Here is a 461,373-nt window from a genome sequence, read left to right on the forward strand (position 1 = left end):
TGATTTGAACGAAGCGAGGCATCCTTACCATTAAGATGGATTTCTCCATGGATGGGTTGGAGCAGACCAGCTAGTAAGCGCAAAAGGGTGGATTTGCCGCAACCACTTTGACCAATGATGGCTACAAACTGTCCTGAGGGAATGTAAAGGTTAATCTCTTGCAAGACAGTTGAGGAGGAACCTGGGTAACTGAAAGTTAGATTCTTAATGAGAATTTCCATCTGGAACCTGGGCGATTACGAGGGGGTAGGAGGATTGGCCAGACCACGCCAACCCCGCAGATGTTCCACTTCGATTTTGAAGACCTGGGCAACCTGGTGTAAATAAGGTTGGGCGAGATCTCGCCCCAGGTAGCGGCGTGCCAGACGATTGAGCAGGTGTTGTAAATCGTGCTGGCTCAGGTTCTCCATAGGGATAGCCTGCCCGCGTGCCACCACACGGCGCAAGGGGGGCCAGGGTTCATCAACGGTCAAAGAAACTGCGGGATTCTGACGCACGTATTCGGGCCAACGCGATCCCTGCCAGGCAATGACCGTAAAAGAATGGCCGTTCCACTCCTGCCAGAGGGGGATCACGTGGGGCTGTCCATCCGGGCGCACGCACGCCAGGCGAGCCGAAACGGGACCGCGCAAAAACACCTCGATTTGAGAAGGGGAAAGGGGTTCCAGGGGGTGCAAATCCTGAATGGGTAGGGGCTGGAAGGGGGAGTAGGTCAGGGCTCCCATGCGGTAGGAGATACGCGCGGCCAGGTTTCTTAAGTCCGCGCCCAGTGTGGTTTTAAGGGTGTGAGGTTCCCACCGGTGGGCTGGTGCGCTCAGGAGCAGTGCTGCGCGGGGCTGAAAGCCATCTGGGCAGATGGGGGCGGCGAGATCGAGCGTTTCGGGGGAAGCACTAAATGCAAGGCCCTCTTCAATTTCAATCGCAGCCGGTATGGAAGTAAAAAGGGCTTGCGCGGCTTCTAGTTGGGGATAGAGTTTTCCAACCTGGAAGACACGACGGATTTCGTGTTCTCCCTCAGTTTGGGCTAGAACAAGCAAACCTCCTGAGACGGGGACCAGTAGGGCGATTGTCTCGGGCCAGGCAAACTGAGCAGCCTCCTGGTAAAACGCGGCTAATAATTCTTGCTGGCTCAGATCTCCTCGCGCCTGCCAGGCAAGCAGGCGCGGGCCGGGCAGGTAGCGCCCCCGTTTCTCTGACTGTTCCAGGTAGCCCATGGCTTTTAGGGTTTTGAGCAAGACGAACAGAGAGGAGCGCGAGAGCCCCAGTTCCTTCATCAGTGCCTGGGGAGTGAGTCCTTCGGGATGGGTCAAAATGGTTTCAAGTAAACGGAGGGTACGCTCGGCGCTGCGTGCTAGTTGTAGGTCTTCCATAAGATATCTCGTATATTGTACTTTGGTCTATTATATTGGACTTTGCAAGGGAGTCAAGATAGAATGCCTGGTGCTAGATGGCTTTCTCAAAGTCGCGAATGACCCGAGAGAAGGAGGGCAAAAGCCTGGGCAAGATGTCCGGCTTGCTTGATCAGCGCCAGGACAACGTTATGCACCGTGGCCAGTATCCGGGCCGTAGCCCCTTTCGTCATTCGCGTGGCATCTTCCCGAAAGGTCACCTCCTGGCGATAATGCAAGCCGGTTTCAACAACCAATGCTTGCGTCTGATTTGCATCATCTGCTTGGGTGAGGCTTTTTCGCAGGTCAGGCGGGTGATGCCGTGTTCTACTGCCTGGCTGGTTTAGACCACTTTTCCCTGACGTATCCAAAGGAAACACCGTTCCAACCGATAGACTTGTCCTAGACCGGGCCAATCGAGATAGTTGTTGAGCATGGCGCTGGTCTGGATATGACGCTTCTCAATCCGTTCATGTCCCTTATTGAGGGTCTCTGCCTGCAGAAAGTCGGTGGGGATCTTCCCAAGCCTCGGTTTGGGAGGGTCTGCCGCAAACAAGCGCTCAAGATTTTGATACAGATGCCCTTGGTTTTCCTTCACCACCCAGATGAGATTCTCGAGGCAGAGGGCATTAAGGCCGAAGTTGTCCCGTGGGATTTGGGATCCTTCAAGGGCCAGAACGCTGATCTCATTGTTGCGCCCATGGATATGGAACAGCATTTACGCTCCGCATCGGCAAAAGTGGTATTGATCAAGAATCTTGTAGACAAAACGGAGGTTAAGGAAAAGGTTCTGGCAGCGATCCGCGAGTTCAACCAGGGGCAGTAGACAGGAAAGGAGGTGAGTATTTTAGTGAAACGTTGGATGCAAAAGCCCATTATTTAAATGCGTCCGAGAAACTGTTATTCTAAGTCTAGCGGGAGGTCAAAGAGGAAGGAAAGATGGTCTATAAAAGAGACTTCATGAACCTCAGGGGTTAAGAAAGGAGATAAAATTTTATGTCTGCTTTCACGTTTGAATATCTCAATTGTTTGATTGAGTTACTGGCTCGAATTCGAGACGAGGAAAGCGAAGCCCTTGAGCAAGCAGCTCAGATCATGGCAGATGCGATTGAGCACGGACACAGTATATTCGCTTTCGGATGCACACATTCGTCATTACCAATCCAGGATCTGGTTTATCGGGCGGGCGGGTTGATGTTGATCAACCCCATTCTCGCGCCAGGTATTGCATCACTTGATGTGCATCCTGCGACGCTATCTTCGGCCATGGAGCAGATGACCGGATACGCCAAAGTTATCCTGGATAACACCCCAATCCAATCCGGAGACGTACTCATTCTGGTTTCGGTCTCAGGACGCAACGCAGTACCCATTGAGATGGCTCAAATTGCGTGTGAGCGCGGTATCAAGGTTATTGGAGTAACCTCAAAAGAGTACACTGAAGCCGTTACTTCCCGCCATCCCAGTGGAAAGAAAATGCGAGATTTTGCAGACGTAGTCTTGGATAACAAAGCCCCGAAAGGGGACGCAGTCCTCTATGATCCGCGAGTGCCCCAGAAGTTTGTCCCTGTTTCAGGAGTAACCTCTAATGCACTTCTTCAAGCGTTAGTTGCTGCGACAATCGAAGAGTTGCTTGAACGAGGGGTTACACCCCCCGTTTTATTGGCGGCTAATCTGGATGGGGGGGCTGAATATAATGCGCGGCTTTTTGCTCAGTATCGTGAGCGGATCCATTATCTATAGGAGAAAATGACCTTGTAAGCAAAAAAGCGCCTGTCCATTTGACAGGCGCTTTTTTAGCCACGTCTTTTCTTTGGGTGGCCAGAGATGGGGGAAAAGTCTTTAGCGCAAAATGAACGAGAGGATGATCAGGATAACGAAGAAAGTTCCTGCCAGGGTCCCAATGCGCTTAAGATCTTTGATCACGTAGGAGTAATCAGGGTTGAATTCGGCGCTAGAGGTGCTACTCCGCGTCACGGGGCCTGGTCGGGCCTCGGCGGGTTGTGCAGGGACGGGGCGTTGGGGCGTTGTTTTAGTAGATGAGACGCGGCGTTTTTGTTTCTTGCTCATATGGTTTTCTCCTGAAAAGGTTGAACTTTATTCTTGCAACCGAGCGGTCACAACAATGCGCTGGTTATCTACCATATAAGGATAACACGAAATCAGGGTAACGATGGGTTCTTGGGAGGGCGCCATGACCTCAACTCGTGTTGGCTCGACAATCTGGGTTTGTTGCACAATGTAAACGTAGGCTCTCTGATTGCTGTAAAGGATTACCTGATCCCCGGGTTTGAGTTTATCCAGGTCGCGGAAAATTTCGCCAAAGATGTCATTATGCGCTGAGAGGACAATGTTACCCCGTTGCCCCGGGTTCGGTGTTCCCAGGCGTTGTCCTACCCCTTTCTTCAATTGCTCCCAACCATCACCCTGAACAACAGGCGCGTCTACATTAATAGCCGGGATTTGGATGCGCACGGCTTGTTCAACACTGGGGGTGGGCACGGGAGGTTCGGGCAAGGAAAGCATGACCGGGCGCAGGTGCTCGGGGATCTCAGCCTCGTTGGGACGTGCTCCGCCGGGAGCATTGGGAGGGGTGTGCCCGCCGGGCAGGACAATCGCCGTAATCGCCGGTGTGGGGGTTAATGTGGGCTGGTTAATCAGGGAGACCACTTCGCGATTAAGGTCGCGGATGAGGGTGAAGCCGTTTAACAGCACAAAAGCAAGCCCAAGCACAGCCAATATCTCAACAGCCAGCAACAGGCGATCCAGCCAGGAACGCTTATGGGGTTTTTCCGTCGGCCCGGTTTTCTCATCATCCCCAAGTGGACGGCTGTGCAGGTCTTCCAGTGGAACCGCCGCTGGCTGGTCTTCAATGAGCACCAAACGGCCACTGCGCCGGTAGTGCTCTAAACGCCGCTGGCGTCGGGCGCGCTGCTTTTCTATCAGCAACAGGCGCAATTCTTCTACGGAAAGGTCCTCGGCTGAACGCTTACGTGCCATTTCGGCTCCCCGGGGCAAGCCCCAACTTGCGTCTGATTATACCGTATCCTGAGAGCGATCCTTATTTCTGAATCTTTCGACTTCCTGAGAGGTGCAACGAAAGTGCCAGGTGAGAGCGAAGGGCAGAGATTATGGTAATATTTGACCAATAAGGTTGCCCAACTTGGAGGTCTTGCATGTTCAAGCGTTTAGGATTGGGATTGGCACTTGTGGTCATAGGGCTCTGGCTCGGGATGGGGCGCGCGTTTGCCCAAACGGGGATTTCGTTTGAAGCCCTGGAGATTGACCTGTGGCCCGAATATGATCGCCCTGAGATGTTGGTTATCTATCGAATATGGCTAGCAAATACGGTTAAGTTGCCAGCACAGATTGATTTGCGTATTCCTGCGGCTGCTAAGATTCCATATAACGTGGCTTATGAAGATACCGATGGGATGCTTTACAATCTGAACTACACTACCAAAGTAGAGGGGGAGTGGCTGAGGGTGACATTTACTACACCGGCACCTGTGCTTCAAGTGGAGTACTATGATCCGGGTCTTAAGAAGGAAGGTGCGAAACGCACTTACGAATACCTCTGGCCGGGAGATTATCCGGTTAAAGATCTCAATGTTGTGGTTCAGCAGCCCCCCACGGCCACGGCCTGGAATCTAAGCCCGAGTATGGGAAGCGCTGTTAAGGGCAATGATGGGTTGGTGTATTACCACTACGCAGTGGGAGAACTAAAGGCTGGCACCTCGTTTGTACTGCGTTTGCAGTACGAAAAACCAGACGATCGGCTGAGCGCTCCCATGCAATCTGTACAACCCATTACGCCCATTGAAAAGGCGGCTTCGGATTTGGGGAGCACATGGTATACCCAACCCTGGGTCATGGCAATGGGGGTGGGGTTGGTTTTGATCCTGGGGGGGATGGTATGGTGGTTAACGCTGACCCGACAGCGACCAGGCACAGCGACCAGGCGCTCGCGACATGCTTCACGTGCTACCTCCTTCCGTCCAGTGGAAATTTCCACAACCCAGACAATGTACTGTCCTTCATGTGGGCGTCGGGTGCAGCCGGGCGATCGCTTCTGTCGAATTTGCGGAGCACGACTACGGCAGGAGTAAAGGGCTGGTAGTGTGATTGATCGTGTTGCCCTTGCCGTGAGTGGGGTGGTGGCATATAATCGAGGGGAACTTACGGGTAAGGTCAGACGAAGGATAAAATGACGGATAAACCATCTACGGAGACAATTACGCAACCCACCTTACCTCGGCGTGATTCGGTGGGTTGGTTAAGAATGCTTTCAGAAGCGCTTCAGGTGATCGTCCTGGCGCTATTATTGTATTTTGTGATTGACACCTTTATCGCTCGGGTGCGGGTTGAGAATATCAGCATGCAACCTACTCTCAAACCAGGGGAATTTGTGATTGTCAACAAAGTGGCTTATCGCACCGGCCAGGTGCAGCGGGGAGATGTGATTGTGTTCCGTTATCCCATGAACCCGCGTGAGGATTACATCAAACGCGTCATTGGCTTGCCAGGGGATCACATTGAAATTCAAAATGGTAAAGTCTTTGTCAACGGCCAGGCCCTTGAAGAGCCCTATGTCGCTGCCTCTCCCAGTTACAACGGGGTATGGGACGTTCCGCCGGGCCAGTTATTTGTGTTGGGCGACAATCGAAATCAATCTTCCGATTCACACTCGTGGGGATTTGTGCCCATGGAAAACGTGGTCGGCAAGGCCCTCCTGGTGTATTGGCCGCCCAATGAGATCAAACTATTAACCCCCTCCTCAATTGTTAACGCTGCCAGATAGACCTCTAAGGAGCCTCCTATGGATTTCTCGCTGAACGATCTCATTGTTCAGGCTCATCGGTTTGCTCAGGAGCCACCCCCTCTTGAAGTGCCCCCTGGACTGAAAGAGCAGCCAATCACAGCGCTCATTGATCACACGCTGCTTAAACCCGAAGCCACCCCTATCCAGATTGAGCAATTGTGTACGGAAGCGCGGCGCTATGGGTTTGCTGCCGTTTGTGTGAACCCGGTCTATGTTTCTCGTGCGGTGCGAGCCTTGGCGGGGTCGGGCGTGCGCGTGGCTACGGTGACCGGTTTTCCATTAGGTGCCAGTGGGCGCCGAGCCAAGCTAGCGGAAACGCAAATCGTGATTGAAGAGGGCGCGGTTGAGGTGGATACCGTCATTGCTATTGGATTGCTCAAAGGGGGGGAATATGCCGCTGTTTATGATGAACTAAGTGCTTTAAGTGAGCTTTGCCACCGCTCCGGGGTGGTGCTTAAGGTGATCATCGAAACTGCGCTCCTGGAACGCGAGGAGAAGATTCTGGCTTGTTTGCTGGCCAAAGCAGCCGGTGCAGACTTTGTGAAAACCTCCACTGGATTTAGCACTGGCGGAGCAACCCTGGAGGATGTAGAATTAATGCGGAGAGTGGTTGGACCGCACATGGGTGTCAAGGCCGCAGGCGGCATTCGTACGCTAGCAGACGCGCAAGCCATGGTTCAGGCGGGTGCTAATCGGCTTGGCACCAGTGCGGGGGTTAAAATTGCTGAGGCGTTAGTGGTTGGAAAATGAGAAAGATGTTTGTTTCTCCGGGTTTCCCTGTTCGGCCTTGCCCAGAGTGTCAGGCAGGACAATTGCATCGCCAGTACCTGGCTTACTACACCTGGCTGGGCAATGATTTAATCACCGTGCCGGATTTTCCGGCCTGGGTGTGTGATTTATGCGGGCATCGAGAATATGACGCAAATGCCCTTAACCGCCTTTCGCTGATTCTAAGCCCCACGGCTGGTAGTGCACCCAAACGGCGACGCCGGGTGCGCCCACAGGTGCGTCAACGCGTCAAAAATCCGCGCCCCAGCCAGCCCGAGTAATATATCTGATGTTAGTATTGCGGCGGTTGACTCCTCATGAGTCAACCGCTGTGTTTTTTGAATTGAAAAATTGTGAGTTGAATCATTGACACGCCAAACGGGTGTTGGGCTATAATAAAGGCACGATACTCTTTCCGGAAGGAGGAAGAATTCATGGCGAGCGTTACATTTGAGCATGTCACCAAGCGCTTTGGTGACTTTGTGGCGGTCAACGATCTCAATTTGCACATCGAAGATCGCGAGTTTCTGGTCCTGGTTGGCCCTTCGGGTTGTGGGAAAACCACAACGTTGCGCTGTCTGGCCGGCCTGGAGGACGTGACAGAGGGCATTATCAAGATTGGCGATACGGTGGTCAACGATGTGCCACCTAAGGACCGCGACATTGCGATGGTGTTCCAGTCTTATGCGCTTTACCCGCATATGACCGTTTTTGACAATATGGCGTTTGGACTCAAATTGCGCAAGGTACCAAAGGAAGAGATTAAGCGCCGTGTTGAGGAAGCTGCACAGATTCTTGGCATCGAAAACCTGTTGAAACGCAAACCCCGTGAACTCTCGGGCGGACAGCGCCAGCGTGTGGCGGTTGGCCGGGCAATTGTGCGTGAGCCCAAGGTCTTTCTATTTGATGAGCCGCTTTCCAACCTGGACGCCAAACTTCGCGTGCAGACACGGGCAGAATTGAGCAAGTTGCATCAGCGGTTGCAAACAACGTTTGTCTACGTGACCCATGATCAGATGGAAGCCATGACGATGGCTACTCGCATCGCGGTCATGAACAAAGGGGTGTTACAGCAACTGGATACACCGCAGAATCTGTATGATCGGCCCGCCAATTTGTTTGTGGCTGGCTTCATTGGATCGCCGTCCATGAATTTCTTCCCCGCTCACATCCGGAAAGACGGCAGTGATCTCTATGTGGATGCCGATTCGTTCAAGGTCAAAATCCCAGAGCAACGCGCCAAACCTTATTACAACTATGCAGGGCGTGAGGTAATCTTTGGGATTCGGCCTGAGGATATCCACAACCCGCAATTCGCACCGCCGGGCATTCATGCGGAACCTGTAGAAGCACGGGTTGACGTGATTGAGTTAATGGGGAATGAGATCTTCCTCTATCTGGTCAATGGGCGTCACAATTTCGTAGCCCGTGTTGATCCACGCACTCGCTTCAAGGTGGGGGAGCAGGTGCAGGTGGTCTTCAACATGGACAACTTCCACATTTTTGACCCAGCCGTTGACCGCGAAAACCCGGTCGCTGTGCGCTAAAAAGACTCGGTCAGACCAATTGGGCGCAGAGACAACCACTCTGCGCCTTTTTATTTTCTTTGGGCTAATCTCTTTCCGCCGAATGCGGCTACGAGAGCCATGCTGATGGTGAGCAAGCCCATGGCGGTAAAGGCATCTTGCCAGAAGCGCAATGGGAAAAGGCGGATAAGGGTATCCGAATAATAGAACAGCCAGGTATCGCCCTCAAAAAAGAGACGGTGAAACGCTGTAAACAGCCAGTTGAAACTGACCATGACTCCCATGAGGATGAGCAGAACAAGACCTAATGTAAGCCATCCTCCTCGCGAAATAGCCAGCCAGAAGGCGCGAGTCTGCTGGATACGCCATGCCCAAAGACCAACTACCAGGTAGAGAAGGAGTAATCCTGCCCAGACGCGGATCATTAACTGCACCAGGTTTTTCACATCTACCATATGACGCAGTTCACGGGGGTTGTAGAGGGGCTGTCCGTTTGAAAGGCTTTGCGAGGATAGGAACGATATATCGGCTTGGTTGAGTAAATAAGAGAGTGAGTAGTTAGCCCAATGAAGGCGTTCTTCCAGAGTGAACCCAAAAGGGTCAGGGGGAAAGCCAGGCAGGTGATAGGCCACTTGAAGGTAGAGCGGAGTAAGCAACATGCGAATGGATGTGGTAATTAGCAAGAGAGGGAGCAGAACGATTAGCAATCCAAATAACCAGCGGGATGCACCCTTCATCATCATTGCCCTCCGGGATTAAAGAGCAGGTAGTCGAGTACCATGGTGTTGGTAATTTGTTCAACAGGGGCGAGATCATCCGTAAAGAAGGGACCGTCTGGAGGGGTGGGTTGAAGATTTGCCAAAGCGATTTCCATGGTCCTCAGGAGCAGGGGGGGTGTCTGAGGATTCTGGCGAAGAAGATCGTAATTGACTCGCAAGTTAGCCGCATTTGTAGGCTGACGGCTCGCATAGAGCAGGCTGTTGAAGGTACCTGGCAAATCCACCACATGAACGGATGGGAAAACACGATGCAGGGTGCTGCTCAATCGTTCAAGCAGGCGCCGGTCTTGAGGACCCCGTCCTACATTCACCACTGCCACACCATCTGGGGTCAGGTGATCGTAAACAATTTGGAAAAATTCCACGGTGGTCATGTGCCAGGGAATATAGGGGGGACGGTAGGCATCCAGGCTGATAATCTGGTAGCGGTGTGGACTGGTAGCCAACCCCCAACGTCCATCCTGAACGATGACGCTTAAGTTGGGTTCGTTCATACCGAAGTACTGGCGAGCGACTTCAACGATGCGCGGATCAATTTCAAAACCATCTATCTGGGCATTGGGATAGACCTCAGCGGCTTGCAGGGCGGTAGTGCCTGCGGCCAGGCCAACGATTGCAATCCGGGTGACCACATCTGTTGTGACAGGGGGTGGGTTAAAGAACGGTGCGACGAGAACCTGTTCCCAGGGACCGCCGAAGAAGCGCTGAGTAGGATGATAGACCGAATGGATGCCTTGCCCTTCGTTCAAGCGGAGCAAGCGGTATTCTCCTTCTTGAAGAACCTGGATGTAGTTGTAAGCCGATTCTGTCTCGTAGATTAACCCGCGGGTTGCTTTATCACTCCCTTGTAGCCCCAGCAAAAATACCAGCAGAGGGACTATCGGGGTCCAGGCGTAGGCCAGAACTCGTCGCCAACCGCTGCTAATCCCTAACCCGACCAGCCCAGTAACAAGGAGGATAACACTGCAAACCAGGAAGGTGCGATAAGTGCCCAGGGTGGGAATCCACCACAGAGGAGGGAGAAATGTGCCCAGAAACGACCCCAGGGTTGAAATGGCGTAGATACGTCCGGAAATGCTCCCGGCCTGGCGAGAATCGTGCAGGGCCAGTCGAATGGCAAATGGGGAGGCTGTTCCCAGCAAGGTGATCGGAATGCTGAAAAGGACCATGACCCCCGCGAACGAACCGAAGAGCACCCCCAATTGCAGGGCATCGAAGGCATCCGCGGCCAGCCGAAGAACCGGGCGAGCAATCATGGGAATTACAGCAATCGCCAGGGCGCTCCATATCAAAATCTGGTAGAACGTGATGAATTTTGGAGATCGGTCTGCCCAGACACCACCCAAGAAGTAGCCAGCTGTGAGGTAAATGAGAATCAGGCCAATGATGCTGGCCCAGACAAGGTTGCTGGTACCGAAATAATTGCCCAGAAGTCGTGAGGCGCTCATCTCCAGGGCCAGCGTGGTCAGTCCGGCAAAGAAGACCGTCACATACAAAAGTCTGCGCATGGTAGAGATTATACCCGTTTGAGGTTTCAAAGAGGCAGATTGAAATGTTTGAGGATAAAATTGAAAAAGGAGTGAGCATTAAGCACAAGGGTTAACTGACGAGGTGGGCATGGAAGCAATACGTGTGGTCAGTGTGAGTGAAATGCGGGCTATTGAGCAAGAAGCCGATGCACGAGGAGTAACCTATGCGCTGATGATGCAGCGTGCGGGCGAGGGGGTGGCCAGGGTGGTACAGCGCCGTTACCAAGGCGAGGGGCAGAGGGTGGCCTTGGGGCTGGTGGGCTCGGGGAACAACGGTGGGGATACCCTGGTTGCCCTGACCCATCTGGCTCGATGGGGGTGGCGCGCGGGGGCCTACCTGGTTCGTCCACGAGCCGTTAACGATCCCCTGGTGAGCGAATTGGAATCAGCAGGGGGCGTTATCTTGAGATTAGCCGAGGATCCCCATCGGGAGCATTTGCATCACTGGGTCAACCAAGCCCATGTTTTGCTTGATGGGATCTTTGGCACGGGGGTCAAACTGCCGCTCCGTGGCGAGGTGGCCGAATTGCTAGGTGAGTTGAGGGGGTGTCATCCGTTACCGGCTGTGGTGGCCGTAGATTGTCCTTCTGGGGTTGATTGTGATACCGGCGAGGTTGATGAGGTTACCCTTCCGGCCGAGGTTACCATTTGCATGGAAGCCGTCAAGACGGGCTTGTTGCGTTTTCCGGCTTTTGAATATGTAGGAGAATTGGAAATTGTTCCCCTGGGCTTGCCGCAGGACCTTCAGGCTTTGCAAGGTTTGAACCTCTTCATGGCCGAGGCAAATTACTGCCGCTCACGTCTTCCGACGCGGCCGCGCCAAGCGCACAAGGGCACTTTTGGCACGGCAATGGTCATTGCTGGGTCGGTGAACTACACTGGCGCAGTGTGGTTATCCGCAAAGGCCGCTTACCGCATTGGGGCAGGGCTGGTGCGGGTGGCGCTCCCGGGTAGCCTGCATCCAGCTCTTGCCGGGCACCTGCCTGAGGCCACCTGGGTGCTCTTGCCCAGCGAATTGGGGGTTATTGACCGCGATGCTGCTGAGGTGGTACTGGAGTCTTTGGAGCGCGTCACAGCGTTGCTGCTCGGCCCCGGGCTGGGAACAGAGGCCACAACCGCAGAATTTGTAGCCCGAGTGCTGGGGCGGAGTGAGGAACATCTCAAACGTCATCCACTAGGGTTTGTGGGAGCGGAAAAGGAAAAAAGCACCGAAAAGCGGTCCTTGCCCCCTTGTGTGGTGGATGCCGATGGCTTGCGACTGCTGGCCCGACTTCCCGAATGGTGGTCAGCCCTACCGCCATTGAGCATTCTGACCCCTCATCCGGGTGAGATGAGCGTGCTCACCGGTTTGCCAGTGGCAGATATTCAGGCCGATCGGCTGGGGGTTGCCCGACGCTTTGCAGCCCAATGGGGGCATGTGGTGGTGCTGAAAGGCGCACTTACCGTGGTTGCCTCGCCCGAGGGGCAGGCTTTTATCATTCCGGTAGCCAGCGCAGCGCTGGCACGCGCTGGTAGCGGAGATGTTCTGGCGGGATTAATTGTGGGCCTGCTGGCCCAGCGAGTTTCACCCCTGGATGCGGCTGTGCTGGGGGCCTGGATTCATGGGCAAGCCGGTTTGCGAGCAGCCCAGCAACTAGGGCATGAGGCCAGCGTCCTGGCGGGGGATATCCTGGAACAAGTGTCAGAGGTGCTCAGAATTCACCTGAAGTGACCTGAGCACCTCTGAAAGTATCAAAACTAGGCGCTTTCAGCCTCCGGGCCGGGGGTTGTTTCTTTTCCGGTTGAAGCCCCGGCCAGGTGGGCTTTTTGCTCCTCCAGCACCTTTTGACCACGTTGCTGGAGTTCCTGAGCGGTTTCCTTCGCCTTGGCTAATAGGGCTTCTGCCCGGCGGATGGCTTCCTGAGCAGCGGCTTCAGCCTGGCTGTAGGCCTCGCCCATTGATTCGGCGGTCTTATCACGCAGTTCAATGGCTTTCTCTTTGATCTGGGTGCGGGTTTCTTCACCGGATTGAGGCGCCAGAAGCAACGCTGCAATGGCACCGCTCAATCCACCAATGACAAAACCGATCAGGAAAGCCCCAAATTCACTTCGTTCAGACATCGTTACCTCCTTCTTTGGTAAAAGAACTGAATGTTAATCTTAGCGCCCGAGCCGTAAAAGGTCAAGAATTTTCTTTAAGCCCGCAAGGTACTCGTTGAGTTTAATAACCGGCTCTACCAGGTTGTTCGAAAGGAACACCGTGGTTCCGCGCAGATTGTTGATGGTCTCCTGGGTAGCCTCCAGGATGGGTTTGACTTCATTTTGAATCAGATTAATCAACACAGCCAGCTGGACGATCAAGATGATAAGCGCAACCCCCAGGAGTAATGACTCGAGTGCTAATACGATAATGAAGATATCACGTACGCGCGCTGTTGTCTCGGCGGGGGCGACTGCCAGGAGGATAATCCCGCCGATGATAAGGAGAAGTAAGACGATAATCCCGACGACCAGCCCCGTCAGGCGTTTACGGTCGCCTGCTGAAGATCCCGGCGTTTCGGAGGAGGGGGGGAGAGGTATCTGCTGGGTCATAAATTTATTATAGCATATCCTACTGCTCATTTCGGAATCGGATACCTTTCAAATTAGGTCTATACACGGTGAGTTGCGTGCTGATTTATCGGTGCGCAAAACGCTTGTCAAACTTGGGAGGTTTTGCTATAATCACGCTCAGAAGGGCGCGTAGCTCAGTTGGTTAGAGCGCACGGTTCACATCCGTGAGGTTCGGGGGTTCGAGACCCTCCGCGCCCACTGCAGACCTCATGGCCGAACGCATGATGAAGCAGCCATGAGGTTTTGTGTTATTATTTATGCAAGTGTTATTATCCGCCTTTATTGTGTAATGCTGTGCGGGCAGATTGTACGCTGAATTTTCATTAAGGCTCGCTATGGATGCTCCGGTTCCCATCCTGCCAACCAAAATTTTTGTCCCGCGCCGCCGTAATGATCTGCTGACCCGGCCCCGCCTGATTGACGCCCTTCACGAACTGCTGGATTACAAGTTAATCATTATTGCTGCACCCGCAGGGTATGGCAAGACCTCACTGGTAGTAGATTTTGCTCACCATACGGAGTGGCCGTTTTGCTGGTATGCACTGGATACGCTAGATCGTGAACCGGTTCGCTTTCTCAGCCATCTAATTGCCTCGATAACCATGCAGTTCCCCTTGTTTGGGAAGCGCTCGCGGGCCGTCTTGCAGAACATGGCCCAGGGGGAGTTGAGCCTGGATACAATGGTGAGCGCAGTTATCCAGGATATGTTTGAAACGATCAATGAACATTTTGTCATTGTTTTGGATGATTACCATCTGGTTGAAGAAAGTGAACCTATCGCTTATTTTATCAACCGTCTGGTTCAAGATAGTGATGAAAACTGCCATGTAATTCTCACCTCACGTACCCTAATTGCGCTGCCAGATTTACCCCTGATGGTGGCACGTTCTCAAGTTGGAGGGCTGGGTGCTGAGGACCTGGCTTTCACCCCGCAAGAGGTGCAAGCCCTTTTCCAGCAAACCCTGCACCAGCCCATCCCAGAAAGTCTGGCTTACGAACTGACTCGTCTTTCGGAGGGCTGGATTACCGGGCTCCTTCTCTCCTCTCAAATTGCAGATGTCGGAATTTTGGATCGTCTGCGCCGAGGACGGATTGCCTCGGTGGGGCTGTATGATTTCCTGGCAACCCAGGTGCTGGAGCGTCAACCGGCGGAACTGCGCGATTTTCTGCTCCGCTCTTCCCTGTTAGAAGAATTTGATGCAGTGGAATGCAGGGAGGTGATCGGGGAGGCTCTGGGAGTTCAGGCAGATTGGAATGCTCTGGTCGGAACGGTTTTACGGGCGAACCTTTTCTTGACCCCTGTGGGAGAGGGGCGAGTATGGTATCGCTACCACCACCTTTTTGCAGATTTCCTGCGCCAGCGGCTCCTGGCTGAGCGTCCGGAAGAAGCAGAGAAACTAATTGCTCGGCTGAACGAGCGCTATCGTCAGCAACGTGCTTGGGAACGCATTTACCTGCTGTACCGTCGTTTGGGTCGGGTGGTTGATACCAGGTCCTTGCTTGAAGAGATTGGGACCGAGTTGTTGGTTGATGGAAAGGTTGTTATTCTTAAAGAATGGTTGGAAGCACTCCCCGAAACATCTCTTCATGAAAGCCCCTCTCTTTTATCGCTGAAAGGTAGTGTGTTAGTAATGAGGGGAGATATTCAAGAGGGCTTGACCTGGCTTGAAAGAGCCTTGTGCGCATTGCATCCTGAGCATGCGCGCACCAAGCGAATTGATGCTTTGATCCGATGTTCAACAGCCCGTCGTGCTATAGGCGATTACAGCGGTGCTTTGAAAGATATTGATGAGGCTCTGACGCTTACAGAGGGGGAGCCGGGTCTACGAAAGTTGATGGGGGTTGCCTTATATAACAAAGGGATGATCTTCTACCATCAGGGTTTGATAAAAGATGCGCGCCTTCTAGTTATCCAATCTCTAAGTTCCTTTGATCCGATCGCTGATGCAAGTTACATCGCGTTCGCTTCGATGCAGTTGGGCACCATAAGTGTAGCGCTTGGGGACTATGTGGAAGCAGAACAGTCCTTTACTCGTGCGGTCAATTACTGGCTTTCGGTAGGGGATACAACTCGTCTTGCCAATGTTCTGAATAACTTAGGAGACCTAAAGCGTCAGGTTGGGGATTTTGAGGGCGCGCTAAACGCGCTTGAAAAAGCGGTCGAGTACGCACGTCAGAGCGGTTACCTGCGCATGGAAGCCTATGCGTTGGCTTCCATTGGGGATCTATATCGGGATCTGGGGGTTTGGCGCTCCGCTCAGGAGGCCTATCAGCGCTCGAACACCCTGGTCGGACGCTTGGGAGATCGCTTTTTAAGCACTTACTTGCAATTAAATCTGGCCACGGTTTTTGATTTACAGGGCATGACCACGCAGGCCCGTCCATTGCTGGAGCAGGCCTGGAAGATGGCACGAGAGAGCGGTTCTGCTTATGAACAAAACCTGTGCCGTCTGGAGCAGGGGCGCTTTGAGTTGTTCAATGGAAGGTCTGCTGAGGCGGTTCAATTGCTTCAACAGGCGCTGGATTTCTTTGAGGCCGAAGGGCATGTCCTGGAAGCCATGCGGGCTCGCTATTATCAATTATTGGCTCGTTGGCGCCTCTTACCCGATGACCCTACCCTTCATTCGGAAATTCTCAACCTGCTCTCGCGTTTGATGGGGCAGGATGCCCCTCCGGTGGTACTGAGCTTGATTCGAGAAACACGTCCTCTCCTGGAACTTCTGGCAGAAGACGAAAGGCTGGCTACTTCAATCAATGAGTTGATCTTGCGCTTGGAGCGGTTTGATCTCCAGTTGAATACTCTGCGCCGACGATTACGGCGACAGGCCACAGCAGTGCCTTTTGCAGGTCCTCAGTTGGTCATTCAAACGCTGGGCAAAATTCAGATTAAGCTCAATGATCGCCTTCTTACCATCGGGGATTGGCAAACTCAGAGTGCACGCGATTTATTCCTTTATCTGTTGACACGACCGGAGGGGGTTACCCGAGAGTCGGTCGGAGCGGTATTCTGGCAGGATTGTTCCCCCCATGAGCTACACCTGCGTTTCAAGAACACCCTGTACCGCCTGCGTCGGGCAGTAGGCAGGGAGGTGGTGCTTTTCCGCGATGGTATTTATCAGTTCAATACTGAACTGGATTATGAGTACGATGTAGAGCAGTTTTTCCGCGAAATTTATCATGCTGAACGCAGTGAAGATGCTCGGCAGAGAATTCTCCACTATCAGAACGCCTTGCGGTACTACCAGGGACCCTATCTTCCCGATCTGAACGAGACCTGGGTGCTGATCGAACGCCAGCGTCTCTTCAATGCTTATGCGGGAGTTTTGCTCAAACTTGGCAGCCTCTACCTCGAACAGGGGGATACCCAGGGGGCGCTGAGCTGTGCCCAGCAACTTTTACAAGAAGATCCCTGCTTTGAAGAAGCCCATCGTCTGGCTATGCAGGCGTATGCTGCCATGGGCAATCGCGCGGCGGTGGTGCGCCAATACGATTATTGTCGTCGGGTATTATCGGAAGAATTAAATACAGCGCCCTCACTCCAGACCCAGTCGTTGTTTGAAGCGCTGACCCGTTAATGACCCACTTGGGTGAGCGGGTTGCATGATAGGGAGGTGGTAATTCCCGGTGTTTTACCGGGGTATTTGTATTGGGTTGGTTTCTTTACCCAGCGTTAACAAATTCGCTGGATTTTGAGCCTCTTTTGTAGCCTGGTTTGCAGCCTGGGGGGTGGCATACTTGTCCTAGATTTTGGAGATGGCCTAAGTGAAAGGAGATTGGAGCATGAAAACGTCCCTGTTCTCGGTGCGCGTAGCAATGGAAATGCCTCAGGCGAGTGGTGATATTAGTCGGCGAGCCCCCCAGGCCAGTGGTGATATTAGCCGTCGTTCTCCGCAGGCAAGTGGTGATATCAGCCGCCGCTCTCCTCAAGCCAGTGGCGATATCAGCCGATAGTCTATCTTACTATTGAGTTCGTGGCGAAGTAACGTAAGCGGTTTTGCTACACAGCGCCTCAACAGGGCGAGAATAACTGCGGGGTCGAGAATTGGTCTAAAAGGACCAAACCCGCAGTTTTTGTTTTGGCTTGAAAGGTTGTTTTGCAATTTGTTGTGAACAAATACTAACGTGAGTTCACTAAACCAACAGAGGTGAGAAATCGAGTAAGCCAAACGGAGGTAAAGATGCGCTACGCAATGGATTTAGAAGGTCGAACTGTAACTTACAATAGGACGGCAACTGAAACTGAGGTGAGCCGGCTCTTTTGTGCGGCAGTGGTCAGCAAACGCTTCCGTGAGCAATTGCTGGCTGACCCGATTCTAGCCGTTGCCCAGGGGTATAACGGCGAATCCTTCAACCTGCCACAAGAGGCCTTGGAACGCTTGAGCCACATCCGGGCAGACTCACTCAGTGATTTTGCGGCCCAATTCATTGCTTGCGAGACACCTGTGCGGGTTGAGTTCCCGGTATCTGCGAGTGTGCACTGATCCGGGACAATGAGGTGACGGCGGTTGCGAGACGATGATAACCCTGAGTTGAGGTTCTTCCCCATGGATGCTCGCCTTCCGGATACGGGTGAATTGCGGCGCTTGGTGGCCGAGTCGGTGACTAAAACCGGCTTTGAGCCGACTACGTCCTCATTTGCCCCTTCAATGCCCACTTATGAGGACCCTCTCAGTGCGGCATTGAGCGGATTGGCGACATGTGGGGTGAACGTAACCCGGGCGGCTTTTTGCAAGGTTGTGATTCTTGGAGAGGAGTGGGGGTTCGAAAGTCGTGCAGTGGCGTTTGCGGATGGGGGTGGACACATCCGACGGACTGCAGAGCCCTTCTACGCTCAGCGCTTATACCATCAGGTTGTTACTTCGGGTTCTCCTTTGCTCATCTCGCGCGGGCAGGATTCCTTAAGCCTGGATGAGGGGCGTACCCTTCGCTACCATGATGCTAGAGCATTATTCCTTGCGTCAATTGGAGAGGACTCTTCGCAGGTAAGAGGCGTTCTGATCATAGGTGTCAAGCAGTCGGCACATTTTCACGATGGGCAACTGAGGTTAGCCGGGCTATTGGCGCGATATGCCCCTTCGCTGATAGATTATGTGACCCGGCCGGAGGCACGTCCACCGCTATATAACGATGTGGTCATGCTCTCGAAAAGCATCGAGGCGTATGATTTATCCATCACCCAGCATAGTATGACCATGGTTCAGATGGCCGAGCGGCTGGCCGAGCGCCTGGGGTGCCTGCCGACCGAGATAAAAACGATAGGTCTGGCGGCTCTGCTCCACGATTTGGGAAAGGTGGGTGTCCCGACGGTCATTTTGCAAAAACCAGGTTCTCTTTCTCCGGAAGAATGGGTGTTGATGCGTCGTCACCCCGAGATTGGGGCTCAGATTGTCCAAACGGTTACCGGTTTAAGCGGTGTGGCAACTATCATCCAGTGTCACCACGAAAACTTTGATGGGAGTGGCTATCCTCACGGTTTAAGGGGCTGTCAGATCCCGTTGGGGGCCCGCATTTTGGCAGTTGTGGATGCATTTGAAGCCATTACCAGCGGGCGGGTGTACCGACCGCCTCGCTCGCCGGAAGCGGCTCTACAGGAAATTCAGCGCTGTGCAGGTACTCAATTCGATCCACAGATTGTTGAGGCGTTCGTAGCGCTGATCCATGAAGAAGGGTTTAACGCTAATCAGGGGGAGTAAAGCGTTGCACCAGAACCGGGGTACTGTCGGGCGCAGGATTTCTCCTGCGCCCGACGGGTTTAATCACCTTGTACCGGGTTGGTTCTTTCATCAGTGGACCCGGTAAAGCACTTTCCTGTTACCGGGTCCATCACAGAGTTTCCAGGTATTAGGGCAGAGCCCCCACTACATCAAACGTATCTAGCGCCTGATCCAGAGCATCCAGGTCGCTATCGCTCATAGCGTTGAATAAAATGGTTACAAGGTAGGCGGTTTTGTTCTGTTTAGGGCGGGCGGTTAGTACAACCAGGGCGTTACCGGCACCTCCACAGTTGATGTACAAGTCATAAGCACCTTCATAAGCACTGTCCTCGTATTTATAGCGCCCTTGTAGTTTGCAGGAAACCTGATAAGAGTCTCGGTAGGCATCTAGCAATTGGATGTAACCAGCCAATTGGGCCACTTGATCTGAAACTGCGAAAAAGATTCCCGGTTCATCCCAATAGTTGGCGAAATTATTCAGACTGGCAGCCGCGGTAATACTGGCACCAATGACGGTGTTATCAAGTACCCAGGGTGAACCATCTACTTCGGTCCACGAGGAAGGAATGGCGACCTGGATGGCCCCAAAGTTATCTTGAACTAGTACATAGTCTGTGGGGGCTGCCGTACCTGAGCCTGAAACCTCACTTGCCAATTCTTCCGCAAAGGAGAACTTCGTGGTGAGGGGTTGACCATTTAATTCACCAGAAAGGTATTCCTGGGTATCGAAACGCAGGACTTCGATGGCGATTGTGCTGTCGGAACCGCGGGTGCGCAGGATGTCGCAGTAGTCCCCCATGGTACCGTCTGTAGCCAGAACCAGCCCTTCCATGCGGGTGATGATATCCCCTCCCTGAATGCCCGCCTTGCCCGCAGGAGAACCTGACTGAACAGAGGCTACCCAGATCCCGCTCAGACTACCGTCTTCCGACATGACTGCCTGGCCGTTTACACCGATGGACTCGAAGTCTTTACCACTTCGTAGCACCTCTATGACTTTCATGGCATCCTGGGCACGGATGGCGAAGTTCATGTCGTACACATTGTTTCCAGCGTAATTGATTCCCACCACGCGTGCCTGACTATCCACCAGCGGGCCACCCGAATTCCCTCCCCGGATACGTGCATCGTGCTCAATGACGGCAGGGATGGAAGCCCAACTGGTTTTTCCATCAGCCTTGGCTTTGGAGACAATCCCCTTGGTCAGGGTGTATTCTGGATCGCCCAATGGGAAACCTGCGGCATATACTTCCAGGCCGGGGTTGATCTCTCCCTGATGCAAGTCAAGGTAAGGAAAGCCATCGCCCTCAATATCAATTACCGCCAAGTCCCAACATTCCGATACCCCCAAGATGCGCGCGTTGCGAGGCTGGCTTTCGCCCCCAACCCATACTTTGATCAGGGCAGCGCCGGTAACCACGTGGTTGTTGGTAACGGCAATCCCCGAAGGATCAATGATGAAGCCCGAACCCCTCCCGGCCACATTCAACATCAATCCAACCTCGGGGTCTATAAAGGTGCCCTGTGCTTCAATCTGCACTGTGGCCCTTTTGAGATCCTCTATACTGGTGATAGGCTGGGGCCCTTGAGGAGTGGGGGTGTTAACAATGGCAGGAGGTTGTGTGGGCTCGGGGATGGAGGTGGCGGGGCCTGTTCCCGAGCAGGCAACGAGGATTAAAGTCACGATAAGAAACAAAGAGACGTTCTTGAAGGACATTAGATAGGTTCCTTTCTGTAATTGGAGAAGTTGTGAGCCTGCCCTGGAAACAATCTTCTCTTCCCCCTGACCAGCCCCATAGACATGCTTATTGAGTTTCACTTTATTTTACTATATTCCGTATTCCCAACAGAATATATCAGAAAAAAGATCAAGCGTTTCAAGAAGGATTGACCTATCATTGGTCTAAGACCCCAAAAGGGGCGAAAAAGAAAAGGGAGGCACTTGACGATTTGAGAGCCTCGCGGTATATTATGGACGCACAACGCCCTCGTAGCTCAAATGGATAGAGCGTTTGCTTGCGGAGCAAAAGGCTGCGTGTTCGAGTCACGCCGAGGGCACAGATGGCAGAGCGGTTGGGAAAGCCGCTCTTTTTCATTCCATAAGTTCAATGATGGGGATCACTATGCAAAAACCTTTGATACTGCTCACCAATGATGACGGCGTAGATTCACCCGGCCTTTGGGCAGCTGCTCGTATCCTGACCAGGTTGGGGGAGGTTGTAGTGGTAGCTCCTCGCGAGCAATCTACAGGGGCGGGGCGAAGCATGCCCCACTTATCCAATGGGCGGATCGAACGGCGAGAACGGCAAGAGGGTGACCGTACCTGGGTGGCTTTTGGTGTGCATGGTACCCCGGCTCAGGCTGTGGATCATGCCCTCTTGGAATTGTTGCCCCGTTATCCCGATTTGGTGATCTCAGGAATCAACTACGGTGAAAATGTGGGCACTGGCATCACCATTTCGGGAACTATCGGCGCGGCTATGGAAGCCGCTTCGTTCGGCATTCCCGCACTGGCGGTCTCACTTCAGACGGGCATTCAAAACCACCTGACCCACTCGGAAGAGGTTGATTTTTCAACTGCTGCTTATTTTACGGGCTACTTTGCCCAGCGCATTTTGGAGCACGGTTTGCCCGGTGATGTGCAGATTCTTAAAGTTGAGGTGCCAGCACTGGCTACCCCTGAGACGCCATGGCGGGTCACCCGATTGGCCATGCACCGCTATTACGTTCCTTACTCTACCCGCAAGGGCGGGTTGGGCGAAGAAGCCCCTCTGGGCTACCGTGTGGAGGTTTCCCCAGAGGAGGTATCTGCGGATTCGGATATCTACGCCCTGCTTTATGATCGCGTGGTCTCGGTGACCCCGCTGACCCTAGACATGACAGCGCGCTATCCTCTCCAAGCCCTGGAAGCGCATCTTCGCCAGGGGTAGATGAGCCCCCCTATCTAGCGATGGAGGCAGTTGCCACATTGGCAAAAGTGGCCCGACGGAGGCGTTCAACCAGTTCTTCTTTGGCTTCGCACCAGATAGGGCGTAGCGCGCAGCTTTCTCCGAAGGGGCAGGCATCAGGCGATTGGGTGCATTCATTCAGCATAATTGGGCCGTCAATGGCTTCAACTACCTCGAGAACCGTAATTTCCTGGGGCGGCTTGGCCAGAGAAACCCCTCCGCGTGCGCCGCGGGAGGTGTGGATTAACCCGGCGATGGAAAGTTGCGAGATGATTTTGGCCAGAAAAGAAGGTGGAATGTGTTGTTGTTCGGCAATCTCGCTGGTTGCTGCGCGCTGGTTGGGCCCCAATTGTGCCAGGTAGTAGATGGCACGCAAGGCGTAATCGGCTTGACGAGTGATTTGCATTGTCCCTATCCCTCTTTTCAGAAATATAGGTAGAAATTATCTGTTTATTTAGTTTATGCGTTTGTTAAATCTGTAACAAGTGACTAAGATCATTGCTGCAGGATGACCTTTGACGTAGTTCCAGTCCATCCGGTATAATCCTTGGCATGAGTGAGACGTTCCGTTTTTACTATCCAATCCAAGTTCGCTATGGGGACCTGGATCCCCAGTGGCATGTGAATAACGCGCGTTTTCTCACGTATTTGGAGCAAGCGCGCCTGGCGTATTTGATCCATCTGGGTCTGTTTGACGGTCATTCCTTCCTCGATCTGGGGCTGATTGTGGCGGACATCCACATCGCTTACCGCGCGCCGATCGCCTTGATGGAGGAGTTGCGCGTTGGGGTGAAGACCGTACGTTTGGGCCAGAAGAGCCTGAAAATGGCCTATGTGATTGAGAATCCTTCCAGTGGGCAGGTGAAAGCCCAGGCAGAGGTTGTCATGGTGGCATACGATTATCATCGTCAAGTCAGCGTTCCTTTAAGTCCGCATTGGCGTGAGGTTATCGCTGCGTTTGAAGGCATTCCAGAATACGCTGAAGGATGAGAAACATGGTGAATTTGCCTGATATCCATACGGAGGACCTACTGGATTTCCTGACCGGTTTGCTTAATACACCGAGCCCGACCGGCTTTACGGATCTGGCCATGGATTATGTGGAGCACGCTCTGCGCCAGTTGGGAGGTGTAAGTATGGAACGTACTCCCAAGGGGGCTCTCTTGGCTTGTATGGAGGGCGAAACCGAGGTGGCTCCCTGGGGTGTGGCCACCCATGTGGATACACTGGGTGCGATGGTCAAAGAGATAAAACCCAATGGGCGTTTGAGAATGACACCTATCGGTGGTTTTGCTTGGAACACGGTAGAAACCGAAGGATGTACGATTTTTACCCATGAGGGTCGGCGTTATCGCGGAAGTATTCTGATTGCAACGGCTTCTTCCCATGTGCACGGTAAGCGTACCGCTGAGACGCCGCGAGATGCGGAGAATATGGAAGTTCGCCTGGATGCACGCACTAGAAACGCGGAGGAAACACGCGCTCTGGGCATCGAGGTGGGCGATTTCATTGCTTTTGATCCGCGAGTTGAGGTTAATGAAGGGTTTGTGCGCTCCCGACACCTGGATGATAAAGCAGGGGTAACGTGTGTTGTAGCAGCCATGCAGGCACTGGTTCGGGCCCACCTCAAGCCCCGACGTTCGCTTTATGCCCTTTTTAGCAATTACGAGGAAGTCGGGCACGGTGCCTCTGCTGGGCTGCCAGCAGATTTGAGGGAGTTGATTGTAGTGGACATGGCGGCGATTGGCGAGGGGCAGACTTCAGACGAGTTCCATGCCACGCTGTGTGTGAAGGACTCGCATGGGCCTTATGATCGGGGGCTGAGCCTGCGGTTACGCAATCTGGCTGAGCAGTATCAGATCCCGTACAAAGTGGATATTTACCCGAATTACGGGTCAGATGGGGGTGCTTTCTGGCGGGCAGGTGGAAACGCACCAGTGGCTTTGATTGGTCCAGGGGTAGATGCCTCTCACAATTACGAGCGTACCCATGTAGAAGCCCTTTTAGCAACCACCCGTTGGTTACTGGCTTACGCGCTGAACGCGTGAGCAGGGTCTGCAGAGCCTGAGTTAGGGCAACCTTTTACGGTTTTGAGGAGGCTCTCGACAAGCCTTTAAACTCTGGTAGAATTACACATAAAATGGGGATATGGTAGATCCCCTCGACAAATTGAAGGATGTTGTTTCGGGTCGCGCTGTTTTGCGCTACCGTGATCGGACGTGAATCGAGTTTATTGGAAAGTTGGTTTTTACGTTGAAGGAGGATTACCTTGTCTGGGATGGAACGTTTTACACAGCGGGCACGCAGAGTGTTGAGCCTGGCGCATCAGGAAGCCGAGCGGATGCGTCAGAATACTATCAACACTGAACACCTGCTGTTGGGATTGATACGGGAAGAAGGTGGTATTGCCAGTCGAGTACTGCGCGATCTGGGCTTAGAACCGGACCGCGTCCAGGAAATTGTGGATCGTATCAGTGGGTACGGATCATACCGGGGAGGACGCATTGATCTCTCGCCGGGGGTGCAGCAGGTGCTTGAGTTCGCCTTTGAGGAAGCCCGCAATATGGGCCACCACTATATCGGCACCGAACATCTGTTGCTGGGGCTTATTCGCTCAACTGAGGGTAAAGCCCTGGATGTGCTGCGCAAATTAGGAGTCACCCCTGAGCAGATCCGGCGTCAGACCCGGCGCGTGCTGCAAGAGAGCAGCAGTGCGTTGCAGGGTGCAACCGGACGCACCCCCTCACAGCGCCAGGAGCAAAAGGGGCAGCAGAAAACCACGCTCATTGATCAACTGGCGACCGACCTGACTGCATTGGCCGAGGAAAACAAACTTGACCCGGTAATCGGGCGCCAAATGGAAATTGAGCGCGTCATCCAGATTCTAGCCCGGCGCACAAAGAATAACCCCGCTCTGATCGGTGAACCGGGTGTGGGGAAGACTGCCATTGTTGAGGGACTGGCACAGCGGATAGTTGAGGGAGACGTACCGGCGCCACTATTGGGCAAGCGGGTCTTGCAACTGGACGTTGGCTCACTGGTGGCCGGCACGATGTACCGTGGGCAATTCGAGGAGCGTTTGAAACGAGTCATTGAAGAATTGAAGGCCTCGGGTGCCATTCTCTTCATTGACGAAGTGCATATGCTGGTGGGAGCGGGTTCGGCGGGTTCGTCGGTAGATGCAGCGAATATCCTCAAGCCGGCGCTCTCGCGTGGAGAATTGCAGGTCATCGGTGCCACTACACTCGATGAATACCGCAAATACATTGAAAGCGATGCAGCACTGGAACGGCGCTTCCAGCCGATCATGGTGAATGAGCCCACGGTTGAGGAAACCATCGAGATTCTGCGTGGCATTCGCGGGGCGTACGAGGAGCACCATCGCCTTACCATTTCGGATGAGGCACTTGAGGCTGCGGCCCGACTCTCGGCGCGTTATGTGACCGAACGCTATCTGCCCGATAAGGCCATAGACCTGATTGACGAAGCGGCCTCACGGGTGCGCATGTACAAGAGCCAGTCGGCAAAGACGGTGAAAGAACTGATGACCCGACTGCGCGAAATTCGCCAGAATCACTATCTGGCGTTGGAAGATGGGCGTTACGAAGAGGCTCAGGAACTTTTGGAAAAAGCGGCGCAGTTGGAGAACGAAATTGAGCGCCTGCGCAGTGGCTGGGATCGGGAAAACAGCCCCGTGGTTACAGCAGAGGATATTGCCGAGGTGGTCTCGATGTGGACCGGCATCCCGGTCAAGCAGATGGCGCAAACGGAGTCGGAGCGCCTGCTCCACATGGAAGAAGAATTGCGCAAGCACATCATTGGCCAGGATGAGGCCATTGAGACCATTGCTAAGGCCATTCGCCGGGCTCGCTCGGGGTTGAAAGATCCACGCCGCCCAATTGGGTCTTTCATGTTCCTGGGGCCCACTGGCGTGGGCAAGACGGAGTTGACCAAGGCATTGGCGCGCTTCCTCTTCGGGAGTGAAGATGCCCTGCTACAATTGGACATGTCGGAGTTTATGGAACGGCACACGGTCAGCCGTTTGGTAGGGGCGCCCCCTGGTTATGTTGGCTACGAGGAAGCGGGGCAGTTGACCGAAGCCATCCGTCGCCGTCCATACTCCATCGTGGTTTTCGATGAGATCGAAAAGGCGCATCCGGAAGCCCACAACATGCTCTTGCAGATCATGGAAGAGGGCCACCTGACCGATGCGCGAGGTCATCGAGTGGATTTCCGCAACACCATCATTATCATGACCTCAAACATTGGGGCCGATATGATTAAGCGCCAAAATGTCATGGGCTTCCAGATTAAGCGCGATGAGACGCTCGAAGAGCAACTCGCTTACGAGGAGATGCGGAAGAAATTGCTTGAGTCGCTACGCCGGGTCTTCCGACCGGAGTTTATCAACCGATTGGATGGTGTGGTAGTCTTCCGTGCGCTCAATCGTGAGGACTTGCTCAAGATTGTTGGCCTGGAGATTCAAAAGGTCTCTGAGCGCTTGCGGGAGAATAACATTACCCTCAAAGCCACCGAGGCAGCCATCCGCTTGCTGGCTGATGAGGGCTATGATCCGGAGATGGGGGCTCGTCCCCTGCGGCGAGTTTTACAGAGTCGAATCGAGGACCGACTCTCGGATGCTCTCCTGGCGGGTGAGTTTAGTGAGGGTGATGTTATTGTGGTAGATGCGGTGGAAGGTGAGATTGTGCTGCGCAAGGAGGAGGGCTCACCTGCCGACGAAGCCCAAAAGACGGCTGAAATGAGCCTATAGGACATACGGGGTAGCCGTGTGATGGCACGCATACTTTTCTAGGAAAGGGTGGGGTTGGCGGGAGCTAAGCCGCCGGCCCCTTTTCTTTGGGACTATGGCAAAATCGCAAACCCGTTACGTGTGTCAGCAATGTGGCCGCACCTCCCCACGCCCACTGGGGCGTTGCCCTCAATGTGGCGCGTGGGATAGCATGGTGGAGGAAGTAGTAGCAGCACCGAGTGTGGCAATGTCTCCTTCCACCTCTTTGCGCGGGTTAACGGGTCGCTCACGTCCGGTGCGCCTGGAGGAGATCTCGGGGGAGGTGGAGGATCGCTTGGTACTTCCCATGCCCGAATTTGCGCGAGTTTTGGGTGGTGGAATTGTGCGCGGGTCGGTTGTTCTCCTGGGGGGTGACCCGGGAATTGGAAAATCTACGCTGCTGCTGCAAATGGTGCTGGAAATGGTCCAGCGGGGCTATCTTAATGCCACTACTGGTCCGGCGCTTTATGTCTCAGGCGAGGAGTCTGAGCGTCAGATTAAGATGCGTGCTCAACGCTTGCTGCGTCAGATGGATCGAAAAGGGCACCAAAGGGATGAAGGGGAACATTTCCCAGAGCATCTCTTCCTGGTCACCGAAACTAATCTGGAGGTAGTGCTTGATCACATCGCAGAGATTAAACCGGGCCTGGTAATTGTTGACTCGATTCAAACCATGTATTTGCCCTCTCTACAATCCAGCGCCGGTTCGGTGACCCAGGTGCGCGAATGTGCCTCACGTTTGCGTGAACTGGCTAAGGCCTCGGGAATGACCATTTTTATGATCGGCCACGTGACGAAGGAAGGCATGATCGCCGGACCAAGGGTCTTGGAGCACATTGTGGATACGGTCCTGTATCTGGAGGGAGATCGTTTCCAGGCTGTACGGTTGCTGCGCTCGGTTAAAAATCGCTTTGGGGCCACTTCGGAAGTCGGCGTGTTTGAGATGCGCGAAACCGGCATGATCGAGGTCCCCAACCCTTCAGAAGTTTTCCTGGCTGAGCGGATGGTCAACGCACCCGGTTCGGCGATTGCCGTTACCATGGAAGGCACGCGTCCTTTATTGGTGGAGATTCAGGGATTGACCAGCCCCTCGAATCTGGGTAATCCACGGCGTACACCCAATGGCCTGGATGTAAATCGGTTGTTGCTGATCGTTGCAGTGCTTACCCGCCGACTCGGGTTGCGTTTGAGCGACCAGGATGTGTTTGTCAATGTTGTAGGGGGCTTGCGAATTGCGGAGCCGGCTGCTGATCTGGCAATTGCCACAGCCATTGCTTCTTCTTATCGCGATGTGCCCATTCGAGCAGATACTGTGCTGATTGGCGAAATTGGGCTTTCTGGCGAATTGCGGTGGGTAGCCCAGATGAATGCCCGCCTTCGCGAGGCAGCCAAGTTGGGTTTTAAGACGGCGATCGTGCCCCGACGATTGCGCCGTTTTGAAGCCTGGCCTGAGGGCATTGAGGTGCTCGAGGCGCGTTCGGTTCGTGAGGCATTACGTTTGGCGCTCCTGGAATCGACATCCAAATCTTCCGGTCATGAGTGAGGTGAATTTATGGGTTTGAAACGCTGGCAACTGGCTTTAATCCACGCTGCTGTGGCAATTACCCTGGTACCGATCAACAGTACTCTGAACCGGGTCATGATTAAAGAACTGGGAATCTCCGCCACTCTGGTAGCGATCATGGCATCGCTTCCCTACTTGTTTTCTCCAGTGCAGGTAGCAATTGGAGCCTATAGTGATCGTCATCCCATAGGGGGATTACGGCGCACTCCCTACATCCTGGCGGGGTTGCTCCTGTGTGTGAGTGGATTGGCCATTGCGCCAATGGTGGTTTTTATTCTGCCTGAAAATCTCCTTCTGGGACTTTTATTGACCATGCTTACTTTTGGGGCTTGGGGGATGGGCTACAATCTCGCGGCGGTGTCTTATCTTTCGCTGGCAACGGAACTTTCGGGGGAAAAGGGTCGCACCCGAACCGTTGCTGTGATGTGGTTCGTGATGATTATCGGAATCATATTGACAGCAGCGGGGTTGAGCCGTTTATTGGAATTCTACTCCCCTGAAGCATTGCAGCGCGCTTTTAACCTGGTAGCCGCGGTGGCTTTGGGCTTAGGCCTTTTGGGCATGGTGGGTCTGGAACCACGCCTGAGTACCTCCCCGGCCAAAATGGGAGAGGGGGCACACGTTTCATGGGGCGATCAGTTACGTTTGATCTGGCGTAATCCGCAAGCACGTCTTTTCTTTGTCTATCTCAGCGCGCTTTTGATTGCCATTTTGGGGCAAGATATTTTGCTGGAGCCTTATGCGGCCGAGGCGTTTATGCTATCAGTGGCGGCGACTACTCGCATTACATCTATTTGGGGGGCATGCTTTCTGTTAGCCCTCGTGGCTGCGGCGGTATTGGAGCCCCGTCTGGGGAAAAGGCGGGTTGCTTGGGCAGGTGCTGTAATCGCACTCTTGGGGTTTGGCTTGATCCTTGGAGCTGGCATGATCTCGGCGGTCAACGTTTTCTACGTCGGTGTCATTTTACTGGGATTGGGGAGCGGTTTGGCTACAGTTTCAAACCTCTCTTTGATGCTAGATATGACCACGCAGCAAGTTGGGCTCTATATGGGGGCCTGGGGCATGGCCAGCGCGCTTGCCCGCATCCTGGGTTCGGTGCTGGGAGGAGCGGTGCGGGATGTGATTACGGTGGTGAGTCAGAACGCTTTGCTGGGCTATGGAGTAGTGTTTGGCCTCCAAACGGCGCTTTTGGGGGTCTCGCTCATACTCCTGAGGCGCATTGACGTGCAGACTTTCCGGGAGACCTCCCAGCGCCTTTCTCTGGATGCCCGGGCGGCCATCCTTCAAGATGTTGATGCTGGATAATATGGAGAGGAATTCTTATGCAAAACTCAATTGCTGAAATAATCGGGCCACAAGGGTGGTTGCGTACCCGGCGCAATCATGCGCTTGAACATGCCACTATTCAGGTGCTTTCTGAGCGTCACCCTGAGTTGCGAATGGCGGGCAATTCCAACGCACGCGGGTTTTGGATCATTGGAAATGTTGATATTGAAACATTCCAGGCAGGGCTCTCGGAGGCTTTGCAGCGCCTGCGAGCAGGAGAACATGACCTGGCCATTCATCCCAATTGTGGGACCAATTACGCTTCAATGGGATTGTTGGCGGGCCTGGCAGCCTGGATCGCCATGCTGGGCACCCGAGGAAACTGGCGTCAGCGCCTGGAACGTTTGCCGTTGGTCACCTTTCTGGTAACGCTCGTATTGATCCTGGCGGCTCCTCTGGGGCCTTGGCTACAACGCAATCTCACTACGGACGCCAACATAGGTGACCTGCAAATCGAGCAAGTGGATTGCTTTGAGCGAAATGGTTTTATGGTTTATCATGTGAGGACTCGCTAGATAAACTTTGACCCGGGAAGGTTTTCCAGATGTCGGAAGCCGCTGAGCCTTTGGTTTATCTCCTTTATGGTGAGGACGTGCCAGGAATGCAGTCCTTCCTGGATGCGCTGGCTCATCGGCTGCTGGGAGAACAGGGGGCCAAGGACTTTAATTTTGTCAGGTTGGATGCCCAGAAAGAGGACGAGGAGCGCCTATACGCTGAATGCATGACTCTGCCTTTTTGGGGAGAGCGGCGCCTGGTTGTTTATGCCAATCCACTGGTGCGTCTGCGTTCGACTCAGGCTCAAAAGCGTTTCATCCAATTGCTGGAAGGTCTGCCAGTGACGACTTGTTTGGTGCTTTGGGTTGAAGACCATTGGATCCCTACCGGTCGCGATAAGGGCTGGGCGCTCATGCGAGGCACGGGTAAGTGGTTATTCGATTGGGTGACCCGGGCAGGGCATCGAGGGGTGGAAAAGGCGTTCCCATTCCCGCCTTTAAACCAGATGCCCGGATGGATTCTGCAGCAAGCACGTGCGTTAGGAGGCACATTCACGCCTGAGGCTGCCAACACCCTGGCTTCTCTGGTTGGAAATGATACCTATCAGGCCCATCAGGAAATCCTAAAACTGCTCACATATGTGGATTATCGCCGACCGGTTTCAGGAGATGATGTGCTGTTGCTAACAGCCCCGGTAGGGCATGCTAATGTCTTTGATATGACCGGAGCGGTAGTACAGGGGGATGCAAAGCGAGCGCTGCGCCATTTGGAGGTCTTGTTGGAGGAGCAGGATCCCGTCAATTTACTGGCCTTGATCGTGCGAGAGTTTCGCTTGCTCCTCCTGGCACGCGAATTGCTTGAGGCGGGAGAGAGCGAGGTCCAGGCGATTGGCGAACATTTGAAAGTACAGGACTTCGTGGCGCGGCGGCTGGTGGACACGGCACGTCATTATCCTCTGCCTCAGTTGGAGGCAACCTATCAGCAATTATTTGAAACCGACCTGGCTATTAAAAGTGGCTTGCTGGAACCTCGGCTGGCCCTGGAGCAACTGGTTGTAAACCTGGTGGGGTTACGGAAGGCGGGGCCCCAACCTATGAGAGGATGACGAAGTGGAATCTCAACAGCCCGTTTATCGAATTCGCGATCTGGAAAGCGGGGACCGCCCACGTGAACGCCTGGCTCATCTGGGGGCTGAAGCGCTAAGTACCGCGGAACTTCTGGCCATTTTACTGAGGGTGGGCATACCTGGTGAGAATGCGGTCCAGTTGGGGACGCGTCTCTTGAAAACCTTTGGGGGGTTGAGCGGTTTGCATCGCGCTTCCTTTCATGAGTTGCAGGCACAACGGGGGGTGGGAGTGGCGAAAGCCGCTCAAATCAAGGCGGCGATTGAACTCGGTCGGCGGATGGTGGCGGCATCTCCTGAGGAACGTCCAGCCATTCACAGCCCGGCAGATGCCGCAGCGCTGGTGCTTTATGAGATGTCAGCGCTTTCTCAGGAACATTTGTGGGTCATCCTGACAGATACACGCAACCGTGTTATGCACATCGAGAAGATGTACCGAGGCTCGTTAAATGCCTCCACGGTGCGGGTGGGTGAAGTTTTCCGCGCTGCCATCCAGCGTAATGCGGCGGCGATTCTGGTGGTCCACAACCATCCCAGCGGCGATCCGACTCCCAGCCCGGAAGATATTACGCTGACGCGAGCCTTGATCCAGGCAGGCCGCCTTTTAGATATTGAGGTGCTTGATCATCTGGTCATCGGCCAGGGGCGCTTCGTTTCGCTTAAGGAGCGGGGATTAGCCTTTTCCTGATCCTCACCCTCGGGTTTGGCTGGATCATGGGAAGGGCTCCAATGCGATATAAAGGCGCTTATTAATCTTTCCCTTACTCTTGTAGTCTGTTACCCGAATCCTCCCGACCTCGGCAGTATTGCGCACATGGGTGCCTCCATCGGCTTGCAGGTCGAGCCCGACAATCTCAACGGTACGGATGTGGGTAATTTCTGGGGGCAACAGGTTGATCTTGGTGCGGATTAGGTCCGGAATCTGAAGGGCTTCTTCGCGTGGCAGGATGGCCGTGCGGACGGGGCGGGCTGCTTGAACCTCACGGTTGATGCTTTCCTCGATGACGGCTACAAGATCTTTGGTGAGGGACTCGAATTCGAAATCCATGCGACCCTGGAGGGGTTCCATGTCACCCCCGGTAACCAGAGCGCCGTAGTCGCGGAAGACCACACCGCATAGAATATGAAGAGCAGTGTGAGTGCGCATGAGGGCGTAGCGGCGCTCCCAATCAATTTCTCCACGTACGAGTGTGCCGGGAGCGGGGAGAGGTATCTCGGTTGGCAAGTGATGCCAAAGCCCTTCCGGGGTTTTGTGCACGCGAAGAACGGGGTAACGGCCGGAATTGAAAGAGAGCCAGCCGGTATCGGCGGGCTGTCCGCCTCCACCGGGATAGAAAGCGCTACGGTCCAGCAACAGGGTATGGGTTTCAGGGTCAACCGTTTGTACCGTGGTTTCGAATTCGCGCAGGTATGCATCCTCGAGATAAAGCAGCTCGGTGGTCATGGAACACCTCCTAAAGCGGATGGATTGAGGGTCGCAAGTCTGGTTGACAAAATGCCGTGCTCATAGTATTATTTGGGGCGCACTGGCGAGGTAGCTCAACGGAAGAGCAGCGGACTCATAAGCCGTTGGTTGTGGGTTCGAATCCCACCCTCGCCACTGAGTGTTTAATGGGGGATGTTGACTAATAAGAGATATGCGCATCTTAGTGTATAAGATCTTGCCTCCATCAGGAAGACATCTAACCCATTTGGGTATCCAGCAAAAAAACACACGATTTACAAGGGCCTTGCTCAAGCGGTTGTCCGCATAGCGATTGCCGGGCAACCTGAAATGAACTCTGGCTAACTACATTCCGTTTTCCAGCAGAATCCGGCAGTCTAGAGCCACGGCCCCTCCACCCTTGGGACGCACCAAAAGGGGGTTGATTTCCGCTTCCTGGATCTCTGGGAAATCTAACGCGAGGTGGCTCAGGCGTAGGATTGCGTCAAGGATGGCCTCCAGGTCAGCGGTGGGCTGATTGCGAAAACCACTGAGCAGCCGGCCTGCGCGGGTTTCGAAGATCATTTCCAGCGCATCGTCGTGGGTCAGGGGGGCCACCCGGAATGCAACATCGCGGAATAGTTCAACATAAATACCCCCCAAACCGAACATCATTACTGGTCCAAAGTTGGGGTCACGTCGCATTCCGATAATCACCTCGTGTCCTGCGGGGGCCATGGCTTCAATTAGCACCCCTTCCAGATCAGCATGAGGGAGCAGGCTTTGCAGACGGGTCATCATCTCGGAAAAAGCCTCACGCACCTCGCCAGGGCTTTTCAGGTTTAGGCGAATTCCTCCCACGTCGGATTTGTGCAGGATTTGAGGTGAAACGACCTTCATGACCACTGGAAAACCCAGCCTTTCTGCGGCTTCGACGGCTTCCTCAGCGTTGCGGGCAAGGGCTCCAGGGATCAGGGACACGCCGTAAGCATCCAGCACAAGGCGACTTTCGGCTTCACCCAGCACCCGGCGTGAAGCGAATTGGCTCAAAATGGCTGCAACTTTTTCGGGCTGACAGCCCTCTGGACGGGTGGGCTCAACCCAAGTGCGCTGATGCCATTTTGCATATCTTTGCATGGCTCCCAGCACATAACCCGCGGACTCGGGGAAGGTGTACATAGGAATGCCGGCCCGGCGAAGGATCTCCCTGGCCTGGCCAACACTGTGTTCGCCCATGAAACAAGTGAGTACGGGTTTGGCGGCTGATTGGGCCACCTGTGCAATTTGCCGGGCAACTTCTGCCGGATCGACCAGGGCTTGAGGAACGAGAATCGTGAGGGTGGCATCAACATTGGGGTCTTGAAGTGCTTGGTTCAGGGCAAACGCGTAGTCATGGGGTTCTGCGCCCCCTAACATATCAATTGGGTTGTCAACCTGGGCAGCGGGGTTAAGGTGGGTACGCAATGCCTGACGGGTGTCTTCCACCAGGGTTGCCAGTTTTAGTCCATGAGATGCCAGGCTGTCAGAAGCAAGCGCGGCAGGGCCCCCGGCGTTGGTGACAATGGCTATACGGGGACCTTGAGGGAGGGGCTGGGTATCCAGTGCCGTGGCAATCTCGAACAATTCCGCGACCGTATTCGCCTCAATGACGCCACTCTGAATGAATGCCGCGCGGTAGGCTTCGTTAGCCCCTGCCAGCGAGCCCGTGTGTGAGGAGACCGCCCGTGCCCCTGCCTCAGTGCGTCCGGCTTTGAGCAGGATAATGGGCTTTTGGCGAGTTACCTCCCGTGCAATGCGCAAGAATCGCTGTCCATCCCGTATGGATTCGACGTAAGCCGCGATTACGCGGGTGTCAGGGTCTGTGGCCAGGTACTCAATGACGTCGGTTTCTGTGATGTCGGCTTCGTTTCCCAGGCTGGCGAATGCGGCAAAACCAACCCCTTTGTTACGTAGGTAATCAATGACCCCGCCTCCAACAGCGCCGGATTGAGACACAAAACTGATGCCTCCCCTGGCTGGCACTCCCTGGATGAAGGTTGTATTTAGACCAGTATAAAGATTAAGTGTTCCCACGCAGTTGGGGCCGATCAGACGCATGTGATGCTTGCGGGCAATCTCCAGGCAGATTTTTTCCAAGGCGGCGCCTTCAGGACCCACTTCTTTGAAGCCCCCAGAGATGATAATGGCAGCGTGAACACCTCTTTCACCACAGGCTTCCAGGGCTTCGGGTACGGCGGGTGCCGGGATGATGATCACAGCCAGGTCCACTGGATCGGGTACCTGGCGAATATCTGGGTAGCAGGTTAATCCGAGAATGCTTTTAGCTTTGGGATTCACCGGGTAAACCGCCCCCTGATAGCCGTAGGAAATCATGTTCTTCAAGATCCCGTGGCTCAATTTTGAGGGGTTATCAGAAGCACCAATGAGGGCTACGCCTGCGGGAGCAAAAAAAGGGCGCAAATCAGAGCGCATGTATAGACCTCCAGCCGAACGCGGTTTTGCAGGGCTGGACTTATTGTACATGAGGATGGGAATGGTGTCCAAAGGCTGGTTGGGAAGTGGATTGGGCATGTCTGTGTTAGAATTGCGGGGCGATGGCAGAGCCGTTGATCCGTATTAGCAATCTGCATTTTCAATATCAAACCCCGGACGGGAAGGCATTACCCGCACTGCGTGGGATTAATCTGGAAATTGAGTCGGGTGACTACGTGGCACTGGTGGGAGCCAACGGCTCGGGGAAGTCAACCCTGGTGCGGCACCTGAATGCCCTTTTGCTCCCAGATCGCGGAGATGTTTGGGTGGATGGATTGAATACGCGCGAGGTGACCGCTCACCCGCTTATTCGCCAGCGCGTTGGCATGGTCTTCCAGTTTCCAGAAGATCAGATTGTCGCCAGCGTGGTTGAAGATGATGTGGCGTTTGGGCTGGAGAACCTGGGGTTGTCGAGTGAGGAAATTCGCCAACGCGTGGCAGAGATGCTTCAAACGTTAGGCTTATGGGAGCATCGCTTACGCCCACCCCATTTGCTTTCGGCCGGTCAAATCCAGCGCTTGGCCCTGGCAGGGGTTTTGGTCCTGCGCCCGCGTTGTCTGATTCTGGATGAGGCGACCACCATGCTCGACCCCCAAGGGCGCCTGAGACTGCTGGCGCTGGTGGAAGCCCTCAATCGCGAGGGGATGACGCTTATCCATGTGACCCACCACATGGAAGAGGCCGTGCGAGCCAGACGGGTGATTGTGTTGCACCAGGGTGAGGTGGCCCTGGATGGCTCACCCGCAGAGGTGTTTGCAGATGCCGATCGAATACGGGCACTGGGATTGGAAGTCCCCCCCGCTCTGCAATTGGCTCAGCAGTTGCATGGGGTCTTTGCGGGATTCCCGGCATTGCCCTTGCACCCAGAGGAGCTTCTGGCAGGAGTTCCGCGCTATCCGCACACTCACCCAGCACACTCGGAAGTGCTGAATGATCACAGGCAACCCTCTCCTGCGCTGGTCATCGAAGTGCGGGATCTGGCTCACACCTACCTGCAAGGAACTCCCCTGGCTCACATTGCCTTGCAAGATGTCCATTTACAGGTTGGTGAGGGACAAGCCGTGGCCCTTGTAGGTGCGACGGGTTCGGGCAAATCCACCTTGCTCCAGCACTTAAATGGTCTCTTGCTGCCTCAACGAGGGCGGGTGCGGGTGGGGCCGTATCATCTGGATGCCCTCCAAGATGTGCGTCTGGTGCGAAGGTATGCCGGGTTGTTGATGCAGAACCCCGAGATGCAGTTCTTTGAGACTTATGTGGGAGATGAGGTGGCTTTTGCACCTCGCTTGATGGGAGTGAAAGATCTGCGTGAACGGGTGCGCTGGGCATTGGAGATGGTGGGGTTGGATTTTGAAGCCTATAAAGACCGTTTGCTGTTTACCCTGAGCGGGGGAGAGCGTCGCAAAGTTGCTCTGGCCTCCGTGCTGGCAATGCAGCCAAAGGTGCTCTTGTTGGATGAGCCCACGGCTGGATTAGATCCGGCTTCGCGTCGGGAACTGTTGCTGAACTTGCAGCAATTCAAGGCACGTGGCACGACGCTTGTGATTGCAACCCACCATTTGGATGATTTGCTTCCTCTCATTGACGGAATTGAGGTGCTTTTCAAGGGTACGGTTCAGGTTGAAGGAACACCAGAGCGCATTTTTGCCGAAGGCCTCTCTCTTGAATCCTCTGGTTTAGTCACTCCCCTGCTTTATCGGGTCGTACAGAGGCTTCAGCAACGGGGTTGGCCGGTGCCATGGGTTAACGATGAAAGGCAGCTCGTCCATGCTGTGGCAGCCGCTTTGAGAATGGGGTATGAGCGAATCGTTTGAGTATCTCCGTCTCATTTCATTAGGTCAATATCTACCGCTAGACTCCATCATCCATCGCCGAGAGGCGCGGGTCAAGGTGGTCGCTCTACTGAGTATTCTTATGGCGGCGGTTTTCAGCACACATCTTCCTGGCCTTGTTCTCGCACTCATCGCAGCGCTTGTTGTTTTACGGCTGGCCCGCATTGGTTGGGGATATGCACTGCGTGGGCTGTTACCGTCACTTCCTTTTATTCTCCTTTTGATGGGAATTCAAATGATATGGGTCTCCTACCGAGAGGCGGGGGCTTGGGAAATGCACTGGGGATGGTTGCGTCTGAACCAAAGCGGGGTGATCGCAGGGGGCCTCTTGGGAGTTCGCTTCGTGGTCTTATTGCTTTGGTTAATGCTGGGCTCCTATTGCATATCAAGCACAGAAATGGTACGAGCCCTGCGCCAGTTGCTAAGACCACTGAGATGTGTAGGTATTTCCTCTCGTGATGTGGCAATGGCGGTGCAGGTGGCTTTGCGGTTCATCCCTTACCTTGCACTGATGCTGGAGCGCATTGCCAAGGCTCAAGCCTCGCGCGGAGCCGTGTGGGGGACCCGCACAGGCGGGCTGGCGGCGCGGGTGCGCCAATTACTGCCCCTCCTGATCCCTCTGTTTTTGCTTACCCTGCGAAAGGCCGAAACGCTGGCCTTGGCCATAGAGGCCAGGGGCTACAGCAACCCGGCATCTGAGGACAGCCTTAAGTGCCCTCCGTGGACCTCTGCGGATAGAGGATTTCTGGGGATTGCCCTGGGTCTGGCGGTGGCAATTTTACTTTTATAGCCGTGCCCCTTGAGCGCGAATTGGCAGGCGGCGGTAGGCAGCCACAATAGCCAGGGTGAGCAGGGCGGAGGCGATGGCTTCAGGAATTCCGTTGAAAGCGACAATGGGCAACATAGCCGCCCAGGGAAGGAGCCCCAGCAGCCCAATAGCGCCCAATACCAGGAAGGTGTTGGTGAGGCTGCCCGCGGCTCCTGCGGTGATCAGGGCCAGCCAAGGCCAGCGTTGCAAAGCGCGCCAGACAGCCCAGGCTACCGGCCCTATGAATAGGCGTGGGATGACGGAGATCAGAGGATTGGTAAACCAGACATCCGTTTGACCGGTAGGCGGAATGGCCGCCTGGATCATGCTAAAAGCGCCAAAAATCAAGCCGATTCCCACTCCAACCCCCGGACCTTCAAGCACCGCACCAATGACCGCCGGGACGTGCATGATGGTCAGTGAGACGCCGGTGAACCAGGGGATGAATCCCAGGCGGGTTAATCCCAGAAACACAGCAATGGCACCCAGTACACCAGTGATCACAACCTTGCGGACACGTTCTTGAGGCATTTGCTCTTCTCTCCTTTTAGTTGGCTGTCGCTATTTTACCAAACCCATACAGAGGGCAAAGGTTACTTGAATTCCTCGTCTGGAGTGAAAGCCATACATTTCACAATTTGCTAAAATGAATCCACTCCGCTTTTTTACATTTCGGGCGAGGTGATTTTATGCCTTCTACCCAACCCCGTTGGTATGATTACATTCGCTATAATCTGTACTGGTTTGCACTGACCACCCGTGGGCAGACCATTTCTCCTATCATCGTTCCCCTCCTGGTCCAGCAGTTTGTGGGGGAGGCCGCCAAGGGTTCCTATTTGGGCACCATTCGCCTTTGGGCTTTAATGGTCGCCTTGTTAGTTCAAGCGCTAATGGGCATGCTCTCGGATCGGTGTACACATCCGTGGGGGCGCCGGCGCCCATTTATCCTGTTAGGTACTTTGGGGGAAGTTATTGCCTTCACCCTAATTGGCCTGGCAGCGGGGCTGCAGGGGTTGGAGGGCTTTTGGGTACTTTTAGGGCTTTATATTTTCTCCATGTTCAGTTCTAATGTTGCTCATGCGGCCACGCAAGGGCTGATCCCCGACCTGGTTCCTGAGCCGTTGCGCGGTCGTTTTTCGGGAGTTAAGGCGTTCTTGGAGTTGCCCTTGCCGCTCATTTTTGTCTCGTTCGTTGTAGCACGCTGGATAGGAGCAGGACATCTTTGGGCGGGTATTGGGGCAGTGATTGGGGTATTGTTGGTCTGTGCAGCGGTAACCATGACCATCCCGGAGCAGCGGTTAGCGGCGCAACCCTTTCCATTGGATTGGCAGCCCTTTTTGCGCCTGACCATGATGACAGCCTTGTTCACGGTAATCATTCTCACCGGAGGGGCGGTGATCCGTTGGGGGGTGGCTTCCACTGCATCGTTGGGGCCAAGTATGCGGGGCTGGCTGGTTGGCACGCTTGCGTTGGCAATTATGGCGGTAGTCGTTGTCGCAGGCGTACTGGGAAGTCTCCGCATCGGTTTGGGTAAGGATTGGCAACTAGCGCCGGGCTTCCCGTGGTGGGTGGTGAACCGGCTGGCTTATCTGGTCGGTTCCACCAATCTGGCTACCTTTCTCATTTACTATTTGCAGGAGCGTTTTGCGGAGTTCCAGGGGGAACGCGCAGCGGCACCAGCGGCCAGTATTGTGATGATGGTGGGCATTTTCGTTTTGTTGACCACCTTGCCCGGCGGTTGGCTGAGCGATCGGCTGGGTAAACGCCCTATCCTGGTACTGGCGGGTGGCCTGGCGGCTCTGGGAACTCTGCTGGTTGTTCTGGCTCCCAACCTGGCGCTTTTGCGGGTGGCGGGGGCGGTTCTGGGGGCTGCCACGGGGCTTTTTTACGCCGCGAACTGGGCACTGGGTACAGAGATTGTGCCTTCCGATCAGGCGGGACGTTTTTTGGGGCTTTCCAACCTTGCTGGGGCGGGTGCGGGGGCGGTTGGCGCCTATATTGGTGGGCCACTGGCTGATGCGGTGGGCTATACCCCTCTGATGGCCATCTTTGGGGTCCTGTTCCTCTTTTCAATCCTGGCTTTGACGGGTATTCGCCGTCCGCAAACCTCATCTGCAAGCTGAGAGGTGCAACCTTTTATGAGCCAGCGCATCCAAATTAACAGAGACAAATTCATGTTAGTTTGGAGGTGAGCCATGCGTGTGAATGAGGCCGGTTGGGATCGTGTTTTACGGGTCGTTTTAGGCATAGTGCTTCTGGTGCTGGGATGGGGTGGCATTGTTAGTGGTGGTTGGGGTACTGTTTTCAAGATCCTCGGTTTTGTGCCATTGCTGACTGGTTTGGTGGGGTGGTGTCCTCTCTATGCACTCCTAAAGGTGCGTACCAACAAGGCTTAGTCTTTCACGGTCGTGTTGGGAGGACTTGCTATGATGGGTTTTAGGCAAGTCCTCCCAATTTTCGATGGCCTCTTATTGGTTGAGGAAAATGATCCATGAATCTTGAACAATGGCAGGAAATGCTACGTCGGGCTTCGCGGCCGTTTATAGTGGAGTTTTGGGCGCCTTGGTGTGGGCCTTGCCGGGTCATGGCACCGCTCTTAGAGCGCGTTGCTCACAAATTTGAGGAGCGGATTGATCTGGTGCGGATTAATGCTGATGATTCGCCCGAGGTGGTGCAGGCGCTGGGAATTCTTGGCATCCCGACCCTGATTGGTTTTGATGGTACGCGGGAAGTCTTTCGACGCATGGGAATGCAATCGGAGTCTACATTAGAGCGGTTATTCGAGGCTTTGGCAGATGGAAAATCTTCAGCGGTATCCTCGCCAAGTCTGATGGAGCGGCTATTACGCCTGGTAAGTGGAACCGTTATATTGGCGCTCGGCTGGAGCAATGGTCCTGCTGTGGTGTTAATGCTGCTGGGGGCTGCCTTGATATTTAGCGCCGTTTATGATCGTTGCCCTCTTTACAACGCTCTGGCTTTGCGAGTTAAGTCCTGGCTGCAATCCGGGTAGTTCATAGGGTGCGCCCTTTTAAAAAGGCCCGGTTTTTTTTGTGCCGGGCTTTTTTGATATTAAAGCGAATTTTTATCAAATATATCACATAATATGATAAAATAAGGGCGCGTGCGTCGCTCTCTGGATGGGCAAAGCCAACCGAAGCAGCCGCAAAAATCCCAGTTATGTGAGGTGTTTGCATCATGTTTGCTGCTTTTTTGCTGGCATTGCGAGAGGGCCTGGAAGCGGCCCTGATCATTGGCATCCTTTTAGGAGCCCTTGAAAAGTTCCAGTTACAGTCTCTCAAGCGCTTTGTTTGGTTGGGGGGTGTTGCTGCTGTGGGTGCCAGTGTTCTGGTGGGGTGGGGGTTGAATGTCTTGGGAATGGAGTTTGAAGGCACGGCTGAAGCCGCCTTCGAGGGGATCATGATGATCCTGGCCGCCGGGTTACTCACCTGGATGATTTTCTGGCTGCGTCGGCAAGGTGCAACCATTCGTCAGGCATTGGAACATGAGGTGCGAGTTGAAACCCAGCGCCGGGGTGCATGGGGGCTTTTCCTGGTGGCGTTTACAGCCATTGGGCGTGAGGGGATTGAACTGGCGATTTTCCTCCTGGCTACCCGTTTTGCGGCAGGCGCCTTACCCACCTGGGGGGGAGCCTTGTTAGGACTGGTGGTTGCAGCCTTTTTGGGATGGATCGTATTTGCCACGACTTATCGTCTTGACATTAAGCGTTTCTTTCAGGTCAGTAATCTCTTGCTGCTTCTGTTTGCGGCGGGCCTGGTCGCTCATGGGGTGCATGAGTTTAATGAAATCGGCTGGATCCCGGCGTTGGTAGATCCCCTCTGGGATATTAATCATTGGCTTCCTGAGAACACTTTTCTAGGTCAGGTGCTGACTGCTTTGTTCGGTTACAATGCCAATCCCTCATTGACGGAGGTATTGGCTTATCTGGCCTATCTGGTGGGCATTGGTTTTTTGTTGTTACCCAAGCCCTCCTGGCACGTAGCACGTGCCTAGGTCTGGTTTCCCTCTACGCTACCGATTTCTTACACACCCCGTTCTGGGGTGTTTTTGCTGTTTATGACCATGAGGGTTGCTATAATGGAGGAAGTGATGTTTAAACTGAACATATAAGGAGTAGTGTGGTAGCCAGATAATGGATGCCGATGTCATCGTTGTTGGGGCTGGCCCGGCTGGCGCGTTGTGTGCTTACCTGCTGGCTCGCGCAGGGGCAACGGTGCTGATTCTGGAAAAAGCGCTCCTCCCGCGTTACAAACCCTGCGGGGGTGGTTTGACCCTGCGGGCTCTCAGATTTCTACCCTTCGACCCTTCGCCGATCGTTGAGGTACGCGCAATAGGAGGTCAACTTGCCTGGGAGGGCCGCCCGTTGCTGCAGTGCCGCCGGGAGCCTTATGTGGCGCTTATGGTGATGCGAGATCGGTTCGATGCCTGGCTGGTTGAGCAGGCGCAGAAGGTTGGCGCGCGCTTATTTACAGGGGCTTTGGCATTACGGGTTGAAGAATCTAAGAATTTTGTACAGGTTGAAACTCCCTCCGGGATACTTCGAGCGGCCTATCTGGTGGGTGCCGACGGGGTAAACAGCGTTGTTGCACGCCATTTGGGATGGCGTCGCCGTCCCACTGGGGTGGCTTTAGAGGCTGAATTAAGGGTCTCGGCACGGGGATTAGAACAGCAAGGAGCATATCTCACCTTTGATTTTGGAGCCCTCCCATATGGATACGGGTGGATTTTTCCCAAAACCTCTCATCTTTCGGTGGGAGTTTTCTATGCCCAAGAGGGGCGTGCGTCAGATCTTAAGGCGCTTCTGGGACATTTCTTGAGCCACTATCCGCACGTCGCAGGAGCAACCATAGAGCGGGTTCAGGGACATCGTATTCCCCTGGGAGGTGAGCCTCAGACACTTCACACACGGCGTATCCTACTAGTGGGGGATGCCGCCAACCTGGCAGATGCCTTTCTCGGAGAGGGCATTAGTTATGCGTTGTGGAGCGCTCATTTGGCCGCCAGCGTGTTGTTTGATTGTCTGGCTAATGGGCAGGCAAGCCTGGCAATGTACACCCACGCTGTCCAAAAGACTATCGGACGGGAATTACGTCACGCTGCGCGCCTGGCGCGGTGGGTGTATGCCCATCCGAAGCACGCGGCTGCGCTGTTGGTAGGTAGTGCCTGGCTACAAACTCTGTGGATAGATACCTTGACCGCACGACGCTCGTTTACTGCCCTTCTCCGTGTTCTTCCGCTTTACCTGCCTGCCATCCTGGCTCAAAACCTGACTCGCAGGCAACATCGGGGAACAATGGGATGAGAAAGCGTATTTACTTGGGGTTGCAAATTATCCTTGGCTTGTTTGGATTGGGACTGCTGGCACTGGCCGGGTGGCCCTCTACAAACTCCAGCACAATGATACGCCCCGACTTGACTTGGTTGCGCAACGAGGAGGATGCCAACGGGTTTTCTCTTAGCATTCTGGAGCAAATTGAGAAAACACACTTTGTCGTCAGTTGGCCTCAGCGTCTTCGACCCGGGGAGCGCGGAGCCATTCGTCTAAGTTGGAGGTCAGAATCTCCTTTGCCCTCTCCAGGGAATTGGGCGATCACCCCCGCTCGGTCGGTAGTGGCCGCACGCTTAGAGGTAAGTGGGGGAGGGGTCATACCGGCAGGGGTATGGCATGAGGTGGTGGATGCGCGACGCCCCATGAGCCTGACCTGGGAGGTTGTGCCGCAGGGAAAAGCTCCTCTCCGGGGGACGTTGTGGGTGTATCTTCAGGCTAGTGCACAGGAGGGTGATCAGGGAACGAACTTCCCGATTCTGGCCTGGCCCTTCACCATTTCGGTTGTTGCCCCTTTGGGGTTTTCTCGATGGGCGTTAGGGGGATTGGGGATCTTGTTGCTGGCTGTGGCAGTTTGGCTTCAAAAGCGGCAAACCTAAACGTACTATAAGCCATATATCAGTTAATAAATTAAGAAAATTTATACAATTTAGATGGCTACACTCTAGTTACTTTACAAGAATGCCCCCTGTTGATAGAATAAAAGCAGTGGCGGGGGTTTTGATTTCCTGCCAGGGCGAAAAATCCTGAACATCCATGGGGCATGAAATGCTGAATGCATGGCTATATATCGGGTTGTTTACGTTGGTGGCGGCGGCGTTGCCCGCCATTGCCATTTTCCTGGCCGGGTTATTATCACCGAGGAAACCCAATCCCATTAAGGATGCCACCTACGAATGTGGGGTTGAGACTGTTGGGCCAGCGTGGACTCAACTGCGTGTGCAGTATTATTTGTTTGCCCTGGCTTTTCTAATTTTTGATGTCGAATCCGTGCTGCTTTTCCCGTGGGCGGTAGCGTATCAACAGCTACCGCTTTTTGCGATTGTGGAAGCCATCATCTTTTTGGCCATTCTGGTGGGGGGCCTTTTTTATGCCTGGCGTAAGGGGGCACTCAACTGGCAGTGAGACGTTTCTAAGTCCTCATTGAAGGGAGGCTCGATGACCGCTTTTTGGCAGGACCCTATCACATTTTTGCGCCTGTGGTTGGAAGGTCTGTTACTTTCCTGGGGGGTGCCGGCGAGTTGGGTGCTGGTAATTCGGTTTGCGGTGGGAGCCTTGCTCCTGGCCACGGCGGCGCTTCTGCTCGTCATTTTGCAACTCTGGCTGGAGCGCAAATTGATCGGTCGCATTCAGGATCGCTTGGGCCCGAATCGTGTGGGACCGTGGGGACTGCTTCAGCCCATTGCTGATGTGCTCAAAATTTTCACCAAAGAACATATCACCCCGGCAGGCGCAGACCGGGTACCTTTCAATCTGGCTCCGGTGCTCTCGGTGGCTGCTGCTTTGATGGTCTGGGCTGTCATTCCCTTTTCTGCCACAGTAATGGGGGCTGATCTCAATGTGGGCATCCTTTACCTGTTGGCTGTGGGGGCGTTGGGTGAACTCGCGATCATCCTGGCTGGTTGGGGCTCGAATAATAAATATGCCTTATTGGGGGCCTTGCGCACGGTAGCGCAGTTGATTTCTTATAGCGTACCCATGACGCTATCGGCGCTGGTGCCGGTTATGTTTAGCGGGAGTTTGCATTTGAATGTAATCACGCAGGCTCAAGAGGTGTGGTTTGTCGTGCTTGCGCCCGTACCGGCTCTAATCTTTTTGACGGCTTCAGTGGCGGAAGTAGGCCGGGCCCCCTTCGATTTACCCGAGGCTGAGTCGGAATTGGTGGCCGGTTATAGCGTGGAGTATTCCGGATTGAAATTTGGCTTTTTCTACGTAGCAGAGTTTTTGAAGGCTTTCACCGTTTCACTCATTTTTGCAGTGCTCTTTCTGGGGGGGTGGCGTGGGCCTGGTGCGGAGGCGTATCCGGTGCTCGGATTTGTGTATCTGATGCTAAAAAGTGGTGCCGTGTACCTGCTAATGATCCTCTTCCGCGGGACGTTGCCGCGCTTCCGCATTGATCAGGTGATGGACTTGAACTGGAAGGTCTTCACCCCATTGGCGCTAATTCTGCTGATGGTCATTGCTTTGGCGGATTACTTCTTACGCGGCACCTTTCCCTTTGTGCGTGTCTTGGGCCTGTTGGGGATTAATGGGCTGGCGTATGTTGTATTAGATCGCTTGCTTTCTTCTCGTGAGCGTTTGCGTCGGCGTCCGGTGGCTCAACCGGTGCGTCCCGTCGCCCGACCAGAAAATCTAATCACCTCATCCGATGCAGGGGGGCAGGCATGAGTGCATTGCAGTGGGTATTTATCATCGCGTCTCTGATTACGGTGGGAGCGGCGGTGATGATGGTGGCTTCCCACCGTATGATGCATGCTGCTTTGTGGTTGGCCGTGGCATTGCTGGGGGTAGCGGTAATTTTCGTCACTCTGGAAGCCAGTTTCTTTGCGGTGGTTCAGTTACTGGTTTACATTGGCGCCATATTAATTTTGATTGTTTTTGCGATCATGCTGACTCAGCGCTCCACAGAGGCAGGCTCGCGGCTTAATTCCCTGGCCTGGGGCGCAGCGGGGGTAGCAGGGGTAATTTGGACGGCTCTAACCTATGTATTCATCCGCTGGGTGGTGAGCGGTACGCCAATGCAGGAACTGGGCGCTTCTTTCGATGATGTCGTGCTGCTGGGTAAGGCTTTGGTAGATGCGGAGGGGTTTGCTGTGCCTTTTGAGGTAGCCTCGGTGTTGCTCCTGGCCGCGCTCATTGGTGCGGTTTACATTGCCTTTGAACGAAAAGGAGAAGGATCGTGATTCCACTTTCCTGGTATCTCATACTTTCGGCAGCATTGTTTAGTATTGGGCTATTTGCGGTATTGGCGCGCAGACATGCGATCGCCATTCTGATGGGGATTGAGCTCATGCTCAATGCGGTCAACGTTAACCTGCTTGCCTTCTGGCATTACTGGTCGCAGGTCAAAGGCGCCCCCCAGGTCAACGGAATGGTTTTTGCAGCAATGATTTTTGTGCTGGCAGCCGCTGAGACGGCGGTTGCTTTAGCGTTGATCATATCGGCCTACCGTCGCCATCATACGGTTGTGGTGGATGAAATGAGCCTTCTCAAGGGTTAGTATGGGATGGAGAGGATAGTTGCAATGCCTGTGGATACCCTGATCTGGTTGCTACCCCTACCTCCCCTGTTGGCTTTTTTTGCGATCATGCTTTTTACTCATCGGCGCAATGGACTGAGCCACGGGCTGGCCATCGGTGCCGTCACTCTCTCATGGCTGGGGAGCCTGGTGGTCTTCTGGCGCGCGTTGCAAGCACAGGATCTGGCTGAGCACCCCTGGGGTGCTCAGTTGAACTGGATCCCAACGGGGAACACCTGGCTCCAAATTGGCACGCAGGTGGACCCATTAACGGTGGTGACCCTGTTCTTTGTTGCCTGGACGATTCTGATGATTTTTATTTACAGCGTGGGCTATCACAACTATGGTCAGCCACGTGGGGCGCTAGATCGCCCGGGTTTGCCCCCACAGGGTGCCGAGATACAAGATGGCCACGGTCATCGGCACCGAGTGCCCTCGGTTGAACCGATGTACGCGCGGTTTTTTGCACTGATCAGCCTGTTTGCTTTTGCCATGTATCTGCTGGTGGTCAGTGATAACTTGCTGACCCTCTACATTGGCTGGGAAGTGATGGGATTATGTTCCTACCTGCTGATTGGGTTCTGGTATGCCAGGGAATCGGCGCGGAACGCTGCGGTGAAGGCATTCCTCACCACGCGGGTAGGAGATGTGTTTATGCTGTTGGGGTTGGCTGCACTTTACACCCTTACCGGGAGTCTCAATTATCGGGCCATTCTGGGCAATCCGCAGATCCTTGAGGTACTGGCAACTACTGCCTCGCCGATTGCCGGCGTATCCTGGGCGGCTCTAATTGGGTTACTGCTTTTTGCCGGTACGGTTGGCAAGTCGGCGCAGTTCCCGCTACATATATGGTTGCCAGATGCCATGGAAGGTCCCACGCCGGTTTCGGCAATGATCCATGCGGCGACCATGGTTTCGGCGGGTGTTTATTTAATGATTCGCTTCTTTCCCCTGCTTGCAGCCGGTTGGTTACCGGGGCAGCCGTTGACCTTGCCCATGACCGCCATGGCAGCGATTGGGGCTTTCACAGCGCTTTTTGCGGCGACCATTGGCCTGGTCCAACGGGATATCAAACGTGTGTTAGCGTACTCCACGATTTCCCAGTTGGGGTATATGATCGCGGCGCTGGGAATTGGTGCCTATGTGGCGGCCACGTTTCATTTGGTCACCCATGCGTTCTTCAAGGCTTTGCTCTTTCTGGCTTCCGGTTCGGTGATCCACGGGATGGAGCATGGAGTGTATCATTCGGGAGAGCACCTGGACGCGCAGGATATGCTTAACATGGGGGGCTTGCGTCATAAAATGCCCTGGACGTTCTGGACGTTCCTGGCCGGTGGGCTTTCTCTGGCAGGTTTTCCGCTTGTCACTGCAGGGTTCTGGTCAAAAGATGAAATTCTGGCCTCAGCATTTGAAAGCAATTTACTGGTATTTATCGTCTTGGGAGTGGCTGCGTTACTAACAGCATTCTATACCATGCGTCAAATTACCCTGGTATTCCTGGGAAAGCCGCGAAGTGCTGCGGCTGCTCATGCCCATGAATCACGACCGGTCATGCTGGTTCCGCTGGTTGTGTTGGCGGTTTTTGCGATGGCGGCTGGATGGGTGGGGGTTCCTCATTATTTCCCGGTACTTGGTGGTCAATTACCGAACTGGTTTGGTGCTTTTGTGGGTAGCATGCTCGGGCACGAGGGAGAGCTCGGCCATGCAGTTTTTACGCCCACACCACTGATGGTTTCGATTGTGGCTTCTTTGGGAGGGCTGTTCCTTGGATGGTGGGTATACCGCACCCAGCAAGACCGGCTTCAGGATGTGCTGGCCAGGCCTCTGGGCGGGCTCTACCGGTTGCTGGAGCACAAGTACTACGTAGATGAGTTTTACCAGGCTGTGTTTATCCGTCCGGCGCTTTGGGTGGCGGAAGTGTTCTTTTACCGTTGGCTGGATTTGGGTCTGATTGATGGCATCCTGCATGGGCTGGCACGCGTGGGAGTTGCGGTGGGGAATTTGTTCCGCGAAGTCATTGATCGCCCGGTGATCAACGGAGCCGGAGATGCGCTGGCTGAAGGGACCCGTGACGTGGGTGTGCGTTTGCGCGTTCTACAGCCGGGGCGTTTACAGGTTTATTTACTCCTGGCGCTGGTGGCGGTGATTCTGATTGGTCTGGCCTTCTTCTACTATGTTGGGATGGTTTAGACTGGGCACTTAGGAGCAGAGAATGACCTGGTTGGAATCGCACTGGCTCACCGTGATCTTATTTGCACCAACAGCAGGTGCCCTCATTTTGCTGATCTTGCCCGTTCGCAGCGAAAAGAGTATTCGGGCACTGGCAGTAGGATTTTCTTCGATCTCGTTAGTGTGTACGTTGTTACTATGGGCGCGGTTTGAGGCGGCACCGATAATGGGTGGCTTCCGCTTTGTTGAACGGGCTGAGTGGTTTGGTGCCATTCACGCCTTCTATCATCTGGGGATAGATGGCCTCTCACTTCCATTGGTCCTGTTAACCACTCTCCTGACCCCACTGGCGCTGCTGGCTTCGGCAAGCATAAAGGCGAATCTTAAGGCCTATATGGTGCTTTTCCTTTTGCTGGAGACCGGTATGCTGGGGGTCTTCCTGGCACTGGACCTGTTGCTTTTCTTTGTGTTTTGGGAAGTTGGGCTGGTGCCCATGTATTTTCTGATCAGTCAGTGGGGTGGGGCCAATCGTCATTATGCTGCACTCAAGTTCATCCTTTATACAATGGGTGGATCCTTAGGGTTGCTGTTGGCCATTCAAGTCATGGGCCTGAGCAGTGGGACGTTCGATCTGGTGGAATTGTTTCAACGCTGGCCGGCCTTGACGCATCTCAGCCTGCCACTGGGGCTCCCTCTCGGAACGGTCAAAGCCATTGCCTTTTGGGCTTTTGTCATTGCTTTTGCGATTAAGGTCCCCGTTTGGCCCTTTCATACCTGGTTGCCCGATGCTCACACAGAAGCCCCTACCGCCGGTTCGATGATCCTGGCGGGGGTACTGTTGAAACTGGGGGGCTATGGTTTTATCCGTCTGGTGTTGCCCTTGTTCCCGAATGAGGCGCAGCGATTTGCTCCGGGGCTGGCGGTGCTGGCAGTGGCCGCCATTATCTTCGGGGCATTGGGAGCATTGGCGCAACGCGATTTTAAACGTCTGGTGGCCTACTCTTCTATCAACCACATGGGGTTTGTGGTGTTGGGGGTGGCAGCGGCCGCTCTGGCCTGGCGCGCGGCAGATCCTCAGGCACGGTTGGATGCCAATCTGGCTCTGAATGGAGCTGTGTTGCAAATGTTCAATCATGGATTAAGTGCGGCGGGAATGTTCTTCCTGGTTGGTGTCATTTATGACCGTGCACACACGCGTGATCTTCAGGAGTTTGGGGGTCTTTACGCACTTCTGCCCGTTTATGGGACTGTCCTTATTTTTACGGCCATGGCCTCACTGGGTTTGCCGGGTTTGGGGGGATTTGTCTCTGAGTTTCTGGTAGTGCGGGGAGCGTGGCCTCAACTTACATTGGCAACAGCCTTAAGCATGATTGGATTGTTCTTCACGGGCGCCTACATTCTCAAAGCCCTGCGTCTTGTCCTGCATGGTCCCCTTAATCCACGTTGGCAGGGGATCCTCAAAGATATGAATGGTCTGGAACTTACGGTTATCTTGCCCTTGATTGGCCTGAGTTTGCTAACCGGTCTGTGGCCTGCCTGGCTTATAGGGATGATCAACCAAGCTGTGGCTACACTCTTCTGATGAGGTGAGGAATGTCGTTTCCCATTCTTAGCGCCATCGTGCTGACACCGCTTCTGGCCGGGTTGATCTTGCTCTGCCTGCCGGCCGAGAGACGTGATTGGGTGCGCAGGATAGCATTGGCAGCATCTGTGCTGGTTTTGGGGTTGTCTTTCTGGCTTTACTTGGATTACGACACAGGTGTGGGCGGGTATCAGTTCATTGAGCGCCACCCCTGGTTGCCAGATTTGGGGATATCATATGCTTTGGGCGTGGATGGTTTTAGCCTTCCCATGGTCCTCTTGGGAGCGTTGGTGCTCTTCTCTGGCGTCCTGGTCTCGTGGAACGTGGAGGAACGCCCGCGCGAATTTTTTGCTTTTATGATGTTTCTGGCAACCAGCATCTTGGGGGTTTTTGTATCCCTGGATCTCTTTCTGCTGTTCTTCTTCTTTGAAATCGCTGTCTTTCCAAAATATTTGATGATTGTGTTGTGGGGCTATCCCAAAACCCGCGATTACGGGGGCATGAAGTTAACTTTGTACTTGTTTATTGGCTCAATGCTGGCATTGGTGGGAGCCCTGGCCTTATACTTCAACTCTGGGTTGCGTACCTTTGATCTCCTGGCGCTGGAGAAAGCCGGTTTTCCCGTAGCCTTTCAGCGTTTTTGGTTTCCTTTTGTTTTTCTTGGCTTTGCCATCCTGGGGGGTATTTTCCCCTTTCACAGTTGGGCGCCTGATGGTCACGTTGCTGCACCAACGGCCATCTCGATGTTGCTGGCAGGGGTAGAAATGAAGGTGGGGGCTTTTGCCGCGCTTCGGGTAGGCATTATGCTGTTGCCGGAAGGCGCGGCCTTCTGGTCGCCCCTGATCCTGGCGCTGGCCACGATCAATGTGGTCTACGGGGCAGCGATTGCCATGGTTCAGACTGACTTCAAGTACGTGATCGGTTTCTCCTCTGTTTCGCACATGGGGTTGGTCTTGATTGGCTTTGCCAGCCTAAACCGAGAAGGATTAATGGGAGCGGGTTTGCAAATGTTTTCGCATGGTGTCATGACAGCCCTCTTCTTTGCCATTGTGGGTATGGTCTATGATCGAGCGCACACCCGTGATATTCCTGCTTTGGGAGGGTTGGTGCGGGTCATGCCCTGGGCTGCCATTGGCTTTATCATTGCGGGCCTGGTTTCAATGGGAATGCCTGGCTTTTCCGGTTTTATTGCCGAGTTTCCGGTTTTTCTGGGGGCCTGGCAGCGTGCTCCCTGGGTTGCCGTGATTGCGGTACTGGGGATTATCATTACCTCTGCTTATATTCTGCTGGTCGTGCGTCGTGTTTTCTTTGGTGATATGCCTGTGGCGCTTGAGGAGAGGGTGGGGGATGTAAGCCGGAAGGATAAAGGGGTCATTTTCCTCCTTTCTGCCATTATGATCCTTTTGGGTTGGTTCCCTTCTTTGCTGACCCCGCTGGTGGAATCGGGGGTGCGTCATATTTTAGCCCTGGTGGGAGGTGCGTGAGTGGTGGCTTCAACCTTGCCTGTGGAATATATCCGCGCCCTGCTACCCGAGATTGGATTGTTGGTTCTGGCTGGGCTGGTGTTGGGTTTGGACTTGTTCTCCTCAGAGGTCTCGCGTCAGCGCTGGCTGGGGTGGGTGGTTGCTGCGGGAAGCCTTGGGATAGCCGGTCTGAGCCTTGCGTTTGCCTACCCTGTTGCATCCCCACGTCTACTGTGGGGCGGGGCGCTCCGTCTGGATGAGGTGGGGTTTGTCTTCCGGATGTTGTTTTTAGCCGGGGTGGGCTTGACTGCTCTCTTTGCCATGCAGGTCAAGGACCTTGCCGGCAAAGGAGAGTTTTTTGCCCTTCTTCTTTTCAGTGCCTTGGGGTTCAGCCTAATGGCCTCGGCAGCAGATATGGTGATGCTTTTTCTGGCCATTGAAACTGCTTCTATCCCGCTTTATGTGCTGGCAGGGTTTTATCTTCGAGATATTCGCTCTGCCGAAGCCGGGCTTAAGTATGTCCTTTTTGGGGCTGTGGCATCTGCAACGCTCCTGTATGGTTTGAGCCTGCTCTACGGCATGGGCGGAACGACCCGCTTGTATGATCTGGAAGCCGCCCTGCGTCAGGCTCAGGCGCCGCTCGAGATGGTAGCGGTGGCGTTGTTCCTCGTTTTGGTGGGCTTTGGGTTTAAAGTAGCCGCGGTGCCGTTTCACTTCTGGGCGCCAGATGTCTATGAAGGGGCGCCGACCCCGGTAACGGGTTATCTCTCCACGGCATCAAAAGCCGCTGGTTTTGCCGTTTTGCTGAGATTTCTGATCGGGGTCTTTGCCGAGCAAACGGCTTTCTGGACCCTGCTTATTGGGATATTGGCAACGGCCAGCATGCTTGTGGGTAATTACCTGGCTTTGGTTCAGTCCAATGCGAAGCGACTATTGGCCTACTCCTCTATCGCCCAGGCGGGATATATTCTGATTGGGGTGGCGGCCGGCACACCCCTGGGAGCTACCGGTGCAGTGTACTATCTGATAGCGTACCTGGTTACCAATCTGGCTGCCTTTGGCATCTTGACTGTGGTGGAACAGGTGCTTGGCTCAAGCGACCTGAAAGCCCTGGAGGGGTTGCAGCAGCGCTCGGCACCTTTGGCGCTGGCCATGCTGGCGGCCCTGCTTTCGCTGGGAGGGATTCCTCCGTTTGCGGGGTTCATCGCTAAACTGCTGGTCTTTGGCTCGGCGGTTGAAGCGGGGCAAATCTGGCTGGCCTTCGTGGGAGTTTTTAACTCCATCATTGCACTTTACTACTACCTGGTCGTGTTGAGGACCATTTACCGCTTTACGCCAGGTGTGGAACCCATCTCAGAGATCAAACCGGCGTGGCGGTTGGCGCTGGGGATCTGTGTGGTGGGTATTGTGTTGATCGGAGTGTGGATCGCCCCCTGGTATTCCTGGGCTGGAAGTGTTGCCCGGGTGTTGTGGGTTTATTGACGTCACTTTTGTGCCCATGATATAATCGCACCGTCATGACGCCGCCAGATCCTGAAAAGGACCGCAAGCAGCAGATCATCAACCTGACCATTGCTGGCATTGCAGGCCAAGTAGGGTGCTTGACATTAATCATTGTGCTGGTAGCGGTTTTAGGGGGAATCTGGTTGGATGCACGTTTAGGGACACGTCCCTGGTTTACCCTGGGCTTATTGGTACTGAGTATTCCCATCTCGCTTGCTGTAATGTTTTATGTGGTAAGGGCGGCGACGGCAAAAATCAAGCCTGTGCCCCCCAAAACAACGAAACCCACGCTGGAGGAGGCAAACCTTGGAGACGACACGTAAGAAGTGGCGTTGGGGCGTCAATCGTTGGATTGTGTTTTTGTGCATTATTCTTGGTATCTTTGCAGTTAACATTGCTGCGCCCGTACAGCCTCATATACAGGTTGCGCCCGAAAGACTCGTTGAAGAACCCCTTTTTCACCTTGGCCCCCTGGGGGATTTTTACTTGGTCAACACCCTCCCCGCACTGCTGCTGGTAGATCTGATCATTCTGGGAATGGCTTGGTCAGTGCGCCGCTCAGTGCGCAAGGGAGACCTGGTGCCACGTGGGCTGGCAGGGGCTTTGGAAGCCTTGATTGAAGTCCTTTACAACCTCACCGAGAGTTCTGCGGGAAAGTGGGCGCGAGCCATTTTCCCCTGGTTCGCTTCCATCTTCCTGGTGGTGTTAATTGCCAACTTGATGAAGTTAATTCCCGGTGTGGAGACCATTGGCATCATCCACCATGCCGAAAAAGATGGCCACGCGATCCAGGCGCTGGGAGGTGTTTGGTACACGCTGACTCCTGCGAAAGGGGAGTACACCCTGACCCCCTTTGTGCGTGGCCTTTCTACTGATCTCAACTTTACAGTGGGGCTGGCCTTAGTCTCGGTGTTTATGACCCAGGTGATTGGTGTCCAGGCCCAGGGCTGGCGCTACTTTTTCAAGTTCTTTAATGTGACAACCCTTTTCTCACGGCCTTTCTTTGGTGCTATTGACTTTGCTGTAGGGTTGTTAGAGACAATCTCCGAACTGGCCAAAATCCTCTCGTTCTCCTTCCGATTGTTCGGAAATATGTTTGCTGGCTTTGTATTGATTGCTTTGATCGGTACATTGCTGCCAGTCTTCATGCCTTCATTGGTATTTCTGTTTGAATTCTTCATAGCGTTGATTCAGGCGTTTGTATTTGGTATGTTGACCATGGTGTTTATGGCTCAAGCCACGCGCGGTCATGGTGGCGAAAGCGAACACCATTGAAAATCTTTGCGAAAATCCTACTTTATCCAAGAGGAGGCGATTGAGACATGACGGGTGATATCATCCTAGCAGCAAAGTTTATTGGTGCTGGCCTGGCTATGATTGGCGCGCTAGGGGCTGGTGTGGGAATTGGTTTGAGCGTGCAAGGCGCCTTGCAGGGAATGGCACGCAATCCTGATGCGTATGGTAACCTGCTCACCAACATGATCCTGGGTATCGCATTTTCTGAAGCGATAGCCATTTACTGTCTGGTCATTGCATTTTTGATGCTCTTTGTGCTCTAAATGCTGTGCAAAAAGGAGTGAGCCTTGGAAAAGTTAGGTATCAACCTGGGGTTGTTGTTTGTTCAAATACTCAGTTTTGTGATCATGTTTGTGGTGCTACGAGCCTGGGTATTTAAGCCCTTGATGGCTCAGTTGGAGAAGCGGCGCAAAATTGTGGCGCAGGGGTTAGAGGATGCTCGTGTGGCCGCTGAGGCACGTGCGAATGCAGAAAAGGAAGCCCATCAGATTATTGCAGAAGCCCAGGCGAAAGCGGCTGAGATTGTGCGTGAGGCCACTGAACGTGCCGAGGCAGTAGCGCGCGAGATCAGAGCAGCCCAGGAAGAGGAATTGCGCAAACAACGCGAGCAGGTATTGGCCGAATTGGAGCAGGAACGTCATCGGATGTTAAGTGAAATGCGGGGGCAAATTGCCGCCTTGGCCATCGCTGCCACCCAAAAACTCATCAAGGAGACCCTGGATGAGCAACGCCAGCGCGCTTTGCTCGAGGAGTTTTTCTCCGGGGTACGGGGAGGTAAAGTCGTGGTGCTCGAGAACGAGACCCTGGCGAGTGGGGGAGCGGCTGAAGTGACCAGCGCGTTACCCCTGACTCCGGAAGAGCAAGAGGTGGTCAAGCGAGACATCCTGGCTCGTTTGGGAGGAAGCGCTTCAGTTACTTTCCGTGTGGACCCCTCGATCCTGGGTGGTTTGATCGTTCGGGTGGGGGATCGGGTCATAGATGGCTCAGTGGCCGGGCAGTTGCAGAACTTGCGCCAGCATTTGCAGTAAATTGGGCGCTGAGGGTTTTTGTTTGCAGTGTAAATAGTGATTTTTCAGCCCCTGTCTCTCGGGACGGGGGTTTTATTATGAAGGGATTTTGAGGAACTAGGTATGCCGCATGCTTCAGTAGCCCTTGCTCCTCAGCCTGTAGCCCTGGGGGATCTTCTTGCTCAAACGCCAGTTGAAGTTCTTACCCCTGAGCCCATTCCACAAGTGTGGATTCGTGGCATTTGTATGGATTCACGTGATGCCTTCCCAGGGTGTCTTTTTGTGGCACTCCCGGGCATCACCACGGATGGTCACCGGTTTATTCCCCAGGCAATCCAGAATGGGGCTGTGGTCGTTCTTGGCACTCAATCTTATGCCACCCAGTCGTGGCCGGTGCCCTATCTTCAAGTGCGTGATGCACGCTTTGCGCTGGCATACCTTGCGGCGGCGCTTTATGGTTTCCCCGCCCGCGCGATGACGATAATTGGTGTGACTGGCACGGATGGCAAAACGACTACCACCAATCTGATCTACCAGATTCTGCTTGCAGCAGGGCTGAAAGCCGGGATGATCTCGACAGTTAATGCTGTCATCGGGGATCAGGTATTGGATACCGGTTTTCACGTGACTACCCCGGAAGCCCCAGACGTACAGCGTTATCTGGCACAGATGCGCGAGGCGGGCCTCACCCATGCTGTGTTGGAAGCCACCTCGCACGGCCTGGCACAGGATCGGGTGACCGCCTGCGAATTTGATATTGCTGTAGTCACCAACATTACCCATGAACATCTGGACTACCATGGGTCTTATGAGGCCTATCGGGCGGCCAAAGCACGCCTATTTCAATTCCTGGAAACAACCCTTCCCAAAGCCCAGGGAAACCCACGTCTGGCGGTGCTCAACCGGGAAGATGTCTCTTACACATTTCTGAATGATCTGGTGAAAGGACCTAAGGTAACCTATGGCCTCCAGCCAGACAACAATGTGTGGGCTGAAGCCATCCGCCAGGATGCCGAAGGATTGACCTTTGTGGTGCATGCTGGCGAGCAAACATTTCCCATCCACAGCCCATTAGTCGGTGATTACAATGTTTATAATATCCTGGCAGCCGTTTCGGCTACTTTATTAGGATTGGGCGTGGATTCGGAAGCTGTGCGCGCGGGTGTGGCAGCCCTGAAAGGCATCCCCGGACGCATGGAGCGCATTGATTTGGGGCAGGATTTTCTGGCGATTGTAGATTTTGCTCACACGCCAAATGCACTGAAACGGGCTTTGCAAACTGTGCGTCAGTTGACAAGAGGGCGTATCATTGCCATCTTTGGGTCAGCCGGGTTACGAGACCGCGAGAAACGGCGGTTAATGGCTGCCGAATCAGCCCGTTTAGCGGATATAACGATTCTGACGGCTGAGGATCCACGTACAGAGTCGCTTGAAGAGATTCTGAACGTGATGGTACGGGCGGCGGTGCAGGCGGGGGCCGTGGAGGGCAAGACGGTGTTCCGCGTCCCTGATCGGGGCGAAGCCATTCGATTGGGAGTGCAAATGGCGCGTCCCGGGGATGTCGTCATTGCTTTAGGCAAAGGGCATGAGCAATCCATGTGCTTTGGCACGGTGGAATACCCATGGGATGACCGTTTGGCGATGCGGGCTGCTCTGGCCGAGCGCCTGGGCCTGACGGGCTACACCATGCCTTACCTACCCACACAAGACGGTTCTTTTTCGTGAAATCAACACCCCCGCCTGAGCATCAAGCGGGGGTGTAAGTTCATTTTTTTCGGGGTTAGCGGCGCCCACCCGAAGAGGGTTTGCTGGGGCCGCGGGATGGCTTGCTGGAGGGTCCGGAAGGACGACGTGCGGCGCTGCCACCACGGCTTTCGGTGGATGGCCTTCGCGTTCCACCTGTGCGCCCATTACGATCATGGGCCTGGGCTTCTTCGGGCGTCCAGCCTTCTAGAACGGCCTGGCGTGAGAGGCGAATACGTCCGTTTTCGTCAATATCAGTGACCATCACTGTAATCTCATCGCCCACCCGTACCACATCTTCCACGCTCTTGACGCGTTCGGTATCCAGCTGGGAGATGTGAACCATGCCGTCCACGTTGGGCAGGATCTCGACAAAAGCACCAAAATCGGTCACCCGCACAACACGCCCAGTGTAAATGCGTCCTACCTGAGGTACTTCGCACAAGCGCTCAATCTTCTCGCGTGCCATGGTGGCGCCATTGCCACTGGTGGCAGCGATATAAACGGTTCCATCTTCGCCAATATCAATGCGGGTGTCGGTTTCATCCTGGATCGCACGAATCATCTTGCCACCCGGTCCAATTATGGCACCAATCTTATCCACCGGGACTTTGATGATGGTGATGCGGGGTGCATGGGGTTTCAGTTCGGGCCGTGGAGCGGGAAATTACCTTGAGCATCTCGTCCAGGATGAACAGACGTGCTTGCCGGGCTTGTTCCAGTGCCTCACGCATCAATTCGGGGGTGATCCCCTTGATTTTGATATCCATCTGGAGAGCGGTGATGCCTTGCGCTGTTCCCGCCACCTTGAAATCCATATCGCCAAGGTGGTCTTCCAGTCCCTGAATATCGGTCAGGATTTGGTACGTGTCGCCTTCCTTGATGAGGCCCATAGCAATCCCCGCTACAGGCGCCTTGATCGGCACACCACTGTCCATTAAGGCCAGGGTGGAACCGCAAACGGAGGCCATCGAGGTGGAGCCATTGGAGGAAAGCACCTCGGACACGAGACGCAGGGTATAGGGGAATTCCTCCTCCGGTGGGATAACCGGAAGCAATGCCCGTTCTGCCAGGGCGCCGTGACCGATTTCGCGCCGTGATTGCCCTCTAAGGGGCTTTACCTCGCCCGTCGAATAGGGCGGGAAGTTGTAGTGGTGCATGTAGCGCTTCGTTTCAATTGGCTCAAGGCTGTCCAGTTCTTGAGCCTCGCGTGGGGTTCCAAGTGTAGCGAGCGTGAGCACTTGAGTTTCACCCCGTGTGAACAGGCCGGAGCCATGAGCGCGGGGCGAGATTCCGACCTCGCACCAGATGGGACGGATTTCATCCGGTTTGCGCCCATCAGGTCGAATGCCTTTCTCAAGGATGCGGCGACGGACGATGGCACGGTAAACCTCGGTGAAGGCTTCCTTAACCGCACGGGTTTGCGTGGCATCCTCACCGGCCAATTCGGCCACCAGGCTTTCTTCCAAGGCATCAATGGCGTCGTTGAGCTCGGCTTTGGTGTGGGGGGCTTCCAGGAGGGCTTCAATTTGCTCAGTGACGCGCTCACGAATGGTTTCCACCAGAGCCGGGTCCACCTCGAAAATGGGGACTTCTCGCTTGGGTTTGCCAACCTCAGCCGCCATTTGCAATTGAGCATCAATCAAGGGCTGAAGCGCCTGGTGCCCGAACGCCAGTGCCTCCACGATAACTTCTTCGGGTACTTCGTTGGCACCTGCTTCAACCATCAAAATGGCTTCACGGGTACCGGCAATGCGCAGATCTAGGTCGGACTTTTCCTTTTGCTCAAAGGTGGGGTTGACAACAAACTGGCCATCAATGCGGCCGATTCGCACTGCCCCAATGGGGCCTCCCCAAGGGATATCTGAAACCATCAATGCGGCGGAGGCTGCATTGACCGCCAAAATGTCCAGTGGGTTTTCCATATCAGCGGAGATAGAAAACATTATGATCTGGACCTCATTTCGCATCCCTTTAGGGAAGAGCGGGCGGATGGGGCGGTCAGAGAGGCGTGCAATCAGAATGGCTTCCTCGGAAGGCTTACCCTCGCGGCGGAAGAATGAGCCGGGGATGCGGCCGCCCGCATAAAGACGCTCCTCATATTCCACGGTGAGCGGGAAGAAATCTACGTCCTCTTTGGGCTTGTCACTCATGGTGGCAGCCGCAAAGATGACGGAGTCGCCCAGGCGAACGGTTACGGCCCCGCCAGCCTGGCCGGCCAACTTGCCGGTCTCAAAAATTATGGGACGACCACCAACAATGGCCGTGTATTGTTTGGCTTCTGGTTTGTTCATATTCTCCTTTTACCTCTTTTTATCCCCCCAGCGGGTTAGGAACTGAAAACCATTGAGGACGTGCGTCCTCACCAGATTTCAACTCCCAACCGCGTGGGGGGAGACTTCACAATCTCAAAAAAGTGAGTAGATGACCCACTTGCCGCCATCTACTCACCTGGCTTCCCAACCCTAGCGCGCCCGCAAATTAAGGCGCTCGGTCAGTGCTGCGTAGCGGGTGTAATCCTTGCGGCGCAAGTACATCAGCAGGCGACGCCGTTGGCCAACCAATTTGAGCAGGCCGCGGCGCGAGGATTCATCGTGCTTGTGCGTACGCAGGTGCTCAGTTAACTGGTTGATGCGGTGCGTCAGCAAAGCAATTTGAACCTCGGGTGAGCCAGTGTCACCTTCGTGGCGGCCGAACTCACTGATTAGTTTGTTTTTCTCCTCTTTTGTTAAAGTCATGACGTCTGCTTCTCCTTAAAGGTTGAATTTTGAGCAGGTCTCCAGGCGTGCAGGCTTTCCCGCGCGCCGGTCTAGTCACTGCGCTTGTATTATACCAGAGGTTGCTCGGTTGGTGGAGGTTTGACTTGGGCGTTTACCACACGCAAGGCGCTTTGAAGACGCTGGCGGTAGTCTTCAGGGAGGATGGGAAGTACGGCTCGTATCAGACGACGAGCAGTGGGGGGCGGGAGTAAGCCTAGCAACTGGCGCAGGAAGTAAGCCGTTTCGGCAGGTGAGCGCTCGGTTAACGCTTGCAGAAGGTCAAGCGTTTCTGCTGTAAGGGATGAGGTGGAGAACTCCTGCAGCCAGGCGCTTAGCCACTCGAAGATGAGCGGGAGATTATCAAAGGCTGTGTTCTGAATGAGATGCCGAAGGGCAACCAAAGCAACTCGGTGGCTTCCGGGGGAGCGGGAGAAAAGCCAGGTATGGACGAGATCCAGCCATGCCTCTGGCACGTTCTTTTGCAGTCCTTCGGCGGCCGTAATCATTGTGGGAATAAAGTGAGAGGCTCCTTCGACGTCATTAATCCACTTTGAAAGTCGTTCCTGGATGGCAAGTTGGGTGGTGCTTGTGATGGGAACCTCGCGCAAGAGCACGGCCGCCAGATGCCGGTACAAAGGAGTGGCTTCTTCCCAGAACAGATCGGCCAGGTGCAAGGCTGGTTCAGGATATTGCACTGCCCAGGCACTTAGAAAAGCCTCGATTTCGTTGACGACAACGGGGGGAACTAACAGGCGTTCTGAGGCTTTATCAAGCGGGATGGTTTCACCGGGGTGATAGGATAGGTCAGCGTATTGTTCCAGCAAGCGTTGGAGTCCCCGCTTGAAGCGGGGAATGTCCTCAAGCAGGAGCGATAGCTCCTGCATACGCCGACGCAGGATTTGTAAGGAAACTGCTGGCATGGGTGAATGTATTTTAGTAAGCCCGAGCGAAATATACCTTCTGAGTTGCCCGCTGCCCGCAGACGATACACCGCCCCTCGCCACCCGGTTGTTCCAGTGGGATGCAACGGGTGGTGGCTTTGGTATCTTCCTTAACCTTTGCCTCGCACTCAGCGCTGCCACACCACCATGAGAAAGCCCACCCGTGCTGTACCACTTCCTTGAGTTCTTCGTAATCTTTAGGGTCAAAAATGTGCTCATCGCGGAACTGAGTGGCGCGCTTGAGCAGGGCGTGGTGGATATCATCGAGCAATTGGGCGAATTGTGCTTCCAAGTTATTGGGGTGGATGGTGATTTTTCCGGCTTTACCCGGAATGTCGCGTCGGGCAACGGTCAAAACGCCTTTCTCCACGTCTTTTGGACCAATTTCAATGCGCAGAGGGACTCCCCGCAATTCCCAATCATTGAACTTGAACCCCGGCGTTACTTCGCTGCGGTCGTCTACCTTGACTCGGAAACGAGTGCTTAATTGTTTATGCAATTGAGTGGCGACGGCCATGACTTGGGATTGTTCTGCTTCACTGCGATAGATGGGCACGATGACAATTTGAATTGGAGCCAGGCGCGGCGGCAGAATTAGCCCTTGATCATCCCCATGGGTCATAATAATTGCCCCAATGAAGCGAGTTGAAAGGCCCCATGAGGTGGTCCAGCAATATTGCAACTGATTATTGCGATCCAGATATTGGATATCAAAAGCGCGAGCAAAGTTTTGCCCCAGGAAATGCGAGGTGCCTGACTGCAGGGCGCGTGTGTCGCCCATCATCGCTTCGATGGTGTAAGATTGGACGGCTCCTGCAAACTTCTCGGTTTCGCTTTTACGTCCGGGGATGACGGGGATGGCGGCTTCGTTGTAGGCAAAGTCGGTGTAGACGTTGAGCATACGTAGGGTTTCTTCCAGGGCTTCCTCTTCGGTGGCGTGAGCGGTATGCCCTTCCTGCCAGTAGAATTCCAGCGTACGTAGGAAGAGGCGGGTGCGCATCTCCCAGCGCACAACATTGCCCCATTGGTTGATCAGAACGGGGAGATCGCGATAAGAGCGGATCCATTTAGAATACATGTACCCGATGATAGTCTCGGAGGTGGGGCGCACCACCAGCGGTTCCTCTAAGGTTTCACCCCCGCCTACGGTGACGACTGCGAGTTCGGGTGAAAAACCTTCAACATGTTCCTTTTCTTTTTCCAGGAAGGACATGGGAATGAAGAGTGGAAAGGCTGCGTTGACATGGCCAGTTTCTTTGAAACGCCGGTCCAGGGCCTGCTGAATGTTCTCCCATAAGGCCCACCCATAGGGACGAATCACCATACAGCCACGGACGGGAGCATAGTCGGCCAATTCGGCTCGCAGCACTACCTGGTTGTACCACTCAGAAAAATTCTCGCTACGTGCAGGCAACTTCTCTGTGCTCATAGGCTTCGTCCATCCTTGGGAAAAGATTGAGCGGTCTTCAGGGCTTCAAGATATGCGCATTGGTAATCTGGCGCAAAAATGAGCCAGCGCTGTTCGTTTTCGGCAAGCAGACCTTGCATCTGCGCGAAGAGGGTTTGAAAGACACTTTGCCATGCCGTTCCGACCAGAATCAGTGGTTTTGGAGGGATGGCTTGAATAATCAGGTGATTCCAGAAGAGGCTGATCTCGGCCAAAGTGCCTGCACCCCCCGGGAAGGCGATCGCCGCATCGCTTTCGCGAATCAGGATGGCGATCCGTTCGATCAGGGTCCGTGCGCGGATTTCCTCAATTACCCAATGGTTGGCTCCGGTAGGACGCCAGCGTTCAATTTCCTCGCATGTTACACCGATAACGTGGCCGCCTGCTTCGGCGGCTCCGCGTGAGGCGGCTTCCATGGTGCCCATGTAGCCGCCCGTCATTAGTGTATGGCTACCCTGGCCGATCAGGCGTCCGAGGAGGTAAGCCGTCTCATAATCGGGCTGGCCGGGTTGGGGGCGAGCACTTCCAAAAACAGCAATTTTCATGCCAGGTCCATGTTTGATAAGGATACTATATTTTAACCCATCTTTTGCTTTGGTCTTTATCGGGTTTCGTTTAACCCATTGGGGGCAAATCCCAGTGCTTCCAGCGCTTTGCGTGCGGAGAGGCGCTGTTCGGGATGCCAGCCGGGCTCGGTGGCCATACGAAAAAGATGCTGCATCACGGCCATTTGTGATTCACGATCCAAAGGCGCGAATGTTGCCCGGATTTGCTGCGGATCGCGTGAGAGGATGGCTTCCCAGAAGGTTTCAGGATCGAAAGAAGCATTATCGTTCATCGGCGACATGCTCATTTCTTTTTGCAACATTTGAGATAAAAGTCTGGTACGGGCGGGAGATTGCCCGTACCAGTGGATAGACGTTCAGTCGTTATAGAAGAAACGGGTTTAATCCGTCCGTTGGGCTTGAAGTTCTTTCTGCCGCGTGGCTACAATTTCTTGCTGGATGTGAGGAGGTACCATTTCGTAATTGTAGAATTCCATGGTGAAGAAGCCGCGGCCACCTGTGAGGGAACGCAACTGGGTGGTGTAGCGCAGCATCTCCGCCAGCGGCACCAGGGCAGTGATCACCGAACGGCCTCGTTCTGTATTCATGCCTAAAACCCGCGCCCGGCGTGAGTTCAGGTCCCCCAGCACATCTCCCATGTTGGCTTCAGGAACTATGATCTCGACCTTCATAATGGGTTCGTACAATACGGGGCCGGCATCCTTGAACGCCAGTTTGAACGCCTCGCGCCCTGCAATTTCAAACGCAATTGGCTTAGAGTCCACGGGGTGCTCTTTGCCATCATAAACAGCCACCTTGATGCCGCGGATGGGATAGCCTGCTAGCACCCCCTCTTTCATTACGCTTTGGATGCCTTTCTGGATAGAGGGTGCGAAAGACGATGAGATGGCCCCACCGAAGACCTCCCACACAAACTCCAGTTCCTGATCCGGTGTTAGGGGTTCAATGCGTAAATGAACTTCACCAAATTGCCCTGCCCCACCGGTTTGCTTCTTGTGGCGGTACATGGCACTGGCTTTCTTGGTGATGGCTTCAAGATAAGGTACCTTGGGTTCGCTAATGACCAGGCCAACCTGGAATTTGGTTTCGGCGCGGCGCACAGCCACTTCGATGTGTTGGTCGCCCATTCCCTGAAGAATGGTTTGGTTGGTAGCCGGTTCCATGTGCCAGGAAAGGGTCATGTCTTCCTCGCACAAGCGCGTCAGAGTCGGGGTGATCTTAGCGGAATCGGCCTGCGTCTTGGGGGAAATGGCAACCTGGTAGAGGGCTTTGGGATACTCAGGAATGGGCAGGGTCAGTGGGTGGGCTTTGTCGCAAAGGGTGTTGCCGGTGACGGTTTCTGAGAGTTTCGGCACTACCCCAATATCTCCGCAATGGAGCACCTTAACCGGGAAGAGTTCTTTGCCGCGCGGTACGTTAAGCGTCCCCAGGCGCTCCTCCACTCCTTTGCTTTGATTCCAGACTCGCGTATCTGAAGCCAGGAAACCGGAATAGATGCGGAAGAAGGTCTGTCGTCCCACAAAAGGATCGGCCGTGGTTTTCCAGACATAGACCGCCAGTGGACCGCTATCGGAGGCAGGGAGTTCCTCCTCGCCATCTTTACCCATAGCGCGTGCCGGCGGCATTTCTGCGGGTGAGGGGAGCAAGTCAACAATTGCATCCAGGAGAGGGGCAAGGCCGATTTCGGCAGTAGCAGCGGTTACGAAGACCGGGTAGGCCGTATGATTGCGGATGGCCCCACGCAGTCCTCGCAGGATTTCTTCATTTGAGAGCGATCCGCTTTCCAGGTATTTCTCCAGCAGTTCATCGTCGCCCTCTGCGGCCGCCTCTACCAGGGCAACGCGGGCTTCTTCTGCTGCAGCCCGTAATTCCGCTGGAATTTCTACGGCGGTTTTCCCTTCCCCTTTATAGGCTTTCATGGTGATCAGGTCAATTACACCCTGGAAGTTTTGCTTCTCACCCCAGGGCAGTTGGACCGGTACCAGGCGAACTTCAGAAAATTCCTGAATGGAGGCCAGCGCCTTTTGGAAATTTGCGTTTTCCCGGTCCATCTTGTTGATGACCACAAACCGGGGTAATTGGAATTGATTACAATAATTCCAGGCGATCTCGGTTCCCACCTCGACACCTGAAACCGAGTCGAGAAGAACGAGTGCGCTATCGGCCACGCGTAATGCCGAGATCACTTCGCCAATAAAGTCGGTGTAGCCAGGCGTATCCAGGAAGTTGATTTTCACATCCCGGTACTCGATGGGAATGACAGAGGTGTAAAGGGAAATCCCGCGCCGTATTTCTTCTTCATCGAAATCCGAGACGGTGCTTCCATCTTCCACCCGCCCGAGTCGAGTGGTGGCACCAGTGAAATGCAGGAAAGCCTCGGTCAGCATGGTTTTGCCAGCGCTACTATGAGAAACTAAAGCGACATTGCGAATGGACTCAGTGGTATACTCCTTCATGCGCTCAACCCTTCTTTTCCTAGAATCACAGCCTTGTAATTTTAAGGCCTCTCAGCATTCTTGTCAAAAAGGAATCGCTGGAAACTGTTGGGATATATGAGGCCATTGAGTCCATCCCCACTACATGTGGGGGATAATTGGCCCTTTTTGCTTGTGGAGGTGCGTATACCTTTTCACTACCCCCAATGTTTGGCTTGAGCGCAGGCAGTGAGTCTCGATCTGCTTGGGCGTGACGCCTCCGGAAGTTACTTCTTTGTGACCGATGCCGCATTGCTAAGGGCTTTCTCTTTTACCCCTATCTATTCAAGCCTGTTTCCGGGTATATAGTGCGTGAATGTACATTTACGATGCTGCTTGCATAAATTCCCAAACGCGTAGGGAAAGATCGCTATGCGTTGTCTTACAAATATAGCGTGCGGTTTTAGAACAATTGTTTTTGCATGCGCCAGGCTGGCTCTTCCACAAAGCGTCGTTGCCCTTCGTGATCCAGGTAAGACCAGCATCCTGGATCGTACCCGACCACGATAAAGCCCAGGCGTTCGTATAGCCGTCGGGCTGCTTTGTTTTCAACGGCAACATTGAGAGTCAGCCACATATATCCTCGTGCCCGAAGATCCTGGATGATGGTAGTGAGTATGTGAGTTCCCAAGCCAGCATTGCGATAGGCTGGTTTGACGCGAAACCCATAGAGGTAGGCACGGTGTTCTCCGTCCGCCAGTTCGGGACGTGGGCTGGCTAATTGGACAAATGCCTGTCCAATGATCCCGACCCCTGGGAGTTCAGCGACCCAAATAAGCACCTGGCCGTTCAGGCTGGCCTGGAAGGCCTCGCGGTACACGCGGCGGAAGTGGGTATAGGCACCATCCCATTCCAATGCTGGTAAATCTTCTTCGCGCAGGTGGCGCAGACAGACCTGATCAAGCCAGTTGTGAGTAAGGGTAGGGGGTGTGGCTATGTCAATCATGGGGTTTTGTGGGGATCAATTGCTCCAGCAGGCGGCGCTCTTCTTCGGGTGAGTGAATCTCACCATCCAGCCAGGCGGCACGCAGTGCCCACAAAATTCGGCGATAAGCCGGACCGGGGGATACCCCCATTGCACGCAGCGTGTGCCCATCCGTGACCGGGTGGATGTGGCGCCATCGAGTTGCGTAGGTGCTCAGCACTTCAGCAATTTCAGAAGTTCGATTGAGCAAGAAGAGAGCGTAGATGACAGGCAGAGGTACACCGTCCAGGCGGGCAACAATCCGACTGGGTGCGCAGTCGAGCAAGCCAGGCAAGTCAGGAATGAGTTCCGCCCCAATTTTCAAGCCTTCACGCAGATGATGGGGCAGGCGCAGACGCTGGGCCAGGTTGGCACTTTTCTCGGCCGGTAGAGGTAAAAACCAGACCAGGTAGGCCAACATCCGACGAATAGGAGCGCCGCCCCAGGTTTCGGGTAGGTTCCATGCTGACTCTAGTGGGGCCTTGAGTGCTGCGTGCATGGGATCATTTAGTTGTGGGTTCCAGTGTAAATCGGGGTGAATGGATTCCAGCAATTGAAGCTCTTCCAGGCGTTGGAGGGCGGGCAAGGGATCCTCCTCGGCCAGGATGAGTTCTAACTCATGCCGCAGGCGATCTCCGGAGACTTGACGGAGCAGATCGCGCGCCTCGTGCATCAACTGCAATGTGCGGTCTTCTATCTGGAAACCAAAACGCTGTTCAAAGCGCACCGCGCGCAGCATACGAGTAGGATCGTCCACGAAGGAAAGGGAATGGAGCACACGGATCAGACCGCGCTGCAGGTCAGCGTAGCCCCCCCAATAATCGTACAAGTCCCCATAATGGCGGCCATCCAGACGCAGAGCCAGGGTGTTGATGGTGAAGTCGCGGCGGTGGAGGTCCAGTTTGATGCTACTGCGCTCGACAGTTGGTAGCGCGGTGGGGTAATCATAGAACTCGGTGCGTGCGCTGATGAAATCCAGGTACTCGGGTAGGTCACTGAGATCGGCGTTATCCAGACGCAGTGTGTTTTTCAGAAGCGAGGCGCGGATTTCGGCGATGTGCCATTTGGCTGTGCCAAAGCGGCTATGACTGGTGACGCGTCCACCCAATTCGCGCTCTAAAGCCCGAGCCAGAGCAATGGCGTCACCTTCCACGACAATGTCAAAATCCTGGCTGGGGCGATTAAGAAGCAAATCGCGCACAAAACCCCCCACCACGTAAACCGGTAGGCGACGCCGATGGGCGCGGTCGGCGATCAATTTGAGCAGAGCCAGGCGTGCAGGTGGGAGGGCTGCTTCAAGACGATCGGCAAAATTCTGGCGGGCGGGAGCTGCCAGGTGGTTGCGCCCTAGCGCTTTCAACAAATCTGTGCGCGTAACAATCCCTATGACGGTCTGGCTTTCCGGATCTATCACAGGAATCTGTCCCCAGCCGGTTTCGGCCATCAGGCGCTGAACAACCTCCAGGGGGTCTTGAGGCCGCACCACCACTTCGCCGGCTTCCATCAGACTGGAAGCCGGGAGGTTGAGGCGATGTGCCAGCGCGCGATCCACGGCGCGTCGGGTGAGCAGTCCAATTACTTTGCCATCCTTAACCACCGGGTAGCCTTCGTAACCGTAGCGTTGCATCAATTGAGCGGCTTCTTGGGCTGAGGTCTCTGGCGAGATCACCATAGGGCGTGGTGACATGATTTGCTCAACTGTTATGGCGGGCTGCACTTTATCCGGCAGGGCTTCTATCAGGCGCTGGTACACAACGTCCAGGGCGTTGTCCTCTGGCACCCCCAGGTCGGGGATGCGGATAAGGGCTGCGGCGGCGCGTTCATGACCACCCCCGCCAAAAAGGGCCGCAATTTGAGCCACATTGATGCGGTCTGTGGTGGAGCGGGCTACTAAACGAATACCTTCCGCGGTTTTTACCAAAAGGAACAATCCATCTGGATCAAGCAAATCACGTAGTTTATGAGCGATGGAGGAGACTTCCTCAACCAGGCCGGTGGCTTCTCCCTTGGCGATAACGATGGTTTGCCCGTTGATCTCTAGAGTCTCGGCGCTGGCTAGCAAACGGTGATAAACCTCGCGTTGATCTTCCGAGAGGGGGGGATTCAGAAATTGGCTAGCTAGGTGAAGATTGGCTCCCTGTTCTAAAAGGTAAGCCACTGCATGAGCATCTCGAGCGGTGGTGTTGTTATAAGTAAGTGATCCGGTGTCCTCATAAATTCCAAGGAGTAGGAGAGTTGCCAGGTGGGAATTAAGGGGTTCCAGGCGCTCGCGCAGCGCCTCAACCAGCAGCGTGGTGCAAGCACCAACGCGCTCAATGGTAACCTGCCACTCCGGCGGCAGGTCAGCGCGAGGTTGATGATGATCAATCACGCGCACGCGCGTGTGCTTGCTCATTCCCTTTAGGGTTACCAGGGATTGGGTGTCTACCAGGGTTACGGTCTCGATAGGTTCATTAGGGAGATCGCGCACCTCATGGAGCGGCAGTTCACTCCCGTAGAGGTTGAGGTAGGCACGCACGTTGCGGTTAAGGCGGCGGGGCAGTACAGCCAACGCCTGTTCATCCAGGAGGGAGGCTCCGAGAAGTGCCGCCAGGGCATCGAAATCGGCCTGTTCATGGGTTAGGATTATGCGCACGGCTTAATTGTAACATCTGCGGTACAATTGAAACCCGGATAAATTGGCTCGTGTTTTGGTCTAGTAAGAGGAGGGTAGCATGGGCCCTGAATTAACCCAAGCGGAAGTATTTCGCTATGCCCGCCACCTGGTCATTCCCGAAGTGGGCATGGAGGGACAGCGGAAGTTAAAAGCCGCTTCGGTGCTCATTGTGGGTACGGGTGGGCTGGGATCACCTATTTCGTTATATCTGGCGGCAGCGGGGGTAGGGCGCATTGGGTTGGTAGATTATGACGTGGTGGATGAATCTAACTTGCAGCGCCAAATTGCCCACGGCACGGATCGTCTGGGGATGCTCAAGGTTGAGTCCGCGCGCAAACGATTATTGGAACTTAACCCCTTTATCCAGGTAGATGTCTATAACGAGGTCTTTTCGGCCTCAAACGCTCAGGCGATTGCTTCAGGTTATGACATACTGGTAGACGGGACAGATAATTTCCCGACCCGCTATTTACTAAATGATCTGGCGGCACTGACCGGCCGTCCCTATGTCTACGGTTCGGTATTCCGTTTTGAGGGACAGGTGAGCGTTTTTGACGCCCGGCAAGGGCCTTGTTACCGGTGTTTATTCCCAGAGCCCCCGCCCCCTGATAGCGTGCCTTCTTGCGCCGATGCGGGGGTGTTTGGCGTGTTGCCCGGTACCATTGGCACCATCCAGGCCACAGAAGTGCTCAAACTTATTTTGGGCATTGGGCAGCCCCTGATTGGTCGTTTGCTCCTTTATGATGCACTGGATATGTCTTTTGAAATGATCACCTTGCGGAAAAACCCACAATGCAAATTGTGTGGAGACAACCCGCAGATCACCCAATTAATTGATTACGAAGCCTTCTGTGGCGTCCCGGCGCAACCTCACCCTCAGGCCGAGGTTGGAGAAGGTCTGGATCTTTCGCCGGAGGAGTTGGCACAGCGCTTGCAGAGCGCTAATCCTCCGGTGCTAGTTGATGTACGTCACCCGGTTGAGAGCCAGATTTCGGCTTTGCCCGGGGCTTTACAAATCCCCTTGGAGAAGTTGCCGCAGAAACTCCATGAACTGAATCCCCAGGCTGAGTATGTGTTATTCTGTCGAACCGGCGTGCGTTCCGCCCGTGCGCTGAAGATGATGCAGGCCGCTGGCTTTCAGCAGGTAAGGCATTTAAAGGGCGGTTTGAACGCATGGGCTGAACGGGTTGATCCTCACATGTTGCGTTATTAGTCTTAGAGGTGGCAGGGAAGGCTTTTTATGAGCGAGACGGTGCATAAACCAACCTTACTGGCAGTACTGGCGCATCCGGATGATGAGACGTTTGGCATTGGCGGTACGTTGGCTTATTATGCCCGTCGAGGCGTGGATGTCTTCTTGATCTGCGCCACGCGAGGTGAGGCCGGGGACGTATCGCCAGAGTTTCTTGAGGGCTATCATTCAATCGCCGAGCGGCGCGAAGCCGAGTTGCGTTGCGCGGCGGGCAAACTGGGGTTGAAGGGGGTCTTCTTCCTGGATTACCGCGATTCGGGAATGCCAGGGAGCGCTGATAATCATCATCCCCAGGCTCTAATAAATGCCCCTCTCGAGGAAGTCGCGCGTAAAATTGCGGCGCATATTCGTCGCTTGCGCCCCCAGGTGGTAATCACCTTTGATCCAATCGGGGGGTATCGCCATCCGGATCACATTGCCATTCATCAGGCAACGGTGCGTGCGTTTGACCTGGCCGCTCAATCGGATCCCGAACTCGATGCCCGGGCCGGATCGCCTTACCAGCCACACAAATTGTATTTTCATACCATACCGCGCACATTTTTGCGCTTGACGGTACGTTTGATGCGGCTGACCGGTCGTGATCCTCATCGGTTTGGCCGGAATGGAGATATTGATTTGGCGGCCATTGCGGCAGTGGAGTTCCCAACCGATGCTGTGGTGGATTATCACGAAGTGGCCGCCATACGCGACGAGGCGGCTGCTTGCCACGCCAGCCAGGGTGGAAGTGGCTTGACCAGTGGGTGGTTGGGGCGGCTTTTCCGGCGCTGGGTGGCGCGTGAGACGTTCATGCGGGCTTACCCCCCTCGTCTGAATGGGTATGTGGAGCGCGATTTGTTTGAGGGGATCGCCAATCTGGAATCCCTTCGCAAGCCATAAAGGGATCGAGTGGGGGTATCACGTTTGGATTGCCAGCAGGCGTGGCAGGCCAGCCGGATCGGAGTGGAGTGTGATCTGGGCTTGAGGAAAGTAGCGGCGGGCAATTTCGGGCAGGGTGAGGGCTTGCGAGGCATCCAATTCTGCCAGGAGCAAACCACCTGGAGCCAACCTGTAGGGGGCTTGTTCGAGCAGGCGCTGAATGAGATCGAGCCCCGCCGGGCCACCATCCAGAGCGGTATGTGGCTCATGTTGGGCTACTTTTAGTTCGGCCAACCGTGCTGTGGGTATGTAGGGTAAATTGGCGCAGATCACATCGAAGGAGGCATTGATTGGACTAAGGAGATCTGCCTGGAGCAGGTGAACGCGCTGACTCAGCCGCAGGCGCCGTAGATTCTCCCGGGCTACTTCCAGGGCTGGACGTGAGCGATCCACTGCCAGAACGATCAGATCGGGGATGTGGTGGGCCAGGCTAATGGCAATACACCCTGAGCCGGTGCCCACGTCGGCTGCCAGGCGCCGTTCGGGATGGTGGTTTAGCCAGACAATGGCTTGTTCGACCAGCAATTCAGTTTCAGGGCGGGGAATTAGCACGGCGGGGGTAACTTTGAACGGTAACCCATAGAACTCCTGCTCGCCCAGCACATAGGGCAAGGGTTCGCCCTGACAAAGCCTCTCGAGCGCCCCATCAAGTTGCTGCAAGGTGGCGTCATCTAACCGATGCTCTGGGTGAGTCAGGATGTAGACGCGAGTCAGGCCCGTAAAGTGGGCGAGCAGGGCCTGGGCCTCAAGGAGGGGAGTCTCTGAAGTGGGACGGAGCGCCTTGGCAGCCCGGGCCAACCATTCAGCGATGGTTATCGTCGTCTTCATCCTCATCAAGGCCAGTGGCCAGTTGTTGGGCCTGGTCACGCAGAGCGAGTTCCTCAATAAACATGTCCAAGTCGCCATCCATAACCGCCGGCAGGTTGTAGGAAGAAAGGCCTATGCGATGATCGGTGACCCGATTCTGCGGATAATTGTAGGTGCGGATCTTTTCGGCTCGTTCCCCTGTGCCGACCTGAGCCCGGCGGGCAGCATCCACTTCTTCCTGGCGCTTCTGCATCTCCATTTCGTAAAGGCGCGCACGCAGGATGCTCATTGCGCGCAAGCGGTTTTGAAGTTGCGAGCGTTCGTCCTGACAGGCAACAACGATGCCGGTGGGTAGATGGGTGATTCGTACGGCTGTTGCGTTTTTCTGCACGTTTTGCCCACCAGCGCCTGCTGAACGATAGACATCAATGCGCAGATCCGATTCGGGGATGTGGATGTCTACATCCTCCACTTCGGCCAGGACGGCAACGGTAACGGTGGAAGTATGGATGCGTCCCGAGGATTCGGTGACCGGAATGCGTTGTACCCGGTGAACTCCTGATTCATATTTGAGACGTGAATAGGCGCCTTTCCCCTTGACCAGGAATATGATTTCCTTGAAGCCACCAATACCGGTCTCGTTTTGGGAAAGAACTTCAACCTCCCAGCCCTGACGCTCGGCATAGCGGGAGTACATGCGAAAGAGGTCAGCGGCAAAGAGTGCTGCCTCTTCACCACCTGTGCCGGCGCGGATTTCCATGATGACATTACGTTGATCACGTGGATCTTTGGGCAGGAGGAGGGCTTTGAGCTCGCGTTCTAATTGTTCCAGTCGCGGCTCCAGTTCTTCGATCTCCTGATCGGCCAGTTCGCGGATTTCCGGGTCATCAGAATCGCGTAGCGTACGGGCTTCTTCCAAGCGTTGAAGGGTTTGACGGTAGGCCTGGGAGCGCGTGACGATTTCCTCTAACTCAGCGCGCTCTTTCGCCAGTTCAGCCGCTCGTTGGTAATCATCCACAACCTGCTCAAGGAGTTGGTTAATTTCGTTGTATCGTGCTTCGATTAAAGCCAGTTTATCCAGCATATCTGACATTTAAATATCACCTCATGAGGTTAGCGCCTACAAATTATACCAAGAGGCTATTTCATACGCGATCTGAAACGAGCGAAGGCCACCCGAGTTAAGCCAGAGTTTACCCGTTTACAATCATTTCTTAACCTTTCGGGTGTAAGATTGATTAACAAGGGTTAGCCAGGTCCTTGCAAGGCCCCGCCGCATCTTATGATAAAATTACTGGCGGAGTTGATGCCCGATGGAATCCAAATCTGACGCTTTCGTTCGAATAGCCACGCAAACGCGCACTACATCTGCTTCGCCCTCTGTGGTTGATTACGCCATCGAAATGCGAAACGTTAATGTGTATTATGGTGCATTCCGTGCTGTCAAGGATGTGAATCTGCAAATCGAGGCGCGTAAGATCACAGCCATTATTGGGCCCTCGGGGTGTGGAAAAAGCACGGTGATCCGGTGTTTCAACCGGATGAACGAATTAATTCCAGGAGCACGTCTGACGGGGGAGGTGCTTTTCCATGGGAAGAATATTTACGACCCGGATGTGGACCCCGTTCAGGTGCGGCGCCTGATTGGCATGGTTTTTCAAAAGCCCAATCCTTTCCCAAAAAGTATTTATGAGAATATCGCTTGGGGCGCACGCATTAACGGTTATCGCGGCAATATGGATGAGTTAGTAGAAGAATCCTTGCGCCAGGCGGCCCTATGGGATGAGGTGAAGGATGATTTACATAAAAATGCGCTAGCCCTTTCAGGCGGGCAACAACAGCGTCTATGCATTGCCCGCACCATTGCCGTCAAACCCGAAATCATTTTGATGGACGAACCTTGTTCAGCATTAGACCCAATCGCCACGTTGAAGATTGAAGACTTAATGCGTGAATTAGCGCGCGATTATACAATCATTATTGTGACCCATAACATGCAGCAAGCCGCGCGCGTTTCGGACTACACAGCATTCTTTACCGTTGATGAGGATCGGGCGGGAGTTATGGTGGAGTATGGCCCCACCAATCAAATCTTCACCCGTCCTCGTGACCGTCGCACCGAAGACTATATCACAGGTCGCTTTGGTTAAACCCCTAAAAGGACTTTCCCCATGCCTCTGCGAAGTGCGCTTACCCGCCAAATTGGTCAGATTCAGGATGAGCTCCTTGTCTTGGGGAGTATGGTGGAACATGCGGCGCTGGCGGCGGTTGATGCCCTTAAGCGTCGCGATGCAAAAGCAGCAAAAGAGATTTTTGAGGAAGATCAACAGATCAACGAGAAGCGGTTCGCCATCGAAAATGCGATCTTGATCCTGATGGCTACCCAACAGCCCATGGCGCATGACCTGCGCCAATTGGCGGCCATGCTCGAGGTAAATACCGAACTGGAGCGCATTGGAGACTATGCCAAAGGGATTGCCAAGATCACCATGCTTCTGGGTGATGCGGACATCCCCGTTCCGGTTCAGGAGATTGATCAAATGGCACAACTGGCCGTCTCCATGTTGCACCGGGCATTAGGAGCCTTTGTGGCGGAAGACGTGCCGACTGCGCTTGAGATACCCAAGGAAGACGACAAGGTTGATGAACTTTACAACGTGGTGTATCGCCTGGTCGTGCAAACGATGATCAGCAATCCAGAGACGATTGATCTGGCCAATTTGCTGATGTGGGTGGCTCACAATCTTGAGCGCATGGCAGATCGGGTGACTAATATATGTGAGCGCACCGTTTTTTGCGCTACCGGAGAACTCTTTGAAGTGAATGGCATGGATGAGGATGACCTAAACGTCTGAAATAAGAAGAGGGTGTTTCTTTATGCCCCATAGGGATACCCTATGGGGCTATTTTTCCAGATCGGATCCAATTGGATTTGGTTCAAAATGCACTCATGTTATATAATAAATTTGACTGATCAAGTTGATTTTGTAAACAAAAACTAACAGGAGTCAACCGTGTTAGCTCCTCATTCCTACCGTGGAAAACTGATTGTTGTTGAAGGCATTGACGGGAGTGGCAAGTCCACCCAAATAGACCTGTTGTACAAATGGCTCAAGTCACAGGGTAAGTCCGTTCATTTCACCGAGTGGAACTCCTCGCCTCTGGTCAAGAGCACGACCCGCTTGGGGAAAAAGGAAAAAATCTTCACCCCCACCACCTTCAGCCTTATCCAGGCTACCGATTTTGCCGATCGCTGGGAGAATTACCTGCTTCCGCTGCTCAAGGCGGGGGTCATCGTGTTGGCGGATCGCTATGCATTTACCGCATTTGCTCGCGATGTGGCACGGGGTGTCAGCCGCAGTTGGGTTCGGAATCTATATGCGTTTGCGCCCCAACCCGATCTGGTTTTTTATTTTCAGGTCCCGGTGAATATCGCCGTGGAGCGAATTCTCTCTGGCCGTGCCAAACTTAAGTACTATGAGGCTGGTATGGACCTAGGCCTTTCGGATAATAAAGTCACCAGTTTTCGGCTGTTTCAGCAACGCATTGTAAATGAGTACGATGCCATGATCGAAGAATTTGGTTTTACGGTGATTGATGGCACATTACCGGTGGAAACTCAGCAGAATCTGGTGCGCAAGACGGTGCGCAAACTCCTACGTGGCTGGGAGGGTTTGCCCACTCCAGAGGTGTTAGCACAGCGTGCTCGATCACTGTACAAAACGCGACAGTCGCTTGCAGAATCCCGTGAGAAAGTGGGGGCAGAGGGTTTGCCCGCAGACGGGGCTGAGGCTATGATTTCTAGTACGGGGGAGGCGACGGCATGACTAAGGCACAGTTTTATGGAGAGGGCTTCCCTTATCTCAAACTCAAGGACATGCCCGGGCGGTTAATCGTCCTGGAGGGAAGTGATGGTGTAGGACGGTCCACTCAAATCCAGATGCTCCGCGAATGGCTGGAGGCGCAAGGGATTGCAGTTTCGGATACAGGACTGCGCCGTTCCCCGCTTACCCAGCCCGGGCTGGACGCTGCCAAACAGGGGCACACCTTCAGCCGCACGACAATGAGCCTTTTTTACGCCACCGACTTTGCTGACCGGCTGGAAAATCACATCATTCCAGCCCTCAAGGCAGGCTTCTTCGTACTTTCAGATCGCTATTTCTTCTCGATCATTGCCCGGGATGTCGTGCGTGGTGCTGATCCACAATGGGCGCGCAAGGTTTACGGATTTGCGCTTAAGCCCGATGTGGTGTTCTATCTCAAAGCCGATGTTGAGACGTTGGTTTCACGCATTGTCCATGGTCGAGGGTTTGATTATTGGGAGTCGGGAATGGATGTGCGCTTTGCGGATAATATCTACGATAGTTTTTGCATTTATCAGTCCCGGCTGATTGAGCAGTTTGATAAAATGGCTGAAGAGTACGGCTTTGTCACTATAGATGCCACCCGTCCGGTAAAAGATGTTTTCACCGACCTGCGAGATTACATCAAAAAGACTCTCATCCAGAAGTAATCTGATTGAACCTTGATGGATCGCGAGCAGTATTCTTGATGATGCAGGATGACATGCCGGGTTCCTGGTTGATCCGTGGCTACGGTAGCGAGGTCCTTCTCAAGCATCTGAAAGCCCTTCTAGGAGAGGTGGAGGGGGTACGTGCCCACGAGGATGTTGAGCCAGTGCATCGAATGCGGGTAGCTTGCCGACGTTTACGCAGTTTGTTGCCTATATTCGGCCCACATTTGGCACCCAAGCGCTATAAGCGCTGGCGGCGGGCTTTTCGCAAACTGGGGCGCGCGCTGGGAGCAGCGCGGGATACGGATGTGCATATTGAGCGCGTGAAGGTTTTTTTACGCGGGATTGAGGGCAAAGAGCGCTTGGGGGTAGCGCGTCTGCTACTGCGGCTTCGGCAGCAACGCGCGGCACTGCAGGCAGAAGTTTTGACGGCTCTCTCTGCCTTTGAGCAAAGTCAGGTTGCAGATGAGATGCGCGCTCTTTTGGTTCCTCTGGCATTGCCTGTAAGGGGAATGACCTGGTCCTTAGTGGCGGAGCCGGAATTGTACCGCCTGGCCGAACAGACCATCCGTGAGCGTCTGGAGGCATTTCTTGCTTTTGGGGAGTATGTGGATCGTCCTGAGTGTGTCAACGAACTTCACCTGATGCGCATTCGAGCCAAGCACTTACGTTACACACTGGAAGCATTTTCCCCTTTGTACGGCGAGGATTTGAAACCCTACATTCAAGCCGTCCGTACCTGCCAAGAGTGGTTGGGGGCTGTGCATGATTTGGATGTATGGCTGCTCTACCTGCCCGAATTCACGGAGCAGGAGTTGAAACGAACCCGCGATTATTATGGACACACCCGTCCTTTCGCCCGTTTGCGTCCGGGTTTGGAAGCATTTCAGGCTTTCTGCCAGACGGAGCGCCAGGAGACCTATGCGCGTTTTCGGGATGCCTGGCAGAGTTGGATGGCAGAGGGTATGTGGCAGGGCCTTGTCCACCGTCTGGAATTTGCCTTGAGCCCTGGCGGTGCAAGGATTGTGCACGGTCGTCAGGCAGATGACACATTGATGGAAAGTTAATTTCGAGGTTATGGGTATATAGGGAGCTGGTCTTGATGAATACAGAAGATGCTTTTGATTGGTCCATATATTCGACGGACCAGCAGGCTCACTTGCGCGCAGCATTACAACTCGCCCAGGCCTGCCAGTATGAGGCACCACACACTCATCAGGTATTGCGCCTTGCTTTGCGACTATTTGATGACCTGCGGGGGTTGCATGGGCTGGAGAACGAGGGACGTTTTTGGCTGGAGATGGCGGCTTTGCTTCATGATATTGGTTGGGTGGAAGGGCGAAAGGGTCATCATAAAGCCGCCTTGCAAATCATTCTAAAAACACCATTGCTGTTGCTGGATCCACGGGAACGCCTCTTGATTGGCTCCATTGCACGCTATCACCGCAAGGCTCTGCCAAACCTGCGTCATGCTCACTATGCGGCTCTGAGTAAGGCTGACCGCCGAAGCGTGCGTCGTTTGGCAGCCTTGTTACGCGTGGCGGATGGATTAGATGTTTCTCATCAGTCGCGTGTTGCCGATTTACATGCGAGTTACGATGGTAAATCCGTCTATCTGACTTACACCGGCCCAACCCCGGCACCTGAGGAAGAGCGGGCTGCCTCGCAAAAGGGGGACTTGCTTAAAAAAGTATATAAGCGCCGGTTGGTATTGCAATACCAACCGGCGTTTTAGGGCTTTGTGAAGAAAAAGCGGCTTGGTTTATAGGTCAAGGGAATTTAGGACTTCCTTTAAGACGCTTGCGGATTTGCGTAAACCCTCAATCTCTGCTGGGCTGAGATCCAGGCGAATCACTCGTTCAATCCCGTCCAGATCAATCACACTGGGAAGGCTCAAACACACATCGCTGATACCGTAGTAGTCTTCAAGATAGCTTGAGACAGAAAGTACACTTCCTTGGTCGCGGATGATTGACTCGCAAATGCGCACCAATCCGGAGGCAATTGCGTAATAGGTGGCGCCTTTGCGTTCGATGATGTGATAGGCAGCGTCGCGGGTCTGTTGGAAGATGTCCTCGAGAATGGAGGGCTGGCATTCCATGTGATTGATGGCGCAGTATTGAGGCAGGCGCATCCCGGCAATGTTGGCCAGTGACCAGACAGGTACTTCGCTATCGCCATGTTCCCCAATGATATATGCGTGCACGCTGCGTGGATCTACATCAAAATGCTGACTGAGCAAATAGCGGAAGCGGGCGGTATCGAGTATAGTGCCAGAGCCAATGACATGATTAGTGCGAAACCCTGAAAGTTTCAGCGCCACGTAGGTCAGAATATCCACCGGATTAGTGGCTATTAACAAAATGGTATTGGGGCTGTGGCGCACAATTTCGGGGATGATTTGCTTGAAGATTGCCACGTTACGGTTGACCAGATCCAGGCGGGTTTCACCCGGTCGCTGGGCAGCACCGGCTGTGACCACTGTGATGAGCGCGGTTGCGCAATCCTCATAAGTGCCGGCCCAGACCCGCGCAGGTTGGGGCAGGAGAGGAACTGCGTGGTTTAGGTCCATTGCTTCCCCTTCTGCTTTGGCGTGATTGGTGTCGATTAATACGATCTCAGAAGCCAGGCCACTTAGTAGAAGCGCATAAGCAAAGGTGGCACCAACGTTGCCGGTGCCTACTACGGCGATTCGCGTAGGACGCTTGAAATGAGATACCATTGTGAACCTCCTTTGGGCAAAAGAATTAACGAGCGCGTTCCGCGGACTTACGGGCTTTTAGAAACCGATTATAAACACGTTTCCAGGCTGGGGAGGGAGTAGCCGGCTGGGTTTTCTTGTGGCTGGGAGTGCTAAGGTAGAAGGCAAAGTCCTCAACTAACTCGCTAAAACGTTCTCCGGGTTGGTGGTATAGGATTGGCTTACCTAGATTGACGGATTGTACCAGCAGATCGGGAACGTAGGGTAATACCAGAGTAATAGGATGCCCCAGCGCAGTCTCAATCTTATCACGAGGTAATGCATAACGTGGAAACGTGTAGTTTAGCACGATTTTGATTTTATCTTTTTCGTAATTAAGTTTGGTGTAGGTGTCTAATGCTGCGGCGGCTGCGCGGATAGATGATAATTCTGGGGCAACCAGCATGACGATTATGTCCGCCATGTCCAGGATCTGCAAGGTCACATCATTGAAGTCGTGGGGGAGATCGGCTATGATGTAGTCATACTGAGGACGCAGAATCTCTAGCGCGGCGGTGAGTGTTTCGCCAGAGATCATCTCAGCCTGGGTGGGAGTGGTGGGGGCAGCAATAAGATCAAGCCCGCTTTCATGGGATACAATGATGGACTGGAGAAGTTCAAAGTCCAGTTCCTGAGGAGCAACGTTGGCAAGGTCTCCCCAAGTGCGCCGCAAAGGGAGATTGAGGAGAAGGGCGTCCTGTCCGGCCAACATGGCCAGATCCATGAGCAGGGTCGGGGCGTTCCACAATTCCCGCAACCCGATAGCCAGGTTAACAGCCAGGATCGAGGCCCCGATACCGCCGCGCAGGGTGTGAATGGCAAGCATGCGAGCTTGACGCACTGGCGCTGGGGTAGGGCCAGCAGGCAGGGCCTGGCGCAGTAATTCGGCCCGCTTGAGCAGGACGCGCATGCGGGCAATCAACTCTTCGGGTTCAAAGGGTTTGTTAATGTGATCATCCGCCCCTGCTTCAAAAGAGGCCAACTTGTCTTGTAACGTGGTTTGACTGGTCAGGATGATGATCGGCACATGGGCAAAGCGCGGATCGCGACGCAGGCGTCTGGTGACTTCGTAACCCGAAATGTCGGGCAGATTAATGTCAGTGATAACGATGTCAGGGTGAACGACCTGTGCGGCTTCCAGCCCTTCTGTCCCGGTGAGCTCGGTGTAAACAATGAACCCGAGTGGACGCAATGCGTGTTCTAGCATGCGATGGTAGATGATTTCATCTTCGATTAGAAGAACGGTGGGCATAAGGGGTTATCCTTCCGGCTTGGGGGGGTGACTCTAAGAGCGGCCTTTATCTCAGTCAGGTGCTGACGTAGTGGCGTAAGGGCATCAGCAATCGCTTCGATCAGCGCTGGGGCGCCATCGAGTTGATTTTGGCGCGCCATCTGTTCCAGGGTAGCGCTCATCGTTACCAGTGTGGTGGCTTCAAAATTGGCTGCTACACCTTTCAGGTTATGGGCCAGAAGCCTCAACGTAGTGGGGTCATTCTTTTGAGCCGCCCGACGCAGTTCCTTAACTTTCTGGGAGGTTTGCTCAATGAAGGCCTCAAACATTTCAATGAAAAAGCCGGGTTCGTTGCCAAAACGCGGCAAGATGCTTTCCAGGTATTGGGGATGTCCCAGCGGGAAAGGTTGATTGGCCGGGGGTGGCGCTTTGGGGCTCAAAGGTGTAGTAGGGGCGGGTTTTGCGGGCGGGGTTGTTGAGCCTGCGTTGGTTGGGGCTGGTGTATCCGGGGGCGGGGGTGGTGACTGGTCAGCAGAAGCGGACTGAAGCCAGCGTGAAACGGTTTCGTAGAGAAGGTGAGGTTTCAGAGGCTTGGCAAGATAATCATCCATGCCACAAGCCAGACAGCGTTGAATATCCTCACGAAAGGCGTGCGCCGTCATAGCAATGATGGGTGTGTGTCGAGCATTGCCCTCGCGGGCGCGGATGTGCAAGGTGGCCTCCAGTCCGTCCATAACCGGCATTTGTACATCCATCAGAATCAGGTCGTAGGTTTTGCGCTGAACGGTTTCCAGCGCTTGGGCTCCATTCTCAGCAGTATCCACCTGATAGCCGGCTTTGGTCAGCAGATTGACCACCACCTTGGTGTTTATGGCGTTGTCTTCTACTAAAAGAATGGATTTGCCCTGAGGAACTGATTTAGGGGGTGGTTGGGGAATCCCCGGTTCAATGTAAGACGGCTGAGGAATATAAATTGAGAGCAGGGTTTGGTAGAAAGCCTGCAAACGAACCGGTTTTAATAAGAGCCCCTGGCATTCCAGGCTTTGGAGTTGGGCTCGGTTATAGGTGCGATTAAGAGTGGTTACCAGGATAATGGGAAGGTTGCAGGAGGGGGGTGTGGCACGCAGGCGTGTGATCAAATCTTCGCCATGGGATTCCAAAAAATGGGCATCCAGAAAGAGAAGGTTATACGACGCTTGACCAGCGGCCTCCTGATTCAAAATGCGTATGCCTTCCTCGGGACTGCGGGTGGTGGTGATTTGCCAGCCGAGAGCGCCGATGATTTCCGAAAGGAGCAGCCGATTGTGGGTATTTCCTTCAATGGCCAGAACGCGCTGGGGTGACAGGGCGAGCAGGGCAGGCGGAGGTAATTCGCGAGCCACTTCTTGTTTGGGCAGGGTCAGATTGAAGGAAAATAAACTGCCGCGGTTGGGTTCGCTGATGAGGGAGATTTTGCCCCCCATTAATTCAACCAGGTGGGCAGAGATAGCTAGGCCTAGACCTGTGCCTCCATAGCGCCGTGTGGTGGACATATCGGCCTGGGTGAAGCGCTCAAATATTGCTGCCTGACGTTCAGGTGGTATGCCAATGCCGGTATCCTGGACAGAGAAAGTTAGGGTCACGTGGGTACGCGATTCGGAAACCCGCTTGACTCGCAGGATGACCTCTCCTTGTTCGGTGAATTTAACTGCATTTCCCACCAGGTTGGTTAAAACCTGGCGCAGGCGATTGGCATCGCCGCGCAACAGGGTGGGAACATCGGGGGGGATGTGACAAATCAATTCAAGATTCTTACTGGCTGCCCGCTGGGCCAAGGTGCTGGCCACCCCCTCCATGACGGTGCGCAGGTTGAAATCGGCCATTTCCAATTCCATGCGCCCTGCTTCAATTTTGGAAAGGTCCAGAATGTCGTTCAGCAGCCCTAACAGATTCTCGGCACTTTCCAGAGCGGCGCGAAGATACTCAGCCTGTTCGGGGGAAAGCTCGCTTTCCAGCGCCAAGTTAAGCATACCGATGATACCGTTCAAAGGGGTGCGAATCTCATGGCTCATATTGGCCAGGAATTCGCTTTTTGCCAGATCGGCTTCCTCAGCCTTGCGACGTGCACGGACCAATTCGGTAATGTCATGGTAGAGTGCTAACAAGCCCAGGGTCTGACCGTGAACGATGACCGGCACACCGAAAATTTCCACGTCAATGAATTGCCCGGTTTTGGTCACACGACGCGAGACATTGTGATAAATCTCGCCACGCTGGACGCGCCGATTGAATTCCTGGATGGTATGCCGATAGGCCTCGGGGGTGATGAGGTCATCCAGGCGCCCCCCGATTACTTCTGCCTGTGAGTAACCAAAAAGTCGCTCAAAGGCTGGGTTGCAGGCTACCACGGCTCCATCCAGGGCCAGCGTTACAATGGCAACCGGGCTGTTCTGGAAGATACCCTCGAAGTATTGTTTCTGCCGCTGAACCTCGGCTTCGGCTCTGCGATGCTGCTCGATATCCCGGAAGATGAAAACCTGTCCTTGTGTATTGTCCTCCAATTGGAAGGGGTGTGCAGTGACCTCAAACCAGCCGTACTGTGAAGGCATGGAGAGGGGTAAATGATGGGCATCGGGATTGCGGAAGGCTTCCACCACGCCCGGAAAGTAAGCATCCATCGCTTGCCCGATAATAGTTGTGTAGGACTGTTGGAGACGGACGGTAGCCGCTTGGTTGCAACGAATGATCTTACCCTGTGCATCTGTAAGAATGATGGGGTCGGGAATTGCATCGAAGGTGGTTTCCCACTCCCGTTTTGCACGGCTGATGATGGTTTCGGCTTGATGGCGTTCCAGTATTTCGCGTTGGGCTTGTTCTTTGGTTGCATGTAACTCGGCAGTCCGTTCATCCAAGGCGGTGGAGAGTATTCTGACTTGTCGCGAAAGGCGTGAAAGATCGTGCCTGATCTTAAACAACGTTCCACTTACTAGGAGAGCAGCCCCATCTATCAGCCAGAGCAAAGGGGTTTCAGATTGTATTCGGATGAAGTTTGTCAGACTAAAAGGAAGGGGGCGTAGAGAAAGTACCAACCAGGTGCCCAAAAGAGGAGTCGCCAGAACAAGCCAGGCGGCCATTTGCAACCAGCTGGACCTTAGGAATGGTCCAAGGGGTTGTTTCGAGCAGGGAGGAGAAGGAGGAGATAAGGGTAACATCGCCTGGGCACGCCGGGGTCAAAAACGGGAGAACCACTGCTGGTTTTGTACACGCGAGGAGGGGGCGGGGGAGAAACCGGGTGGTGCTGTGTTACCCCCAAGCAATGCACAGAGAGGGAGGGTGTGAGGTATAAAGCACCCTTATTCTCTCATATTATAATTGACGGGGCAACAGTTTGATTGTATAATCCGGGGCCTTGTCGGATTGTGATCACAGGAGGCCAAAACGGTCACTTATGAATATAGAGGGTCGTGGTAGTACAACCATTGTGCACCGCGAAACGGGGTATAAGCCCCCACGCTCCTGGCGGACCTGGCTAATCGGACGTCCTCTCCCCACCGCCGATGCTCCGCACCAGACCATTGGTAAATTCATTGGCCTTGCGGTTTTCGCCTCAGATGCACTCTCCTCGACCGCTTACGCGACCCAGGAGATGTTGGTTGTTCTGGCTGTGCTCGGCACAATGGCCTACGATTTTGTTTTTCCCCTTTCGCTGGCCATTGTTGTCTTGCTGGCCATTGTCACACTTTCCTACGAGCAGACCATTCATGCCTATCCCAACGGTGGTGGCTCCTATATTGTCTCGCGCGAGAACCTGGGAATCTGGCCGGCGCGCATTGCAGGCGCAGCCCTCTTGACTGACTATATTCTAACTGTAGCGGTTTCGGTGTCATCCGGAGTCGCCCAGATTATCTCGGCTTATCCGGTTCTTTTCCCCTGGCGAGTATGGCTGTCGGTAGGGTGTATTCTTTTTATTATGCTTGTCAACTTACGAGGGATCAAAGAGTCGGGTGCTACTTTTGCCATTCCCACCTATTACTTTATCCTGGCAATGTATGCTATGGTTGGCGTGGGGCTCTTCCGGTACCTGACGGGTGCTTTAGGCATAGTGCAGGATCCCCCTCCTTTAGAGGTACTGCACATGGGGCAGGGACTATCAGCGTTTTTGATTTTAAGGGCCTTTGCGAGTGGCACTGCCGCGTTGACAGGGGTTGAGGCCATTTCTAATGGGGTTCCGGCTTTCAAAGAACCGCGCTCCCGTAATGCTGGCATCACGCTTATTATCATGTCGTCCATCTTAGGCTCCCTTTTGCTGGGTATTTCCTTTCTAAGCGCTTATGTTCAGGCTGTCCCTTCGGAGGCCGAAACCGTCATCTCTCAGCTCGCCCGGACAGCCTACGGAGGACGCGGTCTCTTTTACATGCTTACCATTAGTGCTACTACCATTATTCTGATCCTAGCAGCCAACACGGCGTTTGCAGACTTCCCGCGTCTCAGCGCGTTCATGGCGAGAGATAACCTCCTGCCGCGTCAGATGACATTTCGGGGTAGCCGGTTAGTCTTCTCCCGTGGTATTGTCACCTTAGCGGTGCTTGCGTCTGCACTCATCGTTATTTTTAATGCCAGCGTAACACGTTTGATCCCTCTCTACGCAATTGGAGTTTTCTTCTCCTTTACACTCTCTCAGGCGGGGATGGCGCGTCGCTGGTGGAAGGTAGGTCACCTGAGACCCGGTGAGGAGGTCCGAGAGCGGAGCTCGGTTTTGCGCTACGATCCTGCCTGGCGAATCAAAATGGCCATCAACGGCTTTGGGGCTTTTTGTACCGGGGTGGTGATGATTATCTTCGCTGTCACCAAGTTTGTGGATGGGGCCTGGGTTGTTGTACTGGTCATTCCTGGCATGGTGGCGATGTTTACAGCCATTGAGACCCATTATCGTCACGTTGCTCAACGGCTCTCGCTAGAACACTATGGAGCCCCGCCACGCATAGCCCGTCATCGGGTTATCCTGCCCATTTCGGGGGTTCATCGAGGCACGCTGGCTGCCCTGCGCTACGCGCGGACCCTTTCGGATGACATCACGGCGGTCCATGTTTCCATTGATCCTGAGGAGGCCGAAAAAGTGCGGAGAAAGTGGGAGGTTTGGGGGGATGGGGTCCGACTGGTGGTGCTAGAATCGCCTTACCGGCTCTATATTGAGCCGCTTCTGGAGTACATTGATGAAGTGCATCGCCAGCGCCAGCCCAATGAAGTCATTACCGTGGTGGTGCCGGAGTTTGTTTCGCATCATTGGTGGAGCGGCTTGCTCCATGCCAGGGCGGCAGTGACCTTGCGGGCGGCGTTACTTTTCCACAAAGATCTGGTGATCACCAGCGTGCCTTATCAAATAGACTGAGCTTCACGGGGAGGTCCGTATCTTATGAACATTATTGTGGTAGGATGTGGTCGTTTAGGCTCGCAGCTGGCGTATCGGTTGTGCAAAGCAGGGCACAACGTGGCAGTCGTTGACACTAACCCCTTGGCTTTTAATAATCTGCCCCCTGATTTTAGCGGGCGCTTGCATGAGGGAGATGCCATGGGGCAGGATGTGCTTCTGCGGGCAGGTATTGAGCAGACCCATGCCTTAGCCGCTGTGACCAACTCGGACCCATTAAATGCGGTTGTGGGCCACATTGCGCGTTCGGTTTACCATGTTCCGCATGTAGTAGCGCGCAATTATGACCCGCATTTCCGCCCAATCTTTGAGGCTTTTGGTTTACAAACCGTGAGTTCCACCTCCTGGGGGGCTCAGCGGATTGAAGAGTTAATCTCCGGCGGTGATATCCGTGCAGTTTTCTCAGCCGGCAATGGTGAAGTGGAGATTTACGAGGTGGATATTCCGGAGGCCTGGAATGGTCATCCGATCAAAGAATTAATCCCCTCTGAAGAATGTATCCTGGTGGCACTTAGCCGCGCCGGGCGTGCCTTTCTGCCGGCTTCCGAGTTTGCCTTGATGACTGGCGATGTACTGGTGGTTGGAGCAACATTTGAGGGAATCACGGCCCTGCGTAAACAATTACAGGGAGAGGTGAGGTGAGGTTATGTTTGTTGTGATTGCAGGTGGAGGTCGAACAGGGGCGCAACTGGCGCGCATTCTGCTCAGCCAGAATCATAAGGTGCACTTAATTGAGCATCGCAGAGAGGTGCTGGCGCGCATTCATCGTGAACTGCCCACTGAGGTGGTTTACGAAGGGAACCCAATTGAACCGTGGGTGTTGGAGCAGGCTGGTATTCGCGAGGCTGATGTGCTGGCAGCGTGCACCCAATTGGACGAGGTGAACCTGACGTTATGCTACTTTGTGCGCTGCCGTTATCAGGTGCCTAGAACCATTGCACGCATCAACAATCCTCACAATGCCTGGTTGTTTGACGAGAAATTCCATGTGGATGTGGCAGTTAATCAGGCCGAGATCATGGCCTCAATCATTGAAGAGGAAATGTCCCTGGGAGATATGTTAACTTTGCTGAAATTGCGCCGGGGACACTACTCTCTGGTAGAAGAAAAGATCTTACCTGGTGCCAGGGTTATCGGTATTCCCATCAAAGATCTAAAACTCCCGGAGCATTGTGTGATTGCTGCGATTATTCGTAATGGTGAGGTGATTGTACCACGCGGTATAACAGCCATTGAGCCGGGAGATGAAATCCTGGCTGTGACCGATCACGAGGGTGCCAAGCAACTGGCTCATTTATTCTCGCCTCCAGAAGAATCCTGAAACACCACTTGACGCTTACCTGGTCATGCATATGATTTATGAGTAAACAATCATGCTGACCGGGGTGTTTTTGCTTCTTTTGTCTTATCTCATTGGCTCCCTTCCTACTGCAGTGCTCATTTCGCGCGCGGTATTGGGTAAGGATATCCGCTATTTGGGGGATGGGAACATGGGGGCACGGAATGTAGCCAAGGTGATGGGATGGCGCTATGGGGTTGTGGTTTTCACGGTGGATTTTAGTAAAGGCGTGTTGGTGGTTGTTTTAGCACGGATGTTAGGCTTTTCGCTGGAGTGGCAATTGCTGGCGGCAGGTTGTGCCGTATTGGGGCACGATTTCCCAATCTTTGTCGGGTTGCGCGGAGGCCAGGGATTGGCAACCATTCTGGGCATCTTATTCACTTTGATGCCTGCTGAGTTCCTGGGGGCGTTGGTGGCTTTCCTGGCCATCTACGCCTTTACACATCACCTGGATCTTAGTTTGGGGGTAGGAATTGGGTTGTTAATCTCGTTTGCATTGGTGCTGAGAGAACCTCCGGCGATGGTTCTTGCGGCGGTGATCATGGTGTTGAGCATTCCGCTGAAGAAATTTGTGATTGATCGAGCGCATCGCACCCGGGTAGAGGCGCAGATGACCTCCGTGCAGGATGAGGTGCATTCTCATTCTACGAAGTCGTAAATTCTCTGGCTTTTGATGGCTGAAGAGGCTTCTATAAGATTGCGGCATTGCGGGTGTCGGCGTGCTTGCTCTATTTTTTAGGGTATAATTTACCTTTGCTGAATTTGAGCCAATTTATGGTATGAGGTGTAGTTACAATGCCAAAGCGAACCTATCAACCCAAAATCCGTCGTCGTGTTCGAGTGCACGGGTTTCGCGCCCGCATGGCCACTGCAGATGGGCGCAAGGTGCTAAAGCGACGCCGTCTTAAGGGACGTTACCGCGTCACGGTCACCATGAACCAGCACGTTAAAAAGATTCGTTGGTAATTACTGATTGGAGGTCAATGGTTCAGGCCCGGCCTGCATTATTTACGGTAGGGTGCATGGGTGAAGCGCAAGCACCGACTGAAGCGCGCAAGCGATTTCAAGCGAGTTCGAGCCGAAGGAAAATCATTAGGTCATCCGCTGATCGCGCTGGCGTTTGCTCCCAATGGATTGCCGTATTCACGGGTGGCCGTAGTGGCCGGGCGCAGTGTGGGCAAGGCTGTTCGACGCAATCGAGCCAAACGACGGTTGCGCGCTTGCGTCGAGCAGCTTTTCCCTTATCTTCAGTCGGGATGGGATGTGATTGTATATGCTCGCCCGGGTGTCGTCGAGGCGCCTTTTAGCGCACTCCTGGATGCCATGAGCCACTTGCTACGACGTAGTGGCCTGTGGCAAGCGTTACCTGTGCAGGATCACGTTGAATCTGATCATGAACGATTATCCGAATGAACCGCGCTTGCGGGATTTACCGCTAACCCTTTTCACGCTTCCGCGGTGGCTGTTACTGGCTTTGATTCGCCTCTATCAAACCCTTATTTCGCCTGCGTTGCCACCCAATACGTGCCGTTTTTATCCCTCGTGCTCTCATTATGGTTACCAGGCCATTTATAAGCACGGAGTGATAAAGGGCACGGTGCTGGCGGTTTGGCGAGTTTTGCGGTGTAACCCATTTAACCCGGGTGGGTACGACCCAGTACCATAGAACATTCAATCGCTATGCTGGATGCAAGGATGAGGTCAATGACGCGTTCGCCTAAAATTTTCTTGTTTGTAAGTCTGCTGCTGGTGGCTCTTCTGCTTGGGGGATGCTCGGGGGTATTGGCCTCTTCGAGCTGGCCGGGAGTGACGGTGGTTGATGATGTGGCTTACGTAGCCTATGCCAACCATGTGTATGCCCTTCGTACAGACAATGGAAGTATGCTTTGGCGCTTCCCGGAGAAGGCAGAAGGGCAGAGACTTTTCTTCGCGGCCCCGGCAATTGCGGATGGGCACCTGGTGGTTGGTGATTACCTGGCGGTTCTGCACAGCCTGGATCCGCAGACAGGGCAGGAGCAGTGGGCATTCACCGGCGCGCAAGGACGCTGGATTGCCAGTCCGCTGGTGGTGGATGGACGTATTTATGCTCCTAATGCCGATCACAACCTTTACGCGTTGGATTTACAAGGCAAATTGATTTGGAAGTTTCAGGCTTCTAAGGCCTTATGGTCACAGCCGGTAAGTGATGGGAAGCGTATTTACCAGGCTTCGATGGATCATTACCTGTATGCCCTTGACCCAGCCAATGGTCAGAAGATTTGGGCGCGTGACCTGGGCGGCGCGGTTGTCTACTCACCGGTGTTGAGCAACGCAGGGATCATTTACGTCTCCACTTTGGCGCGTAACGTGCTGGCCATTCGGGCTGAGGACGGAAGCGTGGTATGGCAGAAAGCCTTTGAAAACAATTTCTGGTCGCAACCCCTGCTTCACGGCGAACGCCTTTATTTGGGAGATTTGGGCGGTAAGGTCTATGCCCTGAGCGCTCAGGATGGCACTGTGATTTGGGAAAGCAACCTGGGCGAATCCCTGACGGGTGCACCAACCTGGATAGATGGACAGGTGGTTTTCACCACTGAGAGCGGCAAGGTAATCGCTTTCACCGAAGAGGGAAGTCAAAAATGGGTCGTGACTCTTGAGGGCAAGATTTATAATGGCCCTGTGATTGCCGATGATCGGCTGTTGGTGGGCATAGCGCAGGGCAAAGTTTTGATCCAGGCACTGACTCCTGCTGGACAGCAGGCCTGGGCATTTGAGCCTCCAAAATAGGCAGGATGGGTAAATAACCATGTGGGATGCGTTAATTATCACCCCTTTTGTAAATGTGATGCTGTTTATCTACAACCTGGTTGGGCAGAATTTTGGTCTGGCGATCATTCTGTTTACGTTGCTGATCCGTCTGATCACGCACCCTTTGATGGTCAAGCAGATTAAGGGTGCGAAAGCGATGCAGGAACTGCAGAAGAATGAAAAGTGGCTCAAGATCCAGGAAAAATACAAGAACGATCGTGAGAAACTGGCCCAAGAGCAAATGGCGCTCTATCGCGAATTGGGGATTAACCCATTTGCTTCCTGTCTGCCAACCCTGATCCAATTCCCAATCATCATTGGGCTGTATCAAAGCCTGATCATTACGCTGGCCAGCACCCCCATTGAACTCCTGAATCTGATCCGTCATATCTACCCGGCATTGCTGAAGGTTGAAACCCTTATCCCCTTGAACAGCCAGTTCTTGTGGATGGATCTGGGGCTGCCCGAGCGCTTAGTATTGCCTTTCCTCCCCGTAGGGATTCCGGTGCTGGCGATTGTGGTCACCGTTACAACGTATTTGCAAGGCAAACTGATGACACCGCCCAGCGCTAACCCTAAGGATCAGTCGGCCATGTTTTCGAACATGATGAATCTGTACATGCCGTTCCTGATGGGGTATCTGGCGTTGACGTTGGCTTCGGGGCTGGCTCTCTACTTTGTTGTTTCGAACCTGATCGGAATTCTTCAGTACGCCATGCTCGGTCAACTCAATTGGAAAAACATATTGCCAAAACGGGCGGCGGAGAAGCCATCGAAGGTGGGGGCCAAAAAATAACAAACTACACATGAGGCGGACTTATGAAACAAGAGCGAACGACTCTGGAAGTCATTGCGCCAACTGTTGAAGAGGCCATTGCGCGTGGACTGAATCAATTGGGTCTTTCTCAAGATCAGGTGGAGGTGGAGGTGTTGGATCCCGGCAGTCGGGGTTTTCTGGGTATCGGCAGTCGCCATGCCAGAGTCAAGCTTTCGGTGAAGGCGGCGGGCGAGCCTCCGGTTGAGGTCGCCTCAACTATGCCGGAGACGGGGGCTTTGCCACAGGTTGAAGAGGAGGGCGTTGCCGAATCGGGGATGCCGCTTGGGCAATGGGATGAGCAGAAAGCCGTTGAGGTGGCGCGGCGGGTGGTTGGTGAGTTGCTGGATCGTATGAAAGTTCATGCGCGCTTGCGAGTGCGCATTCAGCCCCCTCAGGAAGAAAACGCACAATCGGTTGTGTGGGTGGAAATTCAGGGGGATGATTTGAGCATTTTGATCGGGCGCCGCTCAGAGACTCTCAATGCCTTGCAGTATATTAGTAGTTTGATTGTCAGCCGCGAGATGGGGGTCTGGGTGCCTCTTATCATTGATGTTCAAGGCTACCGTGCCCGACGTGAGCGCCAATTGCGTATTCTGGCTCGACGAATGGCTGATCAAGCGGTACTAACGGGGCGACGCCAGGTGCTCGAGCCGATGCCGGCGAATGAGCGCCGCATCATTCACCTGGAATTACGAGACCATCCTGAAGTGATTACTGAAAGCATTGGAGAAGAACCTAACCGCAAGGTCACAATCGTGCCAAAACGTCCGGCACGGCGCCTTTAGGTAGAGTGACCATAAGCCTCCCCATTCGGGGGAGGTTTGTTTTGGAGTCGTAATGCCTGTGCATTGGAGCAACCCACAAGACGGAATCCTTGTTTTTTTGTTGGTGCTCCTGCTCATTTGCCTTTCCAATCTCTGGGCTTTTCAAAGGCCTTGTTCGTCCCGTGAGCCCTCTCATTGGCCGGAAGTGGCCGTTTTGATCCCGGCCAGGAACGAAGCCGATAATCTGCCTCGTTGTCTGGAGAGTTTACGTAGGCAGGATTATCCGGGTGTCTTTGAGGTATGGGTTCTCGATGACGATTCTACGGATGCCACCGGTGTTCTGGCAGCAGAGGTTGCAGCCAGCGATGAGCGATTTCATTGCTTGAGAGGGGCTCCTTTGCCGGAAGGATGGTTGGGAAAACACTGGGCTTGTCAGCAATTGGCTGAAAGTGCTTCAGCCGAGGTCCTGCTGTTCTTAGATGCCGACACACAACTGGCTCCTGACGCGCTACGACGCGCTGTGTCGGCTTTTGAGGTAGATCGCCTTGATCTCCTCTCCCTCGTGCCTTATGAGGTCATGCAAACTTGGGGGGAGCGTCTTATTCAGCCCTTTTTTCTCTGGGCAATGATGTCTTTTTATCCTCTGGCATTGGCTTTTCGCCTGCGTTGGCCCGCTCTAACGTTTACGATTGGACAATTTATGCTTATACGCCGCCAAACCTATTTTGCAATCGGCGGTCATGCAGCGTTTCGGGATGATGTGGTAGATGATATGGCGCTTGGGCGTCGGACAGTTGCGGCGGGTTATCGATGGCGCCTCATGGATGGCGGAGAGTTAATCCAATGCCGCATGTACCATTCCTGGCGGGAAGCTTTTCACGGATTTTCCAAAAATTTGTTTGGGGTGTTCAGTTACCGGGTCGTGCCCTTTTTATTTGTGATGGGGTGGTTAGGGTGGGTGTTTCTGCAGCCTTGGGGTGTGATAGCGGCTCACTTGTTGGGTTTCTCTTTGGGCGCTGATTTGCAAAAGGCCCTTCTGGCGATTTTGTTATCTTTTATCCTGTTTGGGCTGGCCTATCTTCGCCTGCGCATACCTCTATATCTGGCGCTGTTTTACCCAATCACCATAGGTATAAACCTGAGCATTGGTTTATACTCATTATGCCTAACGTTGCAAGGTGCTTCGACCTGGCGCGGACGGCGCCTGGTAAAGCCTCGAATCCGTTGGCTTTAAAACTTCGCTTCTGTGTGGAGGAAAATCACGTGCGCGCTGTGGATATTATCATCAAAAAACGTGATGGTTTAGAGCTGACCCGCGAGGAGATTGAATTCTTTGTGCGGGGCATGGTCTCGGGGGAAATCCCGGATTATCAAGTTGCTGCCTGGGCTATGGCGGTGATGTTGAGAGGCATGACCGAGCGCGAAACCACTGACTTGACCCTGGCTATGGCACATTCAGGGGAGGTGCTGGATTTGAGCCAGGTCGTGCCCATTGCGGTGGATAAGCATTCAACGGGTGGGGTGGGTGATAAGACCACGCTGGTGGTTGAGCCTACGGTGGCGGCTTGCGGTCTGCCGGTAGGGAAAATGTCGGGGCGTGGACTTGGCTTCAGTGGTGGAACGATTGATAAAATGGAATCCATTCGCGGTTTTCGGGCTGCCCTGAGCGTCGAGGAATTCCTCCATAACTTGAAAACTTATGGGATTGTGTTAAGTGCTCAGTCGGCGAATCTGGCTCCTGCTGATGGCATCCTCTATGCATTGCGTGATGTTACAGGTACGGTGCCCTCCATTCCGCTGATTGCATCTTCCATAATGAGCAAGAAAATTGCAGCAGGAGCCCAGGCCATTGTTCTCGATGTGAAAGTGGGGCGAGGAGCGTTCATGCGCACGCTTGAAGAAGCGCGCCGGCTCGCTGAAATGATGGTGGCGATCGGTAAGTTGAGCGGACGGCGCACCATTGCACTTCTCAGTGATATGAATCAGCCATTGGGGCGGGCAGTAGGAAACGCGCTGGAGGTAAAAGAGGCTATTGATACTTTGCATAATCAGGGTCCAGAAGATTTTGTTGAACATTGTCTGGTTGTAGCCAGTTATATGCTGGTATTAGGAGGAAAGGCTAAAGATCTGGAATCGGCTCGCCTGATGGCTGAGGCGGCACTTCAAGATGGACGGGCTTGGGATAAATTCCGGACTTTGGTCATAGCTCAGGGTGGGGACGTCAGTCAGGTGGATGATCCCGAGCGACTTCCGCAGGCACAGTTTGTTGAGACTGTCACCGCACCACGTCGAGGTTACTTAAGCCAGATAGACGCTCAGCAGGTGGGTGAGACATCACTTCTTCTTGGAGCCGGGCGCACCAAGAAGGGCGATCCGATTGATCATGCGGTGGGGGTGCTCGTGCTCCATAAAGTAGGCGACTATGTAGAAGAGGGTCAACCGTTGTTTGTTGTCCACGCGAATCGTCGCGAACATTTGGCAGTAGCCAGAGAACGATTACTGGCTGCCTGCCAGTGGAGCGAGGTGGCTGTTGATCCCCTGCCTCTGTTCTATGGGGTGATAGGGGAACTACCGGAAAATTGAAAAGCAGAAATGGCGATGGCGCAGGAAGGGCTACCGAATTTGGCTGATGGGGTGATCCCCATGCTTTCCGAGAGTGAACGTTTGCCACTTTCACGCTTTAGTCAGGTAGCGGCTGTGGTCTGCCTCGGCTATGCCACGCTCCCCTTCCTGCATTTGCAACTGGAATCACCTACTCTGGCACTGCCGGGGTTTCTCTTCGTTTTGCCCCTGACTTCGTCCAGTTTAGCGGCAATATGGGTAACTCTGCTGGTGATCAGTGGCATGGATTGGATTCTTCAGGAGCGGGAGGAGCGGCTTGCATTACGTTACCGCCTGGTCCACTGGCCACTGCCGGCGTTGGTGGCATGGGCACTTAGCGTTCCATTGGGAACTCTGCAGGTGAGTCCCCAGTGGTGGCTGATCTTTGGGCTGGGTAGTGTGCTGCTTTTTGCCGTGATGGCGGCGGAATATGTGGTAGCCGGGCAAATAGGAGCTGGGCAATTTTGGGCTTATGTGACCCTCACTGCGGTCTCGTTTGCATTGTTTCTGATTTTGGCGGTTACCCTGCGCGCGGCAGGGGTTCGTCTCTATTTGCAATGGTTGGTGCTGGTGCCTGCGATTGTGCTGATTGTTCTGCGCAATCTCTATCTGCGTATGGTTGAGCGCTGGTCGTGGGAATGGGCGGCGGTAGTGGGGGTGCTAATCCTTCAGATTTCGACCGGGTTGCATTACCTTCCCTTGAAACCCCTCTCTTATGGGCTCATTCTTACCGGTTTTGCCTATGGCCTGACCAGCCTGGCTGGGGCATTAGAAGAGGGGCGCCCTTGGCGAAGCGCCTGGCTAGAGCCCCTAATCATGATGCTCCTTCTGGGATTCCTGGCTTTCATATTCGGACGATAATGTCACGGGAATTGCGTCTTTCATTAACCCAAAAGGCAATGATTCTGCATCACGTCATTCGGCACTTGCCTGAGGAAGCATGTGGCTTGCTGGGCGGTCGGGGAGAGACTGTGTCTGTGGTGATTCTGGTCACCAATCACCTTCATAGCCCGGTGCGTTTCAGGATGGACCCTAATGAACTTCTAAGGGCCCTTGAACGGCTGGATGCTGAGGGTTTAGATCTGGTGGGTATTTTCCATTCCCATCCTCGTGGTCCGGCAATGCCCTCAGAAACGGACTTGCTTGAGTATGCCTATCCTGATAGCCTTATGGTGATCGTTTCTCCAGTGGGAGAAGATTGGCAGTTGCGGGCTTTTGAGATTAACATTGAAATGCGCACCTATCAAGAAGCACACCTGATTATTGAAACAGAGTAACTTTTACAACGGATTAGGGTTTGGTAGATTGGAGGTCGTGCAATGCCAGTAGCATTAAAAACCATCTTTAGTTTATTAGGTTCTTACCTTGTGGGTTCGATTCCCTTTGGGCTGATCGTTGTTTGGGTGGCACGCCGCCAGGATGTGCGCCGCATTGGGAGTGGTCGCACAGGCGGTACCAATGTGATGCGTGCAGCAGGATGGTTAGCGGGGGTGATCACGGCTGTTTTGGATGTGCTTAAAGGTGTGGCGGCTGGATGGATCGCGCGTGCCCTGGTGCCTGAGAATCCCTGGGTTTTGGTGGCTTCGGCTGTTTTGGTGGTCATGGGGCATAATTATTCGGCTTTTCTGGTTGAAAGACGAGAGCAGGGTGGAATTCGCTTCAAAGGAGGCGCAGGTGGGGCAACGGCTTTTGGGGGTGCAATCGCCATCTGGCCGCCGATTTGGATGTATATCCTGCCCATCGGTGCTCTGGTGTATTTCCTGGTCGGTTATGCCTCGGTAACCACGATAAGCGTGGCGGTGGTCACTACGGTGGTATTTGCCGTTCGGGCTTTGAAGGGCGAGTCCACCTGGGTGTATGTTCTCTATGGGGTTGCGGTGCTTGGGGTGGTTCTCTATGCCCTGCGTCCCAACCTGGAGCGTTTACGCAAAGGGACGGAGCGCGCGGTGGGCTTGCGAGCATATCTGCAAAAGCGCCAACAGCAACAAGGTGGTCCCCCGGTCAATTCTGGAAACCAGAACGCGACACCTTAAAAAGCCTTTTTGGCTAATCACTTCCCGGTGCGGATTGGGAAACTGGTGCGCTTTCCTCGCGGCTGAGCAGGCGGTATAAAAAGCGCACATTGCGGCGATGAAGTTCCCGCGCCAGTCCTCCCAGGTATACGTGGCTTTTTCCGCAGGACTCAATATCAATTGCGTCCAAAGCCTCTTGTGGATTGCGTCGCTTGAGGGCAGCACGCACGGCTTTCCGCACAGCACTCAGGTAATTCAGGTTTTCACGTACGGCTTCGTCAATTTCACCCCGCAGGATAATATCCCCGTGTCCCTGGACAATGTTTTCCAGGCCCATTTTGCCGATCATGCGAATTGTTTCCGCAAGGGTATCCAGGTCGCCATCTACAAAGTAAGGCAGGGGGAGGAAAGCATCACCAGCAAAGAGCACACGATCCTCTTCAACCAGAACCGAAATGCCATCGGTGCTGTGCCCGGGGGTTGGGAATAGCACCAGATTCTTTTTACCCACTCTTAAAGCCAGCGAGCCTTGTTCAAAGGTCAGATGAGGAAGAACAAGTTTGACCTGCTTAAAGGCAGCATTTTGACGACGCGCCGATTCCAGCGCAGCGGGCCCCCGCTGCTCAAGCAACTGGCGGCACAGCGTATGGCTGATGACAGTGGCTCCTGGAAAGAATCCATTCCCCCAGGCATGATCCGCATGATAATGCGTATTAATAATATAACGTACCGGGACTCCTAATTGCTCCTCGATAAAGGCACGCATTGCCAAGGTCTCTTCGGGAAGGGCCAGTGTGTCAATTAAAACAGCCCAATGGGGTCCCGTTACGGCGCCAGCGGTGACCTGTGCATAAATATCGCTTTGGAACCAATAAACGTTTTCGGAGATGCGTTCGCGTTGCATACCTGCACCTGCATGGTAGGATGAGGGATGATCCGGATTCTGCGGAGTGCAGATAAGGGATCACGGCATTAACAATAGCATAAACCCAGATAAATGTCAAAAAACGCCAGTTGAGAGTAAACCAAATATGTTGTGGATTGGGGGCATCATCTATTGGGGTTAAGGCACTTCTAGTAGGGTTGTACATGAGTTGCCAGCCAGCGAAGACCCGGGTCGGCATTATAATTGTGGCGATGCTTTGATTAAGACGCATAACGGAGGGCTTTATGAATATCGCCAATCTGTTGCAGGGGTTTGCCTCATTGCTCTGGATTGTGTTGGTCGGATTGATGATCCTGGCCATTGTTCGCGCTGCCCAAAACCGGCCTATGCGCAAAGCGGGCACTACCATTTTGATTACTGCAGCATTGGCGATTGTCTCAAGTTTAGTAGCAGCAGGGTTGGTATTTATTGAACCCCAGGAGCGTGGAGTTGTGATCTCTGCTCTTGCCCCCAAGGGGTATCGCGATCAGGCTCTGGAGCCTGGCTTGCGCTGGGTGATCCCCTTTGTGGAGTACGTTGTTCGTTACCCTATCTCCAACCAAACGTACACGATGTCCAAGGTAGCCAGCGAGGGAGAAATCAGCGGAGATGATTCGATCGCCGCACGCACAGCCGATGGGCAAGAGATATTTGTTGATGCTTCAGTCATTTTTGCAGTGGACCCCTCCAAGGTGGTGCAGGTTCACATAAAGTGGCAAGACCGTTATGCTCGCGACCTGGTGCGGCCATTGGCACGAGGGGTTGTGCGAGATGCAGTTTCCCAATATGGGGTAGAACAAGTGGTTAGTAGTAAGCGCTTTGAACTCGTAGATCGCATTCGTGCAACCCTGGCGCAAAAGCTTGAGGAGAATGGCCTGGTTTTAGTGGATTTTGTCCTGCGAAATGTGACGTTCTCTCCAGAATATGCGGCATCGGTGGAACAGAAACAAATTGCCGAGCAACAGGCACAACAGGCGCGGTTTATTGTGGAGCAGAAGAAGCAGGAAGCAGAGCAAGCGCGTCAGGTGGCTCAGGGTAAAGCAGATGCTGCGGTGATTGAGGCTAAGGGACAGGCTGAGGCGCGCATCATTCAGGCGCGGGCAGAAGCCGAGGCCTTAAAGGTAATTGCCGAAGCCCTGCGTGAAGATCCGGAATTACTCAATTATCTCTATGTCACCAAGCTTTCGCCGAACATTCAGGCGCTGCTACTGCCAAATAATGCGCCCTTTATTCTGCCATTGCCCACACCACAGCCCCAGGCAACACCTACTCCGTGAGGTAGATCATGGTGAATCCACCCTCAGGACGCCAGATACGTCTGACCAGTTTGGCCACCTGTGCAGGTTGAGCATCAAAATTAAGCGCGGAAGCGCTGGCGCACGTGTTGCGCCCTCTCAGGAACATTTTTCAACCTCAGGATTACCCCGACCTATTGGTTGGGCTGGAGTCGCCGGACGATGCGGCGGTTTGGCGGGTGGATGCCTCACGCGCTTTGGTGGTGACCACAGATTTCTTCACCCCCATTGTGGATGATCCATATGCTTATGGAGCCATTGCAGCCGCCAATAGCCTCTCGGATGTCTACGCCATGGGAGGAGTACCGTTCCTGGCATTAAATATCGCTGCTTTGCCGCCGAGTCTCCCTCATGACCTGATGAGTGAAATTTTGCGCGGTGGTGCGGAAAAGGCGCGTGAGGCGGGCGTTGTCATTGCTGGGGGGCACACGATTCAGGACAAGGAGCCTAAATATGGTTTGGTTGTATTGGGGTGGGTTGATCTGCAGCAGATGTTCACCAAGGGTGGTGCTTGCCCCGGAGATGTGTTGGTCTTAAGTAAGCCTCTTGGTTTTGGGGTGACTACTACGGCTTTGAAGCGTGATGCGGCTCGTCCTGAAGATGTCGATGAAGCCGTTGCCTGGATGATGCGCTTGAATCGCTCGGCTGCCGAAATGGGTCGTGAAGTTGGTGTACGTGGTGCTACGGATGTGACGGGATTTAGCCTTCTGGGGCATGGGCTGGAGATGGCTTTGGCCAGCCGTGTGGGTTTACGTTTGGTTTTTGAGCGCATTCCCTTCATTGAAGGGGCACGTACCTATGCAGAGCAGTGGATGTTCCCGGGGGGTGCTTCTGATAACCGCCTGTATTTTGGCGGGCAGGTCCGTTTTGCGCCTAGAATTGACGAGGCCTCCCAGATGTTGCTGTTTGACCCACAGACCAGTGGTGGCCTGCTCATGGCTGTGCCGAAGGAACGCCTTAATATCTTGCTTGCCCTAGCAGAGGATCGAGGAGAGCCTTTGTGGGTGATCGGTGAGGTGATTGAGGGAAGCGGTATTGAGGTGGTATGAATCCCGGGGGCAATGGGCTCTTTAGATCACTGAATTCATTCATGCCTTACCCATCACGGCGCTCGGTTGTGATGGGAACACGGGGCATGGCGGCGGCTTCACAGCCCCTGGCGGTGGCAGCGGGGTTGCGGATTCTGGAGCAAGGGGGAAACGCGGCAGATGCCGCTGTTGCGATGGCCGCAGTGCTGGCGGTCACCGAACCCACCTCCACCGGGCTGGGGGGTGACTGCTTTGCATTGTATTACGAAGTAAATTCGCGCAGTGTCCATGCATTGAATGGCTCCGGACGAGCCCCCCGGGATTTAACCCCGGAACGTATAAAGAAAGCGGGCTTTGAGGGTGCGTTACCTCCCTTTCATCCCTATACAATCACGGTGCCTGGCGCATGTGCGGGTTGGTGTGATCTGCTTGATCGGTTTGGTCAACTGGATCTTGCCAGAGTGCTGGCCCCTGCCATTGATTTGGCTGAGCGGGGTTTCCCCGTGGCTCCGTTGACCGCTCATTTCTGGCAGCGAGGCGCAGAGGCCCAATTGCGCCATGCGCTAAACGGGCATGAATTGTTGATTGATGGACGGGCCCCACGTGCAGGAGAGTGCTTTCGTAATCTCAATCTCTCCCGCGTTTTGCAGCAAATTGCGCTTGGGGGGAAGCGTGCTTTCTATGAGGGTCCCGTTGCAGAGGCAATTGTCAGTACGGTGAGAGAGGCAGGTGGCTGTCTTTCGCTAGATGACCTGGCTGAGCACCAAAGCACCTGGGATGAGCCTTTGTCAGTTACCTACCGTCACTTGCGGGTTTGGGAATGTCCGCCAAACGGTCAGGGGCTTACGGCACTGCTGGCATTAAATATTTTGAGCGGGTTTGATCTTGCTTCTTTGGAGGCGCTTTCGGCTGATCGTCTTCATCTGGAAATTGAGGCTCTTCGTCTGGCTTTTGCGGATGCCTTTCGCTACATTGCCGATCCATCTTTTGCTTCTATTCCGGTAGAAGTGCTTTTGAGCGGGGCTTACGCGGCTGAACGGCGAGCCCTGATCCATCCGCGACAGGCGTTGCCTGAGGTCGGCTATGGTAACCCTTACCAGGGGTCTGATACAGTGTATTTCTGCGTAGTGGATGGTCAGGGGAATGCTTGTTCCTTCGTAAACAGCAATTATATGGGGTTTGGCACCGGTATTGTTCCACGTGGGTGTGGCTTTAGCCTGCAAAATCGCGGTCACAACTTCAGCCTTGACCCGACTCATCCGAACGCATTACAGCCGGGCAAACGCCCTTATCACACCATCATTCCTGCCCTGGTCACCCACGCAGATGATGACGCTTTATATGCGGCTTTAGGGGTGATGGGTGGGTTTATGCAACCTCAGGGACATGTCCAGGTTGTGACGGCGCTTGCAGATGATGCCTTAGATCCACAAACGGCGTTGGATCGGCCTCGCTTTTGCTTGCAGGATCAATCTGTTCGTGGATTGGTGGCGCTGGAAGAGGGCATCCCCGAAGCCACCCTGGTGGCTCTGGAAGCCATGGGGCACCCGGTAGAACGCGTGACCGGGATGTCGCGAGCGCTCTTTGGACGCGGGCAGATTATTTTTCGGGATCGGGAGACCGGCGTTCTGTGGGGTGGCAGTGATTTACGCGCCGATGGATGTGCATTTCCCCTGATTTAGGTTTACCATTTTCACATATTCAGGGGCGCATTACAATTATTTGTACGATGGACATCGGTGAGCGTTTACAGGGTATTCTAGAAACGATCCCAACCAAACCGGGGTGTTACTTAATGAAGAACGCCTCCGGTGAGGTGATTTACGTCGGCAAGGCAGTTAATCTGCGCAACCGGGTGCGTTCCTACTTTCACAGCCCCGCCACTCATCCTCCCAAGGTTCGCCGCATGGTACAGCAAATTACGGATATTGAGTGGATTGTGGTGGGCTCGGAACTGGAAGCACTCATTCTGGAAATGAATTTAATAAAAAAGTATCGCCCACGCTACAATGTGCGCCTCAAGGATGATAAGCGTTACCCCTATATCAAAGTTCATTGGGCTGATGACTTCCCTAAAGTGACCGTTACCCGTCAGATGGTAAATGATGGTTCGCGCTACTTCGGGCCTTATACCAGTGTATGGGCGGTGCATCAAACGCTGGACGTGCTGCGCCGTCTTTTCCCTTATCTCACCTGTGATCGCAACATTACAGGCAAGGACGAGCGCGCTTGCCTCTACTACGACATCAAACTATGTGCTGCCCCATGTATTGGGGCCATTGATCGTCAGCATTATCGGCAGATGGTTGATGACCTGTGCCAATTCTTAGAGGGCCGTACCGAACCCATAGTCGCCCGCCTGCGCCAGGAAATGGAGGAGGCTGCCGAGAGTCTCAATTTTGAGCGAGCAGCGGCGCTACGGGATCAAATTTTTGCCATTGAGCGGGTGGTGGAAAAGCAAAAGGTCTTCACGACCGAGCAATTGGACTCGGATGTGATTGCCATGGCGCGGGATGACGGCGAAGCCTGTGTGCAGGTCTTTTTTATTCGCAATGGGAAATTAATCGGGCGGGAGTACTTTATCCTGGAGGGAGCACAAGATAGCGAAGATACCGAGGTGCTGGCGGAATTTATCAAGCAATTTTACGCCGAAGCCGCCAGCGTACCAGCGCAGGTGCTCCTTCCCCACGAGATTGAGGAAGCGGCTATCATTCAGCAGTGGCTGAGAGATCGTCGCGGGGGGCCTAAAGTGGAGTTGCTGGTCCCTCGGCAGGGCCTCTCTCAAGAACTGGTGGAGATGGCGGCAGAGAATGCGGTGGAAACCCTGCGTGCGCTCCGCGCCCAGTGGGAAGCGGACAAACATCGTCAGAGCCAGGCGCTAAGCGAGTTGCAGCAGGCATTGGGGCTTTCTCACCCCCCCAATCGCATTGAGTGTTACGATATTTCGAATACACAAGGGACTTACGCCGTTGGGAGCATGGTGGTTTTTGAGCAGGGGGTGCCTAAGAAGGCTTATTACCGACGCTTCAACATCCAGACGGTGAGCGGCCCGGATGATTTTGCTAGTATGGAGGAGGTGCTCACCCGCCGCTTTCGCCGTTACGTGGCGGCGCAGGAGCAGGCAGCGCAGCCGGGTGGAAAGCCGGATCCGGCATTCGCTTTGCTGCCCGACTTGCTGATTGTGGATGGTGGCAAGGGCCAGCTGAGCCGGGCTATGGTGGTGCTGGAGCGTTTTGGTCTGCAGGAGAAGATCGCTGTTGTGGGCCTGGCCAAGCAGCAAGAAGAGTTGTTCTTACCAGGGCGCAAGGAATCCCTGATGCTGCCGCGCCACTCGCAGGGGTTGTATCTTCTGCAACGCATTCGCGATGAGGCGCATCGTTTTGCCATCACTGCACATCGCAATCGGCGCACCAAGGCGGGATTGGCTTCCCAACTAGATTCCATTCCCGGGATCGGACCTGCCCGGCGTAAAGCCCTGTTGCAGCGTTTCGGTAGCCTGGAAGGCATTCGCCAGGCCAGCCTGGAAGAACTCGTCAGCATCAAGGGCATCACCCCTGAAATTGCGCAGACCCTGAAAGCCCATCTCGATTAATGGACGCCCTGTTCCCGCGTGGGAGAAGCAAACAGGTCCTGACGAGTTTTTAGTCCCAGAAGATCAGGGGAAAAGGTCCACGTGATTAGCCCCAAGGAAACACCGAACCACAAAGTAGCCAGGCGGATTAGTAATGTAGCAGCGGCAGCCTGGGCTTGAGGCAAATGAGCCAGAAGAACCAGCATGCCGGCAATTGAGGCTTCGGCTGCACCCAGACCGCCTGGAAGGGTGGAGACGGCGCCAACCACGGTTGAGAACGACAGGATAAAGATGGCGAGCCCGGCAGTGTGGGCGGTGGCAGGCATACCCAACCCTACCAGGATCAGGTAGAACCCAATCCCCTCGCCCAGCCAGGAGAGACTGCCCAAAGAGACGGCCAGAAGCGTTGAGCGGGGGCGGAAGAGGATGAAAGTCCCCTCGTAGAACTGGCGCAGTGGGGGAATAAGGCGACCCAGCCGACGCAGGCGGGTCAACCAGTTGAAGATTTGCATGACGAGAGTCCGCATTTGGGAGAGAATAATGCCCCCAAGTAAGAGTAATCCAATTGAAGCAAAAGCGGGCCAGTATTGAGGATATGCCATAACGCCTGAGGTGGAAAGGATGAGCACGGCCAGGCCGTCGCTGATACGTTCAGCCAGCACGATGGATACACCCTGGGCCACCGGTAGGCCGCTTTTCTGCTGGATCCAGATGGCCTTGAGCACCTCGCCGACTTTGCCGGGGGTAACGGCCAACGGGAAACCAGCCACAAAGAGGCGCAAACTTTGCCACCAGGGCAGTGTAGAGACTTCTACCAGGCGCAGGTAGTAGTGCCACTTTACGAAGCGCAGGGTGTAGTTAAACAGTGTGAGCACTAGCGCCAGGGGGTAAATGCGCCAATCAAAGTGTTGCACCACTTGTCCTACCTGGCGGATATCTCCGAACAAGGCCAACCCCAAGAGCACCAGGAAGCCCAGAATCAATCCCAAACCCAGGCGCTGGCGCAGGGCACCCATTGAAGAAGCATAATGGGTGTTAGTACTCACGGGCTGTATTATACCCGGCGGGCAAGTATTTCAGGGATGGTATAATAATCACAAGCCCGCCAATGCGGCTAAATTTCTCATTTCTTTCACAAAAATCGAAAAAGGAGGAGACGCCGTGAAAAAAAATGGCCTTAAGTGGATGTTGTTTGTGGTGATCTTAGGGTTGCTGCTGGCAGCCTGTCAGCCAGCCGCGCCTGCAACTCCACCAGCAGGGGAACAGGCCGGCTATCCAGCGCCTACGACCGAAGGGGCAGCACCGCAGGCTACTGCATACCCCGCTGCGACTCAAGTGACGGTCCGTGTAGCCACTGATGCCACCTTCCCACCTTTTGAATTAGTGGATGAAGCCACTAAGCAGCTCACCGGTTTTGATGTGGAATTGATGAACGCCATTGCTCAAAAGGCGGGTTTCAAGTTGGAATGGACCAATCTCCCGTTTGATCCTATGTTGGCGGGGCTTTCCGAGTGCCAGTATGATGCAGCCATTGCCGCGATCACGATCACCGAGGAGCGTAAACAGTCCATGCTTTTTTCCGACCCCTACATTAACGCAGGTCAGATTGTGGTGGTTCGAAAGGGTGAAACGCGTATCAAAAGCAAAGATGACCTGGGAGGGATGACCGTAGGGGCGCAACTCGGAACAACTGGTGCGATCGAAGCGCAGAAGATCCCGGGTGTGACTTTCAAGCCTTATGATACCTATGACCTGGCTTTCCTCGATTTGGCAAATGGTCAAATTGATGCGGTAATCGCGGATTATCCTACGGCTCTTGGTTTTATCGGCAAAAATCCTGAGAAATTGACCACTGTAGGAGAGGTCTTCACCGAGGAATCCTACGGTATTGCCATCTGCAAGAATCGGGCTGATTTGGTTGAAAAAATCAACGCAGCGCTGAAGGCACTCAAGGACGAAGGGTTTATCCAGCAACTCGAGCAAAAGTGGCTGGCCTCGCAGTAGATCCATAAGCTCACCTCGCAGGGCCGGTGCACCGCAGCATCGGCCCTATTTGTCCATTAATCTAATCTGTTTTTTGTGAGGATTGCCCATGAATCTGCCCGCGCGTGATTCTGCCCCACTGCTCTCTCAAAAAAGGTTCCGCGATCCCTGGTGGCTGCTGGTCCTGGCCATTGTACTGATCGTAATTGCGCTGGTTGTCCTGCAACCGGATCCCTTCCAGCGCATTCTTCTGTTCGTGCGCGATGGTATTCAAGTAACTATCTATGTCACGCTGGTCTCTTTTGCGCTGGTCCTTTTCTTAGGGCTGATCGTAGGGCTGATTCGACTTTCAAAACTTACGCTGTTGCGGGGCATCGCCACCATATATGTGGAAGTCATCCGTGGTATTCCGGTGCTGGTTCAATTGATCTTTTGGTATTTTGCTTTTCCTTCACTAGTGCAGGATATTGGCCGTTCGGTAGGTTGGTCACCTTTGATGAATTATCGGCCCAATCCGGTTGCCATGGCCATTCTGGGATTGACGATTTGTTATGCGGCTTATATGAGCGAGGTTTACCGGGCAGGCATCCAGAGCATCCCGCGGGGGCAGATGGAAGCCGCGCGCAGCCTGGGGATGACCTACTTTCAGGCCATGCGATATGTAATCTTGCCGCAGGCTGTGCGGGTCATTTTACCACCAGTGGGCAATGAATTTATCACATTGCTCAAAGACTCCTCGCTCACCAGTGTTGTGGCGGTGCCCGAATTGACCCGGCGGGGACGCGAATTTATGGCGGCCAGTTTTATCCCGCTGCAAACCTGGTTGATGGTGAGTCTGTTATACTTGGTGATGACACTACTGGCAACCCGAGTGGTGGCATGGATAGAGTACAAGACGCGTTTGGAGAAATAGCGCATGGAGCGAGAACCCATTATCCATATTGAAAACGTCCATAAATGGTTTGGACATGTCCACGCTTTGCGAGGAGTCAACCTGGATGTTTACAAAGGGGAAGTCGTGGTCATCATCGGCCCTTCAGGGTCTGGAAAATCCACCCTGCTGCGATGCATCAACCGTCTAGAAGAATTCGATGAGGGGAAGATCATCGTTGACGGTATCCCCCTGGACAGTGCTGAAAATATCAACGCAGTACGCACCGAAGTTGGCATGGTTTTCCAGCAATTTAACCTTTTCCCACATCTGACGGTGCTGGAAAATATCTGCCTGGCGCAACGAATTGTGCGTAAGCGCAAAAAAGAAGAAGCCGAGGCCATTGCCATGGAGCTCTTGCGCAAAGTAGGCATTCCTGAGAAAGCCCACAATTACCCGGCGCAATTATCCGGCGGGCAGCAGCAGCGGGTCGCCATTGCGCGTGCGCTGGCCATGAATCCCAAAATCATGCTTTTTGATGAGCCGACCAGTGCTCTGGATCCAGAAATGATTCAGGAAGTACTGGATGTGATGCTCAACCTGGCGCGTGAGGGGATGACCATGGTGGTGGTTTCCCATGAAATTGGTTTTGCACGGGCTGCTGCCCATCGGGCGATTTTGATGGATGAAGGTCAGATTGTGGAAGAGGCGCCGCCCGATATTTTATTCAACAATCCGCGGCATGAGCGCACCCGCGCTTTTCTCAGCAAAGTTCTCCACTGAGGTTTGTCGCCGGGTGGCGGTAGGCCTTAGGTTCGTATGCATGACTGGATGATGTCAGTGGCGCAGCGCTTCAGGGGTTTATTAATTATCTTCCTGGGATTAGGGCTGATTGCTCTAGGGGGGTGGTATCTAAATCACCATGCCATTGTCTGGGCTCAAACGGCTCAAACTGGCGCTGTGACTTTACTAAGTCCGGTGGCTTGTCCCGCCGCGGGTTGTGCGGCAGGTCAGCGCCTAAACGTACGCGCCAATTATCTACTGCAGACCTACGACCCGACTCAAGCACCTAACGTTCGGGTGTGCGTATATACGCCGCAAGCGTGGTCAGTGAATGAGGTTGTCTTCTCACCAAACGGGTTAATCAGCAACCTCCCATACACAATTGGTGATCTCGCCGGTTGCGAAGGGGCGCCCTCGGGATACGAGTTAAAAAACGGGGCAAGCGTGACATTGCCGGCCGGTCAGTTTGGCGATGGGCTGGATTTTGCGTTTCGCATTGGTTCAACGGCTACCTCCTCTGGCACGCTGCGTCTGCGGGTGCTGGAACGAGGGAGTAGTGGCTGGATACAAACCCAGGAATTGTTTCTCTTTATTCGGGTAGTCCCCAAAACCTCAATTGGATATGTGGCGAACGACGCTACGGCGTGTGGTCAATTCAGTCCCTGCTACATCAACAGCGGTGATGACCAGGTTGGTGGAATCGGCACTGGTTTGAAAGATGCCGTGGACGCCTTGGATGCCGGGAGCCAGATCACTATCCAGGGCAATTACAGCATCAAAAGCCAAACCGTTGTCATTGATAAGCCTCTGACGCTTCAGGGGCTGGATAATGCTGTCCTGACCTACGTGGGGCCAGATTGTTCTCAGCCAATGCTCCAAATTGGGGGTGGGGTTGTCGTATCTAATCTAACCCTCAAAGATGGGGCTTGCGTGTTTCCCGGTCGGGATCTGATCGTGGTGAACCCAACGGAGGGAGAGGTCAGGATTGAGTATGTAAATCTTATAGAAGGAAAGGACGCACTGCGGGTCCAAGATGGGTTGGGGCAAGTCACACTTCGCTTTAGCCACATCCAGGGCAACAGTGGTTACGCCATTCTCCGTGAAGCCGGTTCATCCTCAGGTCGTGTTTGGGCGGTAGGAAATAACCTGTATGGCAATCGTGCAGGGGTTCAAGTTGAGTGTAACAATCACGGCACGGTTAATCACAACTTTTTTGGGTGGAGCCCCTCCCTTGCTTTGGCGGTTTCCCAGTGTGAGGTGGACCCGATGAAGGTTTTGGGTGCCCCAGCCTTGCGGCGCAGTAATCAACCCGGTGTGAGCGCAACGCGGGTCACGGTAACCGAAAGCAAGACCTATGCCTTTGACAACCGCATTGCCTTTCAGCATGGAAGCGGAGAAACCGATTTTGATTTGTATCTCGTGGAGCACGGGGCTGGCAGTACGCTCAACGTGCCATTTACGGGTGGCTCGGGAGAGGACTTGACCCCGTGTAGCAGTTACTGGGATATCTTCCTGGCCGAAGGTGCTGCACCAGGGGGAACCCTCAGCCTTTTCTTCCGCCACGATCTCACACCAGGATGTGTAACTGCCGTTGAGTCAGCCCTCTATTGCGGAAGTGGCAACCCGGCGCTATATCCCTTGTGGTGGTACCATCCGGCGGGAAATATTACCCAAGGCTGGGATACGACAGGGCAGCGTCCAGCGGGTTCAGCAGCAGCGGGGAGCAACGGGCAGACCACCACTTGCCTGACGGGTGAGAAAGAAATCCGGGTTGACATTGATAACGATGGGCGGCCGGGTTTGAATCTGGATCTTGGATATTTGCCTTTTGTGGTGGGGGTGTCGGCAAACCCCAGAACGCCAACCCCCTCCGTGACGTGGACGTTTACCCCAAGTCTCACCCCGACGCCCAGCGTGACACCTACCCGTACCATCACACGCACCACAACACCCATTCCCACTTGGACTAGTTCGCCCACCCGACTGCTCTTGCCGACTCGCACGCGAACCCCGACCCCGACACGTACCTTATTTGCATCACGCACCCCTTCACGGACCCCTTTTGGGGGCGTAACGGTTTCACCCACACCCAGTCCCGCACTTACACGAACCCTTACCTCTTCACCTCTACCTGGTTACACGCTGACGCCAGGAGGGTATCCATTGCCTTCATCGGATCAGACATTAACACCAGCGGGTTATCCACTCTCTTCACCCAAAGCAACTACCAGTGGCGGAGCCCCTGTTCAGGGTGAATATCCGAGCGGAGGTGGGCTGACCCCATCGCCATCTGGATCTATAAGCGCTTCTCCATCTGTTCCCCTTGAAGAAACCCCCAGCATCACTTTTACTCCCTTATCTCCAATCGCTTCAGATAACAGTGGACTTTTATGGGCTGCCTGGCTGGGGGGCCTGATCCTTGCTGTGGGGGCGTTTTGGGGATTTTGGCACTACCGCCGATATCTGAGAAAAAGGGAGTTTTCTACTGATTCGGCAGTGGAGAAGGAGGCTGTACCTCCAGAAGAGGATCCTCCTTCCTTCCCTACTGCCTGATCGTTTACTCGGGTAGCATTAGCAACAGCATACGCAGGTCCGTATGAGCAAGGAGAGCATGGGGCGTGTGGGCTTCCATGAAAACCCAGGCGCCGTCGCGTAGCGTATAAACGTCCTTACCCAGCCTTAAATCGCATTCACCTTCCAGGATGTGAATAACCGCCGGCATGGAAGCCGTGTGTTCAGAGAGTTCTTGCCCGGCGCCAAAGGCAAAAAGGGTAACCTTGAGACGCGGGTGCTGAAGTAGCGTGCGGCTGAGAATGCTATTGGCTGGGACGGTGGGAGTGAGAGAGGTCAGATTCTCAAATAGGATATAGGGTTTGTCCATCATGAAATTACCTCAAATCAGAGATGTGAAAACTATACCTCAACTTACGCAGGCCACTTTGCACTGGCGCAAACTCCTTCCTTTTTGCGTTACCGCAAACTCAATGGAGTTTGAGCCATTTATAATAAAATATATGTAAATGGAATGATCAGGTAGCCCAGAAAGGTGGTAGGTTATGGTAGCAAAGGGTTTGGATTGGCAGGTGGCACTCTCGATTTTTGCAGGGAGTCCGGCGCAAATTTGGGAATTGCGGGGGCTAGACCCCTCTCCTGAGGAAACCTGGGATCACTTAAGGGCCTATCTTCATCTGGATGAGGGTGATATACGGGCCATGCTTGAAACCGTCGAGCCGCTTTTTCGGCAAGGTCATGATCTGGTTGTTGAAAATTACGCTTACCTGGAGGCGTTCCCTGAAACGGCGGCATTGCTTGGGTGGAGTGGAGGGGCAGACCCCCAGCACCTGGCAGAGCGGCGCCGTTTCTTTACCGTGTGGTTGGCACGCACTCTGGGGCTGGATTTTAGCCATGATTTTGCTCGTTACCTGTTCCGTGCGGGCCAGATTCATGCGGGGCATGGACGGCGCCACTTGCACATTCCAAGCCTGTATGTGGTGGGGAGCATTGGTCTGATGACAGCAAGTTTTGCCCGTGTCCTGGAACAGGCGGGTGTAAGAACGGATACGCAGTTAAAGGCGCTGGCGGGCTGGAATAAGGTGTTCATCCTCCATCTCCAAATGATGCTCCAGGGATACCGAAGCGCCCTGGCGTTAGAGGAAGGGGAAACAAAAGTGAGAGTCACAGTTTATGGGCGGTTGCGTTCGTTGATCGGACGGGACTCGCTAGAGATCGGTATCTACCCAGGCCAGAGTGTTCTGGAAGTCCTGCGAAAATTTTTCAACTATTACCCACAAGCCCGTTCGGAGATCCTGGAAAGCCTGTGGGAAAGTCAGCATCACGATGATGCACGCGGCAATCCCTGGATGGAGGTGGAACGGGTTTATCGGCCCCGCGCTGGTTGGCGAATTCTGCGCAATGGGCGGGATATTGCCTATCTGGCGGAGGATCAATGGCGCCTGGAGGGTGCTGATCAATTGGCCATCTTTCCGCCAGGGCGGTGAGCAAAGATTCGCAAAAGCAGGGCCTGGACAAGAAAAAGATGATTGAATCCTCCAGGTGACTGGTTATATAATAAATACCAGAATGGAGGATTACGATGACCGTGATTTCGGAGGTACGCCCTTCACCGATCGCGGGTTTGTGGTACAGCGGTGATCCCATCGAACTGGCCGCCCAGGTGGATCGTTACCTGGAGGAGGCTAAATTACCCCCCTTGGTGGGGGAAGTGGTGGGGGTGATTGCTCCTCATGCCGGCCATCGCTATTCAGGGCGCACAGCGGGTTACGCCTTCAAAAGCGTATTCGATCAGAGCCGCGACTTGGTCGTTGTGGTTTCACCATATCATCGCTTTCATCCTGCTCCGGTGCTGACAACGGCGCATCGCATGTACGAGACGCCCCTGGGCACGATTGAAGTTGACCGCGATTTGCTTGTTCGGCTGGACGAGACTTTACAAAATAGACTTCAAGTGGGACTCACACCTATTGCCAACGATGATGAGCATTCACTAGAGATTGAACTTCCGTTTTTGCAACGCGCTTTGCGGGGGCGTTTCAAGTTACTTCCGCTCATGCTTCGCAGTAAGCATGAGGAGTTGTTACGCGTTTTGGGCCAGGCACTGGCAGAAATGGTGCGCGACCATAACTACCTGCTAGTAGCCAGCACGGATCTTTCCCATTTTTATCCCGAGAAAGTGGCGCGCCGCCTGGATGGTGAGATGCTTCGCCAGATGGCGCGATTTTCTCCGGAGGGGGTGCTTCAGGCCGAAGAAAATGGGACCGGTTTTGCTTGTGGTGTGGCGGCCGTGGTGACCGTGATGATTGCTGCCAAAGCCTTGGGAGCCAATCACATTGAAATTTTGGATTACACCACGTCGGCGGACACTACGGGAGATACCACTTCTGTGGTGGGCTACGGTGCGGCTGCAATTTTGCGTCGCTGAGGACAGGGCTGGGCGCTTTGGCTTCATCCTCGCTTCCTGAAACCCCACCGTGTGTTCAGATTGTCATTGACCTCCCCGGCGTGGGAGGGGTATTCGATTATCAGGTTCCCCCTCATCTAATGGAACGGGTGCAGGTGGGCAGCCTGGTCATTGTGCCTTTTGGAGAACGTCGAGTCTACGGCATTGTGGTTGCAGGATCTCCTTCCTTTCAGGGGCGGGCCACACGGGCGATCGAGGCCGTCCTGGATGAACGTCCTGTGGTGACGGCGGCACAAATAGAATTGGCCCGAATTATTAGCACCGAAACACTTTCTCCATTGAATAGCGTGCTATTTGCCATGTTGCCCCCGGGGCTGTCTCAACAGGCGGATGTTCTCTACACGTGGATCGGCCCCGAGGAGGTGGACGAAACCAGAGCCACTGAAAAGGCTCTGGCCCGTTTGCTGAAACGGCGGGGGCCCTTGCGCGGACGACAAATTGATGCGGCCTTGCCAAATCGAGATTGGCGGGCAGTGGCTCGGCGCCTGGTCCGGCAGGGTGTTCTGCGGGCAGATCCGGTTCTGCCCCCTCCTTCTGTACGTCCTAAAATCGTACGTACGGCCCAATTGGCCTGCTCTCCGGAAGAGATTGAAGCCGCCTTGCCTCATCTAGGACGGCCAGGTTCGGCGGCTCTGGCGAGACGCCAGGCTATGTTGCGTTTTCTCCTTCAGGAACCCTGGCCGTTAGATGTGACCTGGCTATATGCCGTGAGTGGGGGCAACCTGAGAGATCTTGAACGCTTGGCTGAATTAGGCCTCATTCATCTGAGCGAAACGGAAGTCTGGCGTGATCCTCTGGAAGGCATTCACCCGGAGGGTGAGCCCGTTGAGCCTTTGGAGTTCTCCGAGGATCAAAAGCGGGCATGGGAAACCATTTGCCAGGCCATCCATCAGGTCGAGCACGCAGATGTAAAGCCCATCTTGTTGTTTGGGGTCACTGGTTCGGGGAAAACAGAACTCTATTTGAAGGCTGTTGCCGAGGTTCTCTCGCAGGGTCGGCAGGCTGTGGTTCTGGTGCCGGAGATTGCCCTGACTCCCCAGGTGGTGCGGCGCTTTCTAGCCCGTTTTCCGGGAAAGGTGGGGCTGGTACACTCGCGTCTTTCCTCAGGGGAGCGCTATGACACCTGGCGCCGCGCCCGTGAGGGACGTCTTTCGGTCATCATTGGCCCACGCAGCGCTTTGTTTACCCCCTTTGATCGTTTGGGGCTTGTCATTGTGGATGAGTGTCACGAACCCTCTTACCATCAAAGTGAAACACCACCTCACTATCACGCGGTTCAGGCCGCCATAGCATATGCTCGTCTTACAAAAAGTGTTTTGGTGCTGGGCTCCGCAACACCTGAGGTGCACCTGTTTTATCGCGCTCAAAAGGAAGAGTGGCCGTTATTGCGGTTGCCCCTGCGCGTGCGAGTGAGTCGGGTGGTGGAAGGACAAACGAGCAGAATAGAGACCGCTCCAATGCCAGAGGTCAAAATTGTGGACATGCGGCAAGAACTCAAGGCAGGGAATCGCTCCATCTTTAGCCGCATTCTATTGGAAAACCTTGACCAGATCACACGAGCGGGTCAACAGGCGATCCTTTTTTTGAATCGTCTGGGTTCGGCGACCTATGTGTTCTGCCGTGAATGCGGTTATGTGCTCAAGTGTCCACGATGTGATATACCTCTAACTTATCACCTGGAGCCACAGGGACTGATTTGCCATCGGTGTAACTACCGCCGAAAAATGCCAGATACCTGTCCGCAGTGTGCGAGCCGCGAGTTTCGGCAATATGGTCTGGGGACGGAGCGGGTGGAACGAGAGCTTTTCAAGGTTTTCCCACACCTTCGCGTGCTTCGAATGGACTCCTCCACCAGCCGCCCTAAGGGGGCATTGGATCTCATCCTGTCCCATTTCAGTCGTCATCAAGCCGATGTTTTAATTGGTACGCAAATGCTGGCCAAAGGGTTGGATCTTCCTCTGGTTACCCTGGTGGGGGTCATCCTCGCGGATGTGGGGCTTTCTCTGCCCGATTTTCGCGCTGCTGAGCGCACATTCCAGTTGCTGACTCAGGTGGCAGGGCGAGCCGGGCGCGGGCCATTGGGGGGAAGAGTGATTTTACAGACCTTCCAGCCGGAGCACTATGCAATTCGGTATGCCTCGCAACATGATTATGAGGGATTTTACCAGCACGAACTGGCGCTAAGGCGTGAGATTGGGTATCCGCCCTTCTCCCAATTGGTGCGCTTGGAGTTTCGGCATCGAGAAGCAGAGGTGGCGGCCCACGAGGCGGAGTGGTTGGCAGGGCGCATTCGTCGCTGGTTGGCTGAGAGTGGACAACCCCATTGTGATTTGATTGGGCCAGCGCCTTGTTTTTACGCCCGTTTGGAAGGCTACTACCGCTGGCAAATCATTCTGCGAGGCGATGATCCGGCGGCTTTTCTTCGAGCCCATCTTTCCGAGTTAAAAGACTGGCGGGTCGAAGTGGACCCGCCAAGCCTGCTCTAGTTGTTCTGGGATAACAGTTAAGGTAGTACGTACCAGGGGTTGACAAACCCACCCATGTAGCGCACTTCAAAGTGCAGATGCGGTCCAGTGGAGCGCCCGGTACTGCCCGCAAGTCCGATGACTTGTCCCTGACGTACGCTGGCCCCACAACCGACCCGGATGGCGCTCAAGTGTGCGTATAGAGTCTGATAGCCATTGCCGTGGTCAATCATTACCATGTTGCCATACCCACCGCTAATCCAGCCGGCATAAACGACCACACCGCTATCTGCTGCGTAGATCGGATCGCCAATACCAGCGGCGATATCAATGGCCAAATGACCATCCCAGTAGTCATTACCGGAAAGCACGTGTTGGGGTGTGGGCCAGATGAAGGTTCCGCTGCCGTAGGCACCGCCCTGTCCCGTATCGCATGCTCCCGGCCCCAGGATGCTTTTGTTGACCCCTGCTGGGCCGCGGGGGATGCTGGGCACTACCCAGGTGCGGAATTCACGCCGTCCCCCGGGGATCATGATGTACTGACCGGGCTCGATGACCGGGTTGGTGATATCCAGTTTATTCCCTGGCCAGAGCAGAATGTCCTCCGGCTTAACCCGGAAAGAGGCTGCTACTGCCTCGATTGTGTCGCCCTCTTTCCACTTGTAATATACCCCATCGGTGGGGGGAATGATCAGTTTAAGTCCCACTTCAATCATGTGGGGGTCATCATTCAGAGTGTCATAATTTGCCCACAGGACGCTTTCGGGTTTGAGGTTGAATTTCTTTGCGATTCCAAAAATGGAATCACCCTTTTGGACCTCGTAAGTGATGGCATTTTCGCGAGGCTGCGAAACCACAATGGTATGCGGATTGGCCGCACGGGTGATGAAATCTGGCGGCAGCGATTCTTCAAGTGGGGGTAAAGTGGCCTCACCGCTATTTGCAGGTAATTCAGGAACCTCGGGAAGATTCCCGGAAAGAGAATTTGTCGCTGCAGTGACACGCTGGACGATCAAGAAAACGGCTAGCGCCACCATGGCTGCAGCCACAAGCCAGAGTAAGCGTGCCAACCAAGGTGATGAGGTTCCCCTCGAGGTCTCCTGAGACCGCGGCGCACGGTTCGAGGTGACTTGGGTCACAATTCCTCCGTCAACGTTTCCAGGAACTCCATATTATTCTTTGTGCGGAGCATGCGCTGCAAAATGGCCTCGGTAGCAACTGCCGGGTCCATGCCCGCTCCTTGTGGAGGCGGGCTGATCATTTGCAGGTACATGCGCCGCATGAGCCAGACGCGCTGCAGGATGTCTGGACCGAGCAAAAGCTCTTCACGGCGGGTTGATGAGCGCTCAATGTCAATGGCCGGGAAGATGCGACGTTCCTGCAAGCGGCGCGAAAGGTGCAACTCCATGTTACCAGTGCCCTTGAACTCTTCGTACACCACATCATCTAACCGTGATCCCGTATCCACCAGTGCCGTGGCGATGATGGTCAATGAACCACCCTCTTCCACGTTACGCGCTGCACCAAAGAAGCGCTTGGGTGGGTAGAGGGCAGAGGGGTCCATGCCGCCTGAAAGCGTGCGCCCGGAGGGGGTCACAACCAGGTTGTAGGCACGGGCCAGGCGGGTGAGGGAATCCAGGAGAATGACTACATCCCGCCCTATCTCCACCAAGCGCTTGGCGCGCTCTAGCGTAATCTCCGCCGTACGCACATGCGAAGTTACTGGCTCATCAAATGTGGAGGCAACTACCTCGGCCTCTACGGAACGATCCATATCGGTGACCTCTTCGGGGCGCTCACCGATCAACGCAATGATGAGATGGACCTCGGGGTACTTGGTGGATATGGCATTGGCGATCTGCTTCAAAATGGTAGTTTTGCCTGCTTTGGGGGGTGAAACGATCAAGCCGCGCTGCCCCCGTCCAATCGGGGCAATTAGGTTGATCAGACGGGTGGAGAGGATAGTGGGATCGGTCTCCAGGTCAAAGCGCTTGTTCGGGAAGATAGGGGTGAGCCGTTCGAAAACTGGGCGATCGCGGGCTTCTTCTGGCGAGAGGCCGTTGATGGACTCAACCCTTACCAGTCCATAGTGACGTTCTGCCTCACGGGGCGGCCGCACCACGCCAATGACCAAATCGCCCATGCGTAAGTCGTAGCGCCTTAACTGGGCCTGGGAGACATATACATCATCCGGGCCAATCTGATAATTTTTACGCAGAAAGCCGATACCTTCGGGCAGGATTTCGAGGATGCCACCACGCACCTCTAGCCCTTCTCGCTCGGCTTCAACCTGGCGAATGGCCAGGATGAGATTTTCTTTCTTCATGCGTGAAGCATTGGGGATATTCATTTCTCTGGCGATCTGGCGCAGATCAGCCAGCGTGGCCTTTTCAAGTTCAAGGAACTTCATATGGGCTTATCCGTATGAGATGGGATTTTAGAATCAGTTCGGGTGAAATTACGCCTATTGAGGAGCGTTTCTGAAAAGCCGCTGATGTCTAAGTTTACGTTGCGCAGGAGACAACTTTGAGCGGCCCCCTTGGTTGCCACGCTCACTCCGTTGGATGCTCGAATTATAACATGGGGTATCATCGAATGCAAGCGCAAGGAGATGTCCGTCTCCGGAGTAGAGCAATGCCAATTTATTGCGCATAACCTCGTCGAATAGAGATTCGAGGTAGTCAAACCGTGCGACATTTCCACTCCTACCGGGTACAAACCTAGACCAAGATAAAAAGCGGCAGCGTTTTTCTACCGATACCTCTAAGGCGTGGCATAATACTCCATTCTATAACCGTATGTGTGGATTAGCCGGGTCTCTGTTGTACGCCCTTTGGCACGCCAAGCGTTGATAAGGGCCTGTTTAATGGCTGTATAGTGCTGACGGCCAAAGGGCGTAACCGGGCTATTCTTTTTCGTAGGGGATGCCATCGGCTGCTGGTGGGCGAGCGCGCCCTATGACACCTGCCAGCACGATCATGGTAGCAATGTAAGGGGCCATCAGGAGGAACTGTGAGGGAATGGCCACCCCCAGGATGGCCAGGCGTGAAGCCAGAGCATCTGCAAAGCCAAAGAGCAAGCCCGCACCGAAAGCGCCGAAGGGATTCCAATTACCAAAGATCATGGCGGCCAGGCCGATGAAACCGCGTCCCGCGGTCATCACCTCGTCGAAGCGCCCAGCTGAACCCAGAGTAAAGTAGCCGCCCGCAAATCCGGCCACCATGCCCCCCAGGATGACCGCCATGTAGCGGGTTTTGAACACATCAATGCCCAGGGTGTCAGCGGCTTTAGGGTGTTCACCCACCGCGCGCAAACGCAGTCCCCACCGGGTCTGGAACAAAGCGATGTTTAGAACAATCAGTAGGACAAACATGACATAGACGAAAATGCTGTTATTGAACAGCACCGGCCCCAAGATGGGGACCTCGCTCAACAAAGGGATTGGCGTGCCGCCAAAGGTGGGCGGATTGTTAAGGGCCTGGTTGACCTGAAGGAACTTTGCCGAAATGTAGGAAGTCAATCCAGTAGCGAAGATATTAATGACAGTGCCGGACACGATCTGGTTGGTCTTATATTTTATAGAGAGCACTGCATGGATAAGTGCCAATAGCGCCCCTGCAAAGATGGCTGCCAGCAATCCTATCCAGGCGTTTTGTGTAATGCTGCCTACCAGGGCACTGACCATGGCACCGGTGAGCATCATGCCCTCAATCGCGATATTAACCACGCCGGAGCGTTCGCATAAGATGCCGGAGAGGGCACCCAGGGTGATAGGAACCGAGCGGCTGAGGGTGGTATTGAGCATTCCTACCAGGTTAAGCGATTTGCCGGCCGCTGCCCAAACCAGAAAGCCAAAGATAAAGAAACCCACCACAAGGCCCAGAACCCAATTGGTGTAGCGGCCAAAGCCACGCGCCAACTGGATGCCACCAAGGATGGCACTGACAACTGCCAGACCGTACAGGGTGGGAAGTGTGTGCACCTGCCAGGGAGGGAGTTGAATGTCTGAGGTGGCCAGCGATAACCCGAATGTTGTCACTTGCCCTTGGGAAAGACCAGGGGTAAAGAAGAAAACCAGGGCTAGCCCGAGGAGGATGAACAGGATCCCCATGACCCGCTGGCGGGTTGGGGAGACAACCTCAATTTTGCGGTGAAAAGCACTGGTTGTGGTGGCCATGGTTTACCCTCCCCACCCTTTGATGGTAATCATACCCTCGCCTTCTGCCGGTTTGCGGAGCCGGTAGAGGGAGCGAATGATGGCCGGTGCGGCGATGAAAGCGAGGATGACGGCTTGTAGAACGGAAATAATATCATTTGGTACATTAGCGGAAAGTTGCATACTAGTAGCGCCATTCCGTAAGGTGCCAAACAGCAGGGAGGCCAATACGACCCCTACCGGATGATTGTTCCCTAACAAAGCCAGGGCAATGCTGTCAAAGCCATATCCGGAGGAGAAAGCCATGGCCAGGGAGTGGTTGACGCCCAAGACCTCATTGGCGCCGGCCAGCCCCGCCAGTGCCCCCGAAAGGGTCATTGCTAGGACGGTGTTTTTGGTCACATCCATGCCGGCATATTTGGCTCCGTAGGGGTTACTGCCCACCGTGCGCAGTTCAAACCCCCAGGTGGTTTTGAACAGGAACCAGTACACGACATAGGCCATACCCAAAGCCAGGAAAAAGCCCAGATGAAAGCGAATGGGGTCTTCGAAAAAGCGCGGCAACCAGGCTGAAGGCTGAATCTCGGGGCTGACCGGGTTGTACGACCCTGGGCGTTTCATGGGACCGGTCAACAGCCATTCGCTCAGGCGAAATGCAATGTAATTCATCATGATCGTGTTGATGACCTCATGACCGCCGGTTTTGGCCTTGAGCCAGCCGGGGATAAAGCCCCAAATGGCGCCGCCCAGGGCGCCGGCTAATAGAGCCAGTGGCAGGTGAATGATCATCGGTAATCCGACCAATTTGTAGCCCACATAAGTGGCGGTGATGGCTCCCATAAACAACTGGCCTTCAGCACCGATGTTGAATACACCGGCGCGAAAGCCCAAGGCAACTGCCAAACCGGCGAAGATGTAGGGAGTGGAGGTGACCAGACTTTCTAAGAAGGGGTTGAAGGCACGGCGAATTTCCAGGGCGTTACCTGACTGAAGTGCGTTGATCATACGCACCGGGTCACCTAACGCACCGGTGAAAAGCGCCGTATAGGAACGCGCTACCACATCCCACATCGCCGTTAGACCGGCTCCGAAGGACTGCCCGAAACCGTTATAGACCTCCTGGCTGGTCAGAATGATGAAAATGGCTCCAAAGATTAACCCTGTCAGGACAGCCAGAAGCGGGATTAGAACGCTCTGGGGGATGCCACGCTTGCGCCGCTCGGGTTGGGGTGGGGGAGCGGCTTCATGGTTGATTTCTTCGAGCACGAGTTTGCCAAAATCCGGGGGCTGGGGCGTTTTCTCAGGATTCAACGGATTTCCCTCCCTGCGAGTTCTTATCCGATTTCAACTGGCTTGCGCCCGATGCGTTGGCGGGCTTCCTCGGGGGGCACACCTGCCATCAGTAAGCCAATGTAATCTTTGGTGGCTTCGGCGGCGGGCACAATGGCCACAATTTGTCCTCTGTACATGACGGCAACGCGATCTGAGAGTTGTAAAATCTCATCAAGTTCAGTAGAGGCCAAAAGTACCGCTACACCCTGACTGCGTTTCTCAAGAATTTGCTGATGAATGTATTCAATAGATCCTACGTCCAGGCCGCGAGTGGGCTGTGCAGCAACCAGCAGACGAATGGGGCGTGAGAGTTCGCGCGCTACAATGACTTTTTGCTGATTTCCCCCCGAAAGTGCGCTGCAAAGAGTTAATGCACTGGGAGTTCGAATGTCATACTGTTTTACCAGTGCTTCTGCATGTTGGCGAATGGTTTCCCATTCCATTCGCCGGCCACGGGCAAAAGGCGGCTTGTAGTAGGTGCGTAGGATCAGGTTGTCCATCACTGGGAAAGCCAGCACCAACCCATCGCGCTGACGGTCTTCCGGAATGTAGCCTGTGCCCAGTTCCGTGATCACACGCGGCGGTGCATTGGTAACGTCCTGTCCTAAAAGGCGCACTCGTCCCTCAAGGATGTGGCGATGGCCAGTGATAGCCTCAATCAGTTCAGTTTGACCATTTCCTTGCACCCCGGCAATGCCCAGAATCTCCCCGCTGTGAACATCAAAAGAGACGTGGTCCACAGCCAGTTGGCCCAGTTCATCGGTCACCAGCAGGTTTTCCACTTCCAGAACCGGCTCACCAGGTTCGCTAGGAGGGCGTTCCAATTCCAGTTGTACCTCTCGCCCGACCATCATGGAGGCCAGGCGATATTGATCGGCCTCCTCAGGGCGGACGCTGCCAACCACGCGCCCGCGCCGAATGACCGTGATCAGGTCGGCAATTTCCAGTACCTCACGCAATTTGTGAGAAATGAAGATGATGGACTTCCCCTGCTCCACCAGGGAGCGCATGATATCAAAGAGTTCCTCCACCTCTTGTGGAGTGAGCACCGCGGTGGGTTCGTCGAGGATCAAAATATCGGCTTTTCGGTAGAGCAGTTTAATGATCTCGACGCGCTGCTGGACGCCAACGGGCAAATCTTTGACATAGGCGTAAGGATCCACTGCCAGCCCATATTGTTCGGAGATGGTGCGCACGCGGGCAGCAGCTTGGTCACGATCCAAGAAGCCATCAAAGCGGGTGGATTCTTCCCCCAGCATGACGTTTTCGGTGACTGTAAACACTGGAATCAGCATGAAGTGCTGGTGAACCATGCCGATTCCCTGGGCAATGGCATCAGCGGGGGAGTGAATGGTCACCTTCTGTCCGTTGATGAAAATCTCGCCCTCATCAGGTTGATAAAGCCCGTAGAGGATGTTCATCAAAGTGGTTTTGCCCGCACCGTTTTCCCCCAGCAGGGCATGAATTTGCCCCTTTTCCAGGGTTAAATTAATATGATCATTGGCTAAAACACCAGGGAAACGCTTGGTAATCCCGCGTAACTCAAGAATAGGGGTCATTGGAACTCCAAGCCAGCAAGATTGTTACAATTTTACCATAATGTCTGAGATGTGGTTCGGACTCTACGTCGCGCAGTTGTACTTAATTCTTGTACGTGTTGGCGAGTTACATTGAAGAGGCATTTGAGAAAAAAGAGGGGCTGAAGATCTCAGCCCCTCGGGTAATGTGGCATTGTCTGGGTTTACGGCGTGGTCTTGATCTTGCCAGCGATGATGTCCGCCTTTACCTGATCCAATTCCGCTTTCAATTGGTCAGAGATCACGCCAGCAGGGAAGTCGGCGATCCCAACGCCCTCATTCTCCAGCGTACCCACGTAAACGCCACCTTTGAAGGTCCCATTGAGAACCTGCTCAATGGCAGCAAAGACGGCGTTGTCCATGCGCTTCATGATTGAGGTGAGGATGATGGGGGTGTACTGGGACGCGCTGATAGTCCAGTCGGTGTCCACACCGATGATCCAGGCCTTGCCGCGTTCCTGCACAGCGGCTGCTGTTCCAAGCCCAACCGGACCGGCGACTGGCAGAATGATATCAGCGCCTTCGTCCATCAAAGTCAAGCCCATCTGGCGACCATCATCTGTGCTTTCGAAGTTGCCAGTGAAGAGGCCAGTTTGCTTTTCCGGATCCCAGCCCAACACCTCCACATTGGTGCCGTGCTTCTCGTTGTAGTAGCGCACACCCAGGGCGAAGCCGTCCATGAAAACGGTGACTGGCGGGATCTGAATGCCGCCAAAGGTGCCCACTTTGCCGGTCTTGGTCACACCCGCGGCTGCGTAGCCAGCCAGGAAGGCGGCCTGATCGGTTGCGAAAGTCAGACCCAATACGTTATTCAATGGCGGGTCGTAGGCAAAGTCCACAATAGCGAATTTCTGATCCGGGTTCTTTTCCGCCGCGGCTTTGGTGGCATCACCGAGCAGGAAGCCTACGGTGACGATGAGATCGCATTTTTCCTCGATGAAAGCGTTAATGTTTTTCTCGTAGTCGGTCTGTTGCTGCGACTCGAGATATTTCCCCTCAACACCCAGTTTGGCAATGGCGTCTTCCACGCCTTTCCAGGCGGTGGCGTTGAAGGATTTGTCGTCAATCCCACCGACGTCTGTCACCTGGCAGATTTTCGCCTTCTTGGTTTCGGCGGGGGTGGGGGTGGCAGCAGGCTGGCAGGCTGCCAATACCAGTGCCAGCACAATCAGTGCAGAAAAAACAAGGTACAACTTCTTTTGCATTTGGATTTCTCCTCCTTACCAAATTGGGGATTTTGTATTTTGGGGAGACAGGTAGACAACCTTTTTCTCCCCAGGGGCTGCTTCTAGTATATGCTTGAATACAAAAGGTTGCAAGTGATTGATGTCACAGATTTCACCTTACCTATTGGGGGAGTTAGTGAGGGTAGTGTCCGTACTCTAGTGCGGCTTTCACCATGGCCAGGATGTTATGGGGAGGCACCTCGTTGGTGATGGAGTGTACTGCGGCTAAGAGGTAGCCGCCATCCTCACCCAGGATTTCAATGACGCGTTTGACCTCTTGACGCACGTCTTCAGGGGTGCCAGCAGATAGCACCCCTTGAGTATCAATGCCGCCGCAGAAAATCAGTTTCTTCCCATAGCGACGCTTGATTTCGTTCAGATTGCCCATCTGCCCAGCGCTGGTCTGGATGGGGTTAAGGATATCTACACCAATTTCGACAAAATCATCCAGAAAGGCGCTAACATCGCCGTCTGAATGGAAGAGGATTTTAGCCGGACTGTTCGCCTTGACAAAAGCAATGATTTCGGCGTGAATGGGTTTGAGGATACGACGATATAAGCGCGGGGAGATTAGAGGGCCGTTTTGTGCACCCAGATCGTCACCGAGGATCAGAATGTCCACGTGGTCGCCTAGCGCTTTGAGGAAATATCCCAGGTGAGTCAAGCAAAGGGTCTTGATCTTTTCTAGAAGGGCTTGAGCGAAATCCAGATTCTCAATCAAGTGAACCAAGAAGGTTTCCATGCCCTGCAATTGACAAGCCCGTTCAAGGGGGGCGATCAGCCAGGGAGCGGCTACAATCGCGTAGCGATTTTCATTGGCCAGGGTTGCTGCCTGCTGGGCTATGTGTGCATAGCGCGTTGGGTCATCCATATCCGGCCAGCAGGGATAATTTGTGATTTCTTCCAGCGTGTGAGCCTGAGCCAGGGGGTGAATGCTTGGGTAGTAGAAATCGGGAGCAATTTCAGTTTGCCCCACTCCCCAATCATCCCAGTAGGGGGTGCCTGGCGGGCGGGTTCGATTGTGATGATAAGTTGCGGCAGGGAAACGATCATGAACGCCTCTCACGTCACTGTGTAGGTGTTCCAGCACTACGTCCTCGATAAGGGGTGCCCCCAACTCGGGCCAATCATATAAATACCTTTCAACTTTGGGCGCCAAACCCAGGTAAGCCTTAAGATTGAGATAGGCATGCTTCAAGATGCCCGTTGTAAGATCTGCACCGATGAAAATGGGCACCCGATCAGGTCGCTCATGGGCCAGAACGGCCAGCACGCGTTCACGTGGTGTCATGGGCATAGGGCTATCTCCCAGTGTTTGGGGGTCAGTCGGCGGGAGCCGGTTGAGGGCGGTGGGCTTTGGCCTCGCCTCGGCGTACGCCCAGCATCATTATCAAAGCGGCCAGCATGAAGAAGGGAGCCACGATCATGATGAGAGCGTAGTTCTCGCCGCTAAGTTGAATAATCCAGCCGTTGAGATTGGGTCCCACAATTGCTGCCAGGGTGGAGAACAGGTAATAAAGGCCGGTGTAGGTACCAATATGCAGGTCGTCCGTCATGTCAACTACCATGGGCAGCGAGTTGATGTTGATCAAAGCCCAGGCGATTCCGGCAACCATCAGTGACACACCTGCTATGGGTACCACACCTAGCACTGGCAGACGAAACAGAGTTGTGGTTAGGATGGGAGCGGGAGTGAAGTAGAGCACCAACATCACGGCGGTGAGCAGGAGGATACCGCTGAGAATGGTTCGACGTCGGCCCAGACGGCTACCTAAAAATCCGGCTGGCAGGGCAAAGAGCACAAAGAAGAGTGAGAGTTGCCCAAGCAGGCGGGCGCCATCTGCTTCGGAGATGTGCAAGTGGTTAACGGCATAGAGGGTGAAGAAGGCTTCAATAGCGTTGTAAGCCACGAACCAGAAAAAGATCGCCAGCAGAATGCGTAAGGCGCTCTTTTCTCGGGCGGTGACAACCTGGCGTAAACTTTGCCATAGACTGGGTGGGGTTTCGTCGGTGATTTCGTATTCTTGGGGCTCCCGAATGAAGGCAAAGACCATTAAAGCGGCTAAAATCACCAGCGCAGAGCCCAGCCAGAATGGGTAGGCCGGATTCATCTCATAGAGGGAAGCGCCGATGAAGAAGGCAATGATGGCACCCACACCCCCCATGAAATTAATGATGCCATTGGCCTGGGAGCGGTAACGGGATGGGGTAATATCGGGCATTAGCGCCACTACTGGGGTGCGCCAGAAAGCCATGCTCAGAATGAGGGTAATGGTGCAAGCCATGAAAAAGGGCAGGAAGGTTTGCAGAGGGATCAGGCCAAAGGCTAGTGCTGAGATCGGGGCGCCTGCAAGAATGAAGGGCAGACGCCGTCCGATGGGAGTGCGTAAACGATCTGACCAAGCGCCAACTGGGGGCTGGATGAATAGCGCTGCCAGGTTGTCCAGTGTCATGAAGAAACCAATGATCCCGGGCGGAATATCAAAGCGATTGCGCAGAAAGATGGGCACGTAGGCGTTGTAAACGCTCCAAATCACACTGACGCCAAAGAATCCAAAACCCAGCAAAAAGATTTTTCCAATGGAGAAGCGTGATTTCATGGGAGATGATCCTTTCGTTTAGTCTGAGTTTTTAGGGTGATCGGATGTATCAGGGGTTGAAAGGGCGTTTTGTTGTTTGAGCCGCTCCAAAAATTTCCGGTCGGCTTCAGTGAGGTTGGCCCTAGCGAGCAGGTCAGGGCGGCGCTGCCAGGTGCGCAAGAGAGCCTGCTCGCGCCGCCAGCGAGCAATGGCGGCATGATTGCCCGAGAGCAAGATTTCGGGCACGCGCCATCCACGGAACTCCGCCGGTCGAGTGTATTGAGGGTATTCCAGCAAACCGCTGGCGAATGAATCATCAATGGCCCCATCCGGGTCACCCAGCACCCCTGGGATCAGACGACTAACGCTGTCAATAATGATCAGAGCCGGTAATTCGCCCCCGGTCAGGACATAATCGCCGATGGAGATCTCGTCGGTGACCAGGTGCTCACGCACGCGTTCGTCAATGCCTTCGTAATGTCCACAGAGGAGGGCTAATCGGGATTGTTCGGCCAGTTCACGCGCAATTTCCTGGTTATAGGTGCGCCCTTGAGGGGAAAGCAGGATTAGTGGGCAGGCCGGAGGAATTCCCAGCACAGCTTCCACGGCCCGGAAGATGGGCTCGGGCTTCATGACCATACCGCCTCCACCTCCAAAGGGTGCATCATCAGCAGTACGGTGCTTATCGGTGGTGTAATCGCGAATATTGTGAATATGAACCTCGATCAAGCCGCGCTGAATGGCGCGCTTGAGGATGCTTTCTTCAAGATAGGGCTGGATCAGGGTGGGAAAGAGCGTGAATACATCAAAACGCATAAGTTGATTTTATATCCTGCACAGCAGAAAGAGCAAGCCCGCCGCAGATGGTTTCTCGCTTTGGAAAATCCTTCATCCTTGACGTTAATTTTGGGGCAGGGTAAGATGCAAATATGTATTTACGTGGTAGTCACTTTAATCTAAACCGTCGGCGGCGCCGCTCCAACCCGGTGCGCGTTGTTGTGCTGGTAATGTTGATTGGAGCGGCTCTGTACGTCAACCAGTTTGTGGTGCCCCAGACGCCTCCTCTCTTTGTGCCTACACCTACACCAACGCGTGCGCCCGAATCTTATGCGATTGAGGCAGAACAACTTGCCAACCAGGGGAAATTCTTACAGGCTATCCAGGTTTACCGTGAAGCCCTCCTAGTAGATCCCAAGAATCCTTCCTATCATTTGGCGCTGGCCCGCCTGTATCTTTACACAAAGCAGTATCAGCAAGCCCTGGAGAGTGCAGGCAATGCATTGCTCCAGAATCCTAATAACGCACAGGCGCTGGCGCTACGGGGGTATGCCTTGGGATTGATGGGAGATTATTTGCAAGCCGAGGCGGTTCTCAACCAGGCCATTGAACTGGATCCTAACAACCCGGTGCCTTACGCCTACCTGGCTGAAGTGTTGGGCTTAAAGGTACAGAGTGGGGAGGGGGATCTTGTTACCTTAAATCGCGCCATTGATCTTTCGCGCAAAGCCCAGAGTCTGGGCCCCGATCTTTTGGAAACCCATCGTGCACGGGGGTTGGTGCTGGAACTCACCGCCAATTACGCCGATGCAGTGCGTGAATTTGAAGCCGCAATTGCCCAAAACAAGTACATCCCCGACCTTTATCTGGCGTTGGGGCGTAATTACCGTGCGATTCCAGATTATCCCAAAGCCATTCAGGCATTTGGAAATGCGATTCCACTGGCCCCGACTGATCCTTTGCCTTATATGTATCTCTCCAAGACCTACCTGGCTACGGGCGAATTGACCCGGGCATTACAATATGCGCAACAGGCACTGAGCCATGCCCCAACGGATCCTTTCCTTTACGGCAATTTGGGAGTGATTTACTACCGCACTCGGGACTACGTACGTGCCATCCAGTATTTGCGTATCGCAGTGAGGGGCGGGACCAGTGAAGACGGGCAACCGGTCCAGGGCCTGGCACTAGATTATTATCCCATTTCCGAGTATTATTACACGTATGGTTTGGCACTGGCTCGCACAGGGGAGTGCGATGAGGCAGTCCAAATTGCCCGTGCCCTTTTGCAAGGTGTGAGTAACGAGGATGTTTCGGTGAGCAATGCTCAGGAGATTCTGAATATTTGTGGTAGCCAGGCGGCAGGCACCCTGCCTGCGACCCAGCCTTCGGCTACTCCTTGAACATGAGATTGCATTATGGTGCTTAAAATCGAGGAGAGAAAGCCGCTGTTTCGGCGGCATCGTGCGCGCAGCAATCCTTACCGAGTTGTGGTGCTGGTTTTTCTAATTCTGGGGGGGATGTTCCTGTTGCGTGCCTATGATGCCCGCGCCATTCAACCTTTATTTTTGCCAACTCCCACACCCACCCGCGCAGCGAATTCGTATGCCTTAGAGGCAGAAACCCAATTTTACGCCGGTAATCTAGGGGCTGCCATTGAGGCTTATCAAAAGGCCGTTCAGATTGACCCTCAGAATGCGCGGCTGTATGCTGAATTGGCGCGGGTGCAAACTTACTCTTCCAGCCTGCTGACGACAGACGCCGAGCGGAAGCAACGCCTTGGGGAAGCCTTGCAGAATGCTAACCAGGCGGCTGAATTAAATCCTGATGACACGCTGGTTCATGCAATTCGTGCATTTGCGTTGGATTGGAATGCTAACCCGGTCCTAGCGGGAGAAGAGGCCCCGCGTTTGCTGGTCGAAGCCGAACAGGCCGCCTTACGCGCCCTGCAATTGGACAGCCAGAACGCACTGGCTTTGGCTTATTATGCAGAGATCCTGGTGGACCAACAAAAGTGGGGTCAGGCCGAGGAATATATCCAGATTGCTTTGCAGCGGGATTCTTCGCTGATGGACGTGCATCGCGTGAGCGCTTATGTGCAGGAATCCCTGAGAAATTATGAGGGGGCGATTCAGGAGTACCTGCAGGCCATCAAAATTACCCCTAACTTTACGCCGCTTTATATCGCCATTGGGGCTAATTTGCGTCAGTTGAAGCGTTATGACGAGGCCTTGGAATATTTTGCCAAAGCCGTTGAGATCAACCGACGGCTTGGGGTTAAGGATCCCATCCCTTATCTTTCTATTGCCAAGACGTATTCCCAAAAGGGGGAGTTCTTTGCGGCCGCACTCAACGTGCGAGCGGCTTTGGAGATGATCCCGGATAACCCGGATGTCTACGGTCAGTTGGGGATGGTATATTTCAAATCACGCAACTATGAGAGTGCCATTCCGGCTTTGAAGTGCGCCGTGAGGGGGTGTTCTGCCGAGGAATCCTGTGAGGTACGGCGCTGTGATCCAGAGACCGACCGCCCCACGGCCATTCAGGGATTGCCCTTGAGCGACAGCACGGTGGTGTATTACTACACTTATGGGGCCGCTCTGGCAGGTATGCATCGCCCTTCAAACAATTATTGTGCCGAGGCTATGCAGGTGTTGGCGGAAGTGCGCCGTGCGTACGCGCAGGACTCAGTCATCATGGGAATTGTGCAGCCCAGTGAACGCATTTGTGAGTCCTTTGGCTACACCCGGCCTTAGGCTTTTCCCGAATATCAGAGTTTTATAAGAATTTTTCGAAACCTCTTGACTTCTCCCCCAAAGATAGGTATGATACAGGGCGGTTTAGCACTCTGGCTCTTAGAGTGCTAAAATGTCAGATCAAATTACCCAATTCTCGAACGGGAGGTATCTATGGGCGTCAATCTAAAGCCACTTGGTAGCCGTGTTGTGGTCGAACCGATTGAGGAAGAAGAGGTAACCGCAGGGGGTATTGTGCTGCCTGAAACGGCCAAAGAGAAACCGCAGAAAGGGAAGGTTCTCTCCGTGGGGCCCGGTGATCGTGATGAATCGGGCAAGCGCATCCCGTTGGATGTCAGCGTGGGTGACACGGTCTTGTTTGCCAAATATGCTGGCACCGAAGTGAAGGTTGAGGGCAAGAAGCTGCTCATCCTGCGCGAAAGTGATATTCTGGCCATTATCGAGTCTAAATAATCCAATCCCCTTCTGAAAGGAGTGTACTATGGGAGCGAAGCAACTGGTTTTCTCGGATGATGCACGTCGTCGTCTGAAAGCAGGTATTGATATTCTGGCAAATGCAGTGGTTACCACGCTGGGTCCGAAAGGGCGCAACGTGGCGCTGGATCGCAAGTTTGGTGCGCCGACCATTACTCATGACGGCGTGACGGTGGCAAAGGAACTGGAATTGGAAGATCCCTTTGAGAATATGGGTGTGCAGCTGCTGAAAGAAGCAGCGACCAAGACCAACGATATTGCCGGTGATGGTACGACCACTTCTACCCTGTTGGCTCACTCCATTGTGACCGAGGGTCTAAAAGCCTTGGCAGCCGGGGTTAACCCGATGCTACTCAAGCGCGGGATTGAAGCCGCAACCAAGGCCGTATCTGACGAGATTAAGAAACAGGCGATTCCGATCAACTCCAAGGAAGATATTGCTAACGTAGCAACCATCTCTGCTCAGGACCGCACCATCGGTGAATTGATCGCCGAGGTCATGGACAAAGTAGGCAAGGATGGCGTTATTACCGTTGAAGAGTCCAAGGGTCTGGAATTTGAAACCGAGTATGTCGAGGGTATGCAGTTCGACCGCGGCTACATTTCGCCTTATTTCATCACCGATCCGGAGCACATGGAAGCGGTGGTGAACGAGCCTTATATCCTGATCCATGATAAGAAGATCTCTGCCGCGGCGGATATTGTGCCGATCCTGGAAAAACTGGTGCAGATTGGCAAGCGCGATCTGGTCATCATCGCCGAGGACGTGGATGGCGAAGCTCTGGCAACTCTGGTGCTCAACAAACTGCGCGGTATGCTGAACGTCCTGGCGGTTAAGGCGCCCGGCTTTGGTGATCGCCGCAAGGCCATGTTGCAGGATATTGCCATCCTGACGGGTGCAACGGTAATCTCTGAAGAGACCGGCCGCAAGTTGGAGACCGCTACGATTGCCGATCTGGGCCGTGCTGAGAAGGTGGTGGCCGATAAGGACAACACCACGATTGTGGGTGGCAAGGGCGATGAGAAATTGATCAAAGCCCGCATTGAGCAGATCCGGGTGGAGATTGAAAAGACCACAAGCGACTACGACCGCGAGAAGCTCCAGGAGCGCCTGGCGAAGCTTGCTGGTGGTGTGGCCATCATCCGCGTGGGTGCGGCGACCGAAACCGAGTTGAAAGAGAAGAAGCACCGCGTGGAGGACGCTCTCTCGGCGACCCGTGCGGCGGTTGAGGAAGGCATTGTGCCGGGTGGCGGTGTGGCGCTGATCAATGCGATCCCTGCGCTCGATAATGTCAAGATGGAGTATGAGGACGAGCAGATGGGCGTCAACATCGTCCGGAAGGCGCTGGAGATGCCGCTGCGCAAGATCGTCGAGAACGCCGGCAAGGACGGTTCGGTGATCCTCGAAGGCGTCCGCCAGGCTCAGAAAGCGCAGAATAATAAGAACATCGGTTACGATGTCCTGCGCGAGGAATATATTGACATGGTCAAAGGCGGCGTCATTGACCCGGCCAAGGTGACCCGCGGTGCATTGGAGAACGCGGCTTCGATTGCGGGCATGATCCTGACCACCGAAGCGTTGATTACAGATGTACCTGAGAAAGAGAAGCCCGCTACGCCGCCGATGCCGGAGTACTAGACCGACCCGTAGTGCAAGCAAGGCCGTGGCCTCATTGGGGCTACGGCCTTTTTTATCCCACCTCATTTGCGATTATAATCAGAGCGATGTTGCGCCGTTTGCATTATGTGTTAGTTGGGTTAGGACTCCTATGGGGAATGATTGGCTGTCAGAGCAATCGTGTTCCGGCCACATTCCCATTGCCGAATGGAACCCCTTTGCCGACAATGACGTTCACGCCGGCAGCAACGCCAACGGCTACGCCGGAGCCTTTGGCTATTCGGGTCAATGGCCTTGCAATTACGCAGCGGGAGTTTGAAGCCGAACGTGCACGCTTGCGGGCGGCTGCCGAATCCTTGGGGCAAACGTTGGATGCTCGTACCGAACGTGAGCGGCTGGTCAATGAGTTGGTGGATGAGTTGTTGCTGGCTCAAGCTGCTTTTGCGAATGGTTATAAGGAAGATGAGGCGGTTTTGGAGAGCAAGATAAATGAACTTAAAACCAAAATGGGAGGCGAAGCGGGGTGGCAACAGTGGTTGACTCAGAACGGGTATTCAGAGACTGATTTTCGCCAGGCTCTGAAGCGTGCATTGGCTGCTGCCTGGCAACGCGATCGTATCATTGGGGCGGTACCCGAGGCTATGGAGCAGGTGCATGCGCGTCAGATTCTGACTCGTGATCAGGGCACGGCTGAGGCGTACTATCGTCAGTTGCAGGCTGGCACAGATTTTGATACGCTGGCTTTTCAGGTTGATCCCCTTACCGGAGGTGATTTGGGGTGGTTCCCGCGTGGGTACATGACTCGCCCGGACCTGGAAGCAGCAATATTTGCGCTGGAGCCCGGGCAATATACCTCAATCATTCAGACCGATTTGGGCTTTCATATTGTGAAAGTGATTGCTCGTGAAGGTCAGCGTCCTTTGGCGGCGGATGCCCGGCGCGTGCTTCAGCATCAGGCTCTGGAAAAATGGCTGAATGAACAACGTCAAGCCGCCACGATCGAAATTTTGATCCCTTAATATTGGCCCCTGGCTCTTAAGGAGCGTTTGTGTCACCCACACGTACACCTGAAGATCCTGATCTGCTCTGGAATGTATTGACCTTGCTGGTTTGGCTGGGCATTGGGGGGGTGATTCTCCTGGTTGGGGTGATCTATGTCAATCCTAATACGCCAGTAAATCCCTTTCCACCCCATCCCTTACCCACATTGCTCAGCCTGCCTACCCTGGATGGGGAGGGCGGTTTGCCCACCATCTCTCCTACGCAAACGGTCCCAGAAATATCCCCAACTCCTTTACCCAGCACCACTCCAACCCCGGAACCTACGTTCATCCTGGCTACCCCTTTGCCAGAGGCGTTGAACCCAACGGGCACTCCTACACCTCCCTTCTGGTACGCTTTCGGCGTGCAGGGGAAACCTAATGCTGTTTCTGCAGCCCTCTACCATCCAGAACGCACGTGTGATTGGATGGGGGTGGCAGGGCGTGTGTTCGATATTCAAGGAAGACCTGCTATCGGGATACGAGTGTTATTACGAGGTTACCTGGGGGGTAAAAGTGTGAATCTGCTCAGCCTGACCGGAACCGCCAGTTTATATGGGCCTTCGGGGTATGAGTTTACCCTGGCTGATGCGCCCATTGCCTCCCGAGGTACGCTTTATATCCAGTTGTTGGATCAAGCCGATTTACCGCTTTCACCCCAGGTTGCGTTTGATACTTTTGCAGAGTGCGAGAAAAACCTGATCTTGATTGATTTTAAGCAGGTGCGTTGAAACTTGCGAGATTGACTTCCTGGTCGTGAATCCCAAGCGATGCGGAAAGCGAACTACTGGGTAATGCCATCACACCACCGGGAGCAAAATAAGCGAAATCAAAGGATACCGGATCTCCCGCTTTTTTCCCGGGGATCGGCATCAGCCGGGCAGTAAGGGGCTTGCGCAGGCGGGTTGAAAGAAATGCCAGATCAGCCAACAGGCCTGTGAGCTGGTCGGGGGATGTCTCTCCTGGTAAGGGCACGGTATCCAGGCCAGTACCGCAGACAGCCGAAAACAGTAGCAGGTCTTTGATGGTCAGGGTGCCTTCTGCGGCACGCTGGGCCAAGATGGTATCTTCCAGTACCGGCAACATGAGGCCATTGAACCCACTGCGCGGCCAATGTCCGCGGCCCAGGGTTTCGGCCAGGAAAGTAGCGGCGCTTAGCGAGCCCAATGTGCCCAACCGTGAAGCTCCCAGGCATTCCAGGGCTGCGCCGATTGAACATGCGGGGTTGGGGAAAGGTGCAGTGGAGAAATCAAACCCCCAGAAGACGGTTTTTGAGTTGAGAAGGGGTGTGATCACCGAGGTGATCTGGTTGGCAAAGGCTTCCAGGCGCTCCAGGAGGGCCTGACGGATTTCATTCCAGGTTATCACCCCTCCTGAGAATACCTCTAACACAGCATCAGCGCCTTCAATAGCCAATGCCAGGGCGGGGGGATGGCCGGCCAGGTGATGGGCGGCGGGAAAGAAGGGTGCACCTGGGGGGACATTGGCTAAGGCAGCAAACCGCAGGTTGCTAAAACCGTCGCTAGATAGGGAAGCGGCTTGATCAATGATGTGTGCGCAGGCCCGAATGGCGCGAAAAGAAATCCCAGGATCTGGTTCGGCCATTTGAGCAGCAATGAAAGTGCTGGACGTATTGGCCAGGATGGGGATTACTGCGTTATAAGAAGTCGGATGGATCAGGAGCGCCGGACCTACCCCCAGATAGTCAAAACCAGAGGTTAATGCTTGCTCCTCCAGGTCTTTTACGGTACGGACCATCTGGCTTTCCGGAGCCAGATCAAGCCATAGCGGGAAAGGGGTAGTAGCCACCCGACAGGTCTGAACCTCGATCCCGGTATCTTCAAGGGCATGTTTAAGATCTTGGCTCAGACGACTCAGATGGCGCAAGGTTTCGGGAATCTGATGAAATGAGGGATCGAAAAAGCAGGTGATGGCGCGGATCTTCATAGGGTTTGCCTCTGACGGACAACCTCAAAGAGCAGGATGGCTGCGGCGATGGCTGCATTGAGGGACTCGCTCTCTCCTGGCATGGGAATGGTGATCCATTCGTCAGCATAGCGCTGGGCTTCAGGGCTGGGCCCCTCGGCCTCACTACCGACCACCAGCAGGAGAGGCTGACGGAGATTGCACTGCCAATAAGGAGTTCCCCCTTGGGCCTCAGCCAGGAAGATGCGCGCCGGTTCGGGCACACGTTGCCTGGCCAGGGTGGTTATCTCCTCCCAATTAAACTTGTGAATAGGGAGATGGAAATGGGCGCCCATGGCAGCACGGACCACTTTTGGGGCAAATAGGTCCGTTGTGCCTGGGGTGGTGATAACGGCGTGGACTCCAGCGGCCCATGCAGTGCGGAGAAGGGTGCCGGCGTTGCCGGGATCTTTAATCCCGTCTAAAACCAATAGAAAATCCCATTGCTCAGGGAAGGGGAGATGATGCATGGGAAGTACGCACAGAATCCCTTGGGGGGTCTCTGTGCCGGCCAGGGTTTCTATTAACTCCTGAGTGACCATGTGGATAGGGACACCCAAGGTACGAAATTGCTCCACCAGTTGCTGGCCGCGTTCCCCCAGTAGCCCGTGGTAGAGAACATACTGAGGACGCCATCCGGCTTTGAGAACCTCTTCGCATAGTCTAATTCCCTCGGCGACAAATGCCCCTTTCTCTTCACGCTCGCGTCGCCGTTCAATCAGGGCTCGCACTTCACGAAAGCGCGGGTTGTGGCGAGAATGGATAAGTGGCTCATGAGGTGGGCGATTGGGATTTTCGCCAGGTTTCAAAGGTTTCAAGGAAAACCTCAAGCGTCGGGGTATCGTAGAGGGTGATACGTACTAGCGAAAGGGGGGAATTGGGAGATTGGGAAAAGTAATCGGCGATCGTTTGCAAAAAAACCCGTGCTGCGAGGTCTTTAGGCACACCGAAAATCCCGGTTGAGATTGCGGGAAAAGCCAGAGAGCGTATGCCCAGCATTTCGGCCAGTTGCAGGCTTCCGGAGATGGCAGCACTGAGTTTGGACTGCTCATCACCTTCGCCCCAAATGGGGCCGACAGCGTGAATGATGTAGCGAAATGGCAACCGCCCTGCGTGAGTATAAGCGGGCCTGCCGTGGGTGACGGGCCCATGTTGCCGTACCCAGGCATCGCTTTCCTCTTGAATTTGTGGCCCCCCTTTGCGCAGGATGGCTCCTGCCACCCCCGCCCCGTGTTGGAGCATAGCGTTGGCGGCATTGACAATGGCCTCTACATCCTCGGCGGTGATGTCTCCCTGGGCGATTTCCAGGTTTTGCCCCCCTGGAAACTGGTATCTGGCTTTGACTTGCGATGCCATTTCTGCACCTCGCTTTACTGCGGAGAGATTATAGCACAGTGCAGGGGAGGGGATGCAATAAAAACGTGGGGCGCACATTGGCCCCACGTTGGCTTACCTGCCTCTTGCCTGGATTGAGTATTACAGAGCGGCCTTGGCCTGGGCTACCACAGCGGCAAAAGCCTGAGGATCGCGCACGGCCAGGTCAGCAAGAACTTTGCGGTTGAGGTTAATGTTGGCTTTCCTCAGTGCGTAGATCAGCCGACTGTAGGTTGTGCCGTTCAGACGAGCAGCGGCGTTGATGCGCGCAATCCATAACTTACGCAGATCGCGTTTGCGCTGTCGTCGGTCGCGATACGCATACCACAGGCTCTTAAGCATGGCTTCGTTGGCCCGCCGGAACAGGCGATGACGTGTTCCAAACTGGCCTTTTGTGAGTTTCAACACCTTCTTATGTCGCAGATGGCTGTGTGGACCACCTTTTACACGCATGACTCTCTCCTTTGCGAACCCCTGAGCGTCGGTGCATTAACACCTGTTGCAAACACCCAGCAGCCGCATCAAGTGATGTGGAATTAATCGGCTTTTTTCAAGTAGGGCGCCAAACGATGAATCCGCTGGATGATCTTTTCGCCCTGGACCGGGATCATTTCGGTGAATAGAGCCTTGGTGCGCTTTGAGGTGCGGCGGCGCAGGTGGCTCTTACCGCCCTTTGTGCGGACCAGGGTGCCCGATCCGGTTAAGCGGAAGCGCTTGGCAGTTGCCTTGTGGGTTTTGAGTTTGAACTTCTTTCCCGGTTTTGCTTTGCGAGGCACGGCTCACAACTCCTCTCACAAAAAGATAAGGCAGGTAATAACGCGCGAAGGCGCATTATACCAGAAAAATGAGATCTTGTGGGATGAAAGATTCAAAAATGGCTCAAGCGTTAGCAGCGTCCCTGGTTTCAATTTGCGGATCAGGGCTACTTTCTGCGGTTGCAGGGGCGACTTTTTTCTTGCCACCTTTGGCCGGCGCTAAAACCATGGTCATGGATTTGCCTTCAAGGGTGGGCATCTGCTCGATGACGGACACATCGGCCAGTTCGGCGGCAATTTCCTTGAGGTCCTCGAGTGCAATTTCGGGGTATGTGATTTCCCGCCCGCGGAAGCGAATGGTCACCCGCACCTTCATCCCTTCCTGTAACCAGCGCCGGGCATCACGCGTCTTAAAGCCGCGATGATGCTCGTTAGTTTTGGGACGCAGGCGAATCTCCTTAACCTCGATTTTGGTCTGGGCTTTACGAGCCTCACGTTCTTTCTTGGTCTTCTCGTAAAGGAATTTGCCAAAATCCATCACCCGGCACACGGGTGGGGTGGCATTCGGGGCGACTTCAACCAGGTCTAACTCGGCTTCGCGGGCTATGCGTAACGCCTTCTCGATGGGGACCACCCCTAGATTCTCGCCATTGGGACCGATCAGGCGCACTTCTGGGACGCGAATAGCCTCATTTACGCGATAATTTGTCGTGCTAATGGTTCTCTCCTTTCTCCTCGTTAAAATTTTGGGTAATCAAATCAGTCCGTTTCCACGGACCGATAGCAAATAGATATTACCATACCTGTTTTGAGCATGTCAACTGAAAACCGGGCACACGTTTTCATTCAACTACTTCACTGTTCAAGCCAAATGGTCACCGGTCCATCATTCAAGATGTGGACCAGCATATGGGCTCCGAAAACTCCTTGCTGTACGGGGATTCCGTAGGATTCCAGGTGGCGCGCAAAGGCTTCAACCAGTCGTCGGGCGATTTCAGGCGGGGCTGCCTGCGTGAACGATGGTCGGTTCCCCTTGCGCGTATCAGCATAAAGGGTAAATTGGGAGACCACCAGGGCCTCTCCGCCCACATCCTGAATGGAGAGGTTCATTTTGCCCCCGTCGTCCTCAAAAACGCGCAGGTAAGCAATTTTGCGGGCCAGTAGGGCGGCTTTTTCCTCGGTATCTTCTAATCCCACACCGAGCAGGATGACAAAGCCCGGCCCGATTTGGGCAACGATCTGGTCATTCACTTTGACGCTGGCCTCACGGACTCGTTGAAGGAGAGCGCGCATCAGGGCAACCCAATGGCTTCGCGGACTTCTTGCATGGTTTGTTCGGCAATCACCCGGGCGCGGGCGGCACCCTGGCGCAAGATCTCCCAAATCGTTTCCGGATTCTGAGCCAATTCTGCCCGACGTTCACGGAAGGGGGCCAGGTGCTCGTTCAGGTTGCGGGCAAGCAGTCGCTTGCAATCTACGCAGCCGATCCCGGCACGACGGCACTCGACATTCACCATGGCAATCTCTTCGGGCTTGGAGAAAACTTTGTGCATGGTAAAGACATTACACACATCCGGGTTGCCCGGGTCCGTGCGTCGTACTCGTTGTGGATCAGTGACCATTTGCATCACTCGCTGGAGGGTTTCCTCCGGAGTGGCAGCGAGTTCAATGTGGTTATTCAGGCTCTTGCTCATCTTCTGTTGCCCATCAATGCCCAGCACTTTGGGCACTTCGGTCACTTTCATTTCTGGCTCGATGAGCACCTGGGTGTTATAGCGATAATTAAAGGAGCGCACCACCTCACGAGCGAATTCAATGTGGGGCGCCTGATCCAGTCCTACCGGCACCAAATTGGCCTTGTAGAGCACGATGTCGGCAGTCATCAATACCGGGTAGCCCACCAACCCATAATTTACATTGTGGGGCTGCTGACGTGCCTTTTCCTTAAACGTAGGAAGATCAGTTAGCTTCCCCAGCGGGGTGACCATTGAAAGATAAGTATGCAATTCCATTACTTGGGGTACATTGGACTGCACGAAGATGATGCTTTTTTCGGGGTCAATCCCGGCCGCCAACCAATCTAGCGCCATTTCGTAGGTGTTCTGACGCAAGTCTCGTGTGGTTTCGAGCGTGGTCAAGGCGTGAACATCTACGATGCAGTAAATACACTCGTAATCCTCTTGTAACGCCACGTAATTGCGAATGGCGCCCAGGTAATTACCGAGATGCTGCCGGCCTGTTGGGCGGGCTCCGGAAAAAACGCGACCTTTCTTCTGGCTCATGTACGTCCTTCCTGTAAGTAGTTTTTCACCAGGCTCAGGATTTCGCCTGGTTCCGCATGTCGGCCAGTTTTAAGTTTCGAGTAAAGCAACTGCCCGTTCACGCTGACCTCAAAGCGACCACCATCTGAGGGAATCACCGTGATGGATTCAATCTCGGGTTCAAAGTTTTTTAGTAAATCAGCCATCAGACCGATGGCACGATCCGTATAATGTCAAACTGCACAATATTCAATCGTGATTTTAAGCCACATAGGCTTTCCTCTAGATAGGGATGTGTGTGGCAAAAATTATAACCCAAGCGCGGAGTTTGGTAAAATCCAAAGCATGGGTTGGCAGTGGTTTCCTGAGGGTATTCCCTGGTCAAAACGACTTTTTGACTTAATTCTGGTATTGCTGGGTATGATTCTGGCACTCCCATTGATGGGGATCATTGCTCTGGCCATCCTTGTATTTGAAGGCCCTCCGGTAATTTTCCGTCAGCCACGTCCGGGTTATAAGGGTCGAATTTTTAAGTTATATAAATTCCGCACAATGCGAGAAGCCTACGACGCGCAGGGGAATCTGTTGCCTGATGCGCAGCGATTGACGCCTCTGGGGCGGTTTCTACGCGCAACCTCGCTGGACGAACTGCCCGAGCTCTTCAACGTGTTGCGGGGTGAGATGAGCCTGGTGGGGCCGCGCCCACTTCTGGTGGCTTATTTGGAGCGATATACCCCCGAACAGATGCGGCGGCACGATGTGCTGCCGGGAATCACCGGCTGGGCACAGGTTAATGGGCGCAATGCCCTTTCATGGGAGGATAAATTCCGGCTGGATGTCTGGTACGTGGATCACTGGTCATTGTGGTTAGATATTAAAATTCTCGCTTTGACCATCTGGAAGGTCTTGCGGCGAGAGGGAATTAACCAGCCGGGGCAGGCGACAATGGAAGAATTTATAGGATCAACCCCGCCGACCGATCAAGGGGGAGTTAAGGGGTAGATCCACCCTTTTTGAAGCTCCTGCATGACCTGTTCCGCCAGGCGTTGTCGGCCAGGGGTTAGCCATTGGGGGTTGATGGTTTGGAGTTTTAGGGGAACGATTACGGTCGTGGGTTGTTTCTGTTCTGTTTCGACCTGCCATGCGGCTTCCAGCCCCTGCTCCAGGTCAAAAGTGAGCGCGACTGCCCAATTAGAAGGTGCATCCTGTGGGGATTCTGTGGTTAATATCCCCCAGCCAGTGGTTGCGAGGTGGTCTTGCAGCTCTGGGGTGAGCACTTCGGGAGAGACAAAGAGCGTTTCCAGACGATTTTTGTTTAATTCGGCCAGGGCGGCTTGCCACTCATCTGCAGGCGCATTGAGCGAAAGAGTGGTGGTGACGGGGAAGGTTACGATGGGGCCATAAGCCGGAACGCAACGCCCGCACAGGTAATAGGCACCATTGCGAAAGGCCTGCAAGGCGGTTTCGGAATTGGGGGGGAACAAGCCGCCTGCGCGAAAATCGGGTGCGATCAAAACTGAGAGGTAACCCGCCAGAAAATAAAGATTATCGGCTGAAAAGAGGATTTGGGTTAGGTTGGAGGCTTCGGGCAGAGGCGCTTCGCCAATGAAGATAAAACGAAGGTCAGGGTGTTGAGCAATAAAATCGCTGTAATCTGATGAGGGGGTTAGAAGGATAACGCCCGCAACTTCAGCCCCTAGGTTGGCGGCATGTAAATCGGGTTGAATTTCGATTTGCCAACCCTGGGCGCCTAGCCGGCTTCGCAACCAGTTAGCGACTCTGTCTTGCCAGGGGCTACTCTGGCTGACCAGTATCATTCGGGGAGGAGTGGTGGGCAGGACTGGAGAAGCCAAGGGGATTGGAGTTTCAGCCGGCGCGGTTGGGAGGGGAACTGTTGAGGTGAGGGTTGGCTGGATGGCGCCGGGCGTGCAGGCCGCAAGTCCAATGAGCATGATGAGGGTGAGAAATCCGAGTCGGCGCATGGGGTTATTTTACCGCGAAGAGTGTGGGAATGCTCTGTATTATAATAGTGGCATGATTGAACTCAATATCCCCGGGCGCGGTATTCTGCAATTAGAGCATCTGGTGTGTGATGTTAATGGGACTCTGGCGCTGGATGGGCAATTGATTGACGGGGTCTATCGCAGCATCAACGCTCTTCGAGATCGTCTCCGCATTCATCTGATCACAGCGGATACCCATGGCCGCCAGGCGGCAATTGATCATCATCTGAATCTGACAGCGGTGCGTCTGAACCCCGGCAATGAAGCGGCCCAAAAAGCCGCTTTTGTCCGCGATTTGGGGGCTGAGCACGTGGTGGCGATTGGTCAGGGCGCTAACGACGCGGAGATGCTTCGCGAGGCTGCCTTGGGAATCTGCGTGATGTCGCGGGAGGGAGTGGCGGTTTCGACTTTGATGGCGGCAGATGTAGTGGTGCCGGATATTCTGACGGCTCTGGAATTGTTAGAACGACCTTTACGCATTGTGGCGACCTTACGGCAATGAATTTGCCTACCAGCGAACCTCTACCTCCGGAACCCGAACACTCGGCGGATTCGCCTCCACCGTTGCGTCGTTCACGCTCCTCGTCCAGCAGTGAGGATAAAGGAGCGTTGCTACAAGCATTAACGCGCCAATTGGGGGCGGGGTTTGATTTCTACCTTGCGGCCGTAATTTGTGCTCTCTTGGCTGGGGCGGCCCTAACTTCTGACACCCCTGTCCTGTATTTCCTTGCTATTCTGATGAGTCCTTTCCTGGGGCCAGTAATCGGGGTGATATTGGTAGCCTTTGGAGGGACGGGGGCTTTTCTGATCAATGGTCTGGGAGGGGTTTTGTTTCTAAGCCTGGTCCTGTTGGGTGCGGGAGGGACTGCCGGTTGGGTGCAACGTAGCCTTCACTCCGGAGCGTCACCGGCATTACTTCGTTTTTACGGGCAGTGGGGGGGATTGGAGTGGGCCATCACTGCCATTGGCGCGGCGCTGGTGGCCCTTATGTTGCTTCGATCACCCCGGCAGCGCCCCCTGGTTGTGAATCTGATGCTGGCATATGGGCTTGTATTGCCACTGGCAATAACAGGGTACGGCTGGGGAGGACAACAGCCGGATCTGTTGTTTGTGGGGCTCCGGACCTTTGGACTGCACTTATTGACCATTTGGTTGGTAACCTGGGGTGTTCTTCTGGTAATGAAAGTGCGTCCCCACCTTTGGGGCTATGGGGTCGGACCGGCATTGCTGGTCGGGATAGTGGTGCTGTTGCTGGGAAAGCCAGTGGTATCCCTGAATGGAAGCGTGGTAAGGGTCAGCCCGACCGCTTCTCCTGCGCCGTTGTTACTGCAACCCACGCTAACGGTGTCACCCCGTCCAACAATGCCCCCAACCCAAGTTCCAGTGAGTTCAACCCCGTCCATTCTCCCTATCCCCTCTCTCACGCCTTCAGCAACGCTAACCCCCGAACCGACACCAGTGTGGGCGCGGGTGTCGGCAAATGTTGGGGGAGGAGCCTTTGTGCGCGAAGAGCCAGATGGCCGGGTGCTGACTTCGTTGCTCAATGATTCCCTGGTGCAGGTAATCTCTGACCCTGTTCGGGGACAGGGGGGAGTCCTGTGGGTTAAGGTACGGACTCAACAAGGGGTTGAGGGATGGATGGTGCAGGCATTGCTGGCCACTGCCACTCCAATGCCCGGATGGTAATTACAAACACCACTTAACATCTCTGGAGAGGTGAAAAACGATGACGATACATTTTGGTACAGATGGTTGGCGCGCAGTCATCTCTGACACATTCACATTCCACAATTTACGTCTGGTAACCCAAGCCATTGCAGATGCAGTGGCTTCGGATCAATGGTTAAACGGATTGGGAGAAGGAATCGAGGCTGACCCCAAGACCATGGTGGTGGGGTTTGACACGCGTTTCCTCTCAGATCGTTTTGCTCAGGAAGTTGCCCGTGTGCTGGCGGCAAATGGATTCACCGTTTACCTTAGCCAGGCTGATGCACCAACCCCAGCCATTTCTTTCGCCGTGCGCCATCTGGGTGCTATTGGAGGTGTGATGATTACGGCCTCCCACAATGCACCGCGTTACAACGGGGTCAAACTCAAAGCCGCATTTGGTGGCTCAGCGTCTCCAGAGCAGTGTCGGCGGGTTGAGATATACCTGAACGACAATGAGGCTCAGGGACGGGGTCCCAACTTGATGGATTACGAGCAGGCCCGCCAACTCAAACTGATCCAGCGCTTTAACCCCATCCCTGCTTATGGAGAACACTTACGCCGTCTGATTGACTTTGATATCATTGCCGAGAATCCCTTGCGGATTGTGGTGGACTCAATGTACGGTTCGGGACGGGGGGTCATTCGCAGTCTGCTTCAGGGGACCGGCTGCGAAGTGCACGAAATTCGAGGTGAGATGAACCCGGGGTTCGGCGGTGTGCATCCGGAACCGATTGCGCGGTACCTGGGTGCATTGGCAGGCGCCATCAGCACCGGAGCGGGTAATTTCGGTTTGGCAACCGATGGCGATGCGGATCGTATCGGCGCCATGGATGAGCGGGGAAACTTCGTAGACCCGCACAAGATCATGGCGCTGGCATTACGCTATCTGGTGGAAAAACGCGGTTTGCGTGGTGCGGTGGTGCGCACGGTTTCGACCACGCGCATGATTGATCGTCTGGCAGCACGGTATGGGTTGCCCCTTTATGAGACACCGGTGGGCTTCAACCATATAGCCGATTACATGTTGCGGGAAGACGTGCTCATCGGAGGCGAAGAATCGGGGGGCATTTCCTTTAAAGGGCATATTCCGGAAGGTGATGGGATTCTGATGGGGCTGTTGATTGTGGAAATGGTGGCTCAGTCGGGCGGCACTCTGATGGAATTGGTGGATAGTTTGCTTCAGGAAGTGGGCCCTGCCTACTACGAACGCAAAGACATGCGTTTGCGCCATCCGGTTTCCAAGGAAAAGATTACCGCCCGGCTTAAGGACGAAGCTCCCGCGCGAATCGGTGGGGAGGCTGTGGTCCAGGTTAGCACATTGGATGGTGTGAAATATATCCTGGCTGACGATTCCTGGTTATTGATTCGTCCTTCGGGGACCGAGCCGGTTTTGCGCGTTTACGCCGAAGGTCGCTCGCCAGAGATGGTACGCGCTCTGCTGGCTTACGGAGAACAGGTTGCCAATCAGGTGGCGTGAATTTGCCAGGAGTTAGGAGGATATATTAAAGGCAGGGGCGAGCACAACCCCTGCCTTTTTGCTTCCCTAAGGGGTGTTTCCTAAGGCGATACTACGCACCGAAATTTAGCGCGTGGCCGAGAAACGCAGGCGACGGGTGACCACTATGACGAGGATCAGCAAAACAGCCAGACCCAGCAAACCCGATAACCCAACTTCGTCCGCAAATCCAGTGGTCGGTAGTGCCGTGCTGGTCGGTGTGGGGCCTACGACCTGAGGGGTCCCGGTGGCTGCCTTCGCCACCTGGGTCAGAAAAGCGGCTACCGTAGCGGTACGCGCCATGTTTTCTGGTGAGAGGGTATTAGTGGGTACCGGGGTGGCGGTGGGGACGATGATTACCGGTGTGGCAGCCGTTGTAGGGGTGGGTTGAGCCAGCAAGGTTTGTTGCATGGCCAAAGCCTGAGATGTTTGGGTGGCCTGCATGGCAATGAGTGTGTTTTGGGCGTTGATTTGAGCCGCCTCCTGTTGCAATCGGGCGCGGTTCTGGTTTGCTGAGACCAGAGCAAAGATGATCAGGGCAATAACTGCCAGCACAAAAACGCCCCCGATGATCCCGGCCGCAATCAGAAAGTTGCGGTTGGGTCCAGGACCACCCGCTTCAGGTTCCGGTTCGAAGGATTCCTCAAAGGGATTTTCGGCGCCAGTGCTTCCCTGAGGGGAGCCTTGTTCTTCACTATCAAAATCGTTGCGAAAGTCCATGGTTCACCTCTCCTTGTTTAGACTTATCAGGCAATGATTTCCAAATTGAATAAGGGCACTGTGACCCTTTGGGTGTTTTCCAGTTCAATCTCTGCCGCCGGAAGGCGTTGTCCACTGCGTTGTAGCCAACTGGTGTGTGGCTGGATCACCTTACCAATGTTTCCTGCATATGGAGGAAGCGCCAAGCGAACCGTCTGCCCGACGGTAATTTCAACGGCTTCCTCGGGCGCTTTACCATCGGCGGGCAACGGGATCACAATTTCTGGTTTTTCACTTAACCTCGGGTTCCAGGTCGCCAGTAGATAGACATCGCGCTTTTGATTGGTGTTCAGTAATTGAAAAGCCAAGCGATTGATCGGAATCTGTCCTACACCTTCGAGGAGGATAACGGGTAGGTTAAGAGAGGCTGCCAGCGGAAGCAGGGGGGCCGAAAGACTGCCCAGAATGATACCTCGTACGGGAATTTCTGCCGCCATCTTGAGGGCCTCGGGCTGATAACAAATGCCCCCGACAATCACGCTGCCTCGTAGGGTCAGGTCTAAGACCTCGGGTTTTAGGGGGGCATCAGGCGTTTCCGCCAGCATGGTGAGCACGCCGTTGTTGCTCTGCCGATTTCCCCATACCCCCTGGATCAAGGCCCCATGGGTTTCGACGATGGCGCCTCGCTCGGGAAAAACCTCGGCAACTCTGCCGGGCAACCCGGCTAAAAGGCGATAAGGCTGGGAAGCGACTTCCAGAAGAATTTGGCCTTTATATATGGCTGCAATTCGTCCAGGCACCGGGGCACGTAAGATGCGCGAAAAAAGACCGCGAGTTTGAGCCAGAATGTCTCCTTTTTCAACCTGTTCTCCCACGCGGCGTTCAATCAGACGCTCAGCGTCGGTAACGCGCTGGACCCCCAGAGCCTTGCGCACGTCCAGCAATAAGTGCTGACCTGGAGCAGGTGCCTCGGCAATGATGTCGGTGGCTTCCACCGTTTGACCGGAACGCACCAGGACGCGCCCTTTTTCAGTGAGCATGCGTAGACGGCGCAGATGAGTCAGAGGGAGAATGTGGTGAGTTGGTAACATCATAGGCATGTGAGTCATTCTCTAGGCATGCAAGGTTTGTGCCAGTTTTCAACCGCCAAGAGTAGCCATCCAACGTTTGAGTAAATCGCGGCGGCGAGCGGAATCGGTGGGGAGGGTTATGGGACGTCCACGGGCATCAATCACAGCACCAAGTAGCCCACCTGTGACTTTGAAACTACGTGCCGTGTCCTTTCCAGTCGGAGAAAGGCGCAGAGGGCGTAGAGGTTGCAGATGCAGGCGCGCTCGTTGTCCATTGGGGATTGGAAGCGGCACCAGCATACCCTGGCGCACTTCCACACTCGAAGTTTCACCGCTTTCCAGTTCATAGCGTACTTTAAGGATGGGTGTACCATATTGAGCCGGGCTGAGAGGGGCAATAACCGTGCCCAGGTTAACCAGTGCGTTGCTTTCGAGTACTTGGACAACCAGAGTGGGGTTTAGTGGCGCAATGGCGCCCAGAGCGGTCAGCAAGCCGTAGGGATCGAGAATAAAGGTAGTGACGCCAATGGGTTGGAGACCATCCAGGAGCGCGAGCAAGGATTGGGCGGGTGAAGTGGCTTGCGTGAGAGCATAACCGCTGACCAGGATGGGTTCGAACCCGTACATTCCCTCATCAGGTGCCACACGGGTCGCCACCTGAGCAAGAATTTGACGCAGCATGGCCTGTTCAATGGCCTGGTATTCCAACGAGGTGGGTACAGTAGTTGGGTACAGCGTTCGATGCCACAGATAATCTCTGACGGTTTCATCTGAGGCATGCATGGGCAGCCAGCGGGTAATGCTTTCCAGCGGGTTTTGTTCCAACGCCTTGGCTAATCCGAAACCAGTGCCTATAGGTAAGGCTTGCATGGTGAGGGTTCCACCGCGCGCCATCGCAATCCCCGTTGTGGCTGAACCCAGGTCAATGCCCAGGACTCCCTGAGGAGCATTTGTGATTTTTTCAAGGAATTGGATCATGCGCCCAAAGGCTCGCAGGCTGGGCTGTGGGGTGATGGCACTAATCATGCTGTAAGATTGCAATCCACCAATCTGGTGTGAACGGCGCTGATAGACGATTTCAGAGAGCGCCTCCTGGGCGGGTATCAGATTCTCCAGATCAATATCCGGGCGTAGGTTAGGAACTGTGTGTGGACGCATATAGGGTTCAAGGCGGTCAGATACCTGTTTTGTAATCGCCGAGTTGCCGGCATAGAGAACTTCCGGACGGTTCTCGGCGGGCATGAGTTGTAGAGCCAATGCCAGTAAATCTACTAATTTAGCCATGGATCGTGTGGCTCCCTGATCGGTGCCTCCGGCGATCAGAACCAGGTCTGGGCGAGCGCGTAGAATGGCATCAATTTGAGCCTCTGGTTTTCGGCGGTCGTTGAGGCTGATTTGCTCAACAATCTGGCAGTAGGTAGATTCCAACACTTTACGGGCACTTGCCAGGGAAACGTCCTCCAGCAATCCCATGGCCACCACACGCAGAGGTTGTCCGGCTGAGAAAGTCAGTACGAAACGGTCTACTCCCGATCCGTCCTCTTGTGTGGGGAGGAGCAGGTGGGCTTCCTCCATCAGCCGTCGCCCGGTGATCTCTTCCAGGCGGGTGAGTGCCTGGAAGATACTCTCGCTGATGTCGAAGAACGGCGCGCCAATCGTGCTGCTCACTTGAGTGGCCGCAATCATGCGGTAACGTTCTTCTACCACGTCGAAGAGCAGGGCGCGCGTGAATACGCTTCCAATATCAACGGCGAGAACCGATTCGGCTTCAATGACGGATGAACTCATAGTCTAGTATCTCAAGGTGCCAGAGTATTGATAGATTGAAGTATGAAATCCAAGCGCCCAATGAGCACGGTCAATGAGGCCAGGATCACTCCTGCAAAAAAGGCCCCCAGGGTGATGGCAATGAACACCTGCCCGATTCTAGCCATCCATTCGACCCAGGGTGAGCGAACAATGCCCTTCCCGGGCTCGCGGCGCCCGGTGAACTGGAAGTACACCAAGGTGGTCATAGTGCCAAAGAGCAGCACGATTCCGGTGAGCCATCCACTTGGGCTGCTCTGGGCGGGAGTGAAGGGGAGACCCGCGGCGCGCACCTGGGTGAACAGGGTACCAAACAGGGCTCCGTTGATGATAACGGCGGCTCCAACCCCAACCAGAAAGGCCATGGGCAGGCTGCCCAGGAAAGACAATCGGCGGGAAAGCCGGGCTAGCAATAACAGGCTGAGTAATAGCGGGATTGCCATCAACCCAACAGAAGCGCTTGGGCTTAAGAGAGGGGTTATCAGGCGCGGGATGATAACTTGGTCAATGAGGATGGCTGCGAAGTAGCCAGCCGAGATGCCGATGAACGTGTAAATGGCTATGCGGAAGAGAGGATTATCCCCAATGGCATAGGATAGCACGGCCAGGGTGAGTACGAAAGCGATCAGGCTCCACAAAGCGTCGGTCATAGTGCCTCAGCGTTTTGAGCGGGATTTTTGGGCCTGGAAAAGGGCTTGGGTGGCCCCTGCCAGGGCTCCCAGCAGAATCAATAAGGCAATGGTGAGGCTCCCCCACTGATAAGCACTCCAAAGTGCAAGGTTCTCACCCCCCACTTTGGGAGTCAGACGGGTATATAGGATGCTTCCAAGCAGGCCAGTTAGCATGCCATTGATTTGTTCCGATTGCACGTAGGGGGCAAGGTAAGGGGCTGCCTGAGCGCTGGAAATTACCAGGAAAGGCCGCTCGGAGAAGAGAGGACGCAGTTGTTCGATCCATCCGCGGGCTCGCTCTCCACTGTCGGTGATCAGGAGAATGGCATCGAAATCCTGCAGCGAGTTGACACCAATCAGGGGTTGTGTATCCCAAGCAGGTTGGCCTTCCAGGGTGGTGGCCATCCCCAACCGCGGTTGATATGCAAAGGCTGCTAATCCGGTGGTTTCACCAGCCAGGTACCCCAGGTGAACGCTTTGCTCGGAAAGCGCGTACCCGGGAATTTGCTGTGCTGCCTCCTGGGCCATGGCGAGTCCCAAGACCGGGGCGTTGGATTGGAGAGGGAGAAAAACCAGGCGTGCATCCTGCCGCATCAAGTCACTTAGCGTATTGATCGTGGCCGTGTGAATCTCGGGCAGAAAGCCAGCATCTATATCCAGTCCTACCAGCACGCGTGGGGCAGGGTGTTGTGCGGAGAGATTGTTAATGGTGGTGGCAAATGCAACCGCCTCGGCCGGAAATAGTGTCGGTAGAGCACTTGGAGGTGTGGCCGATGCCCACCCTGTAATCAGGATGGCGAAGAGCACTATAGTGATGGCGAGGCGCAAGATCGGGCTGGGAGCAGTGACTTGTTTTTGAACGCGAAGAGGTGTGGGGGTACTCTCGGCAGTTACCAGACTTTCAAGCAGTGCCGCGTAGGCGCGTTGTTTTTCACTTACATTGAGACGAACGGCATGAATCGGGGGGCGTGAGTAGCGCAGCGCCTCAGGTTCACCCGGTAGCACTCCCTGGAAGCCCGCTAGCGGACCACTGGTCTCGATCCGGGTATCCTCTTCCTCTGCATGAGGGGGTGTAGGGGCAACGGCTTCAACCGGCCGCATTGCTTCCAGCCACTCTGGCAACTGGGCAGCAGGGGTGACGCCGCTTTCAGCGCCTTCGGCGGGGGACTCTGCTTCGGCCAGCCATTCGGGTAACTCGCTTTCAATAAATGGGGGAACGATTGTCTCCGGCGAGGGGGCGGTTTCGGCAATGCCGTTATCAACAAAGGCGGGGATCTGGGCGGCGAGGTTTCCTTCCTCCAGAGTTTCTTCAATCTTAAGGTGATCCAGCCAGGCCGCATAATCTTCTTCGCTGAAAGCCGGGATCACCTCCGGGCTTTCCTCGGGTATTTCGTCGGTTGGAGGGAGTTCGGTGGTTGGGGTGAATTCTTCTGGGGTTGGGGTGGATTCATATACACCCGAAGACCGATTCTCAAAAATAGAAGCAGGGGTTTCTTCGAACCAGGCCGTGATGTTCTCGGGGATCTCCGTAAAGGGTGGGATAGCCTCGGGGGTGATTAGACCCGCTTCCTCTACTTCTGGACCCTGAGCAACCTCCTCAGTGGGCAGTGTTTCTGCTTCTTTGCCTTCTTCTGAAAGCGTGGATAAATCTTTGAGCCACTCGGGCAGAGATTCCGCTACAAAAGGTTCGGGTTCGGGGAGTGGGGAAGTGGCCTCGCCCTCCACTACGTAAGTTTCTGGAACCGGAGGCTCTTCTTGCTCTCGCAGTGCTTTCAACCACTCGGGCAATTCTTCCTCACTTTGCCCAGTTAAGGGTGTGCTTTCAGCAGCAAAAGGCGCTTCTTCGGTTGCTTCCTCACCCTGGAGCCTGCTTATCCATTCGGTGAGGTCCTCTTGCGCCAGCGGTTCGGGCTGAGTGAGGGTTTCAGTTTCCTCGTCTTTATCGGCAGATAAAATTTTTTCTAGATCAGGCGTCAGGAAGGATTCTTCCCCGCTTGTGGGTTGAATCTCTTCCCCAAAGTCTGAGGTTTCGCTGGCTTGTCGCAAAGAGAGCAACCAATCCGGCAGTTCTTCGTCTGATGCTTCAGTCGGTGATGGGGGTAAGGGACCGGCTTCCTTAAGCCAATCTGGAAGGTCTATGCTCGCGCTCTCGGAACCTCCAAAGCCAGAGGTTGATTCAGGATGCAGAGGTGCATAACACCACTGGCAAAATTCATTCTTGTCAGGATTGGAAGAACCACATTGAGGACAAACTACGGTGTTCATAGGGTGCTTTACTCGCTATAAGGGCGGTCCATGCCAAGCAGAATGCGCAATCCGGTGAGCAGGCTTCCCAGGGCAATTCCCAAAAGAATTCCACGTGCACCTGCTCCTGGTAAGATGTTTAATATAGTCAATACCTCCTTGATGACTGGCGAGGTGTCATTGGTCAGGAAAATCCCACTTCCTACAAGCAAAAACACAATGGTGCTGGCCAGAAAAAGCCCGCTTATCCAGGAGCGATGCAGGGCAAACAAACGCACTGCACTGACTACAAATGTGATCGTAAGCAGGCCTACCAGGCTGGCTTCAACCGGCAGTTGCACGGATGTGATAAGGGGGCGTATGCGTTCATCGGTTGGGCCAAGGAGCAGACCCAGGATTGCAGTGAAGATAAATCCCAGGATGAAAAACAGGCTGTAGTAATCGCGTTCGCGAGGGGAACCGATTTTGCGCCAGTGAACACTGAAGAGGTTAAGAATGGCCACCAAACCGGCCACGGCGGCCAGAATGATGGCCCAATCTAAAAAGAGCATGCGAATGGAAGCAAGGACTGGCAGGGGGAAGAGATAACTCAACAGGACGATTAACCCCACCCCAATCGCAATGGCAGTTGCCACAGGAGATCTCATAGCCATCCAAACACCCCCAACACAGCGCTGAGGACGAGCGCTAGAATGACGCCCCAGCGCAGCAGATCCTGCACACGGAGACTGGCCACATGAGCCGGGCTGGTTTGCAAGTAGGCCGGAATAGCAAAAAGTTCTTCTCCAATAAGGGGTTGTTTTGTGGTAGCAAAAAGGACCGCTTGAGCGCTAAGGGAGTCGCTGGCTGCCAATGTGAAAGCATTGTTACGGACCGCGGCTTCACAGAGCAAGCCGATTTCTGGACCGTAATGCCCAATCATCAGATGGACTGAGACATTTTCGTCATGGGCAATGGGTAGCATTCCCGCGGCATATGAGAGGGGGGTAACGCCCGTTAGTCGCCCACGTTGGGGATCGTAGAGGTCCAGGGCATTATTCAGGCGGTAGGCTGCCCGTTGCGTGCTCTGGCTGAGCAAAGTCAGGCTGCCTTCCCCGCTGGTGGCCAGTGGGGGGCGGTCGCTAATGGAACTAACGGCGGTTATCCGTTCGAGTGCCTGCAGTCCAATAAGGGCTGAGGCGCTGGTGGGCTGGGTAATGCCAGTATGACCCAGGGTGAGGTGCAAGCGTGTACCTTCTTCAACGGAAAGGCCTAGGGAGCGAATAAGTTCCGAAAAAGCCGTGATCGGGCGCAAGCCCCAACGGGGGCGGCGCTTGGGTGGCAGGGTGAGGAAGAAGAGCAGGCCCGCACAAACCAGGATGATAACAAACGCCACAATAGGCAGGATGGTGCTCATTGGTGGGGTTCCTCAAGAAGGAGATTGATGAATTCACGCTGTGCGGCGTCATCCTCCAGGATGTGGAGGAGAGCTTGCCATTGCGAAGAGTTGGGCTGGGTGGTAAGGAGTGGCAGGCCTCCATAGAGGAACTGGGCGAAAACCCACCGCAAAGGCCCCAAGGCCTCTAGCAGTACCGCTATGGGCTGTGCCAGCCCCCAGCGCTGGAGGTGCTCTGCCCAGGCGACCCAAGGATGGGGTTCGTTTGCCATGTCATCAGTATAGCACAAATTATTAGATGCCATACCCCGTCCATGGCTTTTATCTCGAGTCTTTCATAGGCATCCAAAGGATTTGCCCTTTACAATTTTGATAGTAGAGGCGCAATTCACGATTTAGAGCGTCTAGATCGGGCCAGAACGTACTTAATTGAGAGCGATAGCAGGCAATGGCCTCAACCCAGATTTCAAGCGCCTCTGCAGGGAGTTCGAGGGGGTAGGGACGATGTGTGGAAAGCGGGTAAAAACCCTCTCTGCATTCACGTAAGGCGTAGGGAAACTCAGCATAGTACCACAACGAAGGGCGCGCTAACGCCTCGGCAGCGGCACGGGTCAGATGATGATCAATGTGCCCACCTAAACCCAGAGGGCATACCAGGATAAAAGGATCGGTTAATGAGGCTTCAAGCCACTCACGCACAATGGCGACTCGCGGGCGCTCTGAAGAGGGTAGCGCGGGCTGGAAGAGGTCTTCATCGCGATTCACGATGGGACGGTTCTGCCTGGGATCGCGCCGATAAATACAATCCGGGAGAGGGAATTGACGGGGCGTGGCCCCTATACGAGCGCAGGCTTCCCGATCTTCCTGGCGGCGAATAGCGACGGCATTAAGTTCGGTTTGCCAGCGCCGATGAAGTTGCTGGGCATATGTGGAGAGCGGCCCTTCAGGGGGATCGCCAGCACAAAGGGTCCAAATCTCTACCTCCTGACCCTTTTGGACCTGATACCAGATCCATCCGCCGCACGAGAGGACAGCATCATCCAGGTGGGGGGAAAGATAAATCCAGCGCATTTTGCCCTCGCGTCGGTGAAAAATTTTATCATAACCATCTGTGAGGTCAGGCGGGTATAATAAAAACACAGAAAAGGAGTAACCATGGGTATTTGGAATTTGTTTTCCCGAAAACCTTTCCCGCGCGAGCGCCGACATGAGGTGGAGCGTCTGATCGAAGAACTGGTCCAGATTGGACAGCGAGAAGATTTTCTCTCCGAACGCCCTGGCGGCTCTTTCAATGCCCAGTGTCGGCATCGGCGCGCTTGTGAAATCGGTGCCCAATTGCATACCCTTGGGGGCATTACCCTGATGGAATATGTGGTCAAACGCGTGCATAAGCGCCTTGGTGCCACGCTGGCAACCCATTTGTCATATGCCTGGACGGATATTGGCGGGTGGGTGCCATAAGCCTTGACGAATTTACAAAGCCGATTAAACTTGAAAGGTGTTGGGGAGTAGCTGCCCAAACCACGGGGTGGGTTATCGTCAGGACGAAGCCACGGCTTCCGGTAACCTGCGCAATCAGCGAGACCATCACCGGTTAACGGGATGGTCTTTTTTGTTTGAACGTACGCATCATGAAGGAGGATGTTTTATGGAGGAAAAACCCTGGTATGAACTGTCACTGCTTGAGGTTTCCGAGCGGCTAAAAACCAATTTGCAAAATGGTCTGAGCCGTGAAGAGGCTCAGCGCCGCCTCAATGAGGTTGGACCCAACGAACTGATTGAACGGGGATTGAAAAGCCCGTGGCGTATCTTGTGGGAACAGCTCACTGGCATCATGGTGATCATTCTGATCATCTCGGCGATCATTTCGGTCTTTCTACACGAGTACACTGATGCCCTGGTGATTTTGGTGATCGTTGTACTCAATGCCATCCTGGGATTCTCACAGGAATATCAGGCTGAGAAGGCTATGGCTGCTTTAAAGAAGATGGCCGTGCCCAAAGTTAAGGTCCGCCGCGAGGGGCATCTTATTGAGATCTCGGCGCGCGAACTGGTGCCCGGAGATCTCATCCAGTTGGAGGCGGGGGATGCCGTTCCTGCTGATGCCCGCTTGATTGAGGCGGTCAACTTGCGTGTCCAGGAGGCCGTGCTGACCGGGGAATCGGAACCGGTAGAAAAGCATACCGAGCCTATCTCTGCCGAGCATCTTCCGGTGGCCGATCAGCGGAACATGGTCTTCATGGGTACCGTGGTGACTTATGGGCGCGGGATGGCCATTGTGGTCAGTACGGGCATGCGCACCGAATTGGGCAAAATTGCGGATATGATCCAGTCGGTAGGGCAGGAGCCCACTCCTTTGCAAAAACGTCTGGAGCAACTGGGGCGTGGTTTGGCGGTGGCAGCACTGGGGATTGTTGCAATTGTGTTTGCCCTTGGAGTGCTACGGGGTGAGTCTGTTCGGGTGATGTTTCAGACGGCTATCAGTATGGCCGTAGCGGCTGTACCGGAGGGTTTACCCGCTGTGGTGACCATTGCGCTGGCCCTGGGTGCCCAGCGCATGCTCAAACGCAATGCGTTAATTCGGAAGTTACCCGCCGTGGAAACGCTCGGTTCGGTTACTGTAATATGTTCAGATAAAACGGGCACCCTGACCGAGAATCGGATGACCGTGACTGTCATTGATGTGGCGGGTCATCGGGTTGACTTCCAAGAGGAGGTGGACTATTACCAACCTCAATCGGGTCTAGCCGTACCCCCGCTGCTGACGGCTCGGTCATCAGTGGCTTTGATGCTGATGGGTGGCGCGCTGTGTAACGATGCCACACTTGAACCGGCTGAAGAGGGCGGACGCCATGGCTTTGCTGCCGTTGGCGACCCGACAGAAGGAGCGCTGGTCATTGCGGCGGCACAGGCCGGTTTACTCAAACAGAATCTTGAGACTCTCTTGCCTCGTGTGCAGGAATGGCCGTTTGATTCTGAACGTAAACGCATGAGCACCTTACATCGGGTGGATTGGCAGAAAGAGTGGCCACCAGAGTTGAGCACACTCAAAGAACACCTGATCCATCTCTGGGAAACGCCTGTGAATTACCTTATGTTCACCAAGGGAGCTGTGGATTCCCTGCTTGAAGTATGTGATCGGGTTTGGGTAGACCAGCAGATTAAGCCTCTCGATGCTGGCTGGCGAGAGCGAATTGTTCGGGCCAATGACATGATGGCCCAAAGCGGGATGCGCGTTTTGGGAGTGGCATTCCGTCCGGTTGGGGAGGAAGTCGAAAAGGATCATCCGGATGAGGTTGGGGAGTCACAATTAATCTTTGTGGGCATGTTTGGAATGATTGATCCTGCTCGCCCTGAGGTATTCCAGGCGGTTCAGGTGGCGAAAACAGCCGGAATCCGACCCGTCATGATCACGGGAGATCACCCTCTCACGGCTTTGCACATAGCCCGTACGCTGCGCATTGCTGAGGATGGACGGGTGATGACCGGACAGGAACTTGCCCGGCTTTCTGTGGCCGAGTTGGAACAGCAGGTTGAAGAGATACCGGTGTTTGCCCGGGTTTCGCCAGAACACAAACTTAAAATCGTGGAGGCATTGCAGAATCGTGGGCACATTGTTGCCATGACAGGCGATGGCGTCAACGATGCCCCAGCGCTAAAGAAGGCAGATATCGGCGTTGCAATGGGGATCACCGGCACCGATGTTTCCAAAGAGGCCGCTGATATGGTCTTGCTGGATGACAATTTTGCCACCATTGTCGCTGCCGTCGAGGAGGGGCGCCGAATCTATGATAACATCCGCAAATTTATCAAATACACCCTCACTTCTAACGCGGGTGAAATCTGGGTCATGCTTTTAGGGCCTTTTGCGGGGCTTTCTTTGCCTCTGACTCCTCTGCAAATTCTATGGATAAACCTGGTGACCGATGGATTGCCTGGCCTTGCATTAACCGTTGAACCGGCTGAGCGCGATATCATGCGCCGTAAACCCTTCTCTCCCAAAGAGAATATCTTTGGGCGCGGCCTGGCTTTAAGTGTGCTTTTGATTGGAATTGAGATGGGGCTTACTTCCCTGCTGGCTGGGCTATGGGCACTTTACACGGGTCGCACCGAAACCTGGCAGACGATGATTTTCACCACGCTAACCCTGGCCCAGATGGGAAACGCGTTGGCCATCCGTTCGGATCGAGAGCCGCTGGTTCGTTTAGGATTGTTTTCCAATCCGTTGCTGCTCGCTTCTGTGCTATTGACTTTTGTGTTACAGATGGCGGTGATTTATGTGCCGTTCTTGCAAGCTATCTTCCGCACACAACCTCTGCCTCTTGTGGATTTGCTGGTCAGTTTAGCCTTTAGTAGCATAGTCTTCTTGAGCATTGAAGCGGTAAAATGGGTGCGGTTGTGGCGCGCAAAAGCCGCTAATTCCGCGGTCTAAAAAGGGCATCTCAAATGGCATGGGAATGGTCGTTGTTGCCTCTCACAACCCAATTGGAAAGAGGGGGGGTGCAGATAGGGGGGTGTTTGGTGTCAGACCTGGTGAAGACATATGGCACCCCTCTTTATCTCTACGACGCGGTTACTCTTCGCACTCATGTTCAAACCCTGGGGGAATTACTTCATAAATACTACCCTGGCGAAGGTTTGATCACATATGCCGCTAAGGCCTATTTTGTCCCGGCACTGGCTCGCAGGCTGGCGATCTGGGGAATCGGTGTGGATGTGGTCAGCCTGGGTGAACTTCGTGTGGCTCAGAAAGCAGGTTTCGTGCCTGCGCATATTCACCTGCATGGTAATAATAAAGCCCTGGAGGAAATCACCCTGGCTTTAGAGATGGGGGTCCAGGCCATTGTGGTGGATAGTCTGGATGAACTGGAGTGGGTTGAATCCATTGCGCGGGAGCATGGGCGGGTTGCGCGTATCTGGCTGCGGATCACTCCCGGCATCACTGCTCACACCCACCCTCACATCCAGACTGCTCATGCGCAGAGTAAGTTTGGTCTCTACATAGAAACGGGAGATGCCATGGTCGCGATCCATAAGGCCCGGCGTAGTCCCTGGCTGGATTTGCGAGGTCTCCACACCCATTTGGGCTCTCAGATCCGGGACCCCGAGCCCTACCAGAAGGCGATTGACGCCCTTTTTGCTCTGGCCGAGCAGGCCGATTACTTTCCTGAAGAGTTTAGCCCCGGGGGTGGGTGGGGGGTGCGTTATCGGCCAGAAGATCCGCCGGATGATCCACGGCCCTGGGTGCAATCTATCAGCGAGAGTCTTGTCGCGGCCTGCGAGCGGCGTCGCTGGCCATTGCCGCGATTGGTGATTGAGCCGGGGCGCTGGTTAGTTGCCCGGGCAGGCGTTGCAATTTACCGAGTGGGAACCCAGAAGCGCACCGCAGATGGACGGTATATTGTTGCAGTGGATGGGGGAATGGCAGATAACCCGCGGGTGGCGCTGTATGGGGCGCGCTATGTGGTTTTGCCATTGGGGTATGAAAACTACGAAGGTCCGCTACGACCTAGCCGGGTGGTTGGGCGTTTTTGTGAATCGGGGGATATCCTGATTGAAGAAGTTGACCTTCCCCCACTGCGGCGGGGAGATTTGCTAATCGTGCCCGTCGCCGGTGCGTATCATTTGAGCATGGCCTCAAATTATAACCTGGCCACTCGCCCGGCGGTGCTCTGGTTGGAAGATGGGCGGGCCGATCTTCTGCAGCCACGCGAGGACCCGCTGACATCCTCGTGGTGGGGCGGTTAATGACAACGGATGGTGGGATTTCAATCCCACCATCCGGGGATGTAAGGGGCAACTGGGTCTAACATTCACTGTAGCCGCAGGCATAGCATTTCCGGCAGCCTTCTTCATTAACTACGGCCGCCTGTCCGCATTCTGGGCAGAGGTCTCCAAATTCCAAGAGGGGCTGGTTCTTAAATGTAAGGTATTCCGGTTCTGGTGCTGGTGCGGGGGCGGGTGAAGGCATACCACCGCCAGCCTGAGATTGGAGGCGTTCTTCTCTCTGACGCAGGTATTCATCCAGAATCTGGCCCACGCCATCGGGGAGGGAGCGGACGCGGTTGGGGCCAAAGCCCAGTGAGCGTCCTCCACCAATGCCCAACAGTTGATCGGCGGCTTCGCGCAAGCGGCGCGCTGGCTCAATCGGTGAGGCCAGGCGCAGGATGTAAGAGAGCAAGCGGCCAATCGCCTCAGAGACGGCAGCGGTATCAGATCCTGCCTTTGCCGTGTTGACAAACACTTCAAAGGGCTGTGCCTCCCCGTTTTCATTGATGGTGATAAATGCTTTACCCAGAGGTGTCTGGATGGAATAAGTGAAGCCAGGCAGGTAGCGCGGGCGGGGTTTCTTGAGATCGTGCCAGATTGGTAATTGTTGTGGAACTTCGGGACGCGGGGCTTCTTCGGCTTGTTTCTTTTTCTCGGCCGTGGCCAATGTTTCCAGGACGACCTTCTCACGCGAACCTGTAACATAGACGGTCAGGCCTTTACAGCCCAGTTTCCAGGCTAGCATGTAGGCAGTGGCCACATCTTCTTCAGTGGCATGTTCAGGAAAGTTAATGGTTTTTGAAATGGAGTTATCCACGAAGGCTTGCAGGGTGGCCTGCATCCGCACGTGTTCCTCAGCAGTGATATCGGAAGCCACAACGAAAACATTGCGGATGTGTTCGGGGACGTCTGGAATGTGCTGACAGGTGCCTTCCCTCAGCACGCGTTCGAAAATCTCGCGGCGCTTTTCTTCTGGAATGCCTGCCTCACGCAGGGCTTCTTCGAAACGGGGGCTGGCGTAGGTTAATTGCAAATCCTTGCCGTTGTCATTGACATGACGGATGTATGCCAGAGCAAAGACCGGTTCACAACCATAGCCCTCACAACCGGCTACGGTGGCTATGGTGCCAGTGGGAGCAATGGTGGTTTGTGCTGCATTGCGAATGCCGTATAGCCGAATGCCCTCCACCACTTCGTCCCAATCCAGGGGAGGGCGTCCCCAGTCGCGCTGATAAGGCATGAGAGGGCGAGGCGGGGTCCAGGTCAGATTTTCCGGATCGTAGATACTGCCCTTAATGGCCGGGAAGGGACCGCGCTGACGCGCCAGTTCAATGCTCGCTTTCATGGCGTGGAAGCGGATGAATTCCATCACCTGAGCGGCAAATTCCTGGCCTTCTTCCGAGCCATAACGCACACCGACGTGATACATCAAATCTGCCAGTCCCATAATGCCAAGCCCGATACGCCGTGCACGGTGAGCGGCTTCCTTGAGCTGGGGCACGGCAGGAACATAGGCGTTGGCTTCTACCACATCATCCAGAAAGCGCGTAGCAGTAATGACGGATTGGCGCAAAGTTTCCCAATCCACGGTGCCATTGGGACCACAATGCTCATTCAGATTAATGGAGCCCAGACAGCAGTTCTCGTAGGGGCCAAGCCACTGCTCACCGCAGGGATTGGTTGCCTCTAGCGGGTAAAGGTGAGGAACTGGATTAGAGCGATTGGCGGTATCCAGGAACAGCACCCCGGGTTCGCCGTTGTGATGGGCTTGCTTGACGATTTTGTTGAATAGGTCTCGGGCTCGCACCCGGCGGTAAGTCACTATGGGTACGCCTGCGGCTTCCAATTGCTCCAACGTTCCTTTTACCTCGCGGTAGCGTGGCGAACGCACATCAGGGAAGCGCAATTCCCATTCTTCATCGTTCTCAACCGCGCGCATGAAGGCATCGGTGATGCCAACGGAGATGTTGAAGTTGGTAATGGCGTTCTCATCTGTTTTACAGGTGATGAAATCTTCGATATCCGGGTGATCAACCCGCAGAACACCCATATTTGCGCCCCGACGGGTACCTCCCTGGGCAATCTCACCGAAGGCATGATCATAAACACGGAGAAAGCCTACCGGCCCGGTTGCCTGACCAGCCGAGGATTTTACCAGGGTGCCTTTAGGGCGCAGCCGAGAAAACGAGAAACCGTTTCCTCCCCCGGTTTGCTGGATGAGGGCAGCATCGCGCAGGGTCTGGAAGATACCATCGGGTTCACGTCCCATGTCGTCGCTGATGGGCAGGACAAAACAGGCAGCCAGTTGCCCTAGGGGTGTTCCGGCTCCCGTAAAAGTGGGAGAGTTAGGGAAGAATTTTTTAGACGTCAGCAGGAGATAAAATTCGCGCGCAGATTGCATGACATCGCCACCCCAGTTTTCTTCCACTTTGGCAATGTGGTAAGCCACGCGCCAAAACATTTCCTCTACGCTCTCGACAGGTTGCCCGTCCTCTCCTCGACGGACGTAGCGGCGGATGAGCACCTGACGAGCGTTTTCCGTGAGGTGCACCGACGGCAGGTCACCAGGAAGGGGAGGGGTGGGTAAGAGGCCGTTCTTGTTAGAAATGCGATTCTGGGTTGCCATGGGAAAACTCCTTCATCCTTCTAAAAGTCGGTCAATCTCTTCACGAATGGCTCTCAAGTCATTAAGGTTGAGGTAGACAATGGCATAGCGAATATAAGCGATTTGGTCCAATTCTTTGAGCCCGGCAATGACCATGTCACCAATGACGCGGGAGGGGACTTCCGCCCGTCCCATTTGCTGGAGAGACGATTCGATTTCGCCAACCAGCCGTTCGATTTCGGCTGCCGAGACGGGGCGTTTCGCACAAGCAATGCGGATGCCGCGCATCAGTTTTTCGCGGTCGAATTCTTCCCGGGTGCCGTCTTTTTTGACCACCAGGGGGGTAGCCAGGATGGGGCGCTCGTAGGTGCTGAAACGCTGGTGGCACTTTTCACATTCGCGGCGGCGGCGGATCCCGCCGCGCTGATCATGGGTGGTATCGAGAACCCGAGTATATTCATTATGGCAATAAGGGCACCGCAAGGTAAACACCTCCTCTGGGGTATTCTGGTGACACGATGTCAGCGAGGTTACAGGTAGGATGTAGGTATGAGTTTTCGGTACAGCAAGGCTTTACTCACCACCCTTGGAGAACAAAGGTTCCGAGAAAACCCGGATCAGTATTTTAGCGAATGAGACCCCCTATATATGGGGGTTCTCAGTATATATTGCCGTACATTTGCTGGTGTTATTTTAGCATATCTTTTCAAGATATGCAATACACTTTGGTCAACGCGAACCTTAAAATTCTAGAATTCAGCATGAGCCAAATCTCGGGTGCTTATCTGGCGGCATAGAGAAAAATTCCCCCGATTTTACCTATGGGTGGGGGATGACATCCTCCGTATAGGGAGGGCGGTGAATAGAAGGGCTGCTCGCCGGAGGAACGAGCAGCCCTAAAGCAAAGGAGCGACATATTGGCAAACAGGCATGCTGAGTTATGGGTCTGGGTTAAGACCCCTTCCTCAGGCCGGTACTCCCTAGTAACGACATGAGTTAATGAGAAAAACAATCCAGGCCAGGCTTATGTTGCCGGTCTAGCCGGGTTATTACCGCTGAATGCGTTTGCGCAGGAACGCGGGCACGTTCAAGTCCTCCGTGTTGATGACATGGGGTTGAAACTCCGTTGGCGAAGGTGGGGGAGTAGGGGTGGAAGGTCGAGGCTCTGGCCGGGCCGATGCAGGACGGGCGGGTGCCTGACCTTCCTCAATGCGGTTTGGGCGGGGTTCCACCACGGGCGCGCGCATTGCTGGGCGATCAAACCCTGTGGCGATCACAGTAATGCGAATTTCATCGCCCATGTTCGGGTCAATGACCGCACCGAAGATGAGGTTGCAGTCAGGATGCGCGGTTTCCTTGATTATTGCTGCCGCCTGATTGACCTCAAAGAGGGTGAGACCCGGACCACCTGTGATGTTGAACAGGATGCCGCGAGCGCCATCAATGGTTATATCCAGCAACTGGCTGGAGATGGCTTGTTCGGCAGCCACCCGAGCGCGGTCTTCGCCGGAGGCGCGTCCCACTGCCATCAGTGCTGCACCACCTTCCGACATAATGGCTTTGACATCGGCAAAGTCCAGGTTGATCAAACCGGGCACGGTAATAAGTTCGGAAATTCCCTGAATGCCCTGGCGCAGAACGTCATCGGCGATGCGAAAGGCCTCGATAATGCCGATTTTCTTATCCACAATTTGCAGTAGCCGGTCATTGGGAATGACAATGAGCGTATCGGCGTGTTCTTTGAGCTTGGCAATGCCGGCTTCGGCGGCCTGGGCACGCTTGCTACCCTCGAAGGCAAAGGGACGAGTGACCACACCAATGGTAAGTGCGCCCACTTCCTTGGCGATCTGAGCCACAACTGGTGCGGCACCCGTACCAGTGCCTCCTCCCAGACCGGCTGTGACAAAGACCATGTCACTACCTTTGAGGACGTTGTACAATTCCTCAGCCGATTCCTCGGCGGCTTTACGGCCCACCTCAGGATTTCCACCGGCGCCGAGTCCTCGCGTGAGTTTATCGCCAATGCGAACCCGGGTGGGGGCTTTGGAGAGCAACAAGTCTTGAGCATCTGTGTTGACAGCAATGAACTCAATTCCGGTCAATCCTTCTTCGATCATCCGGTCAACGGCGTTGCAACCACCGCCGCCGACCCCCACTACTTTGATGCGAGCAAACGATTCGGGCAAGGGATTGTTGATTGTATCCATGGTTTTTCCTCCGGTGACTTAATTTTAGACGATTGAACGTAGGTGTGTCGCTCCTTGGGATCACAGGTTTCAGGGCAAAAGGCGTCGTAAGAAGTTTTTCAGTGTCTCTGTGTTTATGCCACCTCCTCGAAACGGGGTATGTTTGCGCGGTGTTGGAGCGGCTTCACTGAGCAGCAGGGCCCAGTGGAGCAGACCAACGCTTGTGGAATATGCCGGGGATTGTAGTTGATCGGTCAGACCCACCAGGTTTTCGGGTTTGGCAACTCGTACCGGCAGGCCCAAAACCGAACTGGCAAGGGTGCGAATACCTGGCAGTAAGGATGTTCCCCCGGTTAATACCATGCCGGCAGGCAGGAGGCCATCGTAGCCGGAGCGTTTGATCTCCTCCAGCACGAAGAGAAAAATTTCTTCCACACGTGCTTCGATGATGTGCGCCAGTTCACGCCGGCTGACTTGAACGGGGTGCTCCTGCCCAAAGGTGCGGAGGGTTAAGATTTCATCCTCACTCACCTCGCTTTCGATGGCATGTCCGTACTGCTTTTTCACCTCTTCGGCCTGAGGCAAGGGGAGGCGTAAGCCGTGAGCGATATCTGAGGTGATATGATTACCCCCTAGTGCCAGCACCATGGTATGCCAGACATCGCCGTCTATGTAAATTGCCAAATCCGTGGTTCCTCCACCAATATCGCAGACCACCACGCCCATTTGCCGTTCGGTCTCTGTGAGCACCACTTCACCTGAGGCCAAAGGATTGAGGACGAAGTGGGAGACCTGCACACCTGCCGCTTCAACGCATTGGCGAATATTCTCAACCGTAGATTCAGCCGCAGTGATGATATGGGCTTCAACTTCCAGGCGGTAGCCGTGCATACCGAGGGGGTTGCGAATGCCATCCTGTCCATCTACTACAAAACCACGTTGAATCACGTGAATGATCTGTCGGTTGTGGGGAATGGCGATCGCCTGAGCCGATTCAAGTGCTCGGGCAATGTCTTCCTGATCAATGATTCCCCCCGAGATACCCACCACGCCGCGGCTGTTGACCGAGGCAACGTGAGAGCCGGCCAGGCTGACCAGAGCCGAGGTGATCTCCAGCCCAGAGGTGCGCTGCGCTTTTTCGATAGAGCGGGCGATAGCAGTAGAGGCGGCTCCCAAATCTACCACCGCCCCCTTGCGGATGCCCTGGGATGGCTCAATCCCCACACCGAGGATGCGTAAATTCTGCTCTCCCTCAACTCTGGCTACGAGGGTGCAGACTTTGGTTGTGCCGATGTCAATTCCTACAACAATTGGTTCGTCCATAGCCGTGCTCCCAATCCCTTACTTATAGAAGGGGGCTTGCAAATATTCCAGGCTGATCACCTGGGGATGAAGGCCGCGCTTTTGGATTTGTTCGGTGATGATTTGATACAATTCCATTTTGGCCTCGAAGTCATCCAGCGTATTCCCCAGCAGCACCTGCCAGCCATTGGGGTCCTGCCAGCCAAAGCCAATTTCACCATCGTAAACCAGGGGAATATCAGATGAAAGACGCTGCCGCAAGTTCAAGATGGCTTGCACAAATTTGGCTTCGGTATGGTTTCCCCATACTTCGGGTGGATTCAAGGATGCTCTTGCGCCTTTGGAATCGTTCATTAACGGCGGCAGGGCGTTTGCCGTGACGAGAGGCAGTTCTCCTGCTTCTCCGCGAGGTCGCAGAATGACGCCCTCTGGGTCAATCCAGTAAGTATCACCATTGACTTGCCAGGCCAGCGCGGGTTGACGCTCAACCGCCGTAAGCACCAGACGAGCCGGGAAGAGCAGGCGAAGACGTATGTTTTTCAATTCGGGAAAGGCGGCTTCCAGTTGGGTTTTTAGGGTTTGGAGATCCAGCGTGACCGCTGGCTTGTCCGTGATTTCCAGGACGGCCTGGAGATCGGCTGGGGTGAGCCGCTGCAGGCCAATGGCTTCAATACGCTGCACTCGGAACGTTGGGGCATTGAAAAGGGTATAGAGGATTAAGGTCATTAGGATTGCAATCATTCCGGAGAGGAGACGCCAGCCCGGGTTGACCAGTGGAATTGCGGGCATGCGCAGTTCAGCGCCGCTGACTCCTAACGTGAAATAGTATTGTCGGCGTACTTTGCTGGTGGGTAGTGGACGGGTAGGCGAAGCCGAAGGCACAACCATGCCACGCGCGATAACCGTGGGTCTATGTTCGCGACGCATCACCGATTGCTTGGCGCGTTGGATGCGCTGTTGAGTGGTTTGAGCACGGCGCTGACGCACCAAATCGGCTCGGCTAGGCGTGGTCTTTTCCGAACCTTTCATCCCTCCCTCCGGTAGGCATATTGAGTCCGATCCCGCTCGGCTTTACGTTCAAGCGCCAGGGAGATAAGGCGATCCAATAATTGGGGGTAAGGCAAACCACTGGCTTCCCACAGTTTGGGGTACATGCTAATCTCGGTAAAGCCTGGCAGTGTGTTAATCTCACTGATATATACTTCTTGCGTTTGGGGATCGAGCAGAAAATCCACGCGGGCCATGCCGGCGCAGTCCACAGCCCGGTAGGCGGCTACCGCCAGACGGCGAATTTCCTGAGTGAGGGCCTCGGGTAAGGGAGCGGGGATGAGCAGTTGTGTGCCGCTATTAAGGTATTTTGACGCATAGGAATAAAATTCTTCATCCGGTACCACTTCTCCCGGGATTGAGGCAATGGGCTGTTCATTGCCCAAAACACTGACTTCGATTTCGCGTGCCCGGTCAATCCCTCGTTCAATCAGAATGCGACGATCATAGCGAGCCGCTTCCTCAAGCCCTTCCATTAGTTCGGTACGGTTGTGACACTTCGTAATTCCCACCGAGGAGCCCAAATTGACCGGCTTGGTGAAGAGGGGATAAGGAGCCAGCGATTCAGCGGCCTCAACCACCCGAGCCCGATCATTTTCAATTTCAGAACGGGTGAAAACCAGGTATTCCACTACAGGTAGATGGTGAGCCTGCATGATCTGTTTAAATAAGGCCTTGTCCATGCCTAATGCTGAGGCTACTACCCCCGCTCCGACATAGGCCACCCCAGCCAGTTCAAGCAAACCTTGCAGGGTCCCATCTTCACCGAATGTGCCGTGGAGGACTGGAAAAACGACGTCCAGATCCGTGTAGGGTCTAAGCACAACCTGATCGCCCTGTACCTCACGCAGGTATAAATGCTGATGAAGCGGCTCGGGTAATAGGCATGCACGCTTCAGGTGCTGGGTCTGACGCTGTTCCAACGCCTCTAACACGTTCTCACCCGTTACCCATTCGCCCTCCAGGGTGATGCCAATTTGGATCACCTCGTATTTTTGAGGATCCAGAGCCTGGAGCACCGAGCGAGCGGAACGTAGGGAAACCTCGTGCTCACCAGACCTGCCACCAAAAATGATGCCAACGCGTTTCTTCATCTCGTTTCCTCTAACTCAAAGAGATTGCGCTTTCGTCATCCCAATCACCGATTCGTTCGATTTCTAATTCCAAATGAATACCAAAGGTCTCGAGAACCTTCTGCCGCACCAGGCATATCAGACGCCAGTAATCACTGGATGTTGCACCTTCATAAGCGATAAAGAAGTTCGCATGGATTGGACTGACCTCCACTCCGCCAATTCGGGTACCTTTTAGCCCCGCTTGTTCGATCAGCCGACCAGCATAGTCGCCGGGTGGGTTTTTGAAAACGGAGCCCATACTGGCACCAGGAGGTTGAGTACGCTTCCGATAGGCGACGAAAGCCTCCATTTGCGCTTGAACGTTCTCGCGCGTACTTTTACTTAGCCTCAATAACCCGCTCAAGATCACTGCCTCGCCAGGGTGCTTTTTCAAGTAACTGGTGCGGTAGCCATATTCCAGACGCTCACACAACCAGTTTTCTTTTCCGTATTCACGATGCAAGATTTCTGCCAGAATCAGGGTTCCTGCCATATCCTGCCCATGGGCACCGGCATTCCCGTAGATCGCCCCACCCACGGTGCCCGGAATTGTGGCTGCCCATTCCAGTCCACTGAGCCCATGATGGGCCAGAGTGCGGGCAATAAGCCCCAGGTTGGCCCCTGACTCTGCCCAAACAGTAGGGGGATCCTGTTCGGCGTGAATATCAAAACGTTGGGCTCGGTTGAGGATCACCACCCCGCGAACACCACGATCGCTGATCAGCACGTTGGCTCCACTTCCCAAGATCACGAAGGGTATTTCGAGATTCCACAAGTGACGCACAGAGGTTTCAAGTTCTTCGGCACTTTGTGCAATCAGCATAAAATCACCCTTTCCACCAACCCGCGCGGCGGTGTAGTTTGCCAGTGGAACATCCTGACGCAGTCTTTCGCCGAAAAGGCTGTGCAGGTGATTTATCTGATCCTGAGAAAGCGAGCCTTGGACTGACATGAGCACCTTGGCGAACCTCATAAGGTTTTGATACAGGCGATTAATCGTTCGAGAATCTCCACCTGAGGGGACTGTGGCGGGTTCTTCAAAGAAGCAGTTGGGGTGTTAGGGAGATCATTTTGACGTGTTGCCATTGCTGGCAACTCTCGTGCCTCAGTGGGGTGAGCAGGTATCGAAGAACAGGATTGAGATAAATCAGTGGCCTGGTTGGACATAGGATTCCTCACTTTCTGACCGCCATTCTTGCAAAAGACGATAACCAATCTGATTAGCATTGCCGGCAGAGAGAATGATGACGACATCACCGCTGTGTAGATGGGTTGTTAAGTAACGCACTACTGAGTCCAGGCTTTCAACAAAGCGGGTATCCGGGTGCTTCATGACTTGAACAACCTGGGCGGCGGAAAAACCCTGATTGGTTTCACGAGCGGCATAAACTTCGGTGACGATCACTTTGTCTGCGTCTGAAAAAGCCTGGGCAAAATCATTGAGCAAAGCTTGAGTGCGGGAGTACGTATGCGGTTGCCAGATCGCCCAGAGCCGCCGCTGGGGGTAGCGGGAGCGGGCCGCAGCAAGGGTAGCGCGAATTTCACTGGGGTGGTGCGCATAGTCATCAATTACAACAACACCTCTGGTTTCTCCCAGGACCTCAAATCGCCGTGCTGTGCCCTTATATTCTCCCAGGGCATCGGCAAATCCCTGGGTGTCCACTCCCAAGCAATGGGCAACCGCCAGGGCTGCCAGGGCGTTAAGCAGGTTGTGTCTGCCGGGCACCCGCAGCGAGATCCGAGCTAGGGGGTATGAATTACCTCCGGGGGACGTAAATACGGCTTCAAATGTCAAGCCACCTTCGGTATTGAGGCGCTCCGCAACCGCCCGATAGTCACCTTGTTGAAAACCGTATGTCCATACGGTTAATCCCTGGGCTCTCATGGCATTTGCCAAACGGACGGCGGCTGTATTTTCGGCACAAGCCAGCAGTTTCCCTCCCGGGCGTAGGCGGCCGGCAAAGGCTTCGAAGGCTGCGTAGTAGATCTCAGGGGATGGGTAGCAATCCGGGTGGTCGTGCTCGATATTGGTAATCACGCTGATATCGGGGTTTAGCCCAAGGAACATATGGTCGTATTCATCCGCCTCAATAACAAAGTGGGGGCCCTGACCAGCATGTGCGTTGGTAGCGAGGCCGTGAATGATGCTCCCTACAATATATGATGGGTCGAGCCCCAGTTGTGCCAGCCCCCACGCGATCATGGCCGTGGTGGTGGTTTTCCCATGGGTTCCGGCAACGGCAATAGCAGTGTGATTTTCCATCAATTGCGCAAGGAGATCTTCACGCTTGAGCACGGGGATGCCCTGGCTTTGGGCTGCTTGCACCTCGGGGTTGTCTAGCGGCACGGCGGATGAGCGCACCACGAGGTCTGCTCCCCGGATGTTTTCGGGGTGGTGCCCGATATGAATCTGGGCTCCGGCCTCTGCCAGTTGTTCGGTGATAGGGGAAGCCTGGCGATCCGAGCCACTGACGGCATAACCGCGTTCCAGCAGGAAACGCGCAATGGCCGAAAGGCCGCTACCACCAATGCCGATGAAATGCACGTGTCTCATCATCAGATAAACACCACTAGCACAAAAACGAAGGCTAAGGCGACGGCAATGTAGATGACGGGCGGGTTTAACAAAGCCGGCGGCAGGTAGCGAAGCATGCTCAGACTGGCCTGGCCGGCAGCCGTATTGGGATCAGGAGGCAGAATAACGCTCAGAGGGTAATTTGCCTCGTGCATATAATACCAGGCGGTACCCCAGATCAAATACCCGTTGATGGCTCCGAAGAAGAAACCCAGCAAGATGTCTTGAAGGCGTTCGCGGACGAACCGTCCCGTAGCGGCGACCTTAGGAATATTGGGGGTTTGATACCCAAAAAATACCAGGGCAATCAACAGGCTGACGCGGACCCAGAAGATATTGGCAGGTCCGGAGTTATTCAATATATCTCGAACAAAGGGGACGAAATTCTCCAGGACCGTGTTGATGAAGATTGCCAGAATCACACTGAAGGATACAATGAGTTCCCTGGCCCACCCCCGCATTCCTCCAATAAGGGCGAAAAGGATCACAAACATGTAAAAGAAAACATTTAGACTGATCATTTTGCGTCCTCCCGCATTGGCACGCCCGCAGATCGGGTTGCCAGGGTCCTGACCAGATTAGCCAGGTTAGCTGCGGCATCGGGGATAGCCAAAGTACGCATGGCTTCTCCCATTTGGCGCAGGCGTTGAGGGTCGCCGAAAAGTTCTTGCAGGGTGGGTATTAAGGTTTCCGCAAGCGTATCATCCGAGAGGACTACGGCGGCGCCTCGCTCACTCAAGTATTGCGCATTGGTGGCCTGGTAGCGCCAGGCATAGGGGTAAGGGACCAAAATGGCAGGTAAGCCAAACAGGGGGAGTTCACCCAGGGTTGAAGCACCGGCACGGCAAAGGATCAGGTCAGAAGCGGCGAAGGCAGCACCAATGTCCTCATGTAAATAGGGATGGGCATGGTAACGTGAGCGAAGATCGGTGGGCAGATAGGCAACATGTTGCTGAATCTCAGGCCAATCTGTTGAGCCTGTGAGGTGAATTACCTGTGCCAGGGATAAAATGGCTTCCAGGTTTGCAGTTACGGCGCGGTTGATCGAACGGGCCCCTTTGCTACCTCCCATGACCAGCAAGACGGGAGCCTCCGGGGTCAGGCCCAGTATCTCCCGCGCATGTTCGCGTTTCCAATTGCGTAACTCGGCACGGGTGGGGTAACCCGTGACTACTACGTGCTTTCGCGGGGAGAAGTAACGACGTGATTCTGGAACGGTTACGGCGATGGTGTGGGCAAAGCGGCTCATGAGATTGAGGGCCAGGCCGGGTTCGATATCGGGCACGTATACCAGGCTGGGGATGGAACGGCCGGCAATTGCCATGGGCACCCCGACATAACCGCCAGTAAAGAGCAAGACATCAGGCTTGTAGGTGCGAAGAATTTGATGCGCCGCCAGAGTCCCGCGTATCAGTTGGATAATGTTGCCCGGTAAGCGACGCCAGCCGACCCCGTGAACGCCGGCGGCTGGGATGGCCTGAAAGGGGATACCGGTACGCGCTACCAAATCCCGCTCCATGCCTCCCTCGCTCCCAACCCAAAGGACGGCTTCAGGTTCATTGCTCAATGCCTGAAGGATGGCGAGGGCGGGATACACGCCGCCGCCGGTCCCCCCGGCGCAAACTAACAACCGCACCGTAGATCCTCCTTTCCGTGGTTTCCTGCTCACGTGCAGAAACGCGTGCCACGCTCATCAGCAGACCAACCCCGGCCAATGTGGTCACAAGGCTGGAGCCGCCAATGCTGACAAAGGGAAGCACGTTCCCGGTTGCCGGTAAGAGATTGAGCATGGCAAGAATGTTCATCAATGCTTCCAGGGTGATCCAGAGCGAAATACCTGCAGCGATCAGTGCCCCGGCCATGTCAGGGGCGCGTCGCGCAATTAGCAGGCCTCGCCACAAAACGACCAGATAAGCGGCAATGAGGAGAGACGCACCAACCAAACCGGTTTCTTCCACGATCACAGCAAAGATGCTGTCGTGGTGGGGCAGGGGTAGACTGGTCAGTTTGGTTGTACCTTCGCCAATGCCGACCCCCAAAATACCCCCTCGTACGACGGCTTCCTGAGCCCGTTGGATGTGATAGGACGCTGCCAGTGGGTCCTGTAAGCCGGCAATGAAATCGCGAATGCGGGTTTGGCCGGTGGATGAGAAGGTGGTCACGAAGACTGCGACCACGCCAACCACGAGGATGATCAGAAGTATCTGGCGCAAATCCACCCCGGCCAGGAAGAAGAGCAATCCTCCGATGGCAAGGATAGTAAGTGCGGTGGAGATGTCGGGTTCCAGGAGGATCAATCCCGCTACCAGCCCTAGAATGAAAATCAAGGGCAGAAGGCCGAAGGTAATCTTATTGAGTACCTCTCGCTTAGACTGAAGCCAGACTGCCAAGTAAAGGATCGTCACCAGTTTTGCCAGTTCTGCTGGTTGAATGGAGCCCCCCAATAAAGTGCGCCGGGAGTAGTTGAGGGTTTGCCCAAAAATTAATACCGCCAGCAATAAAACAATGGTCGCGCCCATCATCCAAAGGACAAACGGGTAGAAGCGCCGATAATCAAAGTACATTAGAAATGTCGCGATCACAGAGCCAACAATTGCCCACTTAATTTGATTGGTGAAGAAGTAAGAGACACTGCGCCCCTGGGTGTGAGCAGCGGAAGGCATCCATGAGGCGGAGTACACCATTAGGAGCCCGAAGCCCAGCAGAAATACCAATGCCAGGAAAAGCGGAATATCCAGGCTCAGGCGGAGCGGGCGGGGGCGTGCGAGTGGTGGTGTGGAGGAGTTTACGGTAGTTGCTTCACCCATTGGCGGAAAGCCTCCCCTCGTGCTTCAAAATCTCGAAAGGCATCAAAACTAGTGCAGCCTGGTGAGAGCAAGACCACGTCTCCGGGTTCGGCCACGCGGGCCGCGGCGAGAACGGCCTCCTCCAGGGTTGGGCAGTGCTCTAGGGTGTAAGGACGCTGCCCGGATTGTTGCGGTCCCAGGGCCTGCAAAATCTTGTTGGCCGATTCTCCAAAAACGATCACATGATCCACCCGTTCGTGGATTAACCGTGCCAGATCCTCCCAGGGCAGATTTTTATCTCGCCCCCCCAGGAGGAGCACTATGGGCTCGCTAAAGGCTCGAATGGCGGCTGCGGTGCGTTCGGGGGCGGTTGCAATGGAATCGTTGTACCAAGCCACGCCACGCCACATACGCACCAGTTCCAAACGATGGGGCACGCCAGTGAACTCGCGGATAACCTCACGGGCCACTTCCGGTGGCCACCCTGCTGCCATCGCAATGGCCAGGGCCGCCAATACGTTGGCAACATTATGTTCACCCCGCAAGTGGATCTCATCTCGGGCAAACAGGGGGTGGGTTTCTGTGCCGTTCCACCAGCACAGCGTGTTGTTGTTGAGGTAGGTACCAATCTCGCCCTGGGGCGGGTGCCCAAACCCGAAGGTTACCAGGCGACCGCGCACCTTATCACGGAGGGCCCAAGTTCCACTATCCTCCCGGTTAAGAATGGCTGTGTCTGTTTCGCTTTGGTGCAGAAGAATGTTGGCTTTGGCCGCCTGATAGGCTTCAAATGTGCCGTGACGGTCAAGATGATTGGGGGTGATGTTTAAAATCGCGCCAATAGTAGGTGAGCGGGCCATTAATTCTAGTTGAAAGGATGAGAGTTCCATAATGGCTACGTCGTGCGGTTGCATCTCATCCAGATAGGTGATAAGAGGAGTTCCAATGTTGCCTCCTACCCAGGCGCGGCGCGGGGGCTGCAAGGCACGTTCGGCAATGAGTCCGACCAGCGTTGTAGTCGTGGTCTTGCCGGCTGAACCCGTAATGCCGATTACCGGACACGGCGCATGCTCGAGGAAAATCTGTGAGTCATTGGAAAGCGGTATGCCCCGCCGAAGGGCTTCCTCGAGTATTGGAAGGGTAAGAGGCACACCGCCAGAGACGCATACCAGGTCAGTGTGGTCAAGCAACGAGATAGGATGTCCGCCCAGCACCCACTGGATATTTGGCAGGTCGGCCAGAGCCTGGCGGGCATTTTCCATTTGCTCCGCTGGTCGCTGATCGTTGAGCGTGACAAGAGCCCCGTGGGTGGCCAGGAAGCGGGCCAGTGCCAACCCTTGTCGGGCTGCGCCGATGATTAGAACGCGTTGACCTTGCCACTGAGTCGCCATCATACGAGTGCCAGAGCCACACCAAACATTGCAAAGAGAAGACCGACCAACCAGAACCGTTGCACGACCTGGGTTTCACTCCACCCCCCCAGTTCAAAGTGATGATGAAGGGGTGCCATGCGAAAAATACGCTTGCCGCCAGTGGCTTTGAAGTAGGCCACCTGGATGATCACACTGAGCGCTTCACTGACCGGAATGATTGCGATAATAGGGAGGAGTAGCCACTGTCCGGTCATCAGGGCCACTACACCAAGTGTAGCTCCCAAGGAAAGAGAGCCGGTATCGCCCATAAAAAGCTGGGCGGGGTGCACATTCCACCACAAGAAGCCAAAGAGTGCCCCAACCAGAGTGAAGCAGAAGCGTCCCAGAAAGACTTGCCCCTGAAGCAGGGCAATTCCCCCATAGGCTGCGAAAGCCGTTGCGGTGATCAAACCGGCCAGGCCGTCTAGCCCATCCGTGAGGTTGACGGCATTAGAGAGGCCTACGATAGTGAAGACGGCCAGGGGTATGTACAGATTCCCTAGCGTCAAAGGTTCTTGGACCCCAGGCCAGAAAAGTTCGGGCACTTGGAGGAGATATTTCAGGGCAAATGCCACAATCAACGCCAGACCAACCTGGAGCAGGAACTTCGTCCTGGCGCGCATGCCCAGCCCGCGCCGTGGCCCGCGAATTCCTTCCCAATCGTCAATGGCTCCTAAGAGTGCGAAGGAGAGCATGACCAGAAGGGGCAACAGAACCGAGCGACCAAGAACAGTGACTCCAATGAGTGAGGCCGCATTAAGAAGAACAGTGACTAACGTCACCGGCAAGATAATCAGGACACCTCCCATGGTGGGCGTGCCCATTTTGGCAAAATGGCGGTCGGGTCCTTCCACACGGATCAACTTGCCGATGCGAAAATGGCGCAATACCCGCAAGAGAGGCGGCCCCCAGATGACAGCCAGCATAAAACTCAATCCGCTTAAGGCCAATGCCAATGAGGTCTCTCTCATGCGGTTTCCTCCAATGCAGCCACGATGCGATCCATTCGTAAACCGTGGGATCCCTTTATCAGCACCACATCTCCTTCCTTCAGAAGATGGCGTAAGACCTCGACAGCATGTGGCACATCTTCCACGTGAACGACCTGCTCTGCAGGCAAACCGGCTTTCACTGCCGCTTCGGCGATCATACGTGCGCGCGTGCCCAGGGTAACCAGGTGATCAGCCACCTCGGCCGCACGGATGCCGACCAGGCGATGTCCCTCGGCCTCGTATGGCCCGAGTTCCAGCATGTCACCCAGAACGGCAATTTTACGCCCTTCAATCTCATTTAGCAGATTCAGGGCTGCCAGCATCGACTCGGGTGCCGCATTATAAGAGTCATCCAGGACCAGGGCACCGTTAGGCAAGCGCACCGCTACTAGACGTAGTTGATTGCGCGCTTGTTGTAATCCTTGGATGATTTCTTGCCATGAGAGGCCACATACCAGGCCTGCCGCTGCCGCACGCAAGGCCGTTTGCACGGCGTGGCGACCTAGCATTGGCACGCGCAAATGCAGAGTTTCATGTCCAAAATGAAGGCGAAAACGCAATCCCTTTAATCCTTGGCTTTCGATCTCATCTGCCCACAGATCGGCTGCCGGACTCAGACCGTAGTAGAAAACGCGGGCGCGTGTCTTGTCGGCCATCCAGCGTACCCAGGGGTCATCGTGATTGAGGATTGCAATACCTTCCGGGGCCGCTGGGAGGGCCTGAACCAGTTCGGATTTTCCGCGCGCAATGGCTTCTTGTGATCCCGCGCGTTCAGCATGGACCGTCCCCACGTTCGTGATGATCCCAATTTGAGGTTGGGCGAGTTCGCAAAGGAACGCGATTTCTCCTGGCACGTAGAAGCCCATCTCCAGCACAGCGCAGTCGTAACCCGCTCCCAGACGCAACAACGTTAGCGGTAACCCAATCTCATTATTGAGGTTCCCGGGGTTTTTCAATGTGCGGTAGCGCTGGCTCAGTACTTCGGCCACTACCTCTTTTGTGGTTGATTTCCCCACAGAGCCGGTAATGCCAATGACGCGCGATGAGAACTTGCGCCGCCAGAAGCGTGCAATCTCTTGGAGGGCGCGCAGGGTATCCGATACCCGGATCATAAAGGGCGGATTTGGAAGGGTGGGGCCTAACTCCACGGACTCCGAGGTCAAGTCGAGACAGGGACGGTTTATTGCTACCTCACGTTGTACAAATGCCACCAAGGCACCCCGTTCAAATGCTTGCCCCACAAAGTCGTGACCATCGGTGCGCTCACCCGGTAACGCAAAGAACATCCCGCCAGGGAGGACCTGACGTGAATCAATGGCGGCCTCGCTTAGGGTTAGCCGTTCTGCAGAGGCCAGGCGTTTGCCGGTGAGCGCTTCCAGAATGTCACTCAAGGTAATCATACACGTTCCTCAGGGTTGCTTCATTTGCTGACGAACTTCATCGGGTGGAATACGCAGGATGGTAACCACCTTTTCCACAACATCATGGAATACCGGTGCGGCAATGACAGAAGCCCAGGGAGAGGCAACGGGCTTTTCCATCCAGATGTATACGATAAATTGCGGGTCATCTACCGGCCCCCACCCCACGAATGAGGCATTGGTGAGCGGGGAGGTGTAGCCTTGGGCCGTGGGAATGCTGGCTGTGCCGGTCTTACCGGCCAGGCGGTAGCCAGGTACAAGCGCTGGAGAGGCTTCATTGGCCAGCGCGTTAGCCAGCATCTCGCTAAGAGTTCGGGCGGTTTCGGCTTTAATCGGCGCGGTCATCAATTTGGGCGAGACTTCAATTTGCTGACCGTTGCGGATATAGGCTTTGACAATGTGGGGGGCCATTATCTTGCCTTCGTTGGCGACTGCCGAGATTGCGGCGATCATCTGAATGGGGGTCACCGAAACGCCCTGACCGAATGAATTGGTGCCCAAGTCTACCTCGTGCCAGTCCGTGTCCCCAGGGCGCCGGAGAGGGTAGAGGGCTTCGTAAGATAGGTCAATCCCGGTGCGCCGACCAATCCCAAAGGCTTCCAGGTATCGGTAAAAGCGCGTAGGCCCCATTTGGTCGGCCACCCAGGCCAGACAGGCGTTGATGGAGTGCTGCATGCAGCCGGTCATGTCCTGCATTCCCCACACGGTGTATTCCCAGTTGTGGAGGGGGATACCACCGACAACGTAACTTCCAACATCCAGGAAGGTGGATTCTGGGGTCACCACACCGCTATCCAGCCCTCCGGCCATGGTTAGCACTTTAAAGACGGAGCCAGGTTCATAAACCTGAGAGATAGCCCGGTTGAAAGTTGGAATGTCTATGATCTCTGGATAAGTCCAGTAACGATTAAGGTTATACCGGGGGGTACTGGTCATTCCCAAAATCTCACCATTGCGCGGGTTGGCGACAATAATCGTCACGGCTTCAGCACCACTGGATTCGCGTGCCTGGTCGGCGATTTGTTCTATGGCAGCCTGAATCTCGCGGTCGAGGGTTAGGATCAGGCTGCTTCCGGGTGGAATGGGTGGTAGACTGTCAATTTTGCGGGGGTCTTTCGGCAGACGGACCTGGATCGGTGTGCCGGCCAGGAGATTATCGTAGTACTCTTCAACCCCCAGGTGGCCACCGCACCAATCCCCGTTCTCCTGGCATCCGACGACGTTCTCCGGGCGCTTGAGAAAGTTTACAAACCCCAGAACATTGGACGCCAAATCATTTTCGGGGTAATAGCGCATAGGATGGGCTGACCAGTATAATCCGGTCAGATTTAGGGGCGTTTTATTTTCCCTGGCGGTTTTGATCTTATCCTCAAGGGCCCGAATCTTCTGAGCGGGCACAAAGTCGGCAATTGTCACAAATTCGGCTTTACCCTTTTGATAAGGGGTTTCGGCAGCTACTTTTATTTCGGCGTAACCAGGACTTTCTAGGATTTCGGAAAGGGTTCGTGCAATGGTTTCGGCACTTCGCGCGCGCTGGACCTCATCCAAAGCTACGCCAATTTCGTAAACCTCCACGTTCCCGGCCAGGAGGTTCCCCCAGCGATCAAAAATTTCTCCCCGTTCCGGATAGAGGGTGCGGGTCTCGTAATTGTAGAGGGCTTCGCCAATTTTGGGAAGTTCCTGAGCGCGTGCGTCCGTTTGTAAATAGATGATTTTTATGACTGCCAGCACGCCCAGGAGTGAAAAGACGACTCCCAGCAGGTAAAATCGGGAAAGAGAAATGGGATGGGGGGCTGATGGGGCGGTATTCACGGTTGGGTCCCCCTGGCATTAACTCGTAATTGCAAAATCTCTTCCAGCATCCAGTCCCATAGAGATTGCTTGTAAGCTGGCTTAATCAGAGGCTCGGGCTTCGAAGAAGGGGGCGGGGCGAGTTGGGCTTCCTGGCGTACCATGGAGGGGGCCACCGGCACGTAGAGCGCTTGGGACATATCTGCTGGTTGGAATCCCAGGTCACGGGCGCGCTGAGCCATTACACTTGCCGAAGTCAGACTGGCAAGTTCGGAACGGAGGCTGGCTATTTCCAGGGTTTGAGCCTCGCGCGTGGCTTCAAGGTACGAGATTTGATACCCCACCTCGGTAGCCTGAGCAGAGATGCTGAGGTAAATTCCGGCAACCAGGGCAATCAGAGCGAATACCGCCAGCCCCAAGCCGATCCATTTTATCTGGATGCGCCATGGGGATTCGCGATAAGCCTGAGAAAGGATTCGATCCATGGTGGTTTTCTGCTCACTCATCCTGAAGGTTTGAAAATCGATCATGCAATACTCATGCCAGGTGGGATCTTTTCGGCCACGCGCAGGCGGGCGCTGCGAGCACGGGGATTAGCCCGAATCTCCTCTTCCTGGGGGGTGATTGGGCGACGGGTAATCTCGCGTAGGGTGGCCTGATGCCCGCAAGTGCATTGGGGTTGTTGTGGCGGACAAAGGCACTGGGTGCTCTCACGACGGAAGAACTGCTTGACAATGCGATCTTCCAGAGAGTGGAAAGCGATCACCGCCAGGCGTCCGCCAGGAGCCAGAGCGGTAACCGCTTGAGGAAGTGCTACTTCCAGGCGTTCCAACTCGCGGTTAACGGCAATACGTAGAGCCTGGAAGGTGCGGGTTGCGGGGTGGATTTCTTGAGAATATCGCCCAACTGCACGACGGATGACCTCGGCCAGTTCACGGGTGGTAGAGAGTGGGCGATTTTGGACAATTGCGCGCGCGATCCGGCGCGCATAGCGTTCCTCCCCATATCGCCAGATCAAATCAGCCAGTGCGTTTTCTGAGAGCGTGTTGACCAAATCTGCCGCGGTAAGAGTATCGGCCGGATCAAACCGCATATCGAGGGGACCTTCCTGAAAGAACGAAAACCCTCGCTCGGCCTGGTCGAGTTGCATAGAAGAGACACCCAAATCAAACAGAATTCCGTTCACGCTCTCCCATCCTACGACTTGTAACTGGGTCAGCAGGGTATCATAGGCAGCCTGGATCAGAGTATAGCGCCCGGAGAAAACCGAAAGGCGCTGGCTTGCGAGTGCCAACGCCTGTGGGTCTCGATCCAGTCCCAGAAGTTGTCCCTCTGGCGAACTGGCTTCCAAAATGCCCCAGGCGTGTCCACCGGCCCCCACAGTTGCATCCACATACTTTCCTGGGCTGCGCGGCATTAAGGCGTTTATCACTTCTTGATAAAGTACGGGTTGGTGCGGTAATGAGACTGGCGTGCTCATTGGGCTGAGGTGGCTACAACGAAAGTTCAAGTGAGGCAAAGCGGCGAGCGTTGGCTTCCGGGTCTTGAAGTAATTGGCGTTGTTCTTCCCAGCGCTCAAAGGGCCAGATTTCGAAGTAGTCTCCCATGCCCACCACTATCGCGCGGGAGTTAATCTCGGCACTTTTACGCAGCCACTGAGGGATTAGGATGCGCCCAACGCGATCCATTTCAACTCGTTCGGCGTGGGAGAAGAGGAGGCGTTTGAGCAGGCGGGCGTTGGGGTCGGTGAGGCTCATGGCGCGGGCGTGTTCGGAAAGGCGAATGAAAACCTCAGAGGGCAACACCATCAGATTCTGGTCGAATCCCAGGGTGATGTAGCCGTTTGATCCCAGCAGTTCCCGGAATCGCGCGGGTACCATGAGGCGGCCTTTTTCATCTACGACGTGCTCATGCTGGCCCAAGAACATAAGTTCTACATCCTCTGAATATGGCGAGACGCCGGATCACCGGCGTCCCACAATTTACCACTTGCCACCACTTTCTCCCACAGTATAGCCGATTTAAGGCAGTTTTGCAAGCGACTTACACATTTGTAATCTTAAAAAATCCTGAAAACAAAAAATGGGGCTCATGGGAGGGAGCAAGGGGGCGGTAAAAGGGCGAGCAAGTGGGTAGGTGAGGGAAGGACCAGGTCAGCGCCCGCGTGGCGGAGTTCACGCTCGGTGCCAAAGCCGCATAAAACCCCAACCGCCTGAGCGCCTGCGGCTTTGGCGGCTCGAATATCAGGCGGAGTGTCGCCAACCATCAGACAATGATGGGGCTCAACTCCCATAGCGTGAGCGGCCCAGAGCAGGGGATCGGGGAAGGGTTTTGTATGGGGGGTAGTTTGTGCGGTAACCACAACGCGGAAAAAATGGCGCAATGAATGGTGCTCCAGAAAGGCCAGGGTGGAGAGTTCGTCTCGTGCGCTGACAATCGCCAGGGGATAGTGACGGTACAGGCTGTTGAGCAGAAGGGGAACCCCGGGAACTAATCGAAAGCGGGGAGACGAAGTCCGAGGCTTTCTCCGTAGCCATAGATTCACGTGATGCAATCGCTCATCCAGGTTGAGACGATCCAGAAACTCAAAGAACCAGTTACCCGGTGTTTCACCGCTCATGACCAACCACCGCGCCAGTGTGTGTAAGCGCTTTGGGGACAGAAAGAAGAGAAGGGGTTTTAAGCGGTTTTCCAGTTCCAAAACCCACTCGTCGTCAGTGTCGCTCAGTGTACCGTCAACGTCAAAACAGATGGCACGGATGTGGGCAAGGTCGAGGGGCATAAATTTCAGGGTTGGGGCAGAACTGACCGGATGAGCGCCTGCACGCGCCTGACCGCCTCTGCTTCATTTCCGAAGATCCAGACTGTTTGGGCCTGATCCCGGATAAGCAGGCTCTGATCTCCTGAAGGCATCCCCCAGCGGGTCTCGGATGTGGTAGCGAGGACTGGGGTCCCCCAGCGTTTCTCTCCATATTGCTGAAAGGCGTTATAGAACTCTTCAGCATCCTTCTCTGTATCCCATCGAATGGTGAGAAGCAGGAAAAGGTCTCCGCTCTGAGCGTTGCGCCAGACCTGATAAGTATCTCCACCCCAACCAGTCGCTGCCTTGGAAGCTACTTCATCGGGTAGGCGGGCTGTTCGCAAGTCGGCATACGCCAGGATTAAGTAGATGTACCATTCACCTACTTCGCCCTCGTCAAATAGCATGTATTCTGGGAGTGCAGCGCTCAACTCAGGCAAGTTGACTTCTAGTGGGGCATCGCCGGGATATTTTTCGGGGTGCAGGATCTGTTCTGTAGAAAGGGGAGGTCGCTCAAATGCCGCATTAATGGATGCCCAGCGCCCCTTTTGATAAAGGTTGAGCACAAAATCAAGACCCTGTCGGTAAGGGAAAAGAAAGTCTTGTTGCAGGAATTCAGGGGCGGAATCAAAGATGGGACTCTGGTAACTCTGATAGAACTCCTGAATTTGCTGGCGATCTTCCGGGCTGGCAGCATTTAGTAGCCAGAATTGCTCAGTAAGCGAAGCATCTCCTTCAATGAGGGACTGAACAGCGGCGCAATATTCGCTTTGCAACTCGCAGGTTTCGTCTTTGATCCCCAGCCGACCGCGAAAGTCAAAAGTCTGGTCCTGTAAGGCGTGCGTATATTCATGGGCGTAGGTAGATCGCTGAGGGCCTAGAAAGGCCTCATCTTGTATGATGTACATGGTTTTGGTCTCGTCGTCGTAGAAGCCGGCGATTTGCTCAGTGTAAAGATCACGAAGTAAGGTGTAGAGGTCATAATTGCGGGGCAGTAGCCCGAAAAGGAATAGGGTGGTGACGTCTTTGGTAACCTCTTGAGGGGTATAGTCTTTTAGAAAGTCATCAATGACTTTCTGGCGAAGTTGAGCCGTGGTGAGGAGCTCGCGATGTAGCGGTGAGGAGGGTTGCAGCCCACGAATGTGGATCACCTGTTGCTCAATCCGATCCATCTGGGCAGCAATTTCTGGAGGCAAGGAGGCCTGTGCAGTGGGTTCACTCGTTTGAGTGGGTGATAGAGAAGGGGGTCGTAATGTGGAGATGGCGCGAGTCGCGGTTGGAAACGGTGAGTCGGTTGCCTGAGTAAAAGAAAGGCCCGCGTTACGGAGAACCACTACGCCCACCAAGGTCAAAACACTTATTCCCAAGCAGGCGATCAGTGTAATCACGAAAAGAGTTGAAAGGATGCGACGGTTGGAGTGCATGTTGGATTAACCCGTTTATCTCTTACCTGGTTGTAGTCTAGTTTTGCTGTACAAAGCGTAACGCATACTCGGCATCCGGGTAACCCGGATGGGCTTTGAGGGCTTCTTCAAAAGAAGCAATGGCTTCGCTCTTTTTCCCCTGCCGGTAAAGCCCCCACCCTCGCCAGAGCAGCGCTTCTTCAGAATTGGGAGTGCGCTTTAGGGCATACTCGGTCAGCGCCATTAGGTCGTCAATCCGGTGTGTGTGAAAATAGGCGAAAAAGGGACCAAACTGGTAGCGAAGCATACGCTGGGGCAGTCCGAGTGTGCGCGCTTGATCGTAGGCCGCAGCGGCCTCTTCATAACGCTCGAAGTACACCAGATTGGTACCAAGGTTGAACCATGCAAAGGCATTATCGGGTTGTTCCTGTGTCTCGTGTTGGGCAGTTTCGAGGGCATGGTGGCGGTTGGCCTCTACGTCCCAATCCTCGCCAAGAAGTGCCTGAAGAGTCGCCTCGCTTTCGGGGGGGAAGACCAGAAAATAAACGCGATTGAAAGCCTGCCAGTTTTGATCAAGTCCTACGTACGGGATCAGGCGATTGGGACCGTAAAAGGAATCCTGGGCGATAAAGTAGCCTTCTCCGTCATCGTATCCGGTCAGCAATAAATAATGCCCGGCCCACCGATCGTCGTTGGGCCAGTAGGATTCTTCCATCAGGTAGCCCTCTTCAATGACAACTGGAAATCCAGCCGCCAATAAACGTTTGAGCAATGCCAGGTCACCCCCCACCCGAAACTCACTCCGCAGCCATCCCACATAACTGCGGGTGAAGTAGAGAAGTTCCTCGACGTTGACGTTTCGATCCTGCGGAATGGGTTTAATCACTGCGGCAATATCGTTCTGGGTGCCTTTCCAGCCGTAATAGCGCAGGAGCATGGCTAATGTGGCTGGACCACAGTTGTTAATGTCCTGTTTTTCATAGGGTGGGACGGGCAATTCAATTCGCTGGGGGAGCGGTGTTGGGGTCAAAGTGGGGGTGGGCGAAGAAACTAAAGGTGCAGGTGTTGGGGTGGGACGCTCCGCGGAAGATAGGAGGTGGGTGGGCGTAGCGGTAAAAACGCGCACTCTGGGGGTGGGTAGGGGTTTGACCGGGTCTACCACGCCCCGGAGGTAGGTGGTAATGACCTCATAGCGCCATATCAGCCTGGAACGCAAGGAGGGCGATAGCATGGTGAGTACCGCTAGTACGGAAAGGATAAGAAAGATGCTCAGAAGGAAACGCCCACCCCAATGTAAGCGGTGGGTATTACGGTATTTTCGGGTGCTCAGCATGCGGGTGATTCTATCACGATTCCAGAGGAGGTTTTCTAACCATGATATAATACATAAACAGTCTAAATTAGAGCGTAAGAGCGTAGCGCGAGCAGAAAGCAATCCTTGATATAATCGAGGCGCTATGAAGTACTATATCTGGACCGAAGGTTGTCAAATGAACGTAGCCGACTCACAGCGGGTAGCGGCGGCGCTGGAACACTTAGGGTACGAGCCTGCCTCTGCCGCTGAGGAAGCGGATGTTATTGTTCTCAATACCTGTGTGGTACGGCAAAGTGCGGAGGATAAGGCTTATGGGCGTTTGAATGCGTTGCGTCCGCTTAAGAAGCAGCGCCCTGAGGTCGTGGTTAATTTGATGGGGTGTCTGGTAGGGGTTAAGGGCAATCCTAAGGTGGCCGAGCGCTTCCCATTTGTGGATGTTTTCTCCCCTCCATCCGACCCACGTCCACTCCTGGCATACCTGAGCCAGCGCTTAGGCCGAGATATTGAGGTGGAGGAGACAGCTCAACGTTTTGCGTGGATGGATGGAGAGGTGCCTTTGCCTCAGGAGGAGCGTGGGAAAGCCGTTTCTGCCTACATTCCAGTAGTCTATGGATGTTCGCATGCCTGCACGTTTTGCATCATCCCCTACCGTCGAGGGCCCGAGCGCAGTCGGCCGCCTGAGATGATTCTGGCGGAAGCACGGGCTCTGGTGGCCCAAGGGGTGCGCGAGATTACCCTCTTGGGGCAGATTGTGGATCGTTATGGCAAGGATGAGCCCGAATTCCCTACCTTGAGCGGTTTATTACGCCGTTTGCATCAGATCGAGGGGTTAGAGAGAATTCGTTTCCTGACCTCGCACCCCAACTGGATGACCGATGAACTTCTCGATACTGTGGCCGAATTACCCAAAGTGATGCCTCACATTGAGGTGCCCGTTCAAGCGGGCGATGATGAGGTGTTAGCGCGGATGCGCCGTGGGTACACGGCTGAGCAGTATCGGCGGTTAATTGAGCGAATTCGGACAAGGATACCAGGGGTGTCCATTGCAACGGACATCATTGTGGGATTTCCGGGCGAAACAGAAGCCCAGTTCCAGCGAACTTATGACTTGCTGGCAGAGTTGCGCCTGGACATGGCTCACCTGGCGCGTTATTCTCCCCGTGAAGGCACTGTGGCAGCCCGCAAGATGCCCGATGATGTGCCCGAGGAGGAGAAATGGCGGCGCTTCCGCCTGCTGGAGGCGCTCCAAGAGCGCATTGCTGGCGAAATTAACCAGCAATATGTGGGCAAGGAAGTTCTTGTCCTGTTTGAGGAGAGAGTTCGTCGGCGCTGGAAAGGACGCACCGAGACTAACAAACTTGTTTTTGTAGAAAGCGAGTTTGATCTGCGCGGTCAAATTTTGCCTGTGCGTATTACCTGGGCAGGCCCATGGTCAATGCTTGGTGAAATTACCCAGCAGGCTGATGCCTCGCACGCTGTGGTGAATATCTCTCAACATGCCTGAATTTCTATGACCAACGACCAGCGCCCTCTGGCGGGCAAGGTCATCCTGATAAGTGGTGCAGCGCGTGGCCTGGGACGCGTTCTGGCGTTAGCGTTGGCCCGGGCAGGGGCTGTTTTGGCTCTGCATGACCTGGCCCCCACCCATTTGGAAGAAACCTACCGACAGGTTCAAGCCCTTGCCTCGCCAGCCAGGTTGTATGTTGCTGACAGTGGCAAGGGATTACCCGCACGACTGCTTATCTCAGAGGTCTTGGAGGATTGGGGGCGTCTGGATGGGCTAGTTAATAACCTGCACGTTCATCCTGAAGCCGATCTTCTCAACCTAGATGAGTGGGACTGGGAACGTACTTTGGAGATTAACCTGAGTGGCCCTTTCCTTTTGATGCAGAGCGCCATTCCACCCATGATGGCATCTGGGAGTGGGGTGATCCTTAATCTGGTTGCCGAGGTTGTCTTTCCTGGGAACGAAAGGGTAAACGCGGCTTTTGCTGCCAGCCAATTTGGATTAGCCGGCCTGACTCAGGCAAGCGCTCATGAACTTTTTACTTATAATATTCTTAGTTGCGCGCTTGAAGTCGGGTCGTTGACCGAAATTTTGGACGAGGCCTTCTGGCTTGACGAGGAAGGACAAAAGCGAGTCGCCTGGATGGTACGTTGGATGGCGCGTCAAGTGGAAGCGCCAATAGAGGCCTGGCTGAGGCGCGCGGCATTTGAGGGCCTGGTGAGGAATCCATGATTGGCTTTCGGGATGTTTTACGGGGGTTGCGTGCGCTTTCAATCGGTGAACGGCCAGTGATTGTGCACGCTTCGCTTTCAGCGTTTGGACATGTGCATGGTGGGGCAGAGTCTGTGGTAGGGGCTTTGCTTGCGGTTTTTCCCGGGGTCATGGCACCTACGCATACTTATAAGACAATGCTCATCCCTGAGGAAGGACCACCGAACAATGCCATCACCTACGGTAGCGGAAGGGCTCAGAATGCTATGGCGGAATTCTTCACGCTGGATATGCCTGCTGATCCGCTGATGGGTATTATCCCGGAAACGCTGCGGCGGCATCCCCGGGCTAGGCGTTCAGGCCACCCCATCCTCTCCTTTGCGGGGGTTGGGGTTGAGGCGGCGCTGAACGCACAGACTCTGGAGGATCCTCTGGCTCCGATTCGGACTTTGATGGAGGAAGGCGGATGGGTTTTATTGATGGGGGTAAATCATACGGTCAACACAAGCCTGCATCTGGCCGAGCGTATCGCCGGACGCAGGCAGTTTTTACGCTGGGCATTAACCTTACAGGGAGTGGTTGCCTGTCCGGGTTTTCCAGGATGCTCATTAGGATTTGAGAAGGCAGAGCCGTTGCTGCGCCCTCTTACTCGTGAGACACAAATCGGTAATGCGACTGTGCGTGCTTTACCCTTGGCACCCATGATTGAGCGGATCGTTGCTCATCTTCGTGAAGACCCCGCGGCTTTGCTGTGTGATGATCCTTATTGTGAACGTTGTACGGCAATCCGCACGGAACTGGCGGCGGCCTAGAGTTAACACTTAGGCTAGATATTTCAACCCACTACCAGTGTTCAGGAGTAGTACCCGTTCTTCAGGCTGCACAAAGCCGGATTTTTGCAAATGACAGAGCGCGGCTACGGTTGCTGCCCCCTCTGGAGAGGCAAAGATGCCCTCTAACGAAGCCAGAGTTTGCTGAGCGGTCCGTATTTCGGCATCGCTGACGGCGATAGCTAAACCGTGCGAATCATAGAGTGCCTTGAGCACCAGGCGGTCTCCAAAGGATTTGGGCACACGCAGTCCCGAGGCTATGGTTTGGGCGCCTTCCCAAAATTCACAATGATCGGCATGAGCCTGAAAAGCGCGTACAAAAGGCGCACATCCCTGAGCCTGGATGGCGATCAATCGAGGTGGAGTCGTGTCTTCCAACCACCCCAGAGCTTTTAACTCTTGATAGGCCTTCCAGATCCCTGCCAGACCAATTCCACCTCCAGCGGGGTAGAGGATGACCTCTGGAAAACGCCACCCAAAAACCTGGGCAATTTCATAGCCCATGGTTTTCTTGCCCTCGAGCCGATAGGGTTCCTTGAAAGTAGAAACATCGTACCAGCCTTGCTCGAGCCTGGTGGCGGCCTCTCGCGCTGCATCGCTGATCAGGCCTGCTACCAAAATGACCTCGGCTCCTGCAATGCGAGCCTCTTCTATATTAGCGTGTGGGGTGTCGGAGGGCATGAACACGCAGGCCTTCAATCCTGCGCGGGCCGCATAGGCCGCCATGGCCCCCCCGGCGTTCCCGGCCGTGGGAACTAGCACCTGCCGCAGTCCTAATTCGCGCACTTTGGAGAGGGCTACGGCCTGCCCCCGGGCTTTAAATGTGCCAGTGGGATTCACTGCCTCATCCTTGAGATAGAGATGGGGTAAACCGACGTACTCCCCCAGACGTGGTAGGGTAAGGGTGGGCGTATCTCCTTCTCCTAGAGTGAGTGCCCAATGCGGATCAAAAACCGGAAGTAGCTCCTGCCACCGCCATAGACCTCGCGGGCGGTGAACCATTTGTTCGCGATCGAGGTGATGCCGCCCCTTTTCAAGATCGTAATGGGCCACTAGAGGAGCGGTGCAATGCGGACAAAAGCGCTGAGGCTCATGCGGTGAGAAGGACCGACCGCATTCAGAGCAAGCCAGGTGAGTGAGAAGTGAGGGGCTCAAAGAGACCTCCAGGGGATGACTTTGGGAGTCTATTGGGTTAGCAAAACGTAGATTTTGGTATTGTAAAGCGTTTGAAATGAGGCTAATCGGGTTTTGTGCTATACTCAAATAAAGTTACGTCCATTATAAAGTGCCTTTATTCTCTGGTGGGAGATAATTTCATTTTTCCATAAGGATATCGCTCAATGGAGTTGGAACAGGAGCGAGACTCGTTTGAACTGTTGCTGGAAATCAGCCGTGAGCTGGCATCCAGTTTAGATCTGGGAACGGTGCTGGCGCGCGTTTTGTTCCTCTCTACTCGCAATGTGGGGGCTGAGCGAGGAAGTCTGATTGCGTTAAACGAAGAGGGGAAGCCGATTGAAGCCGCCATTGTCGTTGAGGGTTCCATTTATCGCCCAACCGTGGCTGAAATGCGCGAAGTTTTGGAGCACGGGTTGGCTGGGTGGGTGGCGGATCATCGTCAGGCAACGCTGGTCGAGGACACCTCCAGGGATGAACGCTGGGTGAGGCGGGCTGATGACCGTGAAGAGGCCAACCGACGCAAATCCGCCATTTGTGTGCCTTTATTGGCACAGGATCAACTGGTAGGTGTGTTGACTCTGGTGCATGCCAGGCCGGGGTTTTTCACTCCAGAGCACTTGCGCCTGTTGCAGACCATTGCAGACCTGGCTGGGTTGGCGGTGCGAAATGCGCAACTTTATCATTCCATGCAGAGGGCGCAACAACGTTACCGAGATTTGTTCGATGACAGCATTGATCCAATTTTGATCACGACTGTGGAGGGTGTGATTGTTGAAGCCAATCGTCAGGCAATGGCAAGTAGTGGTTACGCTTTGCAGCAATTAGTAGGTCAATCCCTGGACCTCTTCCATCATGCCAACTGGGGATTGGTTCAAGAGCAATGGGCAAAGGGGGAGTGGCCTCATCCGATAACCTATCAAGGAACTGTCAGACGTCGAGATGGGAGCGAATTTCCGGTGGAGGTGTATGTACGCCGTGTGGTTTTACAGGATAAACCTTATCTGCAATGGACGTTACGAGACATCACAGAACGCAAAGCCCTGGATGCGCTTCGTGAAGACCTGACAGCCATGATCTACCATGATCTGCGTTCCCCCTTGGCCAACATTATTTCCAGTCTGGACATTTTGAACACTTTGTTGCCCCTAGAGAATATGCCGGCCTTGCAACCGGTTTTTCAAATTGCCATGCGTTCGACGGATCGTTTGCAAAGGCTAATCAGTTCCTTGCTGGATATTAACCGTTTGGAGGCCGGTCAACCCATTACAAATCGCAAGCCCATTCATCCACAGGCTCTGATTCAGGAGGCGCGCGAGGCGGTTCAACCCCTTTTGGAGAGTAAACAGCAGACTTTGGAACTTGAACTTCCCTCATCTCTGCCAGTAGTATGGGTGGATGGCGATATGATTCGGCGGGTTTTGATCAACCTCCTGGAGAATGCCATTAAATTTACCCCGACGGGTGGTAAGTTGCGACTGGGGGGCTCTGCTCAGGAAGATTATGTCCAGTTATGGGTTCAAGATAATGGCCCTGGAATTGATCCAGCCTATCACGAGGTGATTTTCGAGAAGTTTAGCCGCCTTCAGGGCGAACGCTATCCCCGCGGTTTAGGCTTAGGATTGGCCTTTTGCCAGCTAGCCGTGCAGGCACATGGTGGTAAAATTTGGGTGGAAAGTGAGACCGGGAAGGGAAGCCGTTTTGTCTTTACCCTCCCGGTTTACCGTGAACCCCAATCCACCTGAGGTCGGACAAAGGGCAGGTTATGCAGGAACTATTCCCAAACTTATATATCGAGCAAGGATATCCGGGCGTTGTCCTGGGGGTCATCACTCTCCCTCATGGGCTGGTACTGATTGATGCGCCGTTTCGCCCTGAGGATATTCGTTCGTGGCGGGCGGCGCTGGTTAACTTAGGGGGTGGCGTGGATCGTTTGCTTGTCAATCTGGATGCCCATGTGGATCGTACCTTGGGCAGTCGGGCCATGGATTGCACGGTGATTGCCCATGAGGGTGTGGTCGCGGTACTGCGTAATCGCCCAGCCACTCTCAAAGCCCAAGGTGTGGAAACCGGAGCGGAATGGGAACTTTATGAGAATTTAGGCAGCGTGCGTTGGTCTCCTCCTGAAATTACCTTCACCGAACGTATGAAGATTTTCTGGAATGAGGCGCCGCTGGTACTGGAGTACCACCCGGGACCCTCAAATGGGGCTATCTGGGTCAACGTGTTGGAACATAAAACGGTGTTTGTGGGCGATGCCGTGGTCTATCCGCAGCCCCCGTTCTTGGCTCAGGCGAATATTCCCGAATGGTTGCGCACTCTAGAGACTCTGGCTTCTGCCGAATACCGGGATTACCTCATCATTGGCGGACGGACCGGGCTGGTGACCTTGAAGGAAGTGGAAAGGCAGGCAGAGTTTCTGCAGAAGGTGTTAACTCGCCTGGAAAGCCTGGATACAGGCAGTGCCTCGCCTGAGGTCCTGATTGCAAACCTTGCCCGGGAATTGTTGGGAGAGTTTGAGGTTCTTCCTGAGCGTGCCGCTCAATATGAAAATCGCCTGAAGCACGGGCTGTGGCGTTACTACCTGCGTCATTACCGATCTTCTGAAGACACGGTGGAGGACTAAAGGAGGTCATCGGCATGACTGAATCGCCTTTTGTGCCCCTGGTTGAACTGACCCGCGGGCCCATTGTTGAGTCGGTTCATCATGGGGCATTGGTTGTTGTGGATTCCCAGGGGCGTTTGTTAGCCAGTTTGGGAAACCCTTCCCTGATTATGCATTTACGTTCCACGGCAAAGCCCTTTCAGTTGCTGCCTTTAATTGAGCAGGGGGCTGTGGAGCGATTCTCGCTCACTTCGGAAGAGATTGCAGTAATGTGCGCTTCTCACTCCGGGACGGATGAGCATGTGGCCGTGCTCACCCGTCTTCAGGCGAAGATGGGAATACAGGAGGGGGAATTACAATGCGGTGTGCATCCCCCGTTTGATGAGACTACCTGGCAGGCGATGATTCGGCAGGGGGAGTCTCCTACCCCCATTCGTCATAATTGTTCGGGAAAGCACACTAATATGCTGGCCCAGGCGGCTCTGATGGGGGCTGATCGGGGGAATTACCTTGATCCTCAGCATCCGGTGCAGCAGCGCATTTTACACACTCTGGCGGATATATGCGGTATTTCGCTGGAAGAAATTCGCATAGGAATAGATGGGTGCTCTGCGCCAGTCTTTGCGCTTCCTCTTTATAATGCTGCTTTAGGCTATGCCCGGCTGTGCGATCCAGTGGACCTGCCTTCCGAGCGGGCACAAGCCTGCCATATCATCACTTCGGCCATGATGGCGGCCCCGTTCATGGTGGCTGGACCAGGGCGCTTTGATACGTTAGTGATGGAAATTGGCAAAGATAAGATCATTGCGAAAGGTGGTGCAGAGGGATATCAGGGGATAGGTGTTATGCCGGGAGCCCTGGGGCCGGGCAGCCCTGGGCTCGGGATTGCCTTCAAGATCGCGGACGGTGATTCGGGGGGAAGAGCGCGTCCAGTGGTGGCTATTGAGGTCTTGCGCCAGTTAGGTCTGCTGGGAGAGGACGAGATAAAAACCCACCTCGCCGATTTGGCCACACGGCCTCTGAAGAATTGGCGTGGGTTGCATGTAGGCGAGATACGCCCGGTTTTCAAACTTAGGCTTACTTCCTAATTCTTTTTAGAGGGCAAGGCGGTAAAAGGTGGTGAAAAGTCAATCCGATCCGCGTTTGGTGGCCAAAGCCCAGCAGGTTTATGAACGGTTGTTACAGCAGTTTGGTGAACCACGCTGGCGCAAGCCCCTCTCGGCTCTAGAAGAACTGATTTCCACCATTCTTTCCCAGAACACGAATGATCGCAACCGTGATCTGGCCTTTGAGCGTTTAAGGGCACGTTTCCCATCTTGGGATGCTGTGCGTGATGCCGATCCGGAGGCAGTCATTGAAGCCATTCGACCAGCCGGCCTGGCCAATCAAAAAGGGCCGCGTATTCAGGCTTTGCTGCGCCAGATCACCGCTGAGCGAGGATCGTTAGATCTTTCATTCCTTGAGGAAATGTCTCCGGAGGAGGCTCGGGCCTGGTTGATGCGTTTCAATGGGGTGGGCCCTAAAACGGCTGCGATTGTTCTTCAGTTTGCTTTGGGAAAGCCTTCTTTCCCTGTGGACACTCATATTTACCGCGTCAGTGGGCGCTTGGGGCTGCGCCCCCCAAAAATGAGTGTTGAAGAGGCACATACTCACCTAGCTTCTCTGTTCGCACCGGAAACTTACGGGGTTGCTCATCTTAATCTCATCCGTCTGGGGCGTGAGATTTGCCTGGCGCGTCATCCGCGCTGTTCTGTTTGTCCTCTGAACGATTTGTGTGATGATTATCAGCTTCGGCTGAGAGATGCGCCCTGAGATTTTTGTCCGGAGGCTTCGATTGGCGTCACAGGCTTACAGAGAGGGGAGTCGTCTATAGGATTCACATAATTGCCAAGTAAATTAACCTTTGTTTGGCTTGACAATGGGATTTACCCCTCTATATAATCAAAGCAGTTTTTGGCTTTGAGGCTGTTTCCATCTCACCCCGGACAGACAGAAAACAAAAACAAGCGGATTCCCTCAACAACTTTGAAATCTATTGGCTCAAAAGTGCCTACATTCCCCAGTTGGCATTTGGCTGTATTATTTGTGATTTAATATCCTGAGGCTTGTGCGTTGGATTATTCTTCCCTGATCCCCCTTCTCATAGATACAGATGCTGGAGTGGATGACGCCAGTGCCCTGATGATTGCACTGGCCTGTCCTCGCGTGCAACTGTTGGCAATCACGACAGTACATGGCAATGTGCCGGTCAGGCAGGCTACTCAAAATGTCAGCCTTGTTCTGGATGTGATGGGTCGCGAGGTGCCTCTTTATGAAGGCGCCTCGCGTCCGCTTTTAGGGGCGCCTTTGGATGCTTCCGACATTATGGGTCCCGATGGCTTGGGTGGAGTAACCGCCTGGACGCAGCCCTCTATGCGCCAAAGGCGCTCGAGCATGGCGGCGGTTGCTCTGGTGCAATGGCTGACGCACCAGCCGGAATCCGCCCAAACCCATCTGGTGGCTTTGGGCCCGCTGACCAACCTGGCCCTGGCGCTTGCTTTGAAGCCAGATTTGCCGCGATATGTAGCGCGCCTGGTCATCATGGGGGGAACTTCTGAAGCGCGAGGAAATGCTTCGGCGGTGGCTGAGTTTAACTTCTTTGCAGATCCTGAAGCGGCGGCGCGGGTGCTTGAGGCAGGGTTCAAGGATGTGTGGTTGTTGCCGTGGGAGACCTCATTGCGCCATCCGATTGCCTGGTCGGACTTTGATGCGCTGCTCTTTCCGGAGAATCCGCGCACACGGTTTTTGCGGCATATTACCGGGTACCTCCGCCAACGCCTTCAAAACCTGGGGTTGCCCGGAATGGTCTTGCCGGATTTTTTGGCGATGCTGGTGGCTCTCTACCCTGAATGTGTCCAGGAAAGCCTTCCCGTCCATGCAACTGTCGAGACGGAGGGACGGCTAGGGCGGGGTTTGCTGGCAATTTCGTGGCTGCCAGGGGTTTCCACACCAAATCTCCATCTTGTGACCCGGCTGGACTTGCAGAAGGGGCTCGAGATTCTGCGGGCTTCGCTTACGGATGGGAACTGAAAGGAGGTGGTCCTGAGAGGTGGTGTTGTGAATTTGCCCCATGAGTTTAGATCCAGTTTGTCGCTCAACTTATTCCAGGAGGTAGAGGTCATGAAGTCAAAGGCTTTGGTTTTGGTGTACGTGCTGGTGGTGCTGGCTCTGGTTCTGGCAGCCTGTGCACCGGCTCAGCAGGGTGTTACCCAGGCACCCCCAACTGAAAAGAAACTCAGGGTGGTTAACCTGATCAATGGGGTGCTGGGGGATAAGTCCTTCTTTGATTCGGCGAATCGTGGCATGGAGATGGCGAAGAAGGATTTTGGCATTGAGGTCAAAACCATTGAGGCAGGCATTGATCCGGCGAAGTGGAAACCCGCCCTTGAAGACGCGGCTGCTAACGAAGAGTACGACATTTTGATTGTGGGCACTTTCCAGATGTCGGAGTTTCTCCAGGAAGTAGCCCCGAAGTATCCGGATAAAAAGTTCATCATTTATGATGTGTCGGTGGATTATAGTAAATGCGATTGCAAGAACGTATACTCGGTGACGTACAAGCAAAACGAGGGCTCCTATCTAGCGGGCTTGTATGCTGGGCTGATGTCACAATCCAAGATTGTGGGTGCCATTGGGGGACAAGATATCCCGGTCATCAATGACTTTATTGTGGGTTACAAACAAGGCGCCAAAGATGCCGGCCTTTCTGAGCAGAACGTCATTGTGCAGTATGCAGGCGGCTGGAACGACCCGGCGAAAGGGAAGGAGATTGCCCTGGCCATGTACCAGCAAGGGGCAGATATTGTCTTCAACATTGCTGGTGGTACAGGAGTTGGTATCTTCCAGGCCGCGCAGGAGGTTAACAAGTATGCCATCGGGGTAGATTCGGACCAGGCGTTGATCGTGGAAACCACTAACCCTGAGCAAGCCAAGCACATCCTTACCTCGATGATGAAGAACGTAGATAACAGCCTTTACCGCGCCATCAAACTGCACCTGGAAGGCAAACTGCCCTATGGGCAGGCAGAGGCGTTGGGCATTGCCGAAGGCGGAGTGGGTCTGGCTAAGAATAAATACTATGACCAGTTCACACCTGCTGAGGTAAAGGCTAAGATTGATCAGGCTGAGAAGGATATTCTTGAAGGCAAGATCGTTGTAGATACCGTCTTCAAATAAGAGCGGCTTAATGGGTGGGGACATGGATTTGTGTCCCCACCCATTTATAAAGTTAAATGGAGGTGGCATGGCGGCTCTGGTTGAGATGGACAACATTGTCAAGATTTACCCCAATGGGGTAGTTGCTAATGATGGTGTGTCATTTTCGGTGGAGCGGGGGGAAATCCATGCCCTGGTGGGTGAGAATGGTGCGGGGAAAACCACCTTGATGAAAATCCTCTACGGCGAAGAGCGCCCGACCTCCGGGGTGATTCGTATTAATGGTAATTCGGTGCATTTCCACTCACCCCAGGATGCCATTCGGTTGGGGATCGGGATGGTGCACCAGAATTTTATGCAGATCCCGTCGCTCACTGTAGCCGAAAATATTGTGTTGGGAAAGGAGCCAACCCGGCGTGGACTTTTGGATCGTAAGGCGGCGATTCAAATTACGGAGGAACTTTCACGCCAATATGGCTTGAAAGTAGATCCTGAGGCCACTATCGAGAGCGTCAACGTGGGCATGCGCCAGCGAGTGGAGATTCTCAAGATTCTTTACCGCGGAGCGCAGATTCTCATTTTAGATGAGCCCACAGCCGTGCTCACCCCCCAAGAAACGACTGAACTGTTCAAGTCCATTCGTACTTTGGTGAAGCAGGGCAAAACGGTGATCTTTATCACCCACAAATTGCGTGAGGTAAAAGAAATCTCGGATCGGGTAACAGTAATGCGGGGGGGCAGAGTGATGGGCACCCTTCTCACTCATGAGGCCACCCGTGAAGGGCTGGCTCGGATGATGGTTGGACGAGATGTCTTTCTGGAGGTCTCTAAGCCCCCGCAGGTGCGCGGCGAAAAGGTGCTCGAGGTCTGTGATCTAACTTATGTGTCTGAAACGGGGCGCCAGGTGCTTCGTGGGGTTTCGTTCAATGTGTATGCTGGCGAGATATTGGGGGTTGCGGGTGTGGAAGGCAATGGGCAAACCGAACTGGTTGAGGTGTTAACCGGCTTGCGACCTGCAACTGGGGGAGAGGCTAGGGTGCTGGGCACTCCCATATTAAATCGTACCCCGCGGGCAGTGCGGTTGGCGGGAGTGGCCCATATTCCTGAGGACCGTCTGACGAATGGTTTGGCTCTGCAAGCAACCATTAATGAGAATTTGATTGTAGATCGCTATTTTCGTCCCCCATTTCGGCGAGGTTGGTTCATTGATAACAACGAAGTGAGACGGCATGGACAGCAGTTGATCGAAATCTTCGATATTCGTACACCCGGGGGTGAGGTGCCTGTGGCTTCGCTTTCGGGAGGGAACATGCAGAAGGTGATTCTGGCGCGTGAATTTTCCAGCCAGCCTCAACTGCTCATTGCTGCTCAGCCAACACGCGGTGTAGACGTGGGGGCTACTGAATTTATCCGTGAACAACTGGTTGAACAGCGCAACCGCGGCACAGCAGTCCTACTGGTTTCGGCTGACCTGGCCGAGGTAATGAGTTTGTCAGATCGCCTGGTGGTAATGTATGAGGGGCAAATTACAGGCGTTTTCCCAGAGGCTGCAAAGGCGACGGAAGAGGAGATTGGCTATTACATGTTGGGGGTAAAACGGCAATCCCCAGAGGAGATGGAGGCCTATTTATGAACCTGTTGCGTAAGCCGGCTGTGCGAGAATTTTTACGCATAATAATTGCCGTCTCTGCGGCATTATTGCTTGGCTTTTTCATTACTTTGTTGGTTTCAAAACAACCCCTTGAAGCCTATCGCGCTTTTCTGTTGGGGCCCCTTTCTCGGTTTAATCGCTTTGGTGATTGGATTGAAGAATCAATTACTTTGACTTTGGTGGGGCTGGCCGTTGCACTGGTCTTCAAATCCAAACAATTTAGTCTGGGAGCTGAAGGCCAGATTTTGTTGGGTGCTTTAGTCTCGGGTTCAATTGCTCTTTTTGTTCCCTTGCCCGGTTATTTGCGGATTCCGCTGGCGCTTTTGGCTGCAATGGGAGTGGGCTTTGTGTGGGGATATCTTCCCGGCTACCTGAAGGCTCATTTGAATGCTAATGAAATTGTATCCACCTTGATGTTAAACACGATTGCGCTGAAGCTCTACGATTATTTTTTGATTTTTCACATCAAACCCCCGAATGCGGGTTACAACGCGTCGGAGACCTTCACGAAAGACGGAATTCTACCCTCGTTTGTTCCACCTTTGCCTTTCCTTGCGGACCTGCGTGCACGTTTCATGAGCCAGACCAACATTACGATCATGTTGTATCTGGCCATCCTTGCTTTCCTGGTGGCGTATTTTCTTATGTATCGCACTCCTTTTGGTTATGAGTTGCGCATGATTGGAGCCAATATCAAGTTTGCGCGTTATGGCGGCATTAATGTCAAACGCACCATTATTTTGGCCTTCGCGGTGAGTGGTGTTTTTGCCGGGCTGGCAGGAGCCCACCTTGCGATGGGCATTCACACCAAATTGATTCAGAACATTTCGCTTGGGATCGGGTTTGAAGGCATTGTTGTAGCCCTGATGGCACGCAACAATCCGCTTTTCGTCCCGCTTTCGGCGCTGGCTTACGGGTATTTGCGAGCGGGTGCGGATATTATGGAGCGCAGTTCTGATGTCTCGCGTGAGATGGTGTTGGTCATTCAGGCATTAATTATCTTGCTGGTGACCGCTGAGCAGGTGCTGCCCGTGATCCAGCAACGCGTAGCGGCTCGTCGGGAAGCCCAACCAGCCGCATCTCTGGCAGAGGGAGGCCAGTAGACTATGTGGGAACTTGTTCTAAAAGGGATTTTTAGCGCCTTGTTCGTCGCCAGCGTTCTGCGCATCAGTACCCCCCTGATTTTACCGGCGCTGGGTGGTTTGATCTCAGAATTAAGTGGAGCCACTAACATTGCACTGGAAGGCATCATGCTGGTGGCGGCTTTCACGGGTGTAGTCATCTCGGCCTATACCCAAAATGTCTGGCTAGGAGTCATTGCCGGGATTCTCTCGGGGGTGTTAGTGGCGGCTTTCCTCGCCTACTTTCATCTTTACCTTGGGGCGGATCTTTTTCTCTCGGGCATTGCGATTAACATCATGGCAACAGGCGGTACGATTTTCTTATTGTATGTACTGACCGGTGATAAAGGAAGTTCCTCGACGCTGGCAAGCAAGGCGGTACCGGTGGTTAACATTCCCGTAGTTAAAGATATTCCCGTGGTTGGAACGATCCTTAGCGGGCACAATATTTTTACCTACCTGGCCTTCATTCTTACCTGGTTGGTTTCGGTGTACTTGTATCGTACGCCCCAGGGAGTGCATTTACGAGCCGTGGGCGAAAATCCCGAAGCGGCGGCCTCGTTAGGGCTTAATGTACGGCGGATCCGGCTCGGCGCGCTTCTCCTGAGCGGGGTATTGGCCTCTTTGGGAGGGTTGAATCTTTCCATGGCTTACTTGACCCTGTTTCAGCGCGAGATGACAGCCGGGCGAGGGTTTATTGCCCTAGCGGCGGTGTTCCTGGGTGGGCGAACTCCATGGGGGACACTAATTGCCGCGATTTTGTTTGGGTTCTTTGATGCGCTTTCGAATCAGTTGGGTTCACTGGCTATTCCCTCACAGTGGGTGCAGATGATCCCTTACGCGGCAACAGTGCTGGCGCTGGTGGTATATTCCGTACGTCAGCGGGCACAGGCAATTGAGCGAGCACGTCGTTTCCAGGAGAAGCACTTAGCAGAAACCCATGCCGCAGGAGATTAACCATGCTAAACAGAATTTTGGGTGGGCTTTACGGGCAAGCGCTGGGGGATGCTTGGGGAATGCCGGCTTTGTTAACCCCAGAGGCCACCTGGGAGCATTTTGGGGGCTGGGTGGAGACCTTTGTACCTGCACCAGAGGATCACCCGGTTCATGCGGGTTTACCGGCAGGGCGGGTCACGGATGATACGGAACAGGCTTTTGCCCTGGCTCAGGCTATTCTCTCAGATGGGTGTGTTAGTGCTGAGGGAGTGGCACGGGCATTGATCGCGTGGTATGAGCGAATCGGTGGGGACCGCTCTCCGTATGTAGGTCCTTCTACCCGGCGGGCGATTCAAGCCCTGAAACGAGGCGAAGACCTTTATCAAGTGGGACGATTTGGGGATACCAATGGCGCGGCAATGCGTGTTTCTCCTGTGGGGTTGATCCATCCGGGCGACCCGAAGGGCGCGATCGCCGATGCATATCTATCCTGCATTCCCACGCATCATACCAATGTGGCGGTTTCGGGGGCTGCTGCCGTTGCGGCGGCAATTGCTACAGCCATGCGTCCGGAGGCTCACCTCGAGGATATTATTGCGGCAGCGAAAGATGCCGCCACCGTGGGACTGAAAATGGGGCATCTCTGGATGGGTGCCTCCATTGCCCGGCGCATTGACCTAGCACTGGAAATCGTTCGAGGTCTGGGAAATGAGCGTGAGCGTCTGCAAGCGCTTTATGATGTAGTTGGGGCTGGTCTGGCGATTACCGAAGCGGTGCCGGCAGCCTTCGGGGTGTTGGTCATGGCTCAGGGAGATATCCGCCGCACGGCCATGTATGGTGCGGCGCTTTCCGGTGATGCTGATACTGTGACGGCCATTGCTTGTGCAATTGCCGGTGCGTGGAAGGGAATTGAAGCCTTCGATCCAAAATGGTTGGAGCAATTGCGGTTGGCCAATCCGGACCTGGATTTTGAAGCGGTTGCGGAGGGGTTGTATCAGTTGATAACTTGGTGAGGCAATTGTTTTGGGGAGAAGATAGTCATGCAGACTTTGCTGATTGAAGGTTGTGATCTTTTGACAGTTGAGAACGGGAATGTGCGTTTCTTGCCCCATCAGGATATCCTGATCGAGGGAACTTACATCAAGGCCATTGGACCGACTGGTAGCTTATCGGTCCCAAAGGAAGCCACGCGGCTTTCAGCGCAGGGATTATTGGCCATTCCAGGGTTGATCAACACTCATGCCCATGTTCCGATGGTGCTTTTTCGGGGTCTGGCGGAAGATGTTACGATTGAGTCCTGGTTTAACGATTACATTTTTCCCCTTGAGTCCAATCTAACCCCTGAGGATGTTTATTGGGGAGCGCTTTTGGGGCTGGCGGAGATGATTGAGGCCGGTATTACCTACGTGGCAGATCATTATTTCTTCATGGATGAGGTTGCCCAGGCTGTGAGTGAGGCGGGTCTCCGGGCCAACCTGGTTTGGGCGGTCTTTGGTCATGAGGGTGAGCAAAAACTGGCACGGACGGTTGAGTTTGTGAAACGCTGGCAGGGGACGGCTGAGGGGCGGATAACGACCTGGCTGGGTCCCCATGCGCCCTACACGACCACGCCCGACTTTTTACGCCTCTGTGCCCATTATGCTCGCGATCTGGATGTGGGCATCCACATTCATGTTTCAGAGACAGCAGCCCAGGTTGCACACAGCCATCAACTCTATGGCATGTCGCCTGTGCGGGTTTTGTTGGAAAGTGGAGTTTTAGAGGTACCCACGCTTCTGGCTCATTGTCTATATCCTGAGGAAGAGGACTATAAGATTCTGGCGGATCATCCTACCGGCATTGCTCATGCCCCCAAAACGTACTTGAAACTGGGGATGGGCACGGCACCAGTAAGTCGGTTCAGAAGCGTGGGTATTCCGGTGGGGCTGGCCACAGATGGTGCAGTCAGTAACAATACGTTGGATATTTTGGAGCAGATGCGTTTACTGGCGCTGACTCAGAAGGACGCAGCCCATGATTCGACAGTGATGCCGATTGCCGAAGTTTTGGCAATGGCATTTCTAGATGGTGCAAGGGTTGTGCGCCAAGATGGGGTGCTTGGTGCTCTGAAGCCTGGCTTCCTGGCCGATATTGCACTTCTGCGTCAGGATCGTTTGGCCATGTTCCCGCGCTATAATCCGGTCGCCAATCTTATCTATAGCGCTTCGGCACAGGATGTGGATACGGTGATTTGCAACGGGCAAGTGCTGATGCAAAATCGCCGTTTGCTCACGCTCGATAGGGAGAGGATCAAGGAAGAAGTTCAACGGCGTCTAGAACGACTGAATCAGCGTGTGCCTGGACGGCGGATCGCCACCTATCCGGTATGAGGAGGGGAGATGATCATTCAGATATATGCCTTTACCCGCCTCTCGGATGCTCTGGCGGCTGTGGATTTGGGGGTCAATCACATTGGGTTTGTAGCCGGGCGTTATGGTCTGGTGCATGGGGAGTTGGATTTTTCGGAAGCCCGTGCCCTGGTTGAGGGGTTGCCTGCACATGCTGTGAGCGTGGCCCTCACCATGGCAACTGAAGTAGATGAAATTGTGCGCATGGCCCATGCGGTTAAGCCGCACATTGTCCATATTTCGACTGATCCGCTAGATGTGGATGAAGCGGCGATGCGGGCACTGAGGCAGCGCCTTCCCGATACGATTCGCCTGATGAAAGCCATTCCGGTTGGTGGAGAAGAGAGTCTGGAGTTGGCCCTTCGCTTTGCACCCTATTGTGATTTCCTCCTTTTGGATACCAAGGTGGTAGGATTCCCCGGCGTGGGCGCAACGGGTCACACTCATGATTGGCAACTTAGTCGTCGGATTGTTGAAGCTGTGAAGGTGCCCGTCATTCTGGCAGGTGGTCTGAGCGCAGAAAACGTGGCTCAAGCCATCCATCAGGTTCGCCCTTATGGCGTAGATTCGAACACCCACACGAATCGCCCGGGGTCACCTGTCGAAAAAGATTTACAACGTATCGCTGCATTTGTGCAGGCCGTACGCCGTGCGGTACAGGAGGAGGGAGGGTGAAGCGACCAACGATTGCCCTGCTGGGCGATCTCAACATTGACACTCTGCTGACGATCTCCCGTTTTCCTCAGCCCGGGTGGGATGGGCTGGCCGAATCGGCCACGGTGCAGGTCGGCGGTACGGTGGTCAACACGGCAATTGTTCTCCGGCGGCTGGGGGTAAATTGCGCGCTACTTGGGAGCATCGGTCGTGATTTGTGGGGCGAATACCTGTATCGGGCTTTGCAGTCCTTGGGGATTGACCTCCAAGGAGTGGTGATGTTGCCAGAAAACATGACTGGTCTGACGTTTATTACGATTACGCCGGATGGGGAGCGAACCATGTTCTCCTATCGCGGCGCGAACACTGCGTTTGCGCCACATCACCTGGGTGAGGGATTGCTGAACTCGATAGATTTGTTTCATCTCTCCGGCTATTCCTTGATGACATCCCCTCAGCGGGAAGCGGCACTTACCGCGTTGGCGCAGGCGGAAGCCGCTAATCTTCCCATTTGCCTGGATAGCGGGCTTCAGCCCGTCATGGATGCACCAGAGATTTTTGAAAGTGTTTTACCGCGGATATCCGTGGGCATTCTGGGAATGGCGGAAGCAGCCTATCTTAGCGGATACCAGCGGCCCGAACAGATTCTGGATTGGCTACTGAGTTTGGGAATGCGCTGGGCCGCCATAAAGATGGGGGCTGAAGGTTGTTGGCTGGCTCATCATGAGCATCGCATTTATTTGCCCGCCTTTCCCGTAAAGGTTCGGGATACGACGGGGGCGGGTGATTCCTTCACTGCGGGGATTATTTGTGGGTATGTGTATGGATTGGGGCTTGTCCCGACCGCAGTGTTAGCCAATGCTCTGGGGGCTTTGGCCACCACTGTTTATGGGGCCGGGCTGGCTTTACCCGCTCCTGAGGTTCTAGGTCCATTTCTGGAAGAAGTGGCCGAAATAACCGATTGGCACCCTTATGCGGAAGCCATTGATACCCTTAAGCACTTTCTCGCTTCTCTGGGTATCAGTTCAATGCTAACGCAACAGAGGTAAGGATGGGACTTCGAGTGGCATCGTTTGGCGATCTGGTGATGGATGTTGTAGCAGGGGTGCCTAGGTTGCCCATTGAGGCAGCCCGGGACCAGTTGTTAGACTACATTCGCATTGAGCCGGGAGGTGCGGGTAACTTCCTCATCACCGGGCAGCGCTTGGGTATGAGTATGTGTGCGGGTGGCGCTGTGGGGGAGGACACTTTCGGCTACTTGGTGCTGCAAATCCTCAGGGAAGAGGGGGTAGATGTCTCGGAAGTACACCACTTGCCCGGGGGAACTACGACCACTGTGTTCGTTCTGGTTGACCGACTTGGGGAGCATGTGTTTTTGGGGCGTAGCGGTGAGGGACCGGAATTGCTACCTGGCCCATGGATGGAAACCTTTCTCAAAGACGTTCAGGCTTTACAGGTTTGGGGCTATACCTTTATGGAAAAACCCCTGGTGGAGAGCATGCTCCGACTAGTTGAGATGGCTCACCAGCGTGGGATCCCGGTTTTCTTTGACCCTGGCCCCCAGTTACAGGCCACACCGGAGTGTTTGGAGCGTTTGCTGCGTTGTACCCGGGTTATCCTTCTGACTGAGGCCGAGGTACCACTGGTGACGGGGGGGTGTATAGGCGCAGAGGGCATTGAGAGGCTTCTTGACCGTGGCCCCGGCTTGGTCGTGGTCAAACAAGGGGTCAAGGGGTGTACGGTGCACACCCGCACCGAAACAATTGTTGCGCCAGGGTTCCCGGTCCCTCTTCGTGATACCACAGGTGCAGGTGATGCATTTGCTGCTGCTTTTTTGTACGGTTATTTGCACGAATGGCCGTTGCATCAGGTGGCTACTTTTGCCAATGCGACCGGTGCGGCCAAGGTGCAGAAGATTGGCTCGGGACGGCAGGTGCCCACGGCGGATGAGGTTCGTCGGGTGCTGCGTGATTTTCGCGTGGACATTGATTTCTAAACGGAGGTCTTGGCAGAATATGTTTACAAAGGTACAGGTTGCGACAACGTTTCGAGAAGGCTTGATCAATATTACCGAGTCAATTAGAGAGGTGGTGCGCACAAGTGGGATTAAAGAGGGGGTTTGTGTACTTTATGTTCCCCATACCACAGCAGCCATTACTCTAAATTCTTGTCTGGACCCGGCCACACTCCAGGATTTGACCGAAGAACTCCATCGTTTAGTTCCTACGCGGGTGGATTTTCATCATACGTATGATACTCCGGCAGATGCGGCGGGTCACATTAAGTCCACCCTGGTAGGACATAGTCTGATGCTTCTGATCACCCAGGGGGAGATAGCGCTGGGAGGATCGCAGAGCATCCTCTTCTTTGAATTCGACGGGCCGCGTCAACGCGAAGTGTGGGTGCGAGTGATTCGGGATACGGATTAGGGAGGAGCGCACGTGGCTGAGAAGGTCATCATTGATACCGATCCGGGCATTGACGATGCCATGGCAATCTTGCTGGCACTCCGGTCGTCAGAACTGGACGTGATCGGTCTAACCAGCGTTTTCGGCAATGCTACTACTGAAGTGACGACCCTGAATGCCTTGCGTCTGGTTGAACTGGAGGGCCATTACGGTATTCCAGTAGCGCGGGGATGTGAGCGGCCACTGGTACTGCCCCTTGGTGAACTGGGCACTTATGTCCATGGCGAGGATGGTTTGGGAAACACTTTCCCTCCACTTCCCAAAGGAAAGCCCCTTCCGCTTCACGCGGCTCAGTTTATTCTTGAGGCATTGCGGCGTTTCCCAGGTGAGGTCACCTTGCTGGCGCTGGGCCCCCTGACAAACCTGGCGCTGGCGGTGAGTCTGGATCCTGAGGCGGCCGCGCTGGCACGGCGTGTGGTGATTATGGGGGGAGCGGCTGAGACACGTGGCAATATATCGCCTGTGGCTGAAGCCAATATTTACAACGATCCCCATGCTGCGGCCATTGTCTTCAAGGCGAGTTGGCCGGTGACGATGGTGGGGCTTGATGTGACCACCCGCGTTATCATGACTCCGGAATATTGGGAGCGGTTGTATCAAGCAGGAAACCGGGCGACCGATTTTCTGCGCGCTATTACCCCTTTCTATCAACAGTTTCACGATCAATTTTATGGTATGGGGGGCGCCACCCATACCCATGACCCCACAGCTGTGGCTTACCTTCTGGTGCCCGAATGGTTTGAGGCGCCTGAATTACCGGTTTATGTGGAAACGCAGGGGCGGTGCATGGGGCAAACGGTAGTGGATTGGCATGGCCAGTGGGAGGGCTTGCCCCGGGTCAAGGTTTGCCTGGGAGTCAACGCCGAGGCTGTGCTTGATCTAATTTATGAGCGTTTGGCGAAACCAATGGAGAGCGATGAGGAAAATGAAACGGCTGTGGATTGATTCTGATACCGCTTCCGATGATGCTGTTGCCATTCTAATGGCTTTACGTTGGCCCGGGGTGCATGTAGAAGGTGTCAGCATCGTGGCAGGTAATGTGCCAGTACCCCTGGGTAGTCGCAATGCGCGTTACACAATCGAATTGTGTGGTGCAGACGCGCCGGTCTATGAGGGTGCTTCTCGCCCCTTAATGCGAGAGCCTGTCTGGGCTTATTTCTTCCACGGTGCGGACGGTATGGGGGAAATGAATTATCCGGAGCCCAAGCGAGGCCCGGCTTCGCTCCATGGGGTTCTGGCGATGATTGAAGCCTTGCGGCGGTTTCCAGGCGAGATAACGTTAGTAACCCTGGGCCCTCTGACCAACCTTGCATTGGCATTGCGTCTAGCACCCGACATCGTATCGTTAGTTTCCCACTGTTACATCATGGGAGGAGCGGCTGCCACCCTTGGGAATATTACGCCGGCGGCTGAGTACAACATCTGGGTGGACCCAGAAGCGGCCAGGATAGTGTTTCATTCCGGCCTGCCCATGACCATGGTGGGATGGGAACTTTGCCGAGGGGAGGCCAATCTTAATGATGCGGAGATGGCGGAGATTCGTGCTTTGAACCACCCGCTAGCAGATTTTGTGTTGGACTGTAATCGCCAGGCCATCCGGGTAAATCGCGAATGGCTGCATGAACCCGGATTACCTTTGCCTGATCCTGTGGCCATGGCGGTGGCGTTAGATCCGGATGTGGTCACCCGAGCCTCTTCCCATTACGTGACAGTGGAAGTGTCCAGTGATCTGACACGTGGGATGACGGTTGTGGATGAGCGCGGTGTGCTCAATCAACCACCCAACCTGCGGGTGGTGTGGGAAATTGACGTGCGGCGCTGGAAACAGGATTTGCTTGACGTGCTCCGTGAGTCATGAACCAGCCTGTTCACTATGACATATTCTGCCTGGGCGGCGCAGCCGTGGATTGGATACTGCGCGTGCCCCGCTTGCCCTGGCCGGATGAGAAACTGGTGGTTGACTTCGTGAGTCGGGTAGCGGGGGGATTGGTAGCCAATACTGCCTGTGCGGCGGCACGCCTGGGCTTGCGGGTGGCATGGAGCGGCCTTTTGGGCAAGGACGAGGGGGGTGAAATTTTACGGCGTGGTTTCGAAGAGTTTGGGGTTGAAGTCGTGTTTCCGAATACTTCTCCGCCGGCTTTGAGCGATTTTACGGTTGTTCTTCTGGAGCCATCGGGCTGTCGAACCATCCTGGTGGTAAGCCCAGAACGGCGTCTGCCCCCCCTCAACAATGAAGTCATTAACGCTCTGGCGCAAGCACGTCTTGTTTACACCGTGCCTTGGACCGTTGGCTGGATCAGAGAAGTTGCTCAAATTTGTGAGCGAATTGGCATTCCGCTGGTCCTTGATGTTGAAGCAGGCAATCTTGGAAATCTCTTGGATCAGAAGGGTGTCCTTTCGGTGGTGCGTTTGCTCTTTTGCCCCCAAGAGACCATTCGAGGCCTTTCTGGTCGAGAGGAAGTGGCTCAAGATCTGATTGAAGCCGGAGTGGAGCAGGTGGTGATCACGAAAGGAGCAGAGGGGGCCATTGTCCTGACGCGGGATGGTAGGTTTGCTGCACCTGCCTATAGGGTGCCAGTCGTAGACACAACCGGTGCCGGAGACTGCTTTCATGCCGCCTATCTGGCAGCCTGGTTGTGGGGTTGGTTGCCTCCTCGGGCTGTGCGGTTTGCCAATGCCTCGGCCGCTCTTTCCGTTCAGCATTTGGGAGCACGGGGTGGTTTCCCTACCCGCGAGGAGGTCTTGAAATTCCTTTCCGAGCAGGGGGAGGCCTTGTGATAGATTTTGTGGCCTTTAACCTCATTCTGGATGATATTGTCCTTCCGGATGGACGTACTGCAATGGCGGAACTAGGTGGCGGAGGGGCGCAGACGGCGTTTGGAATGCGGTTGTGGTCAGATTCGGTGGGGTTGGTGGCGAGTGTGGGGCCCGACTTTCCCCAGGTGTGGTGGCAGTGGTTGGAGGCGTGGGGCATTGATTTGCAGGGTGTAAGGCAGACAGAGCAGCCCTCCTTGCGAGCGTGGCAGTTGTTAGAGTATGACGGGCGTCGCACACAAATCTGGCGCGTTCCCCCAGAGGCCTTGATGGCTCATTTGAGCCGCCGCATTGAATGGCTGCCAGTTGCCTACCGTCAGGCACGGGGATTCCATTTAGGAGTTCATCCTCTGGAGGGGGGAGGCGAGTTTGTGCAGAATCTGGGCAAACTCGGGGGTGTAATCAGCTTGGAGCCCTTTAAGCCCGCTGAGTGCTTGCCCGCCCAAGAAACAGTGCGGCATTTGGTTTCGCAGGCAACGATCTTCTCGCCCAATCTGGAGGAAGCCGTCTCCTTGTTTGGACCGGCATCGCCGCCAGTCCTGTTGCGCCAATTCTTAGAAGCGGGGGCAACAGCGGTGGCGCTGCGGTTAGGTGCACAAGGGGCCTTACTTGCCCAACAGGGACGGAATGAACTGGTTCACGTTCCTCCGGTTGAGGTGGAGGTAGTGGATCCCATTGGGGCGGGAAATGCGTTTTGCGGTGGCTTCCTGGTGGGCTGGGTGGAAACCGGGGATCTTGTTGAGGCCGGTCTGCGTGGGGCGGTCTCGGCGTCGTTTCTGGTTACTCAGGTGGGTATGCCCCGAGTTCCAATCACCACGGCTCGCGAGATGGCGAATGAACGCTTGAAGCAGTTACGAGACCGTGTGACCACCTTGTCGTTCGGGTAAGAGACAATTTTTTCTTTCACGGAGGTTTTCATGAACACGATGTTGGCTCAAATATTCAGTTTGCCGGCTTTGGTCGGCGAGGTCTTCCCGAGTTTGGATGAGACCGTACGCAAGGTGTTGGATCATGAATTGTGCCTTTCGGTCAAGCGCCTTTTTCTGGTTGGGTGTGGGGACTCGCACCATGTGGCATTGAATACGGAATATGCTTTCGAGGCACTGGCGGGTGTTCCTGTGGAGCCCATGACGGCTTTACAGTACGCTCGCTATGCTGCCGGGTACATGCCATCTATTGGACCGTTGACCAACCTTGTCATTGGCGTTTCTGTCTCCGGTGCTGTGGCGCGGACGGCTGAGGCTCTGGCGATGGGACGGCAGTTTGGTGCTGTGACCATTGCACTGACCGCTACGCCGGGCAGTCGAGTTACTCAGGTGGCCGAACGTACGTTTCTGGCTGCAGCGCCGCCTTTTGATGAACCACCAGGCACGGCAACCCCAGGGGTGCGCTCATTCTTCGTCAACCAACTGGCCTTATTATTGAGCGCTGTTCGTTTGGGGGAGGTGCGTGGACGTCTGACATTGGGTGAGGCTGATGCCTGGCGGGCGCGCATTCGCGGTCTGGGCGAAGCCGTTGCCTGGACGCTGGAACACGCCGAACCTCGGGCGCGTGAACTGGCACAAGCCTGGAAAGATGCCAGTGAGTTTGTCTTCGTTGGTGGTGGGCCTAATTTTGGTACGGCGCTTTTTTCAGCAGCCAAGATTCTAGAGGCATCAGGCGATTCTGCGCTGGGTCAGGATACTGAGGAGTGGGGGCACTTGCAGTACTTTGCCCGGGCGGTGGAGACGCCCACTTTCTTCATTACCGCGGTGGGGCGAGAATATTCGCGTACGGTAGAGGCTGCCACTGCGGCGAAAACCATTGGTCGGCGTGTGGTGGCCATCGCACCAGATGAGGCCACCGCTTTGGTGGAACTGGCCGACAGCCATCTTCCCATTGCCAGCGTACCGGAGGTGCTCTCCCCAGTGGTGGCGGCGATCCCAGGAGAACTTTTTGCTGCTTACCGCGCTGAAGTGATTGGCGAGACATTCTTCAGGGGATTTAGTGGCGGCCGAAGCATTGAAGGTGGTGGGGGGATCAGCCGCATTCGCACCAGCGAGACTTGGGAGGCGTGGCAACCATGAAGGGCTTGCAGGTTTCGGGGTTCAGCGCACTGCGTGTGATTGCGGCGCTGCATCTGCCTCCACATCCCGCCTCGCGCCATCCCGCCGCACAGCCCATGCGTCAGATTGTGGACTACGCCTTGCGTAATGCTGAGCGCGCCGTTAGAGCCGGAATCCCGGCGCTGTATATTCAGGATGTAGCCGATACCCCGGTTGCGTCGTCCGTACAGCCCCACACGGTGGCTTCTTTGTCTGTCGTGGGGGCAGCCTTACGGCAGGCTTTCCCCGACCTGATTTTAGGGGTCTGCCTGATGAGCCATGGAGCGCGGGAGCCACTGGCTATTGCGCAGGCGGTGGAGGCTCAGTTTGTGCGCCTCAAGGTTTATGTGGGCGCGATGGTTAAGGCGGAGGGAATTCTCCAGGGGTGTGCTTATGAAGCCGTTCAATACCGCGCTCAGTTGGGAGCGGAGAATATTGCGATTCTGGCCGATGTTTATGATCGCACTGGCGAACCTCTGGGCCGTTTACCGCTGGTTGAGGAGGCGCGTCAGGCGGCTGTTTTTGGGCGGGCAGATGGGCTGGTGTTGACGGGACTTTCGTTTGCAGAGTCTTTGGAGATGTTAGGCCAAGTGCGTGCGGCAGCTCTGGGCGTACCCTTGTTCCTGGGGGGTGGTGCCAATGCCGGTAACGTGGCACAGGCCTTGCAAGTAGCAGATGGGGTGATTGTTAGTAGTACCTTCAAGTCCCGCCAGGGCTGGACGCGAGAGGCCCTCCTAGATGAATGGGAAATAGAGCGAATTCAAGTGTTCATGGAAGCGGTTCAAAGGGCTCTTCAATCATGATAAGTTGTGAGAATTATGGGAGCGCACGAGTGTGTTCGTCTCCATTGGTGTGGTGATCCTGGATGATATTGTCTTGCCCAATGGCAGGACTCAGATGGGCGTGCTTGGGGGTGGTGCAACTCATGCGGCCATGGGAATGCGCCTGTGGGAGGATCGGGTTGGCCTTCTGGTAACCCTGGGGAACGACTTCCCTCCCGACCTGGAGGCTCAGTTGAGGCATGCTTTCCTGCCTGAAGGCTTGCTTCACCGGTCGTACCCTGTATTACGAGCCTGGCAGGTATTTGAGGCGGATGGCACCCGTCATGAGGTTTTCCGCGTGGATTCCAGTTGGGTAGAGCAGAGCGTACCCGCCCCTGAGGACTGGCCGAGTGCATTTCAAGATGTGCAGGGAGTTCATTTGCATTGTGCCCCTTGGGAAGTGCCGCGTTGGGCCACCTTTTTGCGTGGCCAGGGGGTTTCCACTCTTCTCTGGGAGCCATGGGATGCCTTTTGCGTACCTCAGAATCGAGAGCGGTTTGCTGAGTATCTGGGGTGGGTGGATATTGTCTCACCTAACTTGGGTGAGGGGCAAGCCCTGACCGGTCGGCAGTCTCCGCACGAGGTAATGAGCGCTCTACTGGCCATGGGGGCAAAAGTGGTAGCCCTGCGGATGGGCGCTCAGGGCAGTTTGGTGGGGAAGGTTGGAGAGGAATTTATTGCAATTCCACCTGTTTCTCCTGCTTGTATTGTAGATGTCACCGGCGCCGGCAATGCTTATTGTGGGGGATTTCTGGTGGGATGGGTGCAGCAGCGCAACTTGCGTTGGGCTGGATACCTGGGGGCCGTTTCGGCTTCAATGGCGCTGGAGCAGTTCGGTGCTTTGTACGATTGGGAGGAGGCTCGTCCACGCGCACTTGAACGCTTGCGGCAACTTACCTTTTGAATGAATCTCGAAAAAAACGGGCTCAGAGCCCCAATTTTCTGGGCGTTTCTGAGCCCGTCGGTTTGCGTTAGGTGATTTCAGGCCTGGGCTTCGTGTAGCGTGATTTTACGGGAGAAAGTGACGCACCCGCGCATGGTGGCAATGGCTGAGCAATATTTGGTTTCCGAGAGCTCGACGGCCCGTTCCACTGCCGCCGGATCAATATTTCGTCCGGTGACGATATACTCAATCTCAACCTCGGTAATCCGCTTGGGATGCTCGGGGGCGCGCTGGGCGGTTACTTTGACCTCAAAAGCCGTCACGTCCTGACGCTTCTTCTGTAAAATGGATATCACGTCCATTGCAGTACAGCCCGCAATGCCAATAGCCACTAATTCCATTGGCCGCAGTCCCGAATCACTCCCTCCCACAGCAACGTCGCTGTCCAGATCTACCGTAAAACCCGAATTAGCTGAGCCGGTAAAAGCCAACCCGCTTTTCCAGACAACTTTAGCGTCCAGGGTCATAAATAATCTCCTCCGTTGAGATAGGCTGAGATGGGTTATGCCGGATTAGCCGCTGCTAATATGGCCTCAAGCAGGTTCTTTTCAGGCACAGCACCTACGACTTCTTCAAATCCTCTTTGGCCGTTCGATTTTTGCACATTAATGACGGTATGAGGTACGCCAGAGACCCCATATTCATCTGCTAGTTTGGGAAATTCTAATGCTTCGACCATCTCGGCCTCAATGAGCGGACTTTCAATGGCCATCTGGTGTGCTAGGATGACGGCACGTGGGCAGTATGGGCAGGAGGGGGTCACAAAGACCTGGATGGATACGGGATCATGGAGTTTGGTGAGTCCTTCCCGAGTCTCTTTCTTAAGGCCCGAATCCTGCCGTGAGACGTTGATGATGTCGTTAATGAGTGAAGTGAATTCATGCCCCGCGGGGATTCCAGCATAACGCACACCATAATCCAGGATTTCATTTCCTCTCATGCCCAGGATAACAAATCCTGGTGCTCTCTCGACCCGGTATTTCTTTGCCAGTTCGGGATTGCCTTTTAGATCGTAGGTTTCCAGGTGAATCTTGTCAAGGGCGAGGTCGGCTACTTCGGTCAGCAGTTGGCGGGTGTCCTCGCAGTATTCGCAATTTTCGGCCTCATCTCCAAAAAAGACGATTTTTACCGGATGCTTGAGGTCGGCAAAAACCTCACGCAACTGGGCACGAATGTTTTCATCAAGTAAAGTCATGGATAAACTCCTCCAAAAGTTTTGTAAATTCCAGGACGGGGCCCCACCGGGGCGTGGCGATTGTTCTATCAGGTACAGCCGCCCCCTTCTACGTAGTGACAGACGGGGCAGACCAGGTTGAGCAGACCATCGTAGTCCATAATCCCCTGGTGACAACGGGGGCAGGGTTGACCCGGCTGTGCAGCCTTGGGAGACGCCAAATTCTCATCCTGGGCGAGGTGAAGCCATAAGGTCTCGTCCATGGCGTTGCTCTGATTAGGAGAAGGGGACTCCGTTTCCATCTTTGCTTTTAGATGCGTGGGGGCGGAAAAAGTGACAGTTTTAGGGGCGTTTCTTGAGATACTCGCTGAGATCGAGGCGATAAAAAAGGCGCTCACGCACCTCGTTGGGTATGGCTTGAGATTCGCCGACGGTGCGGTAAAGATCAATTGTTTTACGCATGGTGTTAAGGACCACGCGACAATCTTCGCAGGTTTTCAGATGGCGCTCAAGCACCTTACACAGGCGTGGATCCAGGGTTCCATCCACATATTCAGAGAGTTGTGAAAGCAAGGCTTTGCATTTTTTAGTTGGCATCTTCTTCACGCCTCACTTCCATGCGTTCGCGGTAATAATCGGAGAGCAGTTCGCGAAGTCGCAGGCGCGCTCGCAAGAGGCGAGTTTTCACGTTGGTCTCGCTGAGCCCCAATGCCTCTGCGGTTTCTTTAATAGACAGGCCTTCAACATCTCTTAGCCAGAACACCAGGCGCAGATTTTCTGGTAATTGGGCAATGGCGTGATCCAAAAACTGCCGTGCTTCTTCGGAGAGCAATTCTTCCTCGGGCAGGCAACACCAGTCTATCAGGTAGGTGCTTTCGCCATTGCCGCTTTCTTCATCTCCCCCATCATTTTCAGTCAGCAAGGTTTCGGGCTTGCGGCGGCGTAGCATCATCAGCGCTTCGTTGACGGCGATGCGGTACAGCCAGGTTGAGAGGCTGGAGCGCCCTTCGAACGTGGGCAAGGCCGAAAGCGCCTTGATAAAAGTTTCCTGCAAAATATCCTCCGCGTCTTGTGGGTCCCCCAGGATTTTGAGGGCTAAGCGGTAAATAGGCGTTGAGAAAGTGTCAACCAGCCGTGCGAATTCTTTGCGGTCTCCGTTGCGCAGAGCCTCCAAAGAAAAAGTGGGGGACGAAACCGATTCACTCATTTAGATGCAGAGGGGGCAGATAAGGTTTCAGTTGTCAGGAGTGGCCAGGTGGGTAAAACATCAATATCTAAACCATCTTGGTGTCCAGCGAGGTAATGGAAGTAGCCGGCGGCCGCGATCATGGCTGCGTTGTCCGTGCAAAGGGAGGGTGGGGGAAAGTGAACTGGAAATTCCCGTTGCTCCTGAAAGGCCCGTCGCAAAGCCAGGTTAGCCGAAACGCCCCCGGCTACCAGAATCTCACGCACGCGAAAGGTTCGTGCGGCATGCAGGGTTTTGCTCACCAGCGTGTCTACAACTGCTGCCTGAAAACTGGCTGCCAAGTCGGCCAGCGGCATCCCTCGCCCACTTTTCTGAAGGTCCTGTACCGTGCGAAGTACGGCGGTTTTCAGCCCGCTGAAGGAAAAATCCCATGTGCCTTCCAAGCGAGCGCGGGGAAAGTGAAAGGCGGTTTCGTCGCCATTGCGAGCCGCTTCTTGAATCGCCGGTCCGCCGGGGTACGCGAGGCCGAGCAAGCGTCCAACCTTGTCAAAGGCTTCACCTGCTGCATCATCCAGGGTGGCGCCAAGCCGCTGATAAACCAGGTGATCGGTCATAAGAATAAGTTCAGTATGTCCGCCTGAAACCAACAAAGCAAGTAGCGGAAACTGAGGGGGATGGTGGTCGCCGGGCTCCTGGGATGCCAACCAGGCAGAGTAAATGTGCCCCTCTAAATGATTGATCCCAATGAGCGGCTTGTGCGAAGCCAGTGCCAAGCCCTTGGCCATGTTCAGGCCTACGACCAGAGAGCCGGGAAGGCCCGGCCCGCGAGTTACTGCAATCGCATCAATCTCCTCTAAACTGAGGTGAGCCTGTTCCAAGGCTTCATTAACAACTGCGTAAATGGTGCGAATGTGCTGACGAGAGGCAACTTCAGGAAACACCCCACCGTATTGGGCATGGACTGCGATCTGTGAAGCCACCACATTAGAAAGGGGGAAATGTCCATCTTCGACAACGGCGGCAGCCGTTTCGTCACAGGAGGTTTCAATGCCCAGGATGCGGATGCGAGGTGAATCTGGCGACGGACTGGTCGTGTGCATGCCTTTTTTATACCATGTTTTTAGGCTTCCATGGGGGCCTAGCGAATTGGCTGCAGCACATCCGTTTGTTCACTGGCAATGCGAACGGGTTCATTAGGAATGCTTTGAGCAAAACCCATGAAGGTTTGGGCCTCGGGGGTTTTTAATGACGAAAATTTCTGCATCCAGCGAAAGCCAATTGACTGGTAATAAAGGGAAGCCTCAACCGTGAGCGGATAGGCGGGTGAAGGGACTAGGGCAATTCGGTAGTGGATGGTGTCACCGCCCGCGGTGAAATCCGGATCCTGGGCGGCTTCTCCGTGAACCGCGATCTCGCGAGGGGCGTTATTTTTATCAAAGCCGGCAGGCAGTAAGCGATTGTCCTTAATAATAATATAATGCTGGGCGCGAAGGAGACTGGTGGTGATCTGACCGTTAGGATCACCGATGATCGGCTCGTAGATCTGTACCTGATCTGGCTGAGTGATCACCTGATAGTGAGGTTCATAACGCGTTTCATCCTCGTCGTTGTCGTTTCCGATGATGCTCCCATCCGGGCGCCAGGCCCCCGATTCGAAGAGCACTTGTCCATTAGCATCGCGCACTACCAGATGTACCCATGCCCGGCGAGAGGGAAAACTGGTGGGGAATTTATGGCCGGTCAGCGTTTCGATGCGTATACTTACATCCAAAACCTCCTCTTTTGTCTCCGCGCTAATTTGAATACGGGCCGTTTTCGTTTGTAGTTGCTCAGAGGTTCGGGAGAGGGTTTGATCGAACTGCAAGTCTTCTGCTGAGACCTTGAGAGCCTCCCCATGGGTTTTTAGCAACTGAAGCATCCATTGGTTGCCCCCTACAAAATAGTGCTGGTGGTAGGGATCGCGGGCAGGGCTCCCAGTATTGGCAACCGGGACGGCCTCGCCTGCTGCTGGCATGTGGCAATCCTGGCAGGATTGAGCCACAGCGTAGGAAGAGTGCAACCATTCCGTATAGGGGGTTTGTTCTGGAAAGAGCTCGGTGCTGAGAGCGCCGCCATTATCCACATAGGGGGTAAACAGATTGTGGCAAACCGCGCAAAATTCGGATTGGGTTAGATGATTGCTGGTTTGAGGAATGAACCCGGAGGCGCTTTGCATCACGGTGACCATGGCGGGTTCAACATTAAAGCGCCCAAAAACAACGCGACTCCCGGCGGGGGTGGTGGCGTCTATGCTAAATCCGCCACTGAAACTCTCGGGCTGTCCCAACCCACCAGGTTGAATCTGGTGGCAAAGGGTACAGGAAACCCCATCCAGGGCTAGCAGGTAGTGCGGATTCTGGGAATTGAGCAATCCCTCTTTCCCCAGAATGGCAATCTCTTGCTGAGAGAAATTGGCCGAGAAGGAGGCCATCCCAATGTGACAGGTGGCGCATTTGGCCTCGATAGTAGCCCGATGCTGGGGGTGGAGGTCTACCTCTTCGGCTACGTGGGCTAGATAATATGGGTCACGTCCGGCATTAGCCATCAGCGTGCTTCGCCAATCATCCTGGATCGAGTAGGTACTACTGCTGGCCGATTTCAGAGCGGTATGACAGTAGCCACATTCCCCTGCCGTGGAAAAGAGATCGCCACGAAAGCGAATCAGGACGCCCGTAGCAGGGTGTGTGGAGGTGGGTGTGGGCACGGGTTGAGGCGTACTTGGAGTGCAAGCAACCAACAACCCCATCCAGATCCCCAATAACAGGCCCATCCATGGTTTGGTTTGCCCTGGTCTCATTGCTCCCCTCCCCAGATAATTGGCTTCTGTGCTATGTAGGATGAGTGATAATGAGATTGAGACAGCCTATTGGAGGCGTACCAGCACTTTGGCTTGGCTCCACAAATCTTCTAGACGATAATAGTTCCGCCGTTCAGGCGAAAAAAGGTGAACCACTACATCCCCCAAGTCAACGACAACCCATCCGGCACTGGCAAAGCCCTCCAGGCGTGCAATCAGGCTGAATTGTTGCTTGGCGCTTTCGCAAACTGCATCGGCCAGCGCATTTAGCATGCGCTCACTGGTTCCAGAGCATAGGACAAAGTAATCGGCAAAATTGGCGAGTTCGTGGATATCAAGGAGCAGGATATTCTCTCCCTTTTTCTCTTCCAATGTGTCAACAATACGGCGGGCAACTTCAAGAGCGTTCAGAGTTCACCTCGGAGCAAAAGGATTTCATTTGATTGTTGGAGCTGCTTAAATTCTAGCACATTCTGCAGTGACCCCTGATGAGCAAAGCCTACTTTTCTCTGCCTCTGAGCAGAGGGGCTTGCAGCAGCAGGGTATAACGTGCGCCATCGGGGAGCAGGTCGGAACGGAAAAGACACACCCGATCCACATTTAGCGAGGCGTGAAAGTTTAAGGCCGGGTTTTGGAGCTGAGTCTCTAAAAGTGTTTGGTCGCGAAGACTGAAATCTGGGCGCATACGTCCCAGAGTAATGTGCGGTGTGAAGGGACGATCTTCAGGGGGGATGCCCAGGCGGTGAGCCAGTGTTTCTACTTCGCGTTGCAGGTCGAAAAGGGCTTGCGGGGCTTCGACGCCCACCCACAGGACGCGAGGATGGCGTAAGCCCGGAAACACCCCCAAACCCTGAAGGCGTAGGGTGAATGGTGAAGCGGTCTGAGCCAGGTCGGGTAAATGGGTAATGAAACCTTGCAAGACGTCAGGGGGAATTTCCCCCAGAAACTTTAGGGTAAGGTGAATATTTTCAGGTGGTACCCATCGAATGCCGCTTAAGCCTGCGGTGCGAAGATTCTGAGACAGAGCACTTAATTGGTGCTGAAGATCTTGGGGAAATTCAATGGCAATGAAAGCACGCACACGTTTCATTTTTTAGAAAGTAGGGTCAGAGTGGGTTTTCGTCCAGTATACTCAGGCTGAAGCATTCCGTCAATCTGGGGGCTTGTCTGTACAAATCTTTTTGCTCTTGACAAAAAGTCTCTGGTATCTACCCGTTTGAAAAAAATTGTGGTATAAAAAAATTGCCCTGCTGTGCACGTGATGCCGCACGACCGGTTTTGAGCCAACACCTATCACGAGGGTTCCGACTCATCCTTGCGAAACGCGATAGGCTGCGGCCAAGGCGGATCCAAGGTGGAGGGACCCAAATCCTGCGAGAGCAGGTTCAAAACTACGCAGCACACGGCACGGCGGGGTCTTTTAATCCGGTCCCATCATTCATTCGCCGCAATTTATTTGACAGGGATCCTCGCCCTTGCTAAACTGAGCTTATATAGTAACGTGTGAATCCTGGCGAGGTGACGCATGAGCACTTCTTTTCAACTCTATATGCGTTCTGGGCCAACCCCAGGCGAACGATTCTCCTTGGAAAAAGAGGAAGTCTGGCTAGGGCGTGACCCTTCTAACGATATCGTCATTGCTGATCCGGAGGTTTCCCGCCGTCATGCGCGTTTTCTTCTCCGTGGAAGCACCTACGCGATTGAAGACATGGGCTCAACCAATGGTACCCTGGTGAATGGTGAGATGATCACTGCTCTCAAACCACTGGCTCATGGGGATGTCATTGAACTGGGAGAACACACCAGTCTGGTTTTTGAAGTGACCCGGACGGGGATTGATGAAACGGTGGCAGTTTTCCGATCTACTGAGGGCGAGAGTCAACATCTTGAATCAGAGCCGGTTTCAATCAAAGCATCCCCTCCTGCCGCCTCTCTGGTTGAGGACCAACCGCCAACACTGGTAGAAATTCCTACTTCGTTTCCTGAGTCTCGGCCTGCTCGGCGGCGTTTACCGATGTGGGCCTGGATCCTGATCATTCTAGGCGGGGGCGTCTTGATCTGCGGGGCAGTGACATTGTTTATTATTGATGCCCTGAATTTGTATTGTGTGCTTTTACCGGGGATAACAAACTTCTTCTTTCCCGGTGCGTGTCCATAGGAATCTCTCCCTACCGTTTTACAGGTTAGCAGAGACGTAGAAGTTGGTATCGTCCATGCTCTCATCTCCTCCTTCCTCACCGCGCTGGAGCAGTACGACAAAACTGGTGGTGGCTTTAACGCTGGTGGCAACCCTGGCGGGATTGTTAATGCGTTTTCGCCAGGTTATCGGTCCATTGTTAATGGCCTTTTTGATCGCTTATTTGCTTTACCCCGTGGTGCGGTTCTTGAATCAGCGTTTGCGTCTGCCCTGGCGGTTAGCCAGCACCTTGTTGTTTTTGTTTATTCTGGTTTTACTGCTGGGGTTATTAACACTGGGTGGGTTGGCCATCCTTGAACAGGTTCAAAGCCTGATCAATTTTTTGCAGGCTCAGGTGCGAACACTGCCCCAGTTTCTAGAAAACCTCACCGATCACCCGTTTGAAATCGGCCCCTTCCGTTTTGACTTAAGTACGATGGCGGTGGGGGATTTTGCCAACCAATTGCTCGGCATTGTGCAACCTCTACTGACCCGATTGGGTAACCTGGTAGGTGCGCTGGCGGCTGGAGCGGCCACTGTAATTGGTTGGACCTTTTTTTCTCTCCTGGTTGCCTATTTTATCCTGGCAGATGCTGAACAGGCGCGGCAACAGTTGCTCAATCTTGAAATTCCAGGATATGCCGAAGATCTACGGCGGCTGAATACGGAGTTGGGACGTATCTGGAACGCATTTTTACGTGGTCAACTGGTTATTTTCACGCTGACCGTGGTCGTTTATATGGTCATTTTGGGCCTCTTGGGGGTGAAGTTTTATTTTGGGTTAGCGCTTCTGGCAGGGCTGGCGCGCTTCATTCCCTACGTGGGGCCGGCAGTTGCATGGATCACTTATGGGTTGGTAGCGTTTCTGCAGGGCTCGACGATTTTTAACTTGTTGCCCATTTCCTATGCGCTTCTGGTGGTTGGAGTTGCTTGGGTGACCGATGTTATCATGGATAACATGGTGGTACCGCGTGTGATGGGCGAAGCGTTGCGGGTTCATCCGGCGGCTGTGATGGTGGCAGCCATTATTTCAGCCAATCTTTTCGGCATTATTGGGGTGGTTCTGGCGGCACCGGTACTTGCGTCGCTTAAGTTATTGCTCACATACGCCTTGCGTAAGTTGTTTGATCTGGACCCCTGGGAGGGTCTGGAAGTGGTTCCCCCTCCACGTCGGCAACCCTTGAATTTTGTGTGGGGTATTCGAGATTTCCTTCAGCACACGTGGAAACAATTGGTGCAGGGATTGCGGCGCACCTGAAATAACTCAAGGGGTCTCTTCCAAGGCGGCATTTATTTCCATTTGCACTTCTGGGATGGGTTCGCTCTTGCGGGCCTTCTCCAGCACGTATCGGGCAGCACGAGTCTGGATTCGTCCGAGTGCCCAGGCGGCGTGACTGCGTATCAGGGGTTCAGGTTCTTCCTGAAGAACCTGCCCGAGCGTGGGGACGGTAGACGGATCGGCAGCGTTGCCCAGGGCGACGGCCAGGTTGCGTAAAAACCCTCGTCGTCGGGCGCGAATCACAGGAGTCTTGCCATACCGTTCCTTAAACGCCTCGGGAGTGAGTCGTAATTCACGCCTCAGGTCCGGATAGGCAATTTCGGGGTACATTTCAAAGGCTGGACTACCATCGGCTTTGGCAAAGCGTAAGTTCCATGGGCAGACCATCTGACAGATATCACATCCGAACACCCAGTTGCCCATGCGAGGGCGTAAGGCACGGGGAATTGCCCCCTTGTTTTCAATGGTGAGGTAAGAGATACATCGCCCAGCATCTATGGTGCGGTTGGGGAGGATGCACTGAGTAGGGCAGGCTTCAATACAGCGTCGACAGGTGCCACAATGGTCGGTAGAAAAGGCGGGGGTAGGGGGAAGGGGGGCACCAATAAATGCCTCCCCAAGAAAGAAGTAAGAGCCTTTGCGGGGGTGGATCAGACAGGTGTTTTTGCCAATCCATCCCAGCCCCGCCTGTTGAGCAAAATCACGTTCGAGCACCGGTCCAGTGTCGCAGTACAGACGCGATGGTATGGGATGTCCCAAGTATTCTTCTGCCACCTTTAGCAGTTCCTGGAGCAAGGCTGGGAGGGTTAAGTGGTAATCTTTGCCCCATGCATAAGAGGCAATGCGTCCCACCGGGTGTGAGGAAGGTGGGGGCAGGGCATGAGGCGCAGGGTAACGCATTCCCACCACCAGCAACGCCTGCGCCTCGGGCAGGATGGCTTCCGGGTGAGTGCGCAAGAAACGGTTACGCTCAGAGGCCATATAAGCCATGCCGGCGTGATGCCCTTGGGCAATCCAGCCCAGGTAGGTGGACAGATGAGGGGGAGCAACCGGGACAGTGATGCCCAAAAGTTCAAGGCCGAGTTGCTCGGCCTTGAAGTGCAGGATTTCGATCAAAGAGTTTGTGTTGGACGAACCGCTCATAGCGGCGTAGGGTTAAATTGACCCAATCTATGGAGTAGGGGTTTCTACAGTTGGAGTAGCCGTAGGGGCTGTTGTGCTGGTTGCTGTGTAAGTGGCTGTCGCTCCAGTGACTTTTATGGTGATGAAAACTGTGTAGAAGTTCTGCCCATTTGCATTCGTCAGCACCCACACGCTGGTGTAGTCTCCGGGGGTAGTGGGGGCTTTCATGTTGAGGCTCAAATCTACAGTCTCGCCCTTCTTAACTTCCTTGGGAAATTTGATGTCCGAAGCCCCAAGGCGCAGGGCCTGGTTGGCGAGGTAGAAACGCAACTGGTAGGCTGTGGTCCAGGTGGTGTCTCCAATGTTGCGAATCGTCCAGGTCATTGTAAATTCCTGGCCGGGCAGGAAGACGGTGCCATCTGCTGGTGATTGGCTAACCCACTCGGCCCGGTCAGGAAGATTGGCGCCTGGACGCGTTGGGCTGGCAGCCGGGGTGGCAGTCTCGGAAAGCGCCGGTGGAGTAACTTCCGGTGTCGGTGTGGCTGTTGCAGTGGGCGGCGGCGTGATGGTGGGAGTTGCGGTCGGCATGGCTGCGGCTGTTTGGGTCAGACCCGCCTGAACCGTCTGCGCAACCTCAGTGTAGATTTGAGCCGGATCGGGAGTGGGGGTGCGTGATGCTGAGGATGCACACGCTGAGAGGATCACAATCATCAGGCTTAGAGCCAGAATTTTTCGAAGAGTCATATTCCTAATTCCTCCATTTTCATGAAGCAAGAAAATTGATCCCTGGGTAGGGAGATGCTGCCCTATTTTGTAACCGGAAGCCCGAATTGTCAAGGGCTGGCAACTTTATTGGATTACCAGAGACCTAGGGCTGAAGCGTGGGCACATCTGTTGGGACTGACGTGGGCAGGGATGGGGCTGGCAGGTCGGTAGAAAACCCCTGACCTTCGCGGAAAGTGAAATAGCGCACCATCCCGGGGGTAACATCGGTTTCCAAACGATAGCGTGTTCCTTTGTAGTCGAAGGAGATGCAGTACTTGCCGGCTGGTAAATCGCTCAGCACCATATTCTCGCGGTAATAATCATCGCTGTTCACGCTATGGGGGGCATAAGTGCGTACCTGCCACACCTGTCCCATATCGAGTGACTGAACGTTTATGGTCAAACGTTCAATTGGCTGTCCCGTGGTTTTCAACACTCTCCCGGCCAGAACTCCCCACCCCTGAGGGGGGACCAACCAGAGTTCTGGATTGCGGGTGACGAAAAATGAATTTTGTTCAATGCGCACCTCAAAATGAAGATGAGGGCCGGTGGTAAAGCCGGTGCTTCCAACATATCCCAGAACATCACCCGGGGCAACTTGCTGACCACTCGCAACTACAATCTGATCCATGTGGGCGTAAACGGTATATAGTTTACGGCCCTGGTACCCAAAATCATGCAAAATAACCACAGCCAGGCCGTAAGGATCATCGGGACGGTTTCGGCCTGCATAAAGGCCGTACCCGGCCCAAACCACCTCGCCGCTTCCGGCTGCGAGGACGGGGGTGCCGCGAGGGGCATCAATATCTATCCCGGTGTGAACAATGTCGGTACCTGTAAAGTAATCACCATAGCGATATTCTGGCAATGGCCAGTTAACCTCATCGGCTGCAATTGGCCGGGAGAAGAGAAAATGATCATAGGGAGTTAGTGCCAATGGGGGATCATAGAGCGGGGGACGCCAGATTGAAACAGGCGGTGGTGCGGGCGTGGGTAGGGCAAAGCGCAGCGGGGGCTCTGAGGAAAGTGACCATGGAATGGCAGAGGTGGGAGCAGGTTGGGTGGAGGGGGTTGGCGAGGGGGGTATGGGAGTAACTGCGCCCGGATGGCTGGCGGCTTCGACCTCCGAGCCCGCTAATGCCGTTGCGGTACAGCCACTCTGGAAGAGCACCAGGAGGGTCAAGAGCAGACCAAGGGAGGAAGAGAGGCGTCTTGTTCTCATGGGCCACGAGTGTGGGGCGGGGGTGTCCGGGTGGGTCGGGGGACCACCGGGGCGAGGGGAGTTGCAGCAAGAGTTGGTGAAGGGCTTGTGTAGATGCGAGGGGTGGAAGTTGGTGATGGGGTAACCGTCCAGGTCGGGAAGGGGGTCGGGGGATTGAGGACTTCGGGGGGGTAGACCTGACTCATTGCCTCATCCCATTCCAGGCCATTACGCCATGCGAATTGGTTGAAGCGGGCGGCCGGGTAGTAACTCCGCCAGTTCGAAAGAGCGGGCAGACGTTCCCATCCCCAGCGCTGTGCCAGTTCGGTAAAGTCCACCCAATATCCTTCAGGAGGGGCTTCGGTACTGCCACCCTGCTCATAGGCTTGGGGATTGCCGTTGAAACGAGCCTCTATATTCCATACGGGAAGTGTGAGTGGCACCCCTTGCGAGCCATCCTGATAACGAGTACGCAGCCAGACACGCCAGTAAGTCTCGCCATGATAATCTTCGCGGGTAAGCACTATCCATTTGGCTTGAAGGAGCAGGGGATTGAAGGCAAATGCACGTCCGGTGACAAGCCAGTCATCTACGTGGCCGGCTCCACTAGGTTCACTGATGGGCATAAAAGCACTTTGGAGATTCCCCAGCAAATCCCAGCCAGCCTGGCGTGCGACTTCCTGGCGCAGAAGATCAAACGCTGGTGCCGCCTCCTCTAGGAGGTAGGGGTAAGGGGCTTCAACATCTTCCAGGCGAGTCAATCGGGGTCGGGTTGTGCTGGTGGCTGTTGAGGTAGAAAATAGGCTGGCAAATTGACTGGGACCGGGGAGAAAATAAGGCTTAAGGGCCTCGAGGGCATTGAGAGGCCCCCATGTGAGGCCATGAACCTGGCCGGATAATGGCTGGGGAGGCACCCAAAGTGTATCCTGGTCGTAATTGTAGCCCACCCAAAAAAGTTGGTTGGGGGTCGAGAGCACACCCATAAGATAGTCCCCTTGTGGCGACCAGACTGGGCTTTCTCCGCTAATCAAGCGCTGGGGAGCCTGGTTGGGATTCAGTCCGTCCCACACCCAAATGGAACGTTCCCCTTCATCACAACCACTCCACGCCACATAACGCCCATCCGGGGACCACGCGGGATCGCGCTCGGCACAGCCAGGCGTCTGCGAAAGGTTCACAAAACGGCCCTCAACCAGATCGAGGCGGGCCAGCCAGATATCCTCTTTGCCCGAGCGGGTGGAGACGAAGAGAATTTCTCGACCGTGGGGTGACCATTGAGGTGAAAAATCCAGGGCCGGATCCTCGGTGAGACGAATGGGAGCCTGGGAGGGATCAAGCGCTGATTTGACCAGAATCTCAAGATTCCCATCGACAAGGGCTTCATACGCAAGCCACTGAGCATCGGGAGACCAGGTTGGGTGGCCTTTGTACTCGGGTGTATTGGTGATTTGCGTTAGTTTGCCATCCGGCAGAGAAAGCACGTAAAGATTCCAAAAGCCATTGCGCCGGGATATGAAAGCCAGTCTTTGACCATCTGGGCTGAGCGCAGGATGAACGTCATCCCAGGGATTATCCGTTAGACGGGTCAGTGGAAGGGCATAAGGATGATAAGCAAATAAGTGAATGAAGGGACCATCGCTCAGTGCCAGCACAATCACCCCAGGCGCCTGAGGAGAGATAGAAAGCGGTGGGGAAGGGAGGGAGGTTGGAGTGGCGGTTGGAACGAGTATTTCGGGTGTAGCAGAGGGCGGGGTTGGGGGTTGAGGAGCGCTTCCACTAACCGTTGTTGGTACAGGGCCCAAAGTGGCGCGGAGAATGCCGAGCCCCAGGATCAGACATAACAACAGGCTTGCAATGATAAGGCCGTAGCGAAAGGAGAGGAAAGATGGTTTTATCCCAGCCATGGGAGAGCTGATCCTTGCCACAATTGTAGCATTGCCCCGCGTTGTAGTAACTTGCAATAATGTAAGGTCATCGGTGCAAGAACTGCGCCAGGTTAGCGGGGTGGGGGTTGGGGGAGCCCTTAAGCCTCAGGAGGCGGGAGCAGTTCGAAAATCAGGCTCTGTTCGTCTACCGCACCCACATCGGGATAGATCATTCGAACAATCAAACGGTATTGTGTTTGCGGAACGATTTTTCGCAAGTGTAGGGTTATGACCAGGCGATAGTCTACGTTCTCGATAATGTGGGCTGAGGTGATTTCATGGCCTTCGAGATCGGTTATGGTGACTTCAATATTCGGCGGCTGCTGGAATGGGGTGATATCCATTAAGACGCGTACTTTGCGCCCCTCTGGCCACGGCTCTACTTTCACGGATTTGAAGCGCACTTGGGAGGGAGGCAGTGCGTCGGGGTCAGGTTGCAGTGGGTGGTAGCGTAGCATAAGTGCCTCTAAGGTTTATGCGCCAGGAACAGGCGCCTGTGCCAGAAAGGTTTGTTCTTCGGCCTCGGCGACCCGAATGCCTTCGTGCTCATTAACCCGAGTGAGCAGTAGCATGCCCAGGACGAAGAAGATGATTAGTGAGATGATACTGAAACGGCTTCCCCCCATCAGTCGGCTTACGATCCCAAAGACCAGAGGGCCCACCGTCCCGGCGATTTTCTCGCTTACCCCAAAGAACGAATAAAATTCAGCAGACTGGCTCTTTGGTACCATGCGCCCAAAGAGCGAGCGGCTCAATGCCTGACTTCCTCCCTGAACAGTGGCTACAGCAAAGCCCAGCAAAAAGAAGTGCAAAGGCGTGCGCAAGAAGTATCCTCCAATGGCAATAGCGGTGTAAATGGCCAGACTCAACAGGATGGCAGGTTTGGTGCCCATCTTTTTTGCCAGCCAGCCAAAGAGGATGGCAAAGGGGATGGCGACAAACTGTACCATCAACAGTGTACCGACCGTGGTCTCAATGCCGAAGCCCAGTTCGGTGCCATAAATAGTAGCCATGTAAATAATCGTGCCGATCCCGTTATTGTAGAGCCAAAAAGCCACGATGAATTTCATTAATTCACCGTACTGGCGAATATTACGAAAAGTGCTGGCCAGACGGGTAAAACTGGCTTTTATGGGATTGAAGCCTGTCTCATTGCTAAGAATGCGCCGGGGTGGTTCAGGAACAAAACGCCATAGGGGAATGGTGAAGGAGAACCACCACACTGCCACGGTAACGAAGGCAAGACGGGTCATCACGGTGGTCAAAGTGGCTTGATCGAGAGCTAGACCGGGGAGTAAAGAGGGAAGAACTTTGGGCCCAAAGAGAATCATGGCCATATTGATTGCTAGTAGAATACCTCCCCCTGCATAGCCCATGGCATAACCCCGCGAAGAGACCTGATCAATTTCATCTGGCGTGGCAACATGAGGGAGCAGGGAATCGTAAAAGACATTCGCCCCCGAAAACCCGATGCTGCCCAAGATGTAAAAGAGCGAAGCCATTATCCAGTCGCCGCGCTGAACAAAATAGAGCAATGCGGTGCCCAAGATGCCCATCAGAGCAAATGTGGTTAGAAAGCGTTTTTTGGCACCGCTGAAATCGGCCATGGCTCCCAGGATGGGGCCTAAGACCGCTACCAGCACCAGGGCGATGGTCGTGGTGAATGCCCAATTCGAGGTTGCCTCATTAGGAGGCAGATCTGCTGCGGCAACAGAGGCGTAATACACGGGAAGGACGGCGGCCATGATGGTGGTGGCAAAGGCTGAATTGGCCCAATCGTACATCGTCCATGCCCAAATTGCGCGACGATGTTGTTGTGCTTCTTCCATGAGTGGCACCTCTTAATGGGGGTTATAGAGAGTATTATACGTCCCAACAGTTTTCTGTGGGATTAACCCGGGTTAAGAGATCTTAAAGTTTTTACGGAGTTGCGAGAGTACCCTCAGGAGAGGTTAATGGGATTAGAATTAAAGGTCTAGGTTGAATATATGGATAATAGTTCCTGATCAGGTAATCGGGTTGAGGTATCGGTATGACACAGAATAAAATTCGGGTGGTCGGTGCACGTGAGCACAATCTGAAAAACATCACGGTTGAAATTCCGCGCGATAAACTGGTGGTAATCACCGGTCTGTCGGGTTCGGGCAAGTCCTCATTGGCGTTTGACACGATTTTTGCCGAGGGACAGCGACGCTACGTAGAATCACTCTCGGCATATGCTCGCCAGTTTTTGGGGCAAATGGAGAAGCCAGATGTGGATTACATCGAAGGGCTTTCTCCCGCAGTTTCGATTGACCAGAAAGCTACCTCTCACAATCCGCGTTCAACGGTTGGAACGGTAACCGAGATTTACGATTATTTACGTCTACTCTTTGCACGGGTGGGTATCCCGCACTGCCCGGTTTGTGGACGGGAAGTTGTGCGCCAATCTGCTCAGGAGATTGTGGATGCTTTGCTAGCGTTGCCCGAAGGCACGCGCCTCATCTTATTAGCGCCAGTGGTGCGTGGACGCAAAGGTACATACCAGGCGGTGTTTGAAGAGATCCGTAAAGCCGGCTTTGTGCGGGTGCGCGTGGATGGCAAAATCTACAGCCTGGATGATGAGATCACCCTGGATCGTTACAAGATTCACAACATTGAGGCGGTGGTAGATCGGTTGGTTATCCGACGCGAAGGGGATGGGGAAGAACAACGCACATTTCTCTCGCGGCTCACCGACTCGGTTGAAACAGCGTTGAAAGTGGGTGAAGGGTACCTGATTGTGCAAAATGTCTCGGTAGATCCACCCCAGGATCTGTTTTTCTCAGAGCACCTGGCTTGCCCAGAACATGGGGTCAGCCTTCCTGAGATTGAACCGCGTACCTTCTCTTTCAATACTCCGCATGGAGCCTGCCCGGATTGTCAGGGTCTGGGGAGTCGTCTGGAAATTGACCCCGATTTGATCATCCCCGATAAGGATCGTTCGCTTAATGATGGTGCCATTGTTGCTCTGGAATGGAATGGTCCTCGCGAACAAGGGGGGTATTACTGGCAGATGGTTGAAGCGGTAGCGAAAGCCTATGATATAGACCTTGACGCTCCTGTATCTAGCATTCCGGCCGAAAAACTGAACAAGATTCTTTATGGCACAGGGCGGGAAGAGGTTCGGGTACACCTGCATGGGCGCAACGATCGCCACGCCAGTTATGTAACCGCTTTTGAGGGAGTTATACCCAACCTGGAGCGGCGTTATCGGGAAACCAATTCCGAGTATATCCGCGCCCGGATTGCCGAGTTTATGACTGATCAGCCTTGCCCCACATGTAAGGGTACCCGTTTGCGCCCTGAGGCGCTGGCGGTTACAGTAGATGGGCATAACATTGTAGAGGTCACCGATTGGCCGGTTAATCAGACTCTGGCCTGGATTGAGCGATTGATGGGTGAGGATTCCCCGCTGAGTGAACGTCAACGGGCTATTGCTGATCGTGTGCTTAAGGAGATTAGGGCCCGGTTAGGATTCTTGGTGGATGTGGGACTGGATTATCTTACCTTGCGTCGGTCAGCTAATACGCTTTCGGGGGGTGAAGCCCAGCGCATTCGTCTGGCAACCCAGGTCGGCTCACGATTGATGGGGGTTTTATATGTGCTGGATGAGCCTTCCATTGGATTACACCCGCGTGATAATGCGCGCTTGCTGGCTACTTTGAAAGGCTTGCGTGATTTGGGAAATACCGTCCTGGTAGTGGAGCACGATGAAGAGACCATTCGATCTGCGGATTGGGTGATTGATCTGGGGCCTGGGGCCGGGGAGCATGGAGGATACGTCATTGCCGAAGGACCGGTGGAGGTCATTCTCAATCACCCTCAATCGCTCACAGGCGCATATCTCTCCGGGCGGATGCAGGTACCCATGCCGATCCAGCGGCGGAAGGGTAATGGCAAATGGCTCACAATTGTGGGAGCACGGGCGAACAACCTCAAGAATCTGACAGTACGTATTCCGCTGGGACGTCTGGTATGCATCACGGGTGTTTCCGGCTCGGGCAAGTCCACCTTGATGATTGACGTGCTTTACAAAGCCCTGGCAAAGGAACTGCATGGTGCGCGCACTCAGCCAGGTGAATACGATCGAATTGAAGGAATTGAACACATTGATAAAGTGATCAACATTGATCAATCCCCGATTGGCCGCACTCCACGTTCAAATCCGGGGACCTACACAGGGCTGTTTGATGAGATCCGCAAGTTATTTGCCGAGTTGCCCGAAAGCCGTATGCGCGGTTACAAGGCGGGCCGTTTTTCCTTCAACGTTCACGGAGGGCGCTGTGAAGCTTGTCAGGGGCAGGGGCAGTTACGCATTGAAATGCAGTTCCTGCCAGATGTGTATGTACCCTGTGATGTGTGCCATGGAGCCCGTTTCAATCGCGAGACGTTACAGGTGCGTTACAAGGGATTGAATATAGCGGAGGTGCTGGATACCACGGTCAGCGAGGCGATTGATCTATTTGCTGCCTTCCCCTCGATTGTTAACAAATTACGCACCCTGGAAGATGTGGGTCTTGGGTATATTCGTATTGGCCAGCCGGCTCCTACGCTATCGGGAGGGGAGGCACAACGAGTAAAACTGGCGAGGGAACTTTCGCGCCGTGCAACGGGGCGCACCTTGTACGTGCTGGATGAGCCGTCGGTGGGACTCCACGCCGCCGATGTTCACAAGCTGATTGAGGTGTTGCAGCGGTTGGTGGATGCGGGCAATACTGTTTTGATCATCGAACACAATCTGGATATTGTCAAGGTAGCCGATTACATCATTGATCTGGGTCCCGAAGGCGGTGACCGAGGGGGGCGGTTGGTGGCTGCCGGTACCCCTGAGGAAATTTGCCGGGTGCCCGACTCCTACACTGGCCAGTACTTAAAGCGTTATTTGGAAGAACATCGTTTATTTACGCCGTCTTACTCGGTTTGAGATGCATTCAAAGCGCCTCTCGCCACGCATTAACAAGCGCAGGCAGGTGCTCAAGGGCGTCCTCGGGAGGGTGGAGGTTTAGAAGGGTCCGCATGCGATCTACCCGGGGTTCGTAGCGCACCACCTCGGCGGCGCGAGGAGGTTGAAGCACGAGTTGCGAGGTGGAATTTGTCAATTCCAGAATGTGCTTGGCCAGTTCCAGAATGGGAACACCTTTGCCGTGGCCAATGTTGATGGGTTCACTCGAATTGGGCAGGGAAGTTGCTCGCAGCAGAGCCTCTACGACCTGCTCTACCCACACCCAGTCAATCACCTGTTCTCCCCCGAAGACGATAAGGTCTTTGCCGCGGAGGGCGTTGCGAATCCAAACCGGAATGACCCGTTCTGTATCACGCGGACCATAAACGTGAGACAGGCGGAGGACCGATATGGGCAGATGATAAACTTCCTGGAAAACCTGACAGTAGACCTCGGCGGCCACTTTGCTGGCACCGTAGGGATTTTTACTGCGCAAGGGATGGGATTCATCCACTGGCAAGTGGCGAGGTTCGCCGTATACTTCACCCGAGGATGTAAAAACGACTCTGGGGACTTCAAGGTGGTGAGCGGCTTTAAGTACGTTGAAGGTGCCGATTACGTTGGTTTCAAAACAAGCGTCCACTCGTGCCACGCTTCCCATGATTCGGGTCTGTGCCGCCAGGTGGTAAACCAGTTGACAGCCCCGCATGGCATCTAGCACGTCGCCGTAGCGGCGTACGTCGCCGTGGACAAAAGAAACGCGTGGGTTGTGGCGATGGTGGGCAATGTTTTCCAACCGCCCCCGCAGTAGGTTGTCTAGAATGATGAGTTCATATTGGGGATGCTGGACTAAACGATCTACCAAGTGGCTCCCGATAAAACCTGCTCCGCCAGTGATTAGCACTTTCATCACATCCCTCGCTTATTCAAAAAATTGGGCCCACCCAAATTTGGGGTGGGCCCGGAAGAGGGGTTCAGCCATTGACAATACCGTTGGTTGCGCGCCCAATGCCGAAATAGGTGAAACCGAGGCTTCGTAAATGCTCGGGATCCCACAGATTGCGGCCGTCCATGATCAATGGGTTGCGCATCAGATGGTAAATGCGTTCAAAATCCAGTTGTTTGAATTCATTCCACTCAGTTGCTAAGACCAGCGCATCCGCGCCTTCGGCGACTTCGTAGGGGCTGGCACATAAAATGGCTTTGGGCAACAGGGGACGCGCGTTTTCCATGGCCTGGGGGTCATAAGCCCGGATTAACGCGCCTTCATTCTCCATCAAGTGGATCAGTTCTAGTGCGGGGGCTTCACGAATATCATCGGTGTTTGGCTTGAAGGAGAGGCCAAGCACGCCGATTACCTTTTCATTAAGGGTGCCCAATGCCTTGCGCAGGCGCATAACAACCCGGCGACGCATGTTGCGGTTGATCTCCATGACGGCCTGAAGGAGTTGGGGGTTAGATCCATGGAGCACTGCCATGTGCGCCAGGGCTTTGACATCCTTGGGAAAACAACTACCACCCCAGCCTAATCCGGCGTCCAGGAAGGCAGGCCCGATGCGCTTATCCAGGCCCATGCCAATGGCGACCTGACGCACATCTGCCCCTAGTTCCTCGCAGATAGTTGCGATTTCATTTATGAAGGAGATGCGTGTAGCCAGAAAAGCGTTGGAGGCATATTTGATCATCTCAGCAGTGCGCAAGTCAGTGATCAGAATGGGGCAACGCAAAGTAAGATACAACTGGGCTACTTTGGAAGCCGCTTCGCGATCCAGCGATCCCAGTACCACCCGGTCGGGGTTCATGAAGTCGTGGATGGCTGAGCCCTCGCGCAGGAATTCTGGGTTGGAGACAACCGAGAATTGCAGCGGACGCCCTGCCCGGCGCTTGCGGATAATGTCGGCTACCCAGTCTCCGGTCCCGACCGGGACGGTAGATTTATTGACCACAATAATGGGGTGATCCACATGATCCGCAATGGCTTCAGCAACCGCACGCACATATTGCAAATCGGCTTCACCATCCACTCCTGAGGGGGTACCCACGGCAATGAAGGCAAATTCGGCGTCTTTGAGGGCTTCGGGGTAACTGGTCGTAAAGGAGAGGCGGCCGGCTCGAACGTTCTGGGCGACCAGTTGCTCCAGTCCTGGTTCGTAGATGGGCATGATGCCCTGTTTGAGTTTTTCAATGCGATTTTCATCAATATCCAAACACACAACTTTGTTACCAAGATCGGCGAAGCAGGTACCCGTGACGAGTCCTACATAACCGGTACCAATGACGCAGATGTTGCTCATGGTTGTATGACCTCCTGACAAAATTATAGCCGAAACCGAGTGAATGTTTGGCATGGATGCAAGACTATGGATGCAAGACTATGGATGTTTGTCATATGGGTTGGTGAGGGGTTTCGGATGCTTTAACTTGTAAACTGATGTAAAATGTCAGAGAACTTAAGAGGGGATTTTCAAAGTTCGTTTTGATTTGAAATGTATATGGATGTTTTGGCCAAAGAAAGGAGAATGAGCCTATGCCTGCAGAAATCATTGATGGAAAAGCGGTGGCGGAGCAGATCCGAGCCGAGGTCAAACAGGCGGTTGCAGAGCGTGTGGCCGCAGGCAAGACAGTGCCGGGTCTGGCGACGGTGCTGGTGGGGGATAACCCCGCCTCTCAGGTTTATGTGCGCAGCAAGCGCAAAGCCTGTGAGGAAGTGGGTATCCAATCCTTTGGGTTTGAACTACCGGCAACAGCGACCCAAGACCAGGTGGAAGGATTGGTTAGGGAATTAAATCAAGACCCCCGCATTCACGGCATTTTGGTGCAATTGCCACTGCCTGATGGGTTGGATGAGGAGCGGGTTTTGGGAGCGATTAGCATCCAGAAGGACGTGGATGGTTTTCATCCTCTCAATATCGGACGACTGGCACAAAAGGGACGGGAGCCGCTCTTTGTTCCCTGCACCCCGGCTGGCTGTCTCTATCTCATCGAACGCGTTGTGCCCTCCTTGCGTGGGTTGAATGCAGTGGTGCTGGGCCGTTCAAACATTGTTGGAATGCCCATGGCGTTGCTCTTGGTACGAGCGGATGCCACGGTTACGATATGCCACTCACGCACACGCGACTTACCCGCTGTAACCCGCCAGGCGGATGTGCTGGTGGCAGCAGTGGGACGTGCCGAGATGGTACGTGCGGATTGGGTCAAACCGGGAGCCGTGGTGATTGATGTTGGCATCAATCGCATTGAAGATCCCACTCATCCCAAAGGGCAGCGCCTGGTCGGTGACGTGGCATTTGAGGAGGTGCGTCAAGTGGCGGGTTATATTACCCCGGTGCCGGGTGGCGTGGGGCCTATGACCATTGCCATGCTGCTGAAAAACACCTTAAGGGCCGCGGAACTGGCAGAAATGTGACAAAAATCATATTGTCAGACAATTGACAAAATGACAACTTTCGGTTAATCTATAAGCGTCCAGGTGATCAACAGGGCAAGCCGTGACCAAATCTCCTTTCTTCCTCCTTCCTGAGTGGTTGGCGTAACCATGTCCACCCTCCTTGTCAAGCATGCCGCGCTTCTTATCACTATGGATGACCTCCGTCGGGAGATTCCCGAGGGAGGTCTTTTTGTCCGTGACGGGTTTATTGAGCAGGTGGGTCCCACGGCTGAATTGCCGGCAACTGCCGATGAGGTGTTAGATCTTCGCGGGCACATTGTGATCCCGGGATTGATCAATACTCATCATCACTTTTACCAGACTTTGACCAGGGCGGTGCCGGCAGCGCAGAATGCCAACCTGTTCAACTGGCTTAAGACGTTGTACCCCATTTGGGCGCGCATGACCCCCGAGGATATCTACATCTCCACGCAAACGGCGCTGGCCGAATTGGCGCTTTCGGGGTGCACCACGGCGTCAGATCATCTCTATCTTTTTCCAAATGGCTCGCGCCTGGATGATGAGATTGCCGCAGCGCGTGAGGTAGGGGTACGTCTACATGCCTCGCGTGGTTCGATGAGTTTGGGGGAGAGCCAGGGAGGATTGCCTCCGGACAGCGTGGTAGACAGCGAGGAACATATCCTCCGCGACAGCCAACGCCTTATTGAGACCTACCACGATCCCAAACCGGGGGCCATGGTTCAAATCGTGTTGGCGCCGTGTTCACCGTTCAGTGTGACCGGGGACCTGATGCGAGAGAGCGCACGCCTGGCGCGGCATTATGGCGTTCACCTGCATACCCATCTGGCCGAAACGCAGGATGAGGAGGTTTTCTGCCTGCAGAAGTTTGGCTATCGTCCGGTGGCTTACATGGAAAGCCTGGAATGGGTGGGAGAGGATGTCTGGTTTGCTCACGCCGTGCACGTCAACGCGATGGAGATCCAGGTGTTTGCTCGCACCGGATGTGGGGTGGCGCACTGTCCGGGTTCCAACATGCGCTTGGCCTCGGGGATTGCCCCGGTGATGCGCTACCTGGCTCATGGGGTCAAAGTTGGGCTGGGGGTGGATGGTTCGGCCAGTAACGATAGTTCGCATTTATTGGGTGAAGCACGGCAGGCCATGTTGCTGGCACGTCTGGGTGCGGCGCTGGAGGGGGCTTCGCTCTCCAGCGAGGATGCACCGCCACTGATGACTGCCCGTCAAGCGCTGGAACTGGCGACACGTGGTGGGGCGGCTGTGCTGGGGCGCACCGACATAGGGTCGCTGGAACCGGGTAAGTGTGCCGACTTTGTGGCTTTTGATCTGAATGCGCTGGATTATGCAGGTGCACTCCACGATCCGGTAGCGGCGTTAGTCTTCTGTCAGCCCCAGCGAGCGAGTTATACCGTGGTACATGGCCGTATTGTTGTCAAAAACGGGGTATTGCAAACCCTGGACTTGCCGCGTCTTATTGAGCGGCACAATCGTGCTTCCCGGCGTTTATTGCAAGGCTAGTTTACAGTTGAACTTCTTGTAGGTTGTTCATTGCGCTCTTGTCAGGGCCTTTTACCAGGAGGAGACCATGTCCAAGTCTATTACCCCTGAAATGACCCGTCGTCTGGTTGATTGTGCCATGGGGCGCTTGCCCGCTGATAAGGTTATTCGTAATGGCCGTTGGGTATCTGTGCAGACCGGAGAAGTCATTCCCCACACTGATGTGGCCATTTTGGGTGAGCGTATTGCCTTTGTGGGGCCGGATGCGAGTCATACCATCGGCGAGAAGACCGAGGTTGTGGATGCCCAGGAGGCGTATCTCGTACCTGGTCTGTTGGATGCCCACATGCATGTCGAGTCGGGCATGTTAACGGTGACGGAGTTTGTACGCGCTGTGGGCCCGCATGGCACAACGGGGATGTTCATTGACCCGCATGAGATCGCTAACGTGTTCGGGTTGAAAGGCGTGCGGTTAATGGTGGATGAGGCTATTGTGCAACCCATTCACGTGTTTGTGCAAGTGCCTTCTTGTGTCCCCTCAGCACCGGGTTTGGAGACTCCGGGTGCAACCATTGGTCCAGAGGAAGTAGCCGAGGCAATGACCTGGCCGGGGATCATCGGTCTGGGTGAGATGATGGATTTCCCGGGGGTTTTCCAGAGCCGTGAAAAACCCCACGCTGAAATGGCTATCGCACGCAATGCAGGTAAAACCATTGGCGGTCATTATGCTTCTCCGGACCTGGGGTTGCCCTTCCATGGGTATGTGGCCGGGGGTGCCGAAGACGACCATGAGGGAACGCGGTTAGAAGATGCAGTAGCCCGCGCTCGTCAGGGAATGCGGGTGATGATGCGCTACGGTTCGGCTTGGCATGATGTGGCGACCCAGGTGCGCGCCGTGACTGAGATGGGACTAGATCCGCGCCGGTTCCTGCTTTGTACGGATGACAGCCATTCCGCAACCCTTGTGCAGGAAGGGCACATGGATCGGGTGATTCGTCATGCCATTGCTCAGGGCCTGCGGCCTATTACGGCTATCCAGATGGCTACGATCAATACGGCTGAGCATTTTGGCGTAAGCCGAGATTTGGGGATGATTGCCCCAGGGCGTTATGCCGACATCCTTCTGGTTCCCGATTTGGTAGATTTTCGTCCGGCGGCAGTCATGGCCAAGGGCCGGTGGATTGCCCGTGAGGGACACTGGTTGATTGAGTTGCCGAGCATCACTTATCCGGAATGGGCATTGCACTCGGTGCACCTCAAACGCCCATTGACTGCTGAGGATTTCCGCCTCAGCGTTCCGGATGTGCAGCAGGGGCAGGTAACGGCCCACGTTATCGGCGTCATTGAAAATCAGGCTCCTACCCGGCATCTGCGAATGTCGGTGATGGTAACAAATGGGGAGATCAAACCTGATCCGGAGCGCGATTTGGCTAAAATTGCGCTGGTTGAACGGCATCGTGCCACCGGGATTGTCCAGGTTGGATTGGTGCACGGGTTTGGTTTGACCGCGCGATGTGGTATTGCCACAACGGTGGCTCATGATAGCCATCATCTCATCGTTGTTGGTACCGATGAGGCGTGCATGGCGCAGGCTGTCAATGCCCTGGCAGAGTGCGGGGGTGGCCAGGTGGTTGTGAAAGATGGTGAGATTATTGGAAAAGTTGAGTTGCCCATTGCCGGCTTGATGTCGAATCAACGTGCCGAAGTGGTGGCGGCTCAAGCCGAGAGCGTTCTGGAAGGTTTTCGGGCCTGTGGATGCAAATTAAATAATCCTAATATGCAATTGAGCCTGCTGGCCCTGGTGGTCATTCCCGAGCTACGTATTTCTGATCTGGGCCTGGTGGATGTAACACAGTTTAAATTCATCCCGGTTGTAGAGAGGTGAGATGGAGAATCAACATCCTTACCAGCGTTTGCAAGTACAGCTGGCCGAATTGATCGCCAATACACCGCCAGGTCAGCGGTTACCCTCAGAGCCCCAATTGGCAAAAGATCTGGGCGTTTCGCGCGCCACTTTACGCGAGGCCATGCGCTCCTTTGAAGGGCAGGGACTCATTCGCCGCCGCCAGGGGAAGGGCACGTTTGTTGTTCAACACCCCCGGGTCATTGAGTCGGGGTTGGAGGTGCTGGAGAGTCTGGAGACTCTGGCGCAACGTATAGGGCTGGAAGTGCATATGGGTGAGTGTACTATCACCCGCTTAAATGCGGATGCGCTGGTGGCCGAAGGTTTGCGCGTTGAGCCGGGAACCGTGGTTGTGCGGGTGGAGCGCGTTATTCATGCAGATAGTCGCCCGGTGGCTTTTCTCATTGATATCCTGCCAGAGGATATCCTGACGCCCGAAGAACTCAATGAGGGTTTCACAGGTTCCGTGCTGGACTTCCTTTTACACCGTGGTGTGCCTCAACTTGCAGACTCCTTTACTGAAATTCGAGCGGTGGCGGCGCCCTCAGATATTGCGCGGCGTCTGGAGATCCAGCGCGGGGATGTGCTACTAATGTTCCAGGCTCAGCTTTTCGATGCCGGTGGGCGGGTGGTAGATTTTTCCCAAAGTTATTTCCTGCCGGGCTATTTCCGTTTCCACGTCGTGCGTCGGGTGGGAATACCCGTTAGCTCGCTTGAGTTTGAAGCGCAAGGAGGAGGTGCCAAGCCGGTTGGATAAAGGCTAAAAATGTGTCAAATTGCTGTGCCTTACAGCGTGTATCACAACTTATAACAACACCTATTCTAAAACATTCGGAGGTTTAAGCCATGCGTAGTTTTCTCGGTCGTGACATTCTCTCTTTGAAAGATTTTGAACGTGAAGAGTTCTTCCGCATCTTTGAGGTGGCTGAGCAAATGGAACCCATTGCTCGTAGTCGCCGCAACAGCAATTTGCTGGCCCATAAGACGCTGGTCACGGCTTTCTATCAACCCAGCACCCGCACCCGCCTGGCGCACGAGGCGGCAATGCATCGCTTGGGTGGTCACGTGACTGGTTTTGCGGATGCCAAAATGACCCGCGCAGGCGACTGGTATCAGGAGTCCATTAAAGATACCGTCAAAATGCTGGAGTTCTACGGTGATGTGATTGTGATGCGTCACTTCCAGCAGGGTGCTCCTCATGAGGCGGCCAAGTGGGCCAGTGTGCCGGTGATTAATGCCGGAGATGGTTGGGGTGAACACCCAACTCAGATTCTCACCGACCTTTACACCGTACTGCGCGAGAAGGGCCGCATTGATGGCTTGAAGTGGCTGGCGGTGGGTGATATGCGCATGCGCACCATGCACTCTCTGGCTTATGCGCTGACTCAGTTCGACTGCCCGGTGACTTTCGTGGCTCCGCCTGAAATGTCGTTGACTGAGGAGTTCAAGGCTGAGCTGCGCCAGTACAGCCTTAACTTCAAGGAAGCTGAGCACGTCGAGCAGGTGATCCACGAGGCAGATGTCATCCTGGTTGAGCCGGTGGTGCAGCCCGATTACACCAAGGCCCGTGATGAGCGCAAGGGTGACGTTGGGCAGACTCCTGCGAATTACAAGATCACCCGTGAATTGCTAGAGCGCAAGGCCAAGGAAGGGGCTATCCTGCTGCACTCCCTGCCGCGCATGGATGAAATCCCGACCGATGTGGATATTACCCGCTGGTCGCGCTACTGGCAGGAAGCCTTCTACGGTGTCGTGGTCCGCATGGCCATCCTGGCGCTGGTTCTGGGCGCAATGGAGTAGTTTGAATGATGCGGCTCTGAGAGTCGGGTTTGTAGACTCTCAGAGCCACATTTTGGATGAGAAAGGAGAGTAAAGATGCAAACCTATTTACGTGGACGTGATCTAATCGGTGATCTGGACTTTTCGAAAGAAGAAGTTGAAACTGTGCTGGAGGTGGCTTTTGACCTGAAGCGCAAGCGCGCTTTGGGTGAGCCCACCCCCTACTTGCGGGATAAAGTTCTGGCCATGCTGTTCTTCTTCAGCAGCACCCGTACTCGCGGTTCTTTCGAGGCAGGCATGGCTCATCTGGGTGGTCACGCCGCTTTCATCGAGAGCCGCACAACCCAGATTGCCCATGGCGACACGCCGAAAGAGATTGGTGAGATCTTTGGGCGCTATTACGATGGCATTGCCATCCGCCATGTAGACTGGGGGGTAGGGAACAAGTACATCACCGAGGTGGCGAAGTACTCGCGTGTGCCGGTGCTGAACATGCAATGTGATATTTACCACCCCTTCCAGTGTCTGGCTGACCTAATGACTATCTTTGAGAAGAAGGGGCGTGACTTGCGCCGCAAGAAGATGGTGGTTTCCTGGGCTTATGCGGCTTCCTACCAGAAGCCCATCTCGGTACCGCAATCCCTCATCCTACAGATGCCGCGCTTTGGGCTGGATATTGTCCTTGCGCATCCACCCGAGTTCCGCCTGATGCCAGAGATCATGGATATGGCGCGGGAACAGGCGCGCAAATACGGCACCGGCTTTGAGGTCGTGGATGACATGGACGAGGCCTTCAAGGATGCCGATATCATCTATGCTAAGTCCTGGGGTGCACTGGTCCACACCACCGATACTGAAGAGGGTGCGCGGTTGCTTCAGAAGTACTCGAATTGGATTACCGATGAGCGTCGCATGGCGCTGGCCAAGCCAGATGCCATCTATATGCACCCGCTGCCGGCTGATCGCAATATTGAGGTAACGGATGGCGTCATGGATGGGCCGCAGTCAGTGGTGTACGATGAGGCCGAGAATCGTATGCACGCTCAGATGGCCGTCATGGCTCTGACCATGGCCTGATGATAAAGATTCCTTAAAAACAGAGGTGAACGGCATGGAACGTAAAGGTGTAGCGGTAGTTGCAGTAGGTGGAAATTCACTCATTAAGGATGCCCAGCACCAAACGGTGAAGGATCAGTACGAGGCGGGTGCCGAGTCTATGCACCACATTGCCGGTATGATCGCCGAAGGCTGGGATGTGGTCATCACGCACGGGAACGGTCCCCAGGTAGGTTTTGTATTGCGCCGCTCGGAGTTGGCTCGCCACGAGTTGCACGAAGTACCCCTGGATGTGTGCGGCGCGGATACACAGGGCGCTATTGGCTATATGTTCACCCAGGCGCTTTATAACGAGTTTCTGCGCCGCGGGATGAATAAAAAGGCTGTGGCTGTGGTGACCCAGACTGTGGTAGATCGCAATGACCCGGCCTTCAAGAACCCCACCAAGCCGATTGGTTCATTCATGGATGAGAAAACCGCCAAAGAGCGTGCCGAGAAAGAAGGCTGGGTTGTGGTGGAGGATGCCGGACGTGGTTGGCGGCGTGTGGTGCCTTCGCCCATCCCGGTTGAAATTGTGGAAGCCCCTGCCATCCGCACCCTGATTGATGCTGGCTTTGTGGTAGTTGGTGTGGGCGGTGGTGGTATTCCTGTGGTGCGCACCGAAACCGGTGAACTGGTAGGCGTAGAGGCGGTCATTGACAAGGACTTCGGTTCGTCACTGTTAGCCACCATGATCAAGGCAGATGTCTTTATCATCAGCACTGCTGTGGAGAAGGTGGCGCTGAACTACAACAAGCCCAACCAGGTCTGGCTGGATAAGATGACGGTTGCCGAGGCCAAGGCCTACATGGCTGAGGGACACTTCGCCAAGGGCTCCATGCTGCCCAAGATTCAGGCCTGCATCCGCTTCCTCGAGAGCGGTGGGAAGGCGGCTCTCATCACCAACCCGGAGAATCTCACACGGGCCCTGCATGGTGAAACCGGCACCTGGATTGTGCCCTAATTCGTAGGGTGTTGGAGGGGAAGGGTGAGTCTTTTCACCCTTCCCTGCAAAAAGTGAGTTTTAGAAATTCCTTTATCGGTTAAAATACGAGCAATTAGTGTCTTTAGGGGTGGAGTGAATATAAAAAAATGAACCATCAATTTCAGAAAGGAGGTGATCTTCGAACAGAAAACTGCATAGTGTAATTTCAACCCAATCTGTTGGTCCCAATCACTGTGATACCCATTCCCAGACTCTGATTGCTCAATTGTAAGGAGGAGGAAGAACTATGAAACGCACGTGGTTTGTCCTGAGTGTTCTGTTGGTATTGGCCATGTTGCTGGCGGCTTGTCAGCCTGCTGCAACGCCTGCGCCAACCACAGCACCGACCCAGCCGCCGGCTGAGCCTACCAAGCCGGCGGCAGAGCCAACCCAGGCGCCCGAAGTCACTGAGCCAGTGCAACCACAGGAGTTCGTATTTGGGATGCTGCTGGTAGGTCCTTATAATGACCGCGGCTGGAGCCAAGCCCATTACGAAGCAGGTCTCTATGTTGAGGAGAAGGTGCCGGGCGCAAAGATGATCTACATTGATAAGGTTAACCCAGCTGATCGTCCTGGTACCACGCCCGAGCAGTTGGCAGAAGACCTGGTCTCTAAAGGCGCTAAACTGGTGATCTTCAACTCGGATGACATGAAAGATGGTGCTGAGGCCTTTGCCAAGGCACGTCCCGACATTATCGTAATCCACGCTTCGGGTGATGGTGCCTGGAAGGAGGGCAAGAATTACCGTGATCTGCCCAATCTCGGCAATGTGATGGGGCGCATGGAGTACGGCAAGATGATTGCCGGTTGTGCTGCCGCACTCACCACCAAGACGGGGCAGATTGGCTATTTGGGTCCGCTCATCAATGACGAAACCCGCCGCTTGGCGGCCGCAGCCTACCTGGGCGCTCGCTACTGCTGGACGGAGTACCTGGGGAAAGATCCAGCGCAACTTAAGTTCAAAGTCACCTGGATCGGTTTTTGGTTCAACATTCCGGGTGTGACTGCCGACCCGACCCAAGTTGCGGATGACTTCTTCAACAGCAACTACGATGTGGTGATCTCCGGCATTGACACCACCGAGGCGCTGGTTGAGGCAAAGAAGTTCCGTGGCCAGGGCAAAGAGGTCTGGGCCGTTCCGTACGATTATATCGAAGCCTGCAAAGAAGCTGAGGAGGTCTGCCTCGGCGTCCCGTACTTCAACTGGGGGCCGATGTATGCTAAATACATCCAGGAGGCAATTGCAGGTACCTGGAAACCCTCGTGGGATTGGGTTGGTCCAGACTGGAACGACATCAACAATCCGGATACCAGCCATGTGGGCTTTGTGAAAGGCGCGGCACTCTCTGCCGATGCTTCTGCCCAGGTGGATAAGTTCATTTCCGAGTTGGCTGCTGGCTTGAATCTGTGGAAAGGTCCGCTCAACTTCCAGGATGGCACGCCCTTCCTGAAGGAAGGTGAAGTGGCGACCGACCTGCAGGTCTGGTACTTGCCGCAACTACTGGAAGGCATGGAGGGCCAGAGCGTTAGCGAGTAATAGGATAACAAGGGGGAAGGCAGGATTGCCTTCCCCCCATTTGTAAATAGCCGGGTGAGATATGAACGTTGAGCTGATCAACATCCACAAGTGGTTCGGTCCGGTGCATGCCAACGATGGGATCACGCTGAAAATCCCCAGCGGTGTGATCCAGGGGTTACTGGGTGAAAACGGCGCCGGAAAAAGCACATTGATGAAAATTCTCTCAGGGTTTTACCAGGCCGACGAAGGTGAGATCCATCTGGATGGCAAGCCGGTTAAGATCGAATCCCCCGCGGATGCGATCCGTCATGGGGTGGGAATGTTGCATCAAGATCCGTTGGATTTCCCGCCCATGCGCGTGGTAGATAATTTGCTCATTGGCCATCAGGGTGGATTATTCCCTAACCGTGCCGAGGCCATACGAGCCATGCAAGACTTGCAGGCGCGGTTCGGTTTCAATATTGATCCATATGCCTATGTAGACTCTTTAACGGTTGGTGAGCGTCAACAGTTAGAAATCATGCGTTTGCTCTGGTTGGGGGCTCGTGTGCTCATTTTGGATGAACCCACAACAGGGATTAGTGCGAATCAGAAAGAAAAACTTTTTGCTACCCTGCGAGCGTTGGCTGAGCAGGGCATGACCGTCATCTTTGTCTCGCATAAACTTGAAGAAGTTGAGGAATTGTGTCATCGGGTGGCAGTGTTGCGCCAGGGAAAACTGGTAGGGGAAACGACGCCACCTTACCGTACCGAGGAATTGGTTAAGATGATGTTCGGGAAAGTGGTGCTTCCCGAAGACAAGACCCACTTCAGTTCCAGTGATCCTCTCCTACGTTTGGAAAACCTCAGTATTGAGGATTATCGGCTGCAGATTCAGAATGTCACCCTGACGTTGCATCGCGGCGAGGTGATTGGCCTGGCAGGCATGGAAGGTTCGGGGCAACGCCAGTTCCTGCAAGCGTGTGCTGGAATCATTCGCCCGGTAGCGGGCGAGATTTACTTGGGGGAAAAACGCCTGACCGGGCGGCCCTACCGCGAGTTTCTCGAGGCGGGGATCACCTACGTACCCGCGGCGCGTCTGGAAGAGGGGCTGATCCCGGGGCTGACACTGACCGAGCATTTCGTGCTGGCGGAGCCCCAAAACGGGCTGGTTGTCAATCGTCAGAAAGCGGCAGCGCTCACTGCTCAGCGCATTGCGGATTTCTCGATCAAGGGGATGCCAGCCAGTACGGTTGAATCGCTTTCGGGTGGCAATCAACAACGGGCGCTTCTGGCTATGTTGCGTCAACCCCTGAATGTGCTCTTGTTGGAACACCCCACCCGCGGCCTGGATATCGAGTCAGCCATCTGGATATGGGGAAAATTGAAGGAGCGCTGTCGTCAGGGCACGGGTATTATCTTCACCTCGGCGGATTTGGAAGAAATTTTGCACTATAGTGATCGCATTCTGGTTTTCTTCGGTGGCAAGGTTTCACAGCCTATCGAAGCAACAAAGACCAGTGTTGAGGAATTGGGCCAGTTAATCGGTGGCAAGGGATTCTAGGACGAATGGAGCAGCCATGGTAAAGACCTCATCAAGGTGGACCAATCTTGCCTTTCAACTTCTGGCCATTATTCTGGCGCTTGGGTTTACCTCGCTGGTGATGGTGCTGGCGAAGGCAGATCCTTTAGAGGCCTATCGTAATATTGTGATGGGATCGGTTGGATCCTTAAATAAATTCAGTGACGTGCTGGTGGCGTGGGTCCCTCTGTTACTGGCAACCTCTGGTTTGTTGGTGACCTACACGGCAGGATTGTGGAACATTGGCGTGGAGGGCCAGATCACGTTAGGAGCGATTTTCACAACCTGGGCTTTGCGTGTGCTGCAGGATAGTGCGCTCTCCCCAGCGTTGATTATTTTGATTGGATTTATAAGCGGAGCGCTGGGGGGCATGCTTTGGGCAAGCGTGGTGGCTTTCCTAAAGATTTATGGCGGCGTTAATGAGATCTTTGGCGGTTTGGGAATGAACTTCGTTGCAACGGCGTTGACCATCTGGCTGATATTTGGTCCGTGGAAGCGCCCGGGAATCGGTTCGATGAGCGGCACCGAGCCTTTTAAAGAGGCACTTTGGCTGCCCACATTTCCGGGCTTGCGCATTAGTCCCTGGTCGGTGGTAGTAGGGATTGTGGGTATTGTGGTCATTTACTTACTTCTGCAAGGTACCTACTTTGGCTTGAAGTTGAAGGCAGTTGGACGTAACCGGCGGGCGGCTTTTCTGTTGGGGATTCCCACAACCCAGTATATGTGGATGGCTTTTTTGCTATGCGGGCTTTTCGCCGGTCTGGCGGGAGCGGTGCAGGTCTTGGGAGTTTATCATCGCCTGATTCCTTCCATTTCTTCGGGATATGGTTTCCTGGGCATGTTGGTAGCAATGTTGATCAACTATCAACCTACCTGGGCTGCCCCAGTAGCGTTGTTCTTTGCGGCGCTGAATATCGGTAGTATTCAATTGCCAATAGTAATGAAACTCGACTCGACCCTTTCGGGGGTGCTCCAGGGAGCATTGGTCCTTTCAGTTCTGCTGATGGATGGTGTCCGTCAGCGCTTGATGCAGCGACGATGAAGGAGGGCGCATGGATACCACATTGATTATTGGAATTGCAGGTATTCTGGCCTCAGCGGGGCCAATAGTCTTTGCGGCTATTGGCGAAACCATCATTGAACGTGCTGGTGTAATCAACCTATCGGTCAATGGCGCCATCCTTTTGACGGCTATGGCGGGGTTTGCGGTTGGGGTTTCTACCGGGAGTGTGTTATTGGGCATGCTGGCGGGAGCGCTGATTGGCGCGCTGGTGGCTTTGATTGTGGCTTTTGCCAGTATTACACTTAAACAATCTCAGGTTGCGGTGGGTTTTGTTTTGGCGCTTCTATGTCGTGACCTGGCTTACTTCCTCGGTAATCCTTATATGGGACTTTCGGGCCCGCGATTGCCCCACCTACCTATTCCGGGTCTGGCCGATATTCCGGTGCTGGGAACCATCTTCTTCCAGCACGACTTGATGACGTACATGAGTTTTGTGCTGATCGTTCTGGCGTATGTGTACATTTTCCGCACGCGGCCGGGATTGATGTTGCAGGGCATTGGAGAGCGTCCGGCGGCGGCTTATGTGCGTGGTGCGAATGTTAATCTGTTGCGTTACGTATATACGGTAATTGGTGGAGCCCTGATTGGCCTTGCAGGTCCTATGTATTCGCTCAGCGTGAAAGCGGGTTGGAAGGGGACGATTTCGGGATTGGATGGTATTGGTTGGATTGCCTTGGCGCTTACTATTTTCGGAGGCTGGAATCCGCTTCGGGCAGCGCTAGGGGCTTACTTCTTCGCCTTTTTACAGTGGTTGGGACTGGTGCTTCAACCCAGCCTTCCGAATATCCCTTCACAGGTGCTCCAAGTTGCCCCATTCCCGCTGATGATCTTAACCCTGTTGCTGGTTAACATTGGTAATGCCGAGTGGGTGGATCGCACCCTGGCGGGATTGCCCGAAAGAACTCGTCATGCCCTAGCGCGCGTGTTGCGGGCAATGCGAACTTCGCCCCCTGCGGCTCTGGGGATGCCATTTGAAAAAGAATAATCCAATCCATCTGGTTGAGGAGAGAGGCTCATGGGTGATTTCGTGGGTTATCGCTGTTCGTTGTGTGGCACCGAATATCAAGCGGATCAGGTAACGTATACCTGTCCAAAAGATGGGGGTAACTTGGATGTGGTTCTTGATTATGCTGGGATCAAGAGTCACTTTCAGATCAATGATATTACCACCCGTAAGGATTATTCCATCTGGCGCTATTTGCCTTTGCTGCCGGTGCAAGATCCCGGAGGCGAAGGGACACCCTTACGGATGGTGGGATGGACCCCGGTGTATTCTCCGCAACGTCTGGCTCAGGAGTTGAACCTGAAGACTCTGTGGGTCAAGGATGAGGGGCGTAACCCCACGGCTTCCTTCAAGGACCGTGCCAGTGCAGTAGTGGTAGCACGGGCGCGGCAGATTCGGGCCGAAGTGGTGGTAACTGCCTCAACGGGTAATGCAGGCGCTGCGTTGGCGGGAATGGCGGCGGCGATTGGCCAGAAGGCGGTCATTTTTGCACCCAAGACCGCACCTCCAGCCAAAGTAGCGCAATTGCTTGTTTTTGGCGCGCAGGTTATTCTGGTGGATGGCAATTATGATCAAGCGTTTGATCTAACCATCCAGGCCAGCCAGGAGTTTGGATGGTACTGCCGTAACACGGGTTATAATCCCTTTACCGCTGAGGGCAAAAAGACGGCGGCGCTGGAAATCTGGGAGCAGGTCATTTTGAACATGCGCCCTGGTTATCGTCCGCTGTGCGTTTTTGTTTCGGTGGGAGATGGGAACATCATCTCAGGGCTTCATAAAGGCTTCAAGGACCTGGCGGCGCTCGGGTGGCTGGAACAGATGCCGCGCATCTTTGGCGTTCAATCTGAGGGCTCTGCTGCGGTGGCAAATGCCTACTTTAAGGGCACCGAGGTAATTGAGCCGGTAGTGGCTCAGACCATAGCAGATAGCATTTCAGTAGATCTGCCTCGTGATGGTGTGCGGGCTGTACGTGCAGCCCGTCAAACCAATGGGGCGTATATCACTGTTCCGGATAGCGATATTTTGAAGGCCATTGCCGATTTGGGACGGGTGGGCATCTTTGCCGAGCCAGCGGGCGCTACGGCATATGCCGGGCTGAAAAAGGCTTTACGAGAGGGGTTGATAACCCCTGACGATCCTGTGCTGGTGTTGAATACCGGCAGTGGGCTCAAAGATGTCCGGGCCGCCATGCAGGCAGTCAAGGAAGCACCTGTGATCGAACCCACCCTTTCGGCGCTCAAGGCCCACTTGGATCAATCGGCGTGAGGGTTATGGAAACACCTACCTTTTCCATTGTGGTGCCGGTTTACAACGAGGAAGGATGCCTGGAGGAACTATACCGCCGGGTTAAAGCAGTGATGGAAAGCACAGGCGAGCCCTGGGAACTGGTGCTAGTGGATGATGGCTCACGGGATCGCTCCACTGAGATCATCAAACACCTTGCAGAGCAGGACCGACGGGTGCGCCCCATCATCTTTGCTCGAAACTTCGGCCACCAGATTGCGGTGACCGCGGGGCTAGATTATAGTCGTGGTCAGGCTATGGTGATCATTGATGCAGATTTACAGGACCCACCCGAGGTGATCCTTGATCTCATTAGCAAGTGGCGGGAAGGGTATGAAGTGGTTTATGCCGTCCGTACCGAGCGCGAGGGTGAGACCTGGTTCAAGAAGGCCACAGCAGCGGCTTTTTACCGCCTGATTTACCGCATCACCGATGTCAAAATCCCGGTAGATACGGGCGACTTTCGCCTGATGGATCGCAAAGTGGTGGATGTATTAAACCGCATGCGGGAACATCATCGTTTTTTGCGCGGGATGTCAGCGTGGGTGGGTTTTCGTCAGATTGGAGTGCCTTATAAACGTGCGCCTCGCTTTGCAGGGGAGACCAAGTATCCCCTGCGTAAGATGCTGCGCCTGGCACTGAATGCTATTACCAGTTTTTCTTACTTCCCGTTGCAACTGGCCACCTATATGGGTTTTATCGCCGCGGGTTTGGCGATCCTGGCTATACCCTTTGTAATTGTCCTGCGTGCTCTCCAGCCCCAGGCCTTTTTTGGTCAGGCATCTACCCTGATCGCAGTTTTGTTCCTGGGTGGTGTACAACTCATCTCGTTGGGCATTCTTGGGGAGTACGTAGGCCGTATTTACGATGAAGTCAAAGGGCGTCCTCTTTACGTGGTGCGTGAGGCGCCCTCTGATGATCAAACCAACCTATCAATAAAATAAAAGAGGAGTGTTTAAGATGGCAAAGATTGACTTAACGGTCATCCCCGAACGGCGTGAGCGGACCATTCAACGGGTTCGTGAACGCAATATCATTATCCCTACCTTTGCTCAAATGAAAAACCCTGATTTGATCCCCGCTGCGATCAAAGAGGAACTTCGCAACATTGGGTTGTGGGATGTTCATCCGCGTAACCTTTTCCGAATTACCTGGAAGAATGAACCAGTTCCCTTTGGCGGTGGTTTTGGCCCGGTTAATATCCTTGAGTTTCCTAGCAGCCTGACCGGCGTTCCGGCGCGCATCATTGGTCTGGTAGGGAAGTGGTTCCCAACCGGAGCGCACAAAGTTGGCGCGGCGTTTGGATGTTTGGTGCCACGCTTGGTCACTGGGCAATTTGATCCGACTACTCAAAAAGCAGTGTGGCCTTCGACCGGTAATTATTGCCGCGGTGGCGCTTACGATTCCGCGCTACTCGCTTGCGACTCGATTGCCATCCTGCCCGAGGGCATGAGCAAGGAGCGCTTTGAGTGGCTTTCGAAGATCGCCAGCGAAGTGATTGCGACCCCGGGAAGCGAGTCCAACGTTAAAGAGATTTTCGATAAGTGTTGGGAACTGCGTCGCTCTGGGCAGGATCTGATGATCTTCAACCAGTTTGAGGAATTTGGCAACTACCTGTGGCATTATGATGTCACGGGTCACGCGATGGAAGAGGTTCTCAAGCGTGTCATGGGGCCCAAGGACGAATTCCGCGGTGTTGCGATTACGACTGGGTCTGCGGGGACCATTGCTTGTGGTGACTATCTCAAACAGATCTTCCCCAACAGCAAGATTGTGGCTGGCGAGGCCTTGCAGTGCCCCACACTCTTTGAGAATGGTTTTGGTGCCCATCGCATTGAAGGTATCGGTGACAAGCATGTACCGTGGATCCACAACGTCAAGAACACCGATCTGGTGGCCGCCATTGATGACAATGATGTGGTAGCGGTGATGCGCCTGTTCAATGAACCGACTGGCCGGGAGTACCTGATCCGCAAGGGTGTTCCTGAAGAGGTGGTATCCAAATTGGACCTGCTGGGCTTTTCGGGCATTGCTAACCTGCTCACGGCGATCAAGACCGCCAAATATTATGAAATGGGCGAGAACGATATTATGCTCATTGTGCTGACCGATTCGATGGAACTTTACGGCAGCCGTATCCAGGAATACCGCGATCAATTTGGCGAGTTTACGCCCTATCATGCGGCCGAGGCATATGCGCGCAGTTTGCAGGGACAGAGCGTGGATTACTTGCTTGAACTGCGTTACGCGGATCGCCGACGCGTGCATAACTTGAAGTACTACACCTGGGTGGAGCAGCAGGGTAAAACCTACGAGGAAATTTTGGCCCAGTGGTACGACCGCAATTACTGGACCGAGTTGCAAAGCCAGGTGGAAGAGATTGATTCGCTCATAACGGAGTTCAACGAACGCGTTGGTTTGATCAAGAAATATCAGTAGTGGTAGCGAGATGATCGAATCCGCCCCATCTCCTTATGGAGATGGGGCGGTGTTCTTATAGTAAAATAATACCCGGTGAGAACCCCGATTTTTCAGGGAGGTAGTAGGTCTTATGCAAACATGCTCGCGTTGCCAAACCCAATCCCCCGATACCGTTACGCTTTGTCCAACCTGTGGGGCGGATCTGCGTGAATTTTCGATGACCATGGTGGCGCTCAGGAAAATGCAGGCGAATCCACGGGTTAGTATGATTCGCTTGGCCGTGGCTGCTGATGCGTGTCCGGCATGTCGTAAAATGCATGGTACCTATCCAAAGGATCAGGTGCCGCTTTTACCCACCGCGGGCTGTTCCAATGGTCTGGGATGCCGGTGTTTTTATGAACCGGTTCTGACGGAAATTTATCCTTGAATCTGGCGTATCCAGTTGAGGAGAACCCCTGCCAGTTCGGCGGGAACTTCAAGCATGGGCATATGACCCACCCCAGGTAGTTCAACCCAGGTGGCTGTGGGCAATGATTCCAGCATGGTCTGAATGCGGGTGGGATCAATCAATGGATCAGTCGAGCCGGTGACGACAAGGACGGGAACCCTTATTTCGCGTAGCCATGGATTGGCGTCTTCGCGTTCGGCCATTCCCAATAGGGCTTGAATGGCTGTCTGGGGCGAGCAGGATTGAATGAATAAACGCACTTTTTCTTGCACAGCAGGAGAAGGGGTCAGGCGCTGTGGCATTTCCTCAAGCAGGGGTTGGATGCCTTGCTTTTGGATCTGAGCGACAGTGTGATATCGTGATTCGCGGCGTGCAGGCGAGTCAGGATCAGCGTGTGAGGCAATTAATGCCAGACCGGCCAGACGTTGTGGATATTGATGCGCAAAGGTGAGCGCAATATACCCCCCCATGGAATGGCCGACCAAAATTGCCTGAGGTAGATTTAAGTGATCCATAAGATGGCACACGTCATCGGCTAGGAGGGACATGGTAAAGACATCTGTGCTGGTGGGGGACTCTCCGAAGCCTCGTAAATCCGGTAGTATCATGCGGGCATGAGGGGATATAAAGGGGATGAGTTCATCCCATAGGTGGCGATTGAAGGGAAATCCGTGTAAGAAGATGACGGGTGAGCCGTCCCCATGAATCTCGTAGGTTAGCAGGACGGGTTTGGGATTCATGCTTGACCTCCGTCTAGAGCAGATTTATCCCAGGTAGAAAGCAGATTTTGGGCAAGTTGCAACGCCTCCTCAGGTGTGCTGATCTCGCCGCTGGCCTGGGCTTCTCGAATGGCCTCGAGGAGTCTACCGATCAGAGGACCTGGTCGGAGCCCCAGTGCAGTCATCAGTTCATTCCCTCTCAAGAGGGCAGGGGGGTGAATGGTGCTGTCTTGCTGGTACCACCAGGCTTCTAGGAGTTGCTGACAGATGCTCAATTCCCGTTTCCATACTTCTTGGGGCAATGTCGTGTGGTAAGTAGCCAGCGTATCGGCGAGCGAGAGCAAGCAGATCTCTACACCTGCCAATCCAGTATCACGGAAGAAACGGTAGATCGCTCGGCGACTGAGCGTTTCTTGCCCATTGGCCAGGTAATGAATGCGCATATGATGCCGAACCACTTTTGCGCCATGTTCAATCTCATCGTTGCTAAGGGCCAGAGCGCGAGTGCGTTCTTCAAAATATGTCTGGCTTATGCGCTCATGACCAATAAAACTTAAGCGGCCGTTGGGATGAGCCCCCGCACTTTCGGGCTTGCCACTATCGTGGTAGGCCGCCGCCAGAAACAGCAGTCCCCTTAGGCTGCGATTAGGGTTCAGACGAGCATTAAAGTGGGAGATCAGGTGAGATCGGAAGCGTCCAAGGTACAATGTGGCGCTGCCCATTGTGAGAGAGGCGGCTTTCTCTTCGTTGTAATCAGCAACGAGCACAGCAAAGAGACGCTCAAGATAATCAAGCGTGGCCAGGGTGTGTTCCCAAACATCGAACACGTGAGGCGAAGGTTGGGGTACTCCTTTGAGGGGGGATAATTCGGGAAGGAGGTAGGGAAGAATCCCTAAGCGATCCATCAGTTGGAAAGCGGTTTTTATATCCTCGCCTTCAAGAACGCGAAAAAGTTCATCCCGTTTTCGCTCGGCGGAGACCCGATCCAGCAACGGCACGGCTTGGCGAAGTTGAGTAACGGTTTCAGGGAGGAGATGAAATTTCAAGGCGTTGGCCAGGCGCACTCCACGCACCACACGCAGGGGGTCATCTACAAAGGTGCTCTCCGAACAAGCGCGCAAGCGTTTTTCGCGCAGATCATAGGCCCCTTTGAGAGGATCAATGAGCACATTGGGCTGGCTCACATCTACGGCCATAGCGTTGATGGTAAAATCACGCGCGCGGAGGTCCTGCTCAATCCTTAATCCCCTCAAGCGTGAGAAGTCCAGCGTATAGGTTTGTCCGCTCTCATTCCGTCCCAGGATGCGGTAGGTCTCATGTTCCTCATCCATGGTGTAGAGAGCAGCCCCCAGGGCATTGGCGACGGTACGAGCAACGGTATGTACCTCGTGACTGACCGCAAAATCCAGGTCGTGACTGGATTTTCCCAGCAAAGCATCTCGCAGAGCACCACCTACAAGAAAGATACGCCGATTGGCATGACACAATCGGCGCAACAAGGGGTATAGGGAGGGCGTGGGGAACAATTCCTCAAAAACGATCAGCATTCGTGTCGCATCCGGCTTTGTTGATATTTTTCCTCATTGACGACACCGATGAACGGCAAATTGCGGTAGAGTTCATCCAAATCCAGTCCATAGCCGAACACAAATTTGTTGGGAATGGTGAAACCGACGTAACGCAGGGGCACCTCCACTTCGCGCCGCTCGGCTTTATCCAGGAGCGTGCATACGGCTAGACTGCGGGGTTTGCGGGCCGAAAGTAGGTTGATCACCGAGGCAAGGGTACGACCACTGTCTATGATATCTTCAACGATCAACACATCGCAATTTTCAATGCTGGTATTGAGGTCAAGGGTGATACGTACCTGACCAGTGGATTGGCGACTCCCAGCACCGTAAGAGGAGACGGCCATAAAATCCACCATGTGAGGGATAGTAACGTGGCGAATGAGATCCGTCAGAAACATGACCCCACCGCGCAAGATGCACAGTAGGATCAGTTTTTCTGATTCCTTATAATCGCGACTGATTTGGGCACCCAATTCGGCAACTCGCTGTTGCAGAATCTCTTCCGGAATTAGAACCTCTTCCAAAAATTCCTCATAGTCATGGCACATTGGACATAACTCCTTGAGGGAAAGGCTCAGTCTCGGGGTACAATGTGGTGCTTGCGGCAACGGGCTTCATAAAGCTCGGAAGCGCCCACAATGATGACTGGATCATTGTAGTGTGCAGGTTTGCCGTTGACCAGGCGTTGCGTGCGGCAGGCGGGTTCTCCGCACACCATACAAATGGCTTGTAGTTTATCCACTCGTTCGGCTTGTGCCATTAGGAGGGGCATAAACCCGAAAGGTTCTCCCCGAAAGTCAGTATCCAAACCAGCCACGATAACTCGAACGCCGCGGTTAGCTAGGTCTTGGACTAAGGTCACAATTTCTTCATCAAAAAATTGGGCTTCATCAATCCCCACCACGGTCGTCTCTGGATCAAGATATTGGAGGATATCTCTGGCTTTTTGGATAGGTATGGCATCGAAAGCCGTCCCGGCGTGGGAAGTGACCTGTTCGTTGCCATAGCGTTGGTCAATGACGGGTTTGAAGACCTGCACTTTCTGGCGAGCGATGGTAGCCCGACGCAACCGTCGAATTAATTCATCCGTTTTTCCGCTAAACATGGAGCCAGTAATCACTTCTACTGAGCCAACCTCATGTTTCATGCAGAGCTCCTTGGGTAGGGGGTAGTTGCCGTTGCATTGATTTTAACCCAATCCGCGGACGTTCTAGGGGCAAAGCAAGTAAAAAAATCAGGCAGACGCTGAATTCCGTCTGCCTGATTGGAGAGTTCTGTCTGGACCTAAACGGTAATCTCTTCGGCGGCAGAGGGCAGGGAATAACCCAGCTGGCGCAGACGCTTCTTGAGGTTAATAAGAGATTGACGACCGAATCCTTCAATAGCGAGGAGCGCTGCTTCCCCTTCGGCCAGTTTTTCGAGCACCTGACCCACAGTGGTCAGCCCTGCCTTCTCCAAGGCTTCGGTTGGGCGGGTACCAAGATTTAGATCGGCAATGGGCCGGTTGGGTGAGGTGCGCTCCTGCTCGCGTGCCTTTTGGCTCTCAACATACTCCTGACGGGCTTGCAAGCGCTTGTAGAAGCGGTCTACCTGCCCTTCAATATCCAGAATGCGCTGTTGCTGTCCGGTGAAAAACGGATGGCACTTTGAGCACACTTCGGTGTGGATTTCCTTTTTCGTTGAACCCGTCACCCAGGTGTTGCCACAGGCACAAATCACACGGGCGTCGGGGTAAAATGTCGGATGGATGTCTTTTTTCATAGTTTGCCTTCCTGTCTTGCAGAGTAGGGGGCCGCTGTCCTGAGGTCAATGCCTGCTCAGGCTTCGGCTACAACCGGGATCACGCTGACGCGTTTGCGCCCTCCCGGTAACGTTTCGAATACCACTACGCCGTCAGCGGTTGCAAAGAGGGTATCGTCCTTGCCAATATCAACGTTCAGGCCGGGCTTAATTCGGGTGCCGCGTTGCCGGACAAGGATGTTTCCTGCCAACACATATTGACCAGCAAAGCGCTTCACGCCCAGGCGTTGGGAATTGCTATCACGACCGTTTCGGCTGGAACCGCCACCTTTTTTGTGTGCCATAGGACTACTCCACCACAATAGAATTCACTAAAAGGCGTGTATATTGCTGGCGATGCCCCGTCTTAACGCGGTAGCGCTTCTTGGGACGATACTTGAAGACAATGATCTTGGGGCCCTTGAAGTGCTCCTGGATGGTTGCTTTAACCTGGGCACCGGGTACGGTTGGTGTGCCAACCCGCACCTGACCTTCTTCGGCCACCAGTAAGACCTGGTCAAGAACAACCTGGTCGCCAACCTCGCCGGCAAGTCGGTCGACCTCAAGGGTCGCTCCCTCTGCAACTTTATATTGCTTGCCACCACTCTCTACGATTGCGTACTTCACCATTTCTCATCTCCAATCTTCACTTCGCCGAGTGACACGCGCTTGATAGAACGCCTGTGCCCGGGGAAGTTGGGGATATTATGACACGCGCAAGCCCCAGCGGCAATGCCGGGGCATCGGCAGAAGAACATTATACCTGAGAGGGTCTTACTCTGTCAACATTTGCGCGACTAGTTTTTCGCCGTGGGGGGTAAGAATGCGCACATCCTCGTTGCGTTGGGTGATGCCAAGGGCATCCAAGTGCTCTAGAAATGCCAGCGCAAAGCGGCGGGAGGTTTGAAAATGGTCCCGAAATTGTGCCACGCTGAGCGTAGGGTGAGATTTTAAGTGGGTGACTACAAACTGGATCATAGTCTGATAATCTGCTTTTCGGAAAACTACCTGGTCAGAGACACTAACAAACGTGCCGTTTTCGATCAAGTGGTTGACGACCTCATCACCTACTGCTTCGGCGCATTCTCTGGTGGTTGGGGGTGAAAAAGGGTGTTCAGCAAAACGTTTTAGGAGCACTTCTACCTGGGCGACTTGCTGGGGGGTTAGTTGCGCGCGATGATGAGGTAGGGCGATCATTTGCTTGGATTCACATAAGACTCCTGTGGTTAACCAGCGAGCCAGAGCCGCCTGGAATAACGCGGGAGAGAGTTGCAAGCGACTGCGTAGAGCCTCGCGTGGGATGCCCGGTCGTAAGGGATATTGATGATGATAATGTTGCACTTCGTCCAGGGCTTTCTTTTGCAGGGTTTCCCATTGAGCCACGGTCAGGAGGAACGTCTCATCGTTGGGTGGAGTGATTGGCTCAAGCACAATAAGACGCGCCTTTACCTCAGGCATTTGAAGGAGGGATTGAATTGTCTTGGTGTCGAGGCCGGTGCGCTTCGTTGCCTCGGATAAAGGCAATGGACCAGCAGTATGAAGTGTGTGTAGCAGTAATTCGCTTGGGGTTCCGCGACTCAATGCATCAAGGCGCTCCAGGACTTGGGAGTCAAAGCGACGATAGCGGTGTTGAGGATGAGGGTCGAGCACAATGCCCCCTCCGATGGTTTCACCTGGTGAAGGTCGGCGCAGGATAAAGCGATCTCCGCGCACGGCGACGATTGGAGAATGAGGTTCCAGTTGGATCCAGCCTACATCTCCGGGTTGAAGAGCCTCGGTGCCCAGCACACGAACGCGAGCCAGCACCTCACTGGTTCCAAGAAATAACTTAACCTCACTGTTGTGTTGAAGTGGCATACGGGAGTCGGAAATCAGGCGACACCGGGCATCCAGGCGTTGCGTGGGATGATACAATCCGGGAAAGGTGAGCACATCGCCGCGTTGGATCTGTCCCACTTCAATTCCGGTGATGTTGACGGCGGTGCGACTGCCCGGAAGAGCCCGCTGGGTTTTTTGCTTGTGAGTTTGCAACCCGCGGATGCGTCCTCTTAGCCCGGCAGGGAGGATCTCGACTTCATCCCCCAGACTCAAACTTCCGTCCAGAAGCGTTCCTGTGACAACTGTACCGAATCCGACGATGGAGAAAACTCGATCTATCGGTAAACGTGGCTTTCCCAGGTCGGGTCGAGAGGGGGTGTCTTCCAGAACACGGCTGAGTGTTGCGACTAATACATCTAGTCCGGCACGGGTATGAGCCGATACTCGCACCATTGGGGCATTTTGGAGGGCTGTCCCCCTGACGATGTCGCGCAGATCACTTTCGACCAACTCAAGCCATTCGGGATCATCTACCAGGTCAATTTTGGTCACAACAATGATGCCACGCTCAACACCAAGCAAATCCAGAATGGTTAGATGCTCACGGGTTTGGGGCATCACGCCTTCGTCAGCAGCGACGACCAGTAGAGCCGCGTCAATGCCACCTACACCAGCCAGCATATTTTCAATAAAATCGCGGTGGCCCGGTACGTCAACAATGCCAACACGCTCTCCATTAGGAAGGGTAAGCCAGGCAAAGCCCAAGTCAATAGTCATCTCCCGTTCCCGCTCTTCCTTGAGGCGGTCGGGGTGAATGCCCGTCAGGGCTGCTACCAGGGTTGATTTTCCGTGGTCTACATGACCAGCAGTACCAATAACATGCATGGCAATAACGATCTAGGGGGTCTTCCCCAATAATTGTTCATACGTCTCGAGCAGTTCACGGGAGAAAGCTAGCAACTTTTGCAATCGCTTGTGGGTTTCCTCTCTAAATATGGCCAAAGAGTCCTGCAACTCCTGTGAGAGATCTTCCATGGCCGTGAGACGCTCCCCTAATTGATTTATTAGACGAGTTAAATCCCGATTTTGTTCTTCTTGCACCAGCAGGTAGTTGGTCCATCGTTTTTGGTCATCGGCTTTGAAGCTTGCCCACTCCTGACGGAAGCGATCCTCGACCAGGCGCTGCATCTCGGTAATTTCATTAATACGGCGCTCAAAACGAGCCGTAATTTCTTCAAAAGCCTCCTGAGCACGCTTAAGTGAGCGGTGAGTGGCTTCCAGGGATTGAATTTGAGCATCCAGGTTAGCGGCTGTGGATTCTATTTCTTCGAAGCGTGTTTGCCATTCTTTCCAGACCCGTTCGCGTTCGAGGGCTAACATGTTCTGTTTATCCATGAACGCGATTTGGCTCTGCTTTCGTTCGTTCTCGGCGGCGAGTAGTTCGGCAATGCGTGCTTCCAATTTGCGTTGGGCGTCTCCGATCACATCCATTTTGCCCCGTTGCTCATCCAGGCGCTTGCGTATGGCAGTCACCTCACCCTGCAGGTCAATCACCCTTTTGGCGTCCTGGCGTTGACTTTCTTCCAACAACTTCTGCTGGCGCCGGAACTCCTCATCGGCGCGCTGGTACTGGCTAACTTGTTGTTCTAGTGCATCTATTAGCCTGCTTAGGCGATTCTCTTCTTCAATGCGAGCCTGAAGGTTTTTGCGGAGTTCAGGAATTGCATCTAAGCCTTTACGCACCTCTGCGATGGCTTTATTTAGGGCTTCCAGGTCGGCCAGACGGATACGATCTACTTCACGATCACGCTCAGCGCGTTGCTTTTCCATGTCCTGGATCATACGCGTCAGTTCGACACGCACCTGGGCAATGGCTGTTTCCAGTTGATCAAAGCGACTCAGGTTCGCACTCAATCGTGCCAGTTCGCCTTCCAGCACGGTAATCTGTTGCAGTGAACGCGGGAATCCTTCTTCCAGATCCGCTATACGCTCTTGAAGGGTGGCAATAAGTACTTTGTCTTTGCGGCGTTCCTCTTCAAGCCAGTCCAAGCGCTTAATGAGTTGTTCAAGATCCATGGGGGTCCTTTCCGGAAGCCATCATTGGGATAATTTATTTGCGGGGCTATCCAATTATAGCCAGATTTTAACCACGGTTTTCTAGAATTAGCGTGCCAGATTGAGAAAGCCCTGGGCGGCATACAGCGCGGGTTGAAGGAAAACACCAGGCAACAAACCCAGGCCAATTAACCCGATTATGGCGAGCGGGATTAACCACCCATCAAGTGTTTTTAGACTCTCATCTGGAGGCGCCATGGTTCCATCTCGGGGTTGCATGAGGTAATTGAACAGGCGGATACCATTGAGTAGAAAAAGAAGATTGCCCACGAGCGCGCTGATCAGGGCGGGCAATGACTGTTGGGCCAGAGCAAAGAGGATGCCCTGACGTGCTGGAAAACTAGCTAATAAGGGCAATCCACCTAGGGAGAAGTAACTCGTCAGAACTCCTATGGAGGCCCAAGTTGGCGGTGCCAGCCGATGGAGAGAGATTGGCAGTGCCTCGTTTGGCGTGTGCTGCAAATAAGAGAGACAGTGGGTGATTAAAAATAGCCCTAGAATACGGGCCGGAAGGGTTTCCAGGAACAAGGTAACGCCCTGGGGTGTTCCTAGGGAAAGGGCGATGAGCCCAAAGCCCGTGTCAAAGATCAGGCTTAATCCCAACACCCGCCTCAGGTCAGTCATAAAAAGTGACCACAAACCTGCTAGCAGGAGCATTAGCCATCCGACCAGTTGTAAGCCAGCACCAATAGGGAGAATAGATCGGATCCATGGGAAGCTATTGAAGAAATCTAGCATCACCAGGAACGAAGCGGTGGAGATCAGGCTGAGGAAAAAGCCGCTAGGAAAGATAGGGGTGTCCTGGGGGAGCATAATTACCCAGGTGTGGAATGGGAAAATGGCTAACCACAGGGCAAACCCTACCCCTACCATCAAAACGGCAGGCAGAACGGTCTCAGTCTGCTGAGGGACGCCTTCAATTTGCCCCAACATCCATCCTCCGGTGAGAAGGAGTGGAAGAGCCAAGGTTTGAAGCGTTATAAACCGTAGGATAGCCCGAAATGAAGTCTGGCCTGGGGGGATCAGGGCGGGGATACTGATCAGGACTGCAAGTTCGATGAGAGGGGCTGAGTAAATAAAAGGCTCTACTGCGAACGCTGCAATCATTAAAGCCAGTGCAGCAAGCCCATGGGGGACGAAGAAAGGGGAAAGATGACGGCGTGCTGAGCCCAGGAACCACAAGGTACCCAGACCGTAGAAAAGTACCAAAAGGGGGCGATCAGCGTCTGTCAGGCGTAATTGTCGTCCCAGTACTGTCAGCGCAGGCGCTAATTCAAACGTCCACCCTCCCAGGCGTAATGTATTCCCCAGGGGCAGTATCGCGGCGGCTAGAGTCAGAAAAATGCACAACCCTGAAGATATGCCAAGCGACAGGCGCTGGTGATGACGCAAGAACCACAATCCAAAAGCGCTAACCAGTGGCAGAATGATCCAGAGCCATGCGGTGCTCATCTCTGACCCTCCGGTAGGGAGTTGAGGAAGGTCAGGTAAGCACCGATGCCCGCAAGCCCCAGTGTAACCAGCGCTAACATGCCGGTCATCAAGACCGAATCAACCAAAAAGGCGTAAATGAGTTCGAAGCCCGATAAGACCTCTAACAAACCGAGTATGGCCATCGAAGGATGGCGTGAAAATCCATTCATGAGCAGACCACACCCTGCCAGAGTAATTCCTGAGCGCAAATAGAGCATTTCCACAGGTAGCCAGGTGGATGGGGATGAAGAGAATGAAAAAGACAATCCTATGATCATTCCACCGCTAAGGAGACGAAACACTTGTTGCGACCAGGAAAAAGAGGCGGGGCGGATTCTGGATGCGTTCCAGAGGGAAGCACCCAGAAGCGCAATGGCTGTCCATCCCACGATAAGTTTTACTAAAGCCAGTCCCAGGCTTAGTGAGGTGCTGACCACCCAGAAAAGAACGGCATATTGAATTGCTATGGCCACCAGACGAAATCGCGGGTCAGTTTCCAATAGGGCAAAAAGGGCGGTAAGAGAGAATAGTGCCAGATGAATCCAGGCTAGGTTCACGGGATGGCTCCACTTGTTCCGAGAATGGAGAATAACAAGGCCAGCAGCACCAACGCCCAAAGGATGCCGCTTTCATCTTCGAGGGTGGCTTCCAGAAGTTGCATGATAGATTTAGTTTGTTTCTGGATAAAAGCAAGCAGATCGAACAGCCAATCAAATGAGAGTACTTGTGCCAGCCAATGTTGGGTCTGCTCGAGCAAGGTGGCTAACCACCTCAGTGAAGCAGGCAACCAGGTTGGCCAGTAAACCAGCCAGAGGATGCCGATCAGTGCTACAAGGGTGGTCAGGCCTGCCATCAGCCAACCCCGGGTGTGGATAGTCGGGTTCAATGCCCACTGCACCCATGCGCCCAGGGGGAGAAGAAAGAGACCCAGACTGTAAACCACAGATATCCAGCGTTCTGAGGTTACCAGAGGGTTGCTGATGTTCTGCGTGTGGCGAAACCATCCAGCGATCAATATGGCCAGAATAAGAGGCCATATCCAAATGCTAGGAAGGTCGGAAAGCCCTTGCCATCCCCCCGCTAGTGGAGTGAAGGGAAGTGTGGAAAAGGTTAATAAGGAGACATAACCAATCCATTGCTTCATGGGGGATGCATAGAGCATAAGCAGTGGCATGGCCCCCATTAGTACGATCATCATTGCCCAGGGGGTAGGGGAAGCCTCCGGGACGAGGACACAAGTGAGGGCCAGGCTACTATACACGCCTATCCAAAAAGGGAGACCTTGTTGGGCATCAGGGCTACGAATCCAAAGCAGCGCACACAGTCCCCCCCACAGTGCAAGGAGAAAGGAAGGGCCTGTAGTATTTATGGATGCGGCCAGGCCGCGATTGGTGATTTGGGTCAGAAGGCTCATACCCAGGATAGGTCCCTGAAAGCTCAATAACGTCCAAACGCCACGTCGCTCACGAAAAGGACGTTGAGAGGAAGAACCCAGCGGGATCAACCCCATGCGTAGTCCTATTGCCAGGAGGAAAAGTAGAGCCGTGGATTGCGTCCAGGATTGGGGGGAGAGTTGGGGGGCGGGCGGAGCCTGATTCAGGGCTACCCAAAGAATGAGGAATGTGCTGGCCAGGCGGCTTAGCCATTGAACGGTGTTCTGCCGCGCACTCGTTTTCAGTATCAGATGGGAGATAAGTAAAGCCATACCGTCCAGAATTGTCCAGGTCAGGGCGATGGCAATGGCGTCATTGGCGGAGAGCGCCAGGATCAACAACCCAATTCCAAGTAAATTAATGGCCCAATTCGTAGGATAGCTTTGTAAGGTAAGACGGGATGGCGCCGTCAAAAAAATCGCTAACCCCAAGGTCAGGGTGATGAGAACATAGGGCCAGCGATTGAGATCCAGGGTGAAGGAGAGTAGGGCCGGAAGGGGAATACCGTGAGGAAGCCAGGGAAGTTGTACCTCAAGCAGTGTCCCTCTCCAGGTATTTACCAGGCTCAGCCCCCAGGCGATCAGCGAAGTGAAAAAGCCTAACAGCCATGCCAGGCCAACGCCACGCTGCGACCGCTGAACCAGCCCTATCCCCGCTGCACCAAGAAGGGGGATACCTACGAGGAGTGCTAGACTCATGGGGGTTAGGGATTAAAGAATTTCTGCAAAAGGCTTTCGGTGCAGGAAACGCCCCATACCGGGCCGACCTCGCCATTCTCGTCCATCTACAATCAAATTACCGCGTAGAAACACCTTTTCAGGGAAACCAGTGAGTTCCCAACCCTCAAATAGGTTATAGTCGGTTCGATGGTGGGCATAGGCGACGCCGTATTTCACCTGTTTATTGGGATCCCAGATAACAATATCTGCATCGGCGCCAGGCATTAGGCTGCCCTTTCTGGGATAAAGGCCGAAGATTTTGGCGGGGTTTGTGCTGGTGAGGGCCACAAACTGGTTGGGTGTCATCTTGCCCGAAGAGACCGCTGCTGTCCAAAACACGGGCAGGCGATCGCCGACCACGGGTAACCCATTGGGTATCTTGGTGAAGTCATCTTTACCCAACTCTTTGCCTGGAATCTGCACGGGTTGCCCCTCGTAGAGGATAGGTTGGGTACCATCGTAGAAAAATGGACAGTGATCCGTTGCCAGAACCTGAATGGTTCCATCCAAAAGTCCTTCCCAGAGGCGTTGATTGTCTGCTAACGTGCGCATGGGAGGGGAGCAAATCCATTTGGCCCCATCAGGGCGCCTCAGATGCTCGATAGTAAAGAAAAGGTATTGGGGGCATGTTTCTCCCATAATCGGCAGCCCTTTGTCCCGCGCGTAGGCCAGTTGATCCACTTCTCCTGCTGCGTTCATGTGGACGACGTATAGGGGCGCTTCAGCCTGAGCGGCAAGCGCTGCGCCGCGTAGAAGTGCCTCAACCGCGCCCCAAGCCGGGCGAGTAAGCGCATGCCATTCGGGAGTGGTGTGACCAGCGGCTAGAGCCTCTGCAACCAGTATATCAATGACATCTCCATTCTCTGCATGCAGCATGGTCAACATCCCGTGTTTGCCAGCAATGCGCATAACTTGGAATATTTCTCCATCTTGGAGTCGTAGGCGATTGTTATAGGCGGTAAACACTTTTAAGGTAGTGATTCCCTCGTCAATCAGAAGGGGAATTTCAGCGGCTACCTGGGCATCGAAACGGGTGATGTTCATGTGGAAACTAAAGTCAATGGCGGCTTTTGAGTCGGCTTTGGCATGCCACGCCTCCACATTAGCACGTAGCGAGGGCAGGTCTTGTGGGACAAAGTCAATCACAGTGGTCGTGCCCCCAAAAGCTGCGGCTTTATGACCAGTGTAGTGATCGTCCGAGGAAACAGTGCCGAACATGGGCAGGTCAAAGTGGGTATGAACGTCAATGCCGCCTGGTAAAACCAGTTTGCCCTGAGCATCAATAATCAGCGCGTTTTCGGATGCGGATAAGGCATGACCAATAAGAGCGATTTTCTCGCCCTCAATCAACAAATCGGCTTGAATAGTTTCGGAAGCCGTGACCAACGTGCCCGATTTGATCAATATTTGCATATTGCCTCCTCTGAGTTGCTACCATTGGGGAGAAGGGATGGGTGAACCCCTCATAATTTTACCAGAGCTCTTAGCAACCCATGGGCTTAGGCTAAAGCGTGTCTAAGAATCCCAGGAACGCGAGCATGTCGGAGTCTAGATCATCCAAAGCCATGGGCAGTGGCTTGGTCTCATAAGAGGTGGGGAGAGAGGTGCGCTCGCGCAATGATTTCCAAACCAGGGTGCGCTCCTCGCCACTAAGGGCAAGATCTTGGAGGCGCGTAGCACGAGACAAGAGTTCGCCAGTGGTATAAAGGAAGGTTAACCGTCGCCATGTATCTGCTACGATGGCGCAAGGTAAACGCTGGAGCGCTCCTATCTGGATTTTATAGTATTCCTCATCGGCACGGGGGTGATCGGGTTCATCACGCAATAACTCACGACGCAAGACCAGTTCATGCCCATACACTGGGGCAATGTAGTTGATGCGCCACCGCTCCGCGTGGCTGAAAGCGGCGGTTTGGTAAAAGGCAAGATAGTCTACCGCCACTACTTTAGGAGCAGATTTTAGCGGAATGCGGTACCAGCCCAAAACACGGGCAATTTCCAGATCGCGTCGGGAAGGCAGAATCGCTACCAGGATTAGCGCGGTTGGAGGTGGGTAGGCGGAAAAGGAATTATTCACGTCCATTGGGTATGGAAGATGCCCTCCCGATCCAGCCGCCGGTAGGTATGAGCGCCAAAGTAGTCGCGCTGTGCCTGAATGAGGTTAGCCGGTAAACGAGCGCTTCGGTAGGCATCATAGTATGCCAGGGCTGTGCTCATTCCCATCATGGGGATGCCAAGGTCGAGGCCGATTTTGAGTACCTCGCGTAGGGCGTTGTGGTGTGAGGCGAGGGCTTCGCGGAAAACTGGAGCCAGCAGTAGATTTACCAGCCCCGGTTCACGCTGATAAGCCAACGTGATGTCGCTGAGCAGTCGAGCGCGAATAATGCAACCCGCTCGCCAAATTGCTGCTAAGCGGTCCAATTTCAGGTTGTATCCGTATTCTTGGGATGCCTGACGGAGCAATCCCATGCCCTGGGCGTAAGCGATGATTTTACTGGCATATAGCGCCTTACGGGTCAGGTGGAGCAGATGCTCAGGATCGCCCCGAAAAGTCTGGGTGGGTCCCCTGAGAACCTGACTGGCCTGGACGCGCTCTTGTTTCAGCGCGGAAAGGATACGCATATCTACGGCTGCGCTGATGGTGGGTACCGCCGCGCCAATATCGAGGGCATTCTGGCTAGTCCACTTTCCGGTGCCCTTCTGCTGAGCTTCATCCATAATGAGATCTACCAGAGGTTGGCCCGTTTCCTCGTCTATCTTGCGCAGTACCTCGGCAGTGATTTGTATTAGGTAAGATTGCAATTCACCCTGGTTCCATTCAGCGAAGATCTCGGCCAGTTGGGGGGCAGAGAGCCCCAAAGCACGTTTGAGCAGGTCGTAAGTTTCGGCAATTAACTGCATGTCGGCATATTCAATGCCGTTGTGCACCATCTTTACATAGTGTCCTGCGCCGCGTGGGCCGATGTAATCAACGCAGGGTTCTCCATCTTCGGCCTTAGCGGCGATATCTCGAAGCATTGGTGCAAGACTCTCCCAGGCCTGGAGGGGACCGCCAGGCATCAGGCTGGGACCCCACAAGGCACCCTCCTCTCCGCCTGAGATGCCCATTCCTACGTATAGAATGCCAGCACCCTTGAGGGTTTCATGGCGGCGCTCGGTATCCTGGAAGTAGGAATTTCCTCCATCAATGAGTATATCCCCTGATTGCAGGAAAGGTCGCAAGCTGGTTATCATTTCATCGACGGCCTGACCGGCCTGGACCATGAGGAGAATCCGTCGGGGGCGCTCCAGGTTAGCGCACAGTTCCTCGAGCGAAAAGGTACCGATAAGTCGTCGCTCTGGCCCGGCACTGGCAATCATGTTGCGGGTTTTTTCTGCTGTGCGGTTATATACGGCTACCCAGTACCCATGCCGTTCAAAGTTAAGAGCCAGATTATGGCCCATTACGCCCAGACCAACTACGCCAATATTTGCTTTCCTCATAGGATCACTCCATTTGTGTGCTCAATTTTGAGAAGGCGGCTAAATATTGGCTAGATTATACTGCGAGTATTCTATAAACCAGGAGGGGGTAAATAAAAAAAACGGCCTTGACGAGCCGGTTTCAGGGACGTAACGGGGGAGGAGTCATTGCAAGGGGCTGGGTATTTGCCTTGAGGGTTCGTCGTAAGAGGGTGTGCAAGTGGGCAACCAGAATGCTCGCGGACACCGGTTTGATCAGGTAATCATCTGCGCCAGCATCCAGAGCAGCGGCTACGTGACCGGGTTGATCAAGTGCCGAGAGGATCAGGATCGGGACGTTGCTAAAACTGCGGATCTCCTGGCACACTTTCCATCCATCCATCTCGGGCATGACTAAATCCAGGATAACCACATCGGGTTGCTGTTCTTGAACTTTCTGAATGCCCTCACTACCTGAAGTGACCTGATCAATATCAGCGACGACATTCATGGTTTGGAGAATAGCCTTGAGAAGATCTGCAGTTGTGGGATCATCATCTATGACCAGCAGATGCATGGTTGCCTCCAGTCCGGGTTACAATCTCTATTATCTTCGTTTTGACGTAAAAAAGACCTTGCAAATGGTTTACAGTTGGTTAGAGGCTAGAAGTGGGTGAATATTGCCCGGCTGCAATGTTGTGTGAACAAAGGGGGTGATTCGTGCGAAAAATCACATGGCTTTGTGGTAAAATTGAAAACTTGATAGGCTGGATCAACCCCCACTCAAGTGTGGGTATAAAAACGGCATTTTGTTCACACAAGGAGGATCATCTAATCATGAAGAAGTGGGTATATCTCTTCCACGAACTTGATGAAGTTGAAAAGTATGTTGGTGGAAAATGGGATGACGTCCGAGGATTGCTGGGTGGTAAGGGGGCTAACCTGGCCGAGATGACGCGTTTAGGAGTGCCCGTACCGCCTGGGTTTACGGTTACAACCGAGGCCTGCAATGCTTACCTCAAGGCTGGCGGTAAGTTCCCCGAGGGTTTGTGGGAACAGATGATGGAGGCCATGGCTGAGGTTGAGAAGTTAACAGGCAAGAAATTTGGCAGTCCCGAGAATCCCCTGCTGGTGTCCTGTCGCTCGGGGGCTAAGTTCTCGATGCCGGGCATGATGGATACCGTCCTCAACATTGGCCTGAATGATGAAACAGCGCAGGCTATGATCCGGCTAACCAATAATCCTCGCTTTGTTTATGATGCCTATCGCCGTTTGGTACAGATGTTTGGCTCAGTTGTGTTGGGGATTCCGGATGAGGCTTTCGAGGAGGTGCTCGACGAGTTCAAGCGCGAGCGCGGAGCCAAGGCTGATACGGACCTTACTGCTGAGGATCTCAAGGAATTGACTGAAGCCTTTAAGAAGGTTGTCCGTAAGCACAAGGGCTTTGATTTTCCCTCCGATCCTTATGAGCAATTGCGGCTGGCGACCGAAGCGGTCTTCAAATCCTGGAACGGCAAACGGGCAGTGGACTATCGCCGCGCAACCGGCATCCCCGATGATTTGGGTACGGCCGTCAACATTGTAACCATGGTTTTCGGTAATATGGGCTGGGATTCGGGTACCGGTGTGGCTTTCACCCGCGATCCCTCTACTGGCGAGAAGAAACTCTATGGGGAATACCTGCTCAACGCGCAGGGTGAGGACGTGGTGGCGGGCATCCGCAACACCGAGAAGATCGAGAATCTGGCCAATCAACTCCCCGAGGCATATAAGCAATTTTTGGAGATTTGCGAGAAGCTGGAACGGCATTACCGCGATATGCAGGATGTGGAGTTCACCATCGAGCGGGGGCGCTTGTGGATGCTACAAACCCGCAATGGTAAGCGCACCGCTCGGGCAGCCGTTAAAATCGCGGTGGATATGGTGAATGAAGGGCTCATTACCAAAGAAGAGGCGGTTTTGCGCGTGTCCCCAGATCAGGTGGATACTCTCTTGCATCCGCAGTTTGATCCCAAGGTCATTCAGGAAGCCAAAAAGGAAGGACGGCTCTTTGCTACGGGTGTTAATGCTTCACCAGGTGCCGCAGTAGGGCAGGTGTACTTCGATGCTGATACGGCAGAGCGAATGGCGAAAGAATTCAAACAAGATGTTATTATGGTGCGTCCTTTCACTAAGCCCGATGATGTTCACGGTATGCTAGCCGCCAAGGGTATTCTGACCAGTGAAGGTGGCGCAACCTCGCATGCAGCCGTAGTAGCCCGTCAGTTTGGTGTGCCTTGTGTGGTAGGAGCCTCCTCCATCCAAATTGATCTTGACAAACGGGTCATGAATGCTAATGGCGTTATTGTCCGTGAGGGCGAGTGGATCTCGCTGGATGGTGGTACAGGTGAGGTGTTCCTGGGCAAACTGCCTATGACGGCGCCCTCGCTGGAAGAGCAGCGCGATCTGATGACCCTGTTAGAGTGGGCGGATGAAATTTGTGCCCGACCCGGTATCCGCCAGGGACCTGAGGGTTTCCCGACCACCGGGTTGCAGGTTTGGGCGAATGCCGATTATCCAAAGGACGCACGCCGTGCACGCGCCTATGGCGCTAAAGGCATTGGCTTGTGCCGCACTGAGCATATGTTCTTTGAGCCAGAACGCTTGCCAATCGTGCAGCGTATGATCCTGGCCAAGACGAGCGAAGAACGCAAACAGGCCCTGGATGAGTTGTTACCTTTCCAGCGTGCGGACTTTGAAGGCCTGTTTGAAGCAATGGATGGATATCCGGTCATCATTCGCCTGATTGACCCGCCGTTGCATGAGTTCTTGCCCTCGGAGAAAGAATTGCAGGAGCAGATCATTACCAAGCGTCTGCAGAATCTGGCCGATTATGTTCTGGGCAAGGGAGAAGGCAAGGACGTTGTTGAATTAGAGAAGATGCTCACAGCAGTTGAGGCCATGCATGAATCAAACCCGATGATGGGGCTGCGTGGCGTGCGCCTGAGCATTGTGATGCCCGAGATTGTCGAGATGCAGGTGCGGGCGATCTTTGAGGCGGCTGCCAATGTAACCCTGCGCGGTATTAAGGCCAAACCTGAGGTGATGATCCCGCTGACCGGCCACATCAACGAATTGAAATGGATTCAGCCGCGCCTTGAGGAGATTGCTAAGGAGGTGATGAAGGAGAAGGGGGTTGAATTCCCCTACAAGTTCGGTACCATGATCGAGGTACCGCGGGCTGCCGTGACTGCAGGCGAAATTGCCCAGATCGCTGAGTTCTTCTCCTTCGGCACCAATGACCTCACCCAAATGACTTTTGGTTACAGCCGAGATGATGCGGAGCGCTCTTTCCTGGTCAAATACGTTGAGTTAGGTGTGCTCCCCAAGAATCCCTTCCAAACTCTGGATCGAGAAGGTGTGGGCCGTCTGATGAAGATGGCGATTGAAGAAGGGCGCAAGACCCGTCCGGATCTTGAGGTAGGTATCTGTGGCGAACATGGTGGTGACCCTGCTTCCATCGAGTTCTGCCATCTGGTAGGAAACAACTACGTCTCGTGCTCGCCGTTCCGTGTACCGGTGGCCCGCTTGGCGGCAGCACACGCGGCTCTCAAGCACGCAGCAAAATAGGGGCTCGGCTCGGGAGCGAAACGGGCGAGGATTTTCCTCGCCCGTTTTTCGTTTTTCTTGACAGATTGCCGGGTTGAATTATAATATGGCTCGAAAAGCGATCCTCGCTAGCTCAATCGGCAGAGCGGGCGGCTGTTAACCGCTAGGTTCCAGGTTCGAGTCCTGGGCGAGGAGCCTTGAAAGGCAATCTGGCGTGCCCATCGGGTTTACCGAAAGGGCAGTGTTTTTTAATTTGGGGGGAAATGAATCAAGTCCAACCCTTGAGAAGGGGCAAATTACCAAAATTCACCCAAATTTGCGAGTTTCTCTTTGCATCTCTCATGCTAAAATCTTAGTACGCGGCTATACCTCAGACAATCCTCTCAGGAGGTCCATATGTCTAATCTTAAAACCACTCTGGCGGGTTACATTACTTATCGCGGTCGTGAGGGGCATTGGAGTTTTCTGCTTCACCGCATAACCGGCCTGGGCGTGGTGTTGTTTCTCACCATCCACATTATTGACATCGCGTTCGTTTATTTCAACCCTGACCTGTTCATGAAGGCCATTGAGATTTATCGTTCTACCCTTTTCGGCATTGGAGAAATTTTTCTGGTCTTTTGTGTGTTCTACCACGGGGTCAACGGTTTGCGCATTGCTTATTTGGATCTCTTTAAACCGCAAGGTTGGCATGTTGAAAGCCAGCGTCGTTCCGCCCGCTGGACACTGACGATCGCTTTGATTTTGTGGTTGCCTTCTGCATTTTGGATGTTGCGTAACCTTCTCATGCACAATTACGGGCTTTTTGGAGGTTAGGAGGTGGTCATGGCGAGTTTTACTCAAACTCTTCGACGCGTGCGGGTTAAGCCAAATTACGAGACAATTGCCTGGAAATGGATGCGCTATAGCGCCTTTGCCATGATCCCCCTGGTGTGGGGGCACATGATTTTACAGGATGTGATTGTGGGCGTGCATCGTATTGATCTGGACTATGTGGCGATGCGCTGGGCTAGCCTTTTCTGGCGTATTTATGACGCCTTATTGTTAGGTTTTGCCTTCGCCCATGGGGTAAATGGCCTGCGCCAGGTGTTGAATAATTTCATTCATGGCGATCGGGCGCGCAAAGTGATGAATTGGCTGCTTTTCCTCTTCTGGCTAGTCATTACCCTCATAGGGGGAGCGGCGCTGATTGCTGGTGTAAATCGGGCTTTTCCTTTACCTTAGGTGTTGGAGGCGGTGGCATGGTTCACACCCATACGTTTGATGTTGTCATTGTTGGTGGAGGCGGTGCGGGCTTGATGGCCGCTTTATATGCTTCTAAAAAAGCGCGCACCGCCGTGGTGAGCAAACTCTATCCCACCCGTTCACATACGGGAACGGCGCAAGGGGGCATTGGGGCAGCGCTTGGGAATTTGGAAGAAGATCATTGGGAATGGCATGCGTTTGATACTGTCAAAGGCAGTGATTATTTGGGAGATCAAGATGCGATTGAGTTCATGTGCCGGGAGGCCATTCAGGCGGTTTATGACCTGGAGCACATGGGGTTACCGTTCTCGCGTACTCCGGAGGGCCGCATTGATCAGCGCTTTTTTGGGGGGCATACCAATAACGTAACCGGTAAGCCGGTCCGACGTTCGTGCTACGCTGCCGACCGCACCGGGCACATGATTCTCCAGACTCTGTATCAGCAGTGCATCAAGAATGGGATTCGCTTCTTTGATGAGTTTCAGGTGATGGACCTATTGATCCAAAATGGGGCGGTTGCGGGCGTAGTGGCAGTGGAACTGGCGACGGGTGATCTGCATGTCTTTCACAGCAAGGCTGTGGTTTTCGCGACTGGCGGCCATGGGCGCATGTGGGAGGTTACTTCTAATGCATATGCCTATACTGGTGATGGCGTAGCCGTTACGCTGCGCCGTGGGATTCCGGCTGAAGACATGGAATTTTTCCAATTTCATCCCACTGGTATTTACAAGTTGGGCATCCTGATTACTGAGGCCGTTCGTGGCGAAGGTGGGGTGCTCATCAACGGGAAGGGGGAGCGTTTTATGGAACGTTATGCGCCCCGCATTAAAGATCTGGCTTCGCGCGATGTGGTAAGTCGAGCGATTTACTTAGAAATCAAAGAGGGGAGAGGAGTCAATGGCAAGAACTACCTTTACCTGGATGTTCGCCCTGAAACGGTAAACTACTACGCGGAAAAAGACGGCCGTACCCGTCCGGATGGATCGCCTTACCGTGTGACAGCAGAGGAGATTCTTGCAAAGATCCCTGATATTACCGATTTTTGCCGTACTTATTTGGGGGTAGATCCGGTTAAGGACCTAATTCCGATCCAGCCGACAGCCCACTATGCCATGGGGGGAATCCCCACCAATAAGTACGCCGAGGTTGTGATTGACTCCCAGAATACTGTATTGCCCGGTTTATATGCCGCTGGGGAGTGTGCTTGCGTGTCCGTGCATGGGGCCAATCGTCTAGGCACTAATTCGCTGGTAGACCTGGTGGTATTTGGAAAGTACGCGGGCATTAAGGCGGCTGAATATGCAAATGGGGTGGATTTTCAACCCTTGCCAGAAGATCCGACCGACTTCACCCGCCAGCAAATTGATGCCCTGCGTCAGGGTGATGGGCGCGAGAAGGCGGCTCAGATTGGACGCGAATTGCGGCATCTGATGTTTGACAAGGTTGGGGTATTTCGCACCGAAGAGGGGCTGCGGGAGGCGGTTGAGGAAATCAAAGAGTTGCGCGAGCGCTTTCGTCATGTCCGTGTGAGTGATAATGGCCGGGCTTTTAATACAGAGTTGCTCAATACTTGGGAATTAGGAAATTTGCTCGATCTTGCTCTGGTGACAGCCGTTTCGGCGCTGGCGCGGAAGGAGAGCCGTGGGGCACACGCGCGCGAGGATTATCCCGAGCGAGATGACGTGAACTGGCTAAAACATACCCTGGCATGGTTGGATGGAGAGCACGTCCGCCTGGACTATAAACCGGTGGTGATCACTCAGTACGTTCCCAAAGAGCGAGTTTATTGATTTATTGAGGAGAGAGGCCATGGAAGTCCGCGTTCGAGTTTTTCGCTTCAACCCTGAAGTTGACCGAAGACCGCGCTATGATGTTTTCACCGTGGAGGCAGAGCCGATGGATCGCGTGCTCGACCTGCTGGAGTACATTCGCGGGGACATAGACGGTACCCTTTCTTTTCGCCGCTCATGTGGACACGGCATATGTGGCTCAGACGCCATGCGGATTAATGGGCGGAACATGTTGGCTTGCAAAGCCCTGGTTAAGAACTTTGGGACCAACGAAATTACCATTGAGCCCCTCCTGGGACTGCGGGTTCTGAAGGATTTAATCGTTGATATGGAACCATTCTTTGAGCACTATCGTTCGGTACTTCCCTACCTCATCAATGACGAGCCGTTGCCAGAGGATGGTCGAGAACGCTTGCAATCTCCAGCGGAACGAGAAAGGTTTGATGATACGACCAAGTGTATTCTGTGTGCTGCGTGCACAACCTCGTGTCCTTCTTTCTGGGCAGATGGGCGTTATGTGGGACCGGCGGCAATTGTTAATGCCCATCGTTTCATTTTTGATAGTCGTGATCGTGGGGCTGCTCAGCGCCTTGAGATCCTCAACCAGCAAATGGGGGTTTGGCGCTGTCGGACGGCATTTAACTGTACGGAGGCCTGCCCGCGGGAAATTAAGATCACCCAGGCTATTGCTGAGGTGAAACGAGCCATTCAGACGGGGCGCTTAGATTGAGATAAAGACCTTAAAAAGGCCAGATGCCAGGGTGAGGGGGGCACCCTGACATCTGGCAATTTAAATTTACCATAGTCAGCGCTGAAAATCAAGCCCCAATTTTGGCGTGCTTGTCTTAAGTAGGTGGAGGACTTAGTTGGGGCTGTATGAGAACAGCGCAATGGACCTCTGGCTGTATTGTTTTTTGGATGTGGGGGTGGATTTTTGTAAAGTGGTTGTTAAATTAAGATATGGGGGCGTTGGGTATAATGAGCGCGAGAGCATCTCCGTAACGGTTAGCAGGAATCTACCATACTCCAATGGTGGAGGTAACATGGCAATCGAGCGCGGCATACAAAGACAATCGCACAGCCAACTGGAAACGTCGAGCGCCCTCTCGACTTGGATAACAAGCGGCTTGCTTGTGCTTGCAGCAATCGGGATCACGCGCGCGGACTGGTGGTTTACTACTTATGTGCCCGGCCAGTGGCCTGCGGGTAACTGGCTGGTACTGCTCTTAGGGGTGGTGGTAGGATCGTTGATCTGGGCTATGGCTTATGGTATCATGGCCCGTTTCGTTTCCTTGCCAGGTATTGATTACCACATGGCCACCCGATTTTTCAGTCCACCGTTGGGTTTTGCAGGTTCGTTTGTGGGGATGGTCGCCTCTGCATTGTTTGCGGGTGGAATGGTGATTGCCTTTTTCCGTTTCTGGTTACCCGGCTTATTCCAAGCAGGAGCATTGGTTTTGCCTCAATATGGGTTGGACTCTCTGGCAGATGCTCTTCAAACCCCTCAAATGACAGCCCTATTGGGAACCCTTAGCATTCTCCTGACGTTCTTGCTTGTTCTATTTGCTCCCCGCGGGGTCAAAATCCTTTTGGTCGTAGGAGCCTTCCTGGTTGTTGTTTGGGGGGGACTGTTGGCATTTTTCCTGCTGTTTCCCTCTGGCAATTTTGTGCGTGTCTACGAAAGTATATACGGGGGTGGGGTGGTAGAGCGTCAGGTTAATCTGGCCGTCTCTTTTGGTTTGATCTTGACGCGGCGACCTGCGTCGTCGTTCCTGATGGGAATGGGGTTGAGCCTGTGGTTCTTTCAGGGGGGTCTTGTGGCGTTATCTGCATACGCCCGGGGATGGGAAAAAGGCTCTTCGAGGGGCTGGCTATGGATGCCCCTGGTTGCGTTAACCATTTTGTTAGGACTTGTCGTTATCTTCTTGCAACGTAACCTTTCCGGTGAACTCCTGGCAGCCCACGGTTGGTTGTACTTGCGTCAAGCCACCCAGGCTGAGTTTTTCTTGCCCTGGTCAGTGTTTTATCTCCTTCTCATCCATCCCTCGCTTGCATTATTGATCTTTTTTATTTTGCTTTGGAGTGTGCTCTTACTCAACTTGCTGCAGGCGTATCTCTACTCAGTCGCGCAAGTTATCGCTGTCTGGGCCAGGGATGGGCTGGTACCATCGAGCTGGGGCTACCAGCGGCGAGGACAACATGTGCCGGTAGTGGCTTTGTTTGCAACCGCCATTTTGGTCTTATTGGGGATGACAATTGGGTTGAATGGTGCCTGGACGGCTTTAGTGGTTTACTACCCTTACGCACTAGCGGTATCAAGTTTAGCGCCATTAACCGCCCTGGTTTTGTATTCATGGCGGCAGGGTGGGCAGTCGAAAGAGTCAAACTCAGCATTCCGATACATGATTACCCCTGTAGGGAGGGTTCTGGTTGGGCTGGCGGGGTTGGTCATGGCGATTAGCGTTCTGTGGGGCGCATTTAGCTTTCCTTTGGAACTGCGCATTTCCCGCGAATTGGGTTTTGCGATCATTCTGCTATGGGTGAGTGGCCTGGGATGGTATTGGGGGCGATTAAATTTCTGGAAGCAGCGGGGATATGATTTGGGTGAAAATTTACACAAGATTCCTGCGCATTTTGAATGATGCTTTGTCCTTGACTACGGGGTTAGAAGCAACTACTCCGAAAAGGTGATTATATCAAAACCCGCCTTACCGCGGGTTTTGATATAATTGCGGGGGTTTGAATATGCGACAAAGAGGATCTGTGTCATGGTTAAAAAGGAGTATCTAGACCTTTATTACCAAATGGTGGTGATTCGCCGTTTGGAAGAACGTGCGGCAGAACTCTACCAACAGGGTAAAATTGGCGGGTTTTTGCACCTTTACATTGGTCAGGAAGCAGTGAGCACCGGCATTATCTCTGTGCGGCGGCCCGAAGATCGGGTGATTACGGCTTACCGTGACCATGGTGTGGCGATTAATTGCGGGGTCTCCGCTAAGGAGGTAATGGCCGAATTGCTCGGCAAGGCCACCGGATGTTCGAAGGGGAAAGGCGGGTCTATGCATCTGGCGGATGTTACGAAGAACTTTTGGGGAGGGCATGCTATTGTGGGTGCGCACCTGCCAATTGCCGCTGGGTTAGCCCTGGGGGATGTTTACCAGAATCAAAAAGCGGTCACCATCTGCATGTTTGGTGATGGCGCTACCAACATTGGCTTTTTCCACGAAGCGCTTAATCTCTCGAAGGTATGGAATCTTCCTGTTCTGTGGGTGTGTGAGAACAATAAATACGGGATGGGAACGGCTGTGGAGCGTGCCTCGGCTGTGCCCGAGATAGCATTGAAAGCGGATGCTTATGGTATGAAGCGTGATCAAGTGGATGGCATGGATGTGATGAAAGTGCGGCAGGTGGCTGCCCGCATGATCGAAGAAATTCGTGCCGGTGGTGGGCCACAATTTCTGGAGGTTTTCACCTATCGTTTCCGGGGCCACTCGATGGGTGATCCTGAACGCTATCGTACCCCCGATGAAGTGCGCAAGTGGCAGCAGGACGACCCAATCGGGATTTATCACAACTATCTGCTGGAGCACAATATTGCCACTGAGGATGAACTTCAAAAAACGATCCGGGAGGCGGAGGAAGAAGTTGAGGAAGCCGTTCGTTTTGCTGAGGCCAGTCCAGAACCGGCGCCTGAAGACCTTTTTAAGCACGTCTATGTCTCAGAAACTTGCTGAGTTGAAGGGGATAATACCATGGCTAGACTGACAATGCGTGAAGCCATTTCACAGGCTCTGTGGGAAGAGATGGAACGTGACCCCAAGGTCTTCATCATGGGTGAAGAGGTAGGGGTTTGGGGGGGAACGTATGCGGTTACCCGCGGCTTTTATGACCACTTCGGTCCCGAGCGAGTGCGGGACACCCCCATCTCAGAGGCAGCGATTGTAGGAGCGGCTATTGGAGCGGCGTTGGTGGGGCTGCGTCCAGTGGCCGAGATTATGACTATCAACTTTGCGTTTGTGGCAATGGATCACATTGTCAACCAGGCAGCAAAATTGCATTATATGTTTGGTGGTCAAATGGTCCTCCCATTGGTCATTCGCACCGTTGGTGGAGGTGGACGGCAATTAGGTGCTACCCATTCTCAGACCCCGGATGCCGTTTTTGCACACTTTCCCGGACTGAAGGTGGTGGCCCCAGGTACACCTGCCGATGCAAAGGGATTGCTTAAAGCGGCGATACGATGCGATGATCCAGTACTTTTCATTGAACATGCCACACTTTATCAACTGCGTGGCGAGGTACCCGAGGGCGACTATACCGTTCCAATTGGTCGGTCAAAGGTGCAGCGCGAGGGCCGGGATGTCACCATTGTAACCTACAGCAAGATGTTGGATATTTCTCTCAAGGCTGCCGAGGAACTGGCCCGCGAGGACATTGAGGTTGAAGTGGTGGATTTGCGCACTCTGCGGCCATTAGATATGGAACCCGTGCTGGAATCGGTCAAAAAGACTAATCGTGCGGTTGTGGTGGAAGAAGGTTGGAAATCCTATGGAGTGGGTGCGGAAGTAGCGGCACGCATATATGAAGAGGCGTTTGACTACCTGGATGCCCCTGTTAAGCGTGTGGCTCAGGTTGAGGTGCCTCTACCATATAATCGCACTTTAGAGCAATTGGCCCTGCCGCAGGTTAAGGATGTGGTTCAGGCGGTCAAGGAGGTGCTCTGATGGCGGAGATAATCACTATGCCCAAATTGGGTTTTGATATGGCCGAAGGTACCCTGGTGCGTTGGTTGAAAGCAGAGGGTGAACCGGTGGCGAAAGGGGAGATTTTGGCAGAGATCGAGACCGATAAAGCCACTGTCGAGGTGGAATCCACGCATAGCGGCATTGTGCACCGTCTGCTGGTAGAAGCGGGTGCGGTGGTTCCGGTTGGCACACCAATTGCCGTTATCGGTGCGCCGGGCGAAAGCATTGAGGAAATCCTACCGGGCGAACAGCCACATCAGGGGATGGAGAAGGAGATGCCCACCCAAGCACCTTCTCAAGCCGCTGAGGAAGCCCTCTCAGTTCCTGAGATTGAGACGACGGGTGGTCTTGCAGGTGAGCGGATCAAGGCTTCTCCGCTGGCACGGCGAATTGCGCGTGAATACCAGATAGACCTGCGTCAGGTTCACGGGACGGGGCCGGGAGGGCGCATTGTGCGTCGCGATGTAGAGGCAGCCCTGGCTATCCAGCCGAAAGTAGCGGAGCCGGCAGTTTCTGCCCAACCGGTAGGAGCAACACCGAGCGCGATACCTGTGCTTGCCTGGCAGCCTATAGGGCAGGTTCCGGAAGATCAGCGCTTGCCGGTAGACCGCTTACGGAGCATCATCGCTCGCCGCATGGTTGAATCCAAACAGCAGGTGCCCCACTTTTACATTACTCGTGAGTATGATATGCGGGCTTTAATGGATCTCCGCAAGGCTCTAAATGCGGAGTTGCCCGAAGATCAGAAGCTTTCCGTTAATGATTTCATTATCAAGGCAGTAGCCCTGACATTACGCCAGTTTCCTGCTCTCAACGCTGCGCTGGTAGGCAATGAAATTGTGCGCTACGGACATATAAATATCGGGGTTGCGGTCGCCCTTGAGAGCGGATTGATGACCGTGGTCTGTCGCGATGCTGATTTGAAACCCCTGCGTCTCATTTCACAGGAGATGAAAGAAATGAGCGCGCGTGCCCGTCAGGGTAGGGTGCGTCCAGAGGATATTGAGGGGTCTACCTTCTCGATCAGTAACCTTGGTATGTTTGGTGTTGAGCATTTTGTGGCGATCATCAATCCCCCCGAGGCAGCCATTTTGGCTGTCGGGGCTGTTCGAGAAGTACCAGTGGTTCAGGACGGGGTATTAGGTGTTGGAATTCGGATGAAGGCTACGCTCTCCGCTGACCACCGGGTCACGGATGGCGCGGAGGCGGCGCGCTTCATGCAATTGCTGGCCGAATTTCTGGAACATCCTTTCCGCTTGGTACTCTGAGATCGAGGGAGATGCAGATCCGGGCGAGAGTAGCATACCGCTCTCGCCCGGTTTGGACTTAAGGGCGTCGCTCGTAAACACGGGTGTAAAGTTCCAGGAACTCAGCCACCTGCTGGATGTAATTCTGAGTTTCCGGGTAGCGAATGATCTCAAGGAAGAGGTCGGGATCTCCCCCTGCAAGGTCCAGCCAAATTTTGGCATTGCCTGGACCAGCATTATAAGCAGCCAGGGCGGCGTACCAATTGTCATTGAAGTAATCGCGTTGCAAAGCCAAGTAACGGGCGCCTAGACGGATGTTAACCATAGGGTTGAGTAAATCTTGCTCCTTGAAGTCGGGCGGCCAACCGTATCGGCTCACCAAATCGGCGGCGGTGGCAGGCATCAGTTGCAGTAGCCCATAGGCGCCTGCTGAGGACTGGACGAAGCTCTCAAAGAAGGACTCTTGCCGCATGAGGCTGAATAACAACAGGGGGTGGAGATTTTCTCGCGTAGCCGCTTCCATTACGATGGGCTTGTAATACAAGCCGAATCGGATGTGGTTGAAATATGCGGGTGCTTCCAGGGTCTGAGCGGGGGTCAAGCCAGCCATATCTAAAAGGCGTCTGGCAGCAAAAATGGCCGTACGGTAGGCACCCAATTCCAATGTGTGGTTCATAAGGCGATAAAGGTTGACGGGATCGTTTTCAAGTGACTGGCGCAGGGTTTCAAATAGATTGCGTGCTGCAATATAGTAGCCCAGGCGCCAGAGTAAATCGGCCCGTTGGAACGTAGGGTTTTCAGCCAGGACTCCCAAATCCCTTAAATCCTCTTCAGGCAGGATGTTAAATTTTTCGCGCAGCCATCTTTCGGCCTGGGGCCGTTCCAAATCAAGATCATAACCGAGGTCATAGTTTAGAGGACCGCTAAAAGGCGGTGAGTTGTCCAGCAATTGTTTGGCACGGATGCCATAGTACTCGAGGGGATCCAGCGAAGCGGCTTCTTGCCAGGCTTGACGTGCCTCCTCCGAATTTCCATTTACCAGGTGACATTTTCCAATCCACAACCAGGCTGCGGCGCGGTCAGCGGGGGTATCGCCAAGCACAAGAAAACGCTGAAATACGGTAAGTGCTTGAGGGTATTTTTGAGCGCGGTAGTAAGCAATTCCGGCCAGAAAGAGCGCGCGATAACTGAGGTCAGCGGAGGGATAGTCGTTTATCAGGTTTTCCCATGTAGCAGCCGCTTCTGTAAGGTAACCACCACGCTCAAGGATGCGCCCGATCTCAAAACGGATTTCTACTGCGTCGGGGGCCGCTGGTACTTGCTGCAGATAGGCTTTGAGGGTGTTGGCAGCGGCATCATAGGTTTCAAGGTAGGCCCATTGAGTGTAGGCCAATTCGCGCCAGGCATTAGGCCAGAGCGGGTCATTGGGATGGGTTTGAATGAGTTCTTGAAGTTCTCTAACGGCTTCAGGGTAGTTTCCAAGGGCGCGCCAGGAAAGAGCGCGGTAAAAATGAGCCTTACCTTCGTGCTCGGGATTGGCTTTAATGTAACGGGTGAATGCCTCAACGGCATAGCCGTACTGACCTGCGTAGTAATCCACCAAACCGCGCTGCAGTTCGTTTACGGGTTGGCCGGCGTTGACCAGTGCTACCAAGCCGGAGTAGGAATCGTAGGCGCGCGGAAAATTGTTAACTGAATCGATGAAACGCGCGTAGGCTTGTTCCGGGTAGCCCAGTTGGAGGTAAATTTGCCCAATACGCAGATTCATTTGAGCTTTGATGTAGTCATTGGTTGAGGTTTCATAGATCTTTAAAAACTGGGTCAGGGCGTTGGTGAAGTCACTGGCAGCCGCATAGGCCTCCCCAATCTTGATTTGCAATGAAAGCGTGTCCCCCTGGGTTGCCTGCATGGCGGCTTGATAGGCCTGGATGGCCCTTTCGTAATCACCAGCGCTCATCAGAGCATCGCCACGTAAGGTTTGAACAAGATCGTCCACCACCCCGGGCCTCAATTCCAGAAAACGTGCATAGGCATCAGCCGCCTTAAGGTAGTCTCCCTGGGCGCTGTAAGCCCGGCCCAGCCAAAAATAACCCTCAGGAGTGACTGTGGAAGGAGGGTGTTCTTCTACCAGGGTTCGGAAGGTATCTGCGGCCTCGGTAAAGTTGCCTTCCTGGAAATATGTCTCCCCAATTCCTAAAAGTGCTATGGCTTGCACCTCGGAATCCGGGCTACTCAATGCCGCCTGACGGTATTCCTCGCGCGCTGCTGCGAAGTCTCCAAGTTGCTTTAGGGTTTCTGCGTTATGGATTCGGGTGGTGGGACTAGGGGTGGGCGTGACCGTAGGCGAGGGAGAAGGGGTCGCAGAAAGGACACCGGACCGGGAAGAGGGTGCGTTTGAAGAGGTGGTCGGGTTGGATTGGAGGCCCTCTAAAGGCAGATTACATGCCAGGGCTATCCAAACCAAAAGGGCGGGGATGAGTAGGATTCTTAACCGAAACTTGTGCATGATAGTAGCCTTATACTTGAGGTTAGATTTTAAGTCAACTGGAGTGGGAGGCCAGACACTTGTTCTGATCGTCAGGGGTAAAATTAACCCTGAAAGGGTGATCCAAAAGGTGATAATTTTCACGTGCTCTGAGTAAAGACTCAGTTGCCTTTCATAGAGTACTGAGGAATTATATAAGCAATTAAGTTTGCTCAACAAGGAGTAGTTTTATGGATGCTCAGGCACTCTTGCTCTCACAATGGCAATTCGCAGTTACCTCAGTTTATCACTTCTTTTTCGTCCCGCTGACTTTAGGCCTTTCGGTTATAGTGGCCCTCATGGAAACATTTTATGTGCGCACAGGCAATGACCTTTACCTGCGCATGACGAAGTTTTGGGGTAAATTGTTCGTGATCAATTTTGCCATGGGGGTTGTGACCGGGATTGTGCAGGAATTTCAGTTTGGGATGAACTGGTCCGAGTATGCGCGGTATGTTGGAGATGTGTTTGGTGCTCCTTTGGCAATCGAGGCTTTATTGGCATTTTTCATAGAATCTACCTTTTTGGGAGTATGGATTTTTGGATGGGATCGCCTTTCGAAAGGAATGCATGCGCTGGCAATGTGGTTGGTGGCCCTAGCCTCGAATCTCTCGGCATTTTGGATTCTGGTGGCTAACTCGTTTATGCAAGCCCCAGTTGGTTATGCGGAGCAAGGGGGACGGTTGGTGATGCAGGATTTTGGGGCTCTGTTGACCAATCGCTATGTATGGGGCCAATTCCCTCACACAGTTTTCTCGGGTTTCTCCACAGCTGCATTTTTTGTTTTAGGAATCAGCGCCTATCACCTGCTGCGGAAACGCCATGAGGAGATCTTCAAACGCTCGTTTCAAATTGCTTCCGTGTTTGGAGTTCTTTCAATCTTCATGGTAATTTTGATTGGCCATACCCAGGCCCAGAGGATGGTGGAATTCCAACCCATGAAGATTGCCTCGGCGGAGGCGTTGCTTCGCTCTGAAAATCCGGCCTCATTCTCGCTTTTGAGTATTGTGGACCAGGCAACAATGCGGGAGGTTATTTCAATTCGTATTCCTCGCGTACTCAGTCTTCTGGCGTATAACCGTTTGGAAGGGGAAGTTAAAGGGGTGCTAGATTTACAAAATGAATACCAAGCGCGCTTTGGTCCGGGGAACTATGTGCCGGATATTACGGTCACCTATTGGTCATTCCGTCTCATGGTTGGAAGTGGCTTCCTAATGTTTTTCCTGGCGGCCTATGCGCTCTTCCGTGTGATGCGCCGTGAGATCACACAACCCCTTTTCAAGTTTCTAAACGTCTACCCGCTGGCTATAGCCTTGCCTTATCTGGCTAACATCAGCGGCTGGTTGTTGACTGAGATGGGGCGTCAGCCTTGGGTGGTGTATGGAAAATTGCGCACCGCAGACGCGATCTCTCCCAATCTAACCGGAGGGATGGTGCTGTCCACGCTAATTGGGTTCACCCTGGTGTATGGAGCACTGATGGCGGCAGATATCTATTTGTTGGCCAAGTACGCCAAAGCCGGTCCGGAGCCAGCGCAAGCGTCTCGTCCCTTAGAAGAGCAGGCCTACTGGGAGTAAAAACGGGGAGGGCGTCATGGACTTGAATACCTTGTGGTTTGTGCTGATCGCAGTTCTGTTCATTGGCTACTTTGTCCTGGATGGCTTCGATTTAGGAGTGGGCATTTTGTTGCCTTTTCTAGGGAAGGATGATAAGGAACGAAGGATGATTATCAATGCTATAGGGCCCCACTGGGATGGGAATGAAGTGTGGCTAATTACGGCGGGTGGGGCAATGTTTGCGGCTTTTCCACTCTGGTATGCCACGCTTTTTAGCGGTTTTTACCTAGCTTTTTTCCTACTGTTGATTGGGCTTATCTTCCGCGGTATTGGCCTGGAGTTCCGCAGCAAAGATGAGAATCCGGTTTGGCGGCGCTTCTGGGATTGGGCGATCTGCGTGGGTAGTTTTATCCCGGCATTGCTGTGGGGGGTTGCCCTGGCTAACTTTGTGCGGGGTGTCCCGATCAATGCTATGAAATACTATGTGGGGAACTTTGGGGATCTCCTGAATCCCTACGCACTGTTAGGCGGGTTGGTCTCCCTCTTGGGCTTTACGTTGCATGGGGCGCTGTTTTTGGCACTTAAGACCGGGGAGCCCATTCTGAGCCGCGCCTGCCAAACGGCCCGGAGGCTCTGGTGGCCAACCGCTGTGGTGTTATTGGCATTCACGATTGCGACGTATGTTTTTACGGATATCTACCAGCGTCTTGGGGTTAACCCGGGGCCAGTACCCATCGGGGCTGTGCTTTCGCTGATGGCAGCAGGATGGTTTATCCATCAGAAGCATGAAGGGTGGGGGTTTACAATGACCACACTGACGATCATTCTTTCGGCAAGCACTATTTTCCTTACCCTTTACCCGCGAGTGTTGGTCTCCAGCCTGGATCCCAACTTTAGTCTTACAATATATAACAGTGCTTCGGGGATAAACACTTTACGCACAATGACCATTGTGGCGTTGATCTTGGTGCCCTTTGTGCTGGTCTATCAGGGTTGGAGTTATTGGGTTTTTCGACGGCGTATAACCGGGCGACAAGAGGAATTACATTACTAAACCGGAGTGTTAATTGGGGTTTTGATTTTCTGGTAAGGGGCTTTACCAATTACCTGCGCTGGCTTAGAATTATGCAGGTATTTTGAAGCGAGAGGTGAAGCATGAGTTCATGGCAAAAACAATCTATTGTAGCCAATAATGCGCCGAAGGCAATTGGTCCGTATTCAATGGCTATTAAAGCAGGGCCCTTCCTTTTTGTTTCGGGCCAATTAGGTCTAGATCCTGTCACGGGCGATCTTGTCAGCGGGGGGGTGGCGGCAGAGACGCGCCAGGCTCTTAACAATCTTAAGGCCATCCTGGAGGCAGCGGGTAGCAGCCTGGAGGCAGTTGTAAAGACCACAGTCTTCTTGCGCGATATAGGTGAATTTTCCACCGTGAATCAGGTTTACAATGAATTCTTTACCCAAAACCCTCCTGCGCGCTCGGCCATCCAAGCTGCGGCTTTGCCCCGTGGTGCAGCGGTTGAGATCGAGGCGATCGCCTTACTACCGGATGTGTCTTCGTGATGGCGGAGAAGGGTAGAACCGTGCTTATTCTCGAGAAATAGGGGACAGAGGCGCGGGCTATATGCGATCCGTGTCGGTGATTGTCCCTTGTTACAATGAAGAAGCGCATATTGGGTTTCTTCTAGAGGCGCTGGTCAAGCAAACCTATCCCCTGGATCACCTGGAGGTGATCATTGCCGATGGCATGTCGACTGATCGCACTCGGGAGGTCATTGCCGGGTTTGCCCATACCCATCCGGAATTACGGATAAGGCTGGTAGACAATCCCAAGCGCATCATTCCCGCGGCCCTTAACGCTGGCCTGGCAGCGGCTCAAGGGGATTATGTGGTTCGGCTGGATGCGCATTCAATTCCAGCACCCGACTACATTGCGCGATGTGTTACTGATTTAGAAGCAGGCCTGGGTGATAATGTGGGAGGGGTTTGGATTATTCGCCCGGCTTGCCCTGACTGGATTGCGCGCTCAATTGCCATTGCAGCGGCGCATCCGCTGGGGGTGGGAGACGCGCGTTATCGGCATGGGGGAAGCCCTGGATGGGTGGACACTGTGCCATTTGGAGCATTTCGACGCGATTTGTTTGAGCAAATTGGATGCTTCGACGAGACCCTCCTGACAAACGAGGATTATGAGTTCAATGCCAGGCTGCGCGGACAAGGCAGAAGAGTTTATTTGGATCCGCAGATCCGTTCTGAGTATATTGCTCGTCCAACTTTGGGTGCCCTGGCACGGCAATATTGGCGATATGGGTATTGGAAGTTTCAGATGCTGCGCCGTTACCCCAAGACGTTGCGCTGGCGGCAAGCCCTCCCCCCTATATTTGTTTCAGGAATTCTGGGATTGTTGCTGCTGTCGCTCTTCTGGTCGTGGGCTGCTTACCTCTTGTTGATCGTTTTGGTAACGTACCTTGGAACATTGCTAATTGGAGCATTGCCCGCCGCTTGGCGGATGAGGGAAGTCCGCTATTTGGTGGGTGTGCCTTTGGCCATTGCGACCATGCATTTTGCCTGGGGAATGGGTTTCCTGTGGAGTCTGATAACCTGGCTTTTGGGAAGGAAAACCTGAGTTTACATGAGCGTGGAACCTGACCTGACCTCAATTCAACCCAAGTGGCGTTTACGGCCTTCGGAGCGCCGTTCGACCCTATTTGTGGTGGATCTTATCATTGCAATTGGATCATTGGTTTTTGCATTGTACTTTTGGGCTTCGGGGGGTGAGTTTCTCTCCTTCTCGCTCGAATTCCTACGTTATCGAGTTCCATTTTGGTTTTATCTATTGCCGGTTATCTGGCTGTTGATGCTGGTTGAATCGTACAATCCAAGCCGGGTCAATATTCGTTCAGAAGCATATCGCGAAGTGACCATTGCGGCCATTGCTGGGTTTGCGTTCTACCTGATCATTTTCTTCCTCTCAGAACCGAATTCATTGCCCCGCCGGGGTGTGGCGGCTTTCTTCGCTTCTGCCTATGTGCTGACCATGCTTTGGCGCTTCATCTATATAAAACTATTTACTTTGCCGCTATTCATGCGGCGGGTGCTGATTGTAGGGGCTGGCAAAGCGGGCTCTCATCTGGCCCAAATCATTCGAGAAATGTGGCCGCCACCCTTCTATCTGGTAGGATTGGTGGATGATGATCCTGATAAAATTGGCATCGAAATTGCGGGCTATCCGGTCTTGGGGAGTGGTGAAGATATTTTTCGCCTAATACGCGATCACCAAGTCACCGATCTGGTGATTGCAATTTCGGGAGAGATGAATCCAAACCTGTTTGCTACGTTGTTGGAAGCGGAAGAGCAGGGCATTGAAGTGACCACCATGCCTACCCTGTATGAGGAACTGTTAGGGCGGGTCCCTATTTTCTTGCTTCAGTCGGATTGGATTTTACGATCATTTGTAGATCAGGCGCATATGGGTGGATTCTTTGAACTCGCCAAGCGCTTGCTGGATATCGTTGGTGGCCTTATCGGCACTGCACTCATGTTGGGGTTGTTTCCCTTTATTGCCCTGGCTATTTACCTGGAATCCGGACGCCCTATTTTCTATACCCAGACTCGCCTGGGAAAGAACGGACGGCCATATAAAATCATCAAGTTTCGCACCATGATTCAAGATGCCGAGAAGGATGGCATTCCTCGCACTACCGCGGAAAATGATCAGCGCACAACGAAAGTGGGGCGCTTTCTTCGGCGCAGTCACCTGGATGAGTTACCCCAGTTTATCAATGTGTTACGCGGTGAAATGAGCCTGGTAGGCCCTCGATCGGAGCGCCCTGAAATTGTGCAGGAATACCAGAAGGCCTTGCCTTTCTATCGAGCGCGTCTGTTCGTGAAGCCGGGGATTACCGGGTGGGCGCAAGTCAACTTTGGTTATGCCGAGGACGTGCGCTCGAACGCCATTAAACTGGAGTATGATTTGTACTACATCAAACATCGCAGTTTGACCCTGGACTTGCTCATCCTGATCCGCACCATTGGTACTGTAATTGGTTTAAAAGGACGCTAAGCCGTGAAAACTAAACCGTTTCTAAGAAATCGGTATGTGCTGTTGGGGGATCTTCTCCTCATTGTTATTTCGGTGCTGGGGAGTTATGCACTACGCTTTGAACTGGGGGCTCAATTTTTTGATTATCTACCTTCCGCTTTATGGATGATCGGTTTTGGGGTGGTCATTAAGCCGTTGGTGTATCACTTGTTTGGCCTGTACCAGCGGATTTGGGCTTATGCGAGTGTCGAAGAACTAGAGTTAATCGTTGTGGCGGTGACAGCGGCTTCGATCTTGCTCTCAGGGGGTATGGTCATTGCCCTTTCCTTGGGGGCATTTGTGGGAATGCCTCGATCAGTACTGGTAATTGATTGGCTGCTTTCCTTGATCCTTGCGGGTGGGTTGCGATTCTCTTTTCGCCTGATGGCTGAAGGCCGTGGGCAGGGCACGGCTTTGATGTCAAAACCGCGACGAGTATTAATTGTGGGGGCTGGGGATGCAGGTGCGCTGGTAGTGCGCGAAATGCAAAAGAACCCCCAACTAAACCTGCAACCTATTGGCTTTTTAGATGATAATCCAGCCAAACAGAAGCAACAAATTCACGGCGTGCCAGTCATAGGCACGCTGAACGAACTGGCCCAGGTGCTGGAACGCCAGCAGGTTGATGAGGTCATCATTGCCATTCCCAGCGCACCGGGCCGGGTGGTACGTGTAGTAGCCGATATTGCGCGCTTAAGGGGCGTACCTTTCCGAACCATGCCCGGAATTTACGAGCTTCTGGGTGGTAAGGTGAGTGTGAGTCGCTTGCGAGAGGTGGATATTAGCGATCTTTTGCGACGCGAGCCCCTGCAGGTGAACGAAGATCTGGTGGGGGCAGCGCTGAGTAGCCGCGTGGTGTTGGTGACGGGCGCAGGGGGCTCTATAGGACGTGAGTTATGTCGGCAGATTGCCCGTTGGGGACCCAAATTGCTAATCCTTCTCGGGCATGGGGAGAACAGCATCTTTGAGACCCTGCTAGAACTTCGGGAGAGTTACCCGGCGCTTAATATGCAGCCGGTGATTGCAGATATTCGTGATCGTCCCCGCTTGGAAGTGGTTTTTAACGAATTCCGCCCAGAAGTAGTGTTTCATGCCGCTGCTCATAAGCACGTGCCCCTCATGGAAATCAATGTTGAGGAAGCCGTCACAAATAATGTGTTAGGGACGCTTAATTTGGTCGAAGTGTCAATGGCTTACCTGGTTGAGCGCTTTGTGTTTATTTCGACCGATAAGGCCATTCGTCCAGTCAATGTAATGGGTGCTACGAAGCGTCTGGCTGAGATGATCGTCCTCAATGCTGCTCAGCGTTCCGGTGGACGGTATTCAGTGGTGCGTTTTGGAAATGTCTTGGGTAGCCGTGGAAGCGTGGTGCCGATTTTCAAGCGCCAAATTGCGCAGGGCGGGCCGGTAACGGTTACCCATCCAGATATGAAACGGTATTTTATGACCATTCCCGAAGCCGCACATCTGGTTTTGCAGGTGGCTGGAATGGGACGTGGTGGCGATACGTTTCTGCTCAACATGGGTCAGCAGATTCGTGTTCTCGACCTGGCAGAGGACCTTATCCGTCTCTCCGGGTTAGAGCCGGGACGAGATATCGAAATTGTATTTACGGGAGTTCGTCCCGGTGAAAAACTCAGTGAGGATTTGTGGGACGAAGGAGTCTCCCTGCGGGTGACCGAGCACCCCGATATCTTCCGGGTAGAGAACCAGGAAGTTTTGGAAGGTGAAATGCTTTATCAGATTATCGCTGAGCTGGTGAAATTAGCCCGTGAGGGAGATCGTGAGAAAATTATGGCTTTGTTAGATGAGGTGATCCCCGGCTCGGCCATACGCAGCACACCTCCACCAGAATTGACCTCGGTGGTCTAATGCCCCAATTGAATTACGCTGAGTGGGAAGCCTTTCTTCGTGACCATCCGGAAGCCCATCTTCTGCAAACTCCTATGTGGGGGATGTTCAAGGCGGAGTTCGGCTGGCGGGTTGCGTGGGTGGTAACAGAGGAGGCGGGGGTTCAGGTTTTGTTTCGCCGCTTACCGCTGGGATTAAGCATTGCTTATATTCCAAAGGGACCGGTTGGGCGGAACTGGGCGGCGCTGTGGTCAGAAGTGGAAGCCTTGTGTCGGCAGTTTCGGGCCATCTTCCTCAAGGTAGAACCCGATGCCTGGGAGCCTTTGGAGTTTGATCCTCAAGAGCAATTGCCTGGTTTTCGCCCTGCCGAACCGATCCAACCGCGTCGCACCATTGAGATCAGTTTAGAGGGGGCTGAAGAAGAATGGTTGGAGCGGATGAAGCAAAAAACCCGTTATAACATCCGCCTGGCTCAGAAAAAAGGGGTGGTCGTTCGTGAATCGCGGGATCTTTCCGCGTTTTATGCCTTGATGGAAATGACAGGCCGGCGAGACGGTTTTGGCATACATACCTCGGATTACTACGAACGCGCTTATCAAAAGTTTGCTCCGGGCGGTCACTGCGTGTTGTTGATGGCGGAGTATGAGGGCATGCCGCTGGCGGGCTTGATGGCCTTTGCCTGGGGACATCGAGCGTGGTATTTCTATGGTGCTTCGAGCGATCAGGAACGCCATCGCATGCCGACCTATCTTTTACAATGGGAAGCCATGCGTTGGGCAGCCCAACGGGGATGCCGGGTGTATGATTTATGGGGCATTCCCGATGCGGATGAAACCACATTGGAAGCCGAATTTGCCCGACGTTCTGAAGGGTTGTGGGGAGTATACCGGTTCAAACGCGGTTTTGGAGGTCGTGTGCGGCGTTCAGTCGGTGCATGGGATAAGATTTATCAGCCCAGTTTATACCGTATTTACCGCTGGTTCATGCGATTCCGTCGGCGAGGAGAACCTGGATGATCTCCCTGGAACGATTTGAAGATCGGGTGGCTTGGGATCATCTATTGGCCAGCCTTCCTGGAGCTCACATTCTGCAAACCTGGGAATGGGGGCATATTAAATCCTCTTATGGGTGGCAACCTTTCCCTTGTGTGTGGAGGGACGAGTTAGGAAATGTACGTGCTATGGCTTTAGTCCTGCGTCGTCCATTAAGTTTCGCGGGGAAAATGTTGCCCCTGAGTGTGATGTACGTACCCCGCGGTCCAGTCCTGGAGTGGTCAGATGTTGCTTTGCGGCGGCAGGTCCTGAAAGATTTACATCAGTTGGCACGGGTTCAGGGGGCCATATTTATCAAAATAGATCCGGATTTGGAAGCGGGGCGAGGCATTCCGGGCACACCTGAAGCGTGGGAACATCCTGTTGCGGATGAAACCGTTAAGGACTTAAAGGCGAGGGGGTGGCATTTTTCCACGGAACAAGTGCAGTTCCGGAACACCTTTATCCTCTCGCTGGATGGTGAGGAAGAAGCATGGTTGAGGCGGATGAAGCAAAAAACTCGTTACAATATTCGTCTGGCTCAACGCAAGGGAGTGCTGGTGCGACGGGCTCTTCCCGAAGATTTGTCGGTATTGTATCGCATGTATGCAGAAACATCGGTGCGTGATGGTTTTGTGATTCGCCCTGAGGCTTACTACCGGCAGGTTTGGGAAACTTTTATGCAAACCGGAATGGCGGAACCCCTCCTTGCAGAGGTGGAAGGGGTTCCAGTGGCCGGTTTGGTGATGTTTGTTTTTGCTCGTCGTGCTTGGTACTTTTATGGCATGTCTCGCGAACTGCATCGGGATAAAATGCCCAATTACTTGCTTCAATGGGAAGCCATGCGTCTGGCGCGCGCCCGAGGGTGCCGGCTTTACGATTTATGGGGCGCACCCGATGAATTCAACGAAGATGATCCTATGTGGGGAGTTTTTCGATTTAAGCAAGGGCTGGGCGGGGAGGTGGTACGCTGGATTGGGGCGTGGGACTTACCGGTACGACGGCAATGGTATACTTTGTACACCCGTCTCATTCCACGCTTGCTTGCTTGGATGCGTCGCCGCACCCAGGATAGACTTCGCCGAGAGGTGAGTTTATGATTCCGCGAATTCGTATCGCCCATTTACCCACTCCTGTTGAGCCCTTACCGCGACTGAGCACGATTCTGGGCGGCCCCCGTCTCTGGGTCAAGCGAGACGACCAGACCGGATTGGCTCTAGGTGGGAACAAAACGCGTAAATTGGAATTCGTGGTGGCAGAGGCACAGGCACATGGGGCCCAAACCTTGATTACGGTGGGGGCCGTTCAATCCAATCATTGCCGTCAAACTGCTGCCCTGGCGGCCCGTTTGGGGTTGGAATGTGCACTGGTGCTTTTCGGTGAGTCCCCTAAGAACCCCTCAGGCAATTATTTGCTGGATCGTCTGTTCGGAGCGGAGGTCACCTGGGCAACTCGAGAAACTTATGAGGCTGTTTTGCAAGAGACTTTCGAGAAGGCCTGGGCTGAAGGACGGCGGCCCTATCTTATTCCGCTGGGTGCCTCAACCCCGCTTGGAGCAATTGCCTATGCATATGCCTTCAAAGAGTTCGCGGAACAAGGGATCGAGGCGGACTGGATTGTGTTGGCTTCATCTTCAGCGGGCACGCAGGCTGGCCTGGTATTGGGTGCGCGATTGAGCGGTTGGCGTGGTCGGATCTTGGGAATCAGCGTAGATCATCCTGCGGGTTGGGTCAAAGAGCGTGTGGCGGAATTGGCCTCGCAGGCTGCTGATCGGCTGGGTGAATCAGTACGAATTGCGCCTCATGAAGTGGAAGTGAATGATAGTTATATCGGGGCTGGCTATGGGGTGATGGGTCACCGGGAGGTTGAGGCTATTCAACTTTTTGCCCGCCATGAAGGGCTCTTGTTGGATCCTGTTTACACAGGGCGCGCCGCGGCGGGAATGATAGATCTGATTCGGAGTGGTTTTTTCAAGCCGGGCGAGCGCGTTCTTTTCTGGCATACCGGCGGTATACCGGCGCTCTTTGCGGATCGCTATGCCCCTAACTTGTTATGAGCGCTTTGTCTAAGGACTGGGCAGACGAAGGGGAGGTCGCCAGGCGGCACCAAAGTCGAAGTCTTTATCAGTGGTCAAACGGATACGGTTACCGCCATTGATGGTCATGATGTAAATGTCGTGGTTGGTGCCGTCTGGCCAGGATTCGAAAGCCAACCAATTGCCATCGGGTGAGAGACTAACTTTTGCCACCGGACCAACGTCGGGTTCGTTTTTAGGAGGAATGCGCACCTCCTTGTTAGGAGTGCCACGATCTTCGTAACGCATACTCATCAGCCAGGGGATGTTTGAGGAAGGTCTCATCTGGCTGTAAAAGATGACGCTTCCATCTAAACTCCAGGCTGGCCACAGGTTGTTTAACTCCCCACTTACGGTGAGACGGATGGGGTATTGTCCGGTGTCGGACATGATCCAAATTTGGCTGTATGGGGCTTCGCGTACGAAGGCGATTTGAGAGCCTGTTGGCGACCAGGCTGGTTGTTTTTCAACATACCGTGAATCGGTGAGGCGTAAAAGCGTGTTGTTGCTAAGATCATACACGTAGATATCGGGTTGTCCCGCTCGTAAAGAGGTAAACGCAATTCGGTTGCCATCCGGTGACCAGGCTGGGTCGAAGTCGGCGGCTGGACTGGGAGGTAAGGGTAGCAATTCAGGCGCTCTACCATTGACGACATCCAGGACATAAATTTTGGTACCTTCGTAGAGATTGCGCTTCTCACGACAAGGGGAGATGAAAGCCAATCGCTGTCCATCAGGCGACCAGGTTGGTTGACAAGCACCATCCGGTAAACTGGTAATGGGGCGTTGATTGGTGCCATCAGCATTCATTAGCCAGATTTGCATGATGCCGGTGCGATTAGACGCGAATGCAATCTCGCCACTTCCGCCAAATGGTGTGGGGGCTGGTGTAAAGGTTGGGGTGGGAATGAGGGATGGAGGGGGCTGGGTGTTGGGCAAAGTAGGCGTGAGAGTGGGAATCAATGTCGCAGGCGCAGAGGTGGGCTCTGAACTGATACTTATAACTGGCAAAGTCGCAGTCAATACTGGGGTATAGACTGGCTCAAGATTCTCAGTTGGGGTGGAGGTTGGAGTAACCGGCCGTGCCGCCAGGTTCAAAATCTGACCACGCACCCATTGGGGAGCATCCGGGACCAGGATAAACAGAAGGGCTAACACTAATGCCGTGATCCCTGTTCCAACCAGTCGCCAGACCCGCTGGCGACCTTTGCGGTTGGTGATGGGGCGCGGGGTAGGGGGGTGAATGGGGCTGGAGGTGGGTAGGGGTTGGGTAAGGACTTTTTCGCCTTCCCCTATCGCGCTAGCAGTGGGCAGAGGGGGTTCTATTTGAGGAGGTGGAATGACAGTCAGTTCTTCTAAAAGGGGTGGTAAATTGCTGGCTTCCATCAGAGCCCGCTTGAAATCACTGGCCGTCTGATAACGCTTTTCAGGTTCTACGGCGAGCGCCTTTTCGATCACACTGGCCAGGCGGCGTGAAACTTTCGGTGCCAACTGGCGTACTGGGGTTAGTTCAGCCTGCCCGGTGAGGCGTGCGAGTCCATCTTCAGGGATAACCCCGGTTAGAGCGGCATAAAGGGTGGCGCCCAGGGAGTAGATGTCTGTGCGAGCGTCGGTAGGGGCCACTCCGTACTGTTCAGGGGGTGAGTAACCGGGTGTCATCGCGCGTGCGCCAGTTGTGGTGCGCTGGTCCTCGAGCATCAACTTGGCTAGCCCAAAATCCACCAGAATGATTTTTCCCTCGGGGGTAACCTTGATATTGCCGGGCTTAATATCGCGGTGGATAATGGGAGGGCGGCGCGAATGGAGATATTCCAGTGCGTTGCAAATGGCTATCCCAATTCGAATGACTTCATTTTCGCTCAGCGTGCCCAACCGTTCAATGCGCTGGCGTAAATCCTCCCCCTCAATGTAGTCCATTACCAGATACTGTCCCTGGTTGGGAATGGCAAAGTAATCTATTACTCGCGGCAGGTTAGGGTGGCGCACACTGGCCAGAATATTGGCCTCGCGTTGAAATTGGCGGGCGTATTCTTCGGCCAGGAAGAGATTTTCTTTGACCGCGACCTGGATGCCTAGGTTTTCATCCACAGCATGGTAAATGGCCCCCATACCCCCCTGAGCCAGGGTCGAGACTATCCGATAGCGCCGATTCAGTATCGTGCCTGGAGTGAGTGCCATTGCCTCAATTTTAACGGTATCCGGGCAAACTTCACAATAAACTTGGAGTTTAAGTTTTTGAGCCCTGGTATTACACCCGAAATCCTCTCTCAACCCATGCTATAATCGAGAAGCAATTTTGTGGAGAACGCGCGCCGATGAACCTTGATATTCGCACGGCTGTTCAAACGACCTTTGTTCTTCTTTTATTGGGTTTGTTTTTGAGCCTCTGGTTGGGGGTGCGAACTATCCGAGGGGCTCGCCGCTTGACATACTTTCGAATTCGCCGTGCTCGCGTAGCCAGGGGATGGCGGCTTATCTTCCTGGCACTGGCAATGGGCGGGCTGGCATTATTGACGAACCGATATGCAGAACCGACACTTTACCGGGTGTTTCCTCCTTCACCAACGGTAACCCTTACCCCGACCATAACACTGACTCCCACCATCACGCTCACCCCCACAATTACCTTAACGCCAACAATTACTGAAACTCCTTCTATTACTCCCACGCCTTTCCTGCCTGAGGACATTGCAGCGCAGATTCAGAATACCATTACTCCCAATCCGGGGGCCGTTTTCAGCCCATTACAATTTGCACGCGCTGTAAACGATGCGTTTCAACCTGTCAACCCACAGGTTGAATTCCAGCAACCCATTATGACGCTTTATGGGACCTTTTCTTATGATCAGATGGTGCCGGGTTCTCAGTGGACGGCTATTTGGTACCGCCTTAGCGATGGCCAACGTATTTGCTATGAAACCAAACCCTGGGATGGTGGAACGGGGGGATTTGGCTATACCGATTGCACGCCGCGTTCTGAAGACTGGCAGGCCGGCGAGTACGAAGTGCAAATATTTGTGGGCTCCCAATGGAAAACATCGGGGCGCTTTACGGTTGTAGGAAACCCACCGACCTCAACTCCTACGCGCTCACCTACACCCACGGTAAGTGCAACCCCAACGGCTACGCTTTCCCCGACCGCAACGCGCACTCCGCTTCCTTCGCCCACACCGACCATCACATCTACACCGCGCCCTTCTCTGACACCAACGCCCACGCGAACACCTCCTCCAACTGCCACCCCACGCCCAACTTTGACACCACGGCCGACCGATACGCGCTGGCCCACGGCTACGTACACGCTTCCATGAGCAAAGAATGGAAACCGGGATCTATTGCCGGACTACACTCTGAACAGGTGACGCGGCGTATAAAGATGGTGAGCGATTTGAGCGGCTAAGCGGGCATTGCTTCTGAGCAGGGCCAGATTGGCTTTTAGGCTTTCCCCGCCGCTAAGGGCACTGACACGAGCCAATAAGAAGGGCGTCACCTCTGCTCCGCGAATGCCCTCTTCGAAAGCTTCACGGACGGCTTTTTGGATGAGGGCCTCAATGGCTTCTCGGGGCAGAGCAGTTTCGGCGGGTGGAGGATTGACGACTAAAACGGCGCTGTGTAACTGGCAGTCCCATTGAGTCCGAGCTATTTCCGCCACTTCTTGAGGGCTTTCAACACGCACATTAACGGGTAATCCGCTCTCTCGAGAGTAGAAGGCCGGAAATTCATCAGTGCGATACCCGATCACCGGTACCCCCATGGTTTCAAGGACTTCCAGGGTGGCGGGGAGATCGAGGATAGCTTTGGCCCCCGCCGAAACCACCACTAACGGCGTTCTGGATAGAGTGGGCAGGTCGGTTGAAATATCAAATGGGGACTCGCGATGGACGCCCCCAATGCCACCCGTAGCAAAAACCTTGATACCCACTTGATGAGCAATTTGTAGCGTGGCTGCAACTGTAGTCCCTCCTGCTTCTTTTCGCGAGAGAACAATGCCCATATCGCGCAGACTTACCTTACGCTTGGGGGTGGCTGTTGCCAGACGCTGTCGGTCTTCTGGGCTAAGCCCGATATGGATGTACCCATCGAGAAAGGCAATAGTTGCCGGGATAGCGCCTTCATTGCGAACGGTTTGCTCCAGTTCCTCGGCGAGTTGAACGTTTTCTGGGTATGGAAGCCCGTGAGTAATCACGGCAGATTCGAGGGCTACAATGGGCTGACCATTTTCCAAAGCATAGTGGACTTCGGGGTAAAGGCGGAGATATTGTTTCATTATATGATTAACCTTTCATAAAGGCTTTCCAGGGATAAGAGGGGTGACACCGATCCAGGATGGCTAAGAGTCAGGCTGGCCGCTGAAACACCCAGGCGCACTGCTTCGTCAATATCCATGTTGTTCATCAAGCCAAAGATGATTGCAGCGGTCATAGCATCTCCGGCGCCGGTGGGGTCAATGACCCGGGTACGTATGGCAGGCACATGCCCGCTGGTCTCGGAGGTGGCATAACAAACCCCGAACTCGGCCAGGGCAATCACGGCAATTTGTACCCCCAGGCGGATAAATGCGCGGGCGGCTTCCAGTGCCGTAAAGCGATCATTGACCTGTATGCTGCCTTGCAAAAGAGCCGTTGCTTCCAGGCGATTGGCCGTTAGAAAAGTAAGGCGAGGTAAAAAGGGAAGCAGACGTGGGGCTAAAGTCACCGACGTTGCATCCACAAAGACGGGGATTTTTGCACGCCGTGCTATCTGAAAGATGGCCCGAAGGGCTGGTTTGGATAAGTTAGCATCTACAAACACTAAACTGGCGGCGCGGAAAAGGGCTTCCTGCGATTTGAGGTGTTCAGCGGTCAGGCGAGAAAGAATGCGCATGTCATCAAGACCGTATTCTAAATCGCCTTCGCGAGTCAGAACTCCAACGTAGGAGGCTGTTCCGTAGTCGCTAACCCTCAGACAGGCTGAAGTGTCTACCCCCACACTGGCGGTATACTCCAGCAACTGTCGCCCGATTGGATCCTCGCCTACGGCACTAATCAGGGAAACCGGCAGACCAAGACGGGCCAGGTTTTCCGCCACGTTGCGGGCCACTCCGCCAAAAGAGGGGCGCACTTGACCCGGCACAGAGGTTCCACTCTGTAGGTTATCAAAGGGACGCCCCACGACATCCAGGCTGGCTGCCCCGATGACAAGCAAGCGTTTTTCAGGGGAGAGAGGAAGTGTCATGGTGAGTAAAACCTGGCTTTACCCTGTTGTTGCATATAGGTGTTCAAGCATTGCTCAATTTCCTCCAGGGCATTTCGTAATCTGGGTGGGATTTCCTGCGGATTATAGTCCATAGCTGCTTCGCTGAGGATGCCCTGGTAGATCCTTAAGAGGTCAAATATAGATTTTTCGATATCATGGGAGCCTTGGTTGAGGGCGAAAAAGGCCAAAATAGGGACTTCGCGCAAACGCTGTGCCAGTGCCTGATCCAAATTTTGCTCTCGCCATTCCTGTAGAACGCGCTCGCTTCCCAAGCGCAGGTTTTCGCGAGCCAATTTGAGCGTCTCGAGGTGCTGCTCCCATACGATGGGTTCAAGGATGTTCCAGGCACCTACGTTAATCCATTCCAGGCGTATTCCCTGGTTACGGGCCAAACGTGGAAACTGGTCGGCAAAGTCATCGAAAAATTGGGTGAGTTGCGGGCGCAACCATCGGTTGGCAATAGAAAGCGGAGGAGGAAGATTGGGTGTGTAGATAAAACGCAGCGGGCGCTCCAATGGATTAGCCCATTGGAGATTGGTGATCTGGCGTTGGCGCTCCGCCTGTTGGCGAATCTCGGCCTGTCCAACCCCAGCCACTAGTTCCCCGAACGGGCGGGAACGAATTTGATTTTGCAACTCCCGCGCGACCAGGCGGCGCATCCCCTCTACCCAAGGCCCCGGTAATTGGCGATAGGTTAGCCAGTAGAGGTTCTGGCGGTAGGTTGGGTATGGGTTTTGCAGGGTATGGGGTTGAGGAAATCGTCGCCAGATGCTAAAGAGGACACGTACGTCTTGGAGCAAAATGCGGATGCCATCTCGACTGCGCGTCTGAATCTCATCATATTGAAGTTCGTGATCTCTCAGATCGAAAATACGGCGCAGGCGTTCAAACCTTTCGATTGTGACGCTTGTGCCGGGTAAGATAAACCGGGGTCTGCCGTTAGGGCGCTCAAAAACAGCAGCGACTTCAGCCGAGCAATTGACCTGTCCGGGACCGCCGATAAGCAGAATGGGATTTTGTTGCTGGGATGCGCTAAGTTGTTCACTATGGAGATCCAATTTGGGTTGCGGTAACAGCCCCAGGCTTACCTGAAGTAAGAACTGACGACTTATGCCCGGATGCGGGAGTGTGAATATTTCACTCTGATAATGGGCTGCCCATTCTAAGCCCAGCCAGAAGGGGAGGAAGAGGGTCACCAGCACAGGCAGGGAGAACATTGAACGCACCAGGAGATTAATAACTTGATGCAAGGGATCACGTCCTGCCCCCAGGGGGGCTGGGGGTAAATTAATCCATGCTACACCCAACCACAAGCATAGTCCCAGGGGAAGCAGAAGGAGTAAACGGAGACGTGTATCGGAGAGTCTCATGGTGCGCGAGTCTCAAAGATTTCGATTAAATCTTGGATCTGTTTTTTCTCATCAGAAGCCATGGTCTTAAGGCCGGGGCGGTTTTGGATGAGCATCAGGTGTCCGCGCAAGAGGCGCAGCAAAATGGAGCGTGCTTGGTCCTTAGGATCCACCGCTTCTTCTGTATGAGGATTAGGGGAAGGCAAGGCCTCAAAGTAAAGTGTGCTTGTTTTTGCATAAACTCGAAGTGCCTCTTCCCTGGCCCCTTCTGCAAGATTGCGGCGCTCTCTTTCGATTTGTTCGCGTTCCTGACGTGCCCAGGCCAGCCAGCCAGCGCCCCACCGGTTTATCAGTTCTCGCTCCACCTCTGGAGAAAGCCTCAGGCTCAGAATATTAACCTCAAGGACTCTAATACCGCGGCTACTTAGCACATTGAATTCTCGGCTGACCGTTTTCTCACCCGTGTCGCGTCCGTCAAGATCCAGAAGTGGTACCTCGGGCTGCGTGAGGCGATTTTGTATCATTTGGACAATCCATTGAAGCCCGACTTGCTGATGACGGCTGGGTTGTGCTGGGAAAATTTGCTGTAAAGTGAAGCGGGAGACCAAATCACGCCAGACTTCAGCCGCCAGTTGGGCGGGTAATTCGTTCCAGGGAATCAGGCGAGCGGGAGTATCCAGGGGTAGATCGGCATTGACAACCTGGCCCAAGATGGCCATTTGCACAGCGTCAGGGTTATAGCCAAACTCGGTGTTGCCCTGCCCGGGCCGAGCGTCCAGTTGAAAGATCACTTCAATTTGAGGGATGATTTCAAAGTTGTCGCGAGTGATTGCACGTGTTTCTCGTTTGCGCCGCATTCGGGCTTCGTATTGAGCGGGTCCTTCATTGGGCTGGGGGGGTGCGAAGGGATCTTCATTAGGGCGCGGCCCGATCACCTGGCGTTGCTGCCGTAGATCCACCACATCCGCGATCCGCTCACCGGGCTGGGTAAAAACGACACCCGGGCCCACGGGGCGAGTGAAGCGATGAGAAGTGCGCAACATGGCTGCGCTGGCTGTATCGAGCACCATGATTCCTGCCCCAGAAGAAGATTGCGGCTGCTGGCGGATTTGCCCATTCTCGATAAAGAGAATGGGACCATGGTCACCTATCAGGTAACTGATCAGGTGGAAGAACATGTTGAGGCGGTCGCGTAGTTGGTTGACAGGCAAAATAAATTGTGAGAAAAACCCCAACCAGAACCCCGTTCCAATTCCGAGAATGATCAGGTTGAACACCAGTCTCAAAACACCCTTTTCACGGCCATCGGGGGCGAAAAGTGCGTCCAAGAATAGGATAAGGAGTCCCAATAGAATGGGCAGGAGCGTTGTTTTCCAGTGACGTTGAAATCTTGTACCCATGGAGGACATTACTAAATCTTGTTAAATGATTTTATCCTAATGCCGATGGATCGAGAAATGCAATTCGAGGGTAATTTTGAGACCAGCAGATGAGGTTCTAATAGAGGATGAAATCATGGCAAGCAAGGTGTGCTAGAATTATCTTGCGTGCAAGTGAATTTCTGAACGAGATAAGGAGCCTCCATGCTTCGAGCCCTCTTAATTTCTCTCTCTAAGGCAGAATGGGCAAAACATTTAGTTACCCGCTGGCAGGTTGCCTGGCGAGTAGCGTCGCGTTTCATTGCGGGGGAGACCTTAGAAGAAGCGACCCGGGTCATTCGTGTACTAAATGAGGCGGGGTTGAACGCCACGGTGGATCATTTGGGAGAACACACCACTGACGTCGTTGAGGCTCAACGGGCAACTGAAGCCACTCTTGTGAGTCTTGAGGAAATTGAGCGTCAGCACCTGCGGGCCAATGTGTCTGTGAAGTTAAGTGCGATTGGTCTGACGGTTGATCCTGTGCTCTGTCGGCAAAACCTGGAGCGCATTGTCGTGCGCGCCAGAGAGCTGGGCAACTTTGTGCGTGTGGATATGGAGGATTCTTCCCTGGTTGATGCAACTTTGGAACTGGTTCATTGGTGTCATGATCAGGGTTACACCAATGTGGGTGTGGCTATTCAATCTTATCTTTACCGGAGTGAACAAGATACGCGTCATTTGGTCAGCCGGCGCGTTCCAATTCGATTGGTAAAGGGGGCTTACAAGGAACCTCCGGAGATTGCTTACCCGCACAAACGCGATGTGGATGCCAGTTTTGATCGTCTAACGGATATACTCCTGCAAGGGGTACAGGAGGCAGGAATTCCTCAAATCAGTGAGGATGGTCGTTTTCCGCCAATCCCGGCTATCGCCACTCACGACGAGGCGCGAATTCGGTATGCGCAAGAACGCGCCAGGCACTTGGGGCTGCCCAACACTGCGCTGGAATTTCAAATGCTATACGGTATTCGGCGCGATTTGCAACAAGAATTGGTTCGGGCAGGGTATCCAGTACGAGTTTACGTGCCTTATGGGACACATTGGTATCCCTACTTCATGCGTCGTTTGGCCGAGCGACCGGCTAATTTGTGGTTCTTCATTTCCAATTTCTTCCGTCGTTGAGGCAACGAGAAATGGACATGAGCCACCCTTACCCTCTGGCACTGGTGGCGGGGGCTTCCGGGACCCTGGGCGGAGCCATTGCATTGGCGCTGGCTCAACGAGGGTATGCGGTTGGCCTTCATTACCATAGCGCTCGGGAAAGGGCCCTGGATTTAGCGAACCAGGTTGAACGCATGGGGCGGCCGGTTTTCATGGTTCCGGCTAACCTTATGAAAGAAGATGAGATTACAGGCTTGTTTGAGCAGGTGACGCGTTGGGGGTATCCCCTGAGTGTCTTCGTTTATGCGGTAGGGATGTTCACCGGGGGTACCCTTTTGGACACCCCCAGCGAAACCTGGGATGCCCTTTTTGCGCTCAATTTACGGGCGGCCTGGTTATGTGCTCGCACGGCTGCGCCATTGATGCAGGCCAACGGTGGGGTTATTATTAACCTGACGGATTGCGGTTCACAAAAGTTGTGGACCTCTCATGCGGCCTATGTGCTTTCCAAAGGTGCCCAGGAACACCTGACGCAGTTGTTAGCCAAAACCCTGGCCCCCAGTATTCGAGTCAATGCTGTTGCGCCCGGTATGATCACCCCGGGTACCGAGATGTCAACCGGCGCGTGGGAGCAATTAGTAGCACGTTTGCCCCTAAAACGATCAGGAACACCCGAGGCAGTGGCTCAAGCTGTGCTCTCCCTGATCGAAAATGATCAGGTAACAGGCCAGATACTGAGGGTAGATGGCGGTTATCATTTGCTTTAGAGGTACCTCATGCGCAAATTTGCTTCATCACCTCTCTCACAATTGGTGCGTGCCGCCAACCTCCCAGCGCTCTTGGCCGGTATGCTGTTCTTCGCCCTGGGCGCTGGTATTGTTAATTTTCGCAATCAGCCTTTTGCTTGGGTGGATTACTGGTTGGGCCAGGCATGTATCACTCTTATGCAGATGAGCAGTGCTTTTCTAAAAACATTCTACGATCGCATTGATCAAGATCAAAGCCCGATCTCTCGCCAGTCACGCGAGGCAAAGGACTCGCTAAATAACCATGAGGAAGACGCTCCAAAACAAATTGTGCTGCCACGTTTGGTCTTCCTGCAAGCCGGAATGAGTACCCTCAGTGTTGGAGCGATTGTAACCGTGCTACTCTTAGCCCGAGGGGCGATGAGTGCCTCGGCGCTCTTTCTCTTGGGAGTGGCTTTTGGAGTGGCCTTCTTTTATAGCGTTCCTCCCTTGCGCCTCGCCTACTCCGGGTATGGTGAACTTTGCATGGCCTTCTTTTTGGCCAACCTGACCCCCGCATTTGCGTTTGTGTTGCTTTCTCATGATCTGGATGCCCATCTATTGGGACTGCTTACTTTCCCTTTGACCTTGCTGTATCTGGCAATGATGCTGGCGCTTTCGTTGGAGCACTATTATCATGATCTCAAACAGGGGCGTACCACGATGATGGTGCGTCTGGGGTGGCAGCGCGGGATGTTGTTGCACAATTTTCTTGTTCCTCTAGCCTATCTTTTATTAGGGGTTACGGCTTTGATGGGACTTTCTTGGTCAGTGCTCTGGCCAGCTATGTTGACTTTACCGATAGGGGCATTTCAGGTCTGGCAGATGTGGCAAATTGGGAATGGAGCACCCACTCGCTGGCCGCTTCTGCGTTTAACCGCGTACGCAACAGTTGGACTAACGGTGTACCTTTTAACCTTTTCTTTGTGGGTGGGTTGAACAATGAGCGAGTTTTTGACACTTTTATCCCCTCAGGAGGCGCTGAAGCGCTGGTTGAATGCTCTCCCTGAGGTTGAGCCAGAGGGAGAAGAAATCTCGACCTTGGAAGCCTTGGGACGGGTTACTGCAGAGCCGATCCGGGCGCCGGAGCCCATGCCATTGTTCCCTCGCAGTACGGTGGATGGGTATGCAGTGCGAGCCGCTGATACCTTCGGGGCAAGCGACAGCCTGCCGGCTTATCTGACCCTGGTGGGGGAAATTGGAATGGGAAGAGCCCCTGAATTTACGTTACAACCCGGGCAGGCGGCTTTGATTTATACTGGTGGGATGTTACCTGAGGGAGCAGATGCGGTTGTAATGTTGGAACATACTCAGACGACGATGCCGGGTGAGATTGAGGTCCTGCGTCCGGTGGGAGTGGGAGAAAACGTGCTCAAGGTTGGGGAAGACGTTCAGATAGAGGATGAGGTCATTCCGGCAGGAGTGCGCTTGCGCCCTCCTGAAATAGGAGGGCTAATGGGGCTGGGGATTACAAAATTGCGTGTAGTAAAAAAACCGCGCGTCGGGATTGTGTCCAGTGGAGATGAGGTCATCCCTCCTGAACAACCCCTTCGGCCTGGTCAAGTTCGCGATATCAACAGTTACTCCCTGAGTGCGTTGGTGGAGGTAGAAGGCGGCCTTCCGCAACGCTACGGCATTGTGCCGGATCGCGAAGATGCGTTGCGAGAAGTAATCGGGCGAGCCTTAGAAGAGAATGATATGATCATTGTCTCGGCAGGGTCTTCCATCGGCACGCGAGATTTGACTGCGCGGGTCATTAATGAGATGGGGCTTCCTGGTGTGCTGGTCCATGGGATCAACATACGGCCAGGGAAACCCACCATTCTGGCGGTTTGTAACGGAAAGCCCATCCTGGGACTTTCGGGCAACCCGGTGAGTGCGCTGGTGGTGGCTCAAATCTTTTTGCCCCCCGTTTTAGAGCACTTACTTGGGCTCACGCTCAAGCGTCCGCGCGCACGCTTACAAGCCTGTCTTACCCTCAATGTGCCATCGCAGGCTGGACGGGAAGACTATGTTCCTGTGCGGCTGATCGAGAGCGCAAAGGGGCTATTGGCAGAACCCATCTTTTATAAGAGCAACCTGATCTTCTCGCTGGTGCGCGCGGATGGGTTGTTACGTATTCCCGCAGATGCGACGGGTCTGGCGTCTGGTGCAGAGGTTGAGGTATGGCTTTTATGATGTAGATCAGATCGAGAGTGGAGGAAGGGGCGATGTCGGTGTACCTGCATGATATCCCTATGACGGAGGCGCAACGCCGCATTCGCGAGGCACTCCAGGAAGCCGGCTTGTGGCAGGTGTTGGGAATAGAAACCTTACCCCTAAGCGAGGCTCTGGTGGGGCGAGTGACTGCCGAGCCGGTATGGGCCCGTCTCTCTTCACCCCACTACCACTCCGCAGCCATGGATGGGTTCGCTCTTCGAGCCGAAGATACAGATGGGGCCATGCCGACGGCTCCGGTGACTTTGTTGGTTGGCTCCCATGCTGCCTATGTGGATACGGGGGATGTATTGCCGGAATGGGCTAACGCGGTGGTGCCCATTGAGAATGTAGAGGCGCTGGATCAAAACGGGCGGCCTGCGGATGACCCGCGCCATCCTTATATGATTCGATTGAGAGCGGCCTTACCCCCATGGACCCATGTTCGCCCAATGGGGGAGGATATCGTGGCGACTCAACTCGTTCTCCCAGCAGGTCATGTCTTGCGCCCGGTGGATCTGGGAGCCATCGCAGCATGCGGATATACCGATATAGCCGTAACGCGCAAGCCTCGTGTTGCCATTCTCCCGACGGGGGATGAATTGGTGCCAATTGGAACGCCGGTTAAACCCGGGGATATCATCGAATTCAACTCACTGGTATTGGCTGCACAAGTGGCATCATGGGGGGGTGAACCGATTCGTTATCCCATCACTCCTGATGACGAGAACTTAATCCTGGAACGTGTTCGCGAAGCGGCGCAGGAGAGTGATCTGATTCTCCTGAATGCGGGCTCCTCGGCTGGTTCAGAGGATTATTCTGCTCGTGTAATCGAGCGCTTGGGAGAATTAATCTTTCATGGTGTGGCTGTTCGGCCCGGGCATCCGGTTATCTTTGGTATGATCGGACGTCCTGGCGAATCAGCCGGGGCCAAAGTGCCCATTTTGGGAGTTCCGGGTTATCCGGTTTCCGCAGCGCTTACCGGGGAAATCTTTGTCGAACCCTTAATAGCCCTTTGGACCGGACGACCTGCTACTCAACCTGAAGAAGTTGAGGCTGTCCTCACTCGTAAAATCACTTCCCCAGCCGGAGATGAAGATTATGTGCGCGTCGTCATTGGGGAAGTCGGAGGCCGGACGGTGGCAGCACCATTGGCTCGTGGTGCGGGAGTGATCACCTCGCTGGTACGTGCGGATGGTATCCTGGTGATACCCTCGGGAATTCAAGGAATCGAAGCAGGGGAAAAGGTGCGTGTACGACTGTACACCTCCAGCCGTGTGTTGAATCGCACCATCTTCGCAATCGGTTCACATGATATGTCATTGGATCTCCTGGCGCAGTTTTTAGCAGAGCGGGGGCTGCGCCTGGTGTCGGCAAATGTGGGAAGCCTGGGTGGGTTGATCGCTTTGCGAAGGGGCGAGGCTCATCTTGCTGGTTCACATTTGCTGGATCCGGAAACGGGGGTTTATAACCTGCGTTATGTGCGGCAATATTTGCCCAATGAAGCGGTCATGATCGTGCGGTGGGTGGGACGCGAGCAAGGGTTAATTGTGCGGCCTGGAAACCCCAAAGGCATTAAGGGCCTGGAGGACCTGGTGCGTTCAGATGTGATGTTCGTCAATCGCCAACGCGGGGCTGGTACGCGTGTTCTACTGGATTACCATCTCGGCCGTTTAGGGATCAACTCCGAAGCCATTCGGGGCTACCAACAGGAGGAGTATACCCACCTGGCTGTGGCCGCGGCAGTGGCTTCGGGACGCGCGGATTGCGGTTTGGGGGTGACGGCCGCTGCTAAGGCACTGGGACTGGATTTTGTCCCGCTTTTCCAGGAGGCCTATGACCTGATCATTCCCTGCAAATATCTTGAAGATGAGCGCATTAAACCCGTTTTTGATTTAATGCACGAGCCACGTTTTCGCCAGGCTGTGGCTCAGTTACCAGGTTATGACGTTGGACAAATGGGGATCGTTGTCCAGGGGTGCTGATAAGATTTTTAAGTAAATTCTATATGTTGGAGGTATGAGATGGCCCTTGAAGCAAATATGCCCGCTCCCGATTTTACCTTACCGGATGAAACCGGGCTACCCCGCTCCCTCAGTGAATTTAGGGGCAAACCTGTGGTGTTATATTTTTACCCCAAGGATGACACCCCAGGATGCACGAAAGAAGCCTGTTCTTTTCGCGATGATTATCAGGTATATGCAGATTCCGGGGTGGTGATTTTGGGAGTGAGTCCCGATTCACCTGCTTCCCATGCGCGATTTAAAGAGAAATATAACCTCCCTTTCACCTTGCTTTCCGATGAGGATCACCAGGTTTGCAAACTGTATGGCGTATGGGGCAAGAAAAAATTTATGGGGCGTGAGTATGAAGGCGTTCTACGCACTACCTTCTTGATTGATGAAAATGGGATCATCAAAAAGGTGTTCCCCAACGTCAAACCAGAAGGTCACAGTGCTGAGGTTTTAGCCGCATTGCGCTCATAAATTTTATGCAGGGAGGCTAACCTTCTTTTGAAAGTCGCCTCACTCACAGACTCTCCCGTGTCTCTGTGAGAGTATGGGAGTTCGTGACAATGCTGGCTTAACCGGCTGCCTCTGGCTGACAAATTTCCAGTTGTGAACGCCAGGCGTGCATCTCGCGCAGGATTTGCTGAGGTCCTTGGCTTGCCAGTTTTTCGAGGGTTAGACTCTGCAGAGCCCTGTTGATGGCATCTTGAAGACTAGCCCACACGGGCAGATAGACACAGGTCTCGCGATGAGGGCAAGCGTTGGCGCTTTCCAGACATGGGGAGAGGTGGATTGGCCCTTCTAGGGCTTCCATAATTTCGCGCAAATTGATGGAATCTGGAGAGCGATTCAGGCGAATGCCACCGCGTGGTCCGGGAATTGTTTTGATCAAACCCTTTTGCATCAGCGTGTGCGCAATTTGGTGCATGAAAGGTAGGGGAATATCCAGATTGCGAGAGAGGACTGCCGTTGCAATGGGATGATCACCCGTCTTTGCCAATGCCAGCATAATTTGTAACCCATAATCGAAGCGTCGGCTAATTTTTAGCATGTCTAATCCTCTAATGTAAGGTTTTAATTTTGCAGGATTCTTTATCAAAATAGTATGTTTTATCCATTTTGTATAGTGATGAATTCACATTTCTCTGATGAGGAAACTCTTAATCATGATGAAGGTTGATTCAAAATTCACCCGGTTCTCATCTCTCTCTCATTTAGAGACGGGATATAATCAAGGTGAATGTACGTGAATTTGTTCATTTGTCCAAAGGAGGACGTATGAAAAAACTGGGAATTCTGTGGATTGTGTTGGTGCTCGGTGTGTTTGCTCTATCCGCGTGTGGTGGTGGCGGAGGGGAGGCTAAAGAAACGCGCCCTACACCCCCGCCCGAATATGCCGGGAAGACGAACCCCTATACTACGAGCGATGCCAATGTGGTAGCAGCCGGTAAAACCATTTATGACCAGCGCTGTGCTTCCTGCCACGGTGAGAGAGGTCTTGGAGATGGGCCGGCGGGGCAAGCGTTGGACCCACATCCCGGCAATCTGGTCGAACTGGTCAAGGTAGCGAAAGACGATTATATCTTCTGGCGCATTTCTGAAGGTGGTGCCATGGCACCTTTCAATTCTTCGATGCCGGCTCAGAAAGGGATATTGACCGAGGACGAAATTTGGCAAGTTGTCACTTACATTAAGACCTTCAAGTAGGCCCCTCCCTTTGATCCAGGAATGTAGCCCGGCATGCGCGCATGCCGGGCTAAGTTTGTATAGAAAGTCAACTTAAAGCTAGCATTCGGGTTAAAATAAAGGCATGGCAAATCAAGTAATAAGGACATCAATTGTCCGATTTTGCAAAAGATTGCAAAATGCCCTTTTGTTAGTTGGAGTTTTCCTTTCCGGTTTAGGGGTGGCTGGTCTGGCTAACGGAAGCGGCATGGCTGTTGCCTGGTTGATTGGGGGGATAGGTCTATGTGTATTGGGAGTATGGGGAAGGTGGCCTCGAAAACGTGAAAAAGAGGTGTGGGAATCAGTGGAGGGGGCTAAAGACGTAGCTCTTGAAGGCATTGGTGATAATGTTCTTTGGCAAGATCTCTCGGATCTTCTTGATACGAACGATGAGGAAGGGCTGATTCGTAAGGCTCTTGAGAAGGCCGTCGCCTTTAGTGGGGCTAGCGGTGCCACTTTTATCCCTTTAGATGAATGGAACCAACCTTTACGAGTTTATGCGGCTGGCGAGGAAACGATGGTGGCCAGCGAGGGTTGGGAGAAGAGTTTGGCTCAGCCCAAGGTTCGTCTTTCCTGTAAACAATGTCAGGTTTATCGGGCGGTCGTAGGTCAGGGATGTTCTCTTTTCCAGGGTGGTATATCAGAGGCAAAAGTGGTAGAGTGTCTTCCCCTAAAGTACCGTGGCCGTACGGTTGTTGTTGTAAACTTCTTTTCAACGCAGCCTGATTTTAGGCTTGGGGAAGAAATTCGGCATGCATTAGAGAACTTCTTCTCGGTTATACTGGTGGGATTGGAGCTGTACCGTCTGAAGGGACGGGAAACCGCTATCTACTCCCAAGTATTAGGGAGTCGTGTAAGACACCCTGACCTGGACAGCACACTTAGACCCCTCGTATGGCGGTTAATGCGGGTTTCGGGGTGTGAAGGCGCAGCGCTATACCTCCCTAAAAACGAAATCAGGATGTTGCCCACTTTTCTCACCGTGGGACATTTCCCATTGACTGAGCCTGAAGGCGCTCGAGAGGTTTGGAGCCGGGTCCTCAGAGCCGCTCAAGCCTGGCCCGAGCGGCCTCAGTACATCCCTCTCGAACCCGATGGTACACAAGGCTGGGTGTTTCGCCTTGTATCCTCCCAAAGTGGGGATTTGGGAGTGCTGATGCTTTATGGACCGGACTCTTCTTTGCAGGGGGAGGCTGCACTTGAAAGGCTGGGTTTGTTACTGGATGCTCTGGTATATGTGATTGAAACTGAGCAGATGAATTTTGATCTGGCTTATCGAGCAGTCATGCAAGAGCGGCTGCGTCTGGCGCGTGAAATTCACGATGGCCTGGCCCAAACGCTGGCTTATCTGAAATTGAACGCGGCGCAGATGATCCAGCTGCTTAATCAGGAGAAGCACGCGCGCTTAGAAACTTTGCTTCATCAACACTATCAAGCGCTCTCCGAGATTTATTTGGAGACACGCCAGGTAATGGATAACTTACGTTTTAGCCCGCAGGAGGATATGAATGCCTGGATTCGCCAGGTGGCAGCCAATGTGGCAGAAGGTGCAGACTTGCAGATCGAATGTATTCTCCCTGAGAAGGCTCCTGATCTTCCTCTGGAGGTACAGGCTCAGATTCTACGTATTATCCAAGAAGCCTTAAATAACATTCGTAAACACGCTCATGCTTCCAGGGCGTGGATTTCACTGAGTTCCTGGAATCGAGACTGGGTTTTGGAAATTGGCGATAATGGAGTTGGTTTTTCTCCTGAGGATGTGCCGCAATTCTCTCAACACGGATTGCGAGGAATGCGCGAACGCGCTGAGTTGATTGGGGCCGAATTCCAGGTCATCAGCCGGCCTTATCAAGGCACGATTATCCGTTTACAGGTACCATTTCGGATTGAGGAGTCGCTGGTATGAGTACACGTGTCGTACGAGTTGTGGTTGTGGATGATCATGCACTGTTTCGGCGCGGCTTAATCGAGTTGCTTCGAGATATGCCCGAAATACAGGTTGTTGGTGAGGCCTCCAACGGTCAGGAGGCCTTGGATGTAGTGCGTCGCACAGCCCCTGATGTGGTGTTGCTGGATATAAACATGCCTTCCATGGATGGACTGCAAACGCTGGAAGCGCTACGTAAATGGATTTCTTCCCCCAGGGTGTTGATGCTGACGGTCTCACAGCAGGAGGCAGACCTCATGCAAGCCATTCGGAGTGGCGCGGATGGTTACCTCCTCAAAAACGTAGAGCCTGAGGAACTTCGCAAAGCCATTCTGCGAGTTTATCAGGGCGAAGGAGCTCTTTCCCCAGAAGTTACAGCGCCGGTGTTGCGTGCTTTGGCCTACCAGTCCGAAATGGCAAATCGGCAACTCCTCAGTGATCGGGAATTAGAGGTGCTCGAATGTTTGGCGGATGGAAAGACTACCGGGCAGATTGCGGCAAAATTGTATATTTCTGATAACACGGTAAAAACCCACGTCCGCCATATTCTGGAAAAACTGGAAGCTTCTAACCGCACTGAAGCGGTGAGCAAGGCAATTGCTTTGGGGTTGATTCGCCGTCGAGACTCTTAAATCATCTCTAAAAGAAGTCCGGTGTGATACCAATATCCCCCTTCCAGGGGGATATTTTTAACCCCTTTTTAATACCCGTCTAATCTCGACAATATAGGGGTAAATTGTGTATTTTATATAGGGCAGTCTATAAAATCGTGTAAAGGCACCTGAAAGGTTTGGAATCATGATGGGTTTCCAACAATTGGATGGGGTGCGTAGGGTGTTGATTGCTTCGGCCAACCCATTGTTCGGGCGCGGCTTGGAACGGTTAATTCGCCAACAATGGCAGGGGCGGCGGTTCGAAATTCGAGTGGTCGGAACAATGGAAGAGACGCTGGCGCTTCTTGAATCCTGGTTACCCGATCTTGTCATTCTGGACTACGATGACCGCTCTCTGGATCGTAAGCGGTTCATGGACCTCTTTGTTAGTGGCAATCGTGCTATGCAGGTAATGTTGGTCTCTCTTCAGGAAAGCGGTTCAGTAGTCGTTTATGATCGCCGCGTCCTTACCCCCTCTCAGGCAGAAGATTGGCTTTCGCTATCAGAACCCTCGGGCTTCCAATCCCCATCCTCAGGAAAGGAGCAGTCATTCTCTATGAAGCACTTTGCTATTGCAGGCTCTATAGTGGTTGTATTGACCTTAGCCACCAATTATCTCTTGAACACCATTCAAATTCTTCCTCTTCAGGCAAGTGTTCAAGCCCAGCCCATTGATCGGCTATTCAGCCTTCAGTTTATGCTGATTGCATTTTTCTTCTCCCTGATCGTGGTTTTTATGGGATACAGCCTGATAGTCTTTCGTCAACGTGCCAAGGATGAAAGCGAAGAGGGAGCCTATATCAAGGGCTCCACCGGGCTCGAGGTGGTATGGACGATCATTCCCATTGGGATTGTCATCTATCTTTCCTATCTGGGGTCGCTTGCATTGGCTGAAACGCGGCGGGTGGACCCCCAGGCAGTTGAAGTCAAAGTGGTGGCAGGGCAATGGTTCTGGCGATTTGAGTACCCCCAGTATGGAATTACATCAGATACGTTGTATTTACCGGTAAATCGCCAGGCTCATTTACGCTTAACCTCCCTGGATGTGATTCACTCATTTTGGGTGCCTGAGTTTCGTGTGAAGCAAGATGCTCTTCCGGGTGAGAACCTTGAGCGTGAATTACGGGTTACGCCAACCATGGTGGGTCAATTCAAGGTGCGCTGTGCGGAGTTGTGTGGTACTTCCCACGCCTATATGGAGAGCCCAGTTGTAGTGGTATCTCAGGCCGATTTTGAAACCTGGATTAGTGAGCAACTTCAGGCCATTGGGGCGGATCCTGCTACACGGGGTGCAAAGTGGGCTCAAACCAATGGCTGTCTTTCCTGCCACTCGGTGGATGGTTCCCCGGGCGTGGGGCCAACCTGGAAAGGCCTGTATGGCCTAACAGATCACGAACTGGCGGACGGCAGTCGGGTTGTCGTGGATGAGGAGTACTTGAGAACGGCCATTGTTAACCCGAATGCTCAGGTGGTCAAAGGCTATCCGGCTAATGTGATGCCAGCAAATTACCAGGCGTTGCTCTCGGACCAGCAGATCAACGACATTATTGAGTACATCAAGACGCTCCGCTGATTTCAACCCGTTGTGTGGAGGGTGCAATGAAACGTTTATGGTCAATTGGTTTGGTGCGCGGCCTTGTCGGGCAGATTTTGGGTTTTCTGATCGGGATGGGTCTATTGAGTGCCGTGCGTGCTGTTATGGGTTTGCCCTGGAAGACCGAACCTGCCTGGGTAGCAGGGGCGTTTGGTGGGGTTTTGGGATTCATGGTGGCTTTGGGCGCCTTTAAAGATTGGTATGCGTGGGCGCTTGGGCGCGAGACTCCTGATATCGAAGAGATTGAAGAAGAGCCGGGCTGGCGGCGCTATCTGAGCTACAGCCTGGATCATAAAGTGATTGGGGTTCAATACGGTGTGTTATCTCTGCTGTTGCTAGCCCTTGGTGGGAGCTTTGCGCTGATTTTTCGTGTTGAATTGGCCCGCTCGGGAATGCAGTTCCTCTCTTTGAACTTTTTCAATACCCTGATCGGGATGCACGGGATGGTGCTGATCATCTCAATCCTGTTGGGGTTTGCTGCTATGGCGAATTTCCTGGTACCGCTGTTGATCGGAGCCAGGGATATGGCCTTCCCACGCCTTAACGCTTTCTCGTTTTGGATTGCCGTTCCCGCTTCGATTACGCTATTAAGCGCTCTTTTTGTGGGTGGATTTGATACCGGGTGGACGGCTTACCCGCCGTTGAGCATTCGTGCTCCATTGGGCATGCAGATGTTTTTTGTGGGGGTGTTTTTTAACGGATGGTCGTCCATTCTGGGAGCCCTCAACCTGATTACTACGATCATTCGATTGCGTGCTCCTGGAATGTCGTTGTTTCGCATGCCCATTTTTGCCTGGGCTACTCTGGCAACGTCCATTATTGCCCTTACGGCAACCCAATTGATCGGCCTTTCCTTCCAGATGGTAATGTTTGAGCGCCTGTTTGGCATGGGTTTCTTTGATCCGGCTAAGGGTGGAAATCCCATTCTTTTCCAACACCTCTTCTGGTTTTATTCACACCCTGCTGTATACATCTTTGTGCTGCCCGGTTTGGGTGTAATTAGTGAATTGTTGCCCGTTTTTGTGCGCAAGCCTTTGTTCGGCTATCGCTGGGTTGCTATGTCGTCGTTGGGAATTGCGCTGGTGGGCTTTCTGGTGTGGGGACATCATATGTTTACCTCGGGCATGGAAGAATACCTGCGTGTGCCTTTCATGTATAGCACCTTGCTAGTGGCTGTTCCCACTGGGATCAAATTCTTCAGTTGGGTGGCAACCTTGTGGCAAGGACGCATTCGTACCCCTGTACCGATGCTTTTTGTCTTGGGTGCAATTGTGGTGTTTCTCATGGGCGGTCTCAGTGGTCCTCCCAATGGTGTGGTCGCTACCGATCTCCATCTACACGATACGTATTTCGTGGTAGGTCACTTTCACGATACGATGTTCGGCGGCTATATCTTTCCCCTCTTCGCGGCCATCTATTACTGGTTTCCCAAGGTTAGCGGTCGGAGGTTAAATGAAACTTTGGGGCGGCTACATTTCTGGCTCATGACCCCTTCGTTCTTGGTAATGACCTTTGGGCAGATGTGGGTAGGGATGATGGGGATGCGCCGCCGTATTGCCGATTATGATCCTGCCCAGGGATTTGATACGGCCCATCTAATCATCACCATCGCTGGCTTTCTCATTGGGTTATCAGTGCTGATTTTCTTCATCAATCTGATAATGAGTTTGCGTCGTGGGGAGGTTGCGGTGGGTAATATCTGGCAATCGCGCTCGCCAGAATGGCAATTGCTGCCTTCCCCGGCCCCCATGCATAACTATCCTCAACCCTTCCGGGTGGTGGGGGAGCCCTATGATTACGGCTTGAAGGGATCGCGTTACGTGGAGCCGCTGACCCAACCTGCGGGAGATGATTGATGTCAAGAGCGGAGGAAAATGAGATGCAATCTGTAAAAAAATCCACATCTGAAATACGGCGGGGCGTTTATGTGTTCATCTTTTTGGCGGTCTTGACGGTCCTGGAATATTACGTCGGCACTCATGAAGGACCTGCCGTTATCTTGTGGGCCATTGCATTGCTCAAAGCCGCGGTTGTAATTCAGTTTTACATGCACCTGATGCGTGTCTTTCGATCACGGGAGGAGCATTGATGAGCGCTCATGAATTAAGTCTGGAAGCCTACCGGCAACGTGTTGCTACAAATCGCATTGGCTTGTGGTTGTTTATCGTCTCGGATGCCTTTATGTTTGGGGCTCTGCTGATTACGCGCTTCTACCTTCTAGGTGGGCGCCGGCCCGAACTGGACCAGGCATTGGGGCTAATCGTAACCTCGGTGCTGCTAACCAGCAGTTTCTTCATGAACCGGGCGGAGGCAATGATCGCCGCTGGAAATCGGCGCGGTTTTTTGACTAGTACGCTCATAACTATGCTTTTGGGGATTGCCTTCCTGGTGGGTGTGATTGGATTTGAGTGGCGTCTTGCACCTTTTGGTCCTGGAGATGGGGCCGAAGGCGCTGTCTTCTATATGATGACCGGTATGCATGCGTTCCATGTTTTGACAGGTGTGATTTTCCTCTTCATCGTTTTTCGCAATGGCCTCAAGGGACATTATTCTCCTGAGCGCCATTGGGCAGTGGAAGCCTGTGCGAATTATTGGCACTTTGTAGATGTGGTTTGGATTTTCTTCTACCCTGCTCTCTACCTGATAGGAGTGCTTTAACTGTGGGCATGCGGCAGTATGGGTTGTTGATCGGGACCGGAATTTTGGCGGGGGTGTTGCTCTTGAGCGGGTTGCTCTTCCCGTCGCGAACTCAATTCCGTGGTTCGTTGCTGGATCCGCCTCTTCCCGCACCCGATTTTTCCCTTGCTCAGGCCGATGGTACCCTCTTTACCCTGAGTGCCCAACGGGGCAAGATCGTCCTGCTTTTCTTTGGCTATACCTATTGTCCGGATGTGTGTCCTACAACGTTGGCTGATCTCAACGCCGCCCTGAAGCGGCTCGGCAGACAGAGCAAGAATATTCGGGTGGTTTTTATCTCCGTTGACCCCCGCCGTGATACCCCACAGCGCGCTCAATTTTATGCATCCGCCTTTAATCCCGGCTTTGTTGGTCTCTCAGGAGATGAAACAGAACTTCAACCTATCTGGCAGGCATATGGAGTTTATCGGCTTGTGCGTGATGAGGAGAGCCGTGGAAAGGATTACCTCGTGGATCATTCCGCACGAGTTTATCTGATAGACGCACAGGGGAATTTACGCCTGACCTATGCCTTTGGCACCCCGGTTGACGACCTGGTGAATGACTTGCGGTTGGTTTTACGGGACATTCGGCCATGAGTGCGACAGCCAAAGCGGCGCTTATGCGCCTGGCGGTTACGTTTCTGATTGGGCTCTTGGTGGGCGTTCTGGTGGGGGAGGGAGCGTATTGGTTGCTGCGTGGCGAAAGCGAAAACGCCCCCCGCACCATAGAGATTGTCATTCCACCGGGTACGGCGGCCCAAATTGCGAAAGGTGGGGCGGGGCCGGTCCTTCCTCCCATGGTTTTTACCGAAGGGGATGTTTTGGTTGTGCGTAATGAGGATAATGTCAGTCACCAACTTGGCCCCCTCTGGATTCCTCCGGGAAGCGCCGCCTCCCTTAACCTGGACCGTCCAAGCGCATATAGTATGGCTTGCTCGTTTCAATCTTCACAAATTTTGGGGATAGATGTGCGTTCGCGCATCCGCCCGATAGATCGTTTTCAGGGTATTTTGGCAGTCTTGATCCCTACCTGGATGCTGTTGTGGGTTTATTCGCTGGTGGCGGTACCTCTGCCGGAAAACCCGGCTTCTCAATCACCTATGACATAGAGCACGTATGAAAACGCGTGGATTTCTTCGCTGGGGTTTAACCACCTTTCTGGTTGTGCTTGGTGTGGTTATCATGATCCGATTGGGATTCTGGCAGTTGGATCGGTTAGCGCAGCGGCGGGCTTTTAATGAGCGAGTGTTGACGGCTCAATCTCTGCCCCCTTTAAATCTCAACGAAGAACCATTGCCCATCGCCCAATTGCCAGACATGGAATATCGTGAAGTTCTCGTGATCGGAGAATATGACCACGCAGATGAGGTTTTGTTGCGCAATCAGGTTTGGGAGGGGCGGCTCGGATTTCATTTATTGACGCCACTGCAAATACAGGGAACCTCCTGGGCAGTGCTTGTGGATCGCGGGTGGCTACCGTATGAGGAAGCCCAGCTTCCAGCGCGTTTGGCATATCAGGAGAGAGGGGTGGTATTGGTCAGAGGAGTCATTCGCCGCAGTCAAGAGCGTCCAGATTTTGGAGGTGTACCGGATCCAACTTTAGCACCTGGTCAATCGCATCTGGAGGCGTGGAATGTGGTCAACATTACACGCATTCAGCAGCAAACCCGATTGCCCCTGCTGCCGGTTTATATTCAGCAAGCCCCTGACCCTGCCTGGCAGGGCTTACCCTACCGCACCTTACCAGAGGTGGAAATTAGTGAAGGGCCGCATTTGGGTTATGCCATTCAATGGTTTACCTTCGCCGCGATATTCGGATTGGGGTATCCGCTTTTTATCCGGCGACAGTTACATAACAGCGCTAAGCAAGCCCGTGAGAGGAATCAGGAGGACGAGGAAGAAGGATGAAAAAACAGATTGGGCATTGGATTTATGGGATGGTCTTTGGTTTTCTGGTGCTGGCGGTTTACAGCGGGTATGTTGCCCGTTTTACTGAAGTCGGACAAGCGTGTGTTTCCCACTTGAGTTGCACGTTTATTCTTGGCCAACCTGCAACTTGGCTGCCATGGGTGGCCCTAGCGCACCCCATTCTTTCATGGCTAGCGGCTGGTCTGGTAATCGGTTGGGGCGGTTGGCGACTCTCGGTTGGGCGGCAGGGTTTGTCCTCGTTTGAACGCTGGGGGTTAATTAGCGGCATCTTAATGCTGGCTCTTCAAGGTCTAGTAGGAGTCGTTCTTCACAAATCGGCCTGGATGCCACCGAGGCTGTTGCACTTGGGGTTGGGATTAGCGGCTATGACCGCCCTGGGATTAAGCGCTCTCTCTACCCTGTCTGCCTTTCAGAACCCTATCGGTGGGAGCACCGGGTCGAATAAGCGCCTGGCTTTGCTGGGGTTAGGGGTTGTGGGGCTAACATTTGTGCTTATGGTAAGCGGTTTCGCTAATGGGTTGGATGAGGGAAGCCGGGCCTGTGGTGGATGGCCGTTGTGTGGTGGCTCCCTGGTGCTTGGCAACTGGGGGTGGAGCACGCTGATTCATCGGCTGATAAGCCTGCTGGTTCTGGTGGGGATGATGTATTTGATCATAAGAGTTTGGCGAGACTATGATGCCGATCCGCTGATTTTGCCTCTGGCCACGGCTGTTGGTGTGCTATTTATAGGGCAAATTGGCGTCGGAGGATGGATGGTTGGACGGGGATATCCTGCCGACATGGTAGCATTGCACGCTCTTAACATTGTAGCCCTGTGGGGGGTGCTGATTGCCCTGGTCTATGGGTTGTGGACGCGTTCTCCGCGATCCGCTGAAAAGGGCTCTGATACAACGCCTTTGCGCGTGCGGCTTAGGGCCTACTTCCTTTTGAACAAACCGGTGATTGTGGCACTTCTTCTGGTCACAACTTACACTGGGATGGTGCTGGCGGCCAAAGGGATGCCCGACTTGCTCTTGACCTTCTGGACGCTTCTGGGAGGTGCCCTGGCGGCTGGGGGAGCCAGTGCCATTAACCAATACATTGACCGTGACGTAGATCGTCGTATGCAGCGGACTGCCAGGCGCCCTATTCCTTCTGGCATTCTGACCCCGGCTCAAGGTCTGGCTTACGGGGTGGCGGCGTGTCTGGTTGCCTTCTTCCTTCTGGCTGGCAAGGTCAATTTGCTCAGCGCGTTGCTTGCACTGGCCGGAATGATCTACTACGTAGGAATTTATAGTCTATGGCTCAAACCCGCTACGACGCAGAATATTGTGATTGGGGGAGGTGCGGGGGCGATTCCGCCTTTGGTGGGTTGGGCGGCCGTCACGAATGACCTACAGGTGCCGGCTCTGTTTCTTTTCGCCATCATTTTCTTCTGGACACCCCCCCATTTCTGGGCTCTGGCGCTGGTGAGGCAGAAAGATTACGCTCGTGCTGGCATCCCGATGTTGCCAGTGGTACGAGGGGAAAAGGCGACCCGTTGGCAGATTTTTATATACACCCTGGAATTGGTTGCACTGACGTTACTGATGCCGCTTTTCAATCTGACCGGCCGTTTTTTCCTGGTCACGGCCATACTTCTAGGGGCATGGTTGATATATGCAGCCTGGCGGGTGCTGCACCTCCCTGGTCATCGCCCGGCCTATCAGATGTATCGCATCTCCAGCATGTACCTTGCGCTGGTCTTTCTAGCGCTGGTGGTAGATGTCCTAATCTGATTGATGAGAGGGGGCCTTGACAGGGATATCCTGCGAGCGCCCCCTCTTTCGTTGCTATCTTTTCCGAACGGGAATCACGAGGTCAAGCGGGTAATCGGCAAGGCGGGTAATCTGCCCATCATGGAGCACCGCGTAGGTATCCTCCAAGCGTACTCCCACCCCTTTTTCGGGGTAGTATAGCCCCGGCTCAATGGTGAAAACCGTGCCGGGTGCAAGGATATCTCGCGATTCATTGGAATAGGCTCCGCTAACCGGATATTCATGAACATGCAGTCCCAATCCATGTCCCAGGCTGTGGACATATCCCTCTTGGGTAGCGGGATTCGTGCGTACAGTGGGGTGTCCCATGGCTTCGAATAACTCGCAGGTGCGGTCATGATAAACCTTGAAAAACCGGTTGGGAGTCAGTTCTCGCACAATTTGGTGATACACGGAGAGCACTTGTTCGTATAGGTGAAGGGCTTCGTCTGTGGCAAATCCCAAGCACCAGGTGCGTGTAAAATCGTAGAAATACCCTCCTCCGGATTCATGGGGAAAGATATCGAAAACGATGGTTTCCCCCAAGCGTAGGACGTCGTTGGGGTTCCCCGTACTATGGGGGACTGCGGCATCACGTCCAATGGCAAAGATGGTTCCCTCAGAGTTTTCCGCTCCCTGTTCGGCCAGCCATAAGTTGATCTTTCGCTTGACCTCGCCAATGGTAAGTGGTTTGCCATCTGCTTTAACTAAAATCCCATCCTTGGCTCGATGCTGACTCAGGAAGTCGGCTGTTTGAGCAACAACCCAGGTGGTGATTCGTCCCATTTGTCGAATTCGTTCAATCTCGTCTTCATCCTTGGTCATCATCGCGGTTAGAAGTATGGGGTCATCTGCGAAACCAATAAAATCCACTTCTGGCATTAATGTTTGCAGTTGCTTGACCAGGTCAAACTGCGGTCCGAATTCAATCTTGCCATAAAGGGCAATACGGCTGTGTCCGAGATCCAAATCTTCCAGAATCTTCCGGAAGCGCAGGGCCGTGGCGTGCGAGATATCTCCATTAGCCTGTTCATAAAATATCTTGAAAGGATACTCGTCATAACAGCGCGTCATTAGCCCGGTTTTGGCGGCCTCGTCGCGCTCCATAGCCCGGTAGAATAAAACGGGCGGTTGATCGCGGCGCTTGAAAAGATCGGCTCCGGTGAGAGATGCGCCACCACAGAAGTAGCGCATAGCAGGATTGTGGGTGGTAGGCCCCATAATCCACAGGGCATCTACATCGTGAGTGTGCATCAGATGGTCCAGGTCTTTTTTCATGGTGCTCTCCAAGGTATGTGGAATGTGGATTTACTTCAGGATATTTTCCTGGCTAATGAGTTGGCGCAATTCATCCAGGAGGGTTTTTTCTTGATCTAACAGCACGGTGCGGGGGTCAAACACAACCTGGTCGTTCTCGATTCGGGCTATGATGGGAAGTGGACGGTTACGTAGCCATTTCAGCACTCGGGTGGGGGATTTTACTGGGAGGCTGAGCAGGTGGGTGGGCAATGTTTCGCCTGGCAGACTGCCCCCGCCAACAGTTGAGTACCCAGGGGTCACGAAGCCTGCATCAAGCTCGGCTTGCCAGTGCTCTGCTCTTTCTTTCAGGACCTCGCTAGATTGGGAAATCATCTGCCAGATGGGGATTGCATGCTCCCAATCGCCCCTCAAATAGTGTATCAACGTAGCAGAAAGGGCAGCCAGGGTGATCTTATCCGCACGTAGGGCACGGGCAAGCGGGTGTCGTTTGATTTTTTCAAGTAGATCCTTTTTACCGACAATGATCCCAGCCTGAGGCCCTCCTAGAAGTTTGTCGCCGGAAAAGCATACCAGATCGGCGCCTGCCGATAGGGATTCCTGCACAATTGGTTCATGAGCCAAACAAAATTGAGCCGTATCAATGAGGGCACCCGAACCTATGTCATCCACCAGTGGAATCTGGTAGCGATGGGCCAGTTCTGCCAGTGCAGGGAGAGGAGGTTCTTCGGTGAAACCAATAATGCGGAAATTAGAATGGTGAGCGTGTAAGATCACGGCGGCTCCAGAATCACGCAGCGCGTTCTCGTAATCCTCAATACGAGTGCGATTGGTGGTGCCCACCTCGAGCAAGCGTGCCCTGGATTGGAGCAGTACCTCGGGGATGCGAAAACCGCCCCCAATTTCAATGAGTTGTGAGCGAGCAATGAGGACATTACGTCGTGCGGCTAAGGAACTGAGAACCAGTAATACCGCAGCAGCATTATTGTTGACGACCAAAGCGTCTTCGGCATCGGTTAGTTGGGTTAGCAATTGGGCGGCATGGTGACTGCGAGTGCCTCGCCGTCCCTCGTCGAGATCGTATTCCAAGTTGCAATAACCTTGGGCGGTTTCGAAAATTGCCTGAAGTGCGCTTTGACTCAGTGGGGCACGTCCCAGATTGGTATGTAGAATAACTCCTGTCGCATTGATCACTGGCTTGAGGGAAAGGGCAAACCAGGCGTTCAGCAGGCTCTGAGAGTGTGTAAAAATGAGCTCAGGGGTAACCTCAATCTCTTGTCCCTGCACGAGCCTGGCACGCAATGTGCTCAGGGTTTCTCGTAGAGCTTTCAGGGTCATAGGGCGGCCAAAGGATTCGATGAGCGCGGTGGCCGCTGGAAGGCGAAGAAGTTGATCAACAGATGGAATCTGGCGCAAATCAGGATTCATGAGGGGTGTTATGAGGGCGCCATTGAGCGCGTTCGATCAGACGTAACGAGAGTTCAAGGATTAGGATTCCCAAACATAAAAGCATACCAAGCGTCAGGCTCAAAACTCGCTCCAACTGCAACCAGGCTAATAGATCAAAGAGGATGCCAGCCCATAAGGCTTCGCGCAGAATGGTCCCGGTTGAGGGTGGGATTTGGGAAGAAAAGCGCCAGTTTAAGAAATATACTGCAGGTAATGCCAACCCGGTAATGCCCAAAGTGCCCAGGAAGAAAAAGAGCCAGCGCGGGAACAGCGTGGGGAGGGTTTGGGTGATCAATAAAGCCAGACCACCCAGCCCCAGGCCGGTAAATAAAACAAATGGGATAAAGAACGAGGAGAAGGGAGGAAAATGTTCGTTGCGAGTCACCTCTTGACCTCCTTTCAAGATTATATCGCACTTATCCGTGCGAATTTAGCCTTGCAAATGGAGAGTTTTGTAGTAGAATTTGCTCCAACAACTGAATAGCCAGAGCCGTTCTCTGGCGCTCATCCAGAGAGGTGGAGGGACCGGCCCGATGAAGCCTCGGCAACCGCTGAGTAACCCAGCAGGTGCCAATTCCGGCAGAGCCCGCGGGAAAGCGGCAACTCTGGAAGATGAGAGCCCGTAAATTGCCATAGAGGCCTCTCCAATCCAGAGAGGTTTTTTTATTAGCGCGAGGAGCCTATGCAGAACTTAAAAAAACACCGTCAATATACCAATCGGCGCTATCTGGATGCCTTGAGTGAAAGGGTGCTCATTTACGATGGGGCAATGGGCACTAACTTGCAAAAGATGAACCTGACCCCTGCCCACTTTGGCGGAGAACGATACGTTGGTTGTAATGATTACCTGGTGATTACCTACCCCCAAGCTATAGAGCAAGTCCACCGCTCGTTTCTGGAAGTGGGTGTGGATGTGATTGAAACCTGCACGTTTCGTTCTAACCGAATTACGCTCAGCGAATACGGACTTCAGGATAAAGTCATTGAGATCAATCGTCGGGCTGCGGCGTTGGCTCGACGGCTGGCGGATGAATACAGCACAACGGCTCATCCGCGTTTTGTCGCGGGTTCGATGGGGCCAACCGGCAAATTGCCGTCTATGGATGACCCTGAACTCTCGAATGTTAGTTTTGATGAACTTGTGGATGTGTTTCGCGAACAGGCGGTGGGGTTGATTCAGGGGGGGGTGGATGTTCTACTAATTGAGACTTCACAAGATATTCTGGAAGTCAAGGCAGCCATTCTCGGGATTCAGAAAGCCTTTGAAGAAACAGGGATTTACCTCCCGATTCAGGCTCAGGTGACCCTGGATACCACTGGACGCATGTTGCTGGGTACGGATATTTCGGCTGTTCTAGCGATCCTGGAAGGTCTGGCGATAGATGTGATTGGCCTGAATTGTTCTACCGGACCAGATTACATGCGGGAACCCATTCGTTACCTGGGAGAACACGCCAGCCTACCGGTCTCGTGCATTCCCAACGCGGGATTACCCCTCAATGTAGACGGGCAGGCGGTTTACCCCCTGGAGCCGGAGCACTTTGCGGATGAACTGGTGGAGTTTGTTGAAAAGTACCACATTAACGTGGTGGGGGGATGCTGTGGTACAACTCCCTCTCACCTCAAGCGCCTGGTTGAACGCCTGGGGAGGCGTCCTGCACCGCCACGCCCAATTCTCAACTTCCCTCAGTTGGCATCGGCGATCCAGGCAATGCCGATGCTTCAGGAACCCAAGCCTTTCCTCATCGGCGAGCGTTTGAATACACAAGGGAGTCAGAAATTCAAGCAATTGATTCTTGAAGAGCGCTACGATGAAATTCTCACCCTGGCGCGTCAGCAGATTAATAGCGGTGCTCATGCGCTTGATATCTGTGTAGCATTAACCGAACGGGGTGATGAAGTAGAGACGATGCGGAAGGTCATCAAACGCCTGGCTCCACTGGTGCGGGTGCCTCTGGTCATTGATACCACTGAGCCTGAGGTGATGGAAGTGGCGCTAAAAACGGCGCCGGGGCGGTGCATGCTCAATTCCACCCACCTGGAGGGCGGACAGGCAAAAGCAGACCGCGTCTTCGAACTGGCTAAACGTTACAACGCGGCCGTAATCGTCTTGACCATTGATGAGAATGGCATGGCCAAAACCGCAGAAGCCAAGCTGGCCGTGGCAAAGCGAATTTATCAAATTGCGGTTGAAGAGCACGGTCTTCGTCCTCAAGACCTGGTATTTGACGCATTGACGTTCACTCTGGCTACCGGGGATCCGGAATTTGCTCGCTCAGCAATTGAAACACTTGAGGGCATTCGTCTGATAAAAGCCGAATTGCCGGGTGTGCTCACTTCGCTGGGGATTAGCAATGTCTCGTTTGGCTTGGCCCCACGAGCCCGTGCCGTTCTCAACAGCGTAATGCTTTATCACGCTGTACAAGCCGGCCTGGATATGGCAATTGTCAATCCGGCTCACATCAAACCCTATGCTGAAATTCCTGAGGAGGAGCGCCGCCTGGCCGAGGATGTGGTTTTCAATCGCCACCCCGAAGCATTGCAGCGTTTTATTGCTTATATGGAGAGCGCCTCGGGGGAGGAATCGGGAAAGCGAGAGAGTGAGCAGAGCGCCTTGAGTGCAAAATCCGCGGAGGAGCGTTTGCACTGGCGCGTCCTGCATCGGCAAAAGGAAGGGGTTGAAGAGGATATTGATGAAATCATTCACCGTGATTCGCTGCGATCCCAACACGAAGCGGCAATTGAGATTCTCAATACGGTTCTTTTACCGGCTATGAAGGAGGTCGGCGATAAATTCGGTGCTGGTGAGTTGATTTTGCCTTTTGTATTGCAGTCGGCTGAGGTGATGAAAAAGGCAGTAAGCCATCTTGAAAACTATTTAGAACGCAAGGAGGGGGTAAGTAAAGGGCGTCTGGTGCTAGCAACGGTATATGGTGATGTGCATGATATTGGGAAAAACCTGGTCAAAACCATTCTCTCCAACAATGGTTACGAGGTTATTGATCTGGGTAAGCAAGTGCCAGCCGAAACCATCATTTCTAAGGCTGTGGAGGTCCAGGCTGATGCGATTGGCCTGAGTGCTTTGCTGGTCTCAACCAGCCGACAGATGCCCCTTATTGTCAATGAACTGCACCGACGGGGGTTTAAATTCCCGGTGCTGATTGGTGGTGCGGCAATTAACCCCCGCTTTGGGCGGCGGATTTTGCTCACAGAAAGCGGTGAATTCTACGAGCCGGGGGTTTTCTACTGCAAAGACGCGTTTGAGGGGTTGGAGACCATGGATGCGCTCATGGACCCCGAAGCGCGACAACGCTTGCTAGCCCGTATTCGGGCCGAAGCGGAGATGGAACTAGGGCGGCAGGCGTCGCAACTTCCCAGTTCCTCAGGTCGTCGTTCCAGCGTCCCGTTGGCCGAACGCATTCCTCGGCCACCTGTCTGGGGGATTCATGTCGTCAGGCAAATGCCTTTGGAAAGCGTCTTTCAGTGCCTGGCCAAGAATGAACTGTTTCGTCTCTCTTGGGGGGCCAAAAACACCCATGGGGAAGCCTGGGAACGGCTTCAGGCGGACTATGAGGCCCGTCTGGATGCCATGCGGCGGGAAGCCCTCCGGGAAGGCTGGCTCAGGCCGCAAGGAATTTATGGGTATTGGCCAGCCCAATCTGAGGGAGATGATCTCATCATTTACGATCCGGCCAGCGTGCAGGCAGGTTCGCCAGTGGAAATTATGCGTTTCACCTTCCCGCGCCAGAACGGGAGCGAATTTCTCTGCTTAGCCGACTACTTCGCCCCGGTGGATTCGGGGCTAATGGATGTGGTGGCTTTCCAGGTTGTGACGGTTGGACAAGCGGCCAGCGAACGGGTGGAACGCCTTCAGGCTCAGGGATTATACACCGAGGCCTATTTCACCCATGGGCTGGCAGTACAAATGGCGGAAGCAGCCGCTGAGTACCTTCATCGCCACATTCGTCGGGAACTGGGGCTGGCCCCCGATCAGGGCAAGCGGTATTCTTGGGGATACCCCGCCATTCCGGATTTGGCTGATCATCGGAAAGTTTTCGATCTGCTTCCCGCTGAGACGGAATTGGGGATGAGCCTGACCTCTGCTTTTCAGCTAGTGCCCGAGCAATCTACCGCAGCGATTATTGTCCATCATCCCCTGGCCAAATATTTCAATATTGGTGAGAGCCGCATTGAGCAGTTAATGCGGGCAAAAGAAGGATAGGGCAGGATGAAACGAGAGGCCTTTTTAACCTGGCTTGCTTCTCAGGACCGCCCCGTGGTAGCCGATGGGGCGATGGGTACCTTGCTTAATCAACGAGGGGTGAAGTTTGAAGAATGTTTCGATCTGCTGAATCTGCAAAAGCCAAATCTGGTAATGGATATTCACCGCGAGTATTTGGATGCAGGGGCACAGATTATCCTGACCAACACTTTTGGGGCGAATCGGTTTAAACTGATGCAACATGGCCTCGAAGATCAAGTGAGAGTGCTCAACCAAATGGCCGTTGAGGTGGCTCGTCAAGCAGTGGCTGCATCTCCGAATGGGGCGCTGGTTGCGGGTGACGTAGGTCCATTGGGTGTGCGCCTGGCGCCTTTCGGTCGCGTGCAGCCGGAGCAGGCGCGAGCCGCATTTCGTGAACAAATTGAAGCCCTGGTTGCGAAGGGAGTGGATTTACTGGTCATTGAAACAATGGCCGACCTTTATGAGGTCCGTGAGGCAGTACTGGCCGCCAGGGAGGTGGACCCTGATTTACCCGTCGTGGCTTCCGTAACTTTTACCCGGGATGACCGAACGCTTCTGGGAGATGATCCTGTTAGAGTGGCGCGAAGCATTTTTGAGATGGGAGCAGATCTCATCGGGATTAACTGCTCTGGGGGGCCCAATCAGTTATTGCGCATTCTTAAACAGATGCGGGCTGCTGTACCAGAGGGACGCTATTGGGTCAAGCCAAATGCGGGGTGGCCAGAACGCATGGGCGACCGTATTATGTACCCTGCTGCCCCCGATTACTTTGGGGATTACGCAGTGGCGTTTTGGAAAGCGGGCGCCCTCGTTGTGGGGGGGTGTTGTGGAACTACTCCCGAACACATTGCAGCCATGCACCGGAAACTCCAGGATACTGATCTGGCCCAATACGAAAATGGGCTAAGCATTACCCTGGTGGAACGGGAAGAGGGGATCGCAGGAACACAGCAACCAACGGCGCTGGCCCAGCGCTTGGCAGAGGGAAGGTTTGTCATTGCGGCTGAGGTGGATCCGCCGCGCGGCCTTTCAACCCAAAAGTTACTGGCAGGTGTGCACCTTCTGAAAGAGGCGGGGGTGGATGTCATCAATGTTGCCGATAGTCCCATGGCACGCATGCGAATGAGCCCTTGGGCGGTTTGTCGTCTCATTCAGGAAGAGGTGGGTGTGGAGACGGTGCTTCACTTTCCGACGCGAGGACGGAATCTGCTACGTGTTCAAGGGGATCTTCTGGCGGCTCATGCGCTTGGTGTGCGTAATGTGTTTGTAGTCATGGGAGATCCTACGGCGATTGGGGATTATCCCAATGCAATGGATAATTATGATCTGGTGCCATCGGGGTTAATCAAACTCATCAAGCAAGGGTTCAACACCGGTGTGGATCATGCCGGAATGGATATTGGACAGCCCACTTCATTTTTTGTGGGTTGTGCACTCAACCTTAATTCACCTGATCCGGAGAATGAAATTAAGAATCTGCGACGAAAATTACGAGCCGGCGCAGATTTTGTCATGACGCAACCCGTTTTTGACCCGGTGACAGCGCGTGCCTTCCTGGATCGCGTTCATGAAGCGCTTGGGGGGCTTAATGTTCCGGTTCTGGTGGGCATTCTTCCCCTGGTTAGTGAACGACATGCTGCCTTTCTGCACCATGAGGTGCCAGGAATTACCATTCCCCCTGCAGTCCGCCAGCGCATTGCGGCAGGGGGCGAAAAAGCGGCTCGTGTAGGGATTGAAATTGCGATAGAATTAGCCCTGGCAGCGAAATCTTTCGCACAGGGCATTTACTTGATGCCGGCATTTAGCCGTTACGATTACGCTGCCGAAATCATCGAGAACGTGCGGAAAGGCGGTTGATTTTTTTGGCATGCTCTTAACCATTGATGTGGGGAATACCAATCTGACCATTGGTCTTTTTGAAGGCTCCAAACTGGGGGCGCGTTGGCGTCTGGCGACCGATCACGAGCGCATGCCAGATGAATATGGGCTTCAAATGTTGGGGCTTTTGCAGCATGGTGGGTGTTCGCCGGCCCAACTGGATGGCATTTGTGTGGCCTCCGTGGTGCCTCCGCTGACCCCACGTATTTTGCAGGCGTGCCGTAATTATCTTAGCGATAATATCTTGGTGGTGGATGATACGATTGAGACGGGGATCAAGATCCTCTATGAGGACCCCCGTGCAGTTGGGGCCGATCGTATTGCAGATGCAGTTGCCGTGTGTGCTCTCTATGGCGGACCGGCTTGCGTGGTAGACTTCGGAACGGCTACCACTTTTGATGCGATTACGGCAGCAGGCGAGTACCTGGGGGGTGCCATTGCCCCCGGAATCGGCATTGCGGCGGAAGCCTTGTTTGCGCGTACAGCGAAGTTGCCGCGAGTAGACTTGCAAGCCCCACCTTCAGTGATCGGGCGTAATACCATTCACGCGATCCAGGCGGGCCTATTGTATGGGTACGTGGCCCTGGTAGAAGGGATGGTGGAACGTTTTCGACGTGAGTTGGATGCAGAAATGAAGGTGATCGCAACCGGTGGGTTGGCCGAAGTGGTAGCACACCATACCTCTGTGATCCAGTATCTGGCTCCCTGGCTGACCCTGGAGGGGTTGCGAATTCTTTGGGAGAAAAACCGTCCTCGCCATGAGTAATCCAGTAACCAATCGTTGCATTGTTCTGGGGGTGACTGGCTCCATTGCTGCGTATAAAGCGGGAGAGGTTGCTTCCCGTCTGACTCAGTGGGGGGCTAAAGTAGATGTGGTCCTTACCGAAGGGGCCCAGCATTTCATTACTCCCCTCACTTTTCAATCGCTTACTGGGCGGAAGGCTTATACTGACGCTGATTTGTGGGGTGGAGAAGGCCATGTCACTCATGTGGGGCTGGGGCGCAGTGCCGATTTGATTGTGATTGCCCCTGCTACGGCCAACACGCTTTCAAAACTGGCTTATGGCATTGCCGATAATTTACTGGTGCTAACCGTGCTGGCTTCCCAATGCCCGCTGGTGGTAGCGCCGGCCATGGATGCGGGAATGTTCCAGCACCCGGCAACGCAGGCAGCGGTTAGAATTTTAGAAGAGCGAGGGGCGTACTTCGTCGGCCCGGCAGAGGGGCGATTAGCCTCCGGTTTGGTGGGGCGAGGGCGGATGGTTGAGGCGGCTGAAGTGCTGGCAGCGGTGCGCTGGCTATCAGGCCGAAACGGACCTTTGGCAAAGCGCAAGGTGGTCATCACGGCGGGCGGCACCCAGGAACCCATTGATGCTGTACGGGTGATTACCAATCGCTCTTCGGGCAAACAAGGATACGCGTTAGCCCAGGCTGCGCTAGATGTGGGCGCAGATGTGGTTCTGATCACGGCCCCCACGTCTCTTATTCCTCCATATGGAGCAAAGGTGATCAAAGTGCGTACTGCTGCTGAGATGTTAGATGCCGTACTTCAGGAAACTCAGGATGCGGATGTCCTGATTATGGCTGCTGCAGTTGCTGATTTCCGCCCCCGGGTCGCTCAATCACAAAAAATAAAAAAGGAAAGAGAGATCCCCTCTTTGGAACTGGAAGCCACCCCGGACATCCTGGTGGAAGTTGCCGAGCGCCGGGCGCATCTGGGCTACCCGCGCCGGGTGATTGGTTTTGCAGCAGAGAGCGAAGATTTGCTGGCTAATGCCCAGAGTAAACTGCAGCGCAAACGGCTGGATATGATTGTGGCAAACGACATCTCAGCACAGGATGCTGGTTTCGAGGTGGATACCAATCGAGTTACCTTATTGTTCGCAGATGGGCGAATGGAAACTTTGCCTCTGATGGAAAAAGACAAAGTGGCTGAAGCCGTGATTGGGCATTTGATCACGATGCTGATCTGATCAATATAGCGAGTTTGGGGATTATTTTAGATGCGCATACTGATAATCTCAGACATTCATGCCAATCTCCCTGCTCTTGAAGCAGTCTTGCAAGACGCTGGTACTGTAGATGCAGTCTGGTGCCTGGGTGACCTGGTGGATTATGGCCCCGACCCCAACGAATGTGTGGATTTGATCCGACAACAACCCAATCTGATCTGCTTGTTGGGAAATCACGATGCGGCAGTTTTGGGACGTCTGGATCTTTCTTATTTCAACCGCGAGGCTTCGCTCTCGGTGCGTTGGACTCAACAAGCCTTGCGAGAGGATACGCGTCAATTCCTGGAAGGTCTACCTGAGCGTATTGAGGTAGGCACAAGCACTTTGGTCCATGGTAGTCCGCGCAATCCCCTGTGGGAGTACATGTTGGACCTGAGCGTAGTGGCATCAAACTTTGCCTACTTTGATACTTCCTATTGTCTGGTGGGGCATACTCACATCCCGGTGGTTTTTTACTTCAATGGCGAATGGATTGAGTGGGTTATTCCCAAAGATGGCGACACAATAGCCTTGAAAACCCCGGTTATTGCCAACCCCGGTTCAGTTGGGCAGCCGCGCGATCGTGATCCCCGGGCTGCGTATGCTATTTTCGACCCAGAAGCGGGAACCTGGGAATTTCATCGGGTTGTGTACCCGGTTGAGGCTGTTCAGGAGCGCATTTTAAAGGCTGGGCTGCCCACTTATCATGCTCGCCGATTGAGTGAGGGGGTTTAATTTGTATGGGTGGGGAACTTTGGGCGTTCGCTAACGTCTAGAAGATAGAACCTACCAGAGAGGAGAAGATGCCATGCAAAAAAGAAAAGGACGCCCATTCCTGGCGGGAATCGTGCTATTGGGTACGCTATTTTTGGGGGCTTGTGCGCCTAAAAGCATCTCGCCGACCTCAGGGGGAACAGAGGCTTACCCCAAGGACATAATGGCACAGCCCACCATGGCGCCATTACCCGCGGAGAGGATGGCCTATCAAGGTGTCTCAAATGTTTATCAGGAGAGTCTCGCCACCGAGACGGAACGCATGGTCATCCGTTCAGCCGATTTATCAATTGTAGTGGCCAACCCTGGCCAGGCCATGGATGCCATTATTCGTCTGGCGGATGAGATGAAGGGGTTTGTGGTCAGTTCCAGCCTGTATCAAACTCAAACCCCCGAGGGTACCCAGGTGCAGGAGGGAACGATAACGATTCGTGTACCGGCTGAGCGGCTAGAAGAAGCCCTCTCTCGTATTCGGGCCTTAGTCGAAAACCCAGCCACGGATATCCTTTCTCAGAACATTTACGGCAAGGATGTCACGAAGGAATACACCGATTTGCAATCTCGGTTGCGCAATTTGGAAGATGCAGCCGAGCAACTGCAGAAGATCATGGACACGGCTACGAAACCCGAAGAGGTCCTTCAGGTTTACAATGAGTTGCGCCAGGTTAATGAGCAGATTGAGGTTCTAAAGGGGCAAATTAAGTATTATCAAGAATCCGCGGCCATGTCGGCTATTACTGTCACCCTACGGGCGAAGGAGGCGGTTGCGCCAATAACAATTGGGACCTGGAAACCTGAAGGGGTGGCGAGGGATGCCATTCGGGCGTTGATCCGCGCGTACCAGACGCTAGCCAATGCGGTGATTTGGTTAGTCCTATTCTGCTTGCCAGTAGCGTTGCCAATTGGCATCGTCGTCTGGCTGATCTGGATGGGGTTCCGCCGCTGGCGTCGGGGGCGCAGAACTGCTACTAACACTGAAACCACCCCACCTGAGGCCTCATAATTTCAACAAAGCGACCTTATCCCCCTTGCCCGGCAAATCCGCTTGTCGGGCAAGGTTCATTTCCAGGCGACATTGAGCGTAGCGGCTTGAGTGAGGTACACCGGAAAGCGATAGAGGCTGGGGGAGACGGTGCTCCACTGGATTGTTTCTCCTTCCAACCAGGCAGACCGGGGGAATTCGGGTAGATACAGGTATACAGAGCCTGTAGCGGCATGTTGCAAATCCAGACGACAGGTCAGATGTGTCTCTTCGATGTGCCAGGTTCGCGCTTCCAGCCCTTGACTGATGTGGAGGGTACTTCCAACCCAGGCTGGCTGTTCATCGGGAAGGGGAAATGCGGCGAGTAGGGAGATGCCATGCGGGGCCAGGGGGGGAAGTTCCAGTGTTGTGTCATCCTCCCATATATGATGACGATCGGTCCAGAAATCATGTAGCAAATAGGGCTTGGAGGCAGGTAAACGGTAGCGTGAGCGGGTGAGATGGGGCGTAACCGCTTCGTCGCTCCAATTGATAAAAGCAAGGAGATGCCATTCTCCAATGGCCCCGGTCAGATCCAGGCGGATGTGTGCCGGATGATCAGTTTCGAGAAGGTCTAGGACCTCAGGGCGTTCCTCGATTAATGGAAGCAGCACCTGGGCGATCCTTATCCTCTCAATTGGCAAGGTAGTCAAATTATCGGATAGGAGCAGCGACCCTCCACTCAGGGCAATGACACTGGCCAGGGTTTGTACCTCAGGTAGAGTCAGTCGTGTGTCGGGGCGAAGGAGCAAGCAATCGGGGTCGTTGATCCACCAGCGGCGATGCAAAGGCGCTCGGGTGAGCGTGTTGCGAATGGCGTTATGCGCCGCGGGCATGTGGGGCTCGCCCTTGAAAAACCACCGATGCCCCAGGTATTCAGGTTGCCACGAACCACTGATATCGGCCCCGATACGCATTGCGTTAACCAACCCTAGGACGGACCCAAGAGGGGCGCCGCATCCCAGCAAAAACGTCTCAGTTCCGGCGGCTTGCCGTAAGGTTTCCATTCCCCGACGTAGCACCTGTGCCCGCGTCAGGGTGGGCTGGTGGTACCTGCCTGGAAGGGCTGCTGCGTAGAGAAAATCCAATTTCAAGTATGGGAATCCCCAGTCATAAACTGCCGTGTGGACAACCTGAGCCGCATATTCGAGGGCTTGCGGGACGGTAAGATCAAGCGCGGTTGCAAAGGTGTTCCAGACAAAACCGGCATTGACCGGGCGGCCGGAGGGTTTGCGGAGTAGCCATTCGGGATGCTGGCGGGCCAGTTGAGATTGGGGGTGAACGATGAAAGGCGCCAGCCACAAACCGGCTTGCAAGCCTGCCTCTCTGATTTCTTGCGCAAGCGGGGCCACTCCATGGGGGAAAGAGGATTTGAAGGTCAACCAATCTCCGACCTGAGACTCAAAGCCATCGTCAATCTGCACAAGGTCCAGCGGGACCTCAGAGCGCCAGGATTGAACCCGGAGTAGATTTTCGCGGATGTCTTCCTCAGAGATATTCGTGTAGTAGTAATACCATGAGCACCATCCACGAGGACTGGGGGGGAATTCGTCTATCCCATGAACGGCTGCCACAGCCTTCAGGTAGGATTCCAATGGGAATTCAGAGTCGGTGGCGGCAAATGGATAGGCCGCCAACCAGTCAGTTTCCATGCTCTTTCCGGGGGCCAAGCGAGTGTGGTCTCCATTTGCCCAGACCCGGAGATGGGGTTGGGGAGTCGTTGAAAAAACCAGACTACCAAAGTGTTGCTGCTGAGAGAGAAATCCGACTACCAGCCCCACGTTTTCGAAGGGATTTAGCAACATGGTGAAGAAGTCACTGCTAAATTGGCCTCGGCGGTGAAATATTGGGGTCCCCGCATTGAGCACCATGGGATTCTGAAAAGGCCCCAGGCGTGAGCGGGGCATACTTTGTTCGGTGTTCAATGTGCCGGTGTACGACCAGGATTGCCAACCATTGAGATAAAACCTCAATGGTAGTGGCGACGAACCCAACACCAAGGGGTGGGAGGTAACAGGATTACTGCCATCCAAAAGATCAATTTGAGCGATCCAAACCGGGTCTGAGCCTTCGTTGTATAGGCTGAGTTTCCAAAGCCCCCATCTGTGATTATGGGCATTGGCCAGGGTAAGGTTGACCCGCAGTCCGGATTCAGATTGTGAAGCGGTCAGCACTTCAACTGTTTCATTCTCAATTGGAAGTGAGGAATCGCTGGAGATTGCTCTGACAGGCTGAAAATGATCCGGCCTCCAGTGGTAGCGCTTTCCACGGCAATGGAAGTGGATGCCTAAGCAGAAATGGTTTAACTGGACCTGAGAGGGGGCCTCAGTTTGCAGGGAGAAGCGCCCCTCCACAGGGTAGAATTGCCATTTGAAAGGTCCTGGGTAAAACCCCGCCATCGGCCATTTCCCTGGGTCAAATTACAAACGGGGAAGGTAGATCCCGCTTTGCTTCTGATATTTCCCTTTTTTGTCGGCGTAAGACACTTCGCAGACCTCATCGGCCTCAAAGAAGAGCACCTGTGCGATTCCCTCATTGGCGTAGATTTTAGCCGGGAGAGGGGTTGTGTTAGAGATTTCCAGTGTAACGTAGCCTTCCCATTCAGGTTCGAAAGGGGTAACGTTGACGATGATACCACAGCGTGCATAGGTGCTTTTACCAAGGCACACGGTCAAGACATTGCGGGGGATACGGAAATATTCCACTGTACGCCCTAATGCAAAGGAGTTGGGTGGTATCACACACACGTCCCCCTTAAAATCCACCATGGACTTGGGATCGAAATCCTTAGGATCAACCATAGCGCTAAATACGTTGGTAAAGATCTTAAATTCGTCGGCCACACGAATGTCATATCCGTAGGAAGATAAGCCATATGAGATGACCCCCGTGCGCACCTGGTGGTCCACAAACGGCTCAATCATGCCGTGCTCGAGCGCCATCTTGCGAATCCAATGATCCGGTTTCAGACCCATAAATGAGACTCCTCTCAGCAGAAATGATTTTTGCCTGGATTGGCTCCGTGTTCTCTAACTTGAAGACTCAGGTGTTTAGTTGTAGACCTCCACGCTCGCGGAGCAAGAGGCGAACCTCTTGAAATAAGTGCTCGGCCTGCTGTTCTGTGGTATTCAGCCGGTCCAACAAGGGTTGAGCCACGGAGGGTTCCAGAGAGCTGATATTGATTCGCACGTTGTAACCCGCACAGGTGATGGCACTATGGGCCAGCGTAGCGGCTGAGGCGGCATCGGTGATGGCATTCAGGTTACCTAGCGCAACGGTTTGTTGAGCCAGAGACATTACCATAAGGGTTGTTTGGGCTACCTTGAGTGGCACTTCCGCAGCATGGAGGTAGGCGTTTTGAAGGGCTTCCCGTCGGATCATTTCTTGTTCAGGGGTATCTTTGGGAAGCTTAGAGGCAGCCATGACGGCTTCAAACGCTTGTGCGTCCTCCTCAACGGCACTCAACAAAGCGCTGCGCAGTTTTTCGGCTTCTTCCAGGATTTGCCACATTTGAGATTTAACGGATTCATATTTCTTCTTACTGATGGTCAGACGTGCTACCATCGCTACCAGTGCAGCAGCCATTGCACCCGTAAATGCGGCGGCTGAACCCCCACCGGGGGTTGGGGTGGGGGAGGCTAAAGCCTCGAGAAAACTGGTTTCTCTGGGAGGGAGGGGTTCGGTAACCCGAGAACGCATGATCTCACTCAGGCGATTTTCCAGAATTTGGGTGGGTTCAAAGCCATCCAATTGGAGGTACCAGATCGCCGAGTCGTTTAAGGCCTCCTGGGGGATGAGCCCCACTACTTCGCTGTGATGCACGGTCACCCCGTAGTGCTCACTTTCGCGTCGGATCATTTCCATCACCCGAAAAATCGGGGTTTGGCGAAAGTTGGTAAGGTTCATCGAAACCTGGGCCTTGCCCTCAACCAGCACACCCATGGCTTTGACGTAGCGCAGTCCACCGTTTGAAAAACGAATGGCCTTGGCTATTTTTTGAGCGATGGAGGTATCGCTGGTGTTTAGGTACACGTTGAAGGCGATTAGGGGATGGCGAGCGCCAATTACAGTTGCACCTGCTGGACCAACCCGTTGGGGACCAAAGTCGGGCTCACGCTCGGGGTTAGTCTTGATCTCCTCTTTTAGCGCCTCGTATTGGCCTCGACGGATATTTTCCAGGTTGACTCGTTCAGGGCGGGTGGCGGCTTCCTCATAAAGATAAACCGGGATTTGCAGTTCTTCTCCCACTCGCTTGCCCAAACGGCGGGCCATTTCGACGCATTCCTGCATGGTGATGTCTTGAATTGGGACGAAGGGAACGACGTCGGTGGCACCAATACGGGGATGGGCTCCTGTGTGTTGATTCAGGTCAATCAATTCAGCGGCTCGTGCAATAGCACGAAAGGCGGCTTCTTCCACGGCCTGTGGGGGGCCTACAAAGGTGATGACCGTGCGATTGTGGTCATGATCCGAATGGCGATCCAGGATATAAACGTGCGGGACCGATTGAATGGCCTGAACGATAGCTTCAACGACTTCGGGACGGCGAGCCTCGGAAAAATTGGGGATGCACTCGACCAGGGGTTGGGACATAGGTTGCCTCAGCTAATCAGGGATTGCGTATATTATAATCATCGTTAGGCGAGTGGCTTAGCGAAAGGAAGGTGGAAAATGTGCGGTCGTTTTACTTTAACGGTGGATGCTGAACAGCTGGCATTGGCATTTGGTCTGGTTGAAATCCCAAACGGTTGGCAGCCACGCTATAACATTGCTCCTACACAGCCTGTGTTAGGGGTGCGAGAAGTTGAAAATCGCAAGGGGGAATGGATGCGATGGGGTTTAATTCCCTCATGGGCGAAGGATTCAACCATTGGAAATCGCCTGATTAATGCGCGGGCAGAAACATTGGCCGTAAGACCGACTTTTCGTTCTGCTTTCGCCTCCCGGCGTTGCCTGGTTCTAGCCGATGGATTTTATGAATGGCAGAGCACTGGAGGAAAATCACCTTCACAGCCTTTTCTTTTTCGGTTAAAGGACGGAGCGCCGTTTGCATTTGCCGGGTTGTGGGATGTTTGGCGTGCTAGTACAGGTGAGACGGTACTTTCATGCACACTCATTACCTGTCCTGCTAACCCGTTGGTGGGGGAAATTCACGAGCGTATGCCTGTCATTTTAGATCGTGAGGAATGCTGGGAATGGCTGGAGGCCCATACGCTTTCTCACCTGATGAATTTCCTGCGTCCCTACCCGCCCGAAAAGATGGAGGTGATTCCTGTGAGTCGCGCTGTTAACGATCCGACGCTGGATGCTCCTATCTGTATTCAGCCTGTATGACAGGATTTTAAGGCATTCATTGGCTTGACCCGTTGATCTCCTTTGTGGTAGAATTTGGGCGCACTGCCCCCATCGTCTAGGGGACTAGGACGCAGCCCTTTCAAGGCTAAAACGGGGGTTCGAATCCCCCTGGGGGCACAAAATAATCGCCGGTTGGGCGGTTATTTTGCTTTAAAGTGGTGGATGACAAGTATAAACTCTGCTTTCTTAGTTTTTAATGTACTCATAACAGTGCGGAGAGTACCGCGCAGGATGGTTTCCTGAGGCAGAGTGAGATCAAGTGCCAGGGTAATGGGGATTTCACTTCCAAACAAGCGCTCCACCTCTTGAAGTAACGTCATTAGACGGTAAGGGGCGTCCATGAGCACGATTGGCAAGCCAAGGGTTTTGAGTTTTAGGAGAGCCTGCCGGCGCTCTTCTGGCTTTCGAGGTAAAAATCCTCCAAATACGAACTGCTCAATGGGCGTATCAAGCACCGACAAAGCCGCCATGAGCGAGGAGGGGCCTGGGATGGGTTTGACCGTGGCCCCTATGGACACAGCCTGGTGAATCAAAAGCGCACCAGGATCTGAGAAGACCGGAGTTCCACAGTCTGAAATCAAGGCCAGCTGTTGGCCATTTTGTAGTAAAGACACCAGAAATGGAGCCTGTTGCATTTCGTTATGTTCATTAAGAGGGTAAAGGGGCTTGTCGGGAAGGTTAAGGAGGTGCAGCAATCGTTTAGCCTGACGGATTTCCTCACAAACGATCCCATCCACCTGGGTAAGAATCTCAATAGCGCGTAGAGTGATGTCTTTGGGGTGCCCCAGTGGAGTAGCCACAACATAGAGTGTGCCCGGTGATTTCATCGCTTTGATTATACCCATCCTATCGTTGGAAAGGACGGACAATTCATGATATATTAGGTGACGTCATTTGTGACCATATAATTGGTAATGCGAGGGCATAACCATGGCACTGGCAGTCTTAGAGGGTATGAATCCGGTCTTGCAAGCCTTGCTGGCAACTTTGTTCACCTGGGGGGTAACGGCTCTGGGGGCAGCCGGTGTGTTCTTAAAGCGTGAATTGAGCCGCAGAATGCTGGATGGCATGTTGGGGTTTGCTTCTGGGGTTATGATTGCGGCCAGTTTCTTTTCTTTGCTAGGCCCGGCCATTGAGATGTCTCGCGATATAGGGGTGCCGGGCTGGTTACCAGCGGTCTCCGGTTTTCTGATGGGAGGTGTGTTCCTCTTCCTGGTGGATCGGCTGCTTCCTCATCTTCATGTAGGAATGGCTCCCGATGCGGCGGAGGGTTTGAAAACCTCCTGGCAGCGCAGTGTGCTTCTGGTATTGGCCATTACCCTGCACAATTTTCCCGAAGGGTTAGCAGTTGGAGTGGCGTTCGGTGCGGCTGCGGCAGGAATACAGGAAGCCACTCTAGCAGGTGCAGTGGCGCTGGCCATAGGCATAGGATTGCAGAACTTTCCAGAAGGATTGGCCGTTTCGGCTCCTTTACGCCGGGAAGGAATCTCCCAATGGAAAAGTTTTTTTCTGGGTCAACTCTCTGGGGTAGTGGAACCTCTGGCGGGGGTTTTGGGGGCACTGGCCGTTTTTTTGGTGCGACCACTACTTCCCTATGCCCTGGCGTTTGCTGCGGGAGCCATGATTTATGTGTGCGTGGAAGAACTGATTCCGGAAGTCCACTCTGGGAACCATTCAGATGTGGCAACCATCGGGGTTATGCTTGGTTTTGCACTAATGATGTTCTTGGACGTGGCGTTAGGGTAGAAGGACGTCCATGCATTTAACCCGGGTAACCCGAAATGCGCTTTTAGTGGGGGTTTTCTTTGCATTGGATAAGGGGGTTGGGTTTATCCGTCAGGTGATCATTGCGCGGCAGTTTGGTCTTTCGGATGCACTGGACGCCTTCAACGTGGCAAACAATGTGCCCGATTTACTCTTTGCCCTTATCTCGGGGGGAGCCTTGGCCATGGCGTTTATCCCGGTGTTAACCGAAAGCCTGACCCAGCGCGGGGAGCGGGCAACCTGGCAACTCTTTAGCCACGTGGCCAATCTGGCTTTCCTGGTTACGGGCATCCTTGGCATCCTGGTGGGAATTTTTGCCCAACCGCTGGTAACCTGGGAATTGGGGGTTGCGCCGGGATTCGGTCATGAGCAACAACAATTAGTGGTTGATCTCATGCGCCTTAACCTGATAGCAACAATAATCTTTTCACTCAGCGGTTTGGTAATGGCTGCCTTGCAGGCCCACCAGCATTTTCTTCTGCCGGCAATGGCGCCTCTTTTTTACAACTTGGGACAAATTTTTGGGGCCGTAGTGCTGGCACCCGAGCAGGGGGTAAGCCTGGGAGGCATAACTCTACCCGCGTTTGGCTTGGGGGTGCACGGATTGGTATACGGGGTCATCCTTGGGGCAGTTCTCCACCTGGGCATTCAAGTCCCCGGCCTGATTCGTTATGGATTTCAGTGGCAGGCTGGTCTTGGGCTGCATCAGCCGGATGTGCGCAAGGTGCTGCGGCTGATGGGACCACGCTTGCTAACCGTACTGTGCATTCAATTGATTTTTATAGTGCGTGACAATCTGGCCTCACGATTGGTGACAGGGGCTGTAACTGCATTGACTTATGGTTGGATGATCTTCCAGGTGCCGGAAACATTGATTGGAACTGCGCTGGGAACGGCACTCCTGCCGGCGCTTTCTGAGCAAATCGCACGGAGTCAAGGTGATGCATTTCATGAAAGCATTCAGCGGGCGATGCAAGTGTTGGTGGCTCTCACCCTTCCCCTGACTGTCATCTTGGGTTTGGGAATGCGTCCGTTTTTGGAGGTGGTATTCGGTTTTGGTGTGGAAGGTACCGACTTGCTGTGGCGAGTTTCCCAGGCTTATCTTTTGGGGTTATTAGGACAGTGCCTTGTGGAGGTAATGGTAAGGGCTTTCTATGCCCGGCAGAACGCCTGGGTTCCACTCTTGGGGGCTGGAGTGACCTTAGGATTTTATGTCCTGACAGGCACACAACTCTACCGCTGGCTGGGGGCGCCGGGAATTAGCCTGGCGGATGCTCTATCTTTCTCTGCCGAAGCCCTTTTGTTAGCTTTATTACTCGCGCGGACCTTAAAACGAGGATTTCGGATATGGCCTGTATTTGCACGGGCCGGATTGGCAGCAGGAATAAGCGGGGGAGTGATTTGGCTTGGTCAATCAGGCATTCCCTGGGGGCATTCACTCCTGATGGCAGGAGGATTAATGGGATTGGGGGGGATGTTAAGCCTGCCCTGGATATGGCAGGAAATACGGTTATTAATCCGTCTGTAAACCCCTCGCGACCTTGGGTATAATTGGGAGCATGATGCCGGCGAACCATGATGACGCTCTAATCTCGACTTCAAATCAAACGTTGGAAGCCCCTGAACCAACAGCGAAAACTCGTAGGATACGCCTGGAATTTCTTATTCTGGGAGCAGTGGGAGTAATCCTGATTTCTGGTTTATTGGGCAGTTGGCTGGGATATCAGGCCGGCCTGCGCGACCGATTGGTGGAGGAAGAAAATCAGAAGGCCATTGTAGCCGCTACCCAATATCAGCTGGGTTTGGTAGATTTAGCCGCTGGGCGTTACGATGCAGCGCGCAAGCGTTTTGAGTATGTGCTGACGCTCAAACCCGACTTCCCAGGGGGCATGGATGGCCTGGCGCAGGCCATGATGGGGCTTACTCTCCAGCAAACCCCAACAGTTACTCCTTCCCCTACTACGCAGCCCACCCCTGATACCCGGAAAGAAGAAGAACTCTTTGCACAGATCCAGCAGGCCCTTTTGAATCAAGATTGGCAGTTGGCCATTGATACCATTGAGGTACTGCGTAAGTTAAACCTGACTTATCGGGCGGTGGACGTGGACGGTATGTACTACCTTGCCCTGCGAAATCTGGGGGTTAAAAACATCCTGGAGCAGGGTCTGCTAGAGGTGGGGATTTATAACCTGACCCTGGCCGAGCGGTTTGCCCCTCTGGATGTGGACGCGCAGAATTACCGTATTTGGGCTCGTCAGTACCTATCGGCGGCAAGTTTTTGGGGGGTGGATTGGCAGCGCGTGGTGAATTATTTTGCCCAGATTTACCCGGCGTTGCCCAACCTGCGCGACGGCTCTGGCATGACAGCCACCCAACGCTTCCGAATCGCCTCGATCAAATACGCGGACCAATTGGCGGCGCAAGGGCAGTACTGTGAAGCACAGCTTCATTACGAAAATGCTCTTTCCATCGCTCCTGATCCCCAGGTTCAGCCTACTCTTGAGGCTGTGAGAGAATGGTGTGCTAATCCCCCGGCTTCCGAAGCCCCACCGACCGAAACGCCAACCCCTGGAAGCGAGATGACGCCCATTCCATCAGAAACCCTTACGCCTACGCCCGAGGATACTCCGACGCCATGAACCCGTTCGTCCCTAGCTGGCTGCTTGCCCTTACCTATTGGCTGCACATGCTGGCTACGGTGATTTGGATTGGGGGATTGACGGCTTCTAACTTTATCGTCGTTCCCCTGGCTCGCAGCACTCTAACTGAGCACACCTATTTTGTTTTCTTTGAGCGTTTACAACAACGTTTGCAGGGAATTGGCTGGGTGGCTTTGGCCGTTTTAGTGGGTACCGGGCTTTTTCAGATGAGTGCGCATCCGGCTTACCAGGGCTTTCTCAGAATTGATAATGCGTGGGCAATGGCAATTTTGCTAAAGCATGGTGTGATTGGAGGAATGATTCTGGTGAGTGCCTGGATGACGTGGGGGATTATGCCGCAGTTGCGGCGCATCAATTACATGCTGAGTGCGGGTGTTGCAGTGGATGAGCCCCACAGATCCAGGCTTCAGCGCCGTCAAGCCTGGCTTTTGCGTTTGAATCTGGGCCTTTCGGTGGTAGTGCTGTTGCTGACGGCCTGGGCGCGGGTATCCTGATTGCTCATGGAGATTCTGAAACCCGTGGCGCTGTGTAGAAGACATAAGGGGTATCAGGATAATAGTGCCAGGTTTTGCGCTGGGAAAACTCTTGAGAGAGAGCGGCATCTGTTTCAAAGCCACGGCTTATGGTGAACAAGAATGGGCTATCCATGAAAGGGCTGCTCAGGGTTGAGAGTGTGCCGTACTCGCGCCACGACTTGCCAATGTGTACAATCACCAGGGCAGGAGTGAGCGTTTGAGCCTGTGGCGATTCAAATGGAGTGAGTTGTGCTCGCGTGGCGCCGTATAACCCATGGAGTTGCCCCAGACGAGCGGGCAGGTAAAACCACACATTTGCCAGGATCAGCCCCATGCTGATCCCAGATACGAACCCAAATCGAAGGTAGCCCATTAAGCGTTGTTTGAAGGGAAGCGTGAAACTGGGTAACCTGCCTGCAAGACTGATTATGCCAACAGAAGTCAAGAATGTGGCGCTGATAAGGCCTTCATAATAGTATCGAGGACCAAAAACCCAGGCGCCAATCCAGTAGAAGCCGTAAGCCAGAATCAGGCTGGCACCCAGCGCAATCACCAGCCAGGCGGGGCGGTTTTTACGCGCTGCTACCAGTCCAACGGGTATAAAGAGCCAAGAGGTTTGTCCCCAGCCGAAAAGATCACTGCTGCCTGCTCTTAGGCTGAACAAGGTATTCACCCAAGCATGATGGGGTTGGTGCCCGTCAGAGTGCAAACCAATCCCTGGGCCGAATCCCACCCGATCGTAAGGCCACCACAGCGTGTAGGGATTGAGCCAAGGATTACCTGTGAGCGCATATTGCCAGAGAACCAAGAGAGAAGCCACGCTGCCTGCTATGGTCCCGATTATAAGGATACGCTGGCGTGCCAGGGCAGGGCCGTGTAGAAGGATCAGAATTCCGTGCACGAAAAATGGAGCGGCTATGCCGAGCGCGGTCAGAGGTCGGGTGAGAGCCAGCAAGCCCAGGCTGAGTCCGGCCAAAAGAATCTTCAAACCCGAATAGCGTGATGATGATGAGGCAGTGGTAACATCCAGCCATGCCAGCGCAAAAGCCAGCGTGAGAAAGAAAGAGAAAGTGTGGGAGAGTAATGAGCCGGCGTTCATTAGGAAAAAGGGGGAAATAGCGGTTAGAAGTGCTGCCAATACGCCGTGGACGGGGGTCGTTAATTTACTGACCAGCCGAAAGGTAAGCCAGGTGCACCAGGCTGCCAGCAGGATATTCAAACCACCAGGATTGCCTAGGCGTACGGCCAGCGAAAGAGCGGCTGGCCATCCTGGGGGATATTTACCGAAGCGGAACCCCTGATAATCTACTACGAAGGGCACCAAAAAGCATCGAGGACAAGATGGGGAGGGGACCTTAATCTCTCCGCGCGCCATTACACGGGCTTCCCAGAGGTAGGCATATTCATCTTCAAGATGGGGAATGCCCTCAAATATATTTTGGGTGACTGCCAGGGTTAACCCACCAGAAAGCAGGGAGATGCCCAATGCCAGGATGAAAGCCAACCGGGAATCTGCTTTCATTTCGAATTCAGATCATGGCGCGGGATGAGCAATCAGGTCGTTAGGCAAAGCGCTGTCTACGGTGACGGTGAGCATTTCGCCGGGGCTGTGCTGCCCGGGAATTAACACCAGACCATCCACTTCGGGAGCATCACGGTACGAGCGGCCAACAGATAGATCACGATTAGCACCTTCAATCAGCACAGTCAGGTTTTTACCGATCAGAGACTGATGAATTTGAAGTGAGATTTTGGATTGCAGTTCCATCAAGCGGTTATACCGCTCCTGTTTAATTTCAGGGGGTACGGGGTCGCCCAGGGGTTCGCTAGCAGTTCCAGGTTCAAAGGAGTAGGTAAAGGCGCCAACCCGGTCCAGTCGTACTTCAGTCAGAAAGTCGAGCAGTGTTTGGAATTCGGTTTCTGTTTCTCCTGGATACCCGACGATAAACGTACTCCGAATTGCCAGGTCAGGCATTGCCCGGCGCATTTTCTCAATTGTCCGATAAACCCATTCCATATTAGCCGGGCGGCGCATCCTGCGCAGGATCTCGGGATGGGCATGTTGAAGGGGAATGTCCAGATAATGCAGAATTTGGGGATGGGAAGCCATCAAGTCAATCAACCGATCGGTGATGGCGCCAGGATAAGTGTAGAGGAGGCGAATCCACGGAATTTCGGGGACTACTTTGACAAGATTTTCCAGCAAGGTAGCCAGCCCATCTTGCATTCCGAGATCATGACCGTAGTCGGTCGTGTCCTGGGCGATCAAAATCAATTCTTTAACCCCCGCCGCCTGAAGCTGGCGGGCTTCTTCGAGAATGACATCCATGGGGCGGCTGACCAATGTGCCTTTGATGAGAGGAATTGCACAGAAGGCGCATGGACGCCGGCAGCCATCGGCGATCTTGAGGTAAGCGCTGACTCCCTCTACAGCAGCCCGGAGCACCCCCCGTTCGTCGCGCCCGACGGTTGCGTCGTTGGGGAGGTGGTAAAGCGGTTGAGGAGGATGGTTGTTCAAGCGTTCGACCAATTCGAGAATATCCATCCAGCGACGGGTGCCGAGCATCCCGTCAATACCGGGGACCTCTTGGGCAACTTGTTCACGATAACGCTGCGTTAAGCAGCCTGTGGCGATCAACATTTGGCCTTTGCGTTTTTTGCGGGCCAGCTTAGCCAGTGTATTTAGGGATTCTTCACGCGCGGGCTGGATGAAGCCACAAGTGTTGACAATAAGAAATTTTGCCTCGCGAGGATTATCTATGGCTTCATATCCTGCGCGCTGGAGCAGGGCAGCCATTGAGTGCGAATCCACCGTGTTTTTAGCGCAGCCTAACGATACCAGGTAAAAGGTTTTCTCACTCATGGGATCAGGGGGGTAATGGTGGGAGTCGGTTGGGTTGGGGTAGGAGTGGGAGTTAACGTGGGCGGGGGTGTAATTGTTGGTGTGGTCGTTGTTTGTGGCGTAGGGGTGAGAAGTCCCTCTGCGGTGAAAATTCGATACACAGGTTCCCCCATGGCTCCGGGGACACCCAGATCGGATTGATTGAAAACAAGGCGCAGACCAGCGCCGTTTCCGGTGCTGAATTCAATCCGCTGTCTGGCTCCGAATGCATAGACCTGACCGGGGGTTGTGCGACCCTCAAATGCAACTTTATCATCTGTGACGACCCGCATCCAGACGCGTAATTGAGCCACCACGTTGAGTTGCAATGGGGCATTGATTGGTGCCGGCGTGAGGGTTTCGGTTGGGGTCTCCTCAAGAAGTGCTCCTGGTGCCTCTGGGCTGCTACCGGAGGCCTCGAGGGAGATTTCTGATGTGGGGGTGAATGACTGGACTGGGGCAGAGGGAGCCAGGGCGAGCACCTCGGCAATGGAAGGAGGGGTGGGTTGATTCTTGGCGCTCTGAGCGGCGGAGATGCGGATGGCTCCCCATACTGTAAAGCCTAAAAGGGCGACAATAAAACCAATTGCAATGATCAAATCGGGTGAGAGAATTCGCCGCCAGGAGAGCGTAGGGGCTGAAACTGGGGCGGCTGATTGAGTAGTCCCAGACCGCCCAGGTCCTTTTTGCGCGAGGGTACGTTCTAAACGGCGTTGCTGGAGCGCTTCGGCAAAGCGCAGAAGTACCTGATCCTTATCCAGTCCAAGAAAAGCAGCATAATTTTGCAGCATGCCGCGTGCATGAACCAGAGAGGGCAATTGATCCATCTGAGCGGCTTCAAGAGCGGCAAGGTGGTGGGAGCGAATGTGTGTGGCCGAAGCGGCTTCTTGTAAGGTAAGTCCCAGGCGTTCGCGTTGTTGCCGTAAGGTGAGACCAATTTCCTGGAAAAGTTGCTCAGAAGATGAAGTAGTGGAAGGGCTTTTGGGTTGGGAGGTGGCCCAATAATCTATCACCTGTTCGTCCGGTTCTGGGGTCGGGGGTTCTTGGGTTGAGGATGAGGCAATGGCAACGACAGAGTTTTCCCCTTGAGTGGGTGTGCCGGTATCTTCTGCGCCTCCCTTCTTCCCTTCCCAGAGGTCAAGCAAGGGCTGACTTGGGATTTTCAAGAACCCCGCATAAAGTCGTAGAAAGCCCCGCGCCTGAACCATTGAAGGAAGAAGGTCCAGGCGATCATCTTCCAACGCTTCCAGGTAGGCCACCCGAATATGGGTGGCCTGCGCAACCTGCTCTAGCGAAATGTTGCGCTCTAGGCGGGCTTTTCTGAGAACTGATCCGACCGTTTCGGTCATGGTCTTTGGCTTCTGGTTCAAAAAAAGACCGGCCTATCAGCACATGGCTGGGTCTGGCCGGTTAGGATGACTGGTAAAATCACAGGCTTCAATGGGTCGCTTCTTCAACGGATTGAGAGGTGACTTCTTCGCCAGAGGTTGCTTCTTCCTCAAGGACTACAACTTCTCCTTCGCGATGCACGATAATACGCACCTCGGGAAGAAGGTCCACGGTTAGGCGCACACGGGCGTGATGTTCCCCCAGTGTGCGGATGGGCTCGGTTTCAACCTGATGCCGGTTGATCTGTGTACCTAATTTTTGATTGATGGACTCAGCAATCATTTGGGGGGTGACTGAGCCGTAGAGCTTCCCCGTTTCACTAGCACGAGCCGGGAAGGTGAGCACCAATCCATTGATGCGCTGAGCCAAACCGGACAACTCGTTGTTCAGCGCCGCTCGGCGCGCTGCAGCCTGCGCACGGATGGCTTCTGCGCGCTTGAGCGCACCCGGAGTTGCCAGGATTGCCAGCCCCTGGGGAATAAGGTAGTTTCGCGCGTAACCGTCAGCAACCTTCTTGACGTCTCCAGCACGCCCTAACTTATACACATCCTTGATCAATAACACCTTCATGGTTTCAAGCCCTTTCTTTGTCTAGAGTTTAGTTGCCATTCTGGCAGCACTACGATGAAGGGTACAACATCGCATGCAGGCGGATTGTACCAAAAGGTTGCAAATTCGTCAAATTTTTGGTCTTGACTTTTATGACGCGTTGCGTTATAGTGTAAATAACGCGTTGCGTTATTAGAACGGAGGTGTGAAATGGCACGTACAAAACCCGAGGCCCAACCCGAACCTGAGCGTGAGGCTCCACCATCATGGTATGAACTCTCGCGAAAAATCCTATTGGCGAGTATTGGGGCGGCCGCTCTGGCTAAGGATGAAATTGTCCAGTTTATTGAGCGGCTGGTTGAAAAAGGGGAAATTGTGGAGCGTGACGCTCGCCGTCTGATCCAGGAAGTGCTTGAGGAGCGCGAACGTCTGGAACAGGAGCGTAAGGCTAAACAAACCCAAGTGGGTACTGCGTCCCCGGCTACAAAGGCAGATATCGAAGCCTTAAGTGCCCGCATAGCGGAGTTACAGAAACGGATTGAAGAACTTCGCAAACAACAGCAACAAGGTTAGGTTCATCTGAATGGTGGAGATTCTTATCAAACGTTACAACAACCGCAAGTTATACAATACTGCACAACGGTGCTATGTAACGCTTGAGGATATCGCGAATTACATTGCATTGGGACACACTGTAAAAGTGGTGGATCATGAAAGTGGGCAGGATTTTACCACCACGATTTTAGCCCAGGTCATTGTGGATCAGGAACGGCGCTTGGGTGGCTTGCTACCCCGATCTCTGCTATCACGCTTGATTCGTATTGGCGAATCTCATGTGAACGAGTTGAGCGAGAGTCTTCAGGCGTTTCTGGCTCCTCAAGAATTTGTCAATCGTCATATTCGTCTCCGCCTCGAACGCCTAAAGAGACGAGGTGACCTGGACGAGAGCGAATTTGAGCGCCTGATAATGGGATTGCTTGACCCTGAAATTCAGATTGAAGGGGCAAAATCCTGCCAGGACTCTGAAGACGAATCCAAAGAGGTACACTCCGAAATTGAGCAGCTCTGGCAGGACCTCGAGGCTTTGGAGAGGGCGGTAGATGCTCTCGCCCGCCCTCCCAAGTCTTGAGGTTGTGACTTTTTAATGCAGCGCCTGAGGGATAAAGGCTCCAAAGAAGCGCTTGAAAATCTCAAATCGGCCGGTGCGTCCAACGTGATTAGGATGGTTTTCCTCCCAGAGCGCACTTAAGGTGGCTACGACATCATTGGCATCCAGGGTGGAGCCATCTACGAATCGAACACCTGGGCGCAAGTGGAATGTCCATTCTGTGGCCTCCGAATTAGCCTCCCAGGCCTCGGCCAGGCCAGGGCGGATCGTGGTGCCGCCAGGTTCGTATTCTACCAGCGTGCTGTAGAGCAACCGGGTCACGCGCAAGGTGTTGGGGTCACTTTCGTCGGCTGGCCAGAGCGATTCGGGTTCACGGCTTTGGGTGATGCGAATCTGTCCGTCGGCGGAGCGCATTTCTTCGAAATTTTCATTAACAGGCCCAATGCGCTGGCCTTGAATTGTGGTACGAAAGGCGTAAATCCCATTTGTATGGGCAATGGGGATGGCTGGGACCAACTTTATAATGCTTTCATTAATCCGGTCGTAAATCCTCTGGCGTTCCTGTGGGTCGGATGTTTGGGCTGCACGTTGAATGAGACTAACCAATTCGGGGTAGGGGGAGCCCAGAGGTGTTGACTCATTGATGAAGACTCGAGAGAAGAAATCATCGGGATCGGCGTAGGTGGCGCTCCAGGTGGCTAAGAATAGAGGAGCGCTGCCGGTGCGGAGGACTTGATTATAAGCCGCCGAATCCAGCGGTCTGAGCGTGACCTTTAGCCCCAGTGAGTTGAGTTGTAATTTGATCTGCTGGGCGAGCATTTCTATATAGGGGGCATCCAGGGGCGGGTTGGAGGGATAGACAATAACCAGTTCTTGGCTCCAATCGAACCCGCTCTGCCTTAATAGGTCCTGGGCTTCCTTAGGGTTGTAATCCAGCCAGTTTAATCCCGGTGTGTACCCCAGGTTCATGGCTGGTGGGAGGAATTGATTGGCCAGAACTGAGTCGGAGGCTAATCCATAAGCAATCAAGCGAGGGCGGTTCAGCGCCATGGCGATGGCGGTACGTACGCGCACATCGTCAAAGGGCTTGATCTGATTGTTGAATCCCAGATAAGTAACATTCAACGCAGTTTGATAAACCGGGGCTACCCCCACAAAAGTCTCGAGTGTGGGTAAGAAGTTCGCACTCAGACCGTCAATCGCATCCGTTTGCGCATTGCGCAGGAGGACGATTCGTGAGATGACCGAGCCTTGCCAGTTGATGATAATTTTCTGACTCTTGGGAGGTACTCCCCAATAATCGGGATTGCGCTCCAGCACAATCTGTTGACCAGGGTCATAACGTAGCAGGCGATAGGGCCCACTGGCGTTAGGAACCCGACTCAGTTCTACTGAATTTCCACCATGCCGGTTCAAGTAATCGCTATCCTGGATGGCAAAGACCGGGTAAGCCAGTTTGGCCGGGAGAGCGGCGTCGGGACGACAGAGGGTGAGACGCACCGTGTTCAAGTCAACCGCCTCAATGGCTTTGATAAGCCCCCCATAGGAACAATCATTCGTATAGGCTCGAGAGAGCTCAGGTGGAGCAGCCCCACGGACAATTTGAAAACCTTCGCTCTGGCAGGCTGTAAGCGAGAACACAAGCAGTAGAAGAGCCAGCCAGATCGGAATCGAGGCTAGAGATGGAAATGAGGGAGAGAATAGAGAATCTCGCTTCATGAGGGCATATCCTGCCGTGGAGAAGGGTTGAGAGGAAAGGTCTTTTTGATTATAAGAGATTGAAGGAAATTTGCACCTGACAGATTGGTAAGGTGGGCGGTCGCGGGCTCTTGTTTTCGTAAGGAGAATGTGGAATAATCACGACCGTTATGCGAGGTTTCAAGAATGTCACATACTATCTAAGGCGTATTCTTGCCTTCGACGCACAGTTGAGCTATGCGCTGGGACGGTGGTCCAGACGTAGCCATGTGAGGAAAGTGGCTCGCCTACTTTCACACTCGGCGGATTCCTGGGTGTGGCTCATTGGATTCCTTGGAGTGGGGCTTTTGGACCCTGCACGGCGTTGCTCGGCATGGATAGGGTGGGGGATCGTTTTTTCGTTGGCGGTTTTTATCTATGTGCTAAAGATTCTGATCCGCCGTCAGCGTCCTCGCCCGGAGAGCGGTTGGATTTACCTGCTGACTGATGGGCATTCGTTTCCTTCTGGTCATGCGGCGAGGGTTATGTTGTTGGTGGTTTTGTCTATACCAATTGGGCAACCCGTGCTGGTTCTGGGGCTTGTTCTCTGGGCTGTTCTGGTGGCTCTCTCGCGATTGGTTCTTGGAGTACATTTTGTTTCAGATGTCCTTGTGGGCATGATCCTGGGGGGTGGTTGGGGTGGGGTAGCGTTGACCCTTTACCCAGGCATGCATTCCATTTGTAAGGCATGGGGTTTTTAACGAGAAACGAGGTGCGATAGGCAAAACGCACCTCGTCATTTTATGAGTTGGGTGAGAAGCTAAAGACCCTACTTGATCAGGCTGGTTGTAATTGCAGTGGGACGGATCGAAGCCCGTTGGCTGATGCGGACCTGGCGAAGGGGTTGAGTGCTGAGCAGTCCGAATCGCGCAGCACCTAGGTAGAGAATTTCCAGGATCAAGTCGCGGTATGTTATGCCATCAGCCTCGGCGATCATACATAAATCGCTATAACCCGGCGAGAGGCCCGGCAAGGTGTTGATTTCCATCAGGTAGGGTTTGCCATCAGCGCCCAGGCGGATATCCACGCGTGAAATATCCAGGGCTCCAATGGCTTTGTGAGCGAGGATAGCCAGATCATTCAACCGGGTAGCGAGAGATTCATCAACAGTAGCGGGGCAAAGATAGAGGGGAGCCCCCTCCTCACCCGGCTGACGCAGCTTGGCTTCATGGCTGTAAATACCCGGTGTGATTGAGGTGTTGTGGTAAATTTCCATAATTGGAAAGCGGTGAAAGTCGTCTTCCGCATACCACTCTGGGTGGCGGCTGTACTGCCGGGCATGCGGGCCTCCCATCACGGCTACAGTAAACTCGCGGCCTGATAGGTAAGTCTCTACCAAAGCCGGCTGATGATAGGTTTCGATGATCCACTTAACGCGCTGACGGAGTTGGATCTCATCAAAAACCACAGAATTCTCGTCAGTGCCCATCCCCGTTCCTTCTCGTACCGGCTTAACGAACAGGGGATAACGCAGATCCGGTGAGATGGGGTCATCAGGTGTTTCAAATTCTTGGAATGCAGCCGTAGGTAGATGATGATCATGCCAGATCCGTTTGGTGACCGTTTTCTCCAATGAGATAGCACTGGTCACCACACGTGAAGCCGTGTATGGGATCTTGAGCATCTCAAGTAGCGCCGGCACCTGGGCTTCGCGCCCATCTCCCCCAAGACCTTCGGCGATATTAAAACAAATATCTGGACAGTAGTCGCGGAGGGCCTGGGGTAGGTTGCTATCGGCTTGTAAAAAGATGGTGGTGTGACCGTCAGATTCGATGGCCGTTCGGATGGCCTGGATGGTCTTGGGGCTGTCGAACTCCGCGCCGGCATCGGGTGGCGCATCTTCGGGTATCGGTGTTTCCCCCTTGATATTTGCGATCACCGCTACGCGCCACGGACGCGCTGGGCGCGGACGAATATCAGGAGGTTTGTCGTCCTCTGGACTTTCCTGGGTATAATGCTTGATGGTTGTCATGGTCTTTCCTCTAAAAATATATTTTTATATTGCGGTGGAGAGTATATCGCACTTGCCCAGAAATGCAAGAGGTATTTTTTGAGGTTAGGAGGAGATCAGAGTTGGGAGATAATGCTTGCCCAGAGAGTTGGGAGGCTTTTGAAAATCTTATAATCCAATGCCGTCGCTGTGAGCGCCTGGTGGCCTGGCGGGAACAGGTGGCTCTGGAAAAGCGCCGGGCATATCGAGACTGGGAGTATTGGGGTCGCCCGGTTCCCGGTTTTGGGGATCGCAAGGCAAGGGTCTGGGTAGTCGGGCTGGCGCCGGGTGCCCATGGTGCCAATCGCACCGGGCGAATGTTTACCGGGGACGGATCTGGAGATTTTTTATACGCGGCACTTTACCGGGCTGGCTTTGCTAATCAACCTGAGTCTGTGCGCCGTGGCGATGGGTTGATATTAACGGATATCTACATTTCTGCAGTTTGTCGCTGTGCCCCACCTCAAAACCGCCCCACTGAGGAGGAACTTCTGAATTGCCAACCTTATCTGGCGTGGGAATATCATCATCTGGATAATCTGCAAGGTATTGTGGCTCTTGGGCAGATTGCCCTCAATGGGGTATTGCGTTTACTTCGCACTTCGGGGTATCCGGATAGCCACTTTTCGTTTGGGCACGGTGCGTTCTTGCCAGCTGATTCCAATCGTCCCTGGGTGTTGGCTTCTTACCATCCAAGTCGCCAAAACACACAGACAGGGCGTCTTACCCAGGAAATGTTTGATGATATTTGGCATCGAGTTCGCGAGTTGTTAAGGTAACCGTTAAGTGTATATCCTTTATGGGACTAGATGCTTGTAAGGGGGAGAGAAGAGTAAGTAGAATTAGATATTGATAGATATTGAGGGTCTCAAGCAAATGAAACGCGGATTGCGGATTTTCTTGGTAATACTCCTTGTAGGAGTTGTCGGAGTAGGGGCTTTCTTAACCTGGGCCTCGACGCCCCTGGGCCCGATGCCAGAAGCGCAGGCGGCACTTGAATCGGACGCCCAGGTTGAAGTTCAGCAAGGGCCATGGTTGGCTTTTTTGCCTCGTGCGCAGGAAGCCCGCCTTGGCGTGATCTTTTATCCGGGAGGGCGGGTGGATTATCGCAGTTATGCGCCGATAGCACGAGCCATTGCGGAACAGGGATATTTGGTAGTTATTAAGCCCATGCCTCTCAACCTGGCTGTGCTGTCCCCTGAGGCAGCGCGAGAAGTTTTGCGTTCCTACCCGCAAATTGAGACCTGGGTAATTGGTGGACATTCCCTGGGGGGTGCAATGGCGGCCGCTTTTGTTTACCGGCATCCTCAAGAGGTTCAAGGATTGATTTTATTGGCCGCCTACCCGGCGAACAACTTTTCTTTGCGCTCTTTGGCGATCCCGGTTTTATCAATTTCTGCTTCTGAAGATGGGCTTGCCACACCCCAGAAGATTTTCGCCTCACGTTCTTTACTTCCTGAGACGACTCAATGGGTGGTTATCGAGGGAGGAAATCATGCTGGTTTTGGCTGGTACGGGGATCAGCCGGGAGATGGGCAAGCAAGAATATCTCGTGAAACTCAACAACGGCAGGTTGTAGAGGTCATCACTCGCTTCTTAAGGCTGATAGAAGGAGAACAGGGGTCGTGAAATTAGTAAAAGCGTTTGTGATCATTCTAATCGCACTGATATTGGTCGTTGTTGTGGGCCCTCTCGTTGTTCCCGTTCCGCCTCTGCCGGACGGAATGGATGAAGAGAGTCTGGCCTGGCCTGATAGCCAGTTTATTGAATTGAATGGGTTGAAGATCCACTATCAGCGCTACGGTGAAGGTCAGCCGGTAATGATTCTGCTACACGGTTATGGGGCCAGTACATTTTCGTGGCGTGAGGTACTAAAGCCGCTAGGAGCCCATGGCACGGCGATTGCTTTTGACCGCCCGGGATTTGGATTAACTGAACGTCCCTTGCCGGAAGAGTGGGAGGGGCCAAACCCCTATACGTTGGATTTTCAAGTCGATCTGGTGATCGCGCTGATGGATGCTATTCAGGCACCTCAGGCCATTCTGATCGGCAATTCTGCTGGTGGCACGGTGGCGTTATACACAGCGCTGAAGTATCCCGAGCGGGTACAGGGACTGGTATTGGTGGATGCTGCCATTTACAGAGGAGGTGGCGCGCCGGCCTGGATACGCCCTTTATTGAATACCCCTCAAATGAACCGGTTGGGTCCGCTGATGGTTCGTTCGTTGGCGGGTGAACGAGGCATGCAGTTCTTACGCTCCGCCTGGCATGATCCTAGCAAAATCACGGATGAGATCATTGCGGGTTATCGTCGCCCTTTGCAGGCAAAGAATTGGGATCGCGCCTTATGGGAACTGACGAAAGTCAGCAGTTCCTCTAATCTCTACCAGAGACTGGGGGAGGTGATGCAGCCCGTTTTGGTCATCAGTGGTGATGATGATCGCATTGTGCCCACAGAGGAGAGTATTCGCCTGGCGCGGGAACTGTCCAATGCGCATCTTTTTATTATCCCTAATTGTGGACATGTGCCGCAGGAGGAGTGTCCTGAGGCGTTTCTGCATGCTCTCTTAACTTTTGTCATGAGCATTGATAATCTTAAGAATCCAAAGGAGATACGGGGATGAGCAAACGCTTGAGCGTTGGGGATAAAGCACCCGATTTTGAGTTAAAAGATACGCGGGGAAATACTGTCAGGTTATCAAATCTGCGCGGGCAACCTGTGGTCCTTGTTTTTAACCGTGGGTTTGCCTGACCGTATTGCGTAAAGCATATGGCGCAGTTGCGCCAGGATCATGAAGCATTTGCACAGCGAGGTGCACAGGTTCTTATTGTAGGTCCAGATGGTCCACGGGCTTTCCAACGCTTTTGGGAGGAGCAGGCAATGCCATTTATTGGTCTCTCGGATGTTGGGTCTGTGGTGAGTCAGCATTATCAACAAGAAGTTAACTTGCTTAAATTGGGCCGGGTGCCCGCGGTATTTATCATAGATCCGAATGGGATCATTCGCTATGCCCATTACGCCCAAAATATGGCCGATATCCCACACAACACACAGCTCTTTGAGGTATTAGACGCAATAAACGTAAAAAAGGATTAAAGTCACATTGGTTTTTCTCAATCATACTGAAAGCCATTACCTATGAACTGAAAGCCATTACCTATGAACTGTGGGATGCAGGAAGATGCAGGCCTCCCAGGAGAGTTAAGGGGCTTTAGATGGGCTGTTCAATTAAAGGGGCGCTAATATGATCTGGGATTTCCTGCATATTTTGGGTATGCGTCTCTTGGTGTGGTCCGGGGTAAGCCTGGGCCTGGGAACGTGGTTGTGGCTTAATCCCGCTTTGTTCTGGAAGGGGGTGGGTACTCAAGCGTGGCTCTGGGGTGCGATTGATGCCGTTATTGCGGGAAGTATACTGGCTCGTTCTGTGCGTTACCTTCGCCGTCCTCTTAATTTGGCGGAGGCGAATCGGGAGGCTATCAAGACTCGGCAGATTCTCAAAATTAATGCCGGGTTGGATCTGCTTTATTTGGTTGTAGGTGCTGTTTTGATGTGGAGGGCTGAAGGCAACGCTCTCATAGTCGGGCATGGGGCGGGTATTATCTTACAGGGGGCTTTTCTGCTGGGTTTTGATCTCCTTCACCTTTTACAGGTACCGAACGAGTATGTATTACCCGATTTTCATCTTTTTGACTCTGAAATTCATCAACCATTTCTCTGGGAAGGTTCGGGCAGAGGCGCGGCTCTTTTGGTACATGGGTTTCCGGGCAGCCCGGCCGAGGTGCGTGACCTGGCCAAAGCACTTCATAATCAGGGTTGGAGCGTGCAGGCGGTCTGTCTCCCCGGGCATGGACGGGAAATTCACCGCTTGTTTCAGTCCAGAGCCATTGAGTGGGTTGAGCATGTTCAACGTGCACTTACGCAACTGAAAGAATCACATTTTCCGGTGCTCCTGATCGGTTATTCACTGGGAAGCGGAATTTCTACGGTGGTAGCCTCTCGGGAGCCTCCTGATGGTTTAGTCCTGATTGCGCCGTTTTGGATTGATGAACCGCCAGCACTGCGCATAGCCGTTGGAATTGCGCGCTTATTCTTGCCCTTTCGTATTAATCCCTCATTGGATCGGCGCATGGCTTTCCCCGAACTAAAGATGGCTATTGATGATTTGTTGCCCGCGTTGGATCTGAACTCCGCTGAGTTTCAACGAGAATTGCAGGCGCTTCGGGTGCCTTTGATTTTCATAGAGCAATTTCGCTGGTTGAGCCAGTGGGTACGACATTCCGCTCCTCAGATTCGCTCGCGCATTCTGGTGATTCAAGCCGTAGAGGATCCAATTGTGCGGCGAGCCTCTACTCAGCGCCTGATAAAGATGCTCGGGACTCAGGTAGATTATCTCGAAGTGCCGGGGGGACACGATATAAACCGCCGCTCTCACCCGGGCCACACCCAGGTAAGAGCGGCAATTGTGCGTTTTGCGGAGACGATCAGCAAGATCTCAGGCGCGTTTGAGCGCATTCCAGCCCGCGTAGACCGCGGTATCCCCTAATTCGGCTTCGATGCGCAACAACTGGTTATATTTAGCCACTCGATCTGTGCGTGCTGGAGCGCCAGTTTTGATTTGCCCGATATTAAGCGCCACGACCAGGTCGGCAATGGTGGTATCCTCGGTTTCGCCAGAGCGATGGGAGGTCACTGCACGCCAGCCTGCCCGGTGACAGAGTTCAACGGCTTCTATGGTCTCGGTTAGCGTGCCAATTTGATTGAGCTTGACCAGCAAGGCATTGCACGATTTTTCCTGAATGGCACGGCGGACGCGTTCTGGATTCGTGACCAACAGGTCGTCCCCAACAATCTGAATGCGCTGCCCGAGTTCGGCTGTGAGGATCTTCCAGCCCTCCCAATCGTCCTCAGCTAGTCCATCTTCGAGGGAGACGATGGGATACTGGTCAATCCAGGATTTCCAGAAGGCAATCAGCTCTTCGCTGGTCATTTGTTTGCCTTCGCGGCGCATGTTGTAGCGCCGGGTCTCGGGGTCGTAGAGCTCGGAAGCGGCAGGATCAAGAGCGATGGCAATCTGCTCACCCGGCTTGTAGCCTGCCTTTTCGATGGCTTCTAAGATAACCTCAATGGCTTCCGCATTGGCTTTCAGGGCGGGAGCATACCCTCCTTCATCGCCAACCAGGGTCGCGTAACCTTTTGCTTTGAGGACGCTCTTCAATGCATGATAAACCTCAGCACCCCAGCGCAATGCTTCGGAGAAGGATGGAGCACCCAGGGGGGCAATCATGAATTCCTGCGCATCGGTCGATTGCCAGCCAGTATGGACCCCACCATTGAGGATGTTCATTAGAGGAACGGGCAAGACGTGTGCATACACGCCACCAATGTAGCGATATAACGGTAGCCCCAGGGCGTTGGCAGCGGCTTTGGCAACGGCCAGACTGACGCCCAGAATGGCATTGGCTCCGAGCCTGGATTTGTTGGGAGTACCATCCAGTTCGATGAGGAGCTGGTCAATGGCTTTTTGCTCAACGGCATCCCAGCCCACCAGGGCTTCGGCAATTTCATTATTGACATTATCCACTGCCTTGCGCACACCTTTGCCGAGGTAGCGGGCTTTGTCTCCATCGCGCAGTTCAAGCGCTTCGTGCACGCCAGTGGAGGCCCCTGAGGGAACTGCAGCACGTCCCCAACTTCCATCGGCCAATACGACTTCCACTTCTACGGTGGGATTACCGCGAGAATCCAGGATCTCTAGCGCGGTAATGGATTCAATTGTAGTATCCATAGAGTCCTCCTTAAGGGGATTAATTTGAATTTCGGTGTGAGTCTGGCATAAGGCCCCAGTATTCAAACTACTAGTATAACCCAGATGAACCAGATCATGTTGTGACATTTGTCACGATTAACTTAAACTGCCTCCATTTCAAAAGGCTGGATGGGTACTCTCGCATACTCGCATGCGGCTTTCACGAAGGCTTTAAAGAGCGGGTGAGGTCGCGTGGGGCGCGAGAGGAACTCGGGATGAAACTGGGTACCCAGCATGAAGGGATGATCGGCCAATTCCGCAATTTCTACCAGGCGCCCATCCGGGGAGAGCCCGGAGAATATCATTCCGGCCTCTTCAAACACCTGGCGGTAAGTATTGTTAAATTCAAAGCGGTGACGATGGCGCTCCTGTACCAGGCTCTCCTGATAGGCTTGTGCCGCTTTGGTACCGGGTTTCAGTTGGCAGGGATACAACCCCAGGCGCATTGTGCCCCCCATTTCAGTAATTTGTTGTTGCTCAGGGAGCAGATCAATGACCGGGTAGGGTGTGGTTCTATCAAATTCGGTTGAATTTGCTCGCTCATCATTGAAGATGTAACGGGCAAATTCTACTACCATCAATTGCATACCCAGACACAAGCCGAGATAAGGAACTTTATGGGTGCGGGCGTAGCGAGCAGCCAAAATCTTGCCCTCGATCCCGCGTGAGCCAAAACCTCCTGGCACTAAGATGCCGTGGGCTTCTTCGAGCATTTCCAGGGATCGTCCGCGCTCCAAATCGGTCGCATGGATCCATAAGATCTCCACCTCTACGCCTAAATGAAGAGCTGCGTGCTTGAGCGCCTCCCGCACGCTCATATAGGCATCGTGCAGTTCAACGTATTTGCCAACCAGTGCAATTTTTACTTTAGGTTTTTCGCGGCGTACTTGTGCAACCAACCTCCGCCATAAGTTCCAATCGGGTTGGCGACGGGTTTCCAGCCCCAAACGTTCTAAGATGAAATCTGCTACCCCTGCCTCTTCTAACAGCAGCGGCACTTCGTACAAAACAGATGTGGTTGTCATGGGGACGACAGCCCGGCGATCCACATCACAATAGAGGGAGATTTTGTCTAGAAGACTGCGCTCTACCGGGTAGTCGGAGCGAGCAATGATCATATCGGGGTTGATACCAATCGAACGCAGTTCACTTACCGAATGCTGAGTAGGTTTGGTTTTAAGTTCGCCAGTGGCACCAATGTAGGGCAGCCATGTCACGTGAATATACATGGTATTTTCACGCCCTAGTTCCCGGCGCAACTGACGCAGGGACTCAAGGAATGGTTGGCTTTCGATATCTCCAACGGTCCCCCCAACCTCCACCAGGACGATCTCGGCGTTGGTTGTCTTGGCAACCAGCGTAATTCGGCGCTTAATTTCGTTAGTAATATGCGGGATCACCTGAATTGTGCCACCGAGGAAGTCTCCTCGCCGCTCTTTGCTGATGATCTCGGCGTAAATCTGGCCGGTAGTGGTGTTGCAGACGCGGTTGAGGCGTACATCCATGAAACGTTCATAATGACCGAGATCTAAATCCGTTTCTGCTCCATCATCCAGTACGTAAACTTCGCCGTGCTGATAGGGACTCATGGTGCCAGGGTCAACGTTGAGGTAAGGGTCTAGTTTTTGGGCAGTTACAGCGAAGCCGCGCTCTTTAAGTGTGCGCCCAATGGCTGCTGCGGTCACTCCTTTCCCAACGGAAGAAACCACACCTCCGGTGAAGAAGATATATTTAGTCGCCACAGATTGTTTGCCTCCTGCACATTAAGTTTGCTTATACGGAATCGTTGGTTATAAGGAATAATCTCGACATAGAGAGAGGGAGGGTCGGTGATCCGACGCCTCCCTCTGTGCGGGCTTGGATAGACTCTCTGGGCATGACCACATGGTTGAAAACCAGCGTATCCCGGATAGACAATTTTGGACATTCATTGGCCTTAAGTTTACCATAATCTGAATGGGCATTGGCTTTTTGGTACTGATCTCTCCTCTCGACGGCTGAAACACATGCGAAGAGGCGGGACACCGTCCCGCCTCTTTATGAGTGCCGAATGTGGCTTTATGACTGGCTGACGTTAGAACGATGTTCAAGGGTGCGGCTTAGAATAGCCTCCTGCTCCGGGGAAAGCGTTTTGGCTTTTTTCGCTTTGGCTTCTTCTTTGCGTTGTTTGGCACGCTCCATGGCTTCACGAAGCGCCAGTTCCATGACTGTTGGCTCGGATTCAGTAGGTTGGACTTCTTCCATGGAATTGATCAGGTCATCCAGATTGAGGGCCTCTTCGTCAGCTTTGCTCCGGGCGCGCTTGCGCCGTTTCTCGCGTTCCTTGTCACGCGTTTTTTCTTTGCTGACCGTCTGATCGTGTGCCTGGGCTTCCTTCTTTTCAACGGGAGTGCGCTTCTTTTCCTCCGCTGGCTTGGGATGGACTTCCTGAACGGGTTCGGGTTGCAGGGCTTTCAAACTGAGTTTTATCTGCTTCTTCTTGCGGATGACCTCGATGACTTTGACCTCAACCTCATCACCTTCCTGAACCACCTCGGTGGGGGTTTTCACATATCCGTGGGAAAGTTCACTAATATGAATCAGCCCTGGTCGTTCAGCCCCGATGTCCACAAAAGCACCAAAGGGCTCAATGCGGACAACCTTGCCCTTGACAACCATCTCGGGTTTTATGTCTTTCCACTCGAGGTCGAGGGGCTTCTTTAGGGTGAGTTCAATGCGTTCACCCTTCACCCGGCGCACCCACACGTCCAGAGTTTGCCCTTCTTCCAGTACCTCTTTGATGTGTTTGATGGGCTGCCCTGGTGTAGGGGAAGGGATTTGTGAGATGTGCAAAACCCCTTTTGCCACGCCAAGATCAATCACGGCCCCTGCCAGATTAAGTTTGATGACCCTGCCAGTAAACTTCATTTTAGGTTTGATTTCTACCTTGTCGGCTTCCACGGCCACCATGTTTTCCATAAACCACACTCCCGTTTCCAATCTCAGTCAGCGAACAGGGATTATACCCCCGCTGGTAACAACTGTCAAATTGTGCGCGGGTGAAATTTGGCACAAGGGGCCAGTATGAAATGTTTTGAGACTCAGCGTGACTCACCCAGAGTCAGGGTGACTTGAAGAGTTTTTGAGCGCCGTACCAGTTCAACGGTTACCTCGTCCCCTGGCTTAAAACTGAAGAGTACGTTGATGAAGGGGTGGTTGGCATCAATGGCCAAATTGCCGATGCGTGTAATAATATCACCGGGGCGGATACCGGCGGTCTCAGCAGGGCTCCCCTCAATTACCTCAGAGACGTAAATTCCCCACTCAACCGGCAGATTGTACTGCTGGGCCAGAGTGGGATTGATCGGCTGCCAACGGACCCCCAGGAAGGGGCGGGATACATATCCCTTTTCGATAATCTGAGTGGCAACGGCCTGGACAGTGTTAGAGGGGATGGCAAACCCTAAACCTTCTACGGTAACTCCGCTACTGGATGTACGGACAATAAGGGTGTTTACACCGATGACCTCGCCTGCCAGGTTCACCAAGGGGCCACCTGAATTTCCCTGGTTAATGGCGGCATCGGTTTGCAGCAGTCCTTCCAGGTAGTAACCTTCGCCCGTGTCAATTGCACGCCCGGTGGCACTAATCACTCCCACAGTGACCGAGTTTTTAAAATCTCCCAAGGGAGATCCGATGGCAATGACGGTTTCGCCGGGGCGCAGTTCATCGGAGTTTCCCAATGTAACAACGGCAGGTACATCCCCATCCATCTTCAGGACAGCCAAATCGGAGAAACGATCACGCCCGATCACTTGAGCCGGGCGCTCTTCCCCGGAAAGCAAGACGATGTGGACCGACTCGGCGCCTTCTACCACGTGGTTATTGGTAATGACATAGCCTTCCTGGGAAATGATGAAGCCACTGCCGCTGGAGGTTCCCCCGGGAATCACCCCGAAAAAGCCTAGTTGGTCGGGCATTTTGGCCACCACAGTAACAACGGCCGGGCTGACCTTTTCTACTACCTGTGTAATGGTGGTCTCGATTTGCGTGGTTTGGACGAAGAGATGGGCCACGGGAGTGGGGCTGGGTTGGAGGGTGGGTTCGATAAAGGGGGTGGAGGGAGCGGACACAAGCCTCTGATTTTGGAAGAGGTAGTAAGCAACCAGGCCACCTCCTAATCCCCCACAAAGTGCTGCTGCAATGAGCAGCCCAAATAAGATAAGGAACAGGACTGGGCGCTTCATAGTTTCCTACTGCTGAAGTAATATTTGAACTGCGGCCTCTAACTGAGGATCTTTCCCGGCTTTGAGATCTTCCTCTGTCATGGGAACCTCAAGGTCGGGTGTTAATCCAACGCCGTTTATTTGCCGTTCTTTAGGGGTTAACCAGCGCGCCACGGTAATGCGCACGGCCCCCTGATTATTAACTAAGGGGGTCCAGGATTGAACAGACCCCTTGCCAAAGGTCTTTGTGCCAACCAGTTTCCCGCGCTGATAATCCTGAATGGCACCTGCTGTGATCTCCGATGCAGAAGCCGTGCCCTCATTAACCAACACCACAAGCGGAATATCGGTGGCAATGCCTCGGCCTTTGGCTTCGAAGGTGATTTTTCGCCCGTCACCATAGACCTCATACATGATTACCCCCTGTTTGATAAATTCCGAACTAACGTCAATGGCTGCGTTTAAGAACCCACCACCATTATTGCGTAAATCCAGGATGATCCCCACTGGTTTTTGTTCTAGCAGGCTGGTTAGTGTGCGTCGAAGTTCAGAAGCCGTCTTCTCACCAAACGTGAACAGGCGCACGTAGGCTATGTTTTGGTCCAGGATTTTGCCCTCTACCGAGGGGATGGTAATTTTCTGACGGGTGATTTGAACTTCAAACGGAGCCGGTTCACCTTCGCGCTGAATGGTCAGGGTGACAGAGGTACCTGCCGGCCCCAGGACTCGTCGTAGGACCAGACTTGGGTCAACACCTGTCATGTCCTCACCATCTACAGCAATGATTTTATCACCAGGCTTGAGACCGGCTTTCTCGGCTGGCGAATCGGGCATGGGGCTGATGACGGTTAGGAATTCGCCGCTGGTATCTACCCAGGCCCCTATGCCCTCGTACTCACCTTCAAGCGGCGCATTGGCTTGCTGGTACTCGAAGGGATCCATGTAACCAGTGTGAGGGTCATTGAGGGCTTCCAGCATGCCTCGGATGGCCCCTCGCATCAAAGCCTCGTCATTGACTGGTTGGTCCACATATTGCTCGTGAACCAGGTCCCATGCCTGCCAGAATGGTTTGAAGAGGGTTTCAACCGATGACGAGGCGGGGCTGGAAGCCGGGGTGGGCAGGAATGGGAAGCGGCTTAGAAACTGGTTGATGACCGAGGAGGTTGTGGTAGGAGCCTGTATGGTAACCGCCACGCCAGCAGCAAAGCAACTGATGGCGATTCCGAGGATAAGGGCGATGAGCAACGCGATGCGCACAAATTTTGAACCCATAAAACGCTCCATTTTTTAAAAAGAAATTTTCAGAGTTATTTGGCTCGGCTTCATTCCCTGTTGTCCACAGATTCTTGGGGCAGTTGGGATGACGGTAATTGGCGCACAGCCTGGGAAAGCCGTTCCCAATCAGCCTCTTCGTTTCGACGTAATTCTACTTGCTGGAAGGGGAAGTTAAGCTCCGGTTTGCGACGCGGAGGCGGCTGATGACGATGGCGCCACAAGGAAACCAGAGTCAGGTTAATCATCAGCATGAAGATACAGAGCAGGAGGATGATTGCCCAGGCCCCAGGCGATTCGGTGTTCATTAGTTCCACTCCGTTTCATCCTCAAACAAACCACCCTGCGCCAGTACCCGAGGAAGTTCTTCGATTCTGCGGATGTGAAAATGTCCTGCGTGTTGGCGCCCGTTTTCACTGACTTGAACGGTCCAGAACCCTAATCTCCGGGCAGTGCGCAGGTTGGCGGGTAGGTCATCAATTAGAAGACATTGGCTGGTGTCGGGATATTCGAGTTTTTGCAGCATTTTCTGGAAGGCCTCGGGAAAAGGCTTGCAGAAGGGCAACATGTCCCAAATATCAATGATTTGCCTGAAACATCCCTCAAGGCCCAGCCTTGCTAGAACCCGATTGGCATGGTTTTTATCGGCGTTAGTAAAAATTACCTTGGGGTATGGGAGCACCTTCAGCAGCGTTCGTAATTCGGGATTGGGCTGTAGATAATCCTCCAAGGGAACATCGTGCACAAAGGCGAGGTACTCTGTTGGGTCAATATGATATTGCAGATAAAGACCTCGGAGCGTAGTCCCATAGGAGTGGAACAGGTTTTTCCGAAATGCCTCAACGTTCTCTAGGGGAAGACTTAACTTCTGGTGAATAAATAAGTCAATTCGCTTGGCGATGGCTTCCCAAACGCCCAAAGAGGCTGGGTAAAGGGTATCATCAAGGTCGAAGATTAAGATTTTGGGCTTCATCCTTTGCAGTATAACGATTTTGTGGAGAGATGAGAAGAGGGCAACTCGGCTGTAATTTGTTGAACAATCAATCTACCGTTTCAGGGTGATGAGAGTGGATATAATTAGAACAACCTGGTGATATTTATTTTCAGGTGAGTGATGCCTATCCAAGTTTTAAGGGAAGAAGTTGCTGCTAAAATTGCCGCCGGTGAAGTGGTTGAGCGTCCGGTCTCGGTTGTCAAGGAATTGATCGAGAATGCACTGGATGCGGGGGCAACCGAGATCACAATCGAGACCCGGGAGGCAGGGAAGCGTTTGATCGAAGTGGCTGATAATGGGAGTGGTATCCTATTTGAGGAACTGCCCCTGGCCATTGCCCGTTTTGCTACCAGTAAGTTGAGCACGGCAGAAGATTTGTTCAATATCCGCACATTGGGTTTTCGAGGTGAGGCTCTGGCCTCTATTGCCGCTGTGTCGCGAATGACATTGTTTTCTTGCCCGGCCGGGGCGAAGCAAGGTGGGAAGATTGTAGTCCATGGAAGCAAGATTGAGACCTATGAGCCGGTGGGTTTGCCTCCCGGGACGGTTGTTCGGGTTGAAGATCTTTTCTATAATGTGCCAGCCCGGCTTAAGTTTCTGAAGCAGGATACCACCGAGCGCAACCTGATTAACGCCCTGGTAAGCCGATACGCCATGGCCTACCCTGACGTGCGCTTTCGCTTAATTCACGATGGCAAAGTATTCTTACAAACGTATGGGCGAGGCGAAGCGAGGGAGATCCTGGCAACTTACTATGGGGTCGAGGTGGCTCGGCAAATGCTTGAGGTGGATCTGGAGGACGCGGATATTAGCGTTCGTGGGTTTATCAGCCCCATCTCACTAACGCGAGCCAATCGTAAGGAGATCACCTTTTTTGTCAACGGGCGTTGGGCCCAGGATGTTGCGCTGACCTCGGCACTTCTTCAAGCCTACCACACGCTACTCATGGTAGGGCGTTACCCGATGGCTGTTTTGTTTATTCATATTGCACCCGAAGCAGTGGATGTTAATGTGCATCCAGCGAAGGCTGAAGTGCGGTTTCGCCAACCCGATCGCGTATTTTCGGCAGTGCAGCGCGCCGTGCGTCGGGCTTTACTGGCTCAGCCCTCGGTGGTGCCAGTTGAGTGGTCAAATTGGGCTGGCGAGCGTTCACGACAGGTCATAGATCCGGCCTGGCAAATGGCTGCTGATCTTAAGGCGTCTCCAACGGAGGAGAAAGAAAGGCTAAATCCCTCTATAGCGTCGGAGGCCAGTGCACTAGGGTCAGGCGTGGTTCAGCCTCAACAGAACTCTTTACCGGGGCATCATTTGCCCTTGCTGCGCCTGGTTGGCCAGGTAAGAGCCACCTACCTCGTTGCTGAAGGGCCTGATGGGCTTTATCTGATTGATCAACACGCAGCCCATGAACGGATTCTGTTTGAGCGCTTGATGCGAGAACGGGAGAAAGGACTGGTCGTGCAGCCCTTGCTAAACCCTCAACCCTTTCGCGTACCAGTGACCAAGGTCGAGGAGTTCCAGCAGTATGTAGGTTTATTACATCAATGGGGGTTTGAGGTTGAGCCGTTTGGTCAAGATACCTTTCTCATACGGGCTTTCCCGGCCCTTCTGAGTGGGAGTGATCCGGTAGCGGCTTTGCAGGCGCTGGTAGATGCGTTTGAGGAGGATGAGTCGCTCTTGGAAAAAGAGGTGGAGGCGCGCTTAATCGCCCGAATTTGTAAACGCGCGGCGGTTAAGGGCGGGCAGGTTTTGTCTCGTGAGGAACAAGAAGCACTATTGCGTGATTTAGAGGCGTGTGAATCGCCACGAACCTGTCCCCATGGCCGCCCCACTATGATTCATCTGGCCGCTGAAGTGTTGGAACGTCAATTTGGGCGGCGTGGTAGTCGTTGATCTTATTTTTTGGAGGACTGAAGATTTATGCTGGTAGTAACGGATAGCTCAGCCGATTTTGCCCCAGGACAAGTTGAAGGGCTGGATATTCAGGTGGTACCTCTGTATGTGATATTTGGCGAGGTTACCTATCGTAGTGGCATGGATATTGATCACGAAACTTTTTATGATCGTTTGAAATCAGGCCAGATGCCGAGAACCTCGCAGCCCTCCGTTGGCGAGTTCGTTTCTATTTATCGTGCGCTGGCTAAGCAAAATACGGAGATCCTTTCTATTCATCTATCCTCGGCACTTAGTGGTACGCTCAGTGCTGCCAAGATGGCGGCCACGATGGTGCCAGAAGCCAGGGTTACTTTCTTTGATACCGGGGGCGTTTCTGTGATTGTAGGGTGGTGTGCTGAAATGGCTGCCAGGGCTGTTCGGGCCGGATGGCCGTTGCAGCGAATCCTTCAATTGCTGGAACGGATTCGGGAAGCAATGATGGGCATTTTTATGTTGCCCACACTGAAATACATTGTTGCTGGAGGGCGAGTAGGGCACTTAAAGGGATTAGTGGGTTCCCTCATGAATATTAAACCAATTATGGGGTTTGATCTCAAACAGGGCACCATCATTGAGCTGGGTAAAGAGTTCTCGGTTCGACGAGCCATTTTAGCCCAGGCTGATTTCATCGCCAGACGATTTCCACCGGGGACGCGCCTGAGAGTCCAGGTTGCTCATAGCCGCAATCCTGAAGGCGCGGAGCTCCTGATGGAACGTCTCAAGGCTCTATTTGAGTGTCATTTTTTGCCCCCAGCCACCATTGGTCCGGTGTTGGGCGCTCACGGCGGAGAGGGGATTGTGGGAGTTGGGCTGGCGCCAATGGATATATTTGAGGGCCTGGCTTAGGTACTTCTGTGACCAAGGAGGCGTGCGGCAATTGGGGGAATGACTTTCAGCACATCTTGGCGTAAGATAAGCGCAGCTTCACGATCCAGATAGGTTGGGGATAAAGTATTGATGACAATCCGCCCACCATGCTCTAGAGTGTAAAGGGGGATTTGGGCTGCGGGCATTACTTCAAGAGAACTACCGATTACAAATAAAAGATCAGCCTTTTTGCAATGGGCAAGTGCTTCTTCCCAGGCTTCGGTGGGAAGCATTTCCTCGAAGAGCACAATATCGGGTTTTAAGAAAGCCCGGCAATTAGGACAGCAGGGGAGGGTCCCCTCCGTTACAAAGGGCTCAATAAAAGCCTCTGTCTCGTATTGGCGCTGGCAATTCAGGCAGGTTAGCGTGCGGAGGGAACCGTGCAGTTCGACCACCCGGGTGGCTCCGGCGCGCTGGTGCAGATTATCAATGTTTTGCGTAATAATGGCTTTGAGGTATCCGGCTTTTTGGAGATCGGCCAGGGCGATATGGGCTGGATTGGGAGAAGCCCGCCAGGATTTTGCTGCTAGCGGTCGCAGCCATTCAAAGAAGCGGTGGGGGTAGTGACGAAACGCCCGCCATGAAGCCACTTCAAGGGGATTGTGGCGCTCCCAAAGACCAGTGCCAGGAGAGCGGAAATCGGGGATGCCAGAAGGGGTTGAGATTCCTGCTCCGGTGAGCGCTACGGCGTAATGTGCCGTTCGAATCCACTCGGTTACTTTTTGGATGCCTTCTTCGATATCGTTTATCTGCATGAGAATTTAGGGGCGTGTGCGTTCGACAAACTGAGAAGCCAGTTGCATCACCTGCTGAGCATAAAGCCCTTCAGGTTGTATGTGCAGGAGAGGCACAGAGCGCATTGCCGCATGATAGGCGAGTTCCGGGACAGGCGGAATGGTGATGCTGACTGAATGTTCTAGCGTATCCTGGACCTGGGTGATCGTATATTGCAGGTCTGCACGCATACGATTGTTCAGTACCACTGTGAGCAACTTGGATTTGCCAAAACCATAGCCTTCCAGATCAGTCAGCAGTCGGCGGGTCAGTTTAAGGGTAAAGGGTTGTGACTCGGCAACGACCATGACTTCGTCGCATTGATTAAGAAGATCCAGATATCCAGGAAGAAAGGGTGTGCCAATATCCAGGATTACCAGGGTGGCGAGAGTAGCTAGGTGGCGGGTGATGAGGGTTAATTTTTCGGCCATACCCGAAAACAGTGGGTTGTACCCTTCAATGCGCCGAGGGGCAAGGAGTAAGCGCACGCCAAGCGTGGTACGTAGCAGGTTGTTTTCAACCGTGGAGCGAGTTATTTCTGTGGGTGGAAGACTTAGCAAATTCTTCAGGGCTTGATCATCATGCAGGTTAAGGGTCTCTGCCCAAGTGCCCTCTCCAAGGCGCAGTTCAGCTAGAATCACCTCGCTTTTGCTCCGTTGGTGGCAGGCCAGCCCAAGGTTCAAAGCCAGCGTCGAAAGCCCTACACCCCCTTTGGCTGCTATGAGCCCCAAAACATACCCTCGAGGCAGGGCAGCTTCGCGACGGGCGCGGCTTCTTCCTAGCAAGGCCTTGATGTGGGCAATCAACTCCGCAGGGTGGATAGGTTTGGTGAGGTAATCGTCGGCTCCTGCTTCGTATCCTTCCACCTTATCTTCCACCTGGGATTTAGCGGTAAAGATCAAGATCGGGATCGAACTGGTCTCGGGATTTTGGCGCAATCTGCGAGTAACCTCAAACCCATCTAGCCCTGGCATCATGATATCCAGGAGGATCAGGTCGGGTTGTTCGCGCACGGCGACCTGAAGCCCTTCTTCTCCTGAGGCAGCGGTGACCACATGGTAGCCTTGTTTTTGAAGCATCAGGCCGACCAGGCGCAGGGTTTCCAGATCATCATCCACGACCAGGATCTTTTCTGCCATTGTTCAACTATGCTCCTTGCTCAAGGTTCTTTAGCAGTCTAGCACAATCTTCGGGCCGAGACAAGCCCTAGGATATTAGAAGCGTTTTCCGATACTGACGGGCGAGGTAAGCGAAAAGCAAGTTGGGAAATGGGGAAGGAAAATGTATAATCCTGGTAGAGGGAATCCGTATGAGACCACTTGACGAGTCGTTGCTTTTTGAGACTTGTGAATTGAACAAAACAGCCCCAATTCTGGTTGGGGTTTCAGGAGGGCCAGATAGCGTCTATTTGTGGTTGCGACTGCTTGAAATGGGGTTCACGATAGTGGTGGCGCACTTCGATCATGGCTTGCGTCCTGACTCGGCGGCGGATGCTGCTTGGGTAGGTGAACAAGCCCATCGCTTGAATTGCCGCTTTGTTTTAGGACGTGCAGAGGTGGGGGTTATTGCTGAGCGGGAAGGACTTTCTCTCGAAGAGGCTGCCCGTCGGATGCGTTATCGGTTCCTATTCGAAACGGCGCAGGCTTATGCATGTCAAGCCGTAGCGGTTGGCCATACCGCGGATGATCAAGTTGAAACGGTGCTCATGCATTTGCTGCGAGGGAGTGGGCTAGGAGGGTTGTGCGGAATGCGCTTCCGCACTTTTCTTGCAGAGTATTCCACGACTATTCCGCTTGTACGGCCTATCCTGGGAGAGTGGCGCAAGGACATCGAACGCTATTTGGAAGAGAAGGGAATCATTTGTTGTCAGGATGTAACTAATCGTGATCTGCGCTTCCTGCGCAATCGAGTGCGCCACAGGCTTCTCCCAATTCTGGAAACCTATAACTCTCAAATTCGCCGCCATTTGTGGCAAATGGCATACAGTCTGCAGGCAGATTATCAAATCATTGAACAGGAGGTGGGGGCTGCCTGGCAACGATGTTTGGTTGATGAGGGGCCAAATTACGTGGGATTAAATCGCGCTGGATTTTGTGCTGAACATGAAGGTATACAGGCTCGCCTTATCAGACGGGCCGCAGAGCGCTTCACGCGTGAGCAGCGTGGAAGTGACTTCGCCTCTATTGATCGCGTGGTGCGGTTTATTCGGATGGGTTGTCCAGGGCAGATTGACATGGAAGGAGGGGTTCAGGTTGTACTCGATGGCGTCCATATCTATGTTCTTCGCCAGGGTGAGTGGCCGATCAATCCCCTTTGGCCACTTATTCCACCCGATGCGGTTTTCCAAATCGGCGTTCCAGGGCAACTGACGCTGGGGGAGGGCTGGGTTTTAGAGGCTTTTTTATCTTCTCCACAGGAAATGTCGGCCTTGGGGGGACATGATGCCTTCACTGCCTGCCTGGATGCCGACACTGTTCAGATGCCGCTGAGGCTAAGAACCCGGCGTTCGGGAGATCGCTTTTGGCCTTACGGGATGGAAGGTCCGATGCGTCTTTCGGACTTTCTGGTCAATGTTCGTTTACCGCGGTGGGTCAGAGATCGCTGGCCGCTTGTGTTTTCGGGTGATACGCTTGTATGGGTACCAGGGTATCGAATTGCTCACCCGTACCGTGTGACCCCTTCTACACAGAAGATTGTGGTGCTTAAGTTTTATCGCTCCACCTGACTATCCTGAGGCGTTTGTTCTAAAGTAGTACTCTCAGCAAGGCGCTGTAGTTTCATCCCAATTTCGCGCCATTGGATTTTTGAAATGCCCAGTTTTTGACGGATTTGTTCTCGCTCCGTGCCTGACTGCCAATCCCGCAGGGCACATGTCCAGCGGCACATGTCAAATGAAAGATGTTTGGTAAGCCCTGCTTCTTCGCCAATGTCTTCAAGCAGGTACTCTAGGCGACGTGCCGACCATGGGAATATCACATCACGAGGTTGATACTGTTCCAGATATTCTTGATAGGCCTCCATCCATGCTTGAGATAAGGGGAGCTTACGCTCTTTATATCGATTGCGGGGGTTGCTGTAACGGATAAATAGAAAGGGGGCTTCGGGATTGGAATTGTCAATATGATTGCGATGGATGTTGAGGCACTCGCCTTTTTTGATGCCCGTGTGCAAAAGCAAACTAAGGAGCGTGTAGGGACGAGCATCGGGCTTACGGCCGCGGCGATGGGCTTCGGCTACTTCCAGGACCTTTTGCTCTTCCTCTGGGGTCAATACTTGAGGTAGAGGGCTGATAACAGAGTATTGAATCACTTTTTCAGCGGGATCGGCCGCAATGCGCCCGTTCTGGTGCAGCCAGCGGAAAAATGCTTTGATGGCAGTGATGCGTCGAGCCAGACTTTTGGGGCTACAGGGAACGCCGCGTCCGTGCTGCAACCAGCCCAAAAAATTGTTCAATTCACGAGTTGTAACGTCTCCAACTGCCCGATCGGGGGGGAGATAGCCTGCCAGGAGCGAAAGGTCGCTAATGAAAGATTTTATGGTATAGGGTGATTTTCCTTGATCCCGAAGGTAGATTTCCCACGCGCGGATGATTGGGGCTAAGGGGGTTTGGGCATTAATATGAGGAGGAATATCTGAATAATCGCTCATCACTGGCCTCTGCGTGATTTTCGTATAGGTATAACCAATTATAGGCCAAAATATTTAAATTGCCCATACCCTCTTTTTGTCAAGGGGTATGGGGTACGTATTTCGAGCGCGTTTACTTACTGCGCGTTCAAAGCCTGACGCAGGATTTCGCGGATGGCTTCAACATTGGGGATAAGGACGCTGGCTCCGCTTTCAGTCCTCGTGGGGGTGACTTGTCCAGGACCGATGGCGTATCGCTGAATGCGGGAGGGGTCAGCGAGCAGTTGAGGTGCAAGAGGTGCCAAAGAGATCGCTACATCCAGAGGAAGATTGGTCTCTACACTGGACCGATAGTACTGGTAGAGTTCGGGGATTCGAGCCAGTGCATTGAGGCTCATAAGCTTGTTGAACAATGCAATCAGAACCTCTTGCTCGCGACGTGTGCGGTCGAAATCGCTGGTGCTGTATCGGGAGCGCACGTACCATAACGCTGTTTGCCCATCCATATGGACCAGGCCTGGTCCAACAGAACAATATCCATTTTGAGCCTGGGGCAACTTGCACTGGTCGGTCAGGTTTTTGGCTGCATAGACATCAATGCCCCCTAAACTATCCACGATATTCACGAAGCCCTGGAAGTTGGTGAGCACATAATAATCTATGGTGACTCCGAAGTTCTGCTGGAAAGTAGCCACAGTGAGTGGAAATCCCCCCATTGGGTGGGCAGTATTAATGCGGTTCTTGCCGCGTCCCGGAATGTCCACATATAAATCGCGGGGGAATGAAACCAGGCTGGCTGTACCCAGATTGGGGTTGAGCGAAACTAGCAGAATAACATCGGTGCGATACCCTGACCCTGGGCGCCAATCGGACCCCAAGACCAGGATGTTAACTTGACCCTCGGCAGGGATAATGTCCCAAGCAGGTGTGGGGGTGGCTTGAGGGGTGGTTTCAATGGTGGGGAAAGGACTAGGGGTTGAAACTTGAATTTCTACCGGCAAGAAGGGCGTTGGCGTTGCAGTGGCGTTGGGCGCCACGGTTACCCAGTGTTGGGCCAGTGGAACTGAACCGCCCTGACCGCCAATCTGAGCCGGCAAATTACATGCTACCGTCACGAGGACAAGGAGAATGGGCAAACCCAAAAGTATTAAATGCTTTTTCATCATCTCTACGCTTTGGTCATGATTTCGGTCCAATTATAAGACGATTATGGGGCTGGGAAAGTTTCAGTTTGTGAGACAGTCGGGGTCTCGGTAAATGAGTTTATTGGGGTAGGAGTAGGGCTCTCAGTTGGGGATGGGGTGAAAACAGGGGTGGGTGTAGGTGTAGATGTCGGTTCCAGCGTTGGTGTTGAAGAAGGTATTACAGGGGTAGGGGAGGCAGGAATTGGGGTTACCGTGGGTCGAGGCGCCTCAGGTTGTGGGGTAGAGGTGGGCGTGTATGTACGGGTCGCCACGTTGGGAACCCAGAGATACTGTCCTGTGACGATTACATCACTTTCTAAGCAGTTAGTTTGCTTGAGCAACCATGCGGTGACCCCGTACAAGCCGCCAATTCGTGTCAGAGTGTCACCCCGTTGGATTCGGTAAAGGATCCAGCCCGGTGGAGGTGCGCACCCCGTGGGGGTTGGGCTGGTAAAATAAGGGGCTGGCACGGTGGCTGTCGGGGCTGGCAGGTAAAGGATGGTCTCTGGCAAGAGACCAGGACTGACCATACAATTGGCAGCCATAATCTGTTCGGCGGATATTCCTGTTAGGCCTGCTAGATTGTTGAGCGTCTCGCCGGGTTGCACGATGTGTGGCTGCCATCCCGGTGGAATTGGGCAAGTGTGCTTATTGCCAAAAGTTGGGGATGGGGAGGACAGGGTAGGGTCATTGGGGAGGATAATGGGGGTTAGGTTGGGAGTTGGGAGCACAGGAGCAGGGGTAGGGGTATTGGCGTAGAGTTCGATTCCTGCGGACAGAAAAGCCCCTGTTACTAGCAAGGCGGTAAGGGCCCCCCATCCAATTCCCGGCAAAATGGCTTTCCATGCTTTCATAAGGCTGCGTTCGCTATCCCCAATGCTTCGATGGGAAGGAGCAGATTTACAGTTATCGCATGGGAAGAGTCAATATCCACATAAACCCTTCCCCCATTGGTTTCAATAAGGGCCTTTATTAGTCCGATATTCAATCTCTCTTTGCTCGCTTCCTGGAACGAGGATTCTCCGGTTATGGTTTCATGCAGTAACTGACGAGGCGGGATTTCAATTCTTTCCCATGGGGTATTGGAGATTTGAAGCAGCAGAAATGGTGGTGAGGATAAAGCAGTTTCGTTCAGGAGACGCAGGGTAAGATCGCTCTCGGTGGTAGCGTTAGTGACCAGTTGCTGGAGAAGATGCACAAGAATCTGGTAGAGATTATCGGGGTTCAATCTTACCCTTGGAATTTCTGCAGGGAAGTCAAGATGAACATTGATCTGACGTTGTTGAATTTGCGGGGCAAGATCGTTGAGAGCCTGATCAATAATAGGCCCAACCTCTGCTAAAACTTCCTCGTTTGTGGTAGATTGCATAGTGAGGGCTGAAACTTCTTCTAACAGTTGCTCAAGTAGATCACGGGTTTTCACGGTTGCCACGCGTGTGCGTTCAAGAAACTTGCGCTGAAGGGCGCTCAGAATACCAACCGTTTCCCCCATGAGCAGATCCACATATCCCAAGATGGAGGATAAGGGCTGGCGCATCTCTTGAACGAGGGAGATGAGTACTTCTTGCTGAGCAGGTGGTAAATTGGAAGGTTGCTTAGCACTTTGCTGTAACTTAAGAATTTGGATGTTGGCTTCGGCTAATGCATTTTGCAGGCGCGCGATCTCCTCCAGTGTGGAACGTAGTTCATTCTCAAGATGTTCCACTTCTGCACTGGGGGTGGATTTTTGTCGGCTCTCGGCCAGCATCTCTTTCAATGCCCGGTTTTCGGCTTGGAGAGCCTCGATGGTATCTTGAGCCTCGCGCTGCAAGGCAAGAAGAGCCTCAAAGTCCCCTGAGGGTGTGGAGGATGAGGACTCAAGGGTTTGGCGAAGGGAGCGGTTCTCGTTTTGCACTCTTTCAAAGTCTGTTCGAAGGGATTGAAGTGCCTGTTCCAGTTGGAAAACCTGGGATTGGAGATGATGGAACGCTTCGCCCTGTTTCAGAAGAAGCGCCGTTTTTTGATTTAGTACTTGTAGTCGTGTTAATTCCTCGGGTGTCCAGGCGCGGTTGGAATAAGGCGTCAATAAGACCATTAATGCGGGTTTAGAAACCGGGAATTGGATGGGGGCTGCTATCAAGGAACCAATGTGTTCCAACCCGAGCACGCTGGCCAGATTGTGACTCTCCTCTCCCAAAGCAGATTCGTCTTCGACAAGCAGGGTTTTTTGGTGACGGAGCGCATTGAGCAATTTCGGAAAACGCGTGATGCGGATGTGACTTTGTACAATGGGTTCGTCTCGCACTAAATCATAGCCCGTCTGTACCACAAGCGTTTCGGCATCGGTTTCACTCTGCTGCAGCATAAGACAGAGGTCGGCTCGGAGAGTGTGAGCGATGGCCCGTGTTAACGCCTCCAGGAGATTATCCTTACCAATACTACTGGCTACATCACTCCAGTGGAAGATGGCTTGCATAGAGGCAGTGGTTATGGCCTTGGAAGGGGATGCTGAGGATTCTGGAGACATGGAAGCCGAGACTGACGTGTTTAGGCGCAAAATGTGTTGTACCATGGCCGGCAGGAGTGGATAGGTACATAACTGGGCCATACGCAAGGTCGCTGAAATGTCGGATTGAGGAGCATCGAGAGCGTAGTGGAGCAATCCTCCTGCTAATATAAAGCCCATTACACCGAAGCCCTCTCCGGCAACCGGAGAGGAGCGGGTAAGGGCGATTATCAGCCCCGTGATAGAAAGAGTGATTATGATGACGGTCCAAATCTGATCAAAAAGGCTTGTATTATACCCAAGATTTTGTCCAGAAGCCGGGGCGTATAGCAGTTCGAAAAGGAAAATTAGAGGAAATGAAAAAGTAAGCACCATACTCAGGCGGTCAATTCGTACGTTGGGGGCTGGAAAGAGCCAGAGTCGCCCCAGCCAGAAAAGAGTGAGGCTTAAAACCATACGTTCCAGTGCGGGGAGAAAAGAAGGTAAAACCAGCAGGTTTTGCCACGCCAGTCCTGCGCTAATAAACAGCAGAATTTGCCCCGCGAGGGCTACACTGAGCCCTACTATAAGAGTACGCCGTATTGGTGAGGACAGATCGAGAGGCCAGAGGATTACATTCTGGAGAGCGAAAAGCACCGAGAATGCAAGCACCAAATGAAAGAGGAGATTCCCTGGGGGTGAGATGATGAGAGACAACAACTGGTTTATCGGGGTCATGGGTTAAAAGGTTTCCGGAAACGGTATCTCAGAAAAGTGGTATGGGATTGGGTGCAATAATTGTGCCCGAGGATGTATTAATGCTATTTTACTATGGGCTTCTCAGGATATCATTTATCCTGGGGGAATAAGGGAAGATTTTTTACGTTTGCGCTGGGTTGACAAATTCAAAGGGCTGACTTAAAATTTTGACCAGACCGAGAACCAAGCCGAAGTGGCGGAACTGGCAGACGCGCTACGTTCAGGGCGTAGTGGGCATTACGCCCGTGAGGGTTCAAATCCCTCCTTCGGCACACTCAACAGCCCAACTCAAAGTGGGCTGTTTTGTCTTGTGGGCCCCTACGCTTTGATGTAAGATATAAGCATGGAATCTTCTCGTTGGAAACCTCGTCAAATTATCCTCTTGGGTATATTGATCCTTCTTTTTCTGTTCCTGCTAGATCTAAATCAGCGGCTTGTGCAGTTGAATCGTTTGAGCCAGAAACGCGATCAGATGCAAACCGAAGTTGCGGGCTTGCAGCGCACTATTGAGGCACTTGGCACGCAAAAAGCATATGCCACCTCTGAGAGCGCGGTTGAGGCCTATGCCCGTAACCAGGCGAATATGGTAAAACCCGGAGAAAATCCAATCATTCTGGTCCCTGTTCATACCTCTCAACCTTCTTTGATGAGCACCCCGACACCTGTGGCTCAGTATGCGGAGCCATGGCAGGTTTGGTGGGCGTTATTCTTCGGACGTTAGAGCGGTTAGGTGAGTTTGCTTTTCCGATGCAAGACTATAAGGGTTAGATCGTCGGAGGCGGGGGCAATTCCTCTAAAATCATCTAAAGTTGTTTTGATGTAATCTGCAAGCTCAATAGCACTGGTACGAGGGGCTTCTTTTATGGTTCGGATAAGATTTCCCTCGCTAAAGGGCTCACCGCTTTCTGAAAACATTTCGGTCAATCCATCAGTATAGAGCAGTAGGAAGTCACCTGGGGAGAGGAACGCCGTTTGGTCCTGTAAGCGAATTTGGGTCAAAATACCCAATGCCATGCCATTCGAAGGCAGGCTTTCAACTCTCCCATCTGCGCGGAGAATGAGCGGCCAGTTGTGGCCAGCATTGGCATATAGGATGCGCCCGTCATCGAGATGGAGAATGGCATAAATGGCGGTTACAAATAACCCATCCGGCGAGTCAAACACCAGCGATCGGTTGACTCTTTGTAAAATCCGCGCTGGAGAGGGTTGCCCCGAGATGCCAAAGGCCCGAATCAACGTTCTTGAAACGGTCATATAAAGGGCAGCAGGTACTCCCTTGTCCGAAACATCCCCAATGACAATGCCCCAGCGGTTTTGAGGAAGGCGTATAACATCATAAAAGTCTCCGCCAACCTGACGCGCGGTCTCCCAGTAAACGCTAATCTCCCAATGAGGATGTTCTGGGAAGCGTGTAGGCAAAAACGTCTTTTGAATCTGCCGGGCCACCTGAACTTCGCGCTCCAGTCGCTCCCGTTTGAGCATCTCACGGTTCAGGTATTCATTTTGAATGGCTAAGGCGATTTGTTGAGCGATGCCGGTGATGATTTCCAGACGACGTTCCTGAGATGTAGTCGGGTAATGGGCGTCGCGAACCAAGAGGGCCCCGTAGCGCTCCCCCTTGACAGAAAGGGGGATGCCTAAAAGGCGGTATGAGGCATTGGCTTCGATTTCTTCGTCGGTGACTAAGGGGTGGGAAGCCCATTCTGCAATTGGCAGGTCCTCATGTTGCAATGGACATACAATCAGGGTATCGTAGTGATGGATGAAATCCAATAACGGCGCCTGACCTCGAGGATATCCGGTTCCCTCCAGGGCGGTTTGATGGTGGTGATTCTGGTCAAAGGCTTTAACTAGGCGATATTCTTTTTTTTCGTTGTCCCACAAGTAAATTGCGCATGCCTCTGCTCCCACCAGGATGGGGATAAGATGGACGGTGGTGTCCAACATGTCTTCTAGATTGGTCTGACTCACAATGGCTTGGGCTACCTGTAATAGGGCTGCTGTAACATAGGCCTCTTCTTGCCGGGCATCCAATAAGCGAATGTTCTCCAGGGCCATGGCGGCTTGTTGAGCAATTCCTTGGAGGATGGCCAGGAGTTGGGGGTCAAAGCGATAGCCCACGTGCGTGCGCTCAGGATGATAGCCAACCAGCAACGCTCCGAGCATCTCATCTCGACTTGTTAGGGGAAGAACTAAGTAGGTGCTATTGTTGGTGTGTAGATCAATTTCTAGAAGTGAGAGTTCTGCTGCCGGATCCTGGATGAAAACCGGGCTGCGAGTTTCTAACAAACGTGCAACGGCGGGTACCCGGCTATCAAATGGAATGTGGTGGGGCAAGAGGGTTGGAAGGCCGTGCTCGGCCAGCATGAAAAAGGCCTGTTGGGAATCATCCCATATAAAGAAAGCGCACTCTCTAATACCAACCAGTAAAGGAATGAGGCGAGTGAGGGTTTCGGCCAGTTCCTCTGCTGAACGCAGAGTCTGATTGGTTTCAGCGACCTGGAGCAGGATGGTTGAAATCCAGGCTTGTTCTTGGGCAGAGGCAAAGAGGCGATTATTTTGGATTGCCACAGCCGCATAGCTGGCCAGCGTGATCGCAATGAGAAGGGCCTCGCTGCCGTAACGTCCTGCTGTGTGATGAGCAAAGAGCAGCAAGCCTAAGATCTGCCCTCCGGCTCTTAAGGGGGCCAGGATGGCAGAGTAATCGGTCGGGAAACCCAGCGCTTTCCCCAGGGGGTCATAGGGATCAAGGGGTTTTCGGATAGAGGCTTCGGTTTGTTGCAGAGCATATTCAAGCCACTGGCGTTCTTCTTCCTCTTCAACAGTGACCTGTTCGAGCCGGGCTGCTGAAACCCCGTGTACCGCGGCGAGGCGGAGGTTGGGTGGTTGTCGGGTTTCAGGACGATAGGGTTCTTCAAGAAGCCAAATGGCAGCGGCTTCACATGGTAAATTGCGTTCCAACTCGGCCAGGATGCGTTCTAGCAAATCTCCGAGATTTATGTTCTCGGATATCAGACCAGCGATATCCCGAAATGAATCAGCCACCTGACGGCGCCAGGATTCGGTGCGATAAAGCATGGCGTTGCGCATCGCAATTGCAATGCTGGCACCCAGTGCTTCGAGGTAGGGTAAGTCTTCGGGATCGAAGGCATTGGGATGGTCTGATTGCAAATCCAGTACCCCCAGCACTTCCCCAGCATACGCCAGGGGAATGGCTAATTCTGATTGGGTGGTTTCAGGGGGTAGGGGCGAGGGACGGTAGAGGGGGTCGGATTCCACATCGTTGGTCAGGTAAATTTTGCCTTCCCGCGCGACCCAGGGGATAATGCCCATTGGATCATCCAGGTCGTAACTAATTTGATGCTCTTCAAAGGCTTTGCTGCGGGCACCACTACCCGCTTCGTAAAAAATCTTACGGCGCCCCTGATGGACGCTGAAGAGGTGAACATAGGGATAACCGAACCAGTGGTGGATGGCCTTGACGACCTCTTCTAGCAGGCGATCAAGGTCAAGAATAGAGGTCAGAGTATGGCTGATTTCAAGCAGGGCAGCGATACGGTCGGCGCGATGCGAAAGGGCTTGGTAGAGTTTTATGCTTTCAAAGGCTATTGCAATGGCGTCGGCCAGGGAGCGGAATAGAATCAGGTCATACTCATGAAAGGCATTGGGGCGTTCGCTTTGTAGATCTAAAACTCCCAAAAGGCGTTCGCCGTGCTTTATGGGAAATGCGGCTTCTGAAAGGGTTTCTGGCAATGCGAAACTAAAGCGATAGCGTGGCTCCTGCTGGACATTGCGGGCCACAATCTCTTGTCCATTTTGAGCTACACTGCCTATGATGCCCTGCCCAAGACGGATGGCGTCAAAGTCCTCATGATAAGCAGGAATGCCCTTCCCGGCACCAGCACAGAAGCGCAGTATGCCTTGGGTCTCGTCCATCTCAAAGAGACCTACGTAGTAGAAATCGAAAGTCTCCTGAATCTGTTGAGCAATCTGATGGCAAAGTGCTCTTACGTCTGTGAAGCGTGTGATCTGCGAAGTGATTGCACGGACCAATGTTAGTTGTTCGGTACGCCAAGTTTTTATGCGCTCCTGCCGAAAGGCTTGAAAGACTAACGCCAAATGGGAAGCCAGATCCCCAAGAAAGTGTATTTCCTGGTCGCTAAACACTGGACCCTTGGGACGGCTGATCAGGAGGACCCCCAGCAACAAATCGCGCAAGATCAGGGGAACAGCAATGGTCGGAGAAGTTACTGAGTGATTTAGAAGGGTGGCATCCGGTTCAAGAAGAGATGAGCGCTGTTGGGCACACTGCTTGACCAGGGCTGGGCAAGCAGGGTCGCTGAGAAGGGGAACCTCAGGTTCTCCCGGCAGGGGATATTGGGGCTCAGAGAACCAAAGCGCGGCTTGAACCCCTAACCACTCTCGGAGGCGCTGTTCAATGAGCACCATCTGAGAATGGGTGTCGGGGAGCCCTAAAAGATGTTCCCCGAGGCGAAAAATCTCACTGAAGTCTGGAAAGGCCTTGTGCTCAGCCATGAGGGGCGAGCACTCCTATCTCTTGCGCTTAACCATGGTCAGCGTGTTGGTGCCTTCGCTGAAATCGAAGCGAACTTCATCCATCCACTGGTGGATAAAATAAAGCCCCAAACCGCGGTTACGGCGCCGTTTGAGAGGGACATCTCGCCTGGGGGGGCGTACCTTCTTGGGGTTAAAAGGTTTACCATGGTCGCGGAGTATGATGATGAGGGAATCGGCTTCAATTTTATACTCCAATTCGATCTCACCAAGCCCTTCTCCGCCATAGGCATGTTCAATGATATTGGTGCAGGCCTCGTCAACAGCCATCTCAACGGTGTAGGCATCCAGGGAACTGAGTCCCAGTTCTTGTGTGGCCTGGCGGATCAGGGCAGCGATTTGGGCAAGACTTTCATATTGCCCTGGGAATGTATATTTGGGCATCAGCGCATCAACATACGTTTCAAACATTCGCCACGGCCGAGACCACGTCGGGAAAAATTTTGAACAGGGTGGTAAAACCCGCAAGGTCAAGAGCAGCTTTTATGTTTTCCGGAACATTTGCCAGCACAACCTCGCCACGATTGTAACGGCGGCAAACTTTCTGAGTGCTGATCAACGCTCTTAGCCCTGCGCTGGAGATGAATTGCAGGTCTTCCAGGTCAATCACAATGCGGTAACGCCCGGAGTTGGTAATTTGTTTGAGCCGCTCCTCAAATTCGGGTACACTTGCGCTGTCCAATCGCCCTTTTACCTTGATGAGGTCGCAACGCTTATAGGCAGTATGTTCAATTTCCATATTAGGGCCTCCGGAAACCTCTGAGTGAATTCCTTCAAGGATTATATCATGAGCCATTTTTGGACAAAGCAATTACTTTGGAGATGGAAAATAAGAACAACTTGTGCCCGTGTATTTTTGGTAGAATTATCACAACCCTTGACAAGGGTAAGTGATCTACTTGGGTTTTTGAAGAAGCAACCGACTCACTCTATGGAGAGAAAAGGATATAACCATGGCTGGAAAGCAATCTCCCCAAAATGTAATTGAGGCATATCGCCGGCGTCAGCAGATGATGCCTTTTATCATTTGGGGGCTGGCTATCGTTCTGGTGGTTGTAGGGGTGATCATTATAATTGTTTCGCTAACAGGACCTAATCGAGGCGGTCTTGCAGCGCTCTTTGCTTCACCAACCCCCTCTGCTACGGCAACCTTGACACCAACCCCTACGCAGCCCACTCCCACGCCTTCCAATACACCAACAGTTACCGAAACACCACTTCCTACTGAGACCCCCACGCCGAATGCACCATTTGAGTACACTGTCCAAGAGGGGGACACTTGTTACGATTTAGCGATCAAATATAATGTGGATCTACTGGTCCTTTTAGCGATCAATAATTTCCCATTGGATCAGTGTCCAATACGAGTGGGGGACAAGATTCTTATTCCGATCCCAGGTCAGTCCCTACCCACAGCGACGCCTTTGCCTACAAACCTACCACGGGGCACCCGCATTGAGTACTATGTGGTTGCTAACGATACCCTCGACCTTATTGCCGCGCGATTTAATAGCACCGTAGATGCCATCATGCGGGAGAACAAACTTGAGGATAAGAACAAGATTTTCATAGGGCAAAAGCTCATCATTCCGGTAAATATTGTTACCCCGACACCCACTCGCGCACCAACCAGCACCCCTGTCGGAACGGCGGTTCCGACCCTCACCGTAACGGCTACAGCCACTCCATGAGCATGGGGAATTATCGGGGTTTCTTGAGTTGAAATTATCGATTGTTGCCGTGGGACCTCCGGCATTCTGAACTTCTCCACTGTGCGGGGTGCACCCTGGTGTGGTTTAAAAATGTGGAGAGCACTTGGGCTGTTTAACGCTTGTTTGTGCTCCTATCGTCTGAAGTGATTGACTTGCATGGGTGTTGCGGAAAAGAGGTTGAACGTGCTGTTTCTCAATCGTCGAGCCAGGGTCTTTCTGGCCGTTCTGTTGGTGGTGGGGGGTGTAGTCTGGTTTTTTGTGAGTGGGTCTCGGTCCAAGGCGGTGCCGCAACTTCGCCTATCTGAAGAGGGAGAGATTGGGCAGAAGGGACCTATCGTACTGGAATTTTCGGGGGTGGTTAATACTCTGAGCGTGGAATCGGCCTGGCACATGGAGCCCGCTACTCCGGGGCGTTTTGAGTGGCGGGGAAGAGAATTGTGGTTCTGGCCGGTCGCCGGTTTTGAACCCGGCCGAACTTATACACTGGAATTGAGAGCGGGGTGGAGTTATGCAGATGGCACTCGCGTAGACAAAACGCTGCATTTCACATTTTGGGTGCGGGAGCCGCTCCTTCTCTACTTGGGCAACCCCAATCAGGCCCCTGAGGTCTATAGCGTTGCCATGGAAGGCCGTACTCCCCAGCGCTTAACCGACACATCTGGACGCGTGGTGGAATTTGCGGCTTCACCCGATGGGGAATCCATTGCTTTTAGCGTTCGTAATAATCAAGGGGGTATTGACTTAGGGGTGGTAAAGCGCAACGGCCAGAAACAGCGTCTCCTGGTGGCTTGTGGTAAAGAGCGCTGTTACCAACCTGCCTGGACACCTGATGGCAGGTGGATCACTTTTGTGCGCTCTGGAGCCGACCAGGGAGGGCAGATTAATTACGCACTGTGGAGCTACGATTTTATTGGGGGACGGGCAACTCAATTGGTGAATGTTGCCGACATGATACCAACTTTGCCCACTTGGTCACCTGATGGGAATTACCTGGCAATTTACGATGAGGTGGAGCGGGGAATTCGTATCATTGGGCGAGAAAATCGGGTCAATGCTTTCATCCCGACCAGCGTAAGCCAATCTCCTCGTTGGTCCTGGGATAGTCAGCATTTGTATTTTGTAGTAGAGCAGATGGGTGATCTCTTACCATATCATGCGGCCTATCAGGCTGACCTGGTGACGCAAACTACCCGCCCTCTCTTTTCGGCGACTGGGGAGACCTGGGATGTAAGCACGCCTGCTGAAGCTCCGGATGGCCAGTGGGTTGTTTTCGGAAAACGCGATCTAAATGGTCCGGTGGGTAAGCAACTTTGGATGGTCCCGACAGGGTCTCTAGATACTGGCGAAGGCGCAATTCCTATAGCCACAGAGGCGCTTTTCACCATAGCGGCTTACCAGTGGGAACCGGCCGGGCGTGGTTTGGTGTATCAGCGTTATGATCTGACTTCCTCGGATGCGGTGCCCCAGGTAGTGATCTGGTGGCGTGATAGGCAGCAGAACCAGGTGATAGCAACAGATGGGGCTTTTCCGGAGTGGTTACCCTGAGGTTGGGGTTGTAGATGCAGAATGCTCGCGTTCTGGCGAGCGAACGAAGAAATGAAGCACCCCCAGGGCAATTAGCCCGAGAAACGCAGAGGCAGCGAATGTGGCCGGATAACCCCATTGATCGGCCAACCACCCACCGACCAGCGGGGATAAAGCCGCCGCTGGTGCGATCAGGGTGTTGGCCAGGCCGACATAGGTGGGGCGCTGAGATTCTGGCCCGAATTCCAGGGTAATGGCTAAACCAATAGCCCAGAAAACAGTGTTGGCGATGCCGGTTAAGATCATGACCAAATAAAACCAGTTCAGGGCAGGGGCGAGCCATGCCAGCAAGGCGCTCAAGACGACGGCAAAAGCACCGAATTCAAGCACCGGTTGGCGCTTCCAGCGGTCAGCCAGCCAACCCAAAAGAGGATTAGCGATCACCTGAGTGATAAACAGAACGCTGGTCATGATACCGGCTTCAAATTTTCCCATTCCACGTTCCTGGACGGCATACACCGTGTAAAAAGCAAATGCCATCATCGAAAATTGAAAAATGATTCTTCCAACCAAGTACCAAGTGAAGGGTTTATCCTGTGTGAGGATAATGCGTACCTCCGCCCAAAAGGCTTTGGAGTCTCCAACCCTGGTCTCAACCTGGTGTTCTGGCTCACGAGTCAGGCTGATAAAGAGAAAGGAAAGCCCCATCATCAGCGAAGCCAGAAGAAAGCATAGAGCGAAATTGCCGGGAAACGCCAGCCGTTCTAATATCAAGCCGGCCAACGCAGCTCCGGCGCTTCCCAACAAATTGGCGCCCGCGGACTGCACTCCGAAGAAAGTGGCACGGTACTCAGAAGGAATGATTTTGCCAATCATATTCTGCCAGGCGTTGGCAGTCAGTCCTCCTCCCAAGCCTTGCCAGGTCAGCAATACGAAAGTGAGCCATAAGGCGGTGGTCTTCTCCAGGGTAGGGCTGAGCCAAGCAATTAGACCGAGAAACAGAAAAGGGATGCGCTCATGGATGGTCATGGACAGCACCCAGGGTTTAAAGCGGTTTAGGGCTTGCACCCTTTGTGCAGTGAAGAGTTGAGGTAGTTGCCATCCTACAATATGTATGGCGGGGATCAAGCCAACCAGGACGGCCGAATCGCTCATGGTGGCGACGTAGAGTGGGAGTACTGTGGAAAAGGATGCAAAGCCGAGGGCGAAACCGAAAAACCCCCCGTCCAGCAGATTAACCCAAAAATTAAAGCGAAAATGCCTGCGGATTTCAGTGTCCATGTTGGCGCACTTAAGGTTATATACCAAAAACCCCGGCACAAGTCCCGGGGCTTTGGAGGGGAGGAAATTTATCTACCTGTGAGTTTCCCGGAGCGGCTTAGAACTCTTCTTCCTCGTCGTCCAGCCACTCTTCTTCCTCTTCTTCCAGCTCTTCCAGATCCTCCCATTCTTCAACTTCTTCCTCTTCCCATTCCTCTTCAGCCGGGGTTTCGGCGGTGGGAGAGTAGGTCATGCATCCTGAATCGGGATCGAGTTCGATGAGAGCCGCGCTACAGTACCCTTCATCCAGGAATGCACAATCAATGTAATGGCAACGAATTTTGGGCATGTATTTTTCCTCCTCTTTAATGTTGCCCTCATGCCTTTGCCAGTCGAACGATGGCAATTACGAATAAAAGCCCCATGACAATCGCCGAAAGCAGGCAGAACGGGCAAATCGCTTTTATAATCGCAAATTCCAGGTAAGTCAAGTAGGCTGAATACCCTGTGCCGGCAAAAGTTATCCCAAAAAGGAGCAGGCTTGTGTTTTCCTGCCAGTGTGGCTTCCATTGTTCAACCAGAAGCAGCGCTAGAATCACCAGGTAGGCCGCCGCACCCAAAAGGGCGATGGGAACGCCCATGATTTCTGAATAGCGGCTGTTGTTGACAATATCACAATTTCCGATCCCGGGCAGGCAAAGGGCTTCTGTGTGGCTGATTTTAATCCAGGTCAGGTAGAGAGAATCAACCAGCCCCACCAAACCAAGGATGAGAATGAAGAGCCGTGAGCGGTTCAAGATTGCCTCGTTATTCGGAGAAGTTTTCCAGAGGCCATATATCCACCTCGCTCCCTTTGGCGAGAGATTTTACCCCAGCCGGGACAATCAGTAAAGCGTTGGCTTGTACAAGACCATAGAGGTTTCCAGATCCTTGATGTCCGGCTAGACGGACCAAACGTTTGCCGGTTTCATGGCGCACAATGGCCCGCAAATAACTTTCGCGACCGTCTGATTCAACCGCATGCTCAAGGATGGCTTTAACTGTTGGAGTTGGTGAGGACGGGAGCCCAGCCAGTCGGTAGATTGCCGGGCGAATGAATACCAGAAAGCCCACAAAAGCAGAGACGGGATTGCCCGGTAAACCCAACACAGGTACTCCGTGGTACTTCCCAAACAGGAGCGGTTTGCCCGGTCGGACATTAACACGCCAAAGGTGCACGATCCCTTCCTGCTCCATGAGCCCTCGCACGTGATCGTAAGTCCCTACACTGACACCTCCAGAGGAAAGGATCAAATCGGCTCTTCCTTCCACTGCGGTATCCAAAGCGGTGCGAATGGCATCCAGTGCGTCTGGCACGATGCCCAAGTCCAGCGCTTTGCCTCCAGCCTGGTCAATCAGAGCCCTTAACATGAGACGATTGGAGTCGTAGATCTTACCCGGAGTCAGCGGAGAGCTAGGAGGAAGGAGTTCATCCCCTGAGGAAAATAGGGCAATGCGCGGTTGGTCATGTACCTCTATCTCGGATATCCCCAAGGCAGCCAGCAATCCGAGGTCCTGGGGGCGCAAACGATGACCACTGGCGAACACAGGTTGACCTTTGGCAAGATCCTGTCCGGCAGGGCGTACATTCTCCCCCGGTCTTACGGGAATGAGCACGCGAACAGTGGTTGGGGGTTGAGAGGCGGCGCTTTGGAAAGAAAGATCCGTGTGCTCCACCGGCACGACGGCATCAGCATTTTCAGGTAAGGGAGCACCGGTCATAATCCGAGCCGCACAATTTGCAGGGAGGGGCATGTGAGGAGAAACACCGGCCGGGATGTCGGCTACGACAGGTAGTTCAACAGGGTGCTCTGGTGAGGCTGTGCTGACATCTGCTGACCTGACCGCAAAGCCATCTACACTACTGTTGGAAAAAGGGGGCAAATCAAGCGGGGCTGTAATGGGCTTGGCCAGAACACGCCGCAAGGCTAAATCAACAGGAATCGTTTGAGGGGGGAGCGGCTCGAATTGAGCAAGTATTCGCTCAAGGACTTCATCTACCGATAACAAAGGCGCCAATGCGATATGCCTCCGCTGAGGAAATTATTCAATCAAGCGCCGGGCTTCCATGATATTGGGTAGGTTCTCAATTCGGTTAAGCACCCGGCTGAGGTGCACAATGTCTTTAATCTCAATAATCGCCCGAATCGAAGCCAGGTTATGAGTGACACGCGTGCTGAGGTTAAGCACGTTGGCTTTTTCGTCCCCGAAGATTTTGGAGATATCGCTCAATAAGCCTTGGCGATCGTAGGCTTTAATTTCAATGGTCACCGGGTAGGTACGCTGAGTTTCACCCCAGGTAACTTTTACGATGCGTTCTCTTTCTTGAATGCGTAAAAAGTTTGGGCAATCGCGACGGTGTATGGTTACTCCACGCCCACGCGTAATATAGCCCATAATCTCGTCACCGGGCAGTGGCTTGCAACAACGGGCAAAATTGATTAACAGGCCTTTAACCCCTAATACCGAGATCTCGGCTCCCCCCTCTGTGGGTTTGGGCTCACGGGCGGGCGCCTGGACCAGTAAGGGGTCCTTTTTGGGTGAGATATCGCTGATGCGGTTGATCACTCGCCCGAGGGGGATATCCCCACACCCGATGGCTACATACAAATCGTCTGCACTGCGAAATTCAAAGGATTGGGCTAGTTTTTCAATATCCACATCCTTAATACCCAGGCGAGTGAGCTCCTTTTCAAGCATGGCTCGGCCCTGGTGGACATTTTGCTCACGATCCTGGTGCTTGAACCAGGCACGAATCTTTGAAATGGCACGCTGAGTCTTCACCAGACCTAACGCGGGATTGAGCCAATCGCGGCTGGGCCCCCCTTGTTTAGCCGTCAAAATTTCAACCTGATCTCCCGTCTTTAGGGTGTAATCCAGCGAAACCAGTTTCCCATTGACTTTAGCGCCCCGGCAGCGGTGACCGATTTCAGTATGGATGTAGTAGGCAAAGTCAATCGGTGTGGACCCGGCCGGCAGATCTACAATATCCCCCCGGGGAGTAAATACATACACCCGATCCTGAAAAATATCACTCTTTAGCCCATCTACGAACTCCTGGGCATCCATGACTTCCTGGCGCCACTCGCTGAGCGTTTTGCGCAGCCAGTTAATCCGCTGTTCATAAAGTTCATCGCGAGGACTGCGTTCCTTGTATCGCCAGTGAGCGGCAATACCATATTCCGCATTTTGGTGCATTTCGTAGGTGCGAATCTGAACTTCAAGCGGTTTGCCATCGTCATAAATGACTGCCGTGTGAAGGGATTGGTAGAAATTGTCTTTGGGAGCCGCGATGTAATCATCGAATTCTTGAGGAATGGGACGCCAGTGTCCATGGATGACCCCGAGGGCAGCGTAACAAGTGGCCTTGTCTTCGACTAACAGGCGCACCCCCCGCAGGTCGCGCACCATGTCAAAGGTTTTTCCGCGATCTACCATCTTGCGGTAAATAGAATAGATATGCTTGGGACGCCCAGTGACCTCGGCTTTGATGCCATTTTCTTCCAGGACTTTCTTAAGGCGGGCAATAATCTGCTGGATTTCACGTTCACGGTCTTCGCGTCGCTCCGCCAGTTTTTCGGCAATCTCGCGGTACTTTTCGGGATTGACGTAGCGGAATGCAAGGTCTTCCAATTCCCACTTAATTTGCCAGATTCCCAAGCGGTTAGCCAGTGGTGCAAAGATATCCAGGGTCTGTTGAGCGATGCGCCGCCGTTCTTCCTCTGGGAGATACCCCAGAGTGCGCATGTTATGCAACCGATCTGCTAGTTTAATCAACACAATGCGGATGTCATCCCCCATCGCCAGGAAGACTTTCCGCAGGGTTTCATTTGTCAGATCGGCGCGTTTGGGGCGGGGATATGTACTAATTTCTGCAGGGTTCTCACCCTCACGGGTGGGCTTTTCATCTGCTGAGATGCGAGGCAGATTCGAGAGTTTGGTCACCCCGTCCACCAAATGAGCGACCTCGTCGCCAAACTCTCTCCGCAAGTCATCCAGAGTGATGTGGGTATCCTCGACGGTATCATGGAGCAAGGCAGCCATTATCATGACTGGTGGCACTTGAAGTTCAGCCAGGATAGCAGCCACTTCTACGCAGTGCGTGATGTACGGCTCGCCCGAAGCACGTTTTTGACCGCGATGGGCCTCTTCTGCAAAACGATAAGCCCGCATGATGAGTTCACGTTCCACTAACGTGTAACTTTGCGGCAGGCGTTCCATCAGCGATTCAATTTTCATGCCCAACTCTTCTGTACCAATCGTCCGACCTATCATACCTTTAATCGCCTGTTCCTGGTGATTAATATCTCAGTTGGTTACCTCTATATCAGACCTGTGCGGTCTGCGTGATAGTATACTCCTTCTACAATGCGAAAAGCAAGAGGGCATTACGTCGTGAAAGGCTTGATGTACAGGGGGGGCGTGGGTTTGTCCAGACCAGAGTGGATTTTCTTATAGTGAGTCAAGCGCTCTTATGTTAAAATCATTGCCGTTGCTCATCAGCATTTCATTGATCATAACGCGGAGGGATTCGTGAAACGAATTGCAGTTCTAACCAGTGGTGGAGACGCTCCCGGGATGAATGCGGCGATTCGAGCTGTGGTACGTACCGGCATTTATCGCGGTTGGGAGGTATATGGGGTTCAATTGGGATATCAGGGCCTCATTGATGGGAAAATTATTCCCCTTTCAGCGCGAGATGTGGGGGGGATTATTCAGCGTGGGGGGACTATCCTGGGAAGTGCTCGCTCCCTGGAATTTAAGACCAAGGCGGGCCAACTCAAGGCAATTCGCACTCTTAACCAGCATGGGATCGAAGCCCTGGTGGTCATTGGCGGGAATGGTTCCCAGACTGGTTCCTACGCCTTGCATAATCTGGGATTTCCGGTAGTGGGGGTGGCCTCCACCATTGATAATGATCTCTATGGTTCGGACATCACAATTGGAGTGGATACTGCTCTAAATATTGCCCTGGAGGCCATTGATCGGCTTAAAACGACGGCTTCTTCCCACCAGCGCGCATTTCTGGTTGAAGTGATGGGCCGAGATTGCGGCTACCTGGCGTTGATGTCCGCCATTGCCGGTGGTGCAGAGGCTGTGGTGATCCCTGAAGTAGAAGTTGATCCCGAAGAAATTGCTCAGCGCCTGATCCGAGCCTACGAACGGGGCAAGGCACATGCACTGGTGGTTGTTGCGGAGGGTGCTCGTTACAATGCTGAAGGTTTGGCGGAATATTTCAAGCAACATCATGAGCGATTAGGATTTGATTTACGAGTCACAATCTTGGGGCATGTGCAACGTGGGGGTAATCCTAGCGCTTATGATCGCATTTTGGCCAGCCGGCTAGGTGCAGGCGCAACCGAGGCTATTGAACGGGGAGAGACAGGCGTCCTGGTTGGTTTTATTCGCGGGGAAGTGACCACGACCCCGTTAGAGCAGGTGGTCAACACTAAGAAACCGCTGGATTTGCGGCTATTCGAACTAGCCAAGGTGCTGGATTGATTGAAATGGGCGCCCACCGAGGCGCCCATTTTTACGTCGAGGGGGTCAAGATGTGTTGAGGGCGGGCATTTTGGCGTAGATAGGCTTCAATGAAACCATCTATGTCGCCATCCAGGACTGCTTGAGTATTACCCACCTCGTAATTGGTGCGATGGTCTTTGACCATCTGGTAGGGGTGCAGGACGTAGGACCGAATCTGATTGCCCCATTCGGCTTTTTTGTATTCGCCGCGTAATTCGGCCAGTTTGCGTTCCTGTTCCTCCTGCTTGAGAGCGGCCAGACGAGCGCGAAGCACGCGCATTGCATTTTCGCGGTTCTGCAACTGAGAGCGCTCATTTTGGCAACTCACGACGATCCCAGTTGGCAGGTGGGTGATTCGTACGGCCGTGGCATTCTTCTGGACATTTTGTCCGCCTGCGCTGGACGAACGGAAGATATCAATGCGCAGATCATTCGGATTGATGACAATATCTTCGCTATCTGAGCCAGTTTCGGGAAGCACCTCCACCTGAGCAAATGAGGTGTGGCGACGGTGCGCAGCATCAAAGGGGGAGAGTCGTACCAGGCGGTGGACGCCTTTCTCGGCTTTCAAGTAGCCATAGGCATTGCGTCCGCTGATTGCCATGGTCACACTCTTGATGCCAGCCTCTTCACCTTCGGAGTAGTCGAGAATCTCTACGTCATATCCATGGCGCTCTGCCCAGCGCAGGTACATGCGTTGAAGCATAGCAGCCCAATCCTGGGCATCCACCCCTCCCGCGCCAGCGTGAATGGCCAGAATGGCGTTACCGCGGTCATAAGGTCCCGCAAGGAGGGTATTCAATTCGCGTTGTTCAAGTTCTTTTTGTAGTTCCTCAATCTCTGCTTCGATTTCAGAGCGTAGTGATTCATCCTCTAACAGAGCCAGGTCGAGCAAATCCTGAACGCGTGTGACCAGCCGATCCCATGATTCGATTTCTTCTTTGACCTCGGCCAGTTGTTTCATTACGCGTTGAGCGCGTACCGGATCATCCCATAGGGTAGGATCTTCGCTGGTCTTTTGCAGGTTCTCCAGGTCAAGGCGTTTTTTATCCAGGTCAAAGATGCACCTGTAGATCGTGGATTCGGTGCTTGATTTCTTCTAACCGTTCAATCAGGTCCTGCATAGCTACCTCCGCTAATTAGCCTTCTAAGATGCCTTGAACAAATGCTTCGGGGTTGAAAATCTCAAGATCTTCAGGTTTCTCACCCAAGCCCACAAAGAGTATTGGGATTCCAAGAGTGCGTTGGATGGCAAAAGCCATACCGCCGCGGGCAGAAGAATCTAATTTGGCCAGAATAATCCCATTGACGTTGACCGCGTCTTTAAAAGCGCGGGCTTGTTGAAGGGCATTTTGTCCGGTAGTTGCATCCAAAACTAGCCAGACGGCGTGAGGGGCGCCGGGAAGGGCTTTACCAACCACGCGATGCACCTTCTTTAATTCTTCCATGAGATTATAACGGGTGTGCAACCGTCCTGCGGTGTCCACCAGAGCCACGTCTGCTTTACGCGCAAGGGCGGCTTGGATGCCATCATAAGCTACTGCTCCTGGGTCTGCATTGGGTTGACCTGCCACAATGGGAAGATCTAGGCGTTCTGCCCATACCTGGAGTTGATCTACTGCCGCCGCACGGAAGGTATCTGCAGCCACTAATAGTACTTTTTTGTTTTGACGTTTGAACCAATAGGCCAGTTTGGCAATGGTTGTGGTTTTGCCGGAGCCATTGACACCTACAATGAGAATGACCGCGGGCTGGTGCATCTCGAGATTTATTGGCGGGGGTTCGTCCAGGCGCTTCAATAATTCTTCTTTTAGCGCTTGTTGCAGTTCGCTGGTTCGGGTCAGCCCTTGTTGATGCACACGCTGGCGCAGAGACTCGATAATCTGCTGGCTCGTTTCTACTCCCAGATCAGCCTGAAGGAGTAGAGCCTCTAGATCTTCCCACGTATCGGTATCTATTTCGCTAACGCCCAGCATGGCAGCCAGGCGGCCGAAGGTAGCTTTACGTGTGCGTTCCAGTCCTTGTTTCCATTTGTTGATTAAGTCAATCATAGCGCGTAGATTATATCATTATTGAGATTGAGGATTATGCAGGGTGGCAAGTTGTCCACAGCCGGCTTGTATATCTATACCTCGACGGATGCGTACAGTGCATGGGATGCCATGGCGCTCTAATTCAGCTTTGAACGCGTTGGCGCGTTCGCGGGTACTTCCCGTGCCGGAGTAACGGCGGGTGGGATTAAGAGGGATCACATTCACGTGACAAAGAAGTCCCTTAAGGAGCGCGGCTAATTCACGCGCCGTTTCTACCGAATCATTCACCCCTTGGATCAAGGCCCATTCGAACGTGATGCGGCGCCCAGTTTGGGCAACATAATCCCGGCAGGCTGCCAGCACCTCATGAATGGGGTATTTGCGGTTGATGGGAAGCAGGCTGCTGCGCAGGTCGTCTCGGGTGGCATGCAAGCTGATGGCCAGGTTGACCTGACGTTTTTCGGCCGCAAAACGCCGAATGGCAGGCACCAATCCAACTGTTGAGATGGTGAACCGCCTGGCCCCAAGATTCATGCCCAGGGGATGATTAAGGGTATCAATGGCTTTCATGGTGGCCTCATAGTTGTGGAAGGGTTCTCCCATGCCCATGACCACAATATTAGTTACCTCTTCGCCTTCCTGGCGAAGAAGGCGTGCATAATATAGTACCTGTTCCACTATCTCTCCAGGGGAGAGGTGGCGCTTGAAGCCCATTTGCCCGGTGGCGCAGAAGACGCACCCCATGGCGCAGCCAACTTGGGTGGAAATGCAGAGGGTGTTGCGACGTTCGTAGCGCATAAGCACCGCTTCAATGGCCAGGTCATCAGGAAGGCGAAAGAGGGTTTTGATGGTGTTGCCATCGCTCGAGCGTAATGAAGTCATTGGCGTTAGGTGGCTAAATGTGAATTCCTCCTCAAGTCTCTGCCGTAGGGTTTTGGGCAGAGTACTGAAATGGGAAGGCACATTCCACAGTTGTTGATATAATCCTCGCCAGATCTGTTCGGCACGATAAGCCGGTTCGCCCCAAGTCTGGACGATTTGCTCCAATTCGGGGAAAGAGAGATCGAGGATGAAGACCTTTTGAGATGAAGGGGTTACCTGTGTCATCATTCGGTTTCTAACCCAATCAGATGTGCCAGGGTGGGAGCAATGAGATCAGGCGGGGGTGACCAGCGCTTGGCTTCTTCGAACGTACTAACCCCACTGAGTACCAGGGCTGTTCGCATTCCTGCTTGTTGTCCACCGAGTATGTCGGTATCCAGGCGATCGCCCACCACCAGGGTCTCGGCTGGGGTGGCATTGAGCCGTTCCAACGCCACCCGAAATAGGGTGGGAAAAGGTTTCCCCACAATAACTGGTTTAACATCACTGGCGGCTTCAAGCGCTGCCAGTACAGTGCCGGCACCAGGCACTAATCCTTCCGGGCTTGGGTAGGTGCGATCGGGATTCGTGCCAACAAAAGGCACACCTTGGCGGATCAACAATGTGGCTTTACGTAATTTATCATAGGTAAGTTGCCGATCCAAGCCGGCCACAACCGCGATGACCCGGTCATCTTCGACCGGATAAAATCCGTATTGGGCCAAGGCATGGCGCAGTCCCTCTTCCCCTACCAAAAAAACCGGTCCCCCTTGGGGAAACTGCTCGTGCAAGAAGTAAGCCGTGGCTTCAGCCGAGGTGACGATCCTCTCAGCGTCAAAGGCAACTCCAAAGCCCTTGAGTTTTTGGCAATATTGATCAGCGGTGCGTGTGGCATTGTTAGTGGCCAGTGCAACTCGTAACCCCTGGGCTTTGAAAGCCTCAAAGATGCGTGGCAGATCGCCGATGGGCTGATCACCTCGCCAGAGGACGCCATCCATGTCCAGAATTAAGGCTCGAACAGGAGGATGAAGTGTTTTGATCATAGCGATTCTCCGAGACAGCAAGCCGGACAGCAACAGCTATCCGGCTCGCGGGGTGACCTCAGAAAAATTATGGCAGTGGTGTTAATCACTTCTCAGGAGGCGTCAACACCTGATCCACAATCCCATATTCCACTGCCTGGTAGGCGTCGAGGTAAAAATCTCGCTCTGTATCGCGTTCGATGACTTCCAGAGGCTGGCCAGTGCATTCTGCCAGGATTTGATTAAGTTGCGCTTTGAGGCGCAAAATCTCGCGAGCCTGGATTTCAATATCTGAAGCCTGACCTTGGGCACCTCCCAAAGGTTGATGCATATGAATTGTGGCATGTGGCAAAGCATAGCGTTGTCCCTTAGTACCGGCGGCTAGCAGAACCGTACCGAAAGAGGCGGTAACGCCAACTGCAACGGTGCTAATTTTGTTGGGGATCATCTTCATGGTGTCATAAATGGCCAGGCCTGCGTAAATCTGCCCTCCTGGGGAATTGATGTACATTTGAATGCCCTTTTCAGGATCCTCACGACTCAGGTAAAGCAATTGGGCAACAATTAAGTTGGCCACCTGATCATCAATGGGGGTGCCGACGAAGATGATTCGCTCTTTGAGCAGAAGCGAATAAATATCGTAAGCACGCTCACCCCGAGCAGAAGACTCGATCACCATCGGGATGATGAGGTCAAAATTGTTCAAACTCATAAGACTCCCTTCTCTTTCTTCAAGACTCTGACTTTTTTCTCACATCTGAACTAGATTCTACCGCATCTGTCTCGGGTTTGTCAGTTCCTGTAGCACCCTCGGTTTCGGGAGCGGGAGAGGTATCTGTCTGGGTTTCACCAACGGAAGATTCCGGGGTCAACGTCCCTTCACCGGATGCCTGGGCTTCGCTCTTTTCGAATTGCCCGCTAGCAATGGCCTTGAGACGCTCGATCAGTTCACCGACCATTTCGTTGCTGAGGCGGCGTTCCAGTTCTATGGAAATGCGGTTGCCCAGTCGTTTTTGTTCGCGTTTGGGCAAGCGCGAAATATCTCCAACGAGACTCTCAACAGCCCGTTGGTAAGCCTCTTGGGAGAGTTGAATATTTTCCTGTTGGATGAGTTTATCTACCAGGAGACGACGCTCAAGGCTCTGAATGGCAGCCGGACGGACGGTTTCATTGATAAAGGTTTGTGGATCCTTATTAGTGATGCGCAGGTAGGATTCGAGATTGAGCCCGTAATTGCGAAGTTCCGACTCCCAACGCGCGAGTTGGCGCGAGATTTCTTCGTCAACGAGTTGGGGTGGGTACTTGAAAGTGGCCTGCTCGCGAATGCGATTCAGCATTTGCTCGGCCAATTCATTGTCGGCTTCGGCGCGATGACTGGCTTCAAGGACTGTACGAACACGTTTGCGAAGATCATCCACAGAGTTTAGGTCTGGAAACACAGATTGAATAAACTCATCTGTGAGTTCGGGGACATTCAACTTTTTAACGCTTTGCACCATGACCCGGTACATCACCTTTTTACCCCGCAGGTTCTCATCCTCCCAATTTTCTGGAAATTCGTGGACAAAGGAGGTCTCCTGATCCGCGGCGAGTCCAATCAAGTACGTTGAGAAGCCCGGGAAAGGTCGTTCCGTTTCAGGTTTTCTGCCAATCAGATACTCTGATGCTTCGGGCTCAGAAAAAGTCGAGGGCGTTTCTTCACCTTCCAGAATGGCCCACTGGTATTTAACGTACACCACGTCACCATCCTGGGCCGGTCGTTCGACTGGTTCTGCCACCGCATTGGCGAGTAAGATATTTTGAATGTACTCTTCGATCTCTTCTTCTGAGACTGTTGCGGCTTGGGATTCAATGCGAATGTTATGATAATCACCCAGTTCCACAACAGGTTCTAGGGGTACCACAAAAGCCAAGCGTAAAGGCTCTCGGCTCAGGATGCTGTCTAAACGTCCTGGTGCTCCAGGGGTGACTTCAGCGGTCATCAGGACATCCCCGTATTTATCATCAATCAACATCTCAATCGCCAGTTCTTCGATGGCCTCGTTTCCCACGGTCCGACGCACCATCTCGAGGGGGGCTTTACCCGGCCGGAAACCAGGAATGCGCACCCTTTCGCCTAATCGTTTGGTAGCTTTACGCTTGTAGTCTTCCCAAACCTCAGGTTCAAACTCGGCCACAATATAGACCTGATGGTCGTCGCGTTGCGTTTTCTCGATGATGTTCACCACCTATGATTATCCTTTCGTATAGTGATTTTTTCGATTTGGTGGGGAAGGCGGGACTCGAACCCGCACGCCTCGCGGCACGTGATCCTAAGTCACGCCTGTCTGCCAGTTCCAGCACTTCCCCTGGCTGGCGAAATTATAAGCAATACTACTCCAGGCGTCAATGACCCCTGCTTTCGGAGGCTATGCCTATGGCCCTAAGGACTGGTAAAAGACTGTTTTGGGTTACCTTCTCTTTTAGAAAATAATGGCTATAATCTGAGCCAATTGACAATTTTAACTTGCTTGGAGGATCATTGAGTCGGGTTATTCAGACAGATGGCGTAGGAAAACAGCGTCAAACCTTGGTACGGTCATTGGCCTTGGCCGTACGTGAATTGATGCAGCAGGGAACAATCAACGCGCAAACGCGGGATTTGGTGGCTTTCCTGGTACTGGCGATGGAAGAAATTGCTCAAAATATTGATGAAACGGTCAAAGCCTGGGAAAAACGGGGGTATTGGCTCAAGGCTGATCGCTTTCGATTGGATTGGGAGTGGACGCAGGTGTTGAGCCATCGTTTGCGAGAGGCGCTTGCTGAGGAAGACTGGGAAGGGATTGCGCGTCTGGTTGGTGAGGTGGCTTCCCGGATCGGTCATGTGCAACTCCCAGTACGGCATCGCCTGGGAGAACCCTGGAAAGGGGCTTGGGAGAAATTGCGGGCGAAGTCTCGAGCAATTCAGCAATAAAAAGAGCGCCTGCCCAAGGCAGGCGCTCTTCAAAATCCTATTGAGAAGGCTAGTTGTTGGAGACCATGCTGGGGATACCGCTGTGTTTGGGTACTGGCGGGGGGAAGATGGCTTCAAACTCTTCCCGTGAAAGAGTCTCAACTTCTAGCAGGCGCTGGGCAACCGCATCTAGTTTATCGCGGTACTGGATAAGTAATTGGCGTGCCTTCTGGTAAGCCTCATTTACCAAGCGGCGTACCTCACGGTCTATTTGCTCGGCTACGGCTTCGGAATAGTCGCGCTGTTCAGCAATTTCACGGCCAAGGAAGATGAGTTCCTCTTTCTGCCCGTACACCATTGGCCCAAGTTCTTCACTCATGCCCAGACGCGTTACCATAGTCCGTGCCAGTTGGGTAACCCGTTCCAGGTCATTGCCAGCCCCGGATGTGATATCGTCAAACACCAGCTCCTCGGCTGCCCGTCCACCTAGCAGGCCGACCATCTCAGCGATCAGTTTTTTCCGAGGCATCAGGGTGCGATCCTCTTGCGGTAGCGAGAGTGTATAACCAGCGGCCATTCCACGGGCAATAATAGATACCTTCTGTACCGGGTCGGCTTCAGGCAGGGCGTTCATGACCACGGCATGCCCCGCCTCGTGATAGGCGATGATTCGTTTCTCTTCCTGACTGATCAGGCGGCTCTTGCGTTCTGGCCCGGCAATTACGCGCTCAATGGCTTCCTCAAATTCGGCCATCGAAATGCTTTTCCGATTGCGCCGTGCGGCTAGAATAGCGGCTTCATTGACGAGGTTCTCCAGATCAGCACCTACGAATCCAGGGGTGGCACGTGCCAAGATGGAGAGGTCCACGTCGCTGTCCAGAGGTTTTCCCTTGACATGGACACGCAAAATGGCCTCTCGCCCGCGCACATCAGGCCGATCAAGCACCACCCGGCGATCGAAGCGTCCGGGGCGCAAGAGAGCAGGATCAAGGATGTCGGGGCGGTTTGTGGCTGCCATGATGATGATGTTGGTGTCAGTGTCGAAGCCATCCATCTCGACCAACAACTGGTTAAGCGTTTGCTCGCGCTCGTCATGACTGCCACCGAGTCCTGCGCCACGTTGGCGCCCCACAGCGTCAATCTCATCTACGAAGACAATGCAGGGCGAATGACGTTTGGCTTGGTCAAATAGGTCACGCACTCGGCTTGCACCCACACCGACGAACATTTCCACAAATTCAGAGCCGGAAATCGAGAAAAAGGGGACACCGGCTTCACCAGAGACGGCTTTGGCTAAAAGGGTTTTCCCGGTACCAGGGGGCCCTACCAGGAGCACGCCTTTAGGAATTCGAGCCCCCAGCGCGATGAACTTTTGAGGTTCACGTAGGAATTCAACTACCTCTTTCAACTCCTCCTTCGCCTCATCCACGCCTGCTACATCTGCGAATGTGACCGTGGGATGATCGCCCGTGAACATGCGTGCTCGGGATTTGCCAAAGGACATGGCAGCATTGTTAGTGCCCTGGGCTTGACGAAAGATGAAGAAGAACGCCCCGATCAGGATGAGGAAGGGGAGAATGTACCCAAGGGCTGTAATGACTCCCAACCAGGGGCTTGGTGGCTTGATGATAATGCTGATGTTATTCGGATGTAGTTGCTCCTGAGTTACGCCCAGGTGGAGCAATTGCTCAACCAGCGTGGCATCTGCCTCTTTTGTAGAGATTGCCTCTGTCAGGTCTTTGTATACAACCCGTAGACGATTCTCATTCTCCTCAATCTTGCTAACACGACCCTGCTTAATATCTTCGGCTAACTGATTGATAGAAACCTCAGAAGTAGTTCCCCGCTGGCTGAAATTGTAGACCACCATGACAATGATAGCTACAAACAGCAGCAGGTAAATGATGTAGGATTGGTTACGTGAATTCACACTGACCTCCGTCAGTTCTTAAACCTGTAAGGTTCATTTGCATTGGATGTGTTCTGGTGGAATTATACCAATCTCGGCATCAGGATACCAGGAATTGCAAAACCGGTTTTTGGCTATTGTAGATACTTTGACAAGTCACATGGGGTTATATATACTCAAAATATCCCGGGTGAGGAGAGAGAAAATGCTTGAAGAAGGTGTGGAATCGCAAGGGGTAGAAGTTGAAGAAGATACCCCAGATATTATCCAGCCAGATGTTTCACTAGATGATATTACTGATAAATCGGCCAACTCTCCATCCCCTAGTGGTAACTGGCCAGTGGCTATAAATGAGGGTTCTGAAGAAAAAGAACCGAAAAGGAGTGGCGACTGGGATGAAGTGTACCCCGGGGTCTTCATGGACCGTGTGGATAAAGCCCGGAAGAGCATTCAATCTAGCCTCAACAACCCCCAGAAGGCAATGGCCTTTCTCGATCTGCTGGAAAAGGCCCAGAATCTGGTTAGCCAGGGATCTGAGTATTACGAAGAGGCTGAGCGCCTGTTGAGCGAAGTGGAGTACCATCTTGCCTTCATGGAAAGGATGAGAAGGGCTTCCCAAAGGGTCGGGTTTCCGTTGTTTCTTTACGAGGTCTTATGGTTCGGGGTGTTTGCTTGGGGGTTGGTGCAAATTAACCTGGCACCGACTTACGAGGCCATTCGAAGCGCCAGTCCCATCGCTGAGGTAAACCTGATACATCTATTAAGTAGCCTGATTTGGGGCGGATTGGGTGGCGTAGTGGGAGCGCTTTACGCGTTATGGAAACACATTGCCAAAGAACAGGATTTTGACCCCCAATTTGCTTTGTGGTATCTCACCAATCCTGTCTTGGGGATTATGCTCGGAGGATTTGTTTTCCTTGTCATTCAGGCAGGTTTCTTCTCCTTGACCGCAGGAGTTGAACCCGGGCTTAATATTCGTTCAGCCTTTGTTATCTATGTGCTGGCGTGGATTTCCGGTTTTAAGCAGAACGTGGTTTATGAAATTGTGCGTCGCATTCTGGATGTTTTTCGCGTCGAAGCCCCAACTCCGGTTTCAGGTGCCAGTTCAGGTGGTGATGCAGAACGGAGTTAAGATGGACTGTGCCACTGTATTTGATCTATTGTGGCACCGATTTGACGAATGTGGGTGCGATCGTGAGTCACCACGAACTCCATAATTTCTTGTAGGGTAGTGGGGCCGAAAATGGCGTGACGTGCCGGTCGTTGCCAATCGGTGGGAGAAAGGGTTTCAAGTCGCTCGAGAATTTTAGTACGCGAGGTCGTGAAGGTTTCCAGGGCTTCACGCCCGTCCTGGAGGTGGTAGTTGCGCGTTGTAGCCCAATTGTCGGTGTCAATTCCGGGGATGAAAGGATTTTCGTCGTTCAGCAGAAGATCCAGGCGAGGTAAATTGACTTCAGCGTCAACATCACGTAAGTGACAGATGACCTCATTAACTGCCCATTCTTGAGGCGCGGGGCGTTGTGTCCATTGGGATGGAGGTAGAGAGCGAGTCAGATTCTCAATGGCGGCTGGTGTGGCCGCGAGAGCGGCCATAATGGCGGCTGGTGTTTTGATCTCAAGGCTCTTTCCGGCTTTTTCTACCTCATCCAACCAATCCAGGACGCCTGTGAAGGGACCCTGACGGCTGAGGGGGTGTTGTTGTATTCCATTGGGGTGGGGAGATGCAATGACCCAGTAGGTTGGAAGCCCAAGCGCTTCGGCCGGGAGAATATCTTCTTCGGCGCTGTTTCCTATCATGACCGCGGCTCCTTCGGGCCACCGCAGTGTGGCTAAAATCTCGGCCATGAAGGCTGGATGCGGTTTACAAAAGTGGAAAGTTTCGTAGTCGGGTATTAGAGTAAATGGATACTTTTCAGGTGGGAGCAAAGCCCACCGTAAGCGTTCTAGAATGGCTTTACGTGGAAAAAGTGGGTTAGTAGCCACGACGACACGATGGCCTCGGGCTAGAGCCTTTTCCACAAGGTCAACCGCTTCTGGACGAGGCTGTGTGTAAGTACGCAAAGAGGGAAAGACATTGGCGTAAAAATCATCTATGGGCTGTTGAAGGCGGGCTTGAGGAATTCCCAATCCAGGGTAAAAATGCGCATCAAAGGTGGCCTTTAGGCTTCCCTGCGGGGTTTTCTTTTGATACATAGCCCGTGTCGCCGTCAAAAGTTGCCCGATTAACTTCTCCGGTGCAACAAAATGCCTCAGATGTTCAGCCAAAGACCTGAGATAGGCTTCCTGAAACAGTTCGGCGTTGTTGATTAAGAGCGTGTCATCAAGATCAATAAGAAGGGTCAGTGTCATTAGCCGTGTTCAGAAATAGAAAAGGGGATTGGATGACATTCACCGCAGCCAACTTCAGGGTGGGCTACTTCCTGGTGAACCTTCTGACAGAAGGCGCTGACGCGTACCCGTTTGCGCAACCCCAGCCATTGGCGTTCTACCCAGGCACGTAGGACCATATGCTCACAGGCATTAGCCTGGGTAATACGAGGGACCGGGCATGTACGGCACAGGGTAGGTGCCCAGTTATTGGGGGGTGCGGCTGGGCTGATCAGACGGCATTCTTCCTGGTTACGACCGCGGTAGTAATTTCCGTAGAAGAAAGGGCACTCAGCCCCGGCTGGGGTGCGCATGGCAATTTACTGGTTTACCGATATCTTCTCACGCCTGGACGCGTGTTACATATTCGCCAGTGCGGGTGTCCACTCGGATGATGTCACCCGTCTCTACGAACGCGGGCACCTGGATCTGCATACCGGTTTCCACCGTTACCGTTTTTGTGACGCCGGTTGCTGTATCGCCTTTCACAGCTATATCTGCCTGGATGACTTTAAGATCTACGGTGGTGGGAAGTTCAATATCTAAAGGCTCGTTGTTGTAGAAGGTGAGTTTTACTTCCAAGTTTTCTTTCAGAAAGCCAGCAGATTCACCTAGAATTTCGGCCCGGATGGGGTATTGCTCAAAAGTTTCTGTGTCCATGAAGTAGTAAGTGTCCCCATCGTTGTAGAGATATTGCGCTGTATGATAGTCCAGACGGACGTCTTGCACACGTTCCCCGGAAACGAACGTTTTCTCGATAGTGGCTCCCGAACGGAGATTGCGGGCTTTAATGCGAATGATGGCATTCCCGCGACCTGGTTTGTGATGGTGGTATTCCAGGACTTTATAAAGATTCCCGTCGAGTTCGAAGGTCACACCTTTGCGAAGATCACTTACGTCAATCATGATGAAAACTCCCTTTATTTCTGGTGGCTAACTTTTCAGGGCGGATTATAGCGCATGGAATAGGGCTTGACAAGTCGGACTACGGTAATGTTAAAAATTTTCCCCCTCGTTCTCTCGAGGGGGAAAATCGAAGTGGCTTGCTTATCCAATCTTTGGCTCGATGAGGCCGTAAGTCCCATCTCGCCGCCGATAGAGCACGTTTATGGCGTTTGTGTTGGCATTATAAAACACAAAGAAATTTTCGTGACCCAAGAGCTTCATTTGTTCGATGGCTTCCAGTTCGTCCATGGGTGCCAGTGTGAAGGTCTTGCGGCGGGCAATAATGGGCATTTCTTCCTCCTCCATCTCTTCTTCCGGAGGTGCCACCACGCCAGCCACCGCAGAAGCCGGGGTGCCATCACCTCGACCTCGGTAGTGTTTTCCTTTGTAGCGTGAAATTTGACGCTGCATTTTATCAACTGCTTCGTCAATGGCAGCAAAGATATCATCAGAGCGTTCCTCTACGCGCAGTATGAACCCACGGCCGCGTAAAGTGATCTGAGCAACCTGACGATCGGCTGCGTTGCGAGCCGATTTTACATAAGCCAGGTCAACGCGCGTTTCTTCCACGTCATTAATCATCCGATCGAGTTTTGAAACCTTCTTGTTGACGTATTCTCTAATGCGGTCATTCAAGTCAATGTTACGCGTAAAGATTTCAATATTCATAGGCATAGGTTTTCCTCCATAAAAGTTCGCGCCCATTAAGTCTCACTGGTTCAGGGCTTATCTAAAGTATAACTTAAAGTTGGTCGTCTGCATGTGAGATAGCCCGTGCCAGAGTCAGACCGTAAACAGCACTGGCACCGGCATCGAGCAAAGCCTCAGCACAAGCATTCAGGGTGGCGCCCGTGGTGAATACGTCGTCTACCAGCAAGATGTTGTATCCTGAGACACGGCGAGGGTCAGATTCAAAGGCTCCTTGAACATTCTTCCAACGTTCACTTGCGGATTGTCCTACCTGGCTGGGGGTTTCGCGACACTTTTTGAGGCCTCGGGATACCAATGGCTTGTGTAGCGCCAGGGCTAGAGGTGCAGCCAATACACTCGCCTGGTTGTAACCGCGTTGTCGCTGGCGGGCAGGACTTAGGGGAACCGGAATAATCAGATCAATGTTCCAGTGTTGGGGTAAAAAGGTGTGAAGAAGATCCGGGGTAAAGTGATCTCCAAGCCCCAAATTTCGATGATACTTGAGGCTTTGAATGGCCTTACGCAGGGGACCCTGGTAAATGGCCCAGGAACGTATTCCATTCAGGGCTAAGGGCGTATTTTGGCATTGGGAACAATAAGTGTTTCCAGAGTTGAGGAGGGGGGTACCACAACAGTGGCATACCCGGTCCTGGTTGAGGCGCACGACCTGGGCCTCGCAGTTTGGACAGAAGCGAAAGCCCATTGCGCCACAGCCCGCACAAGTGGGAGGGAAGATCCAATCTATAGCCCTCCAGAAGCCACGATAAATGCTGAAAGGCCATGAGTAGGACGTGGTTAACCCCGTCGACATAAAGGCCAGATTTATCGGAACATGGCCCCCAGTGCCGAATGCATCAGACGCAGGGCAGCGGGTGTTAGTAATACGATCATAAGCGAAGGGAAGATCAACAATGCCATTGGGATGAGCATTTTCAATGGGGCTTTATGGGCCTCTTCCTCCGCGCGCTGGCGTCGCCGGACCCGCATTTGTTCAGATTGAATGCGCAGCACTTTGGCCAGGCTGACACCTAACATTTCACTCTGGATCACCGCAGCAACAAAGGAGGTCATTTCAGGAATGCCAATTCGCTCTGCCATGGAGCGTAGAGCCTCACGGCGCGTCTTTCCCAACTGAATCTCTTGAATGGCTCTGGCGAAAGCAAGAGAAAGCTCACTTTGCCATTTTTCACTGACCTTCTGCATGGCAGCATCAAACCCCAGACCGGCTTCGACGCAAATGGTTAGCAGGTCAAGGGCATCGGGCATGGCTTTGCGTATCTCGCGTTGCCGTCGCGAGATACGACTTGATAGCAGCATGATCGGAAAGACAAAACCCAATAGCGCGAAAACGAAAGCCAAGAGTAGCGTGGTTCCCAGAGGCTGGCGGTTGGGGCCCAGGGTAAAAAGAACGAAAATCAAGCCGCCAAAGACAACGGCAAGAAAACCCTGAGAAACGAGGATAAGTCCTCCATCCCAAAAGCCAGTAACCCCTGCCAGTTCTAATTGCTTGTTGTAGCTCTGGATCAAGTTGGCGGGGGTAAATCGCGAGGCAAATTCGCCTAATTTGCGAGCGAGTGGGAAAAGAACCCGCTCAGTGAAAGGTTGTGAGAGTTCCAATTTGCGGAGATCTACCGCTTCGCCCGTGCGGCTGAATTCTTCGAGGCGTGCCTGGAGAGCGCGCTCATTGGCTAATTCGGGATTGCGCAGGCCAATGATGGTTAGAACGATGACTCCAACCAGAACAAATACAAGCAAGCCGATTAACATGGTCATCGTATGCCTCCTGGGTTCATCACACCTCGATATTTCCCAGTTTATTCATTACTAGATAACCCGTAACGATCAGGAAGAGCGCAATACCCAGCGCAATATAACCGCATGGGAAGTTTTCGGCTTTGAAAAATTCCATAACGTAGGGGCGATTGATCATGTAGAGGACGGCAATCAAAATGATTGGCAATAAGGAAAGGAAGCGTCCTGAATACATCACCTGCGTTGTCAGAACACGGATTTCACCCTTGATGCGGACGCGCTCGCGAATCGTGAAAGAAATAGAATCCAAAATTTCGGCTAGGTTACCACCAACTTCCCGCTGAACGTTCATGGCGGTGATGACCAGATCCAGATCATCGCTGGGGATGCGCTGGAGAAGATTATCGAGCGCGCGGTCCATTGGCACACCCAGCTGAATTTCCTGAACAACTCGTCGGAACTCGTCAGAAATTGGGCTGGGCATTTCACGGCTAACCGATTCCATGGCCTGCAGGGTGGAAAAGCCTGCCCGAAGGCCGTTGACCATTAGATTCAGCATGTCCGGCAGTTGTTCGTTGAATTTGATTAGGCGCTTGCGTTGCTGCATTTTAACGTAAAAACGGGGGATTTGACTGCCAAGGATGGCTCCAAGGATGGCCATGATGATAGAACGATCGCCGATGTTCCAGAAAACCAGCCCAATTATGGCGGTGCTCAATAGGATAATTAGAAAGTATTCCCCGGATTTGAGTTTGAGATCGGCACGCGCCAACTCGCGTGAGATGCGATCACCATAAGAGGTACGTTCAACCTGGCGGTTAAGCCAGTCCACCAGAGGACGGGCTCTTTCTTTTTCCGTGAGGGGTTGAGCGCGTTGGAGTTCGACGTAGCGGCCCAGGCGTTGTTCTACGAGGGCTCGTTCGCTGGTTATGGAGACCACGATTCCAATGAGCAGGAGCAAGAGTGCCAATCCCCCGCCGATCATTAGTACTAAAAGTGGCTCAACCATAGTTCCCTGTCCTGTCTGTTAATGCTCCCTATTAGCGGCGTCGTTCCATCATTCCAAATATAGAAGGTGGCAGATGTATACCGGCAGACTCGATTTTTTCCATAAACTTGGGGCGTAAGCCGGTTGGACGTAGCCGCCCAACCACCTTCCCATTTTCGTAGCCAGTTTGCTCAAAGACGAAGAGATCGGTCATGGTGATGACCTCACCCTCCATACCTGTGATTTCAGATATGCTTACCACTTTGCGTGTACCGTCACGCATGCGTTCTTGATGGACCACTAAATCAATAGCCGAAGCAATCTGTTCGCGAATAGCCCGACTGGGCAGGTCCATGCCGGCCATCATGGTCATGGTTTCGATGCGAGCCAGGGTATCGCGCGGACTGTTGGAGTGGCAGGTGGTCATAGAGCCATCGTGACCAGTGTTCATGGCCTGGAGCATGTCCAGGGCGGCTTCATCGCGAATTTCGCCCACGATGATGCGGTCGGGGCGCATACGCAAAGCATTGATGACCAGTTGACGAATGGTAATCTCGCCACGTCCCTCAATATTGGGTGGGCGGGATTCCAGTGTTACCACATGCTCCTGACGCAGTTGCAATTCGGCAGCATTTTCAATAGTAATAATGCGCTCATCCGGAGGAATGAAACCAGAGAGGACATTTAGCAAGGTGGTTTTACCGGACCCGGTACCGCCCGAAATCACGATGTTGATGCGAGCCTTCACGCAAGCATCGAGGAATTGAATAGCCTCCGGGGTAATTGAGCCGAATTGAATGAGCTGATCAACCGTGATGGGGTTGCGAGCAAACTTACGAATGGTAATGACCGGACCTACGAGCGAAATCGGTGGAATAACAATGTTAACGCGCGAGCCATCTGGTAGGCGAGCATCTACATAAGGGGAGGATTCATCCACACGCCGGCCGAGAGGTGCTACGATGCGCTCAATAATGCGCATGACGTGTTCATTGTCCTCAAAGGAGAGTGGAACTCGTTGGATCTTGCCGCGTCGCTCGACGTAAATGTTGCGGGCTCCATTGACCATAATTTCGGTGATGGTGTCGTCCTCGAGGAGAGGCTGCAGAGGACCAAATCCTAGAATTTCGGCCACGATCTGTTCGTACATACGGGCGCGTTCAGGGCGTGAAAGTACGATGTTCTCTTCATTCAGAATTTGTTCAAATAGTTCCTGAATGGTGCGCCGTACCTCAGCGACCTTGGTCACATCCATCGAGGGGTCAAGTGTGGAGAGAAGTTTGGCTTGAACCCGATTCTTGAGATCCTGGTAAGTATCGGTGCCGGTAGGCTGAATCGGGGTGGGAACCCGCTTGACGGGAGTAGGGGTTGTGCGCAGGATACCCGAACCAGCGTCTTGATGGTTGTTGGGTGTTGAGGTTTCACCAGATAAACGACTTAACAGTGACATTGTTTATGCTCCCCATTTCTTACTAGCGGTTTCACGTTCCGGAAGTGCTTCAAGTTGAGTGATTTTACGCTGAATAAGGTCAGCAAGGCTGAGAACCCCTTTCGAAATCGCACTGGCGCGATCTTCTAACACAAAAGGACGACCTTTCAGGATGGATTGAATAACCGCGCGCTCGTCCAGGGGGATCACAACCTCTACCGGGTGTTTTAGGCTGTTGTAAATTCTTTCTGCATCGAGGCTGATGCGCTTATCATAACGGTTCAACACCAGGATAATGCGTTCGCGCGAAATGTTGGATTTATCTGCCAGGGTTAGGAACAGGCTGACATTTTTAAGCGTTGGCAGTTCCTGGGTTGTGATCAAGATGATAAAGTCGGCGATTTCCAGAATGGCTTGCGTGGTATCGCTCAGATAGGAAGAGGTGTCCACAATTACAAAGCGATATAGGGTGCTCAAGAACTGAAGGAGTTTGGCAAATTGCTCACCATTTACCTGAAGGGCCATCTCGGGTTGAGAGGGAGCAACCAGGATGGGAAGCTTGGTCTCTCGGTGGGTGACCACCACCCCTTCAACTATCTCGGCATCAAGCTCATCGGCCCGGATGGCGAGATCAATGACGCTGTTTTTTCCCCGTTCATTGAGCATGACGACTACGTCGCCAAACTGCAAATCACCGTCTACCAAGATGGTGCGTTGGTTCTGAACCTGCAGGGCAATAGCAAGGTTAGTAGCCAAAATGGTTTTGCCTGTGCCACCTTTTGGCCCGTAGACTGCAATGATTTTACCTTTTTGAGCCGGGCCAGGCATGCCGCCCATTACTCCACCCTCTACGACTCCAGGCGCCGGAGCGCTTCGTTTCTCTTCCAGTGCCATTGTGCCAGCGCGCCTGACTGCAGCCAGTAATTCATCAATATCCGGCGGTTTTGAGAGGAAGTCACGTGCTCCAGCAAGCATGGCACGTCGCATGTACCCAGGATCGTTCTGAACGGAAAGGATAACCACCTGGGTATAGGGCACCTTTCGGCGGATGGCTTCGGTCGCCTTGATGCCGTCCATATCCGGCATGTTGATATCCATGATGACGACGTCAGGACGGCACTCGGTGGCAAGTTCAATGGCTTCCTGACCATTTCTTGCCACGCCTACGACTTCAACATTGGGCTCGAGATGAAGGGCGCGCCGTATGGTTTCCCGAGTCTCCGAAATATCATCAACGATAATAACCTTAATCTTCTCAGCGTTTGCCATGCAGGCTCCTGATCCGATTGCCAGTAGAGGTTAAGGCATTGGGGTGGGTGTCACCTCACTCTGTAACTTGGGAAATTCTAATTGATCCACTCGCGGCTCAACCGCATAAGGCAATTTAGCCGGCAGGGGGATGTTCTTTTGATCCATTAAATATTGGAGGGTAACCGCATCGGTAACTATTGGCTTGGTATCCGTTGGATTGCGCAAAGCCAGGTTGATCTTTATCCCCTCGAGCATCATGAAGTTCAAGATGACAGCATCTTCGGGGCTGACCACAAGCGTCACAGCACTGGGAGCGGTGATGGTTGGAACCGTTTCACCCGGTTGAGGTGTGGGGGCAGGTTGCTGAGCAGTGCTAGCCTGTGCCTGAATAACTTCGCCCATGCGCAATACTACGGCATCCTGAATGATGGTTTGGCAGACCAGCCGAGGACGTTGGGATTCAGAGGGAACAGCATAAAGGGGCTGATTGAGAGTGGGATCAAACTCAGCCCGCCCCTGGTCGGTTAACGTGGAACTATCCAGGAAGCCAGGGGTAAGCGATTCGGGTTCGTTAACCAGCCCTGGTTTGATCACCTGGGGAAGTTTATTGGGTAGTTTGGATTGGAACTGTTGATCTACATCCACCAGTAGCATACACCCAATTACCATTACGTGGTCCCCTGGTTGAAGTGCGTAAGAAACAGAGGTCAGGCTTGAGATTGGTACCGACAGGGCTACATACTCCTTGGGAATGTCGAATGAAACGACAGAGCCGGCACCGGGCTCTAAAAGTGCCCCGGGGGTTAAGGGGATGCCACGCTCCAAATCGTATTTCGCCCGTTTGCCGTAAACGGTTTGGGGGTCAGTGATGAAAGTGCCAGCGACAAGTTTATCGCGGGGGTAAGGAATGGTGGTGACCGCCCCTTCAACAATTTCTGATCCACGGGCAATGAACTGAGTGGTGATGACGATATCCACCATGTCCTGCGGAGCCTGAGTGGGCAGGGGTTGGGCCTGCCCCGGTAATCCTCCTTGCATTTGGAGCCATACGTAGGCAGCTCCTACAAGCAACAGAAGGATAAGTGCTACAATGATGATTAATAGCCCACCTCGCCTGGTTCGACCGGCCATCTTCTATAACCTCCCGTTGGACAGATGATTCACTGGATCGTCACTGCGATGTGTAGATAGCACTATTATAAGGCAATTTGTCAAATGGGTATCTCTTCAAAATTGTTAGTTTTGCAACTCACGAAATAGACCCTGCCTAGCAGGGTCTATTTCGTGCCTGCGCAATAGGTGATGGGGGTTGGCTAGATTTTCGTTATGATCTGGCTAAACACATTGCCGATGGCGGGGCCGAGGAGGGCGAGAACGACAATAACAACAACTGCTACCAGAACAAGGATTAATGCATACTCAACCAGGCCCTGGCCCTTCTCCTTAGGTGCAAACAGCATCGCAATTCACCTCCTTTCTATTTGTGGATAGCCTTGCCCTCATTATACAAATCTCACACCTAAAACTAATTAAAATATCCTTACAATTTACTTACAGCAAATGCACAAAAAATAATGAATTGGAGCAACCACCGAATAAGCCCTATCTACCAGATAGGGCTTATTCGGTGTGCTTATGTTGAACTGCAAGTACTAGGGTGAGTTATATGGAGTTCATGATCTGGCTAAACACATTGCCGATGGCGGGGCCGAGGAGGGCGAGGACGACAATAACAACAACTGCTACCAGAACAAGGATCAATGCATACTCAACCAGGCCCTGGCCCTTCTCCTTAGGTGCAAACAGCATCGCAGTTCACCTCCTTTCTAGTGGGTAGTTTACTTACGTTTTGATTATAGAAAGAAAACGTAGCCTTGTAAAGCGCCTTCACCTTGCAAAACCCTTACATTTGCTAATCAATGATTGAGTCTTGTGCAGTCTACACGTTACACGTTCAATATGGGTGAGCAAACGGATTACTGAATAATTCCAGAAAAACCGATTGTGCCCCGGCCTGTTTAGACCTATAATCAAAGAGAGTCTATTCTTTCTAGAAAAAAGAATCTTTAGGAGGCAAGATGAGCGATATCTACGATCGCATCAAGGGCGATCAAAATATTTTCAATCAGTTGCTAAGCCGAATACCAGGATTCGCCGGGTATGTGGAACGTGCTCAGCGTAGGGTAGCCGATAAGATGCTGCGTGAAACGCTTGCTAACCGTTTTGAAGGGTTATGGCAACGCGTATCTGCTGTGCAACGTGCCTTGCTTGGAGAAGGGGAACTGGAACTGGTGGATGACATTGAAGAGGCTTCATTAAAACTTCGCCAGTTTATTGACCGATTGAAGACAGCGGCCTATGGTTATACGGGATTCTTTGATGCCGTTCGCATCCGACCAGAGGATTTGTCGCGTCTCTACGAGTACGATATGGCGATGGTGAATTTGGAGGACGAGGTGGCACGGGCTCTCGATCATGTGGAGGCTTCTATCGGCGGGGAGGGTTTGGGGGCAGCTGTGCGCAATCTCGTTGCTGCAGCCCAGAGATGCCTGGACACTTTTGAGAAGCGGGCTGAGGTGCTGATGGGGATTTCGCCTCAAAGTAACTCATCAGATGAAAAAGCATAGAAGGCTATCCCAAACCCATTTTGGTAAGATAAGGAGTGATTCAAGATGGCAAGAATATTTGATGTCGTTGAATATCCAAGCGAGATGGTGGATGAGATTGTGCATCGTTTTCCCGAAGAGGGAATTGCCGATTTGCGCATTGGTTCACAAGTGATCGTGCGGGAGGCCCAAAGGGCTGTGTTCTTCCGGGATGGTCGTGCGTTGGATTCCTTTGGTCCGGGCCGCCATACTATCACCACTGCCAATATCCCACTCCTAATTGATTTCCTGGGAAAGGCATTTAATAATCGTACTCCGTTTACGGCTGAGGTGTATTTTGTGTCTATGCGTGAATTTGTAGACCGAAAATGGGGTACGCCGCAGCCGATTTTGGTGCGAAACCCGGGGATGGGCTTGGGCGTGGCTCTGTTGCAGGGTTTTGGCACTTACTCATTTCAGGTGAGGGATGCCCAGCAGTTTGTGACTCAGGTCGTAGGAGCCCAGAAAATCTATCGCATGTCAGACATCGAAGATCGCCTTCGCGCTGTTCTACTATCTAAATTGCAAGATCTGCTGGGTGAAATTGCTGCCAAGCGCCCGGTAACGGAATTGATCGGACTTACTGAGGAGATAGGTGCGGGAATTCGGGCTAAGGCCCAGGATGATTTTGCAGCCCTGGGGTTGACTCTCAAATCGTTTTACATTGCGAATCTGAAACCTTCTGAAAAATCGGCTGAAGAGCTTCGGGCGATGGGCATGCTGGATTTGCCCACTTATACCCAGTTGCAGGCAGCAGATGCATTGCGGGATGCCGCCCAGAATCCGAGCGGTGGCGCAGGGCTAACCGCGGGTATTGGGGCGGGAATTGGCCTGGGTAATGTGATTTCTCAATCTCTGCAAGGAAGCGGGAAAGGTGGTGAAGAGGCAGGCAAGTCTGCCACCGGGATTCCCGAAGTCATGACCCCTGCGGAGGCAGCAACAATCTTGCGCGTTTCAGAAGAGGATGTGCTGGCTGCTATCCAAGCGGGCGAACTAAAGGCAAAGAAAATTGGAAATGCCTATCGGATCAGTCGCCAGGCTCTTGAGGATTTTCTTAAAGGCTAACGTATGATAAATGCGCAAAAAGCCAGCCCGGCAAAATACGTCGCCGGGCTGGGCGCTGTTAAATTCCTTCAATACCTCCATGTTATAATTGCCACGCCATCCCAATTTGATGAGGGGCCAGATGAGTTATGAATCTCCATGAGTATCAATCTAAGCAGATTTTTGCCCGTTTTGGCATTCCCATTCCTCGGGGGAAGGTGGCTCTCAACTCTACCGAAGCCAAGCACATTGCTGAAGAGTTGGGAGGAAAGGTAGTCATCAAAGCTCAGGTGCTGGTGGGTGGGCGCGGTAAGGCGGGAGGGATTCGCCTTGCGCGTTCACCTGAAGAGGCAGAGGAGTTGGCTACCTTTATCCTGGGGATGGATATTAAGGGACTGCCGGTGCGAAAAATATTGGTAGACGAGGCTGTCAATATTGAGCGTGAGCTCTACGTGGGTATTACGAATGACCGCAATGCGCGCTGCCCGGTCATGATGGCTTCAGCCGAAGGTGGGGTGGATATTGAGGAAATTGCACGTCGTTCTCCGGAAAAGATTGTCAAAGTCTATATTGATCCCTTGATCGGCCTGCGAGATTATCAATCTCGTGATATTGCGGTGGCAATTGATTTACCGCGGGAGTACTGGAAAACCTTCATGAGCATCGCCGAGGGGTTATGGCGGGTCTATACAACCCATGACGCGACTCTGGTGGAAATCAATCCGCTGGTCATTACCGCCGATAAGCGCATGTTGGCCTTAGATGGGAAGATGAGCGTGGATGATAACGCGCTTTTCCGCCATCCGGATCTGGTTGAAATGCGAGACCTGGATGTAGAAGCCCCTGCCGAAGTGGAAGCCCGGAAGTATGGTCTCTCTTATATCAAATTGGATGGTGAAATCGGGTGTATGGTCAATGGAGCGGGGCTGGCGATGGCGACCATGGACATTATTAAGTTGCATGGTGGTGAACCAGCCAATTTCCTTGATATTGGTGGTGGCGCGGGTGCGGATAAAGTGGCGGCAGCTCTGCGCATTATTCTTTCCGATTCGAGGGTGAAAGTCGTTTTGATTAATATCTTTGGCGGGATTACCCGGTGTGACGAGGTGGCACGTGGTATTCTGGGTGCATTATCCGAAGTCAGACCCCAGGTTCCCATGGTTGTGCGCCTAGTGGGTACAAACGCCGAGGAAGGTCGCAAGATGCTGGCGGATGCTCACATGATAACCGCAGAAACCCTGGTTGAGGCTGCCCGAAAAGCCGTAGCTGTTAGCAAAGGAGAGTTGGGTTATGAGCATCTTGATTAATCGCAGGTCACGTGTATTGGTGCAGGGTATTACCGGACACGAGGGTTCCTTTCATACCCAGCAGATGTATGCTTATGGCACGAATATTGTGGCGGGGGTAACCCCGGGAAAAGGAGGGGAGTGGGTTCTCGATGGTAAAGTCCCGGTTTTTGATTCTGTCAAAATTGCGGCTGAGGCCACTGGTGCTGATGTAAGCGTCATCTTTGTTCCGGCGCGCTTTGCGCCTGATGCGATTTTTGAGGCTGCTGATGCGGGGATTCAACTGATCTTTTGTATTACTGAGGGCATACCCATTCAGGATATGATGCGGGTCAGGCGCTACCTGGATCAGAAGCAGGTGCGTTTGGTGGGACCCAATTGCCCCGGCGCTCTTACACCGGGGGAGTGTAAAGTGGGGATCATCCCTGGAAACATTGCCCTGCCGGGGAATGTTGGAGTTGTATCGCGTTCGGGTACCCTAACTTATGAAGTGCTTTACGCCCTAAAGCTTAAGGGGATTGGGGTAAGCACATGTGTGGGCATTGGGGGTGACCCTATTCAGGGTACAGATTTCATTGACGTGCTTTCGCTATTCGAGGCTGACCCCTACACAGAAGCCATTGTCCTGATCGGGGAGATCGGGGGTAATAATGAAGAACGAGCGGCAGAATATATCTCTCGCCACGTAACGAAACCGGTGGTGGGTTTCATTGCGGGCCGCTCAGCCCCGCCTGGTAAGCGCATGGGACATGCGGGAGCCATTATCGAGGGAAGGGCCGGCACTGCAGAGCACAAAATTAATGCGCTTGAAGCAGCAGGAGTTCGGATCGCCGAACATCCTGAACAAGTAGCAGAATTAATTGAGCCTTATCTAGGAAAGTGAACCCGTTCGAGGTAAAAGTGCTGGTCAAGGCACGGAAGAGCAATTTGCTTCCGTGCCTTTTTCTCAGGCCTTCTTGTGAGTTTCAATGTAGCGTACTGCGTCGGCTACGGTTTTGATCTGACGGGCATCTTCGTCGGAGATTGCCAGATCAAACTTCTGGCTGAGACCATCTATCAGGAAGAATTGGTCCATTGAATCGGCTTTGAGGTCTTCGATAATGCGGGTCTCGGGGGTGATTTCGCTAGGATCGATCTTCAAAACGTCGGCGATCACCGCTTTGACCTCTTCAAATGTGTCGCTCATCATAACCTCCTGGGTCTCTAAGGTTGCAGTAATTGTAATTCGGGATTAATGCATGTCAAGATAATAATAGGCGGTTTGTCAGAAGGCGATGCGAAAGAGATGTACTAAAACGATTCTAGTTGTACAATCTCTGCCAAAGATAACTCTCAGATTTTATGATTGGCTCTGGTATACTCCAACCCATAACAGGTCGAGCAGGTGCGCATGGAAGGACATGATCCGGATCTCCAATTACGAAAAAATGATCACCTAAGGATCAATCTCGAGAAGGATGTGCAATCGGAACTAAGCAATGGGCTAGAGAACTATGTTTTTGAGCATAATGCCCTGCCCGAGCTCGATTTTGAAGACATAAGTTTGCGAAGTGAATTCCTGGGTAAGGTCCTTGGGGCACCGATTTTGATTTCCTCAATGACCGGGGGAACACCGGAAGCGGGGATCATAAATCTGCGGCTGGCGGAAGTGGCTCAACAATACGGGTTAGCGATGGGGGTAGGTTCACAACGTGCCGCCCTTCAACACCCGGAGAGTAGCGACACCTTCAAGGTGCGGCGAAGCGCACCAGATATTTTGCTCTTTGCTAATCTGGGTGCGATTCAACTAAATTATGGTTATAAGGTTGAAGACTGCCGACGCGCTGTTGAGATGATTGAGGCAGATGCTTTAATCTTACATCTCAATCCCCTCCAAGAGGCGCTTCAACCCGAAGGTAATACGCGTTTTCGTGGGTTGCTCAAAAAAATCGAGGAAGTGTGCCAAACGATTGAGGTGCCAGTTGTGGTGAAAGAGGTGGGGTGGGGAATCTCGGCTCAGGTGGCACGACGCCTGGTTGAGGTGGGTGTGGCGGCTATTGATGTGGCGGGGGCGGGAGGAACCTCATGGTCGCAGGTGGAGATGTACCGCATGCAAAATCAATCGCGAGCCCGTGTGGCTGCCCTGTTCAGGGGTTGGGGAATTCCTACAGCTCATGCCTTAGAGGCCGTGCGCAAAGCGGTCCCTGAACTTCCCTTGATTGCCTCAGGAGGGATTCGTAATGGCTTGGAAGTTGCCAAATGCATTGCTTTGGGGGCTTCGCTGGTGGGGATGGCGGGGCCTTTCTTGAGAGCCGCTGCAAAATCATCTGATGAAGTAGGGGGCTTGGTTGAGGAGATACTCCTGGCACTTCGTATTACCATGTTTTCGGTGGGGGCGGGCACCATCCCCGCACTGCGCACAATTCCCCTTCAAAGGGTGGTGAGATCATGAGTTCATTTGCTCCGTTTTTGTCACGCTATCGGCCAAAATTAGAGGCTGCCTTACAGACAGCCCTTAACCACCCGGTCTTGAACCAGTATTCTGGCATGGTTGGTATGTTGCGCTACCATATGGGGTGGGAAGGTGAGGGGGCAGGAGAGGAAGCCCAGGGGAAACGGTTACGTCCCATGTTATTGCTGCTTGTTGCCGAGGCTGTGGGGGGAGATTGGGAAAGGGCCTTATCGGCAGCGGCGGCTGTTGAACTTTTACACAACTTTTCCTTGATCCATGACGATATTGAAGATCGCAGTCCTTTGCGTCGAGGCCGACCTACTGTTTGGGCGAAATGGGGGGAGGCTCAAGCGATCAATGCCGGTGATGCAATGTTTGCAACTGCGTTCATTGCGCTGGAAGAGTTGCGTAATCACTTTAGATCCGAGGTGGTTTTTCAGGTTCAATCGCTATTTGCTGAAACTTGTCTTCGTTTGACGGGGGGGCAGCATCTTGATATCGCTTTTGAGCAGGATCGAGAAATTCCGGTTGATCTTTACTGGAGGATGATTGCAGGAAAGACTGCAGCCTTGATCCAGACATGCGCTCATATTGGGGCTCTGATCGGAGGAGCAGATGAAGCACTTCAGCGGGCTTTCTCGCAGTATGGTTATGCACTGGGCTTGTGCTTCCAGGTGGTAGATGATTGGCTGGGAATATGGGGAAGTGCGGCGCTTACGGGGAAATCCACAGAAAGTGATTTGGTCAGTGGGAAAAAAACGCTTCCCGTTGTATTGGGGTTGGCTAAAAACGGGCGTTTTGCCCGGCGCTGGCGAGAAGGGAACATCCAACCTGATGAGGCCCCTATCCTGGCACAGTGGTTAATTGAAGAGGGTATCCAGGCGCAAACTCTAGCCGAGGCAGATCGCCTGACACGTGAAGCCTTGGAGTGGTTGGATCGGTCAGGTCTAAGTAACGAAGCACTTCAGGCGTTGAGGGAGTTAACTCATGCCATGTTGAATCGTCAAAAATAAATTTGTAAAGAGACTATTTTATTAGGAGGTAGATTTATGTCCTCAACCATTGATGCAAATATCTATGCGGCTGCCGAACTCCTGGATGGGGATGGAATTGATACTCAGGCTATTCAAGAAAGCGTTCGGAGAATGCTGATCGCTTTTGGGGAGAACCCAGAACGGCAAGGGCTGATACGCACACCTGAGCGGGTAGCCAGTATGTACGAAGAATTACTGGCTGGATATCGAGTAGATCCGGTTGAGTTGATCAACGAGGCTATTTTCGACGTCAATTATGACGAAATGGTTGTGGTCCGGGATATTGAATTCTACAGTCTTTGCGAACACCACATGTTGCCATTTATTGGACGGGCTCATGTGGCTTATATTCCCAGAGGCAAAGTTATTGGCCTTTCCAAGATCCCCCGGGTTGTTGATATGTTTGCACGGAGATTGCAGGTTCAGGAACGCATGACCCGCCAAATTGCGGATTTCCTGAACGAGGTTTTGCATCCTCTGGGAGTTGCGGTTGTCGTAGAGGCCATCCATATGTGCGCAATGATCCGAGGCGTCAAGAAACATAATTCACGCATGACCACATCCACCATGCTGGGTGCTTTCCGCACCAGCATGGCCACACGAATGGAGTTTCTGGATAACATTTCGCGGAGCGCCGAGCCCTTGCACATCTAGTTCAGGCGCGTCAAATGACGTAGATCGGTGCGCACAAAGGCAGAAGAGGAGGCGCGCAGGCGCTGAGCAATTTCGGCCAAACTCTCTTCGTTGGTGGAACGGCTCAGGTCGGGTCGCAATTCAGCTAGCGGCAACGCAATGAAATCGCGTTGCCACAAATTATCATCTAAAACCCGCTCGTCAAAAACGATCACATCTAGATCAATGGTGCGGGGGGCGTTCTTGTCGGCGGTCCGAACCCGTCCCAGTGCTTGTTCAATGGGCGCGAGCACCTCGGCTTTGAATTTGTCCAGATCGAGGGGCGTAGAAATCCAGGCAATTGCGTTAAGAAAGCGTGGGCCGGGAGAACCCACCGCTTCGGTTTCCCAAATGTTGGAGAGGGCATTGACAATGCAGGCTTCCTTGAGGCGCTGGATTGCAGCCGCGATATGGGTCTCAGGGGCAATGTTGCTTCCGAGCAACACATAGGCCTGGTGTATGGTGGCGCTACTACTCGTCTCATGGAAGCGCTCGATTTCTACCCCGACAGAGCGGGCGAAGCGCACGGCGCCTGGCTTTTCAACACGTACGCGTACACCCATGACCCCGGGCTCTTCCAGGCACAAGCGGGCAATGTCGTTGGCCAGGGCTTCAACGGTAAAACGTTCAATGCGTTCCACGTAGGCGATGATTTTTTTGGCAATGGTTCGGTAATTGATACAATCCTCGATACGGTCGCTCTGGGCAGCCCTGGATACATCCCCGTACAAAGCCAGGTTAATCAGAATGTCCTGAGGCTGCGCCCGTTCGCGCTCGCTGATTCCAATAACACCTCGCACTAGCAGATCATGAATAAAAGTGATGTCCATGGTGATCTCCTCGAAATGGCTTGGATCAGACCAGGTGTCGTCCCCCATCAAGGTGAATGATCTCCCCCGTTATGTAAGTGGGGGCATTGAGGAAGAAGAGCAGTGTTTGTTCCACTTCTTCCAGAGTTGCCCAACGCTGGGCGGGTATGTTTTCTAGAAAATTCGGAGAAATGTTGCCATCGCTGGGAGGTAAAATGGCTCCCAATGCAATGCCGTTGACAACGATGCGTGGCGCCAGTGCCAGTGCCAGACTGCGAGTCAAAGCGACCAGGGCGGCTTTACTGATAGTATATGCAAAGTGATCGCTGCCCGGCCGCAACGCACGCCAGTCAAGAATATTCAGGATGCGCCCTGTCTTCGCGGTGGATAGCCGCAGAGCAAATTGGCGGCTTAAAAGGAAAGGAGCCGTGAGATTGATATTGAGATGGCGTTGCCAGGCTTCTAAGTCCGTTTGCCAGAGGTTGCGATCCTCAAAAATTGCTGCATTGTTGATAAGACCATCCAGGGGTGCCATTTCCCAGGCACGCTCTAGCAGTGCCTCTACATTGGTAGGATCCGAAAGATCGCCTTCTAAGACCCAGGCCTTGACTCCCATGTCTGTGGCCAGGTGAGCGACTTCTTGGGCTTCATCAGGAGAGTGCCCATGGTGGATGATTACGTTTCCCCCTTCTCTGGCAATGGCCAGAGCAAAGATGCGCCCCAAACGACGTGCAGCACCGGTTATAAGAAATGTTTTACCCTGAAGGATCATGGTCTTGCTCCTTAGGAGTTGTTTGAAGGCAGCGGCCAATCTGGTGCAGGCTGAGAGCCAGCACAGCCCAGGCAATGATTTGAGCCTGGCGGAAATGGAACCAGGTGACGGAGTCTCCTCGAAAAGGCTCAATGATCAGGCGTGCCAATGCGGTCAAGGCGAGAAATGTCCAAAATCTCATTCCATTGGGCCAGGTTTCGCGCATGCTACGCAGGATAACTGCGGTGATGCCAAGGGCTAGGAGAAAGGCGTAAACTTGAGTGGGGTGACGGCATTCTCCCCATAAAGGAATGCACCAGAGAACCGAGGTTGGGGCACCGTAAGCGTTGCCGGAAGCCAGATCGGCGAGGTGAAGAGCCAGTGCAAAGATAGAGGCGGCTGGGGTTAATTGATCGAGAGTGGGCCAAAACCTCAAGCCACGACGATTGCCGTACACCAAGGCCGCTAAAGCGGCAAACATCATTCCCGAGGGAAGATCCAGCATCTGTGGGGAGGGGATAATCAAGGCCGAGGGGGTTTGTAAAAATACGGATGAATTTTTGGCCGCATAACCCAAACGTGCTCCCAAGATGCCCGCAATAAGGGCAACCAGGACTAGATCATAATAAATTCCAAATGTTTGGGTGCGGTACGAATACAATTTTTCGGAGATCCACAGGGCAAGCCAGAGCCCCAGAAGGAGAATAATGCCGGGGGTTTGTAAGGAAAGCGGGCCGATTTGAATAACCGGAAACATCTTCGTTCACCTTGGTGCCTGCAGAATACGGTGAATCTCAGCCCGCAGCCAGGCTTCTGAAACAGGACCGCCTAATACCATTGTCCGAATAACCTTACGCTGATCCAGGAGGAAAGTGGTGGGGAGGGCTTGAATTTGGTAGGTCTGACTACTCTGGCCTTCAATATCGAGAGCGATGGTAAAGGTTAGGTCGTTATCGCGGACGAACTGCTGCATCTGTGTAATATCATCCTGGTAGGTGGTATTAATACCGATAAAGTGCACCTTTGCAGGATCAAATTCGCGACTCAATTTTTCGAAAACCGGCATTTCAGCGCGGCAGGGCGGGCACCAGGATGCCCAGAAATTAAGCACAATCACCTGGCTATGAACCTGCTCAAGGTCAAGGGGAGAGCCGTTCAGAGTATCCAGTGTGAGGGGAGGGGCCGTAAATCCAGGCCTCGGGGCTGGGTGAAAGTCGGGACGAGATGGGAAAAAGAAGGCAGAGAGACCTATCCACACCAGCCCTAAAATCAGAGATGTGGCCCTGACAGAGTGCCAGTGACGTCGTAGGAATTCGAGCACAGTGTTATGCTATTCGTAAACCGAGAGGGTGTCAAGGCATTGGCTTTTTACACCCCCTGGAAGACATAGGGGGCTAACTGGTATAGGAAAGAGGCCTTGTAAAATATACCAAATTATGGAAAATTTGGTATAATATAATTACCCTCCCCCTGGGGGAGGGGGTAGATTGGAGGAATAATGGCAAATCCAGAAGTTCTGGCACGCTTGAAGACTACTGAAGGACATTTACGGGGAATCCAGCGCATGGTTGAGGAGGGTGCCTATTGTATTGACGTGATTCGTCAAATCCAGGCAGTTCAGGCAGCGCTGGACAAGATCAGCGCTATGATTTTAGATGACCATCTTCACTCTTGCGTCATTACGGCCTTGCGCGGAGAAGACCCTCAAGAGCGTGAGCGGGTCCTTAAAGAGATTGTTGAGGTTTTCAACGCTACAAATCTTTCCCAACGGAGGTAGATCCCATGTCAGAAATTGAGTTCTATGTGCCAGCAATGCACTGTGCTCATTGTATACACACAATAAAGATGGAATTGCATGAATTAAATGGGGTGCGTGCGGTGGAGGCCGATTTATCCAGCAAAAAGGTCAGAGTTCAGTATGAGGCTCCAGCAACCCCTGAAAGTATTGAGAAATTACTGGTGGAGATCAACTATCCTCCTCAAAAAGCCTAAAAGATCTTCGGTTTGGCTTCAGGGCGACTCTCCGCCCTGAAGCCCTTCGTGGAGGTGGTTATGGAAAAAAAGCAGCAGGTGGTGCTGCCCATTACCGGGATGACGTGTGCTAATTGTGTCGCAACCGTTGAACGCAATTTGAAGAAAGAGAAAGGGGTAGAGCATGTGGCCGTCAACCTGGCTTCAGAGCGTGCTACGGTGATTTTTGACCCTACCCTGACCCGTCTGGATGCCCTGGTGGCTCGAGTAGAGCGTGCTGGTTACGGAATTGCCACGGGCGAAGTGCGCTGGTCAGTAGAGGGGTTGAGTGATATAAATGATGCTCATCGCCTGGAGCGGGTATTGGCTCGGCTGGAAGGAGTGCGCGAGGTGCAGGTGTTGTATCCGACTAACCAGGTGTTCGTGCGGTATATCCCTACACTGGTCAGCCAGCAAGATCTCCGCCAGGCTATTCGTCGTGCCGGATTTGAAGTGGTTGAGGGTCAGATTGAATTTCAAGATGCCGAGGCCGAAGCCAGGCGCCGAGAACTTGCTCAGCAAAGGCGTTTGCTCGTGGTGGGATTGATTTTTACCATTCCACTGTTCTTGCTGGCGATGGGTCGCGATCTGGGGTTGCTACCCATGGCTTTTGCTCACACGCGCTGGTTTGATGTGCTTTTATGGGTGTTGGCGACGCCGGTGCAGTTTTATGTGGGTTGGCAATACTACCGTAATGGCTATCATGCTGTGCGCAATGGGTCCGCTAATATGGACGTGTTAATCGCCATGGGGTCTTCAGTGGCTTACCTGTATTCTGTGGCGGTGGTTTTGGGGTGGCTTAAGGGCCATGTCTATTTCGAAACTGCGGCGGTCATTGTCACCCTGGTGCGTTTGGGGAAGTTTCTGGAAGCCCGTGCACGGGGCATGACCAGTGATGCCATTCGTAAGTTAATGGGACTGCAGTCGAAAACGGCCCGCGTGATACGCGATGGACAAGAACGCGAGCTGCCCGTTGAGGAAGTCCAGTTGGGCGATATTATATTGGTGCGCCCAGGTGAGCGCATTCCGGTGGACGGTGTTGTGATTGAGGGGCGTTCAACAGTGGATGAGTCCATGCTCACCGGTGAGTCGTTGCCAGTGGAAAAGAAACCGGGCGATTCTGTCATCGGGGGCACCTTAAATAAGCAGGGGTTTCTACGATTTGAGGCTACCCGCGTTGGCAAGGAAACTTTCCTGGCTCAGATTGTGCGGTTGGTGCAGGAGGCGCAAGCCAGCAAAGCTCCCATCCAGCGTTTGGCAGATCGCATTTCGGCAATTTTTGTCCCCCTGGTTCTTTTAATTGCGCTGGTGACGTTTGTAATTTGGTATTTTGGGGTGCCCGTACCTGGAGATACTAATGCGACGTTTGCGCGTGCGCTGATTCACATGGTAGCAGTACTGGTCATTGCCTGTCCGTGTGCCCTAGGCCTGGCTACTCCGACCGCGGTTATGGTGGGTACTGGGAAGGGTGCAGAATTAGGTATCCTCTTCCGTAACAGCGAGGCTCTGGAGCGAGCGGGGCAGGTAAACGTGGTGGTGTTAGATAAGACGGGTACATTAACTCGCGGGCAGCCCCAGGTCACGCATATATTCGTTGCACCCACGTGGCATGCCGCGCAGGACGAAAATCGCTTACTTCAGTTGGCCGCCAGTGTAGAACAGGTTAGTGGTCACCCCTTGGGAGAGGCGATTGTGGCAGAGGCAATCTCGCGAGGGCTTTCTTTAGAAACCCCTGCCGGATTTAGCGTTGATGTTGGGCAAGGGGTCGAGGGGGAAATTCAAGGGCATCGGGTAATCGTCGGAAGCCCGGGTATGTTTGAGAGGCGAGGCTTGGTACTAAACGGTCTGGCGCCGGTTGTGGAAAGGATCCGGTCCGAGGCTCGAACCCCGGTACTTGTGGCTGTGGACGGGGTACCTTGCGGCGTGATTGGAATTGCGGATACCCTGCGGGAGGGTGCGCGTGAAGGCGTGTGTGCTCTGAAAGACCTGGGACTGCGGGTTATCATGCTTACTGGCGATCAGCGCCCGACGGCGCTGGCAATTGCTGCTCAAGTTGGAATTGAGGAGGTCATTGCTGAGGTATTGCCTCAACATAAAGCCGAGGCGATTAAAGCCTTGCAGGAGAGAGGTAATGTGGTGGCTATGGTAGGAGATGGTGTTAACGATGCCCCTGCACTGGCACAAGCTGATGTGGGCATTGCCATTGGGACAGGTACGGATATTGCGATGGCTACCGCACCGGTCACCCTGGTTGGCGGGGACTTACGGGGCGTGGCGAAAGCCATTTTGCTTTCGTGGAGAACTTTGCGTACGATTCGCCAAAACCTCTTCTGGGCTTTCTTCTACAATATCCTCCTCATCCCTGCGGCGGCAATGGGTTATTTGAGCCCGATTCTGGCAGCGCTGGCTATGGCATTTAGCAGTGTCTTTGTCGTAACTAACAGCCTACGTTTGCAACGAGTGCAATTGGGCTAATCAGAAGAGGGCGAAATAGAGGGGCTTGCACAACCGTGCGAGCCCTTTTGTCTTATTGGGGAAGGTCCTGATTTTGATGGTAGAATTTTGACAATTAGATCTTTGTCCGTAAACCCCCGTGCACTTTTTATATATTCATTTCTCCAAGGAGCCTGTTATGGTTGCTAATCCAGAGTTTGAGTTACGTGCGATCAATACGCTGCGATTTCTCTCCGCTGATGCTGTCCAAAATGCGAACTCAGGTCACCCGGGATTGCCGATGGGGGCAGCAGCCATTGCTTACGCAGTGTGGACGCGCCATCTCAAGCACAATCCGCGCAATCCCAACTGGCCGAACCGAGATCGCTTCATCCTTTCAGGAGGTCATGGATGTGCACTGCTTTACTCCCTTCTTCATTTGACCGGCTATGATCTCTCACTTGACGAACTTAAGCGTTTTCGCCAGTGGGGGAGCAAAACGCCGGGGCATCCGGAATATGGGCTGACCCCGGGAGTGGAGACCACCACCGGGCCGTTAGGGCAGGGATTTGCCAACGGCGTGGGAATGGCGATAGCCGCTGCTCACCTGGCGGCAGAATTTAATCGCCCGGGCTTTGAGATTGTGGATCACTATATTTACGCCTTGGTTACGGATGGGGACTTGATGGAAGGCGTGGCATCGGAGGCAGCCTCGTTAGCGGGGCATCTGCGGCTGGGCAGGCTAATTTACTTATACGACGACAATCGCATTTCCATTGATGGCTCAACAGACCTGACGTTCACCGAGGATCGCGCTCGCCGTTTTGAGGCATACGGATGGCAAGTACTGCAGGTGGCGGATGGGAATGATGTGGATGCGATTGATGCTGCCATCCGTGAAGCAAAGGCAGATCCACGTCCCTCGCTGATCATCTGCCGCACGCAGATAGGCTATGGGCTACCCACGCGTCAGGGCACTGCCAAGGCGCATGGAGAACCGCCGGGAGAGGAAGAATTGCGGGGAGCGAAGGAGCGCCTGGGATGGCCATTAGAGCCCATGTTTTACATTCCAGAAGATGTACTGACCTTTTATAGGAAGGCCGTTGAAGATGGAGCGGCGGCGGAGGCGGCCTGGCAGCAACAATTTGAGGCTTATCGGCGGGCTTACCCGGAACAGGCGGCTGAATTTGAGCGGCGCATGCAGGGGCGGTTGCCGGAGGGTTGGGATAAGGACTTGCCTGTGTTTGATCCCGATCCCAAAGGCCTCGCCACGCGGGCTGCTTCGGGGAAGGTGTTGAACGTACTTGCCACACGCCTGCCGGAACTAATGGGAGGGTCAGCAGATCTTACACCCTCCAACAATACCTGGATGAATTGTGCGACGGCATTCCAGGCTGAAAATCCAATTGGGCGCTACCTGCATTTTGGTGTGCGGGAACACGGCATGGGGGCGATTGTAAACGGCATGGCCTTATACAGAGGGATTATTCCCTTTGGAGCCACCTTCCTTGTCTTTTCGGATTACATGCGTCCGGCGGTGCGGCTTTCGGCCCTGTCGCATATTGGCAGTATATGGATTTTCACTCATGACTCGATTGGGTTGGGGGAGGATGGTCCCACCCATCAACCTATTGAGCATTTGCCCGCACTACGGGCGATCCCCAACCTGGTGGTCATTCGTCCGGCGGACGCCAATGAGGTACGGGAAGCATGGAAGGTTGCCATTGAGCGTCGCAACGGCCCGACAGCGTTAGTGCTCAGCCGGCAAGCGATCCCGGTGTTGGATCGTTCCGTGCTTGCCCCGGCCGAGGGATTGCGGCGAGGGGCTTACGTGCTGGCGGACCTGGGAGGGGGGCGTCCGCAGATTATCTTGATGGCAACTGGCTCAGAGGTGAGCCTGATCGTAGAAGCGGGTTATGCGCTGGCTGCAGAGGGCTACAATGTGCGCCTGGTTTCCTTCCCGAGTTGGGAATTGTTTGAGGCACAAGATCGTGGCTATCAGGATGAGGTTTTGCCGCCCACCATTGAACGTCGCCTGGCGATAGAAGCGGCGCGTCCCCTGGGGTGGGAACGTTGGGTAGGCAATAAGGGGCGGATACTGGGGATTCATCGCTTTGGGGCATCCGCACCGTATAAGGTGATTTATGAGAAGTTCGGTCTCACTGTGGCCGATATCCTTCGCGAAGCCCGTGGATTGCTGGGTGTTGAAGCATAAAGGAGGTATAAGATGCGTGTAGCCATTGCATGTGATCATGGTGGTTTTCCCCTTAAGGCTTCGGTCATTGAGGCGGTGCGCTCATTAGGGCATGAGGTGGTGGATTTTGGTGTAGATAGCGAGGAGCGGGTTGATTATCCGGATTTTGCAGAAAAAGCGGGGCGGGCGCTCCAGCGTGGCGAGGTCGAGCGCGCCATTTTAATTTGCGCTTCTGGTATCGGGGTCAACATTGCCGCAAATAAGATGCGCGGTGTTTATGCAGGGGTATGTCATGATACTTACTCGGCCCATCAAGGGGTTGAGCATGACAATATGAACGCGCTCTGTCTGGGAGGGCGGATCATTGGTCCTGAACTGGCAAAGGAAATTGTGCGCGCTTTCCTGAATGCCAAATTTCTGGGTGAGGACCGCTATCAGCGTCGCTTTGAAAAGGTGCAAGCCCTGGAGAAGGAAGCTCAACGGTCTTAGTTGAAAGAATTAGATATAAGTTATGTGGGAGCGGCTACCATGAGCGTAGAAGTCATTCAAAAACTCCATGCATTAGGGCAATCACTGTGGTATGACAACATTCAACGGCGACTTCTGGAGAACGGGGAACTGGCCAGGATGATTGATGAAGGGATTATTCGTGGTGTTACCTCCAACCCTACCATCTTTCATCAGGCCATTGCGAATTCCAATGATTACGATACAGCCATTCAGACCATGGCCTGGGCGGGGTGGTCAGCACGCCAGATTTATGATCAATTGACTGTTGAGGATATTCAGAAGGCAGCGGACCTGTTTCTAGCTTTATACGAAGCCAGCCAGGGTGAAGATGGCTACGTGAGTCTGGAGGTGGCTCCAACTCTGGCTTATGATACAGAAGGTACGGTGGCCGAAGCCAAACGTTTGTGGAACCTGGTTTCGCGGCCAAATTTGATGATCAAAATCCCAGCCACATTACCAGGATTGCCCGCCATTCGACGCGCTATTTTTGAGGGGATCAATGTCAACGTAACCTTGATTTTCTCGCTAGAGCGTTATGCGCAGGTAATTGAGGCTTATCTAAGCGGGTTGGAGGACCGGCTAGCGGCGGGACTGCCGATAGACCGGATTGCCTCGGTGGCTTCCTTTTTCGTCTCCAGGGTGGACACAAAGGTGGATAAGCGGTTAGAGGAAATACTGCGTCGCGAAGGCCCCGAAGCAGAACAGGCTCGCACGCTCATGGGCACGGCGGCCATTGCCAATGCCCGGCTGGCTTATGCTCAATTTTTAGAAGCCTTTGGAAGTGAGCGTTTTAAAGCCCTTGCGCGTCATGGCGCTAAAGTGCAGCGACCCTTATGGGCATCAACCAGTACAAAAAACCCGGCTTATCGTGATGTGCTATATGTTGAAGAACTCATTGGACCCCAGACTGTCAATACGGTACCTCCCCAGACTCTGGCGGCCTTTGCAGACCATGGTGAAGTGCGATTGACTCTGAGTGCTGAGGTGAGTGCAGAGAAGAAGATTATTGCAGCGCTCGAACAGTTAAGGATTTCAATGGCGCAGGTAACTCAGGAACTGGAAGAGGAGGGCGTTAAGGCTTTTGCGAGTGCCTTTGAGGCCCTTTTGCAAACCATTGAAGAACGCCGCGCAGTAGCTGTGGCAGAACTGGGCCCTTTTGCTACCCTTCTAGCCGCTCAGATAGGACGTGCTGCTCATGAACGTTACATCCAACGATTATTTGAAGCAGATGCAAGCCTGTGGACGGATGATCCAAATGGTCAGGCAGAAGTAAGACAGCGGCTGGGATGGTTGATTGCCCCACAAAAGAGTCGCACCCTTTTGGCTTCTCTGAGTGCCCTGGCAAACCAGCTGGTTGCAGAGGGCTATCGCGAAGCCGTATTGTTAGGGATGGGGGGCTCATCTCTGGCCCCGGAGGTATTTGCCCTGACTTTCGGGGTTGGCCAGATCGGGAGGCAACCGGGGTTGAATATTACGGTTCTTGATACCACAGACCCAGAGCAAATTGCTGCGGTTGCGCAACGCCTTAAATGGGGTGAGACCCTGTTCATCGTCTCTAGTAAGTCGGGGACGACGGTTGAGGTCCATGCGCTGATGGAGTATTTCTGGGCATGGGCGAAGTCTCATGGTGACGAAACACCGGGACGTCACTTCATTGCCGTTACTGACCCGGAAACTCCGTTGGCTAAATTAGCCCAGGAACGTGCTTTCCGGGAGATCTTTTATGGAGATCCTCTGGTGGGGGGGCGGTACTCCGCCTTGACCGCATTTGGTTTGGTGCCTGCTGCATTGCTGGGGATGAATGTTGCGCAACTACTGAATCGGGCGGAAACCATGATGGAGCAGTGTCTGCCAACCCAACCGGCGGGTCGCAATCCGGGGTTGGTCTTGGGAATTTTACTCGGACTTGCCACTACCCATGGGCGTGACAAACTGACTTTTGTGGCCGATCCGGAATTGATTCCTTTGGGGGCGTGGCTAGAGCAATTGATCGCGGAATCGAGTGGGAAAGATGGGCGTGGTATCATCCCCGTAGATCAAGAACCCAAGGTTTCTGTTGATACTTATGGTCAGGATCGTCTGTTTGTCTATTTTTGCCTTGACGGCGTGCAACAGGCCCGTGCTCAAACCCTGCTGGCAGCAGGGCATCCGGTATTAACTTTTAGGTTTAGAGATATGTACGACTTGGGTGCGGAGATGTACCGGTGGGAAGTAGCAGTGGCTATGGCATGTGCGTATTTGCGGGTCAATGCTTTTGATCAACCGGATGTGGAGGACAGTAAATCCCGCACCCGAACCTTACTGGCAAGTTATCGCTCTCAAGGCGTCTTGTTCACGGAGTCGCCTCAGTGGACGGATGAAGGAGTGAGCGCCTTTACTTCGCAGCAAGTGGAAGGAGATGTGTCGTCCCTGACAGATATTCTGAAATCCTTTGTCGGGATGGCAGTTCCGGGTGACTACATTGCTATCAATGCATATCTTCCGCGCAATGAACAAACGATCGAGATCTTGCAGGCATTGCGTAAGAGGCTCCTTCAGACCACTGGATGTGCGACCACCCTGGGCTTTGGGCCGCGTTTTCTTCATTCAACAGGTCAATTGCACAAAGGCGGACCTAATCGAGGACTGTTCCTCCAGATTACCCGTGAACCCAAGGTTGATCTTGAGATCCCGGGCCAGGGGATTCGCTTTGACACCCTCGAACGTGCCCAAGCACTGGGCGACTTTGAGGCCCTAAAGGCACGAGGGCGTCGCGTGCTCTATCTACACTTTGAAAGCGCTTCTCTTGACGGGTTGTTAGATTTCTAATTCATCTGCCCACCCCCAACGGGTGGGCAGATGAAAATTTCAAAGATGATCTCATTTCCGGCGATTGCGGGAAATCATCCTCAGCAGTACCAAAAGGGCAATAGCCGGCACCCACGGGTGTGCAAACATCCACAGCCCCAGCCGTGCTAACTGGCGCCAGCGTTCAATCTGTCTGGCGGTTTGGATGGGTAGGTGGGGCCTTTGTTGCCAATCCAGGTCACGGATTAAAGGTAAGAAGTTCTGCTGGACGCATCCTTCCAGGCTGAATATGTAGATAAAGTCGGTATGCTGAAATGCTAGAAGGAGGTCGCGTTGCAATTCTGCCCAGCTGAGCGGACGGGTATTAGCAACACCTTCTAAGTTGACCCCGCCCCCAGTGCTCCCTACTCCAATGGCCTGGGCGTCAAAGGCATAGGCCCAGAGATAACCATCCCCGACCGGGCGTATGAAACTGGAGTAGAGCATAAGCACCTCGCGATCCACTTCCAGATCAACAATGCCCAGGAGACGTTGTAACAGTGAGGAACCCGCGCGGCGCTCATCTACGACCAGAGGTATTTGATAAGATTCCACGCGGTAGCCGTCCCGGCGAATGCGATTGACAAGAAACTGGTACGCCCGACGTCCGCTTTCACCTCGCTCGCGATTGAAGGCCTGACGGGCAAGGTACCAGTAGCCTTGCCAGCGGCTTTGACGTAAGTACTCGATGGCTCGGATGTCGGGCTCGATGTCCAGGCCGATGGCCTCCCATCGCAAGTTGTTATCACGGCTCCAGGTTTTGAATTGCTCATATCGTTCATAGGCCTGGGTAATATTATCCAGATTGAACCAGTACCCCTGCTCTTTAGGAAGCAGCAGCCAGGCGTGGACAGGAATTCCCTCGCGATTAAGGCGTTGTACCACAGCAGCACGTTCGGAACTAAGATCAAGAATCCCCAGGCTGATTCCTGCTCCCAAGTCTTTGAGTTGGGTGAGGAGATCGGGAGACGCAAACAACGCCACGAGTGGCTCGGTTTCAAGTTCACAAAAGAAGGTGAGTACGGGTTTATCCATGTAGCAACCTCGGGCAGAAGCAGTTATGAGAGGGTAAGAGCAAAAAAAGAATAGGGGGATCAAATATGTTGGGCCAAAGCGATGGCTCCTAACACGCCAGCCATCTCCCCCAGGGCAGGAGGCACGATATACGAATCAATTTCGTCCAGGATAGCCTTGGCCTGAATGTATCCATTCAACAGGTTGCGGGTCATGGCGCGAATGCGGGGGAAAAGGTGACTTTGTTTCATAACCCCGCCTCCTAAGATAATACGTTGAGGAGATGTAACACAAATGATGGATTGAAGGGCCAGGGCAATGTACTCGGCTTCAAGTTCCCAGATGGGATGCTCTGGCGGCAGTAGTTCCGCTTTCTGTCCCGTTCGGGCTTGTAAAGCCGGACCATTTGCCAAGCCTTCAAAGCAATCACCATGGAAAGGACAAATGCCAGGGAAGGGATCTTTTTGAAGATCGTGGGGTAGGCGAATGTGGCCCATTTCGGGATGGAGCATGCCATGAAATGGGCGGTTCTGGACGATTAGCCCACCCCCGATGCCCGTTCCAATGGTGAGGTAAACATAATCGCTCAAACCTTGTGCCGCTCCCCACTTGCCTTCGCCCAGGGCGGCTCCATTGACATCGGTATCTATGACAACAGGGCAGCCAGTTCGGGCTTGTAGCACATCTCGAATGGCTACGTTAGCCCATCCTGGTTTGGGGGTTGAAGTAATATAACCGTAAGTGGGAGATCCCGGAATCAAATCCAGCGGGCCAAAACTGGCAATGCCAATGCTTGCCAGTTGGGTATGGGACTTTTCCATAAAACGAATAAAGAATTCGGCTGCCTGGCTCAGTGTTTCTTCTGGAGTGGTGGTTGGAAAACGGGTTTGGGCCACTAATTCATTAGGCCCATTGCCGATTGCACAAATAAACTTAGTGCCGCCAGCCTCGATTCCACCGAAGAGTGTCATGGATCACCTCGCTATAGAATGGGTTTGGAAAGATGAGTTAAGCGGGAAAGATCCCCAATGGCTTTCACTATTGGTTTATAATTGCAGAAAGCTCTTGTCCAGCCAGGGATGAGAGCCTTGAATTTGCCCTTCAGGGCGGGCTTTTTTGGTAATCTTATCACGAAACTACAGCGAAAAACGTGAGGGATCCATGGATATTTTTGCTAAGTGTCATGATTTCACAATTGCCAAGCAAGCCATCGAGCAAGGGATTTATCCTTATTTTATCCCCATGGCAGAAAACGAGGGTACCGAGGTCGTTTTTGAAGGTAAGCGGCTTATCATGTGCGGGTCAAATAACTACCTGGGCCTTACCACTGACCCGCGCGTAAAAAAGGCTGCCTGTGAGGCCATTGAGCGTTACGGTACCAGTTGCACAGGCTCCCGTTTCCTCAATGGTACACTGGCACTGCATGAACAGCTCGAGCACGAATTGGCCGAGTGGGTCGGGAAAGAGGCGGCCTTGGTGTTTTCGACCGGGATGCAAACCAACTTGGGTGCGATAAGCGCTCTGGTGGGGCGGAATGATGTTGTCATCCTGGATAAGGACGACCATGCCAGTATTGTGGATGGGGCGCGCTTGGGGTTTGGAAAAATTGAGCGTTTTCGGCATAACGATGTCGAGCACCTGGAGCGGGTCTTGCGTTCCATTCCAGAGGAGAGCGGTAAACTGATTGTGGTTGATGGCCTTTTCAGCATGGGGGGCGACCTGGCTCCTTTGCCCGATATTGTGGCGGTTGCACGGAAGTATGGTGCGCGGGTTATGGTGGATGATGCTCACGGCATGGGTGTGCTTGGAGGGGGACGGGGAACGGCCGCTCATTTTGGAGTTACTGACGAAGTGGATTTGATCATGTCCACTTTTAGCAAATCTTTTGCCTCACTAGGGGGCTTTGTAGCCGGCGATGAACCGGTTATCCATTATGTGAAGCATCATGCTCGAGCGCTGATTTTCAGTGCCAGCATCCCAGCGTCTAATGCGGTGGCAGCGTTGACGGCTCTGTGCATTATGCGGGAGGAACCGGAGCGGATCGAACGTGTTAACAAGATTGGTGAGTACATGCGCAAAGCATTTCGTGAGATGGGTTTTAACATCGGAAATTCTCAATCCCCTATTGTCCCGATTATCATTGGGGATGATGAAAAAACGTTTCTGGCCTGGCGCTTACTGTTTGAGAATGGGGTTTTTGTCAACCCTGTGATCAGCCCAGCGGTTCCACCGGGGATGCAGTTACTGCGCACCAGTTATATGGCGACACATACGGATCAGCAGTTGGAGCAGGTTCTGGAAGTATTCTATAAAGTGGGAAAAATGGTGGGGCTTATCTAAAACCGCTTGCAGAATTGCGGTGCTTTCAGCGAGGCGTAGGGAAACCTACGCCTCGGCGTTAGAATGGGCATCAGCAATATAGAGAATTCCAATTGTGTCGGGGCCACAATGGCTTGAAATGGTGGCTCCTGCCTGAGTGACACACACCTCTTCAACGGGGGCCATTGCTTTAATGGACTCGACCAGGTAGGCTGCATCATCATCACATCCGGTGTGAGTGACAAACACACGATGCTGGTCCAGATGGGGTAGGTGGGAGCGGAAATCCTCTAGCATGGTGTCCAGGGCCTTAACCCGTGTGCCTCGGATTTTGGCTTTGACCCCCAAAGTACCATCTGGACGGACCTCGATAATGGGGCGAATCTTTAATACACTTCCCACAATGGCCTGCAAAGCGGTACAACGTCCACCCTTGTAGAGGTATTCCATGGTTTCGATGACGAATGAAGTGTGGACTCGGGGAACGGTGTTTCGAATTTCGTGCACAATTTGCTCTGCCGTCCATCCCATGTCGCGCAATTCAGCGGCTTTTAGGACCAGCAGTCCAATACCGGTGGAAAGGTTTTTTGAATCAATGATGTGAATTTTCTTGTGGGGTAATTGTTGCGCCGCCAGCAGACCATTGGGGAGTGTGGCAGACAATTTTGCTGAGATTCCGATGTAAATGATCTCATCCGACGGTTCAAAAAATTCAAGGAACTCTTTTATGGAGGGAGCCGATGTCTTCGGCAGTTCACCGGTCTTTGTCACCAGCCTAAAGAGTTCTTGGGGCGATATCGAACCATCAGGGATGGTTCGGTTGTCAATAAAAACCTGCAGGGGTAAGACGCGAACGTTAAACCGATGAATCAATTCTGGACTCAAATCTGCGCAACTGTCGGTTACAATATCCACCATAGGTTAAGAACCCTCCAAAATGAAACAATATCGGGCTAATTATAGTCCAGGATTGATGACGGAAATGAGGAACGCCATGGGCAGTGAAAGTCGTTCAGTCTATTTGTTTGACTTGGATGGAGTGCTGGTTCAACCGGGGGGATACCGGCAGGCACTGAGGGATACCTTAAACGATTGGGCCGCTAGGATGGGATTGAGCCCCGCCTTTGCGCCTAGCGAAGAGGAGATTGCCATCCTCGAAGCCCAAGGCGTGACTAGCGAATGGGATATGATCCCCTTCTCGCTGGCTTTGATTATTGAGGCATGGTGGGATTTGCATCCGGGGGTCGTTCTGTCGGCAGATTTGAATCAGACCCTCGCCATTATGCGTCAGGCGACGCATCATTTAGTCGCTCGTCCGGTGTTTGGACAGGCGTATGACGGGTTGGGAAATAAGCGCATTGAGGGGTATCCATTGGTTGAGGGTTTGCTCTTGCAGAAGGATTCGCCCTGGGTGCGGGAACGGTTTCCGCGCTTATCCCATCACCCGCTGTTGGAGACATTGTTTTCTTCAACCCGTGATATCCTGCGTCATCTACCCAACCGGGATTTCCAGACGCGGGTGTTGGGTAGTCATTTATTTGAAGAGACTTACCATACGAAGGCCCCCTTTGATTCGGTTCCTTACCTTGCGGTGTGGGATCGTGTTTTGGTAGAAAAAAGGATTCTGGGTGAACTGCTTCACGATGAAGACGGGGTGGGGGCGGTGATTACGGCCCGGCCTTCACGCCCACCTCTGAACCCGCCTAGAATTCGGGTGGGGTACAGTCCCGAGGCGGAAATTGCCGTTGAGTTGCTTGGCGTTAAAGATTTACCCATTGTTGGTCATGGGGCCTTGACTTTTATGGCTGAACATATGGGGATTCACGCTGAACGTTTGCTTAAGCCCTCGCCCTTTCAGGCAATGGCCGCTATCATGGCAGCTCTCACGGGTGATGTGCTGACGGGATTGTTGTGGGCTTATCAGGAATGTGGAAAATCGGAATGGGGGAAGAGCGCTTATCTGGATCGCTTGATCCTTAAGCAATCCATGCGCTCTTGTCACTTGCCGCCCCACCTAAATCTGCACATCTTTGAGGATTCTCCAATTGGCATTCGAGCCTGTCAGCGTGCTGCGGAGATCTTGAGAGAGAAGGGCTGCCGGGTTGATCTTTATGCCTGGGGAATCTCGCATCAACCGACCAAGATAAAGGCCTTATCTGAACTCGGTGCTGAGAGCTTTACGAACGTTAACCAGGCTTTAGAGGTTGTCCTGGCGCGGCGCAATCACAGGAAACGCGCCCCTGTGGTTGGACTTGACTCGAGTTGGGAATCTTCGTCCACGTAAATGGGTTCGCGCTGAGGGCTTACCGGTTGCGATGGCGCAGCACGTAAGGGGGCTGGATTTACAATGGGTGATTCACGTCGCGGAGTTACCATGGGACGACGCTCGAGGGAACGGTGAGTGGGTTGAGGTTGAGAACGTGCAGGCGAAACTGGAACGCTGGCCAACAGGCGCTGACCAGCCAGGGTTAAAGCACCGATAAGCAGGATACGGGTTACCCAAACCAGGATGGCGATAAACAGTGGCACAACCTGCATCAGCAGTTCTGGGTTGATGAAAGCGCTGGCGCGTGGCGTGTGCTCAACCAAAGCCAGTGAGACACCCCACCAGGTTAAAATGGCATTCATGGTAGCGGCCGGGAGCCAGGCGCCAAAGAGAAGCCATACCCCCCGGTTTTGGACAATCTCCTCGTCAGGGAGGAATAATCGAGCGATCCCGGCAAAATCAATGCTGCAGAACGCGATAGCGAGCACCGTTGCCCATTCCAGGGGACCGAATGCAAGGTTGCCCAAAAGGTCGTGGAGGGCAATATAAGTGGTGCTGTAATTGAAGATCTCGAACCCAGCCAGTGCGAGCAACAATAGTGCTCCGAAGAAAATTCCACGATGGCGGTGTAAGGCCACCGGAAGGTTTTCAAACCAGGTACCGATTGAGTTGGTTAAGAGGGTCATAGATTTTCACCTCCACCTGAGGCTTCTTACATGAGTTGTTTATATTATAGAATAAATGTTCTATTGTGTCAAGCGCTGTAATGTGCTCTTTGCGGTACAATAAACCCATGGGCAATAAGAATTCTGATTTTGACTGGGTTGCCCCCTATTATGAGCGCATCTTCAGAATGCCGCCCAGTGGTGAGATCAAGCACTGGCTGAAATTACCCTTTAAAGGCTGGTTATTGGATGTTGGAGGTGGAACCGGCAGAGTGGCTGCGGGTTTGGTTGGTACTGTTGAGGGAATTGTAGTACTGGATGCTTCAATAGGTATGTTACGCCAGGCACGACGTAAGCCAGGGCTGTTTCCGGTATGGGGAATGGCGGAATGCCTGCCGTTTCAAACAGGGAAGTTTACCCGAGTCTTGATGGTGGATGCCTTTCACCACTTAAAGGATCAAGAGGCCGTGCTGGGTGAACTGATGCGCGTTTTGGCGCCAGGAGGAGTTTTGGTCATTGAAGAACCTGATTATCACCACTGGGCGGTCAAAGTGGTGGCCTTGTTTGAGCGTTGCATTGGTATGCGAAGCCGATTCTGGTATCCTGAGGACATCGCGGCGCGCATCAAGGCAATGGGGTATATCCCTGAAATACACAAACACGGTACTACTTTACGTATCCTGGTTGTAAAATGAAAAATAAAGAGGGATTATGGAGGAGATAACTATTCAGTATGTGATGGAAAACCTACACCGCGCCTTTTCTCCGGAAAACGCGCACGGAGTTCAGGCGGTGATTCAATTACATGTGACTGGCGACGAACCCGGCAATTGGGTAATCCGAATACGTGATGACCAATGCGAAGTGACCGAGGGTGAGGTGGAATATGCTGACCTCACGTTTACGGCTGATGCGCGTGACCTTTTGGAAATGTTGCAGGGTAAGTTAAACCCTTTGAGCGCCTACATGATGGGACGACTTGATTTTAGAGGCAACAGTACACTGGCAATGAAACTACCCACTCTCTTTGCAAAGGGAATGGATTACTTAAAACAGCAGGGTGGGCAGGATTAATACAACCCCCACCCGAGGTCAATGCCCTCTTCCATCATTGAAAAATCCCACATTTCCATGCCTAGTTCGATGAAGGCGGGAATCCCCAGGGCTTGTTCTGCTTTCTGGCGCGTCATCTCAATGAGTGCTGGCCCGTAAGGACAGAATGGAGTGGTTAGAATCATGCGAATCATCACCTGATCGGGCTCAATGCGCACATTGCGGATTAAGCCCAACTGGATGACATTTAACCCAATCTCGGGATCAATGATTTCGCGCAAAGCTTCGCGCAGCTTGTTGCAGGCTTCAGGGTGTGTGGCTTCAGCGTCCCATGCGGGGCGATTCGTTCCTGGTTGGGATGGATTTTCCATGTTCTTTCTCCGTCTTGATAATATAGACGCAACGTTGATCCTTTTGGACAACGCAAGTGACTTTGTCCGCTGGATGAGCCAACAATGCTGAGATGAGAGATTGGTCCACTGAGCAAACCTCAGGATATTGCTGGCTCAAATAGTAATAGGGGCAGTTGATCTCGCGGATGCGGTAAGTGTCTCCCTCTTTTTCCCACTCCATCAAAAAACCTTCTTCAGCGAGCACTTTGCGCAGAAATTCCAGGCGCTCCTCGGTGCCCATTTTTGCAACAAGGTCGTGGTAGCCCGTAGCAATTTCCTCGCCAATTTGCGCAAAGATCTCGCTTATTGCCTTGGGAGATAGGGTGCCCTTAAGTTGATCCAGCAAGCGCGTTGTTAGGCGCACATAACGGGTTGGAAAGCGTTCCAGACCTGCTTCGGTCAGGTAATAGACCAAGCGTGGACGTCCAACGCCGTGGCGCTCCTCCTCACTTGTAACTAAACCCTCGGCAAGTAAGGTATTCAAATGGTGGCGCACCGAAATGGGACTGATCCCTACCGCTTGGGCCAGTTCGTTTATGGTGCAACGAGGGTTATTGAGCAAGGTTTGTAAAATGCGGTCACGCGTACTTTTGTTATTCATCACTATCCTGGATTGGAACCGGTATTCCCCATAGATCTTTTAGTTTTTTTGAGTATAGCAAAGATTGGTTGAATTGTCAATATATTAGAAATTTATCATAAATATTGACCAGATAGCGGAAACATGCTATAATGCACAAAACTTGATCGGCAAGAGGCAAATTCTGAAGGAGGTAATGATTTCATGACCGACGCTTTAGTGATCCGCAACCTGAGGGTGCGTGTGGAAGGGAAGGAGATCCTTAAGGGGGTTAACCTGACTCTACCCAAGGGTGAGGTGCACGCAATTATGGGGCCAAACGGTACCGGTAAGTCCACGTTGGCCTACACCCTGATGGGACACCCGGGGTATGAGGTAGTAGAGGGTGAGGTCTGGTTCAAGGGGCAAAACATCTTAGAGTTAGAGCCCGATGAACGGGCACATTTGGGAATCTTTCTGGCTTTTCAGTACCCGGTGGCTATTCCGGGTGTTACGGTTGCCAATTTCCTGCGTACCGCCCTGAATGCCCAGCGGCGAGCGCGCGATCCTGAAGACAAGGGGATCCCGATTGCCGAATTTCGAAAGCTGCTCAAAGAAAAGATGGCTTTACTCAACATGGACCCCTCTTTTGGAGGGCGCTACTTGAATGATGGTTTTTCGGGCGGCGAAAAGAAACGGGCGGAGATCCTACAGATGGCTGTGTTGCAGCCGGAAATTGCCATTTTAGATGAAACCGATTCTGGGCTGGATATAGACGCTTTACGGATTGTTGCCCAAGGGGTGAACGCGCTTCGTGGCCCTAATCTAGGCGTGCTGGTTATTACCCACTACCAGCGTATTCTGAACTACATCCAACCCGACGTGGTTCACGTGATGATGGACGGGCGCATTGTGGAAACTGGCGGCCCGGATCTGGCACTCCACCTGGAAGAGAAGGGTTATTCCTGGGTGCGTGAAAAACTGGAAGGCGATTCAGTACTGGCGTAATTCTCAATGAGTGGTAGATCCTAATGTGGAGGATGCGATGGTTGCGAAACCTCAGCAAGAAGAATTCCTGGAGCAGTTAGGTGAATATCGGTATGGTTTTGCGGCTCCAGATGTCTCAGTTTTCAAGGCCCGCAAAGGGCTGGACGAAGAGGTTGTTAAACAGATTTCCTGGATGAAGGGTGAGCCCCAGTGGATGCTGGAATTCCGCTTACGTGCATTGGAGCATTTCCGTAAGCGACCGATGCCAACATGGGGGGCGGATCTTTCGGGACTCAATCTGGATGATATTTACTACTATGTTAAGCCCACCGATAAGGAGGGGCGCTCGTGGGATGATATTCCGGATCCTATCAAGGAAACATTTGAGCGTCTGGGTATTCCGGAAGCGGAGCGCCGTTTCTTGGCCGGGCTGGGTGCGCAGTACGAATCTGAGATGGTCTATCACAGCATCCAAGAACACCTCGCCAGGCAGGGTGTCATCTTTGTAAGTATTGAGGATGGCCTGCGTCACTACCCGGATCTTTTCCGGGAGTACTTTGGTAAGGTTGTCCCCATTGAAGATAACAAGTTCGCAGCCCTCAATAGTGCCGTCTGGTCCGGAGGGTCGTTTGTCTACGTGCCGAAGGGTGTTAAGGTGGATCTGCCTTTACAGGCGTACTTCCGCCTGAATGTGGCCAATATTGGCCAGTTTGAGCGCACCCTGATTATTGCAGATGAGGGCGCTCAAGTGCACTATGTGGAGGGTTGTACAGCCCCGATTTACTCCACGGATTCCTTCCATAGTGGTGTCATCGAGATTATTGTGAAGAAAGGGGCACGGGTGCGGTACACCACGATTCAAAACTGGTCCACCAATGTCTACAACCTGGTGACCCAGCGTGCTATCGTCGAGGAAGGTGGCACCATGGAATGGGTGGACTGCAACCTGGGATCTAAAATTACCATGAAATATCCCTCCTGCTACCTGATGGGTCCTGGGGCGCATGGGGAAATTCTTTCAATGGCGTTTGCGGGTCCTGGTCAGTGGCAGGATGCTGGAGGCAAAGTGATCCACTTTGCACCGCATACCAGCAGCAAAATCACCTCTAAATCCATCAGTAAAGGGGGTGGGCGGGCTTCGTACCGCGGCTTGCTGAAGGTACACAAAGGGGCTTACGATTCCCGCTCCAATGTGGTGTGTGATGCTTTGCTGCTGGATCCCAAATCTCGCTCAGATACATATCCTTACATCGAAATTGACGAGGAAGACGTGACCATTGGCCATGAGGCTTCAGTCTCGAAGGTGGGTGAGGAGCAACTCTTTTACCTCATGAGTCGCGGCTTGAGCGAGGAAGAGGCGACCACAATGGTGGTATCGGGCTTCATTGAACCCTTGGTCAAGGAATTGCCAATGGAGTATGCTGTTGAGATGAATCGACTCATCCAATTACAGATGGAAGGCTCGATTGGGTAAGGACATCGAGGACTTGAATTGAAGAGGATGCAAAGGCTATGACGAAAGAAACTCCCGAGATTGTTGTACGTGGGCGACGGCGCGAGGCTCAAGCACTGGCAAAGGCCTTTGCTTTTCAACGCGCCATGGTGCGAACGGCGGGTTTAAGCCCGGGTATTCAGGCTTTTCGCGATCAGGCATGGCGCCTTTTTGAAAGTCTGCCTATGCCTGATCCCAAAGACGAGGCATGGCGACGCACCGATATCAGCGGCCTTCAGGCTGAAACTTTCCGCTTGCCCCAACCTGACGCTTATTTAGATCTGGCCCCTCTTGATGAGAGCCTGCTTAGTCCTCTGGCGGGAGAAGCCCATGCCGGTCAGGTGGTTTTACTCCCTGGTGGAGTCCGCACCAGTCTGAACGAATCCTTGCAGGCGCAAGGTGTGGTATTTACGGATCTACTAAGTGCAGAGCGCGACCATGCCGACTTACTGGAAGCGCGTTTGGGAAAAATTGTGCGTCCCGAGGAAGGTAAATTTGCGGCAATGGCGGCTGCCCTGGCGCATACGGGGGTATTCCTCTACGTCCCGCGCGGTGTAGTCATTGAGCAACCGCTCCACAGCCTGCTGTGGGGACCTGGAGTGGGATTGGCTCATATCTCCCACCTGGTGATCTGGGTGGAGGACGAAGCCTCGGTTACCTACGTGCATGAGTATGCCTCTCCAACTGAGGAGGGTGGGCAAACTCTGCATGTGGGTTTAGTAGAGGTGTACGTCGGAGAGGGGGCTAACCTCCGATTTGTTGAACTTCAATCCTGGGGTGAACATGTTTGGAATTTCACTCACGAGCGGGTACGTGTGGCGCGTCAGGGTAATGTGGACTGGGTTTTTGGCGCCATGGGCGGGCATGTGACGAAAAATTTTGCCGAACTGGACTTAGTGGGCGAGGGAAGTACCGGCCGCATGTCGGGTTTCTACTTTACGGATGGAGATCAACACCTTGACTACGACTCGCAGCAGAATCACCTGGCACCTCATACGACCAGTGATTTGCTCTTCAAAGGCGCATTACTTGATCGTAGTCGGGTGGTCTGGCAGGGGATGATCTACGTAGCACCGGGAGCGTTTAAGACAGATGGCTATCAGGCTAATCGTAACCTGGTCCTTAGTCGCCAGGCGCGGGCCGATTCTATTCCCGGTCTGGAAATCCTGGCCGATGATGTGCGCTGTACCCATGGGGCTACGGTGGGGAAGATTGATCCGGAGCAAATCTTCTACTTGCGCGCCCGTGGTATCCCTGAGGTAGAAGCCAAACGGTTGATTGTTGAGGGATTCTTTGATCCTATCATGCAGCGGATTCCGTTTGAGGGAGTACGCGCGCGCTTTCAAGAGGCCATTCAGCGTAAGATGTTGAACTTTAAAGCATGAGTAGTGATGGGCTAAGCCGCTTAGACAAGCACTTCTCCTGGTCGCTCTGGTGGCTCAGGTGTGTCAGTAAGAGCTAGAGAGCGACCAGGAGAACTCGAAAGAGCCATGAGTAAGATCAGCCTAACCAGTAATAAAGTGTGCACGCTCAAATGATTGTGAGTGTGCTAAAATTAAATGATGCTTATTAAGAAAATTCACTCATAGGAGATGGATATGGCAGGTGTACCTTATATGCGTCCACCCGAGCCGGAACATGGTTTTGACGTTGGCGATGTCGTCGAAGTCTATTGCGATCACGAAAAAAACGGCCAACGAGTGCGTGGCTGGGTGAAAGGGATCGTGGTACAGGTGGATTCTAAAATGGTGGCGGTGCAATTCCGCACCAATGTCTATCTGACGGATGGCTGGATGGTGCCTGATCATATTCTTTGGTTCCCGGTTAACTCGCCGCACATCCGTGTACCGCAAAAGCGCTCCTCGCGGACGGAGGCCGTGGGCTCCAAAGCCTCTCAACTTTAGGGTTTACGAGCGGAGAATTTTATTCGAATGGCTGCCGAAACCTATAAGATTTTTGATATCACAAAAATACGAGCGGATTTTCCGATTTTGCAGCGCGAAATCCGCGCTGGTGTGAAATTGGTCTATCTGGACTCCACGGCCACGGCCCAAAAGCCGTTGGCCGTGATCGAGGCCATGGATCGTTATTATCGGTGGTCCAATGCTAATATTCACCGCGGAGTTCATACTCTGGGGGAGGAGGCTACAACGTTGTATGAGGCAGCCAGACAGCGCGTGGCCAAATTTATCCACGCTTGCAAAGCACAGGAGATTGTGTTTACCCGCAATACGACCGAAGCTATCAATTTGGTGGCCTACTCCTGGGGACGTAGTCAGTTAAAGGCGGGGGACCTCATTATTCTCACTGAAATGGAACATCATTCCAACCTGGTTCCCTGGCAGATTTTGGCCGCTGAGAAGGGTTTGCGTCTGGAATTTGTTCCCGTAACCGGAGATGGCTACCTGGATTTAGAAGTATATGACCGTTTGTTAGAACAACATCCTCGCCTGGTTGCTTTTACCCATATGTCAAATGTGCTGGGTACGATTAACCCAGTGCGTGAAATGACAGAGAAAGCCCATCGGGCGGGCGCACTGGTGATGGTGGACGGCGCTCAGTCGGTGCCACATCTACATGTGGACGTCCAGGCTTTGGGGGTGGATTTCTTGGCCTTTTCGGCGCATAAAATGCTTGGGCCGACCGGGATTGGGGTGCTTTATGCTCGCGAGACGCTCCTGGAGCAGATGCCACCTTTTCTGGGGGGTGGCGATATGATCAAAAGGGTTGAACTCAGGACTTTTACTCCTAATGAGATCCCCCATAAGTTCGAAGCTGGCACCCCCGCGATTGCTGAGGCGGTAGGCCTGGAGGCTGCAATTGCTTATCTGGAAAGCGTGGGAATGGAGGCCATTGAAGCACATGAGCGTGGGCTTATTGCCTACGCCCTGGAACGCCTGGCTGAGGTGCCGGGTTTGAAGGTTTATGGGCCTGCTGCTAACCATCGAGGTGGGGTCGCTTCATTCGTTATGGAAGGTGTTCACCCCCATGATGTGGCTCAAATTTTGGATCGTGAAGGGATTGCGGTTCGGGCTGGTCACCATTGCGCCATGCCACTCCATCAAAAACTAGGCGCAGTGGCCACAACGCGCGCGTCGTTTTATCTTTATAATACCTATGAAGAGGTAGACCGTTTAATCGAAGCCTTGCATAAAGTGCGGGCTATTTTTGGATGAGGAGGGCTTTCTGAGCCCATGGATGACCTTTATCGTGAATTGATTATCGAACGGTATAAGATGCCCCATCATCGGGGCATTTTGGAGCCCCACGATATTTCATTCGAGGATGAAAACCCCCTATGCGGCGATCGCATTCGTATTGATTTGCGCGTGGCCGAAGATGGGACGATTACCGAGGCAGCATTTAGTGGGCATGGGTGTGCTATTTCACAGGCTGCTGCGGATTTGCTGATCGAGTCAATCCTCGGTAAGCCCATTGAGGAGGTCAAGGCGCTTGGGCGTCAAGATATTCTGGATCTGCTGGGGTTCGAAGAACTGGGGCCGGTACGGATTAAGTGTGCGCTGCTACCACTTAAAGTTTTGAAGGCGGGTGTTTATGGACTGAGGCATCATGACTCGGAAATCCTCAGTGAGGAGTCGTAAACAAAGATATGGCAGAGGACTATGTGTTTTTGAAAATAGCCACCCTGGATGAGATCCCTGTTGGGGAGCGGCTCTTCCTGGAAATTAACAATGAACCTATTGTGTTACTCAATTTGGGAGGAACGCTCTTTGCTGTTGGGGATGTGTGTACCCATGATGAGGGTCCTCTCGGGGATGGAGAAATTGATGGGTATCAGATTGTGTGTCCCCGTCATGGAGCGCGCTTTGATGTTCGAACCGGCAAAGCCCTTACCTTGCCGGCAGTGGTAGATATTCCGGTTTATCCTATTCGGATTGAGGGGAACGAAGTTTATATTGGGATAAAGCGGGCCTGAGGGTGTTTTGGAGGAAGAAGAGCGACTGTCTTAAAGGGCAGTCGCTCTTTCATTTTTAGGTAGTTGAGTTTCGGGTTATTTATTGACACAACTGAATGCGCCGACAATCCGTAGAATGTCAAACCCTTCTGCATAGGGGCGCTCACAAATAGCCCCATTACGGATCAGGGTGGCACGGGTAATCTTGGGATCGAAGTAGTATCGGTTCTGGTAGGTTTTGTATTCTGCCAATGCAGCAATTTTCTTTTCCACATCCTCTTCTGTGACCTCCACCAGAAAGCTGGGGAAGAACCCATAACTAGAGCGAATGACGTCAAACCCCAGCACGGTCGTACCCCGAAAGGCACGCAAGGCCTCCTCGGTAACCGTGGCATGATCCTGGTGGATATCTGCCTTGGTATGAACAAAGACCAGGTCAGGTTGGAATGTGCGATTGATGTGGATCAGATACTCCAGGATTTCCTGGCGAAAATGGGGAAAACGTCGTGTTTCGAACTGCCCAAGAATTACACGATCCTTAGGTACGCCCAGGACCGCCATGCTCCGATAGTGTTCCTCTACCAGATTCTTGAGTTCGGGGTTTTTCTGGTTATCCGAAAGGGTGACGCACAGTATGTCGGTCTGGCGCACGATGTGGGCAATTAATGCCCCGCATCCGAGTTCAATATCGTCGGGGTGCGCGCCAATGAAACACACCCGACGGCCGAAAAAGTACATATCCTGTCCCATAGGCGCTACTTCGTTGCCAGGATTCCACCCACGACTTTGGTCATGACCAACTTCCCCTCTCGCTCCAGTCGGCGAGTGGCTACCTGGGCGATTTGATCCATGACCCGCTCAAAATCCTCTTTCCCTTCAAACAGACCTTTCCACAATCGGCGGTCTTCGGAGAGAGAAGCCCGGGTGTACTCTAGGAAGGGTTCCACCGACTCGAATGTGAGGGGATTTTCAAAGATGTGAAGTTCTACTTTCGCAAATAGTTTCTGAATGGTGGCGTAAATTTCGCTGGCATAACGCGAACTTCCCGGCATAGGAGGAATAGGTTTCTGGGTGGCTTCGTGAATAATTTCGTAAAATATCTGCTTGTTATTGGGCATAGGACCGGTAGTGAAAAGATGCCCTCCTGGCTTGAGAACGCGATGCATCTCTGCAACCGTGAAGGGGATATTCTCGGCGTAGTAGATGGCAAAACAGCACGAGACCACGTCAAAATAGTCGTCAGGGAAGGCGAATGGGCGATTGAAATCCAGATAAGTAAATTGAATCGGGGCAGAGCGTTTTTGGCTCTCTTGGCGCGCCTGGGTCAGCAGTTCTTCATTGACATCACCACCGATAATCTCAGCCTCGCCCTGTAAATGGTTGAAAAAAACGAAACATTGTTTGCCCGCCCCGCACCCCACGTCCAGAATGCGGTCTCCCTTTTTGATGGGCAGGACTTCAAGCATCCACTGATCTATATCCCGGCTTCCATAACGGGCGTGGATGTCAATCCGCGTGAGTAAATCTCGAGAAGTTTCCCGATAATCGTATTTCATTTCGGTTCTCCTTGGATAGGATTACGTTGGGGGTAAGTATAAAGGTTCAGGGCGAGTTGTCAAGGAATCACCCCATTACTAGCTTGACGTGGGGCTTTTGCGTGTGCTATACTAATTCTGATGAATAATCTGATTAATATGAGTGGTTAACCCGTCGGGGTGTGCGATGCTCTTAGAACGCCTGACCAATCATCACTTGTCAGAGTTTTTACGCTACCTGGCTTCGGAAGTGTGTCAGGATGAGGAACACTTACCTTCTCTCTCCGAATTGAGTGCGCGCCTGGGGGTTAGTATCTCGGTTTTACGGGAGCAGTTAGAAGTGGCGCGAGCATTGGGGCTGGTAGAAGTGCGGCCGCGTACGGGGATCCGGCGGTTGCCTTACTCTTTTCGCCCGACTGTTGTGCAGAGTCTCGCGTATGCGATTGCACTCAACCCGGAGTACTTTAGCGCTTTCTCCGATTTACGCAATCACATTGAAGCAGCTTATTGGTTTGAAGCCGCTGCCCGGCTCAGTGAAGAGGATTGCGAAGCCTTGTCTCGTCTTATTGAAAGGGCTTTTCAAAAGCTACAAAGCCAACCGATTCAGATTCCTCATCCGGAACACCGTGAATTGCATCTGACCATTTACCGGCGCCTCAACAATCCCTTTGTGGAAGGTATTTTGGAGGCTTATTGGGAGCTTTATGAGGCTTCGGGTTTAGACCTATATGCAGATCTGGCATATCTGGAACGTGTTTGGAGCTATCACCGCAAGATGGTTGAGAGCTTGTGCCAGCGTAACTATCAGGCTGGCTACGAGGCATTAATTGAGCATATGGGCTTGATCCATCAACGGAGCAAGCCTATGCCATTCCAACGCTTTGAGTGAGGTTCCCCTAGAAGAGGTAACGTATGCTATCTCCGCAAATTTCCCCTCCTCTGAAAGAGCATGCAGTTCGTTCGCCCATTGTCAATGACTTTTGCATCACAGTAGCCACAGTTAATGGATCGGGTAGTGCTACGTCGAACGGGATTCTTTTGCGTGCCCTGTTCACCATGGGGATTCCTGTTTCTGGAAAAAATATCTTTCCCTCGAATATTCAAGGGTTGCCAACGTGGTACTCCATCCGTCTCAGCCGTAAGGGCTACTTGGGTAGGATTGAGACGGATGACATCATAGTTGCGATGAACCCCGCCACGTTTTTACAAGATTTGAATTACCTGATACCTGGCGGGGTTCTTTTTTATGACGATAGTATCAAGATGAATATTCCGCGTGATGATATTGTGACCTACCCAATGCCGGTCAAGCAAATCGTTCGCCAGGCAGATGTCCCGGCGAACCTGCGCGATTACGTGGCTAACATGGTTTATGTGGGTATTGTGGCACAAATGCTGAATATTGATTTGCAGGTTATTCAGCGGGCGCTTGCTGTGCATTTTAAAGGCAAACAGAAGGCAATTGACTCAAACTGGGCCATCATCAAGGCGGCAGCGGATTGGGCGGCGGCTAACCTTGAAAAGCGGGATCCGTATCGTGTGGAGCCGATGCCGGCACCAGATGACCGCATCTTGATTGATGGAAACACCGCCGGGGCCTTGGGGGCGATTTATGGCGGTTTTCAACTGGCGGCCTGGTATCCTATTACACCGGCCTCCTCTTTTGCCGAGGCACTGGGGGAATACGCCCCCGAATTGCGCAAAGACCCCATTACCGGAAAGCATACTTTTGCGATTATTCAGGCCGAAGATGAATTAGCGGCGGCGGGGATGGCCATTGGGGCTGGCTGGGCGGGTTTGCGTGCGATGGCTTCAACCTCAGGGCCTGGCTTTAGTCTGATGGCTGAGTATCTTGGATTAGCGTATTTTGCTGAGGTGCCGGTGGTCATCTGGGATGTGCAACGGGTGGGCCCAAGCACCGGTTTGCCCACCCGAACAGCCCAGGGGGATCTGACCTTTGCCTATTTCCTTGGTCATGGGGATACCCAATACGTGATCTTGCTTCCAGGTAACGTTAACGAATGTTTTGAGATGGGTTGGCGGGCGTTTGATATAGCAGAACGATTGCAAACCCCAGTGCTGGTCCTCTCGGATCTTGATTTGGGTATGAACATGCATATTGGGGCACCTTTTGAGTATCCGAATGCTCCAATGGATCGGGGTAAGGTGTTGTGGGAAGAGGATCTGGATCGCTTCCTGGCAGAGCATCAGGGGCAATGGGGGCGCTATTTAGATGTGGATGGGGATGGAATTCCCTATCGCACTTTGCCAGGCAACACCCATCCGCGGAGTGCTTATTTTGCACGGGGTACTGGCCATGACGAATTCGCCCGTTATAGCGAAGAACCAGAAGTTTGGGAGCGAAATCTGAATCGCATTGCGCGAAAAATGGAAAATGCGCGTACTCTGGTCCCGAAACCAATACTTCAAAACCATCCTAACGCTCAAATTGGCATCATTGCCTATGGATCCACCGAGCCAGCAATTCAAGAGGCTCGTGATCTTCTCCTGGAGAAAGGGATAGGGACCGATTTTCTGCGTTTACGCGCTTTGCCGTTTACCGATGAGGTGGATGAATTTTTGCGCAGCCATGAGCGCATTTACGTTGTGGAACTTAATCGAGATGGACAGATGCGCCAGTTGCTGGCTATGGCCTACCCGGAATATGCCACCCGCTTACATTCAGTGGCGCATGTGGACGGGTTGCCGCTGACAGCACGCTGGGTTGTTGAACGAATTGCGACTTTGGAGGGTTTACAATGGTAACCCAAGAAACGTCTTCGCCAAAAGCGCAGGTCAATCGCGTTGGGCTAACTCGTTCGGATTATAGGGGGCTACCCAGCACACTGTGTCAGGGGTGTGGACACAATGCGATTGCCAACCAAATTATCAGTGCAATGTATGAATTAGACGTGGTACCTGAAAAGGTGGTTAAGTTCAGTGGCATTGGCTGTTCCAGTAAAAGCCCCACTTACTTCCTTAACCGTTCGTTTGGGTTTAATGGTTTGCACGGTCGCATGCCCTCACTGGCTCTCGGGGCGCTCTTTGCCGATATGAGCCTAAAGGGGATTGGGGTTAGCGGCGATGGCGATACAGCCAGTATCGGGATGGGACAATTCAAGCACCTGGTGCGTCGCAATCTCCCCATGGTCTACATTGTGGAAAATAATGGTGTTTATGGGTTGACCAAGGGACAGTTTTCTGCCACTGCCGAAAAGGGGCTGAGTCTCAAGCGCCAGGGAATTAACCCGTATATGCCGATAGACATCTGTCTTGAAGCCCTGGTGGCTAATGCGACTTTCGTTGCCCGTTCATTCGCAGGCGACCCTAAGCAAGTCAAGGAGATTCTCAAAGCGGCCTTCAGTCATCGTGGCATTGCGGTTATTGACATTATCAGTCCCTGCGTTACCTTTCACAATCAGGAGAATTCGCTTCACTCTTATGCATGGGGCAAGGACCACGAAATGCCCCTGCACGATATCACCTTTGTACCGCCGCGCGAAGAAATTTACATTGAGGATTTCGAAGAGGGAACCGTGCGTGAGGTCCAGCTTCATGACGGGTCGGTGATCATGCTCAAGAAACTGGATCACGATTATGATCCCACTAATCTCTTCGAGGCTCTTCGGGTGCTTGAGGAAGCCAAACAAAATAACTGGCTGGTTACTGGGATCATTTATGTCAACCCGAATGCCCCAACCATTTTTGATGCTTATGATCTCCCCGAGGAACCGCTAAATCGTCTGACCGGAGATCGTTTACGCCCGCCGCGTGAATCGCTGAAGCAGATTAATCAAACCTTTGGGGTTTAGGCAACTCAACGTGGTTATCATTAAAACAAGCCCTGGGGTATCCCAGGGCTTATTTGCTTGCAGTTGCGATGGGATGAGAGGGGTCGCGAATCCATTCGCTCCAGGAGCCTACATACAGGCGAGCACCCCTTAAGCCAGCAATTTCCATGGCTAACAAATGATGACAGGAAGTGACTCCAGAGCCACAATATACCACCACATCATCAGGTGGGGTGCCTTGAAGAAGATCGGTAAATTCTTGCCGTAGCCGATCGGGGGACTTAAATGTACCATCTGGGTTCAGATTATTTTGGTGAAAACGGTTTACCGCACCCGGGATGTGACCGGCAACCGGGTCAATGGGCTCAATTTCTCCCCGATAGCGCTCTGGGGCACGGGCATCAATCAAGAGGAAGCGGGGTTGCCTAATGTGCTGCTCAATCTCTGCGGTGGTGACTACCCAATGGAGATCCGGTTGGGTGTTAATCTTCACCGTGGGTGGATTGGTGTGGATGCCGCTTTCCGTTGGATAACCCAAGCGTACCCAGTGATCAAAACCGCCATCCAATACAGCCACGGCTTCGTGATGATAGAGTCGTAGCATCCACCATAAACGAGCCGCGAAAGCCCCTCCAACGGTATCGTAGACAACCACTTGTTTATTAGGATCAATGCCCCAACGGCACAGCCGTTTCAAAAATTCAGTGGCAGAGGGCAGGGGATGTCGCCCAGTTTGGGGTGTACGTGGGGCAGAGAGGTCGCGATCCAGGTCCGCATAGACGGCGCCGGGGATGTGGTTTTCTTGATAGGAGCGGAATCCCCACTCGGGTTGTGCCAGGTCAAAGCGGCAATCTACAATGATCCAATCCGAACGATGCAGGTGAAGGTTTAGATCCTGAGGGGAGATTAGGGTGGTGTAGGCCATGTTAGCACCCCCGATTTTCAGTAGGGATAGGATTTGTGAAAGGTGAGGAAGGAGTCATTTCCAGTTGTGAGAAAGGTTGCCCCCACGTGCCCTCAAAAGCGATAGCCGCAAGGGGGAGCCGCAGGCGTGGAGATTGTTCTTTTTCCAGTATATCCTCAGGTATCCCTTCCAAATTTTCGGCAGGATAGCCAATAGCCAGCATAATCACCGGGGTATACCCGGTAGGAATGTTAAATGCATGACGTGCTTTATCGGCATCAAAGCCACCCATAGGGCGCACATTCAAGCCCAGTGCGATAGCCTGAAGTATGAGGTTTTCATTTGCCAAACCGAGATCATGCAATGCTTTTGGATTGGGATGGCCGTCAGGACGAATTTCTTCAGCAATAGCCAGAATTAGCACCGGGGCACGGTTAGCCCATCTCTGGTTACCAGGAGTCAGGCATTCTCGTGCCTTTTGGAGCGCCTCAGGATCTCGCTCATCAAATACGAGGTAACGCCAGGGCTGCAAGTTATTGCTGGAAGGGGCGGAGCGCGCCGCTTCCAGCAAAAGTCGAATTTTCCAGATCTCTACGGGGCGTTGGGGGTCCATCAAACGAGATGAACGACGTTGGGCTATCAGTGGATGAAGGTTGGTTGAAGGCTGAAAAGTTTCCATGAGTTTCACCCTCTTGCGCGTTTACCAGGTTGTTGCTGTGGGTAGCCCTGCCGCTGGTTCGGCAAAGTGAACGGCGTTTATAATGGCCTCTGCCATGACCTGGGCAGCAAAGGCTCCTACTATGTTAACATCAGCATTTCGCTCACCAGTAGCAAGTGCAAAAATGGTATCCCCATCTAACATCGTATGGGCAGGTCGGATTGTTTGAGCCAGGCCGTCCTGGGCCATTTGAGCCACGCGGGTAATTTGTTCTCTGTTCAACCGGGCGTTGGTGGCTACAACCCCAATAACCGTGTTCCGGCGTGTGGCGAAGCGCAAGGCTGAGCGCCCAACCAGACTGCGCATTACAAATAATGTGTTGGCAAACTTCTCGGTTTCGCCAATGCGTTTGGGGCCTATCTGAAGCGGACGTGCTCCCGCCAGGATTTTTCCACTGCGAGGATCCACTACATCTCCCAAGGCATTAACCGCCACGAGGGCTCCGACGACAACGCCATTGCCAATGCTAATACTGGCTGTTCCCAGCCCAGATTTCATTGCCTGTTTGATTCCCAGAATTTTTCCCACCGTAGCTCCCATGCCCGCTCCCACGTTGCCCTGCGCGGTATTGGGAGTCGTGGCATTCAAACATGCCTGATAACCCATGGTAGCATCCGGGCGAACTCTCGGGTCGCCTACATCCAGATCGAAGAGGATGGCAGAGGGGACGATGGGCACATGGGTAACCCCCACATCGAAGCCAATATTTCGTTCCTCAAGGTAACGCATTACTCCACTGGCGGCGTCCAGGCCAAATGCTGAGCCCCCGGCAAGGACAATGGCATGGACTTTTTCAACCAGATGGACTGGTCGAAGAAGATCGGTTTCGCGGGTACCCGGAGCGCCCCCTCGCTGGTCAACTCCTGCCGTGGCTCCTTTAGGGCATAAGACAACCGTGCATCCGGTTAAGGCTTCTTCATGCTGAGCGTGTCCTACCAGGATACCGGGTACATCCGTAATGGATTGGTGAAAATTGCTCGACATTGTCATTCTTGCACTATAATTTGGGGTTATAACTCATAATCCATTATAACAGCCCAGGCACCATCCTGAGCGGCAGAGCAACCTTGTTTGGAGGTAAATCATGGTACCGGCGCGTAATGAGGAGACAGGTAATGGGGTCATTGCTTTTGTAGTCTTTGGGGTAACGGGTGATCTTACACGGCGTAAGTTAATTCCAGCGCTCTATGAACTGGCAATCAGCGGGCGCCTGCCTCAACCCCTGTATATCCTTGGGTTTGCTCGGCGGGATTGGAGTGATGAGTTCTTGCGAGAGACCCTGCGCCAGGCGGTTCTGGAGCATGCTCGCACAAAACCGATTAGCATGCCAACTCTAGAGCGCTTGCTGGCAAATGCTTATTATATCCGTTCAACCTTTGAGGATTTAGAAGGATATCATCGCCTGGCAACAATGCTCAAATCCCTGCGTGTGGATCACGTGTTATATTACTTGGCCACTCCTCCCGAAGAGTACGTAACCATTGTGCAACGCATTGGGGAGGTGCGCCTGAACAAGCGAGGGAACGGCTGGACACGCATTGTGATCGAAAAACCCTATGGGAATGATCTGGAGTCGGCTCAGGCTTTAGAGGCTGAGGTGCATAGCGTCTTTTCAGAGAAGCAAGTGTATCGGATTGATCATTATCTTGGTAAGGAAACTGTCCAGAACATTCTGGTTTTGCGCTTTGCCAATGCCATCTTTGAGCCTTTGTGGAACCACAAGTATGTAGATCACGTACAAATTACTGTCGCTGAAACTGACGGAATTGGCACACGAGCCGGTTATTACGACCGTGCGGGTGTAATCCGGGATATGTTCCAAAATCACTTGCTCCAGTTGCTCGCCTTAACGGCCATGGAAGCTCCTTGGGCCTTTAATGCGGATGCGGTTCGTGATGAGAAGGTCAAAGTGTTGAAAGCCTTACGTCCACTGCGAGGCAAAGAGGCGTTGGCGAACACGTTTCGGGCTCAGTATGTTTCGGGGTTTATTGAGGGACAACGCGTGCCTGGTTACAAAGACGAACCGGGGGTACCGGCAAATTCGGTCACCGAAACTTTTCTAGCCGTGCGTCTTTTTGTGGATAACTGGCGCTGGGCGGGTGTGCCTTTTTATCTGCGCTCGGGTAAGCGCTTGCCAGTACGTTGCACTGAGGTTGTCATTCAGTTCCGTCAGATGCCCCTCTCGCTTTTCAACTGGCACAACGTAGCCGGTGAAGCCCCCAATGCTCTGGTTTTACGCTTGCAGCCCAACGAGGGCATTGCACTTGAATTCGGTGCCAAAGCACCGGGTCCAGTAAACCAGATCACGCCGGTCAAACTGGAATTCAGTTACCAGGAAACTTTCGGTGTGCAACCACCGGAGGCGTATGAGCGGCTTCTTCTGGATGCTCTGCTGGGAGATGCCACACTGTTTACTCGCTCGGATGAGGTGCTGGCGCAATGGTCGTTCACGTCAGAAATTCTGAAGGCATGGCAAGAATATCCGGTGCGCAACCTGCCCGTCTATGAGTCAGGAACATGGGGACCACCAGGTGCCGATGATTTTATTCGACAGGATGGCCGGGCGTGGCGAAATCTGGTATAAGGACTAAGCGGCAGGGAGTTGCGTCCCACATTGAGAGCAACGGTTGGCGTGAGCCGGAAGGGTTGCACCGCAGTTAGGGCAAACGGGAGAAAAGGTGCCTGGTAAAGGCGCACCACAGGCCACGCAGTGAGAGTGGTCAGGCGTATTTGGAGTCCGGCAGTATTCACATACAAGGCGACCAAGGGCCTGGGAGATCCTTTCTCCAGCCCCATATAGGCGGGCTGTGGCATCAATGGTTTCCCAAATCTCGCGGGTCAATTGGAGTGATTCGATATCCTGAGCCAAATCGTCCATACGATCGAGCAACTGCCAGGGATTACGAAGCAAACTGAGCATGGTGACCCCCAAACTGGCGGCTACATTCCAAAGAGCCTGTTCTCCCACCTGCACAATAAGGCCCTTGGGAGTTCTCTGCAGACTAATGCCCACGGCAGTTTTCCCTCCGGAAGATATGTCTTCACGGGTGCAAATCTGCAGGGCAATTTTAGGGCCACTGCCAATCTGGGTGACCCGAAACCCACCGCGATTAAACCGTGCGGTTAGCGCATTGGCGAGGTCTTCAGGAGTGATTGGCCCATAATAGATGCGTTGTTCCATGGTGAATTGATTATAATCTGGATCAAATCATTTGGGTTCCAGTTTGGGAAGGAGCATAATGACCTTGAAACGTTTCTGGGTGTTAGTGGCCCTGTTGGTAATCGTAGGGCTCTTATTTGTTCAGCCGCTCTTTTCGGATTCAGATGCTCGGGCACAAATTCCCACAGTGGATATTCCGACGGTGACCAGTACCCCTAGCGGTCCCATGGTCACAGTTAAGGCCGGATTGGGTGAGGATTTCGTCAATGTGCGATCCGGTCCGGGTGGGGTTTATCCGCGCATAGGGGTTTTGCTTTTGGGGCAAAAAGTGCCCGCAAAAGGACGCTCTCCAGGGGGGGAATGGATCATGATTGAATACCCCGGGGTACCGGGTGGGGTGGGTTGGGTTTATGCGGCTCGGGTGGATGTAACACCAGGAGCTGAATTACCGATTGTGGAGCCGCCCCCCACGGTAACCCCACAAACCACGCCAACCATTGACCCCACTCTGGCCGCTCAGTTTGTCTTTACCCCCCAGCCCACACGTCTGCCCACTTTCACGCCGGCCCCTTCTTTGGTGGTCCCCACTTTCACCGATGCCAGTGCACCGAGCGGCGCCGCTGGGGTGCCAGCGGGGTTGGTGATTATTGTTCTGCTCTCCGTGGGAATCCTGGTTGGAATTTTTGCTTTCCTCCAAGGGCGCTAGAGGATAAGACGATCAGACACCCTGGGCATTAAAACCCAAAAACTCTAACATAGCGTGCAGGCAGCGGGCGCTGACCCGATGCCCCACATTATCCAGACAGGTTGTAACCTTAGCGCCAGTTGTCTCGAGTGCTTCGATGCACTCCTTGGCTCGCTCCAACGGGACAATTTCATCATTGTATCCGTGGGCGAGAAAGCAGGCTTTCCCTGAGAGCAATCCGGGGCGCAAAGCCTTCTTCCCCCCTTTGGGTAAGAAACCCGCAAGTATCACCAGCCGATTAACTCGTTCGGGAAACAGAAGAGTAAAGGTGAGTGCCATGGCTGCTCCCTGGCTGAATCCCATGAGATCTACTGGGATCGCAGGTAAAGAAAAGCTAGTCAGCCACTCGACCATATCGTCTTTTAGCTTTAGTGCAGATTGAGCAAAGGTTTCCCAAGGAGCAGGTCGTTCGGGAGTAGGGGGTACCCAGGCGTATCCCCCCGGTTCGGCAGTGTAGGGGGCTTGGGGCGCAAAAATCCAGCGATTGGGGGCCATACGGCGGATAAAGATTTCCATTGAATGTTCGTCGCCGGTCCATCCATGCAACGCAATAAGAGGCGGTGCCTGCGGATCTTCGGAAGTAGGTCGAACGACTGTTATAGGACGACGATCAAAGAGATGTGTCTGGGCATGTTCAAGAGCGACCATGTTTTACAATCCAATCCCATAGGGCCAGGGTGAGAAGAATCAATCCAATGGGCAATAAAGCGCTCAGCAGGCAAAGTAAACCAAGACCTGCTGCGGGTAACCCATACAACCAGGCAACCAGTCCCAGGCCGATTATGAAGAGAATAAGCAGGCTACCAACGATCAACCGAAATGTGGTCTGACGGGCGTATTGACGCAGATCACGCATAGCGGGGTCTACTCTTCCAAGGGGCGGATGGATTCGGGAGGGGGTGGGCTTTGAAAGCGGCGGAGCAGACCCTGCGGCCAGGACAAAGCATGGTGGATAGCTTCCAATGCCTCTTCGACTGATTGTTCGCCTGACTGGATGAGGACTTGAGGGTCTACTTTGTCCAGTATGCCAAATTGATTAACATCGGGGCGCAGAATAACATCGGGTTTTTCAACCTGCATGCGAAGTTCTGCTAACATGCGTGAGGTAATATCAATGGATTGGATGTAAATACGAAATGCTTGACTGATGCGCAGGTTGGAGATCTGACTTAGAAGAGGAGGAAGGATGGGGGGCGTGGGGATAGGGTTGAAATCGGGTAATTCCTGCCACTTTTCGGGGACGGGGGAAAGACACACGGCGATCACAGGTAATTTAGGGGCTAGCCAGCGGGCTACCGCCACGGGCACGGGATCAAGCACGCCCCCGTCAACCAGTTCTGCCTGGCCGATCTTCTGGGGAGGGAAGATGCCGGGAATGGCGATTGTCGCCAGGATGGCATCCAACACAGATCCCCGATTTAACACATATTCCTGCTTGGTATGGAGATCCACAGCAGTACAGGCAAAGGGAATAAGCAGGCGGTCAAATGTCAGGCCGGCCAGGAAGCGTTCCAGAAAAGGTACAACCTGTCCCAACCCCAGAAGGGAAGGCCCATCCTGTGGTCGTCGAACAAAATAATTGATGCGATTGAGTTCTTCCAACGCGTCAGAAAGCTGAGACACGGAATAACCAGCTGCAAATAAGGCACCAACAACCCCGCCAGCACTGGTACCTGCAATGGCTTTAATCTTGATCCCCTCTTTTTCAAGGCGCTGGATAACCCCCAAATGGGCGATTCCTTTCACCCCACCGCCGCCTAACGCCAACGCAACCTCGGTCATGCTTGCTCCTCCCTACGTCTCTGAGAAGGTATCGTTGTACCGGATTCATTATAATCCGAGTATTGGGGGCGTGCGTGGAGAAGAGGGGAAAGAAATCCGCGGATGAAAAAAACGATTGCGATTAGAATTGAGGGGTTGATCCTGGAATATTGAGTTGAGTAAGGTAATGATGATTCGATCCCTCATTTCTCGCTGGTTCAAGCCTGGCGCACTACCTCCAGAGCACCGCCACAACTTTATCCATTTAGTGGCGGATATAGCCTGGTATGGTGCGCTAAACGGAAGTTCCCTTTCGTTTCTCACCATCTATGCCGCACGGGCTGGGGCTTCGCCAGAACAAATCGGTTGGATTAATGCAGCCCCTGCAATCATGACTCTGTTATTCTCATTACCTACGGGTGCCTTGCTAGAAAAGCGCCCAGTTCATTCCATGCTGATACGCACAGCCATCCTGCACCGCTCGTTTTTCGTTGCGCTTGCATTGTTACCTCTTTGGGGACCGGCTTCTCTCCAGGTTAAAGTATTGATTGCAGCCGTTTTTCTTTTCTATATCCCTGGGGCGGCGCTTTCGGTAAGTTTTAACGCCCTTTTCGTGGAAGTGGTGCCGGCAGAGTGGCGCGCTTGGGTTACCGGGATGCGTAATGCAGCGTTTGCTGTAGTCACCATCCTTACTTCCCTCCTATGTGGTTATATCCTAAGCGTTGTGCCGTTCCCGACCGGTTACGTAGGGGTGTTCTTAATCGGGGTCATTGGTGCGGGGATGAGCACCGTCCATTTATACCTGATTCGCCCTCCATTGAGAGAAGCGGGGGCTATTCCGTCCCAAGGAGCCTCTCAGCCATTAGCGACTGCTCTTTTGGGGATTGTATCGGACTACCGGCGAGTTTTTCACTTTGAACTTTTACGTTCACCATTCCGTTACATCCTGTTGATCATGTTGGGATTTCACTTGGCCCAATATCTCCCGGTCCCTCTCTTCCCGGTTTATACGGTTAACGCATTGGGAATCTCTGATCAGTATATTAGTTGGGGAAATGCTCTCTTCTTTCTGGCGGTGTTTGTGGGCTCGACCCAGTTGGTGCAAATCACCCGTCGGTTGGGGAACCGTAAAACCACTGGCTTGGGGCTGGTTTTACTCAGCGCTTTTCCAGCATTGTTGAGCATTGCGCATTCTCCAGCAGTGTATTTGTTGGCCAATTTGCTCGGTGGAACAGCCTGGTCGCTGGCGGGTGGAGCCCTTTTCAATTATCTGCTTGAACGAGTACCTGAAGAGTCGCGAGGGCCGTCGTTGGCCTGGTTCAATGTGGTGGCAAATGCGGGCGTTCTTCTGGGATCGCTGGCGGGCCCCCTGATTGGACAGTGGCTTGGACTGTCGTTGGCACTTCTGATTCTGGCTGGGGTGCGGTTCGTGATGGGGTGGCTCATCATGCGTTGGGGTTAGATGTGTTAAAATGCAATTATGAGCATTAAAGTCGTAGCGACCAATCGTAAGGCTAAATTTGAATATTTTTTGCTGGACCGCTATGAAGCCGGTATTGCCCTGCAAGGGAGCGAGATAAAATCGGTGCGGGCGGGCCAGGTTAGTTTGACGGATTCCTATGTCCAGGTGGATGGACGCGAAGCGTGGCTGGTTAACGCCCACATTGCTCCTTATGATAAGGCCAGCTGTTTTAATCACGATCCCAAGCGACCTCGGCGCTTGCTCTTGCATCGGCGCGAGATTCTGGAACTTTGGAATGCGGTGCGTCAAAAGGGGGTCACGATTGTGCCGGTCCAGATGTATCTGAAAGATGGGCTGGCAAAAGTGGAGATTGCGGTTGCCAAGGGAAAGAAGTTATATGATAAGCGCCATGAGATTGCCAAACGAGATGAAGAGCGGGAGTTATCACGCGAGGAAAGCCGCCGTTACCGATTTTAGCCTGTTCATCCGTCATCGGTCATGTTGCCCAGCAATTTTCTGGCGTTCCTGGTAACTTTTGGATTGGCGTGGGCGTGGCTTCGCTTGAATGACTGGGTAGCCGCCCGGCGATGGATCAGTGGCCCTCTGAGCCGAAAAGTTATTCATATTGGTACTGGGCCCATTTTCGTCTTATGTTGGCTGTTCCTTGAGGATACCTTTTCAGCCCGCTTTTGGGCAGCTCTGGTACCTCTGGGGATAACTCTGCAATTTTTGCTAATTGGTCTAGGGGTGATCAAGGATGAGGCTGCAGTCATGGCTATGACACGTCATGGACGGGCAAGCGAAATCCTGCGCGGGCCGCTCTTTTATGGAATTGTATTTGTCCTTCTCACGCTTGTCTACTGGCATGATTCACCAATTGGTTTAATTGCTTTGATGCTGCTATGTGGGGGTGATGGACTGGCTGATGTACTTGGCAAGAGGATACCAAGTCCATCGTTGCCCTGGTCGAGGGGAAAGACTGTGGCTGGTTCGCTGGCCATGCTGCTGGGGGGCTGGATCATGGCCGCACTCGTATTAGGAATTTTCATCCTGGTGGGCGCGATTCGGGCGCCGCTTTCCATCTTGTTGGGTCCGCTTTTTACCATTGCCACTTTGGCGGCAGTGGTGGAGTCGCTGCCACTCTCTGACCTGGATAATCTCACCGTACCTGCAGCGGCGATCCTGGCAGGCCATTTCCTATTGGGTTGAGGTTTGCATGATCGAAATTGATGGTCATCATCTAAGCATTGACGATGTGGTCGCTGTGGCCCGCCACAAAGAGCCGGTATCTCTTTCTGCAGAAGGGAGGGAAGCAATCCGGCGTTCCCATCGGTGGCTGGAACAGATTCTACAAGATGACAAACCGGTCTATGGGATTAACACGGGGTTTGGAATCTTTGCGGAGCGTCGTATCAAGCCTGAGGCCAGGGACCGGCTGAGCCGCAATTTGATTCTCAGCCATGCGGTCGCTACAGGATCACCTCTCCCTGAGGATATCGTACGCGCGGCGATGTTGATTCGAGCCAACACTTTAGCGCGGGGACACTCCGGAGTGCGGCTTGAGGTGGTCCAAACATTACTGGATATGCTTAATCATGGTGTTACCCCCATTGTGCCGGAACAGGGCTCTCTGGGATCTTCTGGGGATTTGGCTCTGCTTTCTCATCTGGCTCTGGTTTTTACGACCGATGCTGATGATCGCTGGGAAGACTCGGGATGGGCTTCTTATCAGGGGCAGATCATGCGGGGCAAAGATGCCATGCAGGCAGCGGGTATCAAGCGTCTGATCTTGGGAGCGAAAGAGGGATTGGCAATTAACAATGGGGCCACCTTTTCGGCTGCCATTGGTGCGCTGGTCTTGCATGATACAGAGACTTTATTGCGTACGGCCGAAGTAACCCTGGCGATGACCCTGGAGGCCATTATGGGGTGTATTGAGGCCTTTGACGCCCGGATCCAGGCTGCCCGGGGACATCCTGGCCAGGTACGTGTGGCCGAGCATGTACGTCGGCTAACCCACGGCTCCACCCTTCTGGGGCGCGCTCAGCGTGTTCAGGATGCCTATTCTCTGCGTTGTGCCCCCCAGGTCCAAGGAGCAGCGTGGGACGCCTTTAATTTTGTGACCCAGATTATTGAGCGGGAAATCAATGCTGCAACAGACAACCCGCTTTTGTTTGAAGGTGGAGCGGTTTTGTCAGGAGGAAATTTTCACGGTGAACCTGTTGGCATGGCCATGGATTTTTTGGGTATTGCGGTAGCAGAGGTGGCTGCCATTGCGGAACGTCGCATCTTTCGACTCACAGATGGCAAACTTAATGGCGGACTTCCACCTATGCTGGTGGATTTTCCTGATGCCGCTGGGTTAAATTCGGGGTTGATGATGCCTCAATACACAGCGGCTTCTTTGGTGCTTGAAAACCAGACTCTGGCGCATCCTGATAGCGTGCATTCGCTTCCCACCTCTGGCGAGCAGGAGGATCACAACGCAAATGCCATGACGGCGGCTCGTCATGCTCGGCAAATTGTCCTTAACACGGCCCATGTGATTGCGATTGAGCTCTATACGGCTGGCCGGGCGCTTGACTTGCGCTTACGTCAGTACCCGGATGCCCGTTTGGGCCAAGGCACATATGAGGCTTACAGACTTTTGCGCGAACGGGTGCCATATCAGGCCGGAGACGCCTGGTGGGGGCCGGAAATCGAAACTGTGCGGATGATGGTTCAGGAAGGACTATTTGCTCAAATTTAGTTTTCCTACTTCTAGTCTCCGATTAATGTTGAGGGTTTGACAAAACCTTCGGGCTGGGGTATCTTTATGGGCATGAATTTCTGGTACCGTCCTATAACACGGCGCGAGTTTTTAAAACTGGGGGTTTTAACCTTGGGGACTGTGGCTTTACGGCCATGGGTGGAGTGGAAGCAATTGGTAGCAGACTGGCCGGATGCAGAGCGCCTGGGGCGAATTTGTGTGGGTAAAGTTGATATTCGGGCTCGCCCATCGGCGGATAGCCCTTCGGTGGGGATTCTCTATGAGGATGCCGTGGTGGTTTGGTTGCGTGAAGTGGTAGGCGAAGTACCCGCTGGACGACAGAGTCGCCGATGGGTGGAAACCCCGGATGGTTATATTTATGCTCCAAGCGTCCAGCCAGTGCGCAATTTACCGAATGAACCAGTTAAGGAACTGCCGGTGACCAGCCTTGGTAAGGGAATGTGGGTCGAGGTCACCGTACCGCATGTGCAAATATTCCTGGAGAATCGAGAGCCTGTTTCTCCCTGGCTGAAGTATGTGGTAGAACATGGTTTAATCCCCCGCTTGTATTACAGTCAGATTTTGTGGGTGGACGGCATCACGACTAATTCGCAAGGCCAGGTGCTTTATCGCATCAATGAGCGGTACGGACCGGGAGATATCTTTTGGGCGGCAGCGGAGGCTTTCCGTCCCCTCACTCCTGAAGAAATAGTACCCATTAACCCTGAGGTTGAAGATAAACGCGTAGTTGTGGATGTTACACCAACACGTCAAATGCTCTATTGCTATGAGGGCAAGACGGAGGTTTACGCCTGTCAGATTTCTTCGGGGGCAAAGTGGGATGCAGCGGGAAATCTGGTGGAAAAGTGGGGTACGCCGATTGGGCCACATCCAATCTGGCGTAAAGCCATCTCAATTCACATGAGTGGTGGACAGACCGGTACCGGTTACGATTTACCAGGAGTTGCTTGGACCACTCTCTTCACGGGGGAGGGAGTGGCTATTCATTCAACTTTCTGGCATAACGACTTCGGGACTCCGCGTTCTCACGGTTGCGTTAATTGCGCGCCAGAGGACGCGAAATTTATCTTTCGCTGGACCCAACCCGTCGTTCCTTATGATCCGGGAGATGTGACCGTCAGCATGCCGGGCGGAACGATTGTTCAGGTCATCGAAGCTTAGGAGTCATTATCTCTGTTAATTTGAGGGTTTTTACATGGCAAATGTCAGTGCAGGTTTAGCGTTCTTAGCGGGTTTGGCTTCGTTTCTTTCGCCGTGTGTATTTGGGCTAATTCCAGCGTATGTGGGTTATTTAAGTGGGCGATCCATTGCCCGCTTGCAACAGGAGGGGGACCCCAATCGTCTGGAGACGTTTCTTCATGGGGTAGCATTTGTTTTGGGGTTTAGCCTGGTATTTCTCACCTTGGGCTTAGCCCTCTCTGCAATAGGTAGTGTGTTATATGATTTGCGAGTCTGGATTGCGCGCCTGGGGGGAATTATCGTGGTGCTCCTAGGGCTCCACATGACAGGGCTAGTGCGAATCCAATGGTTGGAATACGATCTTCGGCCGCGGACGGAACTGGACCGGCGGCGGAGTTTGCTTTCCTCGGCCCTTCTGGGGATTTCCTTCTCGGCGGGTTGGTCACCTTGTATTGGGCCTGTTTTGGGTATGATACTTACACTGGCGATTAATCAGGGCTCAGTCTCCAACGGACTGTTTTTACTGGGAATGTACTCGCTGGGTTTGGCAATCCCGTTCCTGGCAGCGGCCTTGGGCATTGGGTGGGTCGTTACTATTTTGCGCCGCTACCGCAAGATGATGCACTATGCAGAGGTCGCTATGGGGGTTGTGATGATTGGGGTGGGAATTTTGCTCTTTTTGGGCATTTTTAACCAGTTGGCTCAATTCGGTTTCTTTGTGGATTTGGGGCTGTGAAGCGAGTTTTATATTACCCTTTGATCTTGTTTTTGGGGGTGGCTCTTCTTCTGGGCTTGTGGTTAGGAATTCACCTTCTCCTGGGCGCTGTTGGTCGGTCAGCCGGAGTTGAAGTTGGACAACCTATCCCGGATTTTAAGTTGGTTGCTTTAGATGGTAAAGTGAAAACCAATGCGGATTATGAAGGGCGCCCGCTGGTATTGAATTTTTGGGCATCCTGGTGTCCTCCCTGTCGAGAGGAGATGCCTTTGTTGCAGCGTCTTTACGAGACCCGTGCAGGCGAGATTTATGTTGTAGGAATCAACTATGCCGAAACACGCCCGAAAGTATTGAGCTTTGTTCAGAACTTTGAAATTTCTTTTCCTATTTTGCTGGACGAAGACGGAAAAGTGAATGATCTCTATCAGGTGTCGGGTTATCCGCTGACCTTATTTGTCAATCAGGAAGGAATTCTTGTTGCCTATCATTTGGGGCAGTTGACGCCAGAGACGTTAGCGAATTACTTATAAAGGTATTAGGAGTTGCGCCATGATCATTGTAACGGTATATCGTTCTGCCAATTGTCCCTTGTGTGATGAGGTCATTGCCCATTTGCAAGAACTGCAATCCGCCTACGATCTTCAAATCGCGGTTGTGAATATCGAAAAAGGAGAAAATTCGCAGCCTCTGGGAGAAGATGCGCTACCCATAGTGGAAGTGGGGCCTTATCGTTTACACCCTCCATTCTCGCGTCAAACTCTAGAAATTACCCTGGGCGCAGCTCGAGATCGGCAAGCACAAATACAGCGTGTGGATGAGAAGGCTTATCAGAACCGGGTGCATAAGACTGAGCATTGGACTGCTGCTGATGCGCTTTCATTATGGCTAAGTCGCCATTATCTGGCATTATTTAATCTTTTCTTGCTCCTGTATGTTGGTCTGCCCTTTCTGGCTCCAGTGTCTCTGAGAATGGGATGGACAGGCCTGGCTAATGCCATTTACAAGGTGTACAGTCCACTTTGCCACCAACTGGCTTTTCGTTCCTGGTTTCTTTTTGGTTTGCAACCCTACTATCCCCGTGAGGTTGCTCATTTGCCTGATATTGCCTCTTATGAGGCCGTAACAGGGCTTAACAGTCAGGATCTGGCACGCGCACGGGCCCTCACAGGTGGCGAGGCCGTGGGTTATGGAGCGGGAGCACTAGGTTATAAAGTAGCACTTTGTGAGCGTGATGTGGCCATCTATGGATCTATGCTATTATTCGGCTTGGTTTTTGCGCTTACCGGGCGACGCTGGAAGTCCCTTCCTTGGTATTTGTGGGTGGTGGTGGGTTTACTGCCTATAGCGGTTGATGGGCTTTCCCAATTGCCGGGTTTGATCCCTTTCTTCTCCCGGTGGGCGCTGGTGCGTGAGAGCACTCCACTTTTGCGCACCATAACCGGCTTCCTTTTTGGTTGGACAACGATGTGGTATCTTTACCCCATCATTGAAGAAAACATGCGGGAGACGCGAATTGGTCTGCAACGTAAGTGGGGCGTTATTAACCAAATCAGGCAACGTCAGCATGCCTCGGATCCGGGTAAGTAGCCATCATGGGGTTTGTACAACGGAACGGACTGGTCTTTTATCAATTTGACCTCTTCCCCACCGAATCGGTGATTCATGGGGTGTTTACACGTTTAGGAGGGGTCAGCCCAGCCCCCTGGGACAGCCTTAATCTAGGGGGAAACCTGGGGGATGTCCGGGAAAATATTATAGAAAATCGCCGGCGCATTTTCGAGGCGGTTCACCGTGAGGTGGAGACGATTTTCGATGTCTGGCAGGTCCACAGCGATATTGTGATCAGTACCGATCGTCCTCGCCCGTTAGATGCCCCCCACGTAAAGGCGGATGCCATATTGACCAATCGCTCTGAGGTGACTTTGTTCATGCGTTTTGCCGATTGTGTGCCGGTTTTACTCTATGAGCCTAACCACAAGGTCGTGGGACTGGTGCATGCTGGGTGGAAGGGTACGGTACAAGCCATTGTCTTTAAAACTGTTGCAGCAATGCAAGAGATATATGGTTGTCGAGCGGGCGATATTATGGCTGCCATTGGCCCTTCGATTGGTCCGGATCACTATATGATAGGATCCGAGGTAGTACAATTGGTTGAGCAATCCTTTGGTGAACGGAGTCGTGAGGTGCTGATCTATCAGGATGGGCGTGCCTACCTAAATTTATGGGAGGCAAACCGTTTGTGGCTGAATCAGGCAGGTGTAACCCAGGTTGAGGTCGCTGGTTTGTGCACGGCGTGCGACTTAAGGCATTGGTATTCTCACCGAGGGGAAGCCGGACGGACGGGGCGCTTTGGAGCGCTCATAGCATTGCGGTCCTAATCTCATAGCATTGCGGTCTTAATAACGGAGGCGCTGGAAATGGTCCTGGATGCACTTACCATCCGCCAGAACTACCTCAAGGTGCTCGAGCAAATTTATCAGGCGGCCTTGCGAAGCGGACGTGATCCATCGCAAATTCGCCTTGTAGTGGTGACAAAGGGTCAGCCTATTGAGGCAATTCGGGCTGTGGTGGAGGCTGGGGCTAAACTCTTGGGTGAAAATTACCCCGAGGAAGCCCTTCCAAAAATAGAGGCTTTGCAGGACTATCCGGTGGAATGGCACATGATTGGCCATCTACAAAGCCGCAAAGCCAAATTGGTTGCTCAGTATTTTGATTGGTTTGAAGCGCTGGATAGTGTGCGCTTAGCGCAAAAATTGGAACGCATACTTTCTGAGCAGGGACGACGTCTGCCAGTGCTACTGGAATTCAATGTGGGGGGAGAAGAGAGCAAGTCGGGTTGGAAGGCGGAATCCTCAGAGACCTGGCCAGCCCTTCTGTCGGAAATTGAATTGATTCTGAATACTTGCCCGCATCTAGACGTGCGTGGAATTATGACCATGCCACCACTTACCGAGGACCCCCACCGGGCGCGCCAGTACTTTGCTCATTCACGCCACCTACGCGATTTTCTAGCCCGGGCTTTTCCAAATGCGTCCTGGGGTGAACTCTCCATGGGTACCAGTGTGGATTTTCCATTGGCTATTGAGGAAGGGGCTACTATTGTTCGGGTTGGTCAGGCCATTCTTGGCCCACGTCCTTATCCATAATCTTGATTGAGAAAGGGAAAAGTCCATGGTTTGGTTTCTTATTCAGTTGATTCAGGCTCTTTCCACGTTGTTGGTCATTGTGGTTATTGTGGATGTAGTGCTCTCGTATTTTCTCTCCCCTTTCCATCCAGTGCGGGTAGCACTGGATCGCGTTGTCGAACCTTTATTAACCCCCATTCGTCGAGCGGTTCCGCCCATCCAGATGATTGACTTCAGTCCCCTTATTTTGATTATTCTCATTCAGGCGGTTGAGTGGGTGCTAATCACCATTCTCCGTCAGTTCATGTAGACATATGGGACGTACAACCAAACCCCACTTTACCCAGCCTGAGGGCGGTGCAGCGCTTTCCATCCTGGTCAGGATCGGTGGATCTCAGAGCCGCGTTGAACGCATTACCGAGGATGGTGTGGTGGTGATCCGCTTGTCCACTTCCGGAACCGACTCCGATCAGATTAACACTGCCCTGAAGGCTCTCTTGGAGAGTGTTTTGGGGGTTAAGCGTTCTCAACTGGAAATTGTGGCTGGTGAGATGTCGGCTCAGAAACTGGTAGCCGTCCTTGGCCAGGATCCTGAAAAGGTGGATAAA

Annotated in this window: 427 protein-coding genes, 7 tRNA genes, 1 other RNA gene, 5 pseudogenes and 1 riboswitch (2 of these 441 running past the window's edge); of the genes and pseudogenes, 243 read left to right on the plus strand and 197 right to left on the minus strand. The window is 53.5% G+C overall.

The features are described 5' to 3' along the window. From ccmA to SE15_RS14300, 4 genes are all read right to left on the minus strand, one after another. On the minus strand, positions 1-221 hold the beginning of the coding sequence (ccmA, locus tag SE15_RS03425) for a heme ABC exporter ATP-binding protein CcmA (protein WP_054520695.1). It extends 562 nt beyond the left edge of the window; 221 of the gene's 783 nt are visible here — the first part of the coding sequence; its start codon is at positions 219-221; the stop codon falls past the left edge of the window. 15 nt (positions 222-236) lie between these two features. Further along, complete coding sequence (locus SE15_RS03430) at positions 237-1,370, minus strand: helix-turn-helix domain-containing protein (RefSeq protein ID WP_054520696.1); 1,134 nt, start codon at positions 1,368-1,370, stop codon at positions 237-239. Between the two features lie 86 nt (positions 1,371-1,456). Then, positions 1,457-1,645 carry a hypothetical protein gene (locus SE15_RS14295; RefSeq protein ID WP_152965518.1) on the minus strand — a complete coding sequence of 63 codons (189 nt, stop codon included), beginning with the start codon at positions 1,643-1,645 and terminating at the stop codon, positions 1,457-1,459. A gap of 86 nt (positions 1,646-1,731) precedes the next feature. After that, on the minus strand, positions 1,732-2,106 hold the full coding sequence (locus SE15_RS14300) for a hypothetical protein (protein WP_152965519.1): 375 nt from the start codon (positions 2,104-2,106) through the stop codon (positions 1,732-1,734). A 278-nt stretch (positions 2,107-2,384) separates the two neighbouring features. On the opposite strand from SE15_RS14300, the gene SE15_RS03445 reads away from it, so the two are divergent. Then, positions 2,385-3,131, plus strand: a complete 747-nt coding sequence (locus SE15_RS03445) for a sugar isomerase domain-containing protein (RefSeq protein WP_054520699.1) — start codon at positions 2,385-2,387, stop codon at positions 3,129-3,131. Between the two features lie 99 nt (positions 3,132-3,230). On the opposite strand, the gene SE15_RS03450 is transcribed toward SE15_RS03445, so the two are convergent. Beyond that, positions 3,231-3,458: a hypothetical protein gene (locus SE15_RS03450; RefSeq protein ID WP_054520700.1), complete on the minus strand. Its 228-nt coding sequence runs from the start codon at positions 3,456-3,458 to the stop codon at positions 3,231-3,233. A gap of 27 nt (positions 3,459-3,485) precedes the next feature. Continuing rightward, positions 3,486-4,388, minus strand: coding sequence for a sortase (locus tag SE15_RS03455; RefSeq protein WP_054520701.1), 903 nt, complete (start codon positions 4,386-4,388; stop codon positions 3,486-3,488). Between the two features lie 176 nt (positions 4,389-4,564). On the opposite strand from SE15_RS03455, the gene SE15_RS03460 reads away from it, so the two are divergent. The 5 genes from SE15_RS03460 to SE15_RS03480 all read left to right on the plus strand — a co-directional run bounded on the left by SE15_RS03460 (position 4,565) and on the right by SE15_RS03480 (position 8,525). Then, positions 4,565-5,497, plus strand: a complete 933-nt coding sequence (locus SE15_RS03460; protein ID WP_054520702.1) for a zinc ribbon domain-containing protein — start codon at positions 4,565-4,567, stop codon at positions 5,495-5,497. Positions 5,498-5,595: 98 nt separating this feature from the next. Continuing rightward, positions 5,596-6,189, plus strand: a complete 594-nt coding sequence (gene lepB / locus SE15_RS03465; RefSeq protein ID WP_201778047.1) for a signal peptidase I — start codon at positions 5,596-5,598, stop codon at positions 6,187-6,189. An 18-nt stretch (positions 6,190-6,207) separates the two neighbouring features. After that, entirely contained in the window at positions 6,208-6,960 is a 753-nt protein-coding gene (gene deoC / locus SE15_RS03470) for a deoxyribose-phosphate aldolase (protein ID WP_083461667.1), read from the plus strand. Between the two features lie 5 nt (positions 6,961-6,965). Further along, positions 6,966-7,259: a YgiT-type zinc finger protein gene (locus tag SE15_RS03475; protein WP_054520704.1), complete on the plus strand. Its 294-nt coding sequence runs from the start codon at positions 6,966-6,968 to the stop codon at positions 7,257-7,259. Between the two features lie 153 nt (positions 7,260-7,412). Beyond that, positions 7,413-8,525, plus strand: coding sequence for an ABC transporter ATP-binding protein (locus tag SE15_RS03480; RefSeq protein WP_054520705.1), 1,113 nt, complete (start codon positions 7,413-7,415; stop codon positions 8,523-8,525). A gap of 50 nt (positions 8,526-8,575) precedes the next feature. Here the strand turns inward: SE15_RS03480 and SE15_RS03485 are convergent, their stop codons facing one another. Further along, a complete protein-coding gene (locus tag SE15_RS03485) occupies positions 8,576-9,241 on the minus strand; it encodes a TIGR01906 family membrane protein (RefSeq protein ID WP_236689972.1) in 666 nt (221 codons plus the stop codon). Positions 9,242-9,243: 2 nt separating this feature from the next. Beyond that, positions 9,244-10,791 (minus strand): spermidine synthase, encoded by a 1,548-nt coding sequence (locus SE15_RS03490; RefSeq protein ID WP_152965520.1) that lies wholly within the window; start codon positions 10,789-10,791, stop codon positions 9,244-9,246. A gap of 109 nt (positions 10,792-10,900) precedes the next feature. Between SE15_RS03490 and SE15_RS03495 the strand changes: the two genes are divergently transcribed. Then, positions 10,901-12,523 carry a bifunctional ADP-dependent NAD(P)H-hydrate dehydratase/NAD(P)H-hydrate epimerase gene (locus SE15_RS03495; RefSeq protein ID WP_054520708.1) on the plus strand — a complete coding sequence of 541 codons (1,623 nt, stop codon included), beginning with the start codon at positions 10,901-10,903 and terminating at the stop codon, positions 12,521-12,523. 26 nt (positions 12,524-12,549) lie between these two features. On the opposite strand, the gene SE15_RS03500 is transcribed toward SE15_RS03495, so the two are convergent. Together SE15_RS03500 and SE15_RS03505 are read right to left on the minus strand one after the other, a co-directional pair. Beyond that, positions 12,550-12,912, minus strand: a complete 363-nt coding sequence (locus SE15_RS03500) for a YtxH domain-containing protein (RefSeq protein ID WP_054520709.1) — start codon at positions 12,910-12,912, stop codon at positions 12,550-12,552. 39 nt (positions 12,913-12,951) lie between these two features. Then, the gene (locus SE15_RS03505) at positions 12,952-13,383 is read right to left on the minus strand and encodes a hypothetical protein (protein WP_054520710.1); all 432 of its coding nucleotides are present in this window, start codon (positions 13,381-13,383) and stop codon (positions 12,952-12,954) included. Between the two features lie 144 nt (positions 13,384-13,527). Between SE15_RS03505 and SE15_RS03510 the strand changes: the two genes are divergently transcribed. From SE15_RS03510 to SE15_RS03525, 5 genes are all read left to right on the plus strand, one after another. After that, positions 13,528-13,602 (plus strand) — tRNA-Val (locus tag SE15_RS03510). A 137-nt stretch (positions 13,603-13,739) separates the two neighbouring features. Next, positions 13,740-16,979: a tetratricopeptide repeat protein gene (locus SE15_RS03515; protein ID WP_054520711.1), complete on the plus strand. Its 3,240-nt coding sequence runs from the start codon at positions 13,740-13,742 to the stop codon at positions 16,977-16,979. 205 nt (positions 16,980-17,184) lie between these two features. Next, positions 17,185-17,355 (plus strand): hypothetical protein, encoded by a 171-nt coding sequence (locus SE15_RS14455; protein ID WP_160316654.1) that lies wholly within the window; start codon positions 17,185-17,187, stop codon positions 17,353-17,355. Positions 17,356-17,582: 227 nt separating this feature from the next. After that, entirely contained in the window at positions 17,583-17,885 is a 303-nt protein-coding gene (locus tag SE15_RS03520) for a hypothetical protein (protein ID WP_054520712.1), read from the plus strand. Positions 17,886-17,948: 63 nt separating this feature from the next. Beyond that, positions 17,949-19,097: an HD-GYP domain-containing protein gene (locus SE15_RS03525; RefSeq protein ID WP_054520713.1), complete on the plus strand. Its 1,149-nt coding sequence runs from the start codon at positions 17,949-17,951 to the stop codon at positions 19,095-19,097. A 148-nt stretch (positions 19,098-19,245) separates the two neighbouring features. Here the strand turns inward: SE15_RS03525 and SE15_RS03530 are convergent, their stop codons facing one another. Continuing rightward, on the minus strand, positions 19,246-20,658 hold the full coding sequence (locus SE15_RS03530; RefSeq protein ID WP_236689973.1) for a S1C family serine protease: 1,413 nt from the start codon (positions 20,656-20,658) through the stop codon (positions 19,246-19,248). 444 nt (positions 20,659-21,102) lie between these two features. Between SE15_RS03530 and SE15_RS03535 the strand changes: the two genes are divergently transcribed. Together SE15_RS03535 and surE are read left to right on the plus strand one after the other, a co-directional pair. Further along, positions 21,103-21,176: transfer RNA gene (locus SE15_RS03535), tRNA-Arg, on the plus strand. A gap of 65 nt (positions 21,177-21,241) precedes the next feature. Continuing rightward, the gene (gene surE, locus SE15_RS03540) at positions 21,242-22,048 is read left to right on the plus strand and encodes a 5'/3'-nucleotidase SurE (RefSeq protein WP_160316655.1); all 807 of its coding nucleotides are present in this window, start codon (positions 21,242-21,244) and stop codon (positions 22,046-22,048) included. Between the two features lie 10 nt (positions 22,049-22,058). On the opposite strand, the gene SE15_RS03545 is transcribed toward surE, so the two are convergent. Further along, positions 22,059-22,472 (minus strand): RrF2 family transcriptional regulator, encoded by a 414-nt coding sequence (locus SE15_RS03545; protein ID WP_054520716.1) that lies wholly within the window; start codon positions 22,470-22,472, stop codon positions 22,059-22,061. Between the two features lie 146 nt (positions 22,473-22,618). Here SE15_RS03545 and SE15_RS03550 point away from each other — a divergent pair, with 146 nt between their 5' ends. The 8 genes from SE15_RS03550 (at position 22,619) to radC (ending at position 32,051) form a co-directional block, all read left to right on the plus strand. After that, entirely contained in the window at positions 22,619-23,056 is a 438-nt protein-coding gene (locus tag SE15_RS03550; RefSeq protein WP_054520717.1) for an acyl-CoA thioesterase, read from the plus strand. 5 nt (positions 23,057-23,061) lie between these two features. Beyond that, positions 23,062-24,114 carry a M42 family metallopeptidase gene (locus SE15_RS03555; RefSeq protein WP_054520718.1) on the plus strand — a complete coding sequence of 351 codons (1,053 nt, stop codon included), beginning with the start codon at positions 23,062-23,064 and terminating at the stop codon, positions 24,112-24,114. 230 nt (positions 24,115-24,344) lie between these two features. Next, entirely contained in the window at positions 24,345-26,837 is a 2,493-nt protein-coding gene (locus SE15_RS03560) for an ATP-dependent Clp protease ATP-binding subunit (protein ID WP_054520719.1), read from the plus strand. A 94-nt stretch (positions 26,838-26,931) separates the two neighbouring features. Beyond that, on the plus strand, positions 26,932-28,398 hold the full coding sequence (gene radA, locus SE15_RS03565) for a DNA repair protein RadA (protein ID WP_054520720.1): 1,467 nt from the start codon (positions 26,932-26,934) through the stop codon (positions 28,396-28,398). Between the two features lie 9 nt (positions 28,399-28,407). Further along, positions 28,408-29,724, plus strand: a complete 1,317-nt coding sequence (locus SE15_RS03570) for a BCD family MFS transporter (RefSeq protein WP_054520721.1) — start codon at positions 28,408-28,410, stop codon at positions 29,722-29,724. A 17-nt stretch (positions 29,725-29,741) separates the two neighbouring features. After that, the gene (locus SE15_RS03575) at positions 29,742-30,260 is read left to right on the plus strand and encodes a DUF6391 domain-containing protein (protein WP_054520722.1); all 519 of its coding nucleotides are present in this window, start codon (positions 29,742-29,744) and stop codon (positions 30,258-30,260) included. 29 nt (positions 30,261-30,289) lie between these two features. Beyond that, positions 30,290-31,345 (plus strand): DNA polymerase III subunit delta, encoded by a 1,056-nt coding sequence (gene holA, locus SE15_RS03580; protein ID WP_054520723.1) that lies wholly within the window; start codon positions 30,290-30,292, stop codon positions 31,343-31,345. Positions 31,346-31,349: 4 nt separating this feature from the next. Beyond that, positions 31,350-32,051, plus strand: a complete 702-nt coding sequence (gene radC, locus SE15_RS03585) for a RadC family protein (RefSeq protein WP_152965521.1) — start codon at positions 31,350-31,352, stop codon at positions 32,049-32,051. A gap of 24 nt (positions 32,052-32,075) precedes the next feature. On the opposite strand, the gene SE15_RS03590 is transcribed toward radC, so the two are convergent. Further along, the gene (locus tag SE15_RS03590; protein WP_054520724.1) at positions 32,076-32,807 is read right to left on the minus strand and encodes an alanyl-tRNA editing protein; all 732 of its coding nucleotides are present in this window, start codon (positions 32,805-32,807) and stop codon (positions 32,076-32,078) included. A gap of 84 nt (positions 32,808-32,891) precedes the next feature. Here SE15_RS03590 and SE15_RS03595 point away from each other — a divergent pair. Next, positions 32,892-32,963: transfer RNA gene (locus tag SE15_RS03595), tRNA-Met, on the plus strand. Between the two features lie 189 nt (positions 32,964-33,152). Here SE15_RS03595 and SE15_RS03600 read toward each other — a convergent pair. Then, complete coding sequence (locus SE15_RS03600) at positions 33,153-35,258, minus strand: acetate--CoA ligase family protein (RefSeq protein ID WP_054520725.1); 2,106 nt, start codon at positions 35,256-35,258, stop codon at positions 33,153-33,155. Positions 35,259-35,380: 122 nt separating this feature from the next. Between SE15_RS03600 and SE15_RS03605 the strand changes: the two genes are divergently transcribed. Further along, the gene (locus tag SE15_RS03605; protein WP_054520726.1) at positions 35,381-37,129 is read left to right on the plus strand and encodes an energy-coupling factor transporter ATPase; all 1,749 of its coding nucleotides are present in this window, start codon (positions 35,381-35,383) and stop codon (positions 37,127-37,129) included. Beyond that, positions 37,113-37,937 carry an energy-coupling factor transporter transmembrane component T family protein gene (locus SE15_RS03610; protein ID WP_054520727.1) on the plus strand — a complete coding sequence of 275 codons (825 nt, stop codon included), beginning with the start codon at positions 37,113-37,115 and terminating at the stop codon, positions 37,935-37,937. Before SE15_RS03605 ends, SE15_RS03610 begins: the two co-directional genes overlap by 17 nt. On the opposite strand, the gene SE15_RS03615 is transcribed toward SE15_RS03610, so the two are convergent. Next, positions 37,932-38,486, minus strand: a complete 555-nt coding sequence (locus tag SE15_RS03615) for an ECF transporter S component (RefSeq protein WP_054520728.1) — start codon at positions 38,484-38,486, stop codon at positions 37,932-37,934. The two genes, SE15_RS03610 and SE15_RS03615, sit on opposite strands and share 6 nt — an antisense overlap. Positions 38,487-38,644: 158 nt before the next feature. Here SE15_RS03615 and SE15_RS03620 point away from each other — a divergent pair, with 158 nt between their 5' ends. The 19 genes from SE15_RS03620 to SE15_RS03715 all read left to right on the plus strand — a co-directional run bounded on the left by SE15_RS03620 (position 38,645) and on the right by SE15_RS03715 (position 57,282). Further along, positions 38,645-40,078 (plus strand): MFS transporter, encoded by a 1,434-nt coding sequence (locus SE15_RS03620; protein ID WP_054520729.1) that lies wholly within the window; start codon positions 38,645-38,647, stop codon positions 40,076-40,078. Between the two features lie 72 nt (positions 40,079-40,150). Beyond that, positions 40,151-40,351, plus strand: coding sequence for a YgaP family membrane protein (locus SE15_RS03625; RefSeq protein ID WP_054520730.1), 201 nt, complete (start codon positions 40,151-40,153; stop codon positions 40,349-40,351). A gap of 95 nt (positions 40,352-40,446) precedes the next feature. Further along, positions 40,447-40,965 carry a thioredoxin domain-containing protein gene (locus SE15_RS03630; RefSeq protein ID WP_054520731.1) on the plus strand — a complete coding sequence of 173 codons (519 nt, stop codon included), beginning with the start codon at positions 40,447-40,449 and terminating at the stop codon, positions 40,963-40,965. A 185-nt stretch (positions 40,966-41,150) separates the two neighbouring features. Next, the gene (locus SE15_RS03640) at positions 41,151-41,966 is read left to right on the plus strand and encodes an FTR1 family iron permease (RefSeq protein WP_054520733.1); all 816 of its coding nucleotides are present in this window, start codon (positions 41,151-41,153) and stop codon (positions 41,964-41,966) included. 139 nt (positions 41,967-42,105) lie between these two features. Then, the gene (locus SE15_RS03645) at positions 42,106-43,275 is read left to right on the plus strand and encodes a geranylgeranyl reductase family protein (protein ID WP_054520734.1); all 1,170 of its coding nucleotides are present in this window, start codon (positions 42,106-42,108) and stop codon (positions 43,273-43,275) included. Continuing rightward, the gene (locus SE15_RS03650) at positions 43,272-43,898 is read left to right on the plus strand and encodes a hypothetical protein (protein ID WP_054520735.1); all 627 of its coding nucleotides are present in this window, start codon (positions 43,272-43,274) and stop codon (positions 43,896-43,898) included. The genes SE15_RS03645 and SE15_RS03650 overlap by 4 nt, the downstream gene beginning before the upstream one ends. A gap of 169 nt (positions 43,899-44,067) precedes the next feature. Next, positions 44,068-44,424, plus strand: coding sequence for an NADH-quinone oxidoreductase subunit A (locus SE15_RS03655; RefSeq protein ID WP_054520736.1), 357 nt, complete (start codon positions 44,068-44,070; stop codon positions 44,422-44,424). A 33-nt stretch (positions 44,425-44,457) separates the two neighbouring features. Beyond that, entirely contained in the window at positions 44,458-45,687 is a 1,230-nt protein-coding gene (nuoH, locus tag SE15_RS03660; protein ID WP_054520737.1) for an NADH-quinone oxidoreductase subunit NuoH, read from the plus strand. Next, a complete protein-coding gene (locus tag SE15_RS03665; RefSeq protein WP_054520738.1) occupies positions 45,684-46,202 on the plus strand; it encodes an NADH-quinone oxidoreductase subunit J family protein in 519 nt (172 codons plus the stop codon). Before nuoH ends, SE15_RS03665 begins: the two co-directional genes overlap by 4 nt. Then, complete coding sequence (gene nuoK, locus SE15_RS03670) at positions 46,199-46,519, plus strand: NADH-quinone oxidoreductase subunit NuoK (RefSeq protein WP_054520739.1); 321 nt, start codon at positions 46,199-46,201, stop codon at positions 46,517-46,519. Before SE15_RS03665 ends, nuoK begins: the two co-directional genes overlap by 4 nt. A gap of 24 nt (positions 46,520-46,543) precedes the next feature. After that, positions 46,544-48,727: an NADH-quinone oxidoreductase subunit L gene (nuoL, locus tag SE15_RS03675; RefSeq protein ID WP_054520740.1), complete on the plus strand. Its 2,184-nt coding sequence runs from the start codon at positions 46,544-46,546 to the stop codon at positions 48,725-48,727. Between the two features lie 22 nt (positions 48,728-48,749). Beyond that, entirely contained in the window at positions 48,750-50,288 is a 1,539-nt protein-coding gene (locus SE15_RS03680; protein ID WP_054520741.1) for a complex I subunit 4 family protein, read from the plus strand. Between the two features lie 11 nt (positions 50,289-50,299). Further along, complete coding sequence (locus SE15_RS03685) at positions 50,300-51,772, plus strand: complex I subunit 4 family protein (protein WP_054520742.1); 1,473 nt, start codon at positions 50,300-50,302, stop codon at positions 51,770-51,772. After that, positions 51,773-53,233, plus strand: coding sequence for an NADH-quinone oxidoreductase subunit N (locus SE15_RS03690; protein ID WP_054520743.1), 1,461 nt, complete (start codon positions 51,773-51,775; stop codon positions 53,231-53,233). It begins immediately after the preceding gene. Between the two features lie 35 nt (positions 53,234-53,268). Then, a complete protein-coding gene (locus SE15_RS03695; protein ID WP_054520744.1) occupies positions 53,269-53,577 on the plus strand; it encodes an AtpZ/AtpI family protein in 309 nt (102 codons plus the stop codon). Then, positions 53,561-54,529 (plus strand): F0F1 ATP synthase subunit A, encoded by a 969-nt coding sequence (atpB, locus tag SE15_RS03700; RefSeq protein WP_054520745.1) that lies wholly within the window; start codon positions 53,561-53,563, stop codon positions 54,527-54,529. The genes SE15_RS03695 and atpB overlap by 17 nt, the downstream gene beginning before the upstream one ends. Before the next feature lie 47 nt (positions 54,530-54,576). Next, the gene (gene atpE, locus SE15_RS03705) at positions 54,577-54,813 is read left to right on the plus strand and encodes an ATP synthase F0 subunit C (protein ID WP_054520746.1); all 237 of its coding nucleotides are present in this window, start codon (positions 54,577-54,579) and stop codon (positions 54,811-54,813) included. Between the two features lie 24 nt (positions 54,814-54,837). Next, entirely contained in the window at positions 54,838-55,578 is a 741-nt protein-coding gene (gene atpF / locus SE15_RS03710) for a F0F1 ATP synthase subunit B (protein ID WP_054520747.1), read from the plus strand. A 102-nt stretch (positions 55,579-55,680) separates the two neighbouring features. Beyond that, complete coding sequence (locus SE15_RS03715) at positions 55,681-57,282, plus strand: UDP-N-acetylmuramoyl-L-alanyl-D-glutamate--2,6-diaminopimelate ligase (protein WP_054520748.1); 1,602 nt, start codon at positions 55,681-55,683, stop codon at positions 57,280-57,282. A 55-nt stretch (positions 57,283-57,337) separates the two neighbouring features. On the opposite strand, the pseudogene SE15_RS03720 reads toward SE15_RS03715, so the two are convergent. The 9 genes and pseudogenes from SE15_RS03720 to SE15_RS03760 form a co-directional block, all read right to left on the minus strand. Then, a pseudogene (locus tag SE15_RS03720) lies at positions 57,338-59,594 on the minus strand (polyribonucleotide nucleotidyltransferase). Positions 59,595-59,765: 171 nt separating this feature from the next. Beyond that, complete coding sequence (rpsO, locus tag SE15_RS03725; protein WP_054520749.1) at positions 59,766-60,038, minus strand: 30S ribosomal protein S15; 273 nt, start codon at positions 60,036-60,038, stop codon at positions 59,766-59,768. Between the two features lie 89 nt (positions 60,039-60,127). Then, a complete protein-coding gene (locus SE15_RS03730) occupies positions 60,128-60,979 on the minus strand; it encodes a DNA alkylation repair protein (RefSeq protein WP_152965523.1) in 852 nt (283 codons plus the stop codon). A gap of 13 nt (positions 60,980-60,992) precedes the next feature. Then, positions 60,993-62,429, minus strand: coding sequence for a proline--tRNA ligase (gene proS, locus SE15_RS03735; RefSeq protein WP_054520751.1), 1,437 nt, complete (start codon positions 62,427-62,429; stop codon positions 60,993-60,995). Next, entirely contained in the window at positions 62,426-62,992 is a 567-nt protein-coding gene (locus tag SE15_RS03740; RefSeq protein ID WP_054520752.1) for an LOG family protein, read from the minus strand. The genes proS and SE15_RS03740 overlap by 4 nt, the downstream gene beginning before the upstream one ends. Positions 62,993-63,048: 56 nt before the next feature. After that, complete coding sequence (locus tag SE15_RS03745) at positions 63,049-63,294, minus strand: hypothetical protein (RefSeq protein WP_152965524.1); 246 nt, start codon at positions 63,292-63,294, stop codon at positions 63,049-63,051. Positions 63,295-63,393: 99 nt separating this feature from the next. After that, the gene (gene fusA, locus SE15_RS03750; protein WP_054520754.1) at positions 63,394-65,469 is read right to left on the minus strand and encodes an elongation factor G; all 2,076 of its coding nucleotides are present in this window, start codon (positions 65,467-65,469) and stop codon (positions 63,394-63,396) included. Between the two features lie 421 nt (positions 65,470-65,890). After that, positions 65,891-66,433 (minus strand): GNAT family N-acetyltransferase, encoded by a 543-nt coding sequence (locus tag SE15_RS03755; RefSeq protein WP_054520755.1) that lies wholly within the window; start codon positions 66,431-66,433, stop codon positions 65,891-65,893. Further along, a complete protein-coding gene (locus tag SE15_RS03760; RefSeq protein WP_054520756.1) occupies positions 66,426-69,086 on the minus strand; it encodes a CBS domain-containing protein in 2,661 nt (886 codons plus the stop codon). The genes SE15_RS03755 and SE15_RS03760 overlap by 8 nt, the downstream gene beginning before the upstream one ends. Before the next feature lie 79 nt (positions 69,087-69,165). Between SE15_RS03760 and moeB the strand changes: the two genes are divergently transcribed. Together moeB and SE15_RS03770 are read left to right on the plus strand one after the other, a co-directional pair. Then, complete coding sequence (gene moeB / locus SE15_RS03765; protein ID WP_054520757.1) at positions 69,166-70,320, plus strand: molybdopterin-synthase adenylyltransferase MoeB; 1,155 nt, start codon at positions 69,166-69,168, stop codon at positions 70,318-70,320. 27 nt (positions 70,321-70,347) lie between these two features. Continuing rightward, positions 70,348-71,238, plus strand: coding sequence for a PIG-L deacetylase family protein (locus SE15_RS03770; protein ID WP_054520758.1), 891 nt, complete (start codon positions 70,348-70,350; stop codon positions 71,236-71,238). A gap of 18 nt (positions 71,239-71,256) precedes the next feature. On the opposite strand, the gene prmC is transcribed toward SE15_RS03770, so the two are convergent. Both prmC and prfA read right to left on the minus strand, forming a co-directional pair. Continuing rightward, a complete protein-coding gene (prmC, locus tag SE15_RS03775; protein WP_054520759.1) occupies positions 71,257-72,105 on the minus strand; it encodes a peptide chain release factor N(5)-glutamine methyltransferase in 849 nt (282 codons plus the stop codon). Beyond that, a complete protein-coding gene (gene prfA, locus SE15_RS03780) occupies positions 72,080-73,168 on the minus strand; it encodes a peptide chain release factor 1 (RefSeq protein WP_054521317.1) in 1,089 nt (362 codons plus the stop codon). Before prfA ends, prmC begins: the two co-directional genes overlap by 26 nt. A gap of 319 nt (positions 73,169-73,487) precedes the next feature. On the opposite strand from prfA, the gene pstB reads away from it, so the two are divergent. The 6 genes from pstB (at position 73,488) to SE15_RS03810 (ending at position 78,332) form a co-directional block, all read left to right on the plus strand. Further along, positions 73,488-74,234 (plus strand): phosphate ABC transporter ATP-binding protein PstB, encoded by a 747-nt coding sequence (gene pstB / locus SE15_RS03785; RefSeq protein ID WP_236689992.1) that lies wholly within the window; start codon positions 73,488-73,490, stop codon positions 74,232-74,234. Between the two features lie 21 nt (positions 74,235-74,255). Beyond that, positions 74,256-74,939, plus strand: a complete 684-nt coding sequence (phoU, locus tag SE15_RS03790) for a phosphate signaling complex protein PhoU (protein ID WP_054520760.1) — start codon at positions 74,256-74,258, stop codon at positions 74,937-74,939. 159 nt (positions 74,940-75,098) lie between these two features. Next, positions 75,099-75,911, plus strand: coding sequence for a dTMP kinase (gene tmk, locus SE15_RS03795; RefSeq protein WP_083461675.1), 813 nt, complete (start codon positions 75,099-75,101; stop codon positions 75,909-75,911). Then, the gene (locus SE15_RS03800; protein WP_054520761.1) at positions 75,908-76,597 is read left to right on the plus strand and encodes a dTMP kinase; all 690 of its coding nucleotides are present in this window, start codon (positions 75,908-75,910) and stop codon (positions 76,595-76,597) included. Before tmk ends, SE15_RS03800 begins: the two co-directional genes overlap by 4 nt. A 38-nt stretch (positions 76,598-76,635) precedes the next feature. Continuing rightward, on the plus strand, positions 76,636-77,664 hold the full coding sequence (locus SE15_RS03805; protein WP_054520762.1) for a CHAD domain-containing protein: 1,029 nt from the start codon (positions 76,636-76,638) through the stop codon (positions 77,662-77,664). A 35-nt stretch (positions 77,665-77,699) separates the two neighbouring features. Beyond that, the gene (locus SE15_RS03810; protein WP_054520763.1) at positions 77,700-78,332 is read left to right on the plus strand and encodes an HD domain-containing protein; all 633 of its coding nucleotides are present in this window, start codon (positions 77,700-77,702) and stop codon (positions 78,330-78,332) included. A 27-nt stretch (positions 78,333-78,359) separates the two neighbouring features. Here SE15_RS03810 and SE15_RS03815 read toward each other — a convergent pair whose 3' ends face one another. The 3 genes from SE15_RS03815 to SE15_RS03825 are packed head-to-tail and all read right to left on the minus strand — an operon-like array spanning position 78,360 to position 83,681. Next, a complete protein-coding gene (locus SE15_RS03815; protein ID WP_054520764.1) occupies positions 78,360-79,319 on the minus strand; it encodes an L-lactate dehydrogenase in 960 nt (319 codons plus the stop codon). 25 nt (positions 79,320-79,344) lie between these two features. After that, positions 79,345-80,589, minus strand: coding sequence for a response regulator (locus tag SE15_RS03820; protein ID WP_054520765.1), 1,245 nt, complete (start codon positions 80,587-80,589; stop codon positions 79,345-79,347). Further along, on the minus strand, positions 80,571-83,681 hold the full coding sequence (locus SE15_RS03825; RefSeq protein WP_054520766.1) for a hybrid sensor histidine kinase/response regulator: 3,111 nt from the start codon (positions 83,679-83,681) through the stop codon (positions 80,571-80,573). Before SE15_RS03825 ends, SE15_RS03820 begins: the two co-directional genes overlap by 19 nt. Positions 83,682-83,995: 314 nt before the next feature. On the opposite strand from SE15_RS03825, the gene SE15_RS03830 reads away from it, so the two are divergent. From SE15_RS03830 to SE15_RS03895, 15 genes and pseudogenes are all read left to right on the plus strand, one after another. Continuing rightward, positions 83,996-85,936 (plus strand): APC family permease, encoded by a 1,941-nt coding sequence (locus SE15_RS03830; RefSeq protein WP_054520767.1) that lies wholly within the window; start codon positions 83,996-83,998, stop codon positions 85,934-85,936. Between the two features lie 24 nt (positions 85,937-85,960). Then, a complete protein-coding gene (locus SE15_RS03835) occupies positions 85,961-86,617 on the plus strand; it encodes a potassium channel family protein (RefSeq protein WP_054520768.1) in 657 nt (218 codons plus the stop codon). Between the two features lie 4 nt (positions 86,618-86,621). Further along, entirely contained in the window at positions 86,622-87,296 is a 675-nt protein-coding gene (locus tag SE15_RS03840) for a potassium channel family protein (RefSeq protein ID WP_054520769.1), read from the plus strand. Positions 87,297-87,348: 52 nt separating this feature from the next. Then, positions 87,349-87,972: a glycerol-3-phosphate acyltransferase gene (locus SE15_RS03845; RefSeq protein ID WP_054520770.1), complete on the plus strand. Its 624-nt coding sequence runs from the start codon at positions 87,349-87,351 to the stop codon at positions 87,970-87,972. Positions 87,973-88,109: 137 nt separating this feature from the next. After that, the gene (gene rpmH / locus SE15_RS03850) at positions 88,110-88,280 is read left to right on the plus strand and encodes a 50S ribosomal protein L34 (protein WP_054520771.1); all 171 of its coding nucleotides are present in this window, start codon (positions 88,110-88,112) and stop codon (positions 88,278-88,280) included. 60 nt (positions 88,281-88,340) lie between these two features. Beyond that, on the plus strand, positions 88,341-88,727 hold the full coding sequence (gene rnpA / locus SE15_RS14005) for a ribonuclease P protein component (protein ID WP_083461677.1): 387 nt from the start codon (positions 88,341-88,343) through the stop codon (positions 88,725-88,727). A 7-nt stretch (positions 88,728-88,734) separates the two neighbouring features. Further along, positions 88,735-88,977: pseudogene (yidD, locus tag SE15_RS03855) on the plus strand (membrane protein insertion efficiency factor YidD); the annotation flags it as partial. A gap of 41 nt (positions 88,978-89,018) precedes the next feature. Beyond that, positions 89,019-90,080 carry an outer membrane protein assembly factor BamB family protein gene (locus tag SE15_RS03860; protein ID WP_054520772.1) on the plus strand — a complete coding sequence of 354 codons (1,062 nt, stop codon included), beginning with the start codon at positions 89,019-89,021 and terminating at the stop codon, positions 90,078-90,080. A gap of 19 nt (positions 90,081-90,099) precedes the next feature. Beyond that, positions 90,100-90,897: a YidC/Oxa1 family membrane protein insertase gene (locus SE15_RS03865; protein WP_054520773.1), complete on the plus strand. Its 798-nt coding sequence runs from the start codon at positions 90,100-90,102 to the stop codon at positions 90,895-90,897. Between the two features lie 23 nt (positions 90,898-90,920). Next, entirely contained in the window at positions 90,921-91,703 is a 783-nt protein-coding gene (gene jag / locus SE15_RS03870) for an RNA-binding cell elongation regulator Jag/EloR (RefSeq protein ID WP_054520774.1), read from the plus strand. 52 nt (positions 91,704-91,755) lie between these two features. Beyond that, entirely contained in the window at positions 91,756-92,916 is a 1,161-nt protein-coding gene (locus SE15_RS03875; protein ID WP_054520775.1) for a glycosyltransferase, read from the plus strand. A gap of 29 nt (positions 92,917-92,945) precedes the next feature. Next, on the plus strand, positions 92,946-94,265 hold the full coding sequence (locus tag SE15_RS03880) for a pyrimidine-nucleoside phosphorylase (protein ID WP_054520776.1): 1,320 nt from the start codon (positions 92,946-92,948) through the stop codon (positions 94,263-94,265). A 9-nt stretch (positions 94,266-94,274) separates the two neighbouring features. Then, the gene (locus SE15_RS14460) at positions 94,275-95,144 is read left to right on the plus strand and encodes a DUF5656 family protein (protein ID WP_160316656.1); all 870 of its coding nucleotides are present in this window, start codon (positions 94,275-94,277) and stop codon (positions 95,142-95,144) included. Next, positions 95,144-95,560 (plus strand): M67 family metallopeptidase, encoded by a 417-nt coding sequence (locus SE15_RS03890; RefSeq protein WP_054520778.1) that lies wholly within the window; start codon positions 95,144-95,146, stop codon positions 95,558-95,560. Before SE15_RS14460 ends, SE15_RS03890 begins: the two co-directional genes overlap by 1 nt. Positions 95,561-95,602: 42 nt before the next feature. After that, on the plus strand, positions 95,603-96,316 hold the full coding sequence (locus tag SE15_RS03895; protein WP_054520779.1) for a glycerol-3-phosphate acyltransferase: 714 nt from the start codon (positions 95,603-95,605) through the stop codon (positions 96,314-96,316). Between the two features lie 13 nt (positions 96,317-96,329). Here the strand turns inward: SE15_RS03895 and SE15_RS03900 are convergent, their stop codons facing one another. Beyond that, positions 96,330-97,199: an MBL fold metallo-hydrolase gene (locus SE15_RS03900; RefSeq protein WP_054520780.1), complete on the minus strand. Its 870-nt coding sequence runs from the start codon at positions 97,197-97,199 to the stop codon at positions 96,330-96,332. A 266-nt stretch (positions 97,200-97,465) separates the two neighbouring features. Between SE15_RS03900 and SE15_RS03905 the strand changes: the two genes are divergently transcribed. From SE15_RS03905 to uvrC, 4 genes are read left to right on the plus strand one after another with little or no spacing between them, the layout of a single operon-like run. After that, complete coding sequence (locus SE15_RS03905; protein WP_054520781.1) at positions 97,466-98,497, plus strand: prohibitin family protein; 1,032 nt, start codon at positions 97,466-97,468, stop codon at positions 98,495-98,497. Positions 98,498-98,505: 8 nt separating this feature from the next. Then, positions 98,506-99,564, plus strand: coding sequence for a selenide, water dikinase SelD (selD, locus tag SE15_RS03910; protein ID WP_083461681.1), 1,059 nt, complete (start codon positions 98,506-98,508; stop codon positions 99,562-99,564). A 41-nt stretch (positions 99,565-99,605) separates the two neighbouring features. After that, entirely contained in the window at positions 99,606-101,225 is a 1,620-nt protein-coding gene (gene ggt / locus SE15_RS03915) for a gamma-glutamyltransferase (RefSeq protein ID WP_054521321.1), read from the plus strand. 47 nt (positions 101,226-101,272) lie between these two features. Further along, positions 101,273-103,135 (plus strand): excinuclease ABC subunit UvrC, encoded by a 1,863-nt coding sequence (gene uvrC / locus SE15_RS03920; protein ID WP_054520782.1) that lies wholly within the window; start codon positions 101,273-101,275, stop codon positions 103,133-103,135. Here the strand turns inward: uvrC and SE15_RS03925 are convergent. Next, positions 103,132-104,160, minus strand: coding sequence for a lysylphosphatidylglycerol synthase transmembrane domain-containing protein (locus SE15_RS03925; protein ID WP_152965525.1), 1,029 nt, complete (start codon positions 104,158-104,160; stop codon positions 103,132-103,134). The genes uvrC and SE15_RS03925 overlap by 4 nt on opposite strands. A gap of 115 nt (positions 104,161-104,275) precedes the next feature. Between SE15_RS03925 and SE15_RS03930 the strand changes: the two genes are divergently transcribed. The 4 genes from SE15_RS03930 to SE15_RS14305 all read left to right on the plus strand — a co-directional run bounded on the left by SE15_RS03930 (position 104,276) and on the right by SE15_RS14305 (position 109,304). Continuing rightward, a complete protein-coding gene (locus tag SE15_RS03930) occupies positions 104,276-105,118 on the plus strand; it encodes a basic amino acid ABC transporter substrate-binding protein (RefSeq protein WP_054520784.1) in 843 nt (280 codons plus the stop codon). An 88-nt stretch (positions 105,119-105,206) separates the two neighbouring features. Beyond that, positions 105,207-106,010 carry an amino acid ABC transporter permease gene (locus tag SE15_RS03935; protein ID WP_054520785.1) on the plus strand — a complete coding sequence of 268 codons (804 nt, stop codon included), beginning with the start codon at positions 105,207-105,209 and terminating at the stop codon, positions 106,008-106,010. Between the two features lie 3 nt (positions 106,011-106,013). Further along, the gene (locus SE15_RS03940; protein ID WP_054520786.1) at positions 106,014-106,751 is read left to right on the plus strand and encodes an amino acid ABC transporter ATP-binding protein; all 738 of its coding nucleotides are present in this window, start codon (positions 106,014-106,016) and stop codon (positions 106,749-106,751) included. A gap of 36 nt (positions 106,752-106,787) precedes the next feature. Continuing rightward, on the plus strand, positions 106,788-109,304 hold the full coding sequence (locus tag SE15_RS14305) for a hypothetical protein (protein WP_054520787.1): 2,517 nt from the start codon (positions 106,788-106,790) through the stop codon (positions 109,302-109,304). 4 nt (positions 109,305-109,308) lie between these two features. Here SE15_RS14305 and SE15_RS03950 read toward each other — a convergent pair whose 3' ends face one another. Beyond that, positions 109,309-109,635 carry a cupin domain-containing protein gene (locus SE15_RS03950; protein ID WP_054520788.1) on the minus strand — a complete coding sequence of 109 codons (327 nt, stop codon included), beginning with the start codon at positions 109,633-109,635 and terminating at the stop codon, positions 109,309-109,311. A gap of 172 nt (positions 109,636-109,807) precedes the next feature. Between SE15_RS03950 and SE15_RS03955 the strand changes: the two genes are divergently transcribed. The 3 genes from SE15_RS03955 (at position 109,808) to priA (ending at position 114,215) form a co-directional block, all read left to right on the plus strand. Beyond that, a complete protein-coding gene (locus SE15_RS03955; RefSeq protein WP_054520789.1) occupies positions 109,808-110,749 on the plus strand; it encodes a protoglobin domain-containing protein in 942 nt (313 codons plus the stop codon). 95 nt (positions 110,750-110,844) lie between these two features. Continuing rightward, on the plus strand, positions 110,845-111,690 hold the full coding sequence (gene amrB, locus SE15_RS03960) for an AmmeMemoRadiSam system protein B (RefSeq protein WP_054520790.1): 846 nt from the start codon (positions 110,845-110,847) through the stop codon (positions 111,688-111,690). A 17-nt stretch (positions 111,691-111,707) separates the two neighbouring features. Next, positions 111,708-114,215, plus strand: a complete 2,508-nt coding sequence (gene priA / locus SE15_RS03965; RefSeq protein ID WP_152965526.1) for a replication restart helicase PriA — start codon at positions 111,708-111,710, stop codon at positions 114,213-114,215. Between the two features lie 17 nt (positions 114,216-114,232). Here priA and SE15_RS14785 read toward each other — a convergent pair whose 3' ends face one another. The 9 genes from SE15_RS14785 to trmD form a co-directional block, all read right to left on the minus strand. Continuing rightward, positions 114,233-115,333, minus strand: a complete 1,101-nt coding sequence (locus SE15_RS14785; RefSeq protein WP_152965527.1) for a peptidoglycan DD-metalloendopeptidase family protein — start codon at positions 115,331-115,333, stop codon at positions 114,233-114,235. Next, positions 115,330-116,604, minus strand: coding sequence for a transcription termination factor Rho (rho, locus tag SE15_RS03975; RefSeq protein ID WP_054520793.1), 1,275 nt, complete (start codon positions 116,602-116,604; stop codon positions 115,330-115,332). The genes SE15_RS14785 and rho overlap by 4 nt, the downstream gene beginning before the upstream one ends. 495 nt (positions 116,605-117,099) lie before the next feature. Beyond that, positions 117,100-118,371: an ABC transporter permease gene (locus SE15_RS03980; protein WP_054520794.1), complete on the minus strand. Its 1,272-nt coding sequence runs from the start codon at positions 118,369-118,371 to the stop codon at positions 117,100-117,102. A gap of 3 nt (positions 118,372-118,374) precedes the next feature. Next, the gene (locus SE15_RS03985) at positions 118,375-119,661 is read right to left on the minus strand and encodes an ABC transporter permease (protein ID WP_054520795.1); all 1,287 of its coding nucleotides are present in this window, start codon (positions 119,659-119,661) and stop codon (positions 118,375-118,377) included. Positions 119,662-119,684: 23 nt separating this feature from the next. Next, complete coding sequence (locus tag SE15_RS03990; RefSeq protein ID WP_054520796.1) at positions 119,685-121,241, minus strand: ABC transporter ATP-binding protein; 1,557 nt, start codon at positions 121,239-121,241, stop codon at positions 119,685-119,687. 182 nt (positions 121,242-121,423) lie between these two features. Then, on the minus strand, positions 121,424-122,464 hold the full coding sequence (locus SE15_RS03995) for a BMP family lipoprotein (protein ID WP_054520797.1): 1,041 nt from the start codon (positions 122,462-122,464) through the stop codon (positions 121,424-121,426). Between the two features lie 154 nt (positions 122,465-122,618). Then, entirely contained in the window at positions 122,619-123,782 is a 1,164-nt protein-coding gene (locus SE15_RS04000) for a uroporphyrinogen decarboxylase family protein (RefSeq protein ID WP_054520798.1), read from the minus strand. 25 nt (positions 123,783-123,807) lie between these two features. Further along, positions 123,808-125,085: an SLC45 family MFS transporter gene (locus SE15_RS04005; protein ID WP_054520799.1), complete on the minus strand. Its 1,278-nt coding sequence runs from the start codon at positions 125,083-125,085 to the stop codon at positions 123,808-123,810. A gap of 18 nt (positions 125,086-125,103) precedes the next feature. Beyond that, positions 125,104-125,880: a tRNA (guanosine(37)-N1)-methyltransferase TrmD gene (gene trmD, locus SE15_RS04010; RefSeq protein WP_054520800.1), complete on the minus strand. Its 777-nt coding sequence runs from the start codon at positions 125,878-125,880 to the stop codon at positions 125,104-125,106. A gap of 113 nt (positions 125,881-125,993) precedes the next feature. On the opposite strand from trmD, the gene SE15_RS04015 reads away from it, so the two are divergent. From SE15_RS04015 to SE15_RS04040, 6 genes are all read left to right on the plus strand, one after another. Continuing rightward, positions 125,994-127,244 (plus strand): tetratricopeptide repeat protein, encoded by a 1,251-nt coding sequence (locus SE15_RS04015; RefSeq protein WP_054520801.1) that lies wholly within the window; start codon positions 125,994-125,996, stop codon positions 127,242-127,244. A gap of 15 nt (positions 127,245-127,259) precedes the next feature. Next, positions 127,260-128,597: a tetratricopeptide repeat protein gene (locus tag SE15_RS04020; RefSeq protein WP_054520802.1), complete on the plus strand. Its 1,338-nt coding sequence runs from the start codon at positions 127,260-127,262 to the stop codon at positions 128,595-128,597. Positions 128,598-128,750: 153 nt separating this feature from the next. Beyond that, the gene (groES, locus tag SE15_RS04025; protein ID WP_054520803.1) at positions 128,751-129,050 is read left to right on the plus strand and encodes a co-chaperone GroES; all 300 of its coding nucleotides are present in this window, start codon (positions 128,751-128,753) and stop codon (positions 129,048-129,050) included. Positions 129,051-129,078: 28 nt separating this feature from the next. Beyond that, positions 129,079-130,710, plus strand: a complete 1,632-nt coding sequence (groL, locus tag SE15_RS04030) for a chaperonin GroEL (protein ID WP_054520804.1) — start codon at positions 129,079-129,081, stop codon at positions 130,708-130,710. Between the two features lie 86 nt (positions 130,711-130,796). Continuing rightward, positions 130,797-131,708 carry a peptidylprolyl isomerase gene (locus tag SE15_RS04035; protein ID WP_054520805.1) on the plus strand — a complete coding sequence of 304 codons (912 nt, stop codon included), beginning with the start codon at positions 130,797-130,799 and terminating at the stop codon, positions 131,706-131,708. Positions 131,709-131,737: 29 nt separating this feature from the next. Continuing rightward, positions 131,738-132,460: a hypothetical protein gene (locus SE15_RS04040; protein WP_054520806.1), complete on the plus strand. Its 723-nt coding sequence runs from the start codon at positions 131,738-131,740 to the stop codon at positions 132,458-132,460. On the opposite strand, the gene SE15_RS04045 is transcribed toward SE15_RS04040, so the two are convergent. The 9 genes and pseudogenes from SE15_RS04045 to SE15_RS04085 all read right to left on the minus strand — a co-directional run. Continuing rightward, positions 132,444-133,676 carry a DUF711 family protein gene (locus SE15_RS04045; RefSeq protein WP_054520807.1) on the minus strand — a complete coding sequence of 411 codons (1,233 nt, stop codon included), beginning with the start codon at positions 133,674-133,676 and terminating at the stop codon, positions 132,444-132,446. The genes SE15_RS04040 and SE15_RS04045 overlap by 17 nt on opposite strands. Beyond that, positions 133,673-134,512, minus strand: a complete 840-nt coding sequence (locus tag SE15_RS04050; protein ID WP_054520808.1) for a TrmH family RNA methyltransferase — start codon at positions 134,510-134,512, stop codon at positions 133,673-133,675. The genes SE15_RS04045 and SE15_RS04050 overlap by 4 nt, the downstream gene beginning before the upstream one ends. Beyond that, entirely contained in the window at positions 134,466-135,050 is a 585-nt protein-coding gene (locus SE15_RS04055; RefSeq protein ID WP_054520809.1) for a macro domain-containing protein, read from the minus strand. Before SE15_RS04055 ends, SE15_RS04050 begins: the two co-directional genes overlap by 47 nt. A gap of 120 nt (positions 135,051-135,170) precedes the next feature. Then, positions 135,171-135,521, minus strand: coding sequence for a 50S ribosomal protein L20 (gene rplT / locus SE15_RS04060; RefSeq protein ID WP_054520810.1), 351 nt, complete (start codon positions 135,519-135,521; stop codon positions 135,171-135,173). An 83-nt stretch (positions 135,522-135,604) separates the two neighbouring features. Further along, positions 135,605-135,844 carry a large ribosomal subunit protein bL35 gene (locus SE15_RS04065; protein ID WP_054520811.1) on the minus strand — a complete coding sequence of 80 codons (240 nt, stop codon included), beginning with the start codon at positions 135,842-135,844 and terminating at the stop codon, positions 135,605-135,607. A 103-nt stretch (positions 135,845-135,947) separates the two neighbouring features. Continuing rightward, positions 135,948-136,568 carry a translation initiation factor IF-3 gene (gene infC, locus SE15_RS04070; RefSeq protein ID WP_083461686.1) on the minus strand — a complete coding sequence of 207 codons (621 nt, stop codon included), beginning with the start codon at positions 136,566-136,568 and terminating at the stop codon, positions 135,948-135,950. A 110-nt stretch (positions 136,569-136,678) separates the two neighbouring features. Beyond that, entirely contained in the window at positions 136,679-137,116 is a 438-nt protein-coding gene (gene dtd / locus SE15_RS04075; RefSeq protein ID WP_054520813.1) for a D-aminoacyl-tRNA deacylase, read from the minus strand. Next, complete coding sequence (gene trpS, locus SE15_RS04080; protein ID WP_054520814.1) at positions 137,116-138,105, minus strand: tryptophan--tRNA ligase; 990 nt, start codon at positions 138,103-138,105, stop codon at positions 137,116-137,118. Before trpS ends, dtd begins: the two co-directional genes overlap by 1 nt. Then, positions 138,102-138,302, minus strand: a pseudogene (locus SE15_RS04085) (Rdx family protein); the annotation flags it as partial. The gene trpS and the pseudogene SE15_RS04085, both read right to left, overlap by 4 nt. A gap of 127 nt (positions 138,303-138,429) precedes the next feature. On the opposite strand from SE15_RS04085, the gene SE15_RS04090 reads away from it, so the two are divergent. After that, positions 138,430-139,086 carry a sugar transferase gene (locus tag SE15_RS04090; RefSeq protein ID WP_054520816.1) on the plus strand — a complete coding sequence of 219 codons (657 nt, stop codon included), beginning with the start codon at positions 138,430-138,432 and terminating at the stop codon, positions 139,084-139,086. Here the strand turns inward: SE15_RS04090 and SE15_RS04095 are convergent. After that, positions 139,065-140,036, minus strand: a complete 972-nt coding sequence (locus SE15_RS04095) for a type 1 periplasmic-binding domain-containing protein (RefSeq protein WP_152965528.1) — start codon at positions 140,034-140,036, stop codon at positions 139,065-139,067. The two genes, SE15_RS04090 and SE15_RS04095, sit on opposite strands and share 22 nt — an antisense overlap. Before the next feature lie 7 nt (positions 140,037-140,043). Here SE15_RS04095 and SE15_RS04100 point away from each other — a divergent pair, with 7 nt between their 5' ends. The 3 genes from SE15_RS04100 to SE15_RS04110 are packed head-to-tail and all read left to right on the plus strand — an operon-like array spanning position 140,044 to position 143,274. Then, entirely contained in the window at positions 140,044-140,589 is a 546-nt protein-coding gene (locus tag SE15_RS04100) for an HAD family hydrolase (protein WP_201778051.1), read from the plus strand. Continuing rightward, entirely contained in the window at positions 140,586-141,773 is a 1,188-nt protein-coding gene (locus SE15_RS04105) for an SH3 domain-containing protein (RefSeq protein WP_054520818.1), read from the plus strand. The genes SE15_RS04100 and SE15_RS04105 overlap by 4 nt, the downstream gene beginning before the upstream one ends. A gap of 40 nt (positions 141,774-141,813) precedes the next feature. Continuing rightward, complete coding sequence (locus SE15_RS04110; RefSeq protein ID WP_054520819.1) at positions 141,814-143,274, plus strand: phosphoglucomutase/phosphomannomutase family protein; 1,461 nt, start codon at positions 141,814-141,816, stop codon at positions 143,272-143,274. A gap of 105 nt (positions 143,275-143,379) precedes the next feature. Here SE15_RS04110 and SE15_RS04115 read toward each other — a convergent pair whose 3' ends face one another. The 9 genes from SE15_RS04115 to SE15_RS04155 are packed head-to-tail and all read right to left on the minus strand — an operon-like array spanning position 143,380 to position 152,228. Beyond that, positions 143,380-144,012 (minus strand): RodZ family helix-turn-helix domain-containing protein, encoded by a 633-nt coding sequence (locus SE15_RS04115; RefSeq protein ID WP_054520820.1) that lies wholly within the window; start codon positions 144,010-144,012, stop codon positions 143,380-143,382. Positions 144,013-144,038: 26 nt separating this feature from the next. Continuing rightward, positions 144,039-145,091 carry a hypothetical protein gene (locus SE15_RS04120; RefSeq protein ID WP_054520821.1) on the minus strand — a complete coding sequence of 351 codons (1,053 nt, stop codon included), beginning with the start codon at positions 145,089-145,091 and terminating at the stop codon, positions 144,039-144,041. 39 nt (positions 145,092-145,130) lie between these two features. After that, a complete protein-coding gene (locus SE15_RS04125; protein WP_054520822.1) occupies positions 145,131-146,849 on the minus strand; it encodes a glutamate mutase L in 1,719 nt (572 codons plus the stop codon). A gap of 11 nt (positions 146,850-146,860) precedes the next feature. After that, positions 146,861-147,517: a hypothetical protein gene (locus SE15_RS04130; protein ID WP_054520823.1), complete on the minus strand. Its 657-nt coding sequence runs from the start codon at positions 147,515-147,517 to the stop codon at positions 146,861-146,863. A gap of 6 nt (positions 147,518-147,523) precedes the next feature. Continuing rightward, entirely contained in the window at positions 147,524-149,803 is a 2,280-nt protein-coding gene (locus SE15_RS04135; RefSeq protein ID WP_054520824.1) for a zinc ribbon domain-containing protein, read from the minus strand. Positions 149,804-149,811: 8 nt separating this feature from the next. Beyond that, a complete protein-coding gene (locus SE15_RS04140; protein ID WP_054520825.1) occupies positions 149,812-150,417 on the minus strand; it encodes a hypothetical protein in 606 nt (201 codons plus the stop codon). Between the two features lie 8 nt (positions 150,418-150,425). Continuing rightward, on the minus strand, positions 150,426-151,178 hold the full coding sequence (locus tag SE15_RS04145; RefSeq protein ID WP_054520826.1) for a DUF6754 domain-containing protein: 753 nt from the start codon (positions 151,176-151,178) through the stop codon (positions 150,426-150,428). Next, positions 151,175-151,462, minus strand: coding sequence for a hypothetical protein (locus SE15_RS04150; protein ID WP_152965530.1), 288 nt, complete (start codon positions 151,460-151,462; stop codon positions 151,175-151,177). Before SE15_RS04150 ends, SE15_RS04145 begins: the two co-directional genes overlap by 4 nt. 16 nt (positions 151,463-151,478) lie before the next feature. After that, positions 151,479-152,228, minus strand: a complete 750-nt coding sequence (locus tag SE15_RS04155; protein WP_160316657.1) for a PIG-L deacetylase family protein — start codon at positions 152,226-152,228, stop codon at positions 151,479-151,481. 84 nt (positions 152,229-152,312) lie between these two features. Here SE15_RS04155 and SE15_RS14465 point away from each other — a divergent pair, with 84 nt between their 5' ends. From SE15_RS14465 to lysA, 3 genes are all read left to right on the plus strand, one after another. Continuing rightward, entirely contained in the window at positions 152,313-152,618 is a 306-nt protein-coding gene (locus SE15_RS14465) for a hypothetical protein (protein WP_054520829.1), read from the plus strand. A gap of 187 nt (positions 152,619-152,805) precedes the next feature. Continuing rightward, a complete protein-coding gene (locus SE15_RS04165) occupies positions 152,806-155,589 on the plus strand; it encodes a cation-translocating P-type ATPase (protein ID WP_054520830.1) in 2,784 nt (927 codons plus the stop codon). 14 nt (positions 155,590-155,603) lie between these two features. Next, positions 155,604-156,905 (plus strand): diaminopimelate decarboxylase, encoded by a 1,302-nt coding sequence (gene lysA / locus SE15_RS04170; RefSeq protein WP_083461689.1) that lies wholly within the window; start codon positions 155,604-155,606, stop codon positions 156,903-156,905. Positions 156,906-156,963: 58 nt separating this feature from the next. Here lysA and SE15_RS04175 read toward each other — a convergent pair whose 3' ends face one another. From SE15_RS04175 to SE15_RS04275, 21 genes are all read right to left on the minus strand, one after another. Continuing rightward, positions 156,964-159,552: an adenosylcobalamin-dependent ribonucleoside-diphosphate reductase gene (locus SE15_RS04175; protein WP_054520832.1), complete on the minus strand. Its 2,589-nt coding sequence runs from the start codon at positions 159,550-159,552 to the stop codon at positions 156,964-156,966. A 12-nt stretch (positions 159,553-159,564) separates the two neighbouring features. Beyond that, the gene (gene nrdR / locus SE15_RS04180) at positions 159,565-160,014 is read right to left on the minus strand and encodes a transcriptional regulator NrdR (protein WP_054520833.1); all 450 of its coding nucleotides are present in this window, start codon (positions 160,012-160,014) and stop codon (positions 159,565-159,567) included. A 566-nt stretch (positions 160,015-160,580) separates the two neighbouring features. Continuing rightward, positions 160,581-161,738 (minus strand): cell division protein FtsZ, encoded by a 1,158-nt coding sequence (gene ftsZ / locus SE15_RS04185; RefSeq protein ID WP_054520834.1) that lies wholly within the window; start codon positions 161,736-161,738, stop codon positions 160,581-160,583. A gap of 69 nt (positions 161,739-161,807) precedes the next feature. Beyond that, the gene (ftsA, locus tag SE15_RS04190; protein WP_054520835.1) at positions 161,808-163,040 is read right to left on the minus strand and encodes a cell division protein FtsA; all 1,233 of its coding nucleotides are present in this window, start codon (positions 163,038-163,040) and stop codon (positions 161,808-161,810) included. Between the two features lie 18 nt (positions 163,041-163,058). Further along, on the minus strand, positions 163,059-164,048 hold the full coding sequence (locus SE15_RS04195; RefSeq protein WP_054520836.1) for a cell division protein FtsQ/DivIB: 990 nt from the start codon (positions 164,046-164,048) through the stop codon (positions 163,059-163,061). Beyond that, positions 164,045-165,160 (minus strand): D-alanine--D-alanine ligase family protein, encoded by a 1,116-nt coding sequence (locus tag SE15_RS04200; protein WP_054520837.1) that lies wholly within the window; start codon positions 165,158-165,160, stop codon positions 164,045-164,047. The genes SE15_RS04195 and SE15_RS04200 overlap by 4 nt, the downstream gene beginning before the upstream one ends. A gap of 10 nt (positions 165,161-165,170) precedes the next feature. After that, positions 165,171-166,133, minus strand: a complete 963-nt coding sequence (gene murB / locus SE15_RS04205; RefSeq protein ID WP_054520838.1) for a UDP-N-acetylmuramate dehydrogenase — start codon at positions 166,131-166,133, stop codon at positions 165,171-165,173. A 195-nt stretch (positions 166,134-166,328) separates the two neighbouring features. Then, a complete protein-coding gene (gene murC, locus SE15_RS04210; RefSeq protein WP_083461691.1) occupies positions 166,329-167,738 on the minus strand; it encodes a UDP-N-acetylmuramate--L-alanine ligase in 1,410 nt (469 codons plus the stop codon). Continuing rightward, on the minus strand, positions 167,738-168,277 hold the full coding sequence (locus SE15_RS04215) for a hypothetical protein (RefSeq protein WP_054520840.1): 540 nt from the start codon (positions 168,275-168,277) through the stop codon (positions 167,738-167,740). Before SE15_RS04215 ends, murC begins: the two co-directional genes overlap by 1 nt. Further along, positions 168,274-169,392: an undecaprenyldiphospho-muramoylpentapeptide beta-N-acetylglucosaminyltransferase gene (gene murG / locus SE15_RS04220; RefSeq protein WP_160316660.1), complete on the minus strand. Its 1,119-nt coding sequence runs from the start codon at positions 169,390-169,392 to the stop codon at positions 168,274-168,276. Before murG ends, SE15_RS04215 begins: the two co-directional genes overlap by 4 nt. Beyond that, complete coding sequence (locus SE15_RS04225) at positions 169,313-170,563, minus strand: FtsW/RodA/SpoVE family cell cycle protein (RefSeq protein ID WP_054520842.1); 1,251 nt, start codon at positions 170,561-170,563, stop codon at positions 169,313-169,315. The genes murG and SE15_RS04225 overlap by 80 nt, the downstream gene beginning before the upstream one ends. Then, positions 170,542-171,933, minus strand: a complete 1,392-nt coding sequence (gene murD, locus SE15_RS04230) for a UDP-N-acetylmuramoyl-L-alanine--D-glutamate ligase (protein ID WP_054520843.1) — start codon at positions 171,931-171,933, stop codon at positions 170,542-170,544. The genes SE15_RS04225 and murD overlap by 22 nt, the downstream gene beginning before the upstream one ends. Continuing rightward, positions 171,930-172,922: a phospho-N-acetylmuramoyl-pentapeptide-transferase gene (gene mraY, locus SE15_RS04235; RefSeq protein ID WP_054520844.1), complete on the minus strand. Its 993-nt coding sequence runs from the start codon at positions 172,920-172,922 to the stop codon at positions 171,930-171,932. Before mraY ends, murD begins: the two co-directional genes overlap by 4 nt. Further along, entirely contained in the window at positions 172,919-174,343 is a 1,425-nt protein-coding gene (locus SE15_RS04240; protein ID WP_054520845.1) for a UDP-N-acetylmuramoyl-tripeptide--D-alanyl-D-alanine ligase, read from the minus strand. The genes mraY and SE15_RS04240 overlap by 4 nt, the downstream gene beginning before the upstream one ends. 9 nt (positions 174,344-174,352) lie before the next feature. Further along, positions 174,353-176,176, minus strand: a complete 1,824-nt coding sequence (locus SE15_RS04245) for a peptidoglycan D,D-transpeptidase FtsI family protein (RefSeq protein WP_054520846.1) — start codon at positions 176,174-176,176, stop codon at positions 174,353-174,355. After that, positions 176,173-176,685 (minus strand): hypothetical protein, encoded by a 513-nt coding sequence (locus tag SE15_RS04250; protein ID WP_054520847.1) that lies wholly within the window; start codon positions 176,683-176,685, stop codon positions 176,173-176,175. Before SE15_RS04250 ends, SE15_RS04245 begins: the two co-directional genes overlap by 4 nt. Continuing rightward, positions 176,682-177,635 (minus strand): 16S rRNA (cytosine(1402)-N(4))-methyltransferase RsmH, encoded by a 954-nt coding sequence (rsmH, locus tag SE15_RS04255; RefSeq protein ID WP_054520848.1) that lies wholly within the window; start codon positions 177,633-177,635, stop codon positions 176,682-176,684. Before rsmH ends, SE15_RS04250 begins: the two co-directional genes overlap by 4 nt. 13 nt (positions 177,636-177,648) lie before the next feature. After that, on the minus strand, positions 177,649-178,083 hold the full coding sequence (gene mraZ / locus SE15_RS04260) for a division/cell wall cluster transcriptional repressor MraZ (RefSeq protein WP_054520849.1): 435 nt from the start codon (positions 178,081-178,083) through the stop codon (positions 177,649-177,651). A 161-nt stretch (positions 178,084-178,244) separates the two neighbouring features. Beyond that, a complete protein-coding gene (locus SE15_RS04265; protein ID WP_054520850.1) occupies positions 178,245-178,937 on the minus strand; it encodes an HAD family hydrolase in 693 nt (230 codons plus the stop codon). Positions 178,938-178,942: 5 nt separating this feature from the next. Beyond that, positions 178,943-180,379 carry a hypothetical protein gene (locus SE15_RS04270; protein ID WP_054520851.1) on the minus strand — a complete coding sequence of 479 codons (1,437 nt, stop codon included), beginning with the start codon at positions 180,377-180,379 and terminating at the stop codon, positions 178,943-178,945. A 37-nt stretch (positions 180,380-180,416) separates the two neighbouring features. Further along, entirely contained in the window at positions 180,417-181,691 is a 1,275-nt protein-coding gene (locus tag SE15_RS04275) for a C39 family peptidase (protein WP_054520852.1), read from the minus strand. 124 nt (positions 181,692-181,815) lie between these two features. On the opposite strand from SE15_RS04275, the gene miaB reads away from it, so the two are divergent. From miaB to SE15_RS04290, 3 genes are read left to right on the plus strand one after another with little or no spacing between them, the layout of a single operon-like run. Continuing rightward, complete coding sequence (gene miaB, locus SE15_RS04280; RefSeq protein WP_054520853.1) at positions 181,816-183,177, plus strand: tRNA (N6-isopentenyl adenosine(37)-C2)-methylthiotransferase MiaB; 1,362 nt, start codon at positions 181,816-181,818, stop codon at positions 183,175-183,177. Between the two features lie 6 nt (positions 183,178-183,183). Next, complete coding sequence (locus tag SE15_RS04285) at positions 183,184-183,912, plus strand: SDR family NAD(P)-dependent oxidoreductase (RefSeq protein ID WP_054520854.1); 729 nt, start codon at positions 183,184-183,186, stop codon at positions 183,910-183,912. Further along, a complete protein-coding gene (locus tag SE15_RS04290; protein WP_054520855.1) occupies positions 183,909-184,703 on the plus strand; it encodes an AAC(3) family N-acetyltransferase in 795 nt (264 codons plus the stop codon). The genes SE15_RS04285 and SE15_RS04290 overlap by 4 nt, the downstream gene beginning before the upstream one ends. Positions 184,704-184,712: 9 nt before the next feature. Here SE15_RS04290 and SE15_RS04295 read toward each other — a convergent pair whose 3' ends face one another. Continuing rightward, positions 184,713-185,876, minus strand: a complete 1,164-nt coding sequence (locus tag SE15_RS04295) for a threonine synthase (protein WP_054520856.1) — start codon at positions 185,874-185,876, stop codon at positions 184,713-184,715. Positions 185,877-186,061: 185 nt separating this feature from the next. Between SE15_RS04295 and SE15_RS04300 the strand changes: the two genes are divergently transcribed. The 22 genes from SE15_RS04300 (at position 186,062) to SE15_RS04405 (ending at position 208,533) form a co-directional block, all read left to right on the plus strand. Next, positions 186,062-187,639, plus strand: a complete 1,578-nt coding sequence (locus tag SE15_RS04300) for a sensor histidine kinase (protein WP_054520857.1) — start codon at positions 186,062-186,064, stop codon at positions 187,637-187,639. 20 nt (positions 187,640-187,659) lie between these two features. Beyond that, entirely contained in the window at positions 187,660-188,520 is an 861-nt protein-coding gene (locus tag SE15_RS04305; RefSeq protein WP_054520858.1) for an MBL fold metallo-hydrolase, read from the plus strand. A 14-nt stretch (positions 188,521-188,534) separates the two neighbouring features. Next, the gene (locus SE15_RS04310) at positions 188,535-189,587 is read left to right on the plus strand and encodes an asparaginase (protein WP_054520859.1); all 1,053 of its coding nucleotides are present in this window, start codon (positions 188,535-188,537) and stop codon (positions 189,585-189,587) included. Between the two features lie 28 nt (positions 189,588-189,615). Next, a complete protein-coding gene (locus SE15_RS04315) occupies positions 189,616-190,311 on the plus strand; it encodes an endonuclease III domain-containing protein (protein ID WP_054520860.1) in 696 nt (231 codons plus the stop codon). 300 nt (positions 190,312-190,611) lie between these two features. Beyond that, positions 190,612-191,568 (plus strand): nucleoside hydrolase, encoded by a 957-nt coding sequence (locus SE15_RS04320; protein ID WP_054520861.1) that lies wholly within the window; start codon positions 190,612-190,614, stop codon positions 191,566-191,568. Positions 191,569-191,658: 90 nt separating this feature from the next. Next, the gene (locus tag SE15_RS04325; protein WP_054520862.1) at positions 191,659-192,714 is read left to right on the plus strand and encodes a BMP family lipoprotein; all 1,056 of its coding nucleotides are present in this window, start codon (positions 191,659-191,661) and stop codon (positions 192,712-192,714) included. 67 nt (positions 192,715-192,781) lie between these two features. Then, positions 192,782-194,326, plus strand: a complete 1,545-nt coding sequence (locus SE15_RS04330) for an ABC transporter ATP-binding protein (protein ID WP_054520863.1) — start codon at positions 192,782-192,784, stop codon at positions 194,324-194,326. Then, positions 194,323-195,447, plus strand: a complete 1,125-nt coding sequence (locus SE15_RS04335; protein ID WP_054520864.1) for an ABC transporter permease — start codon at positions 194,323-194,325, stop codon at positions 195,445-195,447. Before SE15_RS04330 ends, SE15_RS04335 begins: the two co-directional genes overlap by 4 nt. Before the next feature lie 3 nt (positions 195,448-195,450). Beyond that, entirely contained in the window at positions 195,451-196,422 is a 972-nt protein-coding gene (locus tag SE15_RS04340) for an ABC transporter permease (protein ID WP_054520865.1), read from the plus strand. 2 nt (positions 196,423-196,424) lie between these two features. Next, positions 196,425-197,414, plus strand: coding sequence for an ADP-ribosylglycohydrolase family protein (locus tag SE15_RS04345; RefSeq protein WP_054520866.1), 990 nt, complete (start codon positions 196,425-196,427; stop codon positions 197,412-197,414). 27 nt (positions 197,415-197,441) lie between these two features. Then, positions 197,442-198,770, plus strand: coding sequence for an amidohydrolase (locus SE15_RS04350; protein ID WP_054520867.1), 1,329 nt, complete (start codon positions 197,442-197,444; stop codon positions 198,768-198,770). A gap of 9 nt (positions 198,771-198,779) precedes the next feature. After that, on the plus strand, positions 198,780-199,463 hold the full coding sequence (locus tag SE15_RS04355; RefSeq protein ID WP_054520868.1) for a phosphoribosylanthranilate isomerase: 684 nt from the start codon (positions 198,780-198,782) through the stop codon (positions 199,461-199,463). Continuing rightward, positions 199,460-200,491, plus strand: a complete 1,032-nt coding sequence (locus SE15_RS04360; RefSeq protein WP_054520869.1) for a carbohydrate kinase family protein — start codon at positions 199,460-199,462, stop codon at positions 200,489-200,491. Before SE15_RS04355 ends, SE15_RS04360 begins: the two co-directional genes overlap by 4 nt. Positions 200,492-200,493: 2 nt before the next feature. Beyond that, positions 200,494-201,438 carry a carbohydrate kinase family protein gene (locus tag SE15_RS04365; RefSeq protein ID WP_054520870.1) on the plus strand — a complete coding sequence of 315 codons (945 nt, stop codon included), beginning with the start codon at positions 200,494-200,496 and terminating at the stop codon, positions 201,436-201,438. A gap of 19 nt (positions 201,439-201,457) precedes the next feature. Further along, complete coding sequence (locus SE15_RS04370; protein ID WP_054520871.1) at positions 201,458-201,871, plus strand: secondary thiamine-phosphate synthase enzyme YjbQ; 414 nt, start codon at positions 201,458-201,460, stop codon at positions 201,869-201,871. A 12-nt stretch (positions 201,872-201,883) separates the two neighbouring features. Further along, complete coding sequence (locus SE15_RS04375; RefSeq protein WP_054520872.1) at positions 201,884-202,855, plus strand: nucleoside hydrolase; 972 nt, start codon at positions 201,884-201,886, stop codon at positions 202,853-202,855. After that, on the plus strand, positions 202,836-203,768 hold the full coding sequence (locus tag SE15_RS04380) for a nucleoside hydrolase (RefSeq protein ID WP_054520873.1): 933 nt from the start codon (positions 202,836-202,838) through the stop codon (positions 203,766-203,768). The genes SE15_RS04375 and SE15_RS04380 overlap by 20 nt, the downstream gene beginning before the upstream one ends. Next, complete coding sequence (locus SE15_RS04385; RefSeq protein WP_054520874.1) at positions 203,765-204,688, plus strand: carbohydrate kinase family protein; 924 nt, start codon at positions 203,765-203,767, stop codon at positions 204,686-204,688. The genes SE15_RS04380 and SE15_RS04385 overlap by 4 nt, the downstream gene beginning before the upstream one ends. Then, positions 204,685-205,611 carry a PfkB family carbohydrate kinase gene (locus SE15_RS04390; protein ID WP_054520875.1) on the plus strand — a complete coding sequence of 309 codons (927 nt, stop codon included), beginning with the start codon at positions 204,685-204,687 and terminating at the stop codon, positions 205,609-205,611. Before SE15_RS04385 ends, SE15_RS04390 begins: the two co-directional genes overlap by 4 nt. 30 nt (positions 205,612-205,641) lie before the next feature. After that, on the plus strand, positions 205,642-206,790 hold the full coding sequence (locus SE15_RS04395; RefSeq protein WP_054520876.1) for an SIS domain-containing protein: 1,149 nt from the start codon (positions 205,642-205,644) through the stop codon (positions 206,788-206,790). Beyond that, complete coding sequence (locus SE15_RS04400) at positions 206,787-207,611, plus strand: BtpA/SgcQ family protein (RefSeq protein WP_054520877.1); 825 nt, start codon at positions 206,787-206,789, stop codon at positions 207,609-207,611. Before SE15_RS04395 ends, SE15_RS04400 begins: the two co-directional genes overlap by 4 nt. A 31-nt stretch (positions 207,612-207,642) precedes the next feature. Beyond that, on the plus strand, positions 207,643-208,533 hold the full coding sequence (locus SE15_RS04405) for a PfkB family carbohydrate kinase (RefSeq protein WP_054520878.1): 891 nt from the start codon (positions 207,643-207,645) through the stop codon (positions 208,531-208,533). Positions 208,534-208,610: 77 nt separating this feature from the next. Here the strand turns inward: SE15_RS04405 and SE15_RS04410 are convergent, their stop codons facing one another. From SE15_RS04410 to thpR, 9 genes are all read right to left on the minus strand, one after another. After that, the gene (locus SE15_RS04410) at positions 208,611-209,039 is read right to left on the minus strand and encodes an OsmC family protein (protein WP_236689977.1); all 429 of its coding nucleotides are present in this window, start codon (positions 209,037-209,039) and stop codon (positions 208,611-208,613) included. A 35-nt stretch (positions 209,040-209,074) separates the two neighbouring features. Then, positions 209,075-209,767 (minus strand): protein disulfide oxidoreductase, encoded by a 693-nt coding sequence (gene pdo / locus SE15_RS04415; RefSeq protein ID WP_054520879.1) that lies wholly within the window; start codon positions 209,765-209,767, stop codon positions 209,075-209,077. A 68-nt stretch (positions 209,768-209,835) separates the two neighbouring features. Then, entirely contained in the window at positions 209,836-210,048 is a 213-nt protein-coding gene (locus SE15_RS14310) for a hypothetical protein (protein ID WP_152965531.1), read from the minus strand. 40 nt (positions 210,049-210,088) lie between these two features. Continuing rightward, positions 210,089-210,343, minus strand: a complete 255-nt coding sequence (locus tag SE15_RS04420) for an anti-sigma factor family protein (RefSeq protein ID WP_054520880.1) — start codon at positions 210,341-210,343, stop codon at positions 210,089-210,091. After that, the gene (locus tag SE15_RS04425) at positions 210,333-210,953 is read right to left on the minus strand and encodes an RNA polymerase sigma factor (protein ID WP_054520881.1); all 621 of its coding nucleotides are present in this window, start codon (positions 210,951-210,953) and stop codon (positions 210,333-210,335) included. The genes SE15_RS04420 and SE15_RS04425 overlap by 11 nt, the downstream gene beginning before the upstream one ends. After that, complete coding sequence (tsaD, locus tag SE15_RS04430) at positions 210,950-212,032, minus strand: tRNA (adenosine(37)-N6)-threonylcarbamoyltransferase complex transferase subunit TsaD (RefSeq protein WP_201778052.1); 1,083 nt, start codon at positions 212,030-212,032, stop codon at positions 210,950-210,952. The genes SE15_RS04425 and tsaD overlap by 4 nt, the downstream gene beginning before the upstream one ends. Positions 212,033-212,070: 38 nt before the next feature. Beyond that, a complete protein-coding gene (locus SE15_RS04435; RefSeq protein ID WP_152965532.1) occupies positions 212,071-213,768 on the minus strand; it encodes a hypothetical protein in 1,698 nt (565 codons plus the stop codon). Between the two features lie 66 nt (positions 213,769-213,834). Continuing rightward, the gene (gene rsfS / locus SE15_RS04440) at positions 213,835-214,179 is read right to left on the minus strand and encodes a ribosome silencing factor (protein WP_330218234.1); all 345 of its coding nucleotides are present in this window, start codon (positions 214,177-214,179) and stop codon (positions 213,835-213,837) included. Positions 214,180-214,267: 88 nt separating this feature from the next. Further along, a complete protein-coding gene (thpR, locus tag SE15_RS04445) occupies positions 214,268-214,849 on the minus strand; it encodes an RNA 2',3'-cyclic phosphodiesterase (RefSeq protein ID WP_160316661.1) in 582 nt (193 codons plus the stop codon). 160 nt (positions 214,850-215,009) lie between these two features. On the opposite strand from thpR, the gene ssrS reads away from it, so the two are divergent. The 3 genes from ssrS (at position 215,010) to SE15_RS04455 (ending at position 217,202) form a co-directional block, all read left to right on the plus strand. Then, a non-coding RNA gene (gene ssrS / locus SE15_RS14025) (6S RNA) lies at positions 215,010-215,189 on the plus strand. A 104-nt stretch (positions 215,190-215,293) separates the two neighbouring features. Beyond that, a complete protein-coding gene (locus tag SE15_RS04450; RefSeq protein WP_054520885.1) occupies positions 215,294-215,926 on the plus strand; it encodes an FHA domain-containing protein in 633 nt (210 codons plus the stop codon). A gap of 55 nt (positions 215,927-215,981) precedes the next feature. Then, on the plus strand, positions 215,982-217,202 hold the full coding sequence (locus SE15_RS04455) for an AI-2E family transporter (RefSeq protein WP_083461695.1): 1,221 nt from the start codon (positions 215,982-215,984) through the stop codon (positions 217,200-217,202). A 6-nt stretch (positions 217,203-217,208) separates the two neighbouring features. Here SE15_RS04455 and queG read toward each other — a convergent pair whose 3' ends face one another. The 6 genes from queG to SE15_RS04485 all read right to left on the minus strand — a co-directional run bounded on the left by queG (position 217,209) and on the right by SE15_RS04485 (position 224,065). Beyond that, entirely contained in the window at positions 217,209-218,366 is a 1,158-nt protein-coding gene (queG, locus tag SE15_RS04460; RefSeq protein ID WP_083461696.1) for a tRNA epoxyqueuosine(34) reductase QueG, read from the minus strand. A 27-nt stretch (positions 218,367-218,393) separates the two neighbouring features. Then, positions 218,394-219,089 carry an NBR1-Ig-like domain-containing protein gene (locus tag SE15_RS04465; RefSeq protein ID WP_054520888.1) on the minus strand — a complete coding sequence of 232 codons (696 nt, stop codon included), beginning with the start codon at positions 219,087-219,089 and terminating at the stop codon, positions 218,394-218,396. 124 nt (positions 219,090-219,213) lie between these two features. Continuing rightward, complete coding sequence (locus SE15_RS04470; protein WP_083461697.1) at positions 219,214-220,332, minus strand: peptidoglycan DD-metalloendopeptidase family protein; 1,119 nt, start codon at positions 220,330-220,332, stop codon at positions 219,214-219,216. Next, positions 220,329-222,215: a TolB family protein gene (locus tag SE15_RS04475; RefSeq protein ID WP_054520890.1), complete on the minus strand. Its 1,887-nt coding sequence runs from the start codon at positions 222,213-222,215 to the stop codon at positions 220,329-220,331. Before SE15_RS04475 ends, SE15_RS04470 begins: the two co-directional genes overlap by 4 nt. Positions 222,216-222,334: 119 nt before the next feature. Next, positions 222,335-222,694 (minus strand): hypothetical protein, encoded by a 360-nt coding sequence (locus SE15_RS04480; RefSeq protein ID WP_054520891.1) that lies wholly within the window; start codon positions 222,692-222,694, stop codon positions 222,335-222,337. Between the two features lie 15 nt (positions 222,695-222,709). Beyond that, complete coding sequence (locus SE15_RS04485) at positions 222,710-224,065, minus strand: MFS transporter (RefSeq protein WP_054520892.1); 1,356 nt, start codon at positions 224,063-224,065, stop codon at positions 222,710-222,712. Between the two features lie 203 nt (positions 224,066-224,268). Between SE15_RS04485 and uvrA the strand changes: the two genes are divergently transcribed. After that, a complete protein-coding gene (gene uvrA, locus SE15_RS04490; RefSeq protein WP_054520893.1) occupies positions 224,269-227,181 on the plus strand; it encodes an excinuclease ABC subunit UvrA in 2,913 nt (970 codons plus the stop codon). Positions 227,182-227,188: 7 nt separating this feature from the next. Here the strand turns inward: uvrA and SE15_RS04495 are convergent, their stop codons facing one another. Next, the gene (locus SE15_RS04495) at positions 227,189-228,109 is read right to left on the minus strand and encodes an NAD-dependent epimerase/dehydratase family protein (RefSeq protein ID WP_054520894.1); all 921 of its coding nucleotides are present in this window, start codon (positions 228,107-228,109) and stop codon (positions 227,189-227,191) included. Between the two features lie 64 nt (positions 228,110-228,173). Continuing rightward, positions 228,174-229,493 (minus strand): UDP-glucose dehydrogenase family protein, encoded by a 1,320-nt coding sequence (locus tag SE15_RS04500; RefSeq protein WP_054520895.1) that lies wholly within the window; start codon positions 229,491-229,493, stop codon positions 228,174-228,176. A 233-nt stretch (positions 229,494-229,726) separates the two neighbouring features. On the opposite strand from SE15_RS04500, the gene folD reads away from it, so the two are divergent. From folD to SE15_RS14885, 15 genes are all read left to right on the plus strand, one after another. After that, positions 229,727-230,605, plus strand: coding sequence for a bifunctional methylenetetrahydrofolate dehydrogenase/methenyltetrahydrofolate cyclohydrolase FolD (gene folD / locus SE15_RS04505; RefSeq protein WP_054520896.1), 879 nt, complete (start codon positions 229,727-229,729; stop codon positions 230,603-230,605). 129 nt (positions 230,606-230,734) lie between these two features. Next, the gene (locus SE15_RS04510) at positions 230,735-232,120 is read left to right on the plus strand and encodes an 8-oxoguanine deaminase (RefSeq protein ID WP_054520897.1); all 1,386 of its coding nucleotides are present in this window, start codon (positions 230,735-230,737) and stop codon (positions 232,118-232,120) included. A gap of 67 nt (positions 232,121-232,187) precedes the next feature. Then, positions 232,188-233,984, plus strand: a complete 1,797-nt coding sequence (gene ade, locus SE15_RS04515; protein WP_054520898.1) for an adenine deaminase — start codon at positions 232,188-232,190, stop codon at positions 233,982-233,984. A 1-nt stretch (position 233,985) separates the two neighbouring features. Further along, positions 233,986-234,759: a GntR family transcriptional regulator gene (locus tag SE15_RS04520; protein ID WP_054520899.1), complete on the plus strand. Its 774-nt coding sequence runs from the start codon at positions 233,986-233,988 to the stop codon at positions 234,757-234,759. 89 nt (positions 234,760-234,848) lie between these two features. Next, positions 234,849-235,802, plus strand: coding sequence for an aspartate carbamoyltransferase (gene pyrB, locus SE15_RS04525; RefSeq protein WP_054520900.1), 954 nt, complete (start codon positions 234,849-234,851; stop codon positions 235,800-235,802). A 75-nt stretch (positions 235,803-235,877) separates the two neighbouring features. Continuing rightward, a complete protein-coding gene (locus SE15_RS04530; protein WP_054520901.1) occupies positions 235,878-236,858 on the plus strand; it encodes an ornithine carbamoyltransferase in 981 nt (326 codons plus the stop codon). Positions 236,859-236,892: 34 nt separating this feature from the next. Beyond that, on the plus strand, positions 236,893-237,840 hold the full coding sequence (gene arcC / locus SE15_RS04535) for a carbamate kinase (protein WP_054520902.1): 948 nt from the start codon (positions 236,893-236,895) through the stop codon (positions 237,838-237,840). Between the two features lie 268 nt (positions 237,841-238,108). Then, entirely contained in the window at positions 238,109-239,398 is a 1,290-nt protein-coding gene (locus SE15_RS04540) for a BMP family lipoprotein (protein WP_054520903.1), read from the plus strand. Between the two features lie 61 nt (positions 239,399-239,459). Next, a complete protein-coding gene (locus SE15_RS04545) occupies positions 239,460-240,923 on the plus strand; it encodes an ABC transporter ATP-binding protein (protein WP_054520904.1) in 1,464 nt (487 codons plus the stop codon). 16 nt (positions 240,924-240,939) lie between these two features. Further along, the gene (locus tag SE15_RS04550) at positions 240,940-241,983 is read left to right on the plus strand and encodes an ABC transporter permease (RefSeq protein ID WP_054520905.1); all 1,044 of its coding nucleotides are present in this window, start codon (positions 240,940-240,942) and stop codon (positions 241,981-241,983) included. Positions 241,984-241,993: 10 nt separating this feature from the next. Continuing rightward, complete coding sequence (locus SE15_RS04555; RefSeq protein WP_054520906.1) at positions 241,994-242,989, plus strand: ABC transporter permease; 996 nt, start codon at positions 241,994-241,996, stop codon at positions 242,987-242,989. A gap of 30 nt (positions 242,990-243,019) precedes the next feature. Beyond that, positions 243,020-244,273, plus strand: coding sequence for a threonine synthase (gene thrC / locus SE15_RS04560; RefSeq protein WP_054520907.1), 1,254 nt, complete (start codon positions 243,020-243,022; stop codon positions 244,271-244,273). A 5-nt stretch (positions 244,274-244,278) separates the two neighbouring features. Continuing rightward, entirely contained in the window at positions 244,279-245,235 is a 957-nt protein-coding gene (locus SE15_RS04565) for a glycosyltransferase family 2 protein (RefSeq protein ID WP_054520908.1), read from the plus strand. 16 nt (positions 245,236-245,251) lie between these two features. Continuing rightward, the gene (locus SE15_RS04570; RefSeq protein ID WP_054520909.1) at positions 245,252-246,730 is read left to right on the plus strand and encodes a pyridoxal-phosphate dependent enzyme; all 1,479 of its coding nucleotides are present in this window, start codon (positions 245,252-245,254) and stop codon (positions 246,728-246,730) included. Between the two features lie 112 nt (positions 246,731-246,842). Further along, positions 246,843-247,139, plus strand: coding sequence for a double zinc ribbon domain-containing protein (locus SE15_RS14885; RefSeq protein WP_054520910.1), 297 nt, complete (start codon positions 246,843-246,845; stop codon positions 247,137-247,139). Here the strand turns inward: SE15_RS14885 and SE15_RS04580 are convergent. The 17 genes and pseudogenes from SE15_RS04580 to SE15_RS04655 all read right to left on the minus strand — a co-directional run bounded on the left by SE15_RS04580 (position 247,130) and on the right by SE15_RS04655 (position 262,805). Beyond that, positions 247,130-247,900 carry an alpha/beta fold hydrolase gene (locus SE15_RS04580; RefSeq protein WP_054520911.1) on the minus strand — a complete coding sequence of 257 codons (771 nt, stop codon included), beginning with the start codon at positions 247,898-247,900 and terminating at the stop codon, positions 247,130-247,132. The genes SE15_RS14885 and SE15_RS04580 overlap by 10 nt on opposite strands. Further along, a complete protein-coding gene (locus SE15_RS04585) occupies positions 247,897-249,426 on the minus strand; it encodes a CCA tRNA nucleotidyltransferase (protein ID WP_054520912.1) in 1,530 nt (509 codons plus the stop codon). The genes SE15_RS04580 and SE15_RS04585 overlap by 4 nt, the downstream gene beginning before the upstream one ends. Further along, positions 249,420-249,998, minus strand: coding sequence for a hypoxanthine phosphoribosyltransferase (gene hpt / locus SE15_RS04590; protein ID WP_054520913.1), 579 nt, complete (start codon positions 249,996-249,998; stop codon positions 249,420-249,422). Before hpt ends, SE15_RS04585 begins: the two co-directional genes overlap by 7 nt. 26 nt (positions 249,999-250,024) lie before the next feature. Further along, on the minus strand, positions 250,025-250,597 hold the full coding sequence (locus tag SE15_RS04595; protein ID WP_054520914.1) for a thymidine kinase: 573 nt from the start codon (positions 250,595-250,597) through the stop codon (positions 250,025-250,027). A 137-nt stretch (positions 250,598-250,734) separates the two neighbouring features. Further along, complete coding sequence (locus SE15_RS14705; RefSeq protein ID WP_236689994.1) at positions 250,735-251,019, minus strand: DNA-directed RNA polymerase subunit alpha C-terminal domain-containing protein; 285 nt, start codon at positions 251,017-251,019, stop codon at positions 250,735-250,737. Continuing rightward, a pseudogene (gene rpmE, locus SE15_RS14710) lies at positions 251,002-251,211 on the minus strand (50S ribosomal protein L31); the annotation flags it as partial. The gene SE15_RS14705 and the pseudogene rpmE, both read right to left, overlap by 18 nt. 56 nt (positions 251,212-251,267) lie before the next feature. Further along, entirely contained in the window at positions 251,268-251,534 is a 267-nt protein-coding gene (gene rpmA / locus SE15_RS04605) for a 50S ribosomal protein L27 (protein ID WP_054520915.1), read from the minus strand. 4 nt (positions 251,535-251,538) lie between these two features. Continuing rightward, on the minus strand, positions 251,539-251,859 hold the full coding sequence (rplU, locus tag SE15_RS04610; RefSeq protein WP_054520916.1) for a 50S ribosomal protein L21: 321 nt from the start codon (positions 251,857-251,859) through the stop codon (positions 251,539-251,541). A gap of 144 nt (positions 251,860-252,003) precedes the next feature. Next, on the minus strand, positions 252,004-253,932 hold the full coding sequence (gene selB / locus SE15_RS04615; protein WP_054520917.1) for a selenocysteine-specific translation elongation factor: 1,929 nt from the start codon (positions 253,930-253,932) through the stop codon (positions 252,004-252,006). Between the two features lie 12 nt (positions 253,933-253,944). Continuing rightward, a complete protein-coding gene (locus SE15_RS04620; protein ID WP_054520918.1) occupies positions 253,945-255,123 on the minus strand; it encodes a coiled-coil domain-containing protein in 1,179 nt (392 codons plus the stop codon). Between the two features lie 87 nt (positions 255,124-255,210). Beyond that, positions 255,211-256,614 carry a proton-conducting transporter transmembrane domain-containing protein gene (locus SE15_RS04625; protein ID WP_054520919.1) on the minus strand — a complete coding sequence of 468 codons (1,404 nt, stop codon included), beginning with the start codon at positions 256,612-256,614 and terminating at the stop codon, positions 255,211-255,213. After that, entirely contained in the window at positions 256,611-257,192 is a 582-nt protein-coding gene (locus SE15_RS04630) for a hypothetical protein (RefSeq protein WP_054520920.1), read from the minus strand. Before SE15_RS04630 ends, SE15_RS04625 begins: the two co-directional genes overlap by 4 nt. After that, positions 257,189-258,766, minus strand: a complete 1,578-nt coding sequence (locus SE15_RS04635; RefSeq protein WP_054520921.1) for a DUF2339 domain-containing protein — start codon at positions 258,764-258,766, stop codon at positions 257,189-257,191. The genes SE15_RS04630 and SE15_RS04635 overlap by 4 nt, the downstream gene beginning before the upstream one ends. A 12-nt stretch (positions 258,767-258,778) precedes the next feature. Further along, positions 258,779-260,200: a dihydropyrimidinase gene (gene hydA / locus SE15_RS04640; protein WP_054520922.1), complete on the minus strand. Its 1,422-nt coding sequence runs from the start codon at positions 260,198-260,200 to the stop codon at positions 258,779-258,781. 91 nt (positions 260,201-260,291) lie between these two features. Continuing rightward, a complete protein-coding gene (locus tag SE15_RS04645) occupies positions 260,292-260,870 on the minus strand; it encodes a hypothetical protein (protein WP_054520923.1) in 579 nt (192 codons plus the stop codon). After that, on the minus strand, positions 260,861-262,270 hold the full coding sequence (gene gndA / locus SE15_RS04650) for an NADP-dependent phosphogluconate dehydrogenase (RefSeq protein ID WP_054520924.1): 1,410 nt from the start codon (positions 262,268-262,270) through the stop codon (positions 260,861-260,863). Before gndA ends, SE15_RS04645 begins: the two co-directional genes overlap by 10 nt. 121 nt (positions 262,271-262,391) lie before the next feature. After that, positions 262,392-262,805 carry a response regulator transcription factor gene (locus SE15_RS04655; protein ID WP_054520925.1) on the minus strand — a complete coding sequence of 138 codons (414 nt, stop codon included), beginning with the start codon at positions 262,803-262,805 and terminating at the stop codon, positions 262,392-262,394. A 260-nt stretch (positions 262,806-263,065) separates the two neighbouring features. Here SE15_RS04655 and ppdK point away from each other — a divergent pair, with 260 nt between their 5' ends. The 10 genes from ppdK to SE15_RS04705 all read left to right on the plus strand — a co-directional run bounded on the left by ppdK (position 263,066) and on the right by SE15_RS04705 (position 274,864). After that, the gene (gene ppdK / locus SE15_RS04660; protein WP_054520926.1) at positions 263,066-265,837 is read left to right on the plus strand and encodes a pyruvate, phosphate dikinase; all 2,772 of its coding nucleotides are present in this window, start codon (positions 263,066-263,068) and stop codon (positions 265,835-265,837) included. A 101-nt stretch (positions 265,838-265,938) separates the two neighbouring features. After that, positions 265,939-266,011, plus strand: a tRNA-Asn gene (locus SE15_RS04665). 201 nt (positions 266,012-266,212) lie between these two features. Continuing rightward, a complete protein-coding gene (gene sdhC, locus SE15_RS04670) occupies positions 266,213-266,632 on the plus strand; it encodes a succinate dehydrogenase, cytochrome b556 subunit (protein WP_054520927.1) in 420 nt (139 codons plus the stop codon). A 9-nt stretch (positions 266,633-266,641) separates the two neighbouring features. After that, complete coding sequence (locus tag SE15_RS04675; protein ID WP_054520928.1) at positions 266,642-267,040, plus strand: succinate dehydrogenase, hydrophobic membrane anchor protein; 399 nt, start codon at positions 266,642-266,644, stop codon at positions 267,038-267,040. A gap of 17 nt (positions 267,041-267,057) precedes the next feature. Continuing rightward, positions 267,058-268,851 (plus strand): FAD-dependent oxidoreductase, encoded by a 1,794-nt coding sequence (locus tag SE15_RS04680; RefSeq protein ID WP_054520929.1) that lies wholly within the window; start codon positions 267,058-267,060, stop codon positions 268,849-268,851. Between the two features lie 19 nt (positions 268,852-268,870). Then, on the plus strand, positions 268,871-269,581 hold the full coding sequence (locus SE15_RS04685; protein WP_054520930.1) for a succinate dehydrogenase iron-sulfur subunit: 711 nt from the start codon (positions 268,871-268,873) through the stop codon (positions 269,579-269,581). Between the two features lie 313 nt (positions 269,582-269,894). Next, positions 269,895-271,493, plus strand: coding sequence for an APC family permease (locus tag SE15_RS04690; protein WP_054520931.1), 1,599 nt, complete (start codon positions 269,895-269,897; stop codon positions 271,491-271,493). 126 nt (positions 271,494-271,619) lie between these two features. Further along, on the plus strand, positions 271,620-272,585 hold the full coding sequence (gene pdhA / locus SE15_RS04695) for a pyruvate dehydrogenase (acetyl-transferring) E1 component subunit alpha (protein WP_054520932.1): 966 nt from the start codon (positions 271,620-271,622) through the stop codon (positions 272,583-272,585). 18 nt (positions 272,586-272,603) lie between these two features. Continuing rightward, positions 272,604-273,575 (plus strand): alpha-ketoacid dehydrogenase subunit beta, encoded by a 972-nt coding sequence (locus SE15_RS04700; protein ID WP_054520933.1) that lies wholly within the window; start codon positions 272,604-272,606, stop codon positions 273,573-273,575. After that, positions 273,575-274,864: a dihydrolipoamide acetyltransferase family protein gene (locus SE15_RS04705; RefSeq protein ID WP_054520934.1), complete on the plus strand. Its 1,290-nt coding sequence runs from the start codon at positions 273,575-273,577 to the stop codon at positions 274,862-274,864. Before SE15_RS04700 ends, SE15_RS04705 begins: the two co-directional genes overlap by 1 nt. 58 nt (positions 274,865-274,922) lie before the next feature. Here the strand turns inward: SE15_RS04705 and SE15_RS04710 are convergent, their stop codons facing one another. Further along, a complete protein-coding gene (locus SE15_RS04710) occupies positions 274,923-277,349 on the minus strand; it encodes a lytic transglycosylase domain-containing protein (protein WP_083461699.1) in 2,427 nt (808 codons plus the stop codon). A 209-nt stretch (positions 277,350-277,558) separates the two neighbouring features. Between SE15_RS04710 and SE15_RS04720 the strand changes: the two genes are divergently transcribed. The 9 genes from SE15_RS04720 to SE15_RS04760 all read left to right on the plus strand — a co-directional run bounded on the left by SE15_RS04720 (position 277,559) and on the right by SE15_RS04760 (position 287,939). Beyond that, the gene (locus SE15_RS04720; RefSeq protein ID WP_054520937.1) at positions 277,559-278,944 is read left to right on the plus strand and encodes a cytochrome ubiquinol oxidase subunit I; all 1,386 of its coding nucleotides are present in this window, start codon (positions 277,559-277,561) and stop codon (positions 278,942-278,944) included. A 16-nt stretch (positions 278,945-278,960) separates the two neighbouring features. Next, positions 278,961-279,977 carry a cytochrome d ubiquinol oxidase subunit II gene (cydB, locus tag SE15_RS04725; protein WP_054520938.1) on the plus strand — a complete coding sequence of 339 codons (1,017 nt, stop codon included), beginning with the start codon at positions 278,961-278,963 and terminating at the stop codon, positions 279,975-279,977. A 101-nt stretch (positions 279,978-280,078) separates the two neighbouring features. Further along, positions 280,079-280,483 carry a RidA family protein gene (locus SE15_RS04730; protein WP_054520939.1) on the plus strand — a complete coding sequence of 135 codons (405 nt, stop codon included), beginning with the start codon at positions 280,079-280,081 and terminating at the stop codon, positions 280,481-280,483. A gap of 61 nt (positions 280,484-280,544) precedes the next feature. Further along, complete coding sequence (locus SE15_RS04735) at positions 280,545-281,546, plus strand: glycosyltransferase family 2 protein (RefSeq protein ID WP_054520940.1); 1,002 nt, start codon at positions 280,545-280,547, stop codon at positions 281,544-281,546. 6 nt (positions 281,547-281,552) lie between these two features. Beyond that, positions 281,553-282,983 (plus strand): sugar transferase, encoded by a 1,431-nt coding sequence (locus tag SE15_RS04740; RefSeq protein ID WP_054520941.1) that lies wholly within the window; start codon positions 281,553-281,555, stop codon positions 282,981-282,983. 3 nt (positions 282,984-282,986) lie between these two features. Then, positions 282,987-284,873: a polysaccharide biosynthesis protein gene (locus SE15_RS04745; RefSeq protein ID WP_083461700.1), complete on the plus strand. Its 1,887-nt coding sequence runs from the start codon at positions 282,987-282,989 to the stop codon at positions 284,871-284,873. Beyond that, positions 284,873-285,868, plus strand: a complete 996-nt coding sequence (locus tag SE15_RS04750; protein ID WP_054520943.1) for a lipid II:glycine glycyltransferase FemX — start codon at positions 284,873-284,875, stop codon at positions 285,866-285,868. The genes SE15_RS04745 and SE15_RS04750 overlap by 1 nt, the downstream gene beginning before the upstream one ends. After that, positions 285,865-286,983 (plus strand): lipid II:glycine glycyltransferase FemX, encoded by a 1,119-nt coding sequence (locus SE15_RS04755; protein WP_054520944.1) that lies wholly within the window; start codon positions 285,865-285,867, stop codon positions 286,981-286,983. Before SE15_RS04750 ends, SE15_RS04755 begins: the two co-directional genes overlap by 4 nt. Continuing rightward, positions 286,980-287,939, plus strand: coding sequence for a D-cysteine desulfhydrase family protein (locus tag SE15_RS04760; RefSeq protein ID WP_054520945.1), 960 nt, complete (start codon positions 286,980-286,982; stop codon positions 287,937-287,939). Before SE15_RS04755 ends, SE15_RS04760 begins: the two co-directional genes overlap by 4 nt. A 9-nt stretch (positions 287,940-287,948) precedes the next feature. Here the strand turns inward: SE15_RS04760 and SE15_RS04765 are convergent, their stop codons facing one another. Further along, the gene (locus SE15_RS04765; protein WP_054520946.1) at positions 287,949-290,135 is read right to left on the minus strand and encodes a WD40 repeat domain-containing serine/threonine protein kinase; all 2,187 of its coding nucleotides are present in this window, start codon (positions 290,133-290,135) and stop codon (positions 287,949-287,951) included. Positions 290,136-290,272: 137 nt separating this feature from the next. Between SE15_RS04765 and SE15_RS14315 the strand changes: the two genes are divergently transcribed. After that, entirely contained in the window at positions 290,273-291,268 is a 996-nt protein-coding gene (locus SE15_RS14315; RefSeq protein WP_054520947.1) for a hypothetical protein, read from the plus strand. Positions 291,269-291,300: 32 nt separating this feature from the next. Here the strand turns inward: SE15_RS14315 and SE15_RS04775 are convergent, their stop codons facing one another. The 4 genes from SE15_RS04775 to SE15_RS04790 are packed head-to-tail and all read right to left on the minus strand — an operon-like array spanning position 291,301 to position 295,827. Continuing rightward, positions 291,301-292,224 (minus strand): pseudouridine-5'-phosphate glycosidase, encoded by a 924-nt coding sequence (locus tag SE15_RS04775; RefSeq protein WP_054520948.1) that lies wholly within the window; start codon positions 292,222-292,224, stop codon positions 291,301-291,303. Continuing rightward, complete coding sequence (locus tag SE15_RS04780) at positions 292,224-293,171, minus strand: carbohydrate kinase family protein (protein ID WP_054520949.1); 948 nt, start codon at positions 293,169-293,171, stop codon at positions 292,224-292,226. The genes SE15_RS04775 and SE15_RS04780 overlap by 1 nt, the downstream gene beginning before the upstream one ends. Then, the gene (locus SE15_RS04785) at positions 293,168-294,562 is read right to left on the minus strand and encodes a hypothetical protein (RefSeq protein WP_054520950.1); all 1,395 of its coding nucleotides are present in this window, start codon (positions 294,560-294,562) and stop codon (positions 293,168-293,170) included. The genes SE15_RS04780 and SE15_RS04785 overlap by 4 nt, the downstream gene beginning before the upstream one ends. Next, entirely contained in the window at positions 294,559-295,827 is a 1,269-nt protein-coding gene (locus SE15_RS04790) for an SPFH domain-containing protein (RefSeq protein WP_160316662.1), read from the minus strand. The genes SE15_RS04785 and SE15_RS04790 overlap by 4 nt, the downstream gene beginning before the upstream one ends. Positions 295,828-296,124: 297 nt before the next feature. On the opposite strand from SE15_RS04790, the gene SE15_RS04795 reads away from it, so the two are divergent. The 6 genes from SE15_RS04795 to bcp are packed head-to-tail and all read left to right on the plus strand — an operon-like array spanning position 296,125 to position 302,530. Then, positions 296,125-297,084, plus strand: a complete 960-nt coding sequence (locus tag SE15_RS04795) for a proline dehydrogenase family protein (RefSeq protein ID WP_054520952.1) — start codon at positions 296,125-296,127, stop codon at positions 297,082-297,084. Between the two features lie 17 nt (positions 297,085-297,101). Then, positions 297,102-297,830 (plus strand): SDR family NAD(P)-dependent oxidoreductase, encoded by a 729-nt coding sequence (locus SE15_RS04800; protein WP_160316663.1) that lies wholly within the window; start codon positions 297,102-297,104, stop codon positions 297,828-297,830. A 9-nt stretch (positions 297,831-297,839) separates the two neighbouring features. After that, positions 297,840-298,787, plus strand: coding sequence for a prenyltransferase (locus SE15_RS04805; protein WP_054520954.1), 948 nt, complete (start codon positions 297,840-297,842; stop codon positions 298,785-298,787). Positions 298,788-298,790: 3 nt separating this feature from the next. Next, positions 298,791-300,026: a molybdopterin molybdotransferase MoeA gene (locus SE15_RS04810; RefSeq protein ID WP_054520955.1), complete on the plus strand. Its 1,236-nt coding sequence runs from the start codon at positions 298,791-298,793 to the stop codon at positions 300,024-300,026. Positions 300,027-300,058: 32 nt separating this feature from the next. After that, entirely contained in the window at positions 300,059-302,029 is a 1,971-nt protein-coding gene (locus SE15_RS04815) for a molybdopterin biosynthesis protein (RefSeq protein ID WP_054520956.1), read from the plus strand. A 39-nt stretch (positions 302,030-302,068) separates the two neighbouring features. After that, positions 302,069-302,530 carry a thioredoxin-dependent thiol peroxidase gene (bcp, locus tag SE15_RS04820; protein ID WP_054520957.1) on the plus strand — a complete coding sequence of 154 codons (462 nt, stop codon included), beginning with the start codon at positions 302,069-302,071 and terminating at the stop codon, positions 302,528-302,530. Positions 302,531-302,627: 97 nt separating this feature from the next. On the opposite strand, the gene SE15_RS04825 is transcribed toward bcp, so the two are convergent. Beyond that, a complete protein-coding gene (locus SE15_RS04825) occupies positions 302,628-303,104 on the minus strand; it encodes an RrF2 family transcriptional regulator (protein WP_054520958.1) in 477 nt (158 codons plus the stop codon). A 227-nt stretch (positions 303,105-303,331) separates the two neighbouring features. Between SE15_RS04825 and SE15_RS04830 the strand changes: the two genes are divergently transcribed. The 11 genes from SE15_RS04830 (at position 303,332) to SE15_RS14595 (ending at position 314,316) form a co-directional block, all read left to right on the plus strand. After that, positions 303,332-303,760: a c-type cytochrome gene (locus SE15_RS04830; protein ID WP_054520959.1), complete on the plus strand. Its 429-nt coding sequence runs from the start codon at positions 303,332-303,334 to the stop codon at positions 303,758-303,760. A 166-nt stretch (positions 303,761-303,926) separates the two neighbouring features. Beyond that, a complete protein-coding gene (locus SE15_RS04835) occupies positions 303,927-305,684 on the plus strand; it encodes a sensor histidine kinase (RefSeq protein WP_160316664.1) in 1,758 nt (585 codons plus the stop codon). Then, positions 305,681-306,337: a response regulator gene (locus SE15_RS04840; RefSeq protein ID WP_054520961.1), complete on the plus strand. Its 657-nt coding sequence runs from the start codon at positions 305,681-305,683 to the stop codon at positions 306,335-306,337. Before SE15_RS04835 ends, SE15_RS04840 begins: the two co-directional genes overlap by 4 nt. A 166-nt stretch (positions 306,338-306,503) precedes the next feature. Next, the gene (gene coxB, locus SE15_RS04845; RefSeq protein ID WP_083461702.1) at positions 306,504-307,931 is read left to right on the plus strand and encodes a cytochrome c oxidase subunit II; all 1,428 of its coding nucleotides are present in this window, start codon (positions 306,504-306,506) and stop codon (positions 307,929-307,931) included. 26 nt (positions 307,932-307,957) lie between these two features. Beyond that, complete coding sequence (locus tag SE15_RS04850) at positions 307,958-309,808, plus strand: cytochrome c oxidase subunit I (protein WP_054520963.1); 1,851 nt, start codon at positions 307,958-307,960, stop codon at positions 309,806-309,808. A gap of 23 nt (positions 309,809-309,831) precedes the next feature. Further along, complete coding sequence (locus SE15_RS04855; protein ID WP_160316665.1) at positions 309,832-310,041, plus strand: cytochrome C oxidase subunit IV family protein; 210 nt, start codon at positions 309,832-309,834, stop codon at positions 310,039-310,041. Beyond that, entirely contained in the window at positions 310,041-310,610 is a 570-nt protein-coding gene (locus tag SE15_RS04860) for a cytochrome c oxidase subunit 3 (protein WP_054520965.1), read from the plus strand. The genes SE15_RS04855 and SE15_RS04860 overlap by 1 nt, the downstream gene beginning before the upstream one ends. 8 nt (positions 310,611-310,618) lie before the next feature. Continuing rightward, positions 310,619-311,227: an SCO family protein gene (locus SE15_RS04865; RefSeq protein WP_236689996.1), complete on the plus strand. Its 609-nt coding sequence runs from the start codon at positions 310,619-310,621 to the stop codon at positions 311,225-311,227. Beyond that, complete coding sequence (locus tag SE15_RS04870; RefSeq protein WP_152965534.1) at positions 311,224-311,739, plus strand: hypothetical protein; 516 nt, start codon at positions 311,224-311,226, stop codon at positions 311,737-311,739. The genes SE15_RS04865 and SE15_RS04870 overlap by 4 nt, the downstream gene beginning before the upstream one ends. A 7-nt stretch (positions 311,740-311,746) precedes the next feature. Next, positions 311,747-312,538 carry an SURF1 family protein gene (locus tag SE15_RS04875; protein ID WP_054520968.1) on the plus strand — a complete coding sequence of 264 codons (792 nt, stop codon included), beginning with the start codon at positions 311,747-311,749 and terminating at the stop codon, positions 312,536-312,538. After that, positions 312,535-314,316 carry a heme o synthase gene (locus tag SE15_RS14595; RefSeq protein ID WP_201778053.1) on the plus strand — a complete coding sequence of 594 codons (1,782 nt, stop codon included), beginning with the start codon at positions 312,535-312,537 and terminating at the stop codon, positions 314,314-314,316. The genes SE15_RS04875 and SE15_RS14595 overlap by 4 nt, the downstream gene beginning before the upstream one ends. Positions 314,317-314,370: 54 nt before the next feature. Here the strand turns inward: SE15_RS14595 and SE15_RS04885 are convergent, their stop codons facing one another. The 3 genes from SE15_RS04885 to SE15_RS04895 are packed head-to-tail and all read right to left on the minus strand — an operon-like array spanning position 314,371 to position 317,425. Continuing rightward, positions 314,371-315,612 (minus strand): M24 family metallopeptidase, encoded by a 1,242-nt coding sequence (locus SE15_RS04885; RefSeq protein WP_054520969.1) that lies wholly within the window; start codon positions 315,610-315,612, stop codon positions 314,371-314,373. Positions 315,613-315,642: 30 nt separating this feature from the next. After that, positions 315,643-317,019 carry an L-seryl-tRNA(Sec) selenium transferase gene (gene selA, locus SE15_RS04890; protein ID WP_054520970.1) on the minus strand — a complete coding sequence of 459 codons (1,377 nt, stop codon included), beginning with the start codon at positions 317,017-317,019 and terminating at the stop codon, positions 315,643-315,645. Beyond that, positions 317,009-317,425: a hypothetical protein gene (locus SE15_RS04895; protein WP_054520971.1), complete on the minus strand. Its 417-nt coding sequence runs from the start codon at positions 317,423-317,425 to the stop codon at positions 317,009-317,011. Before SE15_RS04895 ends, selA begins: the two co-directional genes overlap by 11 nt. A 116-nt stretch (positions 317,426-317,541) precedes the next feature. Then, a riboswitch (SAM riboswitch) is annotated at positions 317,542-317,659 on the plus strand. Positions 317,660-317,722: 63 nt separating this feature from the next. On the opposite strand from SE15_RS04895, the gene metH reads away from it, so the two are divergent. From metH to SE15_RS04925, 6 genes are all read left to right on the plus strand, one after another. After that, positions 317,723-321,262: a methionine synthase gene (gene metH / locus SE15_RS04900; RefSeq protein ID WP_054520972.1), complete on the plus strand. Its 3,540-nt coding sequence runs from the start codon at positions 317,723-317,725 to the stop codon at positions 321,260-321,262. Positions 321,263-321,268: 6 nt separating this feature from the next. Continuing rightward, positions 321,269-323,140 carry a bifunctional homocysteine S-methyltransferase/methylenetetrahydrofolate reductase gene (locus tag SE15_RS04905; protein WP_054520973.1) on the plus strand — a complete coding sequence of 624 codons (1,872 nt, stop codon included), beginning with the start codon at positions 321,269-321,271 and terminating at the stop codon, positions 323,138-323,140. Positions 323,141-323,150: 10 nt separating this feature from the next. After that, positions 323,151-323,927: a type III pantothenate kinase gene (locus SE15_RS04910; RefSeq protein WP_054520974.1), complete on the plus strand. Its 777-nt coding sequence runs from the start codon at positions 323,151-323,153 to the stop codon at positions 323,925-323,927. After that, positions 323,920-325,134 carry a bifunctional phosphopantothenoylcysteine decarboxylase/phosphopantothenate--cysteine ligase CoaBC gene (gene coaBC / locus SE15_RS04915; protein WP_054520975.1) on the plus strand — a complete coding sequence of 405 codons (1,215 nt, stop codon included), beginning with the start codon at positions 323,920-323,922 and terminating at the stop codon, positions 325,132-325,134. Before SE15_RS04910 ends, coaBC begins: the two co-directional genes overlap by 8 nt. 30 nt (positions 325,135-325,164) lie before the next feature. Beyond that, positions 325,165-325,887 carry a metallophosphoesterase family protein gene (locus SE15_RS04920; RefSeq protein WP_054520976.1) on the plus strand — a complete coding sequence of 241 codons (723 nt, stop codon included), beginning with the start codon at positions 325,165-325,167 and terminating at the stop codon, positions 325,885-325,887. A 73-nt stretch (positions 325,888-325,960) separates the two neighbouring features. Continuing rightward, positions 325,961-326,929, plus strand: a complete 969-nt coding sequence (locus tag SE15_RS04925) for a DUF4349 domain-containing protein (RefSeq protein ID WP_054520977.1) — start codon at positions 325,961-325,963, stop codon at positions 326,927-326,929. Between the two features lie 56 nt (positions 326,930-326,985). On the opposite strand, the gene SE15_RS04930 is transcribed toward SE15_RS04925, so the two are convergent. From SE15_RS04930 to ftcD, 3 genes are all read right to left on the minus strand, one after another. Continuing rightward, a complete protein-coding gene (locus SE15_RS04930) occupies positions 326,986-329,121 on the minus strand; it encodes a glycoside hydrolase family 36 protein (RefSeq protein WP_152965535.1) in 2,136 nt (711 codons plus the stop codon). A 246-nt stretch (positions 329,122-329,367) separates the two neighbouring features. Beyond that, positions 329,368-329,922 carry a dCTP deaminase gene (gene dcd, locus SE15_RS04935; RefSeq protein ID WP_054520979.1) on the minus strand — a complete coding sequence of 185 codons (555 nt, stop codon included), beginning with the start codon at positions 329,920-329,922 and terminating at the stop codon, positions 329,368-329,370. 67 nt (positions 329,923-329,989) lie between these two features. Continuing rightward, the gene (ftcD, locus tag SE15_RS14040; protein WP_083461703.1) at positions 329,990-331,540 is read right to left on the minus strand and encodes a glutamate formimidoyltransferase; all 1,551 of its coding nucleotides are present in this window, start codon (positions 331,538-331,540) and stop codon (positions 329,990-329,992) included. A 78-nt stretch (positions 331,541-331,618) separates the two neighbouring features. On the opposite strand from ftcD, the gene SE15_RS04945 reads away from it, so the two are divergent. Both SE15_RS04945 and SE15_RS04950 read left to right on the plus strand, forming a co-directional pair. Further along, complete coding sequence (locus SE15_RS04945) at positions 331,619-332,281, plus strand: SOS response-associated peptidase (protein ID WP_054520980.1); 663 nt, start codon at positions 331,619-331,621, stop codon at positions 332,279-332,281. A 65-nt stretch (positions 332,282-332,346) separates the two neighbouring features. After that, positions 332,347-332,419 (plus strand) — tRNA-Glu (locus SE15_RS04950). Between the two features lie 23 nt (positions 332,420-332,442). On the opposite strand, the gene rsmI is transcribed toward SE15_RS04950, so the two are convergent. Then, entirely contained in the window at positions 332,443-333,129 is a 687-nt protein-coding gene (gene rsmI / locus SE15_RS04955) for a 16S rRNA (cytidine(1402)-2'-O)-methyltransferase (protein WP_054520981.1), read from the minus strand. Between the two features lie 103 nt (positions 333,130-333,232). Between rsmI and SE15_RS04960 the strand changes: the two genes are divergently transcribed. Genes SE15_RS04960 through SE15_RS04975 form a run of 4 tightly spaced genes read left to right on the plus strand, consistent with a single transcriptional unit; the run spans position 333,233 to position 337,220 of the window. Further along, positions 333,233-334,048, plus strand: coding sequence for a ZIP family metal transporter (locus SE15_RS04960; protein ID WP_054520982.1), 816 nt, complete (start codon positions 333,233-333,235; stop codon positions 334,046-334,048). 10 nt (positions 334,049-334,058) lie between these two features. Beyond that, the gene (gene murJ, locus SE15_RS04965) at positions 334,059-335,594 is read left to right on the plus strand and encodes a murein biosynthesis integral membrane protein MurJ (RefSeq protein ID WP_054520983.1); all 1,536 of its coding nucleotides are present in this window, start codon (positions 334,059-334,061) and stop codon (positions 335,592-335,594) included. A 31-nt stretch (positions 335,595-335,625) separates the two neighbouring features. Then, on the plus strand, positions 335,626-336,705 hold the full coding sequence (locus SE15_RS04970) for a hypothetical protein (protein WP_152965536.1): 1,080 nt from the start codon (positions 335,626-335,628) through the stop codon (positions 336,703-336,705). Beyond that, positions 336,702-337,220, plus strand: a complete 519-nt coding sequence (locus SE15_RS04975) for a CopD family protein (RefSeq protein WP_054520985.1) — start codon at positions 336,702-336,704, stop codon at positions 337,218-337,220. Before SE15_RS04970 ends, SE15_RS04975 begins: the two co-directional genes overlap by 4 nt. 4 nt (positions 337,221-337,224) lie before the next feature. Here the strand turns inward: SE15_RS04975 and SE15_RS04980 are convergent, their stop codons facing one another. From SE15_RS04980 to rplI, 4 genes are all read right to left on the minus strand, one after another. Then, on the minus strand, positions 337,225-338,763 hold the full coding sequence (locus SE15_RS04980; protein ID WP_054520986.1) for a hypothetical protein: 1,539 nt from the start codon (positions 338,761-338,763) through the stop codon (positions 337,225-337,227). Between the two features lie 12 nt (positions 338,764-338,775). Beyond that, positions 338,776-340,104: a 30S ribosomal protein S12 methylthiotransferase RimO gene (gene rimO, locus SE15_RS04985; protein ID WP_083461705.1), complete on the minus strand. Its 1,329-nt coding sequence runs from the start codon at positions 340,102-340,104 to the stop codon at positions 338,776-338,778. Continuing rightward, positions 340,101-341,471, minus strand: coding sequence for a helix-turn-helix domain-containing protein (locus SE15_RS04990; protein WP_054520988.1), 1,371 nt, complete (start codon positions 341,469-341,471; stop codon positions 340,101-340,103). Before SE15_RS04990 ends, rimO begins: the two co-directional genes overlap by 4 nt. Before the next feature lie 88 nt (positions 341,472-341,559). After that, positions 341,560-342,081, minus strand: a complete 522-nt coding sequence (gene rplI, locus SE15_RS04995; protein WP_054520989.1) for a 50S ribosomal protein L9 — start codon at positions 342,079-342,081, stop codon at positions 341,560-341,562. A 189-nt stretch (positions 342,082-342,270) separates the two neighbouring features. On the opposite strand from rplI, the gene SE15_RS05000 reads away from it, so the two are divergent. Together SE15_RS05000 and SE15_RS05005 are read left to right on the plus strand one after the other, a co-directional pair. Next, on the plus strand, positions 342,271-342,633 hold the full coding sequence (locus SE15_RS05000) for a phasin family protein (protein WP_054520990.1): 363 nt from the start codon (positions 342,271-342,273) through the stop codon (positions 342,631-342,633). A 10-nt stretch (positions 342,634-342,643) separates the two neighbouring features. Then, a complete protein-coding gene (locus SE15_RS05005; RefSeq protein ID WP_054520991.1) occupies positions 342,644-343,189 on the plus strand; it encodes a polyhydroxyalkanoate synthesis regulator DNA-binding domain-containing protein in 546 nt (181 codons plus the stop codon). A gap of 12 nt (positions 343,190-343,201) precedes the next feature. Here SE15_RS05005 and SE15_RS05010 read toward each other — a convergent pair whose 3' ends face one another. Beyond that, complete coding sequence (locus SE15_RS05010; protein WP_054520992.1) at positions 343,202-344,887, minus strand: ABC transporter substrate-binding protein; 1,686 nt, start codon at positions 344,885-344,887, stop codon at positions 343,202-343,204. 149 nt (positions 344,888-345,036) lie between these two features. Here SE15_RS05010 and SE15_RS05015 point away from each other — a divergent pair, with 149 nt between their 5' ends. Further along, entirely contained in the window at positions 345,037-345,606 is a 570-nt protein-coding gene (locus tag SE15_RS05015; RefSeq protein ID WP_083461706.1) for a phosphatase PAP2 family protein, read from the plus strand. 68 nt (positions 345,607-345,674) lie between these two features. Here the strand turns inward: SE15_RS05015 and SE15_RS05020 are convergent, their stop codons facing one another. Then, the gene (locus SE15_RS05020) at positions 345,675-346,877 is read right to left on the minus strand and encodes a D-alanine--D-alanine ligase family protein (protein WP_054520994.1); all 1,203 of its coding nucleotides are present in this window, start codon (positions 346,875-346,877) and stop codon (positions 345,675-345,677) included. A 101-nt stretch (positions 346,878-346,978) separates the two neighbouring features. Here SE15_RS05020 and SE15_RS05025 point away from each other — a divergent pair, with 101 nt between their 5' ends. The 5 genes and pseudogenes from SE15_RS05025 to SE15_RS05045 all read left to right on the plus strand — a co-directional run bounded on the left by SE15_RS05025 (position 346,979) and on the right by SE15_RS05045 (position 351,439). Then, complete coding sequence (locus tag SE15_RS05025; protein WP_236689979.1) at positions 346,979-347,674, plus strand: uracil-DNA glycosylase; 696 nt, start codon at positions 346,979-346,981, stop codon at positions 347,672-347,674. A 97-nt stretch (positions 347,675-347,771) separates the two neighbouring features. Beyond that, complete coding sequence (locus SE15_RS05030; RefSeq protein ID WP_054520995.1) at positions 347,772-348,524, plus strand: alpha/beta fold hydrolase; 753 nt, start codon at positions 347,772-347,774, stop codon at positions 348,522-348,524. After that, positions 348,521-349,519 carry an alpha/beta fold hydrolase gene (locus SE15_RS05035; RefSeq protein ID WP_054520996.1) on the plus strand — a complete coding sequence of 333 codons (999 nt, stop codon included), beginning with the start codon at positions 348,521-348,523 and terminating at the stop codon, positions 349,517-349,519. The genes SE15_RS05030 and SE15_RS05035 overlap by 4 nt, the downstream gene beginning before the upstream one ends. A gap of 17 nt (positions 349,520-349,536) precedes the next feature. Further along, positions 349,537-349,992 (plus strand): annotated as a pseudogene (locus SE15_RS05040) (peroxiredoxin family protein); the annotation flags it as partial. Between the two features lie 148 nt (positions 349,993-350,140). Next, positions 350,141-351,439 (plus strand): alpha/beta hydrolase, encoded by a 1,299-nt coding sequence (locus SE15_RS05045; protein ID WP_054520997.1) that lies wholly within the window; start codon positions 350,141-350,143, stop codon positions 351,437-351,439. On the opposite strand, the gene eno is transcribed toward SE15_RS05045, so the two are convergent. From eno to SE15_RS05080, 7 genes are all read right to left on the minus strand, one after another. Then, positions 351,389-352,681 carry a phosphopyruvate hydratase gene (gene eno, locus SE15_RS05050; protein WP_054520998.1) on the minus strand — a complete coding sequence of 431 codons (1,293 nt, stop codon included), beginning with the start codon at positions 352,679-352,681 and terminating at the stop codon, positions 351,389-351,391. The two genes, SE15_RS05045 and eno, sit on opposite strands and share 51 nt — an antisense overlap. Positions 352,682-352,803: 122 nt before the next feature. Further along, positions 352,804-354,444, minus strand: coding sequence for a CTP synthase (locus SE15_RS05055; RefSeq protein WP_054520999.1), 1,641 nt, complete (start codon positions 354,442-354,444; stop codon positions 352,804-352,806). Between the two features lie 316 nt (positions 354,445-354,760). Beyond that, a complete protein-coding gene (locus SE15_RS05060; RefSeq protein WP_054521000.1) occupies positions 354,761-355,660 on the minus strand; it encodes a S1 RNA-binding domain-containing protein in 900 nt (299 codons plus the stop codon). Positions 355,661-355,782: 122 nt separating this feature from the next. Then, positions 355,783-356,928 (minus strand): S1C family serine protease, encoded by a 1,146-nt coding sequence (locus SE15_RS05065; RefSeq protein ID WP_054521001.1) that lies wholly within the window; start codon positions 356,926-356,928, stop codon positions 355,783-355,785. Between the two features lie 6 nt (positions 356,929-356,934). Continuing rightward, a complete protein-coding gene (locus SE15_RS05070) occupies positions 356,935-358,179 on the minus strand; it encodes a S41 family peptidase (RefSeq protein ID WP_054521002.1) in 1,245 nt (414 codons plus the stop codon). A 50-nt stretch (positions 358,180-358,229) separates the two neighbouring features. After that, positions 358,230-358,487, minus strand: a complete 258-nt coding sequence (locus SE15_RS05075; RefSeq protein ID WP_054521003.1) for a hypothetical protein — start codon at positions 358,485-358,487, stop codon at positions 358,230-358,232. After that, positions 358,487-359,152, minus strand: coding sequence for a pyrimidine 5'-nucleotidase (locus SE15_RS05080; protein WP_054521004.1), 666 nt, complete (start codon positions 359,150-359,152; stop codon positions 358,487-358,489). Before SE15_RS05080 ends, SE15_RS05075 begins: the two co-directional genes overlap by 1 nt. Positions 359,153-359,293: 141 nt before the next feature. Here SE15_RS05080 and mutL point away from each other — a divergent pair, with 141 nt between their 5' ends. Further along, positions 359,294-361,063: a DNA mismatch repair endonuclease MutL gene (gene mutL / locus SE15_RS05085; RefSeq protein WP_054521005.1), complete on the plus strand. Its 1,770-nt coding sequence runs from the start codon at positions 359,294-359,296 to the stop codon at positions 361,061-361,063. 27 nt (positions 361,064-361,090) lie between these two features. Next, positions 361,091-361,951, plus strand: a complete 861-nt coding sequence (locus SE15_RS05090; RefSeq protein ID WP_054521006.1) for a DegV family protein — start codon at positions 361,091-361,093, stop codon at positions 361,949-361,951. Here SE15_RS05090 and SE15_RS05095 read toward each other — a convergent pair. Continuing rightward, entirely contained in the window at positions 361,948-362,727 is a 780-nt protein-coding gene (locus SE15_RS05095; RefSeq protein WP_054521007.1) for an SIR2 family NAD-dependent protein deacylase, read from the minus strand. The genes SE15_RS05090 and SE15_RS05095 overlap by 4 nt on opposite strands. Positions 362,728-362,733: 6 nt before the next feature. Beyond that, positions 362,734-363,885 (minus strand): response regulator, encoded by a 1,152-nt coding sequence (locus tag SE15_RS14050; protein ID WP_083461711.1) that lies wholly within the window; start codon positions 363,883-363,885, stop codon positions 362,734-362,736. Positions 363,886-364,055: 170 nt separating this feature from the next. On the opposite strand from SE15_RS14050, the gene tilS reads away from it, so the two are divergent. Next, positions 364,056-365,471 carry a tRNA lysidine(34) synthetase TilS gene (gene tilS / locus SE15_RS05105; RefSeq protein WP_054521008.1) on the plus strand — a complete coding sequence of 472 codons (1,416 nt, stop codon included), beginning with the start codon at positions 364,056-364,058 and terminating at the stop codon, positions 365,469-365,471. Here the strand turns inward: tilS and SE15_RS05110 are convergent. The 4 genes from SE15_RS05110 to SE15_RS05120 form a co-directional block, all read right to left on the minus strand. Continuing rightward, positions 365,456-366,394, minus strand: a complete 939-nt coding sequence (locus SE15_RS05110) for a tyrosine-type recombinase/integrase (protein ID WP_054521009.1) — start codon at positions 366,392-366,394, stop codon at positions 365,456-365,458. The two genes, tilS and SE15_RS05110, sit on opposite strands and share 16 nt — an antisense overlap. 116 nt (positions 366,395-366,510) lie before the next feature. Continuing rightward, positions 366,511-367,539 carry an LCP family protein gene (locus tag SE15_RS05115; RefSeq protein ID WP_083461712.1) on the minus strand — a complete coding sequence of 343 codons (1,029 nt, stop codon included), beginning with the start codon at positions 367,537-367,539 and terminating at the stop codon, positions 366,511-366,513. A 41-nt stretch (positions 367,540-367,580) separates the two neighbouring features. Next, positions 367,581-368,411, minus strand: coding sequence for a LysM peptidoglycan-binding domain-containing protein (locus SE15_RS14320; RefSeq protein ID WP_152965537.1), 831 nt, complete (start codon positions 368,409-368,411; stop codon positions 367,581-367,583). Continuing rightward, on the minus strand, positions 368,408-370,759 hold the full coding sequence (locus tag SE15_RS05120; RefSeq protein WP_054521011.1) for a histidine kinase dimerization/phospho-acceptor domain-containing protein: 2,352 nt from the start codon (positions 370,757-370,759) through the stop codon (positions 368,408-368,410). Before SE15_RS05120 ends, SE15_RS14320 begins: the two co-directional genes overlap by 4 nt. Before the next feature lie 208 nt (positions 370,760-370,967). On the opposite strand from SE15_RS05120, the gene SE15_RS05125 reads away from it, so the two are divergent. After that, positions 370,968-371,052 (plus strand) — tRNA-Leu (locus SE15_RS05125). Positions 371,053-371,123: 71 nt separating this feature from the next. Beyond that, positions 371,124-371,501, plus strand: a complete 378-nt coding sequence (locus SE15_RS05130) for a septum formation initiator family protein (RefSeq protein ID WP_054521012.1) — start codon at positions 371,124-371,126, stop codon at positions 371,499-371,501. 5 nt (positions 371,502-371,506) lie between these two features. On the opposite strand, the gene SE15_RS05135 is transcribed toward SE15_RS05130, so the two are convergent. Genes SE15_RS05135 through SE15_RS05145 form a run of 3 tightly spaced genes read right to left on the minus strand, consistent with a single transcriptional unit; the run spans position 371,507 to position 376,094 of the window. Next, the gene (locus tag SE15_RS05135; RefSeq protein ID WP_054521013.1) at positions 371,507-375,316 is read right to left on the minus strand and encodes a GAF domain-containing protein; all 3,810 of its coding nucleotides are present in this window, start codon (positions 375,314-375,316) and stop codon (positions 371,507-371,509) included. A 15-nt stretch (positions 375,317-375,331) separates the two neighbouring features. Beyond that, on the minus strand, positions 375,332-375,739 hold the full coding sequence (locus tag SE15_RS05140) for an ATP-binding protein (protein ID WP_160316666.1): 408 nt from the start codon (positions 375,737-375,739) through the stop codon (positions 375,332-375,334). A gap of 19 nt (positions 375,740-375,758) precedes the next feature. Beyond that, positions 375,759-376,094, minus strand: coding sequence for an STAS domain-containing protein (locus tag SE15_RS05145; protein WP_054521015.1), 336 nt, complete (start codon positions 376,092-376,094; stop codon positions 375,759-375,761). Positions 376,095-376,308: 214 nt separating this feature from the next. On the opposite strand from SE15_RS05145, the gene SE15_RS14325 reads away from it, so the two are divergent. After that, on the plus strand, positions 376,309-377,046 hold the full coding sequence (locus tag SE15_RS14325) for a LysM peptidoglycan-binding domain-containing protein (RefSeq protein WP_054521016.1): 738 nt from the start codon (positions 376,309-376,311) through the stop codon (positions 377,044-377,046). A 204-nt stretch (positions 377,047-377,250) separates the two neighbouring features. Then, positions 377,251-378,612 (plus strand): TolB family protein, encoded by a 1,362-nt coding sequence (locus SE15_RS05155; protein ID WP_054521017.1) that lies wholly within the window; start codon positions 377,251-377,253, stop codon positions 378,610-378,612. On the opposite strand, the gene SE15_RS05160 is transcribed toward SE15_RS05155, so the two are convergent. From SE15_RS05160 to SE15_RS05180, 5 genes are all read right to left on the minus strand, one after another. Further along, a complete protein-coding gene (locus SE15_RS05160) occupies positions 378,604-379,872 on the minus strand; it encodes an MFS transporter (protein WP_054521018.1) in 1,269 nt (422 codons plus the stop codon). The genes SE15_RS05155 and SE15_RS05160 overlap by 9 nt on opposite strands. 97 nt (positions 379,873-379,969) lie before the next feature. After that, positions 379,970-380,200, minus strand: coding sequence for a hypothetical protein (locus tag SE15_RS14470; protein ID WP_054521019.1), 231 nt, complete (start codon positions 380,198-380,200; stop codon positions 379,970-379,972). 28 nt (positions 380,201-380,228) lie between these two features. Beyond that, positions 380,229-380,648 carry a vitamin K epoxide reductase family protein gene (locus SE15_RS05170; RefSeq protein ID WP_054521020.1) on the minus strand — a complete coding sequence of 140 codons (420 nt, stop codon included), beginning with the start codon at positions 380,646-380,648 and terminating at the stop codon, positions 380,229-380,231. A gap of 10 nt (positions 380,649-380,658) precedes the next feature. Further along, positions 380,659-381,909, minus strand: coding sequence for a molybdopterin molybdotransferase MoeA (locus SE15_RS05175; protein ID WP_054521021.1), 1,251 nt, complete (start codon positions 381,907-381,909; stop codon positions 380,659-380,661). 24 nt (positions 381,910-381,933) lie between these two features. Next, positions 381,934-384,129 (minus strand): RelA/SpoT family protein, encoded by a 2,196-nt coding sequence (locus tag SE15_RS05180; protein ID WP_054521022.1) that lies wholly within the window; start codon positions 384,127-384,129, stop codon positions 381,934-381,936. Between the two features lie 294 nt (positions 384,130-384,423). On the opposite strand from SE15_RS05180, the gene pfkA reads away from it, so the two are divergent. Next, on the plus strand, positions 384,424-385,392 hold the full coding sequence (pfkA, locus tag SE15_RS05185; protein WP_054521023.1) for a 6-phosphofructokinase: 969 nt from the start codon (positions 384,424-384,426) through the stop codon (positions 385,390-385,392). A gap of 31 nt (positions 385,393-385,423) precedes the next feature. On the opposite strand, the gene prfB is transcribed toward pfkA, so the two are convergent. From prfB to SE15_RS05220, 7 genes are all read right to left on the minus strand, one after another. Next, positions 385,424-386,537 (minus strand): peptide chain release factor 2 gene (gene prfB, locus SE15_RS05190; protein WP_152965538.1). Its coding sequence is split into 2 segments (ribosomal slippage): positions 385,424-386,470 and positions 386,472-386,537, totalling 1,113 coding nucleotides; the frame shifts between segments, so codons are not numbered across the junction. Between the two features lie 15 nt (positions 386,538-386,552). After that, positions 386,553-387,464 (minus strand): signal recognition particle-docking protein FtsY, encoded by a 912-nt coding sequence (ftsY, locus tag SE15_RS05195; RefSeq protein WP_054521025.1) that lies wholly within the window; start codon positions 387,462-387,464, stop codon positions 386,553-386,555. 18 nt (positions 387,465-387,482) lie between these two features. Beyond that, positions 387,483-388,556: a 23S rRNA (adenine(2503)-C(2))-methyltransferase RlmN gene (gene rlmN / locus SE15_RS05200; protein ID WP_152965539.1), complete on the minus strand. Its 1,074-nt coding sequence runs from the start codon at positions 388,554-388,556 to the stop codon at positions 387,483-387,485. Next, positions 388,553-389,350, minus strand: coding sequence for an HAD-IIA family hydrolase (locus SE15_RS05205; protein WP_054521027.1), 798 nt, complete (start codon positions 389,348-389,350; stop codon positions 388,553-388,555). The genes rlmN and SE15_RS05205 overlap by 4 nt, the downstream gene beginning before the upstream one ends. Positions 389,351-389,435: 85 nt before the next feature. Next, positions 389,436-390,041 (minus strand): ATP-dependent Clp protease proteolytic subunit, encoded by a 606-nt coding sequence (locus SE15_RS05210; RefSeq protein ID WP_054521028.1) that lies wholly within the window; start codon positions 390,039-390,041, stop codon positions 389,436-389,438. Between the two features lie 19 nt (positions 390,042-390,060). Beyond that, positions 390,061-391,557: a trigger factor gene (tig, locus tag SE15_RS05215; protein WP_054521029.1), complete on the minus strand. Its 1,497-nt coding sequence runs from the start codon at positions 391,555-391,557 to the stop codon at positions 390,061-390,063. Between the two features lie 36 nt (positions 391,558-391,593). Beyond that, positions 391,594-391,678: transfer RNA gene (locus SE15_RS05220), tRNA-Leu, on the minus strand. A gap of 172 nt (positions 391,679-391,850) precedes the next feature. On the opposite strand from SE15_RS05220, the gene SE15_RS05225 reads away from it, so the two are divergent. Then, positions 391,851-392,282 (plus strand): hypothetical protein, encoded by a 432-nt coding sequence (locus SE15_RS05225; RefSeq protein ID WP_054521030.1) that lies wholly within the window; start codon positions 391,851-391,853, stop codon positions 392,280-392,282. Positions 392,283-392,331: 49 nt separating this feature from the next. Here the strand turns inward: SE15_RS05225 and ftsH are convergent, their stop codons facing one another. Next, a complete protein-coding gene (gene ftsH, locus SE15_RS05230; RefSeq protein WP_054521031.1) occupies positions 392,332-394,191 on the minus strand; it encodes an ATP-dependent zinc metalloprotease FtsH in 1,860 nt (619 codons plus the stop codon). 184 nt (positions 394,192-394,375) lie between these two features. On the opposite strand from ftsH, the gene SE15_RS05235 reads away from it, so the two are divergent. Then, entirely contained in the window at positions 394,376-395,302 is a 927-nt protein-coding gene (locus tag SE15_RS05235) for a protein kinase family protein (protein ID WP_054521032.1), read from the plus strand. Here the strand turns inward: SE15_RS05235 and SE15_RS05240 are convergent. The 12 genes from SE15_RS05240 to SE15_RS05295 form a co-directional block, all read right to left on the minus strand. Beyond that, positions 395,299-396,519, minus strand: coding sequence for a DinB family protein (locus tag SE15_RS05240; RefSeq protein WP_054521033.1), 1,221 nt, complete (start codon positions 396,517-396,519; stop codon positions 395,299-395,301). The two genes, SE15_RS05235 and SE15_RS05240, sit on opposite strands and share 4 nt — an antisense overlap. Then, positions 396,519-396,851, minus strand: coding sequence for a hypothetical protein (locus tag SE15_RS05245; protein WP_054521034.1), 333 nt, complete (start codon positions 396,849-396,851; stop codon positions 396,519-396,521). Before SE15_RS05245 ends, SE15_RS05240 begins: the two co-directional genes overlap by 1 nt. A gap of 28 nt (positions 396,852-396,879) precedes the next feature. Further along, positions 396,880-397,443: an elongation factor P gene (efp, locus tag SE15_RS05250; protein ID WP_054521035.1), complete on the minus strand. Its 564-nt coding sequence runs from the start codon at positions 397,441-397,443 to the stop codon at positions 396,880-396,882. 141 nt (positions 397,444-397,584) lie between these two features. Then, positions 397,585-398,157 (minus strand): ribosome hibernation-promoting factor, HPF/YfiA family, encoded by a 573-nt coding sequence (gene hpf / locus SE15_RS05255; protein WP_054521036.1) that lies wholly within the window; start codon positions 398,155-398,157, stop codon positions 397,585-397,587. 67 nt (positions 398,158-398,224) lie between these two features. Further along, complete coding sequence (locus tag SE15_RS05260; protein ID WP_083461718.1) at positions 398,225-398,983, minus strand: ComF family protein; 759 nt, start codon at positions 398,981-398,983, stop codon at positions 398,225-398,227. 11 nt (positions 398,984-398,994) lie between these two features. Further along, the gene (locus tag SE15_RS05265) at positions 398,995-399,945 is read right to left on the minus strand and encodes a type II secretion system F family protein (RefSeq protein WP_054521038.1); all 951 of its coding nucleotides are present in this window, start codon (positions 399,943-399,945) and stop codon (positions 398,995-398,997) included. Positions 399,946-399,964: 19 nt separating this feature from the next. Then, positions 399,965-400,933 carry a type II secretion system F family protein gene (locus SE15_RS05270; RefSeq protein WP_054521039.1) on the minus strand — a complete coding sequence of 323 codons (969 nt, stop codon included), beginning with the start codon at positions 400,931-400,933 and terminating at the stop codon, positions 399,965-399,967. A gap of 31 nt (positions 400,934-400,964) precedes the next feature. Beyond that, complete coding sequence (locus tag SE15_RS05275) at positions 400,965-402,362, minus strand: CpaF family protein (protein ID WP_054521040.1); 1,398 nt, start codon at positions 402,360-402,362, stop codon at positions 400,965-400,967. A 3-nt stretch (positions 402,363-402,365) separates the two neighbouring features. Then, entirely contained in the window at positions 402,366-403,610 is a 1,245-nt protein-coding gene (locus tag SE15_RS05280) for a response regulator (RefSeq protein ID WP_054521041.1), read from the minus strand. A 30-nt stretch (positions 403,611-403,640) separates the two neighbouring features. Beyond that, complete coding sequence (cpaB, locus tag SE15_RS05285) at positions 403,641-404,723, minus strand: Flp pilus assembly protein CpaB (protein ID WP_054521042.1); 1,083 nt, start codon at positions 404,721-404,723, stop codon at positions 403,641-403,643. A gap of 182 nt (positions 404,724-404,905) precedes the next feature. Beyond that, complete coding sequence (locus SE15_RS05290) at positions 404,906-405,052, minus strand: Flp family type IVb pilin (RefSeq protein ID WP_054521043.1); 147 nt, start codon at positions 405,050-405,052, stop codon at positions 404,906-404,908. A gap of 202 nt (positions 405,053-405,254) precedes the next feature. Continuing rightward, positions 405,255-405,401 carry a Flp family type IVb pilin gene (locus SE15_RS05295; RefSeq protein WP_054521044.1) on the minus strand — a complete coding sequence of 49 codons (147 nt, stop codon included), beginning with the start codon at positions 405,399-405,401 and terminating at the stop codon, positions 405,255-405,257. A 269-nt stretch (positions 405,402-405,670) separates the two neighbouring features. On the opposite strand from SE15_RS05295, the gene SE15_RS05300 reads away from it, so the two are divergent. From SE15_RS05300 to sucD, 4 genes are all read left to right on the plus strand, one after another. Beyond that, positions 405,671-406,219, plus strand: coding sequence for a hypothetical protein (locus SE15_RS05300; RefSeq protein ID WP_054521045.1), 549 nt, complete (start codon positions 405,671-405,673; stop codon positions 406,217-406,219). 45 nt (positions 406,220-406,264) lie between these two features. Beyond that, positions 406,265-407,302: an SPFH domain-containing protein gene (locus SE15_RS05305; RefSeq protein ID WP_054521046.1), complete on the plus strand. Its 1,038-nt coding sequence runs from the start codon at positions 406,265-406,267 to the stop codon at positions 407,300-407,302. 128 nt (positions 407,303-407,430) lie between these two features. Continuing rightward, complete coding sequence (sucC, locus tag SE15_RS05310; RefSeq protein ID WP_054521047.1) at positions 407,431-408,588, plus strand: ADP-forming succinate--CoA ligase subunit beta; 1,158 nt, start codon at positions 407,431-407,433, stop codon at positions 408,586-408,588. Then, a complete protein-coding gene (gene sucD, locus SE15_RS05315; protein WP_054521048.1) occupies positions 408,572-409,450 on the plus strand; it encodes a succinate--CoA ligase subunit alpha in 879 nt (292 codons plus the stop codon). The genes sucC and sucD overlap by 17 nt, the downstream gene beginning before the upstream one ends. A 63-nt stretch (positions 409,451-409,513) precedes the next feature. On the opposite strand, the gene acpP is transcribed toward sucD, so the two are convergent. After that, complete coding sequence (gene acpP / locus SE15_RS05320; RefSeq protein WP_054521049.1) at positions 409,514-409,753, minus strand: acyl carrier protein; 240 nt, start codon at positions 409,751-409,753, stop codon at positions 409,514-409,516. A gap of 204 nt (positions 409,754-409,957) precedes the next feature. Here acpP and fni point away from each other — a divergent pair, with 204 nt between their 5' ends. Genes fni through folE form a run of 3 tightly spaced genes read left to right on the plus strand, consistent with a single transcriptional unit; the run spans position 409,958 to position 412,686 of the window. Beyond that, on the plus strand, positions 409,958-410,998 hold the full coding sequence (gene fni, locus SE15_RS05325) for a type 2 isopentenyl-diphosphate Delta-isomerase (RefSeq protein WP_054521050.1): 1,041 nt from the start codon (positions 409,958-409,960) through the stop codon (positions 410,996-410,998). After that, positions 410,995-412,011 carry a polyprenyl synthetase family protein gene (locus SE15_RS05330; RefSeq protein WP_054521051.1) on the plus strand — a complete coding sequence of 339 codons (1,017 nt, stop codon included), beginning with the start codon at positions 410,995-410,997 and terminating at the stop codon, positions 412,009-412,011. Before fni ends, SE15_RS05330 begins: the two co-directional genes overlap by 4 nt. 36 nt (positions 412,012-412,047) lie before the next feature. Next, complete coding sequence (folE, locus tag SE15_RS05335) at positions 412,048-412,686, plus strand: GTP cyclohydrolase I FolE (protein ID WP_083461719.1); 639 nt, start codon at positions 412,048-412,050, stop codon at positions 412,684-412,686. Here the strand turns inward: folE and folK are convergent. From folK to SE15_RS14075, 4 genes are read right to left on the minus strand one after another with little or no spacing between them, the layout of a single operon-like run. After that, positions 412,683-413,534 carry a 2-amino-4-hydroxy-6-hydroxymethyldihydropteridine diphosphokinase gene (folK, locus tag SE15_RS14070; RefSeq protein WP_083461720.1) on the minus strand — a complete coding sequence of 284 codons (852 nt, stop codon included), beginning with the start codon at positions 413,532-413,534 and terminating at the stop codon, positions 412,683-412,685. The genes folE and folK overlap by 4 nt on opposite strands. Positions 413,535-413,559: 25 nt before the next feature. Further along, on the minus strand, positions 413,560-414,285 hold the full coding sequence (locus SE15_RS05345; RefSeq protein ID WP_054521052.1) for an SDR family oxidoreductase: 726 nt from the start codon (positions 414,283-414,285) through the stop codon (positions 413,560-413,562). After that, entirely contained in the window at positions 414,269-415,021 is a 753-nt protein-coding gene (locus tag SE15_RS05350) for a prolipoprotein diacylglyceryl transferase (protein WP_054521053.1), read from the minus strand. Before SE15_RS05350 ends, SE15_RS05345 begins: the two co-directional genes overlap by 17 nt. Before the next feature lie 6 nt (positions 415,022-415,027). Next, positions 415,028-415,585, minus strand: a complete 558-nt coding sequence (locus SE15_RS14075) for a TlpA family protein disulfide reductase (protein WP_083461721.1) — start codon at positions 415,583-415,585, stop codon at positions 415,028-415,030. Between the two features lie 177 nt (positions 415,586-415,762). On the opposite strand from SE15_RS14075, the gene SE15_RS05360 reads away from it, so the two are divergent. From SE15_RS05360 to SE15_RS05385, 6 genes are all read left to right on the plus strand, one after another. Beyond that, complete coding sequence (locus tag SE15_RS05360) at positions 415,763-416,041, plus strand: metal-sensitive transcriptional regulator (protein ID WP_054521055.1); 279 nt, start codon at positions 415,763-415,765, stop codon at positions 416,039-416,041. A gap of 5 nt (positions 416,042-416,046) precedes the next feature. Beyond that, positions 416,047-416,256 (plus strand): heavy-metal-associated domain-containing protein, encoded by a 210-nt coding sequence (locus tag SE15_RS05365; RefSeq protein ID WP_054521056.1) that lies wholly within the window; start codon positions 416,047-416,049, stop codon positions 416,254-416,256. A 60-nt stretch (positions 416,257-416,316) separates the two neighbouring features. Beyond that, complete coding sequence (locus SE15_RS05370; protein ID WP_054521057.1) at positions 416,317-418,749, plus strand: heavy metal translocating P-type ATPase; 2,433 nt, start codon at positions 416,317-416,319, stop codon at positions 418,747-418,749. Positions 418,750-418,906: 157 nt separating this feature from the next. Beyond that, positions 418,907-420,922, plus strand: a complete 2,016-nt coding sequence (gene tkt, locus SE15_RS05375; RefSeq protein ID WP_054521058.1) for a transketolase — start codon at positions 418,907-418,909, stop codon at positions 420,920-420,922. A gap of 12 nt (positions 420,923-420,934) precedes the next feature. Next, on the plus strand, positions 420,935-421,390 hold the full coding sequence (gene rpiB / locus SE15_RS05380; RefSeq protein WP_054521059.1) for a ribose 5-phosphate isomerase B: 456 nt from the start codon (positions 420,935-420,937) through the stop codon (positions 421,388-421,390). Positions 421,391-421,429: 39 nt separating this feature from the next. Then, a complete protein-coding gene (locus tag SE15_RS05385; RefSeq protein WP_054521060.1) occupies positions 421,430-424,219 on the plus strand; it encodes a bifunctional transaldolase/phosoglucose isomerase in 2,790 nt (929 codons plus the stop codon). Between the two features lie 51 nt (positions 424,220-424,270). Here the strand turns inward: SE15_RS05385 and SE15_RS05390 are convergent, their stop codons facing one another. Together SE15_RS05390 and SE15_RS05395 are read right to left on the minus strand one after the other, a co-directional pair. Beyond that, entirely contained in the window at positions 424,271-425,272 is a 1,002-nt protein-coding gene (locus tag SE15_RS05390) for a hypothetical protein (RefSeq protein ID WP_201778054.1), read from the minus strand. Positions 425,273-425,331: 59 nt separating this feature from the next. After that, entirely contained in the window at positions 425,332-426,222 is an 891-nt protein-coding gene (locus SE15_RS05395) for an ROK family protein (protein WP_054521061.1), read from the minus strand. A gap of 190 nt (positions 426,223-426,412) precedes the next feature. Here SE15_RS05395 and SE15_RS05400 point away from each other — a divergent pair, with 190 nt between their 5' ends. Further along, positions 426,413-427,591, plus strand: coding sequence for an aminotransferase class I/II-fold pyridoxal phosphate-dependent enzyme (locus SE15_RS05400; protein ID WP_054521062.1), 1,179 nt, complete (start codon positions 426,413-426,415; stop codon positions 427,589-427,591). A gap of 45 nt (positions 427,592-427,636) precedes the next feature. On the opposite strand, the gene SE15_RS05405 is transcribed toward SE15_RS05400, so the two are convergent. Continuing rightward, positions 427,637-428,488 (minus strand): DegV family protein, encoded by an 852-nt coding sequence (locus tag SE15_RS05405; RefSeq protein WP_054521063.1) that lies wholly within the window; start codon positions 428,486-428,488, stop codon positions 427,637-427,639. Between the two features lie 76 nt (positions 428,489-428,564). Here SE15_RS05405 and SE15_RS05410 point away from each other — a divergent pair, with 76 nt between their 5' ends. Further along, a complete protein-coding gene (locus SE15_RS05410; protein ID WP_054521064.1) occupies positions 428,565-429,854 on the plus strand; it encodes a hypothetical protein in 1,290 nt (429 codons plus the stop codon). Here SE15_RS05410 and SE15_RS05415 read toward each other — a convergent pair. Next, on the minus strand, positions 429,794-430,522 hold the full coding sequence (locus SE15_RS05415) for a hypothetical protein (RefSeq protein ID WP_054521065.1): 729 nt from the start codon (positions 430,520-430,522) through the stop codon (positions 429,794-429,796). The two genes, SE15_RS05410 and SE15_RS05415, sit on opposite strands and share 61 nt — an antisense overlap. 167 nt (positions 430,523-430,689) lie before the next feature. On the opposite strand from SE15_RS05415, the gene SE15_RS05420 reads away from it, so the two are divergent. Both SE15_RS05420 and SE15_RS05425 read left to right on the plus strand, forming a co-directional pair. Then, complete coding sequence (locus SE15_RS05420; RefSeq protein ID WP_160316667.1) at positions 430,690-431,196, plus strand: class I SAM-dependent methyltransferase; 507 nt, start codon at positions 430,690-430,692, stop codon at positions 431,194-431,196. A 16-nt stretch (positions 431,197-431,212) separates the two neighbouring features. Next, the gene (locus SE15_RS05425; protein WP_054521067.1) at positions 431,213-431,575 is read left to right on the plus strand and encodes an SCP2 sterol-binding domain-containing protein; all 363 of its coding nucleotides are present in this window, start codon (positions 431,213-431,215) and stop codon (positions 431,573-431,575) included. Here SE15_RS05425 and SE15_RS05430 read toward each other — a convergent pair. Together SE15_RS05430 and SE15_RS05435 are read right to left on the minus strand one after the other, a co-directional pair. Beyond that, a complete protein-coding gene (locus tag SE15_RS05430; RefSeq protein ID WP_054521068.1) occupies positions 431,572-431,925 on the minus strand; it encodes a metal-sulfur cluster assembly factor in 354 nt (117 codons plus the stop codon). The two genes, SE15_RS05425 and SE15_RS05430, sit on opposite strands and share 4 nt — an antisense overlap. Beyond that, a complete protein-coding gene (locus SE15_RS05435) occupies positions 431,876-432,547 on the minus strand; it encodes a helix-turn-helix transcriptional regulator (protein ID WP_054521069.1) in 672 nt (223 codons plus the stop codon). Before SE15_RS05435 ends, SE15_RS05430 begins: the two co-directional genes overlap by 50 nt. A 183-nt stretch (positions 432,548-432,730) precedes the next feature. Here SE15_RS05435 and sufC point away from each other — a divergent pair, with 183 nt between their 5' ends. The 7 genes from sufC to SE15_RS05470 all read left to right on the plus strand — a co-directional run bounded on the left by sufC (position 432,731) and on the right by SE15_RS05470 (position 438,921). Next, positions 432,731-433,513, plus strand: coding sequence for a Fe-S cluster assembly ATPase SufC (gene sufC, locus SE15_RS05440; protein WP_054521070.1), 783 nt, complete (start codon positions 432,731-432,733; stop codon positions 433,511-433,513). Positions 433,514-433,550: 37 nt separating this feature from the next. Continuing rightward, entirely contained in the window at positions 433,551-434,966 is a 1,416-nt protein-coding gene (gene sufB / locus SE15_RS05445; protein ID WP_054521071.1) for a Fe-S cluster assembly protein SufB, read from the plus strand. A gap of 38 nt (positions 434,967-435,004) precedes the next feature. Next, on the plus strand, positions 435,005-436,369 hold the full coding sequence (sufD, locus tag SE15_RS05450) for a Fe-S cluster assembly protein SufD (protein ID WP_054521072.1): 1,365 nt from the start codon (positions 435,005-435,007) through the stop codon (positions 436,367-436,369). Between the two features lie 213 nt (positions 436,370-436,582). After that, the gene (locus tag SE15_RS05455) at positions 436,583-436,888 is read left to right on the plus strand and encodes a hypothetical protein (protein WP_054521073.1); all 306 of its coding nucleotides are present in this window, start codon (positions 436,583-436,585) and stop codon (positions 436,886-436,888) included. Positions 436,889-436,915: 27 nt separating this feature from the next. After that, positions 436,916-438,160 carry a cysteine desulfurase gene (locus SE15_RS05460; RefSeq protein WP_054521074.1) on the plus strand — a complete coding sequence of 415 codons (1,245 nt, stop codon included), beginning with the start codon at positions 436,916-436,918 and terminating at the stop codon, positions 438,158-438,160. 18 nt (positions 438,161-438,178) lie between these two features. Beyond that, positions 438,179-438,586 carry an iron-sulfur cluster assembly scaffold protein gene (locus tag SE15_RS05465; protein ID WP_054521075.1) on the plus strand — a complete coding sequence of 136 codons (408 nt, stop codon included), beginning with the start codon at positions 438,179-438,181 and terminating at the stop codon, positions 438,584-438,586. Positions 438,587-438,594: 8 nt separating this feature from the next. Beyond that, positions 438,595-438,921, plus strand: coding sequence for a non-heme iron oxygenase ferredoxin subunit (locus SE15_RS05470; protein ID WP_054521076.1), 327 nt, complete (start codon positions 438,595-438,597; stop codon positions 438,919-438,921). A gap of 75 nt (positions 438,922-438,996) precedes the next feature. Here the strand turns inward: SE15_RS05470 and SE15_RS05475 are convergent, their stop codons facing one another. Together SE15_RS05475 and SE15_RS05480 are read right to left on the minus strand one after the other, a co-directional pair. Next, on the minus strand, positions 438,997-439,650 hold the full coding sequence (locus SE15_RS05475; RefSeq protein WP_054521077.1) for a PIG-L deacetylase family protein: 654 nt from the start codon (positions 439,648-439,650) through the stop codon (positions 438,997-438,999). A 5-nt stretch (positions 439,651-439,655) separates the two neighbouring features. After that, positions 439,656-440,456, minus strand: coding sequence for a class I SAM-dependent methyltransferase (locus tag SE15_RS05480; protein ID WP_054521078.1), 801 nt, complete (start codon positions 440,454-440,456; stop codon positions 439,656-439,658). A gap of 166 nt (positions 440,457-440,622) precedes the next feature. On the opposite strand from SE15_RS05480, the gene SE15_RS05485 reads away from it, so the two are divergent. Genes SE15_RS05485 through SE15_RS05495 form a run of 3 tightly spaced genes read left to right on the plus strand, consistent with a single transcriptional unit; the run spans position 440,623 to position 444,247 of the window. Beyond that, positions 440,623-441,324, plus strand: a complete 702-nt coding sequence (locus tag SE15_RS05485) for a FadR/GntR family transcriptional regulator (RefSeq protein ID WP_054521079.1) — start codon at positions 440,623-440,625, stop codon at positions 441,322-441,324. 23 nt (positions 441,325-441,347) lie between these two features. Then, positions 441,348-443,201: a 2-oxoacid:acceptor oxidoreductase subunit alpha gene (locus SE15_RS05490; RefSeq protein WP_054521080.1), complete on the plus strand. Its 1,854-nt coding sequence runs from the start codon at positions 441,348-441,350 to the stop codon at positions 443,199-443,201. After that, positions 443,195-444,247, plus strand: coding sequence for a 2-oxoacid:ferredoxin oxidoreductase subunit beta (locus SE15_RS05495; RefSeq protein ID WP_054521081.1), 1,053 nt, complete (start codon positions 443,195-443,197; stop codon positions 444,245-444,247). The genes SE15_RS05490 and SE15_RS05495 overlap by 7 nt, the downstream gene beginning before the upstream one ends. A 49-nt stretch (positions 444,248-444,296) precedes the next feature. Here SE15_RS05495 and SE15_RS05500 read toward each other — a convergent pair whose 3' ends face one another. The 3 genes from SE15_RS05500 to SE15_RS05510 are packed head-to-tail and all read right to left on the minus strand — an operon-like array spanning position 444,297 to position 446,832. Continuing rightward, a complete protein-coding gene (locus SE15_RS05500) occupies positions 444,297-445,151 on the minus strand; it encodes a sulfurtransferase (protein ID WP_054521082.1) in 855 nt (284 codons plus the stop codon). A 1-nt stretch (position 445,152) separates the two neighbouring features. Then, positions 445,153-445,809, minus strand: coding sequence for a nitroreductase family protein (locus SE15_RS05505; protein WP_054521083.1), 657 nt, complete (start codon positions 445,807-445,809; stop codon positions 445,153-445,155). A 21-nt stretch (positions 445,810-445,830) separates the two neighbouring features. Further along, positions 445,831-446,832, minus strand: a complete 1,002-nt coding sequence (locus SE15_RS05510) for a P1 family peptidase (RefSeq protein WP_054521084.1) — start codon at positions 446,830-446,832, stop codon at positions 445,831-445,833. Between the two features lie 100 nt (positions 446,833-446,932). Here SE15_RS05510 and zwf point away from each other — a divergent pair, with 100 nt between their 5' ends. After that, positions 446,933-448,432, plus strand: coding sequence for a glucose-6-phosphate dehydrogenase (gene zwf / locus SE15_RS05515; protein ID WP_054521085.1), 1,500 nt, complete (start codon positions 446,933-446,935; stop codon positions 448,430-448,432). A 3-nt stretch (positions 448,433-448,435) separates the two neighbouring features. On the opposite strand, the gene SE15_RS14600 is transcribed toward zwf, so the two are convergent. After that, a complete protein-coding gene (locus tag SE15_RS14600; protein ID WP_054521086.1) occupies positions 448,436-449,029 on the minus strand; it encodes a zinc ribbon domain-containing protein in 594 nt (197 codons plus the stop codon). A gap of 58 nt (positions 449,030-449,087) precedes the next feature. On the opposite strand from SE15_RS14600, the gene SE15_RS05525 reads away from it, so the two are divergent. Then, entirely contained in the window at positions 449,088-449,714 is a 627-nt protein-coding gene (locus SE15_RS05525; protein ID WP_054521087.1) for an SH3 domain-containing protein, read from the plus strand. A gap of 12 nt (positions 449,715-449,726) precedes the next feature. Here the strand turns inward: SE15_RS05525 and SE15_RS05530 are convergent, their stop codons facing one another. From SE15_RS05530 to SE15_RS05540, 3 genes are read right to left on the minus strand one after another with little or no spacing between them, the layout of a single operon-like run. Further along, positions 449,727-450,401, minus strand: a complete 675-nt coding sequence (locus SE15_RS05530; protein ID WP_083461723.1) for an alpha/beta hydrolase — start codon at positions 450,399-450,401, stop codon at positions 449,727-449,729. Further along, the gene (locus tag SE15_RS05535; protein ID WP_054521089.1) at positions 450,388-450,609 is read right to left on the minus strand and encodes a hypothetical protein; all 222 of its coding nucleotides are present in this window, start codon (positions 450,607-450,609) and stop codon (positions 450,388-450,390) included. The genes SE15_RS05530 and SE15_RS05535 overlap by 14 nt, the downstream gene beginning before the upstream one ends. 8 nt (positions 450,610-450,617) lie before the next feature. Then, positions 450,618-451,535, minus strand: a complete 918-nt coding sequence (locus tag SE15_RS05540; protein ID WP_054521090.1) for a patatin-like phospholipase family protein — start codon at positions 451,533-451,535, stop codon at positions 450,618-450,620. 166 nt (positions 451,536-451,701) lie between these two features. Here SE15_RS05540 and SE15_RS05545 point away from each other — a divergent pair, with 166 nt between their 5' ends. The 12 genes from SE15_RS05545 to SE15_RS05600 all read left to right on the plus strand — a co-directional run. Then, positions 451,702-452,976, plus strand: coding sequence for an MFS transporter (locus SE15_RS05545; protein ID WP_054521091.1), 1,275 nt, complete (start codon positions 451,702-451,704; stop codon positions 452,974-452,976). Between the two features lie 18 nt (positions 452,977-452,994). Further along, positions 452,995-453,453 (plus strand): SsrA-binding protein SmpB, encoded by a 459-nt coding sequence (gene smpB / locus SE15_RS05550; RefSeq protein ID WP_054521092.1) that lies wholly within the window; start codon positions 452,995-452,997, stop codon positions 453,451-453,453. A 21-nt stretch (positions 453,454-453,474) separates the two neighbouring features. Continuing rightward, positions 453,475-454,185 carry a diacylglycerol/polyprenol kinase family protein gene (locus SE15_RS05555; RefSeq protein ID WP_054521093.1) on the plus strand — a complete coding sequence of 237 codons (711 nt, stop codon included), beginning with the start codon at positions 453,475-453,477 and terminating at the stop codon, positions 454,183-454,185. A 7-nt stretch (positions 454,186-454,192) separates the two neighbouring features. Next, a complete protein-coding gene (hutH, locus tag SE15_RS05560; RefSeq protein WP_054521094.1) occupies positions 454,193-455,725 on the plus strand; it encodes a histidine ammonia-lyase in 1,533 nt (510 codons plus the stop codon). A 66-nt stretch (positions 455,726-455,791) separates the two neighbouring features. Next, complete coding sequence (locus SE15_RS05565) at positions 455,792-456,907, plus strand: L,D-transpeptidase (RefSeq protein ID WP_054521095.1); 1,116 nt, start codon at positions 455,792-455,794, stop codon at positions 456,905-456,907. 34 nt (positions 456,908-456,941) lie between these two features. Then, a complete protein-coding gene (locus tag SE15_RS05570) occupies positions 456,942-457,661 on the plus strand; it encodes a cytochrome c biogenesis CcdA family protein (protein WP_054521096.1) in 720 nt (239 codons plus the stop codon). After that, positions 457,658-458,170 carry a TlpA family protein disulfide reductase gene (locus SE15_RS05575; RefSeq protein WP_054521097.1) on the plus strand — a complete coding sequence of 171 codons (513 nt, stop codon included), beginning with the start codon at positions 457,658-457,660 and terminating at the stop codon, positions 458,168-458,170. Before SE15_RS05570 ends, SE15_RS05575 begins: the two co-directional genes overlap by 4 nt. Positions 458,171-458,189: 19 nt before the next feature. Next, the gene (locus SE15_RS05580) at positions 458,190-459,227 is read left to right on the plus strand and encodes a DUF2085 domain-containing protein (protein ID WP_054521098.1); all 1,038 of its coding nucleotides are present in this window, start codon (positions 458,190-458,192) and stop codon (positions 459,225-459,227) included. 5 nt (positions 459,228-459,232) lie between these two features. Further along, complete coding sequence (gene pgeF, locus SE15_RS05585; RefSeq protein WP_054521099.1) at positions 459,233-460,018, plus strand: peptidoglycan editing factor PgeF; 786 nt, start codon at positions 459,233-459,235, stop codon at positions 460,016-460,018. Between the two features lie 39 nt (positions 460,019-460,057). Then, positions 460,058-460,786, plus strand: coding sequence for a YggS family pyridoxal phosphate-dependent enzyme (locus SE15_RS05590; protein ID WP_054521100.1), 729 nt, complete (start codon positions 460,058-460,060; stop codon positions 460,784-460,786). Between the two features lie 25 nt (positions 460,787-460,811). After that, a complete protein-coding gene (locus SE15_RS05595; protein ID WP_054521101.1) occupies positions 460,812-461,075 on the plus strand; it encodes a YggT family protein in 264 nt (87 codons plus the stop codon). Positions 461,076-461,079: 4 nt separating this feature from the next. Continuing rightward, positions 461,080-461,373, plus strand: the 5' portion of a protein-coding gene (locus tag SE15_RS05600; RefSeq protein WP_054521102.1) for a DUF167 family protein. The gene runs 30 nt beyond the window's last position; the window shows 294 of its 324 coding nt (coding positions 1-294); its start codon is at positions 461,080-461,082; the stop codon falls past the right edge of the window.

The organism is Thermanaerothrix daxensis (assembly GCF_001306145.1).
GTDB lineage: Bacteria > Chloroflexota > Anaerolineae > Anaerolineales > Anaerolineaceae > Thermanaerothrix > Thermanaerothrix daxensis.

Bases quoted from the DNA above. Each gene is read 5' to 3' on its own strand.
- SE15_RS04290 (WP_054520855.1), top strand. From the start codon at position 183,909: ATGATTGGCTTTCGGGATGTTTTACGGGGGTTGCGTGCGCTTTCAATC.
- SE15_RS04300 (WP_054520857.1), top strand. From the start codon at position 186,062: ATGGAGTTGGAACAGGAGCGAGACTCGTTTGAACTGTTGCTGGAAATC.
- phoU (WP_054520760.1), top strand. From the start codon at position 74,256: ATGCCTCTGCGAAGTGCGCTTACCCGCCAAATTGGTCAGATTCAGGAT.
- SE15_RS03430 (WP_054520696.1), bottom strand. From the start codon at position 1,370: ATGGAAGACCTACAACTAGCACGCAGCGCCGAGCGTACCCTCCGTTTA.
- SE15_RS05210 (WP_054521028.1), bottom strand. From the start codon at position 390,041: ATGAGTTTGAACAATTTTGACCTCATCATCCCGATGGTGATCGAGTCT.
- SE15_RS04885 (WP_054520969.1), bottom strand. From the start codon at position 315,612: ATGAAAAAAGACCTGGACCATCTGATGCACACTCACGATGTAGATGCC.
- SE15_RS04410 (WP_236689977.1), bottom strand. From the start codon at position 209,039: ATGACCCTGGACGCTAAAGTTGTCTGGAAAAGCGGGTTGGCTTTTACC.
- SE15_RS04380 (WP_054520873.1), top strand. From the start codon at position 202,836: ATGAAACGGCTGTGGATTGATTCTGATACCGCTTCCGATGATGCTGTT.
- SE15_RS04005 (WP_054520799.1), bottom strand. From the start codon at position 125,085: ATGAAATCACGCTTCTCCATTGGAAAAATCTTTTTGCTGGGTTTTGGA.
- SE15_RS04680 (WP_054520929.1), top strand. From the start codon at position 267,058: ATGGTTCACACCCATACGTTTGATGTTGTCATTGTTGGTGGAGGCGGT.
- SE15_RS04265 (WP_054520850.1), bottom strand. From the start codon at position 178,937: ATGCCCCTCGACCTTGCCCACATCCGTGCCATCTGTTTTGACGTTGAC.
- SE15_RS03640 (WP_054520733.1), top strand. From the start codon at position 41,151: ATGTTTGCTGCTTTTTTGCTGGCATTGCGAGAGGGCCTGGAAGCGGCC.
- groES (WP_054520803.1), top strand. From the start codon at position 128,751: ATGGGCGTCAATCTAAAGCCACTTGGTAGCCGTGTTGTGGTCGAACCG.
- SE15_RS04385 (WP_054520874.1), top strand. From the start codon at position 203,765: ATGAACCAGCCTGTTCACTATGACATATTCTGCCTGGGCGGCGCAGCC.
- SE15_RS04270 (WP_054520851.1), bottom strand. From the start codon at position 180,379: ATGCACTCCAACCGTCGCATCCTTTCAACTCTTTTCGTGATTACACTG.
- SE15_RS05010 (WP_054520992.1), bottom strand. From the start codon at position 344,887: ATGAAGCGAGATTCTCTATTCTCTCCCTCATTTCCATCTCTAGCCTCG.
- murD (WP_054520843.1), bottom strand. From the start codon at position 171,933: ATGATGGCGACTCAGTGGCAAGGTCAACGCGTTCTAATCATCGGCGCA.
- SE15_RS04175 (WP_054520832.1), bottom strand. From the start codon at position 159,552: ATGGCAACCCAGAATCGCATTTCTAACAAGAACGGCCTCTTACCCACC.
- SE15_RS03820 (WP_054520765.1), bottom strand. From the start codon at position 80,589: ATGCCCACCGTTCTTCTAATCGAAGATGAAATCATCTACCATCGCATG.
- SE15_RS03685 (WP_054520742.1), top strand. From the start codon at position 50,300: ATGTCGTTTCCCATTCTTAGCGCCATCGTGCTGACACCGCTTCTGGCC.
- SE15_RS04365 (WP_054520870.1), top strand. From the start codon at position 200,494: ATGGGACTTCGAGTGGCATCGTTTGGCGATCTGGTGATGGATGTTGTA.
- SE15_RS04775 (WP_054520948.1), bottom strand. From the start codon at position 292,224: ATGAAACAATATCTCCGCCTTTACCCCGAAGTCCACTATGCTTTGGAA.
- rplU (WP_054520916.1), bottom strand. From the start codon at position 251,859: ATGGTGAAGTACGCAATCGTAGAGAGTGGTGGCAAGCAATATAAAGTT.
- SE15_RS05555 (WP_054521093.1), top strand. From the start codon at position 453,475: ATGTTGCCCAGCAATTTTCTGGCGTTCCTGGTAACTTTTGGATTGGCG.
- SE15_RS04710 (WP_083461699.1), bottom strand. From the start codon at position 277,349: ATGCACAAGTTTCGGTTAAGAATCCTACTCATCCCCGCCCTTTTGGTT.
- SE15_RS04690 (WP_054520931.1), top strand. From the start codon at position 269,895: ATGGCAATCGAGCGCGGCATACAAAGACAATCGCACAGCCAACTGGAA.
- hpt (WP_054520913.1), bottom strand. From the start codon at position 249,998: ATGTGCCATGACTATGAGGAATTTTTGGAAGAGGTTCTAATTCCGGAA.
- SE15_RS05245 (WP_054521034.1), bottom strand. From the start codon at position 396,851: ATGCGCACCCCAGCCGGGGCTGAGTGCCCTTTCTTCTACGGAAATTAC.
- fni (WP_054521050.1), top strand. From the start codon at position 409,958: ATGGAAGGACATGATCCGGATCTCCAATTACGAAAAAATGATCACCTA.
- SE15_RS04840 (WP_054520961.1), top strand. From the start codon at position 305,681: ATGAGTACACGTGTCGTACGAGTTGTGGTTGTGGATGATCATGCACTG.
- SE15_RS04980 (WP_054520986.1), bottom strand. From the start codon at position 338,763: ATGAAAGCAGATTCCCGGTTGGCTTTCATCCTGGCATTGGGCATCTCC.
- SE15_RS14320 (WP_152965537.1), bottom strand. From the start codon at position 368,411: ATGAAAGCATGGAAAGCCATTTTGCCGGGAATTGGATGGGGGGCCCTT.
- SE15_RS03555 (WP_054520718.1), top strand. From the start codon at position 23,062: ATGGTGAATTTGCCTGATATCCATACGGAGGACCTACTGGATTTCCTG.
- SE15_RS04685 (WP_054520930.1), top strand. From the start codon at position 268,871: ATGGAAGTCCGCGTTCGAGTTTTTCGCTTCAACCCTGAAGTTGACCGA.
- SE15_RS03490 (WP_152965520.1), bottom strand. From the start codon at position 10,791: ATGCGCAGACTTTTGTATGTGACGGTCTTCTTTGCCGGACTGACCACG.
- SE15_RS05020 (WP_054520994.1), bottom strand. From the start codon at position 346,877: ATGACAACCATCAAGCATTATACCCAGGAAAGTCCAGAGGACGACAAA.
- metH (WP_054520972.1), top strand. From the start codon at position 317,723: ATGCAGAACTTAAAAAAACACCGTCAATATACCAATCGGCGCTATCTG.
- coaBC (WP_054520975.1), top strand. From the start codon at position 323,920: ATGAGTAATCCAGTAACCAATCGTTGCATTGTTCTGGGGGTGACTGGC.
- SE15_RS05270 (WP_054521039.1), bottom strand. From the start codon at position 400,933: ATGGTTGAGCCACTTTTAGTACTAATGATCGGCGGGGGATTGGCACTC.
- SE15_RS04055 (WP_054520809.1), bottom strand. From the start codon at position 135,050: ATGGCATCGCAAGTCAAAGCCAGATACCAGTTTCCAGGGGGGCAAAAC.
- SE15_RS05525 (WP_054521087.1), top strand. From the start codon at position 449,088: ATGACCTTGAAACGTTTCTGGGTGTTAGTGGCCCTGTTGGTAATCGTA.
- SE15_RS04795 (WP_054520952.1), top strand. From the start codon at position 296,125: ATGCTTCGAGCCCTCTTAATTTCTCTCTCTAAGGCAGAATGGGCAAAA.
- SE15_RS04970 (WP_152965536.1), top strand. From the start codon at position 335,626: ATGATGCCGGCGAACCATGATGACGCTCTAATCTCGACTTCAAATCAA.
- SE15_RS05345 (WP_054521052.1), bottom strand. From the start codon at position 414,285: ATGATCCTTCAGGGTAAAACATTTCTTATAACCGGTGCTGCACGTCGT.
- SE15_RS05160 (WP_054521018.1), bottom strand. From the start codon at position 379,872: ATGGACACTGAAATCCGCAGGCATTTTCGCTTTAATTTTTGGGTTAAT.
- SE15_RS05580 (WP_054521098.1), top strand. From the start codon at position 458,190: ATGATCATTGTAACGGTATATCGTTCTGCCAATTGTCCCTTGTGTGAT.
- SE15_RS04105 (WP_054520818.1), top strand. From the start codon at position 140,586: ATGAATTTGCCTACCAGCGAACCTCTACCTCCGGAACCCGAACACTCG.
- SE15_RS03890 (WP_054520778.1), top strand. From the start codon at position 95,144: ATGTCACGGGAATTGCGTCTTTCATTAACCCAAAAGGCAATGATTCTG.
- SE15_RS04125 (WP_054520822.1), bottom strand. From the start codon at position 146,849: ATGAGTTCATCCGTCATTGAAGCCGAATCGGTTCTCGCCGTTGATATT.
- SE15_RS04580 (WP_054520911.1), bottom strand. From the start codon at position 247,900: ATGAATCCCAAACCCGTCCTGCTAACCTACGAGATTCATGGGGACGGC.
- SE15_RS04345 (WP_054520866.1), top strand. From the start codon at position 196,425: ATGCTAAACAGAATTTTGGGTGGGCTTTACGGGCAAGCGCTGGGGGAT.
- SE15_RS03895 (WP_054520779.1), top strand. From the start codon at position 95,603: ATGCCAGTAGCATTAAAAACCATCTTTAGTTTATTAGGTTCTTACCTT.
- SE15_RS03955 (WP_054520789.1), top strand. From the start codon at position 109,808: ATGGTAGCAAAGGGTTTGGATTGGCAGGTGGCACTCTCGATTTTTGCA.
- SE15_RS04540 (WP_054520903.1), top strand. From the start codon at position 238,109: ATGAAACGCACGTGGTTTGTCCTGAGTGTTCTGTTGGTATTGGCCATG.
- SE15_RS05295 (WP_054521044.1), bottom strand. From the start codon at position 405,401: ATGCTGTTTGCACCTAAGGAGAAGGGCCAGGGCCTGGTTGAGTATGCA.
- SE15_RS14460 (WP_160316656.1), top strand. From the start codon at position 94,275: ATGGCGATGGCGCAGGAAGGGCTACCGAATTTGGCTGATGGGGTGATC.
- SE15_RS14300 (WP_152965519.1), bottom strand. From the start codon at position 2,106: ATGCTGTTCCATATCCATGGGCGCAACAATGAGATCAGCGTTCTGGCC.
- SE15_RS14305 (WP_054520787.1), top strand. From the start codon at position 106,788: ATGCATGACTGGATGATGTCAGTGGCGCAGCGCTTCAGGGGTTTATTA.
- SE15_RS04550 (WP_054520905.1), top strand. From the start codon at position 240,940: ATGGTAAAGACCTCATCAAGGTGGACCAATCTTGCCTTTCAACTTCTG.
- SE15_RS05180 (WP_054521022.1), bottom strand. From the start codon at position 384,129: ATGAAAATTGAATCGCTGATGGAACGCCTGCCGCAAAGTTACACGTTA.
- SE15_RS04150 (WP_152965530.1), bottom strand. From the start codon at position 151,462: ATGGCATCTAATAATTTGTGCTATACTGATGACATGGCAAACGAACCC.
- SE15_RS03995 (WP_054520797.1), bottom strand. From the start codon at position 122,464: ATGCAAAAGAAGTTGTACCTTGTTTTTTCTGCACTGATTGTGCTGGCA.
- SE15_RS03825 (WP_054520766.1), bottom strand. From the start codon at position 83,681: ATGGCCGCCTGGCTTGTTCTGGCGACTCCTCTTTTGGGCACCTGGTTG.
- pgeF (WP_054521099.1), top strand. From the start codon at position 459,233: ATGGGGTTTGTACAACGGAACGGACTGGTCTTTTATCAATTTGACCTC.
- SE15_RS04215 (WP_054520840.1), bottom strand. From the start codon at position 168,277: ATGATCAGTCTAAATGTTTTCTTTTACATGTTTGTGATCCTTTTCGCC.
- SE15_RS03575 (WP_054520722.1), top strand. From the start codon at position 29,742: ATGCAAAACTCAATTGCTGAAATAATCGGGCCACAAGGGTGGTTGCGT.
- SE15_RS04110 (WP_054520819.1), top strand. From the start codon at position 141,814: ATGACGATACATTTTGGTACAGATGGTTGGCGCGCAGTCATCTCTGAC.
- SE15_RS03630 (WP_054520731.1), top strand. From the start codon at position 40,447: ATGAATCTTGAACAATGGCAGGAAATGCTACGTCGGGCTTCGCGGCCG.
- SE15_RS04195 (WP_054520836.1), bottom strand. From the start codon at position 164,048: ATGAAAGGTTCGGAAAAGACCACGCCTAGCCGAGCCGATTTGGTGCGT.
- SE15_RS03950 (WP_054520788.1), bottom strand. From the start codon at position 109,635: ATGATGGACAAACCCTATATCCTATTTGAGAATCTGACCTCTCTCACT.
- radA (WP_054520720.1), top strand. From the start codon at position 26,932: ATGGCAAAATCGCAAACCCGTTACGTGTGTCAGCAATGTGGCCGCACC.
- SE15_RS05265 (WP_054521038.1), bottom strand. From the start codon at position 399,945: ATGACCATGTTAATCGGCTTGCTTGTATTTGTTCTGGTTGGAGTCATC.
- SE15_RS04370 (WP_054520871.1), top strand. From the start codon at position 201,458: ATGTTTACAAAGGTACAGGTTGCGACAACGTTTCGAGAAGGCTTGATC.
- SE15_RS04400 (WP_054520877.1), top strand. From the start codon at position 206,787: ATGAAGGGCTTGCAGGTTTCGGGGTTCAGCGCACTGCGTGTGATTGCG.
- SE15_RS03650 (WP_054520735.1), top strand. From the start codon at position 43,272: ATGAGAAAGCGTATTTACTTGGGGTTGCAAATTATCCTTGGCTTGTTT.
- SE15_RS05475 (WP_054521077.1), bottom strand. From the start codon at position 439,650: ATGGGACAGGATATGTACTTTTTCGGCCGTCGGGTGTGTTTCATTGGC.
- sufC (WP_054521070.1), top strand. From the start codon at position 432,731: ATGACCGACGCTTTAGTGATCCGCAACCTGAGGGTGCGTGTGGAAGGG.
- SE15_RS05540 (WP_054521090.1), bottom strand. From the start codon at position 451,535: ATGACCGAGGTTGCGTTGGCGTTAGGCGGCGGTGGGGTGAAAGGAATC.
- SE15_RS04200 (WP_054520837.1), bottom strand. From the start codon at position 165,160: ATGAAGAAACGCGTTGGCATCATTTTTGGTGGCAGGTCTGGTGAGCAC.
- SE15_RS04340 (WP_054520865.1), top strand. From the start codon at position 195,451: ATGTGGGAACTTGTTCTAAAAGGGATTTTTAGCGCCTTGTTCGTCGCC.
- SE15_RS05045 (WP_054520997.1), top strand. From the start codon at position 350,141: ATGATCTGGGATTTCCTGCATATTTTGGGTATGCGTCTCTTGGTGTGG.
- SE15_RS04020 (WP_054520802.1), top strand. From the start codon at position 127,260: ATGGTGCTTAAAATCGAGGAGAGAAAGCCGCTGTTTCGGCGGCATCGT.
- SE15_RS03805 (WP_054520762.1), top strand. From the start codon at position 76,636: ATGATGCAGGATGACATGCCGGGTTCCTGGTTGATCCGTGGCTACGGT.
- SE15_RS05110 (WP_054521009.1), bottom strand. From the start codon at position 366,394: ATGAGCGATTATTCAGATATTCCTCCTCATATTAATGCCCAAACCCCC.
- SE15_RS05530 (WP_083461723.1), bottom strand. From the start codon at position 450,401: ATGGTCGCTCTTGAACATGCCCAGACACATCTCTTTGATCGTCGTCCT.
- SE15_RS05365 (WP_054521056.1), top strand. From the start codon at position 416,047: ATGTCAGAAATTGAGTTCTATGTGCCAGCAATGCACTGTGCTCATTGT.
- SE15_RS04865 (WP_236689996.1), top strand. From the start codon at position 310,619: ATGCGGCAGTATGGGTTGTTGATCGGGACCGGAATTTTGGCGGGGGTG.
- SE15_RS04475 (WP_054520890.1), bottom strand. From the start codon at position 222,215: ATGGCTGGGATAAAACCATCTTTCCTCTCCTTTCGCTACGGCCTTATC.
- SE15_RS05205 (WP_054521027.1), bottom strand. From the start codon at position 389,350: ATGATCAAAACACTTCATCCTCCTGTTCGAGCCTTAATTCTGGACATG.
- SE15_RS04115 (WP_054520820.1), bottom strand. From the start codon at position 144,012: ATGGACTTTCGCAACGATTTTGATAGTGAAGAACAAGGCTCCCCTCAG.
- SE15_RS04645 (WP_054520923.1), bottom strand. From the start codon at position 260,870: ATGGACGTGAATAATTCCTTTTCCGCCTACCCACCTCCAACCGCGCTA.
- SE15_RS04465 (WP_054520888.1), bottom strand. From the start codon at position 219,089: ATGACTCTTCGAAAAATTCTGGCTCTAAGCCTGATGATTGTGATCCTC.
- SE15_RS04545 (WP_054520904.1), top strand. From the start codon at position 239,460: ATGAACGTTGAGCTGATCAACATCCACAAGTGGTTCGGTCCGGTGCAT.
- SE15_RS04485 (WP_054520892.1), bottom strand. From the start codon at position 224,065: ATGGAAGAAGCACAACAACATCGTCGCGCAATTTGGGCATGGACGATG.
- SE15_RS04130 (WP_054520823.1), bottom strand. From the start codon at position 147,517: ATGACCGACGCTTTGTGGAGCCTGATCGCTTTCGTACTCACCCTGGCC.
- SE15_RS04810 (WP_054520955.1), top strand. From the start codon at position 298,791: ATGAGCGAGTTTTTGACACTTTTATCCCCTCAGGAGGCGCTGAAGCGC.
- SE15_RS14325 (WP_054521016.1), top strand. From the start codon at position 376,309: ATGGCTGGAAAGCAATCTCCCCAAAATGTAATTGAGGCATATCGCCGG.
- SE15_RS04495 (WP_054520894.1), bottom strand. From the start codon at position 228,109: ATGAAAGTGCTAATCACTGGCGGAGCAGGTTTTATCGGGAGCCACTTG.
- SE15_RS04750 (WP_054520943.1), top strand. From the start codon at position 284,873: ATGCCCCAATTGAATTACGCTGAGTGGGAAGCCTTTCTTCGTGACCAT.
- SE15_RS14315 (WP_054520947.1), top strand. From the start codon at position 290,273: ATGAACCTTGATATTCGCACGGCTGTTCAAACGACCTTTGTTCTTCTT.
- SE15_RS04555 (WP_054520906.1), top strand. From the start codon at position 241,994: ATGGATACCACATTGATTATTGGAATTGCAGGTATTCTGGCCTCAGCG.
- SE15_RS04780 (WP_054520949.1), bottom strand. From the start codon at position 293,171: ATGACACTTCCTCTCTCCCCTGAAAAACGCTTGCTTGTCATCGGGGCA.
- rpmH (WP_054520771.1), top strand. From the start codon at position 88,110: ATGCCAAAGCGAACCTATCAACCCAAAATCCGTCGTCGTGTTCGAGTG.
- SE15_RS04310 (WP_054520859.1), top strand. From the start codon at position 188,535: ATGACTGAATCGCCTTTTGTGCCCCTGGTTGAACTGACCCGCGGGCCC.
- SE15_RS04720 (WP_054520937.1), top strand. From the start codon at position 277,559: ATGGATGCTCAGGCACTCTTGCTCTCACAATGGCAATTCGCAGTTACC.
- SE15_RS04275 (WP_054520852.1), bottom strand. From the start codon at position 181,691: ATGCTGAGCACCCGAAAATACCGTAATACCCACCGCTTACATTGGGGT.
- SE15_RS04435 (WP_152965532.1), bottom strand. From the start codon at position 213,768: ATGAGACCAGGGCAAACCAAACCATGGATGGGCCTGTTATTGGGGATC.
- SE15_RS04145 (WP_054520826.1), bottom strand. From the start codon at position 151,178: ATGAGCACCATCCTGCCTATTGTGGCGTTTGTTATCATCCTGGTTTGT.
- SE15_RS04015 (WP_054520801.1), top strand. From the start codon at position 125,994: ATGTATTTACGTGGTAGTCACTTTAATCTAAACCGTCGGCGGCGCCGC.
- SE15_RS05030 (WP_054520995.1), top strand. From the start codon at position 347,772: ATGAAACGCGGATTGCGGATTTTCTTGGTAATACTCCTTGTAGGAGTT.
- gndA (WP_054520924.1), bottom strand. From the start codon at position 262,270: ATGAGGAAAGCAAATATTGGCGTAGTTGGTCTGGGCGTAATGGGCCAT.
- SE15_RS03475 (WP_054520704.1), top strand. From the start codon at position 6,966: ATGTTTGTTTCTCCGGGTTTCCCTGTTCGGCCTTGCCCAGAGTGTCAG.
- SE15_RS03495 (WP_054520708.1), top strand. From the start codon at position 10,901: ATGGAAGCAATACGTGTGGTCAGTGTGAGTGAAATGCGGGCTATTGAG.
- SE15_RS05070 (WP_054521002.1), bottom strand. From the start codon at position 358,179: ATGGGTTCAAAATTTGTGCGCATCGCGTTGCTCATCGCCCTTATCCTC.
- SE15_RS03940 (WP_054520786.1), top strand. From the start codon at position 106,014: ATGGAGCGAGAACCCATTATCCATATTGAAAACGTCCATAAATGGTTT.
- queG (WP_083461696.1), bottom strand. From the start codon at position 218,366: ATGAGCGGTTCGTCCAACACAAACTCTTTGATCGAAATCCTGCACTTC.
- SE15_RS04250 (WP_054520847.1), bottom strand. From the start codon at position 176,685: ATGATCGATTTTCAAACCTTCAGGATGAGTGAGCAGAAAACCACCATG.
- hpf (WP_054521036.1), bottom strand. From the start codon at position 398,157: ATGCCTATGAATATTGAAATCTTTACGCGTAACATTGACTTGAATGAC.
- SE15_RS03990 (WP_054520796.1), bottom strand. From the start codon at position 121,241: ATGACCCCTATTCTTGAGTTACGCGGGATTACCAAGCGTTTCCCTGGT.
- SE15_RS03600 (WP_054520725.1), bottom strand. From the start codon at position 35,258: ATGCGCTCTGATTTGCGCCCTTTTTTTGCTCCCGCAGGCGTAGCCCTC.
- tilS (WP_054521008.1), top strand. From the start codon at position 364,056: ATGAGACCACTTGACGAGTCGTTGCTTTTTGAGACTTGTGAATTGAAC.
- SE15_RS03865 (WP_054520773.1), top strand. From the start codon at position 90,100: ATGTGGGATGCGTTAATTATCACCCCTTTTGTAAATGTGATGCTGTTT.
- SE15_RS03480 (WP_054520705.1), top strand. From the start codon at position 7,413: ATGGCGAGCGTTACATTTGAGCATGTCACCAAGCGCTTTGGTGACTTT.
- SE15_RS04165 (WP_054520830.1), top strand. From the start codon at position 152,806: ATGGAGGAAAAACCCTGGTATGAACTGTCACTGCTTGAGGTTTCCGAG.
- SE15_RS05430 (WP_054521068.1), bottom strand. From the start codon at position 431,925: ATGGAAAATCCATCCCAACCAGGAACGAATCGCCCCGCATGGGACGCT.
- SE15_RS04705 (WP_054520934.1), top strand. From the start codon at position 273,575: ATGGCGGAGATAATCACTATGCCCAAATTGGGTTTTGATATGGCCGAA.
- nuoL (WP_054520740.1), top strand. From the start codon at position 46,544: ATGCCTGTGGATACCCTGATCTGGTTGCTACCCCTACCTCCCCTGTTG.
- SE15_RS05460 (WP_054521074.1), top strand. From the start codon at position 436,916: ATGGCTGCCGAAACCTATAAGATTTTTGATATCACAAAAATACGAGCG.
- rlmN (WP_152965539.1), bottom strand. From the start codon at position 388,556: ATGATGACACAGGTAACCCCTTCATCTCAAAAGGTCTTCATCCTCGAT.
- SE15_RS03875 (WP_054520775.1), top strand. From the start codon at position 91,756: ATGCCTGTGCATTGGAGCAACCCACAAGACGGAATCCTTGTTTTTTTG.
- SE15_RS04920 (WP_054520976.1), top strand. From the start codon at position 325,165: ATGCGCATACTGATAATCTCAGACATTCATGCCAATCTCCCTGCTCTT.
- SE15_RS03935 (WP_054520785.1), top strand. From the start codon at position 105,207: ATGAATCTGCCCGCGCGTGATTCTGCCCCACTGCTCTCTCAAAAAAGG.
- selB (WP_054520917.1), bottom strand. From the start codon at position 253,932: ATGCATGTTATTGGTACTGCTGGTCATGTAGACCACGGAAAATCAACC.
- SE15_RS04675 (WP_054520928.1), top strand. From the start codon at position 266,642: ATGGCGAGTTTTACTCAAACTCTTCGACGCGTGCGGGTTAAGCCAAAT.
- ppdK (WP_054520926.1), top strand. From the start codon at position 263,066: ATGAAGAAGTGGGTATATCTCTTCCACGAACTTGATGAAGTTGAAAAG.
- sufD (WP_054521072.1), top strand. From the start codon at position 435,005: ATGACGAAAGAAACTCCCGAGATTGTTGTACGTGGGCGACGGCGCGAG.
- SE15_RS14050 (WP_083461711.1), bottom strand. From the start codon at position 363,885: ATGGCAGAAAAGATCCTGGTCGTGGATGATGATCTGGAAACCCTGCGC.
- SE15_RS05075 (WP_054521003.1), bottom strand. From the start codon at position 358,487: ATGAACACCGAATCGCCTGGGGCCTGGGCAATCATCCTCCTGCTCTGT.
- jag (WP_054520774.1), top strand. From the start codon at position 90,921: ATGAAACAAGAGCGAACGACTCTGGAAGTCATTGCGCCAACTGTTGAA.
- SE15_RS04325 (WP_054520862.1), top strand. From the start codon at position 191,659: ATGAAGTCAAAGGCTTTGGTTTTGGTGTACGTGCTGGTGGTGCTGGCT.
- SE15_RS04135 (WP_054520824.1), bottom strand. From the start codon at position 149,803: ATGAACACCGTAGTTTGTCCTCAATGTGGTTCTTCCAATCCTGACAAG.
- SE15_RS03695 (WP_054520744.1), top strand. From the start codon at position 53,269: ATGACGCCGCCAGATCCTGAAAAGGACCGCAAGCAGCAGATCATCAAC.
- SE15_RS04655 (WP_054520925.1), bottom strand. From the start codon at position 262,805: ATGCATCTGCTGGTCATAGATGATGATCCCACAACTGCAGATCTTCTC.
- SE15_RS05590 (WP_054521100.1), top strand. From the start codon at position 460,058: ATGGTCCTGGATGCACTTACCATCCGCCAGAACTACCTCAAGGTGCTC.
- SE15_RS05595 (WP_054521101.1), top strand. From the start codon at position 460,812: ATGGTTTGGTTTCTTATTCAGTTGATTCAGGCTCTTTCCACGTTGTTG.
- pyrB (WP_054520900.1), top strand. From the start codon at position 234,849: ATGCGTAGTTTTCTCGGTCGTGACATTCTCTCTTTGAAAGATTTTGAA.
- SE15_RS05120 (WP_054521011.1), bottom strand. From the start codon at position 370,759: ATGACCCCGATAAACCAGTTGTTGTCTCTCATCATCTCACCCCCAGGG.
- SE15_RS04760 (WP_054520945.1), top strand. From the start codon at position 286,980: ATGATTCCGCGAATTCGTATCGCCCATTTACCCACTCCTGTTGAGCCC.
- SE15_RS05280 (WP_054521041.1), bottom strand. From the start codon at position 403,610: ATGGCAAACGCTGAGAAGATTAAGGTTATTATCGTTGATGATATTTCG.
- SE15_RS04355 (WP_054520868.1), top strand. From the start codon at position 198,780: ATGATCATTCAGATATATGCCTTTACCCGCCTCTCGGATGCTCTGGCG.
- zwf (WP_054521085.1), top strand. From the start codon at position 446,933: ATGGTACCGGCGCGTAATGAGGAGACAGGTAATGGGGTCATTGCTTTT.
- SE15_RS04570 (WP_054520909.1), top strand. From the start codon at position 245,252: ATGGCAAAGATTGACTTAACGGTCATCCCCGAACGGCGTGAGCGGACC.
- lepB (WP_201778047.1), top strand. From the start codon at position 5,596: ATGACGGATAAACCATCTACGGAGACAATTACGCAACCCACCTTACCT.
- SE15_RS03800 (WP_054520761.1), top strand. From the start codon at position 75,908: ATGACTAAGGCACAGTTTTATGGAGAGGGCTTCCCTTATCTCAAACTC.
- SE15_RS04910 (WP_054520974.1), top strand. From the start codon at position 323,151: ATGCTCTTAACCATTGATGTGGGGAATACCAATCTGACCATTGGTCTT.
- SE15_RS04480 (WP_054520891.1), bottom strand. From the start codon at position 222,694: ATGCTACGCTACCACCCACTGCAACCTGACCCCGACGCACTGCCTCCC.
- SE15_RS04740 (WP_054520941.1), top strand. From the start codon at position 281,553: ATGAGCGTGGAACCTGACCTGACCTCAATTCAACCCAAGTGGCGTTTA.
- groL (WP_054520804.1), top strand. From the start codon at position 129,079: ATGGGAGCGAAGCAACTGGTTTTCTCGGATGATGCACGTCGTCGTCTG.
- SE15_RS05370 (WP_054521057.1), top strand. From the start codon at position 416,317: ATGGAAAAAAAGCAGCAGGTGGTGCTGCCCATTACCGGGATGACGTGT.
- SE15_RS04095 (WP_152965528.1), bottom strand. From the start codon at position 140,036: ATGCTCATTGGACTTGCGGCCTGCACGCCCGGCGCCATCCAGCCAACC.
- dtd (WP_054520813.1), bottom strand. From the start codon at position 137,116: ATGCGCGCTCTCCTTCAACGAGTCCGTGAGGCCAGCGTCAAAGTGAAT.
- SE15_RS04285 (WP_054520854.1), top strand. From the start codon at position 183,184: ATGACCAACGACCAGCGCCCTCTGGCGGGCAAGGTCATCCTGATAAGT.
- folE (WP_083461719.1), top strand. From the start codon at position 412,048: ATGTCCTCAACCATTGATGCAAATATCTATGCGGCTGCCGAACTCCTG.
- SE15_RS14310 (WP_152965531.1), bottom strand. From the start codon at position 210,048: ATGGAAACGGAGTCCCCTTCTCCTAATCAGAGCAACGCCATGGACGAG.
- bcp (WP_054520957.1), top strand. From the start codon at position 302,069: ATGGCCCTTGAAGCAAATATGCCCGCTCCCGATTTTACCTTACCGGAT.
- miaB (WP_054520853.1), top strand. From the start codon at position 181,816: ATGAAGTACTATATCTGGACCGAAGGTTGTCAAATGAACGTAGCCGAC.
- SE15_RS04765 (WP_054520946.1), bottom strand. From the start codon at position 290,135: ATGGCACTCACTCCAGGCACGATACTGAATCGGCGCTATCGGATAGTC.
- SE15_RS05535 (WP_054521089.1), bottom strand. From the start codon at position 450,609: ATGCGTGATCTGCGTCAATACGCCCGTCAGACCACATTTCGGTTGATC.
- SE15_RS04785 (WP_054520950.1), bottom strand. From the start codon at position 294,562: ATGAGACTCTCCGATACACGTCTCCGTTTACTCCTTCTGCTTCCCCTG.
- SE15_RS14885 (WP_054520910.1), top strand. From the start codon at position 246,843: ATGCAAACATGCTCGCGTTGCCAAACCCAATCCCCCGATACCGTTACG.
- SE15_RS04455 (WP_083461695.1), top strand. From the start codon at position 215,982: ATGCTCTCATCTCCTCCTTCCTCACCGCGCTGGAGCAGTACGACAAAA.
- thrC (WP_054520907.1), top strand. From the start codon at position 243,020: ATGGGTGATTTCGTGGGTTATCGCTGTTCGTTGTGTGGCACCGAATAT.
- SE15_RS05435 (WP_054521069.1), bottom strand. From the start codon at position 432,547: ATGAATAACAAAAGTACGCGTGACCGCATTTTACAAACCTTGCTCAAT.
- SE15_RS04420 (WP_054520880.1), bottom strand. From the start codon at position 210,343: ATGCCAACTAAAAAATGCAAAGCCTTGCTTTCACAACTCTCTGAATAT.
- SE15_RS04240 (WP_054520845.1), bottom strand. From the start codon at position 174,343: ATGATTACCTTGAGTGACATTCTGGAAGCGCTCACCGGCAAACGCCTG.
- SE15_RS05455 (WP_054521073.1), top strand. From the start codon at position 436,583: ATGGCAGGTGTACCTTATATGCGTCCACCCGAGCCGGAACATGGTTTT.
- mraY (WP_054520844.1), bottom strand. From the start codon at position 172,922: ATGAGAGAGACCTCATTGGCATTGGCCTTAAGCGGATTGAGTTTTATG.
- SE15_RS04850 (WP_054520963.1), top strand. From the start codon at position 307,958: ATGAAACGTTTATGGTCAATTGGTTTGGTGCGCGGCCTTGTCGGGCAG.
- atpE (WP_054520746.1), top strand. From the start codon at position 54,577: ATGACGGGTGATATCATCCTAGCAGCAAAGTTTATTGGTGCTGGCCTG.
- SE15_RS03745 (WP_152965524.1), bottom strand. From the start codon at position 63,294: ATGTCGCCGATGAACGATAATGCTTCTTTCGATCCTGAAACCTTCTGG.
- SE15_RS05500 (WP_054521082.1), bottom strand. From the start codon at position 445,151: ATGGCCTACACCACCCTAATCTCCCCTCAGGATCTAAACCTTCACCTG.
- SE15_RS04875 (WP_054520968.1), top strand. From the start codon at position 311,747: ATGAAAACGCGTGGATTTCTTCGCTGGGGTTTAACCACCTTTCTGGTT.
- SE15_RS04225 (WP_054520842.1), bottom strand. From the start codon at position 170,563: ATGGGTGAAGCAACTACCGTAAACTCCTCCACACCACCACTCGCACGC.
- selA (WP_054520970.1), bottom strand. From the start codon at position 317,019: ATGAATCCTGATTTGCGCCAGATTCCATCTGTTGATCAACTTCTTCGC.
- SE15_RS05565 (WP_054521095.1), top strand. From the start codon at position 455,792: ATGGGCATGAATTTCTGGTACCGTCCTATAACACGGCGCGAGTTTTTA.
- SE15_RS03445 (WP_054520699.1), top strand. From the start codon at position 2,385: ATGTCTGCTTTCACGTTTGAATATCTCAATTGTTTGATTGAGTTACTG.
- SE15_RS05005 (WP_054520991.1), top strand. From the start codon at position 342,644: ATGGTGGAGATTCTTATCAAACGTTACAACAACCGCAAGTTATACAAT.
- SE15_RS03845 (WP_054520770.1), top strand. From the start codon at position 87,349: ATGCTGACCGGGGTGTTTTTGCTTCTTTTGTCTTATCTCATTGGCTCC.
- SE15_RS03525 (WP_054520713.1), top strand. From the start codon at position 17,949: ATGGATGCTCGCCTTCCGGATACGGGTGAATTGCGGCGCTTGGTGGCC.
- efp (WP_054521035.1), bottom strand. From the start codon at position 397,443: ATGATTGACGTAAGTGATCTTCGCAAAGGTGTGACCTTCGAACTCGAC.
- SE15_RS05400 (WP_054521062.1), top strand. From the start codon at position 426,413: ATGGATATTTTTGCTAAGTGTCATGATTTCACAATTGCCAAGCAAGCC.
- SE15_RS05410 (WP_054521064.1), top strand. From the start codon at position 428,565: ATGGGCAGTGAAAGTCGTTCAGTCTATTTGTTTGACTTGGATGGAGTG.
- SE15_RS03980 (WP_054520794.1), bottom strand. From the start codon at position 118,371: ATGGCCACCACAACCAGTGCTTTTCACCGCAAAATTGAGGTTGTCTCC.
- mraZ (WP_054520849.1), bottom strand. From the start codon at position 178,083: ATGTTCTTGGGCCAGCATGAGCACGTCGTAGATGAAAAAGGCCGCCTC.
- SE15_RS03730 (WP_152965523.1), bottom strand. From the start codon at position 60,979: ATGCCAGCAGTTTCCTTACAAATCCTGCGTCGGCGTATGCAGGAGCTA.
- cydB (WP_054520938.1), top strand. From the start codon at position 278,961: ATGGACTTGAATACCTTGTGGTTTGTGCTGATCGCAGTTCTGTTCATT.
- smpB (WP_054521092.1), top strand. From the start codon at position 452,995: ATGAGCATTAAAGTCGTAGCGACCAATCGTAAGGCTAAATTTGAATAT.
- prmC (WP_054520759.1), bottom strand. From the start codon at position 72,105: ATGAAGACGACGATAACCATCGCTGAATGGTTGGCCCGGGCTGCCAAG.
- dcd (WP_054520979.1), bottom strand. From the start codon at position 329,922: ATGGGTCTGAAACCGGATCATTGGATTCGCAAGATGGCGCTCGAGCAC.
- SE15_RS04090 (WP_054520816.1), top strand. From the start codon at position 138,430: ATGGGTTGGCAGTGGTTTCCTGAGGGTATTCCCTGGTCAAAACGACTT.
- SE15_RS04815 (WP_054520956.1), top strand. From the start codon at position 300,059: ATGTCGGTGTACCTGCATGATATCCCTATGACGGAGGCGCAACGCCGC.
- murC (WP_083461691.1), bottom strand. From the start codon at position 167,738: ATGATGAGACACGTGCATTTCATCGGCATTGGTGGTAGCGGCCTTTCG.
- SE15_RS04830 (WP_054520959.1), top strand. From the start codon at position 303,332: ATGAAAAAACTGGGAATTCTGTGGATTGTGTTGGTGCTCGGTGTGTTT.
- SE15_RS05490 (WP_054521080.1), top strand. From the start codon at position 441,348: ATGCTATCTCCGCAAATTTCCCCTCCTCTGAAAGAGCATGCAGTTCGT.
- SE15_RS05480 (WP_054521078.1), bottom strand. From the start codon at position 440,456: ATGAAATACGATTATCGGGAAACTTCTCGAGATTTACTCACGCGGATT.
- lysA (WP_083461689.1), top strand. From the start codon at position 155,604: ATGGCATGGGAATGGTCGTTGTTGCCTCTCACAACCCAATTGGAAAGA.
- SE15_RS04500 (WP_054520895.1), bottom strand. From the start codon at position 229,493: ATGAGCAACATCTGCGTCATTGGTACCGGTTATGTAGGACTCGTCACG.
- murB (WP_054520838.1), bottom strand. From the start codon at position 166,133: ATGTCAGTCCAAGGCTCGCTTTCTCAGGATCAGATAAATCACCTGCAC.
- SE15_RS05275 (WP_054521040.1), bottom strand. From the start codon at position 402,362: ATGTCACTGTTAAGTCGTTTATCTGGTGAAACCTCAACACCCAACAAC.
- SE15_RS05305 (WP_054521046.1), top strand. From the start codon at position 406,265: ATGGCAAGAATATTTGATGTCGTTGAATATCCAAGCGAGATGGTGGAT.
- SE15_RS14470 (WP_054521019.1), bottom strand. From the start codon at position 380,200: ATGCCCAAAATTCGTTGCCATTACATTGATTGTGCATTCCTGGATGAA.
- SE15_RS04855 (WP_160316665.1), top strand. From the start codon at position 309,832: ATGCAATCTGTAAAAAAATCCACATCTGAAATACGGCGGGGCGTTTAT.
- SE15_RS04045 (WP_054520807.1), bottom strand. From the start codon at position 133,676: ATGAAGATCCGCGCCATCACCTGCTTTTTCGATCCCTCATTTCATCAG.
- cpaB (WP_054521042.1), bottom strand. From the start codon at position 404,723: ATGGCCGGTCGAACCAGGCGAGGTGGGCTATTAATCATCATTGTAGCA.
- hutH (WP_054521094.1), top strand. From the start codon at position 454,193: ATGATCGAAATTGATGGTCATCATCTAAGCATTGACGATGTGGTCGCT.
- SE15_RS05300 (WP_054521045.1), top strand. From the start codon at position 405,671: ATGAGCGATATCTACGATCGCATCAAGGGCGATCAAAATATTTTCAAT.
- SE15_RS05465 (WP_054521075.1), top strand. From the start codon at position 438,179: ATGGATGACCTTTATCGTGAATTGATTATCGAACGGTATAAGATGCCC.
- pdhA (WP_054520932.1), top strand. From the start codon at position 271,620: ATGGTTAAAAAGGAGTATCTAGACCTTTATTACCAAATGGTGGTGATT.
- tsaD (WP_201778052.1), bottom strand. From the start codon at position 212,032: ATGCACACGACCAGTCCGTCGCCAGATTCACCTCGCATCCGCATCCTG.
- fusA (WP_054520754.1), bottom strand. From the start codon at position 65,469: ATGAAGGAGTATACCACTGAGTCCATTCGCAATGTCGCTTTAGTTTCT.
- ade (WP_054520898.1), top strand. From the start codon at position 232,188: ATGTCCAAGTCTATTACCCCTGAAATGACCCGTCGTCTGGTTGATTGT.
- SE15_RS03485 (WP_236689972.1), bottom strand. From the start codon at position 9,241: ATGAAGGGTGCATCCCGCTGGTTATTTGGATTGCTAATCGTTCTGCTC.
- mutL (WP_054521005.1), top strand. From the start codon at position 359,294: ATGCCTATCCAAGTTTTAAGGGAAGAAGTTGCTGCTAAAATTGCCGCC.
- SE15_RS05395 (WP_054521061.1), bottom strand. From the start codon at position 426,222: ATGACACTCTTCGGTGGAATCGAGGCTGGCGGCACTAAGTTTATTTGT.
- SE15_RS05115 (WP_083461712.1), bottom strand. From the start codon at position 367,539: ATGATGAAAAAGCATTTAATACTTTTGGGTTTGCCCATTCTCCTTGTC.
- SE15_RS14465 (WP_054520829.1), top strand. From the start codon at position 152,313: ATGGGTATTTGGAATTTGTTTTCCCGAAAACCTTTCCCGCGCGAGCGC.
- SE15_RS03810 (WP_054520763.1), top strand. From the start codon at position 77,700: ATGAATACAGAAGATGCTTTTGATTGGTCCATATATTCGACGGACCAG.
- SE15_RS03460 (WP_054520702.1), top strand. From the start codon at position 4,565: ATGTTCAAGCGTTTAGGATTGGGATTGGCACTTGTGGTCATAGGGCTC.
- SE15_RS03610 (WP_054520727.1), top strand. From the start codon at position 37,113: ATGAGCGAATCGTTTGAGTATCTCCGTCTCATTTCATTAGGTCAATAT.
- SE15_RS04925 (WP_054520977.1), top strand. From the start codon at position 325,961: ATGCAAAAAAGAAAAGGACGCCCATTCCTGGCGGGAATCGTGCTATTG.
- SE15_RS03645 (WP_054520734.1), top strand. From the start codon at position 42,106: ATGGATGCCGATGTCATCGTTGTTGGGGCTGGCCCGGCTGGCGCGTTG.
- SE15_RS05570 (WP_054521096.1), top strand. From the start codon at position 456,942: ATGGCAAATGTCAGTGCAGGTTTAGCGTTCTTAGCGGGTTTGGCTTCG.
- ftsZ (WP_054520834.1), bottom strand. From the start codon at position 161,738: ATGGATACAATCAACAATCCCTTGCCCGAATCGTTTGCTCGCATCAAA.
- holA (WP_054520723.1), top strand. From the start codon at position 30,290: ATGTCGGAAGCCGCTGAGCCTTTGGTTTATCTCCTTTATGGTGAGGAC.
- SE15_RS03905 (WP_054520781.1), top strand. From the start codon at position 97,466: ATGAATATCGCCAATCTGTTGCAGGGGTTTGCCTCATTGCTCTGGATT.
- trmD (WP_054520800.1), bottom strand. From the start codon at position 125,880: ATGCGTTTTGATGTATTCACGCTCTTTCCCACCCTGATCCAGCCCTAT.
- amrB (WP_054520790.1), top strand. From the start codon at position 110,845: ATGACCGTGATTTCGGAGGTACGCCCTTCACCGATCGCGGGTTTGTGG.
- SE15_RS05545 (WP_054521091.1), top strand. From the start codon at position 451,702: ATGATGATTCGATCCCTCATTTCTCGCTGGTTCAAGCCTGGCGCACTA.
- SE15_RS04155 (WP_160316657.1), bottom strand. From the start codon at position 152,228: ATGCGCTGGATTTATCTTTCCCCCCACCTGGATGATGCTGTCCTCTCG.
- SE15_RS05360 (WP_054521055.1), top strand. From the start codon at position 415,763: ATGGCAAATCCAGAAGTTCTGGCACGCTTGAAGACTACTGAAGGACAT.
- SE15_RS03830 (WP_054520767.1), top strand. From the start codon at position 83,996: ATGAATATAGAGGGTCGTGGTAGTACAACCATTGTGCACCGCGAAACG.
- SE15_RS05130 (WP_054521012.1), top strand. From the start codon at position 371,124: ATGGAATCTTCTCGTTGGAAACCTCGTCAAATTATCCTCTTGGGTATA.
- SE15_RS03620 (WP_054520729.1), top strand. From the start codon at position 38,645: ATGCCTTCTACCCAACCCCGTTGGTATGATTACATTCGCTATAATCTG.
- nuoH (WP_054520737.1), top strand. From the start codon at position 44,458: ATGACCGCTTTTTGGCAGGACCCTATCACATTTTTGCGCCTGTGGTTG.
- SE15_RS03615 (WP_054520728.1), bottom strand. From the start codon at position 38,486: ATGCCTCAAGAACGTGTCCGCAAGGTTGTGATCACTGGTGTACTGGGT.
- ftsY (WP_054521025.1), bottom strand. From the start codon at position 387,464: ATGATTGACTTAATCAACAAATGGAAACAAGGACTGGAACGCACACGT.
- SE15_RS04470 (WP_083461697.1), bottom strand. From the start codon at position 220,332: ATGAGAACAAGACGCCTCTCTTCCTCCCTTGGTCTGCTCTTGACCCTC.
- SE15_RS05080 (WP_054521004.1), bottom strand. From the start codon at position 359,152: ATGAAGCCCAAAATCTTAATCTTCGACCTTGATGATACCCTTTACCCA.
- SE15_RS04735 (WP_054520940.1), top strand. From the start codon at position 280,545: ATGCGATCCGTGTCGGTGATTGTCCCTTGTTACAATGAAGAAGCGCAT.
- SE15_RS05065 (WP_054521001.1), bottom strand. From the start codon at position 356,928: ATGAAGCGCCCAGTCCTGTTCCTTATCTTATTTGGGCTGCTCATTGCA.
- rpiB (WP_054521059.1), top strand. From the start codon at position 420,935: ATGCGTGTAGCCATTGCATGTGATCATGGTGGTTTTCCCCTTAAGGCT.
- SE15_RS05015 (WP_083461706.1), top strand. From the start codon at position 345,037: ATGCGAGGTTTCAAGAATGTCACATACTATCTAAGGCGTATTCTTGCC.
- rsmI (WP_054520981.1), bottom strand. From the start codon at position 333,129: ATGAAATCACCGGGCACACTCTATGTTGTGGCTACTCCACTGGGGCAC.
- SE15_RS04585 (WP_054520912.1), bottom strand. From the start codon at position 249,426: ATGCTGATCGTTTTTGAGGAATTGTTCCCCACGCCCTCCCTATACCCC.
- SE15_RS04035 (WP_054520805.1), top strand. From the start codon at position 130,797: ATGTTGCGCCGTTTGCATTATGTGTTAGTTGGGTTAGGACTCCTATGG.
- SE15_RS03900 (WP_054520780.1), bottom strand. From the start codon at position 97,199: ATGCAACGCGAACGCATCTCCGAAAACGTTTATTGGTTCCAAAGCGAT.
- SE15_RS04595 (WP_054520914.1), bottom strand. From the start codon at position 250,597: ATGAAACATGAGGTTGGCTCAGTAGAAGTGATTACTGGCTCCATGTTT.
- SE15_RS04120 (WP_054520821.1), bottom strand. From the start codon at position 145,091: ATGCCTATGATGTTACCAACTCACCACATTCTCCCTCTGACTCATCTG.
- prfA (WP_054521317.1), bottom strand. From the start codon at position 73,168: ATGCTGGATAAACTGGCTTTAATCGAAGCACGATACAACGAAATTAAC.
- SE15_RS05140 (WP_160316666.1), bottom strand. From the start codon at position 375,739: ATGCCCAAATATACATTCCCAGGGCAATATGAAAGTCTTGCCCAAATC.
- SE15_RS03665 (WP_054520738.1), top strand. From the start codon at position 45,684: ATGAGTGCATTGCAGTGGGTATTTATCATCGCGTCTCTGATTACGGTG.
- SE15_RS03550 (WP_054520717.1), top strand. From the start codon at position 22,619: ATGAGTGAGACGTTCCGTTTTTACTATCCAATCCAAGTTCGCTATGGG.
- SE15_RS04565 (WP_054520908.1), top strand. From the start codon at position 244,279: ATGGAAACACCTACCTTTTCCATTGTGGTGCCGGTTTACAACGAGGAA.
- SE15_RS03625 (WP_054520730.1), top strand. From the start codon at position 40,151: ATGCGTGTGAATGAGGCCGGTTGGGATCGTGTTTTACGGGTCGTTTTA.
- SE15_RS04520 (WP_054520899.1), top strand. From the start codon at position 233,986: ATGGAGAATCAACATCCTTACCAGCGTTTGCAAGTACAGCTGGCCGAA.
- SE15_RS14455 (WP_160316654.1), top strand. From the start codon at position 17,185: ATGAAAACGTCCCTGTTCTCGGTGCGCGTAGCAATGGAAATGCCTCAG.
- SE15_RS04395 (WP_054520876.1), top strand. From the start codon at position 205,642: ATGAACACGATGTTGGCTCAAATATTCAGTTTGCCGGCTTTGGTCGGC.
- SE15_RS05095 (WP_054521007.1), bottom strand. From the start codon at position 362,727: ATGCAGATAAACGATATCGAAGAAGGCATCCAAAAAGTAACCGAGTGG.
- SE15_RS05485 (WP_054521079.1), top strand. From the start codon at position 440,623: ATGCTCTTAGAACGCCTGACCAATCATCACTTGTCAGAGTTTTTACGC.
- SE15_RS03680 (WP_054520741.1), top strand. From the start codon at position 48,750: ATGACCTGGTTGGAATCGCACTGGCTCACCGTGATCTTATTTGCACCA.
- SE15_RS04305 (WP_054520858.1), top strand. From the start codon at position 187,660: ATGCAGGAACTATTCCCAAACTTATATATCGAGCAAGGATATCCGGGC.
- folD (WP_054520896.1), top strand. From the start codon at position 229,727: ATGCCTGCAGAAATCATTGATGGAAAAGCGGTGGCGGAGCAGATCCGA.
- SE15_RS05390 (WP_201778054.1), bottom strand. From the start codon at position 425,272: ATGGATAAACCCGTACTCACCTTCTTTTGTGAACTTGAAACCGAGCCA.
- SE15_RS04800 (WP_160316663.1), top strand. From the start codon at position 297,102: ATGAGCCACCCTTACCCTCTGGCACTGGTGGCGGGGGCTTCCGGGACC.
- SE15_RS04620 (WP_054520918.1), bottom strand. From the start codon at position 255,123: ATGGATCTTGAACAACTCATTAAGCGCTTGGACTGGCTTGAAGAGGAA.
- sucD (WP_054521048.1), top strand. From the start codon at position 408,572: ATGAGCATCTTGATTAATCGCAGGTCACGTGTATTGGTGCAGGGTATT.
- SE15_RS05415 (WP_054521065.1), bottom strand. From the start codon at position 430,522: ATGACCCTCTTAACCAACTCAATCGGTACCTGGTTTGAAAACCTTCCG.
- sdhC (WP_054520927.1), top strand. From the start codon at position 266,213: ATGTCTAATCTTAAAACCACTCTGGCGGGTTACATTACTTATCGCGGT.
- SE15_RS04335 (WP_054520864.1), top strand. From the start codon at position 194,323: ATGAACCTGTTGCGTAAGCCGGCTGTGCGAGAATTTTTACGCATAATA.
- SE15_RS03815 (WP_054520764.1), bottom strand. From the start codon at position 79,319: ATGGTATCTCATTTCAAGCGTCCTACGCGAATCGCCGTAGTAGGCACC.
- ftsA (WP_054520835.1), bottom strand. From the start codon at position 163,040: ATGGACGAACCAATTGTTGTAGGAATTGACATCGGCACAACCAAAGTC.
- SE15_RS14600 (WP_054521086.1), bottom strand. From the start codon at position 449,029: ATGGAACAACGCATCTATTATGGGCCAATCACTCCTGAAGACCTCGCC.
- ftcD (WP_083461703.1), bottom strand. From the start codon at position 331,540: ATGTCCCAACCCCTGGTCGAGTGCATCCCCAATTTTTCCGAGGCTCGC.
- eno (WP_054520998.1), bottom strand. From the start codon at position 352,681: ATGGATACTACAATTGAATCCATTACCGCGCTAGAGATCCTGGATTCT.
- SE15_RS05290 (WP_054521043.1), bottom strand. From the start codon at position 405,052: ATGCTGTTTGCACCTAAGGAGAAGGGCCAGGGCCTGGTTGAGTATGCA.
- SE15_RS03590 (WP_054520724.1), bottom strand. From the start codon at position 32,807: ATGACCACCGAGCTGCTTTATCTCGAGGATGCATACCTGCGCGAATTC.
- SE15_RS05405 (WP_054521063.1), bottom strand. From the start codon at position 428,488: ATGGTGGATATTGTAACCGACAGTTGCGCAGATTTGAGTCCAGAATTG.
- SE15_RS05235 (WP_054521032.1), top strand. From the start codon at position 394,376: ATGCTTGAAGAAGGTGTGGAATCGCAAGGGGTAGAAGTTGAAGAAGAT.
- SE15_RS03715 (WP_054520748.1), top strand. From the start codon at position 55,681: ATGCCGCATGCTTCAGTAGCCCTTGCTCCTCAGCCTGTAGCCCTGGGG.
- SE15_RS03840 (WP_054520769.1), top strand. From the start codon at position 86,622: ATGTTTGTTGTGATTGCAGGTGGAGGTCGAACAGGGGCGCAACTGGCG.
- SE15_RS04450 (WP_054520885.1), top strand. From the start codon at position 215,294: ATGAGCACTTCTTTTCAACTCTATATGCGTTCTGGGCCAACCCCAGGC.
- SE15_RS05510 (WP_054521084.1), bottom strand. From the start codon at position 446,832: ATGTCGAGCAATTTTCACCAATCCATTACGGATGTACCCGGTATCCTG.
- SE15_RS04870 (WP_152965534.1), top strand. From the start codon at position 311,224: ATGAGTGCGACAGCCAAAGCGGCGCTTATGCGCCTGGCGGTTACGTTT.
- SE15_RS03520 (WP_054520712.1), top strand. From the start codon at position 17,583: ATGCGCTACGCAATGGATTTAGAAGGTCGAACTGTAACTTACAATAGG.
- SE15_RS03560 (WP_054520719.1), top strand. From the start codon at position 24,345: ATGGAACGTTTTACACAGCGGGCACGCAGAGTGTTGAGCCTGGCGCAT.
- SE15_RS05145 (WP_054521015.1), bottom strand. From the start codon at position 376,094: ATGGAAATTGAACATACTGCCTATAAGCGTTGCGACCTCATCAAGGTA.
- SE15_RS03605 (WP_054520726.1), top strand. From the start codon at position 35,381: ATGGCAGAGCCGTTGATCCGTATTAGCAATCTGCATTTTCAATATCAA.
- coxB (WP_083461702.1), top strand. From the start codon at position 306,504: ATGATGGGTTTCCAACAATTGGATGGGGTGCGTAGGGTGTTGATTGCT.
- SE15_RS05135 (WP_054521013.1), bottom strand. From the start codon at position 375,316: ATGGCTGAGCACAAGGCCTTTCCAGACTTCAGTGAGATTTTTCGCCTC.
- SE15_RS04825 (WP_054520958.1), bottom strand. From the start codon at position 303,104: ATGCTAAAAATTAGCCGACGCTTCGATTATGGGTTACAAATTATGCTG.
- acpP (WP_054521049.1), bottom strand. From the start codon at position 409,753: ATGAGCGACACATTTGAAGAGGTCAAAGCGGTGATCGCCGACGTTTTG.
- deoC (WP_083461667.1), top strand. From the start codon at position 6,208: ATGGATTTCTCGCTGAACGATCTCATTGTTCAGGCTCATCGGTTTGCT.
- SE15_RS04990 (WP_054520988.1), bottom strand. From the start codon at position 341,471: ATGACCGAAACGGTCGGATCAGTTCTCAGAAAAGCCCGCCTAGAGCGC.
- pstB (WP_236689992.1), top strand. From the start codon at position 73,488: ATGCGAAACGTTAATGTGTATTATGGTGCATTCCGTGCTGTCAAGGAT.
- SE15_RS03500 (WP_054520709.1), bottom strand. From the start codon at position 12,912: ATGTCTGAACGAAGTGAATTTGGGGCTTTCCTGATCGGTTTTGTCATT.
- SE15_RS04945 (WP_054520980.1), top strand. From the start codon at position 331,619: ATGTGCGGTCGTTTTACTTTAACGGTGGATGCTGAACAGCTGGCATTG.
- SE15_RS04860 (WP_054520965.1), top strand. From the start codon at position 310,041: ATGAGCGCTCATGAATTAAGTCTGGAAGCCTACCGGCAACGTGTTGCT.
- SE15_RS03835 (WP_054520768.1), top strand. From the start codon at position 85,961: ATGAACATTATTGTGGTAGGATGTGGTCGTTTAGGCTCGCAGCTGGCG.
- rho (WP_054520793.1), bottom strand. From the start codon at position 116,604: ATGAAGTTCCTTGAACTTGAAAAGGCCACGCTGGCTGATCTGCGCCAG.
- SE15_RS03740 (WP_054520752.1), bottom strand. From the start codon at position 62,992: ATGAAAATTGCTGTTTTTGGAAGTGCTCGCCCCCAACCCGGCCAGCCC.
- SE15_RS05505 (WP_054521083.1), bottom strand. From the start codon at position 445,809: ATGGAAACTTTTCAGCCTTCAACCAACCTTCATCCACTGATAGCCCAA.
- SE15_RS04000 (WP_054520798.1), bottom strand. From the start codon at position 123,782: ATGCCCATGACACCACGTGAACGCGTGCTGGCCGTTCTGGCCCATGAG.
- SE15_RS03655 (WP_054520736.1), top strand. From the start codon at position 44,068: ATGCTGAATGCATGGCTATATATCGGGTTGTTTACGTTGGTGGCGGCG.
- SE15_RS05000 (WP_054520990.1), top strand. From the start codon at position 342,271: ATGGCACGTACAAAACCCGAGGCCCAACCCGAACCTGAGCGTGAGGCT.
- SE15_RS05060 (WP_054521000.1), bottom strand. From the start codon at position 355,660: ATGGAAAACATGGTGGCCGTGGAAGCCGACAAGGTAGAAATCAAACCT.
- uvrC (WP_054520782.1), top strand. From the start codon at position 101,273: ATGGACATCGGTGAGCGTTTACAGGGTATTCTAGAAACGATCCCAACC.
- sufB (WP_054521071.1), top strand. From the start codon at position 433,551: ATGGTTGCGAAACCTCAGCAAGAAGAATTCCTGGAGCAGTTAGGTGAA.
- SE15_RS04805 (WP_054520954.1), top strand. From the start codon at position 297,840: ATGCGCAAATTTGCTTCATCACCTCTCTCACAATTGGTGCGTGCCGCC.
- rpsO (WP_054520749.1), bottom strand. From the start codon at position 60,038: ATGACTTTAACAAAAGAGGAGAAAAACAAACTAATCAGTGAGTTCGGC.
- SE15_RS05350 (WP_054521053.1), bottom strand. From the start codon at position 415,021: ATGTTTCCGGTTATTCAAATCGGCCCGCTTTCCTTACAAACCCCCGGC.
- SE15_RS04905 (WP_054520973.1), top strand. From the start codon at position 321,269: ATGAAACGAGAGGCCTTTTTAACCTGGCTTGCTTCTCAGGACCGCCCC.
- SE15_RS04625 (WP_054520919.1), bottom strand. From the start codon at position 256,614: ATGAGCACCGCATGGCTCTGGATCATTCTGCCACTGGTTAGCGCTTTT.
- SE15_RS05260 (WP_083461718.1), bottom strand. From the start codon at position 398,983: ATGTCGACGGGGTTAACCACGTCCTACTCATGGCCTTTCAGCATTTAT.
- SE15_RS05330 (WP_054521051.1), top strand. From the start codon at position 410,995: ATGAGTTCATTTGCTCCGTTTTTGTCACGCTATCGGCCAAAATTAGAG.
- tkt (WP_054521058.1), top strand. From the start codon at position 418,907: ATGGTTGCTAATCCAGAGTTTGAGTTACGTGCGATCAATACGCTGCGA.
- SE15_RS04700 (WP_054520933.1), top strand. From the start codon at position 272,604: ATGGCTAGACTGACAATGCGTGAAGCCATTTCACAGGCTCTGTGGGAA.
- SE15_RS05420 (WP_160316667.1), top strand. From the start codon at position 430,690: ATGCCGCCCAGTGGTGAGATCAAGCACTGGCTGAAATTACCCTTTAAA.
- SE15_RS04350 (WP_054520867.1), top strand. From the start codon at position 197,442: ATGCAGACTTTGCTGATTGAAGGTTGTGATCTTTTGACAGTTGAGAAC.
- trpS (WP_054520814.1), bottom strand. From the start codon at position 138,105: ATGAGCCAGAAGAAAGGTCGCGTTTTTTCCGGAGCCCGCCCAACAGGC.
- SE15_RS04635 (WP_054520921.1), bottom strand. From the start codon at position 258,766: ATGAGTCTAGCACTCCTCGTAGGTATCCCCCTTCTTGGTGCAGCGGGG.
- SE15_RS03515 (WP_054520711.1), top strand. From the start codon at position 13,740: ATGGATGCTCCGGTTCCCATCCTGCCAACCAAAATTTTTGTCCCGCGC.
- SE15_RS04530 (WP_054520901.1), top strand. From the start codon at position 235,878: ATGCAAACCTATTTACGTGGACGTGATCTAATCGGTGATCTGGACTTT.
- SE15_RS03860 (WP_054520772.1), top strand. From the start codon at position 89,019: ATGACGCGTTCGCCTAAAATTTTCTTGTTTGTAAGTCTGCTGCTGGTG.
- SE15_RS03570 (WP_054520721.1), top strand. From the start codon at position 28,408: ATGGGTTTGAAACGCTGGCAACTGGCTTTAATCCACGCTGCTGTGGCA.
- SE15_RS05090 (WP_054521006.1), top strand. From the start codon at position 361,091: ATGCTGGTAGTAACGGATAGCTCAGCCGATTTTGCCCCAGGACAAGTT.
- rplT (WP_054520810.1), bottom strand. From the start codon at position 135,521: ATGCGTGTAAAAGGTGGTCCACACAGCCATCTGCGACATAAGAAGGTG.
- SE15_RS03545 (WP_054520716.1), bottom strand. From the start codon at position 22,472: ATGCAAATCACTCGTCAAGCCGATTACGCCTTGCGTGCCATCTACTAC.
- SE15_RS04975 (WP_054520985.1), top strand. From the start codon at position 336,702: ATGAACCCGTTCGTCCCTAGCTGGCTGCTTGCCCTTACCTATTGGCTG.
- rimO (WP_083461705.1), bottom strand. From the start codon at position 340,104: ATGAGTGAGAAAACCTTTTACCTGGTATCGTTAGGCTGCGCTAAAAAC.
- surE (WP_160316655.1), top strand. From the start codon at position 21,242: ATGCAAAAACCTTTGATACTGCTCACCAATGATGACGGCGTAGATTCA.
- SE15_RS03505 (WP_054520710.1), bottom strand. From the start codon at position 13,383: ATGACCCAGCAGATACCTCTCCCCCCCTCCTCCGAAACGCCGGGATCT.
- ggt (WP_054521321.1), top strand. From the start codon at position 99,606: ATGCCTTACCCATCACGGCGCTCGGTTGTGATGGGAACACGGGGCATG.
- hydA (WP_054520922.1), bottom strand. From the start codon at position 260,200: ATGCAAATATTGATCAAATCGGGCACGTTGGTCACGGCTTCCGAAACT.
- SE15_RS04510 (WP_054520897.1), top strand. From the start codon at position 230,735: ATGTCCACCCTCCTTGTCAAGCATGCCGCGCTTCTTATCACTATGGAT.
- SE15_RS04425 (WP_054520881.1), bottom strand. From the start codon at position 210,953: ATGAGTGAATCGGTTTCGTCCCCCACTTTTTCTTTGGAGGCTCTGCGC.
- rplI (WP_054520989.1), bottom strand. From the start codon at position 342,081: ATGAAGGTGTTATTGATCAAGGATGTGTATAAGTTAGGGCGTGCTGGA.
- SE15_RS04755 (WP_054520944.1), top strand. From the start codon at position 285,865: ATGATCTCCCTGGAACGATTTGAAGATCGGGTGGCTTGGGATCATCTA.
- murJ (WP_054520983.1), top strand. From the start codon at position 334,059: ATGCATTTAACCCGGGTAACCCGAAATGCGCTTTTAGTGGGGGTTTTC.
- rpmA (WP_054520915.1), bottom strand. From the start codon at position 251,534: ATGGCACACAAAAAAGGTGGCGGTTCCAGCCGAAACGGTCGTGATAGC.
- folK (WP_083461720.1), bottom strand. From the start codon at position 413,534: ATGGACATCACTTTTATTCATGATCTGCTAGTGCGAGGTGTTATTGGA.
- SE15_RS05240 (WP_054521033.1), bottom strand. From the start codon at position 396,519: ATGACACTGACCCTTCTTATTGATCTTGATGACACGCTCTTAATCAAC.
- SE15_RS04960 (WP_054520982.1), top strand. From the start codon at position 333,233: ATGGCACTGGCAGTCTTAGAGGGTATGAATCCGGTCTTGCAAGCCTTG.
- SE15_RS03455 (WP_054520701.1), bottom strand. From the start codon at position 4,388: ATGGCACGTAAGCGTTCAGCCGAGGACCTTTCCGTAGAAGAATTGCGC.
- proS (WP_054520751.1), bottom strand. From the start codon at position 62,429: ATGAGCACAGAGAAGTTGCCTGCACGTAGCGAGAATTTTTCTGAGTGG.
- SE15_RS04330 (WP_054520863.1), top strand. From the start codon at position 192,782: ATGGCGGCTCTGGTTGAGATGGACAACATTGTCAAGATTTACCCCAAT.
- SE15_RS05470 (WP_054521076.1), top strand. From the start codon at position 438,595: ATGGCAGAGGACTATGTGTTTTTGAAAATAGCCACCCTGGATGAGATC.
- pdo (WP_054520879.1), bottom strand. From the start codon at position 209,767: ATGACTTTACTTGATGAAAACATTCGTGCCCAGTTGCGTGAGGTTTTT.
- SE15_RS05425 (WP_054521067.1), top strand. From the start codon at position 431,213: ATGGAGGAGATAACTATTCAGTATGTGATGGAAAACCTACACCGCGCC.
- SE15_RS05385 (WP_054521060.1), top strand. From the start codon at position 421,430: ATGAGCGTAGAAGTCATTCAAAAACTCCATGCATTAGGGCAATCACTG.
- moeB (WP_054520757.1), top strand. From the start codon at position 69,166: ATGGGCCCTGAATTAACCCAAGCGGAAGTATTTCGCTATGCCCGCCAC.
- uvrA (WP_054520893.1), top strand. From the start codon at position 224,269: ATGACACAGAATAAAATTCGGGTGGTCGGTGCACGTGAGCACAATCTG.
- SE15_RS03755 (WP_054520755.1), bottom strand. From the start codon at position 66,433: ATGATTGACATAGCCACACCCCCTACCCTTACTCACAACTGGCTTGAT.
- SE15_RS03450 (WP_054520700.1), bottom strand. From the start codon at position 3,458: ATGAGCAAGAAACAAAAACGCCGCGTCTCATCTACTAAAACAACGCCC.
- SE15_RS03770 (WP_054520758.1), top strand. From the start codon at position 70,348: ATGAGCGAGACGGTGCATAAACCAACCTTACTGGCAGTACTGGCGCAT.
- SE15_RS14595 (WP_201778053.1), top strand. From the start codon at position 312,535: ATGAAAAAACAGATTGGGCATTGGATTTATGGGATGGTCTTTGGTTTT.
- rsmH (WP_054520848.1), bottom strand. From the start codon at position 177,635: ATGAGCACGCCAGTCTCATTACCGCACCAACCCGTACTTTATCAAGAA.
- SE15_RS05495 (WP_054521081.1), top strand. From the start codon at position 443,195: ATGGTAACCCAAGAAACGTCTTCGCCAAAAGCGCAGGTCAATCGCGTT.
- SE15_RS04730 (WP_054520939.1), top strand. From the start codon at position 280,079: ATGAGTTCATGGCAAAAACAATCTATTGTAGCCAATAATGCGCCGAAG.
- sucC (WP_054521047.1), top strand. From the start codon at position 407,431: ATGAATCTCCATGAGTATCAATCTAAGCAGATTTTTGCCCGTTTTGGC.
- arcC (WP_054520902.1), top strand. From the start codon at position 236,893: ATGGAACGTAAAGGTGTAGCGGTAGTTGCAGTAGGTGGAAATTCACTC.